The organism is Pandoraea commovens (genome assembly GCF_024704525.1).
In the GTDB taxonomy this organism is placed as follows: Bacteria; Pseudomonadota; Gammaproteobacteria; order Burkholderiales; family Burkholderiaceae; genus Pandoraea; species Pandoraea commovens.
This window is the reverse complement of record NZ_CP102780.1, coordinates 2,471,750-2,933,122: the sequence shown is the minus strand read 5'-3', so window position 1 is coordinate 2,933,122 and position 461,373 is coordinate 2,471,750. Positions and strand designations below refer to the sequence as shown.

Annotated in this window: 374 protein-coding genes and 2 pseudogenes (2 of these 376 only partly in view); 163 read left to right on the top strand and 213 right to left on the bottom strand. The window is 62.3% G+C overall.

Annotation, left to right across the window (positions count from 1 at the left end):
• The 4 genes from NTU39_RS13435 to NTU39_RS13420 all read right to left on the bottom strand — a co-directional run.
• On the bottom strand, positions 1–192 hold the 5' portion of the coding sequence (locus tag NTU39_RS13435) for a hypothetical protein (protein ID WP_107338539.1). 48 nt of this gene lie to the left of the window's left edge; 192 of the gene's 240 nt are visible here — the first part of the coding sequence; the start codon lies at positions 190–192; its stop codon lies off the left edge, out of view.
• A 51-nt stretch (positions 193–243) separates the two neighbouring features.
• Positions 244–336: a cold-shock protein gene (locus NTU39_RS13430; protein ID WP_107338540.1), complete on the bottom strand. Its 93-nt coding sequence runs from the start codon at positions 334–336 to the stop codon at positions 244–246.
• A gap of 291 nt (positions 337–627) precedes the next feature.
• On the bottom strand, positions 628–9,243 hold the full coding sequence (locus tag NTU39_RS13425) for a glycoside hydrolase family 94 protein (protein WP_257960004.1): 8,616 nt from the start codon (positions 9,241–9,243) through the stop codon (positions 628–630).
• A gap of 45 nt (positions 9,244–9,288) precedes the next feature.
• Positions 9,289–9,750, bottom strand: coding sequence for a hypothetical protein (locus tag NTU39_RS13420; protein WP_150669389.1), 462 nt, complete (start codon positions 9,748–9,750; stop codon positions 9,289–9,291).
• A gap of 75 nt (positions 9,751–9,825) precedes the next feature.
• Between NTU39_RS13420 and NTU39_RS13415 the strand changes: the two genes are divergently transcribed.
• Together NTU39_RS13415 and NTU39_RS13410 are read left to right on the top strand one after the other, a co-directional pair.
• Entirely contained in the window at positions 9,826–10,644 is an 819-nt protein-coding gene (locus tag NTU39_RS13415; protein WP_107338479.1) for a PRC-barrel domain-containing protein, read from the top strand.
• Positions 10,645–10,835: 191 nt separating this feature from the next.
• Positions 10,836–11,705 (top strand): slipin family protein, encoded by an 870-nt coding sequence (locus NTU39_RS13410; protein WP_107338478.1) that lies wholly within the window; start codon positions 10,836–10,838, stop codon positions 11,703–11,705.
• 38 nt (positions 11,706–11,743) lie between these two features.
• Here the strand turns inward: NTU39_RS13410 and NTU39_RS13405 are convergent, their stop codons facing one another.
• Together NTU39_RS13405 and NTU39_RS13400 are read right to left on the bottom strand one after the other, a co-directional pair.
• A complete protein-coding gene (locus tag NTU39_RS13405; protein ID WP_257960003.1) occupies positions 11,744–13,000 on the bottom strand; it encodes an AI-2E family transporter in 1,257 nt (418 codons plus the stop codon).
• Positions 13,001–13,221: 221 nt separating this feature from the next.
• Positions 13,222–13,683 carry a BON domain-containing protein gene (locus NTU39_RS13400; protein WP_107338477.1) on the bottom strand — a complete coding sequence of 154 codons (462 nt, stop codon included), beginning with the start codon at positions 13,681–13,683 and terminating at the stop codon, positions 13,222–13,224.
• 292 nt (positions 13,684–13,975) lie between these two features.
• On the opposite strand from NTU39_RS13400, the gene NTU39_RS13395 reads away from it, so the two are divergent.
• Positions 13,976–14,563 (top strand): BPSL1445 family SYLF domain-containing lipoprotein, encoded by a 588-nt coding sequence (locus NTU39_RS13395; RefSeq protein WP_107338476.1) that lies wholly within the window; start codon positions 13,976–13,978, stop codon positions 14,561–14,563.
• Between the two features lie 330 nt (positions 14,564–14,893).
• Here NTU39_RS13395 and NTU39_RS13385 read toward each other — a convergent pair whose 3' ends face one another.
• Positions 14,894–15,322: a PRC-barrel domain-containing protein gene (locus NTU39_RS13385; RefSeq protein WP_107338474.1), complete on the bottom strand. Its 429-nt coding sequence runs from the start codon at positions 15,320–15,322 to the stop codon at positions 14,894–14,896.
• Positions 15,323–15,366: 44 nt separating this feature from the next.
• Complete coding sequence (locus tag NTU39_RS13380) at positions 15,367–15,537, bottom strand: hypothetical protein (protein WP_174994978.1); 171 nt, start codon at positions 15,535–15,537, stop codon at positions 15,367–15,369.
• Between the two features lie 311 nt (positions 15,538–15,848).
• On the opposite strand from NTU39_RS13380, the gene NTU39_RS13375 reads away from it, so the two are divergent.
• Both NTU39_RS13375 and NTU39_RS13370 read left to right on the top strand, forming a co-directional pair.
• Positions 15,849–16,349: a Spy/CpxP family protein refolding chaperone gene (locus NTU39_RS13375; RefSeq protein ID WP_244916917.1), complete on the top strand. Its 501-nt coding sequence runs from the start codon at positions 15,849–15,851 to the stop codon at positions 16,347–16,349.
• Positions 16,350–16,366: 17 nt separating this feature from the next.
• A complete protein-coding gene (locus tag NTU39_RS13370) occupies positions 16,367–16,687 on the top strand; it encodes a hypothetical protein (protein WP_107338473.1) in 321 nt (106 codons plus the stop codon).
• Between the two features lie 59 nt (positions 16,688–16,746).
• Here NTU39_RS13370 and pgm read toward each other — a convergent pair whose 3' ends face one another.
• From pgm to gnd, 3 genes are all read right to left on the bottom strand, one after another.
• The gene (gene pgm / locus NTU39_RS13365; protein ID WP_107338472.1) at positions 16,747–18,441 is read right to left on the bottom strand and encodes a phosphoglucomutase (alpha-D-glucose-1,6-bisphosphate-dependent); all 1,695 of its coding nucleotides are present in this window, start codon (positions 18,439–18,441) and stop codon (positions 16,747–16,749) included.
• Positions 18,438–20,546, bottom strand: coding sequence for a transketolase (gene tkt, locus NTU39_RS13360; RefSeq protein ID WP_150669386.1), 2,109 nt, complete (start codon positions 20,544–20,546; stop codon positions 18,438–18,440). The genes pgm and tkt overlap by 4 nt, the downstream gene beginning before the upstream one ends.
• A gap of 158 nt (positions 20,547–20,704) precedes the next feature.
• Positions 20,705–21,760, bottom strand: a complete 1,056-nt coding sequence (gnd, locus tag NTU39_RS13355) for a phosphogluconate dehydrogenase (NAD(+)-dependent, decarboxylating) (protein WP_107338470.1) — start codon at positions 21,758–21,760, stop codon at positions 20,705–20,707.
• Positions 21,761–22,031: 271 nt separating this feature from the next.
• Between gnd and NTU39_RS13350 the strand changes: the two genes are divergently transcribed.
• Both NTU39_RS13350 and NTU39_RS13345 read left to right on the top strand, forming a co-directional pair.
• Positions 22,032–22,190, top strand: coding sequence for a DUF3309 family protein (locus NTU39_RS13350; RefSeq protein WP_107338469.1), 159 nt, complete (start codon positions 22,032–22,034; stop codon positions 22,188–22,190).
• 126 nt (positions 22,191–22,316) lie between these two features.
• The gene (locus tag NTU39_RS13345; RefSeq protein WP_107338482.1) at positions 22,317–22,493 is read left to right on the top strand and encodes a CsbD family protein; all 177 of its coding nucleotides are present in this window, start codon (positions 22,317–22,319) and stop codon (positions 22,491–22,493) included.
• An 85-nt stretch (positions 22,494–22,578) separates the two neighbouring features.
• Here the strand turns inward: NTU39_RS13345 and tal (NTU39_RS13340) are convergent, their stop codons facing one another.
• Both tal (NTU39_RS13340) and NTU39_RS13335 read right to left on the bottom strand, forming a co-directional pair.
• Positions 22,579–23,658 carry a transaldolase gene (gene tal, locus NTU39_RS13340; protein ID WP_107338468.1) on the bottom strand — a complete coding sequence of 360 codons (1,080 nt, stop codon included), beginning with the start codon at positions 23,656–23,658 and terminating at the stop codon, positions 22,579–22,581.
• A 70-nt stretch (positions 23,659–23,728) separates the two neighbouring features.
• Positions 23,729–24,184, bottom strand: a complete 456-nt coding sequence (locus NTU39_RS13335) for a carboxypeptidase-like regulatory domain-containing protein (protein WP_244916916.1) — start codon at positions 24,182–24,184, stop codon at positions 23,729–23,731.
• An 866-nt stretch (positions 24,185–25,050) separates the two neighbouring features.
• Here NTU39_RS13335 and NTU39_RS13330 point away from each other — a divergent pair.
• On the top strand, positions 25,051–25,899 hold the full coding sequence (locus NTU39_RS13330) for a hypothetical protein (protein ID WP_257960002.1): 849 nt from the start codon (positions 25,051–25,053) through the stop codon (positions 25,897–25,899).
• Positions 25,900–26,026: 127 nt separating this feature from the next.
• Here NTU39_RS13330 and NTU39_RS13325 read toward each other — a convergent pair whose 3' ends face one another.
• The 4 genes from NTU39_RS13325 to NTU39_RS26995 all read right to left on the bottom strand — a co-directional run bounded on the left by NTU39_RS13325 (position 26,027) and on the right by NTU39_RS26995 (position 28,952).
• A complete protein-coding gene (locus NTU39_RS13325) occupies positions 26,027–26,746 on the bottom strand; it encodes a Crp/Fnr family transcriptional regulator (protein ID WP_107338464.1) in 720 nt (239 codons plus the stop codon).
• A gap of 40 nt (positions 26,747–26,786) precedes the next feature.
• Entirely contained in the window at positions 26,787–27,011 is a 225-nt protein-coding gene (locus tag NTU39_RS13320) for a hypothetical protein (protein ID WP_124988586.1), read from the bottom strand.
• A 384-nt stretch (positions 27,012–27,395) separates the two neighbouring features.
• Entirely contained in the window at positions 27,396–28,676 is a 1,281-nt protein-coding gene (locus NTU39_RS13315; protein ID WP_217426305.1) for an Nramp family divalent metal transporter, read from the bottom strand.
• Between the two features lie 135 nt (positions 28,677–28,811).
• Positions 28,812–28,952 (bottom strand): glycine zipper 2TM domain-containing protein, encoded by a 141-nt coding sequence (locus NTU39_RS26995; protein ID WP_224785787.1) that lies wholly within the window; start codon positions 28,950–28,952, stop codon positions 28,812–28,814.
• Between the two features lie 462 nt (positions 28,953–29,414).
• Here NTU39_RS26995 and NTU39_RS13310 point away from each other — a divergent pair.
• The 8 genes from NTU39_RS13310 to NTU39_RS13275 all read left to right on the top strand — a co-directional run bounded on the left by NTU39_RS13310 (position 29,415) and on the right by NTU39_RS13275 (position 41,647).
• A protein-coding gene (locus tag NTU39_RS13310; protein ID WP_181762485.1) for an IS3 family transposase occupies positions 29,415–30,613 on the top strand; the annotation gives its coding sequence in 2 pieces (ribosomal slippage) (positions 29,415–29,730 and positions 29,730–30,613; 1,200 coding nt in all).
• Between the two features lie 618 nt (positions 30,614–31,231).
• Positions 31,232–31,732, top strand: a complete 501-nt coding sequence (locus NTU39_RS13305; protein ID WP_257960001.1) for a 3'-5' exonuclease family protein — start codon at positions 31,232–31,234, stop codon at positions 31,730–31,732.
• Positions 31,733–32,696: 964 nt separating this feature from the next.
• Positions 32,697–33,407, top strand: coding sequence for a hypothetical protein (locus NTU39_RS13300; protein ID WP_124988738.1), 711 nt, complete (start codon positions 32,697–32,699; stop codon positions 33,405–33,407).
• Positions 33,404–35,341 carry a hypothetical protein gene (locus NTU39_RS13295; RefSeq protein WP_257960000.1) on the top strand — a complete coding sequence of 646 codons (1,938 nt, stop codon included), beginning with the start codon at positions 33,404–33,406 and terminating at the stop codon, positions 35,339–35,341. Before NTU39_RS13300 ends, NTU39_RS13295 begins: the two co-directional genes overlap by 4 nt.
• A 13-nt stretch (positions 35,342–35,354) precedes the next feature.
• The gene (locus NTU39_RS13290) at positions 35,355–36,371 is read left to right on the top strand and encodes an ATP-binding protein (RefSeq protein ID WP_124988736.1); all 1,017 of its coding nucleotides are present in this window, start codon (positions 35,355–35,357) and stop codon (positions 36,369–36,371) included.
• Between the two features lie 950 nt (positions 36,372–37,321).
• The gene (locus NTU39_RS13285) at positions 37,322–39,133 is read left to right on the top strand and encodes a site-specific integrase (protein WP_150669384.1); all 1,812 of its coding nucleotides are present in this window, start codon (positions 37,322–37,324) and stop codon (positions 39,131–39,133) included.
• 237 nt (positions 39,134–39,370) lie between these two features.
• Complete coding sequence (locus NTU39_RS13280) at positions 39,371–40,816, top strand: AbiJ-related protein (protein ID WP_150669383.1); 1,446 nt, start codon at positions 39,371–39,373, stop codon at positions 40,814–40,816.
• Between the two features lie 12 nt (positions 40,817–40,828).
• Positions 40,829–41,647 (top strand): DUF5677 domain-containing protein, encoded by an 819-nt coding sequence (locus tag NTU39_RS13275; protein ID WP_124988665.1) that lies wholly within the window; start codon positions 40,829–40,831, stop codon positions 41,645–41,647.
• A gap of 28 nt (positions 41,648–41,675) precedes the next feature.
• Here NTU39_RS13275 and NTU39_RS13270 read toward each other — a convergent pair whose 3' ends face one another.
• Positions 41,676–42,482 (bottom strand): hypothetical protein, encoded by an 807-nt coding sequence (locus NTU39_RS13270; RefSeq protein ID WP_257959998.1) that lies wholly within the window; start codon positions 42,480–42,482, stop codon positions 41,676–41,678.
• 360 nt (positions 42,483–42,842) lie between these two features.
• On the opposite strand from NTU39_RS13270, the gene NTU39_RS13265 reads away from it, so the two are divergent.
• On the top strand, positions 42,843–44,525 hold the full coding sequence (locus NTU39_RS13265) for a site-specific integrase (RefSeq protein ID WP_246183953.1): 1,683 nt from the start codon (positions 42,843–42,845) through the stop codon (positions 44,523–44,525).
• Between the two features lie 960 nt (positions 44,526–45,485).
• Here the strand turns inward: NTU39_RS13265 and NTU39_RS13260 are convergent.
• From NTU39_RS13260 to NTU39_RS13225, 8 genes are all read right to left on the bottom strand, one after another.
• On the bottom strand, positions 45,486–46,001 hold the full coding sequence (locus NTU39_RS13260; RefSeq protein WP_257959997.1) for a DUF2127 domain-containing protein: 516 nt from the start codon (positions 45,999–46,001) through the stop codon (positions 45,486–45,488).
• Positions 45,998–47,392, bottom strand: coding sequence for an ATP-binding protein (locus tag NTU39_RS13255; protein ID WP_174984145.1), 1,395 nt, complete (start codon positions 47,390–47,392; stop codon positions 45,998–46,000). Before NTU39_RS13255 ends, NTU39_RS13260 begins: the two co-directional genes overlap by 4 nt.
• The gene (locus NTU39_RS13250; protein WP_150662574.1) at positions 47,368–48,033 is read right to left on the bottom strand and encodes a response regulator transcription factor; all 666 of its coding nucleotides are present in this window, start codon (positions 48,031–48,033) and stop codon (positions 47,368–47,370) included. The genes NTU39_RS13255 and NTU39_RS13250 overlap by 25 nt, the downstream gene beginning before the upstream one ends.
• Positions 48,034–48,056: 23 nt before the next feature.
• Complete coding sequence (locus NTU39_RS13245; RefSeq protein WP_257959996.1) at positions 48,057–48,815, bottom strand: COG4705 family protein; 759 nt, start codon at positions 48,813–48,815, stop codon at positions 48,057–48,059.
• A gap of 21 nt (positions 48,816–48,836) precedes the next feature.
• Positions 48,837–49,037 (bottom strand): hypothetical protein, encoded by a 201-nt coding sequence (locus NTU39_RS13240; RefSeq protein WP_246184375.1) that lies wholly within the window; start codon positions 49,035–49,037, stop codon positions 48,837–48,839.
• Positions 49,038–49,060: 23 nt separating this feature from the next.
• Positions 49,061–49,657 carry a phosphatase PAP2 family protein gene (locus tag NTU39_RS13235; RefSeq protein WP_257959995.1) on the bottom strand — a complete coding sequence of 199 codons (597 nt, stop codon included), beginning with the start codon at positions 49,655–49,657 and terminating at the stop codon, positions 49,061–49,063.
• A 273-nt stretch (positions 49,658–49,930) separates the two neighbouring features.
• On the bottom strand, positions 49,931–50,341 hold the full coding sequence (locus NTU39_RS13230; protein ID WP_150662571.1) for a DUF4148 domain-containing protein: 411 nt from the start codon (positions 50,339–50,341) through the stop codon (positions 49,931–49,933).
• Between the two features lie 604 nt (positions 50,342–50,945).
• Positions 50,946–51,848 (bottom strand): LysR substrate-binding domain-containing protein, encoded by a 903-nt coding sequence (locus NTU39_RS13225; RefSeq protein ID WP_150662570.1) that lies wholly within the window; start codon positions 51,846–51,848, stop codon positions 50,946–50,948.
• Positions 51,849–52,079: 231 nt separating this feature from the next.
• Here NTU39_RS13225 and NTU39_RS13220 point away from each other — a divergent pair, with 231 nt between their 5' ends.
• From NTU39_RS13220 to NTU39_RS13200, 5 genes are read left to right on the top strand one after another with little or no spacing between them, the layout of a single operon-like run.
• The gene (locus NTU39_RS13220; RefSeq protein ID WP_150662569.1) at positions 52,080–52,943 is read left to right on the top strand and encodes a transporter substrate-binding domain-containing protein; all 864 of its coding nucleotides are present in this window, start codon (positions 52,080–52,082) and stop codon (positions 52,941–52,943) included.
• A 13-nt stretch (positions 52,944–52,956) separates the two neighbouring features.
• Positions 52,957–53,622, top strand: coding sequence for an amino acid ABC transporter permease (locus NTU39_RS13215; protein WP_150662568.1), 666 nt, complete (start codon positions 52,957–52,959; stop codon positions 53,620–53,622).
• A gap of 14 nt (positions 53,623–53,636) precedes the next feature.
• A complete protein-coding gene (locus NTU39_RS13210) occupies positions 53,637–54,323 on the top strand; it encodes an amino acid ABC transporter permease (RefSeq protein ID WP_150662567.1) in 687 nt (228 codons plus the stop codon).
• Between the two features lie 2 nt (positions 54,324–54,325).
• Positions 54,326–55,831 (top strand): argininosuccinate lyase, encoded by a 1,506-nt coding sequence (gene argH / locus NTU39_RS13205; RefSeq protein WP_257959994.1) that lies wholly within the window; start codon positions 54,326–54,328, stop codon positions 55,829–55,831.
• Positions 55,828–56,565 (top strand): amino acid ABC transporter ATP-binding protein, encoded by a 738-nt coding sequence (locus tag NTU39_RS13200; RefSeq protein WP_150662565.1) that lies wholly within the window; start codon positions 55,828–55,830, stop codon positions 56,563–56,565. Before argH ends, NTU39_RS13200 begins: the two co-directional genes overlap by 4 nt.
• A 69-nt stretch (positions 56,566–56,634) precedes the next feature.
• Here the strand turns inward: NTU39_RS13200 and NTU39_RS13195 are convergent, their stop codons facing one another.
• Positions 56,635–57,285, bottom strand: a complete 651-nt coding sequence (locus NTU39_RS13195; RefSeq protein ID WP_150662564.1) for a carbonic anhydrase — start codon at positions 57,283–57,285, stop codon at positions 56,635–56,637.
• A gap of 349 nt (positions 57,286–57,634) precedes the next feature.
• Between NTU39_RS13195 and NTU39_RS13190 the strand changes: the two genes are divergently transcribed.
• The 9 genes and pseudogenes from NTU39_RS13190 (at position 57,635) to NTU39_RS13150 (ending at position 66,192) form a co-directional block, all read left to right on the top strand.
• Positions 57,635–58,603: a MerR family transcriptional regulator gene (locus NTU39_RS13190; RefSeq protein ID WP_257959993.1), complete on the top strand. Its 969-nt coding sequence runs from the start codon at positions 57,635–57,637 to the stop codon at positions 58,601–58,603.
• A 34-nt stretch (positions 58,604–58,637) separates the two neighbouring features.
• Positions 58,638–59,213, top strand: a complete 576-nt coding sequence (locus tag NTU39_RS13185) for a lipocalin family protein (protein ID WP_150662563.1) — start codon at positions 58,638–58,640, stop codon at positions 59,211–59,213.
• A 190-nt stretch (positions 59,214–59,403) separates the two neighbouring features.
• Positions 59,404–60,195, top strand: a complete 792-nt coding sequence (locus NTU39_RS13180; protein WP_373275404.1) for a DUF1295 domain-containing protein — start codon at positions 59,404–59,406, stop codon at positions 60,193–60,195.
• A 39-nt stretch (positions 60,196–60,234) separates the two neighbouring features.
• Positions 60,235–61,350 carry an SAM-dependent methyltransferase gene (locus tag NTU39_RS13175; RefSeq protein ID WP_257959991.1) on the top strand — a complete coding sequence of 372 codons (1,116 nt, stop codon included), beginning with the start codon at positions 60,235–60,237 and terminating at the stop codon, positions 61,348–61,350.
• A gap of 38 nt (positions 61,351–61,388) precedes the next feature.
• The gene (locus NTU39_RS13170; RefSeq protein WP_257960085.1) at positions 61,389–61,940 is read left to right on the top strand and encodes a lipocalin family protein; all 552 of its coding nucleotides are present in this window, start codon (positions 61,389–61,391) and stop codon (positions 61,938–61,940) included.
• A gap of 15 nt (positions 61,941–61,955) precedes the next feature.
• On the top strand, positions 61,956–63,257 hold the full coding sequence (locus NTU39_RS13165; RefSeq protein WP_150662560.1) for an NAD(P)/FAD-dependent oxidoreductase: 1,302 nt from the start codon (positions 61,956–61,958) through the stop codon (positions 63,255–63,257).
• Positions 63,254–64,018 (top strand): annotated as a pseudogene (locus tag NTU39_RS13160) (DUF1365 domain-containing protein); the annotation flags it as partial. The gene NTU39_RS13165 and the pseudogene NTU39_RS13160, both read left to right, overlap by 4 nt.
• A gap of 20 nt (positions 64,019–64,038) precedes the next feature.
• Positions 64,039–65,250, top strand: a complete 1,212-nt coding sequence (locus NTU39_RS13155; RefSeq protein WP_257959989.1) for an SAM-dependent methyltransferase — start codon at positions 64,039–64,041, stop codon at positions 65,248–65,250.
• Positions 65,251–65,337: 87 nt separating this feature from the next.
• Positions 65,338–66,192, top strand: a complete 855-nt coding sequence (locus tag NTU39_RS13150; RefSeq protein ID WP_150662557.1) for a class I SAM-dependent methyltransferase — start codon at positions 65,338–65,340, stop codon at positions 66,190–66,192.
• Here the strand turns inward: NTU39_RS13150 and maiA are convergent.
• Positions 66,189–66,842, bottom strand: coding sequence for a maleylacetoacetate isomerase (gene maiA / locus NTU39_RS13145; RefSeq protein WP_174984142.1), 654 nt, complete (start codon positions 66,840–66,842; stop codon positions 66,189–66,191). The genes NTU39_RS13150 and maiA overlap by 4 nt on opposite strands.
• Positions 66,843–67,144: 302 nt before the next feature.
• Between maiA and NTU39_RS13140 the strand changes: the two genes are divergently transcribed.
• Positions 67,145–68,023, top strand: coding sequence for a hypothetical protein (locus NTU39_RS13140; protein ID WP_257959988.1), 879 nt, complete (start codon positions 67,145–67,147; stop codon positions 68,021–68,023).
• A 44-nt stretch (positions 68,024–68,067) separates the two neighbouring features.
• On the opposite strand, the gene NTU39_RS13135 is transcribed toward NTU39_RS13140, so the two are convergent.
• Positions 68,068–68,808: a lysozyme inhibitor LprI family protein gene (locus tag NTU39_RS13135; RefSeq protein ID WP_257959987.1), complete on the bottom strand. Its 741-nt coding sequence runs from the start codon at positions 68,806–68,808 to the stop codon at positions 68,068–68,070.
• A gap of 151 nt (positions 68,809–68,959) precedes the next feature.
• Here NTU39_RS13135 and NTU39_RS13130 point away from each other — a divergent pair, with 151 nt between their 5' ends.
• Positions 68,960–70,309, top strand: coding sequence for an MORN repeat-containing protein (locus tag NTU39_RS13130; protein WP_257959986.1), 1,350 nt, complete (start codon positions 68,960–68,962; stop codon positions 70,307–70,309).
• Here the strand turns inward: NTU39_RS13130 and NTU39_RS13125 are convergent.
• The 7 genes from NTU39_RS13125 to NTU39_RS13095 all read right to left on the bottom strand — a co-directional run bounded on the left by NTU39_RS13125 (position 70,300) and on the right by NTU39_RS13095 (position 77,751).
• Complete coding sequence (locus NTU39_RS13125) at positions 70,300–70,953, bottom strand: hypothetical protein (protein WP_150662552.1); 654 nt, start codon at positions 70,951–70,953, stop codon at positions 70,300–70,302. The two genes, NTU39_RS13130 and NTU39_RS13125, sit on opposite strands and share 10 nt — an antisense overlap.
• A gap of 12 nt (positions 70,954–70,965) precedes the next feature.
• On the bottom strand, positions 70,966–72,393 hold the full coding sequence (locus NTU39_RS13120) for a hypothetical protein (RefSeq protein WP_257959985.1): 1,428 nt from the start codon (positions 72,391–72,393) through the stop codon (positions 70,966–70,968).
• Positions 72,390–74,069 (bottom strand): vWA domain-containing protein, encoded by a 1,680-nt coding sequence (locus NTU39_RS13115; protein ID WP_257959984.1) that lies wholly within the window; start codon positions 74,067–74,069, stop codon positions 72,390–72,392. The genes NTU39_RS13120 and NTU39_RS13115 overlap by 4 nt, the downstream gene beginning before the upstream one ends.
• Positions 74,059–75,162, bottom strand: a complete 1,104-nt coding sequence (locus NTU39_RS13110; RefSeq protein WP_174984140.1) for a vWA domain-containing protein — start codon at positions 75,160–75,162, stop codon at positions 74,059–74,061. The genes NTU39_RS13115 and NTU39_RS13110 overlap by 11 nt, the downstream gene beginning before the upstream one ends.
• The gene (locus NTU39_RS13105) at positions 75,149–75,724 is read right to left on the bottom strand and encodes a DUF4381 domain-containing protein (protein WP_257959983.1); all 576 of its coding nucleotides are present in this window, start codon (positions 75,722–75,724) and stop codon (positions 75,149–75,151) included. The genes NTU39_RS13110 and NTU39_RS13105 overlap by 14 nt, the downstream gene beginning before the upstream one ends.
• A complete protein-coding gene (locus tag NTU39_RS13100; RefSeq protein WP_373275403.1) occupies positions 75,721–76,626 on the bottom strand; it encodes a DUF58 domain-containing protein in 906 nt (301 codons plus the stop codon). The genes NTU39_RS13105 and NTU39_RS13100 overlap by 4 nt, the downstream gene beginning before the upstream one ends.
• 165 nt (positions 76,627–76,791) lie before the next feature.
• Positions 76,792–77,751, bottom strand: a complete 960-nt coding sequence (locus NTU39_RS13095; RefSeq protein WP_150662548.1) for an AAA family ATPase — start codon at positions 77,749–77,751, stop codon at positions 76,792–76,794.
• Between the two features lie 268 nt (positions 77,752–78,019).
• On the opposite strand from NTU39_RS13095, the gene NTU39_RS13090 reads away from it, so the two are divergent.
• The 5 genes from NTU39_RS13090 to NTU39_RS13070 all read left to right on the top strand — a co-directional run bounded on the left by NTU39_RS13090 (position 78,020) and on the right by NTU39_RS13070 (position 85,797).
• The gene (locus NTU39_RS13090) at positions 78,020–79,264 is read left to right on the top strand and encodes a formylglycine-generating enzyme family protein (RefSeq protein WP_150662547.1); all 1,245 of its coding nucleotides are present in this window, start codon (positions 78,020–78,022) and stop codon (positions 79,262–79,264) included.
• 57 nt (positions 79,265–79,321) lie between these two features.
• A complete protein-coding gene (locus NTU39_RS13085; protein WP_150662546.1) occupies positions 79,322–80,380 on the top strand; it encodes an HAD family hydrolase in 1,059 nt (352 codons plus the stop codon).
• 17 nt (positions 80,381–80,397) lie between these two features.
• Positions 80,398–82,014, top strand: coding sequence for an arylsulfatase (locus NTU39_RS13080; protein WP_257959982.1), 1,617 nt, complete (start codon positions 80,398–80,400; stop codon positions 82,012–82,014).
• 94 nt (positions 82,015–82,108) lie between these two features.
• The gene (locus NTU39_RS13075) at positions 82,109–84,730 is read left to right on the top strand and encodes a fused MFS/spermidine synthase (protein WP_373275402.1); all 2,622 of its coding nucleotides are present in this window, start codon (positions 82,109–82,111) and stop codon (positions 84,728–84,730) included.
• Between the two features lie 23 nt (positions 84,731–84,753).
• Positions 84,754–85,797 carry a SphA family protein gene (locus tag NTU39_RS13070; protein WP_257959980.1) on the top strand — a complete coding sequence of 348 codons (1,044 nt, stop codon included), beginning with the start codon at positions 84,754–84,756 and terminating at the stop codon, positions 85,795–85,797.
• A 67-nt stretch (positions 85,798–85,864) separates the two neighbouring features.
• Here the strand turns inward: NTU39_RS13070 and NTU39_RS13065 are convergent, their stop codons facing one another.
• Both NTU39_RS13065 and NTU39_RS13060 read right to left on the bottom strand, forming a co-directional pair.
• Entirely contained in the window at positions 85,865–86,902 is a 1,038-nt protein-coding gene (locus NTU39_RS13065) for an alpha/beta fold hydrolase (RefSeq protein ID WP_257959979.1), read from the bottom strand.
• 234 nt (positions 86,903–87,136) lie between these two features.
• Positions 87,137–87,919, bottom strand: a complete 783-nt coding sequence (locus NTU39_RS13060; protein WP_150662543.1) for an alpha/beta fold hydrolase — start codon at positions 87,917–87,919, stop codon at positions 87,137–87,139.
• A 157-nt stretch (positions 87,920–88,076) separates the two neighbouring features.
• Between NTU39_RS13060 and NTU39_RS13055 the strand changes: the two genes are divergently transcribed.
• The 3 genes from NTU39_RS13055 (at position 88,077) to NTU39_RS13045 (ending at position 91,746) form a co-directional block, all read left to right on the top strand.
• Positions 88,077–89,531: an HD domain-containing phosphohydrolase gene (locus NTU39_RS13055; RefSeq protein ID WP_257959978.1), complete on the top strand. Its 1,455-nt coding sequence runs from the start codon at positions 88,077–88,079 to the stop codon at positions 89,529–89,531.
• A gap of 79 nt (positions 89,532–89,610) precedes the next feature.
• Positions 89,611–90,045, top strand: a complete 435-nt coding sequence (locus NTU39_RS13050; protein ID WP_150662541.1) for a DUF2946 domain-containing protein — start codon at positions 89,611–89,613, stop codon at positions 90,043–90,045.
• A 141-nt stretch (positions 90,046–90,186) separates the two neighbouring features.
• Positions 90,187–91,746: a PepSY-associated TM helix domain-containing protein gene (locus NTU39_RS13045; RefSeq protein WP_257959977.1), complete on the top strand. Its 1,560-nt coding sequence runs from the start codon at positions 90,187–90,189 to the stop codon at positions 91,744–91,746.
• Between the two features lie 39 nt (positions 91,747–91,785).
• On the opposite strand, the gene NTU39_RS13040 is transcribed toward NTU39_RS13045, so the two are convergent.
• Positions 91,786–92,997 (bottom strand): citrate synthase family protein, encoded by a 1,212-nt coding sequence (locus NTU39_RS13040; RefSeq protein WP_257959976.1) that lies wholly within the window; start codon positions 92,995–92,997, stop codon positions 91,786–91,788.
• Positions 92,998–93,254: 257 nt separating this feature from the next.
• On the opposite strand from NTU39_RS13040, the gene NTU39_RS13035 reads away from it, so the two are divergent.
• The gene (locus tag NTU39_RS13035; protein WP_257960084.1) at positions 93,255–94,637 is read left to right on the top strand and encodes a CoA transferase; all 1,383 of its coding nucleotides are present in this window, start codon (positions 93,255–93,257) and stop codon (positions 94,635–94,637) included.
• A 55-nt stretch (positions 94,638–94,692) separates the two neighbouring features.
• Here NTU39_RS13035 and NTU39_RS13030 read toward each other — a convergent pair whose 3' ends face one another.
• Complete coding sequence (locus NTU39_RS13030; RefSeq protein ID WP_150662538.1) at positions 94,693–96,468, bottom strand: GGDEF domain-containing protein; 1,776 nt, start codon at positions 96,466–96,468, stop codon at positions 94,693–94,695.
• Between the two features lie 212 nt (positions 96,469–96,680).
• On the bottom strand, positions 96,681–98,711 hold the full coding sequence (locus NTU39_RS13025) for an NADPH-dependent 2,4-dienoyl-CoA reductase (protein ID WP_257959975.1): 2,031 nt from the start codon (positions 98,709–98,711) through the stop codon (positions 96,681–96,683).
• Between the two features lie 180 nt (positions 98,712–98,891).
• Here NTU39_RS13025 and NTU39_RS13020 point away from each other — a divergent pair, with 180 nt between their 5' ends.
• From NTU39_RS13020 to NTU39_RS12990, 7 genes are all read left to right on the top strand, one after another.
• Positions 98,892–99,461: a PadR family transcriptional regulator gene (locus tag NTU39_RS13020; RefSeq protein ID WP_150662536.1), complete on the top strand. Its 570-nt coding sequence runs from the start codon at positions 98,892–98,894 to the stop codon at positions 99,459–99,461.
• 151 nt (positions 99,462–99,612) lie between these two features.
• Positions 99,613–100,647 (top strand): YVTN family beta-propeller repeat protein, encoded by a 1,035-nt coding sequence (locus NTU39_RS13015; protein WP_257959974.1) that lies wholly within the window; start codon positions 99,613–99,615, stop codon positions 100,645–100,647.
• 12 nt (positions 100,648–100,659) lie between these two features.
• The gene (locus tag NTU39_RS13010; protein ID WP_150662535.1) at positions 100,660–101,664 is read left to right on the top strand and encodes a sterol desaturase family protein; all 1,005 of its coding nucleotides are present in this window, start codon (positions 100,660–100,662) and stop codon (positions 101,662–101,664) included.
• 331 nt (positions 101,665–101,995) lie between these two features.
• A complete protein-coding gene (locus tag NTU39_RS13005; RefSeq protein ID WP_257959973.1) occupies positions 101,996–103,183 on the top strand; it encodes an efflux RND transporter periplasmic adaptor subunit in 1,188 nt (395 codons plus the stop codon).
• On the top strand, positions 103,180–106,335 hold the full coding sequence (locus NTU39_RS13000; RefSeq protein WP_257959972.1) for an efflux RND transporter permease subunit: 3,156 nt from the start codon (positions 103,180–103,182) through the stop codon (positions 106,333–106,335). The genes NTU39_RS13005 and NTU39_RS13000 overlap by 4 nt, the downstream gene beginning before the upstream one ends.
• Entirely contained in the window at positions 106,332–109,625 is a 3,294-nt protein-coding gene (locus tag NTU39_RS12995) for an efflux RND transporter permease subunit (RefSeq protein WP_257959971.1), read from the top strand. The genes NTU39_RS13000 and NTU39_RS12995 overlap by 4 nt, the downstream gene beginning before the upstream one ends.
• Positions 109,622–111,172: an efflux transporter outer membrane subunit gene (locus NTU39_RS12990; protein ID WP_257959970.1), complete on the top strand. Its 1,551-nt coding sequence runs from the start codon at positions 109,622–109,624 to the stop codon at positions 111,170–111,172. Before NTU39_RS12995 ends, NTU39_RS12990 begins: the two co-directional genes overlap by 4 nt.
• 1 nt (position 111,173) lies before the next feature.
• Here NTU39_RS12990 and NTU39_RS12985 read toward each other — a convergent pair whose 3' ends face one another.
• Positions 111,174–111,572 carry a hypothetical protein gene (locus NTU39_RS12985; protein WP_174984137.1) on the bottom strand — a complete coding sequence of 133 codons (399 nt, stop codon included), beginning with the start codon at positions 111,570–111,572 and terminating at the stop codon, positions 111,174–111,176.
• 185 nt (positions 111,573–111,757) lie between these two features.
• Between NTU39_RS12985 and NTU39_RS12980 the strand changes: the two genes are divergently transcribed.
• A complete protein-coding gene (locus tag NTU39_RS12980) occupies positions 111,758–112,831 on the top strand; it encodes an Lnb N-terminal periplasmic domain-containing protein (RefSeq protein WP_150662530.1) in 1,074 nt (357 codons plus the stop codon).
• The gene (locus NTU39_RS12975; protein WP_257959969.1) at positions 112,828–114,951 is read left to right on the top strand and encodes an esterase/lipase family protein; all 2,124 of its coding nucleotides are present in this window, start codon (positions 112,828–112,830) and stop codon (positions 114,949–114,951) included. The genes NTU39_RS12980 and NTU39_RS12975 overlap by 4 nt, the downstream gene beginning before the upstream one ends.
• Before the next feature lie 16 nt (positions 114,952–114,967).
• Here NTU39_RS12975 and NTU39_RS12970 read toward each other — a convergent pair whose 3' ends face one another.
• Both NTU39_RS12970 and NTU39_RS12965 read right to left on the bottom strand, forming a co-directional pair.
• Positions 114,968–115,582 (bottom strand): putative pterin-binding protein, encoded by a 615-nt coding sequence (locus NTU39_RS12970; RefSeq protein WP_257959968.1) that lies wholly within the window; start codon positions 115,580–115,582, stop codon positions 114,968–114,970.
• Positions 115,583–115,736: 154 nt separating this feature from the next.
• A complete protein-coding gene (locus tag NTU39_RS12965) occupies positions 115,737–117,629 on the bottom strand; it encodes a sulfatase family protein (RefSeq protein ID WP_257959967.1) in 1,893 nt (630 codons plus the stop codon).
• A gap of 210 nt (positions 117,630–117,839) precedes the next feature.
• On the opposite strand from NTU39_RS12965, the gene NTU39_RS12960 reads away from it, so the two are divergent.
• The 5 genes from NTU39_RS12960 (at position 117,840) to NTU39_RS12940 (ending at position 125,353) form a co-directional block, all read left to right on the top strand.
• Positions 117,840–118,802, top strand: coding sequence for a LysR family transcriptional regulator (locus NTU39_RS12960; RefSeq protein ID WP_257959966.1), 963 nt, complete (start codon positions 117,840–117,842; stop codon positions 118,800–118,802).
• Positions 118,803–118,906: 104 nt separating this feature from the next.
• Positions 118,907–121,195 carry a 5-methyltetrahydropteroyltriglutamate--homocysteine S-methyltransferase gene (gene metE, locus NTU39_RS12955; RefSeq protein ID WP_257959965.1) on the top strand — a complete coding sequence of 763 codons (2,289 nt, stop codon included), beginning with the start codon at positions 118,907–118,909 and terminating at the stop codon, positions 121,193–121,195.
• A gap of 308 nt (positions 121,196–121,503) precedes the next feature.
• Positions 121,504–122,163 (top strand): response regulator transcription factor, encoded by a 660-nt coding sequence (locus NTU39_RS12950; RefSeq protein WP_039398505.1) that lies wholly within the window; start codon positions 121,504–121,506, stop codon positions 122,161–122,163.
• The gene (locus NTU39_RS12945; RefSeq protein ID WP_150662525.1) at positions 122,142–123,572 is read left to right on the top strand and encodes a sensor histidine kinase; all 1,431 of its coding nucleotides are present in this window, start codon (positions 122,142–122,144) and stop codon (positions 123,570–123,572) included. The genes NTU39_RS12950 and NTU39_RS12945 overlap by 22 nt, the downstream gene beginning before the upstream one ends.
• 53 nt (positions 123,573–123,625) lie before the next feature.
• Positions 123,626–125,353 (top strand): glycosyltransferase family 39 protein, encoded by a 1,728-nt coding sequence (locus tag NTU39_RS12940; protein WP_257959964.1) that lies wholly within the window; start codon positions 123,626–123,628, stop codon positions 125,351–125,353.
• A gap of 28 nt (positions 125,354–125,381) precedes the next feature.
• On the opposite strand, the gene NTU39_RS12935 is transcribed toward NTU39_RS12940, so the two are convergent.
• From NTU39_RS12935 to NTU39_RS12920, 4 genes are all read right to left on the bottom strand, one after another.
• Positions 125,382–126,719, bottom strand: a complete 1,338-nt coding sequence (locus tag NTU39_RS12935; protein WP_257959963.1) for a type II toxin-antitoxin system HipA family toxin — start codon at positions 126,717–126,719, stop codon at positions 125,382–125,384.
• Positions 126,720–126,722: 3 nt separating this feature from the next.
• A complete protein-coding gene (locus NTU39_RS12930) occupies positions 126,723–126,971 on the bottom strand; it encodes a helix-turn-helix domain-containing protein (protein WP_150662522.1) in 249 nt (82 codons plus the stop codon).
• 254 nt (positions 126,972–127,225) lie between these two features.
• The gene (locus NTU39_RS12925; protein ID WP_150662521.1) at positions 127,226–128,053 is read right to left on the bottom strand and encodes a family 1 encapsulin nanocompartment shell protein; all 828 of its coding nucleotides are present in this window, start codon (positions 128,051–128,053) and stop codon (positions 127,226–127,228) included.
• The gene (locus NTU39_RS12920) at positions 128,050–129,171 is read right to left on the bottom strand and encodes a Dyp-type peroxidase (protein WP_150662520.1); all 1,122 of its coding nucleotides are present in this window, start codon (positions 129,169–129,171) and stop codon (positions 128,050–128,052) included. Before NTU39_RS12920 ends, NTU39_RS12925 begins: the two co-directional genes overlap by 4 nt.
• 348 nt (positions 129,172–129,519) lie before the next feature.
• Between NTU39_RS12920 and NTU39_RS12915 the strand changes: the two genes are divergently transcribed.
• Genes NTU39_RS12915 through NTU39_RS12895 form a run of 5 tightly spaced genes read left to right on the top strand, consistent with a single transcriptional unit; the run spans position 129,520 to position 137,726 of the window.
• The gene (locus tag NTU39_RS12915) at positions 129,520–132,744 is read left to right on the top strand and encodes an efflux RND transporter permease subunit (RefSeq protein WP_150662519.1); all 3,225 of its coding nucleotides are present in this window, start codon (positions 129,520–129,522) and stop codon (positions 132,742–132,744) included.
• A 56-nt stretch (positions 132,745–132,800) separates the two neighbouring features.
• Positions 132,801–134,048, top strand: coding sequence for an efflux RND transporter periplasmic adaptor subunit (locus NTU39_RS12910; RefSeq protein ID WP_257959962.1), 1,248 nt, complete (start codon positions 132,801–132,803; stop codon positions 134,046–134,048).
• Positions 134,045–135,535, top strand: a complete 1,491-nt coding sequence (locus NTU39_RS12905; protein ID WP_373275382.1) for an efflux transporter outer membrane subunit — start codon at positions 134,045–134,047, stop codon at positions 135,533–135,535. The genes NTU39_RS12910 and NTU39_RS12905 overlap by 4 nt, the downstream gene beginning before the upstream one ends.
• Positions 135,536–135,544: 9 nt before the next feature.
• Positions 135,545–136,219 carry a heavy metal response regulator transcription factor gene (locus NTU39_RS12900; RefSeq protein WP_039398512.1) on the top strand — a complete coding sequence of 225 codons (675 nt, stop codon included), beginning with the start codon at positions 135,545–135,547 and terminating at the stop codon, positions 136,217–136,219.
• Between the two features lie 31 nt (positions 136,220–136,250).
• Entirely contained in the window at positions 136,251–137,726 is a 1,476-nt protein-coding gene (locus NTU39_RS12895) for a heavy metal sensor histidine kinase (protein WP_150662516.1), read from the top strand.
• Here NTU39_RS12895 and NTU39_RS12890 read toward each other — a convergent pair.
• Both NTU39_RS12890 and NTU39_RS12885 read right to left on the bottom strand, forming a co-directional pair.
• A complete protein-coding gene (locus NTU39_RS12890) occupies positions 137,714–138,295 on the bottom strand; it encodes a hypothetical protein (protein WP_257959961.1) in 582 nt (193 codons plus the stop codon). The genes NTU39_RS12895 and NTU39_RS12890 overlap by 13 nt on opposite strands.
• A gap of 124 nt (positions 138,296–138,419) precedes the next feature.
• Positions 138,420–139,040 carry a hypothetical protein gene (locus NTU39_RS12885; protein ID WP_150662514.1) on the bottom strand — a complete coding sequence of 207 codons (621 nt, stop codon included), beginning with the start codon at positions 139,038–139,040 and terminating at the stop codon, positions 138,420–138,422.
• A gap of 570 nt (positions 139,041–139,610) precedes the next feature.
• On the opposite strand from NTU39_RS12885, the gene NTU39_RS12880 reads away from it, so the two are divergent.
• The 7 genes from NTU39_RS12880 (at position 139,611) to NTU39_RS12850 (ending at position 145,900) form a co-directional block, all read left to right on the top strand.
• On the top strand, positions 139,611–140,444 hold the full coding sequence (locus NTU39_RS12880) for a DUF2092 domain-containing protein (protein ID WP_150662513.1): 834 nt from the start codon (positions 139,611–139,613) through the stop codon (positions 140,442–140,444).
• Positions 140,445–141,031: 587 nt separating this feature from the next.
• Positions 141,032–141,217 carry a hypothetical protein gene (locus NTU39_RS12875; protein ID WP_174984110.1) on the top strand — a complete coding sequence of 62 codons (186 nt, stop codon included), beginning with the start codon at positions 141,032–141,034 and terminating at the stop codon, positions 141,215–141,217.
• Positions 141,218–141,330: 113 nt separating this feature from the next.
• Positions 141,331–141,747 (top strand): alternative ribosome rescue aminoacyl-tRNA hydrolase ArfB, encoded by a 417-nt coding sequence (gene arfB, locus NTU39_RS12870; protein ID WP_150663423.1) that lies wholly within the window; start codon positions 141,331–141,333, stop codon positions 141,745–141,747.
• Between the two features lie 123 nt (positions 141,748–141,870).
• Positions 141,871–142,158: a helix-turn-helix transcriptional regulator gene (locus tag NTU39_RS12865; RefSeq protein ID WP_246184368.1), complete on the top strand. Its 288-nt coding sequence runs from the start codon at positions 141,871–141,873 to the stop codon at positions 142,156–142,158.
• 69 nt (positions 142,159–142,227) lie between these two features.
• Positions 142,228–143,523: a type II toxin-antitoxin system HipA family toxin gene (locus NTU39_RS12860; protein ID WP_257959960.1), complete on the top strand. Its 1,296-nt coding sequence runs from the start codon at positions 142,228–142,230 to the stop codon at positions 143,521–143,523.
• A gap of 112 nt (positions 143,524–143,635) precedes the next feature.
• Positions 143,636–144,256 (top strand): DUF2239 family protein, encoded by a 621-nt coding sequence (locus tag NTU39_RS12855; protein WP_257959959.1) that lies wholly within the window; start codon positions 143,636–143,638, stop codon positions 144,254–144,256.
• Positions 144,257–144,469: 213 nt separating this feature from the next.
• Positions 144,470–145,900, top strand: a complete 1,431-nt coding sequence (locus tag NTU39_RS12850; protein WP_257959958.1) for an MATE family efflux transporter — start codon at positions 144,470–144,472, stop codon at positions 145,898–145,900.
• On the opposite strand, the gene NTU39_RS12845 is transcribed toward NTU39_RS12850, so the two are convergent.
• The 9 genes from NTU39_RS12845 to NTU39_RS12805 form a co-directional block, all read right to left on the bottom strand.
• Positions 145,798–147,012, bottom strand: coding sequence for an MFS transporter (locus tag NTU39_RS12845; RefSeq protein WP_150662509.1), 1,215 nt, complete (start codon positions 147,010–147,012; stop codon positions 145,798–145,800). The two genes, NTU39_RS12850 and NTU39_RS12845, sit on opposite strands and share 103 nt — an antisense overlap.
• Before the next feature lie 372 nt (positions 147,013–147,384).
• Positions 147,385–147,621, bottom strand: coding sequence for a ChaB family protein (locus tag NTU39_RS12840; protein WP_150662508.1), 237 nt, complete (start codon positions 147,619–147,621; stop codon positions 147,385–147,387).
• A gap of 29 nt (positions 147,622–147,650) precedes the next feature.
• Entirely contained in the window at positions 147,651–147,806 is a 156-nt protein-coding gene (locus NTU39_RS12835) for a DUF3309 family protein (protein ID WP_257959957.1), read from the bottom strand.
• A gap of 345 nt (positions 147,807–148,151) precedes the next feature.
• Positions 148,152–148,592, bottom strand: coding sequence for a PRC-barrel domain-containing protein (locus NTU39_RS12830; protein ID WP_150573993.1), 441 nt, complete (start codon positions 148,590–148,592; stop codon positions 148,152–148,154).
• A gap of 165 nt (positions 148,593–148,757) precedes the next feature.
• Positions 148,758–149,120, bottom strand: a complete 363-nt coding sequence (locus NTU39_RS12825) for a BON domain-containing protein (RefSeq protein ID WP_257959956.1) — start codon at positions 149,118–149,120, stop codon at positions 148,758–148,760.
• 229 nt (positions 149,121–149,349) lie between these two features.
• Entirely contained in the window at positions 149,350–150,300 is a 951-nt protein-coding gene (locus tag NTU39_RS12820) for a BON domain-containing protein (RefSeq protein ID WP_257959955.1), read from the bottom strand.
• Positions 150,301–150,632: 332 nt separating this feature from the next.
• Positions 150,633–152,183: a GGDEF domain-containing protein gene (locus NTU39_RS12815; RefSeq protein WP_257959954.1), complete on the bottom strand. Its 1,551-nt coding sequence runs from the start codon at positions 152,181–152,183 to the stop codon at positions 150,633–150,635.
• Positions 152,184–152,202: 19 nt separating this feature from the next.
• Complete coding sequence (locus NTU39_RS12810) at positions 152,203–153,612, bottom strand: DUF2252 domain-containing protein (RefSeq protein WP_373275401.1); 1,410 nt, start codon at positions 153,610–153,612, stop codon at positions 152,203–152,205.
• A gap of 112 nt (positions 153,613–153,724) precedes the next feature.
• Complete coding sequence (locus NTU39_RS12805; protein ID WP_257959953.1) at positions 153,725–155,449, bottom strand: mechanosensitive ion channel family protein; 1,725 nt, start codon at positions 155,447–155,449, stop codon at positions 153,725–153,727.
• A gap of 295 nt (positions 155,450–155,744) precedes the next feature.
• Here NTU39_RS12805 and NTU39_RS12800 point away from each other — a divergent pair, with 295 nt between their 5' ends.
• On the top strand, positions 155,745–157,865 hold the full coding sequence (locus tag NTU39_RS12800; RefSeq protein ID WP_150662502.1) for a putative bifunctional diguanylate cyclase/phosphodiesterase: 2,121 nt from the start codon (positions 155,745–155,747) through the stop codon (positions 157,863–157,865).
• A gap of 25 nt (positions 157,866–157,890) precedes the next feature.
• Here the strand turns inward: NTU39_RS12800 and NTU39_RS12795 are convergent, their stop codons facing one another.
• The 3 genes from NTU39_RS12795 to NTU39_RS12785 all read right to left on the bottom strand — a co-directional run bounded on the left by NTU39_RS12795 (position 157,891) and on the right by NTU39_RS12785 (position 161,509).
• The gene (locus NTU39_RS12795) at positions 157,891–158,451 is read right to left on the bottom strand and encodes a winged helix-turn-helix transcriptional regulator (protein ID WP_257959952.1); all 561 of its coding nucleotides are present in this window, start codon (positions 158,449–158,451) and stop codon (positions 157,891–157,893) included.
• Positions 158,452–158,672: 221 nt separating this feature from the next.
• Entirely contained in the window at positions 158,673–160,217 is a 1,545-nt protein-coding gene (locus NTU39_RS12790; protein WP_150663421.1) for a DHA2 family efflux MFS transporter permease subunit, read from the bottom strand.
• A 146-nt stretch (positions 160,218–160,363) separates the two neighbouring features.
• Positions 160,364–161,509, bottom strand: a complete 1,146-nt coding sequence (locus tag NTU39_RS12785) for an HlyD family secretion protein (protein ID WP_257959951.1) — start codon at positions 161,507–161,509, stop codon at positions 160,364–160,366.
• A gap of 131 nt (positions 161,510–161,640) precedes the next feature.
• Between NTU39_RS12785 and NTU39_RS12780 the strand changes: the two genes are divergently transcribed.
• Positions 161,641–163,182, top strand: a complete 1,542-nt coding sequence (locus tag NTU39_RS12780; RefSeq protein WP_257959950.1) for an efflux transporter outer membrane subunit — start codon at positions 161,641–161,643, stop codon at positions 163,180–163,182.
• A gap of 18 nt (positions 163,183–163,200) precedes the next feature.
• Here NTU39_RS12780 and NTU39_RS12775 read toward each other — a convergent pair whose 3' ends face one another.
• Positions 163,201–164,241, bottom strand: coding sequence for a DNA-binding protein (locus NTU39_RS12775; RefSeq protein ID WP_257959949.1), 1,041 nt, complete (start codon positions 164,239–164,241; stop codon positions 163,201–163,203).
• 149 nt (positions 164,242–164,390) lie between these two features.
• Here NTU39_RS12775 and NTU39_RS12770 point away from each other — a divergent pair, with 149 nt between their 5' ends.
• The 4 genes from NTU39_RS12770 to acuI all read left to right on the top strand — a co-directional run bounded on the left by NTU39_RS12770 (position 164,391) and on the right by acuI (position 169,041).
• Complete coding sequence (locus NTU39_RS12770) at positions 164,391–165,503, top strand: site-specific integrase (protein WP_150662497.1); 1,113 nt, start codon at positions 164,391–164,393, stop codon at positions 165,501–165,503.
• 200 nt (positions 165,504–165,703) lie between these two features.
• Positions 165,704–166,837 carry an NAD(P)H-dependent flavin oxidoreductase gene (locus tag NTU39_RS12765; protein WP_150662496.1) on the top strand — a complete coding sequence of 378 codons (1,134 nt, stop codon included), beginning with the start codon at positions 165,704–165,706 and terminating at the stop codon, positions 166,835–166,837.
• Positions 166,838–166,851: 14 nt separating this feature from the next.
• The gene (locus NTU39_RS12760; protein WP_257959948.1) at positions 166,852–167,964 is read left to right on the top strand and encodes an NAD(P)H-dependent flavin oxidoreductase; all 1,113 of its coding nucleotides are present in this window, start codon (positions 166,852–166,854) and stop codon (positions 167,962–167,964) included.
• A gap of 90 nt (positions 167,965–168,054) precedes the next feature.
• The gene (gene acuI / locus NTU39_RS12755) at positions 168,055–169,041 is read left to right on the top strand and encodes an acrylyl-CoA reductase (NADPH) (protein WP_257959947.1); all 987 of its coding nucleotides are present in this window, start codon (positions 168,055–168,057) and stop codon (positions 169,039–169,041) included.
• Between the two features lie 72 nt (positions 169,042–169,113).
• Here the strand turns inward: acuI and NTU39_RS12750 are convergent, their stop codons facing one another.
• From NTU39_RS12750 to NTU39_RS12715, 8 genes are all read right to left on the bottom strand, one after another.
• Positions 169,114–169,836, bottom strand: a complete 723-nt coding sequence (locus NTU39_RS12750) for an ABC transporter ATP-binding protein (RefSeq protein ID WP_257959945.1) — start codon at positions 169,834–169,836, stop codon at positions 169,114–169,116.
• 28 nt (positions 169,837–169,864) lie between these two features.
• Positions 169,865–171,853: a branched-chain amino acid ABC transporter ATP-binding protein/permease gene (locus tag NTU39_RS12745; protein WP_257959944.1), complete on the bottom strand. Its 1,989-nt coding sequence runs from the start codon at positions 171,851–171,853 to the stop codon at positions 169,865–169,867.
• A 2-nt stretch (positions 171,854–171,855) separates the two neighbouring features.
• Entirely contained in the window at positions 171,856–172,734 is an 879-nt protein-coding gene (locus NTU39_RS12740) for a branched-chain amino acid ABC transporter permease (protein WP_242561325.1), read from the bottom strand.
• Positions 172,735–172,963: 229 nt separating this feature from the next.
• The gene (locus tag NTU39_RS12735) at positions 172,964–174,190 is read right to left on the bottom strand and encodes an ABC transporter substrate-binding protein (protein WP_150662492.1); all 1,227 of its coding nucleotides are present in this window, start codon (positions 174,188–174,190) and stop codon (positions 172,964–172,966) included.
• Positions 174,191–174,626: 436 nt separating this feature from the next.
• Positions 174,627–178,451: an FtsK/SpoIIIE family DNA translocase gene (locus tag NTU39_RS12730; protein WP_257959943.1), complete on the bottom strand. Its 3,825-nt coding sequence runs from the start codon at positions 178,449–178,451 to the stop codon at positions 174,627–174,629.
• 279 nt (positions 178,452–178,730) lie between these two features.
• Positions 178,731–179,753: a WaaZ-like lipopolysaccharide core biosynthesis protein gene (locus NTU39_RS12725; protein WP_150662490.1), complete on the bottom strand. Its 1,023-nt coding sequence runs from the start codon at positions 179,751–179,753 to the stop codon at positions 178,731–178,733.
• Between the two features lie 508 nt (positions 179,754–180,261).
• Entirely contained in the window at positions 180,262–183,276 is a 3,015-nt protein-coding gene (locus NTU39_RS12720; protein ID WP_257959942.1) for a putative bifunctional diguanylate cyclase/phosphodiesterase, read from the bottom strand.
• A 217-nt stretch (positions 183,277–183,493) separates the two neighbouring features.
• On the bottom strand, positions 183,494–184,393 hold the full coding sequence (locus NTU39_RS12715; RefSeq protein WP_257959941.1) for a hypothetical protein: 900 nt from the start codon (positions 184,391–184,393) through the stop codon (positions 183,494–183,496).
• Between the two features lie 390 nt (positions 184,394–184,783).
• Between NTU39_RS12715 and NTU39_RS12710 the strand changes: the two genes are divergently transcribed.
• Together NTU39_RS12710 and NTU39_RS12705 are read left to right on the top strand one after the other, a co-directional pair.
• Positions 184,784–185,281 (top strand): MarR family winged helix-turn-helix transcriptional regulator, encoded by a 498-nt coding sequence (locus NTU39_RS12710; RefSeq protein ID WP_257959940.1) that lies wholly within the window; start codon positions 184,784–184,786, stop codon positions 185,279–185,281.
• Between the two features lie 181 nt (positions 185,282–185,462).
• Positions 185,463–186,938: an MDR family MFS transporter gene (locus NTU39_RS12705; RefSeq protein WP_233326692.1), complete on the top strand. Its 1,476-nt coding sequence runs from the start codon at positions 185,463–185,465 to the stop codon at positions 186,936–186,938.
• A gap of 45 nt (positions 186,939–186,983) precedes the next feature.
• Here NTU39_RS12705 and NTU39_RS12700 read toward each other — a convergent pair whose 3' ends face one another.
• Positions 186,984–187,373, bottom strand: coding sequence for a hypothetical protein (locus tag NTU39_RS12700; protein ID WP_150662486.1), 390 nt, complete (start codon positions 187,371–187,373; stop codon positions 186,984–186,986).
• A 168-nt stretch (positions 187,374–187,541) separates the two neighbouring features.
• On the opposite strand from NTU39_RS12700, the gene NTU39_RS12695 reads away from it, so the two are divergent.
• Positions 187,542–190,247, top strand: a complete 2,706-nt coding sequence (locus tag NTU39_RS12695) for an autotransporter family protein (RefSeq protein WP_150662485.1) — start codon at positions 187,542–187,544, stop codon at positions 190,245–190,247.
• A gap of 82 nt (positions 190,248–190,329) precedes the next feature.
• Here the strand turns inward: NTU39_RS12695 and NTU39_RS12690 are convergent, their stop codons facing one another.
• The 11 genes from NTU39_RS12690 to NTU39_RS12640 all read right to left on the bottom strand — a co-directional run bounded on the left by NTU39_RS12690 (position 190,330) and on the right by NTU39_RS12640 (position 204,111).
• The gene (locus tag NTU39_RS12690; RefSeq protein WP_257959939.1) at positions 190,330–191,595 is read right to left on the bottom strand and encodes a GGDEF domain-containing protein; all 1,266 of its coding nucleotides are present in this window, start codon (positions 191,593–191,595) and stop codon (positions 190,330–190,332) included.
• Positions 191,596–192,004: 409 nt separating this feature from the next.
• Positions 192,005–192,736 carry an IclR family transcriptional regulator gene (locus NTU39_RS12685; protein WP_150662483.1) on the bottom strand — a complete coding sequence of 244 codons (732 nt, stop codon included), beginning with the start codon at positions 192,734–192,736 and terminating at the stop codon, positions 192,005–192,007.
• Positions 192,737–192,973: 237 nt separating this feature from the next.
• On the bottom strand, positions 192,974–194,581 hold the full coding sequence (locus NTU39_RS12680) for an AMP-binding protein (RefSeq protein WP_257959938.1): 1,608 nt from the start codon (positions 194,579–194,581) through the stop codon (positions 192,974–192,976).
• Positions 194,582–194,679: 98 nt separating this feature from the next.
• Positions 194,680–196,431, bottom strand: coding sequence for an ABC transporter permease subunit (locus tag NTU39_RS12675; protein ID WP_150662482.1), 1,752 nt, complete (start codon positions 196,429–196,431; stop codon positions 194,680–194,682).
• Positions 196,432–196,472: 41 nt separating this feature from the next.
• A complete protein-coding gene (locus NTU39_RS12670; RefSeq protein WP_150662481.1) occupies positions 196,473–197,561 on the bottom strand; it encodes an ABC transporter ATP-binding protein in 1,089 nt (362 codons plus the stop codon).
• 46 nt (positions 197,562–197,607) lie between these two features.
• Positions 197,608–198,690: an ABC transporter substrate-binding protein gene (locus NTU39_RS12665; RefSeq protein ID WP_150662480.1), complete on the bottom strand. Its 1,083-nt coding sequence runs from the start codon at positions 198,688–198,690 to the stop codon at positions 197,608–197,610.
• A 155-nt stretch (positions 198,691–198,845) separates the two neighbouring features.
• Positions 198,846–199,646 (bottom strand): enoyl-CoA hydratase/isomerase family protein, encoded by an 801-nt coding sequence (locus NTU39_RS12660; RefSeq protein ID WP_039398566.1) that lies wholly within the window; start codon positions 199,644–199,646, stop codon positions 198,846–198,848.
• A 397-nt stretch (positions 199,647–200,043) separates the two neighbouring features.
• Positions 200,044–200,478, bottom strand: coding sequence for a F0F1 ATP synthase subunit epsilon (locus NTU39_RS12655; RefSeq protein WP_150662479.1), 435 nt, complete (start codon positions 200,476–200,478; stop codon positions 200,044–200,046).
• A 128-nt stretch (positions 200,479–200,606) separates the two neighbouring features.
• Positions 200,607–201,659: an Ldh family oxidoreductase gene (locus NTU39_RS12650; protein ID WP_150662478.1), complete on the bottom strand. Its 1,053-nt coding sequence runs from the start codon at positions 201,657–201,659 to the stop codon at positions 200,607–200,609.
• A gap of 36 nt (positions 201,660–201,695) precedes the next feature.
• On the bottom strand, positions 201,696–203,186 hold the full coding sequence (locus NTU39_RS12645; protein ID WP_150662477.1) for a DASS family sodium-coupled anion symporter: 1,491 nt from the start codon (positions 203,184–203,186) through the stop codon (positions 201,696–201,698).
• A 400-nt stretch (positions 203,187–203,586) separates the two neighbouring features.
• Positions 203,587–204,111, bottom strand: coding sequence for a hypothetical protein (locus NTU39_RS12640; RefSeq protein ID WP_150662476.1), 525 nt, complete (start codon positions 204,109–204,111; stop codon positions 203,587–203,589).
• A gap of 533 nt (positions 204,112–204,644) precedes the next feature.
• Here NTU39_RS12640 and gor point away from each other — a divergent pair.
• Positions 204,645–206,006, top strand: a complete 1,362-nt coding sequence (gor, locus tag NTU39_RS12635) for a glutathione-disulfide reductase (protein WP_150662475.1) — start codon at positions 204,645–204,647, stop codon at positions 206,004–206,006.
• A gap of 83 nt (positions 206,007–206,089) precedes the next feature.
• On the opposite strand, the gene NTU39_RS12630 is transcribed toward gor, so the two are convergent.
• The 10 genes from NTU39_RS12630 to NTU39_RS12585 form a co-directional block, all read right to left on the bottom strand.
• The gene (locus NTU39_RS12630) at positions 206,090–207,478 is read right to left on the bottom strand and encodes a sodium-dependent transporter (protein WP_150662474.1); all 1,389 of its coding nucleotides are present in this window, start codon (positions 207,476–207,478) and stop codon (positions 206,090–206,092) included.
• 231 nt (positions 207,479–207,709) lie between these two features.
• A complete protein-coding gene (locus NTU39_RS12625; protein ID WP_150662473.1) occupies positions 207,710–208,471 on the bottom strand; it encodes a phytanoyl-CoA dioxygenase family protein in 762 nt (253 codons plus the stop codon).
• 151 nt (positions 208,472–208,622) lie between these two features.
• On the bottom strand, positions 208,623–208,991 hold the full coding sequence (locus NTU39_RS12620) for a hypothetical protein (protein WP_039398577.1): 369 nt from the start codon (positions 208,989–208,991) through the stop codon (positions 208,623–208,625).
• Positions 208,992–209,174: 183 nt separating this feature from the next.
• Entirely contained in the window at positions 209,175–209,426 is a 252-nt protein-coding gene (locus NTU39_RS12615) for a hypothetical protein (protein ID WP_039398579.1), read from the bottom strand.
• 84 nt (positions 209,427–209,510) lie between these two features.
• The gene (locus NTU39_RS12610; RefSeq protein WP_150662472.1) at positions 209,511–209,744 is read right to left on the bottom strand and encodes a formate dehydrogenase subunit delta; all 234 of its coding nucleotides are present in this window, start codon (positions 209,742–209,744) and stop codon (positions 209,511–209,513) included.
• A 33-nt stretch (positions 209,745–209,777) separates the two neighbouring features.
• Entirely contained in the window at positions 209,778–210,710 is a 933-nt protein-coding gene (gene fdhD, locus NTU39_RS12605; RefSeq protein WP_246184462.1) for a formate dehydrogenase accessory sulfurtransferase FdhD, read from the bottom strand.
• A 41-nt stretch (positions 210,711–210,751) separates the two neighbouring features.
• The gene (gene fdhF, locus NTU39_RS12600; RefSeq protein ID WP_150662471.1) at positions 210,752–213,637 is read right to left on the bottom strand and encodes a formate dehydrogenase subunit alpha; all 2,886 of its coding nucleotides are present in this window, start codon (positions 213,635–213,637) and stop codon (positions 210,752–210,754) included.
• Between the two features lie 60 nt (positions 213,638–213,697).
• The gene (locus NTU39_RS12595) at positions 213,698–215,332 is read right to left on the bottom strand and encodes a formate dehydrogenase beta subunit (protein ID WP_257959937.1); all 1,635 of its coding nucleotides are present in this window, start codon (positions 215,330–215,332) and stop codon (positions 213,698–213,700) included.
• Positions 215,325–215,807: an NAD(P)H-dependent oxidoreductase subunit E gene (locus NTU39_RS12590; RefSeq protein ID WP_150662469.1), complete on the bottom strand. Its 483-nt coding sequence runs from the start codon at positions 215,805–215,807 to the stop codon at positions 215,325–215,327. Before NTU39_RS12590 ends, NTU39_RS12595 begins: the two co-directional genes overlap by 8 nt.
• Before the next feature lie 258 nt (positions 215,808–216,065).
• Positions 216,066–217,139: a substrate-binding domain-containing protein gene (locus NTU39_RS12585; RefSeq protein WP_150662468.1), complete on the bottom strand. Its 1,074-nt coding sequence runs from the start codon at positions 217,137–217,139 to the stop codon at positions 216,066–216,068.
• 235 nt (positions 217,140–217,374) lie between these two features.
• Here NTU39_RS12585 and NTU39_RS12580 point away from each other — a divergent pair, with 235 nt between their 5' ends.
• From NTU39_RS12580 to NTU39_RS12550, 7 genes are all read left to right on the top strand, one after another.
• The gene (locus NTU39_RS12580; protein WP_257959936.1) at positions 217,375–219,687 is read left to right on the top strand and encodes an FdhF/YdeP family oxidoreductase; all 2,313 of its coding nucleotides are present in this window, start codon (positions 217,375–217,377) and stop codon (positions 219,685–219,687) included.
• Complete coding sequence (locus tag NTU39_RS12575; RefSeq protein WP_246184364.1) at positions 219,680–219,967, top strand: helix-turn-helix domain-containing protein; 288 nt, start codon at positions 219,680–219,682, stop codon at positions 219,965–219,967. The genes NTU39_RS12580 and NTU39_RS12575 overlap by 8 nt, the downstream gene beginning before the upstream one ends.
• Before the next feature lie 252 nt (positions 219,968–220,219).
• Positions 220,220–221,272 (top strand): fatty acid desaturase, encoded by a 1,053-nt coding sequence (locus NTU39_RS12570; RefSeq protein WP_257959935.1) that lies wholly within the window; start codon positions 220,220–220,222, stop codon positions 221,270–221,272.
• A 335-nt stretch (positions 221,273–221,607) separates the two neighbouring features.
• A complete protein-coding gene (locus NTU39_RS12565) occupies positions 221,608–221,886 on the top strand; it encodes a hypothetical protein (protein ID WP_150662466.1) in 279 nt (92 codons plus the stop codon).
• Complete coding sequence (locus NTU39_RS12560; RefSeq protein WP_150573939.1) at positions 221,876–222,130, top strand: hypothetical protein; 255 nt, start codon at positions 221,876–221,878, stop codon at positions 222,128–222,130. Before NTU39_RS12565 ends, NTU39_RS12560 begins: the two co-directional genes overlap by 11 nt.
• 10 nt (positions 222,131–222,140) lie before the next feature.
• Entirely contained in the window at positions 222,141–223,721 is a 1,581-nt protein-coding gene (locus tag NTU39_RS12555; protein WP_257959934.1) for a PepSY-associated TM helix domain-containing protein, read from the top strand.
• 60 nt (positions 223,722–223,781) lie between these two features.
• The gene (locus NTU39_RS12550) at positions 223,782–226,025 is read left to right on the top strand and encodes a TonB-dependent siderophore receptor (RefSeq protein ID WP_257959933.1); all 2,244 of its coding nucleotides are present in this window, start codon (positions 223,782–223,784) and stop codon (positions 226,023–226,025) included.
• Positions 226,026–226,153: 128 nt separating this feature from the next.
• Here NTU39_RS12550 and NTU39_RS12545 read toward each other — a convergent pair whose 3' ends face one another.
• From NTU39_RS12545 to NTU39_RS12520, 6 genes and pseudogenes are all read right to left on the bottom strand, one after another.
• A complete protein-coding gene (locus NTU39_RS12545) occupies positions 226,154–226,924 on the bottom strand; it encodes a ferredoxin--NADP reductase (protein WP_150662463.1) in 771 nt (256 codons plus the stop codon).
• 276 nt (positions 226,925–227,200) lie between these two features.
• Entirely contained in the window at positions 227,201–228,223 is a 1,023-nt protein-coding gene (galE, locus tag NTU39_RS12540; protein WP_257959932.1) for a UDP-glucose 4-epimerase GalE, read from the bottom strand.
• Positions 228,224–228,377: 154 nt separating this feature from the next.
• Positions 228,378–229,739: pseudogene (gene pelG / locus NTU39_RS12535) on the bottom strand (exopolysaccharide Pel transporter PelG); the annotation flags it as partial.
• Positions 229,739–231,421: a GT4 family glycosyltransferase PelF gene (pelF, locus tag NTU39_RS12530; RefSeq protein ID WP_257960082.1), complete on the bottom strand. Its 1,683-nt coding sequence runs from the start codon at positions 231,419–231,421 to the stop codon at positions 229,739–229,741. The pseudogene pelG and the gene pelF, both read right to left, overlap by 1 nt.
• An 80-nt stretch (positions 231,422–231,501) precedes the next feature.
• Positions 231,502–232,653: a tetratricopeptide repeat protein gene (locus tag NTU39_RS12525; RefSeq protein WP_257959931.1), complete on the bottom strand. Its 1,152-nt coding sequence runs from the start codon at positions 232,651–232,653 to the stop codon at positions 231,502–231,504.
• Complete coding sequence (locus tag NTU39_RS12520) at positions 232,646–233,944, bottom strand: PelD GGDEF domain-containing protein (RefSeq protein WP_246184363.1); 1,299 nt, start codon at positions 233,942–233,944, stop codon at positions 232,646–232,648. Before NTU39_RS12520 ends, NTU39_RS12525 begins: the two co-directional genes overlap by 8 nt.
• Between NTU39_RS12520 and NTU39_RS12515 the strand changes: the two genes are divergently transcribed.
• On the top strand, positions 233,943–234,206 hold the full coding sequence (locus NTU39_RS12515; RefSeq protein ID WP_246184362.1) for a hypothetical protein: 264 nt from the start codon (positions 233,943–233,945) through the stop codon (positions 234,204–234,206). The two genes, NTU39_RS12520 and NTU39_RS12515, sit on opposite strands and share 2 nt — an antisense overlap.
• A gap of 180 nt (positions 234,207–234,386) precedes the next feature.
• Here NTU39_RS12515 and NTU39_RS12510 read toward each other — a convergent pair whose 3' ends face one another.
• A complete protein-coding gene (locus NTU39_RS12510) occupies positions 234,387–235,211 on the bottom strand; it encodes a phosphodiesterase (protein WP_150662458.1) in 825 nt (274 codons plus the stop codon).
• A gap of 473 nt (positions 235,212–235,684) precedes the next feature.
• Between NTU39_RS12510 and NTU39_RS12505 the strand changes: the two genes are divergently transcribed.
• A complete protein-coding gene (locus NTU39_RS12505) occupies positions 235,685–235,963 on the top strand; it encodes an HU family DNA-binding protein (protein ID WP_039398613.1) in 279 nt (92 codons plus the stop codon).
• Between the two features lie 412 nt (positions 235,964–236,375).
• Positions 236,376–237,311, top strand: a complete 936-nt coding sequence (locus NTU39_RS12500; RefSeq protein ID WP_257959930.1) for a CHAD domain-containing protein — start codon at positions 236,376–236,378, stop codon at positions 237,309–237,311.
• Between the two features lie 36 nt (positions 237,312–237,347).
• Here NTU39_RS12500 and NTU39_RS12495 read toward each other — a convergent pair whose 3' ends face one another.
• Positions 237,348–239,498, bottom strand: coding sequence for a heavy metal translocating P-type ATPase (locus NTU39_RS12495; protein WP_257960081.1), 2,151 nt, complete (start codon positions 239,496–239,498; stop codon positions 237,348–237,350).
• Positions 239,499–239,881: 383 nt separating this feature from the next.
• Between NTU39_RS12495 and NTU39_RS12485 the strand changes: the two genes are divergently transcribed.
• From NTU39_RS12485 to NTU39_RS12460, 6 genes are all read left to right on the top strand, one after another.
• On the top strand, positions 239,882–240,370 hold the full coding sequence (locus tag NTU39_RS12485; protein ID WP_150662456.1) for a Cd(II)/Pb(II)-responsive transcriptional regulator: 489 nt from the start codon (positions 239,882–239,884) through the stop codon (positions 240,368–240,370).
• Between the two features lie 421 nt (positions 240,371–240,791).
• Positions 240,792–242,042: an NAD(P)/FAD-dependent oxidoreductase gene (locus NTU39_RS12480; RefSeq protein ID WP_257959929.1), complete on the top strand. Its 1,251-nt coding sequence runs from the start codon at positions 240,792–240,794 to the stop codon at positions 242,040–242,042.
• 199 nt (positions 242,043–242,241) lie between these two features.
• Positions 242,242–242,385 carry a hypothetical protein gene (locus NTU39_RS12475; RefSeq protein ID WP_174984116.1) on the top strand — a complete coding sequence of 48 codons (144 nt, stop codon included), beginning with the start codon at positions 242,242–242,244 and terminating at the stop codon, positions 242,383–242,385.
• Complete coding sequence (locus tag NTU39_RS12470; protein WP_052252903.1) at positions 242,382–243,716, top strand: putative bifunctional diguanylate cyclase/phosphodiesterase; 1,335 nt, start codon at positions 242,382–242,384, stop codon at positions 243,714–243,716. Before NTU39_RS12475 ends, NTU39_RS12470 begins: the two co-directional genes overlap by 4 nt.
• A 141-nt stretch (positions 243,717–243,857) precedes the next feature.
• Positions 243,858–245,417, top strand: coding sequence for a sensor domain-containing diguanylate cyclase (locus tag NTU39_RS12465; protein ID WP_150662454.1), 1,560 nt, complete (start codon positions 243,858–243,860; stop codon positions 245,415–245,417).
• A gap of 47 nt (positions 245,418–245,464) precedes the next feature.
• Positions 245,465–246,763, top strand: a complete 1,299-nt coding sequence (locus NTU39_RS12460) for a phospholipase A (protein WP_257959928.1) — start codon at positions 245,465–245,467, stop codon at positions 246,761–246,763.
• A 4-nt stretch (positions 246,764–246,767) separates the two neighbouring features.
• Here the strand turns inward: NTU39_RS12460 and NTU39_RS12455 are convergent, their stop codons facing one another.
• Positions 246,768–247,190, bottom strand: coding sequence for an EamA family transporter (locus NTU39_RS12455; protein WP_174984390.1), 423 nt, complete (start codon positions 247,188–247,190; stop codon positions 246,768–246,770).
• Positions 247,191–247,351: 161 nt separating this feature from the next.
• Here NTU39_RS12455 and NTU39_RS12450 point away from each other — a divergent pair, with 161 nt between their 5' ends.
• On the top strand, positions 247,352–247,567 hold the full coding sequence (locus NTU39_RS12450) for a DUF1289 domain-containing protein (protein ID WP_150662452.1): 216 nt from the start codon (positions 247,352–247,354) through the stop codon (positions 247,565–247,567).
• Here NTU39_RS12450 and NTU39_RS12445 read toward each other — a convergent pair.
• Both NTU39_RS12445 and NTU39_RS12440 read right to left on the bottom strand, forming a co-directional pair.
• The gene (locus NTU39_RS12445; RefSeq protein ID WP_257959926.1) at positions 247,548–248,981 is read right to left on the bottom strand and encodes an aldehyde dehydrogenase family protein; all 1,434 of its coding nucleotides are present in this window, start codon (positions 248,979–248,981) and stop codon (positions 247,548–247,550) included. The two genes, NTU39_RS12450 and NTU39_RS12445, sit on opposite strands and share 20 nt — an antisense overlap.
• Positions 248,982–249,132: 151 nt before the next feature.
• Positions 249,133–250,728, bottom strand: a complete 1,596-nt coding sequence (locus NTU39_RS12440) for an ABC-F family ATPase (protein ID WP_150662450.1) — start codon at positions 250,726–250,728, stop codon at positions 249,133–249,135.
• 201 nt (positions 250,729–250,929) lie between these two features.
• On the opposite strand from NTU39_RS12440, the gene NTU39_RS12435 reads away from it, so the two are divergent.
• Positions 250,930–251,454, top strand: coding sequence for a cupin domain-containing protein (locus tag NTU39_RS12435; RefSeq protein ID WP_257959925.1), 525 nt, complete (start codon positions 250,930–250,932; stop codon positions 251,452–251,454).
• A 79-nt stretch (positions 251,455–251,533) separates the two neighbouring features.
• On the opposite strand, the gene NTU39_RS12430 is transcribed toward NTU39_RS12435, so the two are convergent.
• The 4 genes from NTU39_RS12430 to NTU39_RS12415 all read right to left on the bottom strand — a co-directional run bounded on the left by NTU39_RS12430 (position 251,534) and on the right by NTU39_RS12415 (position 256,501).
• Positions 251,534–252,682 (bottom strand): BMP family ABC transporter substrate-binding protein, encoded by a 1,149-nt coding sequence (locus NTU39_RS12430; RefSeq protein WP_373275380.1) that lies wholly within the window; start codon positions 252,680–252,682, stop codon positions 251,534–251,536.
• Positions 252,683–252,793: 111 nt separating this feature from the next.
• Positions 252,794–253,723, bottom strand: coding sequence for an ABC transporter permease (locus NTU39_RS12425; RefSeq protein WP_150662447.1), 930 nt, complete (start codon positions 253,721–253,723; stop codon positions 252,794–252,796).
• Positions 253,724–253,733: 10 nt separating this feature from the next.
• Positions 253,734–254,840 carry an ABC transporter permease gene (locus NTU39_RS12420; RefSeq protein WP_257959924.1) on the bottom strand — a complete coding sequence of 369 codons (1,107 nt, stop codon included), beginning with the start codon at positions 254,838–254,840 and terminating at the stop codon, positions 253,734–253,736.
• Positions 254,841–254,953: 113 nt separating this feature from the next.
• Positions 254,954–256,501, bottom strand: a complete 1,548-nt coding sequence (locus tag NTU39_RS12415) for an ABC transporter ATP-binding protein (protein WP_257959923.1) — start codon at positions 256,499–256,501, stop codon at positions 254,954–254,956.
• A gap of 239 nt (positions 256,502–256,740) precedes the next feature.
• On the opposite strand from NTU39_RS12415, the gene NTU39_RS12410 reads away from it, so the two are divergent.
• Positions 256,741–257,679, top strand: a complete 939-nt coding sequence (locus NTU39_RS12410; RefSeq protein ID WP_039398644.1) for a LysR substrate-binding domain-containing protein — start codon at positions 256,741–256,743, stop codon at positions 257,677–257,679.
• Positions 257,680–257,894: 215 nt separating this feature from the next.
• On the opposite strand, the gene NTU39_RS12405 is transcribed toward NTU39_RS12410, so the two are convergent.
• Together NTU39_RS12405 and NTU39_RS12400 are read right to left on the bottom strand one after the other, a co-directional pair.
• Complete coding sequence (locus NTU39_RS12405) at positions 257,895–259,253, bottom strand: 8-oxoguanine deaminase (protein WP_257959922.1); 1,359 nt, start codon at positions 259,251–259,253, stop codon at positions 257,895–257,897.
• Positions 259,253–260,626 carry a nucleobase:cation symporter-2 family protein gene (locus NTU39_RS12400; RefSeq protein WP_039398648.1) on the bottom strand — a complete coding sequence of 458 codons (1,374 nt, stop codon included), beginning with the start codon at positions 260,624–260,626 and terminating at the stop codon, positions 259,253–259,255. Before NTU39_RS12400 ends, NTU39_RS12405 begins: the two co-directional genes overlap by 1 nt.
• A 438-nt stretch (positions 260,627–261,064) precedes the next feature.
• Here NTU39_RS12400 and uraH point away from each other — a divergent pair, with 438 nt between their 5' ends.
• The 3 genes from uraH (at position 261,065) to NTU39_RS12385 (ending at position 264,479) form a co-directional block, all read left to right on the top strand.
• Entirely contained in the window at positions 261,065–261,415 is a 351-nt protein-coding gene (gene uraH / locus NTU39_RS12395) for a hydroxyisourate hydrolase (protein ID WP_039398651.1), read from the top strand.
• A gap of 40 nt (positions 261,416–261,455) precedes the next feature.
• A complete protein-coding gene (locus NTU39_RS12390; protein WP_150662443.1) occupies positions 261,456–262,661 on the top strand; it encodes a urate hydroxylase PuuD in 1,206 nt (401 codons plus the stop codon).
• A gap of 447 nt (positions 262,662–263,108) precedes the next feature.
• Positions 263,109–264,479, top strand: coding sequence for an MATE family efflux transporter (locus NTU39_RS12385; protein ID WP_150662442.1), 1,371 nt, complete (start codon positions 263,109–263,111; stop codon positions 264,477–264,479).
• A gap of 54 nt (positions 264,480–264,533) precedes the next feature.
• Here NTU39_RS12385 and NTU39_RS12380 read toward each other — a convergent pair whose 3' ends face one another.
• The 14 genes from NTU39_RS12380 to NTU39_RS12315 form a co-directional block, all read right to left on the bottom strand.
• Complete coding sequence (locus NTU39_RS12380) at positions 264,534–265,382, bottom strand: proteasome-type protease (protein WP_150662441.1); 849 nt, start codon at positions 265,380–265,382, stop codon at positions 264,534–264,536.
• Between the two features lie 56 nt (positions 265,383–265,438).
• Positions 265,439–266,239 (bottom strand): transglutaminase family protein, encoded by an 801-nt coding sequence (locus NTU39_RS12375; protein WP_150662440.1) that lies wholly within the window; start codon positions 266,237–266,239, stop codon positions 265,439–265,441.
• Positions 266,240–266,243: 4 nt separating this feature from the next.
• The gene (locus NTU39_RS12370; RefSeq protein ID WP_150662439.1) at positions 266,244–267,242 is read right to left on the bottom strand and encodes an alpha-E domain-containing protein; all 999 of its coding nucleotides are present in this window, start codon (positions 267,240–267,242) and stop codon (positions 266,244–266,246) included.
• Between the two features lie 22 nt (positions 267,243–267,264).
• Positions 267,265–268,689: a circularly permuted type 2 ATP-grasp protein gene (locus tag NTU39_RS12365; protein ID WP_174984114.1), complete on the bottom strand. Its 1,425-nt coding sequence runs from the start codon at positions 268,687–268,689 to the stop codon at positions 267,265–267,267.
• Positions 268,690–269,268: 579 nt separating this feature from the next.
• On the bottom strand, positions 269,269–269,802 hold the full coding sequence (locus tag NTU39_RS12360) for an ureidoglycolate lyase (RefSeq protein WP_257959921.1): 534 nt from the start codon (positions 269,800–269,802) through the stop codon (positions 269,269–269,271).
• A 1-nt stretch (position 269,803) separates the two neighbouring features.
• The gene (alc, locus tag NTU39_RS12355) at positions 269,804–270,829 is read right to left on the bottom strand and encodes an allantoicase (RefSeq protein WP_150663413.1); all 1,026 of its coding nucleotides are present in this window, start codon (positions 270,827–270,829) and stop codon (positions 269,804–269,806) included.
• A gap of 57 nt (positions 270,830–270,886) precedes the next feature.
• Positions 270,887–271,420 carry a 2-oxo-4-hydroxy-4-carboxy-5-ureidoimidazoline decarboxylase gene (gene uraD / locus NTU39_RS12350; RefSeq protein ID WP_246184749.1) on the bottom strand — a complete coding sequence of 178 codons (534 nt, stop codon included), beginning with the start codon at positions 271,418–271,420 and terminating at the stop codon, positions 270,887–270,889.
• Positions 271,421–271,570: 150 nt separating this feature from the next.
• On the bottom strand, positions 271,571–272,515 hold the full coding sequence (gene puuE, locus NTU39_RS12345; RefSeq protein WP_150666428.1) for an allantoinase PuuE: 945 nt from the start codon (positions 272,513–272,515) through the stop codon (positions 271,571–271,573).
• A gap of 354 nt (positions 272,516–272,869) precedes the next feature.
• Positions 272,870–273,805 carry a muramoyltetrapeptide carboxypeptidase gene (gene ldcA, locus NTU39_RS12340; protein ID WP_150666427.1) on the bottom strand — a complete coding sequence of 312 codons (936 nt, stop codon included), beginning with the start codon at positions 273,803–273,805 and terminating at the stop codon, positions 272,870–272,872.
• Complete coding sequence (gene tadA / locus NTU39_RS12335) at positions 273,802–274,356, bottom strand: tRNA adenosine(34) deaminase TadA (protein ID WP_150666426.1); 555 nt, start codon at positions 274,354–274,356, stop codon at positions 273,802–273,804. Before tadA ends, ldcA begins: the two co-directional genes overlap by 4 nt.
• Before the next feature lie 149 nt (positions 274,357–274,505).
• Positions 274,506–275,177 (bottom strand): GntR family transcriptional regulator, encoded by a 672-nt coding sequence (locus NTU39_RS12330; protein WP_150666425.1) that lies wholly within the window; start codon positions 275,175–275,177, stop codon positions 274,506–274,508.
• Between the two features lie 2 nt (positions 275,178–275,179).
• Positions 275,180–276,055, bottom strand: a complete 876-nt coding sequence (locus NTU39_RS12325; RefSeq protein WP_257959920.1) for a ParB N-terminal domain-containing protein — start codon at positions 276,053–276,055, stop codon at positions 275,180–275,182.
• Between the two features lie 103 nt (positions 276,056–276,158).
• Complete coding sequence (locus tag NTU39_RS12320; protein WP_150739695.1) at positions 276,159–276,773, bottom strand: LON peptidase substrate-binding domain-containing protein; 615 nt, start codon at positions 276,771–276,773, stop codon at positions 276,159–276,161.
• Positions 276,774–276,864: 91 nt separating this feature from the next.
• Positions 276,865–277,839, bottom strand: a complete 975-nt coding sequence (locus NTU39_RS12315) for a LysR family transcriptional regulator (protein WP_257959919.1) — start codon at positions 277,837–277,839, stop codon at positions 276,865–276,867.
• A gap of 112 nt (positions 277,840–277,951) precedes the next feature.
• On the opposite strand from NTU39_RS12315, the gene NTU39_RS12310 reads away from it, so the two are divergent.
• Entirely contained in the window at positions 277,952–279,184 is a 1,233-nt protein-coding gene (locus tag NTU39_RS12310) for an MFS transporter (RefSeq protein ID WP_257959918.1), read from the top strand.
• A gap of 128 nt (positions 279,185–279,312) precedes the next feature.
• Here NTU39_RS12310 and gcvA read toward each other — a convergent pair whose 3' ends face one another.
• Positions 279,313–280,227, bottom strand: coding sequence for a transcriptional regulator GcvA (gene gcvA, locus NTU39_RS12305; protein WP_257959915.1), 915 nt, complete (start codon positions 280,225–280,227; stop codon positions 279,313–279,315).
• Between the two features lie 144 nt (positions 280,228–280,371).
• Here gcvA and NTU39_RS12300 point away from each other — a divergent pair, with 144 nt between their 5' ends.
• The gene (locus NTU39_RS12300; RefSeq protein ID WP_257959914.1) at positions 280,372–281,076 is read left to right on the top strand and encodes an SDR family oxidoreductase; all 705 of its coding nucleotides are present in this window, start codon (positions 280,372–280,374) and stop codon (positions 281,074–281,076) included.
• Here NTU39_RS12300 and NTU39_RS12295 read toward each other — a convergent pair.
• Positions 281,060–281,971, bottom strand: a complete 912-nt coding sequence (locus NTU39_RS12295) for an alpha/beta fold hydrolase (RefSeq protein ID WP_150666420.1) — start codon at positions 281,969–281,971, stop codon at positions 281,060–281,062. The genes NTU39_RS12300 and NTU39_RS12295 overlap by 17 nt on opposite strands.
• A gap of 167 nt (positions 281,972–282,138) precedes the next feature.
• On the opposite strand from NTU39_RS12295, the gene NTU39_RS12290 reads away from it, so the two are divergent.
• The 6 genes from NTU39_RS12290 (at position 282,139) to NTU39_RS12265 (ending at position 292,042) form a co-directional block, all read left to right on the top strand.
• Positions 282,139–283,044 (top strand): LysR family transcriptional regulator, encoded by a 906-nt coding sequence (locus NTU39_RS12290; RefSeq protein WP_257960079.1) that lies wholly within the window; start codon positions 282,139–282,141, stop codon positions 283,042–283,044.
• 446 nt (positions 283,045–283,490) lie between these two features.
• A complete protein-coding gene (locus tag NTU39_RS12285) occupies positions 283,491–285,881 on the top strand; it encodes a type I restriction-modification system subunit M (RefSeq protein WP_257959913.1) in 2,391 nt (796 codons plus the stop codon).
• Positions 285,872–287,140 carry a restriction endonuclease subunit S gene (locus tag NTU39_RS12280; protein WP_257959912.1) on the top strand — a complete coding sequence of 423 codons (1,269 nt, stop codon included), beginning with the start codon at positions 285,872–285,874 and terminating at the stop codon, positions 287,138–287,140. The genes NTU39_RS12285 and NTU39_RS12280 overlap by 10 nt, the downstream gene beginning before the upstream one ends.
• Positions 287,137–290,193 carry a type I restriction endonuclease subunit R gene (locus tag NTU39_RS12275; RefSeq protein WP_257959911.1) on the top strand — a complete coding sequence of 1,019 codons (3,057 nt, stop codon included), beginning with the start codon at positions 287,137–287,139 and terminating at the stop codon, positions 290,191–290,193. Before NTU39_RS12280 ends, NTU39_RS12275 begins: the two co-directional genes overlap by 4 nt.
• Positions 290,183–290,911 carry a M48 family metallopeptidase gene (locus NTU39_RS12270; protein ID WP_257959910.1) on the top strand — a complete coding sequence of 243 codons (729 nt, stop codon included), beginning with the start codon at positions 290,183–290,185 and terminating at the stop codon, positions 290,909–290,911. Before NTU39_RS12275 ends, NTU39_RS12270 begins: the two co-directional genes overlap by 11 nt.
• A gap of 216 nt (positions 290,912–291,127) precedes the next feature.
• Positions 291,128–292,042, top strand: a complete 915-nt coding sequence (locus NTU39_RS12265; RefSeq protein ID WP_257959909.1) for a GIY-YIG nuclease family protein — start codon at positions 291,128–291,130, stop codon at positions 292,040–292,042.
• 140 nt (positions 292,043–292,182) lie between these two features.
• Here the strand turns inward: NTU39_RS12265 and guaA are convergent, their stop codons facing one another.
• From guaA to guaB, 3 genes are read right to left on the bottom strand one after another with little or no spacing between them, the layout of a single operon-like run.
• The gene (gene guaA, locus NTU39_RS12260) at positions 292,183–293,766 is read right to left on the bottom strand and encodes a glutamine-hydrolyzing GMP synthase (RefSeq protein WP_039398693.1); all 1,584 of its coding nucleotides are present in this window, start codon (positions 293,764–293,766) and stop codon (positions 292,183–292,185) included.
• On the bottom strand, positions 293,741–294,433 hold the full coding sequence (locus NTU39_RS12255; RefSeq protein ID WP_257959908.1) for a hypothetical protein: 693 nt from the start codon (positions 294,431–294,433) through the stop codon (positions 293,741–293,743). The genes guaA and NTU39_RS12255 overlap by 26 nt, the downstream gene beginning before the upstream one ends.
• 6 nt (positions 294,434–294,439) lie before the next feature.
• On the bottom strand, positions 294,440–295,900 hold the full coding sequence (guaB, locus tag NTU39_RS12250) for an IMP dehydrogenase (protein ID WP_150666418.1): 1,461 nt from the start codon (positions 295,898–295,900) through the stop codon (positions 294,440–294,442).
• A 281-nt stretch (positions 295,901–296,181) separates the two neighbouring features.
• Between guaB and NTU39_RS12245 the strand changes: the two genes are divergently transcribed.
• Positions 296,182–297,111: a DMT family transporter gene (locus NTU39_RS12245; RefSeq protein WP_257959907.1), complete on the top strand. Its 930-nt coding sequence runs from the start codon at positions 296,182–296,184 to the stop codon at positions 297,109–297,111.
• A 56-nt stretch (positions 297,112–297,167) separates the two neighbouring features.
• On the opposite strand, the gene NTU39_RS12240 is transcribed toward NTU39_RS12245, so the two are convergent.
• Together NTU39_RS12240 and NTU39_RS12235 are read right to left on the bottom strand one after the other, a co-directional pair.
• Entirely contained in the window at positions 297,168–297,506 is a 339-nt protein-coding gene (locus tag NTU39_RS12240; protein ID WP_257959905.1) for an RnfH family protein, read from the bottom strand.
• Positions 297,496–297,930, bottom strand: a complete 435-nt coding sequence (locus NTU39_RS12235) for a type II toxin-antitoxin system RatA family toxin (RefSeq protein ID WP_150666415.1) — start codon at positions 297,928–297,930, stop codon at positions 297,496–297,498. Before NTU39_RS12235 ends, NTU39_RS12240 begins: the two co-directional genes overlap by 11 nt.
• A 147-nt stretch (positions 297,931–298,077) precedes the next feature.
• Between NTU39_RS12235 and smpB the strand changes: the two genes are divergently transcribed.
• A complete protein-coding gene (gene smpB / locus NTU39_RS12230; protein WP_039398704.1) occupies positions 298,078–298,524 on the top strand; it encodes an SsrA-binding protein SmpB in 447 nt (148 codons plus the stop codon).
• A gap of 131 nt (positions 298,525–298,655) precedes the next feature.
• On the opposite strand, the gene NTU39_RS12225 is transcribed toward smpB, so the two are convergent.
• The 3 genes from NTU39_RS12225 to ppsA all read right to left on the bottom strand — a co-directional run bounded on the left by NTU39_RS12225 (position 298,656) and on the right by ppsA (position 302,776).
• Positions 298,656–299,630 (bottom strand): SPFH domain-containing protein, encoded by a 975-nt coding sequence (locus NTU39_RS12225; RefSeq protein ID WP_150666414.1) that lies wholly within the window; start codon positions 299,628–299,630, stop codon positions 298,656–298,658.
• A 163-nt stretch (positions 299,631–299,793) separates the two neighbouring features.
• Positions 299,794–300,228, bottom strand: coding sequence for an NfeD family protein (locus NTU39_RS12220; RefSeq protein ID WP_150666413.1), 435 nt, complete (start codon positions 300,226–300,228; stop codon positions 299,794–299,796).
• A gap of 157 nt (positions 300,229–300,385) precedes the next feature.
• Entirely contained in the window at positions 300,386–302,776 is a 2,391-nt protein-coding gene (ppsA, locus tag NTU39_RS12215) for a phosphoenolpyruvate synthase (RefSeq protein WP_150666412.1), read from the bottom strand.
• Positions 302,777–303,041: 265 nt separating this feature from the next.
• Between ppsA and ppsR the strand changes: the two genes are divergently transcribed.
• Complete coding sequence (gene ppsR / locus NTU39_RS12210) at positions 303,042–303,932, top strand: posphoenolpyruvate synthetase regulatory kinase/phosphorylase PpsR (protein ID WP_150666411.1); 891 nt, start codon at positions 303,042–303,044, stop codon at positions 303,930–303,932.
• Positions 303,933–304,021: 89 nt separating this feature from the next.
• Here the strand turns inward: ppsR and NTU39_RS12205 are convergent, their stop codons facing one another.
• The 16 genes from NTU39_RS12205 to rpsB all read right to left on the bottom strand — a co-directional run bounded on the left by NTU39_RS12205 (position 304,022) and on the right by rpsB (position 319,584).
• Positions 304,022–304,801 carry a TrmH family RNA methyltransferase gene (locus NTU39_RS12205; RefSeq protein ID WP_150666410.1) on the bottom strand — a complete coding sequence of 260 codons (780 nt, stop codon included), beginning with the start codon at positions 304,799–304,801 and terminating at the stop codon, positions 304,022–304,024.
• Positions 304,798–305,433 carry a ribonuclease HII gene (gene rnhB / locus NTU39_RS12200; RefSeq protein WP_257960078.1) on the bottom strand — a complete coding sequence of 212 codons (636 nt, stop codon included), beginning with the start codon at positions 305,431–305,433 and terminating at the stop codon, positions 304,798–304,800. Before rnhB ends, NTU39_RS12205 begins: the two co-directional genes overlap by 4 nt.
• A 110-nt stretch (positions 305,434–305,543) precedes the next feature.
• Entirely contained in the window at positions 305,544–306,719 is a 1,176-nt protein-coding gene (lpxB, locus tag NTU39_RS12195) for a lipid-A-disaccharide synthase (protein ID WP_174985100.1), read from the bottom strand.
• A gap of 3 nt (positions 306,720–306,722) precedes the next feature.
• Positions 306,723–307,514: an acyl-ACP--UDP-N-acetylglucosamine O-acyltransferase gene (lpxA, locus tag NTU39_RS12190; protein ID WP_150666408.1), complete on the bottom strand. Its 792-nt coding sequence runs from the start codon at positions 307,512–307,514 to the stop codon at positions 306,723–306,725.
• A 17-nt stretch (positions 307,515–307,531) separates the two neighbouring features.
• The gene (fabZ, locus tag NTU39_RS12185) at positions 307,532–307,990 is read right to left on the bottom strand and encodes a 3-hydroxyacyl-ACP dehydratase FabZ (protein ID WP_039398720.1); all 459 of its coding nucleotides are present in this window, start codon (positions 307,988–307,990) and stop codon (positions 307,532–307,534) included.
• A complete protein-coding gene (gene lpxD / locus NTU39_RS12180; protein ID WP_150666407.1) occupies positions 307,987–309,066 on the bottom strand; it encodes a UDP-3-O-(3-hydroxymyristoyl)glucosamine N-acyltransferase in 1,080 nt (359 codons plus the stop codon). The genes fabZ and lpxD overlap by 4 nt, the downstream gene beginning before the upstream one ends.
• Before the next feature lie 14 nt (positions 309,067–309,080).
• Positions 309,081–309,617 carry an OmpH/Skp family outer membrane protein gene (locus NTU39_RS12175; protein ID WP_373275379.1) on the bottom strand — a complete coding sequence of 179 codons (537 nt, stop codon included), beginning with the start codon at positions 309,615–309,617 and terminating at the stop codon, positions 309,081–309,083.
• A gap of 52 nt (positions 309,618–309,669) precedes the next feature.
• The gene (bamA, locus tag NTU39_RS12170; RefSeq protein WP_174985097.1) at positions 309,670–311,973 is read right to left on the bottom strand and encodes an outer membrane protein assembly factor BamA; all 2,304 of its coding nucleotides are present in this window, start codon (positions 311,971–311,973) and stop codon (positions 309,670–309,672) included.
• A gap of 73 nt (positions 311,974–312,046) precedes the next feature.
• Positions 312,047–313,438 (bottom strand): RIP metalloprotease RseP, encoded by a 1,392-nt coding sequence (rseP, locus tag NTU39_RS12165; RefSeq protein ID WP_150666405.1) that lies wholly within the window; start codon positions 313,436–313,438, stop codon positions 312,047–312,049.
• 42 nt (positions 313,439–313,480) lie between these two features.
• On the bottom strand, positions 313,481–314,680 hold the full coding sequence (gene ispC, locus NTU39_RS12160) for a 1-deoxy-D-xylulose-5-phosphate reductoisomerase (RefSeq protein ID WP_257959904.1): 1,200 nt from the start codon (positions 314,678–314,680) through the stop codon (positions 313,481–313,483).
• Positions 314,681–314,682: 2 nt separating this feature from the next.
• On the bottom strand, positions 314,683–315,492 hold the full coding sequence (locus tag NTU39_RS12155; RefSeq protein ID WP_257959903.1) for a phosphatidate cytidylyltransferase: 810 nt from the start codon (positions 315,490–315,492) through the stop codon (positions 314,683–314,685).
• Positions 315,492–316,274 carry a polyprenyl diphosphate synthase gene (gene uppS / locus NTU39_RS12150; protein WP_257959902.1) on the bottom strand — a complete coding sequence of 261 codons (783 nt, stop codon included), beginning with the start codon at positions 316,272–316,274 and terminating at the stop codon, positions 315,492–315,494. The genes NTU39_RS12155 and uppS overlap by 1 nt, the downstream gene beginning before the upstream one ends.
• 64 nt (positions 316,275–316,338) lie before the next feature.
• Positions 316,339–316,899 carry a ribosome recycling factor gene (gene frr / locus NTU39_RS12145; protein WP_150666401.1) on the bottom strand — a complete coding sequence of 187 codons (561 nt, stop codon included), beginning with the start codon at positions 316,897–316,899 and terminating at the stop codon, positions 316,339–316,341.
• Positions 316,900–316,983: 84 nt separating this feature from the next.
• Positions 316,984–317,697: a UMP kinase gene (gene pyrH, locus NTU39_RS12140; protein ID WP_039398734.1), complete on the bottom strand. Its 714-nt coding sequence runs from the start codon at positions 317,695–317,697 to the stop codon at positions 316,984–316,986.
• 98 nt (positions 317,698–317,795) lie between these two features.
• Positions 317,796–318,680, bottom strand: coding sequence for a translation elongation factor Ts (gene tsf / locus NTU39_RS12135; RefSeq protein ID WP_257959901.1), 885 nt, complete (start codon positions 318,678–318,680; stop codon positions 317,796–317,798).
• A gap of 154 nt (positions 318,681–318,834) precedes the next feature.
• Positions 318,835–319,584 (bottom strand): 30S ribosomal protein S2, encoded by a 750-nt coding sequence (rpsB, locus tag NTU39_RS12130; protein WP_039398738.1) that lies wholly within the window; start codon positions 319,582–319,584, stop codon positions 318,835–318,837.
• 529 nt (positions 319,585–320,113) lie between these two features.
• Between rpsB and map the strand changes: the two genes are divergently transcribed.
• The 3 genes from map to NTU39_RS12115 all read left to right on the top strand — a co-directional run bounded on the left by map (position 320,114) and on the right by NTU39_RS12115 (position 325,716).
• The gene (gene map, locus NTU39_RS12125) at positions 320,114–320,941 is read left to right on the top strand and encodes a type I methionyl aminopeptidase (RefSeq protein ID WP_257959900.1); all 828 of its coding nucleotides are present in this window, start codon (positions 320,114–320,116) and stop codon (positions 320,939–320,941) included.
• Between the two features lie 138 nt (positions 320,942–321,079).
• A complete protein-coding gene (locus NTU39_RS12120; RefSeq protein ID WP_257959899.1) occupies positions 321,080–323,644 on the top strand; it encodes a [protein-PII] uridylyltransferase in 2,565 nt (854 codons plus the stop codon).
• Positions 323,641–325,716: a pseudouridine synthase gene (locus tag NTU39_RS12115; protein ID WP_257959898.1), complete on the top strand. Its 2,076-nt coding sequence runs from the start codon at positions 323,641–323,643 to the stop codon at positions 325,714–325,716. Before NTU39_RS12120 ends, NTU39_RS12115 begins: the two co-directional genes overlap by 4 nt.
• Before the next feature lie 132 nt (positions 325,717–325,848).
• Here the strand turns inward: NTU39_RS12115 and def are convergent, their stop codons facing one another.
• The 5 genes from def to NTU39_RS12090 form a co-directional block, all read right to left on the bottom strand.
• Positions 325,849–326,382: a peptide deformylase gene (gene def / locus NTU39_RS12110; RefSeq protein ID WP_039398748.1), complete on the bottom strand. Its 534-nt coding sequence runs from the start codon at positions 326,380–326,382 to the stop codon at positions 325,849–325,851.
• A 16-nt stretch (positions 326,383–326,398) separates the two neighbouring features.
• The gene (ligA, locus tag NTU39_RS12105; RefSeq protein ID WP_257959897.1) at positions 326,399–328,531 is read right to left on the bottom strand and encodes an NAD-dependent DNA ligase LigA; all 2,133 of its coding nucleotides are present in this window, start codon (positions 328,529–328,531) and stop codon (positions 326,399–326,401) included.
• Positions 328,532–328,717: 186 nt separating this feature from the next.
• A complete protein-coding gene (locus NTU39_RS12100) occupies positions 328,718–330,214 on the bottom strand; it encodes a cell division protein ZipA C-terminal FtsZ-binding domain-containing protein (RefSeq protein WP_257959896.1) in 1,497 nt (498 codons plus the stop codon).
• Between the two features lie 39 nt (positions 330,215–330,253).
• Positions 330,254–333,769 carry a chromosome segregation protein SMC gene (gene smc / locus NTU39_RS12095; RefSeq protein WP_257959895.1) on the bottom strand — a complete coding sequence of 1,172 codons (3,516 nt, stop codon included), beginning with the start codon at positions 333,767–333,769 and terminating at the stop codon, positions 330,254–330,256.
• 166 nt (positions 333,770–333,935) lie between these two features.
• Positions 333,936–334,931 carry a DMT family transporter gene (locus NTU39_RS12090; protein WP_150666393.1) on the bottom strand — a complete coding sequence of 332 codons (996 nt, stop codon included), beginning with the start codon at positions 334,929–334,931 and terminating at the stop codon, positions 333,936–333,938.
• Between the two features lie 374 nt (positions 334,932–335,305).
• Between NTU39_RS12090 and dapC the strand changes: the two genes are divergently transcribed.
• The 8 genes from dapC (at position 335,306) to NTU39_RS12050 (ending at position 345,045) form a co-directional block, all read left to right on the top strand.
• Positions 335,306–336,508: a succinyldiaminopimelate transaminase gene (dapC, locus tag NTU39_RS12085; RefSeq protein WP_150666392.1), complete on the top strand. Its 1,203-nt coding sequence runs from the start codon at positions 335,306–335,308 to the stop codon at positions 336,506–336,508.
• A gap of 24 nt (positions 336,509–336,532) precedes the next feature.
• The gene (gene dapD, locus NTU39_RS12080) at positions 336,533–337,360 is read left to right on the top strand and encodes a 2,3,4,5-tetrahydropyridine-2,6-dicarboxylate N-succinyltransferase (RefSeq protein ID WP_150577870.1); all 828 of its coding nucleotides are present in this window, start codon (positions 336,533–336,535) and stop codon (positions 337,358–337,360) included.
• 139 nt (positions 337,361–337,499) lie between these two features.
• On the top strand, positions 337,500–337,847 hold the full coding sequence (locus NTU39_RS12075; RefSeq protein WP_150666391.1) for an ArsC family reductase: 348 nt from the start codon (positions 337,500–337,502) through the stop codon (positions 337,845–337,847).
• 4 nt (positions 337,848–337,851) lie between these two features.
• Positions 337,852–339,003 (top strand): succinyl-diaminopimelate desuccinylase, encoded by a 1,152-nt coding sequence (gene dapE, locus NTU39_RS12070; protein WP_150577868.1) that lies wholly within the window; start codon positions 337,852–337,854, stop codon positions 339,001–339,003.
• Between the two features lie 26 nt (positions 339,004–339,029).
• The gene (gene prmB, locus NTU39_RS12065; protein WP_257959894.1) at positions 339,030–339,926 is read left to right on the top strand and encodes a 50S ribosomal protein L3 N(5)-glutamine methyltransferase; all 897 of its coding nucleotides are present in this window, start codon (positions 339,030–339,032) and stop codon (positions 339,924–339,926) included.
• A 174-nt stretch (positions 339,927–340,100) separates the two neighbouring features.
• The gene (cls, locus tag NTU39_RS12060) at positions 340,101–341,528 is read left to right on the top strand and encodes a cardiolipin synthase (RefSeq protein WP_150666389.1); all 1,428 of its coding nucleotides are present in this window, start codon (positions 340,101–340,103) and stop codon (positions 341,526–341,528) included.
• Between the two features lie 198 nt (positions 341,529–341,726).
• Positions 341,727–343,667, top strand: a complete 1,941-nt coding sequence (locus NTU39_RS12055) for an ATP-binding cassette domain-containing protein (protein ID WP_257959893.1) — start codon at positions 341,727–341,729, stop codon at positions 343,665–343,667.
• 19 nt (positions 343,668–343,686) lie between these two features.
• A complete protein-coding gene (locus NTU39_RS12050) occupies positions 343,687–345,045 on the top strand; it encodes a hypothetical protein (RefSeq protein ID WP_257959892.1) in 1,359 nt (452 codons plus the stop codon).
• A gap of 68 nt (positions 345,046–345,113) precedes the next feature.
• Here the strand turns inward: NTU39_RS12050 and radA are convergent, their stop codons facing one another.
• Both radA and alr read right to left on the bottom strand, forming a co-directional pair.
• Positions 345,114–346,487 carry a DNA repair protein RadA gene (gene radA / locus NTU39_RS12045; RefSeq protein WP_039398772.1) on the bottom strand — a complete coding sequence of 458 codons (1,374 nt, stop codon included), beginning with the start codon at positions 346,485–346,487 and terminating at the stop codon, positions 345,114–345,116.
• 22 nt (positions 346,488–346,509) lie between these two features.
• Positions 346,510–347,580: an alanine racemase gene (gene alr, locus NTU39_RS12040; protein ID WP_150666386.1), complete on the bottom strand. Its 1,071-nt coding sequence runs from the start codon at positions 347,578–347,580 to the stop codon at positions 346,510–346,512.
• Between the two features lie 338 nt (positions 347,581–347,918).
• Here alr and lplT point away from each other — a divergent pair, with 338 nt between their 5' ends.
• Positions 347,919–349,211: a lysophospholipid transporter LplT gene (gene lplT / locus NTU39_RS12035; protein ID WP_150666385.1), complete on the top strand. Its 1,293-nt coding sequence runs from the start codon at positions 347,919–347,921 to the stop codon at positions 349,209–349,211.
• A 1-nt stretch (position 349,212) separates the two neighbouring features.
• Positions 349,213–350,055 (top strand): bifunctional hydroxymethylpyrimidine kinase/phosphomethylpyrimidine kinase, encoded by an 843-nt coding sequence (gene thiD / locus NTU39_RS12030; protein WP_150666384.1) that lies wholly within the window; start codon positions 349,213–349,215, stop codon positions 350,053–350,055.
• A gap of 27 nt (positions 350,056–350,082) precedes the next feature.
• Here the strand turns inward: thiD and NTU39_RS12025 are convergent, their stop codons facing one another.
• From NTU39_RS12025 to tsaB, 4 genes are read right to left on the bottom strand one after another with little or no spacing between them, the layout of a single operon-like run.
• Positions 350,083–351,183: a DUF1853 family protein gene (locus NTU39_RS12025; protein WP_257959891.1), complete on the bottom strand. Its 1,101-nt coding sequence runs from the start codon at positions 351,181–351,183 to the stop codon at positions 350,083–350,085.
• A complete protein-coding gene (locus NTU39_RS12020) occupies positions 351,141–352,193 on the bottom strand; it encodes a uracil-DNA glycosylase (protein WP_373275400.1) in 1,053 nt (350 codons plus the stop codon). Before NTU39_RS12020 ends, NTU39_RS12025 begins: the two co-directional genes overlap by 43 nt.
• A 37-nt stretch (positions 352,194–352,230) precedes the next feature.
• A complete protein-coding gene (gene rimI, locus NTU39_RS12015; protein WP_150577857.1) occupies positions 352,231–352,710 on the bottom strand; it encodes a ribosomal protein S18-alanine N-acetyltransferase in 480 nt (159 codons plus the stop codon).
• Positions 352,710–353,471: a tRNA (adenosine(37)-N6)-threonylcarbamoyltransferase complex dimerization subunit type 1 TsaB gene (tsaB, locus tag NTU39_RS12010; protein WP_150666381.1), complete on the bottom strand. Its 762-nt coding sequence runs from the start codon at positions 353,469–353,471 to the stop codon at positions 352,710–352,712. Before tsaB ends, rimI begins: the two co-directional genes overlap by 1 nt.
• A 467-nt stretch (positions 353,472–353,938) precedes the next feature.
• On the opposite strand from tsaB, the gene NTU39_RS12005 reads away from it, so the two are divergent.
• Complete coding sequence (locus NTU39_RS12005) at positions 353,939–355,825, top strand: DEAD/DEAH box helicase (RefSeq protein WP_257959889.1); 1,887 nt, start codon at positions 353,939–353,941, stop codon at positions 355,823–355,825.
• Between the two features lie 73 nt (positions 355,826–355,898).
• On the opposite strand, the gene NTU39_RS12000 is transcribed toward NTU39_RS12005, so the two are convergent.
• The 3 genes from NTU39_RS12000 to aceB all read right to left on the bottom strand — a co-directional run bounded on the left by NTU39_RS12000 (position 355,899) and on the right by aceB (position 361,851).
• Positions 355,899–358,517: a hypothetical protein gene (locus NTU39_RS12000; protein ID WP_257959888.1), complete on the bottom strand. Its 2,619-nt coding sequence runs from the start codon at positions 358,515–358,517 to the stop codon at positions 355,899–355,901.
• A 458-nt stretch (positions 358,518–358,975) separates the two neighbouring features.
• Positions 358,976–359,911, bottom strand: a complete 936-nt coding sequence (pip, locus tag NTU39_RS11995) for a prolyl aminopeptidase (RefSeq protein ID WP_150666437.1) — start codon at positions 359,909–359,911, stop codon at positions 358,976–358,978.
• A 344-nt stretch (positions 359,912–360,255) separates the two neighbouring features.
• A complete protein-coding gene (aceB, locus tag NTU39_RS11990) occupies positions 360,256–361,851 on the bottom strand; it encodes a malate synthase A (RefSeq protein WP_150666378.1) in 1,596 nt (531 codons plus the stop codon).
• A gap of 233 nt (positions 361,852–362,084) precedes the next feature.
• Between aceB and NTU39_RS11985 the strand changes: the two genes are divergently transcribed.
• Together NTU39_RS11985 and NTU39_RS11980 are read left to right on the top strand one after the other, a co-directional pair.
• Positions 362,085–363,032 carry a LysR family transcriptional regulator gene (locus NTU39_RS11985; protein ID WP_257959887.1) on the top strand — a complete coding sequence of 316 codons (948 nt, stop codon included), beginning with the start codon at positions 362,085–362,087 and terminating at the stop codon, positions 363,030–363,032.
• A 305-nt stretch (positions 363,033–363,337) separates the two neighbouring features.
• Positions 363,338–363,772: a universal stress protein gene (locus NTU39_RS11980; protein ID WP_174985109.1), complete on the top strand. Its 435-nt coding sequence runs from the start codon at positions 363,338–363,340 to the stop codon at positions 363,770–363,772.
• A gap of 259 nt (positions 363,773–364,031) precedes the next feature.
• Here the strand turns inward: NTU39_RS11980 and aceA are convergent, their stop codons facing one another.
• Complete coding sequence (aceA, locus tag NTU39_RS11975) at positions 364,032–365,354, bottom strand: isocitrate lyase (RefSeq protein ID WP_257959886.1); 1,323 nt, start codon at positions 365,352–365,354, stop codon at positions 364,032–364,034.
• 361 nt (positions 365,355–365,715) lie between these two features.
• Positions 365,716–366,627, bottom strand: a complete 912-nt coding sequence (locus tag NTU39_RS11970) for a DMT family transporter (protein WP_150666376.1) — start codon at positions 366,625–366,627, stop codon at positions 365,716–365,718.
• A gap of 240 nt (positions 366,628–366,867) precedes the next feature.
• On the opposite strand from NTU39_RS11970, the gene NTU39_RS11965 reads away from it, so the two are divergent.
• Together NTU39_RS11965 and NTU39_RS11960 are read left to right on the top strand one after the other, a co-directional pair.
• Complete coding sequence (locus NTU39_RS11965) at positions 366,868–367,680, top strand: NADPH-dependent 7-cyano-7-deazaguanine reductase QueF (protein WP_257959885.1); 813 nt, start codon at positions 366,868–366,870, stop codon at positions 367,678–367,680.
• A 4-nt stretch (positions 367,681–367,684) separates the two neighbouring features.
• Positions 367,685–368,488, top strand: a complete 804-nt coding sequence (locus tag NTU39_RS11960; RefSeq protein WP_257959884.1) for a VUT family protein — start codon at positions 367,685–367,687, stop codon at positions 368,486–368,488.
• Positions 368,489–368,507: 19 nt separating this feature from the next.
• Here the strand turns inward: NTU39_RS11960 and NTU39_RS11955 are convergent, their stop codons facing one another.
• Positions 368,508–368,876, bottom strand: coding sequence for a gamma-glutamylcyclotransferase family protein (locus NTU39_RS11955; protein WP_257960077.1), 369 nt, complete (start codon positions 368,874–368,876; stop codon positions 368,508–368,510).
• A 215-nt stretch (positions 368,877–369,091) separates the two neighbouring features.
• On the opposite strand from NTU39_RS11955, the gene NTU39_RS11950 reads away from it, so the two are divergent.
• Entirely contained in the window at positions 369,092–369,979 is an 888-nt protein-coding gene (locus NTU39_RS11950; RefSeq protein WP_150666436.1) for an AraC family transcriptional regulator, read from the top strand.
• Here NTU39_RS11950 and NTU39_RS11945 read toward each other — a convergent pair.
• The 4 genes from NTU39_RS11945 to clpB all read right to left on the bottom strand — a co-directional run bounded on the left by NTU39_RS11945 (position 369,942) and on the right by clpB (position 375,531).
• Entirely contained in the window at positions 369,942–370,793 is an 852-nt protein-coding gene (locus NTU39_RS11945) for a LytR/AlgR family response regulator transcription factor (protein ID WP_257959883.1), read from the bottom strand. The two genes, NTU39_RS11950 and NTU39_RS11945, sit on opposite strands and share 38 nt — an antisense overlap.
• Before the next feature lie 18 nt (positions 370,794–370,811).
• Positions 370,812–372,011, bottom strand: coding sequence for a sensor histidine kinase (locus NTU39_RS11940; protein WP_257959882.1), 1,200 nt, complete (start codon positions 372,009–372,011; stop codon positions 370,812–370,814).
• A gap of 8 nt (positions 372,012–372,019) precedes the next feature.
• Positions 372,020–372,610 carry a DUF2306 domain-containing protein gene (locus NTU39_RS11935; RefSeq protein ID WP_257959881.1) on the bottom strand — a complete coding sequence of 197 codons (591 nt, stop codon included), beginning with the start codon at positions 372,608–372,610 and terminating at the stop codon, positions 372,020–372,022.
• Between the two features lie 293 nt (positions 372,611–372,903).
• Positions 372,904–375,531 (bottom strand): ATP-dependent chaperone ClpB, encoded by a 2,628-nt coding sequence (clpB, locus tag NTU39_RS11930; RefSeq protein WP_257959880.1) that lies wholly within the window; start codon positions 375,529–375,531, stop codon positions 372,904–372,906.
• Positions 375,532–375,836: 305 nt separating this feature from the next.
• On the opposite strand from clpB, the gene NTU39_RS11925 reads away from it, so the two are divergent.
• A complete protein-coding gene (locus NTU39_RS11925) occupies positions 375,837–376,364 on the top strand; it encodes a group III truncated hemoglobin (RefSeq protein ID WP_257959879.1) in 528 nt (175 codons plus the stop codon).
• An 86-nt stretch (positions 376,365–376,450) separates the two neighbouring features.
• On the opposite strand, the gene moaE is transcribed toward NTU39_RS11925, so the two are convergent.
• The 6 genes from moaE to NTU39_RS11895 are packed head-to-tail and all read right to left on the bottom strand — an operon-like array spanning position 376,451 to position 382,609.
• On the bottom strand, positions 376,451–376,915 hold the full coding sequence (moaE, locus tag NTU39_RS11920) for a molybdopterin synthase catalytic subunit MoaE (RefSeq protein ID WP_150666368.1): 465 nt from the start codon (positions 376,913–376,915) through the stop codon (positions 376,451–376,453).
• Between the two features lie 36 nt (positions 376,916–376,951).
• Positions 376,952–377,212, bottom strand: a complete 261-nt coding sequence (moaD, locus tag NTU39_RS11915) for a molybdopterin converting factor subunit 1 (RefSeq protein WP_039398793.1) — start codon at positions 377,210–377,212, stop codon at positions 376,952–376,954.
• A gap of 47 nt (positions 377,213–377,259) precedes the next feature.
• The gene (locus tag NTU39_RS11910; protein WP_257959878.1) at positions 377,260–378,471 is read right to left on the bottom strand and encodes a molybdopterin molybdotransferase MoeA; all 1,212 of its coding nucleotides are present in this window, start codon (positions 378,469–378,471) and stop codon (positions 377,260–377,262) included.
• A 59-nt stretch (positions 378,472–378,530) separates the two neighbouring features.
• A complete protein-coding gene (gene thrC, locus NTU39_RS11905) occupies positions 378,531–379,997 on the bottom strand; it encodes a threonine synthase (RefSeq protein ID WP_257959877.1) in 1,467 nt (488 codons plus the stop codon).
• A gap of 37 nt (positions 379,998–380,034) precedes the next feature.
• Positions 380,035–381,345, bottom strand: coding sequence for a homoserine dehydrogenase (locus tag NTU39_RS11900; RefSeq protein ID WP_150666365.1), 1,311 nt, complete (start codon positions 381,343–381,345; stop codon positions 380,035–380,037).
• 37 nt (positions 381,346–381,382) lie between these two features.
• On the bottom strand, positions 381,383–382,609 hold the full coding sequence (locus tag NTU39_RS11895) for a pyridoxal phosphate-dependent aminotransferase (protein WP_174985086.1): 1,227 nt from the start codon (positions 382,607–382,609) through the stop codon (positions 381,383–381,385).
• A 359-nt stretch (positions 382,610–382,968) separates the two neighbouring features.
• Here NTU39_RS11895 and NTU39_RS11890 point away from each other — a divergent pair, with 359 nt between their 5' ends.
• From NTU39_RS11890 to NTU39_RS11840, 11 genes are all read left to right on the top strand, one after another.
• Entirely contained in the window at positions 382,969–383,358 is a 390-nt protein-coding gene (locus NTU39_RS11890; RefSeq protein WP_257960076.1) for an Mth938-like domain-containing protein, read from the top strand.
• On the top strand, positions 383,355–385,133 hold the full coding sequence (locus tag NTU39_RS11885; protein ID WP_373275378.1) for a glycosyltransferase family 39 protein: 1,779 nt from the start codon (positions 383,355–383,357) through the stop codon (positions 385,131–385,133). The genes NTU39_RS11890 and NTU39_RS11885 overlap by 4 nt, the downstream gene beginning before the upstream one ends.
• A gap of 67 nt (positions 385,134–385,200) precedes the next feature.
• Positions 385,201–385,572 (top strand): SMR family transporter, encoded by a 372-nt coding sequence (locus tag NTU39_RS11880; protein ID WP_039398805.1) that lies wholly within the window; start codon positions 385,201–385,203, stop codon positions 385,570–385,572.
• A gap of 94 nt (positions 385,573–385,666) precedes the next feature.
• Entirely contained in the window at positions 385,667–386,833 is a 1,167-nt protein-coding gene (locus NTU39_RS11875; RefSeq protein WP_150666364.1) for a DegT/DnrJ/EryC1/StrS family aminotransferase, read from the top strand.
• The gene (locus tag NTU39_RS11870; RefSeq protein WP_150659211.1) at positions 386,830–387,864 is read left to right on the top strand and encodes a glycosyltransferase; all 1,035 of its coding nucleotides are present in this window, start codon (positions 386,830–386,832) and stop codon (positions 387,862–387,864) included. The genes NTU39_RS11875 and NTU39_RS11870 overlap by 4 nt, the downstream gene beginning before the upstream one ends.
• On the top strand, positions 387,861–388,787 hold the full coding sequence (locus NTU39_RS11865) for a formyltransferase (RefSeq protein WP_257959876.1): 927 nt from the start codon (positions 387,861–387,863) through the stop codon (positions 388,785–388,787). The genes NTU39_RS11870 and NTU39_RS11865 overlap by 4 nt, the downstream gene beginning before the upstream one ends.
• A 7-nt stretch (positions 388,788–388,794) precedes the next feature.
• A complete protein-coding gene (locus tag NTU39_RS11860) occupies positions 388,795–389,844 on the top strand; it encodes a bifunctional UDP-4-keto-pentose/UDP-xylose synthase (protein ID WP_150666362.1) in 1,050 nt (349 codons plus the stop codon).
• A gap of 200 nt (positions 389,845–390,044) precedes the next feature.
• A complete protein-coding gene (locus NTU39_RS11855; RefSeq protein WP_257959875.1) occupies positions 390,045–390,947 on the top strand; it encodes a polysaccharide deacetylase family protein in 903 nt (300 codons plus the stop codon).
• A gap of 63 nt (positions 390,948–391,010) precedes the next feature.
• Positions 391,011–391,472 carry a peroxiredoxin gene (locus NTU39_RS11850; protein WP_150666361.1) on the top strand — a complete coding sequence of 154 codons (462 nt, stop codon included), beginning with the start codon at positions 391,011–391,013 and terminating at the stop codon, positions 391,470–391,472.
• A gap of 320 nt (positions 391,473–391,792) precedes the next feature.
• Positions 391,793–393,538, top strand: a complete 1,746-nt coding sequence (locus NTU39_RS11845) for a PhoH family protein (protein WP_150666360.1) — start codon at positions 391,793–391,795, stop codon at positions 393,536–393,538.
• A gap of 268 nt (positions 393,539–393,806) precedes the next feature.
• Positions 393,807–394,613: a C40 family peptidase gene (locus NTU39_RS11840; RefSeq protein WP_257959874.1), complete on the top strand. Its 807-nt coding sequence runs from the start codon at positions 393,807–393,809 to the stop codon at positions 394,611–394,613.
• Here the strand turns inward: NTU39_RS11840 and NTU39_RS11835 are convergent, their stop codons facing one another.
• From NTU39_RS11835 to NTU39_RS11795, 9 genes are all read right to left on the bottom strand, one after another.
• Positions 394,614–394,877, bottom strand: coding sequence for a cupin domain-containing protein (locus NTU39_RS11835; RefSeq protein ID WP_257959873.1), 264 nt, complete (start codon positions 394,875–394,877; stop codon positions 394,614–394,616).
• 320 nt (positions 394,878–395,197) lie between these two features.
• The gene (locus NTU39_RS11830) at positions 395,198–396,208 is read right to left on the bottom strand and encodes an inorganic phosphate transporter (protein ID WP_039398821.1); all 1,011 of its coding nucleotides are present in this window, start codon (positions 396,206–396,208) and stop codon (positions 395,198–395,200) included.
• Between the two features lie 13 nt (positions 396,209–396,221).
• On the bottom strand, positions 396,222–396,848 hold the full coding sequence (locus tag NTU39_RS11825) for a DUF47 domain-containing protein (protein ID WP_150666357.1): 627 nt from the start codon (positions 396,846–396,848) through the stop codon (positions 396,222–396,224).
• 114 nt (positions 396,849–396,962) lie between these two features.
• A complete protein-coding gene (locus NTU39_RS11820; protein ID WP_046293642.1) occupies positions 396,963–398,330 on the bottom strand; it encodes a replicative DNA helicase in 1,368 nt (455 codons plus the stop codon).
• Between the two features lie 302 nt (positions 398,331–398,632).
• Positions 398,633–399,085 (bottom strand): 50S ribosomal protein L9, encoded by a 453-nt coding sequence (rplI, locus tag NTU39_RS11815; RefSeq protein WP_150666356.1) that lies wholly within the window; start codon positions 399,083–399,085, stop codon positions 398,633–398,635.
• 27 nt (positions 399,086–399,112) lie between these two features.
• The gene (rpsR, locus tag NTU39_RS11810; RefSeq protein WP_010803800.1) at positions 399,113–399,394 is read right to left on the bottom strand and encodes a 30S ribosomal protein S18; all 282 of its coding nucleotides are present in this window, start codon (positions 399,392–399,394) and stop codon (positions 399,113–399,115) included.
• 2 nt (positions 399,395–399,396) lie between these two features.
• A complete protein-coding gene (gene priB / locus NTU39_RS11805) occupies positions 399,397–399,699 on the bottom strand; it encodes a primosomal replication protein N (protein WP_044455532.1) in 303 nt (100 codons plus the stop codon).
• A 46-nt stretch (positions 399,700–399,745) separates the two neighbouring features.
• On the bottom strand, positions 399,746–400,123 hold the full coding sequence (gene rpsF / locus NTU39_RS11800) for a 30S ribosomal protein S6 (protein ID WP_150666355.1): 378 nt from the start codon (positions 400,121–400,123) through the stop codon (positions 399,746–399,748).
• A 107-nt stretch (positions 400,124–400,230) separates the two neighbouring features.
• Positions 400,231–401,142, bottom strand: coding sequence for a LysR family transcriptional regulator (locus NTU39_RS11795; RefSeq protein ID WP_039398832.1), 912 nt, complete (start codon positions 401,140–401,142; stop codon positions 400,231–400,233).
• 142 nt (positions 401,143–401,284) lie between these two features.
• Here NTU39_RS11795 and gcl point away from each other — a divergent pair, with 142 nt between their 5' ends.
• The 3 genes from gcl (at position 401,285) to glxR (ending at position 405,128) form a co-directional block, all read left to right on the top strand.
• Positions 401,285–403,051, top strand: a complete 1,767-nt coding sequence (gene gcl, locus NTU39_RS11790; RefSeq protein WP_150666354.1) for a glyoxylate carboligase — start codon at positions 401,285–401,287, stop codon at positions 403,049–403,051.
• 191 nt (positions 403,052–403,242) lie between these two features.
• Positions 403,243–404,034, top strand: a complete 792-nt coding sequence (gene hyi / locus NTU39_RS11785) for a hydroxypyruvate isomerase (protein WP_150666353.1) — start codon at positions 403,243–403,245, stop codon at positions 404,032–404,034.
• A gap of 212 nt (positions 404,035–404,246) precedes the next feature.
• On the top strand, positions 404,247–405,128 hold the full coding sequence (gene glxR, locus NTU39_RS11780; RefSeq protein WP_150577825.1) for a 2-hydroxy-3-oxopropionate reductase: 882 nt from the start codon (positions 404,247–404,249) through the stop codon (positions 405,126–405,128).
• Positions 405,129–405,351: 223 nt separating this feature from the next.
• On the opposite strand, the gene NTU39_RS11775 is transcribed toward glxR, so the two are convergent.
• The 7 genes from NTU39_RS11775 to NTU39_RS11745 form a co-directional block, all read right to left on the bottom strand.
• Positions 405,352–406,392, bottom strand: a complete 1,041-nt coding sequence (locus tag NTU39_RS11775; protein WP_257959872.1) for an asparaginase — start codon at positions 406,390–406,392, stop codon at positions 405,352–405,354.
• Between the two features lie 117 nt (positions 406,393–406,509).
• The gene (locus NTU39_RS11770; protein ID WP_039398842.1) at positions 406,510–407,448 is read right to left on the bottom strand and encodes a CysB family HTH-type transcriptional regulator; all 939 of its coding nucleotides are present in this window, start codon (positions 407,446–407,448) and stop codon (positions 406,510–406,512) included.
• Between the two features lie 108 nt (positions 407,449–407,556).
• Positions 407,557–408,633, bottom strand: a complete 1,077-nt coding sequence (locus NTU39_RS11765) for a sulfate/molybdate ABC transporter ATP-binding protein (RefSeq protein ID WP_257959871.1) — start codon at positions 408,631–408,633, stop codon at positions 407,557–407,559.
• Positions 408,634–408,690: 57 nt separating this feature from the next.
• On the bottom strand, positions 408,691–409,596 hold the full coding sequence (gene cysW, locus NTU39_RS11760) for a sulfate ABC transporter permease subunit CysW (protein ID WP_257959870.1): 906 nt from the start codon (positions 409,594–409,596) through the stop codon (positions 408,691–408,693).
• Positions 409,597–409,626: 30 nt separating this feature from the next.
• Positions 409,627–410,490 carry a sulfate ABC transporter permease subunit CysT gene (gene cysT, locus NTU39_RS11755; protein ID WP_150666349.1) on the bottom strand — a complete coding sequence of 288 codons (864 nt, stop codon included), beginning with the start codon at positions 410,488–410,490 and terminating at the stop codon, positions 409,627–409,629.
• A gap of 16 nt (positions 410,491–410,506) precedes the next feature.
• Positions 410,507–411,538, bottom strand: a complete 1,032-nt coding sequence (locus NTU39_RS11750; protein WP_039398846.1) for a sulfate ABC transporter substrate-binding protein — start codon at positions 411,536–411,538, stop codon at positions 410,507–410,509.
• A gap of 133 nt (positions 411,539–411,671) precedes the next feature.
• Positions 411,672–412,310 (bottom strand): TetR/AcrR family transcriptional regulator, encoded by a 639-nt coding sequence (locus tag NTU39_RS11745; RefSeq protein ID WP_257959869.1) that lies wholly within the window; start codon positions 412,308–412,310, stop codon positions 411,672–411,674.
• A 54-nt stretch (positions 412,311–412,364) separates the two neighbouring features.
• Here NTU39_RS11745 and NTU39_RS11740 point away from each other — a divergent pair, with 54 nt between their 5' ends.
• The 3 genes from NTU39_RS11740 (at position 412,365) to NTU39_RS11730 (ending at position 415,327) form a co-directional block, all read left to right on the top strand.
• Positions 412,365–413,867 carry an FAD-dependent oxidoreductase gene (locus NTU39_RS11740; RefSeq protein ID WP_257959868.1) on the top strand — a complete coding sequence of 501 codons (1,503 nt, stop codon included), beginning with the start codon at positions 412,365–412,367 and terminating at the stop codon, positions 413,865–413,867.
• Between the two features lie 178 nt (positions 413,868–414,045).
• Complete coding sequence (gene lexA / locus NTU39_RS11735; protein WP_039398858.1) at positions 414,046–414,699, top strand: transcriptional repressor LexA; 654 nt, start codon at positions 414,046–414,048, stop codon at positions 414,697–414,699.
• Positions 414,700–414,904: 205 nt separating this feature from the next.
• Entirely contained in the window at positions 414,905–415,327 is a 423-nt protein-coding gene (locus tag NTU39_RS11730) for a hypothetical protein (protein WP_150666346.1), read from the top strand.
• Positions 415,328–415,448: 121 nt separating this feature from the next.
• Here NTU39_RS11730 and NTU39_RS11725 read toward each other — a convergent pair whose 3' ends face one another.
• Positions 415,449–416,561 (bottom strand): enoyl-CoA hydratase/isomerase family protein, encoded by a 1,113-nt coding sequence (locus tag NTU39_RS11725; RefSeq protein WP_150666345.1) that lies wholly within the window; start codon positions 416,559–416,561, stop codon positions 415,449–415,451.
• 158 nt (positions 416,562–416,719) lie between these two features.
• Positions 416,720–418,543 (bottom strand): translational GTPase TypA, encoded by a 1,824-nt coding sequence (gene typA / locus NTU39_RS11720; RefSeq protein ID WP_150666344.1) that lies wholly within the window; start codon positions 418,541–418,543, stop codon positions 416,720–416,722.
• Between the two features lie 308 nt (positions 418,544–418,851).
• Here typA and NTU39_RS11715 point away from each other — a divergent pair, with 308 nt between their 5' ends.
• From NTU39_RS11715 to NTU39_RS11700, 4 genes are all read left to right on the top strand, one after another.
• Positions 418,852–419,361 carry a MarR family winged helix-turn-helix transcriptional regulator gene (locus NTU39_RS11715; protein WP_150666343.1) on the top strand — a complete coding sequence of 170 codons (510 nt, stop codon included), beginning with the start codon at positions 418,852–418,854 and terminating at the stop codon, positions 419,359–419,361.
• Between the two features lie 141 nt (positions 419,362–419,502).
• On the top strand, positions 419,503–421,026 hold the full coding sequence (locus tag NTU39_RS11710; protein ID WP_257959867.1) for an efflux transporter outer membrane subunit: 1,524 nt from the start codon (positions 419,503–419,505) through the stop codon (positions 421,024–421,026).
• Positions 421,027–421,122: 96 nt separating this feature from the next.
• Positions 421,123–422,367, top strand: coding sequence for an HlyD family secretion protein (locus NTU39_RS11705; RefSeq protein WP_150666431.1), 1,245 nt, complete (start codon positions 421,123–421,125; stop codon positions 422,365–422,367).
• A 37-nt stretch (positions 422,368–422,404) separates the two neighbouring features.
• Positions 422,405–423,961: a DHA2 family efflux MFS transporter permease subunit gene (locus NTU39_RS11700; RefSeq protein ID WP_150666341.1), complete on the top strand. Its 1,557-nt coding sequence runs from the start codon at positions 422,405–422,407 to the stop codon at positions 423,959–423,961.
• 142 nt (positions 423,962–424,103) lie between these two features.
• Here NTU39_RS11700 and NTU39_RS11695 read toward each other — a convergent pair whose 3' ends face one another.
• The 3 genes from NTU39_RS11695 to NTU39_RS11685 form a co-directional block, all read right to left on the bottom strand.
• Positions 424,104–424,412, bottom strand: coding sequence for an AzlD family protein (locus tag NTU39_RS11695; protein ID WP_257959866.1), 309 nt, complete (start codon positions 424,410–424,412; stop codon positions 424,104–424,106).
• Positions 424,405–425,127: an AzlC family ABC transporter permease gene (locus NTU39_RS11690; protein ID WP_150666339.1), complete on the bottom strand. Its 723-nt coding sequence runs from the start codon at positions 425,125–425,127 to the stop codon at positions 424,405–424,407. Before NTU39_RS11690 ends, NTU39_RS11695 begins: the two co-directional genes overlap by 8 nt.
• A 125-nt stretch (positions 425,128–425,252) precedes the next feature.
• A complete protein-coding gene (locus tag NTU39_RS11685) occupies positions 425,253–426,431 on the bottom strand; it encodes a hypothetical protein (protein WP_257959865.1) in 1,179 nt (392 codons plus the stop codon).
• A 325-nt stretch (positions 426,432–426,756) separates the two neighbouring features.
• On the opposite strand from NTU39_RS11685, the gene NTU39_RS11680 reads away from it, so the two are divergent.
• The 4 genes from NTU39_RS11680 (at position 426,757) to NTU39_RS11665 (ending at position 431,258) form a co-directional block, all read left to right on the top strand.
• Positions 426,757–427,251, top strand: coding sequence for an acyl-CoA thioesterase (locus NTU39_RS11680; protein ID WP_039398880.1), 495 nt, complete (start codon positions 426,757–426,759; stop codon positions 427,249–427,251).
• 119 nt (positions 427,252–427,370) lie between these two features.
• Positions 427,371–427,580 (top strand): cold-shock protein, encoded by a 210-nt coding sequence (locus NTU39_RS11675; protein WP_150666337.1) that lies wholly within the window; start codon positions 427,371–427,373, stop codon positions 427,578–427,580.
• 155 nt (positions 427,581–427,735) lie between these two features.
• A complete protein-coding gene (locus tag NTU39_RS11670) occupies positions 427,736–430,984 on the top strand; it encodes an RHS repeat-associated core domain-containing protein (RefSeq protein ID WP_257959864.1) in 3,249 nt (1,082 codons plus the stop codon).
• A gap of 61 nt (positions 430,985–431,045) precedes the next feature.
• Positions 431,046–431,258: a cold-shock protein gene (locus NTU39_RS11665; protein ID WP_150666334.1), complete on the top strand. Its 213-nt coding sequence runs from the start codon at positions 431,046–431,048 to the stop codon at positions 431,256–431,258.
• A gap of 56 nt (positions 431,259–431,314) precedes the next feature.
• Here NTU39_RS11665 and truB read toward each other — a convergent pair whose 3' ends face one another.
• From truB to scpB, 7 genes are all read right to left on the bottom strand, one after another.
• Positions 431,315–432,301 carry a tRNA pseudouridine(55) synthase TruB gene (gene truB / locus NTU39_RS11660; RefSeq protein ID WP_150666333.1) on the bottom strand — a complete coding sequence of 329 codons (987 nt, stop codon included), beginning with the start codon at positions 432,299–432,301 and terminating at the stop codon, positions 431,315–431,317.
• 133 nt (positions 432,302–432,434) lie between these two features.
• Positions 432,435–432,878 (bottom strand): 30S ribosome-binding factor RbfA, encoded by a 444-nt coding sequence (gene rbfA, locus NTU39_RS11655; protein WP_150666332.1) that lies wholly within the window; start codon positions 432,876–432,878, stop codon positions 432,435–432,437.
• Between the two features lie 83 nt (positions 432,879–432,961).
• On the bottom strand, positions 432,962–435,928 hold the full coding sequence (gene infB / locus NTU39_RS11650; RefSeq protein WP_150666331.1) for a translation initiation factor IF-2: 2,967 nt from the start codon (positions 435,926–435,928) through the stop codon (positions 432,962–432,964).
• Positions 435,929–436,008: 80 nt separating this feature from the next.
• On the bottom strand, positions 436,009–437,484 hold the full coding sequence (nusA, locus tag NTU39_RS11645; RefSeq protein WP_150577792.1) for a transcription termination factor NusA: 1,476 nt from the start codon (positions 437,482–437,484) through the stop codon (positions 436,009–436,011).
• Positions 437,481–437,939, bottom strand: coding sequence for a ribosome maturation factor RimP (rimP, locus tag NTU39_RS11640; protein WP_039398892.1), 459 nt, complete (start codon positions 437,937–437,939; stop codon positions 437,481–437,483). The genes nusA and rimP overlap by 4 nt, the downstream gene beginning before the upstream one ends.
• A 364-nt stretch (positions 437,940–438,303) precedes the next feature.
• Positions 438,304–440,136, bottom strand: a complete 1,833-nt coding sequence (locus NTU39_RS11635; RefSeq protein ID WP_373275377.1) for a pseudouridine synthase — start codon at positions 440,134–440,136, stop codon at positions 438,304–438,306.
• A 153-nt stretch (positions 440,137–440,289) separates the two neighbouring features.
• On the bottom strand, positions 440,290–441,441 hold the full coding sequence (gene scpB / locus NTU39_RS11630; protein WP_257959863.1) for an SMC-Scp complex subunit ScpB: 1,152 nt from the start codon (positions 441,439–441,441) through the stop codon (positions 440,290–440,292).
• A gap of 338 nt (positions 441,442–441,779) precedes the next feature.
• On the opposite strand from scpB, the gene fnr reads away from it, so the two are divergent.
• On the top strand, positions 441,780–442,526 hold the full coding sequence (fnr, locus tag NTU39_RS11625) for a fumarate/nitrate reduction transcriptional regulator Fnr (RefSeq protein ID WP_150666329.1): 747 nt from the start codon (positions 441,780–441,782) through the stop codon (positions 442,524–442,526).
• Positions 442,527–442,814: 288 nt separating this feature from the next.
• Positions 442,815–443,237 (top strand): YybH family protein, encoded by a 423-nt coding sequence (locus NTU39_RS11620; RefSeq protein WP_174985106.1) that lies wholly within the window; start codon positions 442,815–442,817, stop codon positions 443,235–443,237.
• 28 nt (positions 443,238–443,265) lie between these two features.
• On the opposite strand, the gene NTU39_RS11615 is transcribed toward NTU39_RS11620, so the two are convergent.
• Complete coding sequence (locus NTU39_RS11615; RefSeq protein ID WP_150666327.1) at positions 443,266–444,186, bottom strand: LysR family transcriptional regulator; 921 nt, start codon at positions 444,184–444,186, stop codon at positions 443,266–443,268.
• Between the two features lie 140 nt (positions 444,187–444,326).
• Between NTU39_RS11615 and NTU39_RS11610 the strand changes: the two genes are divergently transcribed.
• Positions 444,327–445,343 (top strand): zinc-binding alcohol dehydrogenase family protein, encoded by a 1,017-nt coding sequence (locus tag NTU39_RS11610; RefSeq protein ID WP_150666326.1) that lies wholly within the window; start codon positions 444,327–444,329, stop codon positions 445,341–445,343.
• A gap of 105 nt (positions 445,344–445,448) precedes the next feature.
• Here the strand turns inward: NTU39_RS11610 and NTU39_RS11605 are convergent, their stop codons facing one another.
• The 4 genes from NTU39_RS11605 to hrpA form a co-directional block, all read right to left on the bottom strand.
• Positions 445,449–446,288 carry a competence/damage-inducible protein A gene (locus NTU39_RS11605; protein WP_150666325.1) on the bottom strand — a complete coding sequence of 280 codons (840 nt, stop codon included), beginning with the start codon at positions 446,286–446,288 and terminating at the stop codon, positions 445,449–445,451.
• A 103-nt stretch (positions 446,289–446,391) separates the two neighbouring features.
• Complete coding sequence (locus NTU39_RS11600; protein ID WP_150666324.1) at positions 446,392–447,318, bottom strand: EI24 domain-containing protein; 927 nt, start codon at positions 447,316–447,318, stop codon at positions 446,392–446,394.
• 76 nt (positions 447,319–447,394) lie between these two features.
• Positions 447,395–448,390 carry a YVTN family beta-propeller repeat protein gene (locus NTU39_RS11595; RefSeq protein WP_257959862.1) on the bottom strand — a complete coding sequence of 332 codons (996 nt, stop codon included), beginning with the start codon at positions 448,388–448,390 and terminating at the stop codon, positions 447,395–447,397.
• Between the two features lie 217 nt (positions 448,391–448,607).
• The gene (gene hrpA, locus NTU39_RS11590) at positions 448,608–452,822 is read right to left on the bottom strand and encodes an ATP-dependent RNA helicase HrpA (protein ID WP_308340656.1); all 4,215 of its coding nucleotides are present in this window, start codon (positions 452,820–452,822) and stop codon (positions 448,608–448,610) included.
• A gap of 44 nt (positions 452,823–452,866) precedes the next feature.
• Here hrpA and argA point away from each other — a divergent pair, with 44 nt between their 5' ends.
• The gene (gene argA, locus NTU39_RS11585; protein ID WP_039398905.1) at positions 452,867–454,216 is read left to right on the top strand and encodes an amino-acid N-acetyltransferase; all 1,350 of its coding nucleotides are present in this window, start codon (positions 452,867–452,869) and stop codon (positions 454,214–454,216) included.
• 192 nt (positions 454,217–454,408) lie between these two features.
• On the top strand, positions 454,409–454,684 hold the full coding sequence (locus NTU39_RS11580) for an oxidative damage protection protein (RefSeq protein WP_039398907.1): 276 nt from the start codon (positions 454,409–454,411) through the stop codon (positions 454,682–454,684).
• Positions 454,685–454,901: 217 nt separating this feature from the next.
• Here NTU39_RS11580 and NTU39_RS11575 read toward each other — a convergent pair whose 3' ends face one another.
• Together NTU39_RS11575 and rpiA are read right to left on the bottom strand one after the other, a co-directional pair.
• Positions 454,902–455,975, bottom strand: a complete 1,074-nt coding sequence (locus NTU39_RS11575; RefSeq protein WP_257959861.1) for a serine endopeptidase — start codon at positions 455,973–455,975, stop codon at positions 454,902–454,904.
• Positions 455,976–455,990: 15 nt separating this feature from the next.
• Entirely contained in the window at positions 455,991–456,683 is a 693-nt protein-coding gene (rpiA, locus tag NTU39_RS11570; RefSeq protein ID WP_257959860.1) for a ribose-5-phosphate isomerase RpiA, read from the bottom strand.
• A gap of 147 nt (positions 456,684–456,830) precedes the next feature.
• Here rpiA and tal (NTU39_RS11565) point away from each other — a divergent pair, with 147 nt between their 5' ends.
• Positions 456,831–457,781, top strand: coding sequence for a transaldolase (tal, locus tag NTU39_RS11565; RefSeq protein WP_257959859.1), 951 nt, complete (start codon positions 456,831–456,833; stop codon positions 457,779–457,781).
• 65 nt (positions 457,782–457,846) lie between these two features.
• On the opposite strand, the gene NTU39_RS11560 is transcribed toward tal (NTU39_RS11565), so the two are convergent.
• Positions 457,847–461,107, bottom strand: coding sequence for a hypothetical protein (locus NTU39_RS11560; RefSeq protein ID WP_257959858.1), 3,261 nt, complete (start codon positions 461,105–461,107; stop codon positions 457,847–457,849).
• Between the two features lie 159 nt (positions 461,108–461,266).
• Here NTU39_RS11560 and NTU39_RS11555 point away from each other — a divergent pair, with 159 nt between their 5' ends.
• A protein-coding gene (locus NTU39_RS11555; RefSeq protein ID WP_257959857.1) for a cell envelope integrity TolA family protein crosses the window boundary here: on the top strand, positions 461,267–461,373 show its 5' portion. 3,409 nt of this gene lie beyond the right edge of the window; the window shows 107 of its 3,516 coding nt (coding positions 1–107); it begins with the start codon at positions 461,267–461,269; its stop codon lies beyond the right edge, outside the window.

Genomic DNA, 461,373 nt, shown 5'->3' with positions numbered 1-461,373 from the left:
TTCGGCTACCAAATAGGCCCATCGCTCAGTAAAAGGGCCGTTGCGCAACGGGATGCGGCCTCCCCGAGCGCCTAGCACTTCGAGATTTGTAGTGCCCGTTATCTGAAAGGTCACATCAAAAGTGTCCTCATCAGCAGCCGGAATCAGTTCGACCTGAATCTCGAAGCCGCGGTACGCGATCGTTCGGTGCATGAAAACCTCCCTTTCATCGTTGGACCCTAACACGAGTCAGCATTGGACGGCTTAGGCTACTTGTTGATCTGCGCCTCCATCATCCGGTGTTATTAAGCCAAAACCCCTGCTTTCATTGAACCACTTGACGATACCGGCACTCATAAATCACCTCTCGAATATACAACGCTTTACCATCGATAATTACAAGGTAGGGAGGCGTTGATAAATACACAACCAAAAAGGTCAGAGATCGGAAGTGTCTCGCATGGATCGGGGGACCGACGCACTATCGAAAAAGCCAAACTTGATATTAAATAAATATTTAATACGCTTTTATTGAGAATCAAACAAGCGGTTTATTTTTTGTTTATATTTATAATTCATTTTGTTTTTCCTTAAATTTTTAAAAAATACAACCAAAATCATCATCCAATTCGGTGATGAAGAAGAGCGTCACACTGGCGATAGCAGACTGACCTGCACACGGTGGGTACGTCCATCGTCGACCAGCGGTATGTCTGGATCGTTGCCTTCCAAAAGTTGCCCGTCGATCGTGACGGATGCTGGGCCTTGACTCTGGCCATGCGGATTGGCCACCGAGATGAGATAACGGGATTCGCCGAATTGATAGCTAAAGCGATACCCGCGCCACTCCCGGGGAATGCACGGTGCAATGCGCAGTGCGTTGCCGCGCTTATCCAGCCCCAGTATGGACTCCACGGTACCGCGATACATCCACCCCGCAGCGCCGGTGTACCAGGTCCAACCGCCACGGCGCACGTGCGTTGAGGAGGCGTAAATGTCTCCGGCCATAACGTAAGGCTCCACCTTGTAGGCATGCACACCGGCGCGCGTGTCGGCATGATTGATGGGGTTGAGCATCGTAAGCATGTCGCCAGCACGGTTGCCGTCGCCCATTTTCGCGTATGCGATCATGCACCAGGTGGCGGCGTGCGTGTATTGCCCGCCGTTTTCCCGAATGCCGGGCAGGTATCCCTTGATATACCCGGGATCTCGCGCCATCTTGTCGAACGGTGGCGTCAACAACAGGATGAGGTCGTCGCCCGGGCGCACCAGATAGTGCTCGACAGATTCCATCGCCCGACGCTGCCGGTCTACATCTCCCGCCCCCGAAATCACACTCCAGCTCTGAGCAATCGAATCGATACGACACTCTGCATCGCCCGCAGCGCCGAGCGGTGTCCCGTCATCGAAGTAGGCTCGCAGGTACCATGCGCCATCCCAAGCGCCATTGTTCAGCGCGGCATGCAAACGCTCAGCATGTGCCCGCCATCGCGCTGCGGCGTTGACCTCTGCGCGCGCTTGCGCCAAATCGGCAAAGGGCAACGCAGTGGCATGCAGGAACCAGCCAAGCCAGATGCTTTCGCCTTTGCCTTCCATCCCGACGCGATTCAGACCGTCGTTCCAGTCGCCCCCGCCGATGAGCGGCAGGCCGTGAGTGCCCGTTGCGAGACTGCAATCGATGGCCCGCTGGCAATGCTCGAACAGGGTTCCGCTCTGCGCTGTGACTGTCGGCACGTAATACGCATTCTCTTCGGTGTCGGGGGCAGCGCGTCCCTCCAGATAGGGCACCGGCTCATCGAGGATCTTCGTGTCACCCGTCACTCTGACGTAATGATTGACCGAGTACGGTAGCCAAAGCCTGTCGTCGGAGATATGGGTGCGCACGCCACGACCTGAGGGCGGATGCCACCAATGCTGCACATCCCCCTCGACAAATTGCCTTGCGGCCGCCTTGAGCAAATGCGCCCGGGCAAGATCGGGGCGCGCATGGCACAGCGCCATGCAATCCTGCAGTTGATCGCGAAATCCGAACCCGCCGCTCGCCTGATAGAACGCGGCACGCGCCCACATGCGGCAAGACAGCACCTGATAGAGCAGCCAACCGTTAAGCATCAGATCGGTCGCCCGGTCCGGTGTCTCGACCTGAAGCTGCGTGAGAATCGCGCGCCATTCCGATTTGACCGTTGCTAAGACCGTGGCCGACGATGTCCCACGGTAGCGTTGAATGTATCTCCTTGCCGCGTCACGGTCGTTCGCCTGCCCAAGAAGAAGCGTCAGTTCGACGCGTTCGCCGGGGGCCAATGTGATGTGCGTGAGTAGCACGCCGCAAGGATCCATGCCCGCGCCCGTCGCATTGCTGAGCGCCGCAGCGGATATCAGCCCGGCAGGACGGGCGAGATCGCCGTTGCGTCCGATGAATTCTGTGCGGTCGCCGGTCCAACTGGACTGCTTGCCCTGCCAGTCCAGAAAGGCGATGCGCTCACTGAATTCACCGTTCCATGCGTTGGTGGCGAACATTCCGCCCGTGACGGAATCGATCTCCGAGACGACAAACGGCGCATTGCGGGCACGTCCGGCACCTAGCACCCATTCGACGTATGCCGCAGCAGAGAGTCTGCGCGGGCGCTTTGAACGGTTTTCGATGGTGAGTACGGAGAGCTTGACAGGGTCGTGCCAACTCACGAATTGCACGAGTTCGGTCTTGATGCCATACACTGCATGTTCGAAACGACTGTACCCAAAACCGTGAGAGGCAATATAGCGAGTGTTCTCCAGACGGATTGGAGATGCGGTCGGGCTCCAGAGATGCCCGGTTTCGTCGTCGCGCAAAAAGAACGCCTCACTGCACGGATCGACGACCGGATCGTTCGACCATGGCGTCAGTTGATTGGCTTGGCTATTGGTCGACCAGGTGTAGCCACCTCCTGACTCGGAGACCTGGAAACCAAATTCCGGATTGGCGATGACGTTCAGCCATGGCGCGGGTGTGCGCTGGCCCGGACCGAGTACCGTCACGTACTCGCGCCCCTGCTCGGCAAACCCACCCAGCCCGTTGAAATTCTCAAGCGCAGGGGCGGGCAACGGCATGTCAGCGAGGTCATCGTCACGCGTTGTGCGCGTTCGGCCGATATTCAACGGCTCGTGGATAATCCTACGGCCCATGCGCACGACTTGTTCTTCGAGGCTGCCTTGTCTCGCCCCCGCGAGTACGACACGGGCGGCAGTTAGCAACAATGTCATTTCCGCTGCCTCCAGGCCGTCGGCGCGAATGACGGAAATGCTGCCACGGCCGTTGTTAGGCCCGGATGTGACCTGTGTGCCGCTGACCATCGTCTGAAGCGAGACTTGCAGATCCTCGATATAAGACACCTTGCGTTCATTAAGAATCACGAGGTCGACCGGAACGCCTTTGCCTTGCCAGTATTCGTGGGCACGCAGCAACTGTCTGACAATGTCGCGGTCGTCCTGATCGTCCACCCGGACCAGTACGATGGGCAGGTCTCCGGAAATGCCAAATCGCCATAGCGATGGCGCACTGAGCGTGTTGCGTTTGAGCACCTCGACGGCAGCACGCATAGCGGCGTCCACATAGAGCACCCGGTTGGCGATGAACTGAAAGAGCTGTGCGTCATCGGCGGTGATCCCCAGATAGTGCAGATTGACCTGTCCCTGAGTCCACGCCAATGTCGAGATGCGTTGGAAGCTTGCCGGGTCGTGATATTTGTCGGTGAGATCGAGCAATGCCTCACGGCTCGGCGCCACCATCGTAGAAAACACCAGATGCTCGGTCCCACCGGGAGCAACGATAATGCGCGTGCGCAGGCTGAAGATCGGATCCAGTACCGGGCCTACCGTATTCGACAGCGGACGGCCGTCCATCACCGCCAACGGGTCGCGAATCGTTCGCCCCCGCGTGATGAAACGTGCCCGATCCGTCTCATAGCCCACGTTGCCGCCATGCGGCGAGCGCGCCAGCACATGCGCCGCCCACAAGGGCGTATCCGTGCCACCGCGAGGGCGGCGCATGGCGAGCAGACCCTGCACTTCCGGCAGGTATTCGGTCTGGACGAACAGATTGGAAAACGCAGGGTGCGCCGTGTCGCTCGCCATCGGCGCCAGCACGACTTCGGCGTAGGAAGTGACCTCAATTTCGCGCGTCAGCGCGCCCTCATTGGTGATGGACAGGCGACGGACTTCGGCGTTGTCTTCGGGCGACACTATGATTTCCAGCGTCGAGACAAGCGAGCCTTCCTGCCGGACGATGCTTGCACGATCCTCCGAGAACGCCACGTCGTAGGCGTCTGGCTCGGTGTCCACAGGCTGGAAGGTCGCGGACCAGACAGCGTCATTTGCCGTATCCCGCAGAAACAGATAGCTGCCCCAGAGGTCGCACGTGAGGTCCTCGCGCCAGCGGGTCACGGCAGCGTTGCCGCATAGGCTGTATCCAGACCCGGCGGCAGTGATCATGACGGAATATTCGCCGTTCGATAGCAAGTGCGTGGCGGGAGGGGTCTGACCTGCGGAATAGAATCGCCGCATGACCGGCACAATCGCCTCGACACCCGTTGGCGTGTCCGCGATGTCGGGCGCGAGATCCACCGCGCTGATTTCGCGCGGGTTCGCCTCATGCAAGAGCAAATCGGCGGCCCTCACGACGGGCTGACGATGGAAGCGTTGCCGCATGACGTCGCCGAACAGCACGTTCGTCAACGCGACCAGCGACATGCCCTGATGATGGGCCATGTAGGTGCGAACCGGAACGGCGTTACAGTTTTTCGGTAGCCGCGAAGCGGTGTAGTCAATGGCGTCGTAATAACCGAAGACACCGCGAGCGCCAACACCATCGAGCCGCTTCAGGTTGGCCACGGCGTGCGGCAAGTCGTACATTGCGGCGAGCACCGTAGCGTAGGGCGCGATCACGAGAGACCGCGCCAGCCCACGCTTCAATGCCAACTCGGGTACCCCGAAATCCGAGTATTGATAAGTCAGCGCGCGGTCGCGTATGTTGCAGGCTGACTCGGAGATGCCCCATGGCACATTCCGCGCCTTCCCATACGCAATCTGACTTGCCACGGCAAGCTCGCACGTTGAATCCAGCAGGCTTCTATGCGGATAGTCCATCACGAGCGACGGCATCAGGTACTCGAACATCGAACCGGACCATGACATCAGCACCGCGCCCTTGCCGTAAGGCGTCATGATGCGCCCGAGCCGGAACCAGTGCGTTGCCGGCACATCGCCCTTGGCAATGGCGATGAAGCTTGTCAAGCGAGCTTCGGATGCGAGTAGATCGTAGTATGAGTTGTCCAGTTCGGCGTCTGCCACTCGATAGCCGATCGAGAACAAGCGTCTGTCGGCCGCGTACAGGAAGCGGAAATCCATCTCGTCGAACAAACGGCGCGCCAATGTCGCAACGGCTTCGAACCGTTTCACGATGTCCGCGCCAGGCAAAGGTGACAGTGTGAAGTAATGAAGCGATTCGCCCTCAGGCGACACGTCCGGCGCAAGATCACGCACGTGACTCTTCACGTCGCTACGGATTGCGCCGACCCAGTAGAGCACTTCGCTATGCGCCGCGTCACCGCGTTCGTTCACGAATGTCTGAGCGAGATCGAGTAGGGTGGTCACAAGCCGGTCGATCGCATTCCAGCGCCGGCGCCAGCCTTCGGATGCGTCAGCGATGACATCGACCGGTTTGGACGGTGCCGGCTGGAGGAGCATGAGTTCCAGCGCATCGAGTTCTTCGTACAGGTGAGTGCGATTCACCGTAAGCGTTCTCCGGTCATCGCTCTCGTGGGCGATGGCGTCGCGCAGCAGGGCGACCGTGTCGAGAATTCCATCGAGTTGCGCGCGGGAAAATACCGGCTCAAGGGGAATGTCTTCGCATGCGCTCGCGACGACGAGCAGATGGCCGGCCAAATTGCCGCTGTCGACGCTCGACACATATTGCGGGGCCAGCGCGCTGAGGTCGCGGGTGTCGTACCAGTTGAAAAAATGCCCCTGGTAGCGCGCAAGCGTCGACATCGTGCCAAGGGTTCGCTCCAGGCGCTCTAGCGTCTCCGTCACGCCAATCCAGCCGAAGTCGCGCGCAGACAGCACCGACAGCAGATAGAGGCCGAAGTTGGTGGGTGAACTTCGATGCGCCACCACGGGGCGCGGGTCTTCCTGGAAGTTGTCAGGCGGGAGCTGATGATTGTCGTCGTCGACAAAGGTGGAAAAAAAGCGCCAGATACGCCGGCCAGCCATTCGCAGGGCGGGGTTATCCTCTGTGAGGACGAGGGACGGGCGCGTGGGGGCCGGCCGGCGGCTGATCCATTGGGCGACAAACGGAGAGAGACTCCAGAGGATCAGAAAAGGGGCCGCCCACGGGAGGCTTGCAGGTCTGAGCCATGCAACGATAGCCGTGCACAGCGCCGTGAGCGTGATGGCGCCGCGAAACGACCAGAGAAAGTTGCCCACCGAGCGTCCGGTGTGCAGCTTGACCTGTGCCGCCGTCACCCACTCGAGCAATCGACGTCGCGAGACGGTCAGCCTGAACAGCGTGCGTGCGATGGCGTCGATGGCGAGCCACGCGTGGTTGGCCAACATCGAGGCCACGATCAAGGTTCGCTCGACGCCGCTGCACATGTCGCGGCCAACCGCGCGCCAGTGGCTCGGCATCCAAATGCCGGTCTGTGACGGGATCAGGCCTGTCGCTATCAGAAATAGCGCTGGGGCGGAAATCGCAAGCACCACCAGTGCCGACCAGATCCCGACAGGCGCCTGCGCGACTGTCCACGCGCACACCAGCGTGGCCAGCGCCGCGGGCGCGGTAATGGAGCGGCGCAAATTGTCGAGCATCTTCCACCGCGCTGCGGCCGGAGTCGCACCGCCGCGCTTGCCGACGATCCATGGCAAAAGCTGCCAGTCGCCCCGGATCCACCGGTGCAGCCGCGCAGCAGCCACCTGAGCATGGGACGGGAAGTCCTCGAACAGCTCGATATCGGTGACCAATCCACATCGGGCGAAATTGCCTTCGAAAAGGTCATGACTGAGAATCGTGTTCTCCGGAATTCGCCCCGCAAGCGAGGACTCGAAAGCGTCGACGTCGTACAGGCCTTTGCCAACGTAGCTGCCCTCGCCAAGTAAATCCTGATATACGTCGGACACGGCGCCGGCATAGGGGTCGATGCCATAGCGCCCTGAGAACAGACGTGAATAAATGGTTCCTTCGCTCATCGTGGGCAATGTTGGCGTGATGCGCGGTTGGAGGATGCCGTAGCCGGCAACCACACGCCGAGAGCCCGGATCGATGTAAGGACGGTTCAGTGGGTGCGCCGCAGTGCCGACGAGCTGCCGCACGGCGTCAATCGGCAGACGCGTGTCGCTGTCGAGCGTGATGACGTACCGCACGCCGGGAGGTGCCCATGGCGCGTGTGCGTCAATGGTCATGAACGAGGTGTCGGTGGCACCTCGAAGCAACCGGTTGAACTCGTGGAGTTTGCCTCGTTTGCGCTCCCATGCCAGCCATTTGCGTTGCGTTTCATTCCAAAGCCGCCTGCGATGGAACAGGAAGAAGCGGGGCGTGTTGGAGGTCCCCTCTGCATAGCGGGAATTCAGCGCCGCGATGCGCGCACTGGCGGCTGCCAGCAGCGGCATGTCGCTCTCGATGTGTTCCTCATCAGCATCGCGCCAATCGGAGAGCAGGGCAAACCGGACATCGCCCTTGGGATTCGCGAGATAGTGCACTTCCAACTGTGCGACCTGTGCAGCAATGTCCGCTTCGTTCGTCAGCATCATCGGCACGACAACGAAGGTGCTGAGTTCAGGCGTAATACCGTCGGCCAGCTCAAGGCGTGGCAAATGACGCGGAGGAATGAATCGGGTCAATGTGCGTTCGATGAGCAGAACGGCAAGTTCCGATGCCGGGAACTGACCGCACACGGCTAATAGCACCAGACCGGTGATGCTCACCCCCGCGATGGCGCTGAGCCAGACTGGAACCGCCAGGATCAGGCCACTCAGCAGACAAACGCCGAGAATGTAGGCCGCAGCGCGATGGTGGGCATCATGCAGGCCCCAGCGATGGGTGATCGGCACACGATAGGCAATCTCGCGCTCGAAGGCACCGCGGCCGGAAGATAGAAGATAGTAGCCCGGGTCTGTGCGACGCGGCATGTCTTCGGCGTCAGTCGCATCGCCCGTGCCCGCCGCCGCAGCCGCCGCTCGGAGATTCAGCGCCTGCGTGACCTCAAGCTCCGACAACCGGGATCTCGCCGCCAATTTCTCGATCTCGTGCCGGTAGCCGTCTCGAGTCGCAAAGTCCATTTCCGCGTACCCGGCGTTTTGGCGCAGATACGCGTCGACCAGGCTGACTTCCTCGAATAGCGGATGCCAATCGAATGCCCGCATGTCGCGCAGGCTAGTGATGACATTGCGCACGCTCATGTTGGCCGCCGCCTGACTGGCGTGTTCGGCCTGTACGACTTCGTCGGCCGATTGCCCTTGCTGCGCCAGTTGGTCGCTCAGCCATTGCAGAGACCTGTCCTGATAGCGCAGGCGCTGGATCAACTGGACCGTAAACGCCGGCTCGAACGGCTCGACGACAGCTGCAGCGGCCTTCGGTGCATCATCGGCAGCGGGGGACGCAGACGCCTTATGCGCGAGCAGATCGTCCGCATATCGGTCAGCGGCCTGACGATTCACCTGAGCTCGCGTGACTTGCCCGCACAGGCGCCGGAGATTCTCGATCATCACGGCGCGCAGGGTGAGCGGCATGGCCCAGAGTTCCGCCATGCTTAGCGGCTCGACCTTCTGATAGGCGAGCAAAAAGCACGTGAGTAGTGCAGGATCGAAACGACTGTCTGTGTGCGCCACGAAGGCCCAGAGCACGCCATAGATACGCGGCAGGCCACGCAGTGGGCCATCGAGCAGCCGTGGCAACGATCGGAAAGACTTCGTGTTCAGGTCGTGCCGGACTTCTCTGAACTGGTCGGAGACGGTGCGGAAGTTATCCAGCAACCACTCCGCTGCCGGGGTGATCGAGCGACGCTGCAAGGTCGCATGCGCCGTTGCGTCATAGCACTTGCGCAATACGCGCTCGTTGTCGGCGGCGCGCGAGGTCAGGGCTCGTGTGCGGGGCGGATGAACGGCGATTTGCTGCGCACGCGCCAGACTGAGCGCATGCTGTTCCAGCCGGTCGCGGCTGAACAACTCAGCCCGAATCGGGGTTTCCGGAGGCCCGAAGTCGCTCGTCCCCCGGGAAGTTCCGACAAAGTAATCCATTCCTGGCGGTTTCCACATGCCGATGTCTCCGGCGTTGCACGGCGATCAGGAGAACACGGGGTGTTTGTCATCCAGACCGACGACCTCGTCGTAAATGTGGTCTCGCGTGCGCGGGTCGAAGTGCTGCCAGATTCGAGCCAGCCAGTATTTCATCTTGCGCTGGGAAACGTCGTGCCCGCTCACCGGCACTGCCGGGAACTGGACGTTCTCACCGACCATTTTTCCCTGCAGGTACTCGTGGGCATTGGCTCTGACATATTCTTTGGCTCTCATCAGATCCGTGGCGCTGGAGGAAAACGACAGATCCAGACACGTCAATGTCCAGACTGCGTCCTGACGTTCTCCGTAGACATGAAGCAGTATCCGTTCCTTTCTCATGATCGACTCCTCTTCGCACATGCGCGGCATATGCCTCGAATGATGGTCGCGGCTTTTCCCGAGCGCGTCGGTTCGATACCGAACGGACTCGCCAGAAACTTTGACGTAGGGTGAAGGCGACTTCGGCATCCGATCGTCTCCATCGCGTAGCGTTTGCGTACGTGCGGACGCCGTCATTGACAGGCGATTCACGGGAGGTTTGCCATGTTACGAACCCTGGACGAACTGGAGGCCTGCACCATCCGCGCGACTGACGGTGATGTCGGTCTGGTGAAAGATCTGTACTTCGACGACAAGGCGTGGGTCGTTCGGTACCTCGTAGTGGAAACCGGGACGTGGCTTGCGAATCGGCAGGTATTGATTTCGCCGATTTCCATTGGTCAGAGCGACTGGCTCGACGAAATCATTCCGGTCACGATCACAAAGGATCAGGTAAAGCACAGCCCGGACATCGACACGCACAAGCCGGTCTCGCGTCAGCATGAAGCCGACTATCTGGCGTATTACGGATACCCCGACTACTGGGGCGGCGAGGACGCTTGGGGAGAAGGCGCATTCCCGAGCGGGCTCGCCAGCGGCAGCCGGTCCGAGCAGGATGCCTTTCGCACCGCACGAGAAGCGACGCATTCCCATGACGAAATGGTGAATCTGCCGCGACACGATCCGCATTTGCGAAGCGCGGATGCGGTGACCAACTATCACATCCATGCCAGCAACGGGGACATTGGACACGTCGAAGGGTTGCTCGTGGACGTCCACACATGGGCGCTGCGCTACCTCGTCGTCAACACCAGCAATTGGTGGATGGGCCATCTGGTGGCCGTCCCCGTGAAGGTGATTGAGCATATGAACTGGCTGGACGCGACGGTGTCGCTGGCACTGACGCGCGAAGCGGTGAAAGCCGCACCGCCCTACGATGGCAAAGCCCGGCTCAATCGGCAGCAGGAGATCAGCATCCATAACCACTACGGTCGCGCGGGCTACCGGGACGATCCGACGGCTCACAAGCAAGACGATATTTAGGGCCGTGGCATCAAGCGCCCACATGCGGGGCATCTCGGTACGCCAGCGGACCGAAATTCGCTCTCCAGGACGTTAGACTGGGCGCCCAAAGCGACTATGAGTCATGCATTACGTGGGCTGCCTGGTCAGGTAGGCCCGGTTTGTCTTACGTGCAGACAGTGCACGTGTCTGAAGGTACAGGAGCCCTCACCATGAATTCCATCACTTCCTTTCTGGTACTGGTGCTTCTTCTCGCGGGCGCGGTAGCCGGCGTCTACATCAGTCCGTACCTTGCACCATGCTTTCTCGTCGCCGCCGTATTGCTCGGCTCGACGTTGAAGATGGCTAACGCGTGGCAGAAGTTCGTGATTCTGCGCGCCGGTAAGCTGCAAAGCGTGAAGGGCCCGGGACTGTTCATGATTCTACCGGTCATCGATAGCGTCACGGCCGTGATCGACGAACGCATTCAAACCACTGCATTCAACGCCGAGCAGGCGTTGACCAAAGACACGGTGCCGGTCAACGTCGATGCGATCATCTTCTGGCACGTCAACGATGCAGAGAAGGCCGCGTTGGCAATCACGGATTACCGGCAGGCGATCGACCGGGTGTCTCAGACATCCTTGCGCGAGATGATCGGCGCGTCGATGCTTTCGACCCTGCTTTCCGATCGGAAGGCATCGGACGAACAACTGCGCGAAGAGATCGGCGCCAAGACCGCCGCGTGGGGGATTGCGGTGATGTCCGTGGAGGTTCGCGATGTCGCCATTCCAGTCGCCCTCCAGGACGCCATGTCGAGGCAGGCTCAGGCTGAGCGCGAAAAGCAGGCTCGCATGATTCTCGGCTCTGCAGAGGCTATCGTTGCGGCGAAATTTGTAGAGGCTGCGGCAATTTACGAAGGCCATCCGCAGGCATTGCAACTACGCGCCATGAATATCATCTACGAGACGACCAAGGAGCGAGGCGCCACCATTCTGATGCCGTCCTCGATGGTCGACAGCATGAATCCGGTAGCAATATCGTTTGCAGTGGCCGGCGCCGACCCGGTCAATTCGACTCCGGGCCTGAAGACAGCCGCGTAGTCATCGAATCACCGCATATGGCGGGACCCGCCGGCGATCTATTCGCCCAGAAGTTCCGCCAGGGGCTGAAAATTCTCCACGTGCTGCGACACGACCTTCGCGATGACGATGATCGGGATGCTTAGCAACATGCCGGCGATTCCCCACAGCCACCCCCAGAACAGCAGCGAGACGAAGATGGCGGCCGGATTCATTTTGGCGATCTTCCCGGTAATCCACGTGGACACAAAAGTTCCGACGAGCGCTGCAATCGCGAGAGACGTCCCTGAAACCAGCAGAGCCATCGAGAACGATTGGAATTGCATATAGGCGGCCATACCGGTCGCCGCAGCGCTCACCCCCGGCCCGAGATAGGGCACCACATGCAACAATCCCGCTGCCAGTGCCCAGGCTCCCGCGTTATCCAGTCCAATCGCGCGAAACGCCACCCAGGTGAGGCCGCCGACCAGCATATTGGTCACGAGCAACATCAGCATATATTTCTGTATGGAGTCGTTGATGTCGTCGAGAATGCGCACGGTGATTTTCTTCGACGATAGCGACGGCCCCGCCAACCGCACGAGCTTTCGCTTGAACGTGCCTCCGCTGACCAATAGAAAGAACGCTAGCAGGATCACGGTCATGGCTTGGGCAATGAGTCCCAAAGCCCCCATCGAGCCGACCCACAGAAAGGCGCTCAGCTTGAAGGCGGGTTGATCCAGCACTACATGCGTGACCGGTTGCCTCTGCGGCGAGGACAGGTCAGTGGCCTGATTGGCCGCTTTCTCTATCGCGCCTGCGGCCGCCTTCATCTTCTGAAGATTGCCAAACGTGCCGCTGCGAAGGTTATCCAATACGCTCGAGAATGTCCGTGTGGCCTCAGGCAATTGTCCAACCACTCTATCGATCTGATCGCGCAAGGGATAGCTGCCGGACACAAACACGCCGACGACGGCCAGCATGACGATGATGGCGCCAGCGGAACGTCCGACCCTTAGTTTCTCCAACCCGACGACCAGAGGGTTGAGGGTGTAAGCGAGAAGGACACCGAGCAGTACCGGGACGACAAATCGTTGCGCCCACTCCAGCGCGAACAGGATGGCGAGCGTCGCCAGAATGCCCAATGCCAGGCCGCGTGCATCCACCGGCGTGCGCGGTGCAGGCTCGCTCGGGGACGCGGCCGTGTCAGAGGCTTCCAAGCCGTTCGGGGGTAAGGTCGGGATGACGTCCGATCGTTGCGCGAAAGCGTCGCGATGTCTGTCTTTCGGTCCGAAAAGACGGGCTGCGCCCCGGTTGATCCATGTGAATGACCACACGGAGGGCCTCCTGATTCGTAGGGAAATGTTAGCGAGTTAGTTGGCTCGATCCATGAAGGGCATGCGACCTGATGCTCATTTACAGGCGGCATTTACCGTTAAGAGCAGAGCAAAATGAAGCCCATCGTGACAAGCAGAAGCACCGTATAGCTCATGACAATCACCTCGCTTCTCTGGCGATGCACACCGATCTCTTCATGCGGTTGTCGAAGTCGTGCGAACTATCGCGAGCCGATCGTCAGCCCCGAGCTATCGACGCGTTTGACTCCCTTGACATGTTCCGCAATGCGTTTCGCATCGTTGACGGCGTCTTGACTGGCAAGTTTCCCAGTCAAAACAACGATGCCGTGAGTGGTCTTCACACTGACGTTCGTGCCGTCGCCGATGTTTTTCGCGAGGAGTTCGGATTTCACTTTCGTCGTCACCCAACTGTCGGACATGACACGCTCCGAATGATGCAGGTCGCTCTTGGCATCCGACGCCATGCTGCTCTCGGCCGCCTTTACGGGCACGAGCGCCAGGCCAAGTACGATCGCCAGACCACCAGTGAGCGCACCGTGCCAGGCGGGGCGATAGACGCGAACCATGGGCAATAGAGGGTTCCTTGGCTTGGAGGCGGCCGGTTGCGCATTGGTGTCGAAGCCATCGGCAGCAGCAGGAACCACGGGAATTTTGGCAGTCATGGCGATCTCCGTATGACCACGGTGGCCTAAACAGGACGTCGGAATGACGTACGCGAGGCGAACCGCACACGGCCATTCACATCGAGGCCGCGCTCAACCGGACGGCTGAGAAAGTCAGCATGCGCGTCCGCCTGCGACATGTCAGTCCGCTACCGAACCGATGGGGGTATCGGGTGCGCGGTCTGTCGACGATTGGACATCGAAGAACTTTTCGGGCGCGTACGTTGACGTACCGTATCCGACGGCTGGTGGGCATAGCGTAAGCCTGTCACTCACGACTTTGGAGACGGTCATGCAAAGACGAAAATTCATGTGGGGAACCTCAGGCGCGATGGTCGTGCTCGGGCTGGCGCTCTCGGGATGCACGACCACCAGTCCAACGGACGCCAGCGGGCAACAGATGGACAAGCGCCATACGATCGACGCAGGCGTGGACTCGACCTTGACCCGTCTCTACGCCGCGGCCCACGGATCTCGCGAGTTGGTGCGCAAGGCGCACGGCGTATTGATCTTCCCTTCGGTCATGGATGCAGGGTTCGTGGTGGGCGGGCAGTACGGCGAAGGATCGCTGCGCGTTGCAGACCACACGGTGGGCTATTACAGCACCGTTACGGGATCGATTGGCTGGCAGATTGGCGCACAATCCCGAGCCATCGTGCTGCTCTTCATGACGCAGGAATCGCTGAACCGCTTCCGCAATGCCGACGGCTGGTCTGCTGGTGGAGACGCGTCAGTGGCAGTGCTGAAGATCGGTGCCAACGGCAACGTCGATACCACCACGGCCAGCAGCCAGGTGAACGCGTTCGTCCTGACCAACAGCGGCCTGATGGCAGGGGTGTCGCTCGAGGGAACGAAGGTCACGCGAATCAAATCGTTGTAATGCCGCAGAATGAATCGGGCCCCCGAATGGGGGCCCGGTCCGTTAAGTGTCTGTGAACTCATTGCGAAGGAACGACCAGGACTGTTCCCGGCGAAGTCGTGCCTCTGGGACCAGTGTTTCCCTGCATACCAGTGGCGCCGGTGTCACCCGTATAACCCGTATTGCCTGTGTTGCCCGTTGGCCCCTGCGGTCCGGCAGGTCCGGTACATGCGCCGAAGGCGAGTGTCGCCAGGACGGCGGCAATCAGCTTTGCATATCTCATTATTAAGCCCTCAATTTGACGTTGGATGCCTGTCCATGCGGATAGGCATCGACGATGACACTGTGCGGTTACCTTGAGGCATCTGGACGGTAGTAGTCGTCAATCTCATCGACCCACGCCTGATCTGCCATATCTGGCCAATGGTCCGGGTCGAATCCCGGTGCTGCTTCCAGGCGGTGTTTGTCGACATCCAGAACAAAACACTTGTTCTCCGTATCGAGTTTCAATGCTTGCCAGGGCACCGCGAACAGCTTTTTCCCCATGCCCAGAAAGCCACCAAACGACAGCACGGCGTAACTGATTCTCCCGGCCCGAACGTCCAGCATGATTTCCTTGATATCGCCCAGGGCTTCACCGTGCTCATTGCACACACTGTTACCGACGAGCGTGTCTGCTCCCATCAGACTGGGGCCGGGCCCCAGCGCGGTACCCGGGCCGGGACGCACCGTCTCTCTCGCCTTGTACATTCCGTACGTATCACGATCTTCGTAGTTCATAGTCCACTCTCCATTCAGAACACCAAACCTCTCGGCATGGCGATTTACTCGTCGGAAAGCTGCACCAGCGCGGCCGCTTCGCCCGGTGTCGCCACATTGACAAGCTTGTTTCTCGCACCGCAGCCGGGGCAATCGAAGTAGAAGCCGAGGTCGTTGACTTCCGGCGTCATTTCCGGAAATTCGCTCAACTCGCCGCAGGTTCTGCATGTGAACATCCGCATCTCCCTGTCGTCTTGACGACGGTGCTTTACCCGCTGCGCGGGGGACGAACGCGCCCACCACGCAAGGGCCAAGACTGCCGCTCGAACTGGTATCGACGGCGTGATGCAAAGACTAATGGGAGGACGTCCGTAGGGTCTGTCCGTTAGCGAACAGTCGTTGATTCGAGGAAAACGAGGAGGAGAGTCCGCCAGCGAACAGACACGACATCGGGATGAAGAGATAAAGGATGTGGTCATCGTCCGCGATTGCTGCCTATCACGGGCTGACCGCGCAAATTGTCGCTGACCCACTTTTGAGAAACGCCATGAAAATCTCCCGCATTCCGGCGCGACTTTACGTCGTGCGCGTACTTGAAGTCCTGTTCGTTGCCGGCTTCGCCGTCGTCTGCACACCGGCAGGCGCAGCTCCCGCCACGGACAGCCCCACGGCTGCCCATGCCATGAAGACGGCCGCGCGTACGCCCGTCGAAACCCGCATCAGCAATCTGCACACGCGGTTGCAAATCACCTCGGCGCAAGAGTCCCTTTGGCAACCCGTTGCGCAGGTCATGCGCGAGAACGCCGACACGATGCAGTCGCTGCTCAAAGCCCGCTCCGAAGGCGCGAGCCATATGAGCGCCACTGACGACATGAGGTCATACGGTCAGATCGCTGAGGCGCATGCCGAAGGCATCAGGAAACTGACACCCGCCTTCGCGGCGCTGTACGGCAGCATGTCCGACGTGCAGAAACACAACGCCGACCTGATCTTCCGTGACCAAGGTCATCACATGGACCGAATGGGCCGAATGGGTCATAAGGGCTGAGAACGCAGGAGCCAAAGATGAAATCCTCACTCACACGAAAGCAAGGTGTGTCCCCCATCGGGGCGATCGGTCTTGCGTTGATGATGCTGGGCGTGTGTGCGCCCTCCGTGTCTCATGCCCAGCCGGGAAATCGCGATCACGATCGCGATACGCAACAGGAGGTCCGGCATGCGCCTCAACGGGCACCTCACGACTATCGCCACGACTATCATCATGACGACCGTCACTACAGCAGTGGGTATCGCGACGGCGGATACGCGTACGGCCCACCACCCGTGGTGTACGCGCCTGAGGCGTCGCCCGGTATCAGCCTTTTTCTGCCGCTGGAGTTTCGATAATGCGCGAGTGAAGTGACTAGCCGAAGCTGACTGTCGTGCGGGCTTGCCGGTGAGGCCCGCTAGGACGGTGGCGGTGTTGCGTCGTCCAGCGCCTCATCGACGATGGCTTGTGCCTCGCTCAGCAGTTGCTGCAGGTGATGCTCGCCCTGGAAACTCTCGCCGTAGATCTTATAGATCGCTTCCGTGCCGGACGGTCGTGCAGCAAACCAGCCATGATCGGCAACCACTTTCAGGCCGCCGATTGGCGCATCGTTGCCAGGCGCCCGCGTCAGAATTGCGTTGATCGGCTCTCCGGCGAGCCGCTTAGATCGTACTTTGTCAGCAGAGAGGGCCGCGAGTGCAGCCTTCTGGGCAGGTGTTGCACTTGCCTCGTGCCGCGCTTGCACTGGGAAGCCCAATGCGTACGTCAGTGTCTGGTATCGCGCGCCGGGGTCCTGCCCGGTGCGCGCCAACATCTCCCCCGCCAGCAATGCAGGTATCAGACCGTCCTTGTCGGTTGTCCAGGTGGTGCCGTCGCGCCGCAAGAAGCCCGTGCCTGCGCTTTCCTCTCCGGCGACTGCCAATGAACCGTCGAGCAGCCCGGCAGCAAACCATTTGAACCCGACGGGAACCTCGTACAGGCGGCGCCCGAGCTTCGATGCCAGACGATCGATCAACTGGCTACCGACAACGGTCTTGCCAATCGCGGCGTCGAGTGGCCAATCGGGACGGTGCTCGAACAAGTACTCGACCGTCGCGGCGAAGTAATGATTGGGGGCAAGCAAGCCCGCGCGAGGCGTCACGATGCCGTGCCGGTCATGATCGGTGTCGCAGGCGAAGGCGACGTCGAAAGCATCCTTTTGCGCGATCAGGCCCTGCATGGCATAGGCCGATGACGGGTCCATGCGGATTCGGCCGTCCCAATCGGCGGTCATGAAACCGAACGTCGGGTCCACGGTTGTGCGCGTGACCGTCAGGTTGAGTCCGTACCGATCGGCAATCGCAGGCCAATAGTGAACACCGGCTCCCCCTAGCGGGTCGACGCCCATATGAATGCAGGAAGCGCGCAACACGTCCATGTCGATGACGTTCTGCAGGTCGTCGACATAGGTCTTCAGGAAGTCATAGGGATGCGTTGTGGAGGCTCGCATGGCCTGCTCGACGCTGATCCCCGGCATCGTCCGCAGTCCACTGCGCAATAGCTCGTTCGCTTGCATCTCGATCCAGCGGGTCACCACAGACTCCGCCGGCCCGCCGTGTGGCGGGTTGTACTTGATGCCGCCATTATCGGGAGGATTGTGCGACGGCGTGATGACCACACCGTCGGCGAATCTTTCCGTGCGCCTGCGGTTGTAACTGACGATGGCATGTGACACCGCAGGCGTTGGCGTGTACTCGCCGCCCGCTGAAATCATCACATCGAGGCCGTTGCCTGCGAACACCCTCATGACGGTCGCGAAGGCCGGCTCGGACAAGGCATGCGTGTCGATACCGACGAATATCGGCCCATCGATGCCATGCCTTTGGCGGTAGCGGCAGATGGCCTGACTGATCGCCAGGATGTGCGCTTCGTTAAACGTTGTCAGGAACGACGAACCGCGGTGGCCGGAGGTGCCGAACGCTACGCGTTGCGCCAGGATCTCAGGATCAGGGGTGTTGCAGTAGTAGGCCGTCACTAGCCGGGAGACATTCACCAGCTTGTCAGGCGAGAGCGGTTGTCCGGCGTATGGGCTAACCGACCCGAGCCCCGAGGCGAGCGTCCTGGACTCGTTCATGACGATTTCCCATGCGACTTGATACCGTAACGCATGAGTTGCGCCTTGGCGGCAGTGACGATATGCGCCACGTCGAAGCCGAAATGACGCGCCAGCGCCTCACGCGGGGCTGACTTGCCAAACGTGTGCAACCCGAGAATAGCGCCTTCATGCCCGGCATAGCGCTCCCATCCAAAGGTCGATGCCTCCTCTACGGCGACTCGCGCGATGACCGAGGGCGGCAGAATGTGGTCGCGATAGGCCAAGGACTGGCTCTCGAATATTTCCCACGAGGGCATGCTGATCACCCGGGCGAAAATATCTTCGCGCTTCAGTTCGTCGTACGCCGCAGTGCATAACGCCACTTCGCTTCCCGTGGCCAGCAGCAGCACGTCTGGGGAGCCGTCTTCAACGCCCATTTCCTCGCAGGCATCGATCAGGATGTAGGCCCCTCGGGCAACCCCGGCGGCACTCGCGTAACGGTCTCGATCAAGTATTGGCACGGCCTGGCGGGTGAGTACGAGGCAGACCGGCCCGCGCTTGCGTTCCATGATGACGCGCCAGGCCTCGACCACTTCTCCGGCGTCGGCCGGCCGCAGCACGGTCATGCCCGGCATGGCGCGCAACGACGCGAGTTGTTCGATGGGCTGATGCGTCGGTCCGTCTTCCCCCAGGCTGATGGAGTCATGCGTCCAGATCGTGATGAGCGGCAATTCCATCATGGCTCCCAGCCGTAGAGCCGCCCGACAATAATCGCTGAAGATGAGGAAGCTGGCGACGAACGGTCTTAGCGACGACAGGCTCATGCCGTTGGCGATGGCACACATGGCATGCTCGCGAACACCAAAATGAAAGTTCCGACCCCGATAACTGCCGTCGGCCTGCGCTGCGGTGTTCTGAAAATCGCCTACGAGATCGAACGTCAGGCGAGTCAGCGTCGAGGGCGACAGATCGGCAGCGCCCCCGATTAACCAGGGAACGCGCTCGGCAATGGCGTTGAGCACTTGCCCCGATGCTGCGCGGGTCGAAAGACCAGCCGTCGTCGGGGCAAAAGCGGGCAGGGAGACGTCCCACTCGGGGGGTAGCTCCCGCGCCTGCATTCTCTCCAACGCATCGGTCAAGTCGGGATATTGGGCCCGATAGTCCGCAAAAAGCTCGAGCCAACGGGTGTGGGCGTCGCGGCCCCGACGGCCGAGGCCTTCGTGAAGATGTGACGTTACGCCACCGGGCACGTCGAACTGCTTGTCGGGATCACTGCCGAAAAATTCCTTCGCCAGACGGACCTCGGCCGCGCCGAGCGGCTCGCCATGTGCCTCGCGCGTGTCCTGCCGGTGGGGCGCGCCATAGCCGATATGGCTTTGCACAATGATGAGGGTTGGGGCGTCGCCGGTATCGAGAAAGCCCTGATATGCACGTGACAATTGCGTCAGGTCGTTGGCATCGCTCACGCGCTCGACATGCCAGCCATACGCGGCAAAGCGCGCACCGACGTCTTCGGTGAACGCCAGACGGGTAGACCCTTCGATGGTGATGTGGTTGTCATCGTATATCCAGCACAGATTGGCCAGCTTCAGATGGCCGGCCAGCGACGCGGCTTCCGCACCGAGCCCCTCCATCATGTCGCCGTCGCTGCAAAGCGCGTAGATGTTGTAGCGAAATAGCGGAAATCCGGGGCGGTCGTAGGTCGCGCTCAGCCATTGCCGCGCGATCGCCATGCCCACACTCGTGGCAATGCCTTGCCCAAGCGGACCGGTCGTGGTCTCAACACCCGTCGTCCAACCATACTCGGGGTGCCCGGTGCATCGGCTTCCCGGCTGGCGGAACGACTTCAGGTCGTCCATCGTCACGGCCGGTTCGGCGGCTCCATCGTCGCTCTTGACATCGCAAACGTGCAGCAAGCTGTACAGCAACGCGCACGCATGCCCGTTCGACAAGACAAAGCGATCCCGGCCCGCCCAGTGCGGATTTTCAGGGTCGTATCGCAGGAACCGCTGCCACAGACAATAGACCGTCGGGGCGGCGTCCATCGGCGTGCCCGGATGCCCGGACTGCGCTTTTTGCACGGCGTCGATCGACAAGGTGCGCAGGGCGTTGATGCACAACTGATCACGATCACTGGGCTGCATCGCTGATAACTCCATCGAAATGTGAAACGGTTGGCGCCTACGCCCTCTGACTCGTGAACCCGGGTTCGGGGCACCTGTCAGGCGGCGAGAACGACGTGATGTTGCGCCTTCATCATTTGCCTCTTGGGGTAACGGGTCGCACCGTCGTGCTTTGCCGATCAGGCGTCGCGGGGTGTTGCAATGTCCAGGTGACCGCCGAACGCGTAGCGCATGGCCGACAAGAGTTTATCTGCGAAGACCGATTGTCCTCGCGAGGCAAAACGCGCATACAATGCCGCACTCAGAACGGGAGCAGGCACTCCCTCATCGATGGCCGCTTCTACGGACCATCGTCCTTCGCCCGAATCCGAGACACGACCGGCGAACTGCGCCAGCGTCGGGTCGGTGCGCAGCATCTCGGCAACTTTTCCAAGTAGCCAGGAGTCGATCACGCTCCCGTGCCGCCACACTTCGGCGATATCGGCCAGATCGAATGTGTACTGGTAATACTCGGGATGTCGCAATGGAGTGACTTCGGCGCCGACCTCTTGTTTCTGTGTGCCGACGTTCGCGCATCTCAGAATATTCAGTCCTTCCGCATAGGCGGCCATCATGCCGTACTCGATACCGTTGTGGATCATCTTCACGAAATGGCCAGCCCCGTGAAGACCGCAATAGAGATACCCGGACTGGGCAGTAGCCGCGCTGCTATCCGTGGCGAGTCCGATATCGTGCGTCGCATGCTTCCCCGCATCCTCCCTCGCGTCGTGCGCATCGCAGGCGAGGGCGGTGAAGAGCGGCGTGAGATACACCACGACGTCCTCTTCGCCGCCGATCATCAGGCAGTAACCGCGCGCCAGACCAGAGGTCCCCCCGCTGATGCCAACGTCGACGAAATGAATCCCCTTGCTACCCAGTTCGACACTGCGTTTCATGTCGTCCCGGCAATAGGAGTTACCACCGTCAATGACGATATCCCCTGGCGCGAGCCGAGACCAGAGGTCTGCGAGCGCCGCTTCGACTGCACCGGCGGGCACCATCAGCCAGAGAATTCTGGGGCCCTCCAGCAGCGACATCATCTCGTCGATCGAAGCGGCGCCGACCGCGCCCGCATTCTGAAGCACGTCGATTGCCGCTGGCTGAACGTCATGGACAACACACCGGTGACCGTGGCGCATCAGGCGACGCACCAGATCGGCGCCCATGCGCCCTAATCCAATCATGCCGAGTTGCATGGTCTGCTCCGTTTGGTCTGTGAGTGAGAGGGATACGATCGCGCAACATCGTTCACTCGACACTAGGAGCGTTTGCCCGTCAGTTCTGTCCACTACCGAACAAAAGTCTATTGCCGCAAGACCCCGCCACGGCGCTAAGCAGGTACTTTCGATACCGAACGACTTTCATTCGCGGCCTTCGTACGGCACCGAACCGACATGCCGCTACGGTGCAACTACCCTTCGGGTGAGGGTCGAGAAATCCCCCTCTAACCAACGCGGGGAGTGAATCATGTCTTTAAGTATTGTGGTGCTGATTGTTCTGGCGCTTCTGTTGGTGGGAGCATTTCCAGCCTGGTCGTACAACTCGGGTTGGGGATATGCGCCGAGCGGCGCAGTGGGATTGCTGCTGGCAGTCGTGGTTGTTCTGCTCTTGATGGGGCGACTATGAGGCGCGCGACCCAGGATTTGCTCGAGGCCGTCAATCGGCGCCTGAGGCATGTCGCCACGAAGGTGCGCGACACCCGAGCCCCGGTTAAGGGGCTCAATTTTTCATCTACTGAGAATGCAAATCATCATGAACAAAGATCAAGTGAAAGGCAGGGTCAAGGAAGCCGCCGGCAAAATCAAAGAGGTCACCGGTAAGGTGGTCGGCAACACGAAAATGGAGATCGACGGCAAGATCGAGAAGAATGTCGGCAAGGTCCAGTCAGTCGTCGGCGACACACGCCACGATCTGAAGAAACACAGGTAACGGGATAGCCCGACCCCGTCACAGGTGGCCCGTCAACCGTCAAGGGGTTCAGGACGTATCGTGTGTCACTGGGGGCGGGTGCCAGTCAATGCCATTCAGGCATGCGCTTGCCGGCAATGATCTGCATGAGTTCAGCCCATGCCTGCCGAAACGACTCGACGCCTTCGCGCTGAAGGCGTGCGGCGAGCGCTGCGACGTCGACGCCGGCGTGAGCGAAGTCTGCGAGCACCGGATCGGCGTTGCCACCATCCTCTCGCATTACGCTGATCAACTCGCCTCGCGTTGCAAAGGCCAGCAGGGTCGCCTCCGGCACCGTGTCTATCGTATCCGGTGCGGCAAGTGCCTCAACGTAATAGCCGGGTGAGAGTTCCCGGCTCTTCGCGCCCGTACTGGCCCACAAGAGGCGCTGAGTGCTTGCCCCCGCGTCGGACAATTCGCGCCACATTGGGTGCGACATGCGCTCACGGTAGGCGCCGTAAGTTTGTTTGGCCACCGCCACGCCAAGACGGTTACGCAAACCGAACGGCACCTCGCCTGTGATAGCGGTGTCCCAACGGCTGACGAATAGCGATGCTACGGATGCCACGTGCAGATCCAGCCCGGCATCACGCCTACGCGCCAGGCCTCTCCAGTAAGCATTTGCCGCCTCTACGTATTGCTCGCGGGAGAAGAGGAGCGTGACATTGATTGGTATGCCGGCAAAGATCGCCTCTTCGATGGCGACAAGACCGATTGTCGTGCCGGGGATCTTGATGAATAGATTGGGGCAATCGGCACTTGCATGCAGGCTTTTGGCGGCCGCTACCGTCCCGACAGCGTCCTCAGCGAGCCACGGCGATACTTCCAGCGAGACCCATCCATCGATACCCCCGGTTTTTTGGTGCACCGGCAGGAACAGCGCTGCCGCCTGTTTCAGGTCTCTGATCGCCAGCGAAAAGAACAGCGCTTCGTCGGTGAGCGTCGCATCGGCAGGTTTTGCGATATCCATGTCGTACGTCGCCGTATCGCGGATCGCCTTGAGGAAGATGCCAGGGTTCGACGTCAAACCTGTGACGTTGTATTCATCGCGATAACGGGCCAGTGTCCCGTCACCGAGCAAGCCTCGCGTGATGTTGTCGAGCCAGAGACTCTGCCCGAGCGCCTGCAATTTCTGAGTCGCTTTCATGGAACCTCGCCGAAGGCGTTTCGCAAGACCTCATTGGGCGCCGCTATCCGGGCGAATGCCGTGATTGAAGTTATCGGGACCAGAGAAACGTCCGATGCGCGTGGCCCCGACTTGAGACGTTGACCGCATGCTTTTCCATGATTCCCTCGTAGCTCGCGGTCACCGTGTAGCGCCCGTCAGGCAGCGACGCCAGCATGAAAGGCCCGTCGGACTGTGTCGACAGAATCATGTTCCCACGGCGATCGGAAATCGTGACGGGGATATCCGAGAGGTATTCGTTGCCATTGGTTGCCGTCCTGCTGACAAATGTCAGAACGAGAGGGTAGTTGTGCATCGCAGCCTTGATGGCCAGAGACTGTTCCAGGCCGATGCCGCCTGACAAGTAGGTCACGGGTCCGGACTGCTGTGTCGGCGGCAGCGTGACTTCCGCCGCCATTGCCGCGCCGGTGCAAAGGCAAGCCCGATGGCCGCGCACGATCGCAAGATGTGTTGACGCCTCATATCCATCTCCCATTGGGTCGATCATGCATTCGGTAACGCCGGCAGTACATGATTCGCATTTGCATGTCGCTTTGACGGCTTTCCGTTATCAATCTCACGTTACACGGTGAACCGACGCCGATGCGGTACGTCAGCGTACCAATCCCGCCGACACGACCGGGGCGGGGATGGCGTCTCGCGCGGCTAGATCGACCGGCTCGGTGTTTTTCATATTCCGCAGAAATTTCCTCGTCGTCATGTGCGATACCGGACGGACACCTCATATCCCCACGAGCAAAGTGATGCCGAGACATGGGCGAGGGCACGCACTTGAGTCTACGGAGAGGGTTATGACACCGAGTCAGGTCAGAGAGCGAATCAGAGAGTTGGAAGCGAAATTCTCGCGCATCAAAGAAGAGTTCTACCAGGTCGTACATAGCCAGGAGGATGCGCCCCGCGACAATGACGAGGCGACGGCGTCAGGCGAGGCAGGTGAAATCGGGGAGGATCTCACCGGGGACCGTTAGGACAATCAGACGGTTGACCATTTTTGTTGAGAGAAGTACGGAAGACGTATGTGCCGGGCATCTCGGCGCAAGACGCCGTTCCCGGAGGAGGGCGCCATGAAAGCGGTTCGAAGTTTGTTGTTGATGTTTGTCGTCGTCACATTGGGCGGATGTTGGTGGGGGCCCGGCCCCGGATACGATCACGGGGGAGGTGGATATGGCCACGGCGGCTACGATCGCGAGGGCGGCCCGGGGCGAGACAGATAAGGGGATATGGCATCCACGCGAGTGAGCATGGATGCCCGACGTCGGGCGAGAGCGGGGCGCTCCCCTGTGTGCGCCGTTGGGAGAATACAGTCAAGTCGGATCACTCGCCCAACCGGGTGTCCGATGCAGGGGAGACAACATGCGAAACCTACTCGTTGCAGCCACCGTGCTGCTTTGCCCGGTGATATCCGTTCACGCACAGGTCGGTGTCAGCATCGTGTCCCCAGGCGTCAGCATCGGCATTGATCTGCCCGCGTATCCCACGATGATTCAAGTCCCCGACTATCCAGTCTATTACGCGCCTCAAGTCGATTCGAACTACTTCTTCTACGATGGGCAGTACTGGGTGTACCAAGGTGACAACTGGTACACAAGCGGGTGGTACAACGGGCCGTGGCAGGTGGTGTTACCCGCAGCCGTCCCCTTGTTCATTCTGCGCATTCCGGTGCGCTACTACCGGCGCCCCCCTCGCGACTTCCGCGGTTGGGCGACGGATGCGCCGCCGCGATGGGGGCAGCATTGGGGGCCGCAGTGGGAGACGCAGCGCCGCGGATGGGATCAATGGAATCATCGCGATGTGCCGCGTCCGGCGCCTTTGCCGACGTACCAGCAACAGTATTCCGGCGCCCACTATCCGCACTCCGTCGCGCAACAGGACACGCTGCGCACGCAAAACGGCGACGATCGTTCGCGAACAGGACAGCATTCCGGACTGGCTAACACCCGTGGTGAACGTCAGTCGGGAGCCAACGGACACCCGTCAATGCAAACGGATCAGGCGCCGCAAGGGCGTCAGCGCGCACAGCAACCTCAGCCGCAGACACAACCTTGGGGCACCATGCAAGCGCCCCGTTCCGAGCCCGCGCAATCGTCGCACGGACAGCGAACGCAATCCGCTCCGGAGCAAAGAGGACAAGGGCCTCGTGATGGGCAGCAAGGCGGAGCAGACGAGGGACGCGACGCCGGACATGGCGAATCGCGCCGTTGACTCGGCCCACGGCAGACAAATACACCGGGATATTCTCCGCCTACAGCGGGTCAGCGCGAACGAACTACCTTTGCGGTACTCCTCGGGTGAGAAGCTCGTTGACGCTCTCGCTGGCGGAGAGACGCTGTCAAATGGCCTGAATATCGGGCAGTAATCGATCAAACTCCCGTTTGACCACGCCATAGCATTCACAAACGCGCTTTTCGAGCCCGGTCCGATCCAGCACTTCGATATGCCCATGGCTGTAGCGGATGAGTCCGGCGGTTTGGAGCTTTAGCGCGGCTTCCGTGACGCCGGATCTACGGACACCCAGCATGTTAGCGATCAACTCCTGTGTCATCCGCAGCTCGTTCGACGGCAGGCGATCGAGACTCAGTAACAACCACCGGCATAGTTGCTGGTCGATCGAGTGGTGACGGTTACAGACTGCCGTTTGCGCCATTTGCGTAATCAATGCCTGGGTGTAGCGCAATAGCAACCGCTGCATAGGGCCGGCGCGCTTGAACTCTTCTTTGAGCAACCGGGCGTTCAACCGATAAGCGTACCCGGCGCTTTGCACGATCGCTCGGCTCGGCGTGGTCTCACCGCCCATGAACAGGGCAATGCCAATAACGCCTTCCTTACCCACAATAGCAATCTCGGCAGACGAGCCGTCTTCCATCACATAAAGCAATGAGACGATTGCCGTGGTAGGGAAATACACGTGATCCAGCCGGTCTCCCGACTCGTAGATGACCTTGCCAAGCGGCATTTCGATCAACGTCAACTCTGGGGCGATTCGCGCCCACTCGCCGTCCGGCAACACGGACAGCAGATCGTTGGCGCTTTTGTTCGGTTGCGCAAGCATGCCTTTTCCCCTTCATGCCCTGCGATCGGACACGTGCGCGTCAGAATCGCTGCGCAATAAGTGCATTGAGTGAATCGATGGCGCCACCATGATTGAACGAGACGCCGCGTGGCAGGGCTCCCCGGCGGTTGCTCTGAGCCATTGCCGTGCAACAGCTCACGTTCGAATTTTTTTCCGCCGCAATGAAAATGTCAATCATCCACTGTCTTGGAGCCGTCGCCAATTCGTTCACATGCGATTGGAAAAATCCAAGGTGCGTAGCCATCGGGACGATCGTCCGCCTTCCTCTTCCCAAACAAGAACTGCAGCCTGATACAGATCACGCTCCTGCTTGATGAGAGAAATCCGCGTCTCGCGGATTGCTAGATGCAGCGCGATCATACGCTTGCTTAATCGCTTGTGGCCTCTCACGATCACTTGTCCTCGCCCTCAACTTCGGCGCATTAGTTCGAGTGAACTCATATTCTGAGTTTTCGTCGCAATCTTAACGATAGTGTCAATGCCCACTATGGTCAGTACGTAAGCGTACGAACACTGACCTGATCGGGCGTTTCCTGCGTCTGCCATCGAGCAGATACAGACGTCGGTGCTCGGCAACCCTTTCGTTGAACGGCATTGCCATCACGTCGCGCGTCCGCATGCAAGCATCTCACCGCCCCCACGTGGCGAACATGGTGAGGACTGCGCAAGCCATGGTGCCGGTAGCTAGCCAGCCCAGCGCCTTCAGCCGCAGACTGATCGCAAATTTACCCATCACGTCGCGCCTTCCCGCCATCAACATCAGGATGATCATGATCGGGACAGCAATGACGCCATTGACCACGGCACTCCAGAAGAGCGCCTTGATCGGGTCGATGGCGGTGAAATTCAACGCTACACCTAGCAGAGTGGCGAGCGTCAATATCATGTAGAACCCGCGCGCCTGCAGGACTTCACGTCCCAGACCGATGCGCCATTGGAAAGCCTCGGCGACTGCATAGGCCGATGAGCCCGCCAACACCGGCACCGCTAACAGCCCGCACCCGATAATGCCCGCCGAGAACAGCAGGAATGCGAACTCTCCGGCGAGCGGCCGTAGCGCAGCGGCTGCCTGAGCCGAAGTCTGGATGTCTCTCACTCCGTGCTGATATAGCGTGACAGCCGCCGTCAATATGATGAAGAAGGCGATCACATTCGAGAAAGCCATGCCGATGTAGGTGTCGAGTCTGATGCGCCGCAAGTTTCGCCAGGCCTGCGAAGGGGCGCTAGTCAGCGGCTCCTGCCCCTGAGTGGCGCGTTGCACTTCCACTTCCTGAGACGCTTGCCAGAAGAACATATAGGGACTGATAGTCGTTCCGAACACCGCGACAACCGCGACGATGTAGCTGACGTTGAACGACAGATCGGGGATGACGGTCCGATACAGCACGGATCCCCACGAAATCTTGACACTGAAGACCGTGGCCACATAGGCGAGCAGGGCAAGCGTAAGTGCCTTGAGAATCGGGGCGTAACGTGGGAACGGGATGAAGACCTGCAACGTGAGCGACACCACGCCGAAAGCAACCGCGTACCAGACAGCCGGACCGCCGATCAGGAGTTTCAATGCCGCGCCCATTGCACCGACATCCGCCGCGATGTTGATCGTGTTGGCGACAAGCAAGAGCCCCACTAGGACATACAGTATCCAGGAAGGGTAGTGCTTGCGAATGTTCGCCGCGATGCCGTCCCCGGTGACGCGCCCGATTTGCGCGCTCACGACCTGAATCCCGATCATGAGCGGATATGTCGCCAACGCCGTCCACAGCAAACCGTAGCCGAATGCGGCGCCCACCTGAGAGTAGGTGGCAATGCCGCTCGGGTCATCGTCCGCGGCGCCGGCGATGAGACCCGGCCCCAGCGTCTCCCAGAGCGATTGATTCTTGTGGAGGGCAGTGCGATTGAGCGACACGATATCCGCCGTGAGAAAGACTGACCGGTTGTCTCGGTCACCATAGACGGATCTGGCGGTCTCGTCGGTACGCTATCGGACGTGGCGCAAGCTGACACTGCACCGCTGCGGCGGTTTTCTTGTGAGCGGCAAGCGTTATTTTCCGATCACATTGCCAACGACGCCACCGACGACGGCGCCCCCGACTGTGCCCACCGCACTCCCGCCAGTCAGCACTGCGCCAGCCACGCCCCCCACACCTGCGCCTACGGCGGTATCTGTGCCGCGCCGCGACATTCCCGCGCAGCCGCTCAAACTGGACGCAATCACAAGCACGGAGAATCCGAAAGACAGCATACATTTGACGTTTTTCATTTAACTAGCCTCCCGGCGCCATCGTCTGGATGACGAATACGGCCGATCTCTTTCGTCGCCCCCTCAAGGAGTCCGGACTGAGAAATGGTGAACTGTCATAGTGTCGACGGCGGCCTGGGGCGAGTCATCAGCACAGTGCTTTCGTGCATGGGTGGAACAGATAGGTCATCCCGCTGCCCGCAGGCACGTCTGCGAAGTTCTGTGCGCCATGGCGATCGTCGTGCCGTAGCACCGCCGGTTTGGTGTGCACACCAAACCGGCATGGTTAAGAGCTTCACAATGCGTCATTTTGGAGCGGCCCCACGTATCTGAGGACACGAGGACTCTCTTAAAATAAGGGATAGTCTTGTGCCTATCAGTAAGCCTAGTCATTACGTGGAAAGCATCGAAATTCTGACCGAGCCGGAGCGCCGTCGCCGGCGCACGGCGCAAGAAAAAATCGCCATCGTGCAGGAAACATTGGAGCCGGGAGCGTCGGTGTCGGCCGTTGCACGTCGGCACGGCGTCAATGCCAACCAGGTGTTCGGCTGGCGCAAGCAATACCAGGAAGGCAGTCTGGCGGCGGTGAAGGCAGGCGAAACCGTTGTGCCGGCATCTGAGCTGGCCGCCGCCATCAAGGAAATCAAGGAACTGCAACGGCTACTCGGGAAGAAGACGCTGGAGGTCGAAATCCTGAAAGAAGCCGTGGAATGGGGCCGTTCAAAAAACCTGATTGCGCGCTCGCCCTTGCTGCCGGGGGACGACCGATGAAGACGGTCTGCGAAGTTCTCGGCGTGGCGCGCTCTGCCGTGGCGGTGAAGCGAACTCGCTCGTCTGACTGGCGCGATGGTCGCCGTGCCCGCATGACCAATGATGCCGGGCTGGTCGAGGAGATTCAGGCCCATGTGGCGCATCTGCCGACCTACGGCTACCGGCGTGTCTGGGCGCTGCTGCGCCGCAGTCGGGAGCAGACCGGTGCGCCGTGCATCAACGCCAAGCGCGTGTATCGGGTCATGCGGGAGCATCAGTTGCTGCTGCGCCGCCCTGGCGTGCGGCGAGACAAGCGGCGACATGACGGTCGCGTTGCCGTGGACCGCAGCAACACCCGCTGGTGCTCCGATGGCTTCGAGTTCCGGTGCGACGATGGTACGCCGCTGCGCGTGACGTTTGCGCTGGACTGCTGCGACCGCGAGGCGATTAGCTGGGCAGCGACGACCAGCGGGCATAGCGGTGATGTGGTGCGCGACGTGATGCTGGCCGCCGTCGAACAGCGCTTCGGCACCACGCAGGCCGCGCAGCCCATTGAATGGCTGACGGACAACGGCTCGGCCTACATCGACCACCGCACGCGCAGCTTCGCTCGCGAACTGGGTCTTGAGCCGCTGACCACGCCGGTTCGTTCGCCGCAGAGCAATGGCATGGCCGAATCGTTCGTGAAGACCATGAAGCACAATTACGTCGCCTATATGGACAAGTCTGACGCACCAACAGCGCTCTCGCGTCTGGCTATCGCGTTTGAACACTACAATGAGCGCCATCCGCACAAAGCCCTGAAATACCGCTCGCCTCGCGAGTTCAGGCGTAATGCGGTGTCATCAACCTAACGGTGTCCGCGTGTCCTGAGTTACAGGGGCAACTCCACATTTAACGAGGGCAATCGGTCCGGTAGCCGACGCGTGAGGACGAAATACCGTGCTTCGATGGTCACTGACTCCCGACAGTCGTTGCGATGTTCATGAGAAGCCGTTCGGTACCGGCGTGAGACCAAAGCAAAACCCGTCGTGTCACATAAGACACAACCCCATGAATTGAATGAGATTTTCATTTTTAGATCGATTCATGGGGTGTTCCTATGCACGTCACATCACCTCATTTCCATGGCTGGCGACCCGTCTTCTAGAACTGCGCGCGACGGGCACTGTCGGAGACGTTATCGACCACCTCCATAACGAACGCAAACCCCGACTTCCCGACGTGATCGAAAAGCGTGAGCGTGACTTGCGTGATTTTTATCGAACAGCGGGGGAGGACATGCCGGAAATCGCTGCGCCGTTTATCGCCTTTGGTCGGTAATATAGTTGGCACGTGAGCGCACCGCACCCGCCTGATGATCGAACTGATTTCAACCGCATCTATCACAAATGATTCGGAACAAGTCTGGATCGTTTGGCGGCACGCCAACCATGATGCATCGGCCAATTTACCGTCGAACGGAGAACAAGATGCTCCTCCCCGATACCTCCTATCGAGGCCCTCGCAGCACCTGGAAGACGCGTTATTTCATCGATACAGAATTCACTGATTTCAGGCTTGAGGCCCGAGAACTGATCAGCATAGCGATCGTCAGTGAAGACGGGCGGGAGTTCTATGGGGAACGTTCGGATTTTGACCGATCGCTATGCACTGCTTTTGTGAGCGACGTGGTGCTCCCGCAGCTTGGCAGAGTCCCGTGCCGCTCCATGCCATTGACAAAATTGCGCGAGGAACTTCTCGCTTGGTTGCGTGCGATTCCGATCAAACCGAAACCAGTGCTCAGCTACGATTCCGATTGTGACTACCAGTTGATCTTCCAACTGTTGGGAGAACCGCTGCCAAGCGGGTGGAAGCATGAAAACGTGTTTCTAAAAATCAATCCGATACGGTTTGCCGAGTACATCGCTGCGAACGGCGGTGAGCATCATGCACTACAGGACGCTCGCGCGAACGCCTTCGCGTTCATCTGAAACGAAAAAGGAGCGGAGCCACTGAGTGCACGGCAGGCGGGGCGTATGTTTGCGCTTTCGTGAAAGCGCAATCCGACCCTGCGTGGCATCACGTGTCCTCGGCACCCGGTCGACTGCTGACCGGCAACGCCTACGTGTCATTCGCAGTTCAACTTGAGACTGCAAATTTCTGTTTTTTCAATGGGTTACGAAAAATCTCGCAACCCTCCGTGGGCCGACTTTCGCCGGTCAAATCGAGAGGTTTCCGCGTTTTCGCGATCCAGAATGAGATTCATCCGGTGTCCGATACCAGGCGTTCGCCTCGGCTCGCAGCCACGCCAGGCGGGCTTCCAGCCGTATTGCAAGCCGCCCGCAGCTCGCGACGACACGATAAGAACGGGGCGATCCTCTCAGGTTGAAGTGCGAGACTCTCAAGTTGTGTTGCGAACGACACTACGCTTGCCTCGGATAGGCGATCAATACCGTGGAACTTGCTGGGCTCATGTAAGTGCATTGATGATTAGTGCCGCAAGCATAGACCTCGATTCTCCAAAACAAAAACACATACATGCACGGTGCCTCCCTCAAACCCTGATGACGCTGATTCGAGGGTTCTAAAATCCACATCTAGTGAAAACGTCGGTAGTGCTTTGAACACTTCGGCTCTCTCATAAAAACCGCTTGCCTTTTGACACTTACCGACCTATCGATTAAGAGTAGGGCGCACCGTAAGCTGCCAGGAGATTCGACGACGAGATATTGAAATGGAAAACGGGCCATGTCGCGCGAACGACATAGTCCGTCAAAACTTCAACCAGACCTTAAGCCCATGGGTCCTTCGCTTTGACAATAGGTCGTTGCTTCGACCTTGTCAAGGCGGAGGTGGCTTGCGCGCTGTCGCGGAGAGAGGTTCCCATTTTGTGGAGCTCGCATTCGACTCTACTGGCTTGCGTCTGCTCCTCAACATCGACGAGGGAACGTCGCCATGCCAACAGAAAAATCAAAAGTCACCTCAAGTCGCATCGGCACTCAGATGAGAGGGGCTCTTGCCGCCGCATACAAATCGCGCGGACGAGCAATCGCGAATCTCTACTACGTCTACAGCCCCAAGACCGACCAAGACTGGGTACTAAGCGGTCTGCACCAGTTCACATACTTCGTCTTGATTGAGTCAAATCCGCAAATTGTCCACGCAAATTACGCGCCAGCAACCCACGAACTCTATTGCGGCGGACGAGTGGAGCAACTCACGTGGACGGCTGAAGTTGAATATCGAGACGGCCATCGCGAGTGGCAATTGATCGTCGCAGAGCGTGATGCGGAAGAACATCCAATCGATAGCCAGCAAGCGCGCGTCGTAGCTGCAACTGCTGGCGGTGCGATGCACCGCTCTGTCACCGGAGCAGACCTTTATCGAAATCGAATTCAGATCCACAACTGGATCCAGATCATCCATCGCCTCTCCCTTTATCGCGGGTACGCACTTCGGGATGAACATATTGAAGTCTGCACGCTACTCGACAGCAAACGTCAAATTCTGCTTCGCGACGTTATACGGCTTGCAAGAGGAGGGGAGAGCGATGCGTACATTGGTGCTGCGCTACGCGTAGCTGCTCGTGGAGGATGCTCAAACGATTTCGATTCCAACCCACTAAGTCAAGATAGCGTGCTCGCCGCAATCGGGAAATCCGTATGAGCCGCTTCTACACTTTTCGCACCGTCCCGCCTGAGCTGCGCGATGCGAGCCAGTGGCGGAACGTTGACGTCAATCAGCTCGACGACCAGACGCGCCGACGATTTGAACGACTTCGCGTCGGCCTAACCCATTACCTCGAAACGGGCCACGTCTCGGAAGCTGCACGCCTAGCCAGCGTATCTCGCAACACGATCTGCCGGCAGTTTAACCGTTGCGTGGCGACCGCCGCAGATGGACAACCTTTCGGCTGGGCCGGCATATTGCCACACATGCGGACCCAAGCATACCGTCGGCGTGCACCTGTGAATGGGGATGTACGCGGGTTCAGCGGTGCTTTCCAAAATTTGTTGGACGCCTTTCCGGGGATTCGAACAGCGCTAGATGATTTGATCCTTGGAAGCAGGGCAAAGGGAAGTGCCGTGGAGGCCAATGCAGCAAGCAAGACAGTTTGGCGGCGATTCCAGGCGCTATGCAAAGAAGCCGGCATGTGTGCAAGTGATTACCCGTTCAACACGGCCGACCAGGGGCGCCGGTCCATTGCTCGATACGTAGCATTCGTGCTAAACGATAACGCCTCCGAGGCCGCCGCAAACCGGTTCGGCCGAAATGCAGCTTATAGACTCAGGTTCGGGACAGAAAGATCGTCCGTGTCGTTTGCCACGACTCCTTATGTGGTCGGCCAATGCGACGCGCACCTCACTAACTGCATTGGCAGTATGGTCTTAGATGGTCCGATCGGCCCACAAGCGGTAGCCATCCAACGACTCTGGTTCATTGCCTACCTTGACGCCGCTTCGCGGTGCATTCTTGGCTATTCGATTGGCTTCGGCACCCAGGTTTCCGCCCTGAAAATCCAGGAGGCTTTCATTGAGGCAAATCGCCCGTGGACGCCTATGACGTCGTTGGTACCAGGCGTAACCTATGACGAGGGAGCTGGCTTCCCGTCGGGCTTGATACCGGAACTGCGTGGGTGCTCTCACTGCATCATCAATCTCGATAATGCTGTCCAACATTACGCGCGCGCAATCAAAACGCATCTTCGACGTCGACACGGATGTCATTTGTCATACAGCGCATTGGCGGATTGGGGACATAACGACTTGGTTGAGCGGTGGTTTAAGACACTTGAGGGTTATGGATTCCATCGAATTCCATCAACCACCGGGGGATCGAGCATCGATGCGCGTCGTAAATCGCCTGTCGAGCAGGCTATACGGCAGCACATCACGTATAAGCAGTTAATCTATCTGGCCGACGTGATTTGCGCAAACTATAACGCGCACCCTCACCGCGCGCTGGGTGGCAGGTCCCCACTAGATCTGCTTCGCGAGTTCGCGGTGGGCGCATCGATTCCACCGCCTAAACTTCCGCCGCCGAACATAGCGAACCCTGAACTGGGGGTAGAGGTCGTCACATGCACGGTAAGGGGTTGTTTGAAGGACGGTCGCCGTCCGTACGTTCAATATCTGGATGCGAGATACACGAGCGCAGCACTATGTGGGGAATGGAGCCTGATCGGCAATAAAATCCAGCTACATATTCAGACCGACGCACGATACGCAGAGGCTTATTTGCCAAACGGCTGTTCGATCGGCCAAGTAAAAATCACAGAGGATTCCAAATGGGGAAAGCACTCCCACCCGCTCGAAACACGCCGCAAAATTCGACAAAACTACGACCTGAATGAAGCTGTTCGACACGCCCCTGACGCCATCGGAACTGCCGCGCAAACGCTGGCTAACCAAGCCTATGAGCAAGCTCGTAAGAAGAGGAACCGCGTTTCTCGCCACGCCACTCAGTTGGCGAAACTCATGCACGAAACCCAAGTAGCGCAGCCGACTGCCGAAGCCCCACAAAAAATGGCGAAAAAGCTCGAGGAGCCAGACCTTCACCCCCTGACTCACACGCTTCGCCCGGTCACGTGGAAGGCGTAAGTTGGAGCCCCTCATGAGGATCACCACATCCAACATTGCTGAAAGCGCGACTCCTTCCGAGATTCGGCAATTGCGTGATGACACGTTGTATGACCATCCGCTGACCAAAGACGTCGTTGTTGTTCCGACCAACGCCATTCAAGAGGCATTTTCGGTAGTACAAGATGCGCTGCTGCGTTACGAGTCAGGCGTGTGCTTTCTTGGAGAGTCCCGCTTCGGAAAAACATCCGCAATTCGCGCTATCAATGCCGCGATTAATCAGAATTTTGAGTCAGTTCCACGCATCTTGTTCAATGCAAAAGAGCACGATCATGCGACCGAACGGGCGCTTTACACGGACATGTTGGTGGATCTGAATTACAGGGAGGCCGATCGAGGCACAGCGGTTGCGCGCCGCATCCGTTTATTCACATTGCTCTTGGACGCGGCTCAGTGCAAACGGAGCGATCGCATCTTGATGCTGATCGACGAAGCCCAGAATTTGCGGCGCGACGACTTTACGCATCTCCGTGACCTCTCCAACGATTTGGCGAGACATGGCGTCAAGTTAGTCACGGTACTCTTCGCCCATCCGATGCTAAACCAGTTGAGAAACGAACTGGTGGGCGAAGGGCGTACGGACCTGATTGGTCGCTTCTTGCTCAAACCGTACGCATTTCATGGGATCCGTTCGTCAGCCGACTTGGCCGACACACTGAATTGTTACGACGACCCTAATACGTTCAGTTACCCACCGAGTTCCAGAATCTGCATATCTTCATTCTTTCTACCTGAAGCATTTGCAGGGGGCTGGCGATTGAAAGGAGAGGCCAAAGTCTGCTGGGACGAGTTCGTCAAGGTTCGGGGGCATAGAGTTGACGACGATGGTGATATTGGCATGAATTGGATTGGCCGAGCAATCTCCGACTTTCTGTCATCGAACATCGAGGGAGACTCCCCCCATTTCTCGTCGGACCGGAGTTCGTGGGCGATGTCAATCGCGCGGAGTAAGTACGCCGCCACCATGTCGAACTATGGAGTCGCGCGATGACGACTGAGTCAGTTTTCGGCGCGCCCTCACAATTGCCGCTCGTTGGGGGGCTAATTTGGACAAACGACTGGAGCGTGCGAGGAGAGAGTGCGTATTCATTCCTCGCAAAACTCGGCGTCAAGAACTACCTTACAGCGAGAGATCTGTGCAGGGCCGTTTTTGGCCTCCCACTTGCTTCCGGCAACTACAGCCACCGCCACCCTCGCGAACTCCTGCACGGACGCTGGATGCAGAACTGCCCAGGATCGGGCCCACTGTCCACACACGCTCTCACTGGCGTCATCTCCCAAAGAAACTCCGTTTTAAGCGGCGCCATCGCTAATTCCGACCATCTTCGCTATTGCGCCGCTTGCCTTGCCAGCGGTTTCCATCATCCGACTCATCAGATAGAGGCGTTGCAACGGTGCCCCTTTCACCACTTTGTCCTGCAAGAGGCCTGCGCAAAATGCGGCGCTAAGACGCCGCGTTACGCACTCACTCCCGCACTACTGGATACACCGTTCCAATGCCCGACCTGTGGTGCGTGGTATGCCGGCCATTTCCGCTTTTTGACAGAAACCGCGGACGAGATTAGACGGGAAGGGCCTGATCGGGGAGATCAAATCCTCCAATGGATCTCTAACGTCGAACGCATTGCTCCGAATTGGCCCAACCTTAACGGGTGGGTTTGTTCTAGTGAAGATGTCGAGAGGTATCGGCGCATTGCTGTAATCCAAACGCTCAGAAGCGTCGAACCGCTATTATTGCCAGACGATGCGACGGTCAATCTCAGACGCCACTGGGTCGTTGAGGGTAAGCTGGCTCAAACTACAGGCGCACAATGCAGCCCGCCCGAGCTGGCGCGGAGAGACCGACGACGCGCTGTCCTCTATAAGGCGTTCAGGCGATGGCTATGGGGGGCTCTCGGACTTAATCGCTTTCGATTCAATCGCGGTCACCTAGATCGCCTGATGACCACAGAACCTCCCCTGGGCGTCGGCGAGGAATTTGCAACGACTAGTGAAGTCAAGGCCTTCGCCGTGTGGCGAACTCGCTTCGAGAATCTTAGAGACATAATTCCTGGCGAGCGTGCACCCAAAACCGAACTTCGTCTTGAAGTGTCCCGTTGGCCTGTCGAAGCCGAGGTCACGGATGCCACGTGGCTCATGTTTTGCGCACTTTGCTTTCTGGCAGATCTAGATTCGGTGAATACATGGACCATGGGTATTCTCCGCATGGAGCCCAAGGGCCCAGAGAACCCCCACTGGATAGCGTTGCTGAACGAAATTCGTCCCCAAATTGTCCCGAAACTATTCCCGCTGCCCCCTCATCTTACTTACGCATTTACCCGTCCCGAGCACGCACATCGAGGAAGACTTTGGATTTCAATATGTTCTGACTCGTTTGCATGTCCAGACCCTGACTTCTGCACGAAGTTCATCTCATCGACATCGATGGCAGTCACGCGACTCGCTGCCTCTCAGCTAGCCGCGCTCGACGAAGCAGATCAAACTCAAGGGGCTATTTGCATGACTCCGACGGGGTCAGCCATATCAATTGCCGAGCCTGCGCGATTATACGAGTTGAATCCAAGCGCGACGCTTGATGGCAGTTCCGGAACCTACAGAATGCCGATGGCACCGCTAATAGCTGTGAATAATGATTTGCAGGCAATTCGAGTATGGTTGAGGTCATACGACGCCAATCCACAAACACAGAGGGCATTTACGAATGCCATCGAGAAACTCGTCAATTGGGCATACGTCGCTCGAGGTAAACCTGTTAGCTCGCTGGACAAGACAGATTTCTTTGCCTTTGAAGCATTTCTGTCGAATCCACAACCTACCGCCCTGTGGATAAGGCATCCAAACCAGCACGCATGGAGGCCGTTTCGGCAGCCGCAATCTCCGCAGAGCATCCGTTTCGTAATGGACGTCGTTCGCACGCTATTCGTTTGGCTTCATCGAGTGCAATATGCATCGGTGAGCCGCGAGTTGCAGACGTTTATGACAGAGCGCCCTAGAGCTTCGAGCGCTCAGACAGCAAGCGAATTCGAGCGGGGCCATGATTCGGAGACAATGAAACCTGATGAAATCGAGTATCTTTGGCGTGCAGTAGAGCGAAACCCAGAACAATGTCCAATGGAGCACGCGCTCATTGCGAAATTATCCTTTTACGGAATGCTTTCGATACCAGAGATCCAACAACTTCGCTGCTCTGACGTAGGTATTCATAAAGGGGCCATACTGCTGTTTGTCCGCAGGCGCCGCCCAGGTAGGCAGAGCGTTTACGCAGTACCGCCACTCGCCGCTGCGCTTTTGGAGTGGCTTAGGTACAGCAACATGCGCCCCGCGAAAATCGAGAAATTTGACCTTTTCTCTCAGAAGCCCGGCGCCGCGCTTTTGGGGCTTAGCCAAGCCACGGTACGTGTAAAGTTGCGACACGCCCTAAACGTCGCAGCGCGGGTCGCAGAATCGGAGGGCGACGCGCAGTCGGCAAAGCGTCTGCCAAAAATCGGTACACGGTCACTGAAGAGGACATTCGCCGCCCAACTGACAGCGGTGGGCGCGGACAAATGGGGACTGTTTGGAGACGTTACCGACATCTCAAATTCGCTGTTGAAACGTGTCCCTGAACGAGGATTTCTTTCCGAAGCAATGGTGGCAGACCGGCTTGCAAGTCTGTCGCATTTATGGCCAGAAGAGCAAACATACTCTTTGGATGACTTACTCACTGAATTCACAGAGAGACGTACTTCGGCAAACGCGCCGTCAGCCGTTTAGTAGAACCGTATCGGAATCTAAGGCTGTCCATCACGGGGCGCGGAGGCGCACCCAGTCAATCAGACGGCAAATCTATACATTAATCGCAACACTCGTTGCCGCTCCTCGAAACTCCGATCTTTGCGGCCGCTATCGGCCAGAAGCCGTCAGTGAACAACCCGCACAGCCAACAGTGGAGCCGCTGCTTCGCACCGAAAGCTGTCAAAATGCCAGCTCATGCAACGCCGTGGAAAAGCAATGCAAGGGTCACTAGTCAAGCCGGCGGCCATTCCTCTCGACACGCTCAGAGAGCAGATCGCACAGGCCATCGCCGCAGCCAAGGCCTATGAAGTTCCAGACGCCTGTGTCCGCATGGGGATTCAGCAGGCCGTCGAGGAAGGCGATGCGCAGGAGGCTTTCAACAGCAAACGGTTGTACGTCCGGCGACGCATCCTCTCGTGGAGTGAGGCGGACCTTCTCGACTTGGCAGCCCAGGTGCTGCGCGAGTACCCATCGGAGGATCTCGCGGACACCGTGAGCGAGACGACAATCCACGCCGAGCATCGAGTGAGTGCGTTGGTTCGGCGTGACGTGCTCAAGGCCCTCAATCCTTTGGCATCCCTGTTCGGCGAGCTGTCGCTGGTTGACGGCCTCAGAGAGGTGTTCGGGGTCTCGGGCATCCAAGACGATGCGACTGGGTTGCTCGGCAGCACCAGTCTGCACGGGCAGATAGTCCAGCACTGTTTGCGCAACGACGACTGGTCGCACGAAGAGTTGCTGACTCAATGCGGCGCGCTAACGTGCAGCCAGACACGCTTCTTCGCGTTGCTGACCAAGCTTCTGCATCCTATGACACGCCGCGACGCAGAGCAGGCGGAGCTGGCCACCGCGATTGGCGCGATACTGAGGCGGGATGGCTTCACGGTTCGGCAGACCAGTGTAGAGTCCGGGTACGCCATCTACGGGGTGGTACGGGCTCAGGCTGGCGTCGCCGGAACGATGAAGAACCTGATTTTCGCCTCGATCGGCGAGAAGCCTGAGCTGGTCTTTCGCGATGCTGTGAACAACGACGTCGAGATCGTCAAGCATGCCGACAAGGTGCTGGTCTTCGATCGTCTCTTACCCAGTTCAGGACTGCTGCTCTGGAAGGACCTGCGGGACTGGTATGCCGAACTTCAGGGCATCAGCGACCCGAGCATCGCGAAGGAGCAGTTGTTTCGACGGCTGCGCCAAACGGTGCTTGGTACCCGCTCGGCGGGTGAGTTTGCAGTGTTCCAAGGTTACTACGAGCGCTTCGGGGGCTCGCTTGGCGACCGGTTGCCGGCGCTGATTCCGCAGGTCTATCTGCACTACGACCCCTACACCAGGCGCCAACGCGGCGACGAGCAGTTCCTGGCACGCCAGCGCATGGATTTTCTGCTGATGCTGGAACAGGGCGTGCGCATCGTGATCGAGGTCGATGGTCGCCACCACTATGCAGTACCAGATCCCCTCGAGCCGGATCGGTTCGTCGCGAACGCACAGCGCTACGCCGAGATGGTTGTGGAGGACCGTCGGCTGCGGCTGATGGGGTACGAGGTCTACCGCTTCGGCGGGCACGAGTTTTTGGATGTCGATATGGAACAGCGCAAGGTCGGCCCACACGCTCAACAATACGTTGCCGAGTTCTTCGACAGGCTGCTGGCGCGGCATTGTGTACGGTGACCGGAGAAAGCTATGGCGAGTTTTGATGAAGTCGGTTTCCTGTCCGACGATTTTACGGGCTGGCAGACAGCAGCTCGTGAACGGTATGCCGGGCCCTTCCAGTTCGCCGAACGCGCGAACGAAATGGGAATGCGAATGCGGAAAGCCTTTGCTCTGGATGGGCTCACCGAGGAGGCGAAGTGGGCCATTGCCGGGTTCGTGCGGGCGTTGGGGGCTTTCCAGGGGTGCATTCTGATGGCCGAGCGCGGAGCGCTACCAGAAGCCCGCGCATTGGCACGCTTGTGCACAGAGTCCGTCATCGTCACGGCCGGATTGGTGAAGGTCGTGGGAACGCTCGAGCGCCTGCGCGAGGACGATGCAGCGCACGATCTCGGCGTATGTAACCGGGTTCTCGAACTCAATGAAAATGACGCGAACGACGAGCGGCTGAAAGTTTTCAGGAGAAGGAAGGCTGAGATCGAAGCGCAGTACGAACGGCCGCGATCACTGAAACTTGCGACGCTTGCACACGCTTCGGATCTGACGCTGCTCTACGAGCTTTCGTACAGGTTCACGTCCGGGAACGGGGCACACGCGACGCTGGGTGCATTCGTTCGCCACATGAGAAAGGGTATCGATGGGGAGCCAGACGTCTACTTCTTCGGTCCCGACACGTCCGACATGGCTTCGACGCTTTTATGTGCAAATGCCGCTGCCATCCACTTGATCACCCTCGCAGTCGAAAACATGGGGCTGGTTGAATTCAACGCCGAACGGCTCGATCTCGCTTTGCACTGGAACATCCTCAAGCCGGAACTCGAAGCGGCGAGCGCCGTGGAGGGGCAGGACTGAACCCCGGCGATCATTTACCCGTGCCGCGCTACCTGCACGCGCACACGCCGGCCCTATTCCGGAACAGCGTTCCTTGTTCTGTTACGGGCGGACGTCGCCAAGCCGCGCATCCGGTGAGCTCCATGAATTCGTGTTCGGGATACCGGATCACCCGCCTGACGCAGTCTGCCGCGATGGGCTTCACGCCGCTGTTTTCTTCGTGCTCCACTGGTTCGTCCGTCTCGTAGCCGCGGCTAATAAGGTAGATGCAAACGAGCTTCATTGCAAGGCCGGCACCGGGGGTGAGTGAGGCAACGGGCACGTCTGCCTCGATCACACACGGTGTCCCGATCGCACGCAGAATCGGTGAGGTCACCGGGTCGTCCTCATGCGAGTTATAGAGCGCCTCGCCGCCCCAATGGTGGAAAAAGCGCCCAATGCCATGTTCGCCTGCCCGATGCGGCGGGAAAAAGCAGAACCACAGCCGGCCAGCGCGGTTGCTCTCGTCAGCCTGATTGGCCGCTGCGAGGCGGTCACCAATGTCGCTCGGCAACTGGCCTGACGCGACCAGCGCATCGATGCGACGGCGCAGCATCGCACCGTCGGGCAGCTGCATGCCAGATCGGACGATCTGCGTGATCTCGACATCTGTGATGCGGGTGCAGTGCCAGCCTGTGATCGAATACGGCCTGAGAACATCGCCCACGGCAATGATCGCTCGGTCATAGTCCTGCGGGCTCACCTTCCACGGGGCGATCTGCCAGTTTAGAAACAATTCGTGGTGACCGTCCAGGAGAGACAGCAATGGAGCGGGCCACGCCTCCGGTTGATCAAGCGGGAGTAACACGCGGGTCATCAGGCCTTCTCTGTGTTCGTCGCTGCCGATATGGCAGGTTGCCCGATGAGCTTACCATGCGCAAAGCCGCTAACGATTTGCCAGCCGACTCGGAAGTGTGGATGGCAGTTAAACAAATCGAAACAGCCGTAGAGCTGAGGCCAGGTTCAAGGTCCGGAGAGGGCCGAAAACGGTCACGCGGTTAAGGCGGCCGCCAAGATATCTGTGAGCGGGACGTCACAGGCGCATGTAGCCCGGCTTTAGAGGGCGGTCCTCACGCGAAAGCCGTTACTAAAATTTGGACACAAAAACAGATCTATTGTGATAACTTTTCTTATCACAATAGTTTGACCGAATGTCAAAACTCGCTCCGCAATGAATATGCATCAGCCCTCATCGGTCGAAAACGACTTGCACTCAGACTTTCCGACAGGAGACGAATTAGCGGCCGTTCGCGCTTGGTTTGCCGGCATGTCCGTACGTTCAGCGACGGCACGGTATCTGCCAGATCAATTAGGGGAGGGCAGGTCCGCTCGTGGCGCCGTTGGCCGTATTCGGCGTAAGCTCATGAAAATCGCGCGACGTGTCCATCGTAACGATCTAGCGGCCATCTTCGGCAGCACTGTGCGCGGAAATGAAGCGGGGAGGGCCGCTAGCAACGCCATTGAAACGTTGCGTCGTGCGCATGCCCCGGCTCCACAGATTGCGGATTCGATCGAGATGTGGCTCCCCCGACGAGCGGTCGCGGCTCTCCACCAAAACGGTGTAACAACGCTCGCCGACCTCACGGTGCGAATTCCGAGGCGACGCCAATGGTGGAAAGCGATCCCCGGGCTCGGCCCGGCAAGTGCCCGGGCCATCGAGACATTCTTCGCAGACAATAGATCATTGACCGATCGGGCGCACCAGTTGATTACCGCTGAGCCTAGAGATTCGGTCGTCCCCTGGGAGCGGCTTCGTTTGCCACACGAGGTCGACGGCTCCCGAGGAACGTTTCGCGCCCCGAGTGCAAGCTGCACGCTTGATGCCACCAACGATTACGAGGCAGTGCAAGCTTGGCTTTCCCTGCAAGAGTCCACAGCAACGCAGCGAGCATATAGAAAAGAGGCCGAGCGCTTAATTCTGTGGGCCATCGTCGAGCGCGGACGGGCGATTTCGTCGCTCACGGCAGAGGACGCGACCGCATACCGCGCCTTCCTGCGTCAGCCGACACCTCGGGACCGATGGGTGGGCGCGCCCAGCTTTCGAGATTCAAATTCATGGCGCCCGTTCACAGGCCCTCTGTCCTCTCGCTCGGCTGCGTACGCACTCTCGGTTATCGGCGCATTGTTTCGGTGGTTGATTGAGCAACGCTACGTATTAGCCAACCCATTCGCAGGGGTAAAAATCAGGGAAGCTCAGCGCTCCGCCGCTCTAGACACGTCTCGAGCGTTCACGGAGGGGGAGTGGATGCTAGTCCGTACCATCGCGAATGGCTTGGAATGGTCGTATGGATGGACGCACGAAGCTGCACAGCGCCTACGATTTATTCTCGACATCGCCTACGCTACCGGCCTGCGGGCAAGCGAATTGGTCGCCGCTACGCTCGGTGCTATCGAGTTTGACTCGCAAGGTGATCACTGGTTAAAGGTAAGCGGGAAGGGCGCGAAAGTGGCCAAGGTTTTCCTACCGCCTCTTGCGCGCTCAGCGTTAGAACGCTACTTAATAGAGCGAAAACTCCCCATCAGCCCCAATCACTGGAAATCCAAGGTATCGCTAATCGCCCATCTCGCGGATGACACCCCAGGTTCGATCACGACTGCCCGTCTTTGGAGCATCGTGCGACGCTTCTTCATAGATGCTGCTGAGACCTTGAAAACAGATCGCCCACAACTGGCCGAAAAGCTACTCAACGCAAGCCCACATTGGATGCGGCACACGCATGCAACTCATGCACTCATTCGTGGGGCGGAGCTAACCACTGTGCGGGACAATTTAAGGCACGCATCAATTTCGACGACGTCAATCTATCTGCATACTGACGACTCCCGCAGAGCTCGCCAAATCGGAGCAGCGTTTGATTGAGAGCGATCAACGGACCCCGGTGTGCCTCGCATGCTGTACGTTGACAAATTTGGTCTTGTCGTGGACCGTGAAAAGCAGAAAAAGCCGAGCCTCCGTGCGCCGAGGGCATCGGCGCTGTTAATATCAAATGGCAGTTCGCTCATAGAAGCCCAATCTGTTCGCCCCTCTCTGCGCGCTCTTCCAGCACGTTTAGTCGATCTTTGGCCACGTGGCCGATCCAGTGCACAAAATCCGCCCACGCAGTTGCAGTCATAGCCATGCCTGCTGCTTGGTTGCCTGGCTCGATCTCAATGAGATCGCAATCCGGGGAGTCGTGTTCGACGCGGGCAGGTTGAACCATTAACCACCTAGGGATTATTTCGGACCACTCGTAAGGAACCTTGTCTAGCGCTATATACGAGCGACCGTTGCGCTCGAATGTGCGGAAGCCCGCAGGCATGAACTGACTTAGGAGGCGGACTTTTTCGCTTATTGCCATGTGTGTACCCTGGCTGGCCAGGTCCATCGAAGTGACTGAGACTTCATGTTTGGTTACTGCACATCTCCACCAAATCTTATAGCAATCACTAAGAAGAAACGCGGGTATCGACGCGGGCTCGCGAAAATTCGCCCCTCTGGACAGTTATCTGTGGATACGGACGGAATTTAGGTCCAAAAGTGCGATGCCGTTGAGGCTCGACAGAATGTTGAGCCTATCCGAGCAAACACCGAAAGCGCCAACATTCTGTCGAGAGCAAACCGAAGGAACACCTATATCGTGTCCGGTTACTATAAGCCTCGAAATCGTCGGAGATGGTAGGGAACGGGTATTCGCTCAACCACTCCCATCCATCATTTAACATAATGTACATTATGCGAATCATAAAACACCTACACTGGGATGCAAGTGCAAAGGCACGCCGATCAAACGGTCTTTGGCGTGCCGGCAACATCCGAAAATTATGACGATGACATCCACTATTAGTGCTGAATCTGTGGAACAGACCTCGCCAGTACTTGTTGCTTCACATGGCGATACTCATGCCATGTCAGCACAATGACTCCAAGATCGAGCGCCGAAAGCAACAATAGCCAAATCGAATGTGTGTATGTGTACCGATACAACTGGTACGCAATAAATAGCGCAAACGCGACCATCGATACCGGGAAATACCAGAGGCGTTCGCGCAGTAGCCCAACGATCAGCCAAAACTTGACGATACCGTGAGCAAGCAGGTAGATCGCGGCAAACTTCTGCGAGCCCACCGAAAGATGTTGCACGGCATGCAACAAGAAGCCCGCCACGATGTCATGTGGATCTTCAGTCAGTTCGTTACCTGAGAACCGCAGCACGATCGACAGGAACACGTGCGTGGGAACGAAATATGCTAAAACGCCCGCGAGGATCTCGGACAGTGCAAAAAGTGCCTTGATCCACAAGCTTGTCTCAAATACCCAGTGCAGGCGTTTCTCCGTGGTGTCCGAAAACGGCGTCACGAGCCTCTCCCCTCCTGGTTCATTACCAACGCGTTCGGGACGATAACGCTCACACTCAAGCCGCGGCGCGTACTTTCGTCGGTATATGCAAAGTGCACGCGAGCACCAAACTTGTCAGCGATTGCCTTAACGATTGACAGCCCGAGGCCCGACCCCGTTTGCACCGTTCCGAGAATTCGGTAAAACGGGTCGAAGACGCGCTCCCGTTCCTGCGGCTCAATGCCTGGCCCCGTGTCCCTGACGCTCAATACGGTCTGCCACCCATTGGATTCCAGCACCAGATCGATGCGCCCGCCTGCCGGTGTGTAACGAATTGCGTTGTCGACGAGGTTTTTCATCAGAACGCCCAAGTCCGCCTCGCTCACCGGCAGCGCTACGTCCCCATGCTCGTCAATACCGATGTCGATCTGCTTGGCTTCGGCGAGCGGATAGAGCGTCTCAAGCGTATGTCGGAACACCGTAAGCACGGAATTGGTGTAAGCCTGCGCGTCTCGCTGCGTGGCTTGTACACTGGATAAGGTGAGCAAATGATCAAGCAGGTGCCGACTTCGCTCGATTCCGTGCCTCAATTCGATCAGACGCTCGCTCGCCGTCTCAGACATCGGCGCGTCGGCGAGTCGCTCGGCCTGCAACGAGAGTGCCGTGAGCGGCGTGCGTAGCTCATGTGCAGCGTCGGCAACGAAGCGGTGCTGCGCATCGACGGAGGTCGCTACACGCGAGAGCAGATTGTTGATCGCTTGAAGGAAGGGGCGAATTTCGTTGGGCAGATGTTCGGTCGGCACCGCATGCAGCTCGCTGTACTGGCGCTGATCGATCTCGCGAGAAAGGCTCGCCACGGGACGGAAAATTCGCCGTACAAGCCAGCCGACCACAAGGAGCAGCACCGGAACGAAGGCAACCAACGGCATGACAGTGCGGATCGCGCTGGTGCGGGCGATTTCGTCTCGAACGTCGGTTTCTTGCGCGACAGCGATTCGCTCACCGGATTTCAGAGTCTTCGCAAACACGCGGTAGGGTTCTCCGCCGACCATTACGGTCGCGAGCCCATCGGGCATTGTCAAAGTCAAGGGCAGAGGCAGTTTGTCGTCACCATCGCTCACGCCGCTGCCAGGCGGGGGCGCCATCGCAAGGCGCTGGACGACAACCCGCGCATCTTCACCGCTTGTCTGTGGTGCTTGAATATTGCGAAATTCGCTGGCGGGCAAATTATTGTTGTCGACGAGCGCAGCAACTTGTCGCAAAACGTCGTCCTGAAGTTCATGAGCCTCATCGAACGCGGCGCCAAACGAGATCACGCCTGCAATGACGGCAAATACAAGAATGGCGATCGAGAGCCATAAACTCAAGCGCAGGCGAATGGAATCGTTCAGTCGCCCTTTAAGACCATCCATCCTGCTCCCCTCACGTTCTTGATGGTGCTCGCACCAAGCTTCTTGCGAAGTGAATGGATGAGAAACTCGATTGCATTACTCTCGACCTCCTCGCCCCACCCATAAATCCGATCTTCAAGATCGCTGCGCGACAAAATCGCGCCTGGGCGTGTCAGGAGCGCTTGAAGCAGCGCGAACTCCCGATTGGACAGTTGCACCGCCTCCGAGTCTGTCGTTTGCGCCTCGCGCGTACCCGGATCGAGCGTGACGACACCATTCGTCATGATGGGCAAAGCCTGCCCCGACTGGCGGCGCATCACCGCACGAATGCGGGCCAGCAATTCGGCCATGTCGAACGGCTTCAGAATGTAATCGTCTGCCCCAGCATCCAGACCCTTGAGCCGTTCCGACAATGCGTCCCGTGCGGTGACGATAATGACTGGAACGCGCTGCCCTTTGGCCCGAAGACTTTGTAGGACTGCGTGACCATCTTTATGCGGCAGGCCAAGATCGAGCAGCATCAGGTCGTAATGCTGGCAGTCCGCGGCGGCCAGCGCCGCTTGCCCATCGTTGACCCAATCGACTGCGAATGTCGCGTCCTTAAGCGAGTCATGAACGACGCTGCCAATCATCGGGTCGTCTTCGACGAGCAAAATTCGCATCTCATGTCCTTTCACGCCGCTGGTCAGTGCGCTTTCGCCGCCGCACGTTGCCTAAACAGTATCAAACTTGTCAGGATGAATGCCAATAGCGCGAACGATGCCGAATAGCGGCTGAGCGCAAGGCCTCCGGCGCTGACCGGCTTGTCCAGAAAGTCCCCGACGACCGCTCCCAGTGGACGCGTCAGAATAAACGCGGCCCAGAACAGGAACGTGCGTGATGTGCGAGTCCACAGGTACGCTGCGACCAGGACCAGCAGGAGAGCGCCGAAGACTACCGCGGCACCTGTGTACCCCAAACCGGCGGTGTCCGCGGTCCAGTCTCCAAGCGCAGTCCCCAGCGTCTGCGAGAACATGATCGTCACCCAATAGAATACTTCCGCTTTCGGTGAATTGACCGTGTGCACGGATACCGACCCCATAGTCCGGTACCAGATCCAAAGCGAGCCGAGCAGCAACGCGAGAAGGATCGACGTCCCTCCGGCATAACCGATGCCCAATGAACGGTCGGCAAAATCCGCGAGCGTCGTGCCGACCGTCGTCGTCGCGATGATCGTCGCCCAATACAGCATGGGCGAGAATGCCTTGGTGCGAATTTGCGCCGTGACGGCGACGGCAAAGATCACCGCAAAAATCGCCGTGCCAATCAGGTAACCGAGATTCATCGACATGGAAACGGCGTCGCCGCCCGTCTCGCCCAGCGTCGTTGCGGCAATCTTGAGCACCCAGAACAAGAGCGTGACCTCGGGGACCTTGCTTAGCGTCTTCTGTACGGTTGTGTTCATGGTTGGAGATAGTGTGAGAACTCAGGTTTGCTGACGCGCGGCTGCGCAGTCGGCTATTGACAGATAGAGAACGAGCGCCACAGCCGCCACGGCAAGCAAGGCGCCGAACATCAACGCTGAATTGGCATAGCCCAGATTCAGAACTTCGGCTACCCAGTCGCCTGCCGTTGTTCCCAGCTCGTGATTACGGCGGAATTTTCCAACAGGACGCTTAGGGCACACTTAGTTCGATCGGCATCAGATGCCTACGCCCTCACCCATCCGCGGTCGATAAATCGTGCGAAGATCTTGTGATATATCGTCATCGTCAGGCGGAATGCGGGGGCCAGCAGCCAGTCCATCTGTTGAGTGACCAGCCATGAGGCCGTGCCCGCAACGATTACAGAGCCGACCATATCCAGCGGAAAGTGAACACCCAGAAAAATGCGTGCCCAAGCCACGGATACGCCAAGCATCATGGTGACTATTCCTGCGATGCGTGTGCGCTTGTTGGCAACTAACGCAAAGGCGACCGACCAAATCAATGTCAGGTGGTCGCTGGGAAATGAACTGTCGGCGGCATGTGCAAGATAGGTATGACCTATCCCCATCACAAAGGGGCGGGGATGCTGCCATACCCAGCCGATCGCTTGATTGAGCGCCAATCCGACGACGCCGGCGACGGCGGCCGCGATCAACTCGCGTCGTTGCGTCTCGGTGACACGCATCCACGCTACGACCAGTCCGACCGGAACAGCCAGTATTAAATACTGTGCCAGAAACGTCGCGAGCGCGAACATCGGCGGCGTAGGTAAAGCCCGCGCGTTAAGCAGCAGGAAAAGCGTGTCGTTTAAGTGTTCCATAGGACTTGTGAGACGAGAAGTGCGTTTCGGCTACCCTCATCCGAGAGAAAGCCAATTGCAATCGCCCGCGAGCACCCAAGCGATGCGCGGGCGAATTGACAAGCTGCTGGGTGACTTTGCTATCTTGTGCGACGTGCCATCCCGAAGCACCCCGTGTTGGTAAAGCGTGGCCCGCTACGTAAAATTCTGAGGCACGACACTTAGCAAAGACTTAGCAAGCCCTCATTTGTGCGATAGACGACCGGTTGAGGAGATTTTGACTGGCGCGCAGTCTCACGGGTTTTCATACAGATGCTGGATCGACGACTCGCCTGCGACCAGTATCTTCGGTGCCCAGGCTGTGCCTTTTCGCATCGCGGTGTGGATTGCCGGATATTCGTTCCCTGGCTGCGTCAGCAAGCCGTGCCGCTCCGCACGGGCCAGACTGTTATCGACGGAGAGCCGCGAGACATGCGCATGCGGGCCGTAACTCGCCGCAGTTTCGGGATAGACGGTGTCGCCTTGTTGCAGAAGCCCGCGCTTTTCTGCGCTCACCAGTTGCCGATACACCTGTGCTCGCGTGAGTGAATCGGTCGCTGCGCTGCTGGACACCATCGAATGGGGAGTTGCTGCTTGGGCATTGGTTTGGACAGCGCCGACCAGACCCAGCACGGCAACCAATACGGCAATATATGAAGTCTTCATGATTGTGCTCCTAAGGTTGACGATCAATGTGAAGGTGCGATCACAAACTCATCGCGAAACCTTCAACTTGATCGTAGGCGTGAAGCCTTAGCAGATCCTTAGCGCAACGTATGAGGTCATAGCCTCTATCTGTCGTCGGGATTGCAATCGACCGCTCTAGTGATTCGGAGACAACCTTCCTGCGCGTAGCCGAATGCCTAGAGCAATATGACCACGACTCGGACGATCGCCGCGAGTGTGGCAAGTGCGAGCACAGGGCCGAGCGCTGCGCAGAGTAGAACGGCGATCATTTGCGTTGGACTGATTCGCCACGGACGACCGGTTTCTGTACGCCAACGCATCGCTTCCGGGTCATACCCAGCCGCCCGCAATAGCTCGTCCGAGCGCAACGGCCAAGCATGTTCTGCGCTCGGTGCTGGCGGTAACGCCCCCCCGATGGCAGCGTCTCTCTTGATGAGGAGTTGAGTCCTCCCGAGTCCTGCCCAAACCATAATTTCCCCACGTCGGTGAGAACCATCAAATGACATAGGCGCAAATTGAATGATAGGCCCCATAGACGGATAACGGGATTCAACGACCTCAGCACTGAACGCGCCAAACTAAGTCATCCCCCCAACGCCGTCCCCTCGACCACTTCGAGCAGCGTAGCGGCAAAGCGTTGGGCAAGCAGACTGTGCGGGACGTGTTCCGCTCGCAAAAGATGCGTGGCGAACAGCACTTCGGGCGCGAACGGTCGATACTCCAGTCCACGGCCGACATATGCCTGGGCGACCGAACGGCTCACGATGCTCACGCCCAGTCCGCTGGCCACCATGGCACACACCGTCGCTTCGTATGGCGTTTCAAGTTCCTTGTGCCGTAGCTCCACACCAGCCTCACGAAAGCGCTGGTCAATTTTCATGCGCGTGCCGTCCACCAATGACAGCGCGATGAACGGCTCGTACTCGAGATCGGCAGGCGTCACCACCTCCAGATCCCGCAACCGATGTCCCACGGGGAACGCGCAGACGCCCGCAACTTCACTGATCTTCGTCGCTTCGATGCCGGAGACATCCCGGCTAACGTACGACGTCACCCCCAAATCGCAGAACTGCGACGCGACCCAATAAGCCACGCGCGGCGAATCGTTTGTCAATAACGAGACCGCTACCCCCGGATGCGCTTGCCTGAACCGGCGAATCGCTTCAGGCATTTGCGTCAGCGCAATCGAAGGCACAGCCCCCACGCGCAAACGCCCGGTGCCGGAACGGCGAATCTGTTGCGCCGAGTCCTCCAGACTTTTCAAGCTCACGAACGCGCGCTCGACGTCGCGAAACAGTTCTGCGCCCTCGTCGGTCAGTTGCAAACGTCCATTGATCCGCTCAAACAGACGAAATCCGGCGCTCTCCTCCAACTGCCCTATCAGCCGGCTGATGTTCGGCTGTGACGTATGTAACGCCTCCGCAGCGGCCGTCATGGATCCGGTCTGGATCACCGCCCGAAATGCCTCCACCTGCTTGAATTTCATCGTCACCTTCCCCCGGCGTGCTCGCGCGTCGTTCCCCCATCGACACCTTCATCGTCAATACAGGGCATATCAAAAATGTATAGCCTCGTATTGTATTGTGATTTTTAAGAATGCCTACATCCGACTACAGTCGTTCGTATCCCGTCTGCGCGGCGTGGGGCAACGTTCCCGACCTACCGATGCGCGGCCGCTCAGATGTTCCAACCGCCCTTTTCGCTTCAGGAGCCATCGATGTCACGCCTGCCACGCTTGTTCGTTACTTCCCTAGCGGCTGCTTCCGCCGTGCTCGCCCTGACGACCCTAACCATCCGTCAGGCCAGTGCCGCGCCGGGCGACCTGCCTCCGGTCCCGGCTGAAATCAAAGCGCAGAACCAATTGCGCGTCGGCGTGCGTTGCGATCAACCGCCTTATGGCTATCAGGACAGCAGCGGTGCATTCGCCGGTGTGGAAGTCGAAATGGGACGTCAGATCGCCGAATGGGCGCTCGGCGGCAAGGACAAAGCGGTCTTCACCTGCGTGACCGCAGAGAATCGCGTGCCACAACTCCTCGGACGCAAAGTCGATCTGTTGATCGCAACACTGGGCGTTTCGCCCGAGCGCGCCCGTGTGATCGACTTCACGCAGCCGTACCGCTGGGGGGCGAGCGACGTTGTGGTTCGTCGCGACAGCGGTATCAACTCCATCGCCGACCTCAAAGGAAAGACCCTCGTCGCGCTCAAAGGCTCGGTGCAGGCCAAGTGGTTCGAGGACCACATGCCCGAGGTGAAAATGCTGCGGCTGAATACCGCCGCCGACGCCATGCAAACCTTCCGTCAGGGGCGCGCGGATGCCTACACGCACGACGCCGCCACGCTCGTCGTCGCCGCCGCGCAGGATCCGCAGGCCAAGCTGCTGGGTCAGTACTTCCAGATTTCGGACGCCGCCATCGGCGTGCGCAAGAACGAGGCCGCCTGGCGCGACTACCTGTCGGCAACCATTGCCCGCATGCGCTACGAAGGCCGATTCGTGCAATGGGTCAAGCTCAATGTGCCGGAATCGATTCGTAGCTATTACCTGTCGGTGTTCCAGCAGGGACGTCCGAAGGAAACGCTGTAAGCGGGTGCCGATCATGGATTTCGACGTCGCCTACCTGCTTGCGCAATGGCCCGCGCTCTGGCGCGGAGCGCTGATGACGCTGGAAGTGTCGGTCATCGCCATTGTCTGCTCCGCGTTGATCGGCATCGCCGGTTGCGCCGTTCGCCTGTTTCGTGTGCCAGTGCTCTCGCAGATCGTCACCGGGTACGTGGAATTGATGCGCAACACACCGATTCTCGTGCAGTTGTTTTTCATCTTTTACGGACTCCCGGCGATCGGCCTCGGCCTGTCGCTGTTCACCTCCGGCGTGCTTTGCCTCTCCCTGTGGGCTGGCGCGTATCAGATCGAGAATCTGCGCGGTGGCATGGCCAGCGTTGGACGTCGCATGTACGAGTCGTGTCATGCCCTGTCGCTGCGTCCGTGGCACTACTTCACGCTCATCGCTTTGCCGATCGCCTTGCGTCATGCGCTGCCCGGCATGCTCAACACTGCGATCTCGCTGCTTAAGAACTCCTCGTACTTGCAAGCCATCGGGCTCATGGAACTGACGTTCGTCGCCGTCGACCGCATCGCGACAGACTTCCGTCCACTCGAGATGTTCGGCGCAATCCTCGTGCTGTACCTGTGCATGGTCGCCGCGCTTTCTCTGCTCGCGCACCGGCTCTCCGCCTGGATGCAACGACCGTTCCGCACTCATTGAGGCGCTTGCTCACCATGCACGTCATTCTCGAAAACTGGTTGCTCATCGCCAAAGGGCTGGGCATGACACTGGCCCTCGCCGGAACAGTCCTGCTGTGCACGACGGCGATCTCTCTGGTGCTAGGGGTGCTGGCCACCCTGCCCTCCCGCTGGCTTAAGGCGACGATTCACGGCTACGTCGAGCTGTTTCGCTCGATTCCGCTGATCGTCAATGTGTTTTGCGTCTTCTTCGTCGCACCGATGTTCGGTCTGGATCTCAGCCCTTTCGTTGCGGCCACAGTCGGGTTGTCGCTATGGGGCGGCGCCAACGGGACGGTCGTCGTCTCCGGCGGCATCCTGTCCGTTCCCCCGCATCAGTGGAAGAGCGCGGCTGCCCTCGGTCTGCGCCGCTGGCAGATCTACCGCTACGTGATCGGACCGCAATCGGTCGGCGCAATTCTGCCTGCCTATACAGGACTACTCACGCTACTGGTCCAGTCGACTTCGCTCGGCGCCCTGATCGGCGTAAGCGAGTTCCTCAAGATCAATCAGAACATCATCGAGCGCGTCACCGTCATGCAGGGCCGCAATCCGGCTTTCGAAGTCTACGGTTTCGTTCTCATCGTCTATTTCATCGTTTGCTCGGCACTGAGCGCGCTGTCCCGTTACCTCGAACGACGCCTGCAACGCGAGCCCGTTCGTTCCTTTCCCCAACAAGGCTGAACATGTCCACCTCCAAAGTCAGTCGCCGGCTCACCGAAGCCGCCGCGCCCGAAGTCAACGACATCATCTTCAAACCTCGCCTCGACGGCTTCGACGAAACCTTCGTCCCGCTCGGCGACATCAACAAGGCACATGTCGTGATGCTGGCCGAACAAGGCCTGATTCGCCCCGAACATGCGTCGGCGCTTGCGCGCGGCATTCTCGCGATGGAGGACGCAGGCCCGGCCGCCGTACCGCTCGATCCCAGTCGGGAAGACAGCTATTTCAATTACGAAGCGCACCTGATGGACAACGTCGGTGCAGACGTCGGCGGACGGATGCACACAGGGCGCAGCCGCAATGACATTCTTGCAACGCTCGACCGCCTGCGTGGACGCGCCGTGCTGCTCGACCTTGTCGACGCCCTGTTGCGCGTGCGCGAGACGGCATTGGTGCAAGCCGCCCACCACGCGGACATCGTCATGCCCGGCTACACGCATTTGCAACCGGCGCAACCGATCACCTACGGCTTCTATCTCGCAGGGGTCGCACAGGCGCTTGAGCGCGACACCCGTCGCCTCATGGATACGCTCACGAACATGAACGTCTCCCCGCTCGGCGCCGCAGCATTCGCTGGCACGCCATTCGCGATCGATCGTCAGCGCACCGCCGACTTGCTCGGCTTCGATACGTATGTGGACAATGCGCTCGATGCTGTAGGCTCGCGCGACTTCATTCTGGAGAGCATTGCCGACCTGAGCCTGCTCGCGGTGCTGTGGAGCCGCGTCGCACAAGACTATTTCGTGTGGACCACGCACGAATTTGGGCTAATTGAATTCCCGGACAGTGTCGCCACGACGTCGAGCATCATGCCGCAGAAGAAGAATCCGGTCGTACTCGAATATCTGAAAGGACGCACCGGACAGATCGTCGCCGCGCTGATGGCCAGCGCGATGGCGATCAAGGGCACGAACTTTACCCACTCCGGCGATGCCAGTCGCGAAGGTACCCAAGGCTTCTGGGACACAGCGCGCGAGGCCATCCGGTGCCTGCAACTGCTCGAACTCGTGCTGCGCACGGCGCGACCGGTTGCCTCGCGTGCGGGCCGACTGGCCGCCGAAGACTTCTCGACGGCGACCGCCCTGGCCGACCATATGGTGCGCGAACACGACCTCTCGTTCCGGGCCGCGCATCATGTCGTCGGGTCGGTGGTGCGCAGTGCAATGGACCACGGCGTGCCGGCCGACAAGATCGATGTCGCCATGGTCGAAGCCGCTGCGCGCGAGCAGCTTGGCGCGCCGCTAGGCATCGACGCCGCCTCGGTGCGCGCCTGTCTGGACCCGGCGAGCAATGTCGCCGGGCGAGCGTCGGCGGGCAGCCCGAATCCGCAAACCCTGCGCGCGCACCTGGAGGACGCTCAGGTCAGGCTCGACGACGCCCGTACAACCCTCGTCGGCTGGCACACCCGTCTGGCGGATGCCCGGCAGGCACTGCAAAGCGCTACCCGCGCGCTGGCGGGACTGCAATGAACGCACTCCTCTCGATTCGCGGACTCCGTAAGCACTTCGGCCCGCATCAGGTGGTCAACGGCGTGGACCTCGACGTCTATCCGGGACAGGTTGTGGTCGTCATCGGACCGAGCGGATCGGGAAAATCGACGCTGATCCGCTGCCTGAACAGTCTCGAGACACCGACCGACGGCACGGTGACGCTCGGCGACGCCGCCACCAACGTGCGCGACCATCGGGCGATGGCCCGGCTGCGCGAGGATGTCGGCATGGTGTTTCAGGATTACACGCTGTTCCCGCATCTGACCATTTTGCGCAACATCACACTGGCACCGGTCAAGCTCGGACGAATGACGCAGGCCGACGCCGAGCAGACCGCGCATGCACTGCTGGCACGCGTCGGGCTGGGCCATAAGGCGAACGCGTACCCGGTGTCGCTCTCGGGTGGGCAGCAGCAGCGTGTCGCGATTGTGCGAGCGCTGGCGATGAAGCCGAAGCTCATGCTGTTCGATGAACCGACGTCCGCGCTGGATCCGGAAACCGTCGGCGAAGTGCTCGGCGTGATGCGCGATCTCGCGCGTGATGGCATGACGATGATCGTCGTCACGCATGAGATGGCCTTTGCCCGGGAGGTCGCCGATCGGGTCATCTTCTTCGACCACGGGCGAATCGTCGAGAGTGGCTCTCCCGCCGAGATTTTCGGTGCGCCGAAAGAAGCGCGAACGCAGCAGTTTCTTAGCAGCGTGCTGCGCTGAACGGCATCGCGCCGATTCGTACCGACCAGGGGTTGCGCAGCGTCGCGCAACGCTGCGCAGCCCCTCTCGTTATCGACTGCGAGAGGCGACGGCCACCGTGTTCGGCGAGTCGGCCAGCGGGACGAACTTGCGGGTCTCACCGTCAAGCGCGTCGATGCCGCCGGTTTCGATGTCGTACACCCATCCATGCAGGTTCATACGACCCTGCTCAAGTGCCAGGGCGACCGACGGATGCGTGCGAATGTTCGCCAACTGCGCAATCACATTCTCCCTGACCAGCCCGTCGAGCTTCGCACCAGGTGTGTCATACGAATGCGCTGCGTTGATGGCCTTCGCGGCGTCGGCGTGACGTAGCCAGTTGGCCACCGCAGGCATGTGGTCGAGGCAGGTGCAGCGTGAAATCGCGCCCATCGCACCGCAGTCCGAGTGACCGCAGATCACGATGTCCTGTACCCCCAGTACCGAAACCGCGTACTCGACCGTAGCGGAAACGCCACCCGGCTCCGGTCCGTATGACGGAACGATGTTTCCCGCATTGCGAATGACGAACAGCTCGCCGGGCTCGCGCTGCGTGAGCAGCTCCGGAACGACACGGCTATCCGAACAGGTAACAAAGAGGGCTTTGGGGTTCTGACTCGTGGCGAGCCGCTTGAAAAGCTCGACGCGCTGAGGAAAGGCCTCCCGCTGGAAACGCAGAAAACCGTCAATGATGTCACGCATAGCAAATCTCTGAGTTAAGACGTCGGTGCGAGGGCGATCGTTCTGCACAGCAATGATCCGCCATCGACCGGCGCTCATTATCCCCTATCCGCCTCCACAAGCCCAATGACCTGTCGGGCGAATTCGGCGTTGGTGCAGGCTGAGCGTCGCATCGATGCGAGGCAAATTACAGACCGTCCGGGGTGGCGCCCCTAAGACTCCAATGAGTTATGAGCGAATCATAATGCAAACTCACAATCTTCGATAAGTACAATTTTGAGTCCGATTATTGACTCAATTGAATTCATGGACTACGGTTTGAGTCAGAGATTTGATTCGAATCACAACATCATTTGGAGCGAACGCCCCCGTGAGTTCAGCGAGACGTTATCGAAGCGGCGAGGCCGCAAAACTCGTCAACATGCCAGCGGCGACGTTGCGAATATGGGAGCAGAGGTATGGCGTGATCTCCCCGCCTACCAGCGCCTCCGGACAGCGTCTTTATTCAGACGAGGATGTGAGTCGGCTCAGAGCGATCAAATCGCTGGTCGACAGCGGGCGCCCCATCGGGGTTATCGCGCGCCTGGACAACGCGCAACTGATGAGACTGGCGAGTGGCGCCGGCAGCGCTTCGGTCCCCGATGACACGCACGGCGCAAAGCTGTTCGTCGTCGGCTTCAGGGACGGCATCAAGCCCGACTTGCCCGCAGGCGTCATCCACGAGTCATTCGATAGCGTCGAAGATATTCCGCAGCTCGCCGACAGGGCCGGTGCCGCGAGCGGGCTGGCCGTACGGGTCGAGGCGCTGCGTGAAGACACGGTACTTTCCATCGTCTCTGCGGCGCAGCGAGCCCACTGCGAGCGTGTACTCGTTGTCTATGCATTCGGCACGCGTCAGGCCGTCGAACTGGCTCGGCTTGCGCGAGTACGACTGGCGCGCACGTCCGATGCCCTGATCCACACACACGCGTTGTTTTCCGATTTTGTGCAGTCATCGGCACATGAGGATGACGCAACGTCGGCGCACCACCAGCTTTGGTCGCGGGCGCCACGCCGGTTTGATGAAGAGACATTGAGCCAATTGGCGCGTCAGTCGTCGATCATCGCCTGTGAATGCCCCAAGCATCTCGTTGAACTGGTGCTGCAACTCGCCGCCTTTGAGCGTTATAGCGACGAATGCTTGTCCCGATCCCCGGCCGACGCCCTGCTTCATCGACAACTGGGCGATGCCGCCAACCAGGCGGTCGCATTGTTTGAAGACGCATTGGCTGCGGTCGTCGAGCATGAGGGCTGGTCGCTTCCATTGTCCGCGCCTGTCCCACGGCCCGACGACCGCTGACCCTCCGTCCCCCATCACGCTGCATAGGTCAACCATGAGAAACCTCGCTGGCACTAGACCATCACTGCGCATACCACTGCTGGGATTACTTTCGTTCGCGCTGATATTGCTTTCCGCCTGCGCCAGCACGAAGCCCCCACCGGGCGTGGTTCCCGTATCGCCATTCGATATCGGTCGCTATGAGGGGCGTTGGTATGAACTCGCACGTCTGGACCACTCATTCGAACGAGGCATGACCGACGTATCAGCAACGTACACGCCAGCACAGGACGGCAGCGTCAAAGTACAGAACCGCGGATTCGACCCAGTGAGCGGTCGGTGGAAGGAGGCCATCGGCAAAGCGCGCTTCACCGGGGCGCCGACAATCGCGTCACTGAAAGTTTCGTTCTTCGGGCCCTTTTACGGTGGCTACCATGTAGCGGCGCTGGATCCCGACTATCGATGGGCGTTGGTGCTCGGACCCGATACCGGGTATTGCTGGATTCTGGCTCGGGAGAAGCATATTGATGACGCCCAGATGAAGCAGATCGTGGCTCGCGCAAAGACGCTCGGCGTCGATACTGAGTCGCTGATCTGGGTGAGTCACAGTCGGGTGGACCCAACCCAATGACATGCATAGCAAGCCCGTCCTCCGCAGCAAGGTATGCCAGAAGGACGGTCGACCGGTCGTCTGCCGATCGTCACAGGAATCCCGCCTCCCGCAAATACATCACCGGCCGCATTTAAAAAAAATCTCGTCAGGAGTGCATCCGGCGACGCCCCATCTTCGTATACATCGCAACGACACTCACATGCCGGATATGTCACCGATGCTAACGACTGCTGTGATGACCCTGTGCGGACTGATCATCGCCTTCGCTTTGGCCTGGGTATTGCAGAAACGGACGAAAAACGCTGGCCTGGTCGATCCCATATGGGCTGCCGCACTGGCCGCAGTGGCCATTTTCGTGGCATTACAGGGCACCGGGGATGCCCTCACCCGGATTTTTGTCGGAGTGGCCGGTGGCGTCTGGGGCGCGCGCCTTGCTATGCATCTGTGGCGTCGAAATTGGGGCAAGCCGGAAGACGCGCGCTACCGGGCCTTCCGCGAGCGATGGGCGGCGGCGGCCGACCGCAACATGTTCTGGTTCTTCCAATTTCAGGGCGTGATAGCAATGTTGCTCGCGGTCGCGTTCTTTGTGCCTGCCTTCAGCACACAGGCCGCGTCGCCGCTGAGTGTGGGCGTCGCGGCGCTAGTCTGGGCAAGTGCGATCGCAGGAGAGACGGCTGCTGACCACCAGTTGCGCAACTTCGTATCCGATCCCGCACATAGGGGACAGGTCTGTCGCGCGGGCTGGTGGCGGTACTCGCGTCACCCCAATTATTTCTTCGAATGCCTGCACTGGTTCAGCTACGCCGCACTCTCCATCTCGATGCCGTGGGGCTGGACGACGCTTCTCCCCCCGCTGCTCATGGCATGGCTGCTGCTCAAGGTGTCGGGCATTCCGCTGCTGGAAGCACACCTGATGACGACCCGCCCGGCCTACCGGGAATACATGAAGACCACCAGTTCGCTGTTCCCCTGGCCGCCGAAACCCTCTCGCGAGACGTGATCGGCTTGACCAACATCCGCATGCCCGGAGTACGACACTATGACTGTCTCTCTTACGCGGCCACCTTCGGTCAGCGCTGGCGCTACCGAAGCATCGGGATTGATCCGGCTTTGTGAGCAGGGTGTGGTGCCCGACGCGCTGTTGCGCGCCGGTATGCGCCGGTTGATACGCCAACGACTCAGGCAGGAGCACGCCGACCATGTCGAACACGGCGTGTCGGCGCTGGCGGCGCTCGTGAAAGAACTGCGCGCGAGTCCCATTGCCGTTGCGTCTCAGGAAGCCAATGCACAGCACTACGAGGTGCCGAGCGAGTTTTTCCAGGCGCACCTTGGTCCTGCGATGAAGTACTCCTGCTGCTATTACGAGCACGAGGAGACAACACTTGAGCAAGCCGAACAGGCAATGTTGACGCGTTATGCCGAGCGCGCACAGCTCGCCGACGGACAGCGCATCCTCGATCTCGGCTGCGGATGGGGATCGCTCGCGCTGTGGCTGGCCGAGCGGTACCCCGGCGCCCAGATCGTCGGGCTTTCCAATTCCCATGGTCAACGACGGTTCATCGAAGCGACGGCCGAAAAACGAGGGTTGCGCAACCTTCGGATCGTGACGGGCAACGTCGCGGACTTCGATTTTTCCGACGACGTCCCTGCGCGATTCGACCGCGTCCTCTCCATCGAGATGTTCGAGCACATGAAGAATTACGGTGCGCTGATGCAGAAAATCGCGCACTGGCTCGACGAGCGCGGAATGTTGTTCGTGCACATTTTCGCGCATCGCTATCTGGCGTATCACTTCCAGGATCGGGACGGCTCCGACTGGATGTCGCGACATTTCTTTACTGGCGGCACCATGCCGAGCGCCGATCTGCTGCTTCACTTCCAGGACGACCTGCGTCTGGCCGACCGGTGGTGGGTCGACGGGCGGCACTACGCACGCACGGCCAACGACTGGGGCAACGCGCTCGACGCCTCCAGAGCGAACACACTGCCGCTGCTGGAGGCGGCCTACGGAGCGCAGGCGCGTCTGCAATTTCAGCGCTGGCGCATGTTCTACATGGCCGTGGCGGAGCTTTTCGGCTACGCCCGGGGCCAACAGTGGGGTGTGGGCCATTACCTGTTCGAAAAACGCGGAACCACGGTCGGAGGCACGCCGTGATTCGACATTCGGCCGCATGCGCGGCACTCGTCTTCGCGATGCTTGCCGGTTGCTCCGGCTCGCAGCCCAATCCGAACCCGCTCGCGGACGTGCCGCTCAAGGTCGCACCGGTCGATTTGCCACGCTATATGGGCCGTTGGTATGTGATTGCCAATATTCCTTATTTCGCCGAGCGCGATTTCGTCGCAAGCCGGGCTGAATGGGCGCTACGCGAAGACGGACGCATCGACGATCACTTCTACGGTCGCAAAGGCGGGTTCGACCAACCCGAGCGCCACTACCAATTTGTCGACAGCGTTGTGCCCGGCAGCGGCGGCGGCCATTGGCGGGTGCGGCTCTTCTGGCCGATCTACGTTTCGCAACTCACTTTGTATGTGGACCCGGAATACCGCTACACGCTACTCGGCTATCCGGACAAATCGCTGGGCTGGATATTTTCGCGTACCCCAACGATGGACGACGCGACGTATCGCTCGCTACTAACACGTTTATCGGCCATGGGTTACGACACCTCGCGCTTTCGGCGCGTGCCGCAATTTCCTGAGCAACTCGGGAAGCCCGGCTTCGCCCCATCGGAAGGATCTGACTGACGGAGAGATCGTGCAATGAGTCCAACGACGGTTCTGCCTCCTGGGCAACGAATTGCGGTGATCGGCGCAGGGATCTCCGGGCTGGCGAGCGCCTATCTGCTTGCACGCAAGCATCGGGTGACGGTATTCGAGGCGGGCGACTATGCGGGCGGACACACCAACACCGTCGATGTGGAGCTCGACGGCATGCGCGCGCCCGTCGATACGGGCTTTCTCGTGTTCAACGAGCGCACCTATCCGAACCTCATCGCACTCTTAGACGAGCTTGGCGTGCGGTCCATCGCCAGCGACATGTCGTTCTCCGTCTCCATCGGCAGCGGCGCACTTGAGTGGGCGGGGACCAATTTGAATACCGTCTTCGCGCAACGCAGGAATCTCTGTTCACCGAGTTTTCTCGGCATGCTGCGTGACATCGTGCGATTCAATGCTGCGGCACAACAGCATCTCGAAAGCGCGTCGCGCGATCGGCAGTCCGTCGGCGAGCTGCTGCTCGCGCATGGTTATGGCCAGCCGTTTCAGCAGCACTACCTGCTGCCCATGGCGGCGGCTATCTGGTCAAGCCGTGCGACCGATATTCTGCGGTTTCCAGCGGTCACGTTCCTGCGGTTCTGTCTGAATCACGCCCTGCTGCAAATCCGGGATCGACCACAGTGGCGCACGGTCGCCGGTGGTGGCCGCGAGTACGTCAGGCGGATTGCCGTCACGCTGGAGGACGTTCGACTCCGAGCGCCAGTGAAGCAAGTCACGCGCGACAGCAATGGCGTGACGATCTGCTTTGGCGACGCACAGACCGAACGCTTCGACGCCGTGGTGATGGCCAGCCATACGCCGACGAGTCTTCATTTGCTTGCAGACGCCGACCCCACGGAACGCCGCGTGCTCAGCGGCGTGCGCTATCAGCCCAACATCGCCGTGCTCCATACCGACCCGACGCTGCTTCCCCGGCGTCGACGCGTATGGTCGGCATGGAATTACGTGAGCCATGCGAGCCGCACGACCGCTGACGAAGCCCCGGTTTGCGTGAGCTACCTGATCAACCAGCTTCAGGCCCTGCCATTCCGCACGCCGGTCATCGTGACGCTCAACCCGGTACGTGAGCCCGCACCGTCTACGGTGCTCGGTCGTTATGCCTACGAGCATCCGCTACTCGATCTCGCCGCAGTGGACGCACAGTCGCACCTTCCGGGGTTGCAGGGCCGTCGGCGAACCTGGTTCGCCGGGGCTTGGACCGGCTACGGGTTTCACGAGGACGGCCTCAAATCCGCGCTGCGTGTCGCCCGGGATTTCGACGTTCTGCCGTCATGGGCCTCCCTATGAACCCGACCAGCCCAACCGATCCGACGGATGCCCCGGCCGCCTGGCTGCTCAAAGGGCAAGTCGTGCACCAACGTTTCTACCCCGTCTCTCACCGGTTCACGTACCCCTTGTTTCAGATCGCTTGCGACGTTGCGCAGATGCACACGCTGGTGCGTTGGTGGTTCGCCGTGGACCGACGTCGCCCTCTCAGCCTGAAGTCGACCGACTACGGGCCGCGAGACGGCCGTTCGCTGGACGTCTGGATGCGTGAACGACTCGCCGAAGCCGCGATTCCAGCCGACGGTGTCATCTGGCTGCAAACCATTCCACGCATCGCCGGTTACGCGTTCAACCCCGTGAGCTTCTGGTATTGCCATGATCGCGCGGGGGACCTGCGCGCGATCTACGCGGACGTGAACAATACGTTCGGCCAGCATCATGGCTATTTGCTGTGCGCACCGGATGCAGGACCCATTCGCGGCGATGTCGCGCTCCAGTGCCGCAAGGAATTTCACGTCTCCCCGTTCTGCAGGGTCGAAGGGCGGTATGCGTTTCGCGTCAACCGACACGGGCGGGTGTGGTCGATCGGTATCGATTACTACGTGGACGACAAGCACCTTCTGCACACCGCCATCGGCATGCATGCCGAGCCGCTCACCGGCGCGGCAGTGCTGAGGACCGTGCTCGGCGCGCCGTTCAATGCCCTGAGCGTCGTTTTTCGAATTCATTGGCAGGCACTGCGGCTATGGCGCAAAGGGGTGCCGTTCCACGGAAAGTCGCCATCCGATCAGGAGATCAGATCATGACCCTGCTTCGCCTTCTTTCCCCTCAGGCGTCAGCCCCGCTGGGCGCCCGCATATTCTGTGCCCTATTGCAGCGGCTTCGCATCGGCCATCTGACGCTCGTGACACCCGACGGCTCGATACAGGTTTTCGGCAAATCCAGCGACTCGCCCGGCGCAACGCTTCAGATCCACGACTGGCGAGCCTGTCGTCAGATCTTGCGCGCAGGCGATATCGGCTTTGCCGAAGCCTATATTGCGGGGTGGGTCGATACGCCGGACATCGCCGCACTGCTGCGCCTGGCGCTACGCAACCAGTCATCGATTGCGAGACCGATCGTCGGGTCGCGTTTGAGCCGGATCTGGTTTCATCTGCGGCACGCGATGCGCCGCAATTCACGGGCGGGCAGCCGACGCAACGTCCATGCACATTACGATCTGGGCAACCGGTTCTACGGCCTGTGGCTGGACCCGACGTGGACCTATTCGAGTGCGCTGTTCGAGGGCGACGCACAACGCTCGCTGTCCGACGCGCAGTGTGCCAAGTACCAACGCATTATCGACACGCTCGGATTGCGTCCTGGCGATGAGGTGTTGGAGATCGGGTGCGGATGGGGCGGATTTGCTCTGCACGCAGCGCGGCAAGGCATTTCGGTCCAGGGCATCACGCTGTCGCAGGAGCAACTGGCGCTCGCACGTCGCCGGATCGCCGACGCCGGTCTGGCGCACGCGGCAACTGTCTCGCTCACAGACTACCGCGACGTTCGGGGACAGTTCGATGCCGTGGTGTCCATCGAAATGTTCGAGGCGGTCGGACAGGCCTACTGGGCGCCGTTCTTCACCTTACTGGCGCAGCGCCTTCGCCCAGGCGGCCGCGCACTGATCCAGACCATCACGATTGCGGACGAGGCGTTCGACGCCTATCGCGACTCCAGCGATTTCATTCGGGAGTTCATTTTCCCAGGCGGTATGTTGCCGAGTGTGCCGCGCTTCGTCGCCGCTGCGCGAAGCGGCGGCTTGCATGCCCGCGAGACGCTGACGTTTGGCCCGGACTATGCTCGCACGCTGAGTCTCTGGCACGCGGCGTTTTCCTCACGCATCGACGACGTCCGCGCGCAGGGATTCGACGAATCGTTCATCCGCACGTGGCGCCTCTATCTGAAATATTGCGAAGCGGCGTTCGATGAGCGGCGCATCGACGTGAATCAGTTTTTGCTCACGCGAGACGACTGACTCGGCCACATCGGGAGCATTCCCCCCATTTTCGGTAAACTATCGGTTTCCGGGAGGCGTTGCCTCCCGCAGCTTATTCAGTTTCCCATGTCGAATACCCACGAAATCCGTCCCGGTCAGTCCATCGAGCTGCTCAAGGAACTCCATATCCTGACGCGCGACGGCAAGATGAATCAGGACAGCCGACGCAAGCTCAAGCAGGTCTATCACCTGTTTCAGTTCATCGAGCCGCTCCTCCAGGAAGTCAAGAACGACAATGGTCGCGTCACGCTCGTCGATCACGGTGCCGGGAAGTCCTATCTGGGCTTCATCCTCTACGATCTGTTCTTCAAGGCACTGGCGGACGATTCGCATATCTTCGGGATCGAAACCCGTGAGGAACTCGTCAAGACCTCCACGGCGCTGGCGCAACGCCTCGGCTTCCCGGGCATGTCGTTCCTGAACCTGTCCGTCGCCGATTCGATCACCTCCCCGGCATTGCCCGAAACGGTCGACGTCGTCACCGCACTCCATGCCTGCAACACCGCAACGGACGACGCCATCCGTTTTGCGCTCGCCAAGCAAGCCCGTCACATCGTGCTCGTGCCTTGCTGTCAGGCCGAAGTCGCCGCCGTCCTGCGCAAACACAAGGGGCAGCAACTGGCGGGCAATCCGTTGACGGAAATCTGGCGTCACCCGTTGCACACGCGCGAATTCGGCAGCCAGGTCACCAACGTGCTGCGCTGCCTCCAGCTCGAAGCCCATGGCTATCAGGTCAACGTGACCGAACTGGTCGGCTGGGAGCATTCGATGAAGAACGAACTGATCATCGCGCAGTACAAGGATCTGCCGCGTCGTCGGCCTGCCGAGCGTCTGGAAAGCGTGCTGGCGTCGCTGGGACTCGAAGAGATGCGTGAACGTTTCTTCACCACCGACGCGCCAGCCTCCACCGCAGAAGCCTAAATCTCCACCGCGCGATACCCCGGTTGCCGGAACGGATGCGCTTCGGCAAATTCCGGCATCTCGAAGCAGCGCTGCGTCAATTCGGCCACCCGGGGAAATTCGTCCATGTCGACCTGATACAGATCGGCAATGATTTTCTGACCGGCGATGCAGATGTCCGCCAGTGTGGGCGTCGCGCCGATGACGAACGGCGCGGCCGGGCGCGTCATCAGCATTCGCTCGTACGTCGCCAGCCCTTCCCTCCCCCAATGCGCGCACCAGGCCTCGATGGCGTCGGTGCCCACGCCGTACGTCTGCGCCAGATGCTTGCGAACACGCGGCACGACAAACGGATGTGAATCCGCTACGTGGACCTGCGCGACCGCACGGACATATGCGCGCTCACGCGCTGCCTCCGGCATCAATCGCGGTTCGGGATACACCTCGTCCAGATACTCCATGATCGCCATCGACTGAAAGACGCGATGGCCGTCGTGAACCAAGGTCGGCACCACGCGCTCGGCGTTGACGTGCGCGTAATCGGTGTCGAATTGGCGTCCCGCAAGAATGTCGACCTCGATCTCCTCAAACGGGAGCTTCTTCAAGGCAAGCGCAACCTTCACGCGAAACGCAGCGTTCGAACGCCAGAATCCATAGAGCTGAATTGTCATTGCGATGATCCAATCGTGATGTCGTTCAGGAGGCGCAAACGCTCGTGAGGTGATTGCCCCAAATCGATTGCATTTGCAATTCATTCGAACGCGATGATGCCAGCCAACGATTGCATTTGCAACCGATGTTCAGCATCCTGCGATGAACCCCGCGTAATCAGCGAAGGAAATTCATCAGTTCTTGAAATGGATGACAAACACGGGCATTTCAGACAGAATTTCCCCGGCTCGCGGGATTCGGACAGACGCGCCCGACGTGCCACCTCCCGATGCACCGACCAACTCAGCAGAAGGCTCAAGAAATGTCACATCCTGTCTTTCTCGAGAGTCCGCCGTGGCCACGCATGCCGGAGGGCCGTAAGGGCGAATTGAAGACGTATTTCTCCGCCGACGGCCCGTCGTTGGAAGCCAATGCCTATCTCCCGCTGTTCTGGCGGGTGCTCTTTTCCGTCGAAGACATTCACTTTGCCTACGTTATCGACGAGTTCGACCCGAACGACGAAGCCATAGAAATCGAAGAGTTTCTGGAAGGCGCGACACAAGCGGAAAAGGATGCGAAGTACCCCTATCTGGTGACGACGAAAGCGCTGGCGCTTGAACGCGCCGCCCGCCGTCGCGACCACGTGATCGAGCTGCTGGGCGAACGTTACCGGTCGATCTTCGATGCCTTCGTAGACTACCTCGGCACCGCGTACGGCGGCTTCGTCCTTATCCGCACCGGCGGCCTGCCTGACGTGACCGACGCCACCGAGTGGATGACCACCGAGCTGGAACAGGTGGCGGCACTGGATCACGGCACCCACGTCCAGGCCGCACTTGCCGATGAAATCGAAGACCTTCGGCGTATCCCAGATACCGACGCCGTCTGGCGCTCGACCGGCACCGGCAATCCGCGCGCCGAGGTGAACCCATGGCCAAGTCGGTCGCTGGTGGACGCATTCCCGGCATGCGCGCCCCGTGCACGTGCGGCGGCAGCAGAGCGTCCGCCTGCCGTCGAGAGGCATCAGTACCGGGATCCCAACGCGTTCGACAAGGCGCTCGAATGGGTGGCGATTCTGGTGTTTGCGGCGGTCGCTGTCGGCACCTGGGTCGTCACGCGATCGGTCTGGAAAGCGGTTGTCGCGACGGTCGTTGTCACCGGCGTCATGGCGTGGCTGCTGGTGCGCGTCCGACGCAAGTAGCGCACAACACCGGCACAACACCGCGTTCGAATTGTCCGGACAGATCAGTCAGCACCGATCATCCCATCGAGCCCTTTGAGCCATTGCACGCGGGCGGTCGTCTCTCTCGCCGCCTGCGCGTTGCGGCAGACCTGCGCATTCGGATTGCCGTCCGACGGGCACACGGCGGCAATCAACCCCTTCTCGGCAGACGTAAAGTCGCGCCACTTCTCGTTAGACGTCCGCACGATACCGCGTGACGCCGACGGTAGTCTCCGCGCCATTCGACGGCCCCAGCGATCGACCTCGGCAGATTGGGCATGACCCGCCACCTTCACGGACGCTGGGCGTGAGCCCTCAGACGCGGCCGACGAGACGTCGCCGCGATAACGGGCGAGCGTCTGCGCCCGACGTTGTGTCAGCAGCATCACGTCGTTGGCGTTCGCCGGAGCGTACATCGTGCCGTGCACAGTGGCATAGACGGCGGCGATGAGCTTCAGATCCGCGTCCCGACTCGCAAGCCAGGCACGCTGCGCCGCGAGCAACGCCGGGCGAGCCGATTCCGGCAACGCATCACGCAGCGATTGATAGGTCGCATTCAGACGGACGTCCCAGGCGTGGGTGGCATCCACGATGCACTCGTCCTGCCCGCCGGTCGACTGTTTCTCCGGGTCGGCAAGGCATCTCGTGAGCGTTTGATCGATGTCCACCACAGCGCCGGAAGCTGGCGCATCGGCAGCCCCGGCGGCACACGTCAGGCAGATGGCCAGCGCAGGCAGGCCGCACAGCAGCACTCGATTCACCATATCGGTCGTCGGTCCGTTAGGAATATCGGATGAGCGGATTCAAGCGCGTACACCATAAAAAATCAAGCATCCCCCAAATGGTGGATGCGTCGAGCCCTCGCCCACGACTATTCTCCTGTCAAAACAGCACCACAGAACGCAGGGGGAAAATATGGCACACGTACACAAGCGGGCCTATCGCGCAAAACTCGCCTTGACTGCCGCAAGCGCAGTCGGGCTATTTGCCATCGTCGGCAATGCACACGCCGAGGAAGGCGCATTCATTCAGGCGGAAGGCCCAAACCATTGCAAGGTCTGGTCGGACGCCAAGCCGGAAGAGCGTCCGGAGTGGACATCCACCTGGACCGGGCCTTGCAACAAGAGTGGTATCGCCGATGGCCCCGGGGTCCAGGAATGGAGCCGTAACGGTGTCTTTTCGGCCCGCTTCGAAGGCACGATGGTCAATGGCAAACGCGGGGGTATCGGCGTCTACACATGGGCATCCGGCGACCGCTACGAAGGACCGTTCGCCGCCGACGGACGCACCGGCAAAGCGAAGTACTACTGGCCCAACGGCGACTCCTACGATGGCGACTTCATCGCAGGCAAGCGCACCGGCAAGGGCGTCTACATCTGGGCCAGCGGCAAACGCTACGAAGGCGACTTCATCGACAGCGATATGACCGGCGAAGGCTACCAGTTGGAACCCAACGGCAACACCTATCGCGGCGGATGGCTGAACAACCAGTTCAGCGGCAACGGCGTGATCGTCTTCGCGCAAGACGGTTCGATTCGCGCGGGCCAGTTCGTCAACAGCAAGATCGTCGAAGGTACCGATAGCAAGGCGGACGGTACGATCATCGCGACGTACTCCAACGGTGTGCGAACCAAGGTGGCGTCGGCAGATAGCGGCTCAGGCGTGTTTTCGTTCGTCGTTGGCCTGCTGGGCGCGGCTGCACAAGGCGTCGCCAGCGGCGGCGGACGCAATGCCGCGCAATATCAGGCTGCCGCCACCGCCCTGCAAGCGGCCTCGGGAACAGGGTCGTCCGGCGGCGGCACGATGCCGATGGCACAGCCCGTCTCGACGATGGCGTCGGCTGGCAATGGCAGCGTCGGAAGCGTGGGATCAGGAAGCGGACGTAACTCGTCCAACGATCCGTTCGCCGGACGCAAGGCCACCGAGCCCGTCCAAGGCTGCATGGAGCAGGTGCGCATCAAGCGTGGCGCATCCGGCTGGGGCGGTTGGTACGACTACGAGACCGGTATCGTCAACAAGTGCGGCTATATCGTGAACACCGCCTGGTGCGTGACCAGCCTGAAGGGGGAAAGCGATACTGCGCAGTGCGAGAAGCAATACTCCGGCATGTACGGCCTGAATCCGGGGCAGCAATCGTCGCTGCATGCCGACCGGTTCGGCGAGTTGCAAATGCTTTCGTGCAAGGAGCCCGCCATGCCGCTCAAGATTCAATGGAACGGCACACGCTTCACCGGCACGTGCTACCTGCCGCCGGGTCAGTCGTAACGCGACCTACCCGGCTTGTCCGGCTTATCCCTTGCGCCCGGCGTTTCGGCACCGGGCGCCTCGGACATGCGCCCGCGAATCCCGTCCCCCCCTCGTTCGCGATGCCCGTGATGGCTGAGCGCTTCGGCTAACGCCACACGCGCCGCCATCAGCATGGCGGTGAGTTCTTCTGCGCGCACGCGCAATGCACGATTTTCCCCTTCCAGACGCTGCAACCGCCGGTAAGCATCCATCGCGTCGAACGGCGCATCCGCAGGCGGATCGATCGCCGGGCGTCCGCTGTCGTCCGGGCTGAGCAGCGCCATGACACGCGCGACGTGCTGCGCCAGCGTCTGCTGTTCTGCGGCACGCATGCCGGGATGCATCGCATCGCCCGCCGGTGGAATGCCGCTCACCCCGAGCCGTGCCCGCGTAATCGCCCGCTGCACGGTGCCCGCGCTGGGCAAGCGTTCGATGCCCGCGCCCGCCAATACGCGCAAGTAAGTTTGTGCGCTGTGCAGGCGATGCGTCGCGCCGGTGGCGTCGCGAATGAACTGGTCGAGAAATGCCGTGTTCGACTCGCGATGCGCTGCGTTGGCCCGTCGGGCGGCCGCGTGAAGTACGCCCAGCGTGACGTCGTCGAAATGGGGGGAAGAACGTGGCATCGGAGCTCCTCGTCAATTGGGAGAGCGACGGCTGGGGCGGTGCTGCGGCACCGGGGCGTACAACGGCGGCAGATCGTCTGACTGGGACGACTGCCGCGACGCGCGAATCATTTGGGCACGGACGACTTTCAAGCGCTGCGCGAGCTGCGGATCGACGGAGGCCTCGTGCGACGCGCCGGGTGCATACCGCGCATACACCGCGCTACGAAGCGCCTCCATGTCCTGAGATCCCTCCAGCGTCAGCCCGCCCGGCGCATCCGCCTGCCGATCCAGCCAGGCGTACAGCGCCCCCACGAACGCGGGCCATGACGCGCCTCGCATAGCGCGCATCAACTGCCGCCACGCGTGTGGTTCGCCCGTCGTCATCGTCCGACGCCAGAGGGCAACGCGTTGCCGCGCACGGCGTGCGGTGCCCAGCAGCCGGGGGCCGATCCACACAAGCGCAAGCACGAGTGCGAGGCCCGCCCCTGCGAACCACAAGTCGGAGCGATCCAGCACGATCACGCGATGCGCCGCACGGCCGACGGCATCGACCGGAATCTCGAACAGCGGCGTTTCATGGGCACCCCGGGCGCTCAGGGAAATCGCGGGCAACGAGACGTGCTCGCGCCGCTGCGCCGAGGTGTTCCACCATTCGATCTCGATGGCCGGTAGCTCAATGTGGCCCGACCGGTTGACGACGTACATCGCCGAGTCCGTACGCACCCCGGCGACGAGACCGCGGCCGCCTTGCAGGTCGTCAGCCGTCTGCGCAGGACGCATGTAGCGCTGGAGACCGTCTACGTCCGCCAACGGCGCGGGCGGAATCAGGATCGCTTCGGTCGCCGTTGCCCGCTGGGTAATGGTGCGGGTGATGGTGTCACCCACCTGAAGATGCGACGGCGACGGCTCGATCTTCTGGCTGACGCTCAGGCCGCTCGTCGGGAAGAACACGGCCATGCCCTGCGCGCCCGGCGGCACCGTAGCGACGAAGGAAAGCGATGGCGTGTGGAGCGCGACCGGCCCCGTTGCCCCACCCGGAAGCACATGGATCACGAACGACGGCACGGTGTATCGCTGCCCCGCCTGCGGTGCGATGCGATACGCACGGCTCACGCCGAACCAACGCTCATCGCCGATCGTCTCGCTGAGGTTGCGCGCCTGTTCGTCCGGCAATGTGACGATGGCACCCGGCATGTCGAACAACGGCCAGTCGGGGGCGTCGGTCAGCCACGTGGTCGTCAGAATGTCGACGACGAGTTTCACTTGCGTGCCCGCGACCACGTTGCCCACCGGTTCGAGATGCGCGCGAATCATCGTCTTCGGCGGTTCGTCGGCGTGCGCGCCCGGCGCGAACGCCGCGCTGACGCCGAGGCACGCCGTGCAAAGCCAACGTCCGATGGCTGGCCTCACGATCCGCGCCATCAGGCGCTGCATGACCTGCTGCATGATCTTCGTCATGGTGCGCCCGCCTTTGCACCATCGACCGGTGCAGACGCCCCGGGCACCACGGGCTTAGCTGTTGGAAGCGACGGCGTCGCGGCCTCCTGCTCGAAGCGCTGACGCAGAAACATCGCGGGCGACGTGTTGAGTCCTCGCATCCAGACGTCCTCCGTCGGTGCCATCGACACCACCGCCTGCTGCGCACCCCGCCCCTTCTTCGTATCTTCCTTGTCCTGCCCCTGAGATGGCTGCTGGTGCGCATCCTCCGTCTGCTCGTCGGCCTTGAGCAGGTCTTTCATCAGTGCGATGTTCGCCGTCGCTTCCGCCCAGCCGGGATGCAGCTTCAACGCGATGTGGTAGGCCTTGATCGCGCCTTCGTAGTCGCCCAGATGCGCCAGCGAGTTGCCCATGTAGAACGCGGCTGTCTCGCTTTTTTGCTGTGTGAATATCTGCGAGAACGTGGCGAGCGCATCGCCATAGTCCTTAGCGGCGTATTGGGCGCGGCCTTTCCACATCGGGTCCTCGAAGCGCGCGGCGGCCGTCGCGAAGTCACCTCGCTCGTAAAACCAGCGGCCCTGCTGATCGCGCGTTGCGAAGGCGTCGATCCATCGCCAGCCGTCGTGTTGCGGCGCTGCATCGGCGGCGCGAACGACATCCGGCGTTGCAGCAAACGCCAGCGAAAGCACCACGACAGGCAACCATTTCACCGTCCAGCCGCGACGAAACGACAGCAAAACGAGCAACAGCACAGGGACGATCAGCCAGAACCCGCTCTCCTGCCAGCGCGCTTCGCGATGTGCTTCGTCCATCTCCGCGAGATAGGTCTGCGCGCGGCGCTGCACCCAGACGACGTCGTCTCCATCCGCTCGCAAGCTCGCCAGCGGTATGCCCGCGTCGCTCGCCAGTTTGCGGATCCCATCGGCATCGAATCCGGCGGTCACCGGTACTCCGCTCGCATCGGTGGCCACCGTGCCGTCGGCGTTACGCACGGTTCCGCCCTTCGACGTGCCCGCCGCGAGCCATAGCAGTTGCTGCTTCGAGGCTTTCGCCCGTGCGACGAACGCCTCGCGCGACGCCGCATCGAAGCCGTCCCCGATGAACACGACGGTGCCAGCCGCCGCGTCGTGTGAGAGCAGTCGCTCAGCCACGTCGAGGGCCAGACCCATGCGCTTGCCGTCCTTGGGCATCAGGCCTGTGGCCAGAGCAGGCACGTAGAGTTCGAGCATCGCAGGGTCTTCCGTCGGCGGCACGACCAGGTGCGACGTTCCGGCGTAGACGACGAGCCCCGTGCGTGCGCCTTTGCGTGAGCGCGCGATATCCAGCACCTTCGCCTTTGCGCGTTCCAGCCGCGTGGGCGGCACGTCGGTGGCGTCCATCGAACGGTTCAGGGCGAGCGCGATGACCATCGGGGCCTTGTCCTGACTGAACGGTGGCCGTACCTGCTCCCACGTCGGGCCCGCCGCAGCCACCGCGCCGACAGCCAGCAGCACGGCCAGCGTATGCACGGGCTGAAGGCGGTACGTCCGCGTGTCGCCGACAAGCAGATGCTCCAGCAGTTCCGGCGCGATGAATTTGCGCCAACGCGCGCGAACGTCGCTGCGCCGTCGCCAGACCAGCGGCAACAGGACAGCGGGCACGAGCAGCCACAACCAGAGCGGCCGCAGAAAGTGGAACGCGCTCAGGTCAATTTCCATGCGCGGCTCCTGCCATGACTTCAGGCTTCGCTTCGGATGTTGGCGGGTTCCCCGGTAGGGACGGCTTATCGCCGTCGACCTCCCCGTCCGTCGGCACTCGCTGCCGTGCCGCGCCGCGAATGATTGCGATGAGCAGCGCGCACAGGTGGTACGCCGTCACGATCAGCAAGGACAGTCCCAGCGGTATCCAGAAATATTCTGTCTGCGGCCGGTAGACCTCTTGCTTGATGCGCTCGGGGGTCAGACGGTCAAGCTGTGTGTAGACGTCGGCCAGATCCTGTTCGCGGCCAAACGCCTGATATGACCGGCCACCGGTTGCCTGCGAGATGCGCTGTAAAGCCGCCAGATCGACGCGATCTTCGCCGGTCGCATCCACGTCGCCGATGCCGATGGTGTGAATCACCAGTCCGTGCTCTTTGGCAATACGCGCGGCCTGATCCGGGGGAATCTTGCTGGCGGTATCGTTCCCGTCCGTCAGCAAAATCAGCACTTTTTCCGGCGCTTTCGAATCGGCCAGCAGCTTGACGGTCAGCCCGATGGCGTCGCCAATCGCCGTACGTGGACCGGCCATGCCGATCTGCATCTGATCGAGCAGGATCATCACGCTGTCGTGATCCAGCGTGAGCGGCGCTTGCGGATACGCGGCGTCGCCGAACACCACCAGTCCGATACGGTCACCGCGTCGTTTCGCAATGAAGTCGGCCACCACGTGTTTCACCGCCGTCAGCCGGTCGGTCCGCTCACCCGTGGCCGCGCTGACGAAATCGGTCGTGCCCATCGACTGAGACAGATCGATGGCCAGCATCAGGTCGCGCGCTGGTGTCTCGTGCGTAATCGGGGCTTCGACGTGCACCGGTCGGGCTGCCGCCATCACCACCAGTAACCACACAAGCGGCAACAGTAGCCATTGCAGCCAGTTGCGCCGCATACGTACGCCGCCCGGCGACGGACGCTCGCCAGCGGCATCCGCCATCTCGTGGAAGAACGGCGTGCGCAGCGCAAGCGCCATCGCCCGATACGGCGGCACAAGCCACGCGACCAGTATCGGCAGCGGCAATAACGCCAGCATCCACGGCAGCTCAAACTTCCACATGGTGATCACGGATCCATTGACGGGCACGCTGCATAAGCGCGTCGATATCGCCCTGCGGGGTGTCGTCCACGCCTCGCGGTGCGTAGCTGGCCATCGCCAGGTAATGACCATCGGCCACCACGAAGTGGCCCCGATGCCCATTCAGGAACTCGATCCACGCAGCGCCGCGCAGGCGTCCGACACCCGCACCCGGGTATGCCGCCAAGGCCGTGCGCTTGAGCAACGCGGCCAGCGATGCAACGGCAATCGTGCGTCGGGCCGGATCACGGGTCATCGACGCCAGTGTTTCGAGTTCGGCCAGCGCCAGACGACGGTATCGGTCGCGACGGTATCGCCGCCAGGCGCGCCAACCGCACCATGCCATGCCGAGCAGCAAGAGCAGTGCCACCACGCCCCATCCCCACGTCTGCGGCGCATACGACACGGGCGGCGGGAGCGAGAGTTCGTCCAGCCCGGTCAACGCGAGCGAAGCGTCCATCGTGTCCGGCGCATCGTTGGGCATGTCGTCGGCGACGTTGGGGACCTGGGTGGCTGTCTGGGCAAGAACCCACGTAGTGCTCACAATCCACCTCCGTGCGTGCCCGAATGGCGTGCGCCCAGCAACCGACGCACCTGATCGACCGCCGCTTCCGCGCTGGAGAGCGGCATCCACGGCACGCCGCTCGTGCGCAGTAGTTCCGCGACCTCGGCGGTGCGTCCCCTGAAAAAGGCGGCGACGGGAGTACGCACCCGTTCGTTCGCGACGCGCAGCTCGACCTGCAAATGTCCTTCGCTCACGACGAGCGCACTGCGCTCGTCGACGTGCTGCCACAGTGGATCGAAGACCAGTCCGGCGACGACGTCGTTATGCACGCTCAGTTGCCGTAGTAACGCCTGTGTGCGCGTGTCGGCACCAGCGAAGTCGCTCACGATGCAGATCAGATGATCGTGCGGGGCCATATGCAGCAGCTGACCCAGTGCCTGATTCAACTGCGCGTAGTCGGTCCGCACCGGACTGTCCGCGTGCAATTCGGCATTCATCTCAGCGATGGCGCCGAACAACCGGGCGATGCGGCTCAGACTGCGCAAGGGACGCACCCGCTCGATGCGCGCGTCGTTGAAGACAACGCCACCGACACGGTCCCCTGCCGCGTAGCCCATCCATGTCGCCAAAGCCGCTGTCTCTGCCGCGACAACCGACTTGAACGCGCGTTGCGATCCGAAATGCATACTCATGCGCTGATCGACGACCACCTGCACGGGCCGGTCGCGCTCTTCCGTATAGGCACGCACAAGCGGTCGCGCCACGCGCATCGATGCGCGCCAGTCGATGTGTCGGATGTCGTCACCCGGCACGTAGCCGCGAATCTCGTCGAAATTCAGCCCCCGCCCCCGCAGCCGCGATGTGTGGTTGCCGGACAACACGCTCCTGACCGGTGCAGGCGCGACGAAGCTCAGTCCGTGCACTCGAAACCGCAGCCGCATCAGATGCGGTACATCGACATGCACCGTTCCGAGCGTGTCGGCGGGAACTTCGCGACGGCGGGCAGGCAATGGCGGCGATGCAGGCATGAGCACGCTCCCCGAAGGTGTTCTGCTACTGGCGCAACGACTTGATCGATGCGCCCGATCCACTCGTTACCCACGCTTTCAGGCAGGTACGGGTGTTGTCTCCACCAGACGGTCGACAATGCGATCAGCGTCGATGCCGTCCGCGTTCGCGTCGTAAGACAACACCAGACGATGGCGCAATACTGGATGCGCGACTGCCCTCACGTCGTCCGGCGTCACGAAATCGCGATCCTCCAACCACGCGTGCACGCGCGCCGCGCGGTCGAGTCCGATGGCCCCACGCGGACTAGCACCGACTTCGATCCAGCGCGAAAGATCGGCATCGCTGGCGATCCCGTGACGCGTGCCGTTCACCAGCGCGACGATGTACGCGTCCACCGCAGGCGACACGCTGACATCCTCGATTTCGCGTCGCGCGGCGAAGACCTCTTCCTGTGACAACGTCCCGCCCACCGGCGACGTCTGCTTGGTCTCGTTTCTGAGCAGTTGCAACATCGCCTGCTCACTTTCCGGCGTCGGATACGTAATGAGTATTTTTAAAAGAAAGCGATCCATTTGTGCTTCTGGCAATGGATACGTACCTTCCTGCTCAATCGGATTTTGTGTCGCCATCACCATAAACAGATCGGCCATCGCATGCGTCTTGCCCGACACCGAAACTTGCCTTTCCTCCATCGCCTCAAGCAGTGCCGACTGTACTTTGGCAGGCGCGCGATTAATCTCGTCCGCAAGAATCAGATTGCCGAATATCGGCCCGGGCTGAAACTGAAGAACACGTTCCGTTCCCGATTGAAGCAGCGTTTCGCCCCCGGTGATATCGGAAGGCAGCAGGTCCGGCGTGAATTGAATGCGACGCATCGTGACGGCCAGACGGGCCGCAATCGCCTTCACCGTGCGGGTTTTGGCTAGTCCGGGCAGGCTTTCCAGAAGGACGTGCCCGTCAGCAAGCAATGCGATCAGGATCTGACGCACCACCGCTTCCTGCCCGACGACCGCATCGCCGATATTTTTTTCGAATTCAATAATAGTATTCTTCATAATGCCGATAATTTAAATTACTTTAAAAATAACTCGGCAATTCTCAATTCAACAAAGCACCCCACAAACCTTAAGCAAACAAATGGTTGGCGTCAAAGATTAATTTTCATCCGCGTTGAAAATTTCAATTGAGTTTACTCAAATTAAATAATAATCTTTAACCCACATCAGGCGGGGCGATTCACTCTTTCCATTGCGAAGGCATTTGCCTCGCGCACCTACGGCAAAAGAGCAGGTACGCCAGCGCGTATTGCGGGAGCTTCAGCACATGTCACGACGCAAGCGAATCGCGCAACACGACACTTCATCCGGCCGCGCACCCGCCGCATCGCCTCCGGTGCGCGGCCGTCGGACGTTCCTCCTGTGGGCTGGCGCGGCGCTTGGCGTCTCAGTCGCGGCTGGCGGTGCGATGTCCTGGGCAATGAGCCGCAATGACGCCGCAAGCCCACGCGATATCAAGATCGTCATGGGCGACGGCGTTCGTGGCCCCGAAGGCATGGCGTGGATTCCCGGCGGCGCGTTCCTGATGGGCAGCGACAGCCGCATGGCGCAGCCCAACGAGAAGCCCGCCCATCCCGCGCGCGTGCATGGCTTCTGGATGGACGCGCATCACGTCACGAACGCGCAGTTCCGACGCTTCGTGGCGGCGACGGGCTACGTCACGACCGCCGAGCGCAAGCCGGATTGGGAAACGCTCAGGGTGCAGTTGCCACCGGGCACGCCGCGTCCGCCCGAGAGCGCACTGGTCGCCGGAGCGATGGTGTTCGTCGGCACCGACAAGCCCGTCCCCCTACAGGACTATTCGCGCTGGTGGCGCTTCGTGCCGGGCGCGGACTGGCGGCATCCGGGAGGACCGGACACCAGCATCGCGGGCAAGGACGACCACCCCGTCGTGCAGGTCTCGTTCGAAGACGCGCAGGCCTATGCGAAGTGGGCAGGCAAGCGTCTGCCAACCGAGGCCGAATGGGAATTCGCCGCGCGTGGCGGACTGGAGCAAGCCACCTATGCGTGGGGCGAATCGTTCGCACCGAACGGCAAGCAGATGGCCAACGTCTGGGAAGGCGAACAGGCGCAGCCGTTTCCGGTCGTCAACCCGAAGGCCGGTGGCGCCGTCGGCACGAGTCCGGTCGGCACGTTCCCCCCGAACGGGTATGGCTTGTCCGATATGACGGGCAACGCCTGGCAGTGGGTCGCCGACTGGTATCGCGCCGATCAATTCCGGCGCGAAGCAGCGGCCAGCAAGCTCGCGGACAACCCGACCGGCCCGTCCGACTCATGGGATCCGGCCGATCCCGGCGTGCCCGTGCAGGCCCCCAAGCGCGTGACGCGCGGCGGCTCGTTCCTATGTAACGAAGCGTATTGCCTGAGCTATCGCCCGAGCGCACGACGCGGCACCGACCCCTACAACAGCATGTCGCATCTCGGCTTCCGGTTGGTGATGGACGAGAGCGCGTGGCAAGCGTCGCGTCAAACGACGCAGAACAAGCTCGCTTCGGTCACCCCGTCGCGCTGACGTCTCATCGCTTCACGTCGACGAACCCGCACCATTACAACGATCAAGGATTGGGGGATGGAGAGACTTCGCTCGCGTTTTGGCCGGGCAGCGGCCGCCGTCGTGGTGGCGCTGTCCCTTGCTGCCTGCGCAACACCGACGCCGACGCCGCCTGAGCAGCAAGCTGCATCACCGGCATCGTCGTCTGCGCACACCGCCGACGCTCTGCCCTCGTGGCGTGACGGCGGGGCCAAGCAGGCCATCGTGCGCTTCGTGGCCGACGTAACCCGCAACGGTTCGGCCAGCTATGTCCCGCCAGCCGAGCGCATTGCCGTATTCGATAACGACGGCACGCTGTGGAGCGAACAGCCGCTGTACTTCCAGTTTGTCTTCATGATCGATCAGGTGAAGGCGCAGGCCGCAGCGCATCCGGAATGGAAACGCAATCCGGCATTCCAGGCCCTGATGGCCGGTGATCTGCGGGAACTGAGCGCACAGAAGAAGTCTCTGTTGCAACTGCTCGCGCAGGCGAACAGCGGCATGAACGTCGCCGACTACGACGCGCGCATCGAGGCATGGCTCGCCTCGGCAAAGCACCCGACGCTACATCGCCCCTATACGTCGCTGGTGTTCCAGCCGCAGCTCGAACTGCTGACTTATCTGCGCGCGAACGGCTTCAAGACTTACATCGTTTCCGGCGGCACGACGCAGTTCATGCGCGCGTGGGTCGAGCGTGTTTACGGCGTGCCGCCCGAACAGGTGATCGGCACCGACGAAGGCCTCAAGTACGAAAGCCGTGACGGTCAGGGTCAGTTGGTTCGTCAGCCCAAGATCGACTTCGTCGACGACGGACCGGGCAAGCCGGTCGGCATCTACCGCCGCATCGGACGCAAGCCGATCCTCGCGTTCGGCAACTCCGACGGCGATCTGCAAATGCTTGAGTACACGACCACGGGCCAGGGCCCGCATCTGGCGCTGCTCGTACATCACGACGACGCTACCCGCGAGTTTGCTTACGACCGCCAGTCGAAAATCGGCCGACTCGACCGCGCATGGGATGTCGCCGTCACTCGAGGCTGGACCGTCGTGAGCATGAAAGACGACTGGGCCACCGTGTTCCCGCTTTCCTCCCAATGACCTCACCGGAGACGACGATGTCATTCTCACTCAGACGAGTCTTCAGCTTCACCAGTACAGCGGTCCTTGCCGTTACGGCCGCGTACGTGCTGGTTGCGCCTGGCGACGCGCCAGCGCAAAGCGGTACCAAGCCGCCGAACATCCTTGTCATCTTTGGCGACGATATCGGCCAGACGAACATCAGCGCCTATTCCAACGGGCTGGTCGGCTACCGCACGCCGAACATTGACCGCGTGGCTAAGGAAGGCATGATCTTCACCGACTACTACGCCGAGAACAGTTGCACGGCTGGGCGCTCGTCGTTTATCACGGGGCAGTCGCCGCTGCGCACCGGTCTGTCGAAGGTCGGCGCACCGGGTGCCACGGTCGGTCTGCAAAAAACGGACATCACCATTGCGGAAGCACTCAAGCCGCTCGGCTACGCCACCGGCCAGTTCGGCAAGAACCACCTCGGCGACCGAAACGAGTACCTGCCGACGGCGCACGGCTTCGACGAATTCTTCGGCAACCTGTATCACCTGAACGCCGAGGAAGAACCAGAGCGACCGTATTGGCCGAAGGATCCCAACGATCCATATGTGAAGAACTTCACGCCGCGCGGCGTGATTCATAGTACGTCTGATGGCAAGGTGCAGGATAGCGGGCCGTTGACCAAGAAGCGCATGGAGACCATCGACGACGAGACGGGTGCCAAGGCGGCAGAATTCATTCAGAAGCAAGTCAAAGCCAACAAGCCCTTCTTCGTCTGGATGAACTTCACTCGCATGCACATCTACACGCACGTGCGGCCGGAGTTTAAGGGCAAGAGCGGTATGCCCGGTAATGAGTATGCCGACGGCATGTGGGAACACGATCAGGACGTGGGCAAACTGCTCAAGCTGCTGGACGATCTGAAAATCACGGACAACACGATCGTGATCTACACGACGGACAACGGCCCGAACATGTTCACCTGGCCTGATGCCGCCATGACGCCATTCCGCAGTGAGAAGGACTCGAACTGGGAAGGCGCTTTCCGGGTGCCCGCGATGATTCGCTGGCCGGGCAAGATCAAGCCGGGCAGCGTGTCCAACGAGATCGTTTCGGGGCTGGACTGGTTCCCGACGCTGCTGGCCGCAGCAGGCGACGATGGCGTCAAGGATCGGCTGCTCAAGGGCTGGTCGCCCAAGGGCAGCAAGACCAAGTTCCGCAATCACCTGGACGGATACAACCAGTTGCCGTATCTGACGGGCAAAGCCCCCAAGGGAGCGCGCGACGAGTTCTATTACTTCAATGACGACGGTGAACTGGTAGCCATGCGCTTCGGCAACTGGAAAGCGGTCTTCTGCGAACAGCGTGCGCCGGGCAACTTCAACATCTGGCAAGAGCCGTTCGTTTGCCTGCGGGTGCCGAAAATGTTCAACCTGCGAATGGATCCCTACGAGCGGGCGGATATCACTTCGGATCAGTACAACGATTGGCTGGCGAAGAACGCTTATCTGACCGCCATTGCCACAATGAAGGCCTCGGTATTCCTCCAGACCTTCGTCGACTATCCGCCGAGCCAGCGGCCTGCGAGCTTCAGCATCGATCAGGTGCGCAAGCAGGTGGACAAGAAGATCGATCAGTCCTTCAAGAACCGCGGACTGGAGTAAGTCCGACCGCAGACCTCGCCGTGCCGGAACTTGACGTCTCTCCGGCCCGGCGGGGTTGTTTCATCTGACTCACCTCCGAAAACCAATGCGCGATATGACCGATACGCTGGCTTCCCCGTCGATTCCCGCGCCTCGCGGCCGCCGCAAGGTCGCATCGCCGTCTGCGTCGCCCGCCCTCGCCTTACCTGATTCCCCTGCTGTCCCCACAAGCATGCCTGCGCCGTCGTTAGCATGGCCCGCATTGTTGCTTGTGCTCTCGGGCGCATCGGCACTCGTCTTTCAGATGATATGGATCCGGCAGCTCTCGCTCGTCGTGGGCGTCGAAGTGCATGCCGTGTCCATCGCGATCAGCGCCTTCTTCGGCGGCCTCGCGGTCGGTGGCTGGTATTTCGGACGGCGCGCCGACGGCGTCGCCAATCCCATGCGGCTCTACGCCGTGCTTGAAGCTGCCGTGGCGCTCACGGCTATCGTCAGCACGCTTGTCCTCGCACGCGCCGCAGCACCCTTCGCCTGGCTCGAAGCCCATGTGGGCCTCGCCGCGTGGGTGTTGCCGTTCGTGCTTGTCGGTGTGCCCGCCGTCTTCATGGGCGGCACGCTTCCTGTCCTCATGCGCTCGCGTGGCGCCATCGACGGCTACGTCGGGCATGCGGGTGCGCGTCTGTACGCGGCCAATACCGTCGGCGCTGTTGTCGGCGTGCTGGCAGTACCGTTCTGGCTGATACCGTCGTTCGGTATGCAGGGTGCCGCGTGCGCTGCGGCCGGGCTGAACGTCCTGCTGGCGCTGGCGGCGGTCGTGGCGTCGCGACGCGCGTCGGCAACAATGCCGCTGGCGGTGGCACAGGTTGAAACGCATGCCGACACGTCCGACGCAGCCACAGCGCTTGCACGTCGTCGGGGCACGCTTGCCATCGGGCTGTATGCCGTCGCCGGTGGTGTTGCACTGGGCTACGAAGTTATGTGGTCGCAAGCCATCGTGCAATTCGTCAGCACCCGCGCATTTGCGTTTGCCATCGTGCTCGCCACCTATCTCTGCGGGTTGACGCTCGGTAGCACCCTCGTGGCCCGACGTGTGGAGCGTTCCCGTGATCCGTGGGGCGTATTCGCGCTGCTGGTCGCCGGTGCGGGCGTGGTCGCTGCCGTCACGCTGTACGGGCTGGGCGACTGGATCTTCGTCGCTCAGGGCAAGCTCGCGAGCATGGTGTATGCGACGACGCAAAGCGCCACGCTTGCAATGTGCGCCCGCTTTCTCGTGGCGGGTCTGGGTATCGTCTTCTTGCCGACGCTGTTGCTCGGCGCGGCCTTCCCGTACGTGTTGCGCCTGGCGGTGGACGCCGGTTACGTCGGCCAAGGGGTCGGCCGGGTCGTCGCGCTCAACACGGCGGGCGGCATCGTCGGATCGCTCGCGACGGGCTTCTGGCTGGTCCCGTCGTTCGGTCTGGTGCGAACGCTTGGCGTACTCGCAGGCATTGCGTGCATCGTCGCACTGGTTGCCGTCTGGCGCGGCGCAGGTGTTGGAAAGGTGGCGCGCATAGCCGTCGTCGGACTCGCTGTGGTATTGGGTGTCGCCACCGTCGCCACGCCGCCGCAGCGGCTCGCGACTTTGCTGACCGACGCGCGCGGTGGCGAACTGACGTTCTATGAGGAAGGTCGGGGGGCGACGGTCGCCGTGCTGCGTCAGTCAACCGGTTCGAACCGGTTCGAGCGTCTCTATATACAAGGCGTGTCGAATTCGGGGGACGCCATGACGTCGCTGCGCTACATGCGGCTTCAGGCGCTGCTGCCGCTCATCGTCGCAAAAGCACAGCCGCAAAGCGCACTGGTCATCGGACTCGGAACCGGCATTACGGCGGGCGCGCTGTTGCAGTATCCGGGCCTCACGCACCGTGTGACGGCAGAACTCCTGCCTGCGGTCGTCAAGGCGTCGTCTCACTTCAAAGGCAACTACGGCGTAGCCGACGACAAGCGCATGGACATTCGCGTGCGCGACGGCCGTCGCGAATTGCTGCGCAGTGCGGATCGCTACGATCTCATCACGCTGGAACCGCCGCCGCCGAGCGCTGCGGGTGTCGCCAACCTTTACTCTACCGACTTCTACAAGCTGGCGTCGTCAAGACTTAGCGACGGGGGCGTCGTCGCGCAATGGTTGCCGTTGCCCACGCAGAACGAAGCCGAAACGAAGGCGCTCATCGCCAGCTTCATTGCCGTCTTCCCGCACGCAAGCCTCTGGACGACCGAACTGCACGAAATGTTGCTCGTCGGCGGCCAGTCGCCGCTGGTACTCGACGCCGCATCGATTCGTCAGCGCTTTGCACAGCCGGGCGTGGCGCAATCGCTTCGGGAAGTCGGCATCGATTCGCCGGGTGCGCTACTCGCGACATGGATGACGGATCGCTCGGGGCTCGCCTACTACGTGGAGGATGCTGCGCCGGTGACCGACGACCATCCCCGCATCGAATACGCGCCGTGGGTCGGGCGTCAGGCCTTCGCCCCGACGCTGCGCAACCTGCTGGCACTGCAAAGCGAACCACCGGTGACCGGCGCCGACGAGGCACTCACCGCCGAGATCGCCCGGTCGCGACAGGCGTTGCTGGCGTTTTACGGCGCGTCGCTGGCCGCCCTCGACGGCGACCGCAACACCTGGGCGCGTCAGTTGGGTACTGCACTGCAACTGGAGGCCGATAACCCGTACTTCCGCTGGTTCGCCGGACAACGCTAAGTCACGGACAGCCGTTCCCACTCATGACACCCGACGCCAACAACATGCTGCCATCGCGCCTCTCGCCTACTTCGTCGCCTCGCAGCGCTTCCGCCACGCGTGCCCGGCGCCACCGCACGCCTCTGGCGTTCGCTGCGACACTCGTCGCACTGGCCGCCGTCACGCCGAACGCCAACGCCACGGAAGGTGCGCTCGGGCGTCCGGTCAGCGGCACGGGCGTGCAGCCGAATGCGGGCGTCGTCTCGCCGGAGCCGATCTGGGCGGTCAATTTCGCGGAAATCTATTTCGACGGGAACATCGGCGGCAGCCGTCAGGCACCGATTGCTGGCACGACGTCGCTAGGGCTTAACGGTGAACTGTCGTTCACGCTCGCCACACTGATGAAGACGTGGAAGACCGACACCGGTGCGTGGAACTTCGCGTCGAGCTTCACGCTGCCGTATCTGTGGACAAAAGCGACAGCGACGCTGAGCGGCGGCCGGGGCAACTCGGTCGGTACGTCGCAGACGGCATCGAACCTATTCGACATCACCTTCACCCCGATCATCGCTGGCTACCACTTCTCGCAGACCGATCACATGTCGTTCTCGGTCGCCATCTGGGCACCGACCGGCCGTTACGATCCCAATGCACTGGCGAACCCTAGCCTGAACAACTGGACGTTCATTCCTCAGGTCGCCTATACGAAGTTCGTGCCGTCCTACGGGCTGGAGTTCGACGTCATCGCCGGTGTGCAGTTTTACACGCGCAACACAGCGACCGATTACCAGAACGCGCCGCTCTTCACGCTCGATGTCATGGGCCTGAAGAAGTTCTCGAACGGACTGGGGATCGGGCTGGTCTTGGGGACGACGCAGCAGTTAGGCGGTGACAGCGGCCCGACCGCCGATCAGTTGAACGGCTTCCGGGGTCATGACTTCGCATTGGGGCCGATCGTCACCTACGACACCAAGATCGACGGCAAGCACCCGTTGTCGTTTTCCGCGCGCTGGGTGCCGACGATCACCGCCACCAACCGCCTCAAAAGCACGAAGACGTTCATGGCGACGGCGACGCTGATCTTCTGATCCCTACGCTTCGCACGCGGGCTTCACCGTCGGCAACCCATCGGCCAGACGGTGAAGCCGTGCCGCCTTACAGCGTAACGACTTCCAGAATCGCGTCGGCGAACGCTTTCGGGGCTTCCTGCGGCAGGTTGTGACCGATGCCGCCGCCGATATCGCGGTGCTGATACTTGCCGGTGAACTTCTTCGCATAGGCTGCCGGTGCCGGGTGCGGCGCGCCGTTGGCATCGCCTTCCATCGTGATCGTGGGCACGGTGATCGCCGGGGCCGTCGCGAGACGTTTTTCCAGTGCATCGAACCGCGCCTCGCCTTGCGCGAGGCCCAGACGCCAGCGGTAGTTGTGAATCACGATGTCCACGTGATCGGGGTTATGGAACGCAGCGGCCGAGCGCGCGTACGTCGCGTCGTCGAACTGCCACTTCGGCGAAGCCAGTTGCCAGATCAGCTTGTTGAACGCGTCGGTGTTCGCGGCGTAGCCCTTCGCACCGCGCTCGGTCGCGAAGTAGAACTGATACCACCATTGCAATTCGGCTTGCGGCGGCAGCGGCACCGCATTGCCCGCCTGGCTGCCGATCAGATAGCCGCTCACGGAAACCATCGCCTTCACGCGCTCCGGCCAGAGGGCCGCGACGATGTTCGCCGTGCGTGCGCCCCAGTCGTAACCGCCGAGAATGGCCTGATCGATCTTCAGCGCGTCCATCAGGGCGATGATGTCGGCCGCCACCACGGCTTGCTGACCATTGCGCGGGGCGCTGGCCGAGAGCAGACGCGTCGTGCCATAACCGCGCAGGTACGGCACGATCACGCGGTAACCGGCGGCGGCCAGCAACGGCGCAACGTCCACATAGCTGTAGATGTCGTACGGCCAGCCGTGCAGCAGGATGACGACCTTGCCATTCTTCGGTCCGGCTTCGGCGTAACCGACGTTCAGGTCGCCCGCGTCGATCTGACGGATCGCTTCGAACGACGTGTGACCACCGACCGAACCTGACGCACCGGCGGACGAAGCCGCATTGGCCAGTTGCGACAGCCCCAGTTCGGCGAGCGTGACGCCTGCGAGCGTGGTGCCAAGAAGACGACGACGGCGAAGATTGACCGGATCCGACATGACTGATGACCTCTCTGAGTGATATTCCGGCGGCTGCCGGGGGTAGCTCCAACCTCACACCTGCGGTGCGTGCCGAGCGCTTACCCGTAGTTATATCGGTGAGTTCATCGTCGTTTATGTCCGAATGTATCTGGCCGGACAAGTGACACATACGGATTCAAAAAACCCCGGTTTCCCAGGGTAATTCGAGGAACGAAGCGGCGCTGGCCGCCCCGTCACACCGGACGACAAGTCTTACTTGACGCTGGCGACCGCGTCGAGAATCACCTTCGCCACGTCGGCCGGACGCGACTGCTGCGGCACGTGGCTCGTCGGCAGCTCCGTCACCTTCGCACCGATCGTGCGGGCCATGATGCGCTGGGCTTCCGGGTTGATCATGCGGTCGTTCTGGCTGATCACGAACCAAGACGGCTTCTGGTGCCACGACGCCACGCTGATCTTGTCGCCGAACGCCGATCCCTTGATCGGGCCTTGCGTTGCGGCCATCACACGCGCTTGCTTGGCGGGCACGTCCTGCGCGAAGAACTTGGCGACATCGGCCGGGGGCAGGCTCAGCCAGCCGCTGGCGTCGGCCACGATGTGATCGATGCCCGGTGCCTTGGGCAGGTCTTTCGAAAGCGTTTCGACCGACTGACCGGCGTCCGGCGCGAAGGCGGACACGTAGACGAGGCTGGCGACCTTGTCGTCGTTGCCAGCTTCAGTGATAACTGCACCGCCCCACGAGTGGCCGACGAGCACGACTTTACCCGGTTGATTGTCGATGGCGCGCGTGGCGGCTGCGACGTCGCCGGAGAGCGAATCGAGCGGGTTCTGCACAGCCGTCACGTGGACACCCTTTTCCTGAAGGATGGCGACGACCTTGGCCCAGTCGGAGCCATCGGCGAACGCACCGTGCACGATCACCACGGACGGCACGCCTTCGCGGGCGGTGGCCGCAGGGGCGGCGTGTGCGGAAGCGGCAGCGCCCAGCAAACCGGCGCTAAGCAACATGGCGGCGAGAGTAGAATGGCGGTTCATCGAAATCTCCTTGATTCGGGAAAACGAGCCACGAGGTTGGCTCGACTGGTTGCCAGTGTCGTCGTCTCGCGCTCGCGCCGGTATCGGACGATCGACCGATGCAGGCACTTGATGACCGATAGCGACTCCTTCCTTGCGCCCCTCATCCACGTCCAACATGTCATCGAGCACCGCCGGCCTCACCGACGCGATTCTTGCGCTCGCCTTCATCGGCGACCTCAGCATGGGCCGCTCGACGGATCACTCGCGCCGCGCCGCCTGCCTCGCTGGCTGGCTCGCGCAGGAATGCGGTGCAGACCTCGACGCGCAGAATCATGCCCGCGCGACGGCACTGCTGCGCTGGTCCGGCTGTACGGCGAACGCCGGTGGCTTTGCCGAATTGCTGGGCGACGACGTCGCCGCGCGCGAGGCCATGATGGCGCAGACGCTGCCGCCGCTCTCCGCGCAAACGCAATCGCTCATCGTGCCGTTGGCCCTGATTCACTGTGAAGTGTCGGGCGACGTCGCCGCGACGATGGGCATGCCGTCGCGCGTGGTCGACGCGCTGCGAAACGTCTTCGAGCGCTTCGACGGCAAGGGCATGCCTGCCGGGCACGATGGCGATGCGATTCCCGAGACCGTGTTCTTCGTCAACGTCGCGAGCGATCTCGAAATTCTGGCGCGTGCTCATGGACGCGAAAGCGCCCTCGCCTTCCTGCGCAGTCAGTCTGACGCCAAGTATCCCGCGCGGCTGGTGGATGCTGCCTTGCGTCAGGCAAACCGTTGGCTGGATGCGCTGGACGCGGCCGATCCCGATACCGGCACGTGGCAACTCGCCGAGCCTGAACGTCACGCCGACGTGCCACTCTCGCTGCTGGCGGATGTCACAGAACTGAAGCTTCCGTGGCTCGCCGGTTTCTCGCGTCGCACGGCAGATCTGGCGTCGCGCACGGCGCAAAGCGTGGCCCTCGACATCGACGTCCAGACGCAATTGCGCTCGGCCGCCCTGTTGCACGGGATCGGCCGCGCAGCCCTGCCAAACCGGCTCTGGGAGACGGACGGCAAGCTGTCCGCCGATCAGTGGGAGAAAGTTCGTCTCGTCCCGTACTGGAGCGCGCGTGCGGCCAAACAGATCGACGGGCTGCGGCAAGTGGCCGACCTTGCGTCCTACGCTTATGAGCGGCTGGACGGTAGCGGCTATTTCCGTGGCGTCGACGGCTCGACACTGACGACGCCGCAACGTGTCCTCGCCACATCGGTCGCGTTCGAAGCGTTGCTGGCAACGCGTCCGTGGCGCCCCGCCCACACGTTCGACGAGGCGGTGGAACTGATCGAACGCGACGCCGCCGCTGGAAAGTTCGATGCGGACATTGTGGCGGCGGTCGTTGCGACGTCGCAGGGGCAAACAGTGCGCCCGCGCGCAACGCCACCGGGCACCGCCTCGCTGCTCTCACCGCGTGAGATCGACGTGCTGCGTCAAATCAGCGCAGGGCTGAGCAACAAGGAAGCCGCCCGCGCGCTGGCCGTGAGCCCCAGCACCGTGCGCACACACGTCGAAAGTATCTTCCGCAAGCTGGATTGTTCTACACGCGCAGCTGCGACCCTCAAGGCACTCACAGCAGGCATGATCTGACGCCCCGCGTGATAGCATTCCGGCTTTAGCGCCCCAGCCCACCGCAATCTACGGTCCACTGAATACGGTCCACTGACGCATGACATCGTCTTCCCGCAAACGTCTCACTGCATGGCTCGGCCTCGCCGCCATGTGGCTGGCGATTTGCATGCCGATCGTCAGTCAGGGACTTGCGGCGCATCGCGCCGGACAGGCGCGTGTGCTGGACGCCGCGTTCTGTACCGTCGACGGTGCCACGCACGCATCATCCGCCATGCTGGTGGCAGCGACGACCCACGGGCATGACGATGCGACACACGGCGCGGGCATGTCACATGCCGCGCATGAGACTCAGGGCGACCTTTGCGGCTACTGTTCGCTGCTCGCCAATCATCCGCCGCTCGTCATGCCCGCGCTCGCCGGTGCGATCTCGTTCGCATGGATCGCACGCGCCGGACCGGTCGCGGATGCCGTTTCGTCGAACACCCAACTCGCTTACACGCCGCCTGCGCGTGCCCCACCTGCCGTTTCCTGATCTCGCGTTCAGTCCGATGCCTCGCCACGCCCGGTGACGGCGTCGCTCCCATTTCGCGCCCAATGCCTGTCTGACGCTTGCGCCAGCGGCACGCGCGCGCCGCTGCCATGCAGTGGCGACACGAGACGGAATCGTCACAACATGCAGACCTCTCACCCGCCGTACTCACAGACGCCTCACACCCGTGAAGCGCAACCGACGGCCGCCGCAGGCCAATACCGCACCCTCTGGCGCTGGCACTTCTATGCCGGTCTCTTCGTCATGCCCTGGCTCATGGTGCTCGCCATCACCGGCACGATTTACGTCTTTCAGCCGCAGATCGAACCTTGGCTCTATCACGACCGGCTGATCGTCGCGGCGTCCACCGAGCCGCGTCTGGCCGAGCAGACGCTGATGGAACGCGCCGCGGCGGCGCTGCCCGCAGGCGCGAAAGTCAGCTCCGTCGAGGTCAATCGCGATCCGACGCGCAGTGCGGAATTCATCTTTCGTCTGCCCGGTGGCGAGCGTCAGAGCGTCTATCTGAATCCTTACACGGGTGCAGTGCTCGGTACGCTCAGCGTCGAGCACCGGCTGATGGCGCAGGCGCGTGCATTGCATCGCTCGCTCATGCTAGGCAAGCCCGGCGAATTGCTCATGGAGCTGGCCGGGTGCTGGACACTCGTCATGCTCGTGACCGGACTCGCGCTCTGGTGGCCGCGTGCGGGCGCAACGTGGGCGAATGCGCTGCGGCCGCGTTTGCAGTTGCGCGGGCGTGCGCTGCTGCGCAATCTGCACGGCGTCGCGGGCTTGTGGCTCGCCGCCGGTGGACTGGCGTTCGTGCTGTCGGGGCTGCCGTGGTCCGGCTCGTGGGGCGCACAGTTCAAGGTGCTGACGTCGAAGATCGGCATGGGCTCGCCGTCCGGTGTCTGGGGCGAGGCACCGGTGCGCTCGCAGGCACCCGCAAAGCCCATGAAGATGGACGATCTGCCTATCGCCCAGATTCCGTGGGCCGTGGGGAACACGAAGGTCCCGCAGTCGACGCCGCCTGCAAGTGCCGATGGAATGGCCGGAATGGCGAACATGCCAGGCATGAACCATGCCGTGCATGACACGAAGGGAGCGGCCGACGAACATGCAGCCCATAACGGAGGTAGCGAACACAGTGCCCCGGGTGACGCAGGCCTGTCACCCGCTGCGTTGCGCGCAGAAGGCGCGCTGTCCGTCGACGACGTGATGGCCATTGCTTCGCGTATGGGTGTGCAAAGTGGCTATAGCCTCGTCGTACCGAAGCGTCCGGATGGCGTCTACACCGTGTCGTACTTCCCCGCCGACCCGAAGGCCGAGCGCACGATTCACATCGATCAGTACAGCGGCCGCGTACTTCGCGACATCGATTACAACGCGTACGGTGCCGTTGCACAGGCGGTTTCGTACGGCACCGCGCTGCACATGGGTCGGTATTTCGGCGTGGCCAATCAATGGTTGTGTGCCGCCATTTCGATGGGACTGTTCGGCATGGCAGCGACGGGCGCGATCATGTGGTGGATGCGCCGTCCGGCACGAGCGCTCGGTGCGCCGTCGCGCCCGCAGGCGCGTCCGCCGATGCGCGGATGGACCGCCGGTATGGTGGCGCTCGGCTGCGTTTTCCCGCTCATGGGGGCGACTATGGCGCTCGTCTGGGTTGGCGACCGGGCGATCTTCGGACGACGTTCGGGCGCTTAGTCCCCGTCGGCGACACCCGAGCGACTTCGCGGGTGTCGCTCACTCGACGAGCGCGTCGTCAGGTCGCGGGCCGACATAGGCGGCACGCGGACGAATCAGTTGCGTACTCTCGCGTTGCTCTCTGGCGTGCGCGATCCAGCCGATAGTGCGTCCGAGTGCGAAGAGACCGAACGCAGCCCCGACCGGCAATCCAAGGTGACGGCGCACCGCCACGAGGGCGAAATCGAGCGACGGGCGTTGACCGATCAATGCGTCGGCCGAGTCGATCATCGTTTGCCACGCGGGATGCGCAGGCAAGACCCGCGCGAGCATCGCACTCGCCCGTACATCCCCGGCCGGATAGAGATGATGGCCGAAGCCGGGCAGCTTCTCACCCCGCGCCAATCGCTCACGCATGCGCGCGGCGGTATCGATCTCGCCGACTTCGTCCCACATCGCTTCATTGCGTGCCGTGGTGCCACCATGACGGCCGCCGGTCAGCGCGGACAGCCCCGCCACGATCGCCGCGCGCAAGCTCGCGCCGGTCGATGCCACGCAGCGGGCCGTGAAGCTCGATGCGTTCAACTCGTGGTCCGCGCACAGCACCAGCGCCATGCGGATGAGGTCGGCACCCTCGGCGTCGCTCACGCTCCACGCGGCTGCACATTGTTCGTGAATTGGCGCGTGACTTGGCAGTGTGCCCAGCAAGCAAGCCGTCATCGTACGTAGCAACGCGGCGCTGCCCTGCGCCACGCGCACCGGATCGCGTTGCCAGATCGCGGTCGACGCGTCATCGCTCGCGACGGTGAATGCGGGCAGCAATGCGTCTTCGGCCCGGCGGTCGCGATACCGTTCGAGCAACATCACGGGCCAGTCGACGGCGAGGTGCTTGATTGAGGCGGTTGCGTCGTCACCAAATGCCGACGCCTCATCGCATTGCCACAGCCACGCCGCCGTGGCTTCGACGGAGGCTGTCTGCGCCATCTGCAACGCGTCACGTCCCCGGTAGTAGCACCGTCCATCTTCGATCAGCGTGATGGACGACTCCAGCACCGGCATGCCCCAGTCCAGCGCGGCCTTGACCACCTCCTTCGGCTTGCGTCCGCGCGTGCGTTGCGTCGCCAGGCGCTCTACATCCGATGCGCGATAGCGACGCTCACGATGCGTCTTGCCTGGCTCGGCATGCAGCAGGCCACGACTGACGTACGCGTAGAGGGTCTGGAGCGACACGCCGAGATGCTCGGCCGCTTGTTTCGCAGTGAAGTATTGCATCGCCGAAGCCGGTAGATGACCAACAGATTGATTAAGTTAATCAATATTGACAATAAAATCCATCGGCTTAAGCTTCAATGCGCCGGCAGTCTTGCATCGCGACTCATTGCGATGCCACGTATCGAATCGTTCGAGGACTTCCCATGCGTTCCCCTGTTTCAGAGACTTCCCCCGCAACATCCCCAACGCCCCCAACGCCCCATCCTGCGCTTCCCTTGGCGGAAGACACCGGTGTTGTCGCGTCGTACCTGAGCGAGATGCGCCATGCCGTCGACGGCGGCAAGCACGCGGCAGCCGATCTCACGCTGAGTGGCACCGGTGCATTGCCCTGCACCTTTCCGTACACCGATTTCGCGACCGCCTCGATCGCTACGGCGACATTGGCTGTGGCCAGTCTGTCTACGGGGGCTGCGGGCGACTACGGCCTGAGCGCACACGCCGTTGCACCGCACGTCAATGTCGACCGGCGACTGGCGTCGTTCTGGTTCCAGACGTCGTTGCGTGCACAGGGCTGGTCATCGGCGCCCATGTGGGACCCGATCGCAGGCGACTACCGGACGGCCGACGGCTGGATTCGTCTGCACACCAATGCCCCGCATCATCGTGCGGCCGCACTAGCGGTACTGGGTGTGGAGGCCGACAGAGACGCCGTCGCGGAGATCGTCTCGACGTGGCCGGCCGACGCGCTCGAAGCGGCCGTCGTGGCGCACGGCGGTTGTGCCGCCGCCATGCGTTCGCTCGCGCAATGGCGTGAGCATCCGCAAGGGATGGCCGTCGCCAGCGAACCCTTGCTGCATTGGGAGACGTTCGACACTGGAAGCGCCAGCAACACGCGACGCAGCACATGGCAGCTCATGCGCGAACGGCCGCTGAGCGGCATTCGCGTGCTGGATCTGACACGCATCCTCGCGGGGCCGACAGCCACTCGCTTTCTCGCGGGCTTCGGCGCACAGGTACTGCGCATCGACCCGCCCGGCTGGGACGAACCCGGCACGGTGCCGGAAGTCGTGCTCGGCAAACGCTGCGCACGGCTCGACCTCAAGCACCCCAACGGACGCGAAGCCCTTGAACGATTGCTGCGCGACGCGGACATCGTCGTCCACGGCTATCGTCCCGACGCATTGGAAGGTCTGGGACTCGGTGCCGCACGGCGTCGTGAACTCAATCCGACGTTGATCGACGTCTCGCTCGATGCCTACGGGGGGCAAGGTCCGTGGTCCGCGCGACGCGGCTTCGACAGTCTGCTGCAGATGAGCGCAGGCATTGCCGACGCGGGGATGCGTGCTGCCGGTGCCGAACGTCCGGTGCCGCTCCCCGGGCAAGGCATCGATTACGCGACCGGATACCTGATGGCGGCGGCGGCCGTGCACGCGTTAGCGCTTCGTCAGACGCTGGGAGTCGGAAGTTCAGTGAAGGCTTCGCTGGCCAGAACGGCCAACTTGCTTGTGACGCACCGTACACCGGAGAATGCGCTGCCACCGTTGGCTACCGAGACGGCGGACGATCTGTCACCGCGCATCGAGGACACGTCGTGGGGGCCTGTCCGACGTGTCGCCACGCCGATGTCGGTGGCGGGTACGCCCGTCGACTGGGCATTGCCCGCGCTGGCTTTGGGAACGGCAACGCCGCAGTGGCCGTAATCGTCTGAGACAGGGTGTGCGCTCGTCGCCGCGCACCCCGTCGCTGGCCGTGCCGTCAGTCGATGACGTGTCGCTTCGCCTGACGCGCCGCGTGCAACTGGCGTTCCGCCTGACTCAGCAAAATCGACACGCTCGCGGGTGCGCCGCTGCCCGTGCCGGTGACGTCGAAGGTGGCGGGATCTGCCATCGCGATGCCGAAACTGGCGGTCAGCGTCAGCGTTTCTCCGTTCGGCAAGGCGAGCGTCGTGGCTTCGATGCGCCCACGCAGCAATTCCGCGAACTGTCGGGCGCGCGATTCGTCGAGCACGCGCGCCAGAATCACGAACGCATCCGCGCCCAGCCGCGCCACAACGTCCCCCGGTTGGCATGTATTCAGACAGACGGCGCCCACTCGGCGCAGCACATCGTCGCCCACGCTGTGGCCCCACGCGGCATTGAGTTGCGTGAAGTTGTCGATATCGAACTTGATCAGTGCAATGGGGCCAGGCGTACGCATCGCACACAGCACCCGCGCCTGACGCTCGAAGGCGCGCCAGTTCATCAGGCGTGTGAGCGGATCGGTATCCGAACTCATCTCCAGCTCGCCGACCAGTCGCGCGCGCTCGCGGCGCAGTTGGACCAGTTCGACGGCATTCAACCGCAACACGCGCAACGCGTCGAACACGGCACGCACCTGTGCGCGCTTCATCGGGACACCGTCGACCGGCACCGTTGCGTCGAGATTACCTTGGGCGAGATCGTCGACGAATCGGGTGGCGGACTCAAACGGCAGCACTACGGTGCGCCGGAAGTTGCGCATCGCCACGATGATGACAAACACCAGTACCGCCTCCACCAATGACGTCAGGATCAGCCATCGCAACGCCCGGGAACGTTGCAGTTCGACCTGGTGTTGCGCAAGCCGCAGCATGCTGTCGCGCAAGTCCGTGATGGCCCGCATTGTCGGCACATACTGGCGGGCGAACTCGGCCGTCGTGAGCACGGGCGGCGTCGGCTGCGCGGCCAGCGTGCGAACCGTCGCCACGTAATGCAGCCCCGTCCCGAAGTATTGCGCGTTCAGGGTGCTCAGTGAGTCGGGGCCCAGTTCCGGCGGTTCGTTGACGCGCGCACCGATCATATCGCGCAGCTGATCGATACGGCCGAGCGTGCGCTCGATGGCACGCTGATCGGCTTCGGTCAGGGTCTGTCGGGTGGTGAGTGCGGCGGTGAAGTGCGATCCGAGTTGGCCGGCGTACTCCCGGAGATCGGCCGCAAGACGCGCGAGGATGACGTAATGCAGTGCGCCCGGTGCGCCGCGTGACACGATATCGATGCGCGACGACGCCACGGGTGTGAAGTCGGCGATGACACGAACCATGCGATCGACGGCATCGCGCACGGAGGCGTCGCTGCGCATTTCGCGCGGGCGCTGCACCAGCAGATCGACGTTCGCACTGGCCGCAGCGAGATCGAGCCGCGCCCGCTCGACGGCATGCAGACCGCTTGCACATTGGTTGCAGTCGTCCGAAGACAGCGCCGAGAGCAGTTCCTCCAGTCGTTCGTTGGTCGCTTCGCGCGCATTGCGCAAGGCGGTGACAGACGACGCAGGCAGCGGGAGGTCCGCGCCCAGAACGGCATTGGCCGGGCCGCGCTCGGCGGACGCCTTTTCCATCGCCAGCAACGTCGCGCGCAACGCGTCGAGCGCGAGCGCTGCGTCGCTGGCCCGCCGGTACGTTCCCCACGCCAGGCAAAGCAGGCCGCTGCAAAGCACGACGACGGCGCAGACGATGGCGAGGTTCTGTAACCGGAGACGACCCGTGAGCGAAATGGCCGAAAGTAACTTGCGCTTCATTGACGATGACACCGTCGGCCACACGGTACGGAGTCCCACGGAGGCCGCGACGGATGCCCCGCGATGGTGGCAATCCGGGGCATGCCTCGGAAACGTCGTGCCCGGCACTTGGCACACACGCTTGGCATCGCAAAAACCGCCTTCGGAAGGCAGGAATCACGAGCCGCCATTGTCGCACACCGGTATGCCGCGCCCCGTGTAGCTCCCTAAACTTATAGGTCGATCGCCAGCTCTGTGCCTTGCTTGATGGCGCGCTTTGCGTCGAGTTCCGCCGCCACATCGGCCCCGCCGATGACATGCACACGCACACCCGCCGCCTGCAACCCTTCAGCCAATTCCCGCAGCGGCTCCTGTCCCGTGCACAAAACTACGTTATCAACGGGCAGCACATGCGGCACATCGTCAATGGTGACGTGAAGCCCCTCGTCGTCGATACGCCGATAGGTCACGCCCGGGATCATTTCCACGCCGCGATGTTTGAGCGACGTACGGTGAATCCAGCCGGTGGTTTTTCCCAGACCGTCGCCAACCTTCGAGGTCTTGCGCTGCATCAGGAAGACTTTGCGCGGCGAGGTTTCGGGAACGGGAGGACGCAGGCCACCCGCATGGGCGTACGACGGATCGATGCCCCACTCCGCGTAGAACTTCTCGGGCACCAGCGTGGCGCTCTCGCCCGCTTGCGTGAGGAATTCGGCCACGTCGAAACCGATACCGCCCGCACCGAGCACCGCGACGGTTCGGCCGACCTCGGCACCCCCGCGAAGCACATCGATATAGCGCAGCACCTTCGGATGATCGACGCCTTCGATGTCCGGCGTACGGGGCACAACGCCGGTCGCGAGGACCACGTCGTCATAACCGCCCCCGGTAAGCGACTCCACCGTCGCGCGGGTGTTCAACTGAACGTTGACGCCGCTGGCGTCCAGCGCGTGCCGGAAGTAACGCAGCGTCTCGAAGAACTCTTCCTTGCCAGGAATGCGCTTGGCCATATTGAACTGCCCGCCGATCTCGGTATCGGCTTCGATGAGCGTGACGTCGTGTCCGCGTCGCGCAGCCACCGTGGCCGCCGCCAATCCCGCAGGCCCCGCGCCGACGACCGCCACGCGGCGTCGACGCCCGGTCGGCTCGATGCGCAACTCGGTCTCATGGCACGCACGCGGGTTGACCAGACACGAGGTGATCTTGCCGCTGAACGTGTGGTCGAGACACGCCTGATTGCAGCCGATGCACGTGTTGATCGTCTCTGCGCGGTCTGCGGCCGCCTTGTTGACGAATTCGGGATCGGCCAGCAGCGGGCGCGCCATCGAGACCATGTCGGCCTCGCCGTCCGCCAGAATCCGCTCGGCCACATCCGGCATGTTGATGCGGTTGGTCGTGATGAGCGGAATGCCCACGTGGCCCTTGAGCTTTCCCGTCACCCACGCGAAGGCAGCGCGCGGCACGCTCGTGGCAATCGTCGGAATGCGGGCTTCGTGCCAGCCGATGCCCGTGTTGATCAGCGTCGCACCGGCGGCCTCGATCGCGCGGGCGAGCCGGACGACTTCGTCAAACGTAGAGCCGCCCTCGACCAGATCGAGCATCGACAGACGGTAGATGATGATGAATTCGCGCCCGACGCGCTCTCGCACCCGGCGAACGATTTCCACCGGGAAACGCATGCGGTTCTCGTAGCTGCCGCCCCATTCGTCGGTGCGATGGTTGGTCCGGGCGGCAATGAACTCATTGATCAGATACCCCTCGGAACCCATGATTTCGACGCCGTCGTAACCCGCGCGCTGCGCGAGTGCCGCGCAATGCACGAAGTCGTCGATGGTCGACTCGACTTCTTCGCTCGTCAGTTCGCGAGGTTTGACCGGTGTGATGGGGGCCTGCAAGGCGCTCGGAGCGACGAGATCGGGATGGTAGGCGTAGCGGCCGAAATGCAGGATCTGCATGGCGATCTTGCCGCCAGCAGCGTGAACGGCGTCGGTCACGACACGATGCTTGTCCGCTTCCTCTTCCGTGCTGAGCTTGGCGCCGCCCGCATACGGACGGCCCGCCTCATTCGGCGCGATACCGCCCGTCACCATCAGCGCCACGCCGCCGCGGGCGCGCTCGGCGTAGAACTCGGCCATCCGGGCAAAGCCGTTGCGCGCTTCTTCCAGTCCAACGTGCATCGAACCCATCAGCACGCGGTTACGCAACGTCGTAAAGCCCAGATCCAGGGGCTGCATCAGGTGGGGATAGCCGCTTGTCGCGCTCATGGCTTGTCTCTCTCGTCGTCCGGCCCGGAGATAGCGGGCCGTGGGTCTTGTGGGATTGGGGGATGACCACGTATATGGCCGGTTATGCAACCGGTTGCATAGTTTGATGGCGATTCTAGCGCGTCCCGACGACTATGCAACCCGTTGCATAGTGTGATTAGAGTCCTTAGACTACCGGGCATGCCGCTCGCCCACGCCCTGATGACCTCGCTGCTGGAGAAATCCTCCTCGGGGTACGACCTCGCCCGCCGCTTCGACAAGTCCATCGGCTTCTTCTGGCACGCCACGCATCAGCAGATCTATCGCGAATTGGCGCGCATGGAGACCGCCGGTTGGATCGCGTCGACGGCCGCCCCGGACGGCGGACGCACGCGCAAACGCGTCTACCGGGTGCTCGACGGCGGACGCGACGAACTCCTCAACTGGGCCGCCACACCGACCGAGCCGTCCGACCTGCGCGACGACCTCATGGTCCGATTGCGCGCCGACGCCGCCATCGGCTCCCTGCGTCTACAGCCCGAACTAGCGCGGCGGGCGACGCTTCACGCGCAAAAACTGGCCGCCTATCAGGCCATCGAAGCGCGCGACTTCCCGGCGGACGCACCGCTGACACGCGAAACCGCCTTGCAACGTCACATCCTGCGACTCGGCGTGCGCTACGAACAAGGCTGGCTCGACTGGACCCGCGAGGCGCTGGCCCTGCTAGCGCAATGGGACGGCCCCGCGACCGGTGCGCCTGACGAAGCCTGATCAGGCAGCCTGATGCCATCGAACGAGATCGCGAATTCGTCCCATTTTCTTGTCAACGGACGAGGTGTCTGGCGCGTTTAACGTGAGAATCGACGTTAAGCCTACCGGCGAACGTCACCGTTTTTCGCCCTACCCTACACCCTACGCATTCATGGTGTTTTCTTCCAAGCGCTCCAAGCTTTCCCGGCTGGCCGGCCGCGCCCGCGTCGCGACGTTCTCCCTGCTAGCCGCCGCCGTACTCCCGCTGACGTTCTCGTCCGCCCACGCCGGCACGGTCATCGTGCTCGACTCGGGTGCCGCGCAGCTTTCCCTCATCGATCAGGCGTCACATAAGGTCATTGGCACGATGCCCACGGGCAAAGAGCCGCATCACCTGATGATTACGCCCGACAAGCGTTCGCTGATCGTGGCCAATTCGGTCTCGAACAGCCTGATGTTCCTCGACCCGAATACCGGCAAGTTCCAGCGTCAGGTCGCGGACATCGACGATCCTTACCAGCTTGGCTTCTCGCCCGACCACAAGTGGTTCGTGACGGCGGCATTGCGTCTGGATCGTGTCGATCTGTATCACTACGACGGTGAAAACGTCACGGTCGCCAAACGTATTCCGCTGGCCAAGACCCCGAGCCACATGACGTTCTCGTCCGACAGCAAGACGGTGTTCGTCACGCTTCAGGACTCGGGCGAGCTGGCCGCCATTGATCTGGCGACGCAAACGGTGAAATGGCGCATGCCGGTCGGCAAGACCCCGGCGGGCCTGTGGATGACGCCCGGCGACAAGTATCTGCTCGTCGGCATGACGGGCGAGGACGACGTGGCCGTGGTCGACTGGCGGGCGCAGAAGGTCGTCAAGCGCATCCAGACCGGCCGTGGCGCACACAACTTCCGCTCGTTGTCCGACGGACGTCATATTGCGGTGAGCAACCGCGTGGAAAGCACCATCAGCATTCTCGATTACGAGTCGCTGACCAAGGTGGCCGACCTCACCGGTCTGATGCCGGGACCGGACGATATGGAATTGTCCGCAGATAAACGCTATCTTTGGGTAACGTTCCGATTTGCCCGCCACGTTGGCGTGATCGACCTGACGACCCGTAAGCTGGTCGACACCATTGCTGTGAACCGTTCGCCGCACGGCATCTATTTTGCCGATCGCGCCCCGGTTCTCTCGCCGAATCCGGACTGACAAGGCCGATAGATGATTCAGGAAGCCCTCAATTTCGTCGATAGCGGCATTTCCGCCGTCCAGACGCTCGTCTATGTCGATGTGGTGCAGCCGCTGCTGTTCCACTTCAATCTGATGGGTTACGACGACGATATCTACGACGCCCTTTATCTCGTGATCATCGGCGTATTGCAGGTCGGCCTGACGTACGTGCTGTTGCGCCCGCTAGAAGCGCTGCGTCCGATCGAGCAGTGGCAAGATCGCAAGCAGGTACGGGCGGACGTCATCTACACGTGGATCGCCAAGCTGGGCATTCTGAATCTGCTGTTCTTCGTGGTGTTGCAGCCGTTCTTTAACGACTTGCAGAGCCAGATGGTGATTCGCGGGCTGCCCAGCGTCGATCTGGACGGCCTGGTGCCCGGCGTGACCGACCAGCCCATCGTCTCATTCCTGCTATATCTGACGGTGCTCGACTTCGCTGGCTATTGGTATCACCGCTGGCAGCATCGCTTCGGCGTGTGGTGGGAGCTGCATGCCGTGCATCACAGCCAGCAACAGATGTCGCTGTGGTCGGACGACCGCAATCACTTCCTCGACGACATCGTGCAGGCCGCGTTCTTCGCCGGAATCGCTCTGTTCATCGGCGTGCAGCCTGCGCAGTACGTCGTGCTCGTGGCCGTGGGCAACTTCCTGCAAAGCGTGCAGCACGTCAACGCCCGCTTGCCGTATGGCCCGGTGCTCGAACGCCTGATCGTGAGCCCGACGTTCCATCGTCGCCATCACGCCATCGGCTACGGTCACGAAGGCACGCGCTATGGCTGCAACTTCGGCGTGCTCTTCCCGTGGTGGGACATGCTGTTCCGCACGGCATCGTGGGAAAAGACCCTAGAGCCGACCGGCATTCGCGACCAGTTGCCAGCCCCGGCAGGACGTTCGCGCCGCTACGGTCTGGGCGTCGTTGCCCAGCAAGTTCGTGCCTTCGGCCGCATCGTCAAGCGTCTCGCACCGCGCCGTACATCGCCCCGCCAGCCGGTCTGAAGCGCCTTCCCGGCGTGAAAAGGCTTCCGGCCCCTTACCGGCAAGCCCCGCAGTAACACGATGTAACAGGGGGACGACGACCGTCCCCCTACCTCCCGAGCCCCTTCTCGCTCGCACCTTTCCGCTACGACTTCCCTGTCCCGACAGGCTTTCACGGGCGTTTTCGACCCGACGCCGCCCTCCCATTTCAAACAGCCGCAGGTAACACGCCGTAACGTCGGGCGGCCGTTCGCATCGCCAAAACCGGCATGCCCCTAGCTAGACTGCTAAGCGTGGTCTTCCCGGTGGTCCGGGGAGCTTCCCGGCAGGCTCGCCGGGCGGAGAGGCGAAGATGGAAAATACGTCGAACACAGCGGCGTCACCCCAGGAAACGAAACCCCCGAAGCGACGTCGCACGGCGCTCTGGATCGGCATTGTCATCCTTGTGCTGGTGGCATGGGTCGCATGGCATCTGATGCACCGCCCGGCGACCAAGCGCGGCGCGCAGCCGCAAATCGTTTCCGTCGCCAAGGTCGCTTACGGCGAGATGCCCGTCACGATCACCTCGCTCGGCACAGTCACTCCCGAAGCGACGGTGACGGTATTGCCGCAGTTGAGCGGCTACCTCACGCAGGTCGGCTATCAGGAGGGGCAGGACGTCAAACAGGGCCAGTTCCTCGCCCAGATCGACCCCCGCCAGTACGAAATCAGCAAGGAACAGGCGCAGGCGCAACTGGCCAAGGACCGAGCAGCCCTCGCGCAGGCGAAGGCCGATCTGGCCCGTTACACCCAGCTCCACGAGCAGAAGTCGATTGCCGAGCAGACGTTCGTCGACCAGCAATTCACGGTCGCGCAGGACGAAGCCGCTGTGAAAGCCGATCTTGCCAACATCAAGCAATTCGAACTCGATCTGACGTACTGCCGCATCACTGCACCGGTATCGGGGCGTGTCGGTCTGCGCCTCGTAGACCCGGGCAACTACGTCACCGCAACGAGCACGACGGGCATCGCCGTCATTACCAGCATCAAGCCAACGACGGTCGAGTTCACGGTCGCTCAGAACGCCTTGCCTGCCGTCATGAAACGCTACCGCACCGGCGAACCGCTGGCGGTCACCGCGTATTCCAGCGACAACCGCGAGCAACTCGCGACCGGCACGCTTTACGCCGTGAGCAACCAGATGGCGACGGCGACCGGCACGGTCACGCTGCGCGCACGCTTTGCGAACGACGACGAAGTGCTGTTCCCACAGGAGTTCGTCAACGTGAAGCTGCTCGTCGACACGATGCAGCACGCCGTGCTGGTGCCGACACCCGCTGTCCAGAGCGGCGCACCGGGCGACTTCGTCTACGTGGTCACGCCGCAAAAGACCGCGTCGCTGCGCAAGGTCACGATCGGGCCGAGTGACGGTAAGCACACCGTCGTCACCGCAGGCGTGAACGCGGGCGAGACGGTGGTCACGGACGGTATGGACCGACTCAGCGATGGGGCCCACATCGCCCTCCCCTCGACGGCGAGCGGCGCGAGCGCCCGCCCATGAACTTTTCGCGAATCTTCATCCTGCGCCCGGTCGCGACCTGGCTGCTGATGATCGCGCTCGTGCTGATCGGCCTTGTGGCAGTGCGGGTGTTGCCGGTGTCCTCGCTGCCGAGCGTCGACTATCCGACCATCCAGGTGCAGACGTTCTACCCGGGCGCGAGTCCGTCGGTGATGGCGACGACGGTCACCGCGCCGCTCGAAGTGCAGCTCGGGCAGATCCCCGGCCTGCAACAGATGATCTCGTACAGCGCGGAAGGCTCGTCCGTCATCACGCTGCAATTCGATCTGGCGCTCAATCTGGACGTCGCCCAGCAGAACGTGCAACAGGCAATCAACGCTGCGAACAGCCTGCTGCCGAGCGGGCTGCCCGCACCGCCGACCTACGCCAAAGTCAATCCGGCAGACCAGCCGATCATGACGCTGGCCGTCACGTCGCCCACGCTGTCGCTCACGCAATTGCAGGACGCCGCCAACAACCGGCTCGCCGCGAAAATCTCGCAGGTGGCAGGCGTCGGCTTCGTGACGCTCGCGGGCGGCAACGTGCCTGCGGTGCGCGTCGAAGCCGATCCGCAAAAGCTCGCGGCGTACGGCCTGAATCTGGACGACCTGCGCACGCTGCTCGCGAACGTCAACGTCAGCCAGCCGAAGGGCAACTTCGACGGCCCCGAGCTCGATTACACACTAGACGCCAACGACCAGATTACCGATCCGCAGGACTATCTGGACACGGTCATCGCCTATCAGAACGGCAACCCCGTCTATCTGCGCGACGTCGCGCACGTCGCTAAGGCCGCGCAGGATGTCGAGCGCGGCGCGTGGCTGAACAAGACCCCGGCCATTGTGCTGAACGTGCAACGCCAGCCCGGCGCGAACGTCATCGCTACCGTGGATCAGATCAAGCGGGCGCTGCCGCAACTGGAGGCCACTCTGCCCGCCGGCATGAAGGTCAGCGTGGTGTCCGACAGCACGGGCGTGGTCCGCGCGTCGGTCAGCGACGCCGCGTTCGAACTCGTGCTCGCCGTGGTGCTCGTGGTAGCCGTGATCTTCGTCTTCCTGCGCAACGTTCCGGCCACCGTCATCCCGAGCATTTCGGTGCCGGTCTCGCTGATCGCCACGCTCGCGGTCATGTACGAGCTGGGTTACTCGATCGACAATCTCTCGCTCATGGCGCTCATCATCGCCACGGGCTTCGTGGTCGACGACTCCATCGTCATGATCGAGAACGTCGTGCGCTATCTCGAAGCGGGCATGGCACCGCTGGAAGCCGCGCTGGCGGGGGCGGGACAGATCGGCTTCACGATCATGTCGTTGACGATCTCGCTGATCGCTGTGCTGATTCCGCTGTTGTTCATGGGCGGCGTGATCGGACGCCTGTTCGGCGAATTCGCCGTGACGCTCGCCGTGACCATCGTGATATCGGCCATCGTATCGCTCACCGTGGTGCCGATGTTGTGCGCGCGCATTCTCCGGGCACAGGAGGCGCGCCACCCGAGTCGCTTCGAGCGCGCGAGCGAGCGAGTGTTCGACAAGACGTTGGCCGCTTATGAGCGTGGACTGAAATGGGTGCTCGATCATCAGTTCCTGACGCTGATGGTCGCGCTCGTCACGGTGGCGCTGACCGTCGTGCTGTACGTTGTGATCCCGAAGGGCCTGTTCCCCGTGCAGGACGTCGGGGTGCTGCAAGGCATCACGGTGGCGGACAACTCGGTCTCCTACGCCGCGATGGTCAGGCGGCAGGCCGCGCTGGCCGACGTCGTCCTGCAAGACCCGGACGTGACGTCCATCACCTCCTACGTCGGCATCGACGGGATCAACACCACGCTCAACAACGGCCGGTTCCTCATCAACCTGAAGGCACGGGACGACCGTTCCGATAGCGCCGTCGAGATTGGTCGTCGGCTTCAGCAAGCCACGGCGAAGGTGCCCGGCATCCGGCTTTATGTGCAGCCAGCGCAGGATCTGACGCTCGACACCACCGTCTCGCCTAACCAATACAAGTTCGTGATGCGCGGCCCCGATCAGGCGACGCTCGCGAAATATGTCCCGCCGCTGATCGCCCGGATGAAACAGATCTCGTCGATCACGGACGTGGCCAGCGACCTCGATACGAGCGGCCTGTCGATTCAGGTGGAAGTCAACCGTCAGTTGGCGGCGCGCTACGGCATTACGCCTGCGACCATCGACAATGCGCTGTACGACGCCCTCGGCCAGCGCATTGTGTCGACGATCTTCGAGCAGTCGGCGCAGTACCGCGTGATCCTCGTGGCAAAGCCCGAATCGCTCAACTCGATCCAGTCGCTCGGCACGATCTATCTGCCGAGCCAGACGAGTTCGAGCGGACAGGTGCCGCTCTCGGCCATCGCGTCGCTCAAGGTCGTTCGAACGCCGCTCGCGATCAGCCACCTCCAGCAATTCCCGGCGGTCACGGTGTCGTTCAATCTCGCACCAGACGCCTCGCTGTCGAGCGCCGTCAAGGAAATTCGCAACGCCGAGCAGGCCGTTCATCTGCCACCCTCGATTGCCTCGTCGTTCCAGGGCGCGGCGCAGGCGTTCGAAGATTCGCTCTCCAGCGAGGTCTACCTGCTCGTGGCCGCACTGGTCGCCGTCTACATCGTGCTCGGCGTGCTCTACGAGAGCTTCATCCATCCGGTCACCATTCTGTCGACGCTGCCGTCGGCAGGGATCGGCGCGCTGCTTGCGCTGATGCTCACGGGCAGCGATCTCGATGTGATCGGCATCATCGGCATCGTGCTGCTGATCGGAATCGTCAAGAAGAACGCCATCATGATGGTGGACTTCGCGCTGGACGCCGAACGCACGCATAACAAGCCGCCGCGCGAGGCCATCTTCGAGGCGTCGCTGCTGCGTTTCCGGCCGATTCTGATGACGACGCTGGCCGCCATGCTCGGTGCATTGCCGATGCTGCTCGGCTCCGGGACAGGGTCGGAGTTGCGGCGACCGCTGGGGCTGGCGATCATCGGCGGTCTGGCGATGAGCCAGTTGCTCACGCTGTTCACCACGCCTGTCATTTATCTGTACTTCGATCGCCTTGCTGCCCGGGTCCGTGAGCGCCGTGCCGCGCGACGCGAACGCCGTGCGCACGCCGGCCATATGAGAACACCGCCGGACGATGAACCAGGAGGTGCGCCGTGAACCTCTCGGCGCTCTTCATCAAACGGCCCGTTGCGACCACCCTCTTAGCGGTCGCCGTGCTGATTTCGGGACTGCTCGCCTATCTGCGCCTGCCGGTCGCGCCCTTGCCCAACATCGCCTTCCCGGTGATTGCGGTGCAAGCGAGCATGGCGGGGGCGAGTCCCGAGGTGATGGCGGCGACGGTCGCCGCGCCGCTGGAACGGCGGCTGGGGGTGATCGCCGACGTCACCGAACTCACGTCGACGAGCACCGTCGGCTCCGTCTCGATTCCTGTCGTCTTCGGCCTGAAGCGGGATATCGAAGGCGCGGCGCGCGACGTCGAAGCCGCCATTCAGGCCGCGCGGGCCGACCTGCCGAGCACGCTGCGCAGCAACCCGAGCTATCGCAAGTTCAACCCGGCCGATACGCCGGTGATGGTGATCGCACTGACGTCCGCCACGCTCACCACGGCGCAACTCTACGATTCGGCCGACTCGATCATCCTGCAGCAGTTGTCGCAGGTCGATGGCGTGGGCCAGATCACGGTCGGCGGCGGCGCGCTGCCCTCGGTGCGTGTCGAGCTGGAGCCCGGCAAGCTCAATAGCTACGGGATCGGACTGGAAGACGTTCGGGCCGCCCTCTCTGCGGCCAACGCCAACAGCGCCAAGGGCCATCTGGATCAGGGCGACCAGCGTTTCGAAGTCACCTCGAACGATCAGATCAGCAAGGCCGACGGCTACAAGGACCTGGTCGTCGCGTATCGCAACGGCGCGCCCGTGTTGCTGCACGACGTCGCGCTCGTGCGCGACAGCAACGAGAACATCCGCAACGCCGGGCTGTTCAACAACAAGCCCGCTGTGCTGGTCATCGTCTACCCGTCGCCCGGCAGCAATGTGGTCAAGACCGTCACCCAAATCCGCCAGATCCTGCCGCTCGTCGAAGCCACGCTGCCGCATGACATCAAGGTGGGCGTGGCGCTGGACCGTTCCGTGTCAGTCGAAGCGTCGCTCAAGGACACCGAACGCACCCTGATTCTCGCGGTGCTGCTGGTCATCGGCGTGGTGTTCGTCTTCCTGCGCTCGGCCAACTCGACGCTGATCCCCGCAGTGGTGCTGCCGCTCTCCATCATCGGCACGTTCGGCCCGATGTACCTGCTGGGTTACAGCCTCGACAACCTGTCGCTCATGGCGCTCACCATTGGCACAGGCTTCGTCGTGGACGACGCCGTGGTTGTGATGGAGAACATCGTGCGCCATCTGGAACTGGGCGTGCCGCCGAAGGAAGCCGCCCTGCTTGGCGCAGGCGAAGTCGGCTTCACCGTACTGTCGATGAGTCTGTCGCTGATCGCCGTCTTCCTGCCGATCCTGCTCATGCCTGGCATTGTCGGCCTGCTGTTCCATGAGTTCGCGGTCACGCTATCCATCGCCATTCTGATCTCGATGGTGATCTCGCTCACCGTCACGCCGACGTTGTGCGCCTATGTGCTCACGCGAGAATCGGCAACGTCCGAAGCCCGCTGGTCGCAGTGGATCGGTCGTCAGTTCGATCGGTTCCGCGATGTCTACGCGCGCTCTCTCGCCGCTGTACTCGATCACGCAGGGCTTGTCGGTCTGGTGATGCTGGGATTGCTCGTCGGCAATCTGTTCCTGTTCAGGCTGCTGCCCGCGACGTTCTTTCCAGAGCAGGACACTGGCATTCTGATCGGCCAGATCATGGCGGACCAGAGCATCTCGTTCCCGGCTATGCGCAAGAAGCTGGAACAACTGCAAACCATTGTGCAGACGGACCCTGCGGTCGCTTCGGTCGCAGGTTTCACCGGTGGACGCTCGCTCAACTCGGCGACCGTCTTCGTCCAGTTGAAGCCGCTGGCGGAACGTCACCTGACGGCGGACGCCGTAGTGAACCGCCTGCGTCCCAAACTCAATGCCGTATCGGGCGCACGGCTATTCCTTCAGGCCCAGCAGGACTTGCGCGTCGGTGGACGCCAGTCGGCCGCCGAGTATCAGTACACATTGACGAGCGACGACGCGCAGGCGCTCTACAAATGGGTGCCCAAGCTGGTCACCGAACTTGGCAAACACCGCCAGGCGGTGCTCGACGTGAATACCGATCTCCAGCAGAACGGTTTGCAGATGTATGTCGACATCCATCGCCAGATGGCTTCACGGTTCAACCTGCAACCGAACCAGATCGATAACGTCCTGTACGACGCCTTCGGGCAACGCACCGTCTCTACGATCTACAACCCGATCAATCAGTACTTCGTGGTGATGGAAGTCGCCCCGCAGTATTGGCAGTACCCCACGTCGCTCGATCAGATCTATCTGAGTACGGCCGCCGGTAACGCGAGCGGCACCGGGCAGACGCAGATGTCGGGCAAGACGGTGAGTGGCACGACCGTGAAGGCGGTCGCATCGGGGACCAATGCCCTGAACGCGAACGCCGTGGCCAACCAGCAGAACAACGCCATCTCGAACAGCCGGGGCGGGAATTCGAGTGGCAGCGCGGACAGCACCGCCTCGGAAACCATGGTGCCGCTGAGCGCGCTCGCCAGCTTCTCGGCACGTCACACTGCCACGCAGGTCAACCATCAGGGTGGGATGGTGGCGGCCACGATCTCGTTCAACCTTCCGGCGGGTGGGTCTTTGAGTGAAGCGCAGATCGCTATCGACGACGCCGCGCGGGCGATCGGCATGCCCGCGTCCGTGCACGGCGCGTTTGCGGGCGCAGCGCAGGCGTTCTCGCAATCGGTCGGCACGGTTCCGCTGCTGATCCTCGCGGCGCTCGGCGTCGTCTACATCGTGCTCGGCGTGCTCTACGAGAACACGATCCATCCGCTCACCATCCTCTCGACGCTACCTTCGGCAGGCATTGGTGCGACGCTCGCTCTGCTCATCTTCGGCACGCCGTTTTCCGTCATCGCGCTGATCGGGATGATTCTGCTGATCGGCATCGTGAAGAAGAACGGCATCATGATGGTCGACGTGGCGATCCAGTTGCAGCGCAACCAGAACATGCCCGCCAAGCAGGCGATTCACGAGGCGGCCGTCGTGCGTCTGCGCCCGATCATGATGACGACGTTCGCCGCCGTGCTCGGCGCGGTGCCGCTCGCCATCGCCCTCGGTCAGGGGGCGTCGTTGCGCCAGCCCCTCGGCGTGACGGTGATGGGCGGCCTGCTGCTCAGTCAGGTCTTCACGCTATACACCACCCCGGTCATCTATCTGTATCTCGACCGCCTGCGCGCCCGGCTGGCGCGCTGGTCCACGCGCCTTCCCTGGCATCGCGATTCCGGCCCGGAGGTTCGATCATGACGCTCATCAGAAACACTCGCCGAATGTCCCCACGTCCGATGCATCGGCTCACGCTCGCCTGCCTCGCTAGTCTTGTCTTGCTGGGTGGCTGCGCCGTCGGCCCCGACTATCAGCGCCCCCTCGTCGACATGCCCACCCATTTCACGGAGCTGGACGGCTGGACACAGGCACGCCCGGACGCCGAAGGCCCCAAAGGGGAATGGTGGAAGGCATTCCACGACCCGCTGCTCGACGAGCTGGAGCCTCAGGTAATGGTGTCGAACCAGACGGTGCGCCAGAGCTACGCCAATTATCAGCAGGCGCTCGCGGAGGTGCGTCAGGCACGCGCAGGCCTGTTCCCGACGCTCGGCATCGACGGCTCGGCCAGCCGCTCGCGCGGCAGCAGCGGCGGCGCGAGCACCACTGCGGCGCTCGCGTCGCGCAGTGGTGCGAACATCGTGAACTCGGCGTCGGCTGAAGGCAGCGTCAGTTGGGCACCGGACATCTGGGGGCAGGTGCGGCGAACCGTCGAACAAAGCAGCGCGACGGCGCAGGCCAGTCAGGCAACGTTGGCGAACGCGACGCTGTCCGAACAGATCGCATTGGCCAACGCCATCATCGACTTACGCATTACCGACGCCAATATCGACCTGCTGACGCAAACCGTCGCCGCCTATACCGAATACCTGCGCGTGGTGGCCGATCAGGATCGTGCCGGGACGGTGCCGCCCTCGGACGTCATCACGGCGCGCACCCAGTTGGAAAACGCCCGGGCCAGCCTGATCGCGCTGGGCGTGTCGCGCGCCCAGTACGCGCACGCCATTGCCGTGCTGGTCGGGCGCAACCCGGAATCGCTGACGATCCCGCACAGCACGGCGCTCCCGACATTGCCGGACGTGCCGATCGGATTGCCGTCGACGCTGCTGCAACGGCGTCCGGACATTGCCGTGGCGGAGCGGCAGATGGCCGCCGAGAATGCCGCCATTGGCGTGGCCATCGCAGCTTACTACCCGAACATCACGCTCTCGCTCACGGACGGCTTTTCCGCCGCACCGGTTGCGGGACTCTTCAAGATCGCCAACTACGTGTGGTCCCTCGGCGCGAGTGCATCGGAGACGATCTTCGACGGCGGCGCACGCAGCGCCAAAGTGGATGCCGCCCGTGCCGCCTACGACGCCGCCGTCGCCAACTATCGCGGCACAGTGCTCACGGCGTTGCAGGGCGTGGAGAACGATCTGTCGTCGCTGCGAATTCTGGAGCAGCAGGCGCAGGCGCTGGACGCCGCCGTGCGCGATTCGACCGATGGTGCACGCATTGCCATGAACGAATATCAGGCCGGAACGGTGGATTACACGACGGTCGTCACTGCGCAAACGACGCAGCTCAATACGCGACAGAACGCCCTGACGGTGCAGGAGTCGCGCTTGCTGGCGGCCACGTCGCTCATCGGCGATCTCGGCGGAGGCTGGTCGGACGAAGCCCTCGCGCAGGACACCGGCCCCCGCCCCGCGCAGACGAACGGGGCAACCGAGGCAACAGAAGCGAAGGTCCCAGCCTCGGCTCGCTGACCTAGCGGGGCTTATTCGCGGCCGGACCAAAGTCCGGGTCCGAGCCGAACGTCTTGCCTCGCGGCACGTTGGCGCACGCGGGCAGGTCCGGGAAGTCGGTGCAAATGATTCGCCGATCCTGATACTGGAATCCGTGGTCGATCATGCACAACTCGCCCTTGGCGAAGTCGTTGAGTGTCATGTCCTTGCGGTCGACGTATGCCGAATTGGGGAAGCCGCATGCCAGCATTGCGTTGCGCACGCCCTGCTCGTCGACGCCTCGCTTTGCCCAGAGTTTGTAGAGCGGTGGCGAGGGCTGAAACGGGCGCGTCGTGCATGCGGCGAGACCGACGGCCCCGAGCGTCACCAACAGCCAGGCGCTCCAACGAACGAGAAAGTCCCCTTTAGGATGCCTCAGCATGCCAACCTCATAACGTCTCCAATTCGTGAAGTGAATACGCAAAATCCGCGTCGAAGACGCACGGATTGCGGGGCATTGTAGCGCGCCGCCGCAACGGCAAATGACGATCCGGTGCAGGGTTGTAGGCGCCAGACGCCGGTCTGCTGGTATTCTTCGGCGCTGAACCGGATTGAACTCTGCGAAACATGGTGCAACTGCAATCCCATGCTGGCGATGCGCTCGCCAGCCATCACATCGCGTGGTACGTCTACGTGCTGCGCTCGTTCCTCGCCCTGCTCGTGCTGGGCGCGTGCGCCTGGGGGGCGATGGCCCTCGCCTACCGCTGCCCGGGCCCGGCGCCCGTGCGCTACCTCGCGATCGCCGTGTGGGTGCTGCTCGGGGTCGTCGCGATCGTTGCGCTCTTGCGCGTGCGCGCCGGTATGCCACTGCGGGGCTGGCCGCTCGCCTTTCTGATTGCATTAGTGCTGCTCGTCGGCTGGTGGCAGACGATCCGCGCATCCAACGACCGCCTCTGGGCGGCCGACGTCGCGCAATTGCTCGATTCCCGAATCGACGGCGAACACGTCACGCTGCACAACGTGCGCAACTTCGAATGGCGCACGGAAACCGACTTCACGCCGCGCTGGGAAACCCGCGAGTACGATCTCGACAAGCTCGAGAGTGCCGATCTCGTCCTGTCGTACTGGATGGGTCCGGCGATTGCTCACACCCTGGTGTCGTTCGGCTTCTCGGATGGTCGCCGCGTGGTCTTTTCCATCGAGATTCGCAAGAAGCAGGGCCAGAAGTTCTCGGCCATCGGCGGGTTCTTCAAAGACTTCGAAGCCACGCTGGTGGCCGCCGACGAGCGCGACATTCTGCGGGTTCGCAGCAACGTGCGCGGTGAGACGACCTACCTGTATCGACTCAACATCCCGCCCAAACAACTGCGAGAAGTGTTCATCGGCTACCTCGCCCGCGCGCGCGAACTGCACGATACGCCCGCCTGGTACAACACGCTCACGAGCAACTGCACGACCATCGTCTTCGAGATCGCCCGCCTCATCGCGCCGGGATTGCCGCTCGACTACCGGTTGCTGCTGTCGGGGTACTTCGCCGAGTACGCCTACGATCAGGGCGGTCTGACACCGGGCTTCACCTACGCGCAACTGTACGACCGGGGCAATTTCGTTGCCCGGGCACTGGCCGCAGGCGACTCGCCCGAGTTCTCGACCCTCATCCGTCAGGGCGTGCCGGGCGACGATCCGAAGGTGACGCCATGATCTCGTTGCACGCATCTGGCAAGGCGCTCACGCTGCGGCGTGCAGGTCTGCTGATGGCTGCCGTATGGCTGACGGCCCTGTCCGGGTGCGCAATGGTGGAAGTCCGCTCGCTCGGCCCCGAGCAGTACATCGCCATGAAGCGCGGCGACATTCTGTCGACCGGCAAGCTCAGCGCCTCGACCGATGAAACCGTTCGCGTCGCAGGGCTCGACGACACCCTTTGCGCCAAATCGTCGCTCGACTGTATCGACGCGTTGGGCCGCGCCAAGGAAATCGACGTCGACCGACGACTCGCCGCCATGGCCGAAATGTCGATGCAGCTCGCCATCGCGCAAACCCCCACGGGCGAGCGGCAATGGAACGACGCACAGTTCGATCTGTGGCTGCGCTCCGCACGCTACGCGTACGCGTACCTTTTCTACGGCGACCGTCCGTCGAGCGAACGGGCCTTCGAAGACCGTCAGACGCAGGTCCGCGACTATTACAACTACGCGGTGCAGAACTTCTCGGTCGCGTTGTTCCGTCGCGTGCAGCAAACGGGCAGCGACAAAATAGCGGGATGGCTCCTGCCGGTTGACGCCAGCAGCGTGCGATTCGCCGATAACCACATCCAGCCGCGCGAAGTCTTGCCCGCGTCCACGCTGTCGTTCGCCGGGCTGCGCAGCCCGTATCGACGCGACGGTTTCGGCGCTGAGCTGGTGGCCGTGCTCGATGAGAAGTCCGCCGCCGAGGCGCTCGCCGCCGCCGGACAGAATCCGATGCCCCGGGGCGACGCCGCAACCGGTCCGGACTACCGCGACACGACGCCCAACCCACGGGAAAGCCGCGCCTCACGCGACTTCCGGCGCGCCACCGACCCCAACGCCGGGCCAGTGTTCAGCGAGATGCCCTCGCCGTCGCTCACGCTTCTGTTGCGCTTTGACGGCACCACACTCGAACAGGTCCTCACGACGAAGGTCGCCACGCTGGTGGTCTACGACCCGTACCGGCAGACGTCCGTCGAACTGAATCACCAGACGGTGCCGCTGGCGGGCAACTTCACGGCCGGTTACGGACTGTGGCTCGCGCGCTCGGGCTTTGCCGAGCAGTCGCTGCGCACGCTGTTCGGACGCGACCGAGGCATCGTGCGTCCCCACATCTACCTGATGCAGCCTTTCGATCCGGGACGCCGCGTCATTCTGATGCTGCACGGGCTGGCCAGCAGCCCGGAGGCGTGGGTGAATCTCGCCAACGAAATTCAGGGCGATGCGACGCTGCGCGAGCACTTCCAGGTCTGGCAGGTGTATTACCCGACCAACGCGCCGATTCTCGTGAACGCGATGGCCATTCGCAACGCGTTCGAGACGACGCTCAAGCACTTCGACCCGGACGGTCAGTCGGCCGCGTCGCACGAAGCGGTCGTCATCGGACACAGCATGGGCGGCGTGATTGCACGCCTGATGGTGTCCAGCTCGGACGATCAGCTCTGGGACACTTTCCAGCATGAGTACCATCTGGACGAAGACCAGATCGACCGTGCCCGCGACCGGCTCAATCCGCTTTTCAGCTTCAAGCCGGTGCCACAGTTCGAGCGCGCCATCTTCATCGCCGCGCCACACCGGGGCACGCCGTTTGCGCGTAACCGCATCGGACGCTGGGTCTCGAACCTGATCAAGCTGCCGGTCACGCTGCTCTCGGGGATCGACGACGTGCTGCACTACGCGACCGGGTCCGAAGACAGTCCGTCGGAGGGCAAAACACGCTACGTGCCGAACAGCGTCGATCAGTTGCGTGACGACGATCCCTACGTGATGGCTGCGGCCGGACTGAAGATCTCGCCGTCCGTGCAATACCACTCGATCATCGCGCGGCGCGATGCCAAGGGGCCGCTGGAGGCCTCGAACGATGGTGTGGTGCCGTACACGAGCGCGCATCTCGCGGGCGCGCAGTCCGAGCGCGTCATCGTCTCAGGACATAGCGTGCAGGAAACGCCACAGGCGATTCTGGAGATCCGTCGCATCCTGCACGAGGACGTCGACGAACTCGATCCGGTCAAGCTGCCCGGGCGCCTGAACCCGTATCAGGCGATCGTTCCTCCGCCGCGCGCGACGTCGACGCCAGGGCGCCCAACGTCGTACTGAGACAGGATCGGGCGCGTCAGGAAACGGCGTTGATCTGAATGTGATACACGCCCCACGGACACAGGGTGAACTGCTCTTTGAGCGGTTTGCCCGCCAGCGCCGGAATCGCGGCCGGGTCGTACACGGCCCACAGCGGCCCGAGACCGCCCAGCGCGAGCGGCTTGTCGTCGATATGCGTGGCGAGCAGGAAGCCGTACTCCCGCACCTGCCCGATCGTGGTCGCCACCACGTAGCCGTCGATGGCGCGCAGCAACACCTGCGTGAGCGGATTCGACGGTGCCCCCGCCTGCACCAGCACATCCGCCAGACGCGGACCGCGCAACGTGTGCGGCTTGGCGTCGTACTCCAGCGTGGGGCGAATCGTCTGCGCTGGCATGCGCGTGAGCATGGCGAAGTCGAGCGCATACGCCGCGTCGAATTGCACGAGTTGCTTGTGAAACAGCTGGTCGAGCGCCGGGTCGACCGGCCCCCGGTTGTGACGCGCAATCGCGCCGCTGAGCGTGACGAGCGGTGTCGACGTCGGTGCAGTGGTGACGGAAGTGGCGGAGGTGCCCGCAGCGCCGGGCTTGGCAAAAGCAGGCACCGATGCGCCCAGTGCCACGGCACCGGCAAGGAATTCACGTTTCTTCATGGCGTTGGCAATAGCGAATGACGGAGGCGGCAGATCCATACAGGAAGAGCCTCGGCTCGCGCGCGCGAGGTCGCAAGAGCGTACCACCGATGTCATCCGGCACGCCAACGGCAACGGCGTCGCCGCCGTGCCGTCGGATCAACGTGCAATTGAATCAGCCGACCTGCGTTTCGAACGTGAAATGCACGCGCCCGTCGCGGATCGGCAGGATGTCGGCGCGATCTTCGCCCACTTCCGCGTCCAGACGATCGTTGAGCAGCGTGTTCATCGCCATCAGCAAAGCCCCGTTGCTATGGGCGTCGAGCGCCAGATTGTGCGACTCCGTCGGATCGGCGTGCAGATCGTAGAGTTCGACGTCATTACTGGCGAACAGCGTCTCCAGCGATGTCGGCCGGTTGAACCCTTTCGGCGAAAAGTAGCGCGAGAAGCGATAGCGACCGTCGAACACACTGCGAATCATGCCGCGATGCCGGAAGTCCGGCTGACGGGCGATCACCCGTCGATGGATCTCGTCGACCGGCACGCCCTTCTGACGCAACGTCGCATATTCCTGCGCCAGCCACTCGCTGTCGTAGAACAGCAGCATGGCGTAGTTGAACAGCGTGGCCGGACGCAGCACATCGACCGCCTGCCGCTCAGGGCGGCGCAGCAGCGGTGTGAGGTCATGCCCATGAGCAGCCTTGCCAGCAATGCGGGCCACGTTGTCGGCGTCCAGCCCCGTCAACCCGAGCAACGTCGGCGTGATATCCACATGCGAGCTGAGTGCGGCGCATTGCTTACCGCCCGGATATGCCGGATGACGGATCACGAGCGGTACGTGATTCTGCTCGCGATAGGTCGTCGGCCCCTTCCCTACCAGCTTGTGCGCACCGACGTGATCTCCATGATCGGCACTCATCACGACGATGGTGTTCTTGTCGATGCCCAATTCGCGCAGCGTATCGAGCAGCGTCACGACATGGGTGTCGCAGTCGCGGATGCAGTTGAAGTAATAGTCCTGATAGACCTGAAGACGCGCGTCGTCGAGCGGATAGTCCCCGACCAGCACGCCCTCGGCCGCGTTGTAGACGCCGTGCGCAGCGGGTCGACCGGGGGCGTCGTAGGCCTGCTTTCGCGTGGCTGCGAGCGGGACGTCCCAGTGCTTGTCGTACAGACTGTCCTTCGGCGGACGGGCGTTGCCCAGCGTCGGCTTGCTGGCGTTTTGCGTGTCGACGCCCGCCGGATCGGTGTTCAGGAACATCGCGTCGTGCGGGTTGACGAGATTCACTGCCATGAACCACGGCTTCTGTTCGCTCGCCAGTTGTGCGCCGCGTCCGCGCAACCACGACACGGCGGACGACGTCGTCAATCCGTCGTAGGTATAGCCCCCGCGCACGCGCCCGATCAGATCGCCCACGCCGAAGTAGTCGTCGAAGCCGTACGACCGGATCAACGCGTTGTACTCCGCCGTCGGCGTGTCGTAGGGCGTGTGGTTGTGATGCAGTTTGCCGCTCAGATGCCACTTGCCGAGATACGCCGCGTAATACCCTGCGTCGCGCATCATGTGTCCGATCGTGCGGATATCGGTCGACATATCCGGCTGCCACGGAATGCCGCAGTTGTCGAATACGCGCGTGTGCTGAATGTGCTGGCCGGTGTAGACGACCGAGCGCGACGGCGAACACACGCACGCGGCAATCTGGTGGTTCATAAACGTCACACCTTCGCGACGCAACCGTTCGCGGCCCGGCACCGGAAACGGCCACTTGTCGAAATGCCGCTCCTGATCCGTGAGGATGAACAGGATGTTGTAGCCCTTGGGCGCGACGGCCGGGGCCTCCGTCGGCATGATGTAGCCATCGTCGGCCGCGTGCCGGGTCGGCGATGCCGCTCCGGTGGCCGACATGGCCGACGGCACCAGCCCGGCCGATGCCATCGCAACACCGGCCTGCTTCAGAAAGTCGCGTCGCGCCTTGCGGCTGGTCGTGTCCGGCTGTGTTGCGGACGCGGTGTCGGTCGGTGTCGCGTCGTCGGTGGTCGTGGAGGATGAAGGTTTTCGTGTCGTCATGCGTCTCGCTCCTGATGGGGTGCCAGCGTCGTGTCGTGCGCCAGCTACCGGATGGGAGTCTCATTATTCGGTTGAATTCTGAACAGATCGATGAAAAGTCACGCCACATTCATTACCCGGAGGACATCAATAGTGCGGTAACGTATCGGCAACGCATCGATGCATTACCCCGCCGACATGACCGAAGACCCCCGAACGGACCGAGATCCTTTGCCTGCGTCGCAGCTCGCCCGCCAGATTCCGGCCGTCCTGCGCAAACTCCGGATCCGCGATCTCGAGACGCTGCGCTGGCTGGGCCGCACGCGCAGTTTCGCCCGCACGGCGGAAGCTGCCGCGATTACCCAACCCGCATTGTCGAAGTGGTTGCGCGAGATCGAGGACGCGCTGGGCGTGTCGTTGTTCGAGCGCACGACCCGGCGCGTGACCCCGACCCCGTACGGCGACGCCCTGCTCGAACGCGCCGAGCGCATGCTGACGGATCTGGCCGGCGTTGCGCCCGCGATGCAGGCGTTGCGCGACGGACTTGCGCAGCCGGTCAACGTCGGCATCCTGCCGGGCATGGCGAGCGTGCTCATGCCACAAACGCTCGCGCGGTTGGAACACACTGGGCCTGCGCTTCGCATCAATCTGTTCGAAGACACGCTCGACCGGCTGCTACCCCGCGCGCGCTGGCACGAAATCGATCTGCTCGTCTGCCGACTGGACGAAACCGCCATGAACGCGGGCTTCGGCACCGTGCCGCTATATGAAGACGACGTGCGGGTGTTCGGCGCACGAAACCACCCGCTGGCATCGCACCCGTCGCCCGGCTGGCCCGACGTCGCACGCTATCCGTGGATCGTTCCGCCGCCCGGCACTCCCATGCGTCGGGCCATCGATACCGAGTTCGCCCATCAAGGCCTGCCGCTGCCGCGAGTAATCATGGAATCGGTCACGCTCATGACCAATGCGAGCGCAGCGCAGGCCATGCCGTGCCTCTTCCTCGCATCGACGCTGGGCGTGGCGCGCTCGCCACTCGCCCCGGCACTTCACGACTTCGGGTTGCCGTTCTCTCACGTCGCGCCGACCGTCGGTGTCCTCCACGGGCACGCGCCGAGTGCCGCAACCCTCGCGCTCATCGAGGTGCTGCAGGATGTTTCGCGCACGCTCGCCACCCCCTGTCATCATGAATAAAATTAACGCTTCTTAGAAATAAGACCATTTTCATTCATGGATTGAAGTCTCTATGATCGATGTCACCGTTTCAATTCCTCCAGTGACAAGGGTCGATAGAGAACATGGCAAAGACACACAATCTGGGATTCCCGCGCGTTGGCGCGAAGCGTGAGCTGAAGTTCGGTCAGGAAGCGTACTGGAAGGGTCAATCGTCGCGCGACGAACTGAAGGCGCTCGGTGCTTCACTGCGTCTGCGTCATTGGCAGGATCAGGTGGCGCTGGATCTGGCTCCGGTCGGCGACTTTGCGTTCTACGATCAGGTGCTGGACATGAGCTTCACGCTGGGCAATCTGCCCAAGCGCGTGCAAGGCTTTCACGGCGACGTCCTGGACAATTATTTCCGCGTGGCCCGTGGCCGCTCGGCCCAGAGCGCCGCAGAACACGCGGACTGCTGCGGCGGTGTCGCCGCAGGCGAGATGACGAAGTGGTTCGATACGAACTACCACTACATCGTCCCCGAGTTCGCCGCGGACACGACCTTCACGCTGGACGCGTCGCGTCTCGTCGAGCAACTCGCCGAAGCACGCGCCGCCGGAGTCAAGGCCAAGCCGGTCATCGTCGGCCCCGTCACGTACCTGTGGCTAGGCAAGTCGAAAGACGACAGCGACAAGCTGGCGCTGCTGCCGCGCCTGTTGCCGGTCTACGTAAAGCTGCTGGAGACGCTCGCCGCACGAGGCGTGGAATGGGTGCAGATCGACGAGCCGATTCTCGTCACCGAACTGAATGCGCAATGGCGGACAGCCTTCGAAACCGCCTACGCCGCGTTGGCCGCCGTGCCGGTCAAACGTCTGCTCGCCACGTACTTCGGTGAACTGCAAGAGAACCTGCCGCTGGCGTGCCGCCTGCCGGTCGACGGTCTGCACATCGACGCGGTGAATGCGCAACGTGAAGTCGCCGAGGTCATCGCTGCGCTGCCGACGGACAAGGTCGTCTCGGTGGGCGTGGTCAACGGTCGCAACATCTGGAAATCGGATCTGGCGGCCGTGCTGGACTGGCTGGAGCCGGTGGCGAAACGACTGGGGGAGCGTCTATGGATCGCGCCGTCGTGCTCGCTGCTGCACGTGCCGGTCGATCTGGACAGCGAACAGAAGCTCGATGCCGAGATCCGGTCGTGGCTCGCCTTCGCCAAACAGAAGCTCGCTGAAGTGACGGTGCTGGCCCGTGCCATCAATGAAGGGCGCGACACTGTGGCCGCCGAGTTGCGCGCCAATGCCGCCGCCATCGCCAGCCGCCGTGCGTCGCCGCGCGTACACAACCCGGCCGTCAAGGCGGCGGTCGAACGGATCGAAGCCGCCTTGGGGCGTCGCAAGCGTCCGTACGCCGAGCGGGCACCGAAGCAGGCCGCGCGACTGAACCTGCCGCGCTACCCGACCACGACCATCGGCTCGTTCCCGCAAACCACTGAGATCCGCAACGCCCGCAGCCAGTACAAAGCAGGCGAGCTGGATCAGGCGGGTTACGTGGCTGCGATGAAAAAGGAAATCGAGCGCAGCGTACGTGAGCAGGAAGCGCTCGGGCTGGATGTGCTGGTGCACGGCGAAGCCGAACGTAACGACATGGTCGAGTACTTCGGTGAGCAACTCGAAGGCTACGCGTTCAGCCAGTTCGGCTGGGTGCAGTCGTACGGCTCGCGCTGCGTGAAGCCGCCGATCATGTTCGGCGACATCAGCCGTCCGAAGGCCATGACGGTCCAGTGGATCAAGTACGCGCAATCCCTGACAAGCAAGCCGATGAAGGGCATGCTGACGGGCCCGGTCACGATCCTGAACTGGTCGTTCGTGCGCGACGATCAGCCGCGCTCGGTCTCATGCTTCCAGCTCGCACTCGCGATCCGCGAGGAAGTGCTGGATCTGGAGCGCGCCGGTGTGCGCGTGATCCAGATCGACGAAGCGGCGCTGCGCGAAGGCCTGCCGCTGCGCCGTTCGCAATGGGCGACCTATCTGCACTGGGCGGTCGAGTCGTTCCGCATCGCGGCGAACGGCGTGCAGGACGACACGCAGATCCATACGCACATGTGCTATTCGGAGTTCAACGACATCATCGCGGCCATCGCCGAGATGGATGCCGACGTGATCACCATCGAGACCTCTCGCTCGGATATGGAACTGCTCGACGCGTTCGACTCGTTCCAGTACCCGAACGAGATCGGACCGGGTGTGTACGACATTCACTCGCCCAACATCCCGACGCAGGACCACATGGTCTCGCTCATGAGGAAGGCCGCCGAGCGCATTCCGGCGCAACGTCTGTGGGTCAACCCCGACTGCGGACTGAAGACGCGTCAGTGGGCGGAAGTCATTCCGGCGCTGCAAAACATGGTCGCCGCCGCGAAGACGCTCCGCGCGCAGTAGGTCCCGCTCGCTGGGCGCATCCCGACGAATTCGTGCACCGGGAAATGCGTCAAATGAACGGGCCGACGAAATGTCGGCCTGTTTGCATTAGGGCGCCGAAACGGGCCCAGCGATCACATCACTTGAGGAATCTTCGCTAAGTCATTGATTGCTGAAGTGTTTGCATGGCATAGTCGCGCAAACGCACACGCGCACGAGCTAAGTTTCTCCTAAGTTTCGCGCGCTATCGTGCGCCCGTGCCGTCCTCCGTGGACGGTAAGGATTAGGCGTAGGCTGATCTCAGCACGCCAGAATGCGTACGGAAACCCATGCGGATATTGCTTGTAGAAGACGACGCCATGATCGGTGAGGCCATGATGCAGGCGCTCAAGGACGCCTCGTACGCCGCCGATTGGTGTCGCGACGGCGACGCCGCGCTCGCCGCTCTCGCCGCTCATGCGTACGACCTCATGCTGCTCGACCTTGGCCTGCCCGGTCGGGACGGCTGGGACGTGCTACGCGCCCATCGCGGCGCTGGCGGGCGCACGCCGATCATCGTCGTCACCGCCCGTGACGGCGCAGAAGACATTATTCAGGGCCTCGATCTCGGAGCGGACGACTTCGTCGTCAAGCCCTTCGAAGTGGGTGAGCTGCTCGCCAGAATGCGCGCGGTCATCCGACGTCATGCGGGTGTGGCCGTGCCGGTGCTGACCAACGGCGCACTGGCGCTCGATCCGGCGACGCATCAGGCGACATACGGCGAGAACAGTTGCGTTCTTTCCGCGCGCGAATACGCGCTGCTCCACGCACTGATGCTGCGCCCGGGCACGATCCTTTCTCGCGACGCGCTCGAACATCGCCTGTACGGCTGGGGCGAAGAGATCGAGAGCAACATGATCGACTTCCTGATCCATTCGATTCGCAAGAAGCTCGGCGCCGACGTCATCCGTAACATCCGCGGCGCGGGATGGCTGGTGCCCAAGGCATGATGCGTTCGTTGCAGTCACGGCTCGTGGTTACGCTCTCGGCCTGCGCGCTGGCACTGGCCATCGTGGCGGGCTTCGTCTCCTACGGGGCGGCCTTTCGCGAAGCCTATCGCTTTCAGGACGACCAACTGCTGCAACTCGCCGCACTCGTCGACACGCGCAATCTGGCCGGTGCCGATTCGGCCATGCACGGCCTGCCGATTCAGGATCACGACTACCGTCTCACCGTTCAGCGCCTTGGCGGCACCTTTCCCGTGACGCTGTCCGACGGCTTCCACACCGTCAACACCGGCGACCACACATGGCGTGCCTTCGTGCGCACCATCGAGCCGGACCTGCGCATTGTCGTAGCGCAGCCGACGGAAGGCCGTAACGAGATCGCGCGCAATAGCGGACTTCGCACCGCAATGCCCTTCGTCGTGTTCCTGCCGCTGCTCATCGCCGCCATTGTGTTGACGGTGCGCCGCGCCTGGCGGCCTGTGCAACAACTGGCCGCCGAAGTCGACAAGCGCCGCGATACCGATCTGCGCGGTCTCGACACGCAAGGCGCACCCACGGAAATCGAACCGTTCATCGTGTCGATCAACCGTCTGCTGGCGCGGCTGGCCAAGGCGCTCGACGAGCAACGCCGATTCGTGGCGGACGCCGCGCACGAACTACGCTCACCGGTCACCGCACTGGTGATTCAGTCCGAAAACCTTGACCGAGCACTCGCACCGGCAGCGCTCGATGAGGAAACGCGTCACCGCCTGACCAAGCTCAAGAGCGGGCTGCATCGTACACGCACGCTGATCGAACAATTGCTGACGCTGGCCCGCGCCCAGAGCGCGCCGACCGTTCCGGCCAATCCCCTGATGTTGCTCCCCGCCGTACACGAAGCGCTCGAAGATGTGTTCGTTCTGGCGGATCGCAAGCAGATCATGCTCGATCTGTCGGACGCGTCGACCGGAGCGTCGGGCCGCGCCGGACTGCCCGGCCTACGTGTTGCAGGGTCGAAGCGCGACATCGTCACATTGCTGAGCAATATTGTGGGCAATGCCGTGCGCTATACGCCCGCTGGTGGCACAGTCTCCGTGCAGCTGTCGGCCAAGGGAGCCGATGTCCTGATCGACGTGATCGACTCAGGCCCCGGGATCGACGTCGACAAGCGCGAGCGCGTGTTCGACGCGTTTTACCGCGCCACCGATCACCGCGAACCGCGCGAACACGGTGGCGACGGGACCGGGCTGGGGCTGGCGATCGTGCGGGCCATCGTCGACCGCCTCGGCGGGCAGGTGTCTCTGAGCGACGCGAGTCTGTCGCCGCCGCGCGGGCTGCACGTCCGGGTCACGCTGCCGAATCCCGATGTCTCCGACTCACTCGATGCGCCCGATGCGCAGGCCGGTGGGTCCGGTCAGCCGCGTCAGTCCTGAACCGAACACTCAACGACCCCAACTTCATCCTCAAGACCGGAAGCCTCGTATTCATGTCTACACGTCCTCAACGTGACGCCGGGTTAGAGCCCTGGCCGATTTCCCCCGCCGCCCTGCTCTGGCTGATCGCCATGTTCGCGCTGGTCTGGTTCGGCGTTCTGAACCTGCGACACCTCATTCCCAGCGACGAAGGCCGCTATGCCGAGATGGCGCGCGAAATGCTGGCCACCGGCGACTGGGTCACGCCGCGTTACAACGGCTATCTGTACTTCGAGAAGCCGCCGCTCCAGACCTGGATGAACGCCCTCACGTTCATGATCTTCGGGCTGGGCGACTGGCAGGCGCGCCTGTGGACGGCGCTGACCGGGTTCGGCGGCGTGCTGCTCGTGGGTTACACGGGCCGTCGTGTGTTCAGCGCCCGCGCAGGCCTGTTCGCCGCGCTGGCACTGGCAAGCGCCCCGCTTTGGAGCTTGCTCGGCCACTTCAACGTGCTGGACATGGGCCTGTCGTTCATGATGACGCTGGTCCTGTGTGCGCTGCTGCTGGCACAACGTCCGGGTCTCACCCACACGCAGACCCGCAACTGGATGTGGCTGTGCTGGGCGGCGATGGGCCTGTCGATTCTGAGCAAGGGGCTGATCGGTGTGGTCCTGCCGGGTGCCGTGCTCGTCATCTACACGCTGATCGCGCGTGACTGGGCCTTGTGGAAACGTCTGCACATCGTGAGTGGCCTGATCGTCATGCTGGCCATCACGGTGCCGTGGTTTGCTGCGGTCATGTCGCGCAACCCGTCGTTCTTCGACTTCTTCTTCATCAACGAGCACTTCAACCGCTTCCTGAAGCCGGACCACCATCGTCCGGGCGCGCTCTGGTACTTCGTGCCCGTTCTGCTGATCGGCTTCCTGCCGTGGCTCTCGACGATCCCGCGCGCCATTGCCGGTTCGCGCGCCGTGCCGCGTCAGGCAAACGGTTTCCGACCGGTGCTGATGATCACCGTGTGGGCCGTCTTCATCTTCTGCTTCTTCTCGATGTCGCACTCGAAGCTCATTTCGTATGTGCTGCCGATCGTGCCGGCCATCGCGATGCTGTTCGGCCTCGGTCTGGCCACCATGACGCGCGAGTCCCTGCGCAAGCACCTCGTCGTGTCCGTCGTGCTGTTCATCGCGACGATCGTCACGTGCCTGGTGTTCCTGTCGCATCACTCGGACAGCCGTAACCCGGTGGAGGCGTACCGCACGTTCTCGTACTACCTGTATGCGGCGAGTATCGTCGGCCTGATCGGCATCGGCATCACCCGCTGGCTGAGCACCCGCAGTACCAAGCAGGCACTGGTGGCGTTCGCGGCCACGTGGCTGGCCTTCGTGATGATTGGTGGCTCGGGTCACGAAGCGTTCGGTCGCGCAAGTTCGGGGATCGATCTGGTGCCGGCGGTGCGTGCGGAGATGGATCGTCTGGGACCGGACACGCCGTTCTACTCGGTCGGCACGCTCGACCACACCATGCCGTACTACCTGCGTCAGCCGATGATCATGGTCGCAGTGCAGGACGAGCTGGAGTTCGGTATCTCGCAGGCCCCGGACAGCTGGGTGCCGACGCTTGATAAGTTCGTGGATGTCTGGATGGAAGACCCCAAGGCGCTCGCGCTGGTCGATCCAGACAAGTTCGCCGTGCTGGAAACACTGAATCTGCCGATGAAGGTGATTGCGCGCGACAACCGTCGCGTGATCATCGAAAAGCCGATGGCGGACGGTGCGGGTGCCAAGGCTGCTGGCGGAAACTGACCAGGACACGGGTCAACAACAAGCCAAATCAGGGGGATGCAGGCGCTGCCAAGTGATCGGCGGCGTGCTGCAACCCCGAAAAAATGCTCTCTGCCACGCGTTCCGGGAAATCAGGGGGTAGCCTGCCCGCAACTTCGGCGATGGCCTGCGGGACTCTCGCGAGTAACGCGTCGAGGATAGATGCCGCGCCAGCCCCGAGATAACACTTCACCGCCATTGCATCGAAGTGCCGACGCTCAATCTCGCGAAGTCGATAATGTCGGCGCTTGCCAGCCACCGCCATCGCGAGCTTGGCGCGTTGCCACGGCACCTGATTCGGCCCGTCGCCGATAATCGGCCACATCGACAGCACATCATAGAGCGGGGTAAGACGGTAACGGCCGCCCGGCAAAAGGTGGATGCTGAAGTTCTTCGCGTGACCGTCCGTCGCCGCCAGCATCCAGAACACGATCTGCGTGCGAAACACCGCTTCAAGGTCTTCGTCCGATGTCTGCGATTGGCGCAAGGTCGCGGCCAGATCGGCAATGCCGGGGCCACCGTCTGCCTCATATTTGAGATGGGGCGGCAGCCCGAATACCTGACAGAAATCTTCCTGCGGCAAGCGCATGATCCACGTACCGCTGGAGTGCATCTGGCGGTCGAAGCGCGTCACCGACAGCACTTTCTGATCACCGAACGTCAGCATCTCGCTAGCCGCCGTCGGCAACCCGAGCGCCGCGCACAGTTGCATGCAAAGCCACTCGTTCTCGACGGACGTCGACAAGTCTGCCCGCCGGTTGCCTACGAGCCCTATCGGCAACTTGAGGATGTGGGTCGTTGGCGTGGCCCCATGCGGCAAACACCACCGCCCTTCGTGGTACAGCAAGGCCGTCTTTTCTTGCGCCCCGGCGATCGAAAGCCGCAAGTCGTCGTGAGCATATCGCCCAGGCATCACACCGCCAGCGGCTTTGCGCAGATGCTCCGCGACGGCTTCCTCAGACAGCGGACTCGCTTCAATGGTTTGCACATTGCCAGGTACGTCGTCTTCGCCAAGAAGTTGAATGGCTCCGACACAGTCCCGTCCGATGGCCTCAAGCAAATCGAAGCCATCTGTCGATGGCGTGCCGTACCGTCCTGCGAGCCGACGCCGGATGACATCGCTGTCCGGTAGAAGATTCTCGAAATAGAAACCGACCCGGTCCCCGGTCAACGGTGTCGAATCGATGCCGAACGGTAACGAGAGCGAGAGTGGACGCCCCGCCGCGGAATCGCGCCAAGCGTCGTCGTACTGCAATGCCATGCGGTTTTGTGACTGCACCCGCCATGTGCCGACACGCTGACTATTCGCCCAGATGGACAATGCCCGGGCATGTGACCTGCGCCCCATCGATTACCACTCCGTGTTGGAAGAAACAGGAGCAACATCGCGTGACTGGACGACAAGGTCAAGGCGGTAAAGGCCCATTAACGCCAGTAACTGCTCGACCGAGATGATTTTCGGATCGAGCTCAAGCGCGGACAGACGACTCTGACTCAGTCCCAGACGCGTAGCCGCCTCAAGCTGAGTCAACCCCGCCGAGCGACGGGCCGACCGCAAGATCTCGCCGAGTTGTGTTGACGAAGCAATGAGCTGGTTCATCACGATTTACCTCATATGCAGGTAATGTATATTTTAGCTGATATTCGCGTAAATACGGAATAGCTGAATATAGCGTAAATGTTTTTTACCTGCTATTCAGGTAAAAATCTCGAAAGCACTGTCAGAAGCGCTTTGAGCGTATCCGCCCTGCGCCCCGTCGATCGGGGACCCTATTGAAAATAGAAAAGGGCTGAGGAAATCGCGCATGCGAATCCTCAGCCCTTCCCTTTCACCACTTCAGCGACTTAACGGCTTTACTTACCCTTCGACGTCTTGGCCGCCACACCCGGCGCCACCGACACACTCGCCTCAGCCGTCAGCATCAGGAACGTGAACGTCTCTTCCAGATACAGCCGTACCGTTTCGGCGTTGTGGTCCAGATAGCCAATCGACAGGTCCTGACCGATGTGCATCTCGTAGTCGCCGCCGCGCGTCGAGACGATCGCGCCACCGTCGATGGCCGGTGCCCAGATGATCTCGCCGCTCACGATGTGACCGATATGTTCGAGAATCGGGTAACCCTGGTCGTTCGCTTCAGCCACAGCCGTATAAGCGTCCGCGCCCAGCAACACGCTGTACGGGCCGTCGACCCCTTCAAGCCGCAATTGCTCCAGCGCCTTGGCGATCACCGTCGGGTAGTCCGCGATGTCCTTAGGCAGCGGCAGAACCGGATTCGACGTGCCTTCACGCACCCCGGTGATCTGCGCCGCCTTGTAGCCGTCGAAAATCGCACGGTCTTCGGCATAGGCCAGCTTGATTGCCGCATCCTTCGCCGGTTGCCAGTCGGAATCGTTCGCGCCGCGCTCGACATCGTCAATCGCTTCGCGCGACAACTCGAACGGCACGCGCAGCACCACCAGCGGCAGCACCTGACGCTGACGAGCATCCACGCCCTTGAACGGCGATGCAATCGATTGCTGATGACCGGTGCCTACGCCAGACAGCGCCAGACCTCCCGGCCCTTTCACGTCGACCACGCGGCGCGCGGCGACGGTGCGCTTGAACGTGCGGGCCACTTCTTCTTCGATCTGCGCCCATGCGGCGCTCGAAATAGGGGCCAGTTCGCGATGCAGGTTATTCATGCCTGAGAAACTCCTTTGAGCGATCCGATTTGCAGCGAGCCGTCCGCGACTGCGGGACTCGCCTGATGAGAAGCGGTAGTGGCGTCGAACACTTGCACGCCCGAAGGCTGTGCGTCGATCAACGTCTTGATGACATGGCTGGATTCGGTGGCGGCCGCTTGCGGCGCACGGTCGGCAAGTTCTTCCAGCAGCGGGGCCGAAGGCACGAAGAACAACCCGCCGGTCACGGCCGTGCTGAAGTCCAGCAAGCGGTCGTAGTTACCGGGCGGCTTACCGACGAACATGTTCTCGAGCATCTGCTCGATGGGCCACGGCGAGCGCGCGTAGCCGATGAAGAACGTGCCGAACTCCCCCGATCCCGGGCGGCCGAACGGCATGTTGTCACGCAGGATCTTGACTTCGCGGCCATCGACTTCGAGCGTCGTCAGGGCGCTGTGCGAATTGCTCGGCTTCACGTCCTCGTCCAGTTCCACGTCCGAGAACTTGGTGCGACCGATGATGCGTTCCTGCACTTCCACGGGCAGCGCGTTCCAGCCCGTCATGTCGTGCAGATACTTCTGCACCAGCACGTAGCTGCCCCCCGCGAATTCGGGGTCTTCGTCGCCCATGACCGTGAAGTCGACCGCCTCCTGGCCCTCCGGGTTCTCGGTGCCGTCGACGAAGCCGATGATCGCGCGCATATCGAAATAGCGGAAGCCGTGCACTTCGTCGACGACGCTCACCGCGTCGCCCAGCTTGTTCAGCAAGAGCGTGGCGAGGTCGAAGCACAGGTCCATCTGTTCGGCACGAATGTGCAGCAGCAGATCGCCAGGCGTGGCCGGGGCGTGCCGCTTGCCCGCGCCGAATTCACGGAACGGATGCAGCTCGGCCGGGCGCGGATCGCCGAACAGGCGGTCCCAGGCGCTGTCGCTGAAACCCGCCACACAGGTCAGGTTACCGGTCGGCACACGCTTGCCCACGGATCGGACATACGCGGCCACATCGGCACACCAGCCGCGCACGGCGGCGTGCGCGGCCTCGTCATCGCGAATCGTGGCGACGAGGAAGATGGCGCTGCGGGTCACTTTGCCGGAAACCGGCTGCGGTTCGGGAGGAGGAGACGTCGGACGTTCGGTCATTGCTTTCCTGCGTGGGACTGGAGTTCGTGACGCTGTCGACCGCCAACGCCCGGTCCCGGGTGGACCACAGGCTATCGGACGGCGACTTTTAGTGTGACAACTTTATAACGCAACACGCCGTAATATGCCACTCTCATCGATATGGCGGTGTGTCGGGCCTTGTGCGACGGGGGTTTCCGGGCGGCGTCGCGAATTCTGTCAATTTCGCCATATTCGCGCCATTTTGGCGTTGGGGGTGCGCCCATAACATGGCGGCGTTCCTTCCGGTACCGGTGGCGCGCCCGCGTGCGCGCCGTTGGCACCGCCCTTGTCCGTACGCCTGTGACTGCGCCCGAGCGCGTCTGAATCATGTGGATTGTCAACGTTGCGCTCAAACGGCCATACACGTTCATCGTGATGGCCATTCTGATCCTGCTCGCCACGCCGCTCGCGCTGTTGCGCACGCCCGTCGACGTGCTGCCGGAAATCAACATCCCCGTCATCAGCATCATCTGGACCTATAACGGGTTGTCCGCACAGGACATCGCCGACCGGATGATCTCCGGCAACGAACGCGGCCTGACGACCACCGTCAACAACATCGAGCATATCGAGTCGCAATCGCTGCCGGGCATCGGCATCATCAAGATCTTCCTGCAACCGACAGCCAATATTCAGACGGCCATCGCGCAAGTCGTTGCCGTCGAGCAGGCGCAGGTCAAACAGATGCCGCCCGGCGCGACGCCGCCTCTCGTCATCAGTTATTCGGCCTCGTCGATTCCGGTGATGCAGTTGGGCCTGTCGAGCCCCAGCTTGTCGGAACCGGCGCTCAACGATACGGCACTGAACTTCCTGCGCCCGCAACTGGTGACGATTCCGGGGGCCGCCGTGCCATATCCGTATGGCGGCAAGACACGATTGATCTCGGTGGACATCGACTCGCGTGCCCTGCTCGCCAAGGGCCTGACAGCGCAGGACGTGGTCGCGGCCGTCAACGCACAGAACCTGATCCTGCCGACCGGTACGGCGAAGATCGGACCCCGCGAGTACACCGTCGACATGAACGGTTCGCCGCCAACGGTCGAGGGACTGAACAACATTCCGGTGCGCACCGTGAATGGAGCGACGACCTATCTGCGTGAAGTGGCCCACGTTCGCACGGGCTTCTCCCCACAGACGAACATCGTGCGCCAGAACGGCCAGCGCGGCGTGCTGATGTCGATCATGAAGACGGGCGATGCGTCTACGCTGTCCGTCGTCGACGCCATGAAGGCGCTGCTGCCCGAGGCGCGCGCCGCCCTGCCCGCCGACCTGCACATCGCGGCGCTGTTCGATCAGTCGGTCTTCGTGAAGGCCGCCGTGCAGGGTGTGATTCATGAGGCGCTGATCGCCGCCGCCCTCACGGCGGCCATGATTCTGCTGTTCCTCGGCAACTGGCGCAGCACCTGCATCATCGCCATCTCGATTCCGCTCTCGATCCTGTCCTCGCTGCTCGCCCTCCATGCCCTCGGGCAGACCATCAACATCATGACGCTGGGCGGACTGGCGCTCGCGGTGGGGATTCTGGTCGACGATGCGACCGTCACCATCGAGAACATCGAGCGACACCTCCACATGGGGACACCGCTGCATCAGGCGATTCTCGACGGTGCCGGGGAAATCGCGGTCCCCGCGCTCGTCTCGACACTGTGTATCTGTATCGTCTTCGTGCCGATGTTCTTCCTGACGGGCGTGGCGCGTTACCTGTTCGTGCCGCTGGCCGAGGCAGTGGTGTTCGCGATGCTCGCGTCGTATGTGCTCTCGCGCACGCTGGTGCCCACGCTCGCCATGCTGCTCATGGGCCACGCCCATCCCACGGATCCGAACGCGAAGCCCGGTGCGTTCCGCCGCATCTACCTGCGCTTCGACGCCAGCTTCGAGCGCATGCGCGCGGCGTACATCGTCGTGCTGTCCACCCTGCTGGTGCGCCGCCGCGTCTTCGCGATGGGCTTCCTGACGTTCTGCGTGCTGTCGATGGGATTGGTGTTCGCGCTGGGTGCCGACTTCTTCCCATCGGTCGACGCGGGCAACATCCGCATGCACATGCGCGCACCGACGGGCACACGCATCGAAGAAACGGCGCGTCTGGCCGATCAGGTCGAGAAGGTCGTGCGCGAGGTCGTGCCAGCCAACGAACTCGAAACGATCCTCGACAACCTTGGCCTGCCGTACAGCGGTATCAACCTCTCGTATAGCAACTCGGGCACGATCGGCACGCTCGACGGCGAGATCCAGATTGCACTCACGCCCGACCATCGTCCGAGCGCGGAGTACATCGACAAGCTGCGCGCCTTGCTGCCGCAGCGCTTCCCCGGCGTGGAGTTCTTCTTTCAACCGGCGGACATCGTCACGCAGATTCTCAACTTCGGTTTGCCCGCCGCCATCGACATCCAGATCAGCGGCAATCAGCAACTGGCGAACTTCGATGTCGCGACCAAGCTGCTCAAGCAGGTGCGTCAGGTGCCGGGCACGGTCGACACCCATATTCAGCAACGGGTCAATGCGCCGACGATCCATCTGAACATGGACCGCACGCGCTTGCAGCAGTTGAATCTGAACGCCAATGCCGTCGCCCAGAACGTGCTGATTTCGCTCTCGGGCAGCTCGCAGACGTCGCCCGGCTTCTGGTTCAACGAGCAGAACGGCGTGGAGTACAGCCTCTCGGTGCAATCGCCGCAGTACCGCATCAGCTCCATCGACGATCTGTTGCGCCTGCCGGTGGCGGGCACGGGCAACAACGGCCAGCCGCAATTGCTCGCCAACTTCGTGCAGGTGGAGCCGACGCAGAAATTCGCCGTGGTCAGCCACTACAACATTCGCCCGGTCATCGACCTCTACGTGAGCGTGGAAGGCCGGGATCTGGGCAGCGTGGCGAGCGACATCAACAAGCTCGTCGCACAAGCCCGCAAGGATCTGCCGCGCGGCAGCCAGATCGTGGTGCGCGGCCAGGTCAGCACGATGCAAAGTTCGTACATGGGACTGGGTATCGGTGTGGCCATGGCGATCGTGCTCGTCTACCTGCTTATCGTGGTGAATTTCCAGTCGTGGGTCGATCCGCTCATCATCGTGAGCGCCCTGCCCGCCGCACTGGCCGGCATCGTCTGGATGCTGTTCCTCACCGGCACGCGCCTGTCGGTGCCCGCGCTCACGGGGGCCATCATGACCATGGGGGTCGCGACCGCAAACAGTATTCTCGTGGTGGCGTTCGCGCGGCAACGCATGGAAACGGGCATGGCGCCGCTCAAGGCGGCGCTCGAAGCCGGGGCGAGCCGGATTCGTCCGGTGCTGATGACGGCGCTCGCGATGATTATCGGCATGGTGCCGATGGCGCTCGGTCTGGGCGAAGGCGCGGAACAGAACGCGCCGCTGGGCCGTGCCGTGATCGGCGGGCTGATGTTCGCGACGGTCTCGACGCTATTTTTCGTGCCGCTGGTTTTCGCAGGCGTGCACACGCGACTCGTACGCCGCAAGGCGCGTCGCGCAGGGAACACCGCCACGCCGGCGCATGGCGACCGTAGTGATGACAACGCAAATGACGATAACGCCAGCCAGTAAGGCACGGCGACCGACACTTCACACACCAGATATCAAGATTTGACGGGTTGAACGACATGACCGAGAAACATCACGCCGAACTGGCCATTCCAGAGCACGATCCCGCCGACGGCCGGCAGTTGCCCCCGCGTCACGGCGAGTTCCGTCGCGCGAAGATCGTGCTGATCATCGTGGCCCTGCTGCTGGTCGCAGGGGCAGCACGCACCACCATCTCCAACTTCCTGCAACGCCGTGCGGTCGCCAGCGTGACGGCACAGAACGCCAAGCAATTCGTGAGCGTAGTGACGCCACAGGCCACCGCCGCCAGCGAAACGCTGTTGCCTGCAACCCTGCGCGGCGCCGTGGAGTCGCCCATCTACGCCCGTGCGACGGGTTACTTGCTGCATCGTTACGTGGACATCGGCGCGAAGGTCAAACAAGGCCAGTTGCTCGCCGACCTCGATACGCCGGAAATCGATCAGGAACTGGCGCAGGCCATCGCCCAGCGCAATCAGATCAACGCCAGCCTCGGCCTGGCCAAGTCGTCGCTCGACCGGTGGCAGCAACTGCGTCAGCGCGACGCCGTCTCGCAGCAGGAACTGGACGAACGTCAGAGCACCTACACCCAGGGCGTGGCGAATCTCGCGGCGGCCGACGCCAACGTCAAACGACTTCAGCAACTCGAATCGTTCAAGCGCATCGTCGCCCCGTTCGACGGCGTGATCACGCAGCGCAATGTGGACGTCGGCGATCTCATCGCGGCGGGCAGCGGCAGCGCACAGGCGATGTTCTCGCTGGCGCAGACCGACCCGCTGCGCGTCTACGTGCAAGTGCCGCAGGCCTATGCGCAGAGCGTGTCCGTCGGTCAGCCGGTGGTCGTGACACAAGCCGAACTGCCCGGACAACACTTCCAGGGCAAGATCACGCACGTGTCCGGCGCCATCGACGTGGCGACGCGTTCGCTCCAGATCGAAGCCGCATTGCCGAATCCGGACGGGAAGTTGCGCCCCGGCGCGTATGTGCAACTCGCGCTGCCCGGCGCCGTGCAACCGCATCTGAGCGTGCCAGCCAACGCGCTGCTGTTTCGCGCCGAAGGCCCGCGTGTGGCGGTGGTGGACGATCAGGGCGTCGTGCATCTGCACAAGATCGTGATCGCACAGGACCTCGGACAAACGCTGGAGCTGGCCGATGGCGTGTCGCCCAACGACCGCGTGATCGTCAATCCGAGCGATTCGGTGGACGACGGCGACCACGTGCAGGCCAAGGCGCTTCCCGCGAAAGGCGGCAGCAAACCCGCAGCCAAGGCGCAGGGAGACGAATCGTGAGCCGCACGGATCACGACGGCCGGGGTCACCTCCGAAGCGGCATCCGGCTCAGCGCAACGCTGCTCGCCGTCGCCACGCTGCTCAGCGCGTGCGCCGTAGGCCCGGACTATCATCGCCCGGAAGTCTCGACCCCGCCCGTATGGAAAACGGACGGCTACTGGAAGGTCGCGCAACCGTCGCGCGCTGCGATGCAGCCGGACTGGTGGAAAGCCTTCAACGAACCGGCGCTCGACGCCCTCGAAGACAAGGCCCTCGCACAGAGCCAGACGCTCGCCGCCGCCGTCGCGCATTACGATCAGGCGCAGGCGACGCTGTCCGGCATTTCGGCGCAGCGGCTGCCGGAAGTCGATGCCTCGTTTGGGTTGGCACGGCAGCGCATCTCGGCGAATCGCCCGGTCACGAGCTACTCGTCTAGCAGCATGTCGACCGTGCAGAACAACGTTCAGGTGGGACTGGGCGTGAGCTACGACACCGATCTTTTCGGCCGTATTCGCCGTCAGGTCGAAGGTGCGCAGGCGTCCGCCGAGCAAGCGGGCGACGATCTGGCAAATGCGCGACTCGTCCTCACGACGCAACTCGCCACGGCCTATTTCCAGTTGCGCGCCATCGACGCCGAGATCAAAGTGCTGGACCAGTCGGTCGTCTTGCAGCAGAAGGCGCTCGATTACGTGAGCGCCCAGCACGATCTCGGTGCGGTCTCGGGACTGGACGTCCTTCAGCAGCAATCGCAACTCGACACCACGCGCGTGCAGGCTCGCCTGCTGCATCAGCAACGCGACCAGTACGAGCACGCCATCGCGGCGCTCGTGGGCGTACCCGCGCCGACGTTCTCCATTCCGGAAGGTGTGCTGCCTGCAACGCTCCCCGAAATCCCGCTCGGCGTGCCGAGCGATGTGCTGCAACGGCGTCCGGACGTGGCGTCGGCGGAGCGCAGCATGGCTGCGGCAAACGCGCAGATCGGGGTGGCGAAAGCGGCCTTCTTTCCCAGCCTGACCCTGAATCCCGGCATCGGCTGGCAAAGCACCGAGTTCGCCAACCTGCTGTCTGCCCCCAGCCTGCTGTGGACGCTGGGCACGTTGGCGTCGCAGGTCGTCTTCGACGGCGGACGCCGTCAGGCGGGTGTCGACTACGCCAGCGCGGGCTATCGCGCCGTGGAAGCGAACTACCGTCAGACGGTGCTCACCGCCTTCCAGCAGGTGCAGGACGGCGTGACCGGTCTGTCGGTCCTCAATGCCGCCGCGCAGGAATCGCACGCGGCCGTGGTCGATGCCGAGCGCCTGCTGAGTCTGGCGAACGACCGGTATTCGGGCGGGCTGACGGCCTATCTCAGCGTGATTACGGCGCAGCAGGCCGCGCTGGCGAGCGAGCGTCAGGACGTCCAGATCCGGGGGCAGCAACTCGTGCTGTCGGTGGCACTGGTCAAGGCACTGGGCGGCGGATGGCAGCCCTCGGAGACATCCTCTGACTCGTATAATGCGCAAAGATGAGGTGACGACATGAAAGTGCTGATCGTTGAAGACGAACAAAAGGTAGTGGACTATCTGCGCTCGGGGCTGACCGAGCAAGGCTGGGTGGTCGATGTTGCGCTCGACGGCGAGGAAGGCACGCACCTGGCGCTGGAGTTCGATTACGACGTCATCGTGCTCGACGTCATGTTGCCCAAGCGCGACGGCTTTGCCGTGCTCGGGTCGTTGCGCGAGCGCAAGTCCACGCCCGTCATCATGCTCACCGCCCGCGACCACGTGAACGACCGGGTGCGTGGCCTGCGCGAAGGGGCGGACGACTACCTCACCAAGCCGTTCTCGTTCATCGAACTGGTCGAACGTCTGCACGCACTCGCCCGTCGCACCCGCGTGCAGGAATCGACGCTGATCTCGGTGGGCGACCTGTTCGTCGATCTGATCGGCCGCCGGGCGACGCGCGACGGGCACCGGCTCGATCTCACCGCGAAAGAGTTCCAGCTGTTGTCGGTGCTTGCGCGCCGCCAGGGCGACATTCTCTCGAAGACCGCCATCACCGAACTGGTCTGGGACGTCAACTTCGACAGCCATACGAACGTGGTGGAGACTGCCATCAAACGGCTGCGCGCCAAGCTCGACGGCCCCTTCACCACCAAACTGCTGCACACTGTGCGCGGCATGGGCTACGTGCTGGAAGTGCGCGAGGCCTGAGCGCCCCGCCCTCCACGCCAGCGACGTCACCGTGAAACACTCGATCTCCCGCCGCCTTGCCGCCATGTTCGCCGTCGTGGCGCTGTCGGTGTTCGCGCTCGTCGGTGCGGCGTTATATCTGGTGTTGCGCGTTCAACTGGAACGGCACCTGCGCGAGTCGCTGGACGACCGCGCGCAGATCGCGCACATCATCGTGTATCACGGCGCCACACCCGAGAAGTGGCAGATCGTGCGGGAAAAGCTGAGCGACATGACCCCGCGCGACGGCACCACGACGTACGCCGTCTCCAGCGACGACCCAAGGTACACGTTCGGCACGCCTGTGAGCGGCATGTTCGTCAAACGACTGTCCAACGGTTATGTGCGCCTGAGCCCGGACGGCGGTGGCGACGACATGCTGACGACTCGGGAAATCCTGCCGCCCTACGGCGCGCGACCGGCCGTCACACTGCAAGTCGCGGCCAGTTATTCCCCCAACGAGCAGACGCTACGCGCATTCGGACTGAGTCTCGCTGCGCTCTCCGGATTGGGCGCGCTGGGCGTGCTGCTGCTCAGCTACTCGGTGACGCGTCTGGGCCTCTCACCGCTGACTCGGCTCACGCGCGAAGCGTCCGAGATCCGGCCAGACAACCGCTCGCAACGACTCGTGACCCGCTCACTGCCCGTCGAACTGGACGATCTTGCTCATTCGTTCAACGGCGCGCTTGCCCGGCTCGACGGTGCCTACGAACGGCTGGAATCGTTCAATGCCGACGTCGCCCACGAGTTGCGCACGCCGGTCACCATCCTGATCGGGCAGACGGAAGTCGCCCTTACGCGCGACCGACCGGCCGAGGAACTGCGCTTACTGCTGCAATCGAACCTCGAAGAACTCGGTCGCATGCGCACCATCATCAACGACATGCTGTTCCTCTCGCGCGCCGATCAGGGCGAACGCGCGACGGGACTCACAGTCGTGTCGCTGGCGAGCGAAGCGGCGCACACGCTGGAGTTTCTGGAGTTTCCGCTGGAAGAGGCGCAAGTCACGGCCCGTTTGCATGGCAGCGCGTTCGCGCAAGTCAACAAGGCGCTGTTCGGGCGCGCGCTGGCCAATCTGGTGATGAACGCCATAGAACATTGCGCGCCGGGTGCGAATATCGACGTGCGCATTACCACCGAGATCCCCGACGCCGCCACTGTCGAACCGAACCGTACCCGTCACGTGCGCATCGAGGTCGTCAATCCGGGGGCGGAAATTCCGGCGGACGTGCTCAAGCATTTGTTCGACCGGTTCTACCGCGCGGAGGCGTCGCGCACCAACAGCCGTGAGAATCACGGCCTTGGGCTGGCCATCGTCAAGGCCATTGCGGAAATGCACGGCGGTACGGTGTGGGCACACAGCGCGAACGGTTTCAACGCGTTCGGCTTTTCGGTCAGCTATCGCGAAGACGCGGGTGCCGCCGGTACGCCACCCACCACGTCTTCCACTGCCACCACATCGACTCAACTCGCGCGTCAGACTCCGTGACGACCCAGGCTGTTCGCCTGCTGCACGGCATGCGGCGCGAACACCGTGAGCGTCTCGCCCAGTGCCTCACGGGCATAGGCGGCGGCCACCGTCATTTGCGCCAGACGCGCCCGTAGCTCCAGATTTTCCCGTTCCAGATGCTGTACGCGACGCATGGCGTCGGCCACGTCGGTGACACCATCGCTGGCTGTGCTATGGCTTTCGGGCATCGCGTCGAGCAGCGTCATGGCGCGCGCCAGATTCTGTTCGAGCTGCTGCGCCCAGACGGACTGCCCTGCGACGGGAATTCCCCCGAACGCCGGGATGACCGGGACTTCGTACATGCTGCGGGCACGCACGATGGCTTTTTGCACGGTGCCGGCGCTGGGGCGGCGCGTGATACCGGCCTGCGCCATGAAGCGCAGATAGGTTTGCGCACCGTAGATCCGGCGCGCGGCTTTCCATGCATCCGCCAGAAAGGCATCGAGGAAGGCGGGGTTGTTGTGGGGGTGTGCGGCGTCTGCATCGCGTGCAGCGCCGAGCAAGGCAGCGTAGGTTGCATCGTCGAACTGCAAGGCGGACCGTGCCATGGCGATCTCCGGGTGCTTACCGTATCGGGGGTATCGCGCCCCGGCAAGCCAACATGGGCCCTACCGGGGACACGACGGTCAATGCGACTGCGCGCTGCGCGGCGCAGCCGCCGGGTGACACAACTTAGGGCTTCGGGGCAGAAGCCGGTGCGGGCGGCACCCACTTCTTAGCGCGGCTCTTGGCTGACGGATCCGGCGTCACGGCCACGGCAACCGCTTCGGTGTAGTTCACCGTCACGGAGTCGCCCACCTTCACGCCTTCGAGCAGCTTCGGATCTTCCACGTTCACGTCGACCGTGCGGTTCGGGCCGCGCAGCGTCACGACATTCGACTTGCGGTCGATACGTTGCACCGTCGCTACGACCTTCAGATTGCGCGCGGCATCGGCGGCGGGCTTTTCACCCGGTGCCGCACGGTCGGCCCCTTCGGTCAGCACACGGCTGCGAATGCCGTCGCCCGGCGCAACGGAAATGGCCACCGAGCGCTTGAACGCCACGATGACTTTGTCGCCCTTGCGAATCTGTTCGAAATTCCGGACATCCGGGCCAACGATGAAAGTGACTGGCTTACCGTTATCGTCGGCTACCTGAATGGTGCGTTTCTTGACGTCCACACCCAGCAACGTGGTCCGGAATTCGACGACGTCGCCCGCAACGATCGGCGCCGGACGCGCCGCATCCTGTGCGTGTGCCAACGTCCCCAACGACAACAGACCGGCCAGAATCATGGCATTCGTGAGCTTCATGCTGAGTCCTTTTGTTATCGATGTATGCAAATGCCGAATGCAGATGCTGCAACCGGTTTTGCAAATTAGTTAATTATCCAAGCTAAAACACCGGGTATTCGCCGACTGCGTAAAAACCCGAATGTTTCCATCGGATAGTAACAAAATAATTCAAAGCTGCAAGTTTCTTTCGGATTGCATGCCAAATTTCATCATCGACTTACGTAATTAAAATTACGGACAAATTCTCACGCAATCCCTTAACAATCCCTAAACATGGGGACTGCAAATATCGTACTTTGATGTAGATCAGCACTTCTAGACGATTCATGGGGTAATAGATTTTCCTTTTGCATCGATTCGGATACAGCTTGTTACAAAATTATTCATAAGATTCAAGTAATTCTTAATCCGTTTGGACGATGGTTTCGCGGCTTGACAGTTTGCAATCCGAATCACTATTCTGATTTCACATACCTAGCACCATGCCGCATCGGTATTGCCTGAAGTTCATGTTTGCGCGCCATCCGGCGTCGCGTCCGCACGTGTTGGTCGTCCCGTTCAATTCCATCATTCGAATGAGGTCACACAGTGCTTTTTCCATTCTCCCGACGAAAAATCCGGCGACATTCGCCCCGCAGCGTCAAGCTGGTTCTGCTGACGGGCGCGCTGCTCGTCGCCGCGCCGGTATTGGCGCAGGCCCCCGAATCGGACAGCACTTTGCCAGTACAGGGCATGCCGGAGATGCAGCAAGGTGCCGTCGATGCGTTGACGACAATGAGTCGGTATTTGCGCTCGCTCAAACGATTTCAGGTACACGCGGATACCGTGACCGATGCCGTGTTGAGTACCGGACAGAATGTCGGCTTTCTTCACCAAACAGAGCTTTCTGTTCAACGCCCCGATAAGGTCCGTGCCGTTGTGACGGGTCAGGCGCGCAATCGCGGGTTCGTCTACGACGGCAAAACCTTCACCCTTTACCAGGAGTCGCAAGGCAAGCGGTATTTCAGTCAGGCAAGCGCCCCGCCGACGATCGACGAGCTGATTCGCGACATCGACGAGAAATATCAGGTCGGTATGCCGTTGGCCGATCTCTTCTATTGGGGCATGGACCCGGACGACGCCACGCAATTGCGTTCTGCCCTGTTCATCGGCCTTGACCGCGTGGGCGGCGAGTGGTGCAACCATTACGCGTTCCAGCAGCCCGATGTCGATTGGGAGCTTTGGATTCGGGTCGGTTCGCGCCCGCTGCCATGCCGCTTCGTGATTACGGATACGTCTCAACCGTCGCGTCCGCGACATTCCGTGAATTACCGCTGGGATGTGAATCCGACGTTCCCGTCAGGGACCTTCACGTACAAGGCCCCGGCTGGCGCGCAACGCATCGAGATGCGGCCGCCGTCTGCCGCTGGAGGTCAGCAATGAAGCGAACGACCTCTTCGGCAATCACATCGGCGACGGTGGGCAAACCCGGCATCCTCACTTTGGCTCGCGTCACGTGTCTTGCTACAGCGGCGGTGCTTGTCCTGACGTCCACGGCCAGTCATGGCTTCGGTTTTCGGGGCGGCGCGCGCACCAGCCTTCACGGTGGCGGCGGTGGTGGTAGTGGCTTCCACGGCGGTGGCGGGTTCCATGGCGGCGGAGCACCGCAAGGCAACTTGAGCGGCGCCACGCGCGGTGGCGGTCCTGCGGGTGGTGGCGCGATGCACGCCAACGGCGGCGGACAACCGCCCGGACCGGGACCTCAGCCGCATCCGAACCCCAGCCCAAATCCGTCACCCAATCCTGGCCCGCACCCGCCTGGACCTGGACCTGGACCTGGACCTGAGCCGCACCCGCCCGGACCACCTCCCGGACCTGGACCTGGACCTGGACCTGGTCCGCACCCGCCCGGACCACCTCCCGGACCGGGGCCGGGGCCCGGGCCACATCCTCCGCCTCCTCCGCCTCCTCCACCGCCCCCACCGCCCCCACCGCCGTATTGGGGGTGGGGTGGTGGTTGGTATGACCCGGTGGCGGCCGCTGTCACGATCGGGGTGTCGGCAGCGATCATCGGCTCGACCGTTGCCTCGTTGCCGCCGAGTTGCGTGAGCACTGTCGTCAACAACGTTGCTTATCAGCGTTGCGGCTCGACCTGGTATAAGCCGGTCTATTCCGGCACCACCGTCCAGTTCGTCGTCGTGACCGCCCCGCACTGAAGCAGTCGTCTCAACGCGTATGTCGGCAGCGCCGGATGTCGTCTCCGGCGCTGCCGCATCGCTTTTTGGGTGTCGCTTGTGGGCGTCGCATCGGGAACGTTATGCTTGAGCCCATGAACCGTCGCATTCTTATCGCCCCCGAAGATGTCGAACTCACGGCCATGCGCGCGCAAGGCGCAGGCGGCCAGAACGTCAACAAAGTCTCCAGTGCCATCCATTTGCGCTTTGACGTCATGCGCTCGTCGCTGCCCGACGAGGTGAAAGCGCGCCTGCTCGCCCGGCTCGATCACCGCATTACGCAAGACGGCGTCATCATCATCAAGGCGCAACAACATCGCTCGCAGGAACTCAACCGCGCCGATGCGCTAGCGCGTCTTCAGGCACTGGTCGACGCCGCCGCCATCCCACCCCGCCGCCGCGTGCCCACGCGACCCACGCTCGCGAGTCAGGTACGCCGCCGCGATGCGAAACAGGAGCGCTCTCGCGTCAAGGCATCGAGAGGCAAGATACATTCCGGACATGAGGGTTAATGCTAATTTTTATTAGCATATGCGAGTAAAAGCTAATTTAAATTAGCTTATTTACATAAATCATCCGAAAGAATGCTAAGATAAATCATCATTTATCCTGAAAAGCACACGATGATGAGCTTCATGGAACCGCTAATCTCAGCACGTAAGGACGCTGGACTGACCCAGGCCGAGCTGGCCGATCAGGCCGGGCTGTCACGCATGACCGTGCAAAAAATGGAGTCGGGCGCGCTCGATCCACGTATGTCGACCCTACTGGAGACGGCGCGCGCGCTCGGTCTGGAACCGATGTTCGTGCCCGCGGCACTGCGCAAGGAAGTCGAAGCGTTTCTGCGCTCCGGCGGCAAATATCTCGCGCAGCCGAGCGGCGTGTCGGCCCCGCCCTCCATCGTGGAAACGCTTCGGGGGTAACCGACCCGACGGGCATTATCGGCACCACCGGCACCACCGGCGCACGACCGCCCGAACGAGACTCTCGCCATGAATATCAAGTACTTGCGCGCCTATCTGCACCAGCCGGACGGCAGCCGTCGCGCCATTGGCTATCTTTCGCAGTATGGGGATATCCTGCGCATGTCGTTCGATGAGGACTACATTGCGGACGCGCGGCGTCCCGTTCTCTCGCTCGCCTATCGCGGTGCCAACGAGACGGCGACCCGCGAAATTCTCGCTTCGCCGCAGGACGTTCGTCTCGTGCGCACCGATGGCCGCTGGCCTGTGTACTTCGAAAATCTGCTACCCGAAGGCCACAACCGCGAACGCCTCGCCGCCGAGCGTCATTGCAGTCCCGACGACGAGTTCGAACTGCTCGCCGCCGCCGGTCATGACCTGATGGGTGCACTGGAAGTCGAACCGGTACCGCCGCGCGAAGGCGTGCCGGACGTCGTGCATCGCTGGCACACCGCATTGGGACTCGAAATGGTCGAACCCGGCTTCGTCGACACGCCGGTGGAAGATGCGGCATCGCTGCCCGGCGTCGTGACGAAGTTCTCCGCCATTCGCGACGGCCGCCGCTACATCGTGAAGCGTCAGGGGCGCGCGGGATCGGTCATTCTCAAGTTGCCGACCACGCGCCACCCCGATCTCGTCGAGAACGAATTCACCGGCTATCGGCTGTGCGAAGCCCTCAGTCTCGACTGCGCAAAAGCCGAAATCATCTCGCGACACGACGCCGATCTGCCTGAGCACGTGCCCTTCGAGCACATCCTCGCGGTGCCACGCTTCGACCGGCTGCCCGATGGTCGGCGAGTACATATGGAAGAGTTCGCGCAGGTGCTGCAATACCCGCCGCGCAGCAAATACGGACGCGGCCTCGACGTCGACTACACCACGATGCTGCGCGTGCTCGATCAGCTCTCCGGCCAGCCCGTGCGAGACGTACGCGAGTTCATGCGACGCCTGATCGCGTTCATCCTGCTCGGCAACACGGATGCCCATCTCAAGAACTGGGCGTTGATCTATCCCGACGCGCGGACACCACAACTCGCCCCCGTCTACGATCCGGTGTGCGTCGCCGCCTTCTTTCACGATGTGCCGCCCTCGCACTACGGCGTGAACCGGGCCATCGACAAGACGCTGCGCGCCTTCGACTGGTCCGCCCTCGAAGCGCTGCTCAAAGGCGCCGGACTGCTGCGCGTGGGGCGGCTGATGACGATTGCTCGCGAGACCGTTCGCGAAGCGCAAGCCGTCTGGCCCACCTTGCTCGACGATGCACCGGGCGCCGTCAAGGCCACCGTGCTGGAGCGACTGAACGGTGGCGTGGCGCTGACCGCCTGAAACACTGCCCCGCCACTCCGGTAAGAATATTACCCGGGTGATATTGCAATTAAAATAACACCCGGGTAATATTCGCCACATCGATCATCCGTCATCGTTATCGGAGTCCGTTGTGGCTACTCAATCTCTTGGCTATACCGTCTTTCGCGACAAGCGTCGCATCGCCTCCGGCTCACTTGCCGACGCCGCCATCGCCTATCAGCAGGCCGTGCTTGCCGACCCGCACGCGTCGGTCCTCATCTTCGACAACCTGACAGGCGACACGCGCGACGTCGACACACGCGGTAGCGCCGCCGACATCCGTGCGCGCTACCCCGCCGCCGTGACCGAGAACCCCGTCAGCGCCGACAGCGCGTCCGAACCGGACGACGCCCCCAAAGGCCGGGGCCGCCCGAAGCTCGGCGTCGTGGCGCGCGAAGTCACGCTGCTGCCGCGTCATTGGGACTGGCTCTCCGAGCAGCGCGGTGGCGCGTCCGTCGCACTGCGCAAGCTGATCGACGAAGCCCGCCGCGCGAACGCCGAGCGTGATATGCAACGTCGTGCGCAAGAGCGTTCTTACAGCTTCATGTCGACGATGGCGGGCGACCTGGCGCACTTCGAAGAGGCGTCCCGCGCGCTCTTCGCCAACGATCACGACGCACTGGCCCAGCGCATCGTCGAATGGCCCGAAGACGTGCGCACGCATCTGATACGTCTCACATCCACCGACGATCTGGTCGACGCGCTGACCTGATCACGCCGTAGTCCATCGGCGCGAGGGGGCCGTCGCCCCCTCGCCGCCCCTCACGGTTCTCACTGATTTCACTGCTCACCGGGCGGACCGCCGTCCCGGATAGGCCTCGCTTTGCTTGTCGCTTTTGCGACACCCCTTTCGACGTCCCCCTTCCGACGTCCTTGTCCGACGTGTCCCGTCCGACGTTTGCGTTCTCACCAAGGAAAACGAACCATGACGCAACAACCCTCCACACCACCGCAGCCACCCAGGCCGCTCTGGAAAACCTGGCTTCTCATCGCCGTGCCGATGATGCTGACCAACGCGCTCCAGTCCATTGCAGGCACCGCCGACGGCATCTACCTCGGGCACCTGATCGGTACCGACGCGATTGCGTCCGTCTCCGCCTTCTTTCCCGTCTTCTTCTTTTTGCTGGCCATCGTGATCGGTCTGTCCGCGGGCGCAACCGTCATGATCGGTCGGGCGTGGGGCGCGCAGAATCGTGCGCTCGTGCGCAACATTGCAGGCACGGCGCTCGTGATGATGTTCGGCGCGGGCGTCGTGATCAGCGTGCTGGGCGGCTTGTTCGCGACACCGCTGATGCGCGTATTCGGCACCCCCGAGCCCGTGTTCGACGCGGCGACGCTATACGCCCGGTGGATGCTCATCGGCATGCCCGTCATCTTTACGTTGTGGCTGACGACGTCGATGAGCCGGGGCACAGGCGACGCGGTGTCTCCCCTCATCGCGCTACTGATCGCAACGCTGCTGTCGCTCGGACTGACACCGGCGTTCATCTATGGCTGGGGACCATTCCCGGCACTGGGTGTGGCGAGTGCCGTGGCGTCGACGATGATCGCGTTCACCGTCGCCCTGCTCTGGATGGCTTTCCACTGGCGACGCAAGGGTCATCCGCTGGCACCGGACGCCGATCTGTGGCGCGCGATTCGATGGAACCCGACGTTGGCGCGCGGCATCCTCCACATCGGCGTACCCGCAGCGATTCAGATGCTAACGATGGCGATTGCCGAAATGGTGCTGCTGAGCATGGTCAATCGGCACGGCGCGAATGCTACCGCCGCTTACGGCGCGGTCACGCAGGTGATGAGCTGGTTGCAGATGCCGGTGATGACGCTGGGCATTACGGCGTCGATCCTGTGCGCCCATGCCATCGGCGCAGGACGCGGTGAGCGCATCGGCGCTATCGTGCGCACCGGTCTGTTGTGCAATCTCGGACTGACTGGCAGCCTGATCGTGGTGATCTATCTGATCGCGCCGACGATCCTTCGCGGCTTCCTGACCGATCCCGACGTGCTATCGCTCGCGACGCACCTGCTCTACATCGTCGCCTGGAGTGTGCTGGTGATGGGAACCACAGCGGTGATGACAGGCGCGATGCGCGCGAGTGGCCGCGTATGGGTGCCGACGCTACTCGGCATGATCGGGCTGTTGGGCATCGAAGTGCCCGCCGCGTGGATGTTCGAGCGGATCGCCGGACTCACCGGCATCTGGTGGGCGTATCCGCTCGCGTTCATCGCCATGCTGACGATGCAGGGCTTGTGTTACCGGGCCTTCCGGCGAGCATCGTGCCGCGCCCAGAAGAACATGACCATTCCGGCGCAGGAAAGCAAAGCACCGACCCAACCGGTCGACGTCCAGCCGTAACCCGCAGTGATCGCCACGCCGCCGAGCCATGCGCCGGCGGCGTTGGCCATATTGAAGGCCGAATGATTCAGCGCCGCCGCCAGTGTTTGCGCCTCGCCTGCCACGTCCATCAGACGAATCTGCAATGCCGGGCCAATGATGATGATCGTGCCGATCGCCAGCACGTTCACCCCCGCCAGCCAGGGGCTCGACGACGTGAACGTGAAGGCCACGAGCAACAACGCCGACCAGATCAGCGTGCCGCCAATGGCGCGCATCAACGTGGCCGCCGCCACCAGACGCGGGCCGATGATCGTGCCACCGACCATCCCCACGCCGAACAGCGCGAGATAGAACGGCACCCACGACTCAGGCACACCGGCGACTTGCATGAGCGTCGGCTTGATATAGCTGAAGACGGCAAACATACCGCCGAAGCCGATGGCCCCGATGCCCAGCGTGAGCCAGACCTGTGAGTTGCGCAGCGCATTGAGCTCACGCAGCGGACTTGCACCATGCGGCGCGGGCGCGTCCGGCACCCAGCGCCACACGAGCAAGGCCGTCAGCGTGCCGATCACACCCACCATCACGAACGCCGCACGCCAGCCCAGCCATTGGCCGAGGCCTGCGGCAATCGGCACACCGAAGAGTGTCGCGAGCGTGAGTCCCAGCATGACTTGTCCGACGGCATGCACGCGGCGATGCGGCGGCACAAGCGACGCCCCGACGAGCGCCGCCACACCGAAATAGGTGCCATGCGGCAGACCGCTGAGGAAGCGCAACACGATCAGCGAGAGATAGCCCGGGGCCAGCGCACTTGCGAAATTGCCAATAGCGAACATCGCCATCAGGGCGATGAGAAACGCGCGACGCGGCAGACGCACGCCAAGCACCGCGAGCAATGGCGCACCGATCACGACACCCAGCGCATAGGTGCTGATCGCGTGACCCGCCTGAGGAATGGTGATGTCCAGACCTTTGGCAACGTCGGGCAACAGGCCCATGATGACGAACTCGCCGGTCCCGATACCGAAGCCGCCCATGGCGAGCGCCACGAACGAAAGCCAGACAGGAATGGACGACGGGGGCAACGTTTCAGTCGCCTCGACGGGGAGGATTTGGGGGGAACTCATTGGGATTCGGAGATGACAGCAAGCGTGGATTTTACGCGAAGCCGTCAAAGTGTGCAGACTCACTGCGGCGTTGCAACATCATCAAAACGTCACAAATACGGGCAAATAGCCCATTGTTTGCACGCACCTGCCGCACTGCAATATGACCGGCAACGAACATTTCTCAAGAAACATCCCGCCACGTATGCACACGCGTGCACGGCGCAAAAAAAAGCCGGCCCAGTGGGTGGGCCGGCAAGCTACGAATGCGCTCCGGTTGCGGGAACCGGATGCAGTCGTATTGGGGGTCAACGGGGAGTGACACATCGCGCGCGCTGCATGGATGCCACTGCGCAGCGCTTCATATCACTCCCCGGAACAACCGGTCAGTGCTCAGTGATGCTTCGAATGCCACTTCCCGGACTTGTCATCCTTTTCATAAGTCTGTTTCACGGCGCTCCATGCCACTTTGTGCGCCGTCTCTTCACGCGATTCATGTCCGCGCCGCTCGCCAGGATCCTTGTACTCATCCCAGGCCGAATTGAACGCCTTGAGATAGATCTCCTGAGCGTGCGCCGGCAAGTTGTCTTTCACGCTTGCCGGTAAATCGTGAGTCTGTCGATACGGCATGACGAGTCCTCCTTGAATGGGGCTAATCGTCAGATATGCCCCATCACCACGAGCAACACCACAATCAGAACGATCAGTCCAAGACCGCCGGACGGGTAGTAACCCCATCCCCGGCTATGCGGCCACGCGGGTAATGCACCGACCAACAACAAAACCAGAACAATCAACAAGATGGTGCCAAGCATGACTTTCCTCCCTTGCCGATCTGACGACGACCGTTACCTGCCGGTCATCCGGGCGATCAGCACCCCGCCCCGTCCCAACCGGGCGATCGCTCGACATACTTGCCGGGCGGGCGCAGCGGGGGTTCTTCTACCGGCGGATCGAGCGGCCGGTCGGGCGGGGGCATCGGCGTCGGTTCGTCCTCATCAGGGGGCGACTTCGGCGGCGGTGTCCCCGGCGGCGTCCTCGGTGGTTTACCCGGCGGGTTGCCCGGGTCGTACGGCTCAGGCAAATGCCCGTCCAGTCGGGGGGCCTGCGTCAGCCAGCGAACATGATTAAGGCTCGGCATGAGCAAGGACTCGTACGGCTTAATGCCAATACGGGTCGACGGTGTAATACGTATGCACCTGCTCGGCCCAATGCATGTCGGCCATACTCGGCCAGTGATCCTTGTCGAACCCCGGCGCCTTCTTGAGGGCCTCTTTGTCGATGTTCAGGATGAAACGCTTGTTCTCCACGTCGAGCTGCAAGGCGTGCCACGGAATGGCGAACAGCTTGTCGCCCATGCCGAGGAACCCGCCAAAGGACAACACGGCGTAAGCCACGGTGCCGCGCTGGACGTCGAGCATGATGTGCTTGACCTTCCCCAGGCTCTCGCCTGCGGTGTTCACAACGTCTTCCGCGTCGAGCGTATCGGCCGCCATTACGGACGGGCCCGGCCCGTCGGGCAGCTTGTGCGATGCGCCCACGATGCGAGCGCCTGATTGACTGGTTTGGGGCGTCTGACCCCGGCCGGATTGCATAGTCATGATTCCTCCTTCGCTAATGAAGTCGAGGCGCGCATTTCAGAACAACGGCGGACAACTCACAGCGTCATCCCAATAAGGCGACTTCGACAGGGCGAGAGTGCGGTCTCTTTTACGTTGCGGCGACGCTTGTCGTGTGTCGCCGCAACGTCCTGCAATGACTGGCGCTTACTTGGCGGATACCTTGATGTCGTTCTTGACATCGACCACGCCGTCTACGCCCTTGACCGTATCCTCGACGAGGGTCTTCTGTGCCGACTCGGGCACCGAACCCGTCAGATGCACCACACCGTGGCGCGTTGTGACGTGGACCTTGGTCGACGGCACATCCTTCTTGGCGAGCAGCTCGGCCTTGACCTTGGCGGTCAGCGCCGAATCGTCGATCTTGCGGCCGGTATCGCTCATCACGCCGCTGGCGGTCGCGTTGTCGGCAATCTTGATGATCCCGCCCTGATCGAGCGCGTGGGCTGCGATGCCCGTGGTAGCAAGTGCACCCACCATGATGAGTTTGAGCAGATTGGCTTGTTTCATTGTGTTGACCTCCCGAAATTGGCCGTCGCATCGTTGGCATTGCGTCGCATTGCCTTTGGGCGTCACCTCCTGCACGTCGAGCGTGCGGCGCCCATCCGACGACCGAGTCTTAGGTGATACATCCCCTCGCCCGGAGATGCCCGGTCTTGCCTCTTGGCCGACGTCTTCAGTGCTTTGCCTGTATCGCTGCACCTCGGATGCCGGTGTGTCCTTTATTCGTTTGTCCGCGCTAAATCTTGTGGCCTTCCTGGCTCTCGCCCGGGCGGCTCATCGCTTTCATACGCCGCTCGTGCAACCGGTTGTCGACGCCCTTTACGCCGTCGACCTTCTCCACTTCCGTCTGCACGACGTGTTGCATCCACCGTTCGGGCACATACCCCGTCAGCAGTACGAGGCCTGACGTCACGGTCACTTCGACGTGGGAGACGTCGAGGTCGACGGCACCGGACAACGACTTTCGAATCGCATCGTGTACCGCGCCATCGGCCCTAACGTCTCCACTCTCGTCTACACGCCCACCGCTACGGCCCCGACTCCCTGCTGCCTGTCCGGCTTCGCCCTCGATATCCTTGACGTTGCTGGCCTTCGCATTGCGCTTCACCGCATCCGCGACATCCATCGGGTCGACGCCAACCGTGCCTTCCGGCCAGTCGACCCGTTGCGACTGCGACGGACTTCTTACCGGCGGCACCGATCCGGAGGCATCCCGTCCCGTACCGGCATAGTCGTCGTGCGGGCCATAGGCGCTTTGCCGTCCGAATCGCGGATGCGCGCCCGGCGCTGCATCCGCCGGGCCGTAACCGCTCTCCTCGCCGTGAGCGATCTCCGGGGCATACCCGTGACCGCCCGCCGCACTTGTCGATGTCTGCGCGTCACCTTTGGACTTCGCGCGCTTCGGCGACGACGCACCCAACCATTCCGGCTGGCTTTGCTTACCCGCTTGCGCCGTTTGTTCGTCACGCGCTACGGACTGCCGGGCCTCGTGAGGCTGCGGCGAGTCCGCGTCGTCTGACGTCGACATCGGCGCACCATGCGTCTCGGCATCACCGTCTTCATGCGTCAGTGCGTGTTGCTCATGCTCCGACGGGTACTGCGTGCCGTCCTGCGTTCCTTCGCCCGCCAACCCACGCTTGTCAGTCTTGCTGGGCGGTGTTGGCGATGGGGGGTTACGCTTCGCCATGACTGACTCCTTGACTGCTATCCGTGCTGTTGCAACTCGCACCGGACCTGTTGAAATCGATTGTAGAGAGGGAGTTTCATTCAGCGAATCGGCGGAATCTGAAAGACGTGTAGGCGGGCGCTGGCAAAACGTATAGGGCGCGCACATCAATACGTCGAGGCGAAAATAATCGCCACAGGATCAAAGACTTACAGCCGTCTTTTGATCCTCTTGAAGAACGAGAGATTCGGGAGAAAATGCGGGCCGTGCAGCGCCGATCCGCACCCGTGGCAGGTGCGGAATCAGACAATTCCTACGAAGAGATGGAGACGACCAGCCCGAGGTGGACGGACTTACGATTCCAACGCCGCCACCGCATCGTCTTCGGAAGCGACGATCACGCGATTGCGGCCGGTGGCCTTGGCACGATAGAGCGCGCGGTCGGCCGCTTTGACGAGCATGTCGACGGATTCCCCGGCCTGTGGCTGTCGGCAAGCCACACCGATGCTCACCGTCACATGACCGAAGTCGCTCGACGCGTGGTCGAGATTGAGCCGGTCGACCGCGAGCCGGATTCCCTCCGCCACGCGCTGAGCGCCCGGTGCATCGGTGTCCGGTAGCACGGCAATGAATTCCTCTCCGCCGTAACGCCCGGCAGCATCCGACGGGCGTTGCAACGCCGCCCCGATGGCGCTGGCGACCGCAGCAAGTGCAGCGTCACCCGCTTGGTGCCCGTGCGTATCGTTGTAGCGTTTGAACCAGTCGATGTCGATGAAGGCGACGGCCAGCGAATGACCGGCACGGCGCATGCGCCGCCATTCCATGGCAAGGATCTTGTCGAGCGAGCGGCGGTTCGAGAGGCCGGTCAGACCGTCGGTACGCGCCAGAAGCCGCAATTCCCGCTCGGCCCGCAGGCGTCGCCGCAACTGGGCGGCGAGGAGTAGCGACGTCAGCACGAACCCCGCGTTGAGCAGCAGGAACAGTCCGCCGAACTCGAACACCCGCTTTCGCCACGGGGCGAGCGTCTCGTCGCTGGACGTCACGATGATCAGCGTGAGCGGCGCATTACTGAGGAAACGCCGGGACATCAGGCTGTCGCGTCCCAGAAAGCGAATGGGATAGATACGCTGATCGTCACGCCCCGGCGGCAGCGACTCGTAGCGGCCGGTCTGCGCCATCGTCAGCCCGATCACGCTTTCGTCGTACGGTTTGCGCATGAGAATTGCGCCGTCCTTCCCAAGCAGGAGAATCACCCCCTCGCGCCCGACCTCGATGTGGTCGAACAAATGACGGAAGTATTCGATATCCACGGCCAGCGACACGACCCCGGCGAACGAGCCGTCCGCGCGCGAGAGGCGTCGGCTGAGCACCATGGTCGGCGCGTTGTTGCGAAGGCGCGAGTGGATGAAGCCGCTCACGTATAGTCCGGCGTTCGAACCAGCGCGATGAACGCTGAAGTAATCCCGATCGGCAAAGTTAAACGGCCGCGGCACAGTGCTCTCCGCGTCGATAGCGATGTTTCCCTTGGCGTCGAGCACGACGAGCGACCCAATGTAACGCGACGCGCCCGCCCGCTCGAAGATCAGCTCACGGCGAAGTGCGGGTGCCATGGCCTCGACGTCGGGACGCGCCAGCAACTTAACGACCGCATCGAGGGAAGCCTCGTATAGCTGGAAGTTGAGCTCCAGATCCCGCTCCATCACTTCAGCGATGTTGCGCTGATTGTCGGCCGCACGGGCGAGTACCAGCAGTCGACCCTCGTAGAGCAACGCCACGGCCACCACCATGACGAGAATGGAGATCCCGACGCCGCTCCAGACGATGAGCGTCGGCGTGCGCGCCACCCAGCGCACCGCCGTTTCCAACGCGACGACAATCCGGGCCTGCAACCGATGCAGCGGCATACTTCAATGCGCTCCTTGTTCAGGCCATAAAGTCGGCGGCCATATCCGCGTCGGTGCGGGCTTCGAGCCGCCCGTCTCGACACGCCTTGCGGAACACCTCATAGTCCCGCTCGACCTGATCGGCGTAGTCCGTCGCGTAATGAATCATCGCCTCGCCCAGACGAATCCCCTTGCCGACATAGCCCACGAGTTCGGGCGCGCATCCCCCCGCTTTGGCATGCGCGCGGGCCAGCACCCAGCCACACAGACCGGCGTATTCGCGGAAGCCGTCGGCCCGGAACAACTCGAACTGCGCGGATATCTTCATGTCGCGCAGCTGGCGGCCATAGATACTGCGACCGAACGGTCCCGAACCCCAGCCGAGGAAGGCATCGGAGGCCGCCTGCATGAGGCGCTGCCCCTCCACGACACGACGCCCGTCATGCTTGGGCGTGGCACTGCGGAAGAAGCGAGAGACGACCGAGCGAGAAGCCTCCTTGAACTGGAGGAACAGCGGCTGCTCGTGGGTATCCATCATCAGCAACACCAGACAACGCGTACCGACGCTGCCGACGCCCACAACTTTGAAGGCCAGGTCCTGCTGCGTATAGCTATCAAGCATTCGGGCACGATCGGGCGGGAGCGAATTGGCGTAACTCTTATAGACGGGGGCGAACAAGGTACGCCAGTCGCCCAGACCCAGCCAGTCGTCTTCCGGACCGAAAAGCGTAGTCGTGCCGTGGACGTGGAACACCGTGGGCGGCGCGTCGCGAATCTGCCAGTGATCGCCGACCTGCTGCGCGAACTTCGGCAGGACGTTCTCGTGGGTGCGGCCGGACGCCCGGGCGATGCCGCGCTTGACGCCCTCACGCACACGATCGGTCCTGGCCAGATCGATCATGCGCTCAAAGGTGATCTGCTCGTGCCAGAGTTCAATGGTCGGCATGTGAGCGTACTCGTCCAACCGTCGGGCGTAGCTGTCCACGGCGGCGCGCACCATCTCGACACCCAGCGTGTCGCCGAAGCCGAACTGCCGTGCGGCTAGCACCAGACTCGCGCACAGCCGCTTCAGATCCCACTCCCACGGACCGGGCGCAGTTTCGTCGAAATCGTTCAGATCGAATATCAACGTCCGCTCCGGGGTGGCGAAGCCGCCGAAGTTCGCCAAATGGCAGTCCCCGCAGATCTGCAGGGTGAGCCCGGTGTTCGGCGTACCTGCCAGATCGTGCGCCTGGATAATCGCACTGCCGCGATAGAACGCAAACGGCGACGCGAGCATCCGGCCGTAACGCAGCGGTACGAGCGCCGCCACCCGCCCGTCGCTGCTCGTTCGCAACAGTTCCACGATATCGCGGTCGGTGTTACCGAGATGCGAATGGCTGCTGCGGGGCGTCTTTTCGCGAAGCTGCCGCCCCGCTGCGACGCGAGCCTCGAATGGCACGCTAGGCACCGTCGGCTGTGAGGTTGCGGTAGGTGCGACAGGCACTGCGGTCGGAGCGGCTGGGGTCGCTTTCGCGGCACTTGCCTTTTTCGTCAACGATTTAGCGGTCATGACCAGCTCCTTATTCTTGTGATGTCGGTGATGTCGGCGATGGCGCGGATGTCGACGGCACACCGCCCGCATCCACGGGCGCACGCGCCGGGATCGGATACCAGTGTTCCGGCCGGATCGTCAGCGGCGAATGCGGTTGCTCTTCGAAGTGCGGCGACATGATTTGCACGCCGTAACGGTTGAAGACGTCCTGAATGTTTTCGTGAAGCGCAGAGATCGCGGCAAAGCGCGTGGATGGATCGCGCAAGGTGCCGAAGACTTCGTACTCGACGTAGAAGTCCGACAGCGCCCGCTGCAACACATACGGCGCGGGCTCAGCGGCGATTTGCGACGTCTGCGTCGCCGCTTCGATCAGCATGGCGTGCACCTGGCGCCACGGCGTGTCGTAGCCAATGGTCAGCGTCGTGCTGATCGCGATGCCGTGTCCACGCCCCTGCGTCGTGAAGTTGCGCACCGTGGACGCCACGACGACGGCGTTCGGGATGGTCAGCTCTTCCTGTGCGAGATTGCGCAGCTTGACCGAAAGCGCATCGACGCCGATGACCACACCGGTAGCGTCGCCGATCGACACGAGATCGCCCTTCTTCAGCGAGCGGCTGTAGATCACGACCATCCCGCTCATCAACTGATTCACAATGCCGCTCGATCCCAGCGTCACCATCAGACCGAGCAGGACCGACAGACCTTTGAAGACGTCGCTCTGCGCGCCCGGCATGTAGGGGTAGGCAAATGTCAGCGCCAGCCCCCAGACCACAACCGAGACCAACCGCCGTGTTGCACCGGCGGTCTCGGGGTGCATGCCGGGAATGGACAGACGTCCGCTTTGCACCGCGTCGAAGACATTGTTGACGAGGCTCTGCAACGCGCGCGTGAGAAGAAAGATCACGATGACGGTGAGGACGCCCGGGATGGCAGCGGCCACCCCGATGCCGAAACGGTCGACAAGCGTCCACAGGAAGTCCGACAGGCGACCGGCCAGCGGCTGACTGGCCGGGAACTGCATCAGCACGAAGATGAGGTAGAGGTAAGCGACGGCCAGCGCGAGACATACGGCCCCGATCTGCACGATCTGGTGCACAAGGTGGACGGCCGACCCTGTCCAGTCGAAGGTGCGGGCCGTGCGTTGCAGGACACGCTTTTCGAAGGCGGTCTGAAGGCGGGTCTCAAGTCGAGTCCGCATGCGCCCGATGCCGATCACGAACATCGCCAGCACCACGGCACCGAGCGCACTGAGCGCGATGCCGCGCAAAATTGTCGGCCAGTGAAGCTGCTCGCGTCGCGCGGCGAAGGCCGCCTGAAGATTCGTCTGCACCTCGGCTACGACGGCGTCGAACGGACGCGGGTCGCCCGGCGCGAGGTCGTCGGTCGTGAGTGCAAAGAGGATTCGGTCGCGCACGCGAAACGCCACGCCGGACACGCCGCCGAGCGATGCGTGCAGCACGTCGACAGGCAAATCGAAGGCGCGCCCGGGCAGACTGTCGAGTACCGCCTGCGCCCGAGCCACCCGCACTTCGGGGGTTGCGCCACCCAGCGTGCCACGGAACGTGGCGACCGGCCGGTCCATGAAGCGAAGCTCGGCCCCGTCGCTCGGGGCGTTGGCGGATGCGGCCGCAGCCCCCGAAGAGGCCTCCGGCGAAGCGGCAACCGCAGATGTCGCTGATACCGCAGCCGTGAACGGCGCGACGGCTATTCCAACTACCACCAGCACTTGCAACAGCCCCATGCGAATGCGCATATCACGGCTCCTGCGGGCACGTTGGCCACCAAGATTGCACTCAGTGAGAGGAAATCCCAAGGAAATCAGGCAAAATCTAGGGCTGCTGTATTTCGCCCCGCGCGGGCGGGTATGGACGGATTATTCACTATGGCATCGGCACTGTCGAGCATCGACGCCGCAGGCGCGAAGACGCGCGCGCGGGATGTGGGCAGTCGCAGGTTCCCAGATTCTCGGAAATATTCCACCGCAATCCTCAACTATTGGCGATGCGTGCCGATAACCAGTTAAGCGGGACTTTTCGGTCGGTTTTCATATGTCCAGTTCGTACAGTGGTTGGCTTGTTGCGCTATCGCTCGCAGTGGCAGTACTGGCGTCGTTCACGGCGCTCGACCTCTCAGGTCGCATCTATCTTATGACCCACCGTGGCATGCGCCACGCGTGGCTTGCCGTGGGCGCGACCGCCATGGGCATCGGCATCTGGTCGATGCACTTCATCGGCATGCTCGCCCTGTCGCTGTCACCTTCGTGGTCGCCGCTCGACTCGAAAGCCACGCTTGCGCTCGGTTACGACCCGGCCATCACGGCGGCGTCGCTCGGTATTGCAATCGCGATTTCATGGGCGGCGCTCTGGCTCGTCGCCAGCGAACGCTTCACTCGGTGGCGCCTCGGATGCGCGGGCGTCACGCTGGGCATCGGCATCGCCGCCATGCATTACTCAGGCATGGCCGCCATGAAGATGGACCCGGACATCAGCTACGATCCGTTGCTCTTCGCCGCGTCGATCGCCATTGCCATTGCGGCCGCCACGGCGGCGTTGTGGATCGCCCGGACGTTGCGCGACGGCAGCCTGCGCTTTGTCATGGCCAAGCGCGTGGGCGCCGCCATCGTCATGGGGCTCGCCATCACGGCGATGCACTACACGGGCATGTCGGCCGCCACGTTCGCCGCAGGCGCCGTCTGTGGCGCCGCCAACGGCGTGAGTTCGCCGTGGCTGGTCACGACCGTGAGCCTGTTCACCTTCCTGATTCTGGTCACCACCCTGCTCGTCTCCCGTCTGGATGCACGCACGAGCTTCCTGGCCAACTCCGTCCTGCAACTGAACACCCAGATCGCCCGCATGGCGACGTACGACGCGCTGACGGATCTGCCTAACCGCCGCGCCCTGCATGACGCCGCCGCGCGCATGCTGATCAACTCGCGTCGCGACCAGCGCCGGTTTGCGGTGCTGTTCATGGATCTGGACGGCTTCAAGACGATTAACGATTCGCTGGGCCATAACGTGGGCGACGACGTGCTGCGCGCCTTCGCCAAGCGACTGCGCAAGAACGTGAACGGCGACGACGTAGTGGCCCGACTGGGCGGCGACGAGTTCGTGGTGCTGCTCGGTTCGCTGTCGTCACCCGAAGTTGCGGGACGCGTGGCGCAGCGACTGCTCGACGACATGCGAGACGGCCTGAAGGTCGGCTCCCAGTCGCTGCACGTCATGCCCAGCATTGGCGTGGCACTCTTCCCGGACGACGGCGACAGCATCGACCTGCTGCTCAAGCACGCCGACACCGCCATGTACGAAGCCAAGCGCGCGGGCCGGGGCATCTTCCGGTACTTCGAGCCGCGCATGAACGCGGCAGCCCAGCGCACCTGGGAGATCCAGCAAGCGCTGCACGACGCCGAGAGCGAACAGTACTTTTCGCTGCATTTTCAGCCGAAGTATCGCGGCGACACGGAGGCGCTGGCAGGTGCCGAGGCCCTGCTACGCCTCACACACCCGACCTTCGGCGAGTTGCAGCCGGCCGACTTCATCCCGGTCGCCGAGCGCACGGGTCAGATCGTGCAGATCGGTTACTGGGTGGTGCGTGCCACCTGCAAGCACATCAAGGAGTGGGATGCCGCCGGGTTGCCGCCGGTGAAGGTTGCGATCAATCTGTCGCCGCGCCAGATGGCGCAGTCGCAACTCGTAGAGAACATCGTGGAAATCGTGCAGGACGCTGGCATCGCTTGCACGCGCCTGATGTTCGAGATTACGGAGACGGTGGCGATGTTCGATGCACAGCACACGATCGATGTGATCCGCGCCTTCCAGGATCACGGTTTCGAGGTGGCAATCGACGATTTTGGGACGGGCTATTCGAGTCTGGCGTACTTGCAACGCTTCCGCGTCAAGCAACTGAAGATGGACCGCTTCTTCACCAACGGACTGGATACTTGTGGACGCGAAGGCAGTGCCGTGGTGTCTGCGATCATTGCGCTGGCGCACTCGCTCGACATGGACGTGGTTGCCGAAGGCGTCGAGACGGCTTCCCAACGCGAGGCACTGAAGACACTCGATTGCGACGAGTTGCAAGGCTTCCTGCTGGGCAAACCGCTCACCGGTGACGCCTTTGCGCGCCTGCTTGCGTCGCTTCCGGGCATCCCCGGCGCCCCCATGATGGCGTGAGCCGCCATCACAATACCAAGCAAAATCAACGATCAGCCGCCGCTTCCTCAGAACCGACTTCCGCTTTTCCTTCTGCGTCCGCCACAGGCTGTCCCGTCGCAAACGCCGCGGCGCGCGCCAGGCGCGCACGCATGCTCTCGGTCGCCACCGGCCCTGCGGTCGGCACGTGTCGCTTCGGGTCCAGACGCACCCCCGTCACCGCATCGACCACGACTGGCTCGACCACTTGCCCTGTCTCCCGGTCCACCAACTGAGCCGCAATGCCTTCCGGCGCAAAGTGACGGTTGCCCCACGCGAGCAAGGCCCACAGCACCGGACGGAAATCCCGACCGGCGTCGGTGAGCACATATTCGAAGCGCGGCGGGCGGTCGCAGTACTGACGACGCGCAAGCAAGCCTTCTTCCACCAACGCATGCAGACGTCGGGTCAGCATGTTCGGCGCGATATCCAGACGACGCTGAAAATCGTCGAAGCGCGTGGTGCCGTAGCCTGCCTCGCGCAAGATCAGAATGCTCCACCATTCGCCCACGCGCTCAAGGCTGCGGGCGATGGGGCACTGCATGTCGCGGAATGTCTTTCGTTGCATAAGGATTCCTCCTGTTCAGCGCCGTCGATGACGACAGTGCTGCCTATTACCATGCAAGTGAGCATAAGCGCGTCGACACCGGCGGGCAAGCCGCTCGTGCCTCGAGCACTTCACATTTCACTTTAACAACGAGGCGCTATCGCCACACATCATTTAAAATCAATAACTTACGAACGATTTACAACGCAAATAGTTTGAAGTGAATTCTCTGACCGATATCCTCAATGCGCATCTGCGCTCGGCGCTTTGGGCGGTGCAACCCGTCGCATGAGCGGCACCATTAGCGTCACGCCCAGGAAGATCAACCCCAACCCGCCGAAGATGTCGCCGAACGTAATCGTCTGCGCTTCACGCAACGTCAGCAGCCAAAGTTGACGAAGCGCCGCCGTCTGCGCATCGACCACATCCAGTCCAGTCGCGCCCAGCCGGGCGCCCACGCTCGCCAGCCACTGACCGACCGCCGGATTGCCCTCACCCATGTGCTCGGCCAGCCGGAAGAAATGCAGATTCGTCCGGTCGTTAAGGACGGTCGTGCAGACGGCAATCCCGATAGCGCCGCCGAGGTTGCGCATCAGATTGAAAAGCCCCGACGCCAGACGCAATCGTGCAGGCGGAAGGCTGCCCAGCGTCAGCGTGACAATCGGCGCCACCGCGAATTGTTGCGACGCACCGCGCAGCGCCTGCGGAAGCATCAGTTGCAACGATCCCCAATCATGCGTGATGGGCGCGAACTGCCACATCGACAAGGCAAAACCGCCAATTCCGAGCATCATCAAGATGCGCAAATCGATCCGGTTGGCCAACATTGCGTAGATAGGAATCGACAACAACTGGAAGACACCCGTGGAGAACACAGCCATCCCGATCTCGAACGCCGAAAATCCACGCACGCGCCCAAGAAACAGCGGCGTGAGGTAAATCGTCGCGAAGATGCCGATGCCCGTTGCAAACGAGAAGAAGCACCCGAGCGCGAAGTTCCTCTGCTTGAGCGCTCGCAGATCCACAATCGGCTGCGAATACACCAGACTGCGCCAGATGAACGCCACGCCGCACAGCCCCGCGAGCCATGCCGTCGCACGGATGGTGTCGTCACCGAACCAGTCCCAGCGCGGCCCCTCTTCCAGCGTGTATTCGAGACACCCAAGGCTGACCGCCATCAGGACCATGCCGAGGTAGTCCGCACCACGCAGCAGCGAGAAGTCGGGCCGGTCGATGCGCACCATCAGCGGCACCATTACCGTCACGAAGATGCCCGGCACGATGTTGATGAAAAACAGCCAGTGCCACGAGTAGTTATCCGTGATCCACCCGCCGATGGTCGGCCCGAGTGTCGGCGCGAGTGACGAGAGACCGCCGATTACCGCCGCTGCTACCACGCGCTGCGGCCCACTGAAGAAGGCGAACGCCGTGGTGAAGACCAGTGGAATCATCGAACCGCCGAGAAACCCTTGCAGCGCACGGAACGCGATCATGCTCTGGATGTTCCACGCGGCGCCGCACAGCAAGCTCGCCACGGTAAAGCCCGCCGCCGAAGCAGCAAAGATCCAGCGCGTCGACATCACGCGAGACAGCCAGCCCGAGAGCGGGATCACGATGATCTCGGCAATCAGGTAGCTGGTCTGCACCCAGGCCGTTTCGTCCGCACCCGCCGAGAGCCCACCGCCGATATCGCGCAACGATGCCGACACGATCTGAATGTCGAGCAACGCGATAAACATGCCGACGACCATCGTGCCGAAGGCAATGATCTTGGCGGGCGTCGACATGGCGTCGACCGAGAAGCCGCCACCCGCCGCTGCCGGTGCCGGTGCCGCCGTCAATCGCGGTCGTTCGTCGTTCGCGGAGTGACCCGGCGATCCGCCGCTGTCACCACTGGCAGGTAGCGGTTGCGCTGCCCCCGAGTTCGCGGCGCTCATCGTGCGGCTACCTTGGCGGGTGCCGGGGCCGACGACTTGTCGCCACTGCCATCGCCACGCGCATCCACCTCGGCCGTCACCGAGAGGCCGGGGCGCAGCGTCCCCAGACGTGCGTCCGCATCGTCAAGCTGCACCCGCACCGGCACGCGCTGCACGATCTTGGTGAAGTTGCCCGTCGCGTTTTCCGGCGGCAACACGCTGAATTGCGCGCCCGTCGCAGGGGCAAGACTCGCCACGCGACCGTGGAAGACGCGACCGGGCAACACGTCTGCCTCGATCTTCACCGGCATGCCGGGACGCAGATGCGCCACCTGCCCCTCCTTGAAGTTCGCGTCAACCCAAAGACCGTGCGCGGGCACGACGGCCAGCAGTTGCGTGCCCGCCTGTGCATACGCGCCCGGACGCGCCCGGCGGTTACCGATCGTGCCGTCGACCGGCGCGCGCAGCACCGTGTATTCGACGTTGAGTTTGGCGATGTCGCGCTCGGCAACGGCCTGTGCCAGTGCCGCCTGCGCCTGCTGCTTCTGCGTGGCGATCACGTCCAGTTGACGCTCGGCTGCCACAGCCCCCGCCTCCGCCCGCTCGCGATTCGCGGCAATCTGCTTGTAATCGGCGTCCGCCTTCTGCGCACTCTGCACCGACACCGCCGCCTTGGCGACGAGATCCTGATAGCGCACTTGATCATCGTGTGCGCGCCGCGCGTCGGCGGTCACCGCCACCACACTGGCGCGCGCCTGTGCAATGACCGCCGCCTGCAACTTCGTCGTCGCATCGAGATTCGCTATCAGCGCCTGTTGCGCGGCAACAGCCCCTTCGGCCTTTGCCAACGCGGCCCGGTAATCGCGGTCGTCCAGCCGCACCAGCACGTCGCCCGCATGCACCGTCTGGTTATCCGTCACCAGGACTTCTGCGATGTACCCCGGCACTTTGGGGCCGAGCACGGTGACGTCGCCACCCACATAGGCATCGTCCGTCGATTCGAGATAGCGCGCCGTCGTCCACCAGTAAGTCCCGTAGCCGAGCACCGCAATCGCCGCGACGACAGTCGCGCCACGCATGGCGAAGCGGCGCGGGAACTTGCGCTTCTCAGAGGGACCGTCCGGTTGGCTGGCGTGTTGGGCGGGAGTGCTTGGGGATGTCATGGGTCGATCCTTCTTCGCGCTTAAGGCGGTGATGAGACAGAGAACGGGAAATCGCAACCCGGGGGTTGCTTTCATAATGGAAGTGAGTATAGAGTTGCAACTATCATCTTGCAAGTAACTCGTTAAATTCCATGAATGCAACCCTGCTCTCGGTGTCCGGCGTTACCCCGTCGATTCTGCGCAATGCCTTACTGGCGCTATCTGTCAGCGCGATGGCCGGGTGCGCCGTCGGCCCCGATTACGTCGCACCGAAGGCCGATTTGCCGACGCATTTCCAGGGCAGCGCAGCCCTTGCGCAACGCGATGCGAGACACGGGCTGGCGGGCACGCCGCCAGAAAACAGCGTGGCATTGGATCGCTGGTGGACGAGCTTTCGTGACCCGGTACTGACGGAGATCGTCGAACAGGCGCTCGCCCAGAACCTCGATTTGCAGGCCGCCATGGCACGCGTCGAACAGGCCCGGGCGCAAGCGCGTGCGGCCGGGGCGCAACGACTGCCCTCGCTCACACTGGACGGCAGCGTGACGCGCGAGCACCAGTCGCTGGAAAGCCCGCTTGGTGTCGTGGCGCGCAACCTCCCCGGCTACAACCGCAACATGACGATCTACGACATCGGCGCGGGCGCAAGCTGGGAACTGGATCTGTTTGGTGGACTGCAACGCTCGGCGCAGGCCGCAGGTGCGTTGGCACAGGCGGCGCAAGCACAGCGTGACGGCGTGCGTGTGAGCATCGTGGCCGAAGCCGCCGATGCCTATTTCCGCGTCAGGGCCGCCCAGCGGCGACTGGCCATTGCGCAGGACCAGATCGACACAGACGCCCGGTTGATGGAAATCGTCCGATTACGGCTGAAGGATGGCCTGGCGACGGCGCGCGAACTGGCGCAATCGGAAGCGTTGCTGGCACAAGCACACACGACGCTGCCGCCGCTGCGTATCGAGCGCGAGACGCAACTCAATCGGCTCGATGTGCTGATGGGCGCCGCACCGGGAACGTATGCACGACGCATGAGCGTGGCAACGCAGGATGACGACCTGAAGGCGCGTGCGCTGACGATTCCCGCTATCGGTGACGCCAGCGCCCCCACCGATTTGCTGCGACGCCGACCGGATGTCATCGCCGCCGAACGCAAACTGGCGGCGTCGAACGAACGGATTGGCGTATCGCTCGCGGAGTATTACCCCAAGCTGTCGCTCTCGGGGGTGCTGGGATTCGACACGCTCGCTGGCGCACGCGTACCGAGCGTCGCAACGTTCCAGCCGCTCGCCGCGCTGGGCCTGCGCTGGCGCCTGTTCGATTTCGGACGCATCGACGCCGAAGTCGCGCAGGCGCGCGGTGCAAATGCACAAGCTTTAGCGGAGTACCGGCTGTCGATGCTGCACGCCACGGAAGATGTCGAAAACGCCATCGTCACACTGGTGGAATTGGAGCAGCAACGCAAGGATCTGGCGAGCGCCGTCGACGCACAGACACGCGCGCGCGACAGCGCGCAGGAGGCGTACACGGGCGGGACCGTCAGTCTTTACGAAGTGCTCGACGCCGACCGCCAGTTATTGACAGTGCGTGACGCCGATGCCCGTGCACAGGCAGACAACGCGCGGGCGGCCGTTGCGACGTTCCGCGCGCTCGGCGGTGGATGGGAGGCAGATGCGCCGACACTGGCGCAGGTGAAGTGAACGTCGGCGTCACACCGATCAAGGACGTCGCGCCCGACGCAACACTGAAGCCGTCGGCGCGACGGCGCTGCTCAGACGCCGCTTGACGCCCTGCGTCATGCCGCGTCCAGCAACCGAACCCGACACCGCCGGTGCCGCCAACATCGACTGATAAGTCGAGGCCAATGCTTCCTGCGTACTGACCTGCTCGCGCAGTCGGGCGATCACTGCATCCTGCAACGCTTTGGCCGAGCGCATTTCGTGCTGCGCTTCGGTCATCGTCGCGAGACTCGCCTCAGCCTCCTGCATTTGACGTTGCGCCTGCTTGCGCTCATGCTGCAACGACTTGATGGATTCGCGCGCCGCATCCAGCTCCAGCATCAATCGGCGCTCGTTGGCATCGGCACGCTCCGCAAGCTTCGACCGCTCGGCATCCCAGTCCGCACGATGCGAGGCATGCGCCTCCTGCATCGCTTGCGCCGCGTCGCGTGCCGAGGCAAGCGACTGACGTGAGGCAACGGCATCCGCCTGCGCATCGATGAGCAACGCTTCGGCACGACGTGCCTGTGCCTGCGCTTCATCGCGCGCCTGACGCGCATCCGCCGCCGCCGTCTCCGCCGAAGCAATCCGCTCGTGCAACACGGCGCGGGCTTGCTCCAGCGCTTCGCGATCTGCCGCCAATTCGGCCGCCCGCGCATCGAGCGCCGCTCGCTGTACAGCAGCCTCCTCGGCCAGCGCCGTGCGGGCTTCGTGGATCGCCAACGCCCACAAATCCAATGCAGCGCGGGCCACCGGCTCCGGCATTGGCACACCGTCCGGCAAACTCGCTAAACCGCCATTGGCACCGCCCCCACCGTTCAGACGCGCCCCCAATCCCGCAAACCACGCATCCAGATACGGACTTACGGTGTTCGGCGATCCGCGCCCCAATTGCTGGCGAATCCGCTCAATCGTCGGACGCTGCCCCGACATCAATAACGTGTCGGCGGCCGTCCACACGTCGTGCTCGGAAATGCCGCGACCGCCCTGTCGAGGCGACGGTGCGAGCGTGACGGATTTGGGGGTTTGGGACGCAGTCATCGCGAACACTCCTTGAAATCGACGGCATTGCCAAATAAGTCACGATAATGGAAGATTATCGATATTTATTTATGACATACGTTATATTTACTACATATTACATATGAATTCATATGTTCGGTAGGATAATTACGTTTCAAGGCGATTCAATGCGCAAAAGCAACGCTGGCGATATCGTGAAAATCGTGGACGCCTCCCACCTCCCCGCGCCGCTGAACCCGGCAACACTGGATGCCGATGCCCGGGAAGCCGCACAGGCGCTCGTTCATGAAGGCGACTCGGCAAATACGCGTCAGAGTTATCAGTCGGCCATGCGTTACTGGATGGGTTGGTATCGGTTGCGCTACGGTGCGCCGCTGATCCCGCCGCTATCGGCCGCCGTGATCGTGCAGTTCGTCGTCGATCACGCACAGCGTCAGGGCAAGCATGGGCTGACGACGGAGATGCCCGAGGTACTCGATGCGGCGCTGGTCGCACAAGGGCTCAAAGCGCGCGCCGGTCCGCCCGCGCTCGCGACGCTGCTTCACCGGATGAGCGTCATCGCCAAGCTGCATACGTCGCGCGATCTGCCTAATCCCTGTGCGGAACCGGCGGTAAGGGAGTTGCTCGCGAAGACACGTCGCGCCTATGCGAAACGCGGCGTGCGGACCGCCAAGAAAGATGCCCTCACCCGCGAACCGTTGCGCGCGCTGCTGGCCACCTGCGACGACACGCTGCGCGGCAAGCGTGACCGGGCATTACTGCTCTTTGCATGGGCGAGCGGCGGACGCCGACGCTCCGAAGTCGTTCGCGCAACGTGCGAGAACGTGCGACGCAGCGGACCGGAACATTACGTCTATACGCTGGGCTGGTCGAAGACGAACCAGCAAGGGGCCGACCGTCCGGAGAATGAAAAGCCGGTGACGGGTGCAGCCGCCGCCGCGCTCACCGACTGGCTGGCGGCGTCCGGCATCGAAGACGGTCCGATCTTCCGGCGTGTGCGGCGCGGGGGCCATATCGGAGAAGCGCTTTCGGAGGCCGCAGTGCGCGATATCGTGCGCGACCGCTGCGCACTGGCAGGCCTCGACGGCGATTTCTCTGCGCACTCGTTGCGCGCAGGCTTCGTGACGGAAGCGGCACTTCAGCAAGTGCCACTGGCGGAAACGATGTCGATGACCGGACACACCAGCGTGGCCACCGTTGTCGGATACTTCCGTCGGGCAGACATGCAACGCTCGCGTGCCGCCGATCTGATGGGCGCCGACGACGGCGCGCAAGAATAGGCATTACGTGAGCGATGCTCAGTTATCGCCTTGACTCCCGAGCACCACCGCAAGATGCCCCGACAGCACCAAAGGTGGCTGGCATAAAGATGCATTTCAGTGGTATCTTTTGTCGCCATAGGCGTATGCCATAGTGAACATACCGCCTGCTGTGACTGCCGCTGTTCCCCCCCATTGAACACTCTTAGGTGCAGATCGTCATGCCTAGCTCCCTCGCTTCCCAATCCCGTAATCGCGCGCTCATCGAGCGACTCGGCCTGCTCACGCCAATCATTCAGGCACCGATGGCGGGCACGTCCACACCGGCGCTTGCGGCTGCCGTCTCCAACGCAGGCGGGCTCGGCTCCATTGGCGTAGCGGCGGTAAATGCGGAAGCGGCTCGTAAAGCCATTCACGAGACGCGCGCCCTCACGCGCAAACCGTTCAACGTCAACGTGTTCTGCCACGCACCGGCCAAACTCGACGCCGCGCGCGATGCCGCCTGGCTTGCCTATCTGGCGCCGGAATTCGCACGCTTCGACGCCACGCCGCCCGCCACGCTCAGCGAGATTTACAAGAGCTTTGTCGCCGACGACGCGATGTACGCGATGCTGCTCGAAGAGCGTCCGGCCGTCGTCAGCTTCCATTTCGGTTTGCCGTCGCAAGAGAAGATCGACGCGCTGCACGCCGCTGGCATCATGCTGTTCGCCACGGCGACGAACCTCAACGAAGCGCGCGCCATCGAAGCGGCCGGTGTGGACGCCATCGTCGCGCAGGGATATGAGGCCGGTGGCCATCGCGGACGCTTCGAAGATCTCGGCGACCGCGTGCCGACCGACGACGAGCAGCTCGGCACCCTCGCCCTCGTGCGGTTGATCGTGACGCACACGTCCGTTCCCGTGATCGCCGCTGGCGGCATCATGGACGGCGCGGGTATCGCTGCGGTGCTCGCGCTCGGCGCGCAGGCCGCACAACTCGGCACGGCCTTCGTCGCATGCCCGGAATCGTCGGCCGACGCTGCTTACCGGGAACGACTCACCGGCCCGAATCCGCCGCGCACCGCCCTCATTCGCGCCATCTCCGGACGCCCCGCTCGCGGCTTCGTCAACCGGCTCTATGCGCTTGAACAAACCGCCGAGCGTCCTGACTTGCCTGCCTATCCTGTGACGTACGACGCAGGAAAGGCCATCAACGCCGCAGCCAAGGCCAAGGGCAACAGCGACTACGCCGCACAATGGGCCGGTCAGGCCGCACCGCTCGCGCGTGCGATGCCAGCCAGTGAGCTCGTGGGCGTGCTGCGCGCAGAAGTGCACGAGACGTTCGACGCGCTGCGCGATCTCGCCGCCAGCTTCTGAGACGGGGCCAGACCATGACTACGAAAGTGTCCGCCTCGACCCGCATCACTCAACGTCTCGGTATGACGACGCCGATCATTCAGGCACCGATGGCTGTTGCATCGACACCGGCGATTGTCGCGGCCGTCTCCAACGCGGGCGGGCTCGGCTCGCTCGCCGTCGGCAATATGGATGCCAGCGCCGCGCGCGATGTGATCCGCCAAACCCGCGCGCTGACCTCCCGTCCGTTCAACGTCAATGTCTTCACGCACGTGCCCGCGCAAGCCGACGCCGCGCGCGAAGCCGCATGGCTTGCCTATCTCGCACCGGAATTCGCGCGCTATGACGCAACGCCGCCGGAAGCGCTGCGCGAGATATACCTGAGCTTTGTCGAAGACGTCGCGATGTATCAGATGTTCCTCGAGGAGCGCCCGGCTGTCGTGAGCTTTCATTTCGGCCTTCCGTCGCAGGACTGGATCGACGCATTGAAGACCGCAGGCATCGTGCTCTTCGCTTCAGCCACGAATGAAGCGGAGGCCGATGCCATCGAAGCTGCGGGTATCGACGCTATCGTGGCGCAGGGCTGGGAAGCCGGTGGGCATCGCGGACGCTTCAACGACGAAGGCGACCGCCGGGCGAGCGAAGACGAGCAACTCGGCACCTTCGCGCTGGTGCGGCGGCTGGTGGCACGCACGTCGCTGCCAGTGATTGCAGCGGGCGGCATTATGGATGGAGCAGGCATCGCCGCCGTCCTCGCCCTCGGTGCGCAAGCGGCCCAAATGGGAACGGCGTTCGTCACCTGCCCGGAGTCGGGTGCCGACGCGGCTTATCGAGACGCGCTGCTCAGCGGACATCCACCGCGCACGGCGCTCATTCGCGCCATCTCGGGACGCCCGGCACGCGGACTCGCCAATCGCTTCTGGGCATTGGAGCAAGTGCCCGGACGGCCCGCCATTCCGGACTATCCCATCACCTACGACGCGGGCAAAACGCTCAACGCGGCCGCAAAGGCACACAAGGAAAGCGGCTATGCGGCACAATGGGCCGGTCAGGCGGCACCGCTTGCGCGTGCACTTCCCGCAGCGGAACTAATCGACTTTCTCACGCGAGAAACACGCGACGCCATCGCAGAGGCCATCTCTGGCTGACGCAACTTCGTAGCGACGGTTGTCTCGCATCCGGTGAGGACCGTCGCTTGCGCCTGCCCCACAGCCCACCCGCTTCGGAGACTTCAAGGCATGTTCAATGCAATCCTGTTGACGCAGTCGGACGGTGTCACCCACGCTCAGGTGACCGAACTGCAAGACGATGCACTGCCTGCCGATGGCGACGTACTCGTCGCCGTCGATTACTCGACCATCAATTACAAGGACGGCCTCGCCATCACCGGCAAAGCGCCCGTCGTACGCTCGTGGCCGATGGTCGCTGGCATCGATGGGGCAGGCACTGTGCTCGAATCGTCGCACCCCTCGTGGCGCAAGGGGGATCGTGTGGTGCTCAATGGCTACGGTGTGGGTGAAACACACTGGGGATGTCTCGCACAGAAGGCCCGACTGCGCGGCGACTGGCTCGTGCGGTTGCCCGAACGCTTCACTCCGCGCGACGCCATGATCATCGGCACGGCGGGCTACACGGCTATGCTCTCGGTCATGGCACTTGAGCGCGGCGGTGTGCTGCCGCATCACGGCGATGTGCTCGTGACAGGCGCTTCGGGCGGGGTCGGGTCGGTGGCCATCGCGCTCCTCAGCTCGCTCGGCTATCGCGTCGTGGCGTCCACCGGCAAATTGCATGAGACGGAGTATTTGCAGGCACTCGGCGCCTCAGAGGTCATCGACCGTCGTCTGTTGTCGGACCCGGGTAAGCCGATGCAGAAGGAACGTTGGGCGGCGGTGGTCGATTCCGTCGGCTCGCACACGCTGGTCAATGCCATCGCACAATTGCGTTATGGCGGTGTCGCGACGGCATGTGGTCTCGCGCAAGGCATGGACTTTCCGGCCAACATGGCGCCGTTCATTCTTCGCGGTGTGACGTTACACGGTATCGACAGCGTGATGGCGCCGCGCGAGTTGCGCGAGGAAGCGTGGCAACGGCTTGCGCGCGATCTCGAACCGCAAAAGCTCGGCGGCATTTCCCATGACGTCAGCCTTGCGGACGCCATCGCCATCGGTCAACGCATCGTCAAAGGCGAGATCCACGGCCGCGTGGTCGTGAATGTGAATCGCTGATCTCTCCGCCGCAACGACAAAGGGCAGCCAACTGGCTGCCCTTCAAACTGACGTCCACCTGCAACGTTCGCGTCAGTGACTTCCTCCCAGATACGCCGCGCGCACCTTGTCGTCGTTGCGCAGACTCTCTGCCGGGCCGTGCACGGAAATGCTGCCGTTCTCCAACACGTAGCCATAGTCGGCCACAGCCAGTGCGGCGGCCGCGAACTGCTCCACGAGCAGCATCGTCACACCTTCCGCTTTCAGGTTGCTGATGATGCGGAAGACCTCGTCGACCAGAATCGGCGCCAGACCCATTGACGGCTCGTCGAGCAGCACGATGTCCGGGCGCAGCATGATCGCGCGCGCCATCGCCAGCATTTGCTGCTCACCGCCCGAAAGCGTCCCCGCCAATTGATTGCGACGCTCCTTCAGGCGCGGGAACAAGTCCATCGCGCGGTCCAGATCCGCCGCCACATCGCCGCGCGGGCGGCTACCCGTCAGACGCGGAAACGCGCCCAGACGCAGATTGTCCGTCACCGACATCGTGGCGAACACACGGCGGCCCTCCGGCGAATGCGCCAGACCGAGCTTCGCAATGCGATGTGAGTCGAGTCCGTCGATACGCTTCTCGCCGAGCGTAATTTCTCCCGACGACGGTTTGATCATGCCGGACACGGCACGCATGGTGGTTGTCTTGCCCGCGCCGTTCGAGCCGATGAGCGTGACGACCTGACCGCCCGGCACATCGATGTCGATGCCGTGCAGCACCTGCACCTTGCCGTATCCCGCTTGCAGATTACGAATGGAAAGCATAGTGGTTCCGTTTGTCCGTCTATCCCGGTCAGTGCGCGGTCGATGCGCCGCCCAGATACGCCTCGATCACCTTCTCGTCGGCCTGAATCTGCGCGGGCAGCCCTTCGGCAATCTTCTGCCCGAAGTCCAGCACCGACACCGTCTGGCAGGTGCTCATCACCACGTCCATATGGTGCTCGATCAGAATCACCGTAATGCCGTGATCGCGAATCTTGCGGATGATGGCGAGCAACTCGCGAATGTCGGGGGCCGTCAGACCGGCCGCCGGTTCGTCGAGCAACAGCAGACGCGGATCGAGCGCGAGCGCACGGGCGATTTCGAGCAGACGCTGTTTGCCGTATGGCAGGTTGCGCGCCTCCTCGTCGGCCAGCGAAGCCAGCCCCACGAACTCCAGCAGACGCATGGCACGCGCACGCGCGCCGTCTTCTTCGCGCTTGTATCGCGGCAGACGCAACGAGACGTCCACCAGCGTCGAATGGAACGTGTGGTGCAGACCGACCAGCACGTTTTCGAGCGCCGTCATTTCACCGAAAAGCTGCACGTTCTGGAACGTACGCGCCACGCCCGAGAGCGCAATGTCGGCGGACGTGCGTCCGGCCAGCGACTCACCGGCAAACTCGATGCTGCCGGCCGTGGGCACGTAGATGCCCGTCAGCACGTTCATCATCGTGCTCTTGCCCGAGCCGTTCGGGCCGATCAGGCCGTGAATCGTGCCACGCTTGACCGTCAGGTCCACCTGGTTGAGTGCCTTCAGACCGTCGAACTGCATCAGCAACTGGCGCACTTTCAGCAACTCTTCCGGACCGCTAGCCGCAGCCATGAGCACCGGGTCGTTGCTGCTGGCGGCCGCTTCGTCCACCTGCGTGGCCGACGCCGTGAGCGTGCGACGGCGATGCAGAACGCGCGAGCGCAGAAAACCGATAATGCCGTCCGGCAGGTAGTACACGACGAACAGAATCATCAGACCGAAGATCGTCAGACGCCAGTCGGTGATGCTGTCGCGCCACCAGGTCACACCGGCCAATGCGATGGTGCCGATCACCGGCACGGCGGCCTTCGCGAGTGTGGTCCGTCCGCGTGCGACCGCAGCGACCGCCGCGACCGTCGTGACGGCAGCGATGGCCGACGCGACAATGCGGAAGATGTTGATGTCGTCGAGCAACTGCGGCAGCAACACGATAATCGCCGCGCCCAGCAACGCGCCGCTGCGCGTCTTGCGTCCGCCCATGATGACGGCCAGCAGGAACAGAATCGTCAGCTCGAAGTTGTACGTGTTCGGCGAGATGTACTGCTCGGAATAGGCATACAGGCTACCGGCCAGACCGGCAAACCCGGCGCTGATCACGAACGCATACACCTTATAGCGGTACACCGACACGCCCATACAATCCGACGCCACCGGTGAATCGCGCAACGCTTCGAAGGCGCGACCGAGGTGCGACTTCAGAATGCGATGGGCGACGAGCATGCTCACCAGCAGCAGCACGGCGACGATCCAGTAGTACTCAACTTCATCGATCGGATGACCGCCGATGACCGGCTTCGTGAGCTTGATGCCCATTGGACCGGACGTCAGGAAGTCCATCTCGTTGATCAGGATCTGGATGATCGTGCCGAAGGCCAGCGTCACCATCGCCAGATACGGGCCGATCACGCGCAAGGCGGGCAACGCGAGCACGGCACCGAAGGCGGCGGTGACGAGCACTGCGGCAGGCAGTGCGAGCCAGAGCGAGAGTCCCAGCTTGGTGAAGAACACACCCGCAACGTAAGCGCCGATGCCGAACAGGCCCGCGTGGCCGAGCGACACCTGCCCCGTATAACCCACCACGATATCCAGCCCGAAGAGCAGGATCGCGTAGATCATGATCGTCTCGATCATGTGGATGTAATACGGGTTGCCGATGGCCAGAGGAAAGCCGAATAGCGCGACGATGCCGAGCACGGCAGCGATCTTGGTCAACGCGCGCGTGCCGCCGAGATCGCCGGCTCCGCGTGCAGTGGAGGTCTGTGCGGTCATGGTTACACCTTCTTGATGGCGGTCTTGCCGAACAGGCCTGCCGGCTTCACAGCCAGCACGAGCAGCAGCAGTACGAGACCCGGCACATCTTTGTAGCCGGTCGAGATGTAGAACGCAGTCGTGGTTTCGGCCACACCGAGGATCACGCCGCCAACGAGTACCCCCATGCCGCTCGACAGACCGCCGATGATCGCCACGGCGAATGCCTTGAGGCCGAGCACGGCACCCATCGTGGCGCCAGTCAGCGTGAGCGGTGCGACCAGCACACCGGCAAACGCTGCGGCCATCGACGACAGCGCGTACGAGAACGTAATCACCAGACTGGTGTTGATACCCATGAGCCCTGCGGCGTCGCGATCGTTCGCGGTGGCCACCACGGCCTTGCCGTAGATCGAGCGACGGTTGAAGAACTCGACAGCGGCCATCATGAGCAGCGCGCCCACGACCACGAGCAGCTCCATCGGCAGCACGTTCGCGCCTAATAGACTGATCGGGGCTTCGGGCAGCGGCGACGGAAATTTGAGGTCGTCACGGCCCCAGAGGTTTTCCGCAACGTTCTTGAAGATGATCCCCAGCGCAATGGTGGACATGATCCAGCCGAATTCCGACTTGATCCGCAAGGCGGGTTTCACACCGATGCGTTCGACGAACGCGCCTTGCACGAGACCGAACAGGCAGACGATGGGAATCATGAGCCAGTAGTTCAGCCCGAGGGTGTCGACGAGCGTCAGGCCGACCAGTGCGCCGAGCATCAGCGCTTCGCCCTGGCCGAAGTTCAGGGTGCCGGACGTCGCAAACGTCAGTTGGTAACCGAAGGCGATCACGGCGTAGATCATCCCCAGCGCGATACCGCTGTAGATGAGTTGAATCAGGATGGTCATGCGGTCCTCTCTCGCGAGTGCGAGCCTACGAGCGATGCTCGGGAGGCATTCGGTACTTGTGCCGCGCACCGGTCCCGAGTGCCGGCGGCAGGCGACAGTTGCGTGAAGACGGCACGCGCGCCTCGCCCGGAGGCCCCGAAGCCGATGGCTCGGGGCGCAGGCGTGAGAGGCAACGCGCGCCGTCGTTCACCCGTCATGGCTGCAACGGCAGCCCAGGCAGAGGTGCGGCTTACTTGGAGGCCGTCGTGCCCGCCTTCTCGCGGACCTTGCTGCCCGCCTTCAGGTCGCTGTCGTAGGCATACACGACACGACCGCCCTTCACTTCGCCGAACACCGGAATGTTGGCCGTGATGGCGTCGTGATCGTCATGCGTGAACGGGCGATCGTACGTCGTGACCACGCCTTCGACCGGCGTCTTCAGGTCTTCCAGTGCTGCGCGCACCTTCGGGCCGTCCGTGCTATTGGCCTGCTTCATGGCCGCCGCCAGCAGGTAGATCGAGTCGTAGCCTTGCGCAGCCGACACCGCCGAGTCGATGCGGTTGTTCTTCGGCTTGAACATGGCCAGATAGCCGTCGATGAAGGCTTTGCGCTTGGGCGTGTTGGGTTCCTGAATGAACGTCTGCGGCATGCGTGCCCCTTCGCCGTTCGCGCCCGAGTTGTCGATGTAGTTCGCCATCGCGAGCGTCCAGCTACCGACGATCGGCAGCTTCCAGCCGAGCTTGCCCATGCCGTTGGCGATCTGTGCCAGTTCCGGGCCGATACCGTACGTGAGGATCACGTCGGCGCCAGCCTGCTTGGCCTTGAGCAACTGGGCCGTCATGTCGACGTCCTTGATGTTGAACTTCTCGACGGCCACCGGCGTGATGCCCTTGGCCTTGAGCGCTTTTTCGAGGTCTTCACGACCGAGCTGACCGTAGTTGGTCGAGTCGGCGAGAATCGCGGGTTTCTTGAAGCCGCGACGCGTAATGGCTTCTTCCACGATCATCGGCGCCTGAATGCTGTCCTTGGCCGAGTTGCGGAAGACGTAGTTGTCCGGGTACTGAGGCGGTTTGAACTGGTCGGTAATGACCGTGCCCGTGGCCACGTTGTTGAACACCGGAATTTTGGCGTCCTGATAGAAGCGCTGCGACGCGAGCGCCACGCCGGTATTGATGAACCCGACGGTGGCCACCACCTTTTCCTTGTTGATCAGTTCCTGAGCGACTTGCACGCCGCGCTCGTTCTTGGCTTCCTCGTCGCGCTCGACGAGCTGGATCTGACGGCCGAGCACACCGCCCGACTTGTTGATCTCCGCAGCGGCGAGACGCACGCCGTCGCGCATGGAAACGCCCATCGACGACGAGCCGCCGGTGAACGGGCCGGACACGCCGATCTTGATCGGATCGGCCGCGATGGCCATCGAGGCGGACAGGGCGAACGCGACAGCGCCAGCCATGAGCTTGAATCGGAATTGCATAAGGGTCTCCTTCGGTGCGATGCGTTTCGATATGACGCTTTTTTGCTGCGATTTCCTTGGTGTCGCAGGCCCTGCCGTGGATGCGCGAATCCCGGGATGTCTCCCCCCCGTCGCACCGCCCCGGTCCTTGTAATTCGTATCAGGGCGATACCGTCAAGCACGCGTCGAACGACCAACCTAGCGCGCCGATTATGTGATCGCTGAGTTTCGCCCGCAAAGGCGGGAATACCCCTACGGGGACGCGGGTTTGCGCCCCGTTATCGCCATTTGGCGCGGGTTTCCAAGGGGTTTTGTGTCACGCGCCCATGTACGGCGCGTGTCAGGAGAACGGCACGGAGTGCCAAAGAGTTCGACTCGTATGACGGGTCGTAAGGGAGTTGTAAGCGAAAGCGATTATTCAGCGCGCAAGCGACGAGCGATCTGCGCGCCAGACGCGCTATTCGCCCGGCGCGACCACTTCGCGCGTGCCGTTGCGCCCCATCGGCGTGACGAGTCCGGCCGCTTCCATCTGCTCGATCAGACGCGCCGCCCGGTTGTACCCGATGCGCAATTGCCGCTGCACGGCGGAAATCGACGCGCGCCGCGAATTCAGCACGAAGGCCGCAGCCTCGTCGTACAGCGGGTCGGCTTCGACGTCCCCCGTCGTGTCGCCGAACAGATCGGCGGACGCCGCATCGGCCGGATCGCCCGCGAGGATGGCCTCGTCGTAGTCCGGCTCGCCGTACTGCTGCCAGTGCTGCACCACGCGGTGCACCTCGTCGTCGGCGACGAACGCGCCGTGCACGCGCTGCGGATACCCTGTACCCGGCGGCAGGAACAGCATGTCGCCCTGCCCCAGCAACGACTCTGCCCCCATTTGATCGAGGATCGTACGCGAGTCGATTTTCGACGATACCTGGAAGGCAACCCGCGTAGGAATGTTCGCCTTGATGAGACCCGTGATGACGTCGACTGACGGGCGCTGCGTCGCCAGAATCAGGTGGATACCGGCAGCACGCGCCTTCTGGGCCAGACGCGCGATCAGTTCTTCGATCTTCTTGCCCGCCACCATCATCAGATCCGCCAGTTCGTCGATGACTACGACGATGAACGGCAAACGGTCCAGCGGCTCGGGAGCGTCCGGCGTCAGCGAAAACGGGTTGCTGACCTTCTCGCCAGCGGCACGCGCAGCATCGATCTTGTCGTTGTAGCCCGCCAGATTACGCACGCCGAGCGCCGACATCAGGCGGTAGCGCTTCTCCATTTCCCCAACGCACCAATTCAGCGCATGGGCAGCTTGCTTCATGTCGGTGACGACCGGGGCAAGCAGATGCGGAATGCCGCCGTAGACGGACAGTTCCAGCATCTTCGGATCGATCATGATGAGGCGAACGTCGTCCGGCGTCGCTTTGTAGAGCAGCGACAGGATCATGGCATTCACCGCCACCGATTTGCCCGAGCCCGTCGTACCGGCCACGAGCAAGTGCGGCGCACGTGCCAGATCGGCCACGATCGGCTCGCCCGTGATGTCCTTGCCCATCGCCAGCGCGAGGCGCGAGCGATGCGCATCGAAGACCGGCGCGTTCAGAATTTCCGAAAGGCGGATCATCTGACGCTGTGCATTCGGCAACTCAAGCCCCATGCACGTCTTGCCGGGAATCGTTTCGACCACGCGGATGGACGTGACGCCCAGCGCGCGCGCCAGATCCTTCATGAGACCGACGACCTGCGCGCCGCGCACACCGACGGCTGGCTCCACTTCGAAGCGCGTGATGACCGGACCGGCAGATGCGCCGACGACCGTCACCGGCACCTTGAATTCGGCAAGGCGCTGCTCGATCAGTTGGCTTACTGCGGCAAGCGCCTCGTCCGAAACGACGTTGGCATGGTCGCTGGCCGTGGCCGGTGCCAGCAGGTCCAGCGCAGGCAGATCGTAGTCGATGGCAACACGCGGCGGCGGTAGCTCGTAAGGCGTGTCTGCGGTGAAGCTTGCCGTTTGCGACGCAGCGGAAGGCGCTGCACCGAAGGGTGCTGACGGTGCCACGGATGTGGCACCGAACGACGGGATCGCGGGGATTACCGGCGTGACGGGCGGCAGGTGTTCGGGCGTGGGCTGTGCGAGCGATGTCGTATCGTCGTCCGACGTCAGCGGCAACCCGTCCGCCCTCGCCCACGTGCCATCGGCGCGCAGAACGTAATGCGGCTTAGCGGAAGGCTCAAGACCTTCGTCGATGTCCATTGGGACGACGCGCTCGGAGACTTCGAAAGTCTCCGCCCCGTCGGCCAATGTCGACGCTGCTTCATGGACGAACGGCGCAAACGCAGGAGCAGGAACGTCAGCAACGTCGACAACATCGGTGGCACCCGAAACGTCGAAAGGCGGAAGTGCATCGTCTTCATCCGATGCTTTGGCGGCAATCTCCGCCGACGCGACAGCGGTTTCTGCGGTGACGGTTTGCGTTGCGGGTGCCGTGACGGTAGCGTCATACGCTTCAACGCTCGCCAGCACGTCGGCGAAGACAAACGGACGCGGCGGTACAGCGAAGGGCATCGCTGCGCCGGATGCCGCAGCGACCGGCTGCCGAATTTGCATCAGCGGCGGTAAATTAAGGACTTCCGCAGGCGTGAGCGGCGCAACGGGCGGCGGCATTAGCGGCTCAGCCACGACGATCTCGGGTGACGTCGTCGGTGCAGGAATCTCGGGGACCACGATGTCGACATTGCTATCGAGCGGCGTCGGGATGAGGTCGTGCGTATCTACAGCGACCGCTTCGGACGGTTGCGCCAATGTCGGCGCACCACTGACGTCTGACGACACGGGCGACGCCCAGTCTCGCAGGTCGCGCAACAATGCCTCCGCTTCCTGACGCAGCGCAATCATCGCGTCGATCCTTGCCTGCTCGGCCGCGCTCGCAGCTGCTCGCGCAGCTTCCTGTCCGGCCAGCGCCTCAGGGCTCGGGCCTTCGGGCGCCGGCTCGGCGAACGGTTCCACGACGTCGTTGACCGACCAGTCGATGGGCGAAAACTCGGCAATGTCGGACGCCAGCGGGACAGCGGCATCCGCAGCCGACCACGAGGCCGCACCACGCATGACCGGCGTTGCTTGCGATGCAGGAGCGGCAGGTGCGGCAGGTGCGGAAAGTGCCGACGCAGCGGCATTCGTTGCACTCTGCGTCGAGGCTTCATCGCCAGCCACAGAAGCCGTCTGCGATGTCGGCGCTTGCGCACGCGGTGGTGCGCCACGCGGCGGAATATCTTCGAGACCCAGCTGCGGCTTGCGGAACGGACTGTGCACGACCGTGCCGCGCAAGTGCGCCGGGGCCATGCCCACAGGGCGACGATAGCCGGTCGCGCCCGGCATCGATGTGGGATCCGGCGGTTCGGCGTGCGAAGCGGTATTCGGCGCGGGGTTTGCGTTCGTCGATACCGAGGCCGCGCGCTGCACGACCGGCGACTGCGACGACGCGGCCGGTCGCGGCTCGCGAGGTGTCAGGCCCGGCTCGGCACGCATGAATTCCGTCGTCCGCAGCGCTTCGCCACGGCTCAGTTTTGCGGCATATGCACCACGCGGCAGGACGGTTCGCGTGGTCGCAGCAGCAGCGCTACCCGATGACGCGACCGCACCGGCAGCACCCACTGCCGCCGCAACCACCGGCGTTGTGCGTCCGACCGAAGTCCCCTTCCCTGCCGGACGCGTCGCCGCACTCGCGCCAAACGACGGCTCGGCGCGCGGCGCACCGCGCGTGGTCAGCGGCGGAGGTTGCATGGCATCCAGACGCGCACGCTCTTCGTCAGACAGCTTCCAGCGCGGTTGCGCCGCCAGGCCGCGACGACGCGGCACCGGCTCTTCGATCAGACTGCCGACGTTGTGGTGACCTTGTCCGACCGTCGGCGTGTAACTGCCGCGCTCGCCACGATCCCCCGTGTCGAACGACATCTGGGACAGACCACGGACCGGCTCACGCACGCCGGCGTCGAAACGGGATTCGCGGGATTCGCGGGATTCCCGTGCATCGCGCGGCTCGAACGCAGGTGCATCGTCCTCGTCGTCGGCCGATGGGCGACGCGAGAACATGCCCCACCAGGTGGTGCCGAACACAAGCGGGAGAGAAAAGAGGAGGACGAAACCGGAGAGGCCCATGGCCAGCGTGCCGCCGAGCGCGACACTCAAACCGTGGGAGAGCGACTGGCCGATGCTGCCACCGGCGGTGTTGCTGTCACCGCCCGTCAGCGCAGCCAGCGTGGCGCTGGACACCATCGCCAGCGGAACGCCAAGCAGCATACGGAGCGTGCCGGGGCCGAAGATTCGTATCTCACCGCCAAGCAGACCCCGTACGCCAGGCCAGCACAGTGCCAGCAACCAAAACGTCGACAGTCCGAACCAGCCAAACCCCATAATCGCTCATTGCTTCAGGAAAACCCGGAGAGCGATTGTAGCAGGTAGGCCACCGCGCGGCGGCCCTGCGCACGGACTTTTGCGCATCATGCGTGCCATGGCGTGGCGTGTGCCGCGTCGCGCGCATGATGTGTCCGGCACACGCAGACGTGAATCAGGCGTGAATCAGGCGTGACCGTGCGTTCCCGTCGGACGCAGGGACGGCGCGCCATCGGCCGCCACGCTGTCGAGCGTTGCGACCGGCAGCGCCTCGTCGGGTACGACCAGACTCAGATTCCGGCGACGCAGCGAACGCCAGTCGACCTTGGCGAAAATGTCCTCGCCCAGTGCGCTCGTACTAGAGAGGTTCTCGACGCGCACGCCACGTGCACGCAATACGTTGGCAGCCAGGCGGAACGACGGCTCGATCAACGTTGAGAACTCGGCGTCCAGACGCGTCGGCGCACGGGTTTGCATCGTCTCGTAAAAGCGCGGGGTCGCTGCGGCGTCGCGCAGGTCCAACCCGTGCATGTACATCTCGGTGAAACCCAGCCATGTTGCGACTTGCAGCGCAAAGTACGCGACCGTGCCGCCGTGGAAAAAGCCGTTGTCGATATCGAAGCTGAAACCCAGCCGGCTCTCGTCCCCGAAGAACGCCGCACTGGCCGAGACCTGCGCGTCTGCGCGCAGCGTCTGCGTCGTGCGGGCCGCTTCAAGCCCGCGCTTGAAAATATCGTCGACGAGATAGAAGCGGCAGCCGAAGGCGGACATCGGGAACATGTCCAGCAAGCGGGCAAGCACGACCGGCGTGACGAACAGCACCAGATCGCGCGCCACGATACGGCGCGCCAGATCGGGACGCTGGCGCACGAAGCCGGCGTCGAGAATGCAGTAGTAGTTGAATTTGACCGGTGCGCGCTCGGTCAGCGCAATGGCCCCGTTCACGCCCATCACGTGATGCATCGGCAGCGCGTCGTAGTCGATGTCGGCGACGGAAGGACCGCTGGCGATGATGTGGCAAGGCAGTCGGCGCAGGCGTTGCAGCTCGGCACGACGCGCGAGCGGCACGTTGCGTCCGCGCCAGGTGAATCGTTCGATCGCCCCCATCGCATCTCGCGCAATCTGCGCGTGCGGCCACAGGCGTTCGTTGTGCCGCCACTTCGCCGAATGGCTGAAGCGGTAGGCAAGTTTGAGGAATGTCGAAAGCATTGTCGTTGTTCTGGTTAGGTGTTCTGGTTGCGCCGCGCTCACCTCACAGTGGTACGGTCCTAACCCCGTTCATATCGCGTGTCGATCGATTGCCGAGCACCTGTGAGCCGACTGCAACCCCGCGACTCCCCTGTCTCGCGGTATAGCTCACGATGGCATGGAGACCTGACTCCATCACGTCGATGCGCAAATTCTGCCATTCGAACTTAATGGCGGACAAGATTTATTCCAGTTGGAAATCTTACGTCGGGTTACCTTTGCGCGTCGTTTTCGAACGACGTACTTGACAGCGAAATCCCCTATTTATGAGGGTTTTCGTTGGATTGGATGTGACAAAACAGGGAAGGAAAGGAAATTTGCAGAGAAATAGAGCATTGCGAAAAATGCAGACAATACGCAATGCCATTCGACGATTAATGCGTCGTCCGTAAGCGTCTATGCGGGGAATGTGGAAGGCATTGGCGGGCCACTCGCGCGCTCGCGAATGGCCCGGCTTTCATCGAACCGATCAGTGCAGCGCCGAGCGGTTACCCTGGGAGCGATAGAAAGACTGCTCCAGTTCGCCGAGCAAAGTCGCCAGTTGCGGATCGCGAATAAAGCTTGCGGCCGAGTCGGCGGCGAGGATCGCTTCAGGCGTTTGCGGCCGGGCAATGAGAAAGCCCTGCACGTAGTCGACGCCAAGCTCGGAGAGCGCTTCCAGCGTTGCGGCGTCTTCGACCCACTCCGCCACGCTGCGAATACCGAGGTTCTTGGCGAGCGCCACGATGGCCTCGACAATAGCCAGATTGGCCGGGTGCGCCGCCATGCTCTTGACGAACGCGCCGTCGATCTTGATCGCGTCGACCGCGAGGTCCTTAAGATAGGAAAACGAACTGAAGCCCGCGCCGAAGTCGTCCAGCGCGATGCGCCCGCCCAACTGGTGGATGCGGTCGACGAAGCGTCGCGTGTTGTCGAGATCGTGCAACGCGACCGTCTCGGTGATTTCGATGCACAGCAGTCCCACCGAACGCTCATGCGCGGCCAGCGTCGCAAAGATATCCCGCACGAAATGCTCGTCGTTGAGCGACGCCCCTGAGAGGTTGACGCAAACGAAGCGTGTCTTGGACAACTGATCCCGATGCGCATCGATCCACGCCAACGTATTCGTGAGCACCCATTTGTCGATCATGCCGATCGTGCCGTTCTCTTCGGCAGCACTGATGATGCGCGACGCCGGAACGATATTGCCGTCCGAATCGCGCATGCGTAGCAGCACCTCGAAGTTCAGCGAGTCGCCCGGCGACGCCATCTCCATGATCGGCTGCATTTCCAGGAACAACGTGTTGGGCGTGAGACCAGCGTCGAGCGCGTCGATCAGACGCAACTCCGCCAGACGCTCCCGGAACGCCGCTGCCCCGCGTTCGTAGACGACCAGTTCGCGACGGCTCTTCTTTGCCTCACGGCAGGCCCGGTCGGCGGACGAAATCGCGTCGGGCACACGCATGTCGGTCGTCAGCTCGATGACACCGGCCGACGCGCGTACCTGAAACGCCCGCTCGCCGATCTGATACGGCTCTCCGGCGATAGCGTCCACCAGGCGTCGCGCCACCGCCGCTGCTTCCTTGATGGTGGCGTCGCGGAAGACCACGATGAACTCGTCGCCACCGGTGCGCCCCACGCTCTGTTCCGTCGACAACCGCGCGCGCATCCGGTCGCAGGCCTGACGCAGCACCTCGTCACCCGCGGCATGCCCGAACAGGTCGTTGACGAGTTTGAAGCGATCCAGATCGAGATACGCCAGCGCCGCCGGACGCGAATCCGAGAGCGTGCGGATGGCTTCGCCCAGCGATTTTTCGATGCCACGCCGGTTCGAGACGCCCGTGAGCGGGTCGTTCTCCGCCAGATAACGCAGTTGCTCCATCGTGCGGGCGCGTTCCGTAATGTCCTGCAAAGACCCTTCGATACGTCCGTCGGAGAAAATCGCTTTGACGAGGTAACGGCTGATGCGCCCGTCGTCGCGAGGCAGCGAGAGGATTTCGAGCTCGGACTCGTCGCTGTGCTGAGCAACGTCGAGCAGCATGCGCCATGTGCTCTGACCGAAATACTGGTCCCAGCGGAACGTGCGTCCCTCAGTGTTGGGAATGCCGAGCATGGTGTGCAGCGCCGCGTTGCCCCGGACGAACACCCCCTGATCGTTCAGCGTGAAGAGGCCGACCGGCGTCACGTCGTAGGCGTTGCGCAATTCGGTCTGGGCTTCGAGTTTGCCCTTGTGCTCCAGACGCATCTGCTCCGCAATCGCCAACGCGGCCATCAGGCTCGAGAACAACGCCGCCGTCACGCTGTTGAGCGCCGACGACAACGCGCGCGCATTGAAGGCGGCGGCGATGACCTCGGAGAATGTCGCGAACAGAACGATGGCCAGCGATGCGCTGTACCAGACCGCCACGCGAGAGCGCGTGAGCACCAGAATGCGCACGAGCAGCACCAGCACGATCACGATGCCCAAGGCCGCCACGGCCCACAGCACCGGAATGAAGTGCGCATACGGCAACGCGATGGCGGCGCAGCACAGCACCACGCCGGCCCATTGCAACACCATCACCATCCAGCGCAAGCCGATCAGGCGCAGTTCCTTCTTGAATAGCTGCGTGAACAGCGAATAGGTCAGCACGTAATAGATGGCGAACGTCGCCTTGCGGACCAGTGCGTCCCATTCCATCGGAATGGCGCGCTCCAGCCACTGCGTGTCTGCACCGAGCGAGTTGGCGGCGAGTCGCAGGTTGCCGATCAGCCAGGCGGCGAACAGCACATACAACCATTCCTTGTTGATGATGGCGGTGACGAGCACGAACGCCGAGAGCGTCAGCAGACCGCCTTCGAGCAAACCGTTGCTGCGATGAAATTCCCTCTCGGAGATGCGTAACTCAGGCCCGGGCCAGGCGACGAGCGACAGATGCGCCGGGCCGGAGAACGTGCCCTGGCACAGCAACGTGACCGGCTCGACCAGATGTCCGAGGTCGATCGAGAAGCCCGCCTTCGACACGCGAATCGCGCCGCTGACATCACCCCGGTCGGCGCGGCCGATGGCCGGCGTGTCGGGGCTTCGCCAGCAGGCAAGCGTCTGCGCGTGTCGCGAGGGAAACTCGATGACGGTTCGCTCCTGCCCGCCCACCGGCGGCACCGAGAAGCGGAACCACACGGGCGCTTCGGACAGATGCGTGCTGAATTGCTGGACCAGCGGCGCGCGCTCCAGCGCTCCCTGTGCCATCGGCGGATTGAACGTCGCAGGAAGATCACCCTGCGCCTGAAAGCTCACCGGGGTGGCGCCGCGCACGGCGTACTGACTTTCCTGGAACATGAGCACGATGCCGGAGAGCAGCATGATCGCTGCGGGCACCGCGTAAAGGGAAATGCTGCGAAAGAGTTCGTCGAGCCGGGCCGTGATGCGCCAACGGCGCCGCGTGCCGGTGAGTTCGCTCAACTCATCGGAAAAATCGTTCGTATTACGGCCGTCGTCGCGCTCGTTGCCGAGTTCCCCCGCCATATGACTTTTGTGCCCTTATCTCGTTGGTCGCCCCCGTGTTGATCCCCGGATAAGGCGAGCATCGAAGCCCGCCTCCCCGGCCGGGCCGGCCCTGTCCCGTGCGGCCGCCTTCCGGCCGACACGGGCAGGTGTCTCTCGCCCGTCCTACGCGTTACCGCCGTCGTGCAAAATACTGCCTGTTGCAAACGACGGGATAACGTTATTTCGAATAACGGCATTACACCGCCAGGCTGTAGCCTGCTGCTACGCATCGTACCTCGTCGGCAGCAAAAGATAAATCCCGCAAATGCGCGCCAACACTGGCTTCAACCGGCACTGACCCGTCGTCGCTCCGTACCTCCGCAAGCGCCCCTTCGCCCGGCATGCCGAGACGCAAGTCGGGGTGATGCGTGAGGCACATATAGGCAAACAAAGGGTGACCGGCCGATTGCCAGCGCGTGCGTGCCTGCGCCACATCCAGCGCCAGCACCCGATGCCCGATTCCGCCGACGTGCGCCATCGGGATCAGACCCTGTGACGGGAAGACGTCCGTAAACATCAGCGCTTCGTACTGCCGATGCAGCGGCGGGCGGGCTGTAATCACCATCCAGTCGATGCCCGAGACCAGGCAGTACTGATAGAACGCCTTGAAAAGCGCCGTCTTGACGACGCGTCCCACCGGCCCCGCCACCACGCCAAGACGCGTGGCTTCCGCAAGCGCTGCGCTGTCGAGCCATTCGGGCAACGGTGCGGAATCCTCAAGATGCAAGGCCTGATAACGATTGGTCTGGATCCGCATCGTGCCGAGCACCGCACCGTCGAGCCGGGCGCGCGCCACCAGCACAACGGCGCCCGCCTCCCGGTCGCTGATCTCCGGCTCGCTCAGCGTTGCCGCAAGCTCGGGCAAATGACGGCCATAGGCCGCCTGACGCATTGCAACGGCGTCGCGCAAAGACGATTCGTCGCTCGCGATGGTGACGACAAACGGCAGACGTTCTTCGCGCAGCGCACCAACGCCGGACGTGGCTGACGCCGAGGCCCGGGCAACTGCGGGTGATGACGCAGGACGGAGGTTTCCAGCCGGCCGGTCTGCATGGGAAATCGAGAGGACATCCGAAACTTGTGCAAAGTCAAACATGATTGACACTCCTTAAGGTCAATGAAAGGGCGGGTGCCGTGCACGGGCGTTAGCGCCGGTGCATCGCACAATTCCTTTCTTGACCCGCCGAGGCGAAGTGTCAAGTGCTTATTTTCGTTAGGTTTTTCACAGTTTGACGGCACGGCTACGCCCGCCCGTCGGTTCGTCGTGCCAACCGCCCGGGAACCCCCGTCGCGCCGTATGAAACGCCCAAAACCGCGACGTCCCCGCCCCTTCCTTCCCATCCCTTTGTCACCTATTTGCGACAGTTGCCGTCCGAAGAAAGACTCTGGCAAAATGCTAAACCTGTTTACTAATTTGCCGAACCGACGCGACGTGCAACTGTTCCGTTCAACGCCGGTCCGGTGATCGACCACGACATTCCAAGACATGCCAAAAATCGACTGGTCTTCCCGGTTCGGCACGCTGGTGCACGACACGGCACGGGTCTACTCGCGCCTGTTCGACCGCCGCGCGCGGGGTAATTTCGATCTGACACGCGCCCAATGCCGCGTCCTGGTGATGTTGCACCGCTACGGCGTGCAGACGCAGGCCGAACTCGCCGAGCGCATGGAACTCACGCCGATGGCGCTCGTCCGCCTGCTGGATCGTCTACGGGAAAAGGGGCTGGTGCGCCGCGAACGTGATCCGAAGGACAAACGCGCCCATCTGCTCTATCTGACGGACGCCTCCGAAGCCAAGATCGACACGATCGTCGCCTTCGCGAACGTCACGGAACGTGAGGCGCTGGCCGATCTCACGCCAGCGGAGCGCGCCGAACTGTCCCGACTGCTCGGCAAAGTGCTGGCCAATCTGACGCGCGCCGAGGCGGAATGCCCGGTGCCGGTGCGTCGACGTGAGGAGGCAGATCCGGAGTCAACGGAGTAAAGAACGGAGTAAAGATCGGAGAACACAGCAACAGGAGGAGACGAGCGCCATTCCAGCGCTTAGCGACACATAACAACGTCGGGCGCGACCAGAACGACGATCTACCAGAGGAATTACCGTGGCATCCCCAAAATTGGCTGACGATCCGGGCAAACACCGGGCGCTCGTCAGCGTGTCCGTCATGCTGGCAACGGTGTTGCAGACGCTCGACAGCACCATCGCCAACGTTGCATTGCCCCACATGCAAGGCAGTCTGGCGGCATCGCAGGACTCGATCACGTGGGTTCTGACGTCCTATATCGTGGCCGCCGCCATCGCCACGCCGCTCACCGGCACGCTGTGCGCGCGCTTTGGACGCCGACGCGTCTTCCTGTGGTCGGTCGCAGGCTTCACCATCGCCTCCGCGCTGTGCGGCATGGCGCACTCGCTCACGGAGATTGTGGCAGCGCGTCTGTTCCAGGGTATCTGCGGCGCAGCATTGGTGCCGCTCTCGCAGGCGACCATGCTCGATATCAACCCGCCGAGCAAGCACGGCTCGGCGATGGCCGTCTTCGGGATGGGTGTGATGGTGGGCCCGATTCTCGGACCATCGCTCGGCGGCTGGCTCACCGACAGCTATAACTGGCGCTGGGTGTTCTACATCAACCTGCCCATCGGGCTGATTGCCTTCCTCGGCATCGCCGCTTATCTGAAGGAACCGCCGGAACAGAAAGCGGGCAAGTTCGATGCGCTGGGCTTCGTCACACTGGGTCTTGCCATCGGTCTGCTGCAGCTCCTGCTCGACCGCGGCGAACAGCAGGACTGGCTGAATTCGACGGAAATCTGGCTGGAGATGCTGGGCGCAATCATCTGCTTCGCGTACTTCATCGTCCATACATGGACGGCGGGCGAACATTCGTTCTTCAACCGTGCACTGCTGCGCGACCGGAATTTCAATACGGGCGTCGTCTATATTTTCGTGGTCGGCATCATTCTCTATGCCACGCGGGCCCTACTCCCGCCGATGCTGCAAAGCCTGTTCGGCTACCCCGCGATCCTGACCGGGCTCGTCACGGCACCTTCCGGCGCGGGCACGATGGCCGCCATGCTGATCGTCGGGCGACTGGTCGGCAAGGTCGACGTCCGCTACCTGCTGGGTTTCGGCTTCGCGCTGACCGCCTATTCGCTCCACATGATGGCCGGCTACTCGCTGACGCTGAGTCCGTCGGACATCGTCTGGCCGGGCGTGATTCAGGGCTTTGGGCTGGGTTTCGTGTTCGTGCCGCTGACTACCGTCACGTTCGCCACGCTTCCGGGCCAATTCCGTGCGGACGGTGCCGCAATCTACAGTCTGTCTCGCAACATCGGCAGCAGTATCGGCATTTCGGTCGTGCAGACACTCCTCACGCAGAATACGCAGGTCAACCACGCGGTACTTTCCGAGCGCATTACGCCATTCACACAAGGCGTCGAGACTTACGTGCAGACGTACGGGGCCGCCGCGATGGCCGCGCTCAACGCGGAGGTGACACGTCAGGCGGCGATGATTGCTTACCTCGACGATTTCCGTCTCATGCTGTTCCTGACGATTATCGTCATGCCGCTATTGCTGTTCATCCGCATGAAGAAAAAGGCACCCGGCGAAACCGAAGAGATGGTTCACGTCGCTGCCGACTAAAGCGATATCGGCAATACCGAAGCGCGCGAGTTATCAATAAATCGTTTATAGAGACGACGCGCGCTTCTTTACGGATTTACGTGGTTTCCTGGGTTTTGGCTCAATGCCAATACGTGAATCTCCGGCAAGCACCAATTTCGTCACGCGCTCGACAACCGCCTCGAATTCAATTTCCGATTGCGGGATATAAAGCCATTTCCCCAGAACCGGATGCGGGCGCAACGCCGGCATCTCCTCAATGAGCGACGCATGGTGTTCACGCGACGTGCACACCAGAAGCCCATCCCACGGTGGATCCCGGTCGATCACGGCAACGCATTGCCGCCCGTTCAGATACGCCGCTTCCGCACCGAACATCCGCTTGTGCATGAAGGTGTCGTCACGTTCGAACACGTCGAAAATCCAGAGAAGCGAATTACGAATAGAGGATGGCATACGCTGATCGACTCAATAACCTTTAGAAAATCGAGATAACGGTAACAACTTATTACAACTCACCAAAATACAACGCCGACATTTGTAATTGTCGAGCGGAACACCTAATTTGAACTCACTCGAATTGCGCACGATGAAATAAAAACTCGTCACCCTCAGGAGTGCGATATGACAATCTCGCCACGTGCAGTTGAGTTCGTCCGGCATGCGCCGTGCCAGTCGCCACCCCTGCCTCTGAAGCCCCTCATTATCGCGCTGGCGCTATGCATCACCGCTCAGGCGCGTGCCGCATGCGATAACGTCGCCCCCGCCAGTGGCACAACCGTGACCTGCACGGGCACCGACGGCGTGGTTGCCGCGCAAGCTGGCAGCACAGGCGTCAACGTGAACGTACAGCAAGGGGCCAGCATCAGTTCGGTTCGGACTACCGCCGACGTCGCCACCATCACAGTCGATACATCGAGCACGATCACCAACAGCGGCACCGTCAGCATCACCGGGGCCAACGCTCCTCAGCCCGGGCGCGGCGCTGCCATTCTCGGTGCACACGACAACAATGTGCTGGTCAACACATCGACCGGCATCATTTCGACATCGGGCTACGAAAACGACGGCATGGCCGTCAACGGCAACAATGGTTCGCTGACCAACAACGGGACGATTACCGTCAATGGCCCGAACGCCTACGGCATGACAGCGGCCTGGGGACAATCGTCCGGCCTCGGCCTGAACAGCACCTTCGTCAACACTGGCACGATCACCGCCAATGGCGGCGGCAGCCGCGCGATCAGCGTCGTAGGCGGACAAAGTACCGTGACGAACAGTGGCACGCTTATCACCACGGGCGGCACGGCGTCGAACCGGTCATTCACCGTCTTCATGCAAGGCAACAACAATAACCTCACGAACAGCGGCTACATCGAAGCGCGCGGCGTCAACAGCGACGCCATCGTGTCGAACACCGCATCGGGATTCACGTCGTCCATCGTGAACCAGTCGGGCGGCCAGATCATCAGTCGGCAAGGCTTCGGCGTTCGCACGGTCAATGGCACGATCACGATCACCAACGCAGGCCTCATCGAGAGCGATGTCGGTACCGCCATCGCCATGAACGCGGCGGCGAAATCCAATACCCTCACGCTGCAAACCGGTTCGCAGATTATCGGCACGGCGGATGGTGGCAACAGTGCGGTCAGTCGCGTCAACTTGCAGGGCACGGGTACGGCGAGCAACGCCTTCGTGAACTTCGGCACGCTCAACATGCAGGGCGACAATTGGACGTGGACCGGAAGCGGCAACTTCACGACCGCGCAGTTTCAAAGCGGCGTGTTCAATCTGAACAGCACGCTCGGCGGAGCGACGTCTCAAGTCGCCGCAGGGGCCACACTCGCAGGTACGGGGACGCTCACGGGCAACCTGACCAACGCCGGGACCGTGCACCCGGGCGACGGCAGCGGAAATGGCACGCTGACCGTTACCGGCAACTACACCGGTAGCGGCGGCAAGCTCGCCATCGATACGGTGCTGGGCGACGACGCGTCCAAAGTCGCTCCGCTGACGGTTAGCGGCGGCACCATCGGCGGCAGCACGACGATTGCCGTCAACAATATGGGCGGTGCGGGCGGACTCACAACCGGTAACGGCATTCCGATGGTCAACGCCGTGGGCGGCGCGACGTCGAGCGCCAGTGCGTTCGCCCTCGGCGGCACGGTCAGCCAGGGGGCATACACCTACTACCTGTATCGCGGGGGTACGACCCCCGGCTCGGAAAACAGCTGGTTCCTGCGCTCGACAGTGCCGGTGGCCACCGCCGTGACCTACGTCGACCCGGTCACCGGCCAGACCGTCACCACAGTGCTCTCGCCTGTCGGCGCAGCGGGCAGCCCACCGACGGCCGCCGTAGGTTCGACGCCCATGCCCATCTATCGCGTGGAAGTCCCCGTCTATTCGGCGATGCCGGAAATCGCACGCGTCGCGGGCTTTGCGCAGATGGGCACGTTTCACGAGCGACAGGGGCAACAGGGTTTGCTGACGGAGAACGGTGTACTACCGGCGGGTTGGGCACGCGTCTGGGGACAAACCGAACAGTTCCGCGCCAAGGGCGACGTGTCGCCACAGTTCGACGGCAACATCGGCGGCGTGCAGGTCGGCCACGATCTCTTCTCGCGCAGCACGGACAGCGGGCATCACGACCACATCGGGATCATTGCAGGATGGACGCGTGCCTACGGCGACACGCAGGGCAGCGCACTGGGGTCGATGGACACGCACACCGGATCGCTGGGGCTGGATATGTACAGCGCGGGGCTGTACTGGACCCATGTGATGCCCAACCTCGCCTACGTCGACGCGGTCGTACTCGGCTCTGCGCTCCAATATGAATCGAAGCCCGTGAGCGGAATGAACACAAGCACGCATGGCAAGGCGGTGGCTGCGTCGCTCGAAGCTGGCTGGCCGATTCGGCTGACGCCCGGCCTCATGTTGGAGCCGCAGGCGCAGATCGTCTACCAGCATCAGTCGCTCAACGATCTGACGGACGCCGTCTCGTCGGTGGCGTTCGCCAACACTAATAGCTGGCTTGCGCGCATCGGCGCACGTCTGGAAGGCAATTACGACGGCGCACGCGGATTGCTGCGACCTTACCTTCTGTTCAACCTGCTGCATACGTTCGGCAACGACGGCCGCGCCATCTTCGGCGGCACCACACCGATCGTCAGCAGCGCGAACACCACGGCGGCACAGTTCGGCATCGGCGTCGCCGGACGCTTCAACAAGCACGCGAGCGTGTACGCCACGCTCGCTTACCTCACACAAATCGACGATACCCGCCAGCAGAGCGTGTCGGCAACACTGGGCTTGCGCTGGAGCTGGTAAGCACCGCCGCAGGGGCGAGCGAGCACGTTCGGCAGCACGGGTAACACGCAGTGCTTATCGCTCCGGCACGGCGAACCGGTTCTCAGCCGCCAGCCGCGACGTGCAAAGGTGACGTCGCTACGTCGGGTACCTCTGTACGGTCGACACGCGGATCGACGGCGGGCATGGCCGTCTCCGGTGTGTAGCGCACACAGCGATTGCGTCCGGCAGCCTTGGCCTGATACAACGCACGATCCGCCCGTTGCACGAGCGAGGACAGCTCACCACGTGAGCGTTCGTCGCACGCGATGCCGATACTCACGGTTGCGGCGACCGTCTCGCCCTGCACCATCCGTGCCGAACGCTCGAACGCTTCACGCACGCGCTCTGCGATGGTCTGCGCTTCGTTGCCCCCCACGCCCGGCAGGAACAACGCAAACTCCTCGCCACCGTAGCGTCCGAAGATATCGTCTGCCCGAAGCTGTTGCGACGCCGTGCGGGCGAACAGCAGCAGTACCGTGTCACCGAACGGATGGCCGTACGTGTCATTGATGCGTTTGAAGTGATCCAGATCAAGGAGAAGCAATGCGACGGGGGCACGAGCAGCGCCATGACGTCGCAACTGCTCACGTGCGAGTCGAGTGAACTCAGGGCGGTTGAATGCCTGCGTCAACCCATCGCGCGTCGCCGCGCGGTGCAGCGCAATTTCCGAGCGCTCCTTTCCCAGCGACACCATCAGAAAACTGGCGACGACGATCAGCACGAGCATCTCGGTCGTGGAGACCTGCGGTCCGAACCACGCCAGGAATTGCGAATCGGTCGGACCGAGCCATACGAGCGCGACGGCCCGCGCCGTGTAAAACGATCCATGCAGCACGGCGACGACCGCCAGCACGATGCTGCTCGGCAGCCGCAGCCCCGAAGCCTGCCAGAACTCCCTGGCCGCCATCAGGCTGTAGAGCGCCAGCAATGAGAAGAACAGCACGCCGCCGCTCCAGGCGTCGAGCGGGCGCGCGAACAACCACGTCCCCCAAAGCAGCACTGCCGGGCCGCCAAAGACCGCAACCCACTGGACGCTTCGACCGTAAAAGCGCCGCGCACCGCTCCACACCATGGCGAACGCCAGCGTGGCGACGGCGTTGCCCAGCGGATAGAGCACCGCGAGCTGAGCACTTCGGGAGGCCAACAGATAAAGCACGGGAGAGAACGTCGCGAGCAGGAAAGCCAGACTCCACCATCGTGGCGATTCGGCTTCGTCGCGGCGTAAGGCGTCGAGCATGAACAGGATGCCTGTCGCAATGCTCAACAAGAAGGTCACAAACTGTAGCGTCGGCAGGTCTAACGCCGGCAGCGACAAACCAAGAGCCATGGCTCCGTCCCCCGTACGCACGGCCGACGGGCGGTCATCACCGTCCCGGGCGCATGCGCAGTTTGAAATACGGGGGATAAAACCTGACTGAATGATCAGCGGTTCGTTATTTTGGAGATGGCAAAACGCGGCAGCCGCTTGCGCGCCGTATGCGGCGCACCGTCTGGCCGCCCCGGTCCGGCCATCGGTTTCTCTAAGGAGTGTCCGTCGTCGCTGGCGTGTCTCGCGCTTCCCTGAAGCCCACTCGGTCGTGGGCCCGCTATGTCTTTTGACGCGCGACGCCGGAATTCCCTGAATTCAGCACTGCTCCATGTCCATGCGGCGGGATTCTAGCACGTCAAAATGAGACGGCAAGGGACGCTCAGCCCCACCAGACAACGACGTCTCAACCTTCCTTACACTACCTTTCTCACATTTCCTGACGCCGCCTCGCCGACAATGCGCCTGCCGTCTGAATCACCAGATCGGCAAATCGGCGTTCATCGCGCTCCGCATTCCAACGCACACGCGGCACAGCAATGTTGATCGCGCCGATGGCCCGGCCATCCTGATTGACGACGGCCGCCGCCGTCGAGATGTCGCCCATGAAAAACTCGTCTTCGGTGTGGGCGTACCCCTGCTTGCGGATGCGGGCGAGCCGCTCCTTGATCTTGCGCGGCTGCGACACTGTTGACGGCGTGAACTGGACGAGGTTGGTGCGCGCCAGAATATCGTCGATCTCGGCGTCGTCGAGCGTGGCGAGCATCGCCAGCCCCGGTGCCGTGCAGTACGCGGGCAGACGCGAGCCGACGATGACATTGGCGTTGAACACACTCCGGCTGACGATACGCAACACGAAAACGATGTCCGTATCGAGGCGCACGGTCAGATTGGTCGCCTCCTCCGTCTCCGCCGCCAACTGCTGCAAATAGGGTGCCGCGCGACTGACCAGTTCGTTCGAGACGAGATAGTGATACGTGAAGTCCAGCAGCTTGGGCGAGAGTTCGTACTTCTTGCTCTGCGGATCCTTGAGCAGATAACCCAGTGCCGAGAGCGTGAACGTGAAACGCTGTGCGGCGCTGATGTCGAGGCCGGTCGCCGCCGCAATTTCGGACAGAGACAGATGACGCTTCGAGCCATCGAACGCGGTGAGCACTTTCATCGCTTTTTCGACGGAATTGACATACAGCGTAGACTCCGTCGACGAGGCTGCCGAAGATGTCTCTGCCGCGACGGATGTGACGGCGGTCTTGTCTTTCGCGCGGCTGCGCGGGGTTTTGGTGGTGGCCACAGTCAGATGGGTGTTTTGACGGATTTGGCTGGATTATCGCATAAAAATAGCATTCTATCTTTATGCGATAACTCTAGATCCACGTTCGACCCTCACGCACGTGCTGCCTCATTTCGTTGCGACCCACTCCCACGCGCCTTGTGTGTCTCGCGACAACAAGTGCTTACGGATTCGCTCCGATGGCGTCGTCTCGAACTGCGCGGTCTCGCGATAGTAGCGCGGCCGCTGATAGCTGGCGAGACGCTCCGCCGCCCAGGTCGACAACGCCACCCAGTCGACGGCCGATTCGCGGAACTGCACGTACAGCATGACGTCCTGCTCGCCGATCTCGCTCGCCACGCCAATCGCCGCACACGCCGCCACCGCCGGATGCCGCGCAAATACCCGCTCGATTTCCCATGCCGAAACGTTCTCGCCCCGCACGCGCATGCTGTCGGTGCGACGCCCGATGAAAACCAGACTGCCGTCGGCACTGCGGCGCGCGCTGTCGCCCGTGTAGAGCTTGCCATCGCGCAACGCTTTCGCCGTGGCGTCGGGATTATCGAGATACCCCGGCAAGAACACACCGTCGACATCGCTCGACAGGACAATCTCCCCAGGCTCCCCATCGGCCACCGGCTGGCCCGCGTCATCGAGCAATTCCAGCGTCAACCACGGCAACGCATGGCCGATGGAGCCGGGTTGATCTGCGTCGTTGAGCGTAGCGAAGCTTGAGCACTCGGTCATGCCGTAACACTCGCGCAGCACACAACCCAGACGCTCGCGCGTTGCCTGCCAGGCACTGGCCGAGACACCCGCGCCCCATGCCACACGCAGGGAATTCGTCGCCGGTTGCGCGTCGCGCGGCAACTGCATGAGGATGTCCAGAATGCCACCAAGGTAGTGAAGATGCGTAGCCTGCGACTGCTCGCATTGCTGCCAGAAGCGGCTCGCCGAGAAGCGCTCGACCACGTGCATCTCGACATCCACGAGAAACGGGATCAACAACATTTGCGCGCCGCCAATGTGGCACAACGGCTCCCACAGGAACAAGCGGTCGCCCTCGCCTGCATCGGCCACGCGCAACGCTGCCTCGCTGGCAATACGCATCATGCGATGCGTGAACAAGACCCCCTTGGGCGCCCCAGTCGTCCCCGACGTGTAGATGATGCAAAGCACCGATGCCGGGGTGACGGCTGCCGCAACCGGTGCCTTCCCCGCATGCGCGGCGGCCTGCGCCATGACGTCCGACAGCCAGTAGCGCACCACCTGTGTGCCGTGATGTCCCGGCTGCCCGGCGGCCAGCGCGACGCCAGCGTCGAGTACGTCGGCGAACGACGGTTCTGCGATGAGTAACTTCGGTTTGGCGTGCCCCAGCAGATACTCGATGCCGTCGCCTTTCAGGCGCGTATTGACCGGCACCCACACGAGGCCCGAGAGCATGAGCGCATAGATCAGGGCGACTTGCGCGGCACTGTTGCCCAGCATGACCGCCACGCGATCGCCCGGCACGAGTCCCTGCGCGGCAAACCACGCCTGCATCGCACCGACCCGCGCGGCCATCTGCGCACGGTCGATGGCCTCACCCTCGAACACGACGACCGGCTTCGCTGAAGCCCTCTCAGCCCCCTCAGCCCCCTCGCGCCGATGAAGCCCCGCCATGAGCAGCGGCACGACATCGAGCGAATCGCCCTCGGCCCGCTGCGGGAAGTACTGAAGATAAGGATGCGACGACATGGGTGATGCGTGTGACGATTCCGACGCCGAAGACGTCTGCGCACTCACCGGCGCAACTCGGGCAACGTTAGACATGGACATACGAGAATCCGCGGGTATCAGTAGCTCTTGCGTTTGAAGATGGAAGACAACCAGACGACGAACACCATCAGGAAGACCAGCGACGTGGCGACAGCGGCCAATGTCGGCGTGACAGCCAGTTGGATGTCGTCCCACATCTGCTTGGGCAGCGTGGTGTTGATCCCGCCGGAGACGAAGATGGCAATCGTCAGGTCGTCGAACGACACGATGAAAGCGAACAGGAACGCCGAGCCGAGGCTTGCAGCGAGCAACGGCAGCAGCACGGTGCGCACGCGGGTGAAGGCCGACGCGCCGAGCATCTTGGCCGCGTCGTCGAGTCGCCAGTCGAAGCGCTTGAAGCTCGCCGACAAGGTGACGACCACGTACGGAATTGCCAGCACGGTGTGGCCGATGACAAGCCCCGCATTGGTGCCCGCCAGTTCCCACCGCGCAAACAGATACAGCAGGCCGACGGCGACGACGATGCGCGGCACGATCAGCGGCGCGATGAACACGGCGAACAGCGGCTTGCGCCAGCGCGACGGCAACCGGACGAGCGCCAGACTCGCGCCGAAGCCCAGCACGAGCGCGAGCGCGGCCGTCGCGAAGCCCACGCCCAGCGAGCGCCACAACGCCGCCTGCCAGACGCTCGACTCAAGAAATGCCACGAACCACTTGATGGTGAACAGCTCCGGCGGGAACGACACGAACGATTGCTTCGTGAACGCCAGCGGCACGACGAACGCAATGGGCAGCACCAGCGCGAGCACGACCGCCCACGTATAGGCCTTCAGGCCCAGACCGCCACCCGCCCGCTCGCCGCCTTGCGAGAACGACAGCTTGCCCGCGAGACGTCCGACGGTCATCAGCACAGGCAGCATGCGCCCGCCTGCCCCTGCGCGTCGTTCCGGCGCTTCTCCGGCCAGCGACGACAGGCCGACCACCCGGTCGTACACGAAGAACACGACGATGGAGCACAGCAGCAGGACCGTCGACAGTGCGCCCGCAAACCGCAGGTCGAACAACTCCAGCACCGACGAAATGACCAGTTGTGCCACCATCGACTCACGCGGCGAGCCAAGCAGTGCGGGCACGATAAAGAAGCCAAGACTGGTGATGAAGACAAGCAACCCGGCGGCCGCCGCACCCGGTCCGGACAACGGCAGAAACACGGTGAAGAAGCCCGTCGAGCGATCCGCGCCGAGCGTTTGCGCCGCCTGCACGAGCTGCATATTGATGCCGCGCATGATCGGCAGCATCGTCATGACGGCGAGCGGCAGCATCGCGTGCACCATGCCGATCAGCACGCCCGTCATCGACGGCGCGAGCGTGCCCGCGCTGTCGAGCAGACCGAGGTGCGTGGCGAGCGTCGTGAGCAGGCCCGTCTTCGAGAGCAGCAACATCCAGGCGTACGTCTTGACGAGATAGCTCGTCCAGAACGGCAGCACGATCCACAACAGCCAGCGCTCACGCGAGCGCGCCGACAGGCGGGCCAGCAAATACGCGACCGGATAGCCCAGCAGCACCGACAACGCGGCCGTCAGGAAAGCAATCCAGAAGGTCGAGCCGAGCACCTTGATATAGACGGCCGAGTGCGTCATGCGCGCGAATTGCGCGACGGACAGCACGCCGTCGGCATCGTAAAGGCCGCCTTGCAATATCTCGACGACCGGCACGATGAAGAACACAGCGAGGAACAGCAACGCGGGCAGCGCGGGCAACCACCGGGCCACGTGTTTCGGCCAGGCAATACGGGACCCCGCCTGGGGCAGGCGTTGAACAAGCCACATGGCAAATACTCCTGAAGCGGATGACTCGGGCGAAAGAAGACTCAGCGCGTGAGCAACGTGGCGCGGCCGTGATCCCACGCGAGCCCGACGCGATCGCCCACGCGTGGCGTCAGCTCACGCGGACAGCGCACGGTGAAATGCGCGCGCTCGGCATCGGCGGCAGAGCCGGGTTCACCGCCCTGCCCCAGCGATACGATGGCGCGCGTGTCGGCGCCGAGAAACACGACTTCGCGAATCGTCCCGGCAAGCGCACCGTCTTCCGGCGTCGTCAGCCGTGCCGCCTCGGGGCGCACGAGCAGGCTCGCCGCACCGGCCGCAGGCAGATCGGGGCTCGGACCGATGGGCACCAGACGCTCACCCACGCGCAGTGCGACGCGCCCGTCCGCCAGTCGCTCCACCACGCCATCGAGCAGATTCGAATGCCCGAGGAAGTCGGCGGCAAAGCGCGTAGCCGGACGGTCGTACAACTGCGCCGGCGTACCGATCTGTTCGATGCGCGCCTGATTCATCAGACAGATACGGTCGGACAGCGTCAGTGCCTCATCCTGATCGTGCGTCACATAGATGAACGTTGCGCCCAGCTCCTGATGCAGACGCCGGATTTCCAGTTGCATGTGCTCGCGCAACTTCTTGTCGAGCGCGCCAAGCGGTTCGTCGAGCAGAATGATCGACGGACGAAACGCGAAGCAGCGCGCCAGCGCGATACGTTGCTGCTGACCGCCCGACAACTCCGAAGGCAGACGTTGCGCAAACGCCTGCATCTTCACCATGGCGAGCGCCGAGTCGACGGCCGGTCCCAGCTCGGCGCGCGGCAGCTTGCGCATGCGCAAGCCATACGCCACGTTCTCCCAGACAGTCATGTGCGGAAAGAGCGCATAGCTCTGGAACACCATCCCGATGCCACGTTTGCCCGGTGCGTCGTGCGTGGCGTCGCGCCCGTCGATGAGCAACTGGCCCGCACTGGGCTCGACCAGCCCCGAGATCATTTGCAGCAGCGTGGTCTTGCCCGAGCCAGACGGCCCGAGCAACGTGAGAAATTCCCCTGCCGCGACGCGCAGATCCGTCGGCAGAAGCGCGGGCGTCTCGCGGTACGTCTTGGCAAGACCGATGGTTTCCAGTTTGGTACTCATATTCGTGCTCATCCTGCTCCGGTATTCACAACACTTGCATCGACGCTTACGACAACAGCCACGCGTTGAAACGCTCAGTGGCCTTCGTACGGTTCTCGGCCCACCACTGTGGGCTCGGCAAACGCATGCCCTTGAGGTTGGCGGGTGCGGTCGGCAGCAGCGGCGCGCGCTCCTTGGGAATGCCGTCGAATGCCTTGAGGTTGGTCGGACCATAGGCGAGGTCTTGCGTGATGAGCGCCTGTCGGGCCGGATCGCCGCAGAAGCGCACGAACTGCTTCGCGAACTCGGCGCGCGGCGTGCCCTTCGGAATCCCCCACCCTTCGATGGAATACAACCCCTGATTCCAGACGATCTTCACCGGCGCCTTGTTGTCGATGGCCGCCTGCGCGCGCCCGTTCCACGTCGACATCATGTCGACGTCGCCGCTCTGGATCGCCTGCATCGCCTGCGCCCCCGACGTCCACCAGAGGTTGATGTGCGGCTTGATCTTGTCGAGCGACTTGAAGGCGCGGTCGAGATCGAGCGGATACAGCTTGTCGATGGGCACGCCGTCGGCCATGAGCGCCTGTTCCAGCGTGTCGAGCGGGCTGCGGCGCAGCGAACGGCGGCCCGGGAAACGCTTCACGTCCCAGAAGTCGGCCCACGTCTGCGGCGCTTCCTTCTGGAACTTGTCGGTGCGATACGCCAGCACGGTCGAGTAGACGTCGACACCCAACCAGTCGGCCGTCACGGCCTCGGGCATGATGCCGGGGAAGTCGGCAGCCTTCATGCCGACCGGCTCGAGAAAGCCCTTCGATTCGAGATACGGAATGTCCGCCGACAGCGTGAGCGTAGTGACGTCCCACACGAAGTTCTTCGTCTGCACCATCGCCGCGAACTGCGCCACCGGCTGTGAATCGCGCGCCACGCTCACGACCTTGATGCCTGTCGCCTTCTCGAACGGGTCGTAGAACGCCCGGCGATAAGCGACGGTGTACGGGCCGCCCGGATCGGAGACGATCAATTGCTTGGCCTGAGCGAACGCCGAGTGCGACGCGAGCATCGGCACCGAGCCAGCCAAAGCGGTGACACCGGCCATTTGAAGCAAACGGCGGCGGGACGGATTTTGCGGGTCGTGCGAGTGAGACATAAGGAACTCCGCTTGTGCGATGGACAGACGCAACACGCCTGCCCTGTGTGGGTTGCCGCCCGTCGCGCCGTTGTGACTGGGTGAGCGCAGGCAGCGACGGGGGGTAACGCTTCGGTCGATGGCGATCTCTTACGGATCGGCCGGGTGTGGCAGCGTCAGGCTTTTGCCGTTTCCGCCTTCGCGGCGCGCTTGGCAAAGAACGCGGCCATCATGCGCGCCGGTTCACCCGACTCGTACGACTCGCGCTGAATGCGCATGCCTGCTTCGATAGCGTCCTGGAAGGTGCCTTCGGTCATCTCGCGAAAGCGCTGCTTATCCAGACGCATCGCCACCGGCGGCTTCTCGGCGAGTTCCGTCGCGATTTCCAGCGCTTTGTCGAACACCTTGTCTTCCGGCACGAGGTGATGGATCAGGCCAAGACGATGGCTCTCGTCCGCGTCCATCAGACGGCCGGTGAGCGTCAACTCGATCGTGCGCGACAGCCCCAGCATGTGATTCATGATCCACGGACCGGTCGTGCTCGCGATACCGGCGTTGATCTCCGGTTGTCCCATGCGCACGCCCGGATGGCCGACGCGAATGTCGCCCAGCAGCGACACCTGGAAGGCCGAACCTGCGGCCGTGCCGTTCAACGCCATGACCAGCGGCTTCTTCAGACTACGGATCACGTCGTAGTAATGCTCCCAGCCCTTGATCCACTCGATAGCCGTGTCGCCGTCGAAATGCTTGGCTTCGGCCAGATCCTGTCCGGCGGAGAACGCGCGACCGGCACCCGTCATGATTACGGCCGCCACGTTGTCGTCGGCATTGAAACGCTGGAGCGCGTCGATGATCAGTTCGCGCATGGCGATGGTCCAGGCGTTGAGCGCCTGCGGACGATTCAAGGTGATTACCGCCACCTTGCCAACCTGCGTGAAGAGAACTTCCTGCTCCGTTTGCTTTGCTGTCTCGCTCATTTGAACTCCAAGGGCACCGACGCGTGGACATCACGCGTGCATTGAGATGGCGACAATGCGATCAACGCATTTCTCGCTAAACAGTTATCTCAGTGCAATAACTGTTATCTGAAAGCAATATAGTTATTCCAAAAAAATGGCGCAAGCGGAATCGTTACAGGGTTTACCTCAGGCGGTTGCACCTTGGGGATCGACGGCGGAACTCGATACGGAATCGTCGAGCGTCGACGGGAAGTGGCGCACGCCTGCGCAGCGCCATCTGACGAGGGCGCTCAGGCGATGTCCATTGAGGGATCGGGGAGAAAAACGCAGTGATCGGCCCGGCAAGGGCCGACCGGCTTTGAGCGGCTGGAGGTCAGCCGGGGTGAAGGTCGCCCACGGGCGACCCTAACTACGGTTAATCGCCTTGCACCCGCGACTTTTGTTTGCGGAGACGGCGAATGGCTTGCAGTTGCGCCACGGCTTCGGCCAGTTCGGCCTGCGCCTTGGCGTAATCGATGTCGCCGGTCTGTTGCTCCAGCAATGCGGCCGCCGCTTCGCGGGCACGCTCGGCGCGCGCCTGATCGAGACTGTCGGCACGCATGGCCGTGTCGGCGAGCACCGTCACCCGGTCGGGCTGGATCTCGACGAAGCCGCCAGCGATGTACAGGAATGTCTCGGTACCGTCGACGCCTTCGACGCGCACCGTTCCCGGACGCACGCCCGAGAGCAGCGGCGTGTGCCCCGGCAACACCCCCAACTCACCTGCCGAGCCGGGAATTTCCACGAAGCGCGCCTCGCCCGAGAAAATCGCGCGCTCGGTACTGACCACGTCTACCTTGAGTAATGCCATGTATTTCACTTCTCCCTGCGGCACGACGGCGCTCGTTTGCGGCGATACGGTCGTCGGGCCGTGTCCTTCTTAAGGTCTGGTGAACTCGGACGCATATACCTTTGCGCGCGCCGAGTCCGCCATGAACATCACAACGTTCGTGGCGTCGCGACACCGAGATCCGTCGACATCTTCAGTAGCGACTCCCAAATCGGTGTCGTGAGGTCGATGTGATCATGGTGCTTCTTGCGGTTGTCGGCCTCATATTCGCCGGGATACTGCACGCGGTCGAAGCCAGGCTGCGGCGGGCATGACGTCAGATAGTCGATGAACGCCTCCACCTCGTGCGAGCGCCACGTCGCGGCGAAGTCGACCTGCGGATTGAGGACGATGGCGAACATGTTGTTCGTCGCCACACCCGCACGCGGGTGTTCCGGCTGTATCGTGCCGCCTCCCGAGAGCACGCCCGCCAGCAACTCCGTCACGATGCCCAGCGCGTAGCCTTTGTGACCACCGAACGGCAGCAACGCACCGAACGGCTCGGTGAAGAGCGCGTTCGGATCGGTCGACGGATTACCGTAACCGTCGATCAACGAGCCCGGCGGCGCCTGTTTGCCTTCGGCCGCGAGCACACGTGCCTTGTTGATGGCGATGGCGCTCGTCGCCATGTCCACCACCAGCGGCGGGCGGTTGTTCGGCAACGGCCCCGCAAAGCACAACGGATTGGTCGTCAGGCGCGGCTCGCTGCCGCCAAACGGTGCAACCATCGGCTGACGGTTCGTCACATTCGTGAACGCCATGAACACCAGCCCTTGATGCGCCGCCATCTCGCCATACTGGCCCATGCGGCCCAGATGGTGGCTGTTGCGCAGCGTCAGAATCGCCACGCCCTTGTCGAAGGCGCGTGCAATCGCATGCTCCACCACGAACTTGCCGACGTGCTGACCAAAGCCGCGATTGCCCTCGAACAACAACAGATTGCCGTGATCGGTGAGCACGCTCGGACGTCCGCTCGGATTGACCTGTCCGTCCTCAAGCACTTTGCGATAGGTCGGCAGAATCGACAGGCCGTGACTCGCATAACCCACGCGGTCCGATTCCACGAGATGCTCGGCGACGTCGAGCGCGATGTCGTCGGGCACGCCCTGCGCGAGCAGCAGTTGTTTGCCGAAGTCGACGGCGTCTTTCAGAGGGATTCGCATAGTCACTCCTTGTTCATCGAACGCAGCAGGCGCGCATTACAACCAGCCCAGCCAGCGCCAGTACGTCGCGGCGAACACCAGCAGCAAGGCGTAACCCACGACCGTGACGATGATCCCCACCTTGGCGAATTGTTTGGCGGTGAACGTGTCGGTGCCCAGACACACCATGTTCTGCGGTGCGTTAATCGGCAGGATGAAACCGAAGCTGACCGTGAAGCCGAGCAACATGGTCATGCCCAGCCGGTTGAAGTCACCCGGCAAGGTTTGCAGCACGGCAATCAGAATCGGCAGCATGGCCGAGGTCAGCGCCGTGGCGCTCGCGAAACCCAGGTGAATGAGAATGAGGAATGCGGCCAGTATCGCGAAAATCGACAACGTCGGCAGCGAATCGAGGCCCGTTGCGGCGACCACGTGATTGCCCAGCCACTGCCCTGCCTGCGTCGTGAGCAATGCGGTACCAAGACTGATACCGACCCCGAACACGATCACGGTGCCCCAGGGAATACGCGACTGCACGTCCTTCCAGGTCATCACGCCAAAGCGCGGCAGCATCAGCACGACCAGACCGACGTAGGTGACCGAGGTCGTATCGAAGCGGTGCAGCTTGCCCTCCGTCGCCCAGAACAGCAGCAGTCCGATCGACACGGCGAGCAAACGCTTTTGCGAACTCGTCATCGGCCCCATTTCGCGCAGTTGCGCTTCCACGGCTTCTTTGCCACCGGCAATGGCGTCGGCCTCGGGCGGCATCAGCTTGAGTACGAGCACCACGAGCACCACCGACATGATGATCGCCCACGGTGCGCCAGCGACAAGCCACTCAGCCCACGTAATGCGGTCGCCGAGCATCTTGTCCATGAAGCCCACGGTCAGGAGGTTCTGTGCAGCCGCCGTCTGAATACCGACGTTCCAGATACTGGTCGCTTGCGCCACGATGATCATGATGCCTGCGGCAATGTTCGAGCGCTTATCGACACCGAACGCGGCAATCACCCCCATCATGATTGGCACCACACAGGCACTGCGGGCGGTGGCGCTGGGCACGACAAGCGAGAGCAGGATGGTCACAGCAACGGCGCCGATCATCACGCGGCGCGTGCTGGTCCCGATCTTGGAGAGGGTCACGAGGGCGATGCGGCGGTCGAGCCCGGTGAGGGTCATCGCCGCAGCGATGAAGAGCGCACCGGCCACCAGCGCGAGGGCCGAGTTGGAGAACCCGGCAAGCGCCATACTGATAGCGCGCGACGTGCCGTACTCGACACTCGGGTCCTGCACCGTGGGCGCGGTGCCCACGAGAAACGCCATCAGCGAAGTGATGATGATGGCGCTGGCCTCGTACGAGACGGCCTCGGTAATCCACACCACCACGGCAAAGGCGAGAATGGCCAGCATGCGATGGCCTGCGACCGGCAGATCGTCGGGCATCGGGATAAAGAGCACGGCAATCATCACGATCACACCGGCAATCAGCCCGATGGGTATTGCTTTCTTCTGGGGAGGGCTTTGCACAGAAATGTCAGGCGTGCTCATAAGGGGGCTCCAGAGCGGAATGGCATGCCGGCAGTCGGCATGTCTTGAGGAAATGCCACGCTTGAACTGCGGGTCAATCCTACCTGCATTGAACTTGGCGAGGCAAGCGCGGGGCGTAGGCGTGCACCGTTGTCCGCAGGCCCCAACGTAACGTGGGGCAAGACGGGCGCGGCATAGGCAAGCGTGGCGGGGAATGGGCTAAGTCCGGCAGTCCCGCGTGCTTTCAGACGCACAGGACAGCGATCAACGCGGCGGTGAATGCGGCAGGCGAGGCATTCGGGGTGTACCAGACCCTCAGAGGTCCGGAAGCCCCGGTCGACGGAAATGCATCGCAAATGAAACGACGACGCAATCGACGCAGGCGGTACGGACGATACGGTTCGCCGTGAGGTGCGCGCGGCTAAAAATGCAGTCCGAAGTATTCCGGTGCACCAGCGAACAGTTGGGTATTGAGGACGGGATTGGTCAACGCGCGATGCCAGAGCGTCTGATACAGCCCTGTGAGTCCGGCGCGCGGTCCGGTCACCATACCGTCCGCGCCCGACGTCAGCCCGGCATTGCCGAGCGTTCCGCTTAACGTGCGACCGCTGACGATGACCGGGTCTGCCGCCCATGCTCCCGCGTCCGCGAACACGTCGTGCCACGGCGCGGGCGCCGCCCCCACGAGTGCAGCTGGCGGCGAACCCGGCGGCGTATGGGACGGCCCCCGGGCCGACGCCCGGGCCGCACGCTTCGAACGTGCGGCCCGTGTCGGCCGGGCGCCAGACTTGGCTTGCGCCGTTGCGGTCTTCGTCGCCGCCTGCGCACCGGTGGAGTTCACGGTATGCGGCGGATTGGCGGCATGTGCCGATGCCACCATCCAGAAGCAACACAACAACGCCAGCGCCGAGATGGCGCCCATCAGGCGGGTAAGCGACTTCGTCATGACGTCCTCTTGTATCGGCGGTGATCCCCGCCTGTCTTGAGAGAGTCAGAGCAAATTTCGGACCATGAGAGACAACTATATGATTCTTATGCACTTCTTATTTCACCATTCGCAGACGTCCGAAGAATTCCCGAGATTTGTTTCACTTCAGAAACATCCGGCAGCCGCGATTGATCATCGACGATACGTTTTCACCCCCGTGTCGGCGGGTGTCTGCGCTCGCCGGTGAAGCATTAATCGACTTTCGACGCTTCGATTGTCGTCCCGCGTTTCGTCTGACGCATTGACGTGGATCAACGAAAGCGCACGACCGTGCGAAAACCCGAATTGACGGACGATGTGCGTTATGGCGAGGCATTGCGACGTTTTAACGGTGATCAATGAGGCGTTGACTGACCCTGGACTCGGACGCCTCCGAAAATGTCGGCGCCTCCCGATGTAGGGAGCATGTCTCTGGCACAATCGCTCAACGCAAGCAGCACGGGGCCATCGACCGACTGTCCGGTGTGCCCAATGACATAAAGGAGTCAGCAATGTCGCAGTTCGATGTGGATCTGTTCGTGATCGGTGCCGGTTCGGGCGGCGTGCGGGCCGCACGTGTCGCCGCGCAATACGGCGCGCGCGTGAAAGTCGCGGAAGAGTTTCGCGTGGGTGGCACGTGCGTCATTCGCGGTTGTGTGCCGAAGAAGCTGTTGGTCTACGCCAGCCGGTTTGCCGACGAATTCGAAGATGCCGCGGGTTTCGGCTGGGAAGTCCCCTCCCCCAAGTTCGACTGGAAAACGCTGATCGCCCGCAAGGACACCGAGATTGCGCGGCTCGAAGGCATCTACACGACCAACCTCGAACGTGCGGGGGCTGAACTCATCGCCGCGCGCGCCGTGGTCGAAGGCCCGCATACGGTCGTGCTGCCCGCCACTGGTGAGCGCATCACCGCGCGCAACATCCTGATCGCGACAGGCGGCCGTCCGGCAGATCAGCCACACTTCGTCGGACGCGAGCACGCCATTTCGTCAAACGAAGTGTTTCATCTCGAATCGCTCCCCGAGCGGATTACGATCATCGGTGGCGGTTACATTGCACTGGAATTCGCAGGCGTTTTCGCCGGGCTGGGCTCGAAGGTGACCGTCGTGCATCGCGGGCCGCATTTGCTGCGTGGCTTCGACGAGGAAGTCCGGACGTCGCTCGAAGCCGCATATCGCGAGCGAGGCATCGAGATCCTGCTTGAGCGCACAATCGAGCGTGCAGAGAAGACTCAGGACGGCTTGCGCATTACGCTGTCGGACGGCAGCGCGCACGAAGCGGATGTGCTGCTGAGCGCTGCGGGGCGCGTGCCGTACACGCAAGGACTCGGGCTGGCGGCCAGTGGCGTGGCCCTCAACGACAAGGGGGCGGTGATCGTCGACGAGTTTTCGCGCACGAATGTGCCGTCGATCTTCGCCGTTGGCGACGTCACCGATCGCGTCAACCTCACGCCGATGGCAATTCGCGAAGGTCAGGCGTTCGCGGATACGGTGTTCGGGGAGCGCACCACGCGCGTCGACCACAAACTGATTCCGACCGCCGTGTTCAGTACGCCGGAGATCGGTGTGGTGGGACTGACCGAGAGTGAAGCCCGCGCGCAGTACGCACAGCTCAAGGTGTACAAGGCCACCTTCCGTCCGCTCAAGGCGACGCTGTCGGGCCGTCAGGAAAAGATGCTGATGAAGTTGCTCGTCGATGGTGCGACCGACAAGATTGTCGGCGCGCATATGGTCGGGGATCACGCAGGAGAACAGGTGCAGTTGCTGGGCGTCGCGCTGTCGATGGGCGCAACGAAGGCCGACTTCGATCGCACGCTGGCGGTGCACCCGACGGCCGCAGAAGAGTGGGTGACGATGCGTACGCCGGTGGCGTAAAGCGGCGCCATCCGACGCGGGTGCTGACGCCACTGTCGTGGTCAGTGCCCGCGTTCACTTATCCCAATCGAAGCCTTAGCACCTTAGAACGTCTGATACCAGACACCGAAGATGGCGATCGGCGTGAGCACCAACAGCAGTGCGCGCCAGACCGGTACAAACCACTGCGCGCGCGAACCTTCCAGCACAGTACGCGCCTTGGGCCAGATGCACGCACCGACGAAGATCGCGATGCAAAGCCCGCCCACCGGCATCAGCAGATTGACCGTGACATAGTCCATCAGATCGAAGATCGTCCGGTCAAACAAACGCACATCCGACCAGACGCCGAACGACAGTGCCGCCGGTGCACCGAACAGGAATGTCGCGACGAACACGGCGAGGACCGCCTGACCTCGCCGCCATTGATATTCGTCGATCAGAAAGGCCGTGACCGGCTCGAACAGCGAGACGGCCGAAGTCAGCGCGGCGAACAGCAACAGCAGGAAGAATGCGATAGCAATCGCGTGACCAAACGGCATCTGCGCGAAGATGGCCGGCATGGTGATGAATGTGAGGCCGGGACCGGCGTCGGGCGGCACACCGAACGCAAAAACGGCGGGGAGGATCATCAGACCGGCAAGGCAGCACGCCAGCGTCGCAAGCGTCGCCACCCAGACGGCCGAACCGGCGAGCCGTGCGTCGCGCGGCAGATACGAGCCGTAGACCACAATCATCCCCGCCCCCAGCGACAGCGAGAAGAACGCCAGCCCCAGTGCTTCGAGCAACGTGTCGCCGGAGATCATCGAAAAGTCGGGCGTAAGGAACCAGGCCACACCCGCCATCGCGCCGGGCAGCGTGAGCGCCCGGGCAATGACCATCAACATCAGCAGGAACAGCGCGGGCATGAGCCACTTGCCTGCCCGCTCGATGCCTTTCTGTACACCGGCCGCGACGATCAACGCCGTCAGCCCGAGAAACACCCCCATGCTCGCGAGTGACGCTACCGGATTTGCGGTGAACGCCGAGAACTCGGCGACCAGCCGATGCGTATCGTTCGCGAGGACCGAGCCGGTGAACGCGCGCATCAGGTACGTCACGGTCCAGCCTCCGACCACGACGTAGAACGAGAGAATCGCGAACGCATTGAACGTGGCGATGCGGCCGACCCAGGCCCAGGCACGTCCGCCGAGCGTGCGCAATGCGGTCGTGATGGACTGCCCCGTCAAGCGGCCAACCGTCATCTCTGCCAGCAACAGGGCGACACCGAGCGTCAGCACACAGACCAGATAGACGGCGAGGAACGCACCGCCGCCGTGCTGCCCGACGACGTACGGAAATTTCCAGACCGCGCCGAGGCCGACGGCAGAGCCAGCGGCGGCGAGCACAAAACCCAGCCGCGATCCCCAGGTGGCACGGCTCGCTTCACCCGAAGCATCGGTTGCAGCGGGCGATGCCGCCGGGGCAGCAGGTGAGATAGGTAAATGGGACACGTGTCTCCTCCGGAAACGGACGTGCAGCCACTCGTTCCACGCGGCTTTGCACCGCGCGGGAGCGACACGTCACTGGTTCATGGAATGGCGTCAGGCAGATTACTGGCGCGGCACGGCATCGATATCGGAACGATGCGGCTCACTTGCGCCAGCGCGCGACACCATAAGGGTGGCCGGAGAGTCTACGCGGGAAAAGGTGCCTACCGGTTTAGGAAAGCACCCAAATTGGCATCAATGGCCGAGTTCGACCTCGCCTGCCGAGGCAGAACGCGTCCCCGGTTTCGGTGGATTGCTCTCGCCCCGGTATGCGAACACGACCGAGAATTTGGTAGCGTCGCCTTCATTGCGGCCAGCCGCGTGGAACAGGCCGCTGTGGAACAGCACGACGTCGCCTTGGGCAAGTTCCACCTGCTTGCCGCGCGCCACGAGCGGCTGATTGTCCGGCTCGTCGGGACGCAGGAAGTCCAGTGAATCAAGCTGATGCGGCTGAAGCTGCTCACGGTGCGAACCCGGAATGAAGCGAAGCGCACCGTTGTCGCGCGTCTCCGGCCCCAGCGCCAGCCAGACCGACACAAGTGAGTTCTCGGGGAACGACCAGTAACGGATATCGCGATGCCAGCCGGTTGCCGTACCGAAGTGCGGATGTTTCGTCATCACGCAATTGTGGTGCGCGAGCGTCAGCACCACGTCTTCGCCAAAGATCTGGGCAAGCGATTCGATCAGGTCCGGGCGCGTGGCCCAGTTGCGCAGTGCATCGCCGCGATCGTAAGCCTTGAGCAGACGGCGAACCGTCTGGCCACCCTCGGCGTCGCGCGATTGCGGCGCGCCCTCATACCCCACGTCGGCTTCGAACTCGAGCGGTAGCGTGGCCGCCGCCAACTGCGCTCGCACATCGGCCAGAATCGCCTCGCAGTCGGCCTGCGCGACGTAGCGCGGAAGGATCAGATAACCGTCGTTACGGAAGGTTTCGAGTTGCGATGCGGTAAGCGCCATGATGGTCGGCGAAGCGGGCAATAAGCTGGCTGTTAATGGGAAATGACGAGAACTTGGAGTTTTGCTGTAACCGGATGAATCTGGAGGACTTGCAGGGTCATGGCCGTTGACGTCGTTGCTGCATCACATGACGTCGTGACGGCAATGGCGCTCAGGCGGCGCGTTTACGTCGTCGGGGCGGTAGATCGCCGGCCGTCTTGCGTTCGAGCTTGGGTTCGGGCTGTGGCACGTCGGTGCCAGGCAGCGACGCCTGCGGATTACCGGCGGGACGCGGCGTATCGACTACGCTGCGCAGACGGTCGAGCTCACGCGTGAGCTTCGCCAATTGGTATTCGAGCTGGCAGTTACGGCGATACAGCGTGCGCATCTTCTGGCTGAGCGCCTGCGTCTGTGTCCAGTATTCCGGATACATGACGAAACGCCCATCCGGGCGCTCGACGACGCCAAGCCCGCTCTGCCCCATCACGTCGATGGTTTCCAGCGCGTAGCGTCGAACTTTTTTTACCGTACCTGCCGCCATTTATTTCCTACAGTCCCAGCCTGAGAGAGTCAGGCGCGGCATTTTGCCACGAATTCGGCCCGCCCGGGCGGCAAACCCGCGTCGGACCGGAGATTTATTTTTCTGCTGCGGCCCCGCCGGACGGGGCTGCGAGCAAGTTGTGGACGCATCGGGACACAATCTCCCGGCATTGCACAGCAATTGTTACGGCTTCGGCGTCTTACCCGTGTCGATGGAAACCGGATCGCTTGCCGGGAAGGTTTCCTCCAGCCCCTTGTCAAGACGCTTCGTCTCGCTAGGTCGCGATGCGGGAACCCGCTTCGGTTTGTCGACTTCGATGGACACGGGATCGCTCGCCGGAAACGTCTCCTCAAGCGCTTCGTCGAGGTCGCGTTCCACCGCGTCCTCCTTGTGAGGATGCTGTGGGCCGGGCTTGCGCGTGGGGGTATCGCTCATCAAGTCCTCCGCTGATAGGGCCGCGCCGGTGCGCGACCGTCACCCTTACTATACCGCGAGCTGCGTAGGCTCGCGTCCATTCAGTCAGGCGGCGGGCGTCAGGCGCGCACGGTGGCGCGTCAGCGCTTCGCGCACGAGCGAGTGCATTTCCTCACCGTCCGGCGTGTCGACGAGTGCCAGAATCTGCGAACGCATGCGGGGATCCCAGAACTTATGCAGATGCGTCGCGACCTGATCCAGCGCTTCGTCGCGATCGGGCAATGAGTCGAAGAAGTCTGCAATGCGATTGGCCATACGCACGAGGTTGTTGCCGTCCATCGAAAGTCTCCCGCTCCGTCAGGGTCAAGGCCGTCAGACGCGCTCGTCGAGCGCGGCCCCGCCGGTATAGATCACACACTGTTCGCCGCGCACGAAGCCCACGAGCGCCACGCCTGCCGCTTGTGCCGTACGCACCGCCAGCGCCGTTGCCGCCGAGACGGCCGCCACCATCGGAATGCCGACTTGCGCCGCTTTCTGCACGATCTCGACGCTGGCGCGACTGGTCATCAGCACAAAGCCGCTATCGAACGCACGCCCCTCGCGCGCCAGCGCGCCGATGAGTTTGTCGAGCGCGTTATGACGGCCGACGTCTTCCCTCAGACAAACGATCTCGCCCTGCGCCGAGCACCAGGCCGCGCCGTGCACCGCACCGGTCACACCGTTGAGCGCCTGATGCGCCGCAAGCCCCGCATGCGCCGCCGCAAGCGCCGCATGGGTCACACGCAACGGCTCGCCAGCGGACGGTAACGGCCGCAACACCTGATCGAGACTCTCCGTGCCGCAAAGCCCGCAACCGGTGCGACCCGTCAGGTTGCGACGCCGCTCCTTGAGTCCGGCGAACGCGCGCGACGACACTTCGAGGTGCGCCGTAATCCCCAGTGAGGTCGCCGAAACGTCCACGCCATAACACTCGCGCCGGTCGTTCAGAATGCCTTCCGACAACGCGAACCCCAGCGCAAAATCTTCGATATCGGCGGGTGTCGCGAGCATCACCACGTGCGAAATGCCGTTGAACTCCAACGCGACGGGCACTTCTTCGGCGAGTTCGTCGCTCGCCGCCTGCCACGCGCCATGACGGAATCGCCGCACACCGAATGTCGCGTGCGGCGAGAGGCTTTCGGGGTCGATGGCTGTCGGCGCGACGTCACACACGGGGGCCGCGATGCCATCGATCTCATTGCTGGCATCGCCGACCAATTCACCGGCTTCGCGCCCTTCAGCCACTTCACGTAACGGGTTGGACATCGTCAAACACTGACTCCAGGTCATTCCAGGGGTTCGCGCCCCTACTTCGCCGACACCGGTTCGGCAGGGTTGCGGGCCGCATCGAGCAATTCGAGCTGCGTGCGGTTGAAGGACGAATACTTGGCCTGCCATGCCGACGGCTGCACCACCGGCAGCACCTGCACGGCCGTCACCTTGTATTCCGGGCAATTCGTTGCCCAGTCCGAGTTATCCGTCGTGATGACGTTCGCGCCCGATTCCGGGAAATGGAACGTCGTATAAACCACGCCGGGTTGCATACGTTCGCTGAGCACCGCGCGCAGCACCGTCTCGCCTGCCCGACTCCGGATGCCGACCCAGTCGTCATCCTTGATCCCCCGCTCCTGCGCGTCGTGCGGGTGAATTTCGAGCCGGTCTTCGTCGTGCCAGTGAACGTTGTGCGTGCGGCGCGTCTGCGCTCCGACATTGTATTGCGAGAGGATACGCCCCGTGGTGAGCAGCAACGGATAGCGCGGCGTGACCTTCTCGTCCGTCGGCACATAACGCGTGATGATGAAGCGTCCCTTACCGCGCACAAAGGCGTCGACGTGCATGATCGGCGTGCCGTCGGGGGCCTCGTCGTTGCACGGCCATTGCAGGCTGCCCGCTTCGTCCAGACGCGCATAACTCACACCATGGAACGTCGGCGTGAGCCGCGCGATCTCGTCCATGATCTCGGACGGATGCGCGTACGGCATCTCGTAGCCCAGCCGCTTGGCCAGCTCGATGGTGACTTCCCAGTCGGCCATGCCCGGCAACGGCGCCATCACCCGGCGCACGCGAGAAATACGTCGCTCGGCGTTGGTGAACGTGCCGTCCTTTTCGAGGAACGTCGTGCCCGGCAGCAGCACGTGGGCATACTTGGCTGTCTCGTTCAGGAAGATGTCCTGCACGACGATGCACTCCATTGCCTCCATCGCCGCTGCCACGTGCTGCGTGTTGGGGTCGGACTGCACGATGTCCTCGCCCTGGCAGTAAAGTCCCTTGAAGCTGCCGTGGATGGCCGCGTCGAACATGTTCGGGATACGCAACCCCGGCTCGGCCTGCAACGTCACACCCCACGCGGCTTCAAACTCCTCGCGCACCAGCGTATCGGACACATGCCGGTAGCCCGGCAACTCGTGCGGGAACGAGCCCATGTCGCACGAGCCCTGCACGTTGTTCTGTCCGCGCAAGGGGTTCACGCCGACACCTTCGCGCCCGACGTTGCCCGTCGCCATCGCCAGGTTCGCGATGCCCATGACCGTGGTCGAGCCCTGCGCGTGCTCCGTGACGCCCAGCCCGTAGTAAATCGCTGCGTTGCCGCCCGTCGCATACAGACGCGCAGCGCCGCGAATATCCTCGGCAGGTACGCCCGTCACGACGGACACCGCCTCGGGCGAATTCTCCGGCAGCGCCACGAAATCGCGCCACTGTGCAAATGCCCGGTCCTCGCACCGCTCGGCAATGAACGCTTGCGCCAACAGCCCCTCGGTGACGATCACGTGCGCCAGCGCGTTGACCATCGCCACGTTGGTGCCGGGGCGCAGCGGCAGATGGAACGTCGCCTTCACGTGCGGTCCGTCGACGATATCGATGCGACGCGGATCGATCACGATAAGCTTCGCCCCCTCGCGCACACGACGCTTGAGTCGCGAGGCGAAGACAGGATGCCCGTCCGTCGGGTTCGCGCCCATCACGAGAATGACGTCGGCGTGTTCGATCGACTTGAAGGTCTGCGTACCGGCGGACTCGCCGAGCGTCTGCTTCAACCCGTAACCGGTCGGCGAATGACAGACGCGCGCGCAGGTATCCACGTTGTTATTGCCGAACGCGGCACGCACGAGCTTCTGCACGAGATACGTCTCTTCATTCGTGCAGCGCGACGACGTAATGCCGCCAATAGCGTCGACACCGTACTTCGCCTGCAACCGACGGAACTCCGATGCCGCGTAATCGAGCGCCTCGTCCCACGACACTTCGCGCCACGGATCGGTGATCTTGCTGCGGATCATCGGCTTGGTGATGCGCTCCTTGTGCGTGGCGTAGCCCCAGGCGAAGCGTCCCTTGACGCAGGCATGGCCTTCGTTCGCGAGACCGTCCTTGTACGGGGTCATGCGCACGACTTCGCCGCCCTTCATTTCCGCCTTGAACGCACAGCCGACGCCGCAATACGCGCACGTCGTCACGACCGCGTGCTCGGGCTGCCCCATCTCGACGATGCTCTTTTCCTGCAATGTGGCCGTCGGGCATGCCGCCACGCAGGCGCCGCACGACACGCACTCCGAGTCCATGAACGGCTGGTCCTGCCCGGCTGAGACGCGCGCCTCGAAACCTCGCCCGGAGATCGTCAGAGCGAAGGTGCCCTGCGTCTCCTCGCAAGCCCGTACGCACCGGTTACACACAATGCATTTCGACGGGTCATACGTGAAGTACGGATTGGACTCGTCCTTGGCGCTGTGAATGTGGTTATCGCCGTCGAAGCCGTAGCGGACTTCGCGCAGTCCGGTCACACCGGCCATGTCCTGCAACTCGCAATCGCCGTTGGCCGCGCACGTCAGGCAGTCCAGCGGGTGATCGGAGATGTAAAGCTCCATTACGTTGCGCCGCAAGTCTTGCAACTTCGGTGATTGCGTGCGCACCTTCATGCCCGGCTCGACGGGCGTCGTGCACGAGGCCGGGAATCCGCGCCGCCCCTCGATCTCGACCAGACACAGGCGGCACGACCCGAACGGTTCGAGGGAATCCGTCGCACAGAGCTTGGGGATGTTGACGTCGTTGCCCGCTGCGGCGCGCATGATCGACGTGCCCGCCGGGACCGTCACGCTCAGACCGTCGATCTCCAGCGTGACCTCGACTTCGCTTTCACGCCGCGGCGTGCCCATGTCGGGGCCGTGGCCCGGCGAAACTTGTGCATTCGGATGGATCATGTGTCGTTCTCCCATTCAGACGTGCAGGCTTTGGACGTTGAAGTCTTAGATGTGAATACATCAAGCAGCTTCGGCGCATCCGGCGCCGTCGGGCAGACCGAAGTCCGCTGGGAAATGTTCAAGCGCAGAGCGCACGGGGAACGGCGTCATGCCGCCCATCGCGCAGAGCGAGCCGGACACCATCGTGTCGCAGAGGTCGTGCAGCAACTGCACCTGACGCGTGGACGTGTCCCCACGCCGGATCCGCTCGATCACCTCGACACCACGCGTCGACCCGATCCGGCACGGCGTGCATTTGCCGCACGATTCGAGCGCGCAGAATTCCATTGCGTAGCTCGCCAGTCCGGCCATGTCGGCGGTGTCGTCGTGAACCACGACACCGCCGTGCCCCACCACAGCGCCTAACGCCGCGTAGGCCTCGTAGTCCATCGGCACATCCCATTGCGCCTCCGGCAAATAGGCGCCGAGCGGCCCACCGACCTGGATGGCCTTCGCAGGACGCCCGCTCGCCGTACCACCACCGAAGTCGTCGAGCAGCGTGCGCAACGTCACACCGAATGCCAGCTCCACCAGCCCGCCGCGACGGATGTTGCCCGCCAGTTGCACCGGCAGCGTGCCCTGCGACCGGCCCATGCCGTACTCACGATAGGCCTGCGCCCCATGTGCAAAGATGTACGGCACGCTCGCCAGCGTGATTACGTTGTTGATGAGTGTGGGCTTCCCGAAAAGACCGGACAGCGCGGGAATCGGCGGCTTGGCACGCACCACGCCGCGCTTGCCTTCAAGGCTTTCGAGCAGCGCCGTTTCCTCGCCGCAGATATAAGCGCCAGCGGCCTTCGCCACGCGCAATTCGCAGGCGCGCCCGGAACCGAGGACATCCGGCCCGAGCCAGCCCTCACGACGTGCCACAGCCATCGCCGCCTCCAGCGCCGCGATTGCGTGGGGATATTCGCTGCGCACGTAGACGATGCCTTCGCTCGCGCCCACGCTCAGCGCTGCAATCACCATCCCTTCGATGAGCACGAACGGATCGCTTTCCATGATGAGGCGGTCGGCGAACGTACCGGAGTCGCCTTCGTCTGCATTGCAGACGACGTACTTCTGCGCGGATTCCGCACGACTTACCGTGCGCCACTTGATGCCTGCCGGGAATGCCGCACCACCGCGTCCGCGTAGTCCTGAGTCGAGCACCGTCTCACAGGCGGCCTCCGCGTCGAGCGCGAGACAGGCGCGAAGCCCAGCGAGGCCACCGTGCGTCAGATAGTCAGCCGGGTCCAGCGGATCGGTCACACCCACGCGAGCGAACGTCAATCGTTGCTGACGCGCCAGATACGGAATCGTCTCTACCTGCCCCACACAGGCGGGCATGGCGGCATCCCAGCTTCCGTCGGGATCCGCTGACGAGACGTCGCGCTCAGCGTCCTTCGCTGCGCACGCGGGCCAACCGCTGTCGAACAGGGCTGCGACCTGCGACGGCTGCACGTTGCTGTATCCCACACGCCCCGCAGGCGTCGCCACCTCGACGAGCGGCTCCAGCCAGAACAGGCCCCGTGAACCGTTACGAACGATATCGATAGCAACGCCACGCCGGGTCGCCTCGGCGGCCACCGCCGCCGCAACCCTGTCAGCACCGAGCGCAAGCGCGGCAGAGTCACGCGGAATGTAGATGCGGAAAGACTTCGACGCCTCAGTCATGACGACCCTCCTTGCTGACGACGGCATCGGCGAGCAGCGCGTCGAAGCGCGCCGGACTGACACGCGCATGCAATTCGCCGTTGATCGTCACGGCAGGCGACAACGCACATTGACCAAGGCAGTAGACCGATTCGACGCCCACGCCATTGCATGCGTCGCCATCGATGTGCGCACCGGTACAGGCTTCGACATGGGCGACGAGCGCTTCCCCGTCGCGACTGCGACAAGCCTCTGCACGGCAGACCTGTACGACAGTCGACGGGGGCGGCGCGCTGCGAAAGTGGTGATAGAAGGTGATGACGCCGTGGACTTCTGCGCGCGAGAGATTCAGCGCGGCAGCGATGGCAGGCACGTGGGCGGGATCGACGTAGCCGTCGGCGTCTTGCAAGGCATGCAGCAGCGGCAACAACTCGTGTGCGCGGCCGGCGTGGCGAGCCAGCAGCGGCGCGAGCGTCGCATGAGGTGTGGGCACCATCTCGAATTGTCTCCTGGGGCAAGACCGCGTTTCATATGTTCTTAATTGCATATGATGACGACAGATCTTTTGGGGGCTCAGTCCTTATGACAGTAGACCAAACGCCCCGTCCCAACAAGCCTCGTGCAAATACCGATACCCTCGCACGACCGTTCGCGCTGCATAGCAACATGATGCAGACATCCAGCCCATGCGGGCCGGGCGTCGGTCATTGAAAAACGTCCCGCATTACATATGCATGCGATTACATATGAAACATCACCCTAGCGACGGGAATGCCTCGGACAACGACGTCACTCGCCCCGTCGCCCCTTCGCTGTAGCCGGGGATGGCGTGAACGGTCTGCCGGTATTCGCCACTCTGGAGAATCTCAAGCAAAGCCTGAAGATGCGGGGACTCGCTGCCACTCTCCGGGAACATCAGGCAGTAACGCTCCGTGAGGATCGGGATGAAATCGAGGCCGAACTGACTCGCGGCGGCTTCGATGGCGAGGCCCGCGTCGGCGCGTCCGCTGGCGATATACGCAGCAACGGCGGCGTGCGTGAATTCGATGTTCTCTGCACCGGCCACCGTGGTGGGATCGATGCCGTCCTGCGCCAGCAGCAGGTCGTAAATGATGCGCGTGCCGGACCCGCGCTCGCGGTTCGCGAAGCGCGCGCCCGTGCGCGGCAGATCGGCCAGCGTCCGGATGCCGAGCGGGTTGCCGCGCGCCACGAGCAGACCGAGACGCCGCGACGCCACGTCCGCCACACGATACGACTTCCCCTTCAGTAGCGGCATGTACTGATCGAGCACCGGCTCGGCGAGCGCGCCAATCGGCACGTGAAAGCTCGCAACTTCGCATTCATGCTTGGCCAGCGCGGCAATCGCTTCAATGCTGCCGCGATAGCTGACGTCGATGGGCAAACCGGCGCGTCCCGCGAAATCGACCAGCGCCGCCACCGCCAGGCCGTGACTCGCGAAGAGCCGCAACTGGTCGGTTTCCTGAAGCAGCAAATCGTCGAGTTCGGTCTGCAATTCCGACGCCATCGTCTCCAGCAACGGCCCGAGCCGCGCCTGCAAGCGCTTCTGCCCCCAGAGCAATCGCTGCGCGAGCGGCGTAAGGACAGCGCCGCGCCCGCGCGCCATTGTGAGCAACGGCGCCCCCATCAGCGACTCCACTTCCTTCACGTGCCCCCATGCGCCACGGTACGACTGCCCCAGCACCTGGCTGGCGGCCTGCAGGTTGCCGTGCGCCTGCACTTCCGTGAGCAGCGACAACACCTTGTCGAGCGGCAGGTCGTTGCCGTCGTGGCGAAAACGAAGTTGCGGGGCAATGGAGATACGCTTCATGGGGTTCACCTTATATGCTATTCATTGCATAAATCAATTTATGCAAAATCCTGATAACATGCCTACAAACGTCGATTTAACGGGCATTTCCCGCTCGACATTCGCACGAAGTTACGGGCGCAATGTTTCTCAATTATGCATCAATTTGCCTATTTGACGTCAACCATTTCCTCCGGATATTGCGCTCCCCCGAAGTTGGCGCAATGCGCCGGTCACTCTTGCCCGAACACGCGTCATGTCTGCCCCGAAAATTGCCCCGTACGACCGCCCCGCTGGCGGTTGGGGCGCGCTCAAGAACGTCGCCATCCAACTCGTCACGCAAGGCATCCCGCTCAAAGGCGCGCGAACGCTGCTCAGCGCGAACCAGCCCAGCGGTTTCGATTGCCCCGGCTGCGCCTGGCCGGACCGCGAACACGCGTCGACCTTCGAATTCTGTGAGAACGGTGCGAAGGCCGTCGCCGCCGAGGCGACCAAACGCCGGGTGACGCCCGAGTTCTTCGCCGGACGCACCGTCACCGAGTTGCTCGAACTCGACGACTACACGCTCGAAGGTTACGGCCGTCTCACGCACCCGATGCGCTACGACGCTGCCACCGACCGCTATCTGCCCATCGCCTGGGATGCCGCGTTCGCCATGATCGGCGAGCATCTGCGTGCGTTGCCCGACCCCGATCGGGCGGCGTTCTACACCTCGGGACGCACGAGCAACGAAGCGGCATTCCTCTATCAGCTGTTTGTCCGTCAGTACGGCACGAACAACTTCCCCGATTGCTCGAATATGTGCCACGAGCCGACCAGCGTGGGGTTGCCGCCGGTCGTCGGCCTGGGCAAAGGCACGGTCACACTCGAAGACTTCGAACAGGCCGATACGCTCCTGTTGTTCGGGCAGAACCCGGGCACCAACCATCCTCGCATGCTCGGAGAGTTGCGCGAAGCGGCCAAACGCGGCGCGACCATCGTCTCGATCAACCTGTTGCACGAGCGAGGTCTCGAGCGCTTCGCCGACCCGCAGAGTCCGGGCGAAATGCTGAGCATGGGCGGCACGGCCATCAGCGCTCACTATGTGACGCCAGCGAGCGGCGGCGACTTCGCTTTCGTGAAGGGCGTCATCAAACATGTGCTGGAGCGTGACGCCGAGGCGCGCACCAACGGCGAACCCGCCCTGCTCGACGACGCCTTCATCGCCGAACATACGCACGGCTTCGACGACTTCGCCGCCGACGTGCGCGCCGAGCGCTGGGACGATCTGGAGCGCGCGTGCGGCGTGTCGCAGGCGCAGATGTGCCAGATTGCCGACGTCTATCTGCGCGGCGAGCGGGTCATCGCGACCTGGGGCATGGGCATCACGCAGCATAAGCAGGCGGTGGCAACGATCCAGATGATCGTCAACCTCATGCTCCTGCGAGGCAACATCGGCCGTCCGGGCGCCGGGCTTTGCCCCGTGCGTGGCCATAGCAACGTGCAGGGCGACCGCACCGTTGGCATCAACGAGAAGCCGACGGCTGCGTTCCTCGACCGGATCGGGCAGGTCTTCGACTTCACGCCGCCGCGCCGCGAAGGCCTCGGTGTCGTCGACACGATCTCGGCGATGCTCGCCGGGCAGATCCGGGTCTTCATCGGGCTGGGCGGCAATTTCGCGATGGCTACGCCCGATACGCCACGCACGTGGGAGGGGCTGCGCCAGTGCGACCTGACCGTGCATGTGGCGACGAAACTCAACCGCAGCCATCTGGTGCACGGTCGCGACGCACTGATTCTGCCGTGCCTCGGCCGCACGGAAATCGACATGCAGAACGGTGCGGTGCAAGGCGTGACCGTCGAAGATTCGATGAGCATGGTGCACCTCTCGTACGGCATCAACACCCCGGCGTCGGAGCATCTGCGCTCGGAGCCCGCGATTGTCGCGGGCATGGCGCAGGCGACAATGGGCCGCGCCGTCGGCGGCCATGACGACTGGCACTGGTACACCGAAGACTACGACCGCATTCGCGACGCCATTGCCGCCACGTTCGACGACTTTGCCGAATTCAACCGTCGCGTGCGTCATCCGGGCGGCTTCCGCCTGCCGGTGCCGCCGTCGGAACGCCAATGGCTTACCGCCAACGGACGTGCCAACTTCACCACGCACCCGCTACCCGTCGAGTTGCCCATCGACGTCGCCCGCAAACAGGCGGGAAATCGCGGCGCAGAGGTGCTGCAACTCGCCACCATCCGATCGCACGATCAGTACAACACCACGATCTACGGGCTGAACGACCGGTATCGCGGCGTGTTCGGGCAGCGTCGCGTCGTCTTCGCGAACATCGAGGATCTGGATGCGCTCGGTCTGCGCGCAGGCGAGCGCATCGACCTCGTCGGCGTGTGGAACGACGGCATCGCCCGTCGCGCCGACGACTTCCTGCTGGTCGCTTACGACATTCCGCGCGGCAGCATCGCCGCGTACTACCCGGAGACGAACGGTCTCGTACCGCTCGACGCCGTTGCCGACGGCGCAGGCACCCCGACCTCCAAGTCTGTTCCGGTATTGCTGGAGCGCCGCCTTGGCTGACCTCCCCACCGCCGCCGACGGTGAACTGGCACAGGCGGAGCAAGAACTCGTCCGTCTGCTGCAAACGCTCGCCGACGGGCGTCGCGAAGGCCGCGAGTCGATGTCGCTCGCGCGTCTTGCCAAGCGCAGCGCATTGCCCATGAGCACGTTGCTGCGCTACCTCAGCGTGCTCACGGAGGCCGGATGGGTCTCGCTCGAAGACGGGGAGCGCGGCCTGCAACTTGCCCGACTGACGGCGGCCGGGGCCGAGCAGCTGGATAGCCTTGGCAGTCCTCAGTAACGTCTCAGTAACGTGCCCGTCCGTTGAAAAAACGACCGCGTATGACGGAAATGCGACGAAAGTAAGGCGCTGCAATACGACTGACATATTTCCATCCCGGCGCCCGACATACACTCTCGTCGCTACGGGGCGGGTCACCGCCCCGGGCGCTTACGTTGCCCGATGCGACCCGCGTGATCCATGCGATCCATGCGATCGATTCGACATCGGCGACGTCAGGCCACGTCATGTCCGCCATGCCCCGGAGACTTCATGGAGAACGTCGTTGCGCGCCCGGTCGAGATCGACGCCGCTACGCCCTGTGTCAGCGCCACCGTCGAGAGCGTCGCGACGCCCTCGCCCGCGCTATGGCGTCACGCCAGACCGTCGCGCTGGAACCCTGCACTGATCGGCCTGACGACGCTCGCCGGACTTTGGCAGTGGCTGGGGCTGGGATGGGCGCTGCGCCATTGGGGTGAGATGGCGTTGCTGACGCTGCTGCCCGTGCTACTGCTCACGCCGATGCACTGGGGGCTGATCCACGAGTCCATCCACGGCCAGTTGCGCCTCAAGCCGCGCGCCAACGAACGCACCGGCCGCTCGCTCTCCCTTTTGCTCGGACTGCCCTTCGAGATCATGCGATTCGGGCATCTGATGCATCACCGATTCACGCGCCAGCCCTACGACCGCCCCGACATCTCCAACCTGCCCGCCGATGCCTCGTTCGCTGCGCGTGCCAAACGCTGGCTCGGCTATCAGTCGCGCCTGCTCGGCGGCATGTGGTTCACGGAACTGCTCGCACCGCTCATCGCCTGGCTGCCGGTCAAGCGCCTGCCCGCGCTGGCCGTAAGTGCACTGGGTGCCGATCCGCAGGACGACGATGTGCGTCGTCGTGTGGTGATGTTCGCGTCCGATCCGGTGCGACGCCGCCGTATTCAGCGCGATTTCCTCCTGATGCTCCTCGCACTCGGTGCTGCGGTGTGGACGTACGGTCGCTGGTGGCCCGTGTTCGCGGTGACGTTCGTCGCGCGCGGCATCTGGCTATCCATCGCCGATAACCTGCCGCATTACGGCGTGGCGATGGACGAACCCGCACGCTCGCGCAACTTCCGGTCGCCCGCTTGGGGGCGTCTTCTCGTGCTCAATCACCATCTGCACCGCGTTCACCATCAGTACCCCACTGCGCCCTGGCACCTGCTGCCGGAAATCAACGCCGCGCAACCTTCATCCGGCCCCGTCATTCCTTACTGGCGGGCCATCCTTCGCCAGTTCCGCGGACCGTTGCCAGCCAGCAGCCTGACGGCCAACGTCCCGGCCGCGCACTAGCGCCTTCGCACCTCAACGACAACGACGCCCCGTGCGTCGTTGTCTGCGCGCCACGCAAGACACACCGTCTACTGTGGATTTCGGACCGATTCTTTCAGGATTTGTCCGAATCATGATATAAATGCGAATCGTTTTCGTTAACGTTTACATCATCATTCCACTGAATGCTTGATCGTAACGAGCGACCGACACCGTCTGTGGATTTGCGCTGCCAGCCACGTCGCCTCAGGGCGGCGTTTTCGTTTCCGTTGGCGCAGCGTGATAGCAGACGCAAGACGCTCGGCTTGACGTTTGCATTCCCGCTTTTTGCGCTCACTTATCAGTCACTCGCGAGCATGTTGATTGCATTGGCCATTGCACTGGCATGGTTGACAGGCGCTGCCTGCTACCTCACTTCGGAACACCAGCGATTGCGCGCGCAACGTCTGGCGGCACAGCCCGCGCGCGCGATAGCCCTGGTCGCAGCGATCGCGAGCCTCGTGTGTTGGTGGATGGCCGCTGGCCCGTCGGCCGGTATCGCGTCCGCGTTCATGTCGCTGTGCTTTGGCCTGCTGTTCTGGCCGTATGCGGCGGGCGGCTGGCACTGGCTGCGCGGAGACGCTCATGTGGAGTAGAACCTTCGCGGGCCTTGTGCTCGGCTTCTTCGCGGCCATCGCCTTGTGCGGTGCCATCGCCTATATGACACCGGCTGGCTGGCAAACCGCCGCGATCCCCGTCATCGCCCTCTTCCCGCTTGTATGGCTGGGCCTGTTCGCCGTCGTCTATGCGAGCCGCACGGCGGCGCGCGCATGGATCGGCATTGGCGCGACCACTGTCGTCGCGTGGGCTGCGCTGCTGTTGGCGCGCACTGTCTGGTAAGGATCGCTCGATGCGCGCCCAAACCCTTCGTCAATATCTGAGTGTCCATACGTGGGCCGGCATCGTGGCCGGTTTCGCGTTGTTCGTCGCCATGCTCGGCGGCGCGCTGACCGTCTTTCATCACGAAATCGAACGCTGGGAGCAACCGGCGACGCGTCACGCACCGCTCTCGCTCGCGCAGACGGAGCAACTCGCCGAGATGGTTCGCGCGCAGTACCCTGCCGCCCGCGAGCAAATGGGTGTGGTGCTGCCCAGCCATTCGCCCATGCCTTTCGCTTACTGGCAACAGCCCGACGGCGAATGGATGCAGGCGCGACTGCGTCTGAATGCGGACGGCACCGCATCGTCGCTCATCACGGGCGATGCGCGCCCCGGTCTGTCGAACACGGTCAATTCGCTGCATTACTCGCTCTCGATCCCGACCTACGGCTTGTATCTGATGGGCGTGGTGTCGCTGTTCTACGGCATGGCGCTGATTTCCGGCGTGATCGTGCACCTGCCGCGCGTGACGCGCGACATCTTCGCGCTGCGCCCGGGACGCAATCTGAAGCGCTTCTGGCAAGACGCGCACAACGCCATCGGCGTACTGAGCTTGCCGTTTCATATCGTCTTTGCGTTGACGGGTGCGCTGCTGTGCCTGAGCCTGCCGCTGATGATGGCGTTCAACGTGCTGACGTTCGAGAACAAGCTCGCCCCGCAGTTCTTGCAGATGACGGGCGCCGTGCCTGCCAAAATCGCACCGGTCGACGGCAAGCCGCTCGACCTTCAGGCAGTGCTGGCGCGCGCCGAACACGCAGCCCCCGATCTGGAGACAACGGCCGTTGCATGGTCGCGCTACGGCAAGCCGGACGCCGTGGCCGAAGTCTATGGCGAGGCGAACGACTCGCTGGGCGTCTTCGGTGCAGTGGCGGTCCGTCTGAACGACGGCGAGATCGTCGGCCAGCACAGCCCCGGCGTGCGCGACACGAATCATGCCGTACTCAGCATGATCTATGGCGCGCACTTCGGAAATTTCGCGGGCGACGTCATGCGCTGGGTGTATTTCATCCTCGGCCTGATGGGTGCCTTGCTGGTGTATAGCGGCAATCTGCTCTGGCTCGAATCGCGCCGCAAGCGCAATGCGGCCATTCAGCCCGCCAACCTGCGATGGATGGCGAAGGCAACGGCTGGTGTATTCCTTGGCACGTGCCTCGGCATCGCTGTGGCGTTTGTCGCTGCCGTGGTCGCGCCGAATGCCACGTCGCTGTCGATCTTTGTCGTCACGATCGTGCTATCGATGCTCTTCGCCGCGCTGAGCCCGCCTGCGGTGGCCGCGACCGGATTGCTCGTGGCGACTGCGCTCGCCTGCCTCGCAATTCCCGCCGTCGATGCGATGTTCACGCCCGACAATCTCGTGCGGACGCTCGCCAATGGCGACTGGGTGCTCGCGGGCGTCGATCTTATCGCCCTCGCCGGTGCCGCAATCTTCGCGTTGTTCGCGCGTGCGACTTGGCGTCGTGCACGACTCGGCGATCCGAACAGCGTCTGGGCACGCCCGACTGCGACAGCCCAAACCACGGCACAAGTCATGCCGCAAACGCCCCACAAATAAAAGATCGATTCACGACGGACGCGCTGGCACACCGCGCGTCAACTACAGGGAGATGTACCGATGTTGCAACACCGCCCGCTCGCAGGGCGCGGATTCGCTCGTCCTCGCGCCGCGCACGACCTGACGCCTCACCACGTTCCCACCCCCTCGCGCATCACACGCGCCATCGCGGGCGTGTTCGCGATCTGCGCCGCATCGTTGACCTTCGTATCCGGCACGGCTTACGCGCAACAAGCGCCGCAGGCTTCGCAAGCGTCGGACGGGCAACCCGCCGCGAAAGACACGGCGGCGTTGCCCACGACGACCGTGTCGAGCAATCGCGATGAAGACGTCAAGGTCGAGCGGGTAACGAGCGGCGCACTCGGCACGCGACGTGCCGTGAACACGCCGTTCTCGGTCGTCGGCGTGAACAGCGAGCAGATCAAGAATCAAATGGCGCAGACGGCGACGGATGCCTTCAAGTGGGACCCGGCCGTCACCACGCTCTCGGAAAACAAGCGCAACGAAAACTCGTACTTTGCGGTGCGCGGTATGCGCGTCGACATGCTCGACGGCACCAAGATCGACGGTCAGAACTTCGTCTCGTGGCAGGCCGACATTCCGCTCGAACCGTTCGAACAGGTCGAGCTGCTTAAGGGGCTGTCCGGCTTCATGTACGGGTTCGGTGCGCCGGGCGGCATCGTCAACTACGTGTTGAAGCGCCCCACGGACGAGCCGCTGCGTCAGTTCTCGGTCGGCTACGAAGCCAACAACGTGTGGAGCCAGAAGCTCGATCTGGGCGGACGCTTCGGCCCCGACAACCGCTTCGGCTATCGCCTGAACCTCGTCAACGAGGAAGGCAACACCGCCGAGCCGAACAATCACGTGCGTCGCAAGACGATCTCGTTCGCGACCGACTTCCGCATCACCCCCGATCTGACGTGGTCGGCCGACATCGCCTACTGGAAGCGTCAGACGACAGGCACGCTGTTCGGCATGAGCTTCGGCGGCGCGACCGCAGTCCCCGACGCCAACAAGGTCGCACGCAATCTCGCCCAACCGTTCACGTACTACGAAACCGATGCGCTGACGGCAGGCACTGCCCTCGACTACCGCATCAACGATCAGTGGAAGGCGAACTTCAAGTATCGCTTCGCCCGTCAGAATCGTCTGAACGGCGACAGTTTCCTCTACGTGATGAACTCGGCCGGTGACTACAGCGACACGCAGTACAAGTGGAAGACGGCGTACTACTACCAGGCGTGGGACGCCATGGTCGAAGGCAAGTTTGCGACCGGTCCGTTCAAGCACAACGTGGTGTTCGGTGTGTCTTACCAAACGCAGGTGAAGCTCAACGACAACGGTCTGGGCGGTAACGGCATTTCGCTCGGCACGAGCAACATCTACAACCCGTCGCTGCTGCCGAATCAGGACATCGGCATGGATTACCAGCCGTATCGCAGCGAAAAGATCTCGCAACGCGCGATTTTCGCGAGCGACACCGTCGACATCACGTCGCGCATTTCGGCACTGGTCGGCCTGCGCTACACGCAGTTCAACGACGACCTGTACGACATCTATGGGCAAACCGGCACGTCGTACAAAGCCAAGCCCGTCACGCCGACGCTGGCGTTGATGTACAAGACGGACAACGATTCGACCGCTTACGCGAGCTACGTCGAATCGCTGGAACCGGGCGGCTCGGCCTCCATCACCGACAACAACTATCCGACGACCTACGGGCCGCTCAAGAGCAAGCAATACGAAGTGGGCTGGAAGGCGGACAAGCAGTCATGGGGCGCGAATCTGGCGCTGTTCCGTGTCGAGCGCGGCTACGCGTACACGAACGCGTCGAACTTTTTCGTGCAGGACGGCACGCAGCGCTTCCAGGGGCTCGACGCCAGCGGCTGGGTGCGTCTGGCGCGTGACTGGCGTGTGATGGGCGGCGTGCTGCTGCTCAACACGAAGGCCGTGAACGTCGACGATCCGAACGTCGCAGGTAAGCGCATCTTTGCGGCACCCCGCTATGTCGTGACCGGTCGTGTCGAGTACGACACGCCGATCGTGCGCGGCCTGACCGTGGCGGCGGGCGTGAAGGTGACCGGACAGCAGGAAGTCGACGCCGCCAACACGTTGTCGATTCCGGCATTCACGACAATCGACGTGTCAACCAAGTACGCCACGCGTGTGGCCGGTAAGTCCGTGGTGTTGCGTGCCGCCATCAACAACCTGACGGACAAGCATTACTGGACGACCACGTACAACGGGTTCGTGCTGCCCGGCTCGACCCGCACGTTCCTCGCCAGCGCCACGATGGACTTCTGATCCATGGCGAAGAGGTTCGTGGAATGAAAAAAGGCCGCTCAATGAGCGGCCCTTCTTTGGGCGACGGGATGACTGGCGATGGCTAACGCTACGCCCAGCCCATCCCGATTGCCTGCTGCAATCGTCGATTAACCGACGAAGGCGCGCTCGACCAGATAATGCCCCGGCGCGTGGTTGTGACCTTCCACGAAACCGCGCTTTTCGAGCAGCTCGCGGGTGTCCTTGAGCATGGCCGGGCTGCCGCACAGCATGACGCGGTCGTTTTCGGGCGAAAACTCCGGCAGACCGATGTCCGAGAAGATCTTGCCCGACTCGACCAGCTCCGTAATACGGCCCTGGTTTTCGAACTCTTCACGCGTCACCGTCGGGTAGTAGATCAGCTTGTCGCGGATATACTCGCCCAGATACTCGTGCTCCGGCAGATGCTGGGTAATCAGATCGCGGTAGGCCAGCTCGCTGGTGAAGCGGCAGCCGTGCACCAGAATGATGTGCTCGTAGCGATCGTAGACTTCCGGGTCACGGATGATGCTCATGAACGGCGCGAGGCCCGTGCCCGTCGAGAGCAGATACAGGTTCTTGCCCGGCAGGAGGTTGTCGTCGATGAGCGTGCCCGTCGGCTTGCGGCCAACGATCACCTTGTCGCCCGGCTTGATGTTTTGCAGGCGCGAGGTGAGCGGACCGTCCTGCACCTTGATGCTCAGGAACTCCAGCTCTTCCTCGTAATTGGCGCTCGCCATGCTATAGGCGCGCAGCAGCGGCTTGCCATCCACTTCCAGGCCGATCATCGTGAACTGGCCATTGACGTAACGGAACGAAGCGTCGCGAGTGGTCTTGAAGCTGAACAACGTGTCGGTCCAGTGGTGGACTTCCAGCACGGTCTGTTGATTCTGAATGCTCATATTGACTTGACGTTTAACGGAGGCGGCGGCACAGCGCTTCGGCACGGCTGCACGGGTGATTGCCCCACACAGCCAGACTTGCCGGAATCACGCTTTCGCAGGCCATCCTTGACGGCCCTGATGCCCGAACTCCAGGCGCATCAGGTGTACGCACTATCGGTTATGGACGGGAAAACCCGACTATTTTACCCCAATTGGGAATTGCTTTCATTTGTCCCCAACGTCATTTAAGACATATCCATATGCCTGAGAGGCATATCGCACGGGGCTGCCCGATCAGCGATAGCCGTTCGGGTTTAGATGTTGCCAGCGCCAGTGGTCGGCGCACATGCGCGCAAGATCGTACTCGGTGCGCCAGCCCAGCAGTGCCTGCGCCCGCGCCGGATTGGCGTAGGACACGCCGATATCGCCCGAGCGGCGCTCGACGATCTGGAACGGCACCTCACGGCCGCTGGCGGCCTCGAAGGCGTGCACGACTTCCAGCACGCTGCGCCCTTCCCCCGTGCCAAGATTGACGGTGAACCCGGCGTCGAGCTTGCTCAGCCCGGCCAGCGCCGCCAGATGGCCGCGCGCCAGATCCACGACGTGGATGTAATCGCGGATACCGGTGCCGTCCGGCGTGGGCCAATCGCCCCCGTAGACCTTGAGGACCGGCTGCTTGCCAACGGCGACCTGCGCCACGAACGGCATCAGATTATTGGGCGTGCCGCCCGGATCTTCGCCGATCAGCCCGCTTTCGTGCGCGCCCACCGGGTTGAAGTACCGCAACACGCCGATACGCCAGCGCGGATCCGAATTGGCCGTGTCGGTCAGCATCTGTTCGGCCATCAGCTTGGTATGGCCGTACGGATTGGCCGTGGACAGTGCCGCCGTCTCCTCGACCGGGACGGACACCTGATTGCCGTACACCGCCGCCGACGAGCTGAACACCAGATGTCGCACGTCGTGACGGTCCATCGTCTCGATGAGCGTCAGCAGGCTGCCGAGGTTGTTCTTGTAGTACAGGAAAGGCTTCTGAAGCGACTCGCCGATGGACTTGAGTGCTGCGAAGTGAATCACGCCGTCGATGCGGTGACGGGTGAATACGTCTTCCATGACCCCCGCCGAGCAGGCATCGCCCTCGACGAGCACGGGCGCACGCCCGGCAATGCGTTCGATGCGCGCCACGGCGTCGCGGTGGCTGTTGCACAGGTTATCGAGAATGACGACGTCGTAGCCCGCCGTCAGAAGCTCGACACACGTATGCGAGCCGATGTAACCGGCGCCGCCGGTAACGAGAATGGTGCCCAGATGGTTCATGAAGATGCCTTGGCAACGCCCGTGTGGCGTGGCCGATTCGCACAAATGTGCACGACGATTGCAATCGCGAGACCCGGCATCTTACTCCAGCCGTCCGCGCCATGCCACTGATGGGCGATGCGCCGGGCCCCATAGACGCCCAGACGTTCGGCCCCATGTAAGTATCGTATTCGAGCGCCGCGAGTCGGCGCGTCAGCCGATGCGCGCCGAGCGCCAGCACGCACACCAGTGCAAGCGCAAAACCGTAGCCGTACAGCGCGGGCCCGCAGACCAGACTGACCCCGGTGAACAAGGCGTTCAAACACACCAGCAGGGCCGTCAGGATGAGCACGTCGCGACGCCGGTCGAGGTAGAAGAGCACGTTGAGCACGCCGAGCAGGAGAACCTGCATACCGGCTGAGACGACGTCGATACGCAGCAGCGTCTGCCACCCGCCAGGCACACCGACGAGCCGCAGCATATCTTCACCGAACGCGAAGACGAGCAATGTCACGACGGCCTGCACCTTCAGAATTTCGTACAAGCCGGTACGCACAGCACGTACCATCAGCGCCCGCGACGCCGAAATCTGGCGCAGTGTGCCGCCGTGCCGCACCGCGTCGAAAAAGGCCGTGTACGCCTCAGCGAAGTCGGTTTCGATGCGCAGCAGGAACACCGCCATTCCCGGGATCACGCAAAGATAGGACAGGAAGACCGGCAGATCGTAGAGGGGCGCGGCCCGTAGCGGGCCGATCACCGTCATGCCGGTCGCAGGCCACGCCCAGAACATCAGCTTGTCGATCCACACGCCCAGCCCGAAGCAAACGCCGACCCCCACGAGCGAGAGCCGCAGATTGCGCGGCACGAACACCGCCCAGGAAAGCCACGTGGACGTACGATAGTTGCGCGCGACGATGACCGTGAACCCGAGCAGCAGCGCCGTATGACCGATGACGAAGCCGCCCAGCAGGCCCGTCAGACCGAACCGTCCCAGCAGCACGGCGCAGACGACGGTCAGACTGTAGCCCGCGCAGAACACGCCGAGAATCGCCCGGTACTGCTTCACGCTCGTCAGAAACAGGACCACGATCCAGAGGTTGCCCAGCAACACGAAGCCGATCCACATCAGCCAGCGATAGGTCAGCGGCTGGTCGACGAAGAGCGTTTGCGACAGCAAAAGGCCAACGCTACCGAGCACAACTGTCGTGACCAGCGACACGGCGTTGAAGGACGGCATCACTGCCTGCGGCTCTCCGGCGAAAAGCCGGTCGCTCAGGTAACGCGTGAACGCGAGCTGGATCAGCCCGGTCACGATCACGCTCGACGCTATCAGGTACGTCACCGATACCTGAAACTGCGTGAGAACGACCTGCGGATGCACTTGCGCAAGACTCATCAGCCCGACAAGCACCACACCGACCATCGACAACACCAGCGGCCCCGCACTGATGATCCCGGCGTAGCTATAGGCCGCAAACGTGCCCGACAGCGTATCGCTGCGCAGCAGACGCCGAAGTTCGAACCCGATCCCGGCCATCAGCGCTCGCCTCCCGGGGTGCCCGGCGTACCATCTTCGTCCATCCATCTCCGGTACAGCGTGCGATAGGCATCGCGAACGGTGTCGAGGCGATAGTGCCGCTCGACGCGCGCGATACCGGCAACGCTTGCGGCCTGCCATGCCGACGGCTCCATCACGTCGACGATTGCGGCGGCCAGCGCTTCGGGGTCGGCCATCGGCACAATACGCCCCGACCGCCCGAGCGCGCGGTCTTCCGGATCGCCGCCTTCGATCAGTTGACGACATGCACCGACGTCCGTTGCCACTACCGGCACCCCGGCGGCCGCCGCTTCGAGCATCACCAGCGGTAACGCCTCGGACACCGAGGACAGCGCCAGCACGCCGATCTGCGGCAACACCGACTCGACGGCGCGATAGCCCATGAACCTCACCTGATACTCCATCCCCAGACTCGCCGCGAGGTCGCGGCATTCTTGCGCGTAGGCCCGGTCTTCGGTGTCCGGTCCGACGATCCACCCCTGCACGTCGGGCCGCGCCCGGTATGCGATGAAGAGCGCGCGCAGGAAGGTCTTGATGTCCTTGACCGGTACGACGCGCCCGATCAGCGCAACGACGGGCGGGATGTCGTCGTCCGCCACGCCCCCTCCACCTTTGCGGCGTTTCTCCCGAAGCGCCGCAAAGCGCGCGATGTCGACCCCGTTGGCGATGCAGCGCGTCTTGTGCGCAGGCGCGCCATCGCCGATCTGCCGCAGCCGGTTGCCCTCGTAGAGCGACACGATCTCGTTCGCCGTGTCGTAGCAGATCCGCCCGATGGCTTCGAAGAACCGCATCCAGAGATTCTGGAAGTAGCCCACACGCGAGATGTCGCGCTCGAAGGGCCCCCGGTTGTCCCGCAACCACTCGCTTTGCAGCAGATCGAGCTTGCGCTCCTTCGTGTAGCTGCCGTGTTCGGTCACCAGCAGTGCCCGCCCGTTCGCCATGCGCAGCATTGCGCCGAGCAACCCCGCGTAGCCCGTCGACACCGTGTGATACATGCGAGCAGGCGGCAAAGCGTTGGCGATGCGCGCAAGTTGCCAGATCGGACGATGCATCGCGCGAATCGTCCAGAAGTAGTCCGTGAACGACGGGTCATGGCAAAACCTTTCGTAGCGTTCGGTGATGAATTCCCAGGACCGTTCGCTGTGCAGGAACGCCGAGGGCGACAGCGGCTGCCCGTCGCGCAGCAGCGGCAGCAGGTGCTCGAGCATGCTACGCAGGCCATCGACTTTCATGTACCCCGCAACGTCCGCCCCCTCTGCGTTACCCGCGTTACCCGCGTTACCCGCATTACCCGCATTACCCGCGTCAGCCGCCCCACCCGACCGGCTCTCGTACCGCTGACGAAACAGATCGTGCATCCGGGCGATGCGGGCAAAAACGTCGGCGTCGCCCGCACTTCTCCGGGATGCGGCGCGCGCGTCCTCGACGTCTGTCGGCGTTGCGGACGAGACGTCGGTCTCGTAAAGGTAATGCGCCTCGAAATGCGTGACGTTCGCGGGCAACGGGTAGACCGGCGCACCGTAATCCTCACGGCGGCTGCCGATGAACACGACGGAGAACGTCAGGTCGGGAAACGCCCGGATCAGTTGGTCGACCCAGGACGATACGCCACCACGCACGTAGGGAAAGGTGCCTTCGAGCAAGAGCGCCACATCTGCCATCGCGGGCGTCGTTGCGATGTCAGCCCCTGTGCGGGACGACGGTTTGGGCGTCGCGTGGAACGTGGACGAAGCCATGGGCGTCAGCGCGTCCAGAAGCGCACGGCAGGTTGAACGACCGGCGAGGCGGTGACATTGGACACGCCCGTAGCACCGGTCACACCCGCGCCCAGCCCGCCGAGCAACAGCGAAACGCGGTCATAGCGACGCCGCTGGAACGCAGCTTCCGCCAGCCACGGCAACAGGCGTTCGGTCGGAAAGTTGTGGAACTGCGCCTGACGCAAGTGCATTTCGGCCACGTCGGGGTTCTCGCGCATCAGGGCACAGCGGCCCAGCAGATACCACATGGACGCATCGTCTTCGTGCTGCTCAAGTGCGTCGCGCGCGAACTTCTCTACGCGCTCCAGCGTGAAGCGCAAGACTTCGCCACGCACGAGGTTCTGGTAAATCAGTTCCCAGTAGAGTTGCGCGAGACAAACACAGGCATGTGCGCGCTCATCGTCGTCCTCGGCCGCCTCGTGCCGGTCGCGCATCACGAAGATCTGCTGCATGATCCGCTTCTCCATTCCGTCGAGAATGCCGTACGCGAGCAGGCGCACCTCCTCCACCGGGTCCGCCAGCAGGTCGCGCGCAATCTCGCTCGTGACCCGCGAGGGCAGCGCCTGCACGGAGATGAGAGCGGCAACGCGGTCGTCGCGCTCGCCCTGCACGTTGCGCAGCCGTGCCCGCAGACGCATGCCCGCACCGTGACGCACACGCGCCACCAGGTGCGAGACGAAACCCGGTGTTTCCACGCGGCCCGCCGGCATCGACTCACGCGGCGGTGGGAACAGATACCCCATCAGCAGCACGCCCATTACGACGACCATGCCCGCCACCGGCAGGAAAAAGGTCGCCAGCGCGATATGCCCGAACACGCCACGACGATCGCGATAGCTCGCAGGCAGCGCGCACGTCACGAACCCGCCCGCCAGCAGTGCAGCGATCGCTTGCCATGCCAGCACGACGGGCATGGCATCGGGAACCAGGCCGGTGACGGCCGGCGCGATGAACGGTGTGTCCCACGTTGCCGTTCGCAAAACGAGTCGCAGCACGTGCCACTGCGCCGCGACGGCGAGCACCGCCAAGGCCAGCGTCAGCGCCCAGCGGATGACCCGCACACCACGCGCAGCGCCCCGTTGCCGGAGTCGCCAGACAGCGCTTGCGGATCCGCGTGACGAATGGCGCTCAGGCATGATCGACGCAGCGCTCCATCAGCTTGAGCAGACCATCGCCCGGGGCGTCGGCATCGACGTGTGCAGTGTGCACGGCAATATGGCCGCTCTGAAAGTCGACGTCGTACTGCTGACGCAGCAATGTCTCCACTCGCATCAGATAACCGTCGATGCCGTGCTCGTCCGTGATGGGCATGAGTGCGATGGCGATTTGCCGTCGCGGCGTGCCGATCGTCCACATGGCGTCGAGTGCCCGGCGCTGGCGCACCGTCTGCTCGAACAACGAGTCGCCTCGTGCACCGCGCGGAAACGCCAGCGCGACCAGCGACGATTCGATGCCGCTCGCACGCTTGAGGCGCGCGAGCCGTCCGAGTTCTAACGCGAAGTCATACGGGGCTTGCGGCACCAATGCTCTGACGCTCGACACGAGCGGCTGATGCACGACGCCGTCGGCGTAGTACGCGAGCAACACGAGCAACAGTTGCAGATTGTCGTGATTAAGCGCGAGGAATGGCATGCGTCGCACGATCAATACGCTGGTCAGCGACCCTTCAGCGTCAAGCAGCGGCACGCAGGCCAGATAGGGGCTGCCGTCGCTGGCGGCATCGTCGGCCTTCACATGCGCCAGCGTGCCCTCGCCCAGACAGTGCCGCACCAACGGGTCATCGACGTCCGGCTCGAACCCTTCCCCGACCCGTGCGATGGGCGTCGTCGTAAGCCGGTCGCCACGCACCGCGAACAAGGCGGCGACTTCGATCTGGCAGGTCAGCGCAGCGAATTCGAGCATCGGTTGTGCGTTGGGCAGGCCGCCGGGCGCACCATGAACATCACCCGAACGCCGTACGGTGAGGTCGCGCAGACGCGTCAATGCATCGCGCAACGTGACAGGACGCGCAAGCAGATCACGCTCCAGCCGCTCATGCGACACGCGCAGCAAATAGTGATTGTGAGTAATCGCGACGAGGCGGTCGCTGTAGTAAGCGTTGATGCCCTGCGATCTGAGTGCGCGATGGGACCAGATGTCACAGAAGTGACCGGCGACGAGCGCCATCGTCATACCACCCGCAAAGTGCGCCATCGGAAACGGCGCGCCGGAAGGGCCGCACAGGACATGCCACGCCGCCATGAGCAACGCCCCGCTCGCCGCCCCGGCCAGCGAGCCGTAGCGCAAGGCGCCAATGAGCGAAACGAGCCAGAGCCACGGGAATTGCGTGGTGAGCAGCAGAGGATCGTCGGGACGCAGCCGCCAGGCCACCACCACCGCGATCAGCGTGGCGATCAAAACCTCCAGCAGCGCAAAGGAACGCGACATGGCCGGTGCAACCCGCCGCCCCCAGCGTCCCAGATTTCCGAGCGGCTGCGATCGGCGTACGCGCGTCGTCGATGACGATGGCGACGATGATGACGTCGATGCGCCGGAAGCCGAAGAAGCGGAAGGAGATGACGAAGCACCGGCGCGATGGGCGCTCGCCGGTTCGGCGTCGGTATGCATGATTCCCCGTTATCAGAAAGCGCCCTGCCCGGCCTTTTCATTCATGCCTGGGTCATGGGCCACGGATCGACAGTTCCTGTGAAAGACCCGTCGCTCCCGTCCCGCGAATCTTGCGCACCGGGACGGCCTTTGACTGCTGATCCGAACTGATCTCGTATGTTTGATGGAGAAGCACTTTACACACGCGCAGTCCTACTTTCGTCCCCATTCTTTCTCGCTGCCAACCCGCATGAATGCTCAGGATACCGACGCAAGCCGCCCCTTACCGGGGTTCGCCGTCGAACGAAAACGGCCCCTCGTGCGGACCGACGTAAGCAAGATGCGTACGCACGCCCGCGCCCGGTTGCCACAGGTGCATGGCGAAGCCGGGTGGCTCAAGCGTGACCGACCCCGGCGCCCCCGCAGCCAGCCCGAGCGTGATCTGGTGCGCGGTCGACACACACGTACTCGCCATGATCCCCGGCGCACCGTCCACACTCGCATGAATGCTGCGATGCAGATGCCCGCAGATCACCCGTTCGATGTGACGATGCTGCGCTATCACCTGCGCGAACCCTGCTCGACCCTGCACGGAAAGGCCGTAGCCGTCCATGAACTCGATGCCCGTATCGAACGGCGGATGGTGCATTGCAATGATCGTCGGGCGTCCCTCGCAGGCGTGGAGCTGCTCATCGAGCCATGCGAGTCGCGCGTCGCACAAATGGCCGCCCGCGCTCGGCGGGTCTTGCGTATCGAGGGTCAAAACAGTGAGCGGACCGAGATCGACGCGGTATTGCACGAACGTTTCGTTCGTATGCAGATAGGCATGCTCCGGAAAAGCGTCACGCAGCCCTTCACGATGATCGTGATTGCCGACCACCAGATAGAGCGGTATTTCGAGGTCTGCCAGGCACTCACGAAGTACTTCGTATTCCGATAGATGCGGTGTGTCGATCAGGTCGCCGGTTGCGATGACGGCGTCAGGTCGTGGCGTCCAGCGATTGATGGTGGCGATCGCATTGCGCAAGGCGCGCGCGGTGTCGACGCGTCCGCAAGCGAGCATGCCAGGACGCGTGATGTGGAGGTCGGTGATCTGACAGAGCAGCATGAAGCGGTTCCTCAATGTCGATTGGCGGCGTCACGCTAGCCATCGCAAATGACACCCGAATGACCAACCAAAAGACGCCCGTCCGCGCAAGCCCTAAAACGCTAGGGAAACCCCCAAAGCCCGCCCAGCAAGGGATTGCGCGGGGGCATGACCGGAGATGCCCGCAGATACCGGGGTTTTGCCATCAAGAACGAGAAAGTACGCGGCATTGCACAACAAAATCGCCGCAAACCGTTGTCAGGACTGGCCCACAGCCCGCCGAAGGCTCTATAATGCGGCTGCCCGGCCAGTGCCGGCGCCCTCACGATGCGTGACGCAACCGGTCTTCGGATCAGGTTCGCGTGACGTGCCGCGAAGGCGACATTCTGGCGTATGCCGCGTGCCTTATGGCGCGGATACAACACCGACACTCGTCAAATGGCGAAAGTGTTAGAGTTGTCGCCGGTATTCACCACCTCTCAAGGGAAACACACATGAACAAACAGGAACTGATCGACGCCGTCGCTGGTGTTACGGGTGCAAGCAAGGCTCAAACTGGCGAAACCATCGACGCTCTGCTCGAGACCGTCAAGAAGGCAGTCGCCAAGGGTGACTCGGTTCAGTTGATCGGCTTCGGCTCGTTCGGTTCGGGCAAGCGCGCTGCGCGTACCGGCCGCAACCCGAAGACTGGCGAAGCGATCAAGATCCCGGCAGCCAAGACCGTGAAGTTCACGGCTGGCAAGGCGTTCAAGGACGCTGTGAACAAGAAGTAAAACCAGTTGCGCGCAGGCCGGCCTCCGTGCCGGCCTATCTTTTTTGCTCGCATTCGGCCGTCGATTTCGACAGCGGGTTCGACAGGTTTCCTGCTGGATTCCGCAGTAGAATCCCGATGTGCCATGCGCAGCAATGAGAAGGCGTCACGTCATCCTCTCGCGAGGTCCACGACTGATGTGACGCTGCGTGCCGCGCGGGTGGCCTGTGCCCCGCTCTGCGCAAAGCAGAGGCGCCCGCGACAAAGTGCTGCACCCGCTTTGCCGCGTCATGCGCTCAGGCAACTATGCTATGTTGCGTAACATGACACGCGCGCCGTTAGCGGCTTCCGCCGCCTCTTCCGAAAGTTTCTCCGCTACCGGCTCTCGTCAGGCCGAGGAAGGCGCACTACCGTCGTCTGCCCAAATGCGGCGTATGTCGGCATCCCGTCTGCTGGTCATGCACGTGGCGTCTGCATTGACGCAATGGCCAACGCTGCCCGATGCGGCAGAAGACGCGGCAGAAGACGCGGCAGAAGACGCGGCCAACGTCGACACCATTCCCCCTGAAGCCGTTCATCAGTTGCGCATCGCGACGCGTCGCCTTCGTGCGCTGATCGACATCTACTCGCCATGGCTAAAACCGCGCTGGCATCGTCAACTCGTCGCCGAGCTGAGTTGGCTTGGGCATTCGATGGGGCCCGTGCGCGACGCAGATGTTTTGACCACCGAGACACTTCCGGTCTTACGCCTCGAATATCCGGATGTCGACTGGATTGCGGTCGATGCGCATCTGTCGAAGGTTCGCAGCGACGCTCGGGCGCAAGCCGCCACCGCGCTGACGAGCGATCGCCAACGCGCGTTGCATGGGCTGTTGCGCGATGCCTTTGGCGTTCACAACGGCAGGGCCGATGCGCGCGCAGCCAAAGCCTTACGACGCCCGTCGCGTACGCCCGGCAAGCGGCCACGCGCACTGGCGAAACACGCGCATAACGTGCTTCGCGAACGATACATTGGGCTATTTCCTGATTGTCGCCAGTTGGCGATGCTCGATACCGAGCAGTTGCACGCGTTGCGCGTCAAGCTCAAGAAGGCGCGTTATAGCGCCGAGGCGCTCACGCCGTGGCTGCGCAAGTCGCTTCGCTTGCCGTATCACGAAACATTGCGCACCGCGCAAACGTTGCTCGGGCATATCAACGATGCTGCGGTCGCGCAACGTGCGCTGGAAGACATGCCCATCTCGACGGAACACCGCGAGACGCTGACGGCACGCCTTGACGCGATCATCGTCAACGCCACCAGCCGCGCCGCGCACGCGCTATGCCAATTGCCCGACGCCCATCGCCTTGAGCGCGGCATGCGCAAGGCGTAGGCATCAGGCAACCCAACGTCACACGACTCAGACGACTCAGACGACCTTGGTACGAAGCAGACGCATGCCGTTTGCGATCACCAGCAGGCTCGCTCCCACGTCCGCAAATACCGCCATCCACAGCGACGCGAGGCCCATCACTGCGAGTGCGAAAAACACGGCCTTGATCCCAAGGGCGACAGCGATGTTTTGCTGGAGCACGGTCGCCGAACGCTGCGAAAGCGCCAGAAACGCTGGCAATTTGCGCAAATCGTCGTCCATCAGCGTGACATCGGCGGTCTCGAGCGCGCTGTCCGTGCCCGTCACCCCCATTGCGAAACCGACGTCGGCTGCCGCCAGCGCAGGCGCATCGTTAATGCCATCGCCCACCATCCCTACGTGACCGTACTTTTCGCGCAGTGACGACACGGCTTGCCACTTATCTTCCGGCAGCATCTCGGCACGCACATCGCTCACGCCCGATTGCTCACCGATGACCTGAGCGGTAGCCCTGTTGTCGCCCGTGAGCATGACGGTGCGCACACCCATCTTCGTCAATTGGGCAATGGCCTCACGGCTTTCCTCACGCAGCGTATCGGCCACGGCCAGCACCGCCAGCGCCTGCGTTTCGCTTGCCAGCACGATAGCGGTACGTGCCTGCGCCTCGAGACGCGTCAGTTCGGCCTCCACCTCGGCATTGCACACCCCCAACGATTCAATCAGACGATGGTTGCCGAGGTAGTAAAGCGTTTCACCGACACGCCCCTTCACCCCCATCCCCACCAGCGCCTCGAAGTCGGTCACGGACGGCAACGCCCCAAGCCCCGCCTGCGCATGACCTTCGACGACGGCGCGCGCGATCGGGTGAGTCGTCTGAGCGTCCAGTGCGGCGGCGAGCGTCAGGGCTTCGTCGCGAGATGTGCCGCGCAACGGCACGACATCGGTCAGGCGCGGTTCGCCACGCGTGAGCGTGCCCGTCTTGTCGAGTGCGACCGCACGGATCAGGCGGCCACTCTCCAGAAACGCCCCGCCCTTGATCAGAATCCCGGCGCGCGCGGCGGCCGTCAGCCCGCTCACGACCGTGACCGGCGTGGAAATCACCAACGCGCAGGGGCATGCGATGACCAGCATCACCAGCGCCTTGTAGATCCACGGCGACCAGGCCAGGCCGAACGCCAGCGGCGGCACAATTGCGACCAGCAGCGCGCAAAGCACCACGACCGGCGTGTAAATGCGTGAGAACTTGTCGACGAAGCGTTGCGTCGGCGAGCGTTGCTGCTGGGCCGTTTCGACAATGCGCACGATGCGCGCGAGCGTCGTATCGCCGGGGGCGACCGTCGTGCGATACACGATCAGACCGCTTTCGTTGATGCTGCCTGCGTAGACGTCATCCCCAACCGTCTTGTCGACAGGCACGCTCTCACCGGTAATCGACGCTTGATTCAGCGCTGACGCACCCTCCTCGATCACGCCATCGATGGCAATGCGCTCACCCGGACGCGCCCGCACCCGCGCCCCCACAGCAAGTGTTGCTGCGGGGACATCCGCCCAGGTGCCGTCGGCCTGCTGCACCGACGCCTGATCCGGCGCGAGACGCATCAACGCCTCGACGGCGCGACGCGCTCGGGTCAACGATGCCGCCTCAAGCTTTTCGGACAACGCAAACAGTACGATCACCATGGCCGCTTCGGGCCACTGACCGATGAGCATCGCGCCGATCACGGCAAGCGACATCAGGAAGTGGATGTTCAGTGTGAAGTGCCGCAGCGCGATCCAGCCCTTCTTGAGCGTCGGCAAGCCACACGCAAGAATGGCGGCGACAACCATCGCACCCACCCACGGGCTGTGCTCAGGCACGCCGGACCAGACCGCGACCTCGCTCGCGGCAGCCAGCACACCACCGGCGACGAGCCGGACAACGTCGCTTGTCCGCTTGGCGGGCGGCGGTGCGGCTGCGCCAGCGTTCTCGCCGGAAAGCGGCACGGGCGTCATCCCCAGTTTGCGCAGGGTGTCCGCCACGGCATCGCGCTCACGATCGACATCGGACGCCGACGCGCGCTTGTCGAAAACGACCGTCAGTTCACGCTTGAGCAGGTTGAAGTACAACGTGTCGACGCTGGGACGACGCTCAAGCTGATCTCGAATCAGACGCTCCTCTGTCGGACAGTCCATCTGATCGATACGGAAGCGCGCCTGCGGCGCATCCATTGCGGGTGCCGGTGCCGACGGCGCAAAACTCGCGCCGCCCGAACAGCACGAGGCGTCGTCATGCGTGTGGGCGGCGGTTACGCCGTGGCTGCCATGGTCATGGTCATGGTCGTGAGCATGACCGTCGTGACGATGGCCGTGATCGTGGGCATGCCGATGCCCCTGTGACGGTGGCGTGTGCTCATGCGAATGCCCGTGACAGGTCTCGTGATCATGCCCTTGCGCTGGACCATTTCCATGGCCGGGCATCTCCCGATTCGCCGTCGCCGCAGTGGTCAGACCCGCCAAACGGCCCGATTCCGAAGGGTTGGACATGTGAACTCCTGGTTACATGATTCGTGTTACCCTTTATTCAAAACCCTGTAGTGACTACGGAGTCAAGTATGAAAATCGGAGAACTGGCCCGAGCGGCGGGCACCGATGTCGAAACCATCCGCTATTACGAGCGCGCGGGCCTGCTGCCGCCGCCGCCGCGAACCGACGCTGGTTATCGCACCTACGGCGACGAACACCTGGACGCCCTGCGCTTCATCCGTCACTGCCGTTCGCTCGACATGCCGCTCGCCGATGCCAAACGACTCGGCGAACTGGCGCACGACACCCATGTGACGTGCGAAGATGCCAACCAACTGATCGAGGCACATCTGGCACGCGTGCATACGCGCATCCACGAATTGCAGGCGTTGGAGCAGCAGCTTCTGCATCTGCAAGCGCAATGCCGTAGCCGTCATGAGACGAGCGACTGCGGCATCCTGCGCGCACTCATGCAAGGCGCACAGGGCGAGGCCTGCGCTTGTCACAACGAGACGGACCCCATCGAAGTCGCTTGCGAGCACGACCACAAGCACGGTCACGCGCACGCGCACGCGTAAATTGCAAACGTTCCCGTTTTTTTCGCGTCGCATGACCGGCGGCGCAAACCGATTCTGCACATTACACAAACATTCCCGGGCATCACATCCGTGATGCCCGCGTCAACATCCGCTGTCCGCTCCGGCACTCGCCGCATCCACCCTCACGCAAGACAAAACACGTCGCACGAGGTGCGTCACGATCTGCGCATTGGCCAACGCAGCGTCGTCACGCAGATGGCACACGCCCTAAACGTTCTCCAGTTGATCAAAACGTAAAAATTGTGAGAAATCGCCCTGTTTCCCGCGAAATTGGGGGCAAGTGAACGTAGAATGTCCCGCACGCTTCGTAACCGCCTCACAGGGCGTGTTGCGTGACGCTCGGATTACGCACCGATATGTCGTAATCCGTTTCATTTTTTGATCACTTGTCGGAGACCTTATGTCCAGCGATGTATCCGCGACGCCAGCACCCGCGACGGAGAGCAACGCCGACATCGTCATCATGGGTGCGGGGGCGGCCGGTATTTCGGTTGCCGCAAGTCTGCGCCGCCGCCGTCCGACGCTCTCGATCACGATCGTAGATCCGGCCGACACGCATTACTATCAGCCCGCCTGGACCCTCGTCGGCGCCGGCGAATTCGACGCCTCCCGCACGGCCCGCCCGATGTCGAGCGTGATTCCCGAAGGCGTGAACTGGATCCAGGCTGCGGTCACGGCTTTCGCGCCGGAGCGCCAGCAAGTGCTGCTCTCGGACGGGCGTCGCCTCGGCTACCGCTTCCTCATTGTGGCGCCCGGGCTGCAACTGAATTGGGAAGCCATCGACGGCTTGAGCGAAACGCTCGGCCGCAATGGCGTGACCTCCAATTACCGCTTCGATCTCGCCCCGTACACGTGGTCGCTGGTTCGCGAATTCAAGGGCGGCAATGCCCTGTTCACGCAGCCGCCGATGCCGATCAAGTGCGCGGGCGCCCCGCAAAAAGCCATGTATCTCTCGGCCGATACTTGGCGTCAACGCGGTCTGCTGGACAAGACGAAGATCGAGTTTCATCTCGTGGCACCCGCCCTGTTCGGCGTCAAAGACTACATCCCGGCGCTGATGGAGTACGTCCAGCGATATCGCATCTCGCTCAATCATCTCTCGCATCTGCGTGCGGTGGATGGCGAGCGCCGTGTGGCGCGTTTCGAGATTTTCGATGCTGACGGGCAATCGCAGTTCGTCGACAAGCCGTTCGATCTGCTGCACGTGGTGCCGCCGCAAAGTGCGCCGGACGTCTTGCGAGCGAGCCCGCTGGCCGACGCTGCGGGTTGGTGTGAAGTCGACCCGGCGACGCTGCGCCACGCGCGCTATGCCAACGTGTTCGGTCTCGGCGACGCGATTTCCGCACCCAACGCCAAAACCGCCGCCGCAGCGCGCAAACAGGCCATTGTCGTCGCCGAAAACTTGCTCGCCTCGATGGATGGCCGCCCCCTTTCACTGCAATACGACGGGTACGGTGCTTGTCCACTTACCGTGGAGCACGGCAAGATCGTGCTTGCGGAATTCGGCTATGGCGGGAAACTTCTCCCTACATTCCCTATCGACGGTACGCACGCGAACCGTTTTGCGTGGGTCCTGAAAAAATACGTGCTGCCAAAGGTTTATTGGGACTTTATGCTTCGGGGCCGCGAATGGCTGGCGCGCCCACGCTGAGTTGACCGTAGGTGAAACCCGCACTCAATTTTCAAATTTGGGTGCCGTTAAATGTCAAAGGACCCGGTCTCGCGATCGGGAACGAGCTTCTAGTCGGGCCACGCCTTGCGCGCGGTCTGCCGGAACGCGAAGGAAACGGCGCACCGGACGGTGCGCCCGATTCACTCCTCGCACGACGGCCGACACATTTACGCGTCTTATGCAGAACATGATTCAAGGGTTTTCTGGCGGCACGACCTGTTCGACGCGTGGGCTTTTCCTGCTGGATGGCCTCGCCAGCATTGAACGCGCCGATGACAATCGCTCAACCGTTCAGGCGATGTTTGCCTGCCTGCCGAGATGAACGATACGAACGCGCTGCGACGGCAAGTCGTCCTCGCCGATTTGCTGCTGGATCGCCAGCGGCTTTTGCGCGCCCTCAGTCTCGAGCTGAGGACCCCGAGCCCGCCCAACAGCCACAGCGCGCTAGTCGTGCTGCACGTGGGTCGGGGCCAGCGCAAGGCGTCCAGTCAACAGGCAATCTCCGACGCGGATCTGCTCGCGACGGTGGCTTTTCGCATCGGCTCGCGCATTCGACGTCGCGACCTCATCGGCCGCGTTTCGGATCAGCAGGTGGCGATTCTGCTACGCGACCTGAGCAGCCGCGAGGCCGCCGTACAGATTACGCGCCGCTTCATTCGGGCGGGCGAATCGCCGGTGCCGTGCGGCAACGGGCTGCTCTACCCGATCGTCTCGGCGGGCATCACGCATCTGCCGCAGGTTCCCGTGTGGCCGGCCACCCTGCTTGAACATACGTCCGACGTCGCCGATCAGGCCATTCGCGAGAGCGCGTCGCGCTTTCTCGTCACCGAAGCCCCTGCCGCGCCGACCGAGGGTATTGCCCCGCCGGACGATGCAGGCAACGAGCATTATTGGCGCAGCGCCATCGGACGCGCGCTCTCGGACTCGGAATTCCGCCTGCACTATCAGCCGCAGATCGACATGCGTACGCATCGGTTGACGGGCCTCGAAGCCCTGATCCGCTGGCAACGGGACGACGAACTCATCATGCCGGGTGAGTTCATTCCGGCGGCCGAGCGGTGCGACGTAATCGGTCCCATTGGCGACTGGACACTGCACGAAGCGTGTCGTCAGCTCGACAAGTGGCATACGGACGGTGAAGAGTACCCTCGCGTGGCCGTGAATCTCTCCGCGCAGCAAATGCGCGTGCAGACGCTGGAGACGGTTCGCTACGCCCTCAAACACCACCGCGTGCCGCCGGACAAGCTGGAGATCGAGATCACCGAGTCGTCGCTGATCTCGCATCTCGACGAAGCCGCCACGCTGATGAACGAACTCGTCGCGATGGGCGTGCGCTTGTCGCTCGACGACTTCGGCACCGGCTATTCGAGCTTCGTGCGGCTCAAACGGTGGCCGTTCGGCACCGTCAAGATCGACTATCAGTTCGTGGCCGGGGTGCTGCTCGGCGGCTATGACACCGAACTGATCCGCGCGATCATCGCCATCGCCCGCAAGCTCGAAATCGAAACGGTGGCCGAAGGCGTGGAGACCAGTGCGCAACGCGATGCGCTTGCATCGCTGGGCTGTCACGCGTGGCAGGGGTATCATTGCACGCGTCCCTTACCGCCCGGGCACATCGAAACGTTCATTCGAGACTGGCACGGGCGCCTGTAAACGCGTCAGCAACCGCCTTTGCCGTTGGTCAACGCCCCTCTTTCCCGTCGACATGCCGCTTTCGCCTTTTTGTGCGGCGTCGTCGTTCTGCTGTGTGTCCTTGTCGCCTGGGGTCTGGCGCGTTTCGCTGCCGACCAACTCGTGGCGAACCGTGCCGCGCGCCTGCTTTACGAGGAGCGCAGCATCGCCACGAGGCTGGCGCATGGCACCGTTCATACGGTCAATCAGGATCTGATGCTCATTCGCGGCATCCCGCAGGTCCTCGCGCAAATCGAGCAGATTCAGTCCGCCGCGAATTCGATTGCCACCCATCCTCTGACACATGTTCCGCAGGACAAAGCGCGACAGATACTGCTGGCGAATCCCGTCCTGAAGCCCGTCAATGAGCTGCTGCGCGTCGCGCAGCTGTATTTCGGCGCGGATCTCGTCTGGTTAGGAACGCCCGACGGCATCACCATCGCGTCCAGCGACTTCAGTTCGACGAACCCGCTGATCGGCGACCGCTACGGCGACCGCGACTACTTCAACACGGCAGTCCTTGGCGGCGCGGGGCAGCAATACGTCACCGGACGCAAGACGGGAATGCCTGGCATGTACTTCACCGCGCCGGTCTATCACGACGGCATTCTGGTCGGCGTCGTTGTCGTCAAGCTCGGCATTCGTCGGTTGTCGCACTGGGTCGACAGCGGCGCTTCGTTCATCACGGACAAAAATGGCGTGATCGTGCTCGCCAACGACCCGACCTTCACCGGACTGGCGGTGCCGGGTGCAGCGGTGTTCAATCTCTCACGCCCGGAGCGCCGCCATCTGTATATGCAGGAAGACTTCACTGTCGTCCCCATCGAAAACTACGATCTGACACCCAGCACGCCCAACTTTCTCAAAATGGGACCGGACGACGAGGACAACAAACACAGTGCGCGGCTGGTACGCGTGCGCCCTGACAATCAGCCGTATTTGTTGGATGTCGAACCGTCGTCGGACGGCGACATGGTGATTTACACCATGAGCGAAGCGCCAACGCTCGGCAGCCTCTCGGTCGAACGACGACGTTATGCCTTACTGGTGTTCGCGTTGCTGCTCAGCTCGGCTGGCGCGCTCTATCTGCTCGTGCGCTACCTGCGCCGCGAAAAGCTCCAGTTGACGGACACGCTGGCAAAAAATGCAGCCCTCGAACACGAGGTGAAGTACGACGCACTGACCGGCGCGCTTTCACGCGGCCACTTCCTCAAGCGCCTGCGTGCCGAAGTCATGCAGGCGGATTCCGCAGACGTGCCGACAAGTGTCATCCTTGTCGACCTGGACCATTTCAAGCAGATCAACGACACCTGGGGACATGCGCTGGGCGACACGGTATTGGCCACCTTTGTCCGGCTTTGTCACGAATCGTTACGCGAAGATGACATCTGCGGTCGTTTGGGGGGCGAAGAATTCGCTATTATCCTGAGTGGCGCCACAGAAGCACGGGCGTTCGACGCCGCTGAACGGCTGCGCGAAGCCGTTCGCGAATCACGCATCAACGTCGACGGTCGATCGCTTCAGTTCACGATAAGTGCCGGCGTAGCCCAATGGCACACGGGTGACGACGACAACGCCTGGCTGCAACGCGCCGACGCAGCGCTGTACCTTGCCAAATCTCGTGGACGCGATCGCTGCGCCCGCGAATCCGACCTCCGGGTACTCACCCGAGGCGGTTCTTAACCGGCTTCAGGCATCCCGGCCTGAAGTCGCCAACTCAGACCGGATCGATGCTCAAGACGAATCTCGCCACATTCGCCCCATCGCCGCTTCGCGCCGTTCAGGTCGGCGCAGCCGCCCTCTGCCTGGCCCTGAGTAGCGCCGCATATGCGGATCTCTCGCTACTGCAACCGCCGCGCGCCCTTACAGGCGGTGCGCCGTTGCAGCTCATGCTGTTGGCCACACAGGACTCGCCAGGCCGCAAGACCATCCATTTGCCGGAAGAAATCGTCGTTCGCATCTCTAACGACGACTTCAAACCGACACTGCTGCATCTGAAGCGGGCCGCGATCGTCCCCGCTCAGCTCACCCTGTCCAACGGACAGTTCCGTCGCGTCTCTTATTCAGCAGTCCTGCCCAAAGAGTTACGCGGGTCCGTACGCATCGAGCCGGTCGACTGGGACGCCTCGATCACCACCGTGGTGCTGGATCGCGCCGCACCTGCCGAACCGATGGTCGCCGCAGCGCCGATCCCTGCGGAAAGCGGCGCGACCTCGGGCACTGGCAACGGCACAGCAGCGCCAGCGTCTGCCGCAGTCGCGGCGGCACCGGCCGCCACATCGCCCGAGGCGATCGCCCCGACAGCCGACGCCGAGTTCGCCCGTATTTCGTCGAATGAGCCGATGTACATTGGGTTCGGCAAGAACGGCGACGCTAACGCGCGCTTTCAGCTCAGCTTCAAGTTCCACATTCTGAAGCCCGACAACCCCACGTCGAAATCCTTCCTCGACAATCTGTACTTCGGCTACACCCAGTTGTCGACGTGGGATCTGGAAGCCGAATCCGCACCGTTCCGCGACTCGAATTACCGTCCGAGTTTCTTCTACTACGTCCCCGACACGGGGGTGCGTGCTGGCTGGTTCTCGTCGCTGGGTGTCGCCGCCGGTATCGAACACGAGTCCAACGGCAAAGCAGGCGACGACTCGCGCAGCATCAACACCGTCTTCGTGAAACCGATCCTCACGCTCGGCAACCCGTCCGAGTATCACTGGACGATCGCGCCGAAGCTCTATGCCTATCTGGAGAAGAAGGACAACCCCGATATTCAGGACTATCGGGGCTACATGGACTTGCTCGTGTTGTGGGGCAAACCCAATGGCTGGCAGATCGGTGCAACGCTTCGCAAGGGCATGAAGCGCAACTACGGCAGTGTGGATGTGCAGGTGACCTATCCGCTCGGCAAGCTGATTCCGGGCACCGGCGGCTATATCTGGCTCGGCTATTTCACGGGTTACGGCGAAGATATGCTCGACTACAACCGTCACTCGCGGTCGCAGGTGCGCATCGGCTACAGCGTGTTCCGTTGGTGAGGCGTCACAACACCAGCACGAGGGCGCCGGCGACGATCAACGCGCCGCCGAGTGCCTCCTTCAGCGAAAACGGCTCACCAAGCACCACCCACCCGATCAGCATCGCCATCGCCACGCTGAGCTTGTCGAGTGGCGCGACACCCGACACCGGCCCCAGTTGCAACGCCCGGAAGTAGCAGAGCCACGACAGCCCCGTGGCGACCCCGGAGAGGACAAGGAAGACCCACGTGTTGGCGCTCAGGCTTGTCGGCCTTTGCCACTCCCCACGCATGCCGACGATGGCCAGCGTCACCCCGAAAATGATGACGGTACGAATCAACGTAGCCATGTTCGAGTTGACCTGCGCCACCCCGAGTTTGCCGAATATCGCTGTCAGTGCAGCGAAAAACGCCGAGCCCAGCGCAAAAAGTTGCCAGCTACGCAGCATAACGATCGTCACCTATCAATCAATACCCTCGCCAACCTGAAACGGACGCAAATGTCCACCGTCCGCCTCCACCCGTAGGGGAATCGAAACCGCCCCGGCCATCGATGCGATAATGGCAACATCTTGTGTCACCCCCGCCAGACCTGGCCGAATTCTCCCCTATGTCCGAATTGCACGACCGCCCCGACAGCCCTTGCATTGGCGTTTGCTCGACACTTTTCGACGACGTCTGCAAAGGTTGCGGCCGCACCGCCTACGAAGTCTCCAACTGGGTGTTTTTCACCGAGGAAGAGAAGGCAGCGGTGTGGGAGCGCATCACCCGCGAAGGCACGGGGATGCGCTTTTGCGACAGCAGTTCTACGACTTCGCAGACTTGAACTGAAGCGACTTGTACTCGAGGAACTCCTCGAAGCCGTACACGCCGTTCTCCCGCCCGTGGCCCGATTGCTTGAACCCACCGAACGGGGCCTGCACATTGAACTCCCCGCCGTTGATGTCAACCTGTCCGGTGCGAATCTGACGGGCCACACGCACCGCGCGCGCCTCATCGCCTGACCAGACGCCGCCGCCCAACCCGTAGATCGAATCGTTAGCGATACGCACTGCGTCGGCTTCGTCCTGATACGTGATGATCGACAGCACAGGGCCGAAGATCTCTTCCTGCGCCACCGTGGCGTCCGGTGTCACACGTCCGAGCACCGTCGGCTGTACGAAGAAGCCCTCCTCGAAGCCCTCGGGCACCGTGTCCCCACCCGCAATCAACTCCGCACCTTCCGACAAACCCTTGCGGATGTACGTCTGCACGCGCTCGCGTTGCGCAGATGACGCAAGCGGCCCGAGGCGCGTCGTTTCCTCGCGCGGATCGCCCAACGTAAAACGTGCCACAGCCTCTTTCGCCAATGCCTTGACCTCGTCATAGCGCGACGCTGGCACCAGCATGCGCGTGTGCGCAGAACATGTCTGCCCCGAATTCAGATAGCAGGCATTGAGCGTTCCTTTGACGGCTGCGGCAAGGTCCGCATCGTCTAGCACCACCGAGGCCGACTTTCCACCCAACTCCAGCGCGACACGCTTGACGGTTTGCGACGCTACCTCCGACACGCGTTTTCCCGCGCGCGTCGATCCGGTGAAAGACACCATGTCGACATCCGGATGCCTTGCCAGCACCTCGCCGACGACTGGACCGAGGCCCGTCACCAGATTGAACACGCCCGGCGGCAGTCCAGCCTCTTCGATCACTTCGGCCAGAATGAAAGCGTTGAACGGCGCCACTTCCGATGGCTTCAACACCACCGTGCAACCAGCAGCCAGCGCCGGTGCGACCTTGAGCGTGATCTGGTTCAGCGGGTAATTCCACGGCGTGATCGCGCCCACAACGCCGACCGGTTCGCGCACCACCAACGAATTGCCGACGCGTGCCTCGAACTCGAACGACTCGGCCAGCTCGGCGTACTTGTTCCAGTGATACACGGGACCGCCAACCTGAATGGCACGCACGAGTTTGATCGGCATGCCCGTCTCGCCCGTCATGACTTGCGCCAGCTCGTCGGTGCGCGCTTTCAGGCCCGCCGCAATCTTACGCAGATAACCGGCACGCTCGGCAGCCGGTGTAGCCGCCCATGCGTCACGCGCTTTGCGCGCAGCGGCAATCGCAGCTTCCGTGTCTTCCGACGCCCCCTCGGGAATGCGGCCCATGAGCTTCGCGTCGGCGGAATGGAACACGTCCAGCGTGCCGCGCCCGACCGGCGTCACCCACTGTCCGTCGATGAAAAACTTGTCGTACGTCTTCATGCATTGCCTCCTGCTGGCGTTGAGCAACGAATGGCCATTGTAGTCCGCCCGTCGCAATGCATTTCGCTGTAAACGCAAACAGGGCGCCTGCGATGCAAGCGCCCTGCCCTTGATACGACGTAACGGCGTATCTATCGAACGTTCGTGAACGTCAGACTTCCACGCCCTGGCTAGCCAGATACTCTTCGTAAGTCCCGGCGTAATCGACCAGCGTGCCGTCGTTCTTCACTTCGATGATGCGCGTGGCCAGGCCCGACACGAATTCTCGGTCATGCGACACGAAGATCAGGGTGCCCGGATACTTGTCGAGCGCGATCTGAAGCGATTCGATCGATTCCATGTCCATGTGGTTGGTCGGCTCGTCCATCATCATGACGTTGTGACGGCCCAGCATCAGCTTGCCCCAGATCATGCGGCCCTTTTCGCCACCGGACAGCACGCGCACCGACTTGCCCACATCGTCGCCACCGAACAGCAGACGGCCGAGCGAGCCACGGATCACCTGATCGTCATCGCCTTCCTTGCCCCACTGCGTCATCCAGTCGGTGAGCGTCTGGTCTTCCGGGAATGCTTCGGACGTATCCTGCGGGAAATAGCCGATATTCGCGTTTTCTGCCCACTTCACATTGCCGCCGTCGACCGGCAGATCGGCCATCAGGCTGCGCAGCAGCGTGGTCTTACCGGCACCGTTCTCGCCAATGATCGCAACACGTTCGCCCGCGCGCACTGCACCGGTGAAGTTCTTGAAAATCTGACGGTCGTAGGCTTTCGAAATGCCCTCGAATTCGAACGCGAGGTTGTGCAGCTTCTTCTCGAACTCGAAACGAATGAACGGGTTCTGACGCGACGACGGCTTGATGTCTTCCACCTTGATCTTGTCGATCTGCTTGAGACGGCTCGTCGCCTGACGGGCCTTCGACTTGTTCGCCGAGAAGCGGCGCACGAAGTCTTGCAGGTCGGTGATGCGTTCCTTCGCCTTGGTGTTCGCCGCCATCTGACGCTCACGAGCCTGTGCCGACGCCAGCATGTAGTCGTCGTAGTTGCCCGGGTAAATCTTGAGCGTGCCGTAGTCCATGTCGGCCATGTGCGTGCACACGGCGTTCAGGAAGTGGCGATCGTGCGAAATGATGATCATGGTGGAGTTGCGCTCGTTGAGCACGTCTTCCAGCCAGCGGATCGTGTTGATGTCCAGGTTGTTGGTCGGTTCGTCGAGCAACAGCACGTCCGGATTCGAGAACAGCGCCTGCGCCAGCAGCACACGCAGCTTCCAGCCCGGCGCGACGTTGCTCATCGGGCCTTGATGCTGATCCGTCGGAATGCCCACGCCCAGCAGCAGCTCGCCCGCACGCGCTTCGGCGGTGTAACCGTCGTACTCGGCGAACTTCGCTTCGAGTTCGGCGGCGTGCATGTAGTCGTCGTCGGTGGCTTCCGGATTCGCGTAGATCGCGTCGCGCTCGCTCATGGCCGCCCACATTTCGGTGTGGCCCATCATCACGACGTCGAGCACGCGCATGTCTTCATACGCGAACTGATCCTGCTTGAGCTTGCCCAGACGCACGTTCGGCTCGAGCATGACGTTGCCGGCGCTCGGCTCCAGGTCGCTGCCGAGGATCTTCATGAACGTCGATTTGCCGCAACCGTTGGCACCGATCAGGCCATAGCGGTTGCCCCCGCCAAACTTGACGGAGATGTTCTCGAAGAGCGGCTTGGCGCCGAATTGCATCGTGATATTGGCAGTAGACAGCACAGGCGGTATCCGGGGTGATGAGTTGCGGCGGCACGAAATTGCGCCACGAAACCTGACATTTTAACACCGATACGTGTCACGCGCCCCGGGGGTGGCATGACCACTTGTGAATGCTCCTATTTGTGACGCACCGAGCGGTGATGGGATTTTGGCCACCTTAGGCTGCAAGTCCCCATACCTTCTCTCGAACGAGACCTTCCCATGACGGTCAACATTGCCCAGCCTTATAACGTATACGTCCGACAACGCACCCTCCGAAAGCGCACCGCTGCCGCCACCGCATTAACTGCGGCATTTTTCCTATGCGGGCCAACGCCAGGTCTCGCCGATGGCCACCCCAAAGCCACACAGGTCAGCAATACCCAGACGGGCGTCGCGACCGAAACGCTCCTGATGACCAACACCGCCTGGGACGGCACGCCATACCGGCCCTACGCGGTGGGCGCGCCGGCCCCGACGCTGATGCGCATCACCCTCGCCCCGCATACTGTGATGGATTGGCACACGCATCCCGCGCCTATCGTTGGGCATCTCGTGGCGGGTACGCTGATCATCGAGCGCGCAGAGGGCGGCGCGACCCGGACGTTCACTGCCGGAGATACGATCGCCGAGCTGGTCGATGTCCCCCATCGTGGCCGCACGGGGGATACCGGCGCAGAACTGCTCGTTTTCTACGCGCGTGACGCCCAGCAACCGCTCTCGACGCCCGCAGCCGTCCAGCCATAAAAAACCGCCGGTGTGATCCGGCGGTTTTTCGTTCTCAGCATGATCCCGCCGCACGGCGGGATCGAACAAGATCAACCATTTACTGCTTGGGCAGCGAGCCCTCGACGCCTTCCACGAACCAGTTGATCTGGTGCTTTTCGTCGTCGTTGAGCGTCTTGCCCGCAGGCACGATTTCCTTGCCGTCCTGCCCCTTGAGCGGGCCGGTGAACGGGTCGTACTTGCCATCGCGGATCGCGTCGTGGCGTGCGGTCACCGCCTTGCGGGCGGCTTCCGACACGGCCTTGTCGTTGATGGAGACGAGGTTGATTTCGTCTTCCTTGATGCCACCCCATACCGGCGTGTTCTTCCACGTGCCCTGCATGACTTCGTCGACCGTGCGGATGTAGTACTTGCTCCAGTCGATGGCGGCCGATGCCAGATGCGCGTTAGGGCCGAACTTGCTCATGTCCGAATCCCAGCCAAAGGCGTGGATCTTCTTCTCTTCAGCCACTTGCATGACCACGGCCGAGTCGACGTTCTGCATCAGCACATCGGCGCCCTGACCCACCAGCGATTCTGCGGCCTGACGCTCCTTGCCCGGATCGAACCAGCTATTGATCCAGACGACCTTCACCTTGACCTTCGGATTGACTTCGCGCGCGGCGATGGTGAACGCATCGATATTGCGGATCACCTCAGGAATCGGCACCGACGCCACATAGCCGATCACATTCGACTTCGTGGTGTAACCGCCGACGATGCCTGCCAGATGCGCGCCTTCGTACGTGCGCACGTCGTACGTGCCCAGGTTCGGTGCCGACTTGAAGCCCGTGGCGTGCTCGAACGTCACGTCGGGGAAGTCGGCGGCCGTCTTGACCATCGAATCCATGTAACCGAACGACGTGCCGAAGATCAGCTTGTTGCCCTTGCTCGCCAGATCGCGGAACACGCGTTCCGAGTCCGCGCCTTCCGGCACGTTCTCCACGCGGGTCACGGTGACCTTGTCGCCGTACTTGGCTTCGACTGCCTTCGCGCCCTGCTCATGCGCAAAGGTCCAGCCTGCGTCGCCCGGGTTGCCGATGTAGACGAACGCCACACCCATCGGGCCCTTGCCCGCCGGTGCTGCGGATGCCTGCGCATCGGACGCGGCCGCCGACGCGTTGGCGGTCGTGTTCTCCTGCTTGCCGCAGGCGGAAACCAGCATGGCGGCCGCCAGGCTTGCCATTGTGATCAGGACTTTACGTCGCATCGATTTTCTCCTCGTCATCGATTGTTTCAGTGAAATGCGTGTATCGCTTACTGCGTGCACGCCGTCGTCAACCCGTCGTCAACCCGGCGTCACCCCGGCGTCACCCCGGCCTCAGGACCCGGCAAAGAACGGCTTGCCCAGCGACGCCGGCGCGTTCAGCCGAATCGTCTGACGATTGCGGGAAATGATCACCAGCACCACGATGGTCGCCAGATACGGCAGGCTTGCGAGCGCTTGCGAAGGAATGCGAATGCCCATCGCCTGTGCCTGAAATTGCAGCGCCATGACAACGCCGAACAGCAGCGCGCCGAGCGCCGTGCGCCCGGGCCGCCATGTGGCGAAGACCACCAGCGCGAGCGCAATCCAGCCGCGTCCTGCCGTCAGGTTCTCCTGCCACAGACGCAGATAGCCGACGGAGTAATAGGCACCGGCGAGCCCCGACATGGCACCACCGAACAGCGTCGCCAAATAGCGAATCCGCACCACCGGATAGCCGATGGCATGGGCGACCGAAGGCGCTTCGCCAATCGAGCGCAGCACCAGACCGGCGCGGGTACGGTAAAGGAACCATGCAATCGCCGCGAGCAGTGCGACCGATAGATACCCCAGCGGATTGAGCGAGAAGATCGAAGCGCCCAGCACGGGAATCGACGACAGCCCGGGAATCGGCATATCGCGCAGCATCGGAATCGTTGCGTCGGTGTACGGACGGCCGACATACGCCGACAGGCCGATGCCGAAGATCGTCAGCGCCAGACCTGTCGCGACCTGATTGGCCATGAGCGAGAGCGTGAGCCATGCGAATACGGCCGACATGACGACGCCCGATGCAATACCGGCGATGACGCCCAGCCAAAGACTGCCTGTCTGCACGGTAACGGCGAACGCGCCGATGGCACCCATGAGCATCGTGCCTTCCACGCCGAGATTGAGCACGCCCGATTTTTCGGTCACTAGTTCGCCCAGCGCAGCGAGCATCAGGGGGATGGCGGCGATCACCGCGCTTGCGGCCAGCGGCGTCAGCAGATTGATCCAGTCCATGCTGCGCTCCTCAGGCGTCACGCGTCAGCGCACGAGCGCGCCGACGCAGTCGGTAGTTCACAAACACGTCGCAGCCCAGCAAGCTGAACAGCAGCAGCCCCTGAAACACGCCGCTGATGGCTTTGGGCAACTGGAGCGACGTCTGCACGGCTTCACCGCCGAGATACAGCAGCGCCATAAGAAGGCTCGCCAGCACAACGCCCACCGGATGCAACCGGCCGACGAACGCGACGATGATGGCCGTGAAGCCATACCCCGGTGCCCACGTCGCCTGCAATTGCCCCACCGGCCCGGCCACTTCGCCCGTCCCGGCAAGCCCGGCTGCCGCGCCGCCGATCAGCAACGCGAGCCAGACGGCGCGCGGTTCCGAATAACCGGCATAGCGTGCAGCGAGCGGTGCGAGTCCGCCGACTTCCATGCGGTATCCCGCGAAGCTCTTGCGCATGAAGAACCACGCGAGCGGCACCGCCGCCACGGCCATGAAGATCGAGGCATTCAGACGCGTGCCACGCCACGTCGCCCAGTGCCAGTCACCGAAGAAACGCGGGAAGAGTGCCTCGCGGCTGAAGTTGATGGACTGCGGGAAGTTCATCCCATGCGGGTCTTGCCAGGGTCCGCTGACCAGATAGATCAGCAGTTGCGTAGCGACGTAGGTGAGCATCAGGCTCACGAGAATCTCGTTGGCGTTGAAGCGCACGCGCAGCAGCGCCGGAATCGCGGCCCACAGCATGCCGCCGAGCGCACCGGCCGCCATCATCAGCGGCAGCAGCCACGCGCCGCCATGACCGTCGAAATGAATCGCCACGCCGGACGCGAAGATCCCTCCGAGCAACAACTGCCCTTCCGCGCCGATATTCCAGACGTTCGCGCGATAGCCGATGGCAAGCCCCAACGCGATCAGGCACAGCGGCGACGCCTTGAGCAGCAACTCCGACCAGCCGTTCAGGCTGCTGATCGGCGCAAGGAAGAATGCGGCCATCGCCTGCGCCGGATTCTTGCCGAGAAAGCTGAAGATAAGCACGCCGCCAGCCAACGTGATGAGCGTGGCCACTAACGGCATCGCGAGCCGCATGGTGCGGGAAGGACTTGGCCGTGGCTCAAGCGTGAGATCGAACATGATGTCTGATGAATCGATGAAAACATTACAGTGTTTCGGCTGGCGAGCAGTCGTTCGTCACGCACCGAAACACGTCGAAAAAGGAAAATGCTGCGTTTGCCCGTGTTTGCCCGTCAGGCCGCCACTGTGGTGCGTTCTCCCGGACCACCGGGGAACATCCCCGCCATCCACAGACCGATCTCACGCGCGTCGGTCTGCTCGGGCTTACGCACGGGCGACAAACGTCCCTGCGCCAGCACGGTAATCCGGTCGCAAATCTCGAACAGCTCGTCGAGCTCTTCGGACAGCACCAGCACGGCCACGCCGCGCGCCGATAAGTCCAGCAATTGCTGACGGATGAAGGCCGCAGCCCCGACATCCACGCCCCACGTCGGTTGCGCCACCACGAGCACCCGTGGCTCCTGCAAAATCTCGCGTCCGACGATGAACTTCTGCAAATTGCCGCCCGAGAGGCTTTGCGCGGCAGCGTCCGGGCCGCCGGCCTTCACGTTGAAGCGCTCGATGCACAGCGTGGCGAACTTACGCAACGTGCCTCGACGAATCCATCCCCCGCGAAGCAAGCCCAGATGCGCCGTGCCCGACGCGCCCAGCAAGGCGTTATCCGTGAGCGACATGCTCGGCACTGCGCCGCGCCCCAGACGCTCCTCCGGGACGAAGGCGAGTCCGAGCCGTCGCCGCGTGGCCGCGCCCATGCGACCGACCGCACGGTCGTGCAGTGCAATGGCCTCCGCTTGCGGCGCGCGAGCCTCGCCCGAGAGCGCTGCGAGCAGTTCGGCCTGCCCGTTGCCAGACACACCCGCGATCCCCACGATTTCGCCCGCATGCACGTCGAGATTGACGTCATGCAGCGAGGTCCCGAACGGATCTTCGCTCGCCATCGAAAGGTTCTTGAGAGACAGCAGCACGTCGCCCGGCTGATGCGCACGACGCTCGATCTGCGGCAACGCACGTCCGATCATCATCTGCGCCAGCGTCTCGGCGGTTTCCTCACGCGGCACGGCGTGCCCGGAGACGCGCCCACCACGCAACACGGTCGCGCGGTCGCAAAGATCGCGAATTTCGTCGAGCTTGTGACTGATATAGACGATGCTGCATCCCTCGGCGGCGAGGCGGCGCAACGTCGTGAAGAGTTTCTGGACGGCCTGGGGCGTGAGCACCGAGGTCGGTTCGTCCATGATGAGCAGACGTGGGTTCTGCAACAGGCAGCGCACGATCTCCACGCGCTGACGCTCGCCGACGGACAAGCTGTGCACGTGGCGCACCGGATCGACCTCAAGCCCGTACTGGGTCGAGACCTCGCGGATGCGTTTGGCCAGCGCTTTGAGGTCGCGGCCTGCGTCGTCGAGCGCAAGAGAAATATTCTCCGCGACGGTGAGCGTCTCGAACAATGAGAAGTGCTGGAAGACCATGCCAATGCCGAGCTTGCGTGCCGCGGCCGGGCTGTCAATGCGAACCGGTTGGCCTTCCCACAGGATTTCCCCGGCGTCGGGACGTACGGCGCCGTAGATGATCTTCATCAACGTGCTTTTACCTGCACCGTTCTCACCCAGTACAGCGTGGATCTCGCCGGGTAATACGCTCAACGCGATGTCGTCGTTGGCCACCACGCTCGGGTAGCGTTTGGTGATGCCGGTCAGCGCCAGACGTGGCGTCGATTGCATGGAAAGGGTCACTGGCGGAGTCTGACTGAGTCTGAGTTCGGGGCTTGGGCGGTCCGAAAATACCCAATTCGCGGTGAAATGTCGAGTCTGTGTCATTAACAGGGACATCTAAGGCCACCTTACGAACGACGGGCGTCTTGTGATAGGGACTTTCCGCTATAGAGGCCCCTCACCTTGTCCTTCATAATGATTTACTTATGCACTACAGGGTCCGACATATCCGGATCGTTATATTTCTCATGAGCCAAAACCGCGAACCGATTGACACCTATTTGCTGCGCGTTCTCCATACCCTGTTGATCGAGCGCAGCGTGACGCGTGCGGCCGTCAAACTGAATCAGTCGCAACCGGCGATCAGCGCTGCGCTGCGCCGGTTGCGCGACATTACTGGCGATCCGCTGCTGGTTCGCGGCAAATCGGGCATGGTGCCGACCGAATACGGTCAGTCGTTGCTGGAGCCGACGCAAAATGCATTGCGCGAAATCGAGCGCATTACGGTGCAGCAATCGAATTTCGACCCGGCCACGACGGTGCGCACGTTCCGCATCGGCTCGCCCGACTATCTGAATACGCTGTTCGTGCCGACGGTTGTCGAGCGCTTCCGCCAGCAAGCTCCCAACGCGCAACTGGAGCTGCACTCGCTCGGCCCCGCCTTCGACTACGAACATGCGCTCGAAGACGGCAAGGTGGATATCGTCATCGGCAACTGGCCGGAACCGCCCGAGCAGCTTCACCTCTCCAATCTGTTCGTCGACCAGATCGTGTGTCTGGTCCGTAATACGCATCCGTACGCCAAGCGCGGGCTCACGCTGGAGCAATACCTCGGCAGCCCGCACCTCGCGCCGACGCCCTACTCCGTCGCTCAGCGCGGTGCGATCGACATGCACCTCGCGCGCGAGCGTCTGAAGCGAAATGTGGTCGTCACGATTCCGTACTTCAATCTGGCGCCGTACGTTCTGCTGAAATCCGATCTGATTTTCACGACGACGCGCCTGTTTGCCGACCACTACGCGGAGTTCCTGCCGCTCACGGTGCTGGAGACGCCCATCGATTTCCCGCCGATGCAGTACTACCAGTTGTGGCACGAGCGCACGCACTACTCGGACGAGGTGCGCTGGCTGCGCAGTGTGATTTCCGACGCAACGCGCACCCTGCTGGAATCGCGTACGCCGTCCTGATATCGAGTCAATCAAAGGGGCTGTGCCGTTTTTACCGACGGAGCGGCCCCCACCGCCCCGCCGAACCGCATGGCAGCGTTCCCCATGCACAGGAACGCCACCCCGACTTCCCGCTTGCCCATCGCCACGCCGGAACCGGCTCACCCGAATCTGCCGATTGGGGTGAGCAGTCCCGCGACCTCACACCATGAATGTGCGGCCGGTGTGGCAACGCCTTATCGGGAAGCCTCGGCCAGTTGCCGCGCCAGCGCGTTGTGACGCGTGACGAGCGACGGCAGGTCGAGCGTCGTCAGACGCCCTTCGCGCACCACCACCCGTCCGTTCACCACGCTGTACGCGGCTTGTCCAGGATTACAGAAGACGAGCGCCGCCACGGGGTCGTGCAGACCGCCCGCCATGCCGACGCCACGTGTATCGAACGCGACGAAATCCGCCGCCATGCCCGCCGCGAGCACGCCGATGTCGTCGCGACCCAGCACGCGTGCGCCGCCGACCGTCGCGATCTCCAGCGCGTCGCGCGCCGTCATCGCGCTCGGGCCGAATCCGACCCGTTGCAGCAGCAGCGCCTGACGCGCTTCGTTGATCATGCTCGCCGCATCGTTGGACGCTGAGCCGTCCACACCCAGCCCGACGGGCACACCGGCGTCGCGCATCCGGCGAATCGGGGCGATACCTGACGCGAGCCGCATGTTCGAGCACGGGCAGTGCGCCACGCCGGTGCCGGTTTTCGCGAAGAGCGCGATACCCGCGTCGTCGAGCTGAACACAGTGGGCGTGCCAGACATCGTGACCGACCCAGCCAAGATCCTGCGCGTACTCCGCTGGCGTCATGCCAAACTTCTCGCGGCTGTAGGCAATGTCGTTGACGTTCTCGGCCAGATGGGTGTGCAACGACACGCCGTAGTGGCGCGCCATCGTGGCCGACTCGCGCATCAGGTCACGACTTACCGAGAACGGTGAGCAAGGGGCGACGACCACGCGCAGCATCGCGTAACGGCCTTCGTCGTGGTACGTCTCGATGAGACGCTGCGTGTCTTTGAGAATGTCGCCTTCACGCTCGACCACACGGTCGGGCGGCAGTCCGCCCTGACTCTGGCCAACGCTCATGCTGCCCCGGCTCGCGTGGAAGCGCATGCCAATCTCGGCGGCGGCTTCGATGCTGTCGTCGAGCTTGCAGCCGTTCGGGTAGATATAGAGATGGTCGCTCGACGTGGTGCAGCCCGAGAGCAGCAGTTCGGCCATCGCCGTCTTCGTGGAGACGCGAATCATCTCCGGCGTGAGGTTGGCCCACACCGGATAGAGGTTCGTCAGCCAGTTGAACAGCTCGCCGTCTTGCGCGGCCGGGATGGCCCGCGTGAGGCTCTGGTACATGTGGTGGTGCGTGTTGACCAGCCCCGGAATGACGACGTGCCCCGTCAGATCGAGCACCTCGTCGGCACTCGCCGGCAGCGTATCGCCGGTGCCGACGGCCACGATCCGGTTGTCTTCGATGTACAGCCCGCCGCGCGCGATTTCGCGGCGACCGGCGTCCATCGTGACCAGCACTTCGGCATTCTTGACGAGCAACGTTTTCATCAATGCGCCTCCAGGCCCATACCCGATCCGTTCTTCTCGCCGTGGCCGTTGCCGTGCGTCACCGGCGCTTTGAAGCCGTTGAAGTAGGCGTTCAGGATCACGGCGGACAGCGTAGCGAGCAGAATCCCGCTATGCAGCAACGGCGCGAGCTGTTCCGGCATCTTCGCAAAGAACTTGTTCGACGCGACCGGAATCATCGCCATACCGATGCTGATAGCTACGATATACAGGTTGTAGCGGTTATGCGAGTAGTCGACCTTGGACAGGATCTTGATGCCCGTGGCGAGCACCATGCCGAACATCACGACGCCCGCGCCGCCCAGCACGAACTGGGGAATGGACGCCACGACGACCGACATCTTCGGAATCAGGCCGAACACGAGCAGGATGACGCCAGCCGAGGCACACACCCAGCGGCTCTTAACGCCCGTTACGCCAACGAGACCGATGTTCTGCGAGAACGAGGTATGCGGGAAGGTGTTGAACAGTCCGCCGATGACAGTGGCCACGCCATCGACACGCAAACCAGCGACCAGCGCCTTCTCATCCACCGGCTTGCCGACGATCTCGCCCAGCGCGAGGAACATGCCCGTCGACTCGATGAACGTAATCAGAATCACGATGGTGAGCGTCACAATGGCCCACGGATCGAACACCGGCATGCCGAAGTGGAACGGCAGCACGACGTCGAACCATTTCACCTGATCGAGACCGTCGAAATTCACTTTGTGCAGCAACAGTGCAATGCCGAATCCGAAAAGGATGCCGAGCAGCACGGCGATGTTCGAGAAGAAGCCCTTCACGAAGCGCGTGATCAGCAAGATGAAGATGAGCACCGCAAACGACACACCGAGGTAGACGGGGTCGCCGTAGTCGGGGTTGCCTACACCGCCAGCCGCCCAGTTGATGCCCACGCCGATGATGGTCAGACCGATGGACGTAATGACGATGCCGGTCACGATCGGCGGGAAGAAGCGCAGCAGCTTGCCGACGAGCGGCGCGATCAGCGTGCCGATGATGCCGGAGGCAATGGTCGCCCCGAAGATACCGGGCAAGCCTAGCGAGGGGTTCGTGCCGATGGCGAGCATCGGCCCGACGGCAGCAAATGTGACCGCCATGATGACGGGCATACGGATACCGAAGCGGCCCACACCGACGCTTTGAATCAGCGTGGCGATGCCGCAGCACATCAGATCGGCGGAGATCAGAAACGCAATCTGATCTTTGGGCAGGCCCAGCGCGCCGCCGATGATAAGCGGCACGGCGACCGCGCCCGCATACATCACCAGAACGTGTTGCAGGCCCAGCATGAACAATTTTCCGATCGGCAGTCGTTCATCGACCGGATCCACGGTATTGGTTGTCACACTCATTGCGTCTCCGTCCCTCGGGGGGGCTGTTTAATGTCTATTTTTAGGGTGACTCAATGGTGCAGGTCGACGCACTTTGCGGCAAGACCGTCGGAGGCTATAGTGTTTTTTTCATGGAACGTATGCATGAATGCTTATCTTGCGTCTCGGGTTTTCCCCAAGCATGCACGTAACCATTGGGCTTCCCGGGCGATCCGTCTCCTGTCGCGATAACGGCTCATACGTAACGCGTTATACGCTGGATAACAAAATCCAATAGTCCTCCAAAAAATCCCAATTCCGGTGCACGCGGCGTACGCTTCAGACGTCGGGATGCCCTATTGAAGCGCGTCATCTTTTTATCCTGCATAACGGGGTATGTGCGCGTTTTTATCTTTGGTATTGCGCGCGTTGCCGGGCCGCCATCTCCCTACAATGCACCCATCCATCACAGGAGACATCATGGGACGACTGACTACCCACGTACTAGATACATCGCACGGCAAGCCAGGCGCGGGCATCCGTGTCGAACTGTGGCGCGTGGACGGCGAGCGCCGTTCGCTGCGCGACGTGCAGACGAATGCCGACGGCCGCTGCGACAAGCCGCTGCTCGAAGGTGAGGAATTCGCCGCAGGCGAATACGAGCTGGTGTTCCACGCGGGCGATTATTTCGCCGCACAGGGCGTGGAAGTACCGTCGCCGCGCTTCGTGGATCGCGTGGTGCTGCGTTTTGGCATCGCGGAGCCTTCCCAGCATTACCACGTGCCCCTTCTGGTGTCGCCGTGGAGCTTTTCAACGTATCGCGGTAGCTAAATCGCGAACGTGAACGTCAGGCAGTTGAGGAGAACATAAGATGGAAGCGTTTATTACCGATTGGGTCAATCTGTTGCTGCGCTGGCTGCATGTGGTGGCGGCCATTGCCTGGATTGGCGAGTCGTTCTATTTCGTGATGCTGGACAATGGCCTGAAGCCGCCCAAAGCGGCCGAGGACAAGCAGAAAGGCGTGTTCGGCGAAATGTGGTCGGTGCACGGCGGCGGTTTTTACCACGCCCAGAAGTATCTGAATTCGCCGCCGCAGATGCCGGAAGATCTGCACTGGTCGAAGTGGAAGTCGTACACGACGTGGCTCTCGGGCTTCGCCCTGTTCTGCGTGCTGTACCTGCTGCAACCGCAGACGTATCTGATCGACAAGAACGTGATGGATCTGCAACCGGGACAGGCCGTGGGCCTCGCGGTCGCGTTCCTGATCGGCGGCTGGTTCGTCTATGACTTCCTGTGCCGCATTCTGGGCAAGAACGATCGTCTGCTGGGCATCGGTGTGGCCCTGTTCGTGGTGGCCGCAACGTATGCCACGACGCACATCTTCGCCGGTCGCGCCGCCTTCCTGATCGTTGGCGCAATGATGGCCACGTCGATGTCGGCGAACGTGTTCTTCTGGATCATTCCGGGCCAGCGCAAGAGCGTGGACGCGCTCTCGAAGGGCGAAGTCCCGAACCCGATCTGGGGCAAGCTCGGCAAGCAACGTTCGGTGCACAACACGTACTTCACGCTGCCGGTCGTGTTCATCATGATCAGCAACCACTACGCGTTCACGTACAGCAATCCGTACAACTGGGTGATCCTCACGATCATCATGGCCGCAGGCGCAATGATTCGTCAGTTCTTCGTGCTGCGTCACGCAGGCAAGAATCTGTACGCGTTGCCGGTTGCCGGTGCTGCACTCCTCGCCGGTGTTGCCGTGTTTGCCGCCCCGCGCCCCGCCCCGGCACCTGCCGCCGGCGCGCACGGTGAGGCCGCTGCCCCGGCCGTGAAGCTCTCGGAGATTCAGCCGATCCTGACGCAGCGTTGCGCCACCTGTCACTCGGCCAAGCCGACGATGATGGGCAGCGCTCCGGCCGGCGTGATGTTCGATACGCCCGCCGAGATCTCGCAGAACGCACAACGCATTTATCAGCAATCGGTCGCGCTCAAGTCGATGCCCCTGGGCAACGTGACGCAAATGACCGATGAAGAGCGCCAGAAGATTGCCGCGTGGTTTAACGGCGGCGCACAACAATAACGGCAATACCGTCTTTCTTGCTGGACCCATGTTGGGGCGCTTCGGCGCCCCTTTTTTTCATCGTGACATTCCCATGATGTTAGCCGTCGCTTGACGTCGCTTGTCCTCAAGCGCGGGAACTTCGGTGTGACACCGCTTGTCTGTCATACGCGCCCGGCTTTCCGGGCCGAACGATAAACATCATGAATTTCCTCCTCTTCTGTTCCTCCCGGCAAGGCGTCGTCTGGGTACATCTGCACCAAGCGATGTTCCCTCCGTCCGTCTGACTGCCTCGCTGACGTCCACCCGCCCGGGTGTCACGCAGCGGGGCGGAGCGCTTACGCCATCGCTTGCGCGTGAGCGACAACCCTCTCCATCCCGAAGTCTCTGAAGTTCTGAAGCCTTTGATGTGCAAGCCACGGTGAGCCGCGTCCCGACACGACGCGGTGCGAAGTCATCGGGGGGACCATGTCTCTTTCCACGTCTACCAATCATTGCAATCATTCGCAGGGCGCCAGGACGTCCCTGCTCAAGGAATTTACGTCTCTCGCGATTCCAACGATCCTCTCCGGCTGGGTCTACACGATCTACACGCTGATCGACGGAATCTTCATCGGCCGCTACGTCGGCCAACAAGCGCTGGCCGCGCTGAACCTCGTGGTGCCGTTGCTCTATGTACCGTACGCGGTCAGCGTGATGGTGGGCGTCGGGGGTGCAACGCTCATCGCCCGTCTGTTGGGTGAGCAGCGCCATACCGAGGCGCGTCGCGCGTTCTCGCAGGTGCTATGGGTGATGCTCGTCTCGGGTGTTGTAATGAGTGCTGCGGTACTCATCTTCAAGCATGAGATCGCTGCCGCCCTGGGTGCGCAAGGCGCAATCACGGCGGATGTCGTCGCCTATCTGTCCGGCTGGGGCTGGTTCGTACTGTTTGCCAATGGTCTCTACGCGATGGAGTTGTTCCTGCGCGTGGAAGGGGCACCCGCCGCCCGTTTCGGTTTGTATGCGATGTTCATGGGCGCACTCGCGAATGTGGCGCTCGACTATTGGTTCATCGCCGTTCGTGAGATGGGGATGCACGGTGCCGCACTGGCCACCGGGCTGTCGATGATGGTGTCGAGCAGCGTGATGTTCGCGTATCACCTCTTCCTGGCGAAGCGAGTGGTGCCCGCCCGTCGCGCCTTCGGTGGCGGCGAAACACACGTGTGGCGTGCGATGTACAACGGCGCGTCGGAGTTCCTCGGCGCGATCGCACCAGCGGTGACGGTGTTCGTCTTCAACCGCGTGATTCTGGTGAGCTTTGGTGAACCGGGGCTGGCCGCTTACGCCATCCTCGAATACATGACGCTCGGCGCCACGGTGACGATGGTCGCCCTCGTGCAGAGCATGCAGCCGATGATCAGCTTTTATCGCGGCGCACAGAATGCGAAGGCGCTTCAGGGGTCGTTCCGTCTGGGCGTGATTGCGGTGATGGGATTCTCGCTGCTGGTCGCGGTGGCGATGGCGACGCTGGCTCGTCCGCTGACGTTCCTCTTCCTGCCCGCCGGTGGCGACGCCTGGTCGATTCTGGAACACGCCGTCATCTGGTACGCGCTGGCGTTTCTGCCTGCGGCAGGCAATCTGATCGTGGCGGGCTATCTGACGGCGGTCGAAGCACCCGGCCCGTCGGCAGCCATTGCGATGCTGCGCAGCTGGATTCTGCTGCTGGGTATTCTCTGGCTGCTCGACGCACTCTTCGGCGGCGGCGCGATCTGGTACACGCTACTCGCCACGGAAGCGGCAACGCTCGCCGTCAGTGCATGGCTGTATCGGAAGCAGCACCGCAGTCTCGGGTTGGCGTGATCGCTGCGCAGATGCGCGTCGTGCAAAGGCCGACGCGCGTCTGCGCATTGAGCGTCAGGACGGTATCTTGAGCGATACGGTCTGCGCGAGCGACTGAACGCTCCCCGGCTCATCCGCACCGGGCATGCCTTCGGGTGGCTCGGCCCGCGGCGGCAGCGACGCGGGCACGCTGGCCACGCTGGACGTCGCCCATTGCGGCTCAGGCAGTTCGTCGAACACCTGACGCAGACGCGAGCCCCACGTGTCGTGGATCATCTTGTAGTAGACGTTCTCGTCGTCGAGCGACGCGAAACGCGTCACGCGCAAACTATCTTCTTCGTAGACGAGCAGATCCAGCGGCAATCCGACGGAGACGTTCGAGCGCAGCGTGGAGTCCATTGAGATGAGGGCACATTTCGCGCCGTCGTCGAGCGACGTCGCGGGCGTGACCAGCCGGTCGATGATGGGCTTGCCGTATTTCGACTCGCCGATCTGGAAGTACGGATTGACGGAGGACGCCTCGATGAAGTTGCCCGCCGAGTACAACTGGAACAGACGGCTGCGCGCACCGGCGATTTGCCCGCCCAGCAGGAAGCTGCAATTGAAGTCGACGCCGAACGCTTCGAGCGACTTGGCGTCACGGGTATAGACGTCGCGAATGGCCTGCCCGACGACACGCGCGACGTCGCTCATGGTCTTCGCGGTCCACAGCGTTTCGGTGTCTCGCGCTTCGACCAGTTGCTGACGCACCGCCTGCGTCAACGCGAGATTCCCCGCCGAGAGCAGCACGATGACGCGTTCGCCCGGACGCTCGAAGACGAGCATCTTGCGGAATGTGCTCACATGATCGACGCCCGCGTTTGTGCGGGTGTCGGAAAGAAAGACCAGCCCGGCATCGAGCTTCATGGCCACGCAATACGTCATGTCGTTCCTGTCTTGCCGTGCAAGGCGCGCTGCCTCGCTACGTTGAAAAGCTATTGTTATTGATCGATTGGTGCCGTATCGACACTGACCGATACGTGCAACTTCTCGGTCGCACCGCCGCTGCGCATTCCTCTGACGGGTGCCGCAGATTCGTAATCGCGTCCCACCGCCAGACGGCAGTAGTTGCCGCTGGCGAAGCAGGCATGGGTGACGTCGATGCTGACCCACCCTGCCCCCTCGACCCACACGTCGACCCAGGCATGGCTGGCCGCGTGCGGCACGTCGCCCGGATCGATGTACCCGCTGACGTAGCGCGCAGGCACGCCTCGCGCACGGCAGACGGCCAGCATGAGGTGGGCGTGGTCCTGACAGACGCCGCGTCCCAGTGCGAGCGCCTGTGCGGCGGTGCTGGTCACGGCGGTGATCCCCGACTCGTAATCGACCTGCTCGCAAATGGATGCCGCCAACGCCAGCAACTCACCCGGCGTGGCAACCCCGGCATCGCCCGCCAGTGCGTCGATGCCGTCGCTGCGCCCCGTCAACGGCGTAGGGCTGGCGAAGCATAACACTGGTACGGCGTGGCTCGTTTCCCCGAGCCTGCCGTCATTGAGCGGCGTCGTTTCGACCTCGCCTTCGGCCAGCAGATGGATCTCATCGTGCGGTTGATGCAGCACGAGCGTATGCATGTCGTTGCCAAAGGCGTCACGCGCGGGCGTGAGCTTGCCCGGCGCGCTCAGTCGCCATTGCACGATGCGCTGCACTTCCGACGCACTCGGCGTGAGCCGAAGCTGCTGGATGGTGTAGCGCACCGGCGTATCGTAGCGGTAGGTGGTTTCGTGTCGGATGGTCAGGCGCATGGCATCAGGCGGCGAGCGGGATCAGGAAGGTCTGACTGATCTTGTTGCCGAGCACGGAAACTCGCTCGAGGAATTCGGTCAGCACAGGGTGTAAGCCTTGCTGTCGAATTTGCTGGATGTCGGTGTATTTGAGTTCGGACTGAAGTTTGCCTGCATAGCGTTCGACGTCGCCGGACTGGGCATTGGAGAGCGTGGCGAGGTTCTCGCACACGCCGGTGAGCGATGCGAGCAATGAGCGCGGCATGTGTGCGTTGAGCATGAGCAGCTCGACCACACGCTCGGGTGTAATAACGTCGCGGTACACCTTCCGGTAAATCTCGAAACCGGAAACACTGCGCAGCACGGCCGACCAGTAGTAGAAGTCGGTCGGATGCGACGCATCCGGCCCTGCCTTGTCGGCACGCACCGCCTCGTGGAAACGGACGTCGAGAATGCGGGCGGTGTTGTCGGCACGCTCAAGGAACAGGCCGAGCCGGGTGAAGTAGAACGCGTCGTCCTGAAACAAGGTGCCGAAGCTCACGCCACGCGAGAGGTGCGAGCGCACTTTGACCCATTCGAACAGGTGCGCAGGGTCGCGCTCAAGCAGATCGAGGATGCGCGGGAAATCCAGCCAGGTACTGTTGACGGTCTCCCACAGTTCGGTCGTGAGTGTGCCGCGCACAGCACGGGCGTTCTCCCGCGCGGCGGCCAGACAGCAGGCGATGCTCGACGGGTTCTCGGGGTCGCGCACCACGAAGTCGAGCACGTTGGCTCGCGTCGCCCGCCCGTGTTTGCGGTTGAACGCAGGCTCCAGCTCGGAGATGCGCAAGGTAGCGCGCCAGCCCGCTTCATTGTCGATGCCACCGGCGAGGACTTGCGTCATGTCGGTGTCGTCTTCGTCGTCGACGGCATCTTGCGGAAGCAGGAGGTTTTGCAGGTTGACGTCGAGCAGGCGAGCAGTGTTTTCAGCCCGCTCCATATAGCGGGCCATCCAGAACAAGTGGTCGGCGGTACGGCTGAGCATGATCTCTTCCCGATAATTTCGCTTACTTTTCCAATACCCAGGTGTCCTTCGTTCCCCCGCCCTGCGAGGAGTTGACGACCAGCGAACCCTCCGTGAGCGCTACGCGCGTCAGACCACCCGGCACCATGGTCACGCCCTTGCCCGAGGACAACACGAACGGCCGCAAGTCGATGTGTCGCGGCGCGATACCGGCTTCTACAAACGTCGGGCATGCGGAGAGTGCCAGCGTGGGTTGCGCGATATAGCCGTCGGGTTTCGCGATAAGCCGCTGGCGGAAGGCTTCGATTTCAGCCTTGGTGGACGCCGGACCGACGAGCATGCCGTAGCCGCCCGCACCATGAACCTCCTTGACGACTAGCTCACCGAGGTTGTCGAGGGTGTACGCAAGGTCGTCGGGCCGACGGCACTGGTAGGTCGGCACGTTGTTCAGTATCGGCTTCTCTCCGAGGTAGAACTCGATCATGTCCGGGACGAACGGGTAGATGGATTTGTCGTCGGCGACACCCGTACCGATGGCATTGGCCAGCGTCACGCGTCCCGCACGATAGACGCTCAGCAACCCCGGCACGCCGAGCGTCGAGTCGGCACGGAAGGCCAATGGATCAAGGAAGTCGTCGTCAATGCGACGATAGATGACGTCGACACGCTTCGGACCATTGGTCGTGCGCATGTAGACGAGGTTGTCCTCGACGAACAGATCCTGCCCTTCGACCAGCTCGATACCCATCTGCTGCGCCAGGAACGCATGCTCGAAGTAAGCGGAGTTGTAGATGCCAGGCGTCATGACGACGACGGTCGGATCGTCCACGCCGATCGGCGCTACGGCGCGCAGGCTGTCGAGCAACAAGTCCGGGTAATGCTCCACCGGTGCGATGCGATTGCGTGCGAACAACTCCGGGAACAACCGCATCATCATCTTGCGATTCTCCAGCATGTACGACACGCCGGATGGCACCCGTAGGTTGTCCTCCAAGACGTAGAAGACGCCGTCGTCTCCCGTTCCCGCTCTGACGACATCGACGCCCGCAATGTGCGAGTAGATGTCGCCAGGAACGTCCACGCCCTGCATCTCCGGACGGTACTGCGCATTCTTCAACACCTGATCGGCCGGGATCACCCCCGCGCGCAGGATGTTCTGGTCATGGTAGACATCGTGAATGAACTTGTTGAGCGCCTCGACTCGCTGACGCAATCCCGTCTGCAAGGTCTGCCACTCATGCGCAGGAATGATCCGAGGGATCAGATCGAACGGAATCAAACGCTCCGTGCCCGCCTCGTTCCCATACACAGCAAAGGTAATCCCGACGCGCCTGAACGCCAGATCGGCCTCGGCTCGCTTATGGTGCAAGACATCGTCTGGCTGACACTTTAGCCAGTCGTCAAACCGACGGTAGTGCGAACGCGTCGCACCCGTGATGCTCGCCATCTCGTTATAGCTCTCGACCATACGCTTCTCCGCAGATTGCTGTGTCGAGATCGAGCAATATCCATGCCCGAGCTGTTTTTCCGCCCTTTTTCTATCCTTTTCCAACCTTTTAACGCTCTGCGCACGCTTTCGGTGCGCCCGCCCTCCTGCTCCACCTCCCTCGCACCAGATCGGTGTTTCGAAGTATAGGAGTTGGGTTTCGACTCAGACTGTTGTGTTTACCCCCGGCCCCTAAAACCTTCCCCCTAACGGACCGGGGCCCCTTTCCGCCGCTCAGACGTAAACCCAACTCGCTGCAGAAAGGCGCCCCGGTCCGTCTCCCTCATTGCACCCAGTGCCTCAACCGACACCGCCCGCTTCCCGCTTCCTTTCTCGACGCCACCAGTCCCGTCGACACCGCTCTTCTCCAGCGTAGTCGCGACGCCACACCCGCCCCGCACGTGCTCCGCAACTGCTGCGCGACGGCCGTGTCGTCGCCCACACGTTTCCTGTCCCTCTACTCGCCTCACCACTTTCCTCGGCGCCTCACTCCGCTTTCTTTGGCCCAATAAAAAACGCCGAGCATCGCCCGGCGTCTTTTTGTCCCACTGACTTCATTCTTCACGCAGCCTTCTGCGCTCCCTGCACCGCATCCAACTCAGCCCGCGTCAGCAAATACACTCCCGGCAAATCCTGCTCGTCACAGTTGTGTCCCTCTCCACCCCGGTCCACCACCACGAAGTCGCTCACCTCATCCAACGCCAACAACGGGTGATGCCACACGCCCTTCGCATAGTTCACACCCTGCCAGCCATCCGAGACGAACGCACGCATCTTGCTCACGTCCAATTCGCCCGCCGGAGCTACAACCACCAGATACGGCGTCGTCTTCAACGGAATGAACGCCTGACTGCCCAACGGGTGACGCTCCAACATCTTCACCTCGTACGGCAACTGTCTCGGCTGTCCACGGAAGACGTTCACCAACGTGCGCCCACCCTCCGGGCCCAGATCCACCGTCGCCAAATCATGGAATCGCTCAGTCGTCCCGCCATTGATCGCGAAATGCTTCGCACCCTCCAACTCGATCACATCGCCGAACGGCTCAAACGCCTCTCGCGTCAATCGCTCGATCTTCAATGCCGGTCCCACCATGTCACGCTCCCTTTTTTTCACTCAACCGCCCCCACAGACGCAGACGCGACACACCACCATCCGGAATGATGTTGAAACGGATGTGCGTGATCGCCCCCAACTTCTGCACCTGCTCTTCAAAGTAAAACTGCTTGTCCATCGCCAACTTCTGCTCCGGCAACAACACCGGCCAGAACATCGATTGCGTAATCAGCGACTGCTCAGTGCCACCCGTCACGTACGCCGCCTGGATGGAGCAGCGGTCCGGGAAGTTGCCCTTGAAGTGCGCCGTATCCACTTCGATCTTGCCAATCTCACCCGGCTGCGCCAACGCAATAATCGCCCAATCATTGCCCGGCTCACGACGACGACGCGTCTCCCACCCATCCCCCATGTTCACGCCACGGCCCGGCATCAACAGATTCGACGCCAAACCGAAGTGCTGGTTGTTCGCTGCCACCACGTAGCCGCCGTTTTCCATCGCAATCAGATCAATCAACTCATCACGCGAACGGCCCGCCCAGTCGCTCTGCGGCAACCCATACAAGCGCAAACGCGCCAGCCCACCGTCCGGGTACAGGTTCACGCGTACGTGCGTCGCGGCGCGCTGCTGCGTGATGGCATGGTAGTGGTGCGAGTTGCCCTGCAACGTGGTCGACGGCAACAGTTCGAACCATTCGGCCGACTCGTTCGGTGCGCCGTCCGGGCTGTAGCAGCCCTCCAGCGACGCCGCCGGTGGGAAGTTGCCCGTGAAGTGGCTCGTGTCCAGATCTACGCCGAACAACACGCCCGGACGCGCCAGCTTGACGATGCACCAGTCGTAGCCGTTCACACGCTTGCGACGCGTCTCCCAACCATCCATCCACTTGCCGTTCTCGTCGTACTTGCCCGGGATGAAGACAGCCGGTTCCGGGTTGAGCATGCGCTCTTTGGCCGCGAAGAATTCGTCGGTGGCGACGAGCGCCTCAGCACCCAGACGCGGGTCGGCCAGATTCACATAACGGCGCACGAAGTCCGGTGCGTTCGGGTCTTGCGGGACGAGAGCCATGCCAACTCCTTGATGCTCGGTAATGTCTGAAACTTGAGATATAACGGTGTCGTACACTCAGTCGCGCACGAGGTCTTGCAGCCGGAAACCAGCAATACGGAAAATCTGGCGCAGGCATTCTTCAATTTCGTCCGCACGACTGTTCTCCAGACGCGTAGCGAAGTTCTCGATGATGCTGCTGCGGGTATGACCGCGCACGGCCAGAATGTACGGGAAGCCGAATTTGACCTTGTAAGCGTCGTTCAGCTCAGTCAGGCGCGCAAACTCTTCTGCACTGCATTGGTCCAGTCCAGCACCCGCCTGCTCACGCGTCGACTCGGCAGTCAGTTCGCCACGCACGGCCGCCTTGCCAGCCAGCTCCGGGTGGGCACGGATGAGGTCGAGTTGCGGCGTCTCACCCGCATCGATCACGGCCTGACACATGGCGTCGTGCAGCGCATTGACGGTTGCGAACGGGCGATCTTCCCATGCCGCTTCGGCCACCCACGGGGAATGCTCGAAAATGCCGTCGAGCGCGGCAATGAACTCGGCGCGCGGTAGCGCCGACAGCTCGGCAACGGTACGTTGGGTCATAGGCAACGGGGCGTTCATTAACTGCTCTCCTGGAGAACAAAGGTGGCGCCCCGCCGCACGCTTCGCGCAGCCCGATGACGCCTGTCGGATTCGAATTCGATGTCGGCGTCACGTCCCTCTGGACATGAACGCCCTATCAACTACCTGATCTGCGATTCAATCGCCCGCTCACGCCGCCACGAACGGATGGCGCTCTTGCCAGTGGCGCGCCACATCGATGCGACGGCAGACCCACACGCGATCGTGCTTTTCGATGTGATCGAGGAATCGCTGCAACGCCGCGAAACGGCCCGGACGGCCCAGCAACCGACAGTGCATGCCAATCGACAGCATCTTCGGCGCTTCATCGCCCTCGGCGTACAAGACGTCGAACGCGTCGCGCAGGTAATGGAAGAAGTGGTCCGCCGTATTGAAGCCCTGCGGCGCAGCAAAGCGCATGTCGTTGGTGTCAAGCGTGTACGGCACCACAAGGTGCGGCTTGACATCGCCACTGCTGGTCTGCACCTGCGCCCAGAACGGCAGGTCGTCGCCATAGTTGTCGGAGTCATACACAAATCCGCCCTGCTCGACGACAAGACGACGAGTATTCGGACTGTCGCGGCCGGTGTACCAACCCAACGGCGCGCTGCCGGTCATTTCCTTGAAGATGTCGATAGCGATGCGCATGTGCTCGCGCTCGGTCGCCTCGTCCATGTTCTGATAGTGAATCCAGCGCCAGCCGTGACATGCAATCTCGTGCCCAAGCTCTTGGAACGCGGCCGTCACCTCCGGGTGACGCTGCATGGCCATCGCGACGCCGAACACAGTCAGTGGCAAGCCCCGACGCTCGAACTCGCGCAAGATGCGCCACACGCCCGCGCGCGAACCGTACTCATAGATGGATTCCATGCTCATGTGACGGGCCTCGTAGGCGGCCGCGCCAATGATCTCGGACAGGAACTGCTCGGACGCCTTGTCACCGTGCAATACACAGTTCTCGCCGCCCTCTTCGTAATTCAGCACGAACTGAACGGCAATGCGCGCACGTCCCGGCCAGTCGGCAAACGGGACATGACGGCCGTAGCCGATAAGGTCGCGGGGATAATCCTTGGAATTCGCGTTGCTGCTGGCCATGATGTCTTGGCATCCTTCTGATGGCGGAACGATCGAAGAAGTTTAGCCAAATACATCCGCACGAAACATAGCCATATTCAGATATTCAGGCTGCGCTTAAACATATAGTCGCCCCCGCAACAGCACCGTCAACGCGACGGATCGCCCCACCGAAAGCACACGCGGCACACATTTTCCCGCCAACATCCCGTGCGGCAATTCCATTCAAACCCCCGCCAAACCACCCTCAACGTCAGCAAAGTCACGGCATTCTTCCAGACAACAAAAAAGCACGCCGGGCGACGAAATCCTCCCGGCGTGCTTCAGTTTCTCGTGATTCCGACATTTCCGGATGCCCGCGCACCCGGCGTTCGTTCATGCCCCGGCGATATAGGGATATCCCGTAAGCGTGAGCGTGACCTGCGCACCCGACGTCGACAATTTGGCCTGCCCACCCACCGGCAACGTCAATTTGTCGGGGCAATGACCGAACGGCATGCCCGTGACGATCGGGATGCCGATGACCCGGCGCATGCTCTCCACCATGGTCGCCATGTCGTAGCCATTGTCGTAGTCGCTCAGACGATACTGAGAAAAATCGCCCATCACCAACGCACGCTGACGCGCCAGAACGCCCGACTGATGCAACTGGTACAACATGCGCTCGACACGGTACGGAGGTTCGTTCACATCCTCCACGAACAACACACCACCATCGATCTGCGGCAGGTATCTCGTGCCGATCAGGCTGCACACCATTGCCAGATTGCCACCCCACAACGTACCCGATACATCGATGTCGCCACCCGCACCGTCCCCCGTCCACTGGACTACGTGCGACTCGGACTGCAACACCGACTGGAACTGGGATACGGTGAACTCGCTCAACGTCTCTGCCCCGAAGTCGGCCAATAGCATCGGGCCCGCAAACGTCGTCACATGCGATTGCGATAACAACGCCAGCTGCAATGCAGTGAAATCGCTGTGCCCGACGATCGCGACGCGCTCGCCGCACAACCGGTCATGCAACGCCTTGTAGTCCAACTGGTCGAGCAGATGCACCGCGCCGTACCCCCCTCGCATCGCGAGCACGATGTCCGGCAGCGGATGATCACGCCGCGCAAGATCGTTGATCTCCGCGACGCGCTCGGCATCGGTGCCCGCAAAACGCAGGAAGCGACGCGACGTCACATCGCGATTCCCGACGGTGTAGCCGAGTTGCTCCAGCGCCGCAATACCGCGCGTGGCAACGTCGGAATCCGGAGCGTACCCGGACGGCGCAATCAGTTCGATAAGACGAGTCTGCGTCAATTGGAAGTTTCCGATGGGGGGACGGAAGTATCGCCAGCCACCTCGGCCGCCGGCGACGACTGAGCCAGACGACGCGCTCTCGCTGCCGCGCGACGCTCGCTGAAAAACGTTTGCAGAATGCCGACGCACTCGTCGCGCATGACGCCACCGACGACGTCGGCGTGATGGTTAAGTCGCGGCTCCGCAAACAGGTCGACGACACTACCGCACGCCCCCGTCTTGGGGTCGGAGGCTCCGAACACGACCCGTTTTATGCGCGCGTGCATGATCGCACCCGCACACATGACGCACGGCTCAAGCGTCACGTACAACTCGCATTCGGGAAGACGGTAGTTGCCCAGCGCCTGCGCCGCAGCACGCAAAGCCTGCATCTCAGCATGCGCCGACGGATCGTGACCGCCCACCGGACAGTTGTGCCCGACGGCGACCACCTGCCCGTCACAGACGACTACGGCACCAACCGGCACTTCTCCCTGCACCATCGCGGCGCGGGCCTGAGCAAGCGCCAGTCCCATGTAGGTCTCGTCGGTCGCGGGTAAATCTCGGTTCATGAAACGTCTTGAAAGTTGCGAAAGTGCATATGGCCGCAGCGGTTCGCTAATGCCAACGCAGTTGGCCGCAAGCGGCAATGCGCTATTCTCGCACAGCCCCTTGCAGCCGATTCACGCACTGACTGTAACGGCCAGGTCGCCTCGCGACGTCAGAACGATGCGCGCGACAGGAAGCTGAGATCGTCGCGGGCCAGCGCCTTGATCTCGTTGCGCGTGGTAAGGATGTGCGCCTCGAGCATCGAGACAACCGCCGCCACATCGCGCCGACGGCAGGCCGCGAGAATCTCGTAATGATCGTGCTGAGGTTTGACCTTGCCCGTCGCCTGCGACATTGCCAAATGCGAATAACGGTCGGTATTCAGGCAATACTCTTCGATCAGGATCCGCAGACGGCGATTGTTCGCCGGTGCCGAAAGCGCCAGATGGAAACGACGGTTGTATTCCGCCCATTCGGAGACGACCTCGGATGCCGAATACTCGGCCAGGATCTGCTCCATCAACTGGAAATCACGCTCCGCCATATTCGGCACCGCCAGCTTGGCGGCATGGCATTCGAGCGCCACGCGAATGTCGAGCATCTCGCATAACTGCTCAAGATTGATGCTCGCCACTGTCGCGCCACGGTTCAGATGGTGCGTGACCAACCCCTCCGCTTCCAGTTGACGCAACGCCTCGCGTACCGGCACCCGGCTCGAATTGAAACGCTCCGCCAAGGCTTCCTGACGCAGTTGAAACCCGCCCGGTAGCACGCCATGCAAGATCTCGTCTCGCAGCGTGTCGCGGATGGCCTGATGGAGCGCCTGAGGTCCGGGGGTTCGCATATTTACTTGCCCGCGCGCGCTTCGGCCAGCGCGATGGTGAGATGGGCGACCTTTTTCTTGAGCGCATCGCGCTCGGCCGTCATCGCCTTGAGTTCCTTCGATAGCCGCGTCAACTCATCGGACGGATCGACGCTCGTGTCCCACGGCGGTGTGCCGTCATCCTCTTCGACGATCTCTTCCTCTTTCTTCTTGCGCGGCTTGACCGGACGCGCCTCACGCACGGAGCGCGCCAGCTCGCGCAACTCCTGCTTGCCCGCCACCACCGCTGCAACCTGCGCCGCCTGCGGCAAAGTCGACACAGCCGCCGCCGCATTGATCGACACTTCACCGCGCTTGACCGCGTCCACCAACTCCGGCGCCGCCGCATTGTGGATCTGCTCGATCTGCCCCAGCGTATTGCTCGACAATCGTGCCGCGCGCGCCAGCGCTGCACGCGTGAGCGCCATGGTGTGCGCCGGGATCGACGACTTCGATCCGTCCGCCTCCGGTGCCGATGCGTCGCCCCCCGCAGGTGCCGTCGGCTCTGAGGCCGCCGCCGGTGCGTCCGGGGTATCTCGTCCCTCAAGAATCGTCTTCTTGCGCAGGGCAAGCACGCCGCGCTGGTAATCGGAAACGCTGCGACGCCCCAGATGGTTGTCGATCATCCACAGATGCACGTCGTCCATCGACTGAAACGTCGAATTCTGGACGGTGCGGAATTCGATGTCGTGCTTGCGGCAGATCTCGTAGCGATTGTGGCCGTCGACCAGCACGTCGCCCCACAGGACAAGCGCGTCGCGGCAACCTTCGGCAAGCAGACTCTGTTCGAGGGCGGCGTATTCGTCAGGCGTGAGCGGATCGATGTACGCCTTGAGTTCTTGGTTAATCTGGACTGTCATGAGTGTGTGTGACGATGCCGTCGCCCGAGGCAACGACATGGAAAATCTGGGCAGGCGACATTATCGCCTGTCCGGCCGGGATTGACGAAATCGCCCGGCGCGCTTAGGACAGCACGCCGTGGTCCGTCAGAAATGCCTGAATCCGGGCCAGACGCGCCACCGGATCGGCAATACCCAGCAACGTCTCCTTCTCATGCGCAGGCAACGGCAGTAGTTCGGCCCAACGGTCGGCCACCCAGCCGCACTCGTCCAGACGGTACGGCGGCGCCAGCGGCAACTTGGCCGCGCGAGCCGGATCGCGCTGCAACCCGGCGATCAGCTTGCCCAGGGTGTCCGCGCTGACTTGCAGCGTGTCGGGAATAGCGACGCTGTCGTCGGCAGGCAACATCTCCGCCTCGCCCATCCACAACCCATACTTGCCCAGCTCGACAGACGACAGCCGGAACTTGGTCGTGCCCCGGCACACCAGTTCGAGCAAAGCCGGCATGGGGGCACGCCAGTCGTCGATACGCGCCATGGTGCCGATCATCGCGGGCTCCTCGACGCTGTCCGGCAGCCTGACCTCGCTGCCCTGTCGCAGCACCACGACACCGAACTCGGTGCCGTCCGCCAGACATCGCTTGATCATGTCGAGATAGCGCACCTCGAAGATGCGCAAATGCAACACCCCGGAAGGGAACAAGGCGTTGCCGAGCGGGAAGAGCGGGATCTGTGCCATGCCATATGATGACATGAAGTTGTCCTCTGTAAGTGTCATGTGCCGCGTCACCCCAACGCCCCGGAACGCCCGGGTCTGGCGCCGCGAAGACCTAGCGCGCCTCGGACGCCACGATGCCCGCTTCGCTCCCATGCCGCACCAGACAAACGTCCGGCAACGTGGCCGACTCCTGCGCGAAACGCTCGATCAGGAAGTCGAGCAAGGCACGCACGCGCGGCACCATATAACGCGTGCGATGCCGCACCGCATACACACCGGCCTCCTGTGCAACGAATGTCGGCAGCAATATCTTCAGCCGCCCGGCGCGCACGTCGTCGGCAGCATCCCACAACGTCTTGCGAACGATACCCCGGCCGTCGAGCGCCCACCGACGCGCAATCGTGCCGTCGTTCGTCTCCCACGCCTGCGCCATCGGCACGGAGAACTGCCACGTCGCCTCGTCCTTTTTAAAATGGAATTCGTTGAGTGGCCCCGAGGACGTGACGAGCACGATGAACTGATGCGCCCCCAGCGCGTCCGGAGTTTCCGGCTCGCCGTAGCGCGCCAGATAGTCCGGCGAAGCACACAGCACACGGCACATCGGCGCAAGACGACGCGCCACAAGCGTGCCGTCCTCCGGCTCACTGAAGCGAATGGCGATGTCCACATCGTCCTGCACGAGATTGGAGATCGAGTCGGTCAGCGTCAGCGATAGCCGAATGTCCGGGTAACACTCGACGAACGCATCCAACCACGGCGAGAGCTTATGGGTGCCGAAATCGGTCGATGCCGACAGCCGGATCTTCCCCCGAATCGCCTCGCACCCCGCCTGAAGCGCCGCCTCGCCATCGTCGATGGCCTGCAACGCGACGAGGCAATGCGACAAGTAGACGCGCCCCTCCTCCGTGAGCCGTAGCTGACGCGTCGTGCGGACGAAAAGACGGGTCTGCAACGACGCCTCCAGCTTCGCGAGCCGCGCACTCGCCGCCGCAGGCGACAGCCCCAGCTTGCGTCCAGCCGCCGAGAGGCTGCCCAGCGTCGCGGCCGTGGTGAACAGGCGCATGTCGCCCAGTCTGTCCGTCGCCATTTTCTATCCGGTTTTGAAAGTCATTCAAATTGGCGACAGATTATCAAATACAACGCGCATCGGCAGACTACGTCGCATCGTCCCCCGGGACACTCACGCTCGACCCCCGACCATGTCCGCTTCCTCGCCAGCCATCCCACCCTCATCCCCTCGAACATCCGACAAACAACAGAGCGACGCCACCGCTTGGGCATCGCTCACCGCGCTGATGCTCGCGACCTTTGTCGCCGCAGCGAACGAGACCGTCCCCGCCGGATTGCTACCGCAACTGGCGGACAGCTTTCACATTTCCGAATCCTGGGCCGGTCAGATGGTCACGCTGTGTGCGTTGGGCGCAGGCCTCGGGGCCGTGCCGCTCACCGTGCTGATGCACCGCTGGTCGCGTCGCACAGTCCTCGTTGTCGCCCTGCTCGGCTTCGCCGTGTGCAACGCCGTCACGGCACTCTCGTCGGACTTTGTGCTGACGCTCGCCGCACGCTTCGTCGTGGGACTCGCAACGGGGCTCGCGTGGAGTGAAATCGCCACGTACGCACGACGGCTCGTGAGTCCGTCACGACAAGGTCGCGCGCTCGCGTTCGCGATGCTCGGCGTGCCGCTAGCGCTTGCGGTCGGGGTTCCCGCCGCCACGACCCTCGGCCACCTGATCGGCTGGCGCTGGGTCTTCGGCGGCTTGTCGGCGTGTGCCCTGATCCTCATCGGATGGATGCTGCTGATCGTGCCGGACGTGACTGATGGCAACGCGACCAGCGCCCCCGCAGCCCGCGCCTCCGTGATGGACGTATTGCGTTTGCCGGGCGTGCGTCCGGTGCTTGCGGTGGTCATGCTGTGGGTCGTCGCGCATTACACGCTCTACACGTACATCGCACCGTTTCTTGCGTCGGCCGGCATGAGCGGACGGCTCGCGACGATGCTCTCAATCTTCGGCATCTTCACGCTCGTCGGGCTCTGGGGCGTCGGCCTGTGGGTGGACCGCTGGCTGCGCCGACTCGTGTTGACGGCCTTGGCAACGTTCGTCGTCGTGATCGTCGCCTTTGGCGGCTGGTCAACCTCGTGGCCCGTGCTGATGGCGGGTGCTGTGCTCTGGGGACTGAGCTTCAGCGGCGCACCGACGATCTTGCAGACCGCGTTAGGCAACGCCGCAGGCAAGCACGAGAACGTGGCGCAGTCGATGCTCGTGACCGTCTTCAATCTCTCGTTCGCCGCCAGCGGCGTGCTGGGCGGTGCCGTGCTGTCGACGTGGGGGGCCGCAGCACTGCCGCATGTCCTCGTGACGCTTGCACTCGCTGCGTGGTTCGTCGCGTTCGCCGCACGACGCCACGGATTTGCGCCGCGCACGCCGCACTAGGCTGCAACCACGCACGCCTCAGCCTGCGGAAGCTGCCGTCCTCCAGCAGGCGATTGAGCGCGTGAGGCAGATTGACATCGGAAGGCGACATTGACGACGTACGTGGTCCTTGCAAAAAAAACGCCGCGTCAGCGCGCGTTGCGTGTCTCCCGCAAAAGCCATTCGTGTACGTCGGCGATTTGCGCGGCGTGCCGGGTTCGGCGGGGATACACGATGTAAAAGCCCGCCCCCGTACGCAGTTCGGTATCAAAGAGCCGCACGAGACGGCCCGCCGCAATATCCGCTGCAACGAAGTCGCGATGTGCGAGCGCCAGTCCTTGTCCGGCGACGGCGGCATCGATGGCCAGCGCCGTCTGGTTGAACCGTACGTTCTTCGCTTCCGAGGTTTGAGCGTTCGGTAACGTGAGATCGAGAAACTGCGGCCAGGCGTTGTGGGCGTCGTGAAGCAAGGCATGACCTCGCAGGCTCCCCGGGCTACCGGAGCCATCCGCTTTACCAGGATGACCGGCGGCGGCGATCACGGTAGGACTCGCGACCGCGACTTGCGCCTCCTCGAACAACGGCTCCACGACAAGCCCACCACCAAACGGCGGACGGCCGTAGCGAACGGCCAGATCGACAGCGTCTGCCTGAAAGTGCGACAACCGGTCCGTCGCGAGGATACGCAGATCGATGTCGGGATGCGTTTCAAGGAATGCGGGCAGTCGGGGGATCAGCCATTTCGATGCGAACGTCGGCGTCACGCTGATCGTCAGCCGCAGCGGTTCCGGACGCAGCGCTTGCGTCGCTTCTGTCAGCATCTCGAAAGCGCGTCGCACCCCGCTTGCGTAGCGTCGTCCGTTCTCGGTCAGCGACAGCGCACGCGGATGCCGCTCGAACAGCTTCATCCCCAACTCTGCTTCGAGGCCGCGCACTTGCTGTGCCACTGCGCCTTGCGTCACGCCCAGTTCTTCCGCCGCGAGCCGGAAGTTGAGATGCCGACTCGCCGCTTCGAAAGCACGCAACGCGTTGAGCGACGGCAATCGGCCGATGGCTTCCGTCATGGTGTAATTTTTCTACTGAGTAAAGTGTCGAAATCTGATTCGTCGGCCAGATCGCACAGTGTTACGCTTTGAGCACTTACGAACAGTGTTAACCCGTCTGACGTGCCGATAGAGCGGCACCCGACGTCATCGGAGGATAGCAGCATGACAGTAGAAAAAGTGGCATTGATTACAGCCGGTGGCAGCGGCATGGGTGCGGCGGCAGCGCGACGCCTCGCAGCGGACGGCTTCAAGGTCGGCATTCTGTCGTCGTCCGGAAAGGGTGAGGCGCTGGCGGCTGAACTGGGGGGCGTTGGCGTGACGGGCTCGAATCAGTCCAACGAATCGCTCAAGGAACTGGTCGATCTCGCGATGCAACGCTGGGGACGTATCGACGTGCTTGTGAACAGTGCTGGCCACGGCCCGCGCGCTGCCATCCTCGAGATCAGCGACGAGGACTGGCATCGCGGCATGGATACGTATTTGATGAACGTGATCCGCCCGACGCGTCTCGTCACGCCGATCATGCAAACGCAAGGGGCGGGCGCGATCATCAATATTTCGACGGCATGGGCGTTCGAGCCGAGCGAGATGTTCCCGACGTCGGCCGTGTTCCGTGCGGGGTTGGCATCGTTCACGAAGCTGTTTGCCGACAAGTACGCGAAGGACAACGTCCGCATGAACAACATTCTGCCGGGCTGGATCGACAGCCTGCCGCAGCAGGACGTGCGCCGCGAAAGCGTGCCGATGCAGCGTTATGGCAAAGCCGAAGAAATTGCGGCGACGGTGGCCTTCCTGGCGTCTGAGGGTGGCGGTTACATCACGGGCCAGAACATTCGCGTGGACGGCGGCCTTACGCGCTCGGTGTGACGTCGAGCAGGAAAGGGAGGACGTCGGCCAGCAGCACTTCCGGCGCTTCTTCCGCAATGTAATGGCCGCAAGGCAGCGGGTGCCCGCGCACATCGGATGCCACCCGTTGCCACTCATCGAGCGGCTTGAAGCAGCGGTGCACGACGCCCTGCTCACCCCACAACGCCAACACCGGCATGGACAATCGACGTCCGGCCTCGCGATCCGCGCGGTCGTGATCGAGATCGATCGTCGCTGCGGCCCGGTAGTCCTCGCACACACCATGCGCTGCGCCCGGCAGCGACAAGCATCGCTGGTACTCCGCCAGTGCGCGCGGATCGAACGGCGCGAGTCCAGCACTCCGACGTCCCATGACATCGCGTAGGTACGCCGCCGGATCGGCTTCGATCAGGCGCTCAGGCAATGGCGCGGGCTGAATCAGGAAGAACCAATGCCAGTAGGCGCGCGCAAAGGCGTCGCTGGCTTGTTCGTACATCGCAAGGGTTGGCGCGATATCGAGCAGCACCATGCGCCGGACGATATCCGGATGATCCGCCGCCAGTCGATGCGCGACGCGCGCCCCGCGATCGTGCGCCAACACCGAAAACGTCGAATGCCCCAACGCCTGCATGGTGGACACCATATCCAGCGCCATGACGCGCTTGCTGTAAGCCACATGATCGGCGTCACCCGCAGGTTTGGCCGAGTCCCCGTAGCCGCGCAGGTCGGCCAGTACCAGCGTGAAATGCTGGGCCAGGGTCGGCGCAACCTTGTGCCAGATCGCGGACGTTTGCGGGTGGCCGTGGAGCATCAGCAGCGCCGGGCCACTGCCGCCCGTCAACGCATGAATGTGCTGGCCGTCAGGCGTCGGCAAACGATAGGCGGTGAAGCCGGGGAACAGCGCTTGGGAAGTCATAGACCCTTTTACCTTTTTCTGCGTGCGGGTTCGGTGCGATACGCGCGATACCTTCGCGGCATTCGCGTTCGGCCACATGTCATGCACATCCTATATTTGATGCAAAACGACATAAAGTGACTCAGAATCACTTCATTGTTAATTGCAGGACACGAATTGCCATGTCAATCGACGGATTTTCCGATCTGCGCTTTTTCGCGACGCTCATGAAAGAAGGCAGCATGGCAGCCGCTGCGCAGCAGATGGGCATTACGCCACCGGCGGTAAGCCGTCGGCTCGCGCAACTTGAACACCGACTTGGCGTGCGATTGCTGCATCGTACGACACGACGCATCAGCCTCACGCCCGAGGGCGACATGTACTTGCAGGACGGCGCACGTATTCTCGGTGAGCTGGAGGCGCTGGAACATGCGGTGACCGGTGCACAGTCGTCGCCTCGCGGTCTGCTCCGGCTGGCGGCAACGCTCGGTTTCGGGCGGACGCACATCGCCCCGGCGCTGTCCGCGTTTGCGCGCGAGTATCCGGAGGTGGAAGTGCAATTGCATCTGACGGACCGTCCGGTGAATCTCGTTGAACAAGGGTTCGATGCGGCGATCCGTTTTGGCGACTTACCGGACTCGCGACTGACGGCGCGGCAGTTGATGCCGAATGCACGGGTGTTGTGCGCGTCGCCGATGTATCTCGCCACAGCGGGCGAACCAGTGCAGCCATCGGACCTAACGGCACATCAATGCATCGTGATTCGCGAGAGCGACGAGACCTACGGCACGTGGCACTTCCGTCAGGCAGATCGTCAGGAGACGGTCAAAGTACGCGGCATGCTCAGCACCAACGACGGGGCGGCCGCGACGACGTGGGCGCTGAACGGTCACGGCATGCTGATCCGGTCGATGTGGGACATCCGTCCGTATCTGGCGTCCGGGCAACTTCGCACTGTGATGACTGATTGGACGTTGCCTGCCGCCGATATCAAGCTCGTCTATCCGACGAAGAGTCACCTCTCTGCCAAGACGCGTGCGCTGGCGGATTTTTTGGTGGGGTGGTTTCGGGATGCCGCTTCGCCGTTGGCATGACCGACGTCGGCTCGGCCAACGCAACGGGGCGGACGCCAGTGCGCCCGCCCGTCCTTCTTACGGTACTTCAACAAACGGCCCGTGCTGTTCGGCCCGGAGTCTTTTGGAGGGGGGCGACTAACCGCCCCGTAAGCACGCTTCGGAGCAAGAGCGTTGCGATAACGCTACGGCGATACGCGTGAGCACCCGCTTTTTCAGCATGCCGTCGCATCGGGTTGAACATTCCTTCCACCGCACACAATTGCTAGAGCATGCCGTCCATTGCCAAACACCAGATATCTAAGCCCTAAGGCGCGGCCAAGGACCAGCGATCGAGATCCCTGGACATTTAGGTCTCTTTGATCTGCCGCATGTAAAATTCAATGTTCAATCCGACGCGGCGAACCGCCCGATCGTCTGGAGCAAGTATTCGCCCCAAAGCGGGCAGCAATGCATACGAAAAACCTATGGCAATCAAGAAATCCGAGCTTTACAACTCTTTATGGAAAGGCTGTGACGAACTCCGCGGCGGTATGGATGCCTCCCAATACAAGGACTATGTGCTGGTCCTGTTGTTCGTCAAGTACGTTTCCGACAAATATGCGGGTCAGAAGGATGCCCTGATCGAAGTGCCGGCTGGAGGGAGTTTCAGCGACATGATCGCCCTGAAGGGCGACAAAGAGGTTGGAGACAAGATCAATAAAATCATCGGACGACTTGCTGAGGCAAACGACCTCAAAGGCGTGATCGACGTTGCCGACTTCAACGACGCCGAAAAGCTGGGCAAGGGCAAGGAGATGGTGGACCGGCTCTCCAATCTCATCGCCATCTTTGATACGCCTGGGCTTGACTTTAAGAGCAACCGTGCCGAAGGCGACGATATTCTGGGCGACGCCTATGAATATCTGATGCGCAATTTTGCTACCGAGTCGGGCAAGAGCAAGGGGCAGTTCTACACTCCGGCTGAAGTCTCCCGCGTGATGGCGAAGGTGATTGGCATCGGCAGCGCAAAGAGTGCTGAACAGACCATCTATGACCCGACCTGCGGCTCGGGATCACTGCTCATCAAGGCACACGACGAAGCGAAAAGCGCTACTCGGCTCGATCTGACCATCTACGGGCAGGAAATGGACAACGCCACGTCAGCATTGGCGAAGATGAACATGATCCTGCACGACTGCCCCACTGCCGAAATTTGGAAGGACAATTCGCTGTCTAGCCCGCACTTCAAGCAGGCAAATGGTGCTCTAAAGGCATTCGATTTTGTGGTTGCCAACCCCCCCTTCTCGACCAAGGCGTGGAGCAATGGGTTTGACCCGTCAAACGACGAATATGGTCGCTTCGAATATGGCACACCGCCCGACAAGAATGGCGATTACGCCTTCCTGCTGCACATCCTGACATCGCTAAAAAGCACCGGCAAAGGGGCGGTAATTCTCCCGCACGGAGTACTGTTCCGTGGTGGTGCCGAAGGTGTAATTCGAAAGCGGGTCATCCAGCAAGGCTACATCAAGGGCATTATCGGTCTGCCAGCCAACTTGTTCTATGGAACGGGCATCCCGGCGTGCATCATCGTTCTTGACAAAGAACACGCGGCTGGCCGCAAAGGCATCTTCATGATCGATGCCAGTAAGGGGTTTATCAAGGATGGCAACAAGAATCGCCTGCGTTCGCAGGACATTCACAAAATCGTGGATGCCTTCAACAAGCAGACCGTGATCCCGAAGTTCTCCCGGCTAGTCCCAGTTTCGGAAATTTCCGAGAACGATTTCAACCTCAATATTCCGAGATATATCGATAGCTCTGAGCCCGAGGATTTGCAGGACATCGGCGCTCATCTGCTGGGTGGAATCCCAGACCACGACATCGAAGATCTGGGTAAGTACTGGAGTGTTCTGCCGAACGTGCGTGCTTCGTTGTTTGGTCCGACCGATCGATCCAGCTATAGCCAACTTAAGGTTGCTCCGGGTGAAATCAAAACAACGATCTTTGGTCATCCAGAATTCGCTGCACTCAACGAAACGGTTTCTGCCAGCTTCGCCAAATGGAAGACAGGCAACGTTATGCTCCTCACGGGGATCAAGATTGGGGATCATCCCAAGACGTTGATCGAGACCATCTCTGAAAACCTCCTTGCGACTTTCAATGCCCTACCACTTCTCGATGCTTACGACGTATATCAGCATCTGATGAGCTACTGGGCCGACACAATGCAGGACGACGTTTACATGCTCGTTCAAGACGGATGGACTGCGCTGGCGGACGGTAAGCCCAATACCGACCTTATTCCGACATCGCTTATCCTGGCGCGATACTTTGCAGATGATGCGAGGGCTATAGAACAGCTCGAAGCCGAACGTGACGCCATCTCACGCCAGATGGAAGAACTCGACGAAGAGCATGGTGGTGAGGAAGGGCTGCTGTCTGAAGCGAAGACCGACAAGGGCAAGCTCACGAAGGTAAGCGTCAAAGCTCGGCTGTCGGAGATCAAAATGGAATTCGACGCGACCGATGAGCGAAAGATTCTGAACGAATACCTCGAGCTGATTGAGCGGGAAGCTGCGGCGAGCAAGAAAGTGAAGGATGCTCAGAAGGTACTCGATACCAAGGTGGCAAGGCAGTACGGCAAGCTGACCGAGGTCGAGATCAAAACGTTGGTCGTGGAGGACAAATGGTTGGCCACGCTCGCCGCTGACGTCCAGACCGAGCTTGATCGAGTGTCGCAGGCGCTTGCCGGCCGTATCAAAGAACTGGCTGACCGTTACTCAACGCCGCTGCCCGAGCTTACGACCGAGATTGAGGCACTCGCTGTCCGTGTCGATGAGCATCTGAAGAAAATGGGATTCAAATGGAATTGAAGCCGGGGTATAAGAAGACTGAGGCCGGGGTGATTCCAGAGGATTGGGAGTTGCGATCTCTTGGTGACATTGCAGTCATCAGAGACGGAACTCACCAAACCCCAAAATATGAACCCAGTGGCGTGCCTTTCTACAGCGTTGAGCACGTGACCAGTGGCGACTTTGAGAATACAAAGTTCATATCGGAGCAGGAGCATCAATTCCTTACTCGGTCATTAAAAATAGAAAAAGGAGATATTTTGATGACCCGCATTGGCTCGATTGGCGAATGCAAGCTTATCGATTGGGATGTGAGAGCAAGCTTCTATGTCAGCCTGGCATTACTGAAAATTAGAGGTGCCTCGGCAGAATACATTGCACAGTACTCAAATTCCGTAGCCTTCAAAAAGGAAATCGAGCTGCACTCCCTTCAACATGCAACACCGAAGAAGATTAACCTTGGCCAAATCTCAGACGTCAAAATATCACTGCCACCGACCGATACTGAGCAACAAATAATTGCAGGCGCATTGACTGATGCGGATGCACTTCTTGCTACTCTAGAAAAAGCAATCGCCAAGAATCGTGACATCAGGCAGGGTACCATGCAGCAACTGCTCACAGGAAAACACCGTTTGACGGGATTTAGCGGAGAGTGGTCAACGAAAGTACTCGGTGAGTTGTTTAGCTTCAGCGGTGGCGTTGCTGCGTCTCGAGATCAGCTTGGCTGGGAAGGATATTGCTACCTTCATTACGGTGACATACATATGTCACGGAAGTCACACATTGATCTGCGACTTGAGCAGTCGACCCTTCCGAAGCTCGACATCCCGCTTAAGAAAGTACCATCTGGCGCTTTACTTTCGGATGGAGATGTCGTTTTCGTTGACGCTTCTGAAGATGATGAAGGTACCAGCAAGCATATCGTTGTCGAAAACCCCGACCGAGTACCCTTCGTATCCGGACTGCACACAATCGTGGCGAAGAGCAAGACGACCGAACTCGCACACGCGTATCGGAGATACTGCTTTCTGGCAGCAGAGATTAGGGCTCAGTTTCGATTCTATGCGGCCGGAACGAAGGTGATGGGCGTTAGCAAATCGAACGTTGCAAAAATACTTCTGCGCTTCCCCTCCGCCTCTGAGCAGATCGCCATCGCCTCCGTGCTATCAGATATGGATGCCGAAATTGCTGCGCTCGAGAAAAAACGCGATAAAACCCGTGCCCTCAAACAAGGCATGATGCAAGAACTATTGACTGGGAGAATTAGACTCGTATGAGCACCGTGGGCCAGATCGAGAAAAAAACGCAAGAGCGTGTCGTCAAGCTGTTCGTGGAATCACTGGGGTACGAGTATCTGGGCAATTGGATCGACCGAGTCGGCAATCGAAACGTCGAACATGCCCTGTTGGTTCGATTTCTTAGGCGTCAAGGCCACGACGACGCTCTTATCGTGCGAACTCTTCATGTGCTCGATAAGGTCTCCGACGACCAGAGCAAAAGCATCTACAACCGTAACAAGGCTGTTTACGAGATGCTCCGCTATGGCGTGAAAGTAAAGCCCGAGGTGGGTGAGAACACGCAGACGGTCTGGCTCATCAACTGGAGGCAGCCACTAGACAACCACTTCGCGGTTGCCGAGGAAGTCACTGTCAACGGAGCTGACGCGAAGGCAAATACGAAGCGGCCCGATGTGGTGCTGTACGTCAACGGCATTGCGTTGGGTGTCCTCGAGCTGAAACGCTCCACGGTGTCCGTGTCAGAGGGTATTCGCCAGAACCTCGACAATCAGAAGAAGGTATTCATCCAACACTTCTTCTCGACAATGCAGTTCGTCATGGCGGGCAACGATACGGAAGGTTTGCGTTACGGCTCTATTGAGACTCCGGAGAAGTATTACCTTACGTGGAAGGAAGACAGCCCCATCGAGAACCTGCTCGATCGTCAGCTGACTCAGGTCTGCAACAAGACTCGTTTCCTGGAGTTGATCCACGACTTCATCGTGTACGACGCCGGCATCAAAAAGCTGTGCCGACAAAATCAATACTTCGGTGTTCGGGCCGCGCAGGATCATGTGAAACGCCGTGAGGGGGGCATCGTCTGGCATACCCAAGGCTCCGGCAAAAGCCTCACGATGGTCTGGCTCACGAAGTGGATTCGGGAAAATGTCAAAGATGCCCGTGTCCTTATCATCACCGACCGGACCGAACTAGACGAGCAGATTGAAAAGGTCTTCAAAGGTGTCAATGAAGAGATATATCGCACGAAGAGCGGTGCTGATCTCATTGCGACCCTCAACAGCACAACGCCCTGGCTTCTGTGTTCGTTGATCCACAAATTCGGCGGCAAAGCGAGTGACGACGATGCGGCCGATATTTCAGGCTTCGTCCAGGAACTGAAGAACTCATTGCCCGCCGATTTTCGGGCCAAGGGCGACCTTTACGTCTTCGTGGACGAATGCCACCGTACTCAGTCCGGCGAGTTGCACGATGCCATGACGGCCATTCTTCCTAATGCAATGTTCATCGGCTTCACAGGAACCCCCTTGCTCAAAGCTGACAAGCGTAAGAGCATCGAGGTGTTCGGGCGTTACATTCACACGTACAAGTTTGATGAGGCGGTGAAAGACGGTGTGGTGCTGGACTTACGTTACGAAGCCCGGGACATCGACCAGGACATCACGTCGCAGAAGAAAATCGATCAATGGTTTGAAGCCAAGACCAAAGGGCTGACGAATCTGGCCAAAGCGCAACTCAAGCAGAAATGGGGCACGATGCAACGCGTGCTTTCCAGCCAGTCGAGACTTGAAAAAATCGCTGCGGACATTCTGCTTGACATGGAAACGCGTGACCGGCTGATGAGTGGCCACGGCAATGCAATACTCGTATCAGGCAGTATCTATCAGGCGTGTAAGTTCTACGAGCTGTTCGCAAAAACTGATTTGGCCGACAAGTGCGCCATCGTCACCAGTTACCGACCGTCTCCCGCAGACATCAAAGGCGAGAGCGCCGAAGGGCTGACGGAGAAGCTGCGTCAGTACGAGATATACAACAAGATGCTGAACGGCCAGGAGCCGGACGCGTTTGAGAAGGATGTGAAGAAGAAATTCATCGACGAGCCAGGGCAAATGAAGCTCCTGATCGTAGTGGATAAGCTTTTGACTGGGTTCGATGCTCCCTCGGCAACATATCTCTACATCGACAAGCAGATGCGTGACCACGGTCTGTTCCAGGCCATTTGTCGCGTGAATCGTCTTGACGGCGACGACAAAGAATACGGCTATATCGTCGACTACAAGGACTTGTTCAAGAGCCTCGAGAACTCGATTCATGACTATACGTCCGGCGCCTTGGATGGCTACGACAAAGACGACGTGGCCGGGCTGCTTGAGGACCGATTGGCCAAGGCCCACGAACAGCTAGAAGAAGCTCGAGAGGCCATCAAAGCGCTTTGTGAGGCTGTGGACGCCCCTAAGGACACACCAGCTTACCTGCGCTATTTCTGCGCGAAGGACTCTGGCAACGCGGAGCAGCTAAAGGACAATGAGCCGAAGCGGCTTGCACTGTACAAGTTCACCTCTGCCTTCATCCGCGCATTTGCAGGTCTAGCGAATGAGCTCGAAGCGGCGGGCTATACGCCAGCAGACATTGCGGCTCTAGAGGCAGAGACCCGCCATTTTGATAAGGTCCGTAACGAAGTTAAACTGGCCAGCGGCGACTACATCGACCTGAAGATGTACGAACCGGCGATGCGCCATTTGATCGACACTTACATCCGTGCCGAGGAAAGCGAGCCGATTTCTGCGTTCGACGACCTGTCACTGATTCAGTTGATCGTTGAACGTGGCGCCGGGGCGGTCGACGCCTTGCCGAAGGGAATTCGTGAAAGCAAGGAAGCAGTTGCGGAAACGATCGAGAACAACGTTCGAAAATTGATCATTGACGAGCAACCGATCAATCCCAAGTATTACGAGCGGATGTCGGAACTACTCGACGCACTGATCGAGAAGCGAAGAGCGGACGCTCTGGCATACGAGGAGTATCTGGCCAAGATCGTCGAGCTGGCGAAGCAAGCAAAGAATCCGGCAACCGGCGCTGCCTACCCCACCGCACTCAATACTGCTGCGAAGCGAGCACTTTATGACAATCTTGGTCAGGACGAGACGCTAGCACTTAATGTTGACAGCGCTATTCGCCGGAGTCGACAAGACAACTGGCGAGGCAATCGCATGAAGATTTTGATGGTGAAGAACGCTATCAAGGCTATTTTTGACGGCGACGAAGAGCGCACCGAAGTGATTTTGGAATTGGCAAAGAATCAGCATGAGTATTGAGCCTCGCCAAATTCGGGTGGGTGGCCTGACAGTCGACATTGTGCGCAAGAACATCAAGAATCTGCACCTTGGTGTTTATCCTCCCAATGGAAGGGTACGGGTCGCGGCACCTTTAGCCGTGAGCAATGACGCCGTTCGGCTTGCCGTCATTGGCAAGCTCAGCTGGATCAAGCGCCAGCAAGCGAAATTTGCAGCACAGCCACGTCAGTCACCTCGCGAAATGGTCAATGGCGAGAGTCACTATTTCCGGGGGCACCGTTACCGCATTCGTATCGTCAAGCACAATGGGGCGGGTACTATCGTGCTGCGCAATAAAAGCACGATGGAGATTCATACGCGACCTGAGGCGAACGTCGAGCAGCGCCTGCGTGTGCTAGAACGTTGGTACCGGGAGCAATTGAAAGCCGTAATGCCAGAATTGCTCGGAAAATGGCAGTCCCTATTGGGCGTCGAAGTCGCTCATTGGGGAATCAAGAAAATGAAGACCAAATGGGGAAGTTGCAACGTAGACGCGCGCCGGATCTGGTTGAACCTTGAATTGGCGAAGAAGCCGGCACAGTGCCTCGAATACGTAGTCGTTCACGAAATGACCCATCTGGTCGAGCGGCGCCACGACCAACGGTTTGTTGCCCTGATGGATAAGAACATTCCCCATTGGCGCGCTTATCGTGATGAGCTGAATCAGGCACCACTTGGTCACGAGACTTGGCCAGACTGACTGCTCGGATGTCTCACACTCCCGCACCGAGGCCCCGCGCACAGGAGCCTCCGCCACGCAATCCAATGATGGCTTTTGGCTACATTCACATCTGAAATTCACTCAACTTTTGGAGCGTTATCCGATGCCACAGCGCCCGCGATCGAAGGACGCGCTTTTAGCCATACTCCCCGAATGCTTGTGCGCAAAAGTCATCTCCTACGAGGAGAAAGCCGCATGAGGCCGTTTTCCCTTCGTGTTTTTGTTCCATCCGGCGATCCGACCGGAGTTCTGATCGCAACTCGAGACGATGGCATCGGCAAGGCCACCCTCTTCTCTCGTCCACTTATTGGAGAGGTGAAGGGTCGGAAGGAGTGGAGCCTACCTGGGGTTTATCTGCTTGTCGGACAAGCCACGCTCTACATAGGAGAAGGCGACCCCGTTGGAAAGCGGCTCGAAGAGCATGCTGGCAAGAAATCCTTCTGGGATCGAGCGCTTTTTTTCACCGCAGACACTCGCCTGAACAAAGCCCATATCCAGCACCTAGAATCGAAGCTCGTCAAGCTCGCAATGGAGGCGAAGGTTGCTAGCTTGGATAATGGCAACAACCCGCAGCCGCCCGCGTTGGGTGAAGAAGAGTACGCATTTGCTGAGAACGTCTTAGCAGATCTACTTCTGATGCTGCCATTGCTGGGGTTTTCCCAGTTCGAAGCAACACAACCGATAAGTGAGAATTTTGACGAGGAGACCGACGCACCGAGCGTGGTCACGACAGGGAAGCGGCGGGCCGCCTATTCTGCCTTGCCTCGCGGCATGCTATTTCACTGGTCGTCTAAAGAATCGAGCGCCACGATTGAAACGGTTGAAGGCGGAGTCCTTCTTAAAGCGGGTAGTACGGTTGTGAAAGAGCCGGTGCCAAGCTTTGACGTATGGATGGCGAAGTATGCGCAAATGCGTCGGCATCTCATCGAGTCGGGCGTGATTGCTGAAGAAGAGGGCCAAATGGTAGTCAAACAAGACCAGTTCTTCTCCTCCGCATCAGGCGCGGCCACAGTAGTACGTGGAGTCAGCAGCAATGCGGATGGTTGGGTCTCCGACGACAAGCAAAGTTTGGGCGATCTTCTTCGGGCTTTGAAGCTGAAAAACAAGTAGCGAATCGCACACTGGATTTGCGTTTGCACCAGGGTTGAATTGAGCGCAGAACCTGGTCGCCCACAGTGTGAGCTGGTGAAACCCGACATGAGAAAAGGCGCCGAAGCGCCTTTTCCTTTACCTACCTAAATCTAGCAGGATCACTCCCACTCAATCGTCGCAGGCGGCTTGCCCGAGATGTCATAGACAACGCGGTTCAAACCACGGACTTCATTGATGATGCGGTTCGAGACCTTGCCGAGCAGTTCGTGCGGCAGGTGGGCCCAGTGTGCCGTCATGAAGTCTTGCGTCTGCACGGCGCGCAGCGCCACGACCCACTCGTACGTGCGGCCATCGCCCATCACGCCAACGCTCTTGACCGGCAGGAACACCGCGAACGCCTGGCTCGTCAGTTCGTACCACGTCTTGCCGCTGTTCGGCTCGACCGTGTTGCGCAGTTCTTCGATGAAGATCGCATCGGCGCGACGCAGCAGGTCCGCGTACTCCTGCTTCACTTCACCCAGAATACGCACGCCCAGACCCGGGCCCGGGAACGGGTGACGGTAGACCATGTCGTGCGGCAAGCCGAGCGCCACGCCCAGTTCGCGGACTTCGTCCTTGAACAGATCACGCAGCGGCTCCAGCAGCTTCAGACCCAGCGTCTCCGGCAGGCCACCCACGTTGTGGTGGCTCTTGATCGTCGTCGCCTTCTTCGTCTTCGCGCCGCCCGATTCGATCACGTCCGGATAAATCGTGCCTTGCGCCAGCCACTTCGCGTTCTTCAGCTTCTTCGCTTCCGCCTGGAACACTTCCACGAACTCGCGACCGATGATCTTGCGCTTCTGCTCCGGATCCGTCACGCCCGTCAGGTGACCCATGAACTGTGCCGTGGCGTCGACGTGCACAACCTTCGCGTGCAGACGGCCCTCGAACATTTCCATCACCATCTTGCCTTCGTTCAGACGCAGCAGACCGTGATCGACGAACACGCACGTCAGCTGATCGCCAATCGCACGATGAATCAGCGCCGCCGCAACGCTCGAATCCACGCCGCCCGACAGACCGAGGATCACTTCCTCGTCGCCCACCTGCTCGCGGATCGCTTTGACGGCTTCCTCGATGTGGTCGCGCATGATCCAGTCCGGCTTCGCGCCCGCAATCTCCAGCACGAAGCGCTCAAGCAGTTCGCGACCCTTCACGGTGTGCGTGACTTCCGGGTGGAACTGCACAGCGTAGTAATGACGCTTGACGTCGGCCATACCCGCGATCGGGCAGCTCGGCGTCGACGCCATCAGCGCAAAACCTTCCGGCAGTTGCGTGACCTTGTCGCCGTGGCTCATCCACACCTTGAGCATGCCGTGACCGTCGTCGGTACGGAAATCCTCAAGGCCGTCGAGCAGCGGCGTATGGCCATGGGCGCGCACTTCGGCGTAACCGAATTCACGATGGTTGCTGGCTTCGACCTGACCGCCCAACTGGACCGTCATCGCGAACATGCCATAGCAGATGCCCAGCACCGGCACACCCAGATCCCAGACAGCCTGCGGTGCACGCAGATCCTGATCCTCATACGTGCTCGCGTGGCTACCCGACAGAATGACGGCCTTCGGATTGAATTCGCGGATGAATTCGTCCGTGACGTCGTTCGGGTGGATCTCGCAGTAGACGTGCGCTTCGCGAACGCGGCGTCCAATCAGCTGGGTGACTTGCGAGCCGAAGTCAAGAATGAGGATTTTGTCGTGCATCGTGAGGTACGGATGAAGTGGATTCGTTGGACGTCGGCGCCGTGTCGGACGGCACGGGCGTGACAATGCCGGTGGCGCCCACGGGCGCGACCGGCGTGCTACTGACTGGTGCGGAGCCGCCGCGAGGCGTCTCCATGCGCGGCTCAGCGCGCGTGCCACGGGCCTCGTCGACGACCCGGGCATCGGCATAATCTCTCGGTGCGTCGCGTCGCGTGTCGCTCACGACACCGCCACGCACCCGCTCGCCTGCCTGCTGCGCCGCCTGTACGCGCTCTTTCGTGCGCACACTCGACGCCAGCTTGACGAGAATCCCGCCCACTACCAGCAGGACAGCCCCGAGCATGGCAAGCATCCACTTGCCGCCACTCGACACCACCAACTGGCCGGAGATCAGCCACCCCAGCACGAACGCACCGCTGATCCAGCTGATATGTCCCGTCACCTTCGCGACGGTCGACGTCAACTGGCCATTCACAGTGGCGTGCCATTGCAGCCAGGCCACGCCGATGAAGGCCACACCAAGCACCTGCGCATACAGCACAGGCGATGGCGCGGGCACATCAATGGCCGCATACAGCGATGACCAGAACGACGCAATCAGCAGCACACCAAGTGCCAGATTCAACGCCGCATCGAGGAACAGTACCGTACGCAACATGGCCTTCATGGGTAATTACTCCACGTGGTAGTTGGGGGCTTCCTTCATGATCTGGACGTCGTGCACGTGCGATTCGCGCATGCCGGCGGCCGTGATTTCGACAAATTCTGCCTTCTCGTGCAAGTCCTTGATCGACGGGCAACCCAGATAACCCATCGACGAGCGGATACCGCCGGTCAACTGGTGCAGGATCGCGTTCACGCTACCCTTATAGGCCACGCGACCTTCGATGCCTTCCGGCACGAGCTTGTCGGCGTTGTTGGCCGGGTCCTGGAAGTAACGGTCTGCTGCACCGTCCTTCATTGCGCCCACCGAACCCATGCCACGGTAGCTCTTGTACGAACGGCCCTGATACAGGAACACTTCGCCCGGCGCTTCTTCCGTGCCGGAGAACATGCTGCCCATCATCACGGTGTGCGCACCGGCGGCGAGCGCCTTGGCCACGTCGCCCGAGTAACGGATACCACCGTCGGCGATCAGCGGAACGCCGGTTTCCTTCAGTGCCTCGGCCACATTCGCGATAGCCGTGATCTGCGGAACACCGACGCCTGCAACGATACGCGTCGTGCAGATCGAGCCCGGGCCGATACCGACCTTGACGGCGTCTGCACCGTGTTCGACCAGCGCCAGCGCGGCGCTTGCCGTCGCAATGTTGCCGCCGACGACTTCAATCTGCGGGAAGTGCTTCTTGACCCACTGCACGCGGTCCAGCACGCCCTGGCTGTGACCGTGCGCCGTATCGACCACGATCACGTCGACACCAGCCGCGACGAGCAGCTCGACGCGCTCTTCATTGTCCGCGCCCACGCCAACGGCAGCGCCGACACGCAGCTTGCCGTGTTCGTCCTTGCTTGCCAGCGGGTATTCCGTCGCCTTCGTAATGTCCTTGACCGTCATCAGGCCGCGCAGTTCGAACGCGTCGTTGACGACCAGCACGCGCTCGAGGCGGTGATCGTGCATCAAGCGCTCGGCGTCGGCCGGGGAAGCGCCTTCACGCACGGTGATGAGCTTTTCCTTCGGCGTCATGATCACGCGCACCGGCTCGTCCAGGCGGCTTTCAAAACGCAGGTCGCGGTTGGTCACGATACCGATGAGCTGCGCGCCCTCGACGACCGGGAAACCGGAAATGCCATGCTGGCGCGACAGCGCGATCACATCGCGCACCTTCATGTGCGGCGGAATCGTGATCGGGTCACGCAGAACGCCCGACTCAAAACGCTTGACCTTCGAGACTTCCCGCGCCTGCTCAGCCGGCTTCAGATTCTTGTGAATGATGCCGATACCGCCCTGTTGCGCCATGGCAATGGCCAGGCGCGCTTCGGTCACCGTATCCATGGCGGCCGACAGCAAAGGCATGTTCAGGGTAATGTTGCGCGTGAGCTTGGTTTTCAGGCTGGTGTCGCGCGGGAGAACGGCAGAGTAGGCCGGGACGAGGAGCACGTCATCGAATGTGAGTGCTTTTTGGATCAGACGCATGGCAAATCCTATAGGCGCAAAACCGAATTATACAGAAATCGCGCGGTGCATGGCAGGTCTGCCCCACATGTCAAGGGGCTTTTTCCCCGAGGGATGGATCCGGCACCCGCTGAGGGCAAAACCGACCGCCGCCCGGTCGCAAGTCGTGAAACGGATCTTCCCCCGCCAAGTGCCGGATTTCACAATCAGCCTGCGCTGAGCGAGTGCTATTCTTGCGCCCTTTCCGGCAGACATTCGACCGGACGCTTCCTGTATTCACCACCAACCACGGGCTAGATTTCATGGGGAAAGGCATTTCGTACGGACTGGCGGCGGGCGCGCTATGGGGACTGGTGTTCCTTGCCCCGCGCCTGTTGCCCGGCTTCTCGCCGCTGGAGTTGTCGGCTGCGCGCTACGTCCTGTACGGATTGGTTTCCGCAGTGTTCCTCGCCCCGCTCTGGCCCCGCTTGCGACATACCGTCACGAGTAACGACTGGCGGGCGTTATTCCGCCTGAGTCTCGTCGGCAATCTGGTCTATTACCTGTTTGTCGCCGCGTCGGTGCAGATGGCGGGCATCGCGCCCGCATCTCTGATCGTGGGCGTGCTACCCGTGACGGTCACGCTGGTCGGTAGCCGCGATCACGGCGCCCTCCCGCTGTCAAAGCTGGCAGGCCCTCTGGCCTTGGTCGTCGCTGGCATTGTCTGTATTAACGTCGACGTCTTCACGCACGCTGCCGCGAGTGGTGGCGACTGGCGACTGACGCTTGCTGGCGTCGTTTGCGCCGTGGGGGCATTGGCGAGTTGGACATGGTATGCCGTCGCCAACGCCCGATATCTCGCGAAATTCGGACATTTCACGAGTCAAGAATGGTCGTTGCTGACGGGGGTGGCGACGGGGGTGCTGGCGTGCGCACTGGCGATTGCCGCCTTGCTGCTTCCGCATTCGGTGACAGCGGACGTGCCGCGAGACTGGCAGATGTTTCTGATCGTGAATATCGCCGTGGCTATCGGCGCGTCGACCATCGGCAATGCCTTTTGGAATGCAGCGAGTCGGACGCTGCCGCTCACGCTGTCAGGGCAACTGATCGTGTTTGAAACGCTGTTCGCGCTCGTCTACGGATTTATCTATGAGCACCGGCTGCCGCGGCTACTGGAGATCGCCGCTGTGGCGTTATTGCTGGCGGGTGTGAGTGCGTCGGTGCGATTGCATTCGCGGGGATCGACGCACTGATCGACGGCAGGTCCGGGACGAAACGTCCGGCCCTCCTCAGCCTTGCCCCACTGGCCTTAGCTACCCTTGCGCGCGCTGCCCAGCCACTTCTGCCCTTCGCGGCTGCCCTCGTTGCGGACTTTTTCGACGCGTCGCTGACGCGCCAGCTTCGGATCGGCCTTGAGCGTGCGGTAAATCTCGACACGATCACCCGCCTCCACCGCCGCATCCAGCGCGCGCACCTTACCGAACACGCCAACCTTCATCCGGTCGAGATCCAGCTCTGGAAACCGTTGGAGCAGTCCGCTTTGCTCGATTGCGTCGCGCACCGTCGCGCCTTGAGCCAACGTCAGCGGGACAATCGCTTGCTCGCTGGGCAACGCGTAGCAGACTTCGACGCTCAGCTCACTTGGCATAAACCGTCTCCGCACGTTTGACGAAGGCGTCTACGAACGTGTTCGCAATGTGGCTGAACACCGGACCGATGACCTTTTCGAGCAGGAAATTCGCAAACTCGTAGTGCAGACCGAATTCGATCTTGCAGGCGTTCTCGCGCAGGGCCGTAAACTTCCACGTGCCGTGAAAACGCTTGAAAGGCCCTTCGACAAAGGTCATCTGGATGGAGTGCGGACGCTCCTGGATATTGCGCGTCGCGAACGAATGCTTCAGGCCTTTGAAGTCGATGATCAGCGACGCTTCCATGCTGTGCTCGTCCTGATGCCGAATATCGACACCGCCGCACCAAGGCAGGAATTTGGGGTAATCGGCGACATTGGTCACCAGATCGAACATTTGCTCATCGGAGAAATGCACGAGAACAGTTTTACTGACTTCGGCCATCGTCTGTCGGGCTGTGAGTGCGAGCGAAACGTGCGCAGTCGATCCGCGTGTGTCGCAAGCCGCCTCTTGCCGAGACTCTTTGTTAAAATCGCTATTTTACCCGAGCCCGACTCACCGGGTCCGACCAAGTTACCCCGCCAAGGATCCATGAGCATCATCGACAACAGAAAGGCCTTCTTCGACTACTTCATCGAGGAGCGATTCGAAGCCGGGATCGCGCTCGAAGGGTGGGAAGTCAAGGCAATTCGCGCCGGGCGGGCGCAGATCAAGGAAGGTTATGTCGTCATCAAGAATGGCGAGATCTTTCTGATCGGCGCGCACATCAGCCCGCTGCAATCGGCATCGACGCACATCAACCCCGATCCGGTCCGCACCCGAAAACTGCTGCTCAAAGCCGACGAAATCAAGAAACTCATCGGCAAGGTAGAGCAACGCGGCTACACGATCGTCCCCCTTAACTTTCACTACAGCAAGGGCCTCGTGAAATGCGAGATCGGGCTGGGCAAGGGCAAGAAGCTGCACGACAAGCGTGAGACGGAGAAGGAACGCGACTGGAATCGCGAAAAGGCGCGACTCATGCGCAACCCGACCTGAGATCGACGCTGAACGACATGTGAGGCGCGACAGTTCTCTCGCTCAAAAGAAAACGGCCCGCTCGGGCCGTTTTCTTTTCGTCAGTCAGCTGTGCGACAGAGAGCACCTCCCGGCACCCTCACCCGCATACGTCAACGACGCGGCGCAGAATTGCCGAAGCCACCAGTGCTACCGTCCACGGGTGCGTTCGAACCACCCTCGGTGCCGCGGACGATCTTGAGCGCCGATGCGATCATGCCGCTCAGGTCCGAAAAATTGCCCGGCACGATCAGTGTGTTGCTTGTCTTGGCGACCTTGCTGAAAGCGTCGACATACTGCTCTGCGACCTTCAGGTTGACGGCTTCCATGCCGCCTTGCGTCTGAATCGCCGTGGCAATCTTGTGGATGGCTTCGGCGTTAGCTTCCGCCACTGCGAGGATGGCCGCCGCCTCACCTTGCGCCTGATTGATCGCCGCCTGACGCTCACCTTCCGACTTCTGAATCGCCGCCTCACGCGCGCCGGACGCCAGGTTGATCTGCTCCTGCTTCTTCCCTTCCGATGCCGCGATTAGCGCACGCTTCTCACGCTCCGCCGTGATCTGCGCCTGCATGGCGTGCAGAATTTCCTTCGGCGGCGTCAGATCCTTGATCTCGTAGCGCAGAACCTTCACGCCCCAGTTCGCCGCCGCTTCATCGAGCGCATTCACCACGCTGTGGTTGATGAATTCCCGCTCCTCGAACGTCTTGTCCAGTTCCAGCTTGCCGACCACGCTACGCAAGGTCGTCTGTGCGAGCTGCGTAATAGCCACGATGAAGTTGCTCGAGCCGTACGACGCCTTCATCGGGTCCGTCACCTGGAAGTACAGAATGCCGTCCACCTGCAACTGCGTGTTGTCCTTGGTGATACAGATCTGGCTCGGCACGTCGAGCGGGATTTCCTTGAGCACGTGCTTGTACGCGACACGGTCGACAAACGGCACGACGATCGACAAGCCCGGCGTGAGCGTCCCGTGATATTTACCGAGACGCTCCACCACCCACGCGTGCTGCTGCGGCACGATCTTGATCGACCGGGCCGCGATGATCACCGCGATGATGAAGAGAATGAATGCGACGTTGGATAACATGTTTTCCCCTGAAGCGCCGACCTTGATGGCCAGCTAGTTCCCCGACGCCCCGCAATGGCGGGACATGTCGTCAGACCGCAACGACGCTGAAGTGTTCTGCTCACGGATCGACATCGGGCGAAAAGCTTCGACGTCGACCATTGAACTGTGCGGTCCGTGCGACCTATACCGTCACATGCGCAACGTACAACCGGCTACCGCGCACCTCGCGGATGACGAACCACCCCGCATCGGGTGTCTCCCCCGGCATCAACTCCACATCCCACTCTGCGCCCCGATACGTGGCGCGCGTCTGACCATCAGGACGCCACTCGTCGACATGCAAACGCTGGCCGATATCGAGATTGGTGTTGGGGTCGGCCGAGGCATCGACCTTGATGCGACGCTGCCCAAACCGGCTGCGTCGCAACAACCAGACCGCTACCCCGGCGACGACCGCCGCCACGACCCACTGCAACGGCCCGTCCGCACGCAGCAACGCCGCAATGCCGCCGGCTGCCACGCCAAGCGCCACCATGAGGAGATAGAACGTCCCGCTCGCCAGCTCCAGCACCACGATCAATCCGGCAACGCCGAACCAAAGCCAAGCCTGCTCCATCGCAACTCCCAGAAACGAAAAAACCCCGGTGTTATACCGGGGTTTATAGCACGAAACACACTGATCAGCGCACGCGTCCCAAGGGATTGCGCAGCGTTTCAGTGACGTCCGAGATGCCGCTCGGACGCTTCCTATTTCAGGCCGTTTCTCGTGATGCTTACTTCGCCACCTTGGCGAGTTGCTGCCACGTTTCCACGACCGTGTCCGGGTTGAGGGACATCGAGACGATACCTTCCTTGACCAGCCACTCGGCCAGATCCGGATGGTCCGACGGGCCCTGACCGCAGATGCCGACGTACTTGCCCTGCGCCAGACAGGCCTTGATGGCACGGCTGAGCATGAACTGCACTGCCGGGTCACGCTCGTCGAAGTCCTTCGCCAGCAATTCCATCCCCGAATCGCGGTCCAGACCCAGCGTGAGCTGCGTCAGGTCGTTCGAGCCGATCGAGAAGCCATCGAAGTACTCGAGGAACTGGTCGGCCAGAATCGCGTTCGACGGCACTTCGCACATCATGATCAGCTTGAGGCCGTTTTCACCACGCTTCAGACCATAGCCCGCGAGCATGTTGACCACGCGCTCCGCCTGACCCAGCGTACGCACGAACGGCACCATGATCTCGACGTTCGTCAGCCCCATTTCGTCGCGAACGCGCTTGAGTGCACGGCACTCCATCTCGAACGCTTCGGCGAAGTCTTCCGAGATGTAACGCGACGCGCCACGGAAGCCCAGCATCGGGTTTTCCTCATCCGGCTCGTAACGCGAGCCGCCGATGAGCTTCTTGTACTCGTTGGACTTGAAGTCCGACAGACGCACGATCACTTGCTTCGGGTAGAAAGCTGCCGCAATCGTGGCGATGCCTTCAGCCAGCTTGTCGACGTAGAACGCGCGCGGCGACGCATGACCGCGAGCCACCGATTCCACCGCCTTCTTCAGGTCGGCGTCGATATTCGGGTACTCGAGAATCGCACGCGGGTGCACGCCGATGTTGTTGTTGATGATGAATTCCAGACGCGCCAGACCCACACCGCTGTTCGGAAGTTGTGCGAAGTCGAAGGCCAACTGAGGATTGCCCACGTTCATGGTGATCTTCACCGGGATCTTCGGCATTTCGCCACGCTGGATCTCGGTCACTTCGGTCTCGAGCAGACCGTCGTAGATCTTGCCTTCGTCGCCTTCTGCACACGACACGGTCACGAGCGCGCCGTCCTTCAGCAGGTCGGTAGCGTCACCGCAGCCGACCACGGCAGGCACACCCAGCTCACGCGCGATGATGGCCGCGTGGCACGTACGGCCGCCGCGGTTCGTCACGATGGCCGAAGCGCGCTTCATCACCGGCTCCCAGTTCGGGTCGGTCATGTCGGCAACCAGCACGTCGCCCGGCTGCACGCGTTCCATCTCGCTCGGATCCATGATCACGCGCACCGGACCCGCGCCGATCTTCTGACCGATTGCGCGGCCCGTGGTCAGCACCGGGGCGTCGCCCTTGAGCTTGAAGCGTTGCTCAGCCTTGCCGACGGACTGGCTCTTCACCGTCTCCGGACGCGCCTGAAGAATGTAGATCTTGCCGTCCTTGCCGTCTTTGCCCCACTCGATGTCCATCGGACGACCGTAGTGCTTTTCGATGATCAGCGCGAACTTGGCCAGCTCGACGCAATCGTCGTCGGTGATCGAGTAGCGGTTACGCAATTCCATCGGCACGTCGATGGTCTTCACACGGCCCGGTTCGCCCGGTTGCGTGAATTCCATCTTGAGCAGCTTCGAGCCGAGCGTGCGACGGATGATCGGGTACTTGCCAGCGTTGAGCGTCGGCTTGAAGACGTAGAACTCGTCCGGATTCACCGCGCCCTGCACGACCGTCTCACCCAGGCCATAGCTGGACGTGATGAACACCACGTCCTGGAAGCCCGACTCGGTGTCGATCGTGAACATCACGCCCGACGCGCCGCAGTCCGAGCGCACCATGCGCTGCACACCCGCCGACAATGCCACTTCGGCGTGCGTGAAACCCTTGTGCACGCGGTACGAGATGGCACGGTCGTTATACAGCGACGCGAACACGTGCTTCATGCGATCCAGCACGTCTTCGATACCGACGACGTTCAGATAGCTTTCCTGCTGACCGGCGAACGAGGCGTCCGGCAGATCTTCGGCGGTTGCCGACGAACGCACGGCAAACGACGCGTCCGGCTGGTCGGCCGTGATACGTGCGAATTGTTCGCGGATGTCCTTCTCGAGCTGCGGTTGCAGAGGCGCGTCGACGATCCATTGACGGATTTCGGCACCGGCTTCTGCGAGCGCCTTGACGTTATCCACGTCGAGACCCTCGAGACGCTTGGCAACGCGCTCGGTCAGGTTGTTGTGCTGGAGGAACTCGCGGAATGCGAAAGACGTCGTGGCGAAGCCACCCGGCACGCGAACCCCTGCGTTGGCCAGCTGGCTGATCATTTCGCCAAGCGATGCATTCTTGCCGCCGACCGACTCAACGTCGGTCATGCGCAGATGCTCAAACGGCACCACGTAGGCGCCGTCGTGTGCTGCGTTAGTCATAAAAGCCCCTAAGGTAAGAAAAAAAATTCTCGGCGGACCGGCTGGGACTGACGTGGGCCGGTCGACCTGTTGGATAAGAAATCGCGCCTTGGCAGCGTCGGAGACCAGGGGCTAGCGCCCGACGTCCTGCATCGAACCACCGTCATTTCCCGGAGCGCCCCGTCAGACGGGGCTGACATGGAACCGAGCGCGATGGCCGCGCAATTGCTTATCCAACAAGTTGCCGCTATTCTACCGTGCAATGCACCATTTTGCGATTCTGCGCATGAGCGACGCCATCACTCCCGGAAATTCCCCTGCACCCGCCCCTGAGGCCCCCGCCGCGCCGGTCAAACCGGTTGCCGCACGGCCCGTCTTCATCGTCTCCGATGGCACAGGGATTACGGCCGAAACGTTTGCGCATTCGATCCTCGCGCAATTCGAGATGCGTTTCCGTCAGATTCGCGTTCCGTTCGTGGATTCCGTCGATAAAGCCTATGAAACCGCCCAACGCATCAATGAAATGTATCGGACCGAAAACGTTCGTCCGATCATTTTCAGCACGTTGGTGGACGCCAGGGCCAACGAGATCCTGCGCAATTGCCAGGGCGTGATTCTCGACATGTTCCAGACGTTTATCGAGCCGCTGGAGCAGGAACTCAATCTCAAGTCGATGCATGCCATCGGCCGCGTGCACCAGAACGCCGACAGCGAAGCGTACAAGAACCGGATCGAGGCGGTGAACTTCTCGCTCGCCCACGACGACGGTCAGTCCAACAAGAATCTGCAAAGCGCCGACGTGATTCTCGTGGGCGTGTCGCGCAGCGGCAAGACGCCGACGACGCTCTATCTCGCCATGCAGTACGGCGTGAAGGCGGCCAACTATCCGCTGATCCCGGACGATTTCGAGCGAGAGAAACTGCCCTCCACGCTCGACCAGTACAAAGAAAAGATTTTCGGACTTTCCATCGATCCGCAACGGCTTTCGGAAATCCGCAACGAGCGTCGTCCGGGCAGCAAGTATGCGTCGCTCGAAAACTGCCGCTACGAGGTCAACGAAGCCGAGGCGATGATGCGTCGCGAAGGGATCAAGTGGCTCTCGTCGACGCACAAGTCGATTGAAGAAATCGCGACGACGATCCTTCAGGAAATCAAGCTGGAGCGCGACGTTTATTAAACTCGACCGACGCCCGCCTGAGATCCATTCACGACGATGGCAACGCAAAAGGGACGCATAAGCGTCCCTTTTTCATTTGCACCGGGTGACTACGACAACCGCTGTCGCACCGCTTCAAATAAGCAAATGGCGGCGCACGCTGCGACGTTCAACGACTCCATCCCGCCCGGCTGAGGAATGCGGATCGGCGTCTGCACACGTTCGAGCCAATGGGGCGACACGCCCGCCCCTTCGTTGCCGAATACCCACGCCACCGGACTACGCAAATCCTGCTCGTAAAGCGACGTACTTGCTTGCAGGCTTGTCGCCAGCAACGGCACCGACAGGCGCGGTGCCAGCGAATCCGGCGTGCAATGCTCGACGATGTTCAAAGAAAAATGCGCCCCCATGCCCGAGCGCAACACCTTGCTGGACCACGTAAGCGCCGTGCCCGACATGCAGTAGACGTCGCGCACGCCTGCGGCCGCCGCGCTGCGCAGGATCGAACCTACGTTACCGGCGTCCTGCACGGCATCGAGAATCACGCAATCCGTCGTCTGCGACGCCGGCAGACGCCCCGAAGGCATCTCCACCACGAAGAGCAGCGACACCCCGTTGACCAGCGTCGACAACGGCTCGAACAACGCCTCGGGCAAACACACGCGCCGATCCGCCTCGACCCGCGCCCAAATCTGCGCGACTTCGTCGTTATCCAACGCCGATTCTGCCGCCACGCAAACGAGCGGTTGTCCCAGCGCACCGAGATAAGCATCGGCAAGATGCACGCCTTCGAGCAGCGTCTGCCCCAGCTTGCGGCGCTGCTGGTTCGACTGCGCGAGTAGCTTCAGGCGCTTATAGAAGGGATTATCTTTGGAACTGATGAGCTTCATGACGTACGGACCACGCGTGACACTGTCAACGTGCCGAAAATTTCAAACGCTTCGCGCACAGGCGCAAACGACTGGCGATGATGCGGACTCGGCCCGTGCGTGCGTAGCGCTTCGAGGTGCCTGGGCGTACCGTATCCGACGTGCTCGTCGAAACCGTACTGCGGAAACTCTTCGTGAAGTGCCGCCAACTGACGGTCACGTGTGACTTTCGCCAGAATCGACGCCGCCGAAATCGCGGGCACCTTGTCGTCCCCCTTGATCACGGCTTCGGCACGCATCGGCAACACGGGGCACCGATTGCCATCGATAAGCGCCAATGCCGGCACACGCGAAAGACCATTCACCGCGCGCTGCATGGCAAGCATCGTCGCATGAAGGATATTCAGGGAATCGATTTCCGCGACGCTCGCCTCGGCAATGCAAAATGCCAGCGAGCGCTCGACGATTTCCTCGTAAAGCGCCTCGCGACGAAGTGCCGTGAGCTTCTTAGAATCGGCCAGCCCTTTGATCGGACGCGACGGGTCGAGAATCACCGCCGCTGTCACGACCGGACCGGCCAGCGGTCCGCGACCGACCTCGTCCACACCGCAGGTCAGATCGGCGGCGATATCCGCGAACAGATCGAACGCCATCTGCGGAGGCGGAGCGTTCGCCGTACGCGTTCGCGGCTTCACGGCGGGAGACGTTACGCTATCGCTCACGGCAGTTTTGCGCGTCGTCCGACGCACTTTCACGTCGCCCGTCATAACCGCCCCTTTTCGCGTAGTACCCGCTCGATGACTTCCGCCGAACGCGCCGCCGTGTTCTGACGCAATTCCTCGTGAATCTTCGTAAAACGCGCTTGTAGCGATGCGCGCAGCGCCGGATCGGTCAATTGCTGCCAGACGGCATCCGCCAGCGCTTCGGGCGTTGCGAAATGCTGCAACAGCTCCGGCACGACGAACTCGCCGCAAAGAATGTTCGGCAAGCCGACGTAAGGCAAATAGCCCTGACGCTTCATGATCTGCGCCGTCAGCCAGGGCACCTTGTATGAGATCACCATCGGCTTTTTGTACAGCGCAGCCTCCAGCGTTGCTGTCCCGCTTGCAAGAAGCACGCTGTCTGCGGCTTCCAATGCCAGCGGCGCACGTCCGTCGATCACCGTCAGATTGAGGTCGCTGTGGGCATCGAAAATCGGCTGCATCAGCACGCGCAGACGGGGCGTTGCAACCGGCAGGACGAATCGAATCGACGGCTCTCGTTTGGCCAGCAGACGCATCGCCGCGAAAAACACCGGCGTGAGACGCTGCACTTCAGACGTACGGCTGCCCGGCAGAATCGCAACGACAGGCCCGTCGCCCTGAAGCCCCAATGTGGCGCGCGCCCCTGCGACGTCGGGCACCATCGGAATCTTGTCCGCCATCGGATGACCGACGAACGTGGCGTCGATTCCGGCGCGGTGATAGATCTCGGGCTCGAACGGAAACAGACACAGCATGTGGTCGACGGCGCGCTTGATCTTCTTGATGCGTCCACCACGCCACGCCCAGATCGACGGGCTCACGAAGTGAATCGTCGGAATGCCCGCTTCACGCAGCTTGATTTCGAGATCGAAGTTGAAGTCCGGTGCATCGAAGCCGACGAACGCGACCGGCTTTTCCGCCAGCCAGCGCTGGCGCAGTTGCTTTCGAATCGAGAGGATTTCGCGCAGATGCTTGATGACTTCGACATAGCCCATGACGGAGAGCTTGTCGATCGGCCAATAGGCGTCGAAGCCCTCTTCCGCCATATGCGGACCGCCGACACCCGCGTATGCGATGTCGGCCGGAAGACTCTGCTTGAGACCGGCAAGCACGTTGCCGGCAATGAGATCGCCTGACAGCTCCCCGGCCACCATCGCCAGGGTTCGCTGGCCGGCGCCGGGAAGGGTCGGCGACATAGGTCAGCGCACGATACCGCGCGTGCTTGCGTTGAGGAAATCGAGCAGTGCGCGCACCGCCTCGAAGACGTCCGGAGCGCCGGCATTGCCGAAGGCTTCGATCTGCACCTTGGCTTCGTCCAACGTCAACCCACTCTTGTAGAGCAGCTTGTACGCGTGGCGCAGTGCCGTGATTGCATCGGCGGAAAAACCGCGACGACGCAACCCTTCGACGTTGATGCCGTACGGCACCGCTCGGTCACCCGAAGCGATCACGAACGACGGCACGTCCTGCACCAGCACCGACGCACCGCCCACCATCGAGTGAGCACCGATACGCACGAACTGATGCACACCGGTCATACCGCCGATGATGGCCCAGTCGTCGACATGGACATGGCCCGCCAACTGCGCATTGCTCGAAAACACCGTGTGATTACCGACATGGCAATCGTGCGCGATATGCACGTAAGCCATGATCCAGTTGTCGTTGCCGACACTCGTCAGGCCACCATCTTGCACCGTACCGGTGTGGATGGTCGTGAATTCGCGAATCGTATTGCGGTCGCCGATGATGAGCTTGGTCGGCTCGCCCGCGTACTTCATATCCTGCGGACTGCCGCCGACCGATGCGAACGGGCCAATCTTGTTGCCCTCGCCCAGCGTCGTATGACCGTCGATCACCGTATGCGCAAGAATCTGCGTACCCGCGCCGACCGTCACGTTCGGGCCGACAATCGCGTACGGACCGACAACAACGTCGGCCGCCAGTTGCGCCTTCGGATCGACGACGGCAGTGGAATGAATGTTCGTCATGAGCGTCTCAGTTCCGGTTATTCGCCGTTCTTCTTGACCATGCACATGAACTCGGCTTCGGCAGCCAGCTTGCCGTCCACCGTTGCCTCACCCTTGAACTTATAAAAGCCGCGCTTGTGGCTGATGAAATCGACCGAGAGAATGAGCTGATCACCCGGTTCGACCGGACGCTTGAAGCGTACGTTCTCGATACCCACGAAATAATAGAGCGTGTTTTCGTCGTGCACCGCCTCTTCCGAGAAGGTGAGCAACGCTGCGGCCTGCGCCAACGCTTCAACGATCAGCACACCCGGCATCACCGGACGCTGCGGGTAATGACCGGTGAAGTACGGCTCATTGATCGTGACGTTCTTGATGACCTTGATGTTCTTGTGCGGCTCCAGTCCGATCACGCGATCCACCATCAGCATCGGATACCGATGCGGCAGCAGCTTCATGATCTTGTGGATGTCGATAGTAATAGTGGTCTCGCTCATTTGTCTTGCAGGTCCTTGACCTTCGCTTCAAGTTGACGCACGCGGTCGCGCATCTTGTCCAGATTGCGCATGATCGCCGCGTTTTTATTCCATTCGGCGTTCGGGATGGCCGGAAACGCGCTGGTGTAAGTGCCCGGCCCGGGAATCGATTTCGATACCCCCGACTTTGCGGTCACGATAACCTTGTCGCCAAGCGTCACATGGCCCGCGATGCCGACATTGCCGCCCAACATGCAGAATTTACCGATCGTGCTGCTACCGGCAATACCGGTGCATGCCGCAATGACCGTAAAGGCGCCGACACGCACGTTGTGTGCGATCTGCACCTGATTGTCGATCTTGCAGCCGCGCTCAATGACGGTATCCGCCATGGCACCACGGTCGATGGTGGTCGACGCGCCGATCTCGACGTCATCTTCGATCACCGCACGCCCCACCTGCGGAATCTTCACCCATTCGCCGCCCGTCGCGGAGAAATCGGGCGCAAAACCGAAACCGTCCGACCCGATGACGGTGCCCGCGTGAATCACGCAACGCGCACCGATCACACTCGTGTGATACAGCGTGGCGTTCGGATAGACGAGCACATCGTCACCCAGCGTCGTGCCTCGGCCGACGAACACATTCGCCATCAGACGGACACGCTCGCCTAAACGCACGCCCGCTTCGATCACGACGTTCGGTCCGATCACGCATGAGGCCGGTACGACGGCAGTCGCATCGACGACGGCACTCGGATGGACGCCAGCAGGCGGCACCGGTGTCGCCGCGTCGGCGAACATCTGCGCCACGCGGGCGAAGTACGCATACGGATTCGGCGCGACGATCCACGCACGGCCTTCATGCGAAGGCAGCTTGTCGAAGTCGGCTTTGGAGAGAATGACAGCAGCCGCACCCGAGTTGGGCACTTCTGCGAGATAAAGCGGATTGGACAGGAAGGCCAGTTGCTTTACACCCGCGCGATCAAGCGGCGCCAGGCCTTCCACGGCAACGTTGCCATCGCCCACCAGCTCGCCGCCAAAGCGTGCGACCAGTTGGGCTAGCGTGACGGATGGGGTGGACGACGATCCCGACATGGAATGCCCGCCCGTCACTTGCCGCTAGTGCCGCCACCCGAACTTGCGTTCAGCGTCTTGAGCACCTTGTCCGTAATGTCGATACGCGGGCTGACGTAGACCGCTTCTTGCACGATCAGATCGTACTTTTCCGTCTCGGCAATCTGCTTGATGACGCGGTTCGCGCGATCGAGCACAGCCGCAAGTTCTTCGTTACGACGCTGGTTAAGGTCTTCACGGAACTCGCGTTGCTTGCGCTGAAATTCGGTGTCGGCGGCGGCCAGATCACGCTGACGCTTGGCGCGCTCGGCGTCGCTCAACGTCGGATTGTCCTTGTCGAGCTTGTCCGACATCGCCTTGAGACGTTGGGCCATGTCTTGCAGCGCCTTGTCTCGCGTGGAGAACTCGGCCTCAAGTTTGGCTTGTGCGGCCTTGGCCGGCGTGGAATCGCGCAAAATGCGATCCGAATTCACAGCGGCGATGCGCGCATCCTGAGCCGTGGCAGCGAAAGCCGCACCGGCCAGCAACGCCGCGGCGACGCCGCGAAGGCAATGCTTACGGATACCGTTCAATGTATTACCCCTTACAACGATGAAACGTTCGGAACCGGTCGATCTGCCGTTATTAGAACGACGTACCGACCTGGAACTGGAATTTCTGATACTGGTCGCCCGTCTTCTTGACGAGCGGGAAGCCCATCGAGAGCTTGAGCGGGCCAATCGGCGAAATCCACGACAAACCGAAACCGTAAGAATAGCGCAGGTTATTGAAGGTAATCGCCTGGCCGTTATCGAACACGTTACCGCCGTCGAAGAACGTAAAGATACGCAGCGTACGATCGTAACCCGTGCCCGGCAGCGGGAACGTCAGTTCGACGTTACCGATCAGCTTCGATGCACCCCCCAGCGGTTCGCCGTTGGTATCCTTCGGACCCAGCGAGCTCGGCTCATAACCACGCACCGAACCGATACCGCCCGCGAAGTAGTTCTTGAAAATCGGGAACGGCTGACCGCCCATACCGTGGCCATAACCGACTTCGCCGTTAAGCGCCAGCGTGAAGCCGCGGCTCACCGGGTAGTAGTACTGGTGCTGGTAGTACGCGCGGAAGTACTTGGTCGTTCCGATCGGCGTACCGATTTCGATGTTCGCCTGTTGGTAGTGACCGCGGTTCGGGATCAGCGCGCTGTCACGCGAGTCGCGCGACCAGCCCACCGTCAGCGGATAGTTGTTGCTGACGTAACCGAACTGGTTCGCATAGTCGATGTAGCGTTGCGGCGTCGTGCCGTCGCTCGTCAGGTGCAGACGCGTCTGCTCGAAGCCCAGACCGAAGAAGACCGTGTCGACTTCCGAGAACGGCACGCCGAACTTCAGGTTGCCACCGAGCGTATTGATACGGAAATCCGAATCGCTCGTCAGCAGCAGCGGCTGATACGTACGGTAGTAGATGTCGGTAATCCGGCTCACACCGTCAACCGTGAAATACGGGTCGACTTGCGTGACGGCCAACGTACGGTACGTCTTACCGGTGTTCACGTTCACGGACAGCGACGTACCCGAGCCGAACACGTTGTCCTGACTGACACCCGCCTGCAACACCACCTTGTCGGTCGAGGAGAAACCGGCACCGACGTTGATCGTACCCGTCGGCTTTTCTTCCACCTTCACCTGGAGGTCGACCTGGTCGTTCGAACCGGCCACCGGCTCGGTCGTCACGTTCACGTCGGTGAAGTAACCCAGACGGTTGATACGGTCCTGCGACAGCTTCAGGCGGTCGGCGTCGTACCACGAGCTTTCGAGCTGACGCAGTTCGCGGCGAATCACTTCGTCACGCGTACGCGAGTTGCCCACGATGTTGATCTTGCGCACGTACACACGACGGCCCGGATCAATCGTCAGATTCAGCGCGACGGTGTGGTTGTTACGGTCGATGTTCGGCTGGGCGTTCACGTTCGCAAATGCGAAACCGTAGTTGCCCAACAGATCGGAGATAGCTTTCGTGCTGGCTTGCAGCTTGGCCGCCGAGAAGGTATCGCCAGCCTTGAGTTGAATGAGCTTCTGGATGTCGTCCTGCTTGCCGAGCATTTCGCCCGTCAGCTTGACGTCCGACACCTTGTAGGGCTCGCCCTCGTGGATGTTGATCGTGAGGAACATCTCGTCCTTGTCCGGCGTGATCGAGACGTCGGTGGAGTCGATGTTGAATTCCAGATAACCGCGATTCAGATAGAACGAACGCAGCTTTTCCAGATCGCCCGTGAGCTTGTCCTTCGAGTACAGGTCGTTCTTCGAGTACCACGACAGCCAGTTCGGCGTGCCCAGTTCCATCTCGGCCGTCAGGTCCGACGACGAGAAGGCCTTGTTGCCCACGAAGTTGATCTGCTGAATCGTCGCCTTGGGGCCTTCCGTCACGGCGAACTGGATGCCCACGCGATTGCGCTCGAGCGGCGTGATCGTCGTCTTGACCTCAGCAGCGTAGTAACCGCGCGTAAGGTATTGACGCTTGAGTTCTTGCTCAGACTTGTCGAGCAGGTTGCGGTCGAAGGTGCGACCTTCGGTCAGGCCGACCGAGCGCAATGCCTTCTTCAGACCGTCTTTGTCGAATTCCTTGATGCCGAGGAAGTCGATGGAAGCAATTGCGGGACGCTCGTTGACGTGCACCACCAGCACGCTGCCTTGCGCTTCGACGCTCACGTCCGAGAACAGGCCCGTGGCATAAAGGGCACGAATTGCTTCGGTGCCCTTATCATCGTTGAACTTGTCACCGGGTTTGACCGGGAGGTACGAGAAGACGGTACCGGGTTCAATACGCTGCAAGCCCTCCACTCGGATATCCTTGACCACAAACGGCTCGACGGCCCGTGCCAGGAAACTGTGTGCCGCCAGAACCGCAATCACCAGGGTCTTCGGAACAAGGTGGTATTTATTCGACAACTTGCTTCCCCAAGAAACAATTGAATCGTAAAAACTCGGATTTGCCTGCGACCGGCAGGCACGTGACGCTGTCCTAGTGCAACAACTTCGACAGGTCGTTGAAAAGTGCTACGGCAGAGAGCGCAAGGATGCAAACGATGCCCACTCGTTGCAGCGCGCCCTGCCACCGTTCGGAAACTGCCCGACCGGTAATCGCTTCGACCGCATAATATAACAGATAGCCACCGTCCAAAACCGGAATCGGCAATAGATTCAATACGCCGAGGCTAATGCTGACAAGCGCCAGAAAGGCGATGAAATAATCCAGACCGAGCCGAGCCGAACGCCCTGCGTAATCCGCAATCGTCACCGGACCGCTCAGATTCTTGAGCGACGCCTGCCCGGTGATCATCTTCCCAAACATGCGCACGCTGAATGCCGTCACGTCCCATGTGCGCTGCGCCCCGCGGCCAATCGCCTCGAACAGCCCGTAGCGGACAGTCACCGAATCGACCTGACTGGCCAGCGCGGCGCCGATCTTGCCCACGCGCTCACCTCCCGCCGTTGCCGAATCGACTTCCACATTAGGCGTCAGCGTGACGTTTCGAGGGCTGCCGTCCCGACGCACCGTCAGGGTCATCGGCTTGCCAGGGTGGGCGCGAACGGCATCGACAAGTGCCTTGGCCGAGGTCACGGGAGTGCCGTCCACCGCCGTAATCTCGTCGCCCACGCGTAACCCGGCAAGTCCCGCAGCACCGCCCGCGATGATCTGCCCTACCTTGACACGCGCCGAAGGCACCAGGCCCAGACGCTGCATGAAGTCCTGTTCGCCGTCCGCATCGAAATGCTGCCCGGCCGCGTCCAGCGTGTATTCCGCACGGCCGTCACGCGTGCGCGCCACCAGCGTGACTCGCTGTCCGTCTATCATCGGGTCGACCAGACGCCAGCGAAGATCTTCCCAGGAGCGCACAGCCGCTTCCTCGCCAACGGCCTCATCGGGACTTCTGCCGTTTTCCCGCACCCCGGTGATCAGTTCGCCGCCGGACAGCCCTGCACGGGCCGCGAGCGTGCCGGCCGCCGGCGGCGCGATTCGCGCGACAGGCTCCGTCACGCCAGCAAGATTCAGGCTCGCATAGAGGGCAATGGCTAGGAGGAAGTTGGCGACCGGACCGGCCGCCACAATGGCGAAACGCTTGTAGACAGACTTTTGATTGAACGCCCGCGCCCGATCTTCCGGGGCGACGATCTGCGTTTCGTCGCGCTCGTCGAGCATGCGCACGTAACCGCCGAGCGGCAATGCGCAGACCGTCCATTCGGTGCGGTCACGCCCCATCGTCCATTTGAGGAGCGGCATCCCGAAGCCCACGGAGAAGCGCAGAACCTTCACGCCGCAAAGCCTTGCGACCGTGTAGTGGCCCAACTCATGGAACACCACCAGAACACCAATGGCGACGGCGAACGCTAGCAACGTGGTCAGCAGATTCATGAGCGAACGAGCCCCGGGGAAATTACGACATGGGCAGCGGCGTCAGGAACGCGCTGGTGCAGGCAAACCGGCAACAATCTCCGTCGCCAGTTCGCGGGCACGACGATCGGCTTCAAGCACGACCTCGAGCGAGGTAGCCTCACCGACGGCGACCGTGTCGAGTACGCGCTCGACCACCTGCGCAATCGCGGTGAAACGGATGCGTCCTTCCAGGAACGCCGCCACGGCCACTTCGTTGGATGCATTGAGCAAGGCACCCGCCGTACCGCCGCGATGCAGCGTGTCGAACGCCAGACGCAAACACGGGAAACGGCGCAGATCCGGCGCTTCGAACGTCAGCTTGCCGATGTCAGCCAGATTCAGCCCGGCAACACCAGACGTCACCCGGTCCGGAAATGCCAGCGCGTGAGCGATCGGCGTGCGCATATCGGGGTTGCCGAGCTGCGCCAGTGTCGAACCGTCGGTGTACGTGACCATCGAGTGAATCACGCTTTGCGGATGGATCAGTACCTCGATCTTCTCCGGCGGCATATCGAACAGCCAGTGCGCCTCGATGACTTCAAGACCCTTGTTCATCATGCTCGCCGAATCCACCGAGATCTTGCGCCCCATCACCCAGTTCGGATGTGCGCATGCCTCGTCCGGCGTCACGTTCTCGAGCGACGCCAGTTCGCGCTCGCGGAACGGGCCGCCCGAAGCGGTCAGCACCAGTTTCTCGACACCACGCGTCGAAATACGGCTCTCGCCTGCCACTTGCGGCAAGCATTGGAAAATGGCGTTGTGCTCGCTATCGAGCGGCAGCAACGTGGCGCCGGCGCGTTCGGCTGTCGCCATGAACAGCGCACCGGAAAGCACCAGCGACTCTTTGTTCGCCAACAGAATGCGCTTGCCTGCGCGTGCCGCAGCAAGCGTCGATTGCAGACCTGCAGCACCCACGATGGCCGCCACGACCATTGTGACTTCGCCGGCCTCGGCGATTTCGATCAGCGCTTGCGGACCGTACGTCACGTCGATCTTCAGGCCTGCCTCGGCCAGACGCGCCGACAGCGCGCGTGCGCCATCCGCGTCGGCCACGACCGCCACTTGCGGACGATGGGCAACACACTGCTCAAAAAGACGATCGAGATTACGGTGCGCCGACAGCGCGTAGACCGAGAAGCGATCCGGATGACGCCCCACGACATCGAGCGTGCTAACGCCGATGGAGCCAGTGGAGCCGAGAATGGAAAGACGTTGCGACATGATCAGACGAAGAGCATAGCCAGCGGGAGCACCGGGAGCAGCGCATCGATTCGATCGAGCACACCGCCATGACCGGGCAGCAGCGCGCTGGAATCCTTCACGCCGGCTTGCCGCTTGAGTTGAGATTCGAACAGATCGCCCACGACCGAGAAAGCCACCAGCACGGTCAACGCCAATGCGCCGAGTGCGAGGCCCAACGTGCTGGCGAGATGAGAAACGATGGTCGGCGCCTGCAATCCGCTGGCGAGCACTGCCGCAGCAACCACAAGGACCAGCAGCCATCCGCCGATGGCACCTTCCCACGACTTTCCGGGGCTGATGGACGGCGCGAGCTTGCGTTTGCCGAAAGCACGCCCGGCGAAATAAGCGCCGGTGTCGGCGAGCCAGACAATCACGAGCACCGACAGCAGGAAGGCGACGCCGCGCTCACGCGCGAGGCAAAGCGCCTGCCAGGCGGCAATCAGCAATACCGGCCCCGCTACCAGCAATAGACCACGCCACGCGCCTTGCGTCGCGGGCTTACGTGCAAGGGTATAGGGGCCAGCGAGAATCCAGAAGACGGCGGCCGGCTTGAGCCAGATCGACGACAGCGTCCAGCCACCCGCCCAGGTCAACCCGACACCCAGCAGAGCCAACGCGCCATAAAAAACGGCGCCCGTGCCGTTCAGGCCGACCAGGCGCCCCCACTCCCACCCGGCAGCCGCAACGATCGCGGCCGCGAGCAACGCGAACTGCGCCGGCGTACCGACGAAGATCACGGGCAAAAGGATGGCGAGAAGTACGACAGCGGTAATAACGCGTGTCTTGAGCATCAGGCGGATTGTCCCGAGGGGTTCTGGACTTGCGCGCTGGTACGGCCGAAACGGCGTTCGCGCTGCTGAAACTCGGCGACTGCCCGCTTAAGCGTATTGGCGTTGAAGTCCGGCCAGAATTCTTCGGTGAAATACAGTTCAGTGTACGCCAGTTGCCAAAGCAGAAAATTACTGACGCGCTGATCGCCACCGGTGCGGATAAAGAGATCCGGCTCCGGCGCATAGGCCATGCTCAGATAGGGCGCGAGATCGTCTTCCGAAAACGATGCATCGAGCGCGGCAGCCCCACCCTGCGCAACACGCACAGCGGCGAGCTTCTGAGCTGCCTGGAGAATATCCCACCGCCCACCGTAATTCGCGGCGATGGTCAACGTGAGACCTTTATTGTCCTGCGTACGCTCTTCCGCACGCCTGACGAGTTCCTGAATGCGCGGCTCGAACGCTTCGAGCGCACCAATGACGCGAAGACGGATGCCGTTGCTATGCAGCTTCCCCACCTCGCGCTCGAGCGCAAGAATGAAAAGCTGCATGAGCGTCGAGACTTCATCCTGCGGACGACGCCAGTTCTCGGAACTGAACGCGAACAGGGTCAGGTACTCGACGCCAAGCTCGGCACATGCCGTCACCGCTTCACGCACGGCGTCAACACCACGCTTGTGCCCCGCAACGCGAGGCAATTTACGACTGGTAGCCCAACGCCCGTTGCCGTCCATGACGATGGCAACGTGGCGCGGGATGCTCGCTGTCTCAGGAGCAGAAAGCGTAGAGCTGAGAAAACCCATTGAGTTACGGCGCGGAGTCGGGCGCGGAAGTCTGCGGAGATTGAGCGGTAAGTGCCGTGAGCACTTAAACCGTCATGATCTCGGCGTCCTTCACCTTCACCAACTCGTCGATTTCGGCGACGAACTTGTCGGTGAACTTCTGGACATCGTCGCCACCACGGCGCTCGTCGTCTTCAGAAATTTCCTTGTCCTTCACCATCTTCTTGAGCTGCTCGTTCGCGTCGCGGCGCAGGTTACGCACGGCAACCTTGGCGTTTTCGCCTTCCGACTTGACCAGCTTCGTCATTTCACGACGACGCTCTTCGGTCAGTTGGGGCATCGGCACACGAATGATATCGCCCTGCGTGGCCGGGTTCAGACCCAGATCCGACTCGCGAATGGCCTTTTCGACCTTCTGGACCATGCTCTTTTCCCACGCTTGCACGCCGATCGTACGAGCATCGACGAGCGTCACGTTGGCCACTTGAGAGATGGGTACCATCGAACCGTAATAATCGACCTGGACGTGATCGAGCAGGCCAACGTGCGCGCGGCCGGTACGAATCTTCGCCAGGTTGTTCTTGAACGACTCGATCGAGCTCTTCATCTTCTGCTCGACATTCTTCTTGACGTCAGCAACGCTCATGGCAACCTCCAAACCTAAATTGTTACGCAAACATAAATGATACGGCGTCGACGCGCCAACGCGCGCGGACGCCGCAATTTGAACTCAAACGTGGACGAGCGTTCCCTCGTCTTCGCCGAGGATGACGTGCTTGAGCGCGCCCGGCTTCACGATCGAGAAAACGCGCACCGGCATCTTCTGATCGCGGCACAGCGCGAAAGCCGTCGCGTCCATGACCTGCAGGTTCTTCGAGATCGCCTCGTCGAAGCTGATGGTCGAGTACTTCACTGCGTCCGGAACCTTCTTCGGGTCGGCCGAGTACACGCCGTCGACCTTGGTCGCCTTGAGCACGACTTCGGCACCGACTTCCGAGCCACGCAGCGCAGCGGCCGTGTCGGTCGTGAAGAACGGGTTGCCCGTGCCAGCGGCGAAGATCACGACTTTACCCTCTTCGAGCTGACGAATCGCGCGGGGGCGGATATACGGCTCAACGACCTGGTCCATACGCAGCGCGGATTGCACACGCGCTTCGATGCCAGCGTGACGCATTGCGTCCTGCAGCGCCAGGGCGTTCATCATCGTGGCGAGCATGCCCATGTAGTCGGCCGTCGCGCGGTCCATACCTGCGGCACCGCCTGCCACACCCCGGAAAATATTGCCACCGCCGATCACGACGGCCAATTGCGTGCCCAGGCGAACGACTTCGGCAATGTCGCCAACCATCCGTTCGATGGTTGCGCGGTTGATGCCGAACGAATCGTCACCCATGAGGGCTTCACCAGAGAGCTTGAGAAGTACGCGTTTGTAAGGAGTAGACATGGCGGTCCTTAAGAAGTCTGGTCGGGCACTGTTGGGGTATTCTGGATGAAACAACGGGGACGACACCGCCGCCCCCGGATACTACGGTACTGCGCGAATTACGACTGTTGCTTTGCAGCGGCCACTTGAGCAGCCACTTCTGCAGCGAAATCGTCTTGCTTCTTCTCGATGCCTTCGCCGACCACGAACATGGTGAAGCCCTTGACCGTGGTGTTGTTGGCCTTGAGCATCTGCTCGACGGTTGCCTTGTCGTCCTTCACGTACGTCTGGTTGAACAGCGAGACTTCCTTCAGGAACTTCTGCACGCTGCCTTCCACCATCTTGGCGACGATCTCGGCCGGCTTGCCCGATTCGGCGGCCTTTTCGGCAGCAACCTTGCGTTCCTTCTCGATCAGATCTGCCGCGACCTGATCGCCCGACACGGCGACCGGCTTCATGGCAGCGATGTGCATCGCGACGTTCTTGCCCACTTCTGCGTCAGCACCTTCGTACTCGACGATCACGCCGATACGCGTGCCGTGCAGGTACGATGCCAGCTTGCCCGACGTTTCGTAACGCTGGAAGCGACGAATCGTCATGTTTTCGCCGATCTTGCCGATCAGGTCGGTACGGATGCCATCAACGGTCTTGCCGTCGAGGGGCAGCGCCGACAGAGCAGCGACGTCGGCCGGGTTATTCTCGGCGACCAGCTTGGCGACGTCTTCTGCAAACTTCAGGAAGTCGTCGTTCTTCGAGACGAAGTCGGTTTCGCAGTTGATTTCAACTACGGCACCCTTGCTGCCGTCGATGTAGGCCGAGATCACGCCTTCAGCAGTGATACGGCTCGAAGCCTTGCTGGCCTTGCTACCCAGCTTGACACGCAGGATTTCTTCAGCACGCACCATGTCGCCGTCGGCTTCGGTCAGCGCCTTCTTGCATTCCATCATCGGCGCATCGGTCTTGGCGCGCAGTTCGCCCACCATTGCTGCAGTAATTGCCGGCATATCGTTACTCCTGTATATCGAATCAGTCGGGAGAGGGTTTCACAAGAGCGGCCTCACTGCCCGCCCTTGGCGCCCCACTCACCCAACGCGGGGAAATCGGACTAAAAAAAAGGGGCGCCACAAGCAGCCCCTTTTGTTACGCAGCGGTGGCCGCTTACGCCTCTTCGTTCACTTCGACGAACTCGTCGCCTTCGCCGCGAACGGCTTCGACGACTTCCTTGACGGCGTTTGCACGGCCTTCGAGGATTGCGTCAGCAACGCCTTGCACGTACAGCTCGACAGCCTTGCTCGAGTCGTCGTTACCCGGGATCACGTAATCCACACCTTCCGGCGAGTGGTTCGTATCGACCACGGCGATCACCGGAATGCCCAGCTTGTTGGCTTCCGTGATGGCGATCTTGTGGTAGCCGACGTCGACGACGAAGATGGCGTCGGGCATGCCGCCCATTTCCTTCACGCCACCGATCGACTTTTGCAGCTTGGCCATTTCGCGATCGAACAGCAGCGCTTCCTTCTTGCTCATGCGCTCTTGCTCGCCGGCTTCCAGAGCCTGCTCCATGTCCTTGAGCTTCTTGATCGACGACTTCAGCGTCTTGAAGTTCGTCAGCATGCCGCCCAGCCAACGATTGTTGACGTAAGGCATGCCGGCACGTGCTGCGGCTTCCGCCACGATGTCACGCGCCTGACGCTTCGTGCCCACGAACAGGATCGTGCCGCGGTTTGCTGCGAGTTGACGCACGTACTTCAGCGCGTCCTGGTACATCGGCAACGTCTTTTCGAGGTTGATGATGTGAATCTTATTGCGATGGCCGAAGATATAGGGGGCCATCTTGGGGTTCCAGAAACGGGTTTGGTGACCAAAGTGGACGCCCGCTTCCAGCATCTGACGCATCGTGACAGACATGTGATTCTCCGTGAGGGTTAGGTCTTAGACCGGCTGCCGTACCCGTTTCGTCAGACTGCCATACAGCTTTGCATGACCCGCCTGCGAAGATCGGGCACCCTGGGTGCGCCGGCCCGCGATTTCAAAATTTCTAAGCCGAGAAGACAGATCGTTACCCGACGAATCACCGAATTCGGCGCCTTTAGGCACCAACTTGGGGCCAAACACCCCAAAACTCCGGCGAATCGCACAAAAAACCAAGGGGAAACCCTTGAGCATATTGACAACTCGTCCTCGACTTAGCCCGAGATTATAGCATCGCACCGGGCCATCACTCAAGAGGCTCGTGAACTTGCGATGACGGACCCCAAATGCCCGGTTTGCGCGGCATACCGGGCGGTTCGACATCGCCTCCGACGACGCCATCGGAACCGCGGAAATCCCTCGTCGGAATGCTCCGAAATCCACGCCGGACAAGGGCAAAACCCGGCCAAAACCCTCCATTGGTGCGATAATGCGTCACTGTTTCCGCAATTTGCCCGATTCCGCAATGGCCATCACTCTCAAAAATGCCCACGACATTGAAATGATGCGCGTCGCTTGCCGCCTGGCCAGCGAAGTGCTCGATTTCATTACGCCGCACGTGCGCGCCGGCGTCACCACCGGGGAGCTCGACCGCCTCTGCCACGAATTCATGATTAAGGAACAGGGCACCGTCCCTGCCCCGCTGAACTACCAGCCGCCCGGCTACCCGCCCTACCCCAAAGCCACCTGTATCTCGGTCAATGACGTGATCTGCCATGGCATTCCGGGCGACAAAGTGCTCAAAAACGGTGATGCGCTGAACATCGACATCACTGTCATCAAGGACGGCTACTTCGGCGACACGAGCCGCATGTTCATCGTCGGCGATGGCACGATCCTGGCCAAACGTCTGGCACAAGTCACCTATGAGTGCATGTGGCTTGGCATCAACCAGGTGCGTCCGGGCGCGCATCTTGGCGACATCGGTCAGGCGATCCAGACACACGCCGAGGCGCAGGGCTACAGCGTCGTGCGCGAATATTGCGGGCACGGGATCGGTCAGGTGTTCCACGAAGATCCGCAAATCCTGCACTACGGACGCCAGGGCACTGGCCTGGAATTGCAGGTCGGCATGATCTTCACCATTGAACCGATGATCAACGCTGGCAAGCGCGAAATTCGGACGATGCCGGATCAATGGACCGTCAAGACGCGAGATCGTAGCCTGTCGGCCCAGTGGGAACACACCGTGCTGGTGACGGAGACGGGCCACGAGGTGCTGACGCATTCGGCTCAGACGCCCGCACCGCCGCCGGGCTCGTCGTACGTCACGTCGTTCGCAGCAGCAGCCTAACAATATAAGAACCGTCAGACCCCAACGAAGCAGTAACGTCCGGCCGTCGGCAACTCTGGCGGCCGCCCGGCCCGGCCTCGCAGCACTTCGCAACGCGTTGCCGGGCCTGACTCGTTTATCCACACCCTGGAAGCCGCCATGCACGCACGTGCACACGCCCCTTCTCCGCTACGTCAGGCCCTCAAGGACCGCAAGGCCGAACTCGTCGAACGATTTGTCGCAAACGGCAAGATCGACGGGCTTCTGCATGGTTTATGCCACGCCGTCGATCAGGCCATGCGCGATGCGTGGGCCGAGTACCGGATGCCGGACGACTTCGCGCTCGTGGCGGTCGGCGGTTACGGACGCGGCGAGCTGTATCCGTATTCGGACGTGGATATTCTGTTGCTGCATTCGGGCACCGATGGCGAGGCGCTGACGTCGCACGTCGAGCCGTTCATCGGATTTCTCTGGGATATCGGGGTCGAGATCGGTTCATCGGTGCGCACCGTCGACGAGTGCATCTCGGAAGCACAGGCCGACATCACGGTGCAAACGAGCCTGCTGGAGGCGCGTCTGCTCACCGGCAATCAAGCGCTGTTTGACGAATTCCAAGCACGTTTCGCCGACGACCTCGATCCGCTCGCGTTCTTTCGCAGCAAGCAACTCGAGATCCGTCAGCGCCACGCGAAGTATCAGGACACGCCGTACAGCCTGGAGCCGAACTGCAAGGAAAGCCCGGGCGGCTTGCGCGACCTGCAAGTGATTCTGTGGATGACGAAGGCAGCTGGGCTCGGCAATAGCTGGGCTGAGCTGTCCACGCGCGATCTGCTGACGGATCGCGAACTCAAGGAGCTGCGCCGAAACGAGCAATTCCTGAAGGGTTTGCGAGCGCGACTCCATTTGCTGGCACGCCGTCGGCAGGACGTGCTGGTATTCGACCTTCAGACGGCCCTTGCGCAAAGTCTCGGCTTCGACGCCACAACGACGAAGCGCGCCAGTGAGCAACTCATGCGGCGCTATTACTGGGCTGCAAAGGCGGTCTCGCAGCTCAATACAGTGCTGCTGCTGAACGTTGAAGCCCGGCTGTTCCCGCAGACTAGCGGCGTCACTCGCGTGATCAACGAGCGCTTCGTCGAGAAGCAAGGGATGATCGAGATCGTCGACGACGAACTGTACACACGCCATCCGAATGCGATTCTCGAAACGTTCCTGCTTTACGAGCAGGTCGTCGGGGTAAAAGGATTGTCCGCCCGAACCCTGCGGGCGCTCTACAACGCGCGCGAACTCATGAACGGACAGTGGCGTGCGGACCCTGAGAACCGTCGTACTTTCCTCGATATTTTGCAGCAACCGCAGGGCATCACGCATGCATTGCGGCTGATGAACCAGACCAGTGTGCTGGGCCGGTACCTGATCAACTTCCGTCGCGTGGTCGGGCAGATGCAGCACGACCTGTATCACGTGTACACCGTCGATCAGCACATTCTGATGGTCGTGCGTAATATTCGCCGTTTCGCGGTCGCGGAGCACACGCACGAGTATCCGTTCTGCAGTCAGTTGATCGCGAACTTCGACCGTCCGTGGGTGCTGACGATCGCCGCCCTCTTCCACGATATTGCGAAAGGCCGCGGCGGTGACCACTCGACGCTCGGCATGGTCGACGCGCGCACCTTCTGCACACGTCACGGCATCTCGAAGGAAGACACCGATCTGATCGTCTGGCTGGTCGGCGAACATCTGACGATGAGCACCGTGGCGCAGAAGCAGGACACCACCGATCCCGAAGTCATCCGACGTTTTGCGGAAAAAGTGGAAAACGAGCGTCGCCTGACCGCGCTTTACCTACTCACCGTGGCAGACATTCGCGGCACCAGCCCGAAAGTCTGGAACGCATGGAAAGGCAAGCTGCTCGAAGACCTTTATCGTCTGACGTTGCAGGTGCTGGGCGGCGCCAATCCGGACCCGCACGCACAGCTGAAGACGCGCAAGGAAGAAGCGCTCGGATTGCTGCGCCTGTACACGGTGCCGGAGCGCGCACAGGAAGCGCTCTGGAACACGTTGGACGTCGCGTATTTTCTGCGCAACGACCCGGCGGACGTGGCGTGGCAAACGCGCCATCTGTGGCGACATGTCGACAGTGCATCGCCCATCGTCAAGGCGCGTCCGTCGCCCATCGGCGAAGGGTTGCAGGTGTTGGTCTATGTGCGCGATCAGGTCGATCTGTTCGCGCGTATTTGTGGCTACTTCGAGCGCAAGGGACTGTCGATTCTTGACGCAAAAGTGCACACCACCAGCCAGGGCTTCGCGCTCGACAGCTTCCTGCTGACCGACCCGGGCCTCGACACCAGTTATCGCGACATCATCAATCTGGTGGAAAGCGAGCTGGTGTCGTTGCTCACACGGGAAGAGCCTCTGGCAGAACCGAGCAAGGGGCGTCTGCCGCGCCGCTCGCGCAGCTTTCCGGTCACGCCTCGTGTCGATCTTCGGCCCGACGAACGTGGCCAGTACTACTTGCTATCGGTGTCGGCCAACGACCGCACCGGTTTGCTTTATGCGGTCGCTCGCGTGCTTGCGCGTCACGGCGTCAGCGTGCGAACCGCCCGCATCAATACCCTCGGCGAACGTGTCGAAGACACGTTCCTCCTCGACGGCAGCCGTTTGCAGGATAGTCGCCTGCAAATTGCCGTCGAGACCGAATTACTCGAAGCATTGGAACCATGAGCGATACCCCGCGCGCCAAACTGAGCGCCAAACACCCCCGCACCCTCGACAAGACGCGCTCCCCGGTGCGCTCGGCTGGCGCATTGCGCCGTCCGACCAAGTCAGTGCCCGCGTCGATGCTCGACGCCAGCGGCGCGAAGAAGCCTGCCGGGAAACCGGCTCGTCCGCGTCCGGTGGACGATAACGCGACGCCCGGTGGCGCTCGTCGCCCGGCCGGCAGCGGCACGGCGCCGCGCAAGCCCGCAGGTGGCGGCGCGCCCTACGAAAAGCGTCCGATGGGTGAACGCCCGCCGGCACGCGGTCAGCGCGAGCGCGTCGCCGGTGCACGCCCTGCCCGTTTCGACGACGAATCCCGCGCACGTCGTGACTTCGATGATCGCGCACCCCGTCGCTTCGATGAGGACCGTCCGCGTCGCAACTCCGAAGGTGGCGCACGTGGCGACTTCGCCCGTCCGGTGAAGCGCGACTTCGACAATCGTGCACCGCGTCGCTTTGACGAAGACCGCCCGCGTCGCAACACCGAAGGTGGTGCACGTGGTGACTTCGCACGCCCAAAGCGCGACTTCGATGACCGCGCCCCGCGTCGCTTTGACGAAGACCGCCCGCGTCGCAACACCGAAGGTGGTGCACGTGGCGGCTTCAATGATCGCGCGCCTCGCCGCTTTGACGAAGACCGTCCGCGTCGCAATACCGAAGGTGGCGCACGTGGTGACTTCGCACGTCCGAAGCGTGACTTCGATGATCGCGCCCCGCGTCGCTTTGATGAAGACCGCCCGCGTCGCAACACCGAAGGTGGCGCACGTGGTGACTTCGCACGCCCAAAGCGCGACTTCGATGACCGCGCCCCGCGTCGCTTTGACGAAGACCGCCCGCGTCGCAACACCGAAGGTGGTGCACGTGGCGATTTCGCTCGTCCGGTGAAGCGTGACTTCGATAATCGTGCGCCGCGTCGCGTTGACGAAGACCGCCCGCGTCGCAATACCGAAGGTGGCGCACGTGGCGATTTCGCCCGTCCGGTGAAGCGCGACTTCGACAATCGTGCACCGCGTCGCGTTGACGAAGACCGCCCGCGTCGCAACACCGAAGGTGGCGCACGTGGCGACTTCGCCCGTCCTGCCAAGCGTGACTTCGATGATCGTGCACCGCGTCGCTTCGATGAGGACCGTCCGCGTCGCACTAACGAAGGGGCACCGCGTGGCCGCTTCTCACGCGACGATCGCGACAATCAGGCGAACCGCGCCGCACGCCCCTCGCGTGCACCGCGAGTTGAGCGCGACGACGATGACGACGATATCAAGATCCACCACGATGCCGCTGGCTCGCTGCGTTTGTCCAAGCGGATGTCGGAACTCGGTCTGTGCTCGCGTCGCGAAGCGGACGAATGGATCGCCAAGGGCTGGGTCCGTGTCGACGGCAAGGTAGTGAAGGAGCTGGGCACGAAGATTCTGCCCACGCAGGAAATCACCGTCGTGCAGGCCGCACAGAAGGAGCAGGCCAATCGTGTCACGATCCTGCTGCACAAGCCGGTGGGTTACGTGTCGGGTCAGGCGGAAGACGGCTACGATCCCGCTGTCGTGCTGGTGACCAGCGAGCATCACTGGGCAGAAGACGACGCCGGTGTGCGCTTCTCGCCGTCGCATTTGCGCAGCCTGGCACCTGCCGGACGCCTCGACATCGACTCGACGGGTCTGCTCGTCCTCACACAGGATGGCCGCATTGCCAAGCAGTTGATCGGCGAGGATTCGGACATCGAGAAAGAGTACCTCGTGCGCGTGTCGTACAACGAGCACTCGCAAAATGTGCAAGCGCACTTCCCGGCCGATCGCCTGGCGCTGCTGCGTCATGGACTTGAGCTTGACGACCAACCGCTCAAGCCCGCACAGGTCGACTGGCAGAACCCGGAGCAACTTCGCTTCGTGCTCAAGGAAGGCAAGAAGCGTCAGATTCGCCGCATGTGCGAACTGGTCGGTTTGCACGTGACGGGCCTCAAGCGAGTCCGCATGGGACAAATCACCCTGGGTAACCTGCCCGTGGGCGAATGGCGTTACCTGCGCGCTGGCGAAGGGTTCTGATTCGGCGACGCTTCACCCATCGCGGCCATGAAAAAGCCCGCCATCTCGGCGGGCTTTTTTTGTGTCGTCACCGGCAATCGCCGGGTGAAACGTCAATCGTAGATCAGCGACACATCAACCCCGGCGTCACACTCAGTCGTCGCTATTCGGATCGAGCCCCGGGAAGAGGATTTCGGTAAAACCGAACTTGCTGAAGTCGGTAATCCGCATCGGATAGAGCTTGCCGATCAGATGGTCGCACTCGTGCTGAACGACACGCGCATGAAATCCTTCCGCCACGCGATCGATGGCGTGACCATGCTGGTCGAATCCTTCATAGCGCAACATCGAATAGCGGTTGACCATACCGCGCAGCCCCGGCACCGACAGGCAGCCTTCCCAGCCCTCTTCCATGTCCTGCGTCAACGGCGTAATGACCGGGTTGATCAGCACGGTTTCAGGCACTTCCGGGGCATCCGGATAGCGCTCGTTATGCTCGAAGCCGAAGATCACCACCTGCAGATCTACGCCGATCTGCGGTGCGGCGAGCCCTGCGCCGTTCGCATGCTTCATGGTCTCGAACATGTCGGCAATAAGCTCGTCCAACTCGGGCGTGCCGAACTGTTCGACGGGTTTGGCGATACGCAGCAAGCGCGGATCGCCCATCTTCAGAATGTCGCGGATCATCGGTTCGGTCCTCACATCAAAGCGCAGCCAACATCGCGCGCATAGCGTCCTCGTCGAGCACGGGCACACCCAGTGCCTCGGCCTTTGCCAACTTGCTGCCCGCCTCTGCGCCCGCGACCACGTAGTCCGTTTTCGCAGACACCGAGCCAGCAACCTTTGCTCCTTGCGCTTCGAGCATCGCCTTCGCTTCGTCACGCGAGAGCGTCGGCAATGTTCCGGTCAACACAAAAGTCTTGCCTGCCAGCGGTAACGGTGCAACGGCCGCCGGTTCCGACTCCGGCCAGGTGACCCCGGCCGCCCGCAGTTGCTCGATCACTTCGACATTATGATCTTCGCAGAAGAAATTGTTGATCGACTCGGCCACAATCGGTCCGACGTCCGGAACGGCCAGCAGTTCCGTCAGATCGGAATCGCGTTTGCAGACGGCGATCAGGTTGTCGAGCTTGCCGAAGTGCCGCGCGAGATCCTTCGCCGTCGCTTCGCCGACGTGGCGAATGCCCAGTGCAAAGATAAAGCGCGCCAGCGTGGTATGACGCGCCGTCTCCAGCGCCGCGACGAGATTGGAGGCCGATTTGTCGGCCATCCGGTCGAGCGCGGCGAGCTTTGCCACACCCAGTTTGAACAGGTCGGCCGGGGTCCGAATGATCTGCTGATCGACCAGTTGTTCCACCAGCTTGTCGCCGAGCCCCTCGATATCGAGGGCGCGACGCTGCGCGAAGTGCAGCAGCGCCTGCTTGCGCTGTGCCGCGCAAATCAGCCCACCGGTGCATCGTGCGATCGCTTCGTCCGGGAGCTTCTCGATGGCGGAACCGCACACCGGGCACTCAGTGGGCATCACGAACGCGCGCGCGTCTTCCGGACGACGATCCAGCACCGATCCGACGACTTCGGGAATCACATCGCCCGCGCGACGCACAATCACCGTGTCGCCGATCATCACATCCTTGCGACGAATTTCGTCCTCGTTGTGCAGCGTGGCATTCGTCACCGTCGCGCCGCCGACGAACACCGGCGCGAGTCGCGCCACCGGCGTGATCGCCCCCGTACGCCCCACTTGCACTTCGATGTCGAGCAATGTCGTCAGCGCTTCCTGCGCCGGAAATTTGTGCGCCAATGCAAAGCGCGGGGCGCGCGAGACGAAGCCGAGACGATCCTGCTCGTCGCGACGGTTGACCTTGTAGACCACGCCGTCGATGTCGTAAGGCAACGAGGCACGCGCCTCACCGACTTCGCGGTAGAACTTCAGCAGCCCTTGAGCGCCCTGCACGACTTCCCGCTTGTCGTTGACCGGGATGCCCAGCGTCACATACCAGTCGAGCAAGGCCGAGTGCGTCTCGGGCATCGGCACGCCAACCAGTTCCCCCACGCCATAGGCGAAGAACGACAACGGCCGCTTGGCCGTAATCTTCGAATCGAGCTGACGCAGACTTCCGGCAGCCGCATTGCGCGGGTTGACGAAAACCTTCTCGCCAGCCGCCTCCTGCGCCTCATTAAGTTTGTCGAAGTCTGCACGGAACATCAGCACTTCGCCCCGCACCTCGAGCACTTCGGGCGGATTCTCGCTCTCGAGTTTGAGGGGGATTTTCTTGATGGTGCGGATGTTGGCGGTGACATCCTCGCCCGTCGTGCCGTCGCCGCGTGTCGCGGCTTGCACGAGCACGCCCTGCTCGTAGCGCAACGCGATGGCCAGACCGTCGAACTTGAGCTCGGCGGCATACTCGACCGGCGCGCCGAACAGGTCGCCAGATGACGCATGCCCCGCCCCGGCGGCACCCGCTGCATCGGGACGCAGACCGTCACTCACGCGTCGGTCGAACGCCTCCACGTCCTCATCGGCGAACCCGTTATTGAGCGAAAGCATCGGCACACGGTGCACCACCGGTGCGAATCCGTCGACCGGCTTACCTCCGACGCGCTGGGTGGGGGAATCGGCCCGTTGCAACTCGGGATGCGCGCTTTCCAGCGAGACGAGTTCGCCGAAGAGGCGGTCGTACTCGGCATCGGGAATAAGCGGCGCGTCGTCTTCGTAATACGCGCGGTTGTGGCGGGCTAGCTCGTTGCGCAACTCGGCGGCACGTTGTGCGGCGGCCGTAGCATCGACTGGCGTAGGGGCGTTCGCGCCCTGACCCGGAACGGAAGTTTGGGACATGCGTGCAAGACTCGGTATACGAGAAGTCAGAACATTATGCCTTCGACGTACGCCAATGCGCGTCGTCGATAGGTGCAATCAATCGGAACAAAAACGCCGCTCACCCGACGGTGAACGGCGTGCATCGAATGCGACGGCAGGCTGCGTAAAGCTGACCCTGCCCGAACGCAGCAAATCGCCCCGAACTTACTGGCTGAACAGACGGCGCGTAACAGGCGAACCCGCCGGCAGACCGCGCGCTTCAAGGCGTTCGTACAACTTGAGCAACTGCTTGTCGACGTTTTGCAGCGCAGCATCCGAGAGCGGACGGCGCTGATCGTCCACCACGCGGCCACCGATGCGCTGTCCGATCGAGCGGGCGTAATCGCACATCAGACGGAACGGCAGGAGGTCTTCGTCGGCCACCGGTACGTCGAGCAACATGGTGATCAGGTCGCCGCCCTTGTACGTCAGGTCGTCGCGCAGGAAGTTGGTGTCGCCGAATTGCAGCATGAACACCGGGTTCTGACGCGAATCGAGTTTGACGAAACGCATGCCATCACGCGAGAGCAGCAATCCGTCCTGCGTAGCGACAGCCTGCACATAGTTGGCCGACCACGGCGCACCGTCCGACAGCACGTTGACCGACAACTGAGCGTCGCATTGCGCGGCAAAGCTGTCGAGTTCACGGCCACGGGCGACCGTTTCCATCATATCGGGCAATTCAGGCAAGGCATCGACGGCATCCGCCAGCGTCTGCACGAGATTCGAGAACTCGGAGAACTCGACTTCGTTGAGAGCGCCCGCGCGATTGGCCAGTTGCACGGCCATGCGCAGTTGGTGATATCGGCCGCCCGTGCGAATCGGCTCCCATGCGGAAGCCTCATCGACACGGCCTTCCACGTTCACGGGCTTGCTGCCCGCGCGACGCATGCGCACCGTCAGCGGCATCAGTCGTTCGGCAGCCACCATGTTCGCCAGCGGCAACTCGACGATGCAGTCGATGCGTTCGTCGATGATCGGCGGCGGACCGCTCGGTACCGCCGGACGCGCGGCTGCAACCGGTGCTTCAGGCGCGGCCGGTGCAGGCACCGCCACGTCGGTGGATGTCGGGGCCGCATCGGCTTGCAATGCTTGCGCTTCGGCATCGGGCGCCGCTGCGGCGTTAGCGGCAGCGCCCGCCGTGGCAGCGTCTACCGTGTCGTCGGCAGCCAGTTCGGCGTCGACGCGTGCGACTGCACTAGCCGCCGCCGCGTCCTGCGCATCGCGGCGTTGCGCCTCATCGGTGTCATGCGACTGGACCGGCGCCGGGTCGGCAACCACGTCCGACTCGCCACCTTCCGCAGCCCGCGCCGCTGCTTCCTGTGCGGCACGCTTGCGCGCTGCCGGCGGGGCGTCCCAGGCATCTTCGTTAATGGCAAAGGCATCTTGCACCGACGTGCCGGCCGTGGCCGGTCCTAGCGTCGGCTCGCGACGCTCACCCGACTGTGCGGGCACGCGCGGCGGCGACAGCGTCGGTTCGATGAACGGGCGGTCGTCGTCGGCATCGGGCGTGCCGGCGGTCACGTCGATACCCGCACCGTCGACCGGCATGCGACGCGGTATGCGCGCGCGTGCCTTGCTGCCTTGCCAGGCGTTATAGGCCACCACTCCCAGCAGTACCACTACCCCTGCGGCAATCAAGCTCAGCTGCAGTTCATTCATGCGCGGCGTTCCTCTCTCTTCTCCATCGTAGGCGCGGGGTCAGGCGATCTCGGCCAGATTGATCGCAGACTCCATGTCCACCGCCACGATCCGCGACACCCCTTGTTCCTGCATGGTGACGCCGATGAGCTGATTGGCCATTTCCATCGCGATTTTGTTATGCGAAATAAATACGAATTGGGTACGGTCCGACATGCGCGCCACCATCTTGGCGTAGCGCTCGGTGTTGGCGTCGTCGAGCGGCGCGTCCACCTCGTCAAGCAAACAGAACGGCGCAGGATTGAGCTGGAACATCCCGAACACCAGCGCAATGGCCGTGAGCGCCTTCTCTCCCCCTGACAGCAGATGGATCGTGGAGTTCTTCTTGCCCGGCGGTTGCGCCATGACCTGCACACCGGCATCGAGAATTTCGTCACCGGTCATGATGAGTTTCGCCTGGCCGCCGCCGAACAGCATCGGGAACAGTTCGCCGAAATGCTTGTTCACTTCGTCGAACGTGCCTTGCAGCAGCACGCGCGTCTCTTCGTCGATCTTGCGGATGGCACCTTCGAGGGTCTCGATGGCGTCGTTCAGGTCCGCCGATTGCGCATCGAGGAAGACCTTGCGCTCGCGCGCCGTCTCCAATTCTTCGAGCGCGGCCATGTTGACCGGTCCGAGCGCGTTGATCGCGTTGTTGATACGCGTGACTTCGCCTTGTAGATACGACGGCTTCATGTCCGCCGTGAGCTTCGCGGAGAGCACCTCTTCGTCCACTTCGGCCGTCGTCAGTTGCTCGACGAACTGCTCGCGATTCAGGCGCGCCGCCTGCTCCTTCAACTGCAATTCCGTAATGCGATCGCGCAGGGGCTGCAAACCGCGCTCTGCGGCCAGCCGCTCTTCGTCGCTTTGACGCAGCTTTTGCGTCAGTGCGTCGAGTTCGATGCGGGCGGCGCCCAGAATCTCTTCCTTCTCGGCACGCAGTTCGAGTGCGTCCTGCAAACCGTTTTCGGCCGTCTGCTCGGTGATCAGCGCGAGTTCTGCCTGCGCCTGCTCAATCGAGACAACGAGGCGCTCAGCCTGTTCGAGCGCCGTCTGAATGCTGCGGCGATGCTCGTCGATCTTGCTGGAGATGCCCTTCTGACCATACGACGCTTCCTGCGCCAGACGTTCCAGTTCACGGGCGCGATTACGCGCATCGGACAACTGACTGTCGAGCGATTCGAATTCGAGCTGACCGTCTTCGAACGTGGCCTGCAACTCGGCCAGACGCGCGTCGCTTTGCTCGAAGTTCGCCTCCGATTCAGCGCGCATCGCCAGTTGCTCTTCGATCTGTGCGGCGATTTCACGCAGTTCTTCATCGATCTGCGTACTGCGGGCGTTGTAGCGCTCGTAAGCCTGCGTGAGCTTGAGCACGTCCATCTGCAAGGCGTGCACGCGTTGCGTGGCGCGCTCGGCGCGTCCGCGCACTTCGCTCAGCGACTGCGCTGCCTGGCTGTAAGCCGCCTCGGCACGCACGGCAGCCGACTTGGCTTCGTCGGAAAGCAATGCCTGCGCACGCAGTTGCTTGCCCAGGTTCTCGATTTCTTGCTGACGGGCGAGCAAACCGGCCTGCTCGGAGTCAGCCGCATAAAGCTGGACGCCGACGCGCGTGACCTGATGGCCTGCCTTGACGACAATCGACGCCCCCTCCGGCAACTGCGCGCGGGCCACCATCGCCTGCGCGAGATCGTCGGCAACGAAGACGTGGCCGAGCCATTCTTGGAGCACGGCGCGCAGGCCCGGATCGTCAATGCGCAGCAACGACAACAGCGGACGCAGCGACGCCGGGGCTTCCACCGGACGCGCGGCCGGCGGCGGCGAATAGAACGCCAGCTTGGCCGGCGGCGCATCGCTCGCAAAGGCCTTCACCCAATCGAGATTGCTGATTTCGAGCGCAGCGAGACGTTCGCGCAGCACCGATTCGAGCGCCGGCTCCCAGCCCGGCTCGATATGCAGCTTCTTCCACAGACGCGGCAATTGCGCCAGCTCGTGCTTGTCGAGCCACGGCTGCACCTTGCCTTCCGTCTGAACACTTTCCTGGAGTTGCTTGAGGGCCGTCAGACGTGCCTCAAGCTGGGCGATCGTCGCCGCTTCCGACTGCACGCGCGCCTGCGCTTCGGCACGCTCGGCTTCGAGTCGCGGCAGACGTTCTTCGGCGTCCGCCAGTTCGGCCTGCGCATCTTCGAGCATCGCCTGATGTTCGGCGAGGTCGCCGCGCTGCAGCTCAAGCTCGGCTTCGTCGGGCTTATCGAGCCCGCGCGCCTCACCCTGCAAACGCTCCTGACGCTGCTGCAACTGCTGCAGCGCCTGATCGGCATTGCGCTGATGCGCCGCTTCCAGTTTCAGATTCTGCTCGACCTGCGCGATCTCGCTGCGTTGCTCGTTGAGCAGGTTCTGCGCATCGCGCCAGCCGGATTCGAGCGCGGGCAGCGCCTCGTTCTGATCGGCGGCCTGGTCCTGTGCAGTCGCCGCGCGTTCCTCGGCGATGATGAGTTCTTCTTCGGCGAGCGCGAGTTCTTCTTCCGACTGCGCCGAACGGGCCTGCCACTGCTCGCGCTGCGAGGTCAGCGCCGCCAACTGCGCCTGCACGCGGTTGCGCGACTCGACCACGTAACGAATTTCGGCTTCCAGACGGCTGACTTCCGAGTTCGCCTCGTACATGGCGCTTTGCGCGGCCTGTACGGCGTCGGTGGCCGTGTAGTGCGCGGCGCGCAGCGTTTCGAGATCGGACTCGGAGCCGCGCAAACGCGACATCTGCGCTTCCAGATCGACCTGCGCCGACTCGATGGCACGCTGCTGGCGTTCTTGCTCGTTCTGCGCTTCGTTCTTGCGAAGCAGCCAGAGCAACTGCTGCTTTTCTTCGCCGTCGCGTTGCAAGTCCTTGAATCGATTGGCGACGACCGCCTGCGATTCAAGCTTTTCGAGGTTGGTGCCGAGTTCGCGAAGAATGTCTTCCACGCGCGTCAGGTTTTCGCGCGTGTCCTGCAAACGGTTCTCGGTCTCGCGACGGCGTTCCTTGTACTTGGAGACGCCCGCGGCCTCTTCGAGAAACACGCGCAGCTCTTCCGGCTTCGCCTCGATGATTCGCGAAATCATCCCCTGGCCAATGATGGCGTAGGCGCGCGGCCCAAGGCCCGTGCCGAGGAAAATGTCCTGAATATCGCGGCGGCGTGCCGGCAGGTTATTGATGTAGTAACTGGAGGTGCCGTCGCGCGTGAGCACGCGCTTGACGGCGATTTCGGCGTACTGGCTCCACTGCCCGGCAGCGCGCCCGGCGCTGTTGTCGAACACCAGTTCGACGCTTGCGCGGCTCGCTTGCTTGCGGGCGGTCGATCCGTTGAAAATCACGTCCTGCATCGATTCGCCGCGCAGCTCGGAAGCGCGCGACTCGCCGAGCACCCAGCGCACGGCATCGATGATGTTGGATTTGCCGCACCCGTTCGGGCCGACGATCCCGACCAGCTGGCCGGGCACCGCGAAGTTCGTCGGGTCGACGAAAGATTTGAAGCCAGCGAGTTTGATGGAAGTCAGACGCACGGCAGGTTCGCTTTATCGGTCATTGAATGATAGGAAAGACGCAGACGCGCTAGCTGGTCCTGTCGGGCCTGCGCACGCTGGCGTGCACGGGCCACTTTTCTTGCTGCTGTCTTGCCGCATTTTTGCCGCTTTAGGCGTGCTTACGACGTTACAACGACGGTACGCATCATACCATCGCATCCCCCGCCGTCGCGGATTTACAACGTCGTGAATCGGGCAATATTCCGGACAGCACGCCCGCCGCCACAATGCACAGTCCACCGGCGATTTCCCGCACCCCCAGGCCTTCGCTGGCCAGCCACCAGGACGATATCGCCGCCACCACGATTTCGAAGAGCATGATGAGCGCCGCCTGATTGGCCGGCACCCGCGCCAGACCGAATTGCACGATGACGTTGGTCACGGCGATGGTGCAACCAAGCGCCAGCGCGACCGCAGCCGTCGCCGCACCGGACGTGAGCGCCGAGACCGCCGCCTGCCCTGCCTGTACCCCGCCGTCGAACGGCAAGACCAGCAAACCGCCCACGACGCAGCCCAAATAGAGCGTCCAGCTGCGCATTTCGGCAGGAACGTCGGGCAACGCCTGACTGACACGCCGCAACAGCACGTTATTGAGTGCAAATGCCGCCCCGGCGATAGCACCGGCCCATTCGCCCGGATTGTTCGGAACAGGCCAACCCAGCTCGGGCGACCAGAGCATCAGGCCCGCTCCGCCCAGTGCCAGCGCAATCAGTCCCACACCGCGCAGGCCGACCCGCTCGCCGAGCAACCAGTGGGCAAACAACGCCGTCCAGACCGGGGTGAGATAAAAGAGCAACAACACGCGCATGACGTGGCCGTGCGTGGTGCCCCACACGAAGGCGACGTTGGTCGTGCCTCCGGCGAATGCCACCCCGACAAGCAGCCACGACCAGCGCAGCGTGCCGAGCGAGCGTCGGTAGACGAGCGAGAGCAGCAGGATGGCCACGGTGGCCGTGCAGATCTGGGCGGGCACCGCTGCAACGCCCCACTGAGCCAGAACGCGGTACGGGAACCAGGCCAGCCCCCAGACGGACGATCCGATAAGAATGGCCAGGGCGGGCGCTGCCCGGGTGCCGAAGGAAGTGCTGGAGGCGCCGGATGCGGATTCCGGGCCGCCCGCGCCGTTACCGGCTACGGTCATACTCTTAACTCCTGAAAAACCTGAGATACTCCGCAGACTTGCCCCATTGGCGCCTCGGAATATGCTGAATTACGCGCTGGCCGCGCTTTGTGGGCGCCGTGACGGTATAATTTTCGCTTTGCCGATCTTGCCATTCTTGAACGCGTCCGGGAACCCCTTGGCGTGATGAAGCGGATAAGCGCCAGCCTATGCCCGGCCTGCGATCCGTCGAATCTGAGGTAGGAAAGGCAGGGTGGCGCGCAGCGCCCCGGTGCGTCCGCCGGTGCGCCACCTGTCTCGCCCAGCCGCCCTGTGCGTTCCCGGGTGGCCCGAATCCGCTCGACAACGCCTCGACTGGCGTTGCGAACCCTAGCCCTGAGTCTGTTTGAATCCAAGTGAACCCATTACTCGACAAGCTCCAGCCCTATCCCTTTGAACGCCTGAAGACACTGGTGGCGGATGTCACGCCCGCCAATACTTACAAGGCCATCAGCTTCGGCATCGGTGAGCCCAAGCATCCGACGCCGCAGTTCATCAAGGAAGCCCTGATCGAAGGGCTGGGCGGTCTCTCGAACTATCCGGCCACGGCCGGTGGCGAGCCGCTGCGGGCGGCCATCGCCCAGTGGCTGGAACGCCGTTACGCGCTGCCTAACGTGAACCCGGCCACCGAAGTGCTGCCGGTCACGGGCTCGCGCGAAGCGCTCTTCTCGTTCGCCCAGGCTGTTGTCGATGGCAGCAAGCCCGGCGCGCGCGTGCTGTGCCCGAATCCGTTCTATCAGATCTACGAAGGCGCGACGTTGCTCGCGGGCGCCACGCCCTATTACGCTGACAGCGATCCGGAACGCAACTTCGCCCCCAACTACGATGCCGTGCCGGCCGACGTCTGGCGCGACGTTCAGCTCGTCTACCTTTGCTCGCCGGGCAACCCGACCGGGGCCGTGTTGAGTCTGGCCGACTGGAAGCGTTTGTTCGAGTTGTCGGACGAATACGGCTTCGTGATCGCGTCCGACGAGTGCTACTCCGAGATTTACTTCGACGAAGAACGCGCGCCGCTGGGCGGTCTGGCTGCCGCCCATCAGTTGGGCCGTGGCTTCGAGCGTCTGGTGGTCTTCTCTAGCCTCTCGAAGCGCTCGAACGTACCGGGCATGCGCTCGGGCTTCGTGGCGGGCGACGCCGCCATCCTTAAGAAATTCCTGCTGTACCGCACCTACCACGGCTGCGCCATGAGCCCGGCCGTGCAGGCCGCGAGCATCGCCGCATGGAACGACGAGGCCCACGTGCGCCTGAACCGCAGCAAGTACCTGAAGAAATTCCAGACGGTCACGCCGATGCTCGCCGAAGTGCTCGACGTACGCCTGCCCGACGCCGGTTTCTATCTGTGGGCCAAGGTCGACACGAAAACCGGCCTGTCGGACACGGAATTCACGCGCCAGTTGCTGGCGCAATACAATGTGGCCGTCCTGCCCGGATCCTATCTGGGACGCGCGGCGCACGGCGCCAATCCGGCGGAGAACTATGTCCGTATCGCCCTCGTGGCCGATGTGGACGAATGCACCGAAGGCGCCCAGCGCATCGTGCAGTTCTGCCAATCCCTTTAATTCCAACTGCAACTGATTCTCGCCATGTCGCAACAACTGCAAACCATCATCGACCAAGCCTGGGAAAACCGTGCCGAGATTTCGGCCAAGGCCGCGCCCGCCGACGTGCGTGAAGCCGTCTCCCACGTCATCGCCGAACTGGACAAGGGCGCGCTGCGCGTCGCCCAGAAGCAAGACGGTCAATGGATCGTCAACCAGTGGATCAAGAAGGCCGTGCTGCTGTCGTTCCGCCTGGAGGACAACGCCGTAATGCCCGCCGGCGGCTTCAGCCAGTTCTACGACAAGGTGCCGAGCAAGTTCGCCGACTACACCGCAGAAGATTTCGCACGTGGCGGCTTCCGCGTCGTGCCGCCGGCCGTCGCTCGCCGTGGTTCGTTCATCGGCAAGAACGTCGTGCTGATGCCGTCGTACACCAACATCGGCGCATACGTCGACGAAGGCACGATGGTCGACACGTGGGCCACCGTCGGCTCGTGCGCCCAGATCGGCAAGAACGTCCACCTGTCGGGCGGTGTCGGCATCGGCGGCGTGCTCGAGCCGCTGCAAGCCAACCCGGTCATCATCGAAGACAACTGCTTCATCGGTGCCCGCTCGGAAGTCGTGGAAGGCGTGATCGTCGAAGAGAACTCGGTGATCTCGATGGGCGTGTATCTGGGTCAGTCGACCAAGATCTACGACCGCGAAACGGGTGAAGTCCATTACGGCCGCGTGCCGGCCGGTTCGGTCGTCGTGCCGGGCAACCTGCCCTCGAAGGACGGCAAGTACAGCCTGTATTGCGCCGTGATCGTGAAGAAGGTCGACGCACAAACGCGCGCCAAGACGGCCATCAACGACCTGCTGCGCGGCGAGTAATTCCGCGCAAGCGCCAAGGAGCCAAAGAGCCAGCGTCGCAGCAGGTGCTGCGACGCTGGCTTTGACCTTCGCGCGATGAAGTCCGCATCGACGTTGTTGTGCCTATTGTTTTGCAATCGCCATCTCAGGAGTACCGGCAATGACCGCTGTGCTGTACGGCATTCCCAACTGCGATACCGTGAAGAAGGCGCGCACGTGGCTCGACGAGCACGACGTGGCGTATGACTTCCACGACTTCAAGAAGGCGGGCGTGAACGACGCACTGCTGGGCACGTGGCTCGCACAAGTGCCGCTGTCCACGCTACTCAACCGCAAGGGCACGACGTGGCGCAAGCTCACGCCGGAGCAACAGGCGGCCGCCACCGACGAGTCCGTCGCCCGCACCCTGATGATCGAAAATCCCTCGCTCATCAAGCGCCCCGTGCTGGTGGCCGACGGCAAGGTTTCCGTGGGCTTCACGCCCGACAGTTACGCCTCACGATTCTGATTTCATGACTTCCTCCCAAGGCGCCACGCTGGCGCTTACCGAGCAACTGATCGCCCGTCATTCGGTGACGCCCGAAGACCGCGACTGCCAGGCTATTCTGGCGCGCCGCCTCTCGGCTATCGGCTTTGCCTGCGAAACCATCGCCTCGAACGGCGTGACCAACCTGTGGGCGGTCAAACGCGGCACGCGCGGCACCGACGGCAAGTTGCTCGTCTTTGCGGGCCACACCGACGTTGTGCCGACCGGCCCGGTCGAGCAGTGGCATTCCGATCCGTTTGCGCCCACGCATCGTGACGGCATGCTTTACGGTCGCGGCGCGGCCGATATGAAGACGTCGCTGGCCGCGTTCGTCGTCGCCTCGGAGGAATTCGTCGCGCAGCACCCCGATCACGCCGGCGCTATCGGCTTTCTGCTCACGAGCGACGAGGAAGGCCCCGCCACCGACGGCACGGTGAAAGTTGTCGAAGCCCTGACGGCACGTGGCGAGCGTCTGGATTACTGCGTGGTCGGTGAACCGACGTCCAGCCAGCGCCTCGGCGACATGGTGAAGAACGGCCGTCGCGGCTCGATGTCCGGCAAGCTCGTCGTCAAAGGCGTGCAAGGCCACATCGCTTACCCGCATCTCGCCAAGAACCCCACGCATTTGTTTGCCCCGGCGCTCGCCGAGTTGACGCAGACCGTGTGGGACAACGGCAACGAATACTTCCCGCCCACGACGTGGCAGATCTCGAACATTCACGCAGGCACCGGCGCGACCAACGTCATTCCGGGCGAACTGACGGTGATGTTCAACTTCCGCTTCTCGACCGCCAGCACGTCCGATGGCCTTCAGCAGCGCGTGCATGAGTTGCTTGACCGCCACGGCCTGACCTACACGCTCGACTGGTCGATCAGCGGTCAGCCGTTCCTCACGCCGCGTGGCGATCTGTCGGACGCGCTGTCGAGTGCCATCCGTGAAGAGACCGGCCTCGAGACGGAACTGTCGACCACGGGCGGCACGTCCGACGGTCGCTTCATTGCACGCATCTGCCCGCAAGTCATCGAATTCGGCCCGTGCAATGCCAGCATCCACAAGATCGACGAGCACATCGCGGTTGCCGACATCGAACCGCTGAAGAACGTCTATCGCGGCGTGTTGAAGCGTCTGGTGGCATAAGACAAGACACACGAGGCGAATCCATCATGACGACTCAGAAGACCCACCCATTCCAGACGTTGCGCGATCTGCTGCGCTACGCGGTCTCGCGCTTCACCGAGGCCGAGCTGGCCTTCGGACACGGCACCGCCACAGCGTACGACGAAGCGGCGTACCTGCTCCTGCACACGCTGCACCTACCCATCGACACGCTCGATCCGTTCCTCGACGCCCGCTTGCTGCCGGAAGAAATCGAGCGCGCGCTGTCGGTCATCAACCGTCGCGCGGGCGAGCGCGTTCCCGCGTCGTACATCACGAACGAAGCGTGGATGCACGGCCATCGGTTCTATGTGGACGAACGGGTCATCGTGCCGCGCTCGTTCATCGGTGAATTGCTGGAAGACGCATTGCAGCCGTGGGTCAATCACCCCGACGACGTCGCCGACATGCTCGAACTGTGCACCGGCTCCGGATGCCTGGCGATCCTCGCGGCCGAGACGTTCCCGGCCGCGCAGATCGACGCCGTCGATATTTCGCACGATGCGCTGGATGTAGCGAAGATCAACGTGGCCGACTATGGTCTCGACGACCGCGTCGCGCTGCATCTGGGCGACCTGTACGCCCCGCTGCCGGACGGCAAGCGCTACGAAGTCATCATCACCAACCCGCCTTACGTCAACGAAGGCTCGATGCAGGCGCTGCCAGCGGAGTATCGCCACGAGCCGCGCCTGGCGCTCGCCGGTGGCGACGATGGCATGGACATCGTGCGACGGATCATCGCAGGGGCACGTGAACGCCTGACGGACGATGGTGTGCTGGTCGTGGAAATCGGTAACGAGCGTCACTTTGTCGAAGCGGCGTTCCCTGATTTGCCGATCACTTGGCTGGCCACGAGCGCTGGCGATGACATGGTCTTCCTGGTGCAAGCGGCGGATCTGCCGTAACGTCCATAACACCCTTAACGCTACGGCTACGTTTTGCCTCACGGGCTCGCGTGCCCTGACGTCAATGCCGATATTGTCGTCAGCGCCGCGAGCCCTCGCCTAAGTTCACGCACCCCGGTTACACTCAGGGTCCCGAGTCTGCGCGACTCACGGCATGGAGGTATTTGAACCGTCATGGTGCTCAACTGGCTCGACGTCGGCTTTGCCGTCGCCTGTCTCCATGCACTGGGGATCGCCGCCGCGATCCATGCCGTTCTGACGGTGCGCACTTCGCAAGGTGCCGTCGCCTGGGCCGTCTCGCTCGTGACGATGCCCTATCTCACGCTCATCCCCTATCTCTTTCTCGGACGCTCGAAGTTCATCGGCTACGTAGAAGCACGCCGCGCGCGCAATGAAGTGCTGCAATCCCGAATGGGTGAGACGCAGTGGAGCGGCGAGCCGCCTGTCGCGATGGAAGCGCACCCGGAGTTTGCTGCGCTCACGGCCATGACGGGGATGTCGTTCGTGGCAGGCAATCGCGTCCGGTTGCTCGTCAACGGACGGGCCACGTTCGACGCCATCTTCGCCGCAATCGACCGCGCACGCGATTACGTCATTGTTCAGTTCTTCATCATCAAGGACGACGCGCTCGGGCGCGCCCTGTCCGCTCACCTGCTGGCGCGTGCCGCCACGGGCGTGAAGGTCTACCTCCTCTACGACAGCATCGGCAGCCACGACCTGCCGCGCAGCTATTGCCAAAAGCTGCGCGAGGGGGGCGTGCAGGTGCATGAGTTCGCAGCAAAGAAACGCGGCATCTTCGTCAATCGTTTTCAACTGAATTTCCGCAATCACCGCAAGATCGTGGTGATCGACGGCAACGAAGCTTTCATCGGGGGGCACAATGTCGGGGTGGAATACCTCGGCGAGAAGCCGCCGCTCGCGCCGTGGCGTGACACGCATATTTCCGTGCGCGGACCGGCGGTGGTGGGTATTCAGCGCGCCTTTGCCGAGGACTGGCACTGGTCTACGGGCATGGTGCCGGAGCTCAATCGTCAACCCGTTGCGTCCGGCGAAGACATGCACTGTCAGGTGGTGCCGAGCGGCCCGGCGGATCGTCTGGAAACGTCCTCGCTCTTCTTCGTGACGGCGATCAATGCCGCGCAAAAGCGTATTTGGCTCACCACGCCCTACTTCGTCCCTGACGAGGCCGTATTCGCCGCGCTGCGCCTTGCGGTACTGCGCGGTGTCGATGTGCGCTTACTGATTCCGGACCGGGCGGACCATTATGTGGTGTTCGAGGCGACGACTTCGTATGCCTACGAGGCAGCGCGCAGTGGCATCAACGTCTATCGCTATCACCACGGCTTTATCCATCAGAAGGTCGTGCTGATCGACGACAACGCGGCGGCGGTCGGCAGCGCCAACCTTGACAACCGATCGTTCCGCCTGAACTTCGAGCTCATGCTACTCACAGTGGACCGCGGTTTCGCCGACGACGTCGCCTTCATGCTCACGCATGACTTCGAGCACGCCGAGCTCCTGAACAAAGACGACTTCCGGAAGATTCCGAGATGGCGTCAGATCGTGATGCGCGTTGCAAGGTTGTTTGCGCCGATTCTCTAGGCGGCCGGAGGGCCCGCCCCCTTACCCCGCCGTCGAGGTCGAAGCCCGTTATAGCCGCCCCAGAGCGCAAAACTGCGGAAGGATCCACGCTAGCCATAGCACCCGACGCACGGCACTGTAAAATGTGCGCTTTCGCCGTGCGCGTGCGCTGGCCTCGTTCCATTACGTTTTTCGTCTGCCCCCAATTCCCCTTTCGCTGTGATCCGATTCGAACACCTCAGCCTCGCCCGCGGCACCAAGTCGCTCTTCGAAGACACCTCCGTCACGCTGAACCCCGGCGAGCGTGTCGGCCTCGTCGGCGCGAATGGCGCAGGCAAATCCACGCTCTTCGCGCTGTTGCGCGGCCAGTTGCACGCTGATAGCGGCGACGCCTTCGTGCCCAGCAGCTGGCGCGTCGCGCACGTCATGCAGGAGACGCCTGCCGTCGATCGCACAGCGCTCGATTACGTGCTCGATGGCGACACCCGGTTGAGAGAGATCGAAGCGAAGCTCGCCGCCGCCGAAGCCGCCCACGATGGGCACGCTCAAGGCGAAGCGCACGCAGCTTTTGCCGACGCCGACGGCTACACCGCCCCCGCACGCGGCGAGGCCTTGCTCCTCGGCCTCGGCTTCACGCTCGCGCAAACGCAGTTGCCGGTGGCCAGCTTCTCCGGCGGTTGGCGCATGCGCCTGAATCTGGCGCAGGCGCTGATGTGCCCGTCCGATCTGCTGCTGCTCGACGAACCGACCAACCACCTGGATCTGGACGCTATCGTCTGGCTCGAAGACTGGCTCAAGCGCTACGCAGGCACGCTGATCGTGATTTCCCACGATCGCGAATTTCTGGACGAGGTCTGTAACGTCACCCTGCATCTCGAGAACCAGCAGATCAAGCGCTACGGCGGCAACTACAGCCAATTCGAGATCACGCGCGGCCAGCAACTGGCGCTGCAACAGAACGCCTTCGATAAGCAGCAAAAGACGATTGCTCACCTCGAATCGTTCATCACGCGCTTCAAAGCTAAGGCGACCAAGGCACGTCAGGCGCAGAGTCGCATGAAGGCGCTCGAAAAGATGGAGCGCATCGCGCCCGCACACGTCGCGTCGCCGTTCACGTTCGAATTCCGGCCGGCCGACAGCGCCCCGAACCCGATGCTCGTGCTCGAAGGCGTTCGCTGCGGCTATCACCTCGATGATGGCGGCGAAAAGGTGATCCTGCCGTATGTGACGATGTCTGTGCAGAACGAGCAACGCATCGGCCTGCTCGGCGCGAACGGGCAAGGGAAATCGACACTCATCAAGACGCTTGCCGGTACGCTTGCAGCACTTGCCGGAGACGTGAAGACCGGCAAGGGATTACAGATCGGCTACTTCGCGCAACATCAGGTCGAAACCTTGCGTCACGACGATTCGCCGTTGCAGCACCTGCAGCGTCTCGCGCCTGACACGCGCGAGCAGGAATTGCGCGACTTCCTCGGCGGATTCAACTTCCGGGGCGATATGGCGACGTCATCCATCGCGCCCTTCTCCGGCGGCGAAAAGGCGCGTCTGGCGCTCGCGCTGATCATCTGGCAAAAGCCTAACCTTCTGCTGCTCGACGAACCGACCAACCACCTGGATCTGGAAACGCGCCACGCGCTGACGATGGCGCTCGCACAGTTCGACGGCACGTTGATTCTCGTCTCGCACGACCGGCACTTGCTGCGTGCGACGACCGATCAGTTCCTGCTCGTCGCCGGTGGAGAAGTGAAGCCGTTCGACGGCGATCTCGACGATTACCGCGACTGGCTGCTGCAACACGCGGCCGATCAGCGCGCCGCCGCACGCGAAGCCACCGGTGGCTCCGGCGATAACGCGAGTGGCGACGATAGCGTCAATCGCCGCGATCAGAAGCGCGCCGAGGCGCAGGAACGCCAGCGTCTGTCGCAACTGCGCAAGCCGCTCCAGCGCAAGATCGAAAAACTGGAAGCGTCGATGAGCCAACTTTCGGACGAGAAGGCCCGGCTCGATGCCATCCTCGCGGACAGTGCCACGTACGAAGAAGCGAAGAAATCGCTCCTGACGGACAGCCTCAAGCAGCAGGCCGACGTAACCGCCAGGCTCGCAGACGTGGAAGCCGAATGGCTCGAAGCGCAGGAAGCCATGGAGCAGATCGTCTAGTGGACACAATCAACGACCGATGACCAGAACCCTGTTCGACTTCGACTACCACGTGATGCCCGGCGACGTGTTGCTGCTTCGTAGTTCGGGTTTCAAAGCCACGGCAAATCGCGTCGCGCAACGAACGTTAAGACCTCGAAAAGCGGCGAATTTCACGCATGTGGCGTTGGTCATCAGTCAGACCCACATTGCCGATGCCATGCCCGGCGCCGGCGTGCGCGTTCGCCCGTGGACCGACATTGCCGCAGGTTATGCGCACGAGGAATGTGTCGTCGCACGACACAAGGGCCTCGCGACACTGCTGTACGATCCGGCTCCGCTGCTCAAGAGCGTTCAATACTATTACGCCCAACGATACGCGCTGCAATCGCTCTCGAAGACCGAAGCAGCGCATGACGCAGGCATCGTCTGCTCGCAATTTGTCGCGCTCGTTCTCCAAAGGATGGGGGTACCCGCACCAGCAATCTTGGCGATGCGCTCACTCCCTTCCGACATTGACGCGATGACAGCGAATCAAGGCGGCTGGCGACAATTTCCGTACACCTCCTACGGACTGCACACCGGTTCGATCCGCCCTGCCGCTGGCGACGACTACTGGGACATACTGGAAGCACACTTGCACAAGTGCATCGACGTGAATGGCTTCGATCTGAACGAAATGTCGAAATCGCACATGGAAAAGTGCATGGACACTCTTGTCGAATCAATGGTTGCAACAGAGGAAGTCCTTAGAAAACTCGCCCAGACGGACCGCACGATACTCAAGCTCGCCAAAGCGGTGCTGAATGTAACCCGTCCTCTGAGCGATGCAGAACAGGCGGACCTGTCGGAACTCGCGGACGAGATGCGTTTTCTGACCACAGTCTCGATGGAAGACCTGCTCGATGAATGGCGCCGTCTGTACGTGGAGCGCCCGACGGCGACACCCAAAGTACTCGCCGACGCCGACGCGCCACTACGGCTTGCCGATCATCAGGCGATTTTCCGAACGACGATCTCGCACCTGAAGGAACTGGCGAGTGTGAGGAATCGGGAAGCCGAAGCGTTCGAGACCCGCTTCGCGTCACTCGCCGACCTGATCGGGCAAAATGCCCCCGTCGGAAAAACGCTGATTTCCCAGATGCATGCCCTCGGTACGCAGTTGCTGAACGATGCGATCTGGTTGACCGCTAGCACCGATGCCCGCATACCGGAACGAAGCGTGACCTATCAATCGCTTCAGCGCGGCGGCATGAACTCCAACGAGCAGGCAGCACAGCTCGTGGAGCTGATCGAGCTCGATTTGATGCGCTTGAAGTGGGTGAGCGAGTTCGAACCCGCCCTGAAGGCACAGACGGAGGCGCTTGCCTCCGCCAGCGCGGCACTCGGCGGCAGTTGATACCACGAGGCCGCTCGCTTCGGCACGCGATGTGCCGAGGCGTCGTTCGACACTAAGGCTAACTTGAACTACAGCCCGGCCACGACCGAGATAGCCTGTTCCAGACGGTCAACGGCGTGGACTTCCAGTCCGTCGATCGGCTGCTTCGGCGCATTCGCCTTCGGAATGATCGCAATCGAGAAGCCCAGCTTGGCCGCCTCCTTAAGACGATCCTGACCGCGCGGACTCGGCCGAATTTCCCCGGCAAGCCCCACTTCCCCGAACGCCACGATGCCGCGCGGTAGCGGTTTGTTGCGCAACGACGAATGGATCGCGAGCAACACCGCGAGGTCGGCAGCCGGTTCGGTAATCTTTACGCCGCCGACGGCGTTCAGAAACACATCCTGATCGAAACAGGCGATACCCGCATGACGGTGCATCACCGCCAGCAACATCGCCAGACGGTTCTGCTCCAGCCCTACAGCCAGACGTCGCGGATTCGGCACCTGCGCCGTATCGACCAGCGCCTGCACTTCAACGAGCAGCGGCCGTGTGCCCTCCTGCGTCACCAGTACGCACGAACCGGGCACGCTTTGCTCATGCTGCGAGAGAAATAGCGCCGACGGATTGGCCACGCCACGCAGGCCTTTTTCCGTCATTGCAAACACGCCCAGCTCGTTCACAGCGCCGAAGCGGTTCTTGAACGCACGCACCAGACGATACGAAGAATGCGTATCGCCTTCGAAGTACAGCACCGTGTCCACGATGTGTTCCAGCACGCGTGGCCCGGCAAGACTGCCTTCCTTCGTCACGTGGCCGACCATGATGACCGTCACGCCACTCTGCTTGGCGGTGCGCGTCAGTTGCGCCGCGCACTCCCGCACTTGCGCGACCGATCCCGGGGCCGACGTCAGCGCTTCGGAATAGATCGTCTGAATCGAGTCGATGACGACGACGTCGGGCTTCTCCGATTCGATCGCACCGAGAATCTTCTCAAGCTGGATTTCGGCGAGCAGATCGAGTTCGCCACCGCCCTCGCCCGCCGCGCCAAGACCGAGCCTCTGCGCACGCAACGCAATCTGCGCGCCGGACTCTTCGCCGCTCACATACAGCGCACGACGCTCACGCGCGAGATGCGCGAGCGATTGCAGCAGCAGCGTCGACTTGCCGATCCCCGGGTCGCCGCCGATCAGCACCACACCGCCCGCGACCAGGCCACCGCCCAGCACGCGATCGAATTCGCTCACACCACTGGAAAAACGCGGGACGTCCGAGGCTTCGATTTCCGCCAGCTTGCGAATCGGCGTGCTCTTGGCGAGCGATTGGTAGCGATGACCGGTAGACGCCTCCGCCACCGATTCGACGAGCGTATTCCAGCCGTTGCAATTGGGACACTGGCCAGCCCACTTGGGGGTCTGGCCACCGCATTCGGTACAGATGTAGACGGTCTTGGCTTTAGCCATGCAGGCAATCCTGTCGCGGGGTTCAGACGGCGTGGATCGGCACGCGACGCGCAACCGCACACATCAGTTCATAACCCAGCGTGCCGGCCGAAGCGGCGACCTCGTCGATGCACAGGCCGCGCCCCCACAAGGTGACGGACGCCCCTACGCGCGCCTGCGGCACCGGCGTGAGATCGACAGACAACATGTCCATCGATACGCGGCCGATGGTACGCGTGCGCACACCGTCCACCAGAATCGGCGTGCCCGTAGGCGCGACACGCGGATAGCCGTCGGCATAACCGCATGCCACGGTGCCTACGCGCATCGGCGTCTCTGCGACGAACGAACTGCCGTAGCCGACGGAACCACCGGCAGGCACATCCTGAATGCCGATGAGTTCGGCTTCGAGCGTCTGCGTCGGCTGGAGGTCGAGTTGCGCGGCCGTCACTTCCAGCCCCTTCGGAGACGAACCGTAGAGCATGATGCCGGGACGCACCCACGCACCATGCGCAGCCGGATGGAACAACGTGGCGGCCGAATTGGACAGGCTGCGCTCACCCGGCACATCGCAAGCACCGCGCTCGAAGGTCTCCATCTGATGCGCGATGCCCCGCTCGCCGTCGGCGTCGGAGAAGTGCGTCATCAGCACGATCTGGCTCACACCGGCGATAGCACGCGCGCGTTCCCACGCGGCGCGAAAGCGCTCCGGCGCGAAGCCGAGACGGTTCATGCCGGAGTTCATCTTGAGCTGAATATTGAGCGGCTTCGTCAGACGCGTGGTCTCGAGCATGCGCAACTGTTCGTCGCTATGCACCGTGGTCGTCAGGCCGTACTTGTCGACGATGGCGAGATCTTCGGGCTTGAAGAATCCTTCGAGTAGCAGGATGGGACCGGCCCAGCCCAGCTCGCGCAGGCGCACGGCCTCTTCGAGGTCGAGCAGGCCGAAACCATCGGCGTCACGCAATCCGGGGTATGCGTTTTCGATACCATGCCCGTAGGCATTGGCCTTGACCACCGCCCAGACTTTGCTGTTGGGGGCGTGACGGCGGGCGACATCGAGATTATGGGCGAGTGCTGCGGTATGAATCGAGGCTTTGATTGGACGAGGCATGGCAGGATCGAATCTTAGGAGAAGCTGCGCCAGCATGGGCCGGCGGCATAACGCATCGGCATATTTTCGTGTTATAAAGCCGTGCGCACAACTTGTTTTGCCGAAATCTTTTTCCCGATAACAATATCGGTCTCAGACCGAGGGCGACCGGGCGCCCGGCACGGGGGCTTCAAGACCGAACATACGGTCCATTAGCGACTTTTGCATGGCCGATGAGCGCAGATACCCCTGTGTTTAAGCCCGGTTTCTTCCCGTATAGGTATCCCTGACGGGATACCGCGGATTCCGACAACCGAGACACGCAAGTTTTACGCCGCACGGGATCGACTCAAGTACCGATGAAGAAAGGCTTTTATACCATCATGGCCGCGCAGTTTTTTTCGTCGCTGGCCGACAATGCATTGCTGATTGCCGCAATCGCACTCCTGAAGGATCTGCATTCCCCGCAGTGGATGACACCGCTGCTCAAACTCTTCTTCGTTCTCTCGTACGTCATTCTCGCCGCCTATGTCGGTGCGTTCGCCGACTCGATGCCCAAGGGCAAGGTCATGTTCATCAGCAACACGATCAAGGTCGCGGGCTGTCTGATGATGCTGTTCGGCTCGCATCCGTTGATTGCGTACGGCGTGGTGGGCTTCGGCGCAGCGGCGTACTCGCCCGCGAAGTACGGCATTCTCACGGAGCTATTGCCCGCCGAGAAACTTGTCGCAGCGAATGGCTGGATCGAAGGATTGACCGTCAGTTCAATCATTCTCGGCACCGTACTCGGCGGTGCGCTCATCAGTCCGCACATATCCGCATGGGTGCTGCACCATACCCCTGAGGTGATCAGCTCGCCGGCGATGGCCGCGATGATCATCATCATGGGCATTTACGTGATTGCCGCACTGTTCAATCTGCGCATTCCCGATACCGGCGCACGCTATGCGCGCCAGGAACGCAATCCGATCAAGCTGATCTCCGACTTCGCCGATTGCTTCGTCACGCTGTGGCGCGACAAACTGGGCCAGATCTCCCTCGCCGTCACCACGCTGTTCTGGGGCGCCGGTGCGACGCTCCAGTTCATCGTGCTGCGCTGGGCCGAAAAGGCCCTCGGCATGACGCTGTCCGAAGGTGCAATCCTGCAAGCCGTGTCGGCGGTGGGCGTGGCCATCGGCGCGATCGTCGCCGCCTCGCGCATTCCGCTCAAGCGCTCGCTGTCGGTGCTGCCGGTCGGCATTGCGATGGGGATTGCCGTCATGGCGATGGCCTTCTTCTCGAAGGACTTGCTGCCCTGGGGCACCGAATGGAAGGTGCCGCTGTATCTGATCGTCTCGTATATCTTCCTGATCATCGTCGGCGCGCTCGCGGGTTTCTTCGTGGTGCCGATGAATGCCCTGCTCCAGCACCGTGGCCACGTGCTGCTCTCGGCCGGGCATTCCATTGCCGTGCAAAACTTCAACGAGAACCTGTCGGTGCTGATCATGCTGTGCCTCTACGCACTGCTGATCTGGTTCAATGTGCCGGTCGGGGTCGTGATCATTCTTTTCGGAGTGTTCGTGTCGGGCACGATGTGGCTCGTCATGAAGCGTCACCAGGCCAATCAGCGCGAATTCGATTCGGTCGCGCTCATTGGCGAAGTCAAGCATTGATATGAATTTGCGTCAGCCTTCCCAAGCACGTCAGTCGTCCATTCCCATCGCCCTCACCATCGCCGGTTCCGACTCCGGCGGTGGCGCAGGCATTCAGGCCGACCTCAAGACCTTCTCTGCCCTCGGCGCCTACGGTGCCAGCGTGATTACGGCGCTCACCGCGCAGAACACGCAGGGCGTGACGGGTATTCACACGCCGCCTGCGAGTTTTGTGACGGCACAGATGGACGCCGTCTTTCAGGATCTGGATGTCGACGCCGTCAAGCTCGGCATGCTCGCCAACGTGGATGTCGTGCGCGCCGTGGCCGCCGGGCTGCGTCAGTACAAGCCGCGCTTCGTCGTGCTCGACACGGTCATGATCTCGAAGAGCGGTCACGCGCTGCTGCAACCGGATGCGGTCGCAGCCTTGCGCGACGAACTGCTGCCGCTGGCCGATCTCATCACGCCGAATCTGCCGGAAGCGGCAGCATTGCTGGGGGTGGAAGCCGCGACGGACGAAGCCGAGATGGAGCGTCAGGCACAGGCACTGCGCGCGCTCGGCGCACGCAACGTGCTGGTCAAGGGCGGGCACCTGGCGGGAGATCTCAGCCCGGACTGGCTCGTGAGTGCGGCTGGCGTCGAGCGATTCAACGCACCGCGCATCGCTGCCCATAATACGCACGGCACAGGCTGCACCCTCTCCGCTGCACTCGCCGCACTCCGCCCGCGTCGCAACGACTGGTCGGACACCGTGCGCGATGCGAAGGCGTATCTCAACGGCGCGCTTGCCGCCAGCGACGAACTTCAGATCGGCAAAGGCATTGGGCCGGTTCACCACTTCCACGCCGTCTGGCCGAAAGACTGAGCGATAAATCAGGAAACGGATGGCGCGTCAGATCGAAGGCGCGTCGTCGGCACTGCGCGCCAGTGCGCGTCGCGCAGCAGCGTCTGCCCGCTCACTCAGCTCTTCGATGCGATGCCGCGCACGCGGCGCCCAGAAGTCGGGGACGATGAAACCCCGCTCGCATTCGAACCAGGCGCCGTCAGCTTCCTCGCCAGCGCCTCTTCTCAACGCAACGATCAGTAGCGGCTCCGCCACCCCACGCTCATGCCAGTGCGTCTCAATGCGGGCGCGCATGGCATCCAGCGAGAGCACCGCCGAAGCCTCGACGCGCGCGGGCGCAAGCCATCGCGCTCGCGGCAGCATGGCCCACGCCTGATGCGGCGACGCCGACTGTTCGTACGACCACCATGCATCGGGCGTCGCCCACCAGCCTCTGCCATGCCCCTCGGACACCAGTTGCGGCAGTTGCCCCTGCTGCCCGAGCGGATGAAATAGCCATCCCTTGAGATACACCTGAGGCAGCCACGGCCCCTCGGCAGGCAGCGCACTGCGCGCCGCCTCGAGCGTGGTCAGGCGTAATTGATGGCCGAGCAACCGCGCCACCTTGTCTGCGAGACTGTCGGCGAGATTAGGGCCGAGCCAACGGAACTGGAGGGCGCGCTCGTCGAGCGCACCCGCTGCCGCCGATGACTCTGGTGGTACGAACAGATACAGCTTTACCGCCAGTTCCCAGTGCAACAACTGGCGATCGGCGAGACGCGTCAGAAGGAAGTCGCACTCGCCGAGCGTCATGTTGCCGCGACGGGCGTCGCGAACCTGCAAACCGGCAGCGTGCAGATTGAAGTGCGGACTATGCAGCAACGCGAAATGCAGCAGTTGCTCTGCATAGCGCCCCAGACGGTGGCTTTCGCCGCGCGCAAGCATCTCATGCAACGGCGCGGGATCGGCGTCGCAGGCGAGCAGCCAGTCGTGAAGGATTTGAGAGGGGAAGACGGGTTCGGCGTTGAAGTGCGCCAGTGCCGCCGGGAATCGGGCGGCACTGAGCAGATCGGCGGACAGCAATAACCACGCGAGGTCGCGCACCGGCGCCTCGCGCAGCGTTTCGATCAGTTCGCCGTAGGCGTGTTGTGGTCCGGAGTCGTTTCGCACACGGCCTCATAGGTAGCCCGCGCCAGGCACCAATCCGTCCAGGCCTTGGCCTTGTCGGGCAGACTGCGCAACAGATAGGCCGGATGGTAAGTCACGATCACCGGCACCCCTTCGTACTCATGCACGCGTCCGCGCAAGCTGGCGATGCTCGCCTGCGTGCGCAAAATGCTCTGGGCAGCAAAGCGGCCCATCACCACGATCACGCGTGGTTTGAGCAACGCGACCTGACGCTTCAGATAAGGCTCGCAACTCGCCACTTCAGCCGGCTCCGGATCGCGGTTGTTCGGCGGACGGCACTTGAGCACGTTGGCGATGTACACGTTCTCGCCTCGCCGCAACGCCGACGCCCGCAGCATGTTATCAAGCAGCTTACCCGCCTGACCGACGAACGGCTCGCCCTGCAAGTCCTCCTGCTGCCCGGGCGCTTCGCCCACCAGCAGCCAGTCGGCCTCGCGGTCGCCAACGCCGAAAACCGTCTGCGTGCGCTTCTCGCACAAACCGCACAAACGGCAACCGGCAACGCGTTCCGTGAGCGCTTCCCAGTCCAGCGTCTCCACGCCCGGCAATGCGGGACGCGAAGGAGCATCCTCGCCCGCATCGCGCACGATCGACCACAGCGCGGCATCGGCGGCGGCATCGCCATCGCCATTGCCTTCGCTGTCCAGCCACATCGGGATGTCGTCGGGCGGCATGTCAGAGGAGGCGCGACGCGAAGTCTCCCGTGCCACCGGCGTCGGCGCGAAGTCGCGCGGCGCGGGAGGTGCGGGAGACGAAGGAAGCGCAGGCGCATCGTCTAAAGCGGACGGACGGGCAACGGCAGGACGCGCAACACTCACCGGCGCGCCTGATGGCACCGCCGACGGCGCGACATCCCACGGCGGCAAGTCGTCGCTTTGTGCGGCACCCGGCGCATCGAGCGTCGCCACGTCGCCATGCTCGGCAGACGCCGCAGCCGCAACACCGGCGACCTGCGCCGCATGGGCAGCATTCGCCACAGCGTCGTTGGACATCCATACCGGCCACAGCCCGAACTCTTCCAGAATCGCTTTAGGCCACGGCACGATCGGTCTCCCACGACAGGCGCATCACAATGGCGTCTTCACGACGCCCACTCGCTGGATAGTATCCCTTGCGTCGGCCGATTTGCTCGAAACCGAAACGCTCGTATATGCGCAGCGCGCGCACATTGGACGGACGCACCTCCAGCAGCACCCCGCCCATGCCCTGCTCACGCGAGACGCGCACGATCTCCTGCAACAACTGCACGCCGAGCCCGTTGCCCTGCATTTCGGGCACGACACAGACGTTGAGCAGATGCGATTCGTCGACGACCGGCATCAGCAGGAAATAGCCGAGCAACGTACCGTCGACCGCCCGCAGGCAAACGCCCTGATGCCCGGCATCGAGCGAATCCGCGAAGTTCTGACGCGTCCACGGAAACGGGTACGCGCGCACTTCGACCGCGACGACTTCGTCGAGGTCTGCCGGTGTCATCGGCGAATAGTGGTTCGGTCCGGCCTGCCGCATCAGGACGCCCCCTTGCCGCTCGCCTGCGCCCCTGCCTGCTTGATGGCTTCGCGCTCGGCGGTCGTCTGCGCCACTTTGTTGCGGATGTAGACGGGCATGGCCTGATCGGCCGGAATGGCCTCGCCGCGAGCGAATGCACGGGCGGCGAGTTCGGCGACGTGGCGCGCGCGCGGCATGGCGTCGGCCAGCACGGCCTGCGCCTGCACGCTCGCCTGCAGACGTTCGCCGAAGGCTGTCACGGCATTGCCTGCGATGACAAATTCGGCGTCCGGTGCGCGCACCTGTTCGGCAGCATCCAGCGACGGGGCCTGCACTTCGCGCCAGTCGCCCGTTGCGTCGTCCCAGACGTAATCGGCCCAGTAGGCCTCATTCATGCGCGCGTCGAGCGCGACGAGCACGCGCTGCGTGCCCACACGCGATGCGCGCGCCGCTTCGGCGCAGGCGACGAGCGTGCCGACGGGTACGACCGGCAACCCGGCACCGAACGCCAGCCCCTGCGCTACGCCGCAGGCCGTACGCAGCCCGGTAAACGAGCCCGGCCCTGCGCCAAAGGCAATTGCGTCGCAATCGGCCAGCGTCAGGCCAGCCTCGCGCAAGACGTCGCGGGCAGCGGGAAGAATGTGCGTACTGGAAACCGGACCAGTGTCGAGATGGCGTTCAGCCACAAAGGCCGGTGCGCCGCTGGCGGGATCGTGACGATACACGGCGACCGAACAGAACTCGGTCGAGGTATCGAGGGCAAGAAGCGTAATCGATGACATGGCGCTATTGTAATCGGCGGCGCGGCGCGCGATCCAGCGCGATGAAGGGATTGCGCGCAAGGAATACCGGGGCATGCCCGCCAGGGCGCCGGGCGACGTCCCGGGCCGGTTTGCCGCACATTTGCCCTGCCGTTGAGCCCCTTCCACAGAGGCCTCACCACTCGGTGCAAATCCGAACGTGCATTTTTTCTGAAATGGGTATATAATCCGCGCTTCGCTTCGCGGGGCACCAAGTGTTACCCCGTCTGGCGACGAAAAACTGCGTTTTGCCCCAATCCTGTGATAAGCCGCTGTAGTTCTTGCCGGTACTGGCGTTCTTAGGAACGACCCGCCACCGTCCCCCGGCTTACGATACGGATTTCGATCCGCTTTCTGCCCCATCCGCGATTTGCTTCCTGCTTGCGACGAATTGGGTTTGCCGATTGGCGCCAACGCCCCGACATAACCCTTAATCCGCAAGAGGATTCATGGAACAGCCTTCCAAGCTGTCTGCCATCGCGCAGACGTATTTCCCGTCGTCCGAAGAAAATGAAAACGGCGCTGCCGCATCCGTTGAAGTCGCAACTGCCGACAACAACGACGGTAAGCCCACGTTCGCCGAGCTCGGCCTGAACGAAGCCATTCTCTCGGCCCTGACCACCGCCGGTTACACCCACCCGACGCCTGTCCAGCAGCGTGCGATTCCCGCCGCGCTCGCCGGTCGCGATCTGCTGGTGTCGAGCCCCACGGGTTCGGGCAAGACGGCCGCCTTCATGTTGCCGGCCATCCACCGCTTCGCAGAAATGCAAGCGAGCGGCGAGCTGAGCGCTCGCACCGCACCGGCCGCACATCCGCGCAACCAGCCGGCCGCCCCGGGCGAGAAGCCCCGCAAGGGCCAGCGCGTGCGTCGCGTCGCCGCGCAACCGCTGCTGCTCGTGCTCACGCCGACGCGTGAACTGGCACAACAGGTGTCGACCGCTGCCGATACGTACGGCAAGCAACTGCGCCGTCTGCGCACGGTGAGCATTCTGGGCGGCATGCCCTACCCGCGTCAGCTCGAAATGCTGGCGAAGCAGCCGGAGATCATCGTGGCGACGCCGGGCCGTCTGCTCGACCACATCTCCAGCGGCAAGATCGATCTGTCGCAACTGATGATGCTGGTGCTCGACGAAGCCGACCGCATGCTCGACATGGGCTTCATCGACGACATCCAGACCATCGTCGATGCCACGCCGGAAGCACGTCAAACGTTGCTGTTCTCGGCAACGATCGACGGCCGCATGGGTGAAATCACGCGTCGTCTGCTGCGCGATCCGGAAACCATCGAGATCACGCGCGGTAGCGACCAGCGCACCAACGAAAACATCGAGCAAACGCTGCACTATGTGGACGACCGCGCCCACAAGGATCGTCTGCTCACGCACCTGCTCGGCAACGACTCGCTCGACCAGGCCATCGTGTTTACGTCGACCAAGCGCGACGCCGACCTGCTGGCCGACCAGCTCGAACAAGCCGGTTTCGACAGCGCCGCACTGCACGGCGACATGCCGCAAGGCGTGCGTAACCGTACGCTGCGCGCCCTGCGCGAGCGTCGTGTTCGCGTGCTGGTAGCCACGGACGTCGCCGCTCGCGGCATCGACGTGCCGGGCATCACGCACGTATTCAATTACGATCTGCCGAAGTTCGCAGAAGACTACGTCCACCGTATCGGCCGTACGGGCCGTGCCGGCCGTCGTGGCGTGGCCGTGAGCCTCGCCGCACACGCCGAAATCGGTGCTGTGAAGCGCATTGAACGCTACACGCGTCAGCCGCTGCCGGTGAACGTTGTGGCCGGCTTCGAGCCGCGCCGCTCGCCACCGAAGGCTGGCGCTGGCGGCAAGCGTCCGGGTGGTCCGGGCCGTGGCGGTCCGCGTCATGGTCAGGGCAACGGTGGCGGCCGCTGGAGCAACAACGGCCCGCGTCAGGGTAATGGCGGCGGCTACGGTGGCGGCAACGGCGGCGGCTATCAGGGCGGTCAACGTTTCGGCGGCAACAAGCCGACCGGCACGTTCGAGCGTCGTGAGAACAGCGGCTACCAAGGTGGCTACCAGCAAGCCGAAGGTGGCAACACGGGCGGCAACGGTTTCTCGAACGGCAGCGCAACGGATCGCTTCGAGCGTCGCTCGCCGCGCCCGTTCGACGGCAACCGTCAGGAACGCGCCCCGCGCTCGTTCGAAGGGGGTCGTTCGTCTGAAGGCGGCTATCGCCAGGACCGTGGCACCCGCAGCTTCGACGGCCAACGTCAGGATCGCGGCTTCGGCGGCAATCGTGGCAACGGCGGTAACGGCGGCTACGGTGGCAACGGCGGCGGCTACAACAAGCGTCGCGGCGACTAAGCCCATCGACGTCTGGCAGGACCGATAACTTTTCGGTCTCGCAAGCTTCGACACAAAACCCCGGCATTGACGGCTAACGTCTTTGCCGGGGTTTTGCTTTATCTGCCGGTGTGTCTGCCGAAGGCACCGTGACTTGCGCCACCGACATTTCTCCGGCCGCCTGCAGAATGTCCAGCACCAGTACGCCTTCAATGAAGTCATCGGCGCGCAGACCCCGGTACATCGTCGGGTGAAGCTGCCTTCCATGTGATTGAAGCAATTCGACGGCCTCACAACTGACGACGTCGAATATCGCGTCACGCCCTGACTCGCGTTCAGTCCTCACGAAGAGTCCCCATGCCCGGTTCTCGCGCGGATCGAAATCGTTGCACAAGTAACGATCCTGCATATTGTCGAACCGAATCGAGGACCGATGCAGTTTCAGGTCACCGGATTGCAATAGGGTGCACCACGCCCCGATCTCCGCGCGAATCTCATAATTGAGCCTGTCGCCTGCTACTAGCACGTCCGTGGTGACGCCACGCGCCTGACAGATCTCCCTCGCCACAGATCGCATGGCCTCCGCCGTTTCCTGACGATTCCACACATCGAATATCTGGTCGGCGAGTCGGCATCGTATCGCCGCAGCAAACAGCCGCAGCCGCCGGTCTTCGAACATCTTGGTGAGCTGCGTCCCCACCGCTTGCGCCGCGTCGATACTGCCGAAGGCCCGCAAGCTGTCCAACGCAGCGTGACAATTGATCGCGGCCGCTCCCCAGGCATCTGCACGCAGCGCGGCCTCGCAACCGTTCCTGAACTCGTCGACGGCATATTCGTGACGACCGGCCGCAGCGTAACGCCCGCCCAACACCCAGGCCCAGTCCGCCATACTGCGAAGGTCCTCCGGTCCCGCACGCCCGGACGCATTCGCGATGCTCTGACGAATCGTCTCGCCGGGCGCCACAAAGGTCTGCTGCAATCGCTCCAGTTCCTCGGCGGTAACGCCCGCCTCGACGCCCCCGATACACGACGGCATCAGTGCGAACCGCCACCGGGTGCCGGGAATGGTGAGCGAGATCAAACCGTAGGCGAAGGCGAAGGTCGACTTTGGTGCCGTACGCGCCGCGTCCTGCGTTTGGATGAGCATCGCCGCTCTCGCCTCCGGCGTCAGACTCTGCAGGAGCTTCAGGCTGCGCTCCCCCGTCACGACAGGGAAATCCGGACCGCCGACCAAGCGATGCATCAAGCCCGGCGAGGACGTCCGCGCACGAAAATGACTGGCGATCGGGAAATTCCGCCCACCGTTGACCAGGTAGGCCTGCCCCACCGGAAACGAGGCAAGAAAACACTCGGCCAGCGCCACCCGGAAGTCGCCCACCTGAAAATTGCCAGCGAGCAGCGGCTTCAGGCCGCCCCAGCCACCGACACGGGTCACATCCGCGACGAATGCCTCGCAGGCATCCTCTGGCAGTGCGCCGCTGAGTAGTTTCTCGTCAAGACGATCGACACACGCGTGGAGCGACGACAGGTTGTCGTCCATGAACTGTTGTAACGCCGCGTTTCTCCATATCGCCGGTTGCGCCACCACCTTTGTGTCCCGCTTGGCGACGCTCAGAATGTCGAGCATGAGCCGCCCGACATAAAAGTCCCGTTTGCTCAACGTCTCATGGGTAAGCGGATGCAAACGATCCGCCTTCTGCCCGACGGACGCGTAAAACCGATTCACCGTTCGCGCCGTGACAAAATCCAATACGCCTTGCTGATCCGTGCCGCTCGGCAGACTCCGCATCAAACACCACTCGACATTGTGATCTGGATCGAAACGGTCTCGCGTCCAGCGATCTTCCATGTCGTCGAAGCGGATGTCGTATGACGCCAACGTCAGCCCGGATGCCGAGAACGCCGCCTTGTGTGCGGACAACACCTCTCGAATCACGCCTGCCGTTTGCTGCCTGTCGTTTCCTGTCGGGTCAGTCAACCCCGCAGCCTCGAAGCATTGCGTCGCCTGTTGACGATGACATGCGGCGCTTTGCGTGAGTCCCAGGGGATCCAGCACACGCTCCGCCAACGCCCACGCCACCTCGGCCCCCGATAGCGTAAAGCCGCGCGCGTCGAACGCCCGCTTCAGCCGGCTCCCCAACGGCATCGCCAGGCTTGCGTCTGCGCACGCTTTGAGGCCACGCAACGCCTCCTCGCAATACAGCACGGCCCCACCCCACTCATCGCCGCACATCGCTGCCTCGCACGCCGACACAAACTCGCTGGCCGACAGATCGTGTCGGTCAGCGCTCGCGTACTTTTGTCCTTTGAACGCGTGCCAGTGCGCGAGCATTCGCCAGTCGTCCAATGTCAGTTCAGCTCGCGAACTTTCGATCGTTTGCGCGACGGTCAATCCGTTGTCCAGCCGACATTGGAGCAGCCCCTGCATTTCGTGACGGGTCAGTGCACCGGCGGTGTCCGAGACGCATTCCGGCATCAGTGGTAAAAGCCAGCGAGACCCCGGCAACCTCACGATGACCGTGCCGTCGTAGTTCAGGCGGACGATAGCCCCCTTTGTTGCGTCGGAGGCGGGCGTCAGGAGCGCAAGTCGCGACGTCGGGTTTAAGTGCTGCAACACGTGAAGACATTGCTGGCCGATGTCGACGGGGAAGGTGTTTGGCACGGCAGCAAAATAATGCCGACCTTCAACGAACGACGCGACGTGGCAGTTCACCAACGCCCTGCGCAACTCGGCGGCATCTGCACCCTCGGAGAACAGACGGCCCGCTTGTCCCGAGTCGCCCCAATCGTCGTTTTCCAGGAGGTCGTTGATGAAGTGCTCGATGGGTTGCGAGAACGAACTCTCGCAAGCGGCGAGTCCCGTTTCAAGCGCGTCGAAGCAGGACTCGAAGCGGGCAACGGCGCAGGCATCGTTTCGCGCATGCGTTTGCCTTTCGGCATCCAGGACGCTACCCGGAGCCGCCTGGGTGGGCACTTCGGTGATTGAATTCATGGCGCAGGCCGCTGCGCACCGATGCTCGTTTGCATGGCAGGCGTGTCGTCGATCAGTGATGACGGCTCCACCATCTCACCGCGTGCACGCCTGCGATTGCAAAAATTGACGATCGGGGCAAATTCGCATCTCGCCGCGCGGGCCATCGTGCGGCCCCATATCGTCACCCTCTCAGTTCGCTACCCTGCGGCGAACTGATCCGTCGCCTCGATCAGCCAATGCTGGATCGTCGGCTCGCTGAAGGCGTGTCCGGCATCCGGCGCCCAGTAGAAGTCAGCTTCAGGCCACGCCTTGTGAAGCTCCCAAGCGGTGCGGGCGGGCGTCGCCATATCGTAGCGTCCCTGCACGATCACACCGGGGACGTCGCGCAACGCATGCGCGCCCCCGATCAGTTGGTTCGGCTTCAGGAAACCGTCATGCACGAAGTAGTGATTTTCGATGCGCGCAAATGCAATCGCGTAGTGCGGATCGCCGAACGCTTCGGCCAACTGATCATCCGGCAGCAGCGTGATCGTGCTGCCCTCCCACATGCTCCATGCGCGCGCCGCTTCGATGCGCACCGACTCGTCGCGATGCGTGAGTCGCTTCTGATACGCGCGCATCAGATCCCCGCGCTCTTCGAGCGGAATCGGTGCGAGAAACTTTTCCCAACGGTCCGGGAACAGCCACGACGCGCCCTTCTGGTAGTACCAGTGCAACTCTTCGCGACGCACCGTGAAAATCCCGCGAATGACCAGTTCGCTCACACGGCTCACATGGGCCTGCGCGTAAGCCAACGCCAGCGTGCTGCCCCACGAACCACCGAAAACGAGCCATTGCGCGTAACCGAACTTCGTTCGCAACGCCTCGATGTCGTCGACCAGATCCCATGTCGTGTTGTGCTCGAGACTCGCGTGCGGCAACGAGCGTCCGCAGCCGCGCTGATCGAACAATGTGATGCAGTACTTCGAAGGATCGAACAAGCGTCGGTGCTCGGGCGAACAGCCGCCACCGGGGCCGCCGTGCAGGAACACCGCCGGCTTGCCCTTGGGATTGCCGCAGCGCTCCCAATAAATGTTGTGCCCGTTGCCGACGTCGAGCATGCCGGACTCGAAAGGCTCGATGTGGGGATACAAACGGCGTGGCGACGCGGGGATTTCCTCGACGATCCTGCCGGTTCCGCGAGGCGCGTGCATCGGCGCTGCAGCATCGGAAGTATCGGAAGCATTGACGGAAGTCTCCGGAACCTCTGGAATATCGGGCGACATCGGCATCCTCTCAAAACGTGGACGAGTAGGACGAGGACCAGCACCTCAAAGTTCAGTGTAGCGCGGCGACTCAAACAAGACAAAGCACGCGCAAAACAAAATGGGACGATGTCACCATCGTCCCATTGCGTTGCCCTGCTTCCGTTCCTGCGTCTGAGCGTCGTACCGCCATGCTGTGCGCGATCGGCTTAGCATGACGGCAGACGCGGCCGTCAGACCTCTTCGTAAAGCGGCAGCGTGAGGAAGTCGACGAAGTCCTCGCTCGTGCTCATTGTCTCGAAGATCACGGCCGCGCGGTCGTACGTCGGTGCGACCTGCCCCACGAGTTCCTTGACGTTGGCGAGTTCCTGCGGAATCAGTTCGCGCACCAGTTCGGCGGTGACCTTGCGGCCGTCGTCGAGCTTGCCCTTCGGCGAGCGAATCCACTGCCACACCTGCGAGCGCGAAATCTCGGCGGTAGCAGCGTCTTCCATCAGGTTGTGGATCGGCACGCAGCCGTTGCCCGCCAGCCAGGCGCCCAGATAGTGGATGCCGACGTTGATGTTGTTACGCAGCCCGGCTTCGGTGATCGGCGCTTCCGGCTTGAACTCCAGCAGGTCGCGGCCCTTCACGCTCACGTCATGACGTTGCTTGTCGATCTGGTTCGGACGATCGCCCAGCACCTTCACGAACTCTTCCATCGCGACCGGCACCAGCCCCGGGTGCGCGACCCAGCCGCCGTCGTAACCGTCGGTCGCATCGCGCGCCTTGTCGCTGCGAATACCCGCCATCGCCTTTTCGTTCGCTTCCGGGTCGCCCTTGATCGGGATCAGCGCGCTCATGCCGCCAATCGCAGGCGCATTGCGACGGTGACACGTCTTGAGCAGCAGCAACGCGTAAGCGCGCATGAACGGCACCGTCATGTTGATGCGGCTGCGGTCGGCGAGGCAGAAGTCGGCGTCGACCTTGAACTTCTTGATGCACGAAAAGATGTAGTCCCAACGGCCCGCGTTCAGGCCCGAGCTATGCTCGCGCAGCTCGTACAGGATTTCGTCCATCTCGAATGCGGCGAGCACGGTCTCGACCAGCACCGTCGCCTTGATGGTCCCTTGCGGCACGCCCAGCTCGTTCTGCGCAAGCACGAACACGTCGTTCCACAGACGTGCTTCGAGATGGCTCTCCAGCTTCGGCAGGTAGTAGTAAGGACCGAAACCACGCTCAAGCGACGTCTTCGCGTTGTGGAAGAAATGCAGGCCGAAGTCGAACAGGCTGCCCGACATACGCACGCCGTCTACGCTCACGTGCTTTTCGTCGAGATGCCAGCCGCGCGGGCGCACGATCAGCGTCGCGACCTTATCGTTGAGCTGGTAGTGCTTGCCGTTCTGCTCGAGGCTGATGGTGCCGCGCACGGCGTCGCGCACGTTGATCTGCCCTTGCAGCTGGTTATGCCAGTTCGGAGTGTTCGAGTCCTCGAAGTCGGTCATGTAGCTGTCCGCGCCCGAGTTCAGCGCGTTGATGATCATCTTGCGCTCGACCGGCCCGGTGATCTCCACGCGGCGGCATTGCAGCGCATCCGGCAGCGGCGCAATACGCCAGTCTGCGTCGCGGATGGCCTGCGTCTCAGGCAGAAAATCGGGCACTTCACCGGCATCCAGACGCGCCACGCGCGCTTCACGGGCGGCGAGCAACGTCTGACGTTGCGACTCGAATGCGCGGTGCAGCTTCGCGACGAACGCCAGCGCTTCGGGGGTCAGAATGGCTTCGTATTCGGGATGGATATCGGCGGCGTCGACATGCAGTTGCATGCCCGGGGGCAGACTCAAAGGCATCAGGGATCTCCAACAGCTTGTTTATGTTCGGAAGCACGCCGCAAGGAAGGGACTTCAGGGGCTTTGCACGAGGCCCTCACACCTCATTGGGCATGTAGGACGCGTACTTCCGTCAATGCCGGGGGATCGCGCGATCCGACAGCATTGCCCGCCGATTCTATTATTGATGCCGATCATCATAAAGATGCATAGAAATCACTTTATCTATGACTTTTTAGTACATAATCGGCGTCATGGATCGCTTCAAACAAATCGAAACGTTCGTTGCCGTGGCCGCCAGGGGCAGTCTGTCCGGGGCTGCGGCGCTCGAAGGCGTGGCCCCGGCCGTGATCGGGCGGCGCATCGACGCGCTCGAATTCCGGCTGGGCGTGAAGCTACTTGTACGCACTACCCGGCGCGTGACGCTGACCTTCGAAGGCTCCGCCTTTCTGGAAGACTGCCAGCGCATTCTCAACGAGATGCACAACGCCGAAGCGGCCATGTCGGCGGGCGGCGTGAAGGCCAGCGGGCATTTGCGACTGTCGGCCCCCGCCGGGTTCGGGCGACGCCACGTCGCCCCGCTGCTGCCTGTGTTCATCACGTCGCATCCGGACGTCACCGTCACCCTCGATCTGTCGGACCGGCTTGTCGATCTGGTCAACGAGGGCTTCGACTGCGCTATCCGGCTTGGTGAGTTGCCCGACTCCAGCCTCGTCTCGCTGCGTCTCGGTGACAACCGACGCGTGTGCGTGGCGTCCCCCGACTATCTCGCTGCGCACGGCCATCCCGAATCGCTCGACGACCTCGCCCGTCACAATTGCCTGGCGTTCGGCTCGACGGCCAACCAGCAGCGCGGCTGGACCTTTGCGCAGGACGGCAAGGTCGTCACCATCCGCGTGAACGGGACGATGGAATGCACCGACGGCGCGGTGCTGCACGATTGGTGTCTGGAGGGCTACGGACTGGCGTGGCGCTCGTGGTGGGAGGTGGGCGACGACATTCGCGCCGGTCGGCTGACAACCGTGCTCGATGCATTCGCCGCGCCGCCCATCGGTATCCACGCCGTGTTTCCTCAGCGCCGTCACCTGCCGCTGCGCGTGCGCTTGTTCATCGACCATCTCAGGCATCACTACGGCAGTTCGGCGTACTGGCAAGACGACGCGTCTCAAAATTTGCACGAAAGCGTGCATCAAAGTGCGTAGCCGTTCGCATTCACACGCGTCGATTTGACGCATGACGCGAGACGCCCGGCCAGCAGGGACGAGGGCCGCAGGCTGGTGCTCGACGAGATACGCGTGAGGAACGTTTGTTGCGGCTAGCCCCTCTCAATATCGGGTTTGCCCCCGTTGTTGCGTCGCGCCGAAGCCATAAAATCGAAGCGAAGGGTCCGCAGGCGATGCCGGACAGGCATCGAAAGCTGCAAGACAGCGGACTGGGTGCAAGACCGTGATACCTGCGCGAGCCTGTGAACGCGTGTTCAGCAACGCCAACTGCGGGAGGTCATATGTTGTTTACCCACATCCTCATTCCGACCGACGGCTCGGAGCTATCCCAAAAGGCTGTGACAGGCGGGCTCGAACTGGCCCGCGCCCTGAACGCCAGAGTCACCGGCTACTGCTGCCTCGCCGAGTATCCCTACTCTCCATTTAGCGAATACGTGCTCGAAGCACCGGCCACGTTCAGTGAACGCATTGCCGAAGAGGCCTGCGCGCATCTCGACGATCTCGCACAGGCGGCCGCCGCAGCGGGCGTGCCCTTCGACCGCGACAGCTCGACCTTCCCCGCCCCGTATCTGGGCATCATCGACGCAGCGGAGCGTCACGGGTGCGATGTCATTCTGATGGCCTCGCACGGGCGGCGTGGCCTCACCAGTCTGCTGCTCGGCAGCGAGACACAACGCGTGCTCGTGCACTCGAAGATTCCGGTCCTCGTCTATCGTTGATTGCGCTGATGAAGTGGATGGCCTCGATGCCATCGACATCGTCGGCACCATGAAAAAAGGCCCGTGAGCGGGATAAGCTCACGAGCCTCTTCTCGTTCAGGCGTGCAGCGCAGTCATGACGGCGACGGGAACGCCGCCACAACTGCCCCGGCCGGATAAGCCGGACGCGCGGTCCTGACGCGATACTGTTCCGCCAGCGTACGACGTGCCCCCACGCGCATCGCCGCTGACGGGCGCATCGCGCCCTCCCTCAGCCCTGTCAGGCTACCTTGACCTGCGCCTTCTTTTCGTCGAAGAACTGTTCGTCCTCCGTCGAACCCTTCAGGGCCGTGGTCGATGCGTCGCGCTCGATCGTTTGCGTGACGGCATCGAAGTAGCCCGTACCTACCTCGCGCTGGTGCTTGACCGCCGTGAAGCCCTTGTCGGCGGCGGCGAATTCGGCTTCCTGCAACTCCACGAAGGCGCTCATCTGACGACGGGCGTAGCCGTGCGCCAGGTTGAACATCGAGTAGTTCAGGCTGTGGAAGCCGGCCAGCGTGATGAACTGGAACTTGTAGCCCATCGCACCGAGTTCCTTCTGGAACTTGGCGATGGTCGCGTCGTCGAGATTCTTCTTCCAGTTGAACGACGGCGAGCAGTTATACGAGAGCATCTTGCCCGGGAAGTGCTTGTGGATGCCTTCCGCGAATTGCTTGGCGAATTCGAGATCCGGCTTGCCGGTTTCGCACCACACCAGATCGACGTACGGTGCGTAGGCCAGACCGCGAGCGATGGCCTGATCCAGACCGTTACGCGTGCGGTAGAAGCCTTCGACCGTGCGCTCGCCGGTGCAGAACGGCTGGTCGAGCGGGTCAACGTCGGCCGTGATCAGGTCGGCCGCTTCGGCATCGGTACGGGCGATGAGCACCGTCGGCACGCCGAGCACGTCAGCAGCCAGACGCGCCGCAACGAGCTTCGCGACAGCTTCACGCGTCGGCACGAGCACCTTGCCGCCCATGTGGCCGCACTTCTTGACCGAGGCAAGCTGGTCTTCGAAGTGAACGCCGCCGGCACCGGCTTCGATCATGGCCTTCATCAGTTCGAAGGCGTTGAGCACGCCGCCGAAGCCGGCTTCCGCGTCGGCCACGATCGGTGCGAAGTAATCGATGTAGCCTTCATCGCCCGGATTCTTGCCTTCCGACCATTGAATCTGATCGGCGCGCGTGAAGGTGTTGTTGATACGGCGCACGACTTGCGGCACCGAGTTGGCAGGGTACAGCGACTGGTCCGGGTACATTTCACCGGCGACGTTGGCGTCGCCAGCGACTTGCCAGCCCGACAGGTAGATGGCTTCGAGACCTGCCTTGACCTGCTGCATGGCCTGATTGCCCGTGAGCGCGCCGAGCGCGTTCACGAACGGCTTCTCGTTGATCATGCTCCACAGACGCTCGGCGCCACGGCGGGCCAGCGTTTGTTCCGGCTGGATCGAACCACGCAGGCGCACCACGTCTTCGGCCGAGTAGCCACGCTTGATGCCCTTCCAGCGCGGATTGTTCGCCCAGTCCTGTTCGAGTTGCTTCACTTGCTCTTGGCGCGTCGTCATGATGATCTCTCCTGGTTTCTCGATACAAATAAAAGAAGGTGACTCTTTGCTGCCCTGTGATCGCCGACCCTGCGGTTGACCGCACTCGGCGTCTCCAAATCGGCAGGTCTTGTATAAGAGTTTAGGGATTTCTCATGCAACGCAACAGAACGAATCAGCGTTCAATCACATATTTTTTATCAATAAGAATCAAATACATAACAAAATAATTTCTTGATGTGAAACGTTATTTTCCTTCCTGAAATCACCATGTTGTGCCAAGCAGCGCAAATTTTTACGCACCGCAAAGGCTTTTCACATCATGAAAAAAGGCCGATGACGCAGGTCATCGGCCTTCGGGGAGCCTCGCGAGGGGCCCGCGCTATGAAGCCGCGCGGCTCGTCGACGGCACGGTCTTCGGCGGCTTGCACACGAGCCAGACGGCCAATGCAATGAAACATCCACCAAAGAAGTGAGCCATCGTGACGGCCTCGTTCAGGAACAATGCGCCCCAGAGCACGCCGAACGGCGGAATCAGGAAAGTGACGGTCAGCGAGCGCAACGGGCCGAGATCGGCGATCAGACGGAAGAACAACATATAGGCGACGGCGCTGCACAGGAAGCCGAGCGCCGCCATAGCAGCCCACACGCCGCTGGTGGCTGGCCCGGGAATGCCTTCCGTTGCGGAGATGTAGCCGAAGAACGGCAGCAGAACGATCGCCGCACCCAACTGGCTGCCGAACGCCACGAGCTTGGCGTCGAGACCGCCGCGTTCGGTGATCCAGCGCTTGGTCAGATAACCGGCAAGGCCGTAGCACGACGTGGCGACGAGACACGCCAGCGCGCCCATCACGACCGGGCCGGACATCGTAACCGGACCGGTGCGCGTGAGCACGGCCACGCCGATCAAGCCCAGCAGTACGCCCAGACTCTTAGCCCCCGTCAGACGCTCACGGAAAAACAGCGTGCCGATCACAACGCCCATCAGCGGCGTGGTGGCATTGAGAATCGCGGAGTATCCGGCGGGCAGCACGCGCGCGGCGAGGCAATACATGACGAACGGAATGCCCGAATTGATGACGCCGAGCACCATCGCGGCTCCGAGCAACCCTTTGAACTCCCAACGAACGCGCATCGCCAGCAGAATAACCGCGAGCCCGATAGCGCCGAGCGTCACGCGAAAGAACGCGGTCGGCAGCGGCCCGAGCGCAGGCACGATGATGCGCATGAAAAGAAAGCTAGCTCCCCAGATGGCGGAGAGCGTCAACAAACGGGCAATGTCGGATGAACGCATGGTAGGACAGACGGCGCGAGCGGCCGCCGCGAGAGGATCGGAATGCTTGAATCCTCCCACATCGGAACGGGGAGCGCTGGTCATAATCGGACATGGCGACGTCTGCCCGACGAAGGTGCTGCGATGCGCCGACACCATCAAATGGTGAATCGCCCCATCCGCTTTTCGGAATTCGCGTATTGAAAGGCCAAAACGTCGTGCGATATGGTCGTGAGTCGAACCTCCGGAGCTTCACACGATATGACTTATCGAAATTTGCAGGCGCATTCTCATCAAACGCCCCTCCGCCCGATTCCCCGATCCCGTTTGCAATATCGCGGCCCCGCAAGCACGAACGTCCCGCGAGGATACGACCTGTGGAATCACTATGAAATCAGTTGGATGGATATGCACGAGCGACCCCAGATCGCCGTCGTGGAACTGGTGATCCCGTGCGACTCGCCTTACACATTGGAGATGGCAGACGCGCAGCGCTATTTCCTCGCACTTCGAGAGTGCCGTTTCGAATCGACGGAAGCACTGGAATCGCATATCGCGTCGGAATTGTCGCGATCGCTTCAGGCCTATGTCCTCGTGCGCAGCACGCCGGTGCGCCAGGCGGTGCGCATGACCGCCGCATATGGGCCGGTACCGCGATCGCTGGATACTGAGCCCGTTGGCGTGGTTCGAGGTGGCGTTGATGCCCATCTGTTGCGCTTCCATCGCGACGCCACTACCTTGCCAGCGCCACCGGCCCGCGAATGTCTAACCTCGGATCTGTTGAGCGTAAGGTGTCCTCTCAGCGGGGGCGTCGACTATGGCACGGTATGGTTTGACTATACAGGCCTGCCAATTTGCTCACGTTCGCTTATGGCGTACGTTCTCTCCTTTCGGGATAGCGAGATGTACATCGAGCAATGCGTGGAGACGCTCTTTGCCGATATCCTCACGCAATGCACGCCGTCACGCCTGTCCGTCGGCGCACGCTTTACCCGCCGTTATGGGCTCGACATCAATCCCGTACGCTCGACGCACGGCGTCGCCATCACCAATCAACGCACCGTTCGTCAATGACCGTATGACTGATCTTGCTCCGACGTTGTCTCCCGAGCGCCTCGTCCCCTTGCGGCAGGCGACACACATCACACCCGCCGTGATTGTGCTGGCCATCGGCTTCGTCAGTTTTCTCCTGATATCGAATGCGCTGGGCGCGCGCGTGTGTGAAGTCACGCTGCCATGGACCGTTGCAGGCGAGCCGTTCCGGCTCACGTTTTCCGCCGCGCTGATCAGCTTCCCGTTCGCCTATCTCTTCTCGTCGGTACTGACCGAGGTCTACGGTTATCGCATCAGCCGGGTTGTGATCTGGAGCGGCCTTGCCGCAAATCTCGTGATGCTTGTCTTTCTCTGGTTGACGGCTATGCTGCCAACCGACCCCACATGGGCCGCCCAAACCGGCTTCACTGACGAGGTGCAACGTCACTGGTTCGAGTCCATCGCACATATGTTCCTGGCGTCGGTGTCGGCGTGTCTCGTCGGAGAGTTCGCCAACGCAGCAACGCTGGCGCGCATGAAGATCGCGATGCACGGCAGGCTGGCGAGCCTTCGATTCATCGTCGGCAGCGCGTTGGCGGCATTGCTCGATTCCGCCGTCTTCGTGGTTGTGGCGTTCGCTTACGTACTCGACATCGACGCCATGACGCGCATGGCCGGGCTCGAATTCGTCTTCAAATGTGCCCTGCAATGGCTCGTTCTGCCGATGACGGTCGGCCTCGCCCGATGGCTCAAACGCACGGATGGTATCGATCATTACGACATCGGCACGTCGCTGAACCCGTTCGGCTTTCGCTTGTCATGCGCGAAAGCCTCGGGCAGTCGTCAATAGCGGCGGCGGGCCTCGCCAACTACGCTGCGTCGGCGTCCCGTGCCTGGCGATAGGCGATCCAGTCGCCGTTCGGGATGCGGGGCAACTGGCTGACGGCTGCTGCGTCCACCGGATAGACGATGCACGCGTACGTGGCACCGGCGCACGCTACGTCAAGCATCTCTCGCACGAACAGGCCTGCCTCGCCCGGATAGACGGCTTCGATTTCGTCGAGCACGGGGATCAGCGCCGTGTCTATCCGGTAGACGTCACCGGTCACGCGCTCGTCCACGCCTACGCCCAGCACCATACCCGGATAGCTGCCGAAGTCATAGAGCTGCCCGCCCAGCGTCGAAGTGCCGACGTACGTCGGTGCCGCAATGCCGTGACGCTCCGCCGCGCGCATCATGTCGTTGATCTCTCCCGCGCGCAACGTGCCATAGACGAAGACGTGCACGGCATCGGTCCGCGCATCGACCGGGATGGATTCGACGGACACCGCTTGGTCAGCGGGTGCAACGGGCGCGAGGCTAGGCATGACATGCATCCGGTTCGAAAGTGACAGGCAACGAGTTTACACTTACAAAATTCCAATTGTCCCCATCACACGTCATGCCGACGCTTATGTCTGCGCCAGCCGGTCCGACGGATGCCGAGCCGCCGGGCCTCGAACCCCTGCCCGCCACTCAGGCCGAGTTCGACAACTACGTCGTACCGGACACCTTCACGCCGACGCCGTCGCGCCCGGTGCGCCTGCGCGCCCGGCCGTTGCGCGATGGCATCCGTGTTCCGAATCATCGCCACGCGTGGGCACAAGTCGCTTACACCCCACGAGGCGTCATCCAGATCGCCGTGGCCGACGCCGCGTGGATTGTGCCGCCTTCACGTGCAATCTGGATTCCACCTGACATCGAACACAGCCTGCTCGTCAACGAGCCGTCGTATTTGCGCACGCTGTATGTGCATCCCGACGTGATCCCCTCGGGTCTCGATCAATGTCGCGTGGTGGAAGTCTCCGCGCTGCTGCGGGAATTGATCGCCGCCATCGACGTGCCGGGCCCCGATCTCGACCCGCCGCGCGAGCAACTGCTCGGCGCATTGATTCTCGACGAACTGCGACGCGCCTCCCCGCTGCCACTGGAAGTCCCGCTTCCCCGCGACAAGCGCCTGCTCACGTTATGTACGGCGATGCTCGCCGATCCGGCCCGCGCCTGGACGCTCGATCAATGGGCGCGCTTCGCCGGTGCCAGCCCGCGCACGATCGGACGTCTGTTCCGTCAGGAATTGAATATGAGTTTCGTGCAATGGCGTCAGCAGGCGCTGCTCGCACAGGCGATTCCGCTCGCGTCCAAGGGCTATCCGCTTTCGCGCATCGCGCGCGAACTCGGCTATCGGAGTCAGAGCGCGTTCTCCGCGATGTTCAAGCGCACCTTCGGACGTACGCCGACCGACTTCTTCGCCACCGCCCCCGACACTACATTTGTCGGAACAGATGAGCGTACTGACGACTGACCGCCACGCGGTCTTTGCGGCGTTTGAGTTTGAGTGTCAGACGTCCGAGCGGCGTATGCTGCGCGCTCACGACTTCCCCCACATTGACGACGGTGCTGCGATGCACCTGCCAGAATCGCGACGGATCGAGCTGCGGCAATAGCTCGCGCAGACTCGTGCGGATGAGCAGGTCGCCTTCGACCGTCGCCACCAGGACATACTTGTCCGCCGCTTCGAAAAAGCAAATCTCCTCGACGGGCACGATCCGAATCTCGTCGCGCACCGACGCACGCACGAACTGGAGATACTCGCGGGGATTCTGTCCGCTTTGACTCGCCTGACCCGCCTGTCCCGCCTGTCCCGCAGGCGCGCTCCGGGCTGAATCAGACAGCCGCCCCTCTCCCGCGTCCAGATGAGTACGTAAGGTCGTCAACAACTTCGAGAGCGTATCGCCCGTCGGCGCAGCCAGCCGTTCGCGCACACGCGCGACCGTCCGGGCCAGACGCTCCGGCGCCACCGGCTTGAGCAGGTAATCGACGGCCGCCGCGTCGAAGGCGTCCAGCGCGAACCGGTCGAACGCCGTCACAAACACGATCTGAGGCGGACGGCTCAATCGCGCACACGCTTGCGCAACCTCGATGCCGGTCGCACCCGGCATTGAGATGTCGAGAAACACCACGTCCGGTTGCGACCGGGCGATGGCCGCAATCGCCGACGTGCCGTCAGGTGCGACGGGCAACATCTGCAACTCGGGCCATGCCTGCGCGAGCATGGCGCGCAACGCGTCGGCGAGCAACGGTTCGTCTTCGGCAATCAGGGCGACGGGGGATGTCATGCACTCCACTCTCTGCGACTAGAAACTTCTGCCATTTGCGCTGCCCGTTTCGGCTCCCTGCCCGGGCGATGCCACAGGCAAGCGCAATGTGGCAACGACGCCTCGCGGTACGCCCTCGGTGAGCGTGAGTCGTGCGCCGTCGCCGTAGAGCACCCGCAGGCGCTCCCGGATATTCGTCAGGCCGATGCCGAACGTACGTTCCGCCGCATCGCCGCCAGTATTCGTACCTTCAACGGGAAAGCCTGCACCGTCGTCCGTCACGCGCACCACGATCTGGTCCATGCCGGAGGCCGTCCGTTCGCACCACGCGCTCACCGCCACGCGCGCACCACCCGACAGCGGTTCGACGCCGTGCTTCACCGCGTTCTCCACCAGCGGCTGCACGAGCATGGGAGGCACACGCATAGCACGGCATTCGTCAGGCAAATCGAACGTGTAACGCAGACGCTCACCGAAGCGCACCTGCTGGATGGCCAGTAACGCTTCAAGCAACGCAAACTCGTCTGCGAGCGGCGTGGTCTGCGAGCGGGTCGCCGCCAGCGACGCACGCAAGAAGCGATTCAGGTGGCCGAGCAGTACACGCGCCCGGGCCGGGTCGCTCGCGATCAGCGAATCGAGATTTGCCAGCACGTTGAACAGGAAGTGCGGCTCCAATTGCGCCTGAAGTGTCTGCAGTTGCGCGTACACCAGTTGACGGTCGGCTGCGGCTTCGCGCAACGCCTGATGCGCCGTCTCCTCACTCAACTGTGCGATGCGCGCGCGCGACCAGCCGTGATAGCTGCCAATCGCCGTCGCAATCAGCGCGATCAGTAAAACGATGGGCATCGAATGGCCGTTGACTGGACGCCACATCGCGATCGGCAGACCCAGCAATATCGTCCCCATCGCAATGCCGAGCGCCAGACCAGCTGCGCAACCGAACGCGACGAGCAGCAGGAACCCCGCCATCGACGGTCGCGCATCGCGCCAGATCAACCGACGTCCGCCGTCGATAAACACCGTGATGGCAATGCCGATGCACTGCGCAAAGACCAGATTCTGAATGAACGAGCCGCCGAAGCCGATGAACCAGAGCGCCAGCGCGATGGCCGTGTTGAAAAGCAGCACACCCACGAGTTCACGCGCAAATCGAAGCCACAGGCCACGCGTCTCGATGACGCGGCCCGCCTGCCCGGCCTGAGCGGCCTGAGCGGCCTGAGCGGATTGCGATGATTTCATGGTCGACGTCATTGTTGTGCGCCTCCGGCTTCGCTCCAGCCCGATCCTGCGATCATGGCGAGCAGGCCCTGCCCGGACTTCGGCCGCTTGGGTGCTTTATCAGCTGTCTCGTCGTGCGCTCGGGCTGGTGCACCGTTTTGCACCTGGTGAATCCCGTCACTGTGCCCGTCAGCCAGCGTCTCTCTATGCGTCTGTTCTAGTGTCCCTAACGGCCGTGCATCATGTTGCCACATCTGCGCGAACGCGTTGCTGAGCGTGCGCCCGGGCACCGCCACAGCCGCGACGCCCGCGATGACCAGCCCGGTAAACAGCCCCATCATTTGCCGCCGATGCGCCATCACGTCGCCGCGCCGAATCGCCAGTACCGCAAGCGCCAGCCCGACCAGCACGTACGCCGAAAGCGCATGCAGCCACGAAAAGTTGCCGCGACCCAACTCCCGGATGCCGAAGCTCGTCGCGGCCGTCGCCGTCATCGCCGACACCCACAGGCGTCCCGCCCACCGGTGCCGGGGCGTGCCGCGTCGCATGAGCAGAATGCCCGTGGCTAACAAGACGGCGGCCGTCGCTACCGCCACGTGGATCGCTACTATCGTCGTCATGACGTCCTCACAGGGTTCGAATCATGACCTGACGATAAGCAAGCACCGCGCGCCTCGCAGCCCGCTTGCGACGAACGGTTTGCCGTCGACGCCAACCGCAGCCTCGCCGGCGCGAACGGTGGCGCGAATGGTGCGCGCATTGTCACGCCCCCCCACGACCACCTACGAGACGACGCGGCGGTCGCGCATTTTCGCCGACGATTGTGACAGGACGACGCATCGCCTCACACACAAAAAAATCCCCGCGCCTCTTTCGAAACGCGGGGATGATTCGGACCGTCAGCCGGTGAGGCTTACTCGGCGGCGGCCTCGGTCGCCTTGTTCACCTGCGCGGCGGTCTCGCCATCGAAGGTGAAGCGGCCATTGCGCCAGTCGACCGGGATCGTGTCCTTCGGGCCAAACGTGCCTGCGAGTACCAGCTTGGCGACCGGGTTCTCGATCTCTTGCTGGATCGCACGCTTGAGCGGTCGTGCCCCGAACACCGGGTCGAAGCCTTCGCGCGCCACATGCGTGAGCGCCGCCTTGGTGACTTCGAGATTCATATCGAGCTTCGCCAGACGCTGACGCAGGATCTCGATCTGAATCGTCGCAATCGACTCGATATGCTTCTGGTCGAGTCCGTGGAACACGACGACTTCGTCGATCCGGTTCAGGAACTCCGGACGGAAGTGATCCTTGATCTCCGTCCACACAGCGTCCTTGATCCGCTCCTGCGGCTCGCCCACCATCGACTGAATCATCGACGAACCGAGGTTCGACGTCATCACGATCACCGTGTTCTTGAAGTCCACGGTACGTCCCTGACCGTCGGTCATGCGGCCATCGTCCAGCACTTGCAGCAGCACGTTGAAGACGTCCGGGTGCGCCTTCTCGACTTCGTCGAGCAAAATCACGCTGTACGGCTTACGACGCACGGCTTCCGTCAGATAACCGCCTTCCTCGTACCCGACGTAGCCCGGAGGCGCCCCGATCAGACGCGCCACACTGTGCTTCTCCATGAACTCGCTCATGTCGATACGGATGAGGTGATCCTCCGAATCGAACAGGAACATCGCGAGCGCCTTGCACAGCTCGGTCTTGCCCACACCGGTCGGCCCGAGGAACAGGAACGAACCGTACGGACGGTTCGGATCCGCCAACCCCGCACGCGAACGACGGATGGCGTCGGCCACAGCCGTAATGGCCTCGTCCTGTCCGATCACGCGCTCGTGAAGCTTGTCTTCCATCTTGAGCAGCTTCTCGCGCTCGCCCTGCATCATCTTCGACACCGGAATGCCCGTGGCGCGCGAGACGACGTCCGCAATCTCTTCCGTGCCCACTTGCGTGCGCAACAGACGCGGCTGCGACTGCTGACCTGCCGCTTCGGCAGCGTCGGCGTCCTTCAACTGCGCTTCGAGCTGCGGCAGCTTGCCGTATTGCAACTCGGCCACCTTGTCGAGCTTGCCTTCGCGTTGCAGCTTGGCGATCTCGGCGCGCACGCGGTCGATCTCTTCCTTGACCTGCGCGCTGCCCTGCACCGCCGCCTTCTCGGCCGTCCACACTTCTTCGAGGTCGGCGTACTCACGCTCCAGGCGCGAAATCTCTTCCTCGATCAGTGCCAGGCGCTTTTGCGAGGCTTCGTCCGTTTCCTTCTTGATGGCTTCGCGCTCGATCTTCAACTGGATGAGACGACGGTCGAGCTTGTCCATCACTTCCGGCTTCGAGTCGATTTCCATCTTGATCTTCGACGCAGCTTCGTCGATCAGATCGATGGCCTTGTCCGGCAGGAAGCGATCGGTGATGTAGCGCTGGCTGAGTTCAGCCGCCGCAACAATGGCCGGGTCGGTGATCTCCACACCGTGGTGCAGCTCGTACTTCTCCTGCAAACCGCGCAGGATCGCGATCGTCGCTTCGACGCTCGGCTCTTCGACCAGCACCTTCTGGAAGCGACGCTCCAATGCGGCGTCCTTCTCGATGTACTTGCGATACTCGTCGAGCGTGGTGGCCCCGATGCAATGCAACTCGCCGCGCGCAAGCGCAGGCTTGAGCATGTTGCCCGCATCCATCGCACCTTCGGCCTTGCCTGCGCCGACCATCGTGTGAATTTCGTCGATGAACAGGATCGTGCGGCCTTCGTCCTTGGCAATGTCGTTGAGCACGCTCTTCAGGCGCTCTTCGAACTCGCCGCGGAACTTCGCTCCGGCCAGCAGTCCGGCCATGTCGAGCGCAAGCACGCGCTTGTTCTTGAGCGACTCCGGCACTTCGCCGTTGACGATACGTTGTGCGAGCCCTTCCACAATGGCCGTCTTACCCACCCCCGGCTCACCGATGAGCACAGGGTTGTTCTTGGTACGGCGTTGCAGGATCTGGATCGTGCGACGAATTTCGTCGTCGCGGCCGATCACCGGATCGAGCTTGCCGGACGCGGCGCGCTCGGTCAGATCGAGCGTGTATTTCTTGAGGGCTTCACGCTGGTTTTCAGCATCCTGACTGTCGACGGATGCACCACCGCGCACGCCTTCGATGGCAGCTTCCAGCGATTTACGGGTGAGGCCACGGCCGCGCGCGAGCTTGCCCGTGTCGCCCTTGTCGTCGGCGAGCGCGAGCAGGAACATCTCGCTGGCGATGTAGCTGTCGCCATGCTTCTGCGCTTCTTTGTCGGCCTGGTTGAGCAGGCCCGCAAGTTCGCGGCTGACCTGCACGTTGCCGTCGGTGCCCTGCACCTGCGGCAACTTCGCAATGGCCGTTTCGATGTCGTGCGCCAGCGGCTGAACCTGCACGCCTGCGCGCTGCAACAACGAGCGCGCAGCGCCCTCGGGTTGTGCGATCAGCGCGGCGAGAAGGTGCAGCGGTTCGATGTATTGCTGGTCGCGACCGACTGCCATGCTTTGGGCATCAGCCAGCGCTTCCAGGAACTGCGTGGTGAATTTGTCTTGTCGCATCTAGTGCTCCGGTAAGAAATCTCTCTGGATCGGATGTGCGGACAAGCCCCTGTGGTTTCAAGGGGCATTACAGCGCGACGTTTGACATTTCGCGCAACGCCGGACGAGACGCCGGCTTCAGGCTTGCCGGGCGGGGAAGACGACGGAATCGCCGCCCTGCGCCGGACGCGTCGTGCGTTGGGACAACCGCAGGACACGCCCGGGTTTGAAGCTCATAATAGCTACTTTCAGCACGCCGCACCATGCGTCATCCGGGCACCTGAACAGCCCGTATGACACCATTGTCGGCCCCTCCACCCGCCGAAATGTCCGCCGATTCCACGCTTCCGACGACCGTAAGATCTGCCGGCCAGCCCGCCATCGACCCACTGGAATGGCCGACGGCCCCGGCCGCCCGTATTGCCGATATCGACGAGGACGCCGTACGCCTGCTCGTCCACACGTTCTACGGACGCATTCGCGACGACGATCTGCTCGGCCCGGTATTCCGGCAGGCCCTCGAAGGCCGCTGGGACATGCATCTGGAAAAGATGGTCGCGTTCTGGTCGAGCATCGTGCTCGGTGCCAAACGTTACCGCGGCAATGTGACGCAGGCGCATCAGCCTTTCGGGCATCTCAGTGGCGAGCACTTCAGCCGCTGGCTTGCGCTCTTCTTCGATACGCTCGACAAGCTGTTCGAGCCGCAAGCGGCGTTCGCCTTCGCGGAACCGGCCATCCGCATCGCGGAGAGCCTTCAACTGAACCTGTTCGGATGGGAATACACGTTGCCGCCCGCGCAGCGCGCCTTGCTCGACAGCATCAAGCAACGACGGCCGACTCGGCAGCACGATTGATACGATCGACGAAAATCAGAGCATTTCGGCGACGTTATTTGACGTACGCGAGGAAATTGGAGGCTTGACGGCCTCCGAAGGTGAAATCAGGACTTCTCGCCGCTCGTCCAGCGCTCGCGGGCGGCCGTGTCGGTCTCGCGAGCGTCGACCCAGCGCTCGCCTTGCGGCGTGGATTCCTTCTTCCAGAACGGCGCTTCGGTCTTCAGATAGTCCATGATGAACTCGCAGGCGGCAAAGGCGTCGCCCCGGTGCGCCGACGTGACCGCCACCAGCACGATCTGATCGCCGGGCCCAAGGTCGCCGTAGCGGTGAATCACCAGCGCGTCGAACAAGCGCCAGCGCTCGCGCGCCTGCACGACAATCGCCTCCAGCGCCTTCTCCGTCATGCCCGGGTAGTGTTCGAGCGTCATGCGCGAGACGTCCTTCCCATCATTCAGATCGCGCACCGTTCCGACGAAGGTCGCCACCGCACCGACGCGCAGATCGTCGGCACGCAAGCGCCGGACTTCCTCCGACAGGTCGAAATCCTCGGTCTGCACTCGAATCGGCATGGAATGACGTCTCCTTAGCTATGTAGCGCGCGTGGCTCAGCCGCCCGTCACCGGCGGGAAGAACGCGACTTCGCAGCCTTCCGTCAGGCGGGTGGATGCGGGCACCATCGTATGATTCAGCGCCATGCGCAGCGAGCGCTGCGGGCCGAGCGTCTCGGCCCAGACCGGGCCGCGCGCACACAGCCATTCCCGCACGTCTCCCACCGTGGCAATCCCGGCAGGCAGCGCGTCCACGCGCTCCTCGGCGACGTTGAGCGCCTCACGGACACTGGCGAAAAAGCGAAGATCGATCTGCATAGTCTGTCCGATGCATGGCACGGGGCGCCGTGCCATGCATCTGTCTCTCAATATAGAAGGTCCGAGAACGGCAGGAACGCCACCGTCTGCCCAGCTTCGATGCGGTGTTCCGGCGGGTTGTCGATGAGGCCGTCGCCCCATACGGTCGAGGTGAGGACTGCCGAGCTTTGGTTCGGGAAGGCGTCGAGACCGCCCTGATCGTTCAGGCGTGCCCGCACGAATTCGTTGCGGCGATCCGCCTTCTTCTGTGTGAAATCGGCGCGCATCGCGATGCGGCGCGGCGTCACGTCCGTCACTCCTTGCAAACGCAGAATGAACGGCCGCACAAATAGCAGGAACGTCACAAAACTCGACACCGGATTCCCCGGCAGGCCGATGAAGTGCGCCGTGCCGCCGCCCATGCGGTTGACCTCGCCGTACGCCAGCGGTTTACCCGGTTTGAGCGCGATCTGCCACAGGTTCAGGCGCCCCTCGGCTTCCACCGCTGGCTTCACGTGATCCTCCTCGCCCACCGACACACCGCCGGACGTGATGATCAGATCGTTGCCGCGAGCGGCATCGCGCAGAATCGCGCGCGTGGCCGCCAGGTTGTCGGGCACGATGCCGTAATCGGTCATCTCGCAGCCCAGATTCTCCAGCAGGCTGCGCAGCACGAAGCGGTTGGAGTTATAGATGCTGCCCGCACGCAACGGCTCACCGGGCATCGTCAGCTCGTCGCCCGTGAAAAACACAGCGACGCGCAAACGCCTTGCCACCTGAAGCTTCGCGATGCCGACGGACGCCGCCAGTCCCAGCGATTGCGCGCGCAGCCGGGTACCGGCCGCCAGCACCACGCTGTCGCGACGAATGTCCGCACCCTGACGGTTCACGAACTCGCCTGCTTCCGGGGTGTGACGAATCACGACTGCCCCGTCCTCACGCGTTTCGCACTGCTCCTGCATCACAACGGCGTCGGCCCCCGGGGGCACCGGCGCCCCCGTGAAGATGCGCGCCGCGGTGCCGCTGGCGAGCGGCTCGGGCGCGTGCCCGGCGGGAATACGCTGGGAGACGGGCAACACCGTGGCGTCGCCCGTCAGATCGGCAGCGCGAACGGCGTATCCGTCCATCGCGCTCGTGTCCATCGGCGGGACGTCGAGCGTGGCGACGACGTCGGCCGCCAGCACCCGGCCGTTGGCCGCGAGCGTGTCGACCGTCTCATGCTCGTTGAGCGGGCGCGCCGCCGCCAGCACGGCGTCGAGGGCTTCTTGTGTACTCAGCATGCGAATGGCCCGGGAGTCAGTCAATAAACGCAAAAGCGCGCAGAAGGCGAAGCACCGTCCTACAGGCCTGTGTGCTCGGCAATGTAGGCCTTCACGCGTTCCACGTCGTTCGGCACGGTCTCGAAGCGCTGCGGCAGCGATTCCAGCTGCTCGAAGGCCGCCGGACGCGGCGGCTCGCGATGCAACGCCTCGCGAATCGTTTCGGCGAACTTCGCCGGTTGCGCGGTTTCCAGCACGACCATCGGCACGCCGGGTTCGAGCGCTTCGCGCGCGACCTTCACGCCGTCGGCGGTGTGCGTATCGATGACCACGTCGTAACGCTTGGCCACGTCCTGAATCGTCGCCAGACGATCCGCGTGCGTGCTGCGACCCGACACGAAACCGAACTTTGCGACGCGCGCGAACGCCTCGCTGCCCGACAGATCGAAGCCGCCTTCGCGCTCGACCTTCTTGAGCAGATCGGCCGTTGCCGTGGCATCTCGGCCCAGCAGATCGAACAGGAAACGCTCGAAGTTCGAAGCCTTCGAGATGTCCATGCTCGGGCTGCTCGTGTGGAACGTCTCGACCGACTTGCGCACGCGGTAACGGCCGGTGCGGAAGAACTCGTCGAGCACGTCGTTTTCGTTGGTCGCCACGACCAGCTTGCGGATCGGCAGACCCATCATGCGCGCGATGTGACCGGCGCAGACGTTGCCGAAGTTACCCGACGGCACCGTGAACGACACTTCGCCATCCTGGCCGGACTTGCCGCCCGTGGCCGCGAAATAGCCCTTGAAGTAGTACACGACCTGCGCCACGACGCGCGCCCAGTTGATCGAATTGACCGTGCCGATCTTGTAGCGCGCCTTGTAGGCGTGATCGTTCGAGACGGCTTTGACGATGTCCTGCGCGTCGTCGAACACCCCTTCGACTGCGAGATTGAAGATGTTCGGGTCTTGCAGGCTGTACATCTGCGCCGTCTGGAACGCGCTCATCTTGCCCGCCGGCGAGAGCATGAAGACGCGAATGCCTTCCTTGCCGCGCATGGCGTATTCTGCCGCGCTGCCGGTATCGCCGGAGGTCGCGCCGAGAATGTTGAGCGCGTCGCCGTGCTGCGCCAGCGCGTATTCGAACAGGTTGCCAAGCAGTTGCATGGCCATGTCCTTGAACGCCAGCGTCGGGCCGTTCGAGAGCGCGAGCAGCGACAACTGCGTGTCACCCTCAACGCCCAACGGCAGCAACGGCGTGATGTCCGCGGCGTCTTCGCCTGAACGCACGTTGCGATACACCTCGGCGGTGTACGTACGCTTCGTCAGATCGGCCAGGATCTCGGCCGGAATGTCGCCCGCGAACTTGGCCAGCACCTTGGCGGCCAGTTCGGCGTACGACAGCTGACGCCAGGCGCGCAGCTCGTCGGCCGTCACCTGCGGGTACTCCGTCGGCAGATAAAGACCGCCGTCCGGAGCAAGGCCGCCGAGCAGAATGCTGGAGAACGACTGCGGTTCGCCAGAGGTGAGGCCCGCGCCGCGCGTGGAGATGTATTTCATTGGGATCGTGTCCTGTCGTATCGGTTACCTGTGCCGCTCAGCTCAGCGCTTCCATACGGATGCGCGTGACCTTGGAGAGCACCGTGTCCATCGCCTCGATCTTCGCGATGGCCGAGTTGATGTGCTTCTCCAGCGTCTGGTGCGTCAGGATGATGATGTCGGTCTGGTGCTCGCCTTCGCGCGATTCCTTTTGCAGCAGCGCGTCGATGGAGATGTCCAGGTCCGCCAGAATGCGCGTGAGCTCCGCCATCACACCGGCACGGTCCACCACGCGCAGACGCAGGTAGTAGCTCGTCGTGACTTCGTCGATCGGCAGCACCGGCGTGTCGGACAGCGAGTCGTGCTGGAACGCCAGATGCGGTACGCGATGCTCCGGGTCGGCCGTCTGCAGACGGGTCACGTCGACGATGTCGGCCACCACGGCCGACGCCGTCGGCTCAGCGCCTGCGCCCTTGCCGTAGTAGAGCGTGGCGCCTACGGCGTCGCCCTGCACCAGCACGGCGTTCATCGCGCCTTCCACATTGGCGATGAGGCGCTTGGACGGGATCAGCGTCGGGTGCACGCGCAGTTCGATGCCGTTTTCCGCGCGACGCGTAATGCCCAGTAGCTTGATACGGTAGCCGAGTTCCTCGGCGTACTTGATGTCGAGCGCCGACAGCTTGGTGATGCCTTCGACGTAGGCACGGTCGAACTGCACCGGCACGCCGAACGCAATGGCGCTCATCAGCGTGAGCTTGTGGGCGGCGTCGACGCCTTCGATGTCGAACGTCGGATCGGCTTCTGCGTAGCCCAGACGCTGTGCGTCGGCGAGCGCCACGTCGAAGTCGATGCCCTTGTCGCGCATCTCCGAGAGAATGAAGTTCGTGGTGCCGTTGATGATCCCGGCGATCCACTGAATGCGGTTGGCCGTCAGGCCTTCGCGCAGCGCCTTGATGATCGGAATCCCACCGGCGACAGCCGCTTCGAACGCCACCATCACGTTGGCTTTGCGGGCGGCGGCGAAGATCTCGTTACCGTACACGGCCAGCAACGCCTTGTTGGCGGTGACCACGTGCTTGCCGTTCTCGATCGCCTTGAGGACCAGTTCCTTCGTAAGATCGTAGCCGCCGATGGTTTCGACCACGACGTCGATGGCCGGATCGTTCACGACCTCGAACGGATCGCCCGTGACGACCGCCGCGTGGCCCACAAGCCCCTTGGCCCGTTCGACATTTCGCACCGCGACCTTCGTAATCTCGATACCCCGGCCGGCGCGACGTTGGATTTCTTCCTGGTTGCGAGCCAGTACCTGGAAGGCACCATAGCCTACGGTGCCCAGGCCCAGCAGGCCCAATTTGATCGGTTTCATGCAGTTTTACTCAAAAGTCGGAATCGGTTGGCGCGCATCACTTGCCGTGGCGACGGCGATAACCGTCCAGGAAGCGGGCAATGCGACTGATGGCGTCTTCCAGGTCGCCCTCGTGAGGCAGGAACACTACGCGGAAATGGTCGGGGTGCATCCAGTTGAAGCCGCTGCCCTGCACCAGCAGGACCTTTTCTTCGAGCAGCAACTGGAGAATGAAGTCCTGATCGTTGGCGATGGGGTACACCGCCGGATCCAGACGCGGGAACAAATACAGCGCCGCCTTCGGTTTCACGCAGGTCACACCGGGGATGTCGGTGAGCATGCGGTAGGCGATCTCGCGCTGCTCGTACAGGCGTCCGCCCGGCACGATCAGGTCCTTGATGCTTTGATAGCCGCCCAGTGCCGTCTGAATGGCGTACTGACCGGGCACGTTCGGGCACAGACGCATCGAAGCGAGAATGTTCAACCCTTCGATATAGTCGCGCGCCGGACGCTTGTCGCCCGACACGACCATCCAGCCTGCGCGGTAGCCGCACGCGCGATAGCTCTTGGACAAGCCGTTGAAGGTGATCGTGAGCACGTCTTCGGAAAGCGAGGCGATAGACGTGTGCTCTTCGCCGTCATAGATGATCTTGTCGTAGATCTCGTCGGCGTAAATGATCAGCTTGTGTTCGCGGGCGAGCGAGACGATCTCCTTGAGGAGTTCGTCCGAATACAGTGCGCCGGTCGGATTGTTCGGGTTGATGATGACAATCGCGCGCGTGTTGGGCGTGATCTTCTTGCGGATGTCCGCGAGATCCGGCTGCCAGTCGGCCTGCTCGTCGCAGATGTAGTGCACCGGGGTGCCGCCCGAGAGGCTGACGGCGGCCGTCCACAGCGGATAGTCAGGCGCGGGCACGAGCACTTCGTCGCCGTCGTTGAGCAGCGCCTGCATGGCCATCACGATCAGTTCGGACGCCCCGTTGCCGAGGTAGATATCGTCGAGCTGAACGTCTTTGATGCGCTTTTGCTGGCAGTAGTGCATGATCGCCTTGCGCGCCGCGAACACCCCCCGCGAGTCCGAATATCCGGCCGAGTTCGGCAGATTGCGGATCATGTCCTGAACGATCTCGTCGGGCGGTTCGAAGCCGAACGGCGCCAGATTGCCGATGTTCAGCTTGATGATGCGATGACCTTCGTCTTCCATGCGCTTGGCATGTTCGAGCACGGGCCCACGAATGTCGTAGCAGACATTCTGCAATTTCTGCGATTTGAGGATCGGTTTCACGGCGGTTGTGGTCTTGACGGGCGGCGCAGGGATCCGGACGGGCCGGCAGCAGGCGGGAACGCACGGCGAACCCGCGGGAAATATCGAGCGCGTACGATCAATCGGTCGATCGGTGCGTCGGCGTGCGATAAATGCGCGCGCAAAACGCACATGACACCGCATTTTTCCCGGATTCGGCGTAACAAATGCCGCACTGCAACGGTTTTGCCGTGCTGCGTACGGCAAAAAGCTATAATTTAGCCAATTATGACAGACTTCGGCAATGCATCATTGACGGTTTGCGGCACGCAGGGCAAGATGCCCGCCCGTTACACGATCTGCCGATCGCTCAGCCACCACTGGGTAGGGAATCTCCGAAAGTGAAACTGCATCAAGATCCGTCACAAGCGGCATTGAACACGGTCACCGGCTACGGCCCCGGCTATGTCGAAGTCAACAAGGTTCGTTACGACCACAGCGTGATCATCGCCCCCGAGGGCGAAGTGACGCCGTGGGCAGTGTCGCGCTTCGATGCGCTCGACGCGTCCCACTTCGACAAGCTGCGCGCGCGCGAACCGGAAGTCGTTATCTTCGGCAGCGGCGAGCGCCTTCACTTCGCCCACCCGCGTCTGACCACGGCCCTGACGAGCCAGCGGGTCGGCGTCGATTCCATGGACACGCAGGCTGCATGCCGCACGTACAACATTCTGATGACCGAGGGGCGTCGCGTCGTCCTCGCGGTGCTCATCGAAACCGAGGCGACTGAGTGAGCCGCCGCCCGCTCGCTCCCGGCCTGATGGCCGCAGACACGATCACGCCGCCTCCTCCGCCTCCTGTGCCCACGCTTTCCGCCTCCGGCACACCGTCCGCCGCCTACCCGCTGTCCCCGGCCGCCTTCTGGCTGCTGCTCCTGGCGTTTGCGCTTGTCTGGTTCGGCGTGCTCGACTATCGTCACCTGATTGCCAGCGACGAAGGCCGCTACGCCGAGATGGCGCGCGAAATGTGGACGACCGGCGACTGGATTACGCCGCGCTACAACGGCTACAAGTACTTCGAGAAGCCGCCGCTGCAAACCTGGATGAACGCGCTTACCTTCGCCGCCTTCGGGCTGGGCGAGTGGCAGGCCCGTCTCTGGACGGCACTGACCGGTTTTGCGGGCGTGCTGATGGTCGGCTTCACGGGTCGGCGCGTATTCAACGCCCGCGTGGGCCTGTTCGCCGCCGCTGCACTGGCCGCAGCCCCCCTGTGGTCGCTGCTCGGGCACTTCAACGTGCTCGACATGGGCCTGTCGTTCTTCATGGGGTTGTCCTTGTGTGCGCTGCTGCTCGCGCAACGCCCCGGACTCGAACGCTCCGCCGTACGCGGCTGGATGTGGCTGTGCTGGGCCGCCATGGCGCTGGCCGTACTGAGTAAAGGCCTCGTCGGCATTGTGCTGCCGGGGGCCGTTCTCGTCCTGTATACGCTCGTCACGCGCGACTGGGCCTTGTGGCGACGTCTTTATCTGGGCAGCGGCCTGATCGTCTTCTTTGCCGTTGCCGCACCGTGGTTCGTGCTCGTGCAGATGCGCAACCCCGAGTTCTTCGACTTCTTCTTCATCAACGAACACTTCCGCCGCTTCGCAATGGAGGGCCACAACCGCGACGGCGCGCCGTGGTATTTCGTGCCGGTCTTCATCGTCGGCTTCCTGCCGTGGCTGTCGATTCTGCCCGGCACCGTGCGCGCTACGCTACGCATGCCGCGCCAGCCCAACGGATTCGCCCCGACGGCCCTGCTGTGGGTGTGGTCGGTGTTCATCTTCGTGTTCTTCAGTGCGTCGCACTCGAAGCTGATTTCGTATTTGCTGCCGATCGCCCCGGCCATGGCGCTCCTGTTCGGGCTGTATCTGGCGCAATTGCGCCGCGATACGGTGCGCGTTCACATGGCGGGCTATGCCGTCTTTCTGATTGCCGCGCTCGTGATGGTTGCCATCTTTGCCGGACGCGCCGGCAGCGTGCGCAACCCCAACGAGCTGTACAAGGCCTTCCAGGTCTGGTTGTACTTCGCCGTGGGCGCCGGTCTCGTCGGCACGCTGGTTGCGTGGCGTCTCGCGCGCCACAGCGCCCGTCGCGCCTTGCTGGCGTTCTCCGCAGGCATGCTGCTGCTCGTGACCATCGGGGGGATGGGGCATGAAGTCTTCGGACGCCAGAGCACCGGCGTACTGCTCGTGCCCGCCGTCAAAGCCGAGATGCAGCGCCTCGGGCCGAACGTGCCGTTCTATTCGGTGAATGTGCTCGATCACACCATGCCTTACTACCTCGGGCACACGATGATCATGGTGCAACACCCGGACGAACTGGAATTCGGCGTGAAGCAGGAGCCACAGAAATGGGTGCCGACGCTCGACGACTTCTATGCACGCTGGCGCGCCGATCCGAAGGCGCTCGCGCTGGTCGATCCGGACACGTTCGCCAAGCTCGAAGCGGCGCATTTGCCGATGCGTATCGTCGCGCGCGACGCCCGCCGTGTCGTAATCTCGAAACCGCAGCCCGAAGACAACGTAAAATAGCGCGCTTGGGGTTTCCCGAGACTATTTGCGGTATCCATAATTATTCACAAACGTTCACAAACGTTCCATGAATCTCGCGACGTTTTCCCTTATTCTCACCGGCGTGCTGCTCAACGCGTGCGCCCAGCTGTTGCTCAAAGCGGGCGCCAATGCCATCGGCGCCCTGGAATTCACGCGCGCCAACATTGTGCCCATCGGTATCAAACTTGCCACGCAGGTACCGATCATGGGCGGGCTCGTCTGCTATGCCATCAGCGTGGTCGTCTGGATTCTGGCGCTCTCACGCGTCGAAGTCTCGATTGCCTACCCGATGCTCTCGCTGGGCTATGTCGTGAACGCGTTCGCCGCGTGGTATCTGTTCGGCGAAACGCTGTCGATGCAGCGCGTGGTGGCCATCGGCATCATTCTTGTGGGTGTTTATATTCTGGCGCGCAGCTAAGTCTGGCGTCCGAGGAAATCGCCGTACGCGCATCCCACAGGGCCTGCGCGTTTTCCATGCACATTCGAGCTATTTTGAGGCTTAGTCATACATCATGAGCGACTCGGCAACCTCCCAACCGAATCAACCGTTCATCCCGTTCACGCGGCCGAGCATCGACGAAGCAACGATCGCCGGCGTGACCGAAGTGCTGCGCTCGGGGTGGATCACCTCGGGGCCGCAAGTACAGGCCTTTGAAAAGGCGCTTTCCGAATATTTCGGTGGACGTCCGGTGCGCGTCTTCAATTCGGGCACGGCCACACTCGAAATCGGCCTGCGCATCGCCGGCGTGCAAAGCGGCGACGAAGTCATCACCACGCCGCTGTCGTGGGTCGCCACGTCCAACGTCATTCTCGAAGTGGGCGCCACGCCGGTCTTCGTCGACGTCGACCCCGCCACGCGCAATATCGACCTCGACCTGCTTGAGAAGGCGATCACGCCCAAGACCCGCGCGATCATCCCCGTCTACCTCGCTGGCCTGCCGGTCGACATGGACCGCCTGTACGACATCGCACGCCGCCACAAGCTGCGCGTGGTCGAAGACGCCGCTCAGGCCATGGGCGCGAGCTGGAACGGCAAACGCATCGGCTCGATTGGCGATCTCGTCTCGTTCAGCTTCCACCCGAACAAGAACCTCACCTCCATCGAAGGCGGTGCGCTGGTGTTCAACACCGACGACGAAGCGCGTCTTGCCGAGAAGTACCGTCTGCAGGGCGTGACCCGTTTCGGTCTCGACGGCATGGATGTCGACGTGCTGGGTGGCAAGTACAACCTGACGGATGTGGCCGCGCGTGTAGGCCTCGGCCAGATGCCGCATCTGGCAGCATTCAACAATCGCCGCACCGAACTGGCACGCCAGTATTTCGACAAGCTCGCGGGCGGTGCCGCCGTTGCGCTGGGTGTGGGCCTGCCGCGCGCCGATTTCACGAATTCGAACTGGCATATGTTCCAGATCGAACTGCCGCTGGCGCAGCTCACGATTGACCGTGCGGGCTTCATGGAACAGTTGAAGGCGCGCGGCATCGGCAGCGGTGTGCACTACCCCGCCATCCACCTGTTTACAATGTATCGTGCACTGGGTTTCAAGGAAGGCCAGTTCCCGCATACGGAACGTCTGGGCCGCGCCATCCTGACGCTCCCGCTATACCCCGCCATGACGGATGCCGACGTTGCGCGCGTCTGCGAAGCCGTAAACGCTATTTGCGCTGATTACAAAAAATGAATCGACCACAACTCTCCGTCGTCATCCCGGTATACAACGAAGAGGCTGGCCTCGCCGCCCTCTTCGCACGGCTTTACCCGGCGCTCGATAAGCTGGGTGTGACCTACGAAGTGGTGTTCGTCAACGATGGCAGCCGCGACCGTTCGGCGGCCATGCTTGCCGAACAATATCGCGCGCGCCCGGACGTGACGCGCGTGGTGCTGTTCAACGGCAACTACGGTCAGCACATGGCCATTCTGGCGGGCTTCGAGCACACACGCGGCGAATGGGTCGTTACGCTCGACGCCGACCTGCAGAACCCGCCGGAAGAAATCGGCAAGCTCGTGGCGCAACTCGCCGCAGGACACGACTACGTGGGCACGGTGCGTATGAACCGTCAGGACACGTGGTTCCGCCGTAACGCCTCGCGCGCCATGAACCGTCTGCGCGAGCGCATCACGCGCATTCGCATGACCGATCAGGGCTGCATGCTGCGCGGCTACAGCCGCCACATCGTCGATACGGTCAATCAGTGCCGCGAGATCAACACCTTCATTCCGGCGCTGGCTTATACGTTTGCCCAAAACCCGACGGAAGTGGACGTCGCCCACGAAGAGCGCTTTGCCGGAGAGTCGAAGTACTCGCTCTATGCGCTTATTCGCCTGAACTTCGATCTGGTCACCGGCTTCTCGGTCGTACCGCTGCAATGGCTCTCGGGCGTGGGTATCACGCTGTCGGCCGCCTCAGGCGTACTGTTTGTCGTGCTGATGGCACGACGTTTCCTGTTCGGCTCGGAAGTTCAGGGCGTGTTCACCCTGTTCGCCGTGACGTTCTGCCTGTTGGGCGTGATCCTGTTCGGCATGGGCCTGCTCGGCGAGTACATCGGTCGTATTTATCAACAGGTTCGCCAGCGTCCCCGCTATCTGGTGCAAGCAGTGTTGCAGGCCCACGAATCGCATGACGCTCACCCCGTTGCTCATGGCGACAAATCGGGCTCGCAGAGCGCCACCCTGAGCACCGGCGCTACCGAGCTGGGGTCGCACACGTCATGAGCAATACGTCTGTAACGTCGGCAACCAAAGCGGTTGTCTTCGCGTATCACAACGTCGGCGTTCGCTGCCTGCAAGTGCTGCTCGCGCGCGGCGTCGACGTCGCGCTCGTCGTCACGCACCAGGACAACCCGAACGAGAACATCTGGTTCGGCAGTGTCGCGGGCGTCGCCGCCGAGCACGGTATCCCGGTCGTCACCCCTGACGATCCGACCGATCCCGCGCTCGCCGAGCGTATCCGCGCCATCGCGCCGGACTTTATTTTTTCGTTCTACTACCGCCACATGATCCCGGTGGCCGTGCTGGATATCGCCCCGCGCGGCGCGTTCAACATGCATGGCTCACTGCTGCCCAAGTATCGCGGGCGCGTGCCCGTCAATTGGGCGGTTTTGCGAGGCGAAACGGAAACGGGTGCCACGCTGCATGAAATGGCGCTGAAGCCGGACGCCGGGGCGATCATCGACCAGACGTCGGTGCCGATCCTGCCGGACGACACGGCGGGCGAAGTGTTCGAGAAGGTCACGGTTGCGGCCGAGCAGACGCTCTGGCGCTGCCTGCCCGGCCTGATCGCCGGGACCGCCCCTCGCCTGACCAACGATCTCGCCGCTGGCAGCTACTTCGGAGGGCGCAAGCCCGAAGACGGCCGAATCGACTGGACGCAGTCGGCGCAGAGCGTCTACAACCTGATCCGAGCCGTCGCACCGCCCTATCCGGGGGCCTTTACCGACGTTGGCGAGCGCCGTTTCGTGGTCAATCGCGCCCGTCTGTCCCGCTCGCCCGCCCCGGCCGGTTTGCCCTGCGGACTGCAAGTAGTGGATAATGCGCTCCTCGGCATTTGCGGCGACGGAAATGCCATCGTCATTCATGAACTAACGCTGGACGGCAAGCCTCTCGCGCCGACACAGTTTTCCCAGCTCAATCACTGACCGTAATATGAAAAAAGTCCTGATTCTCGGTGTCAACGGGTTCATCGGCCACCATCTGTCGAAGCGCATCCTGGAGACGACCGACTGGGAAGTTTATGGCATGGACATGCTCACCGATCGCCTCGGCGATCTGGTCAACCACGAGCGCATGCACTTCTTCGAAGGCGACATCACGATCAACAAGGAATGGGTCGAGTACCACATTCGCAAGTGTGACGTGATACTCCCGCTGGTCGCCATCGCAACGCCGGCCACCTACGTGAAGGCCCCGCTGCGCGTGTTCGAACTCGACTTCGAAGCGAACCTGCCGATCGTCCGCTCGGCCGTGAAGTACGGCAAGCATCTGGTGTTCCCGTCGACCTCCGAGGTCTACGGCATGTGCACCGACGGCGAATTCGATCCGGAAAACTCGCCGCTGATCTACGGCCCAATCAACAAGCCGCGCTGGATCTACGCTTGCTCGAAGCAGCTCATGGATCGTGTGATCTGGGGCTACGGCATGCAGGAAGGCCTGAACTTCTCGCTGTTCCGTCCGTTCAACTGGATCGGTGCCGGCCTCGACTCGATCTATACGCCGAAGGAAGGTTCGTCGCGCGTGGTCACGCAGTTCCTCGGCCACATCGCCCGTGGTGAGAACATCAGCCTGGTCGACGGCGGCAACCAGAAGCGCGCCTTTACCGACATCGACGACGGTATCGACGCCCTGGTGCGCATCATCGACAACAAGGACAAGGTTGCGAGCGGCAAGATCTACAACATCGGCAATCCGACGAACAACTTCTCGGTGCGCGAACTCGCCAACATGATGCTCAAGCTGGCAAGCGAGTATCCGGAATACGCCGAGACGGCCAAGAAGGTTCAGCTCATCGAAACGACGTCGGGTGCTTACTACGGCAACGGCTATCAGGACGTGCAGAACCGCGTGCCGAAGATCGAGAACACGATGCAGGAACTCGACTGGAAGCCGACGACGTCGATGGAAGATGCCCTGCGCAAGATTTTCGAAGCGTATCGCGGTCACGTCGCCGAAGCTCGTCGTCTGGTCGAGGGCGAATAACGCCAGTGCCTTGCGCCAGTCTGCCGCCGCGACGCGCTCGCGACCTGGCGGCATGACCGGAACACCGCACGACACGCCCGGTGCGCCCTCGGCGCATCGGGCGTTTTTGACTCAGCAGTTTGACTGTGTAATTTGATTCGACATTCGAGACATCGCGCCCCTCGGCGGCGATGGCTTGGATGTACTACTCAAGGGCGGCTATGGCCAAGATTGTCCTGAAGATCGATGTCGACACGCTGCGCGGCACCCGCGAAGGCGTGCCCAATCTGCTCGCCGCGCTGGCCGAACACGAGGCGATGGCGACGTTCCTGTTCAGCCTCGGCCCCGATCACACGGGCTGGGCGCTCAAGCGTGTCTTCCGCCCCGGCTTTCTGAAGAAAGTCTCGCGCACGTCGGTGGTCGAGCATTACGGCTTCAAGACGCTCATGTACGGCACGCTGCTGCCCGGCCCGGATATCGGCAAGCGTGCGGCGGACGTCATGCGTACCGTGCAAAGCGCTGGCCACGAGACGGGCATCCACACCTGGGATCACACGTACTGGCAGGACAACGTGCGCACGCGCGACGCGGCATGGACGCAGCACCAGATGGCGCAAGCGCACGCACGATTCGCGCAGATCTTCGGTGCACCCCCGCTCACGCACGGCGCAGCCGGCTGGCAAATGAACAACCACGCGTTCCGTCAGATCGATGCCTGGGGCATGAAGTATTCGTCGGACGGGCGCGGTCACGCCCCGCACTACCCGATCGTCGACGGCGTGCGTCTGAACCACGTCCAGATGCCCACCACCCTGCCGACGGTAGACGAGTTGCTGGGCGTCGACGGCCGCGACATCAACGGTGTGGCCGAGCATCTGCTTGCCCTGACCCGCGATCCGGCGCAAGATCACGTGTTCACGCTTCACGCGGAACTCGAAGGTCAGAAGCTGGCACCGCTGTTCCGTCAGTTGCTTGCCGGTTGGCGTCGACAGGGCCACGATCTGGTCACGATGGGCGACTATTACGCAACGCTGGATCTTGCCGCACTGCCCGCACATCCGGTCGTGTGGGGCGAGATTCCGGGCCGCTCCGGCGATCTGATTCTGGAAGGCCAGGCCGCCTGAGCCATCCCCCATATTCGAACGACTTTCCGAACCGGCCCTGCGAGGCCACCCAAGGAGACCATAGTGACGGTAGCCATCGACACTCCCGTGCCCGATTTCACCGCACCGGCCACCGGCGGCGATTTTTCGCTCAAGGCCCATCGAGGCCAGAAGGTGGTGATCTACTTTTACCCGAAGGACAACACGCCCGGCTGCACGACGGAAGGCATGAACTTCCGCGACAACTACGACCAGTTTCAGGCCGCCGGGGCACAGATCGTCGGCGTGTCTCGCGACAGCCTGCGTTCGCACGAGAACTTCAAGAACAAGCTCGAACTGCCCTTCCCGCTGATCTCCGATGGCGATGAAGCGGTCTGCAAATTGTTCGGTGTCATCAAGCTGAAAAAACTGTATGGCAAAGAACATCTTGGGATCGAACGCAGCACGTTTCTGATCGACGAGAAAGGGGTTCTGCGCAAGGAATGGCGTGGTGTGCGTGTGCCCGATCACGTGGCGGACGTGCTGGCCGCCGTGCAGGCGATCTGAACCGGCAAGCGTGCATGACACTCGCATGAAGCGGGTCGTCGGGCACGCTTGCGAGCGCTATTCGGGCCGGTGTTGCGCAGGGGCCGATAGCGACCGCCAGTGAGGGCATTCGACGCTATACAAGCACGGCAAGAGACGTTATAGTCGGCCGTAATGATCAAGCGCATTGAACGAGACTATTGCAGGCGTCGCCACGGCGGCGCCTTCAGCCAAGCCGCCTCTCCGGTGCGTCCGGGCAGGCGGCTTTTTTGTTGCCGGGACGTGATGTATTGCCGTTTGTCCCGGCCGAGTAGTGTTGTGTTTTCTTGAACGGGAAATCTATGCCATTGCCATCGGCGCCGACCAAACCGGGCTCGCTGCTTGCCCCGGAACAATTCCCCACTCGCCTCAAACCTTCGCGCACGGAGGCCAAGAAACCGATCCCCTCGTCTGAACAACAAGCACTGGGCGAAACGTCTGGTGCTGCGGGAGCCGCCAGCGCGACTGAGTTGAAGGTCGTCCCCAAAACCGCTCCGGCGACGCAGACTGCACCACAGCCGTCGCCCGCTGCACGTTCGCCCCAGTCGCCGCCTTCGGCAGACTCCAGCGGCGCCAGCCCGTCCCTCAAGGCCGTGAAGTCGACGGCGACGGGCCAGGGTTCGAAACGTACACGCGGTAAAGATCAGGAACCGGCGAAACTTTTCGTGCTCGACACCAACGTGCTCATGCACGATCCGAGCAGCCTGTTCCGCTTCGAAGAGCACGACGTCTATCTCCCGATGATGACGTTGGAAGAGCTCGACAATCACAAGAAGGGCATGTCGGAAGTGGCGCGCAATGCGCGTCAGGTGAGCCGCACGCTCGACGGGCTGGTCGCGGAAAGCGGCACGAAGTCGATGGCCGAAGGCATTCCACTCTCGCGACTCGGCAACAAGGATGCCACCGGGCGTCTGTACTTCCAGACCGATCTGCCCGACGTTCCGCCGCTCGAAGGTCTGCCGCAAGGCAAGGCCGACAACCAGATTCTCGGTGTCGTGCGCGCGCTGCAGGACAAGTTCCGCGATCGTCAGGTCGTGCTGGTGTCGAAGGACATCAACATGCGTGTCAAAGCGCATGCACTCGGCCTGCCCGCAGAAGATTACTTCAACGACAAGGTGCTCGAGGACAGCGATCTGCTCTACTCGGGGGTGATGGCTTTGCCGCCGGACTTCTGGACGAAGCACGGCAAGGGCATGGAAAGCTGGCAGGACAATCGAACAGGCACCACGTTCTATCGCATCACCGGGCCGCTTTGCGCGAATTTCCTCATCAACCAGTTCGTCTATCTGGAGACGAACAACGGTGAGGCACCCTTCTACGCGCAAGTGCGGGAGATCAACGGCAAGACGGCGTTGCTGCAAACGCTGCGTGACTATGGCCATCACAAGAACAATGTGTGGGGCATCACGGCACGCAACCGCGAGCAGAACTTCGCCCTGAACCTGCTGATGAATCCGGAAGTGGACTTCATCACCTTGCTGGGTCAGGCAGGCACCGGCAAGACGCTGCTGGCACTCGCCGCCGGTCTGGCGCAGACGCTCGACGAGAAGCGTTACAACGAGATCATCATCACGCGCGCGACCGTGCCCGTCGGTGAAGATATCGGCTTCCTGCCGGGCACTGAGGAAGAGAAGATGCAGCCTTGGATGGGTGCATTCGACGACAACCTCGAAGTGCTGCAAAAGACCGACGACTCCGCTGGCGAATGGGGCCGTGCGGCCACGCAGGAACTGATTCGCTCGCGACTCAAGGTCAAGAGCATGAACTTCATGCGCGGTCGTACGTTCGTGAACAAGTTCGTCATCATCGACGAGGCGCAGAACCTGACGCCGAAGCAGATGAAGACGCTCGTCACGCGCGCAGGTCCCGGCACCAAGCTGATCTGTCTGGGCAACATCGCACAGATCGACACGCCGTACCTGACCGAAGGCAGCTCGGGCCTCACGTATGTGGTGGATCGCTTCAAGGGCTGGGGTCACAGCGGACACGTCACGCTCGCGCGCGGCGAACGTTCGCGGCTGGCGGACTACGCGGCGGAAATTCTCTGACGTCGGTCCATGCCATCGAGCGCTTCGACGCTCAACACGACGGCGCCTTAGGGCGCCGTTTTTTATGGTCGGGACACCGCGTGCGACACCTCATAAGGCATCGGCCCAAGATGGCAAAATCGTCCGACAAGCGGCGAATTTGTGACGTCGATGCCACAGAACGCCCGGATTTGGGCACTTTTGCGATGCATTCGTGCGCTAAGCGTCGTAAACTCAGCGCATGCGAATCCAGCGCCCTCTGAGCATGTCTCGATCTCCGACTCGTCCGATGGCCCGATGCACGACGCAGCTCGCAACGTCCCCCCAGATTTCATGGGTACCGTGGCGCTCGGCTGGGGTACTGGCGCTCACGCTGCTCGTCGCCGCGTGCTCCTCGGGTCCGACGGTCCGGCAAGGCGGCAACGCGAACTTCGGGAATCGCACGGTCGGCCCCGAGCGCAGCGCAGGTCAGGAGGAGATCACGCTCGAAGCGATGAGCCTCGTTGGCATTCCTTACCGCTACGGCGGCAACACCCCCGACTCCGGATTCGATTGCAGCGGCCTCGTGCGCTATGTGGTGGCGCGCGCAGCTGGCGTCAATCTGCCGCGCACGACCGCCGACATGAGCGGCATCGGCACCGTGCTCGAACGCGACGACCTCGCCTCGGGTGATCTCATCTTCTTCAACACGACGGGACGCGCCCACTCGCATGTGGGCATCTACGTGGGACAGGGGAAATTCGTACACGCGCCGAATTCGGGCGGCACGGTGCGGCTGGAGAGCATCTTCATCCCGTACTGGGCGAAGCGTATCGACGGTGTACGACGCGTCGCAGCCAACAAGGCACCGGCGGGCAATACGACCTACGTCAATCGCTCGGCACCCGATACGGTTGCGGCAGCGCCAGCAGCGATCCCGGCACCGACGATCACGACGGCACCGGTCAGCCCGCCACCGAACCGCCCGCTGACGGCAGCGACACCCTCACCCCTCGGCATACCTCAGACTGCATCGCCGAGCAGCACGGCCAATCTCACGGCATCGCCTTCGCAGGACGACGACCCGATCGCCCGCTTCGCTAATAGCTCGATGTAATCACTTCCGCCCGACGAGATACTGCACGCCTGCCGGACCATAGCGTTCGGCATGCGGCTCTCCGGCGGCCAGATGGAAGACGTCGCCCTTGCCATATCGACGCTCGACGTCGCCCACCCGAATCACGATCTCGCCGGACAGAATCAGCGCCTTCGCTTCGAACGGATGCGTATGCGTGTCGAGCCCGCCCGCTTCTCTCGTTACCGTGACGAACGCCGTGAAGCCTTCATTGGCGAGTTCTCGCTCGAACGCATCGCGTTGCATACACGCTCCGTTCTGGTGGCTGCGATGCGCCAGGGATCAGCGCAGATGGGCGAGCAGCGTTGCTGCACCACCGATATTGATGGCCGCGCCCATCAGCATGCTCAACGGACGGTGGCGCAGAGATTGAATCAATGTCGTCATAGTAGCCTCCGGTGTGATTGAATAAAACGCTATGACAAAATAGTAATCAATCACAATAATCTATTGAAATTGATTCTCCCGATGGCGTCGATTGGCGCCTTCAATCCCCCGGCCCAGCACTTAGCGCAGACGCAAAAAAAGCGGCCGAAGCCGCTTTTTCTATTCGGCAGCCCAATCCGTCAGAGGATCTGCTTGCCGACCCACCAGGCGATAGCGGCGATAAATGCCGATGCCGGGATCGTCAGCACCCAGGCCCAGACGATGTTGCCTGCCACGCCCCAGCGCACTGCCGACAGCTTGCGGGTCGCGCCCACGCCGACGATAGCACCCGTGATGGTGTGCGTCGTCGAGACCGGCACGCCGAGCCACGATGCGAAGAAGAGCGTGAACGCGCCGCCCGTCTCGGCACAGAAACCACCGACCGGCTTGAGTTTCGTGATCTTCTGACCCATCGTGCGCACGATCCGCCAGCCACCGAACATGGTGCCCAGACCGATCGCCAGATAGCAGCCGATGATCACCCACAGCGGCGGCTCGGCAGCTTCCTGCGGCCACATGCCCGCAGCGATCAGCAGCATCCAGATGATGCCGATGGTCTTCTGTGCATCGTTACCGCCGTGCCCGAGGCTGTACATACCGGCAGACACCAGTTGTAGACGACGGAACCAGCGGTCCACGCGTGCAGGTGGCGTGCGGAAGAACAGCCACGACACGAGCAGCATGAAGAACGAACCGAGCACGAAACCGAGCAGCGGCGAGACGAAAATGAATGCCACGGTTTGCAGCAGGCCGCTCGCTACGAGCGAGCCCGTGCCGGCCTTGGCCACCGCCGCGCCGACCAGACCACCGATCAGGGCGTGCGACGAACTCGACGGAATACCGTAGTACCAGGTGATGATGTTCCAGGCGATAGCGCCCACGAGCGCGCCAAAGATCACATAGTGATCGACGATCTCGGGGTGTACCGTGCCCTTGCCCACCGTCGCTGCGACTTTCAGGTGAAAGACGAACAGCGCGATGACGTTGAACATGGCGGCGAAAGCCACCGCCTGATGCGGTTTGAGCACGCCCGTCGAGACCACCGTAGCGATCGAGTTCGCGGCGTCGTGAAAACCGTTCATGAAGTCGAACAGGAGCGCCAGTGCGATCAATAGTCCGACCAGCCAAAGGCTGATGTGCAGCGTTGCCATCGAAAGTCTCCGCTCAGGCGTTTTCCAGCACAATGCCTTCGATGATGTTGGCAACGTCCTCGCATTTGTCGGTCACCGACTCGAGCAATTCGGACACAGCCTTCTGCTTGATCAGCTCTTTCACGTCAGCCTCTTCACGGAAGAGCTTCGACAGCGATGCGCGCAGCAGGCGGTCGGCTTCCGATTCGAGACCGTCGATCTCCTCGCAGAACTTCAAAATTTCGCGGGCGCGATCCATGTCGTTGAGCAGTGCAACGGTGCTTTGCACACGCTCGCAGCACTTCACGCAGATTTCGCCCAGCATGCGGGCCTCGGACGGCACGCTCTTGATGTCGTACATCCACACGGCCGTCGCCACGTCTTCCATCAGATCCAGGATGTCGTCCATCGTGCTGATCAGCTTATGGATCTCGTCGCGGTCGAAAGGCGTGATGAACGTCTTGTGCATCAAGTCGATGGTTTCGTGCGTGATGCGATCCGCTTTCTTCTCGTTGTTCTGCACGGCAACGGTACGTGCCTCGGCGTTTGGCAGGTCGTTGAGCATGGCGGACAGCTCACGGCTGCCTGCGACCATGCACGCCGCGTGCTGGTTGAACAGGTCAAAGAACTTGCCCTCGGTGGGCATGAAGCGACCGAACATTATGAGGAAACTCCGGGTATTAATAGGGGACGGGTCGACACAAAAACGTCACATTCTACCTCGTCGGAGGCATGCGATGCCGCATGCGCATCCGAACAGATGGAAATCGGTGCGTCAGTATTGCGGACCGGCCAGATTGTCGAACTTCGTGTAGGCACCGATGAACGCCAGACGGACGTGGCCGATAGGACCGTTACGCTGCTTCGCGATGATGATTTCGGCCGTGCCTTTGTCCGGGGTGTCGGGGTTGTAGACTTCGTCGCGGTAGATGAACAGGATGATGTCGGCGTCCTGTTCGATTGCACCCGATTCGCGCAAATCCGACATGACCGGACGCTTGTTCGGGCGTTGTTCGAGACTTCGGTTGAGCTGCGAGAGCGCAATCACCGGCACGTTCAACTCTTTGGCAAGGCCTTTGAGCGAACGCGAAATTTCGGAAATTTCGGTCGCACGGTTTTCGCCGCCGCCCGAGCCGCTCATCAGCTGCAAGTAATCGATGATGATCAGACCGAGCTTGCCGCACTGACGTGCCAGACGTCGCGCACGCGCACGCAGTTCCATCGGGTTGAGCGCAGGCGTTTCGTCGACGAACAGTTGCGTCTCGTTCATCTTCTGCATCGCGTGCGTGAGCTTCGGCCAGTCCTCGTCGACCAGCTTGCCGGTACGCAGACGATGCTGATCGAGGCGCCCCACCGAACCCAGCATACGCATGGCCAGCTGCGTCCCCGGCATTTCCATCGAGAACACGGCAACGGGCAAGCCCTCTTCCACCGCGATGTGTTCGCCGATGTTCATCGAGAACGTCGTCTTACCCATCGACGGACGACCGGCTACGATGATCAGATCGCCGCCGTTGAAACCGGACGTCATGCGATCCAGATCGACGAAGCCCGTCGGAATACCGGTAATGTCGCTGCCGCCTTCACGGTGGTAAAGCTCATCGATACGCTCGACCACTTGCGTGAGCAGCGGTTGCAGTTCGAGGAAGCCGTTGGTGCTGCGCGAGCCCTCTTCCGCAATCGCGAAGACTTTCGCCTCCGCCTCGTCGAGCATCTGACGCACTTCCTTGCCCTGCGGATTGAAAGCATCCGAAGCAATTTCGTCGGCCACCGTCACGAGCTTACGCAGCACCGCACGGTCGCGCACGATTTCCGCGTAACGGCGAATGTTCGCCGCACTCGGGGTGTTCTGCGCGAGGGCGTTCAGGTAGGCCAGTCCACCCACGTCCTCGGCTTTGCCAGCGGAGGTGAGCGATTCAAAGACGGTGATCACGTCGGCAGGTCGGTCGCTGGAGATCAGACGGCCGATGTGCTGATAGATCTGACGATGGTCGTAGCGGTAGAAGTCCGACTCGGACAAGAAGTCGCCGATGCGATCCCAGGCGCTGTTATCGAGCAGCAGACCGCCGAGCACGGATTGTTCCGCCTCGATGGAGTGCGGTGGCACCTTGAGCGAATCGAGCTGGGGATCGGGCGCGTTCATGCCGGGCATTATACCGTCCCCGCGATCCCGGTCGGCCCCGCCAAAATCGCGCTTGCGCGACGACTTTTCAGGACGTTGTTTGTTCAGCAGTTTCCCTGGAGGCAGCATAAGGTGGCGCTATCGAACGATGACTTGGATGGAAGGGAGCGAGCAACCGGGAGGCGGTCGGCGTAAGGCAATGCGAGACCGGCGACCGGATATTCCGGCAGCCAACACAACGGAACGGACGGACATAAAAAAACGGAAGCCGGTACTCCGACTTCCGTCTTTTAATCGCGTCGGGAAGCTGACGCGGGTACGACTTAGGCGTGCTCGCCCAGCACCGACACGGTGACGTCGATCACGACGTCGGTGTGCAGCGCCACTTGAACCGGGAAATCACCCACGGTCTTGAGCGGGCCGTTCGGCAGACGCACTTGCATCTTCTCAACCTTGAAACCTTGGGTGCCCAGGGCTTCGGCGATGTCGAAGTTGGTGACCGAACCGAACAGACGGCCGTCAACACCAGCCTTCTGCGAGATTTGCACGGTCAGACCCGACAGCTTTTCGCCTTCGGTTTGAGCAGCAGCCAGCTTGTCGGCGGCAGCCTTTTCCAGTTCGGCGCGGCGAACTTCGAATTCGGCGATCGCGTCCTTGGTGGCGCGGCGAGCCTTCTTCGTCGGGATCAGGAAGTTACGTGCGAAACCATCCTTGACCTTCACGATGTCGCCCAGGTTACCCAGGTTGACGACCTTTTCCAGCAGAATCACTTGCATTATCTATTCTCCTTCGTCGACTGGCGATTAAGCACCGTGCAGATCGGTGTACGGCAGCAGCGCGAGGAAACGCGCACGCTTGATGGCCGTATCGAGCTGGCGCTGGTAGTGCGCCTTGGTGCCCGTCAGGCGAGCCGGGGTGATCTTGCCGTTGTCGCCGATGAAGTCCTTCAGCGTTTCGACATCCTTGTAATCGATCTGCTCGACACCAGCGACGGTGAAGCGGCAGAACTTCTTGCGCTTGAACAGCGGGTTTTGCTGTTGGCGGCGGCGATCAAACTTCTTGTTTTTACCGTTAGGACGCGGCATGTTCAACAATCCTTTTCAAATGCTTGCAATGCTGTGATGTGAAACACCAGGGTGCGGCTATTGCGATGCTTCTTAGCCAGAAACCCTGCCCACTGGGCCGGTTTCTCGAGTCCCAATGCCATGACTTTGGCACTGATGGGACCGATCGCAACTGCCGGTATCGAGAACTCGACCTGACGGGCCACGCCCGCCTCTTCGGCAGTTCCCTCGTGCGCCAGCGTGACATCGATCACGGGAAGCCCGGCCGGGGTATAGCGCAGCGTGCCGATTTCGACGATGCTGGCCTCGAGCCGTAAGCGATTCACGCGTTCAATGTTTCCGTTGGCACCCTGATGCGTTCCGGTGCGCTAATTACGAAGCAGCAGCTTCGGTCGCGGGCGTCGCGGCAGCCTTCTTGGCTTCTTCGCGGGCCACTTCCTTCATCATCGGCGACGGTGCGGTCTCAGCCTTCTTCATCTTGACGACGAGGTGGCGCAGAACGGCGTCGTTGAACTTGAATGCGTGTTCCAGCTCGTCCAGGGTTTCCTGGTCGCATTCGATGTTCATGCAAACGTAGTGAGCCTTAGCCAGCTTTTCGATCATGTAAGCCAGTTGACGACGGCCCCAGTCTTCGACGCGGTGGATCTTGCCCTGACGGGTTTCGACCGTGCCACGATAGCGCTCGATCATTGCAGGCACTTGCTCGCTCTGATCGGGGTGAACGATAAATACGATTTCATAATGACGCATAGGGTGCTCCTTATGGACAAAGCTGCCTGGGCGTCAGAACCAGTGCAGCAAGGTTGCAGAACCCGCGATTCTAGCGGATTTCATGTCGAGCATCAACTCCCACTCGATCAGCCGTTCTCCAGCCAGTAATTCGGACGCGCATAAATCTGCCGCAACTGTTCGATGAACAGCCGCACCCGCGCGGGCTGGAAGCGCTGCTGTGGGTATACGGCGAGGATGTCGTAATCGGGCAGCGCATATTCGTCCAGCACGGTCTCCAGCTCCCCGGACTGCAACTCGCGCTGGATTTCCCACGTCGAGCGCCAGCCGAGTCCCAGCCCTTCGAGGGCCCAGCGGTGCAGCAACTCGCCGTCGTTGCAGTCGAGACTACCGGCTACGCGAATCGTCACGAGCTTGCCCTGCCGCTTGAAGTACCAGCCGCGCTGTTGCCCGCCCTGAAGGTTGAACGCCAGACAATTGTGCTTCGCCAGATCCTCCAGCGTCTTGGGACGGCCGTGGCGCGCGAAGTACGCGGGTGTGCCGCACACCACGCGCCGGTTCTGCGCGAGTTTGACTGCAACGAAGTTCGGGTCGACGGAGCCGCCGATACGAATCCCCATGTCGTAGCCCTCGCGCACGATATCCACCACGCGATCCGTCAGATTGAAAGAGATCTGCACTTCGGGATGCAGGCGCAGGAACGCCGGCGCGTGCGGGGCGACGTGCTTGCGGCCGAACGCCGCTGGGGCCGAAACGATCAGGTGACCGGAGACGGCGTGCCGACCGGCACTGATTTCGTTCTCCGCCATCTCCCAGTCGCCGAGCAACTGCTTGCAGCGCTCCAGAAAAGCGCCGCCCTCTTCCGAGAGCGCCAGCCGGCGCGTCGAACGGTACATGAGCTTGATGCCGAGACGCTTTTCGAGCGCGTCGATGCGCCGCCCGAGGATCACCGGCGAGACCCCCTCCTTGAGCGCCGCCGCGGCCAGACTGCCGGCTTCGGCCACCTGCACGAAGGTTTCAATCTGTTTGTAGCGGTCCATCGCGTCTCCATTCGATACTTTTTGTTCTTAAAAAAACGATCTTTTGTGATCTTATCAAACAAATCGTACCGGCTTAAAGTGACCTCCAACAAGATTCATCCCTATAAGTCCCGTATTCGTCATTACCCATTGGAGGAGTCACATGGCCAAGATGACCGCCGTAGAGGCCGCCGTCCGCGTGCTGGAGAAGGAAGGCATCACTACCGCATTCGGCGTGCCCGGCGCCGCCATTAACCCGTTCTACTCGGCCTTGCGCAAGGCTGGCAGCGTCGAGCACGTGCTCGCCCGCCACGTCGAAGGCGCATCGCACATGGCCGAAGGCTACACGCGTGCAGAAGCTGGCAACATCGGCGTTTGTATCGGAACGTCGGGCCCCGCAGGCACGGACATGATCACCGGCCTGTACTCGGCACAAGCCGACTCCATCCCGATTCTGTGCATTACGGGTCAGGCGCCGCGCGCCCGCCTGTACAAGGAAGATTTCCAGGCCGTCGACATCGAGTCGATCGCCAAGCCGGTCACGAAGTGGGCCGTGACGGTCCGTGAGCCGGCCCTTGTGCCGCGCGTGTTCCAGCAAGCGTTCCACCTGATGCGCTCGGGCCGTCCGGGTCCGGTGCTCATCGACCTGCCGTTCGACGTGCAGGTCGCCGAGATCGAATTCGATCCCGACACGTACGAACCGCTGCCGGTGTACAAGCCTGCCGCGACGCGTGCACAGGCCGAGAAGGCCATTCAGATGCTGGTCGCGTCGGAGCGTCCGCTCATCGTGTCGGGTGGCGGCGTGATCAACGCCGACGCCGCCGATCTGCTCGTCGAATTTGCCGAGACGGTGAACGTGCCGGTCGTGCCCACGCTCATGGGCTGGGGCACCATCGCCGACGACCATCCGCTCATGGCCGGCATGGTCGGCCTGCAAACGTCGCATCGCTTTGGCAATGCCACGATGCTCGCGTCCGACTTCGTGATGGGCATCGGCAACCGCTGGGCAAACCGTCACACCGGTAGCGTGGATGTCTTCACGCAGGGTCGCAAGTTCGTGCACGTCGATATCGAGCCGACGCAAATCGGCCGCGTGTTCGGCCCGGACTACGGCATCGTCTCCGACGCCAAGGCCGCCCTTACGCTGTTCGTCGAAGTCGCCAAGGAACTGAAGGCCGCCGGTCGTCTGCCGGACCGCTCGCAATGGGTTGCCGACTGCCAGAAGCGCAAGCGCACCATGCTGCGCCGCTCGGACTTCGATCAGGTGCCTATCAAGCCGCAACGCGTGTATCAGGAAATGAACGCCTTCTTCGGCCGCGACGTGCGCTACGTCTCGACGATCGGTCTGTCGCAGATCGCCGCCGCACAGTTCCTGCACGTGAACAAGCCGCGCCACTGGATCAACTGCGGTCAGGCAGGCCCGCTGGGCTGGACCGTGCCGGCCGCCATCGGTGCGAAGGTCGCATCGCCGTCGTCGGACGTCGTGGCCATCTCGGGCGATTACGACTTCCAGTTCATGATCGAAGAACTGGCCGTGGCCGCGCAGTTCAAGGTGCCGTACATCCACGTCGTGGTGAACAACTCGTACCTGGGTCTGATCCGTCAGGCACAGCGCAACTTCGACATGGACTACTGCGTGCAGCTCGCGTTCGAAAACGTGAACTCGCCGGAAGTGAACGGTTACGGCGTCGACCACGTGAAGGTGGCTGAAGGCCTCGGCGTGAAGGCGATCCGTGTGTTCCAGCCGAACGACATTCAGCCCGCGTTCGCTCAGGCACGCAAGCTGATGGCCGAGTTCTCCGTGCCGGTGATCGTGGAAGTGATTCTCGAGCGTGTGACCAACATCGCGATGGGCACCGAAATCAACAACATCAACGAGTTCGAAGAAATCGTCGACGTTGTGGAAGAAGACGACGCAGTGTCGGCATAAGCCCGCCAGCACTGCCAACGGTTTGCGGGGCGCATGCGTCCCCTCCGCTTTCGGCTAGACCCCGTGAAACGGCCAAAGCATACGCTCCGCAACCTTGCAGTACTCCGCATTACCTTAGCTTCACCCAGCATTCACCCTTGCATCGAATCGTCGAAACCACCCCCTAAAAAAGAGAGAGAGGAGTCAGCGCAATGCCGAAATTTGCCGCCAACCTGACCATGCTGTTCAACGAGGTGCCGTTCCTCGACCGCTTCAAGGCGGCCGCCGCAGCGGGCTTTCGCGGCGTGGAGTTCCTGTTCCCGTACGCGTTTCATCGCGACCAGATCGCCGACAAGCTGAACCAGTATCAGCTCGACCTCGTGCTGCACAACCTGCCCGCCGGTAACTGGGATGCAGGCGAGCGCGGCATCGCCATCTTCCCCGATCGCGTGGCCGAATTCCGCGACGGCGTGGGCGAAGCCATCACCTATGCCAAGGCGCTGGGTGTGAAGCAACTGAACTGCCTCGTGGGCAAGCAAGGCGCCGATCTGTCGACGCAGGCCGCCACCGAAACGCTCGTGGGCAACCTGCGCTTCGCCGCCGACGCCCTCAAGGCCGAGGGCATCCGCCTGCTGGTCGAGCCGATCAACACGTACGACATTCCTGGCTTCTTCCTGAACCGTACGAAGCAGACGCTGGAAGTCTTCGACGCCGTCGGCTCGGACAACCTGTTCCTGCAGTACGACATCTATCACATGCAACGCATGGAAGGCGAGCTCGCCAAGACCATCGAGACGAATCTGGCGCGCATCGCTCACGTGCAGCTCGCCGACAACCCGGGCCGCAACGAGCCTGGCACGGGCGAGATCAACTACGCCTACCTGTTCGCGTTCCTCGACCGCATTGGCTACACGGGCTGGATCGGCTGCGAGTACAAGCCCGCAACGACCACCACCGACGGCCTCGGCTGGTTCAAGGCCGCAGGCCTGCGCGAAGCCGCATAAGCCGACGTCAGCGAACTTAAGTCAGCGTAACCCTCGCAATAACCGACCGGGTTTCGACGAGGAAGGGCCCCGCCGGCCGCATGCAGGGGGCATGCGGCCGGAGCACGGGGGATGTGTGAACGCTCATTGCCTGTAGCACTCACGCACCCAAGCCCCACCCGTCCAACGGTCGGCAACAACAACTTCAAACTTTGGCAACAAGGAGTCTCGAAATGGCACAACTCGGTTTTATTGGTCTGGGCATCATGGGCGCGCCGATGGCGAAGCATCTGCAAAACGCCGGTCACAAGCTGTTCCTGTACGAGCGTCGCACGCCCCCGCAAGACCTGATCGACGGTCAGGCCACCGTTTGCACGTCGGCCAAGGAAGTGGCCAAGCGCGCCGATATCGTGTTCGTGATGGTGCCGGACACCCCTGACGTCGGCGCAGTGCTGTTCGGCCAGGACGGTCTGGCTGAAGGTCTGACGGCTGGCAAGATCGTCGTCGACATGAGCTCGATCTCGCCGATCGAAACGAAGGAATACGCCAAGAAGATCAAGGCACTCGGCTGTGAATACCTCGACGCCCCGGTCTCGGGTGGCGAAGTCGGCGCGAAGGCCGCGTCGCTGTCGATCATGGTCGGTGGCTCGCAAGCCGCGTTCGACGACGTGAAGCCGTTCTTCGAACTGATGGGCAAGAACATCACGCTCGTGGGCGACAGCGGTGCCGGTCAGACCTGCAAGGTCGCCAACCAGATCGTGGTCGCACTGACGATCGAAGCCGTGGGCGAAGCCCTGCTGTTCGCGTCGAAGGCCGGTGCAGATCCCGCGAAGGTGCGTGCAGCCCTGATGGGTGGCTTCGCTTCGTCGCGCATTCTGGAAGTGCACGGCGAGCGCATGGTCAAGCGCAACTTCGAACCGGGCTTCCGCATCGCACTGCACCAGAAGGATCTGAACCTGGCGCTGCAAACGGCGAAGACCCTCGGTGTGTCGCTGCCGAACACGGCCACGGCGCAAGAACTGTTCAATGCCTGCGCAGCCAACGGCGGCGCAGCATGGGATCACTCGGGCATGGTGCGCGCGCTGGAAATGCTCGCGAACCACACCGTCGCCTGAGACTGAAAGACAGGCCCCGCCGCGATGTCGTGTCGCGGCGCGAAGCCGCACCGCGTATTTCGCGAGAAGACGAAGAAAGCGGCCTCAAGAAAAGCCGCAAGCAATAGCAGGGAGAGGTGGGAAATGGGGCGAGCGCGTCGACAGACGCCACGCCGAGCGTCACGGCGCCAGTCGAGCGAAAGCGCGACTCGCGCCGTATTTTTTTGCTTCGACTAAATACGCGTCAATACTCGTCGAACAGACTCTGCATACGCTCGCGCGGCACGCCCGCTTGCAGCGCCAGCATCAGCAGCACGCGCGCCTTGTACGGATGCAGGTTGCCGGTACTCACGAAGCCGTACTGATCGTCCGGCGCAGCGCCGTTATGCATGACGTGACCGCTCCCCACGCGCGACGCACGCACCACCGTCACACCGCGTTGCACCGCTTCGGCCAGCGCCTGTTGCAACAGCGAGTGCAGCGAGCCGTTGCCGGTCCCGGCGACCACAATGCCCTGCACGCCCGCTTCCACCAGCGCGTCGACCGCAATGCGCGACACGCCCGCATAACTCGATACCACTTCCACCGCAGGCAACTCGCCGGATAGCCCGACGAATTCGCTCTCGACGGTGTGATATTGGAGCGGTTCGCGCTGAAACGCCACGCGCTCGTCCTGCACCCAGCCGATCACGCCGATTTCCGGCGAATGGAAGGCGTCGACCTTGTAGGTGCTCGTCTTGACGACGTCGCGTGCGCAGTGGATCTGGTTGTTGATGGCGACCATCACACCGCGTCCGGCCGAAATCGGGTCGGTCGCCACGCGCACGGCGTTGAGCAGATTGAGCGGGCCGTCGGCCGAGAGTGCCGTCGCGGGCCGCATGGCTGCGGTCATGACGACCGGCTTGCGGCTGTTGATCGTAAGGTGCAGGTAATACGCCGTCTCTTCGAGCGTATCGGTGCCATGCGTAATCACGGCACCGGCCACATCGGGCTGCGCCAGCAAGGCGTTCACGCGAGCGGCCAGCTTCTGCCAGAGCGACACGCTCATGTCCTTGCTGTCGATCTGCGCGACCTGTTCGGCGTGAATGTGGGCCACGTTACCCAGCGCGGGCACGGCGGCGAGGAGATCCTGAACACCGAGCGCTCCGGCCTGATAACCGGCGGTGCGCGTGGCGTCGGCCGCGCTGCCCGCAATCGTCCCGCCCGTGGCGAGCAGCGCAATGCGCGGCAATTCGCCCGAGGACACGGTGTAATGAGGAATCGGGTTGAATGAGGTCAATGTCATGCCAGCGATTGTATCCAATACTGCCCCGCTTCCCAATCCTTGCAATCGCTGAAAACATCGATCCCGCCACCAGGGCGGGATCGGGCTCAGCAGCGCGCCAACATCCGGCGGGAAACGTCAGGCCGCAAACTCCAGCGCCTCGCGCAACTGCGTCGAGATTTCCTGCTCCTTGAGCGCAGGGGCGAGCATTTCGATGAAACGATACGCGTACGAGCGCAGGAATGCGCCGCGTCGCAGGCCGATGCGCGTCGTGCTCGGCTCGAACGCATTTTCGAGTTCCAGCACGGCCAGATCCTGATCCTTGCGCGGATCAACCGCCATCGCCGCCACAATGCCGATGCCCAGCCCCAGTTCGACGTACGTCTTGATGACGTCCGTATCGAGCGCGGTCAGCACGATATCCGGCACCAGCCCCTGATCGGTGAACGCTTTGTCCACGTGTGAGCGGCCCGTGAAATCGCCGTCATACGTGATGATCGGGTATTCGGCGATGTCGGCGAGCGTCAGGTTCTCGCGGCCGACCAGCGGGTGCTCCTTCGGCACGACAGCCACGTGATGCCATGAATAGCACGGGAACGTGACGATGTCGGGAAAGCGATCAAGCGCCTCGGTCGTAATGCCGATATCCGCTTCGCCGTCGATGACCATCTGCGCGATCTGGCGCGGGCTGCCCTGGCGCAACGCCAGATGTACCTTCGGGAAGACGCTCGTGAACTGCTTGATCACCTGCGGCAGTGCGTAGCGCGCCTGCGTGTGTGTGGTGGCGACCACAAGGTGCCCGCTGTCCTGATCGGCGAACTGACGCGCCACACGGCGCAGGTTCTCGGCGTCGAGCAGCATGCGCTCGATCAGTTGCAGCACCGCCTTGCCCGGCTCAGTCAGGCCCGTGAGGCGTTTGCCGCGACGCACAAAGACGTCCACGCCGAGCTCGTCCTCCAGATCCTTGATCTGCTTGCTCACGCCCGATTGCGACGTGTACAGCGCACTGGCCGCTTCCGTCAGATTGAGGTTCTGCCGAACCGCTTCGCGCACGTAGCGCAATTGCTGGAAATTCATGATCTAACTCCGCCCTGTTGCTTGTCTGTCCGTGACGTCTATGGATGAAGTACCGCTTGTAGTTTTGACGTGTACCGCTTGTACAGCTCCCACCGCTGCTACCGCTCGTTATGCCTGCGCCGAAAACACGCGCAACTGACGCGGCACCGCGCGCAGCGTCGTCCCCGCGCCCGCGCCGAGGGACTTCCAGCCCGAGCGCGTGAGTTCGGCTTCCCACACGGCGTCGCCGGGTGCCGCAAGCTCCACGCGCACCGTACCGCCCAGCGGAATCGCGCGGCGCACCGCCACGTCGATACCGGGGCCGCCGTCGCCCGCAGGCACCAATGCCAGATCATGCGGACGCACATACGCAATCGCGCGCCCGTCCTGCGGCACGGCAGGCAGATCGTCCTTGTGCACGGTGACGCGATACTTGCCCGCGTCCGCAATAAAGTCGTGCGTCTGCAACTCGCCCGACAGACGGTTCGCCGCGCCGAGAAACTCGTACACGAACGCACTCTCCGGGGTGTCGTAGACGTCCTGCGGTGCGCCGATCTGTTCAACCTTGCCCCGATTCATCAGCACGATGCGATCGGCCACTTCGAGCGCTTCTTCCTGATCGTGCGTGACGAAAATCGTCGTGATGTGAAGCTCGTCGTGCAAACGGCGCAGCCAGCTGCGCAATTCCTTGCGCACCTTGGCATCGAGCGCGCCGAACGGCTCATCGAGCAACAGCACCTTCGGCTCGACAGCCAGTGCACGTGCGAGCGCGATTCGTTGGCGCTGCCCGCCCGAAAGCTCTGCCGGATAGTGATCGGCCAGCCAGTCCAGTTGCACGAGGCCCAGCAGCTCATGCACCTTGTTGCGAATCTGCGCGTCCGAGAGGCGATCGCGGCGCGACTTCACGCGCAAACCGAACGCCACGTTCTCGAATACCGTCATGTGACGGAACAAGGCGTAGTGCTGAAACACGAAGCCGACCTGACGCTCGCGCGTGCCCACCGAATCGACGTCCTCGCCGTTGAGGACCACGCGCCCCGCGTCGGCAAACTCCAGCCCGGCGACGATGCGCAGCAGCGTCGTCTTGCCGCAGCCCGATGGCCCGAGCAGCGCGACCAGTTCCCCCGTGGGGAATTCGAGACTGACGTCGTCGAGCGCGGCGAAGTCGCCGAAGTGTTTGGAAACCTGTTGTACCTGGATGCTCATTTGTCTTGCTCCTCGATGCTGTTCGACGCGACTTGTCTGCTATGCGTGAATATCCGCTCAGGCCTGCACGGCGTCTTCGCGACGCGCGGCCTTGTCCTGCGCCAGCTTGCGTTCCGCCCAGAGCTTCAGCCCCAGCGTGGCCAGTGCGAGCAGCGCGAGAATCGACGCCGCCGCAAATGCGCCAACCGTGTGGTAGTCGTTGTATTCAATTTCCACGTGCAGCGGCAGCGTGTTCGTCTCACCGCGAATGTGCCCCGAGACGACCGACACCGCCCCGAACTCGCCCATAGCGCGTGCGTTACAGAGAATCACGCCGTACAGCAGGCCCCACTTGATCTTCGGCAGCGTCACGCGCGTGAATACCTGCCAGCCGCTTGCGCCCAGCACGCGCGCTGCTTCTTCTTCCTCGCTGCCCTGCGCCTGCATCAGCGGAATCAGTTCGCGCGCAACGAACGGGAACGTGACGAACACCGTTGCAAGCACCAGTCCCGGCAATGCGAACACGATCTTCAGGTTGTACGCGTCGAGAAAGTCCCACAGCGGACCCTGACGGCCAAAGATCAGCAGGAATGTGAGACCTGCTACAACCGGCGAGACGGAAAACGGCAAGTCGATGAGCGTTGTCAACACGCTCTTGCCCTTGAAATCGAAGCGCGCAATCGCCCACGACGCCGCCACCCCGAACACCAGGTTAAGCGGCACGGCGATGACCGCGATGAGCAACGTCAGACGTATCGCGGAGAGTGCGTCATCGTTTGTCAGCCCCTCCCAATACGGCGCGAGCCCTTTGCCCAGCGCAGTCACGAAGACCGACGCGAGCGGCAGCACCAGAAACAACGCGAAAAACAGCAGCGCCACCGCAATCAGGACGGCTTTGACGTACGCGGGCTCGTCGGTCGGATCGGCTTTGCGAGCCTTCACCGTTTGCGACACAGCGTGCGAGAGTGCGAGTGAATCGGACATGATCGAAACGTTCTCTTCGAGGTTCTTACATCACACGCCACTGGCGCGACGACCCGAATGGCGGCGTTGCAGCCACCATTGCAGCGTATTGATAAGTAACAGCAGCACGAACGAGATCAGCAGCATGACCACGGCGAGCGCCGCCGCGCCAGCGAAATCGTATTGTTCGAGCTTGGTCACGATCAGCAGCGACGTGATTTCCGAAACCATCGGAATGTTGCCCGCGATGAAAATGACCGAGCCGTACTCACCGACCGCACGGGCGAACGCCAGCGCAAACCCTGTGAGCAAGGCGGGCAGCACCGCCGGGAGAATCACGTGACGCAGCGTCTGCCAGCGAGTCGCGCCGAGGCATGCTGCGGCCTCCTCCTGCTCGCGCTCGAACTCTTCGAGCACCGGTTGCAGGGTGCGCACCACGAACGGCAGGCCGATGAACGTGAGCGCCACGAAAATACCCAGCGGCGTGAAGGCGATCTTGATGCCGAGCGGCTCGAACCAGCGCCCGATCCAGCCGTTCGGCGCGTAGATGGCGGCCAGCACGATGCCCGCGACCGACGTCGGCAAGGCGAACGGCAGGTCGATCAGCGCATCAACGAAGCGCTTGCCCGGGAACGTGTAGCGCACCAGCACCCACGCCAGGATGAAACCGAAAAATGCGTTCAGCGTTGCCGCCGCAAGCGAGATCCCGAACGTGAGGCGGTACGACGCCAGCACGCGCGGCGAACTCACTGCGGCGACGAAGCTCGCCCAGTCGAGCGAACTTGCCTTGATGAAGACCATCAGCAACGGCACCAGCACCACAAGGCTCAGGTACGCGACGGTGTAGCCCATCGTCAGGCCAAAGCCCGGCAAGGCACTTGGCTTGCGCCACATTGGAAAGAGTGCGGTACTCATGCGATGGTCCTTGCCCTTACTTCTTGGTGTAGATCTGGTCGAAGATGCCGCCGTCGGCGAAGTGCTTCGCCTGCGTCTTCGTCCAGCCGCCCAGATCGGCGTCCACCGTATAGAGCTTGAGCTTCGGATACTGCGACTCGTACTTCTTGGCGATTTCCGGCGAGCGCGGACGATAGAAGTGCTTCGCGGCGATCTCCTGTCCCTGCGGCGAATACAGCCATTGCAGGTAGGCTTCGGCAGCCTTGCGCGTGCCGTGCTTGTCGACATTCTTGTCGACGATCGCCACCGGCGGCTCCGTCAGGATCGACGACGACGGCACCACGATGTCGAACTTGTCCGGACCGAGGTCCTTCACCGACAGCAGCGCTTCGTTTTCCCAGGCGATCAGCACGTCGCCGATGCCGCGTTCCACGAACGTCGTGGTCGCGCCGCGCGCGCCCGAATCCAGCACGCCGACGTTCTTGTAAATGGCCTTCACGAAATCCTGCGCCTTCTGCTCGTTACCGCCCGGTTGCTTGAGCGCATAGAGCCATGCGGCGAGGTAGTTCCAGCGAGCGCCAGCCGACGTCTTCGGGTTCGGCGTCACCACGCTGATGCCCGGCTTGGCGAGGTCGTTCCAGTCCTTGATGCCCTTGGGGTTGCCCTTGCGCACGAGCAACACAATGGTCGACGTGTACGGCGTGGCGTTATCCGGCAGACGCTTCTGCCAATCCTTGTTCACGAGACCGGCGGCGGCCAGTTCGTCGATGTCGGCCGAGATGCCGAGCGTGACGACGTCAGCCGGTGCGCCGTCGAGCACCGTACGGGCTTGCTTGCCCGAACCGCCGTGCGAGGCCTTCACCGTCACCGTGTCGCCAGCGACTTGCTTGTAGTGGGCCTCGAAGGCCTTGTTGTAGTCGGCGTAAAGCTCACGCGTCGGGTCGTACGACACGTTGAGCAGCGACAGGCTCGCAGCCTGCGCCTGAATCGTCATGCCGGCGGCCAGCGCCAGACCACCCAGCGCGACTGCCAGCTTCTTAGCTTTCCATCCCCGTGCTGCTTTGTTCATGACTTGCACTCCTTGTTTGCTTCTCGTGTGTAGGAGGCCAGTCTATGAGGGCGTCTAAATAATTAAAAATAATATTTTCGCTTTTGTTTATGCCGGAATAAGGATTAGAGAAATTGTGCTGACGGGGCCGTCATCAGACGTAAGGGGTGCCGTGCAGTGCGGCGGCAACGCCTGCACACCCCCTGTCTACAAGGCTCAGGAAGGATTTCTGAGCCTCAGCGGTGTCCCGCGACAGACCGAATGTGCGACGGGCGTTGAGGAAGGCGACCGTCCAGGCGGCGAGCATTAGCCCTGCGGCCAGTTGGGCTTCGACGTCCGGCGTCGGCCGGTCGACCGCTTCGGCGAGCGCCTGCGCCACAACGTCGGCCAGTTCGTCCCGGATCGCCCGGGCGCGCGCCTTGAGCGTCTCACTGCCTTCGATCGTTCGGATGAAGCCCTGGCTCTGGGCCGAAAAGTTCACGAAGGGGCTGTTTTGCGCCACCAGACGATGCGCCAGACACCGCAGCGCCTCGACGGGCGAGACACCCGCCTCCCGCTCATGGATGGCTTGCCGAAGTGCGTCGCGCCCCTCCTCGTCCCGGTCGAAGAACATGTCTTCCTTACGCGGGAAGTGGTTGAAGACGGTCATGCGCCCGACATCGGCGGCCGCCGCGATCTGGTCGACCGTCACATGATCGAAGCCGTGTTCGTGGAAAAGCCGTGTCGCGGCATTGGAAATGCCCTGCCGGGTGGCAAGGCGTTTTCTCGATCTCAAATCGGTGGGCGTTGACATGGGGTTCCTGATGGCCTAGTTTACATGTACTCAGTACATATTTATACGAAGTATATGACAAACTCCATTGATGTTGTAGTGGTCGGTGCCGGTCCCGTCGGGCTGCTCGCCGCCATCGAACTGACGCTCGGCGGGGCACGCGCGCTCGTGCTCGAACGGCTGGCGTCGCCTAGTCAGGCGATGAAGGCGTTGTCGTTCGGGCCGCTCGCGGGCGAAGCGCTGTTGCGTCGTGGCATGCGCACGGCCATCGACGACGCGCAGCAACGCAGCGCACAGGCCATGCAGGCCTTCACCCAACAGACGGGCGCGGATCTTAGTGCCCGTGCTTCGAAGTTTAATGGCCATTTCGCCGGGCTTTCCCTCATTCGGCGCGACGCGCAGGTCGACCCCGACCGGCGGCCCCGTCACGTCGATCAGCCTGCACTGGAAGCCATGCTGGGTGCACGAGCGCAGGCGCTTGGGATTGAGGTGCGTCGCGAGCATGAAGTGACGGGAATCGAGACCTCAGATGACGGTGTCGAGATCTCCTGGGTCTCGCCCGGCGGGCCGGGTCGCGTGCGTGCGGCTTTCCTCATCGGGTGCGACGGCGGGCGCAGCACCGTGCGCAAGTTGTGCGACTTCGCGTTCCCCGGCACCACGCCGACGCTCACCTTTTATCAGGCGACGGCCGACGTCGATCACCCCGAGCGCTTGTTGCCTATCGGATGGAATCGCACCGAGCGGGGGGTGTTTTGCTATGGCCCTGTGCCCGGACGCCTGTTCATGCTCGACTTTTCCGGGCCGCCTGAGGATCGGCAAGCGCCTGTCACGCGCGAAGAGATCGAAGCGGTCCTGCGTCGCACCAGTGGCCAGGAGGTGCGCGTGAATGTGCTGCATGCCGCCAGTCGCTGGGCAGACAACACGCGTCTCGTCGACAGCTACCAGCAGGGACGCGGTTTCCTCGCAGGCGACGCCGCTCACGTTCACTCGCCCTTTGGCGGTCAGGGCTTGAGCCTTGGCCTGCTTGACGCTGCCAACCTTGGCTGGAAACTCGCTGCCGTCATTCGCGGCGATATGCCTGAAAGCTTGCTCGCGACGTACACCGCAGAGCGGCGTCCGGTGGCCGAAGCGGTGCTGGCGAACACGCGCGCGCAAGTCGCGATCTTGCGTCCGGACCCGCAATCGGGCGCAATGCGCGACCTCATCGCCAAACTGATGGACTTCGACGACGTCAACCGCTTCATCGGAGAGATGATGACCGGTGTGTCGACGCGATACGACCTGGTGGCTTCTGAGGTCTCCCATCCTGATATCGGCCGCCTGGCAGGCGACTGGACGCTCTCGGATGGCTCACATCTCTACGATGCGATGCTCGACGGACGCGGGGTGTTGCTCGATGCGACGCAAGGGCAGCAGGCATCGCAGCGGGTAGCCTCTATGACGCCCGGCGTGCGCTGTGTGAAGGTCGGCGACGGCCCCTCGTTCCTGCTGCGCCCCGATGCGTGCATCGCGTGGCGCGGCGATGGAAACAACATCGACGGGCTGGATAGCGCGTTGCGTCGCTGGTTTGTGTCGTAGCGGGGGCATGGGGTGACATCGGATGATGCCGGGCCGATACGAACGCATGAAACCCGAGGAAGTGGCATCGAGACGGGCACGGTGGACGGAAACTTCACGCAGTACATGAAGTTTTCCCTTGCGTTTTTGCAAACACTGTACAAAAATACAGCCACCTGTGCTTCCATACAGTGATGCCATGATCAAACTTACCGCCCGTCAACAGCAGGTCTACGAACTGGTTCAGCAAGCGATCGAGCGCACCGGCTTTCCGCCGACGCGCGCGGAGATTGCCGCAGAACTGGGCTTCTCCTCCGCCAACGCCGCCGAGGAGCACCTGCGGGCACTGGCGCGCAAAGGTGTCATCGAGCTTGCCGCCGGTCAATCGCGTGGCATTCGTCTCAAGCGTCTGGACGACGCGGGCGGCACGCATCAGTTCACGCTGCCGCACATGGGCCTCATGCAGTTGTCGCTGCCGCTCGTCGGCCGCGTCGCTGCGGGTAGCCCGATCCTGGCGCAGGAACATATCGAACGCAACTTCCAGTGCGATCCGAACATGTTTGCGCGTCAGCCCGATTACCTGCTGAAGGTGCGCGGCATGTCGATGCGCGACGCGGGCATTCTCGACGGCGACCTGCTTGCCGTGCAGAAGGCTGCCGACGCACGCGAAGGTCAGATCGTCGTAGCACGCATCGGCGACGACGTGACCGTCAAACGTTTTCACCGCGTGAAGGGTGGCGTCGAACTGATCGCCGAGAACCCCGACTTCGAGAACATCAATGTCGACGAAGGCAGCGGTGATTTCGCGTTGGAAGGGATTGCGGTCGGTCTGATTCGCAACAACGATCTATGAACGATCAATGAGCGGCCGCTGACGGTCTCTCATCGCGAACCGGGGCAGCGCGACACAGCGACTTGCCCCGCTCCCTGAAGATTTGTATTTGATTGCGCCGGGCTGGGTCCGGCGCCCGTGCCCTGCTGCGCCTGCGATTTGTGAGATGAACGCCATTCGCAGCAAGACACGTCCCTCTGACCCGCTTTGAAAGAAGGATCGCATCATGGCTCGACTCTTTGGTTTGCTGCGTACGTCTCTCGGTCAATCGCCGGTTCGCGTGTCATCGCAGACGCGACTTTCTGCGGTGTACGGTCTCTCGGCACTGTCCGGACCGTTCGCTTCGGCACCCGCCATCGCCCGCTCCTACACCGTGCCCAACCGCACTCGCACGACCACGCTGCCGCGCACGATTGCAGCCGCCGTCGCGTCGGCGACCCGCCGGGGCTGCCCCGCCGGAAAAGCCGTGAAAGCGTCGCGCAACGTTCGGGAACAGCAGGCTCGCCGTGAAGCGCATGACACGCAGGAAGGTCACGATGTGCGCGTCTATCGAGACAGGTCGCACATCGTGATGGTCGGCACGTTTGCCGACATCTGCCGCAAACTCGATCAAGCCGTTGGCGAACAGTTCTGCCAGGCGGCGGTTTGATGTTTTGCGCTGGCCTCTCAGCGCGTTAGCGCGTTGCGCGAAGACGGGCTGAAGCCAGCGTAGCGCGCTGGTTCTTGCGGCTTATTCGCTCCGACCGGAGGACGGACTCACTTGCCGTAAGTCACTGCCCCAGCGCAAGCAACGGATTGTCGGCACCGTGACGCTCGCCGTCGAAGAATCGCGCAACGTCTTCCGGCTTTACGGCTTCGATGTTCGCGTGTTGCCAGCGCGGCTTGTGGTCCTTGTCGATCACCATCGCGCGAATGCCCTCGACGCCTTCGGCACCGGTGCGGCCGTCCAGATTGAAGACGCTGCGCATCATCAACCACTCTTCACGCAGTTCGTCCGCGAGAGACAACTTGCGGGCACGACGCACCTGCTCAAGCGCCACACATGTCATCAACGGCGACCGCTTGGTGCGCAGCAGATCTTCCGTTTCCTCCGCCCAGCCCGAGTATTCGCAACGCGCTTCGAGTTTGAGGCCCTTCAGAATCGCGGGCATGTCTGCGAGACCGAAGTGCTCATCGATCACGCTGCGCAGAGGTGCGAGCTTGCCGGGTGCAAGACCGGCAGGCGGCAGACTTTCGCGCGCGAACGTACGTGCCGCGTCGAGCACGGCATCGCTATCCTGCCAGTCTCCATTAACCAGCCGGTCGCACAACTCAGGCAACGACGCGCGCGGCACCACCACGTCCGCCAAACCGATTTCACACGCATCGACTGCGCCGAACACGATCCCCGTGGTGCCAAGGTACTCACCGAGATGCCCCGCAAGATTCGAAAGGAAGAACCCGCCGCCGACATCCGGGAACAGGCCGATAGCCGTCTCGGGCATCGCCATGCGCGTCGCCTCGGTAACGATACGCAACGTCGCCCCTTGCGAGATGCCCATGCCACCGCCCATGACTACACCGTCCATCAGGGCGATGTACGGCTTCGGGTACGACGCGATCGTGTAGTTGAGCCGATACTCGTCGGCGAAGAAGTCCATGATGTCGGTGCGGCCCGCACTGATGGCCTCATGGAAGTAGCGAATGTCACCACCCGCGCACAACCCCTTCTCACCCTCGCCTTGCAGCACGACACCCAGCACCTTGGGATCGTCGCGCCACTGATCGAGCGCGGCAGCCATCGCGCGAATCATGTCGTGCGACAACGCATTGAGTGCCTTCGGGCGCGTCAGCGTGATGAAGCCGATACGGCCACGGATTTCGGTTCGAACAAAATCGGTCATGTCAGGCAAGGACTCCGGAAACGTCAACGGATTGGGGGATGAAAGTTCGGGATGACAAAAGCAAAAAGCCGGCGCATGGCACCGGCTTTTCTTCCAACAGACAGATCCCGCAGCGCGACGGACTCTTCATCCGTTGCGCCGCGTTTCCGTCGCCGGCTTTACTTCTCTTCGCGCGAAGCGCGCTTGCGCTCGTGCTCGATCAGATGACGCTTGCGCAGGCGAATCGTCTGCGGCGTGACTTCGACCAGTTCGTCGTCGTCGATGAATTCCACGGCGTATTCGAGGCTCATCGCGATCGGCGGCACCAGACGCACGGCTTCGTCGGTACCCGACGCGCGCACGTTCGTGAGCTGCTTGCCCTTGATCGGGTTGACCACGAGGTCGTTATCGCGGCTGTGAATACCGATAATCATGCCTTCGTAGAGGGCGTCACCCGGCTTCACGAACATGCGACCACGATCCTGCAGCTTCCACAGGGCGTAGGCCACGGCATCGCCGTTGTCCTGCGAGATCAACACGCCGTTACGACGCTCACCCAGCGAACCATCCTTGACCGGTGCGTACGCATCGAAGATGTGGCTCATCAGGCCCGTACCACGGGTCATCGACAGGAAATCGCCCTGGAAGCCGATCAGGCCGCGAGCCGGAATGCGGTATTCAAGACGCGTACGGCCACGGCCGTCCGACACCATGTCCAGCATTTCGCCCTTGCGACGACCGATTTCTTCCATGACGCCGCCCTGGTGTTCGTCTTCCAGGTCGATGGTCAGCATTTCGTACGGCTCGTGCTTCACGCCGTCGATTTCCTTGATCACCACGCGCGGACGCGACACGGCCAGTTCATAGCCTTCGCGACGCATGTTCTCGATCAGAATCGTCAGGTGCAGTTCGCCACGGCCCGACACTTCAAAGATCGAGTCGCTGTCGGTGTCCTTCACGCGCAGCGCCACGTTGTGATTCAGTTCCTTGTCCAGACGGTCGCGGATCTGACGGCTCGTCACGAACTTGCCTTCGCGGCCAGCCAGCGGCGACGTGTTCACGCAGAAGTTCATCGTGAGGGTCGGCTCGTCGACGGTCAGCAGCGGCAGCGCTTCCGGCGTATCCGCGTCGCAGATGGTCACGCCGATACCCACGTCTTCGATACCGTTGATCAGCACGATGTCGCCAGCTTCGGCGCCTTCGTCCGACATCACGCGCTCCAGACCCTTGAAGGTCAGAACTTGATTGATCTTGCGCTTGAGAATTTCACCGTCCGGGCCCGAACGCATCACAACTTGCTGGCCCGGCTTGACGCGGCCACGCGTGATACGGCCAATACCGATACGGCCGACGAACGTCGAGTAGTCGAGCGAGCTGATTTGCAGCTGCAGCGGCGCGTCCGGATCGGCAGCGCGAACCGGCACGTGTTCGAGAATCGCATCGAACAGCGGCTTCATGGTGCCTTCGCGGACATCCGAATCGAGGCTTGCGAAACCGTTCAGGGCCGAAGCGTAGACGACCGGGAAGTCGAGCTGTTCGTTGGTCGCGCCGAGCTTGTCCATCAGGTCGAACGTCTGGTCGATGACCCAGTCCGGACGTGCGCCCGGGCGGTCGATCTTGTTGACCACGACGATCGGCTTCAGACCGAGGCCCAGGGCCTTGCGGGTCACGAAGCGCGTTTGCGGCATCGGGCCTTCGACGGCGTCGACCACCAGCAGAACGCTGTCGACCATCGAGAGCACACGCTCCACTTCACCGCCGAAGTCCGCGTGTCCCGGGGTATCGACGATGTTGATGTGCGTGCCTTCGTATTCGACGGCGCAGTTTTTGGCGAGGATCGTGATGCCGCGCTCTTTTTCGATGTCGTTCGAGTCCATCACGCGTTCAGCGACTTGCTGGTTTTCGCGGAAGGTGCCCGACTGGCGCAGCAACTGGTCGACGAGCGTGGTTTTGCCGTGGTCGACGTGCGCGATGATGGCGATATTACGGAGAGCGCGGGTCATGAAAGGGGTGCTCGAAAAAGCCTTTGAGGAATCCGCGATTCTACCACTTGCGCATGTCTCACGTCATGGCCTTTCTGCATTGCAACAACGGCATGCACCATTGATTCGCCGATTGCCCCTCATTCGTCACGAAACAGACCGGTGATTCTCCCCCCTCCCCGTCCCCGCGTTTTCGATGCCACGCACCAAATTAGAGCGTTAACTCTAATTTTTTCCGCAATATTTGCCTAGTCAACTATTGCATCGACTTGAAATTAATTAAGTACCCGCTATAATCGTGACAAGTCAACTATTGCAGCTGCATGAAAATGTCCGATCCTTCCGTCACTTTCTCCGCGACCGCGCCGACGTCTCAGCCGGAAGCACCGCAAGCCGATCCCCCGCGTAACGGTTACGACATCGATGATTCCCTCGGGTATCTCGTGGCGCGTGTGCGTCAGCTGATCCTGGCGGAACTGACGAAGGAAACCTCGCAGTACGGCCTCACCAGCACGCAGGCGACCATGCTTTACAAGGTGGCGACCGGCAAGAGCAAGACGGCAGCGGACCTCGCCCGTGACTACTGTATCGATGCAAGCGCGGTCACCCGCCTGCTCGACCGGCTCGAAGCGCACGGATTGCTCGTTCGCGAGCGCAGCAAAAGCGACCGCCGCACCGTGAACCTGAGTGCAACGGAGGCTGGCAATGCAATGGCCGACCGGATGCCCGACATCTTCACCCGCGCTGCCGACCACCTGATGGGCGGTTTCAGCGTCGAGGAAATCGGGTTTCTGAAGAGTTTGCTGCGACGGGTGATCGCCAACGGCGAAGGCGGATGACGGCGCGAGCCCCCGAGAAATCCATCCGAATTGCCTCGATTCCCGTTCAGAAATGCTTGTCGAGTCCACTATTGCAAGTCCTCGTCAGCCCCTGATTCCCGATTACTGTCAGTACAAGACTTCACTCGTAAAGGTTTTGCGATGAAAGCGGCCTCACCGTTCCTCCCGCATCTGCGGGCCCGCTCAGCGATTTCCGCCCTCTGTCTGGCGGCTGTGACGCTGGGTTTTGCCGGTTGTGCGAACTTCGCCGGCATCCATAGCGACAAGCAGATCACCACGCCTGAGCACTATCAAACCCAGCGCAGCCTGCCCTCAGAGGGTGGTCAGTGGCCGGGCACCGATTGGGCCCAACGCTTCGGCGATCCGCAACTCGTCTCCCTGATCGACGAAGCGCTCGCAGGCAACCCCGATCTCGCCATGGCCGCCGCCCGCCTGAAGGCTGCGCAGGCGCAGACGGAAGGCGCCGCAGCTGCGTTGCTGCCGTCGGTCAATTTCAACGGCGACGTATATCGCCAGAAATTCACCGAAAACACCATCTACCCGCCGGGCTACGGCGGCGCATGGTTCACGCAGGGCGATCTGAATGCGTCGCTGTCGTGGGAACTCGATCTGTGGGGCAAGAACCGTTCGGCACGAGCACAAGCCACGTCGGCCGAGCGCGCCGAAGAAGCCGAAGACCAGGAAGTGCGTCTCGCGCTGTCGACGGCCGTCGCCCGCTCTTATAACCAGCTCGCGCAGCAATACGCGTTGCACGACGTGCTCGACCGTATCAGCAAGCAGCGCCAGAACCTTGGCAAGCTGACGGCCGATCGCGTGCGCGCCGGTCTCGACACGCAAGTCGAACAGAAGCAGGCCGACAGCAACAGCGCCGACATTCAGACGCAAATCGCACAGCTCGACGGTCAGATTCTGCTCACGCGTCACCAGCTCGGCGTGCTGCTGGGCAAGGGCCCGGACCGCGGTCTGGAAATCGCACCGCCGAAGCTCGCGCAACTCGCTACACCGGCCCTGCCGGACAACCTGCCGCTCGCCCTGCTCGGCCGCCGCCCGGACATCGTCTCGGCTCGCTGGAGCGTGGAATCGCAACTGCAGGGTGTGGACGTCGCTAAAGCGCGTTTCTATCCGGACGTGAACCTGAACGCCGCATTCGGCTTCTCTACCTTCGGGCTTGGCAAGCTGATCGATCCGAGCAGCCAGAACATTCAGGCCGGTCCGGTGATTACGTTGCCGATCTTCGACGGCGGCCGCCTGCGCGCCAACCTGAAGGGTCAGTACGCCGCGTATGAAAGCGCCGTCGCAAACTACGACTCGACGCTCAACAAGGCGCTCGGCGATATCGCCGACCGCATGTCGTCGATCCGTTCCGCCGACAAGCAGATGGTGTCGCAACGCGTGGCGCAAGAAGCCGCACAACGCGCCTACGACCTCGCCATCGACCGCTACAAGGCGGGGCTGACACCGCAGTTGACCGTGCTGACGGCCGAGTCGTCGCTGCTGGCGCAGGAACAGGCTCGCGTGAACATCGACAGCGCACGTCGCGACCAGCAAATCGGCCTGATCAAGGCGCTGGGCGGCGGTTTCGACGCGCAGTCGGCGGGACTCGTCGTGGGCCAGGAGCGCACGGCAAAGACAGACGCAGAGGCGGGCAACGCTCAAACGCACTGAGCGCACTGAACGCACTGAACGCACTGAACGCACTGAACGTCACGCAAAACAAGACAAACGTCAAAAGCACATTGAGAGATTAGTACGGAGCAAATGATGAGCGACAACCAACAACAAGCGCCTGCCCAACCGGCACCGAACAACGGCAAGCGCCGCCGCATGATGCTGACGCTGACGGCCGTGATCGCGATTGCGGCCATCGGCTACGGCGCCTATTACGCGCTGTATGCGCGCTACTACGAAGACACCGACGACGCGTATGTCGCAGGCAACGTCGTGCAGATCACGCCGCAAGTGGCCGGCACCGTCACCGGTGTGAAGGTCGACGACACGCAGATGGTCAAGGCTGGCCAGCCGCTGGTCACGCTGGATCAGACCGACGCTCGCGTCGCCCTGCTGCAATCCGAAGCCAACCTCGCGCAGACCGTGCGTCAGGTCCGTACGTACTTCGTGAATAACGATGCGTACGCCGCCACGGTCGCAATGCGTCAGTCGGAACTCGCGAAGGCGCAGGCCGACGTGAAGCGCCGTGAAATGGCCATCGCCACGGGTGCCGTGTCGCGCGAAGAACTGGCCCACGCGCAAGACGCCGTGAAGTCGGCGCAGGCCGCGCTGGAACAGGCGCGTGCACAACTGGTGTCGAACAAGGCGCTCACCGACAAGACGTCGGTGACCACGCATCCGAACGTGCAACAGGCGGCCGCGAAGGTGCGTGCGTCGTACCTCGACTACGCCCGTACGTCCATCCCGGCACCGGTTGACGGCTACGTCGCCAAGCGCTCGGTGCAGGTCGGCCAGCGTGTCGCCACGGGCGCACCGCTCATGGCGCTGGTGCCGCTCAACGAAGTGTGGGTCGACGCCAACTTCAAGGAAGTGCAGATCTCGCACATGCGCGTTGGCCAGCCGGTCACGCTCACGGCAGACGTGTACGGTTCGTCGGTGGAATACAAGGGCACGGTGGCTGGCTTCTCGGCCGGTACGGGCAGCGCCTTCTCGCTGCTGCCGGCACAGAACGCCACGGGCAACTGGATCAAGGTGGTGCAACGTCTGCCGGTGCGTATCGCGCTCGACCCGAAGCAGTTGCAGCAGCATCCGCTGCGCGTGGGTCTGTCGATGCAGGTCAAGGTGAACGTGCGGAATACCGACGGCAAGGAACTGGGCGAAGCGCCGACCCTGCCGGTGTATTCGACCGACGTGTACGACAAGGTCGGCCACGACGCTGACGACATCGTCGCCAAGATCATCACCGAGAACGCCGGTGCTGCGGCTGCCAATGCAGGCGCGAGTGCAGGCGATGCCAACGACACGCGTAACCAGCCGGCCCGCGCTCGTCCCCTGTAAATCGGAGGGGGGTGCCCCCCACCCCCTTTGACAACTCATGGCAACTCAAAACGCTCCTGCCCCGCTCTCGGGAGGGCAGCTGGTACTCGGCACCATCGCGTTGTCGCTCGCCACGTTCATGAACGTGCTCGACACTTCGATTGCCAACGTATCGATTCCCGCCATCTCCGGCGACCTCGGTGTCTCATCGAGCCAGGGAACGTGGGTGATTACGTCGTTCGCCGTCGCCAACGCCATTTCGGTGCCACTCACGGGCTGGCTGACCGAGCGCTTCGGTGCAGTGCGACTGTTCATCACGTCGATCCTGCTCTTCGTGCTGGCTTCGTGGCTGTGCGGCATGGCGCCCACGCTCGAAATTCTGCTGGCCGCCCGCGTGTTGCAGGGCGCCGTGGCCGGTCCGATGATTCCGCTGTCGCAATCGCTGCTGCTCTCGAGCTATCCGCCCGCGAAGAGTTCGATGGCCCTCGCCTTATGGGGGATGACGACACTCGTCGCCCCGGTGATGGGCCCGATTCTCGGCGGCTGGATCTCGGACAACTACCACTGGCCGTGGATCTTCTACATCAACATTCCGGTGGGTATCGCCGCCGCTTACGTCACGTGGATGATCTACAAGAAGCGTGAGACGCCGACACAGCGCAAGCCCATCGACACCGTCGGACTGGCCTTGCTCGTGTTGTGGGTCGGCTCGTTGCAGGTGATGCTCGACAAGGGTAAGGAACTCGACTGGTTCAATTCGTCGACGATCGTCATCCTCGCGCTCGTTGCGCTGGTGTCGTTCTGCTTCTTCGTCGTCTGGGAAATCACCGAGAAGCACCCGGTGGTCGATCTCACGCTGTTCAAGCGGGTCAACTTCACCGGTGGCGTGGTCGCCATCTCGGTCGGTTACGGGTTGTTCTTCGGCAACCTCGTGATCCTGCCGCAGTGGTTGCAGATCTATCTCGGCTACACGGCAACGGAAGCCGGTCTGGTGATGGCCCCGGTCGGGTTGTTCGCGATCATCCTGTCGCCGATCATCGGAAAGTTCCTGCCCAAGCTCGACGCCCGCTGGGTCGTGACCGTCTCGTTCCTGTTGTTTGCGCTCGTGTTCCTGATGCGCTCGCACTTCAACACGCTTGTCGACACGCGCACGCTGATGATCCCGACGTTCCTGCAAGGCGTACCGATGTCGATGTTCTTCATCCCGCTGACAGCCATCATTCTGTCGGGTCTGCCGGGGCATCGCATTCCGGCGGCGGCGGGGTTGTCGAACTTCGTGCGGATTACGTGCGGTGCGGTCGGCACCTCGATTGCAACGACCGTGTGGGATAACCGCATCTCGCTGCACCACGCACAGCTGACGGAGAATCTGACGCCCTACGACGCCACGTTCAACGGCTCGGTCCAGTCGCTCAATCAGCTCGGCATGTCGACCCCGCAGGCTCACGGTTACATCGACCGACTGGTCACGCAACAGTCAGCGATGCTCGGTGCGAACGATATTTTCTGGATCTCGGCGGTGTTGTTTGTGCTGATGATCGCGATGGTGTGGATTACGCGACCGATTCGAGGTGGCGGTGGTGGCGGCGCAGATGCCGCAGCCGGCGCCCACTGAAGTCAAGGCTTCCCCCCGAGTGCCCGGCCCTGCTCTGTACTACCGGGCACTTCTTGAACCCCGCTGAAGTTAGCGGGGTTTTTTTATGGGTGCGGAGAAATGAGCCGCTGTGCGGTTCACCCGGGGGACGGCAGATTGACGCTCAGCCGACGAGATAGCGCAATGCCCCCGTCGCCACAATGCTGATGACCACGGTCGGCAACAGAGAAAAGCGCAGCGAGACGAGTAGCGTCACAGCCAGCGCCAGCAGATCGGCTGGCCGGTCCGACACGAAGGACGGCGCGATGACTGAGATCAGCACACAGCCCGGCAGGCACTCCATCACCGAACGCGTGCGCGGGCTCAGCACGCGATCGCGCAACAACAGGAAGCCGACGATTCGTGTGGCGTACGTCGTGGCCGCCATCAGCGCCACCGTCGCAACGGGCAGAAACACTGCGGCATCAATCATGACGCGGCTCCATCAGCACGGCAGCCAGCAAGCCTGCGACCGCACCGGCGGCCACGTACCACGACCCCGGCACATATAGATAGGTCAGCGCAGCCGCGACAAGACTCACCAGCCACGGCAAACTCTTGCGCATGCCGCGCCACATCCCGCGAAGCAGCACGAGGAAGACAGCGGTGAACGCCATATCGAAGCCGTACTGTTCGATGTCGCCAAGCACTGGCCCCAGCACTGCACCAAGCGCGGTAAAGGCAATCCACGCGAGCCAGAGATTGACAGCGACACCGAGGTAATACGGCAAGCTAATACGGTCGGCCTTACGCGCCTGCGTGTCGGCCAGTGCCATTGCCCAGGCCTCGTCACACATCAGAAACAACGATGGCAACGCACGACGCAGCGGCACGTGACGCAACAACGGTGCGAACGCAGCCCCCATCAGAATGTGACGCGAATTGACGAGGCACGACATGGCGACGATCAGTGCGAGATGCGGCGGCGAGGTCCACAAATGGACCGCCGTGAACTCGGAACCACCGGCGAAGTTCATGCCGGTCATGAGCGGCACGAGCCACGCGGGCATGCCTTTCTGAGTGGCTTGCGCACCGAGCACCATCGCGAACGGCACGAACCCCAACATGACCGGCAATGAAGCACGCATACCGCGCGCGACTTCGATTTTGACATCGGACTGCTGTGAAGACGCAGCCGAAGAAGACATTCCAGACACAAACACTCCTGCAATAACGACGGATAACCACCGGCATCGCAGCATAGCGAACCCGGCTTGCCATCGTCTTGTATGTTCTTGCGGTTTTGGGACGGCGGGCGCGGCGTTTGAGATCGTCAATGATCCACGAGCTCAGGTGAATCGACATAAACACTCTGAAGTGCCTCGGGATCTACAGGGTCGCCAACGTCTGCGTCGCCACCACCGCTGACCTCTGACTGCACAGGCTTCACGAGCGACTCGGCGCTGGCCGCTGCCAGCTTTGTCGCGGCCCCCGCCTTCTCCAGCCACGTGTAAAAATCCAGCAACCCTGCGGGCAGCGACACCGTGTCGTCGCTGAACGGCAAGCGCGCAATCAGAATCACGAACGCCGCAGCAGACGCCTGTCGAATTTGCCTCGCGATGGACTTCTGCCATTGCGGATCGTCGTGATGTGCCAGCGCATTGCGAACTTTGTCGAAAATCCCCGATACCGCGCGTTTGGGCAACGATACCTTGACGGGCAAATCGTCTCCCGTGACTTTTTGCGTCCCCGGCCCTAACACGTCCAGCACCTTCGCAAACCCGCCACGCGAATTGATCCATGAGATCAGATTCGCCAGGCTGTCGCCCTGAAACGGCTGACTGCCGGGGTTCTGGAATTCCTTCCCCCAACAGATCAGGTCGCCTAGTGCGAGCACAGCGAAGTACGGCGCCACCATCATCCCCGGGGTAAATACCGCGTTACCGACGACCAACACCTTGCAACTCGCCTCCCGGGTCACGCGCGGTTTCCCAGGCCGCACCCATTCGCAGACCATGACGTTCGCCCACCGGGAGAAGAGATCGGGCGCGATGTACGGGGACAAGCAACTCACCAGCTGACTCGCCAGATTAGCGACATGGGTCGCCACCACAACGATCCCAAGCAGCCCGGGATAGCTGACCGGCATTGCGACGGCGGCGGGTTCCGATGGCCCGGCGGGCGCGAGAGCGTCTGTGGGCGATGACAACGACAGCAGGGACGCACCCGGTGCCGTCAATGTATGAGGTGCGTCCGAAACAGCACCCTCGACCTTCGAATTGTTGTCGCCATCATCGGGAGGCAGAGCTTTCGCGGCAAACTGTTGCGCCATCACTTCACGCAGAATCTCGTTCATCCCGGCTTCGACGTCTGCCATCGAACTATCTTCGCCAAACGGCGCATCGAGCGTCGCAGACGCGTTGGCGTTGCGTACATTTTCGAAGTCGTTGAGCAAGGGGACTGTCGCAGCGTCGTGCTCGTGCGACAGGGTCTCGGACAGAGGCGCCCGCATACGCTCGATCGGAATGCAAACGTGTGGAGAACCACCTGGAGTCTGGATCATGACGCACCGCCCTACTCGTTGGTTTCGGCCCTGACAAACCTCGCCACGACCGAGGCCTGCGCTGGCACAACCGCGACACTCTGCGCCGCGCGCCGCACCGGGCGCTTGCGGAATTCGCTCCCGGGTGCCGGGTCGGGAAACGGTGGATCGGGCCGGGCATCGGCAGGTGTCACGCAATCGCAGTATCATTGCGCATCCCCCGGCCTGACGCCCCCACGGTCACACGCCGTTCGACGGCCGGGAAAGTACTATCCGTCAGCAAAAACAAAACACCATGAATACCCCGCAGAACCCGATCGAACGCTCTGAAGTCACTTTCCGCTTTCTGGCCGAACCGGCTGCCGTCAACTTCGGCGGCAAGGTACACGGGGGCTCGCTGATGAAGTGGATCGACGAAGTGGCCTACGCTTGCGCCGCGACGTGGTCGGGCCGCTATTGCGTGACGGTCAGCGTCGGCAATATCCGCTTCCGTCGTCCGATTCTGGTGGGCAATCTGGTGGAACTGCGCGCGCGCATCGTGGCCACCGGCCGCACCAGCATGCACATCCACGTGTCGGTTCACGCGGGCGATCCGAAGTGGGGCGAACTGCGTCAGACGACCGACTGCCTGATGGTGTTCGTCGCCGTCGACGAGAGCAACCACCCGGTGGGCGTGCCGTCCTTCGAGCCGAAAACCGACGAGCAGAAGGCATTGGCCAAGTACGCCATGGACGTGAAAGCCGCGCTCGACGCCATCGTCGAACTCAAGCCGGAAAACGTCGCCAGCTGACGCGTCCGATCAGGTCATGCGGACGTCCCCCGTCCGCAGAGTCGGTATGCCGCCCGTGGTGCGGCAATAGCAGATTCAGGCACCGGGTTTCGATTTGTCGCTTCGAAGGAGAGCAAATCATGCCGCGCGGCACCGTCAAGGATTACTACCCGGAAAAGGGGTATGGATTCATCACGCCGCATGGGGGCGGAGAAATCGTTTTCGTCCATGAAAGCGAGATCTGCACGCCCGGTGCCTCCCAGCTTCAGACAGGTCAGATCGTCGAGTACGAGACCACCCGCGGAGACGCCTATCTGCTTGCGATGAACGTTCGCAACGCGTCCGACTAAGGCCGTTCAGGCCGATGACCTGTCAACGTTGACAGGTCCCTCCTCCAGAAGTCTTCAGCGCTTCAATGCCGGGCGCGGTGCCTGTCAACGTTGACAGTTACCGGCGATTCGATCCGGTGCTGGAATGTCCTCTCCGTCCTGGAGAGAGCCCGATCATGAGCGCGATCAAACACTTCAGCGGCAGTGCTCAGTTAGCGTTTGAAACTTACGCAGACCTGAACCGCAAGATCCTCATCAGTCCGCAGACCGGCGAAGGCATCCTGCGAATTCCGATTGCGGGGTTGTTTGCCGACGTCATTGCTTCACCGTCACTCATGCTCGCTCTCTCGTGCAAGGCGCATGAGGGCGATCTGAACATCGTTCCCTTCGGGGTCATGACGGTGGGGATAGCTCCCTCAAAGGACCGCTTTACGAGCTTACCCCTTTGCGACGGCAGATCGCTAAATTTCGAGTTGGAATCGGGCGACACCTTCAATGGTGGCGACTTTTTGAGCGAGCGCAATGGCGATGATGTCGTCGTGTATCACAAGAACGGGGCGTGCGAGACCTTTGTTGTGATTTCGGCTTTCGGGATGCCATCCACTGCGGACGCGGAATGCGACGGCTGGGTTTGTCCTACTCGCTATGTTTCGCCTTCCGGCAGGTCGTTGAAATATGAGTGGAAACAGTTCTGGGAGGGTCCGCGCGTCACTGCCATCGACGACGACGACGGGCGGATTCTTGAAGTCGAATGGGTCAAGACGAAGCGCACAATCGGATCTACTGGCAAGACCGCATCGGCCTTTCAGAAAGCCATCCTATTCCCCAATAGCGACCAGGAAGTCATCCTTACGTCGACGGAGGTCACCACGTCCTTTGGGTTCAAGCAAACGATTGAAGTAGCCGGTGCTACCGGATCTGCTAAGACGATTTACTACCTTGAGAATCACGACGGGCAAGTCGCAAAATTCGAAGTTCGCCGACAGACATCGGTTCCCTCGGACAAGGCCGGCGATCCGGCGGTCGTGGAAACGTCGACGCACACCGAATCCATGGAATTCAATGGCAACCGGATCGTCAAGCACACCCTATCTCCGGGCGGCGGCATTGCCCCCCTGGTCGAAAGCTACAAGTACGAAACCGGCAAAACCACCGTTACCTGCACGCAAGAAGACAAGACCGTCCTCACGCGCGTGTACACCTCCGAAGACAGGCGCCAAACCGAGGCCGTCACCGCTGCCGGCGTCACCGTCCTCAAGGAGCAAAGCGTCAGCATCGACGAAGCGCGTGGCATCGCGACACATAAATCGATCAAGAAGATTGGTGGTGTGATCGTCGATGAGCTGACGCTCGAATACGACGCCATCGGCAACCTCGTCAAGTCGACGAAAGACGACACAGTGACGGAATGGACCTATTTCAATAACTACAACGCCTACACCGTCGTCGAGAAGGCAACCAACTATCAGGACACAAGTTTCTTCGGACTTCTCCTGAAAGCGCTCGATTACGTTAATCCTATTGGCCTGGGGTTCGTCGCGTTCGGCTCAGGCGGATTGACGTGGGGCACCAAAATCGACACGACGGTCGACATGGCTGTCACCGATAACAACTACGCGAAGACTGCATTTCAACTCCCCTATGACATGAACTATCCCGGTGACCCTAGCGGGTTGACGTCGCACGTTGAGTCGGAAATCGTCTACCGGAAAAATGGCGACAAGCTCCACCCGCAAAGACTCACTTATTTTAGTTACCTCAAGTTCATCCCGAAAACGGTGCCGAATGTCTCACGGCCACATGTCCCGCTTCCTCATAGAAAGCTAACGGTGCTCCAGCCGTCCTACGAAGAAGTCGACGTCAGCGCGGAACAACTGAAAGTCGCCAAAGACGCCGCAAAAGCACTGCTCGACAGTCTGGCGAAGCAGTGCAACAGCACCAGCAATAAGGACGATAAGGCAATCATTCAGACCCAGATCGACGATCTGAACAGGAGCCTCACGGCGCAGAGCAAGACTAACGCGCGTGGATTCCAGCGTCGGATCCTGGTATTGAAAAACGACAGCCCATCCTGTCTTCTGCAACAGGCGTCGACGACCATCGGCGATAAAACAACGGACTCATATTCGTTCGAGCTGCGCGATCAGGCGGGCACGGTGTTCGCAAGTGTCGATCTCGCAAGCAAGGCCGTCACCTACTATCGCTATTCGCCGTACGGCTATCGAAATGTCGACCCCGGTTCTGTCACGTGGCTTGGATTCAAAGGCGAGCCTTTGAATTACGTAGGGTTCTATCATCTTGGCAATGGGTATCGCCACTACGACCCGGAAGCTTGCCGCTTCCAGACGCCGGACAGCATGAGCCCGTTTGGCGCGGGCGGTTGTGCGGCCTACGTGTATTGCGGCGGCGACCCGGTGAATTATCACGATCCGAGTGGACATGCCCCCGTGGCGCAATACAGCCGCCTCAGTACGATGCCAGCCATGTATACCAAGGAGTTCCGCATCGTTGCAGGTGTTTTCGAAATATTGGCTGCGCCCTTTACTGCGGGCACCTCGCTCGCTATGGCCGTCGCCCTCATCGGAATTGCCGCCGTGTCCGGCGCGTTCAGCATTGCGTCGACCGTGTTGGAAGACAGCGATCCGGAGCTGTCCGACATTCTTGGCTATCTCGGCATGGGACTCGGTGTCGTGGTTCCCAATGCGCTGCAGTCGCGATTAATGGGCCGCGCGGCAAGGCTTGCAATGAACGGGAGCACACGTTTCGGCAGCAACGCATTGCGTGCCCGCATCACCGCCTGGGCCAACAAGTGCACGAATCGGGTGAATATACTGCACCTGGAGTCGATCTCTAACCCAATCGAATTGCAGGCATTTGGACCGCACCTGGAAAGGATCGGCGTTTTCTCATCCGGGTCGGCCGAGGATGCCTTCCACATGGGGGGCGCTCCGGTCCCGGATTACTTTTCCGCCAGTGCCGCGCAACAGGCCGGCGTCTACACAGGGCAAGAGTTCAACGTCAACCCGAGCGGGCGCGGCGATGGTGAGCTGATCGGCGCCGCGGACTTGTCGAAAAACTACTACGAGGCCTCGACAAACGTGCCGAACTCCTTGCTATCCCGTAGCGACGCGCCCCCCTACATCAAGGATGTCCCGGCGCTGGCCAAGCTCCCGGTGTTCGATGCGTCCGAAGTGCGCAACCGATTGTCTTACCAATATGGCGTGGACGTTTCGAGTGCTTTGAGACCCGTGTCACTGGAGCAGGCGATGAACACGCTGCGCAATGCCAACTACGTCTTCACGGACGCGGATGGTCTGTTCTGTCGCAACACGTTAAGTACCACCGCGCCGGGCTTTGCGAAAGCTGGCATCAGCAGCATGTTCGACGGTGTCGAGTGGTGGAAAGGCGCGCGCATGCTGTCGTGACGCGTGGTCCGCGTGGCTTCGCGTTGCAACGGTCGTCAGGCAATCACCGAAGGAGCCCAACATGGCACAAGGTAAAGTCAAATGGTTCGATAGCAGCAAGGGCTACGGCTATATCACCCCCGACGATGGCGGCACGGACGTCTTCGTTCACTATTCCGAGATTGTGAGCGATGGGGGCAAACCCATCGAAGCAGACACGCGCGTCGAATTTGAGGTGTCGAAGACCGTGAAGGGATTGCAGGCGATGAACGTCAAAGCGCTTAGCCCTTCGTGAGTTCGGCAGCGGCCGACCGCTGAGTTGCGCTTCCGGCCGCTTCCGATTGGCGTCGTTTACTGTGTCTTCAGCAACCGTTGCGGTGTGAGCAGCGCTTCGCTGTCCAGACGCGCGACACCCAACAGTCGCGCGGCCGTCTCTGCGGTGGCCTCTGCGTAGACTTTCACTTCGATGCCGTCATGCGACGCCGCGCACTCGCGCAGGGCTTGCGGGCAGCGTATCTCGTCAAGACGCAAACGCTGGCCGTGACTGAACCGCTTCGCCAACGTCTCGTCGAGCGACACCACCGGCAGCGTCTTGAGCAACGCATCGACCGGCGCGAGCTTCTCCACGCGTTGCGCATGATCGAGCGCGCTCAGGTCTTCGAGCGTCACCGCACCGTCGAGCGTCAGTGGGCCAACCGCCGTGCGGCGCAACGCGCGTAGATGCGCGCCACATCCCAACGCTTCGCCAATGTCTTCCGCCAGCGTGCGCACATACGTGCCCTTGCTGCACGTCACCCGGAAGGTGAATTCGTTCTCGTCCGGCAACGCGCACGCCGTCATCTCCAGCAAATGGATCGTGACGTTGCGGGCTTCACGTTCGAGGGTCTGCCCCGCACGCGCATATTCGTACAGCGGCTTGCCGTCGCGCTTGAGCGCGGAATACATCGGGGGCACCTGCGAAATGGGACCGGTAAAGCGCGGCAGTACCGCACGGATCGCCGCTTCGTCCACCGTCACCGGACGCGTTTGCAGCACCTCCCCTTCCGCGTCGCCCGTCGTCGTCGTCTCGCCGAGACGCACGCGTGCCTCGTAAGTCTTGTCGGCTTCGAGCAAGTCCTGCGAAAACTTCGTCGCTTCGCCGAAACACAACGGCAGCAATCCTGTTGCGAGCGGGTCGAGCGTACCGGTATGCCCCGCCTTCAACGCCTGAAGCAGACGTTTGGCCTTGATCAGGGCGTCGTTGGACGACAGGCCCAGTGGCTTGTCGAGCAGCAACACGCCGTCGAGCGGGAAACGAGGGAGTTTTTGGCGGGGTGCCTGCGAACGCGGGTCCGTCATGTGCGGGAGTACTTGAGAAATTCTTGTGGGATGTTGCCAGACCTCCGTCGCGGAGGCACAGGCATCGCAGGACTACCGGGCGCGCTTCGCGTTGGCCCGGTCGGTCCGGCAGGCGACATCGTCGACGGAGGACTTACTTGCCTTCGTCCTTGTTGACGCTGCCATCGTCGCTGTCGACGTCGTCACCGTCGTCGCCCTCGGCCGCTTCCGCATCTTCCTTAGCGCGGGTCGCGTTGGCCGTGTCGATCAGACGCGACATCTCGATGGCACGTTCGATCGACTGATCGAAGTGGAAATGCAACGTCGGCACCGTATGGATGTGCAACCGCTTGAACAGCAGATTGCGCAGGTAGCCAGCCGCTTCATTGAGCGCTTCGCCGGTCGCTTTCGGATCGCCAGTGAGCGTCGTGTAAAACACTTTCGCATGCGCGTAGTCGGGCGTCACTTCCACGCTTTGCAGCGTGACCAGACCAATGCGCGGGTCCTTCACTTCGCGCTGGATCAACTCCGAAAGATCACGCTGGATCTGATCGTTGATGCGAAGATTTCGACCGGGAACGCCACGTTTCTTTGCCATAACAAACTCGCTAGTAATGCAATGGCCCACGCCACCGGTTTCCCGGCTTGGTGGGCCATTCCACATCTGTTGTGCAAATCGCGTTACAGCGAGCGCGCAACTTCCGTGATTTCAAACGCTTCCAGTTGGTCGCCTTCCGTAATGTCGTTGAAGTTCTTCACCGACAGACCGCACTCGAAGCCTGACTTGACTTCCTTGACATCATCCTTGAAGCGCTTGAGCGAATCGAGCTCGCCCGTGAAGATGACCACGTTCTCGCGCAACACACGCACATGCGACGAACGCTTGACGAAGCCATCGAGCACCATACAACCCGCGACCTTCCCGATCTTCGGCACGCTGAACGTCTGGCGCACTTCGACGAGGCCCGTGATCACTTCCTTCTTCTCCGGCGCCAGCATGCCCGACATTGCCGCCTTCACCTCATCCACTGCGTCATAGATGATGTTGTAGTAGCGAATGTCGATACCGTTCGACTCGGCCAGCTTGCGGGCCAGCGCATCGGCACGCGTGTTGAAGCCGATGATGACCGCCTTCGAAGCCGTTGCCAGGTTGACGTCGCTTTCGCTGATGCCACCGACCGCAGCGTGCACGATCTGCACACGCACTTCCGGCGTCGAGAGCTTGTTGAGCGACTGAGCCAGTGCTTCCTGCGAACCCTGAACGTCTGCCTTGATGATGAGGGGCAGCGTCTTGACTTCGCCTTCGGCCATCTGCTCGAACATGTTCTCGAGCTTCGCGGCCTGTTGCTTGGCCAGCTTCACGTCGCGGAACTTGCCTTGACGGAACAGCGCGATTTCACGTGCCTTGCGTTCGTCCTGAACCACCAGCACTTCTTCACCGGCGCCCGGCACTTCCGACAGACCCTGGATTTCCACCGGGATCGACGGACCTGCGTCCTTCGTGCTCTTGCCAGTTTCGTCCAGCATGGCGCGAACGCGACCATAAGCCTGACCTGCCAGCACCATGTCGCCACGCTTGAGCGTGCCCGACTGCACCAGAATCGTCGCGACCGGACCCTTACCCTTGTCCAGCTTCGCTTCGATCACGATGCCCTTGGCCGGGGCTTCCACCGGTGCCTTCAACTCCAGCACTTCGGCTTGCAGCAGCACGTTCTCGAGCAGATCGTCGATACCCGTACCCGTCTTGGCCGAAACCTCGACGAACGGCGAATCGCCACCGTACTCTTCCGGCACCACGCTCTCGGCCACGAGTTCCTGCTTCACGCGGTCCGGGTTCGCATCCGGCTTATCGATCTTGTTGATCGCCACCACGATCGGCACACCGGCCGACTTCGCGTGGGCAATCGCTTCCTTCGTCTGCGGCATCACACCGTCGTCCGCCGCGACCACGAGAATCACGATGTCCGTTGCCTGTGCACCGCGAGCACGCATGGCCGTAAAGGCCTCGTGACCCGGCGTGTCGAGGAACGTCACCGTACCGCGCGGCGTGTCGACGTGATACGCACCGATGTGCTGCGTAATGCCACCGGCTTCGCCCGACGCCACCTTGGCGCGACGGATGTAGTCCAGCAGCGAGGTCTTGCCGTGGTCGACGTGACCCATCACGGTCACCACCGGCGGACGCGGCAGCGCTTCAGCTTCCGTCACGTCGTTGCCGAGGTCGAGCAGCGTTTCCGGATCGTCCAGCTTGGCGGCGATTGCACGGTGGCCGAGTTCCTCCACCACGATCATCGCCGTTTCCTGATCCAGCACCTGGTTGATGGTCACCATCTGGCCCATCTTCATCATCAGCTTGATGACTTCAGCAGCCTTGACCGACATCTTGTGCGCCAGATCCGCAACGCTGATCGTTTCCGGCACGTGCACGTCGCGCACCACCGGTTCGGTCGGTGCCTGGAATGCATTGCGATCGTCCTGCGAATGACGGTCGCCACGACGGCCGCCACGACCACCGCCACGCCAGCCATCCGAACCGCCGCTCGCGTCGCCGCGGGTCTTCATACCACCACGCTTGTTGCGGTTGTCCGCATCCTTCTGCCAAGCGCCCGGCTTCTTGTCCTTCTTGTCCGCTGCGCCAGCCGTCGTCGACGCCGGTGCGGCGGCCGGCTTCTTGTCTGCCGGTTTTGCTGCGGCACCTTCCGGTTTGGCCGGCTTGTGCAGCGTGCCCTTGGCAGCGTCCGCCTTGGCCGGTGCGGCCGCAGCAGGTGCCGGCTCCGGTGCCTTCAGCACGCGGCGCGGGGCGTTCATCATTTCGCGAATGGCGCGCGCTTCGGCTTCCGCCGCAGCACGACGCTTGCGAATCGCTTCCTCTTCGGCACGGGCCTTGTCGGCAGCTGCGCTCGCCTTTTCGGCGGCAGCGCGGGCTTCCTCGCTGGCCTTGCGGGCCTGCTCGCGCTCGGCGTCGGCCTTGGCGGCGGCAGCCTTGTCGGCTTCCGCTGCCTTCTCGGCGTCGGCCTTAGCAACCTTGTCGGCTTCTTCGCGGGTCTGCTGCGCCTGCTTCTCAGCTTCGGCGTCGGCCTTGGCTTCCGCCTTGGCCTTCTGCTCTTCTGCAGCCTTCGCAGCGGCAGCCGCGCGCTCGGCTTCCTCACGCACACGGCGCTCGGCAGCTTCCTTCTCTTCGCGCTCGCGACGCTCGGCTTCTTCGCGCTCCAGTTGTTCCTGGCGACGCTTCAGCTCGGCCGCTTCCGCAGCCAGACGCTCTGCTTCGCGGCGTGCGTCTTCCTCACGCAGACGAAGCGCTTCGTCTTCTGCTGCGGCAGCCGCGTTGTCCGCGCCTTCGGCGACGTCGTCACGCTTGACGAAGGTGCGCTTCTTGCGCACTTCGACCTGAATCGTACGCGCCTTACCGGTCGCGTCGGCCTGCTTGATTTCCGAGGTCTGGCGACGCGTCAGAGTAATCTTCTTTTTGTCGCCGTCGCCAGCGCCGTGCGAACGGCGCAGGTGCTCCAGCAGACGGGCCTTGTCGGCTTCCGTCACGGAATCGTCGGCGCTGAGTTTGTCCACGCCGGCGGCTTTGAGTTGCTCCAGCAACACGCCGGCCGGCATTTTCAGTTCTTCAGCAAATTGGGCTACGTTGATGCTCGCCATTCAAACCTCTTCAAGCAAGGCCAGGCGCCTTGCGGTTAACTTCAAAGTTCACTGTTCCATATGCATGCCGGGGCAGGTCATCATTGGAACCAGTGCTCTCGCGCTTTCATGATCAGGGCCTTTGCGGCTTCCTCGTCGACGCCGGTCATCTCGGTCAGTTCGTCGACGGCCAGCTCGGCCAGATCATCGCGCGTCTGAATTTCATGCTCGGCCAGCTTGGCCAGCAACTCGGGCGTCATGCCGTCGAGGCTCTTCAGATCGAGCGCAACGCCCTCAACCTTCTCCTCGGTGGCAATCGCCTGCGTCAGCAGTGCGTCGCGTGCACGATTGCGCAGCTCATGGACCGTGTCCTCGTCGAACGCTTCGATTTCGAGCATTTCGTTCAGGGGCACGTAGGCGATCTCTTCCAGGCTCGAGAAACCTTCCTCGATCAGGATGTCCGCCACTTCCTCGTCCACATCGAGACGCTGCATGAACAACGTGCGCAGCGTGCCACGCTCTTCGTTCTGCTTCTCGGCCGATTCGTCCGGCGTCATGATGTTGATCTGCCAGCCGGTCAGTTCCGACGCGAGACGCACGTTCTGACCGCTGCGACCGATCGCCACCGCCAGTTCGTTCTCGTCGACGACGACGTCCATGCTGTGCTTCTCTTCGTCCACGACGATCGACTGCACCGCCGCCGGCGCCAGCGCGCCGATCACGAATTGCGCGGGGTCTTCCGACCACAGCACGATGTCGACGTTCTCGCCACCGAGTTCGTTACGCACAGCCTGCACACGCGTGCCGCGAATACCCACGCAGGTGCCGATCGGATCGATACGCTTGTCGTAAGCCACCACTGCGATCTTGGCGCGCATGCCCGGGTCACGAGCTGCCGACTTGATCTCCAGCAGACCCTGCTCGATTTCCGGCACTTCCATGCCGAACAGCTCGATCAGGAATTCCGGTGCCGTGCGCGAGAGTTCGATCTGCGGACCGCGTGCCGTGCGGTCCACCTTCACGATGTACGCACGAACGCGGTCACCGATACGCAGGTTTTCCTTCGGAATGAGTTGATCGCGACGCAGCAGTGCTTCCACACGACCCGACTCGACGATCAGGTTGCCCTTGTCGAGACGCTTGACCGTGCCGGTCATGATCTTCTCGCCACGCTCCAGGAAGTCGGAGAGGATCTGCTCGCGCTCGGCATCGCGAATGCGCTGCAGAATCACTTGCTTGGCCGCCTGCGCGCCGATACGGCCGAACTCGACCGATTCCACCGCTTCTTCGACGAAGTCGCCGACTTCGAGGGACGGATCGTCTTCCTTAGCTTCGAACGACAGAATCTGCTTGTCCGGCTCCTGCAGACCCGCTTCGTCCGGCACTACCAACCAGCGACGAAAGCTCTCGTGCTCGCCCGACTCACGGTCGATGTGCACGCGAATGTCGACGTCTTCGCTGTAGCGCTTCTTCGTGGCCGAAGCCAATGCTGCTTCAAGCGCGCCGAACACGACATCCTTGTCGACGTTCTTTTCGCGCGCGAGCGCATCGACCAACAGCAATACTTCGCGACTCATCGTTTGCGACTCCTAAAATCAATCTGCGGCACAAGGCGCGCACGGTCAATATCCGCGAGGGTGAATTCGAGCAGCGCCGGGCCGCCCTTGCCTTCGAACTCAAGGCTCAAGTTTTCGCCTTGCGGTGCCTGCAAAATGCCGCGGAACTGCTTGCGGCCTTCAAGCGGCACACGCAACGTGAGACTTATTTCGACGCCGGCAAAACGCTCGAAGTCACGCAGCTTGCGCAGCGGACGGTCAAGCCCCGGCGACGACACTTCAAGTCGGTCGTAATTGACGTTCTCGACCATCAGGACGTGCGAGAGCTGACGGCTTACCGTCTCGCAGTCATCGATAGAGATGCCTTCCGGCTTATCGATATACACGCGCAGCAGTCCGCCGCCCGCGCGCTCAAGATCGACCAGCTCGTAACCCAGGCCTTCGACCGTGGTCTCGATCAGTTCTGGCAATTGCAACTTTGCTCACCCTAGAAAAACTCGCGCGCATCAGCAGCGCCCGACATGTCTGCGCGCCCCGCATGGGACGCCGCACGATACCTGCCTCGACCGTCCGGGCCGGTGTGCCTGAGTCGACACACCCACTCCCCGACGTGGCGGCATCGGCCGCGCTAAACGCTCGCGGCAAAAAAAAATGGGCGAAACGCCCATTTCTTACAGCCTCATTGCGCATGAGGTGCGCATCGCAGCAGAACGCCCGACACGCAAACCAGCTTATTCATTGATTTTATATGGTTTTGGGCCGATTTGCAACGCTTGACGCCCGAAATGCCTGAGGAACAGGCCACAGTGTCACATTGTCGCAATGCAAGATCGGCACCCTTCAGCGAGACCGGTTGCCGCCGCGATTGCCACGGTTGCCCTGGCCTCCGCCGCCGCCCGTCCGGTTGCCGCCACGGCTGCGATTGCCGTTAGCGTTGCCGCCGCCGTAGCCCCCATTTCCACCGCCTCCGCCATTTCCGCCGTTGCCGCTGCTGTTACCACCGCGCGACTGACCGCCGAAACCGCCCGTGCTATTGCCACCGCCGAAGCGGCGACCTTCACCGCGCGGCGACGGCGCCTGAAAGCCGCCGCTCGGACCGACAAACGCGGTCAGCGGATTGGCGCGCGGACGACGCGACTGCCCCGGCTCGCGAGCAAAGACACCCAGCGCCGTTTGCATCGGATCCGGCTGACGGCGCGGCTCCTTCGCGGCACCGGCCTTACCGCCACGGCCACCATTTGCGCCATTACGCGCACCCTTTTCGTCCGACGCTGCGCCGGGCATCTTCATGCCGACAGCGGCGAACAGCGAACGCACCTGCGCTTCGTCCATCTCCTCATAGCGACCACGCTTGAGGCCGCGCGGCAGCGTCAGCGGGCCGTAACGCGTACGGATCAGACGGCTCACCATCAAACCGGCCGCATCGAACATACGACGCACTTCGCGATTGCGGCCTTCGGCCAGCGCCACGTGATACCAGTGATTCGAACCTTCGCCGCCGCCATCTTTCAGGCGCAGGAAGTTGGCCTCACCGTCGTCCAGCTTGATGCCGTGCAACAGTTGCTGACGCGACGCTTCGGTCAGTTGCCCCACGGTGCGCACGGCGTATTCACGCTCGATTTCGTAACGCGGGTGCATGAAACGGTTGGCCAGATCGCCCGACGTCGTCAGGATCAGCAGACCTTCCGTGTTGAAGTCCAGACGTCCGACGGCGAGCCACTTGGCCGTCTTCATCGGCGGCAGGCGGTCGAACACCGAGGTGCGGCCTTCCGGATCGGCATGGCTGACGATTTCGCCGGCAGGCTTGTGATACAGCAGCACGCGCGGCGGCTTGCTGGTGATACGACGCTTGACGAGCTTGCCGTTGATGCGAACCTGATCGGTCGGCAAAATGCGCTGCCCGATGTGCGCCGGCTCGGAATTCACCGACACGCGACCCGCAAGAATCAGCTCTTCCATTTCGCGACGCGAGCCCATACCGGCCTCGGCCAGCACCTTATGCAGCTTCGGCGCTTCGTCGTCAGGCGAGAGCACCCGACGATCGGCCGGACGGCGACCGCGCTTGGCAGCTGCGTTGTCGCCCTCGGCGTCGTCACCATCGAAACCGCCCGACGTCACGAAGGCGAACAGATCGCTGTCGCCTGCATTCCCTGCGCCACCCTTGCCACCGGCACCGCTGCGAGCCCCGCCCGCCGGGCCCTTGCGGCCACGACCCTGCGTCTTGCTCGCGGCGCCCTGGCCGCCTCGATCACCCTGCGCATTTTGGGCACCCGGAGCGCCGCGCTGCTGACGGCCACCCGGCGCAGCACCGCCGGCCTGTGCCGGTTGCGCAGCCTGCTGGGCGTCGTCACGCTTGCCGCCACGCGGCTTTCGCGTGTTGGCACGGCCTCGCGTCTGCGCGGCGGACGGCGCACCTTCGGCACCGGACGCCGGGCCTTGCTGAGCCTCGGGAGAAGGTTGGCCTGACGCGGCGTCCGAGCCGGCGAACTCGCCGGTGTCGTCGCCTTCACGCTTGGCTTGCTGAGCCGCACGGCGGCGCGCGATCAGACTGCGCGGGCCACGGCGCAAACCGCGGCGCGACGCCTTTTCATCGCCACCCTCGCCTTCCGGCGAACGTGCTTCGGCACCGGCATCGCGGGCGTGCAGGTCCTGGGATTCTTCGTTTTGTTTCAACACAACCTCATTGGAAAACGGGATCGTCGTGGGCAGGCTTAGGTCGCTGCCCTGATCCGTGTTCGCACCATGAATGCGCGGCAAAAGCCTGCCGCGACTTCGTTCTTATCGCTAACGGCCCCGAAGGCGTGCGCGGCGCAGAGCGCCGCCGCCTCAGGTACCGGTGACGAGATTCTTGTCGTCCCCGTCGTTCTCGTCGCCATCCATCGCACCGGGCGTAGGCTGCCCGGCGGCGGCTTCGTTCGCTGCCGGGTCGACAGCGTGCGGGGAAACCTCTTGCGCCAACGACGCTGCGGGATCTGCCGCCTGCGTCGCACTTTCTTGCGCGCCTTCTTCTATATCGACGTTCTGCACATCTTGCGGCGAATCGTCGCCGACAGGAACCGCAGATTCCGATACTTCGGAAAATTCCTCGTGTTGCGCATCGGCATCGTCCTGCTCACTGACGTGCGCCGTGTCCGCGAGTTCCGCCACGTCGGGCGGATTCTCTGCCGATGCATCGGCGTCGAGCGCCACAACATCGGTCGATGCCTGCACTTCGCCTTCGGCCAGCACGGCGTCGAGCAGCGCGTCTTCCGACAGCGCGTCGTCACCGACCGGTGGCGGGCGCTGGCCTTCCGGCAGCCCCTGGGCGAGCGGCAAATCGTCGGCACGCGTTTGCGCCAGACGGGCCAGTGCCTCGGCATCGGCCACCGGCGCGTCGTCCGTAGCTTCTGCTTCGCCCTCTTCGCCCTCGGCACGCTCGCCGAATTCGATGTTCTGCTGCGCCAGCAGATCGATCTGCGCCTGCGCGGCCGGGTCTTCCAACGGCGGCAACGCATCGAGCGCGCGCAGGCCGAGGTCGTCCAGGAAGTCCTTGGTCGTCGCATACAGACCGGGGCGTCCCGGCACGTCGCGATGACCGATCACTTCGATCCAGCCACGATCCTCGAGCTGCTTGATGATCTGCGTGTTGACCGTCACACCGCGAATCTCTTCGATATCGCCACGCGTGACCGGTTGACGGTAAGCAATGATCGCCAGCGTCTCCATCACAGCGCGCGAGTACTTCGGCGGCTTCTCTGGATTGAGGCGGTCAAGGTATTCACGCATGCGTGGACGGCTCTGGAAACGCCAGCCGGTGGCCAACGCCACCAATTCCACACCTCGGCCATCCCATTGCACGCGGATTTCCTCGAGTAGCGCGCGCACCGTGTCACCAGACACGGCGTCATTGAAGAGCTTACGCAGATCGCCGACCTTGAGCGGCTCCTGCGCGCAAATCAACGCGGTCTCGAGGACGAGTTTCGCCTCTTGGGTATTCATGTGCGACTAAGCAGACCGGGGGCTTGGCAACCCGGTATCAGGAATAAATGGATGCTTGGAACCAGAAAACGGTCGTCGATGGAAGACTACCGTTTCGCATAAGCGCGCGCCCTATTGTGTTCGGTCGTAGTGACGGCGGCGCGACCAGAATGCTTCGAAACGACCTGCCGGGAAAACGCCCAGGCCGATAGTGCGGCAAGACGGACGTCCGGTATGTGCGCAATTATTACTGAAACATCCACGCCCGTAAAGCGCCGTCACAAACCTTAGCGTCCCGACTGTCGAAACGACGGGTCGACGCCTCATGGTAAACTCTCGGAATAACTTCAGGGGCCTCCATGACCACCGACATCGGTCGCATTCCCGGCAACCCCATTCCGGTTGCCCAGCCTCGTTGTTCCACATGCTCGCTAGGGCAGTTCTGCCTGCCCGTCGGCATCCCTGAGCCGGAGCTGGAACGACTGGACGCACTCGTGAGCGAGCGCCGCCGCCTCAAAAAGGGCGAAGTGCTCTATCACGCCAACGATGATCTCACCGCCGTCTACGGCATTCGCTTCGGGTCGCTCAAAAGCTGCGTCACGGCCCCCGACGGCCGCGAACAGGTCGTCGGCTTCCACCTTCAGGGCGAACTGATCGGCCTCGACGCCGTGGCCGACAACCATCACCCAACCACTGCCGTGGCGCTCGAAGACAGCGAACTGTGCATCGCCCGCTTCGGCGAGCTTGAGACGCTTTCGCGCCAGGTGCCGTCGCTGCAACGCCAGTTGCATCGTCTGATGAGCCAGGAAATCCGCAACGAGCACCAGCAACTGCTCGCCCTGGGGACGATGCGCGCCGAGGAGCGCCTGGCGGTCTTCCTACTGAATCTCTCCGAGCGCCTGTCCGCCCGGGGTTACGCTGCCAACGAGTTCGTGCTGCGCATGAGCCGTGAGGAAATCGGCAGCTTCCTGGGTCTCAAACTGGAGACGGTCAGCCGCCTGTTCTCGCGTTTCGCGCAGAACGGGATGATCGAAATCCGTCAACGCCACGTCAAGATCATCGACGGCGTCGCCCTGCGCGAACTCGCCGGCGTGCATCACTGCTGATCCGGCTGTCGGGGGTGCGGAGCGCCCCCGCTCATACATCCCCACAGAACTGAGCGCCGCGACTTTCTCGCGTTGCCGATTTGTCGCCAATTCGCGACTACTCCATTACCGATAAGCTACCGGCGCGGCCCTCCCGGCGCCTTGCGCCAGATCAAAAGGAACGACGTTCGACAAGCCCCGGCAAACGCTCCATAATCGGCGCGTTCGCTGCCCCGCCTGTCGGTCGAGGGCGACCACGCATACGACACGCGCTTGTCTCCGATGGAGGACGCCGTTATGCCCGCTGCCATATTTCTCAGTCCGGAAGACGCCGAACACGCGTTCTACGAAGCGCTGCGCGCCGGCGATACGGACTTGCTGATGGATGTCTGGTCGGAAGACGAGGAAGTCGTGTGCATTCACCCTGCGGGACCACGGCACGTCGGCCCGGCGGCGGTCAGAGCAAGCTGGCAGGAGGTCCTCGCCAAAGGCGGCTTACAGGTGATAGCGAATCAACTTCAAGTGGCGCACAACCCGTTGTGCGCCGTTCGCAACGTTCTTGAGCAGATTCAGGTCGAGAGTCAGCCGGAAGCGCGCTTCGCGTTCGTGCTCGCCACGAACGTCTATTTGAAAGAAGCTGACGGTTGGCGTCTGGTACTGCATCATGCCAGCCCTGCCATCGGCCACGAGGACACCGGGTCGCAGATGCCGAGGACGCATCGGCTCCATTGAGTGGGCCTGAATCAGCCTTCGTCGGACCTTAATCCACCGCCGTCGGCCACTGCGCCTCCCAGTACGGCACCGGGCTGAAGCGCGCCTGCAGGAACTCGATCATCGCCTGTGTCTTGGGCGGCACGAACACCCGGCTCGGATAGACGGCCCAGATCGCGACCTCCTCCGCAAGCGGATACGCAGGCAACACCGGCACCAGCTCTCCGCGCTGCAAGTGGGCCGCAACGTCCCACGTCGACTTCAGCGCAATACCCAACCCCGCCAGCACAGCGTCGCGCAGCACCTCGCCGTTATCCGACACCAGTCGCCCGGACACGCGCACGCTCATCGGGCCGCCCGGCGTCACAAACCGCCAGTCGCGCTGGTCGCCGAGCGTCAGACACTCGTGCTGCGCGAGATCGCCGGGATGCTTCGGTGCGCCATGCGCCGCGAGATATGCGGGCGACGCGCACAGCGTGCGCCGGTTGGCCGCGAGCTTGCGCGCGATCAGCGTCGAATCGCGCAATGCCCCAACGCGAATCGCCATATCGACGCCCTCCTCCAACAGATCGACGACACGGTCCGTCAATCGGAAATCCAGCGAAATACCGGGATATCGAGCCAGAAACTCGGGCAATGCGGGCGAAATATGCTGACGCGCGAACGACGACGAACACGACACCCGCAACAGGCCCTGCGGCGCGGCGAATCCCTGCCCGACGCTCGCCAACGCTTGCGCCTCTGCCGCGAGCAACGTCTGCGCCTGCACGAGGAACACCTCCCCCTCCTGCGTCAACGCCACACGCCGTGTCGTACGGTGCAACAGCCGGGCGCCCAGCACGCCTTCGAGTTGCACGAGCCGTGTGCTCGCCGTCGCCGGGGACAGCCCACGCTCGCGCCCCGCCGCCGACACATTCCCCAGGGCGGCAACCCGAACGAACAACGCTACGGTATCGAGGTCCAATGCCATTTGATGGATTTCCCAAAAAATCTTTTCCGCATTATCCGAATTATCAAAGCAATCGACTAGCCGTAGTCTCTCGCTATCGCATCCGGTGCGTCGCCAAGTCACCCCATGCAGGCGCTGCACCCCACTTTCAGGAGAAAACGATGAAAGCCATTGCATTGACCCGATATCTGCCGATCGACGACCCGAAGTCGCTTGAAGACGTTGAACTGCCGACGCCGACGCCAGCCGGGCGCGATCTGCTAATCAAGGTCGAAGCCATTTCCGTGAATCCGGTCGACACCAAGGTGCGCGCACCAAAGGACAAGGTCGAAGCGAGTCCGCGCGTGCTGGGCTGGGACGCCGCAGGCACCGTGGCAGCTGTCGGCCCCGACGTCACGCTCTTCAAGGTTGGCGACCCCGTGTACTACGCAGGCAGCATCACGCGCCCCGGCGCGAACAGTGAGTTCCATCTGGTGGACGAACGGATCGCTGGCCATATGCCCGCGTCGCTCGACTTCGCGAACGCCGCTGCCCTGCCGCTCACAACGATCACCGCGTGGGAAGCCCTGTTCGACCGCCTCGGCGTGGCCCCCGATGGCAGCGACGAAGGCAAGTCGGTTCTGATCGTCGGTGGTGCAGGCGGCGTGGGTTCCATCGCCATTCAGCTCGCACGACGTCTGGCCAAGCTCACCGTCGTCGCCACGGCCTCGCGCCCGGAATCGGCCGACTGGTGCCGTCAGCTCGGCGCGCAACACGTCATCGACCACTATCAAGACATGCCGACGCAGCTCAAAGCAATCGGCCTGCCGCAAGTGGACTTCGTGCTGTGTCTGAACGACACCGATACGCACTTCCCGGCGATGGCCGAAGCGGTCGCGCCGCAAGGCAAGATCTGCTCGATTGTGGAGAACGCCGGGCCGCTGGAAATCGGTCTGCTCAAGAGCAAAAGCGCCACGTTCGTTTGGGAATTCATGTTCACGCGCGCCATGTACGAGACGCCGGACATGATTGCGCAGCACAAGCTGCTGACCGAAGTCGCCCGTCTGGTGGACGCGGGCACGCTGCGCACCACGGTCGGCCAGGTGATCGGACCGATCAACGCCACGAATCTGCGTCGCGCCCACGCGCAACTCGAAGGCGGACGCACCATCGGCAAGCTGGTGCTCGCCGGATTCTGACGCGAGCGCCGGGCGGCGCACAAACGAAAACGGCGCTTGCCCGCATAGGCAAGCGCCGTTTTGGCGTTTATGAGGGGTCCGTCGGACGCCCTCAGCGCACCGCCATCACTTGCCGGACGGCACCGTGCCCTCCGGCAGCGCCACCGCCTCGGCGGGATGGATGATCTCGCCACCAAGCGCCTCCACCCCGGCGATCAGGCGCTCGAAAGCCGCGCCGACCAGAGACGGGTCGCCCTTCACGCCGAGATCGATGTGGCGGCGCGCATACACCGCGCCGCGCTCGGCATCGCCCACGCTCGGCAGGCTGAACACCTTGATGCCATCGTACTCGGCCTCGATGGCTTCCATGAGCGGCGTGAGCGTCGATTCGGCCAGACCGAACACCAGCACCGAGCGTTCGGTGTGTTTCGTCAGGTGATGCAGATCCGCGTAATACGTGTCGAGCGCCCACGCCATCATCGGCCACGCCATTACCGGAAACCCGGGCATGAAGTGGTGTTGCTCGACGGAGAACCCCGGAATCTTGTTGTACGGATTGGGCAGCACACGCGCACCGACCGGAAATTCGCCCATCTTCAGACGATGGCGATTGTCGGCCTGCGTCATATCGGCGCGACCGTCCGGGCTCGTGTCGGCGATGCGCTCCATGATCAGCGCCTCGGCTTCCGGCGTGAGCACCAGCGGCACATTGAGCGCCGCCGCCGCGCATTGACGCGTGTGATCGTCCGGCGTGGCGCCGATGCCGCCCGTCACGAAGACGACGTCGTCGCTCGCGAACGTACGGCGCAGCGTGGCGGTAATACGCGCCGGATCGTCGCCCACATACTCCGCCCAGCCGAGCTGCATGCCGCGCTCGGCGAGCAATTCGATGAACTTGGGCAGGTGCTTGTCGTGACGGCGTCCCGAGAGAATCTCGTCGCCGATGATGATGATGCCGACCGCCATGATGCTTCCTTTTCTCTTGTCGTCAGACCGTGGGGGCCCCGGGTGCCCCGGGTGATAGTGCAGCGCTGCCCGGCGGCAGCGCAGTGTGACGATTGTGCCACTTTCAGAGCGAACCGTTCGGCGAGCCCGGCGACTCGGATGGCCCCTGTAGTCGCGGAGGCAAATCCTCGCTCTCCGGCTGTGGCGCCCCCGCCTCGGGCAGCACTGTTGCGGCGAAGGTCGGTTCCCGGTGCGCGTCTTCAGCGCGCATGCGCGACAGCGCCCGCAGGCAATAGTGGGCGAACCACAGCGCCGAGAACACGAAGATCACCACGTAGAGCCAGATCGCGAGCAGCGCAATGACCGGGAACAGCACGATCATGACGACGGACGAGACCCACAACAGCGTCGGCAGCGAGCCGAGCAACCCGGTCGCCACACCGATCACCAGCAACGGCAGACGCTTCTCGCGCACCAATCGCCGCCGCTCCTCAGCACTCGCGTGAAACGCCAGCGCGTCGTACGTCATGACGCGGTACGTGAGCCAACCCCACAGCAGCGGCGGGACGATGGCGAAGAACGGTGGCACGAGCCACAGCGGCAACGTGATGAGGGCCGCAATCAGGAAGACGAGCGTCGCGCCGAGCGATTGCCCGAGGCTGCCCCAGAACGAGCCACCCTGACGTGCCTCAAGATGAATGAAATGCCGCCGCGAGAGATGGCGCAACACGGCTGGCATCGACCATCCGGCAATGAGCAGCAGTGCGGTGACGACTATCAGCGGGACGAGCAGCGCAACGAGAATGAAAGGCGCGAGCGCCATGCGCACGCTGTCGACGCCGAAATAGCCGAAGAAGCGGTAAATCCACTGCGTGAATTCCCACTGTTCGAGCCAGACGCGAAGGAAATCGGTGAACGGTTCCCATCCGAACCAGATCACGGCGCCCCAGAGAAGACCGGAGACGATGAAGGGCATTGCGGTGAGCCACAGCATGCGGGGATGCAGCAGACTCACGAGCGCGCGGCCAAGCGCGCGAAGTATATCGTTCATGCAGGTGCGGTACGAACCGGTCCGGGGGTCTTTGCGACGCCCGGACGGTCAGGCCTTGGAAAGTAAGGCCTTGATGTTACAGCACCGGCGCGCGGTCGTAGAAATAGATCCCGTGGGGGGAGCGTCCGACCGGAATGGTGTTGATCAGCTTGCGCGACGCCAGATCGATGATGCCGACCTTGCGCGCCCAGCGGAACGTCACCCACAGTTGCTTCTTGTCGGCGGTCAGTTCCATATCGTCCGGTCCCGGCAGCAGCCCGGTGATGTTACCGACGTTGGTCAGCGAGTCCTGATCGATGATGCTGATCGTGCTGGAGACGCGGTTCGAGATCAGCACGTGCTTGCCATCGGCCAGCGAACGGAAGTTGTGCGCACCCTTACCCGTCGGAATCGTCTTGACGACCTTCTGGTTGCGCCAGTCGACTACGGCCGCGTAGTCCGCACCGGTCATGCCCACGAGCAGATACTTGTCGTTCGGCGTGAGCCACACACCGGCCGGGCTATCACCCACCTTCATCTTCCAGATCACCTTCTGGGTCGCCAGATCGATGGCGGCGACTTCGTTCGATTCCTGCAACGAAATGAAGACGAGCTTGCTGTCCTGCGTGAACACCAGGTGGCTCGGCATCTTCTTGATGGGAATGCGCTGCGCCACGCTCAGGTTCTTGCCGTCGAAGCGATAGACGTCCACCCGGTCCAGACGCAGTGCGTTCGCCACGAACCACTTCTTGTCCGGCGAAAAACCGATCTGATACGGATCTTCGATGTTCTCGATCTTGCGCTGAATCTGCCCCGTCTTCGGATCGAGGAAGACGAGATTGTTGCCGACCGAGTTGGCGACGATGAGCGACTGGTTGTCCGGCGTAGCCATCAGGTGATGCGGCTCTTTGCCGACGGGGAACGTCTGAATGACCTTCTGCGTGGCCTTGTCGATCAGGCTGACGCTCGCGTCGGCCGAATTGAGCACGACCACAACGCTGTCGGGTGTCGGCGTCGCAGCCCGCGCGGGGCTGGTCAGCGCCGCCAGACCGAAGGAAGCCGCCAGACTGGCAGCGATCAGAAGTTTGCGCATTACGGAGTCTCTCGAAAATCGCTCGGAAAAGTCCCGCTATTGTAGGCCGGGAACGCCCTCCCAGCCCGCGTCCTGCGGACTTTTTTGATCAGGCGAAACACAATTCCAACACTTCATGACACAACGCAAACTTACGCGAACAGCCGCGAAGATTGGATACAAAAATGGCGTCCGGCAAGACTGCCGGACGCCATCGAATGCCCAGGTCACACGGCCTTCAGCGCTGTAACGCTTCCCAGACCTTGTGCAGACGTTTGACCGACACCGGCATGGGCGTGCGCAACTCCTGCGCGAAGAGCGACACCCGCAGCTCTTCGAGCAGCCAGCGGAACTCGTCGAGCCGCGCGTCGTGCGAGTCACGGCGTTGCGACGTCGCCCGTTGCCAGTTCTGAAGCAGTGGCCCGAGTTCGCTCATGGCGCGGGCGTCGCGCGTCTGATCGGCCTTGAGCTTGTCGATGCGCCCCGCCATCGCCTTCAGATAACGCGGGAAGTGCGCCAACTGTGCATACGGCGTGTCGATGAGAAAACGCTTGCCGATCAGACGTTGCAATTGCGCCGTCATGTCGGCGTGCGCCTGCGCGAACGGCTTGGCCTGCGTCAGCTTCTTCTGAAGCGCGGCGTACTCGGTGAGGATCTGTCCGGCGAGCCGGGCAATTTCCTGCGCGAGCAACGTCAGACGGCCCCGCCCTTCATCCTTGCGCGCAACGAACGACGCGTTATCGCCCGGCCACGGCAGTTGCAGGCAGGCCCGCTCCAGCGACAGATCGACGATCTGGTCGCGCAGTTCTTCCTGCGTCCCCAGTCCCATGTACTGCATCGCCATCTGCTGCAAGCCGGGGATGTTCTTCTCGAGATACTTCACCTGCTCGCGCAACTGAATGGCGAAGAGACGTCGCAGCCCGGCGCGATGCTGGCGCTGCGCCTCGTCCGGATCGTCGAACACTTCGAGATCGCAATGATCCCCTCGGTCGACCAGCGCCGGGTAGCCGAACAGCGTCTGCCCGCCCCGACGAATTTCCAGCATCTCCGGCAACTCGCCAAAGCTCCAGGTCGTGAGGTTGTCGTAGCGGCCGGGTTCGACGGCGGCGGCCGGTGCAGCACCGGGCACCGGCGACTTGCCACCGCCCTTGCCTGCCTTGCCCCCTTCGGAAGCCTGCCCACCCTTCGACACGCCGCCCGCTTGCGGCTCGGCGGCCACGTTGCCCGTGGGCGTCGCGCCGCTCTTGGCTGCGATTTGCTGGAACGTGCGTTGCGCCTGCTGGCCGAGTTCGGCCCGCAGTTGCGCCAGATTGCGCCCCATGCCGAGTTGACGGCCGTGTTCGTCGATGACCTTGAAGTTCATCGACAAGTGCGCCGGGAGCACTTCGAGCTTGAAGTCGCTCGACTTGAGCATGACGCCGGTCAGCTCGCGCGCGTCGGCCATCAGCGCATCGAGCAGCGCGCCCTGACCGAACGTCGCACGGTCGAGGAAGCCCGCCGCGTATTCCGGCAGCGGTACGAAGTGGCGACGCAACTTCTGCGGCAGCGACTTCATCAGCAGATGCGCCTTCTCCTTGAGCATGCCGGGCACGAGCCACTCGCAGCGGCGTGCGTCGACCTGATTGAGCGCATAGAGCGGCACAGCGAGCGTCACGCCGTCGCGCGGTGAGCCGGGCTCGAAGTGGTACGTGAGCGCCATTTCGACGCCCGCGATGACCGTCTTCTTCGGGAACAGGTCGGTGGTGACGCCCGCCGCCTCGTGACGCATGAGATCGTCGCGCACGAGGTAAAGCAGCTTGGGCGAGCCTTTAGCCGTCTCCCGATACCAATGTTCGAAACTCGCGCCGTCGTACAAATCGGCGGGCACGTGAGCGTCGTAGAACGCGTAGATCAGTTCGTCGTCGACGAGCACGTCCTGACGGCGCGACTTATGTTCGAGCTGCTCGATATCCGCAATGAGCTTGCGGTTGTGGGCGAAGAACGGGAGTTTCGTCTCCCATTCGCCTTCCACCAGCGCGCTTCGCAGGAAGATTTCCCGCGCGCGACGCGGATCGCGCGGACCGAAGTTCATGCGTCGCCGCGCGTAAATCGTCAGGCCGTACAACGTGCCGCGCTCGTAAGCGGTGACCTGCGCGGGCTTCTTCTCCCAATGCGCGTCGGACAGCGATGTCTTCACCAGATGCTTGCCCACACGCTCGATCCACTCGGGCTCGATGCGGGCAATGCAACGCGCGTAGAGACGACTCGTCTCCACCAGTTCGCCTGCCATCACCCAGCGTCCAGCCTTCTTTACCAGCGACGAGCCCGGCCAGATGTGGAACTTGATGCCGTGCGCGCCGAGGAAATGCGGATCGTCGTCGGCCTTGCAGCCAATGTTGCCGAGCAGACCCGCGAGCAGCGCCAGATGCACCTGCTCATAAGTCGCTTCCGATTCGTTCAGACGCCAGCCCTGCTCGCGCACCACAGTGAGCAACTGGCTATGGACGTCGCGCCATTCGCGCAGACGCAACTGCGACAGGAAGTTTTCCCGACAGGCTTGCGCCAGCAGCCGGTTGGACTTCTTGTGCGCAATCGCCTCTTCGAACCACTTCCATATCTTGATCCACGACAGGAACTCGGACTTTTCGTCGGCGAACTTCTTGTGCGCGTTGTCGGCGGCGTCCTGTGCTTCGATGGGCCGGTCTCGCGGGTCCTGCACCGCCAGACCGCTGGCGATGATCAGCACCTCGCGCAGCGACTGCTGGTCGCGCGCGGCAAGGATCATGCGCCCCACGCGCGGGTCGAGCGGCAGGCGCGCCAGTTCGCGCCCAAGCGGCGTCAACTGGTTGGTGTCGTCGACCGCGCCCAGTTCGTTCAGCAGTTGGTAGCCGTCGGCGATGGCGCGTCCCGGCGGCGGTTCGATGAACGGGAATTCCTCGACCTTGGCCAGTCGCAGCGACTGCATGCGCAGAATGACCGCCGCCAGCGACGAGCGCAGAATTTCCGGGTCGGTGAAGCGTGCGCGGGACTGGAAGTCGGTTTCGTCATAGAGACGGATGCAAATGCCGTCGGCGACACGACCGCATCGCCCTGCTCGCTGGTTGGCCGCCGCCTGCGAGATCGACTCGATCTGCAGTTGCTCGACCTTGTTTCGGTACGAGTAGCGCTTCACACGCGCCGTACCGGCATCGACCACATAGCGGATGCCGGGCACGGTCAGCGACGTTTCCGCAACGTTGGTCGCGAGCACGATGCGTCGCGCGTTGGACGGCTTGAACACACGCTCCTGATCGGTCGCAGACAGGCGCGCGAACAGCGGCAGAATCTCGGTGTGCGGCGGATGGTGCTTGCGCAGCGACTCGGCCGCTTCGCGAATCTCGCGCTCGCCGGGCAGGAAGACGAGCACGTCGCCGGAGCCTTCGCGGCAAAGCTCGTCGACCGCGTCGACGATGCCGTCCATCAGATCGCGCTCACGGTCGCGTGCGCTGGCGCGGCTGCCGTCACGGCCTTCGGCATTCGCAATGCGCACATCGTCCTGAATCGGGCGGTAACGCACCTCCACCGGGTACAGACGGCCACTCACTTCGATGACCGGTGCGGGACGCAGCGTCTCGCCCTCGCCTGTGCCGAAGTGGCGGGCGAAGCGGTCGGCGTCGATGGTCGCCGAGGTGATGATGACCTTCAGATCCGGGCGACGCGGCAGCAGTTGCTTGAGGTAGCCAAGCAGAAAGTCGATGTTCAGACTGCGTTCGTGCGCCTCGTCGATGATGAGGGTGTCGTACGCACGCAACAGCGGGTCGGTCTGCGTCTCGGCGAGCAGAATCCCGTCCGTCATCAATTTGACGGACGCGCCGTTGGAGAGCGTGTCGTTGAACCGGACCTTGAAGCCGACGATTTCGCCCAGCGGTGAGTTCAGTTCGTCAGCAATGCGACGCGCGGTGGCCGATGCGGCAATCCGTCGCGGCTGGGTGTGGCCGATGAGACCGGTGCCGCCTGCGCCCAGACCACGCCCGAGTTCGAGGCAGATCTTGGGCAACTGGGTCGTTTTCCCCGAGCCGGTTTCCCCGCTGACGATCACGACCTGATGGCCGGCAATGGCGCGCGCGATCTCCTCGCGTCGGCCGGAGACCGGCAGCGCTTCGGGGAACTGGATCTCGGGCACGCGGTTGGCGGCGGCCTGTCGGGCGGCAAGCCGCTCTGCGTCACGCGCCGCGCGCTCTGCGGGCGACAGGCGGCGCGAGGCGTCGCCCCGGCCACCCTGTTCGCCTTGTCCGCTCGGCTGGCGCGCACTGCGTCCGCCGCCCTGCGTGACGTTCGTCGCAGACGTCTGCGGCTCGCGCGGCTCGTTCGTTTTGCCCGGCTTTTTAGGGTTATGGGTTTGCGCGGTGCTCGTTGTTTGGGCACGCGTCCGCCCCGGCGCCGTCACTTTCGGCTTCGGGGGCTTAGATTGTCGATTTCGTTCATCACTTGCCATGGGCGCGCATTATATAATCTGCGCATGTTTGCGCACGTACACCCATGCTGACCGAACCCGACCCCGCCCTACAAGACGAAGAGACCGCCCATCAAGCCCAGTTCGTGGACTGGCTGCGCTCGGTCGCTCCTTACATCCATGCCTTCCGTGACAAGACCTTTGTGGTCGCCTTTGGCGGCGAACTGGTCGCAGCCGGTGGACTCGACTCCCTGATTCAGGACGTCGCGCTGCTGTGCGCCATGGGCATGCATATCGTGCTGGTGCACGGCTCGCGACCCCAGGTCGAGGAGCAGATGCGCCTGCGACATATCGAATCGCACTTCGCTCAGCAGTTGCGCATCACGGATGCCGCCGCGCTCGAAGCGGTGAAGGAAGCCGCGGGTGAACTGCGTCTGGATATCGAGGCATCGATCAGCCAGGGGCTGCCGAACACGCCGATGGGCAACGCGCGCATCAGCGTCGTGTCAGGTAACTTCGTGACTGGACGCCCGGTCGGCATCGTCGATGGCGTGGACTTCCAGCACACAGGCGTGGTCCGCAAGGTCGACGCCGAGTCGATCCGCCTGTCGCTCGCCAACGGCAAGATCGTGCTGCTCTCGCCGCTCGGCTTCTCGCCGACCGGCCAGTCGTTCAATCTGACGATGGAGGACGTGGCATCGTCCGCCGCCATCGCATTGCGCGCGGACAAGCTGATCTTCATCACCGAGACGCCTGGCGTTCTCAATGAATACAACGAGTTGCAGCGCGAACTGACGCTGGAAGACGCCCAGCGCATGCAGTCTCAGGGCACCATTGATCGCGACTCGGCCTTCTATCTGAAGTACGCGACGCGCGCGTGCCGCGCTGGCGTGGGCCGCGCCCACATCGTGCCGTTCTCGCTCGACGGCAGCATGCTGCTCGAACTCTTCTCGCACGATGGCGTGGGCACAATGATCTCGTATGAGAATCTGGAAAGCCTGCGCGAAGCGACCATCGACGACGTCGGCGGTATTCTGCAACTCATCGAGCCGCTGGAATCGGACGGCACGCTGGTCCGCCGCGGTCGCCACCAACTCGAACGCGACATCGACCACTTCTCGGTCATCGAGCACGATGGACGCCTCTTCGGTTGCGCTGCGCTCTACCCGTACCCCTCCGAGCGCATCGGCGAGATGGCCTGCCTGACGGTCGATCCGGAAGCGCAAGGCTCAGGCGACGGCGAACGCCTGCTCAAACACATCGAGCAACGCGCCCGTGCCCGCGGTCTGGAACGCCTGTTCGTGCTCACGACCCGCACGGAACACTGGTTCCTCAAGCGCGGCTTCGTCAAAGCAGGTGTCGACGATCTGCCCGCCGACCGCCGCCGCCTATACAACTGGCAGCGCCGCTCGCTGGTGCTCATCAAGAAGCTGTAATCAGGGCGGGCAGGTCCCGCGTGTTGCTCGGCTCTATCCCTTGCATCCCGCGTCCCTGCCCCCATATCCGGTTTTCGGCCGCCATCGTTGGCCCTCGGGACGTGACTTTCGCGAGCTTTCCCTCGCCCCCTCCCGCCACCAACGCGCTGCCCCCATTCACACTACACTCGACGATCACGAAGGAGTTCCCTCATGGCCCGCATGGTTCAATGCATCAAACTCGGCACCGAAGCCGAAGGTCTCGATTTCCCCCCGATGCCCGGTGAACTCGGCAAACGCCTCTGGGAAAGCGTCTCGAAAGAAGCCTGGGCCGGATGGCTCAAGCAACAAACGATGCTCATTAACGAGAACCGCCTGAACATGGCCGATCCCCGTGCGCGTCAGTACCTCGTGAAGCAAACCGAGAAGTACTTCTTCGGCGACGGTGCCGATGTCGCTCAAGGTTACGTGCCGCCGCCTTCGGAGTGAGCTAAAACCTCCCTCCGGGCGGATCGGCACCCTATTCCGGCGCTCAGACATAAACCCAACTCGCTCCAGAACAGGGCACCGATCCGCCCCGCATACGCCCTCAGTACTTCTCCTCGGGACGTATGCCACAACGACAAAGGGCACATGCCACCGGCATGTGCCCTTTGTCTGTTCTGCTGACCGCCCGATGTACGGGGGTCGACCGTCCATCTTTCTACTACGCGGGATTCGCTTGCGACTGCGGATCGGCATTCACACCCGTCGACCGCGCACCACATTGATGGCAGAAATGCGCAAACGCATTTTTCCGCGTCTTGCACGTGCCACAGTGGTCGAACAGACAGATGCCACAGTGCACGCAGTAATCCCGCGTCGGATCGTCCAGCTTCACCGCCCGCTCACACCCCGGACATACCGACTTCGCCAGCCTTGCCTGCGCCAGATCGTATGACAACGTCTTGCGACGCTGCTCGTCCGGCAGTTGCTCTTCCGCTTTTTGTCGCGCCAGATAACGCTGCAACGACACGATGGCGTACCGGCCAATCAGTACCGTCAACACAATCCCGACGAGATATCGCACATAGCCGCCGTAATCCGGCAGGTACGGCACCAACTCGACGAAGAACGCGAACAGCGCGAAGAAGATAAAGCCCCAGACGAACGGCCACCACGTACTCTTGCGCTGACGCACGAACAACCAGCCACCGATCGCCAGCAACGGCAGTGTCAGCGCCAAGCGGATGCCGAAGACCTTGAGTTCCTGCGAGCGCTGAATCGCCGCCAGTTGCTCACCTGCCGTCACGTCGAGGGCGACGCGCTTTGTACGGGCCGCCTGCACGGCACGCTGCGCATCCAACTGTTTCGATTCAAGCGTGTCGACCTGCGTTTGCGCGTCGCGCTCCGCAGTCTTGAGCGTGTCGAGGGCGCGGGTGCGGGAGACGAGTTCGGCGTCCTGACTGGCTTGCGCCGTCGCAGTTCGCGTCGCCACCCAGTCGTTGAACGACTCGCGCGCATTGCGGTAAGCAGTACTGCGCGCCTTGAGCTGCAAACGCGCAGTCTCCAATTGGGCGCCGACGTCTTCTTGCTGTGTCTGCGCCTGTTTGATAGCGGCGTCGGCACGTTCAGCCTGCGCCCGGTCAACGAAGGAATCGAGCGTCGGCGCAGGCGCTACGCCCGGCAATTTGTCGACGACAAGACCGCCAAGCCCAATGAGGAACGCCGCGAACAACACGGCGATCAGCCACAGGCCACGGCGGAACCAGGTTTCAGGGAGACGACGCGATCCAGCCATCCTGCCCTCCCGGGATCAGTTTTTATAGTCGATGGTGCGCACGCCTTCGGACGTACCCATGAGCGTAATGTCCGCACCGCGCTGCGCAAACAGGCCCACCGTCACCACGCCGGGGATCTGGTTGACCTTCGTCTCGAACGCCACCGGGTCGAGAATCTGCAACCCATGCACATCCAGAATAGCGCAACCGTTGTCGGTCATGTACGGGCTGCCGTCGGCACGCACGCGCGCCTGCGGGCTGCCGCCCAGCGCTTCGAGCGCGCGAGCGACACTTGCCTGTGCCATCGGGATCACTTCGACCGGCAACGGGAAGACGCCCAGCACGGCCACTTCCTTGGAGGCATCGACCACGCAGACGAATTCCTTCGCCACCGACGCGACGATCTTCTCGCGCGTCAGTGCGCCGCCACCGCCCTTAACCATGTGGCCAAGCGCATTGATTTCGTCCGCACCGTCGACGTAGACGGGCAGGCTGTCGATCTGGTTGAGATCGAACACTTCGATGCCGTGCTTGCGCAGACGCTCGGTGCTTGCTTCGGAACTGGAGACCGCGCCGCGATACCGGTCCTTATGGGCCGCGAGCGCATCGATGAAGCAGTTGGCGGTGGACCCGGTGCCCACGCCGATCACGCTGCCCTCGGGCACGTGTTGGTTCACATAGTCGGCAGCAGCCTGGCCGACCAGGCGTTTGAGTTCGTCCTGGGTCATGGGGAATTCCGGCAAAGTTTGGTAAAGTCGGAAGTTTACCGGAGTCGGGCGTGACGCGCCGTTTTTCGTCATCCCGCCCCCGTCTTGCTGTTCCGGCCCCGCGCCGGATGTCATGTCACGCAGTGCTTCTCTCGCAAGGCCGCTCTCATGAATCTGCTCGATCAACTCAAGCGTCACACCATCGTCGTTGCCGACACGGGCGACTTTCAGGCGATGGATGCCTACAAGCCGCAAGACGCCACCACCAATCCCTCGCTGATCCTCGGTGCCGTCCAGAAAGACGCCTATCGCCCGATCCTCACGCGCGTGGTCGGCGAGCACCGCGCCGAGTCGACGGACGAGGTCATCGACCGTCTGCTGATCGCCTTCGGCAAAGAGATTCTGGATATCGTGCCGGGCCGCGTCTCCACGGAAGTGGACGCCCGTCTGTCGTTCGATACCGCAGGCACCGTCGCGCGCGCCCGCAAGCTCATCGCCATGTACGAAGCCGAAGGCATCGAACGCGATCGCGTGCTGATCAAAATCGCGTCGACGTGGGAAGGCATTCGCGCCGCCGAGATTCTGGAGCGCGACAAGATCCGCTGCAATATGACGCTGCTGTTCTCGCTGGTGCAGGCCGCCGCGTGCGCCGAAGCCGGGGCCCGGCTCATTTCGCCGTTCGTCGGACGCATTTACGACTGGTACAAGAAGTCGGCCGGTGCGAACTGGGACGAAGCGGCGAACGCTGGTGTCAATGATCCGGGCGTGCGTTCGGTATCGGCCATCTATCGCTACTACAAGCACTTCGGCCACGACACGGAAGTGATGGGCGCAAGCTTCCGGTCCACCGGCCAGATTCTGGCGCTCTCCGGCTGCGATCTGCTGACGATCAGCCCTGCCCTGCTGGAACAACTGCGCACGACCGAAGGCGAGGTCAAACGTCAGCTCGATGTGAAGGACGCGCGCTCGGCCGACATCGCACGCGTTAAGACGGACGAGCCGTCGTTCCGCTTCGCCCTCAACGACGATGCGATGGCCACCGAAAAACTCGCGGAAGGCATTCGCGCATTTGCGGCCGATGCCATCAAGCTCGAAGCGCTGATCGACGCAGCACGCTAAGGTCCGGCGGGCCCCGGTCGACAAACGACCGCGGCCCGCCATCGCGACAGCCGGCGCAGTCCGCCTTATCGGGCAGGCTCGAAGGCGTGTCCCGATGAGAGCTTGGAGCTGCACGGTTCTGGGGCGCGCAACATCGCAAATCTAATCTCAAGTTCGTTGGGCGTCGGCAACCCTCTTAGCGCATTCAGTCTTCCCTGAAACTCCACGTCTCTCGGATCTGCCCTCAAGGCTTCCAGCCGTGCGTTCAGACGATGGATCTCTATTTCGCTCCTGGCGGCAGCCTCTTTTTTAAGATACTCCCTCGTAAACTCCCGGGCAGCTTTCTTCGTTTCGTGCTTCACCGAATATCGGGCGTAGGCCGCTATGTCGATTCGAACATGCGCTTCCGCTTTCTGCTTCGCCGCTTTATTTGCTTCGGTATAAGCCTGAAGCGATGCCACTCTTGCAGCGTCCAGCGCCATGGACTTTGCCTCACGTTCGGCGGCGTATTTCGCCGCGCTGCTCGATGCTTGTTCGGCCTGAGATTTGGCGCTTGCGGCCGCTTCGCTTCGCGCCGCTTGCGCCGCATCCTCGACTTGTTGTCGAACCTGCTGTTTGGCCAGGGTGGTTTTCACGCTTTGCACCGCCCGACTTGCCGATGTCGTCAAGTTTTCCGACGCGGCATCACTGGCTCCGGAAAGCACCGTCCTATACTCCTTGCGTGCCTCCCGGACCTGCGCATCGAACACATCCTGAAGCGCTTTCTGACTCGCAGTTGGATTACGCTGCTGGAACTCGGCGTAGGCTGCGGTTCGCCGCGCAATGATCGCATCAACGGCGGCTTTACGACCGCCGATGAGGGCACGGCCATACGACGGTCCCAGGTCATCGATCAGGGTTGTGGCAATGTGTGACGGAGGCTCAGTGTCGGGAATGACCTTTTGCCACTCCTCCTTCAAGGTGTCGTGAATCATCTCGCGAAACTCCCGCTGCTCTGCGATCGTGATCGTGGGCATGGCCTCTCGGAGTCGATTGGCCAGTCGCTGGTTGTCTGCGGCGTCGAGTGCGGACAAGGAAAGCACTTCGCGCGCCTGGACGAGGACCTCTTTGAGCGTGACATCGTTGAACTCAAGGCATTCCGCGGGCTGAACCTGAATGAGCAGACGCGTTGCCAACGTCAACGTCCGGCGCAAGCTGACATAGTGCGGCAACTCCCTGATGCCCGGCACCAATTCGGCCTCCTCGAGCCACGCGACCAGCGAGTCGCGCCCATCGCGTGGTAGATGCGGGGCGCGCAGCAGTTCAACATAGAAGCAGCGTGCGCTACCGCTCGGCTTGCTTAACAAGACTTCGAGCAGCGTGTTGCGCGGCACCCCGGCTTCCTTGAGTTCATGCAAGAGACTCGCCCATGCTCGGGCAAGCATAGGATTTGCGGCCACACGTCTTCCGAGCATCGACACATAAGCGCGGCCTTCCGGGGATAGCAGCGCATCGGAGACCTTGTCAGATCGCACCACCTCCGTGCGCGTCAAAACCCCTAACAAGCGCAAATAGTAGCTGTTGCCGTAGATCGCCAATTGCGCAGTGTTCGTGTAGCTGCCATTGGCCTCAACAAGACTATCCGTCAAGGCCCCCAGCATCTGCGGTGTCGGCAGGCGACGGCCGACCTTGTACATCTGCGCAAAATTCCCAGTAATGAGATGTCCGTGGAGTTCGTTGATCGAGGCGCTGAATTCCTGCAGGGCTCGGACTGCCGGATTACGACTGTTCGCGGTCGTGACGCCATAATCGCGGTGATAAACGACGCTGACCGGCTGGTTCGTCCGCGTTTGCAGCATCCCCAGCGCACCGGCGCATGAATCACAGGCGTCGAGCAGCGTGTTGACGTGAATGCTGCCGGTGACGGGATGCTCACGCGCTTCGCGAGCGATGACCGCGGCGAGAATCTGCTCGGCATCGTATCGTCGGTCGATGTTCGTATTGCATTCGGGGTCCAGCACCGGCAAGTTCATCTGCACACTGGACTGGCCCGTCGCGTCCGGTGTTCCACGGGTGTACTTTGCCAGACGGCGCTTGGCATCGATAAAGGTGAGATCGTCGATACTGATCTCGTCGGCGTCGCCCATCGATTCGTGTATTGCGAGCTTCAGGCCGTCTACGCGAGCGCCTCCTGACAACGAGAAATAGACTTTGCGGCCTGCGGTAGTATCGGCGGCGGCAAATGCAAAGTTGCTTTCGCGCAAACTCGATTTCAGGTCCGCAACCCCTGCGGGGTTCTCAATGTTCCACTCGCCATCGGTTTCAAACACCAGATCCGATCCGAGCACCGTTCGATAAACGGCCAGATCGAATTCGTCGCGCTCGGCGTTGAATACGTCACGGCGCGACATGCTGGCCTTGCTGCCATCGACGAATTTTCGCTGCGCTTGCTCCGAGGTAAATATCCGGTAGGCGTCGTCGGCAACAGCGGATGACGGCCGCGTTTTGCCTGAACGAACTTGTTCAGCCTCAAGCTGATGAACCACGTTGCGAAAGCTCTCCGTGCAATGGAGTTCGGCGGTATCGGTTTTGATTTGATGCTTGATCTCCCGAAACTGCTCGATCAAACGTTCGTCTTCCGGGACTCGGGGATCCAGCCAATCGAAGGTCACCTGCCCGGTATGGTCCTGCCGCATGCGTGAGGAATGAAAGCGATCCGGCTCCACCTGGACAACCACGGTCGATGTCGTGCCCGGAATCCGCGCCCCAAAGATTTCTTTTTCGAATGGCACGCCTTGCACGATGTCGGAAAGCACGAGCGGCACCAACGAGGGTTCAGGACGCGACGCGCCCTCATCTCCCGTCGAGCCGGTATTGGCGGAACTCGGCGTGGGAAGTTCGCTTGAAATCCTTCCTTTGATCGAATCATTGAAGGCCGGTGTTGGTGGAAGGCCCATTGCGTTGGCGTCCTCCGAAGAGAATGCGCTAAGTCGAGAGCCTGAGGGATTGACTCTGACGTATTGCTGATTGTGGACAAACAGCCCTATCGGACTCGCATGCTTGTCGCCGCCGTCTACAACATCACGCGATGGGCCCGGCACTGTCTCCAGCGCACGCGACAGGGGCGACGCAGGGCTGACGCGAAAACGCGATAACGCCGAGGTGATGTGGGTCGCGAGAGGCGACTGAAGGAGCTGACGCACCGCTTTGGGCGGCGTGCCAAAATCGCTGATCTTTCGCGGAGATTTACTCGTGACCAGTTTCGGCCACACGGGAGTTCGGTTGGGCGAGGCGGCATCGGTGTGTGGTCGGACGAACTCCCTCGATTCCCGACGCGGCGTGGCGCCATGCGGGGGATTGTCGAGCATGTCGGCCGCCACTCGTCGCGACGAGGGACCGGCCACTGCGAAAGTTTGATCGATGGTAGGCAAAGTGTCAGCGCCGCTTTTCGGCTCTTGGGTGGAGGTACTTGTGACACTAGGGTCGCGCAGGGCTAAGGCCTTCCATAAATCGCTGTGCGCCCTGGCGTGAGCAGTTCACGCCAGGCATCCAAGCCAATTTTGAAAGTCATCGGTGGGGGCGAGGCGGACATTTGCGTTGTTCTCAACTCGTCAGGCGCCATAGCAACGCCCGG

What these genes read in the sequence shown, in the direction of transcription:
- NTU39_RS13430 (WP_107338540.1), bottom strand. Translation starts at nt 336, where the DNA reads ATGAGTGCCGGTATCGTCAAGTGGTTCAATGAAAGCAGGGGTTTTGGC.
- NTU39_RS13425 (WP_257960004.1), bottom strand. Translation starts at nt 9,243, where the DNA reads ATGGATTACTTTGTCGGAACTTCCCGGGGGACGAGCGACTTCGGGCCT.
- NTU39_RS13420 (WP_150669389.1), bottom strand. Translation starts at nt 9,750, where the DNA reads ATGCCGAAGTCGCCTTCACCCTACGTCAAAGTTTCTGGCGAGTCCGTT.
- NTU39_RS13415 (WP_107338479.1), top strand. Translation starts at nt 9,826, where the DNA reads ATGTTACGAACCCTGGACGAACTGGAGGCCTGCACCATCCGCGCGACT.
- NTU39_RS13410 (WP_107338478.1), top strand. Translation starts at nt 10,836, where the DNA reads ATGAATTCCATCACTTCCTTTCTGGTACTGGTGCTTCTTCTCGCGGGC.
- NTU39_RS13400 (WP_107338477.1), bottom strand. Translation starts at nt 13,683, where the DNA reads ATGACTGCCAAAATTCCCGTGGTTCCTGCTGCTGCCGATGGCTTCGAC.
- NTU39_RS13395 (WP_107338476.1), top strand. Translation starts at nt 13,976, where the DNA reads ATGCAAAGACGAAAATTCATGTGGGGAACCTCAGGCGCGATGGTCGTG.
- NTU39_RS13385 (WP_107338474.1), bottom strand. Translation starts at nt 15,322, where the DNA reads ATGAACTACGAAGATCGTGATACGTACGGAATGTACAAGGCGAGAGAG.
- NTU39_RS13380 (WP_174994978.1), bottom strand. Translation starts at nt 15,537, where the DNA reads ATGTTCACATGCAGAACCTGCGGCGAGTTGAGCGAATTTCCGGAAATG.
- NTU39_RS13375 (WP_244916917.1), top strand. Translation starts at nt 15,849, where the DNA reads ATGAAAATCTCCCGCATTCCGGCGCGACTTTACGTCGTGCGCGTACTT.
- NTU39_RS13370 (WP_107338473.1), top strand. Translation starts at nt 16,367, where the DNA reads ATGAAATCCTCACTCACACGAAAGCAAGGTGTGTCCCCCATCGGGGCG.
- pgm (WP_107338472.1), bottom strand. Translation starts at nt 18,441, where the DNA reads ATGAACGAGTCCAGGACGCTCGCCTCGGGGCTCGGGTCGGTTAGCCCA.
- tkt (WP_150669386.1), bottom strand. Translation starts at nt 20,546, where the DNA reads ATGCAGCCCAGTGATCGTGATCAGTTGTGCATCAACGCCCTGCGCACC.
- gnd (WP_107338470.1), bottom strand. Translation starts at nt 21,760, where the DNA reads ATGCAACTCGGCATGATTGGATTAGGGCGCATGGGCGCCGATCTGGTG.
- NTU39_RS13350 (WP_107338469.1), top strand. Translation starts at nt 22,032, where the DNA reads ATGTCTTTAAGTATTGTGGTGCTGATTGTTCTGGCGCTTCTGTTGGTG.
- NTU39_RS13345 (WP_107338482.1), top strand. Translation starts at nt 22,317, where the DNA reads ATGAACAAAGATCAAGTGAAAGGCAGGGTCAAGGAAGCCGCCGGCAAA.
- tal (WP_107338468.1), bottom strand. Translation starts at nt 23,658, where the DNA reads ATGAAAGCGACTCAGAAATTGCAGGCGCTCGGGCAGAGTCTCTGGCTC.
- NTU39_RS13335 (WP_244916916.1), bottom strand. Translation starts at nt 24,184, where the DNA reads ATGATCGACCCAATGGGAGATGGATATGAGGCGTCAACACATCTTGCG.
- NTU39_RS13330 (WP_257960002.1), top strand. Translation starts at nt 25,051, where the DNA reads ATGCGAAACCTACTCGTTGCAGCCACCGTGCTGCTTTGCCCGGTGATA.
- NTU39_RS13325 (WP_107338464.1), bottom strand. Translation starts at nt 26,746, where the DNA reads ATGCTTGCGCAACCGAACAAAAGCGCCAACGATCTGCTGTCCGTGTTG.
- NTU39_RS13320 (WP_124988586.1), bottom strand. Translation starts at nt 27,011, where the DNA reads ATGGCTACGCACCTTGGATTTTTCCAATCGCATGTGAACGAATTGGCG.
- NTU39_RS26995 (WP_224785787.1), bottom strand. Translation starts at nt 28,952, where the DNA reads ATGTCGCGGCGCGGCACAGATACCGCCGTAGGCGCAGGTGTGGGGGGC.
- NTU39_RS13305 (WP_257960001.1), top strand. Translation starts at nt 31,232, where the DNA reads ATGCTCCTCCCCGATACCTCCTATCGAGGCCCTCGCAGCACCTGGAAG.
- NTU39_RS13300 (WP_124988738.1), top strand. Translation starts at nt 32,697, where the DNA reads ATGCCAACAGAAAAATCAAAAGTCACCTCAAGTCGCATCGGCACTCAG.
- NTU39_RS13295 (WP_257960000.1), top strand. Translation starts at nt 33,404, where the DNA reads ATGAGCCGCTTCTACACTTTTCGCACCGTCCCGCCTGAGCTGCGCGAT.
- NTU39_RS13290 (WP_124988736.1), top strand. Translation starts at nt 35,355, where the DNA reads ATGAGGATCACCACATCCAACATTGCTGAAAGCGCGACTCCTTCCGAG.
- NTU39_RS13285 (WP_150669384.1), top strand. Translation starts at nt 37,322, where the DNA reads ATGACCACAGAACCTCCCCTGGGCGTCGGCGAGGAATTTGCAACGACT.
- NTU39_RS13280 (WP_150669383.1), top strand. Translation starts at nt 39,371, where the DNA reads ATGCAAGGGTCACTAGTCAAGCCGGCGGCCATTCCTCTCGACACGCTC.
- NTU39_RS13275 (WP_124988665.1), top strand. Translation starts at nt 40,829, where the DNA reads ATGGCGAGTTTTGATGAAGTCGGTTTCCTGTCCGACGATTTTACGGGC.
- NTU39_RS13270 (WP_257959998.1), bottom strand. Translation starts at nt 42,482, where the DNA reads ATGACCCGCGTGTTACTCCCGCTTGATCAACCGGAGGCGTGGCCCGCT.
- NTU39_RS13265 (WP_246183953.1), top strand. Translation starts at nt 42,843, where the DNA reads ATGCATCAGCCCTCATCGGTCGAAAACGACTTGCACTCAGACTTTCCG.
- NTU39_RS13255 (WP_174984145.1), bottom strand. Translation starts at nt 47,392, where the DNA reads ATGGATGGTCTTAAAGGGCGACTGAACGATTCCATTCGCCTGCGCTTG.
- NTU39_RS13250 (WP_150662574.1), bottom strand. Translation starts at nt 48,033, where the DNA reads ATGCGAATTTTGCTCGTCGAAGACGACCCGATGATTGGCAGCGTCGTT.
- NTU39_RS13245 (WP_257959996.1), bottom strand. Translation starts at nt 48,815, where the DNA reads ATGAACACAACCGTACAGAAGACGCTAAGCAAGGTCCCCGAGGTCACG.
- NTU39_RS13235 (WP_257959995.1), bottom strand. Translation starts at nt 49,657, where the DNA reads ATGGAACACTTAAACGACACGCTTTTCCTGCTGCTTAACGCGCGGGCT.
- NTU39_RS13230 (WP_150662571.1), bottom strand. Translation starts at nt 50,341, where the DNA reads ATGAAGACTTCATATATTGCCGTATTGGTTGCCGTGCTGGGTCTGGTC.
- NTU39_RS13225 (WP_150662570.1), bottom strand. Translation starts at nt 51,848, where the DNA reads ATGAAATTCAAGCAGGTGGAGGCATTTCGGGCGGTGATCCAGACCGGA.
- NTU39_RS13220 (WP_150662569.1), top strand. Translation starts at nt 52,080, where the DNA reads ATGTCACGCCTGCCACGCTTGTTCGTTACTTCCCTAGCGGCTGCTTCC.
- NTU39_RS13215 (WP_150662568.1), top strand. Translation starts at nt 52,957, where the DNA reads ATGGATTTCGACGTCGCCTACCTGCTTGCGCAATGGCCCGCGCTCTGG.
- NTU39_RS13210 (WP_150662567.1), top strand. Translation starts at nt 53,637, where the DNA reads ATGCACGTCATTCTCGAAAACTGGTTGCTCATCGCCAAAGGGCTGGGC.
- argH (WP_257959994.1), top strand. Translation starts at nt 54,326, where the DNA reads ATGTCCACCTCCAAAGTCAGTCGCCGGCTCACCGAAGCCGCCGCGCCC.
- NTU39_RS13200 (WP_150662565.1), top strand. Translation starts at nt 55,828, where the DNA reads ATGAACGCACTCCTCTCGATTCGCGGACTCCGTAAGCACTTCGGCCCG.
- NTU39_RS13195 (WP_150662564.1), bottom strand. Translation starts at nt 57,285, where the DNA reads ATGCGTGACATCATTGACGGTTTTCTGCGTTTCCAGCGGGAGGCCTTT.
- NTU39_RS13185 (WP_150662563.1), top strand. Translation starts at nt 58,638, where the DNA reads ATGAGAAACCTCGCTGGCACTAGACCATCACTGCGCATACCACTGCTG.
- NTU39_RS13180 (WP_373275404.1), top strand. Translation starts at nt 59,404, where the DNA reads ATGTCACCGATGCTAACGACTGCTGTGATGACCCTGTGCGGACTGATC.
- NTU39_RS13175 (WP_257959991.1), top strand. Translation starts at nt 60,235, where the DNA reads ATGACTGTCTCTCTTACGCGGCCACCTTCGGTCAGCGCTGGCGCTACC.
- NTU39_RS13170 (WP_257960085.1), top strand. Translation starts at nt 61,389, where the DNA reads ATGCTTGCCGGTTGCTCCGGCTCGCAGCCCAATCCGAACCCGCTCGCG.
- NTU39_RS13165 (WP_150662560.1), top strand. Translation starts at nt 61,956, where the DNA reads ATGAGTCCAACGACGGTTCTGCCTCCTGGGCAACGAATTGCGGTGATC.
- NTU39_RS13155 (WP_257959989.1), top strand. Translation starts at nt 64,039, where the DNA reads ATGACCCTGCTTCGCCTTCTTTCCCCTCAGGCGTCAGCCCCGCTGGGC.
- NTU39_RS13150 (WP_150662557.1), top strand. Translation starts at nt 65,338, where the DNA reads ATGTCGAATACCCACGAAATCCGTCCCGGTCAGTCCATCGAGCTGCTC.
- maiA (WP_174984142.1), bottom strand. Translation starts at nt 66,842, where the DNA reads ATGACAATTCAGCTCTATGGATTCTGGCGTTCGAACGCTGCGTTTCGC.
- NTU39_RS13140 (WP_257959988.1), top strand. Translation starts at nt 67,145, where the DNA reads ATGTCACATCCTGTCTTTCTCGAGAGTCCGCCGTGGCCACGCATGCCG.
- NTU39_RS13135 (WP_257959987.1), bottom strand. Translation starts at nt 68,808, where the DNA reads ATGGTGAATCGAGTGCTGCTGTGCGGCCTGCCTGCGCTGGCCATCTGC.
- NTU39_RS13130 (WP_257959986.1), top strand. Translation starts at nt 68,960, where the DNA reads ATGGCACACGTACACAAGCGGGCCTATCGCGCAAAACTCGCCTTGACT.
- NTU39_RS13125 (WP_150662552.1), bottom strand. Translation starts at nt 70,953, where the DNA reads ATGCCACGTTCTTCCCCCCATTTCGACGACGTCACGCTGGGCGTACTT.
- NTU39_RS13120 (WP_257959985.1), bottom strand. Translation starts at nt 72,393, where the DNA reads ATGACGAAGATCATGCAGCAGGTCATGCAGCGCCTGATGGCGCGGATC.
- NTU39_RS13115 (WP_257959984.1), bottom strand. Translation starts at nt 74,069, where the DNA reads ATGGAAATTGACCTGAGCGCGTTCCACTTTCTGCGGCCGCTCTGGTTG.
- NTU39_RS13110 (WP_174984140.1), bottom strand. Translation starts at nt 75,162, where the DNA reads ATGTGGAAGTTTGAGCTGCCGTGGATGCTGGCGTTATTGCCGCTGCCG.
- NTU39_RS13100 (WP_373275403.1), bottom strand. Translation starts at nt 76,626, where the DNA reads ATGCGGCTGCGGTTTCGAGTGCACGGACTGAGCTTCGTCGCGCCTGCA.
- NTU39_RS13095 (WP_150662548.1), bottom strand. Translation starts at nt 77,751, where the DNA reads ATGAAGAATACTATTATTGAATTCGAAAAAAATATCGGCGATGCGGTC.
- NTU39_RS13090 (WP_150662547.1), top strand. Translation starts at nt 78,020, where the DNA reads ATGTCACGACGCAAGCGAATCGCGCAACACGACACTTCATCCGGCCGC.
- NTU39_RS13085 (WP_150662546.1), top strand. Translation starts at nt 79,322, where the DNA reads ATGGAGAGACTTCGCTCGCGTTTTGGCCGGGCAGCGGCCGCCGTCGTG.
- NTU39_RS13080 (WP_257959982.1), top strand. Translation starts at nt 80,398, where the DNA reads ATGTCATTCTCACTCAGACGAGTCTTCAGCTTCACCAGTACAGCGGTC.
- NTU39_RS13075 (WP_373275402.1), top strand. Translation starts at nt 82,109, where the DNA reads ATGACCGATACGCTGGCTTCCCCGTCGATTCCCGCGCCTCGCGGCCGC.
- NTU39_RS13070 (WP_257959980.1), top strand. Translation starts at nt 84,754, where the DNA reads ATGACACCCGACGCCAACAACATGCTGCCATCGCGCCTCTCGCCTACT.
- NTU39_RS13065 (WP_257959979.1), bottom strand. Translation starts at nt 86,902, where the DNA reads ATGTCGGATCCGGTCAATCTTCGCCGTCGTCGTCTTCTTGGCACCACG.
- NTU39_RS13060 (WP_150662543.1), bottom strand. Translation starts at nt 87,919, where the DNA reads ATGAACCGCCATTCTACTCTCGCCGCCATGTTGCTTAGCGCCGGTTTG.
- NTU39_RS13055 (WP_257959978.1), top strand. Translation starts at nt 88,077, where the DNA reads ATGTCATCGAGCACCGCCGGCCTCACCGACGCGATTCTTGCGCTCGCC.
- NTU39_RS13050 (WP_150662541.1), top strand. Translation starts at nt 89,611, where the DNA reads ATGACATCGTCTTCCCGCAAACGTCTCACTGCATGGCTCGGCCTCGCC.
- NTU39_RS13045 (WP_257959977.1), top strand. Translation starts at nt 90,187, where the DNA reads ATGCAGACCTCTCACCCGCCGTACTCACAGACGCCTCACACCCGTGAA.
- NTU39_RS13040 (WP_257959976.1), bottom strand. Translation starts at nt 92,997, where the DNA reads ATGCAATACTTCACTGCGAAACAAGCGGCCGAGCATCTCGGCGTGTCG.
- NTU39_RS13035 (WP_257960084.1), top strand. Translation starts at nt 93,255, where the DNA reads ATGCGCCATGCCGTCGACGGCGGCAAGCACGCGGCAGCCGATCTCACG.
- NTU39_RS13030 (WP_150662538.1), bottom strand. Translation starts at nt 96,468, where the DNA reads ATGAAGCGCAAGTTACTTTCGGCCATTTCGCTCACGGGTCGTCTCCGG.
- NTU39_RS13025 (WP_257959975.1), bottom strand. Translation starts at nt 98,711, where the DNA reads ATGAGCGCGACAAGCGGCTATCCCCACCTGATGCAGCCCCTGGATCTG.
- NTU39_RS13020 (WP_150662536.1), top strand. Translation starts at nt 98,892, where the DNA reads ATGCCGCTCGCCCACGCCCTGATGACCTCGCTGCTGGAGAAATCCTCC.
- NTU39_RS13015 (WP_257959974.1), top strand. Translation starts at nt 99,613, where the DNA reads ATGGTGTTTTCTTCCAAGCGCTCCAAGCTTTCCCGGCTGGCCGGCCGC.
- NTU39_RS13010 (WP_150662535.1), top strand. Translation starts at nt 100,660, where the DNA reads ATGATTCAGGAAGCCCTCAATTTCGTCGATAGCGGCATTTCCGCCGTC.
- NTU39_RS13005 (WP_257959973.1), top strand. Translation starts at nt 101,996, where the DNA reads ATGGAAAATACGTCGAACACAGCGGCGTCACCCCAGGAAACGAAACCC.
- NTU39_RS13000 (WP_257959972.1), top strand. Translation starts at nt 103,180, where the DNA reads ATGAACTTTTCGCGAATCTTCATCCTGCGCCCGGTCGCGACCTGGCTG.
- NTU39_RS12990 (WP_257959970.1), top strand. Translation starts at nt 109,622, where the DNA reads ATGACGCTCATCAGAAACACTCGCCGAATGTCCCCACGTCCGATGCAT.
- NTU39_RS12985 (WP_174984137.1), bottom strand. Translation starts at nt 111,572, where the DNA reads ATGCTGAGGCATCCTAAAGGGGACTTTCTCGTTCGTTGGAGCGCCTGG.
- NTU39_RS12980 (WP_150662530.1), top strand. Translation starts at nt 111,758, where the DNA reads ATGGTGCAACTGCAATCCCATGCTGGCGATGCGCTCGCCAGCCATCAC.
- NTU39_RS12975 (WP_257959969.1), top strand. Translation starts at nt 112,828, where the DNA reads ATGATCTCGTTGCACGCATCTGGCAAGGCGCTCACGCTGCGGCGTGCA.
- NTU39_RS12970 (WP_257959968.1), bottom strand. Translation starts at nt 115,582, where the DNA reads ATGAAGAAACGTGAATTCCTTGCCGGTGCCGTGGCACTGGGCGCATCG.
- NTU39_RS12965 (WP_257959967.1), bottom strand. Translation starts at nt 117,629, where the DNA reads ATGACGACACGAAAACCTTCATCCTCCACGACCACCGACGACGCGACA.
- metE (WP_257959965.1), top strand. Translation starts at nt 118,907, where the DNA reads ATGGCAAAGACACACAATCTGGGATTCCCGCGCGTTGGCGCGAAGCGT.
- NTU39_RS12950 (WP_039398505.1), top strand. Translation starts at nt 121,504, where the DNA reads ATGCGGATATTGCTTGTAGAAGACGACGCCATGATCGGTGAGGCCATG.
- NTU39_RS12945 (WP_150662525.1), top strand. Translation starts at nt 122,142, where the DNA reads ATGGCTGGTGCCCAAGGCATGATGCGTTCGTTGCAGTCACGGCTCGTG.
- NTU39_RS12940 (WP_257959964.1), top strand. Translation starts at nt 123,626, where the DNA reads ATGTCTACACGTCCTCAACGTGACGCCGGGTTAGAGCCCTGGCCGATT.
- NTU39_RS12935 (WP_257959963.1), bottom strand. Translation starts at nt 126,719, where the DNA reads ATGGGGCGCAGGTCACATGCCCGGGCATTGTCCATCTGGGCGAATAGT.
- NTU39_RS12930 (WP_150662522.1), bottom strand. Translation starts at nt 126,971, where the DNA reads ATGAACCAGCTCATTGCTTCGTCAACACAACTCGGCGAGATCTTGCGG.
- NTU39_RS12925 (WP_150662521.1), bottom strand. Translation starts at nt 128,053, where the DNA reads ATGAATAACCTGCATCGCGAACTGGCCCCTATTTCGAGCGCCGCATGG.
- NTU39_RS12920 (WP_150662520.1), bottom strand. Translation starts at nt 129,171, where the DNA reads ATGACCGAACGTCCGACGTCTCCTCCTCCCGAACCGCAGCCGGTTTCC.
- NTU39_RS12915 (WP_150662519.1), top strand. Translation starts at nt 129,520, where the DNA reads ATGTGGATTGTCAACGTTGCGCTCAAACGGCCATACACGTTCATCGTG.
- NTU39_RS12910 (WP_257959962.1), top strand. Translation starts at nt 132,801, where the DNA reads ATGACCGAGAAACATCACGCCGAACTGGCCATTCCAGAGCACGATCCC.
- NTU39_RS12900 (WP_039398512.1), top strand. Translation starts at nt 135,545, where the DNA reads ATGAAAGTGCTGATCGTTGAAGACGAACAAAAGGTAGTGGACTATCTG.
- NTU39_RS12890 (WP_257959961.1), bottom strand. Translation starts at nt 138,295, where the DNA reads ATGGCACGGTCCGCCTTGCAGTTCGACGATGCAACCTACGCTGCCTTG.
- NTU39_RS12885 (WP_150662514.1), bottom strand. Translation starts at nt 139,040, where the DNA reads ATGAAGCTCACGAATGCCATGATTCTGGCCGGTCTGTTGTCGTTGGGG.
- arfB (WP_150663423.1), top strand. Translation starts at nt 141,331, where the DNA reads ATGAACCGTCGCATTCTTATCGCCCCCGAAGATGTCGAACTCACGGCC.
- NTU39_RS12865 (WP_246184368.1), top strand. Translation starts at nt 141,871, where the DNA reads ATGGAACCGCTAATCTCAGCACGTAAGGACGCTGGACTGACCCAGGCC.
- NTU39_RS12860 (WP_257959960.1), top strand. Translation starts at nt 142,228, where the DNA reads ATGAATATCAAGTACTTGCGCGCCTATCTGCACCAGCCGGACGGCAGC.
- NTU39_RS12850 (WP_257959958.1), top strand. Translation starts at nt 144,470, where the DNA reads ATGACGCAACAACCCTCCACACCACCGCAGCCACCCAGGCCGCTCTGG.
- NTU39_RS12845 (WP_150662509.1), bottom strand. Translation starts at nt 147,012, where the DNA reads ATGAGTTCCCCCCAAATCCTCCCCGTCGAGGCGACTGAAACGTTGCCC.
- NTU39_RS12840 (WP_150662508.1), bottom strand. Translation starts at nt 147,621, where the DNA reads ATGCCGTATCGACAGACTCACGATTTACCGGCAAGCGTGAAAGACAAC.
- NTU39_RS12835 (WP_257959957.1), bottom strand. Translation starts at nt 147,806, where the DNA reads ATGCTTGGCACCATCTTGTTGATTGTTCTGGTTTTGTTGTTGGTCGGT.
- NTU39_RS12830 (WP_150573993.1), bottom strand. Translation starts at nt 148,592, where the DNA reads ATGACTATGCAATCCGGCCGGGGTCAGACGCCCCAAACCAGTCAATCA.
- NTU39_RS12825 (WP_257959956.1), bottom strand. Translation starts at nt 149,120, where the DNA reads ATGAAACAAGCCAATCTGCTCAAACTCATCATGGTGGGTGCACTTGCT.
- NTU39_RS12820 (WP_257959955.1), bottom strand. Translation starts at nt 150,300, where the DNA reads ATGGCGAAGCGTAACCCCCCATCGCCAACACCGCCCAGCAAGACTGAC.
- NTU39_RS12815 (WP_257959954.1), bottom strand. Translation starts at nt 152,183, where the DNA reads ATGCCGCTGCATCGGTTGCAGGCCCGGATTGTCGTCGCGTTGGAAACG.
- NTU39_RS12805 (WP_257959953.1), bottom strand. Translation starts at nt 155,449, where the DNA reads ATGCGCATTCGCATGGGGCTGTTGCAAGTGCTGGTGGTAGTTGGAATA.
- NTU39_RS12800 (WP_150662502.1), top strand. Translation starts at nt 155,745, where the DNA reads ATGTCCAGTTCGTACAGTGGTTGGCTTGTTGCGCTATCGCTCGCAGTG.
- NTU39_RS12795 (WP_257959952.1), bottom strand. Translation starts at nt 158,451, where the DNA reads ATGCAACGAAAGACATTCCGCGACATGCAGTGCCCCATCGCCCGCAGC.
- NTU39_RS12790 (WP_150663421.1), bottom strand. Translation starts at nt 160,217, where the DNA reads ATGTCGACGCCCGCCAAGATCATTGCCTTCGGCACGATGGTCGTCGGC.
- NTU39_RS12785 (WP_257959951.1), bottom strand. Translation starts at nt 161,509, where the DNA reads ATGACATCCCCAAGCACTCCCGCCCAACACGCCAGCCAACCGGACGGT.
- NTU39_RS12780 (WP_257959950.1), top strand. Translation starts at nt 161,641, where the DNA reads ATGAATGCAACCCTGCTCTCGGTGTCCGGCGTTACCCCGTCGATTCTG.
- NTU39_RS12775 (WP_257959949.1), bottom strand. Translation starts at nt 164,241, where the DNA reads ATGACTGCGTCCCAAACCCCCAAATCCGTCACGCTCGCACCGTCGCCT.
- NTU39_RS12770 (WP_150662497.1), top strand. Translation starts at nt 164,391, where the DNA reads ATGCGCAAAAGCAACGCTGGCGATATCGTGAAAATCGTGGACGCCTCC.
- NTU39_RS12765 (WP_150662496.1), top strand. Translation starts at nt 165,704, where the DNA reads ATGCCTAGCTCCCTCGCTTCCCAATCCCGTAATCGCGCGCTCATCGAG.
- NTU39_RS12760 (WP_257959948.1), top strand. Translation starts at nt 166,852, where the DNA reads ATGACTACGAAAGTGTCCGCCTCGACCCGCATCACTCAACGTCTCGGT.
- acuI (WP_257959947.1), top strand. Translation starts at nt 168,055, where the DNA reads ATGTTCAATGCAATCCTGTTGACGCAGTCGGACGGTGTCACCCACGCT.
- NTU39_RS12750 (WP_257959945.1), bottom strand. Translation starts at nt 169,836, where the DNA reads ATGCTTTCCATTCGTAATCTGCAAGCGGGATACGGCAAGGTGCAGGTG.
- NTU39_RS12745 (WP_257959944.1), bottom strand. Translation starts at nt 171,853, where the DNA reads ATGACCGCACAGACCTCCACTGCACGCGGAGCCGGCGATCTCGGCGGC.
- NTU39_RS12740 (WP_242561325.1), bottom strand. Translation starts at nt 172,734, where the DNA reads ATGACCATCCTGATTCAACTCATCTACAGCGGTATCGCGCTGGGGATG.
- NTU39_RS12735 (WP_150662492.1), bottom strand. Translation starts at nt 174,190, where the DNA reads ATGCAATTCCGATTCAAGCTCATGGCTGGCGCTGTCGCGTTCGCCCTG.
- NTU39_RS12730 (WP_257959943.1), bottom strand. Translation starts at nt 178,451, where the DNA reads ATGCTGCTTGGCGTTCCGCTGGCGATGGTGTCCAGCGCCACGCTGGCT.
- NTU39_RS12725 (WP_150662490.1), bottom strand. Translation starts at nt 179,753, where the DNA reads ATGCTTTCGACATTCCTCAAACTTGCCTACCGCTTCAGCCATTCGGCG.
- NTU39_RS12720 (WP_257959942.1), bottom strand. Translation starts at nt 183,276, where the DNA reads ATGGCGGGGGAACTCGGCAACGAGCGCGACGACGGCCGTAATACGAAC.
- NTU39_RS12715 (WP_257959941.1), bottom strand. Translation starts at nt 184,393, where the DNA reads ATGTTTGACTTTGCACAAGTTTCGGATGTCCTCTCGATTTCCCATGCA.
- NTU39_RS12710 (WP_257959940.1), top strand. Translation starts at nt 184,784, where the DNA reads ATGCCAAAAATCGACTGGTCTTCCCGGTTCGGCACGCTGGTGCACGAC.
- NTU39_RS12705 (WP_233326692.1), top strand. Translation starts at nt 185,463, where the DNA reads ATGCTGGCAACGGTGTTGCAGACGCTCGACAGCACCATCGCCAACGTT.
- NTU39_RS12700 (WP_150662486.1), bottom strand. Translation starts at nt 187,373, where the DNA reads ATGCCATCCTCTATTCGTAATTCGCTTCTCTGGATTTTCGACGTGTTC.
- NTU39_RS12695 (WP_150662485.1), top strand. Translation starts at nt 187,542, where the DNA reads ATGACAATCTCGCCACGTGCAGTTGAGTTCGTCCGGCATGCGCCGTGC.
- NTU39_RS12690 (WP_257959939.1), bottom strand. Translation starts at nt 191,595, where the DNA reads ATGGCTCTTGGTTTGTCGCTGCCGGCGTTAGACCTGCCGACGCTACAG.
- NTU39_RS12685 (WP_150662483.1), bottom strand. Translation starts at nt 192,736, where the DNA reads ATGAAAGTGCTCACCGCGTTCGATGGCTCGAAGCGTCATCTGTCTCTG.
- NTU39_RS12680 (WP_257959938.1), bottom strand. Translation starts at nt 194,581, where the DNA reads ATGTCGTCGCATCCTTATCTTCAGTACTTCCCGCAGCGGGCCGAGGGC.
- NTU39_RS12675 (WP_150662482.1), bottom strand. Translation starts at nt 196,431, where the DNA reads ATGTGGCTTGTTCAACGCCTGCCCCAGGCGGGGTCCCGTATTGCCTGG.
- NTU39_RS12670 (WP_150662481.1), bottom strand. Translation starts at nt 197,561, where the DNA reads ATGAGTACCAAACTGGAAACCATCGGTCTTGCCAAGACGTACCGCGAG.
- NTU39_RS12665 (WP_150662480.1), bottom strand. Translation starts at nt 198,690, where the DNA reads ATGTCTCACTCGCACGACCCGCAAAATCCGTCCCGCCGCCGTTTGCTT.
- NTU39_RS12660 (WP_039398566.1), bottom strand. Translation starts at nt 199,646, where the DNA reads ATGAGCGAGACAGCAAAGCAAACGGAGCAGGAAGTTCTCTTCACGCAG.
- NTU39_RS12655 (WP_150662479.1), bottom strand. Translation starts at nt 200,478, where the DNA reads ATGGCATTACTCAAGGTAGACGTGGTCAGTACCGAGCGCGCGATTTTC.
- NTU39_RS12650 (WP_150662478.1), bottom strand. Translation starts at nt 201,659, where the DNA reads ATGCGAATCCCTCTGAAAGACGCCGTCGACTTCGGCAAACAACTGCTG.
- NTU39_RS12645 (WP_150662477.1), bottom strand. Translation starts at nt 203,186, where the DNA reads ATGAGCACGCCTGACATTTCTGTGCAAAGCCCTCCCCAGAAGAAAGCA.
- NTU39_RS12640 (WP_150662476.1), bottom strand. Translation starts at nt 204,111, where the DNA reads ATGACGAAGTCGCTTACCCGCCTGATGGGCGCCATCTCGGCGCTGGCG.
- gor (WP_150662475.1), top strand. Translation starts at nt 204,645, where the DNA reads ATGTCGCAGTTCGATGTGGATCTGTTCGTGATCGGTGCCGGTTCGGGC.
- NTU39_RS12625 (WP_150662473.1), bottom strand. Translation starts at nt 208,471, where the DNA reads ATGGCGCTTACCGCATCGCAACTCGAAACCTTCCGTAACGACGGTTAT.
- NTU39_RS12620 (WP_039398577.1), bottom strand. Translation starts at nt 208,991, where the DNA reads ATGGCGGCAGGTACGGTAAAAAAAGTTCGACGCTACGCGCTGGAAACC.
- NTU39_RS12615 (WP_039398579.1), bottom strand. Translation starts at nt 209,426, where the DNA reads ATGAGCGATACCCCCACGCGCAAGCCCGGCCCACAGCATCCTCACAAG.
- NTU39_RS12610 (WP_150662472.1), bottom strand. Translation starts at nt 209,744, where the DNA reads ATGGACGGCAACAACCTCGTGCGTATGGCCAATCGCATTGCAGACTTC.
- fdhD (WP_246184462.1), bottom strand. Translation starts at nt 210,710, where the DNA reads ATGTCCAACCCGTTACGTGAAGTGGCTGAAGGGCGCGAAGCCGGTGAA.
- fdhF (WP_150662471.1), bottom strand. Translation starts at nt 213,637, where the DNA reads ATGATCCATCCGAATGCACAAGTTTCGCCGGGCCACGGCCCCGACATG.
- NTU39_RS12595 (WP_257959937.1), bottom strand. Translation starts at nt 215,332, where the DNA reads ATGACTGAGGCGTCGAAGTCTTTCCGCATCTACATTCCGCGTGACTCT.
- NTU39_RS12590 (WP_150662469.1), bottom strand. Translation starts at nt 215,807, where the DNA reads ATGGTGCCCACACCTCATGCGACGCTCGCGCCGCTGCTGGCTCGCCAC.
- NTU39_RS12585 (WP_150662468.1), bottom strand. Translation starts at nt 217,139, where the DNA reads ATGAAGCGTATCTCCATTGCCCCGCAACTTCGTTTTCGCCACGACGGC.
- NTU39_RS12580 (WP_257959936.1), top strand. Translation starts at nt 217,375, where the DNA reads ATGTCTGCCCCGAAAATTGCCCCGTACGACCGCCCCGCTGGCGGTTGG.
- NTU39_RS12570 (WP_257959935.1), top strand. Translation starts at nt 220,220, where the DNA reads ATGGAGAACGTCGTTGCGCGCCCGGTCGAGATCGACGCCGCTACGCCC.
- NTU39_RS12565 (WP_150662466.1), top strand. Translation starts at nt 221,608, where the DNA reads ATGTTGATTGCATTGGCCATTGCACTGGCATGGTTGACAGGCGCTGCC.
- NTU39_RS12560 (WP_150573939.1), top strand. Translation starts at nt 221,876, where the DNA reads ATGTGGAGTAGAACCTTCGCGGGCCTTGTGCTCGGCTTCTTCGCGGCC.
- NTU39_RS12555 (WP_257959934.1), top strand. Translation starts at nt 222,141, where the DNA reads ATGCGCGCCCAAACCCTTCGTCAATATCTGAGTGTCCATACGTGGGCC.
- NTU39_RS12550 (WP_257959933.1), top strand. Translation starts at nt 223,782, where the DNA reads ATGTTGCAACACCGCCCGCTCGCAGGGCGCGGATTCGCTCGTCCTCGC.
- NTU39_RS12545 (WP_150662463.1), bottom strand. Translation starts at nt 226,924, where the DNA reads ATGAGCATTCAGAATCAACAGACCGTGCTGGAAGTCCACCACTGGACC.
- galE (WP_257959932.1), bottom strand. Translation starts at nt 228,223, where the DNA reads ATGAACCATCTGGGCACCATTCTCGTTACCGGCGGCGCCGGTTACATC.
- pelF (WP_257960082.1), bottom strand. Translation starts at nt 231,421, where the DNA reads ATGGCAGATGTGGCGCTCTTGCTCGAAGGCACCTTTCCCTACGTGCGT.
- NTU39_RS12525 (WP_257959931.1), bottom strand. Translation starts at nt 232,653, where the DNA reads ATGCCTGAGCGCCATTCGTCACGCGGATCCGCAAGCGCTGTCTGGCGA.
- NTU39_RS12515 (WP_246184362.1), top strand. Translation starts at nt 233,943, where the DNA reads ATGGCCGGTGCAACCCGCCGCCCCCAGCGTCCCAGATTTCCGAGCGGC.
- NTU39_RS12520 (WP_246184363.1), bottom strand. Translation starts at nt 233,944, where the DNA reads ATGTCGCGTTCCTTTGCGCTGCTGGAGGTTTTGATCGCCACGCTGATC.
- NTU39_RS12510 (WP_150662458.1), bottom strand. Translation starts at nt 235,211, where the DNA reads ATGCTGCTCTGTCAGATCACCGACCTCCACATCACGCGTCCTGGCATG.
- NTU39_RS12505 (WP_039398613.1), top strand. Translation starts at nt 235,685, where the DNA reads ATGAACAAACAGGAACTGATCGACGCCGTCGCTGGTGTTACGGGTGCA.
- NTU39_RS12500 (WP_257959930.1), top strand. Translation starts at nt 236,376, where the DNA reads ATGTCGGCATCCCGTCTGCTGGTCATGCACGTGGCGTCTGCATTGACG.
- NTU39_RS12495 (WP_257960081.1), bottom strand. Translation starts at nt 239,498, where the DNA reads ATGGATGCGCCGCAGGCGCGCTTCCGTATCGATCAGATGGACTGTCCG.
- NTU39_RS12485 (WP_150662456.1), top strand. Translation starts at nt 239,882, where the DNA reads ATGAAAATCGGAGAACTGGCCCGAGCGGCGGGCACCGATGTCGAAACC.
- NTU39_RS12480 (WP_257959929.1), top strand. Translation starts at nt 240,792, where the DNA reads ATGTCCAGCGATGTATCCGCGACGCCAGCACCCGCGACGGAGAGCAAC.
- NTU39_RS12475 (WP_174984116.1), top strand. Translation starts at nt 242,242, where the DNA reads ATGCAGAACATGATTCAAGGGTTTTCTGGCGGCACGACCTGTTCGACG.
- NTU39_RS12470 (WP_052252903.1), top strand. Translation starts at nt 242,382, where the DNA reads ATGAACGATACGAACGCGCTGCGACGGCAAGTCGTCCTCGCCGATTTG.
- NTU39_RS12460 (WP_257959928.1), top strand. Translation starts at nt 245,465, where the DNA reads ATGCTCAAGACGAATCTCGCCACATTCGCCCCATCGCCGCTTCGCGCC.
- NTU39_RS12455 (WP_174984390.1), bottom strand. Translation starts at nt 247,190, where the DNA reads ATGCTGCGTAGCTGGCAACTTTTTGCGCTGGGCTCGGCGTTTTTCGCT.
- NTU39_RS12450 (WP_150662452.1), top strand. Translation starts at nt 247,352, where the DNA reads ATGTCCGAATTGCACGACCGCCCCGACAGCCCTTGCATTGGCGTTTGC.
- NTU39_RS12445 (WP_257959926.1), bottom strand. Translation starts at nt 248,981, where the DNA reads ATGAAGACGTACGACAAGTTTTTCATCGACGGACAGTGGGTGACGCCG.
- NTU39_RS12435 (WP_257959925.1), top strand. Translation starts at nt 250,930, where the DNA reads ATGACGGTCAACATTGCCCAGCCTTATAACGTATACGTCCGACAACGC.
- NTU39_RS12430 (WP_373275380.1), bottom strand. Translation starts at nt 252,682, where the DNA reads ATGCGACGTAAAGTCCTGATCACAATGGCAAGCCTGGCGGCCGCCATG.
- NTU39_RS12425 (WP_150662447.1), bottom strand. Translation starts at nt 253,723, where the DNA reads ATGGACTGGATCAATCTGCTGACGCCGCTGGCCGCAAGCGCGGTGATC.
- NTU39_RS12420 (WP_257959924.1), bottom strand. Translation starts at nt 254,840, where the DNA reads ATGTTCGATCTCACGCTTGAGCCACGGCCAAGTCCTTCCCGCACCATG.
- NTU39_RS12415 (WP_257959923.1), bottom strand. Translation starts at nt 256,501, where the DNA reads ATGCAATCGACGCCACGTCTGGCGCTGACCGGCATCACCAAACGCTAC.
- NTU39_RS12410 (WP_039398644.1), top strand. Translation starts at nt 256,741, where the DNA reads ATGAGCCAAAACCGCGAACCGATTGACACCTATTTGCTGCGCGTTCTC.
- NTU39_RS12405 (WP_257959922.1), bottom strand. Translation starts at nt 259,253, where the DNA reads ATGAAAACGTTGCTCGTCAAGAATGCCGAAGTGCTGGTCACGATGGAC.
- NTU39_RS12400 (WP_039398648.1), bottom strand. Translation starts at nt 260,626, where the DNA reads ATGAGTGTGACAACCAATACCGTGGATCCGGTCGATGAACGACTGCCG.
- uraH (WP_039398651.1), top strand. Translation starts at nt 261,065, where the DNA reads ATGGGACGACTGACTACCCACGTACTAGATACATCGCACGGCAAGCCA.
- NTU39_RS12390 (WP_150662443.1), top strand. Translation starts at nt 261,456, where the DNA reads ATGGAAGCGTTTATTACCGATTGGGTCAATCTGTTGCTGCGCTGGCTG.
- NTU39_RS12385 (WP_150662442.1), top strand. Translation starts at nt 263,109, where the DNA reads ATGTCTCTTTCCACGTCTACCAATCATTGCAATCATTCGCAGGGCGCC.
- NTU39_RS12380 (WP_150662441.1), bottom strand. Translation starts at nt 265,382, where the DNA reads ATGACGTATTGCGTGGCCATGAAGCTCGATGCCGGGCTGGTCTTTCTT.
- NTU39_RS12375 (WP_150662440.1), bottom strand. Translation starts at nt 266,239, where the DNA reads ATGCGCCTGACCATCCGACACGAAACCACCTACCGCTACGATACGCCG.
- NTU39_RS12370 (WP_150662439.1), bottom strand. Translation starts at nt 267,242, where the DNA reads ATGCTCAGCCGTACCGCCGACCACTTGTTCTGGATGGCCCGCTATATG.
- NTU39_RS12365 (WP_174984114.1), bottom strand. Translation starts at nt 268,689, where the DNA reads ATGGTCGAGAGCTATAACGAGATGGCGAGCATCACGGGTGCGACGCGT.
- NTU39_RS12360 (WP_257959921.1), bottom strand. Translation starts at nt 269,802, where the DNA reads ATGGTGGGACCGGCATTGAAGATCGAGCGATTGACGCGAGAGGCGTTT.
- alc (WP_150663413.1), bottom strand. Translation starts at nt 270,829, where the DNA reads ATGGCTCTCGTCCCGCAAGACCCGAACGCACCGGACTTCGTGCGCCGT.
- uraD (WP_246184749.1), bottom strand. Translation starts at nt 271,420, where the DNA reads ATGAACGCCCCGTTGCCTATGACCCAACGTACCGTTGCCGAGCTGTCG.
- puuE (WP_150666428.1), bottom strand. Translation starts at nt 272,515, where the DNA reads ATGGCCAGCAGCAACGCGAATTCCAAGGATTATCCCCGCGACCTTATC.
- tadA (WP_150666426.1), bottom strand. Translation starts at nt 274,356, where the DNA reads ATGAACCGAGATTTACCCGCGACCGACGAGACCTACATGGGACTGGCG.
- NTU39_RS12330 (WP_150666425.1), bottom strand. Translation starts at nt 275,177, where the DNA reads ATGCGAACCCCCGGACCTCAGGCGCTCCATCAGGCCATCCGCGACACG.
- NTU39_RS12325 (WP_257959920.1), bottom strand. Translation starts at nt 276,055, where the DNA reads ATGACAGTCCAGATTAACCAAGAACTCAAGGCGTACATCGATCCGCTC.
- NTU39_RS12320 (WP_150739695.1), bottom strand. Translation starts at nt 276,773, where the DNA reads ATGGCACAGATCCCGCTCTTCCCGCTCGGCAACGCCTTGTTCCCTTCC.
- NTU39_RS12315 (WP_257959919.1), bottom strand. Translation starts at nt 277,839, where the DNA reads ATGGCGACGGACAGACTGGGCGACATGCGCCTGTTCACCACGGCCGCG.
- NTU39_RS12310 (WP_257959918.1), top strand. Translation starts at nt 277,952, where the DNA reads ATGTCCGCTTCCTCGCCAGCCATCCCACCCTCATCCCCTCGAACATCC.
- gcvA (WP_257959915.1), bottom strand. Translation starts at nt 280,227, where the DNA reads ATGACGGAAGCCATCGGCCGATTGCCGTCGCTCAACGCGTTGCGTGCT.
- NTU39_RS12300 (WP_257959914.1), top strand. Translation starts at nt 280,372, where the DNA reads ATGACAGTAGAAAAAGTGGCATTGATTACAGCCGGTGGCAGCGGCATG.
- NTU39_RS12295 (WP_150666420.1), bottom strand. Translation starts at nt 281,971, where the DNA reads ATGACTTCCCAAGCGCTGTTCCCCGGCTTCACCGCCTATCGTTTGCCG.
- NTU39_RS12285 (WP_257959913.1), top strand. Translation starts at nt 283,491, where the DNA reads ATGGCAATCAAGAAATCCGAGCTTTACAACTCTTTATGGAAAGGCTGT.
- NTU39_RS12280 (WP_257959912.1), top strand. Translation starts at nt 285,872, where the DNA reads ATGGAATTGAAGCCGGGGTATAAGAAGACTGAGGCCGGGGTGATTCCA.
- NTU39_RS12275 (WP_257959911.1), top strand. Translation starts at nt 287,137, where the DNA reads ATGAGCACCGTGGGCCAGATCGAGAAAAAAACGCAAGAGCGTGTCGTC.
- NTU39_RS12270 (WP_257959910.1), top strand. Translation starts at nt 290,183, where the DNA reads ATGAGTATTGAGCCTCGCCAAATTCGGGTGGGTGGCCTGACAGTCGAC.
- NTU39_RS12265 (WP_257959909.1), top strand. Translation starts at nt 291,128, where the DNA reads ATGAGGCCGTTTTCCCTTCGTGTTTTTGTTCCATCCGGCGATCCGACC.
- guaA (WP_039398693.1), bottom strand. Translation starts at nt 293,766, where the DNA reads ATGCACGACAAAATCCTCATTCTTGACTTCGGCTCGCAAGTCACCCAG.
- NTU39_RS12255 (WP_257959908.1), bottom strand. Translation starts at nt 294,433, where the DNA reads ATGAAGGCCATGTTGCGTACGGTACTGTTCCTCGATGCGGCGTTGAAT.
- guaB (WP_150666418.1), bottom strand. Translation starts at nt 295,900, where the DNA reads ATGCGTCTGATCCAAAAAGCACTCACATTCGATGACGTGCTCCTCGTC.
- NTU39_RS12245 (WP_257959907.1), top strand. Translation starts at nt 296,182, where the DNA reads ATGGGGAAAGGCATTTCGTACGGACTGGCGGCGGGCGCGCTATGGGGA.
- NTU39_RS12240 (WP_257959905.1), bottom strand. Translation starts at nt 297,506, where the DNA reads ATGCCAAGTGAGCTGAGCGTCGAAGTCTGCTACGCGTTGCCCAGCGAG.
- NTU39_RS12235 (WP_150666415.1), bottom strand. Translation starts at nt 297,930, where the DNA reads ATGGCCGAAGTCAGTAAAACTGTTCTCGTGCATTTCTCCGATGAGCAA.
- smpB (WP_039398704.1), top strand. Translation starts at nt 298,078, where the DNA reads ATGAGCATCATCGACAACAGAAAGGCCTTCTTCGACTACTTCATCGAG.
- NTU39_RS12225 (WP_150666414.1), bottom strand. Translation starts at nt 299,630, where the DNA reads ATGTTATCCAACGTCGCATTCATTCTCTTCATCATCGCGGTGATCATC.
- NTU39_RS12220 (WP_150666413.1), bottom strand. Translation starts at nt 300,228, where the DNA reads ATGGAGCAGGCTTGGCTTTGGTTCGGCGTTGCCGGATTGATCGTGGTG.
- ppsA (WP_150666412.1), bottom strand. Translation starts at nt 302,776, where the DNA reads ATGACTAACGCAGCACACGACGGCGCCTACGTGGTGCCGTTTGAGCAT.
- ppsR (WP_150666411.1), top strand. Translation starts at nt 303,042, where the DNA reads ATGAGCGACGCCATCACTCCCGGAAATTCCCCTGCACCCGCCCCTGAG.
- NTU39_RS12205 (WP_150666410.1), bottom strand. Translation starts at nt 304,801, where the DNA reads ATGAAGCTCATCAGTTCCAAAGATAATCCCTTCTATAAGCGCCTGAAG.
- rnhB (WP_257960078.1), bottom strand. Translation starts at nt 305,433, where the DNA reads ATGGCGTTCGATCTGTTCGCGGATATCGCCGCCGATCTGACCTGCGGT.
- lpxB (WP_174985100.1), bottom strand. Translation starts at nt 306,719, where the DNA reads ATGTCGCCGACCCTTCCCGGCGCCGGCCAGCGAACCCTGGCGATGGTG.
- lpxA (WP_150666408.1), bottom strand. Translation starts at nt 307,514, where the DNA reads ATGACGAACATTCATTCCACTGCCGTCGTCGATCCGAAGGCGCAACTG.
- fabZ (WP_039398720.1), bottom strand. Translation starts at nt 307,990, where the DNA reads ATGAGCGAGACCACTATTACTATCGACATCCACAAGATCATGAAGCTG.
- lpxD (WP_150666407.1), bottom strand. Translation starts at nt 309,066, where the DNA reads ATGTCGGGATCGTCGTCCACCCCATCCGTCACGCTAGCCCAACTGGTC.
- rseP (WP_150666405.1), bottom strand. Translation starts at nt 313,438, where the DNA reads ATGAATCTGCTGACCACGTTGCTAGCGTTCGCCGTCGCCATTGGTGTT.
- ispC (WP_257959904.1), bottom strand. Translation starts at nt 314,680, where the DNA reads ATGTCGCAACGTCTTTCCATTCTCGGCTCCACTGGCTCCATCGGCGTT.
- NTU39_RS12155 (WP_257959903.1), bottom strand. Translation starts at nt 315,492, where the DNA reads ATGCTCAAGACACGCGTTATTACCGCTGTCGTACTTCTCGCCATCCTT.
- uppS (WP_257959902.1), bottom strand. Translation starts at nt 316,274, where the DNA reads ATGGGTTTTCTCAGCTCTACGCTTTCTGCTCCTGAGACAGCGAGCATC.
- frr (WP_150666401.1), bottom strand. Translation starts at nt 316,899, where the DNA reads ATGAGCGTTGCTGACGTCAAGAAGAATGTCGAGCAGAAGATGAAGAGC.
- pyrH (WP_039398734.1), bottom strand. Translation starts at nt 317,697, where the DNA reads ATGTCTACTCCTTACAAACGCGTACTTCTCAAGCTCTCTGGTGAAGCC.
- tsf (WP_257959901.1), bottom strand. Translation starts at nt 318,680, where the DNA reads ATGCCGGCAATTACTGCAGCAATGGTGGGCGAACTGCGCGCCAAGACC.
- rpsB (WP_039398738.1), bottom strand. Translation starts at nt 319,584, where the DNA reads ATGTCTGTCACGATGCGTCAGATGCTGGAAGCGGGCGTCCACTTTGGT.
- map (WP_257959900.1), top strand. Translation starts at nt 320,114, where the DNA reads ATGGCCATCACTCTCAAAAATGCCCACGACATTGAAATGATGCGCGTC.
- NTU39_RS12120 (WP_257959899.1), top strand. Translation starts at nt 321,080, where the DNA reads ATGCACGCACGTGCACACGCCCCTTCTCCGCTACGTCAGGCCCTCAAG.
- NTU39_RS12115 (WP_257959898.1), top strand. Translation starts at nt 323,641, where the DNA reads ATGAGCGATACCCCGCGCGCCAAACTGAGCGCCAAACACCCCCGCACC.
- def (WP_039398748.1), bottom strand. Translation starts at nt 326,382, where the DNA reads ATGATCCGCGACATTCTGAAGATGGGCGATCCGCGCTTGCTGCGTATC.
- ligA (WP_257959897.1), bottom strand. Translation starts at nt 328,531, where the DNA reads ATGTCCCAAACTTCCGTTCCGGGTCAGGGCGCGAACGCCCCTACGCCA.
- NTU39_RS12100 (WP_257959896.1), bottom strand. Translation starts at nt 330,214, where the DNA reads ATGAATGAACTGCAGCTGAGCTTGATTGCCGCAGGGGTAGTGGTACTG.
- NTU39_RS12090 (WP_150666393.1), bottom strand. Translation starts at nt 334,931, where the DNA reads ATGACCGTAGCCGGTAACGGCGCGGGCGGCCCGGAATCCGCATCCGGC.
- dapD (WP_150577870.1), top strand. Translation starts at nt 336,533, where the DNA reads ATGTCGCAACAACTGCAAACCATCATCGACCAAGCCTGGGAAAACCGT.
- NTU39_RS12075 (WP_150666391.1), top strand. Translation starts at nt 337,500, where the DNA reads ATGACCGCTGTGCTGTACGGCATTCCCAACTGCGATACCGTGAAGAAG.
- dapE (WP_150577868.1), top strand. Translation starts at nt 337,852, where the DNA reads ATGACTTCCTCCCAAGGCGCCACGCTGGCGCTTACCGAGCAACTGATC.
- prmB (WP_257959894.1), top strand. Translation starts at nt 339,030, where the DNA reads ATGACGACTCAGAAGACCCACCCATTCCAGACGTTGCGCGATCTGCTG.
- cls (WP_150666389.1), top strand. Translation starts at nt 340,101, where the DNA reads ATGGTGCTCAACTGGCTCGACGTCGGCTTTGCCGTCGCCTGTCTCCAT.
- NTU39_RS12050 (WP_257959892.1), top strand. Translation starts at nt 343,687, where the DNA reads ATGACCAGAACCCTGTTCGACTTCGACTACCACGTGATGCCCGGCGAC.
- radA (WP_039398772.1), bottom strand. Translation starts at nt 346,487, where the DNA reads ATGGCTAAAGCCAAGACCGTCTACATCTGTACCGAATGCGGTGGCCAG.
- alr (WP_150666386.1), bottom strand. Translation starts at nt 347,580, where the DNA reads ATGCCTCGTCCAATCAAAGCCTCGATTCATACCGCAGCACTCGCCCAT.
- lplT (WP_150666385.1), top strand. Translation starts at nt 347,919, where the DNA reads ATGAAGAAAGGCTTTTATACCATCATGGCCGCGCAGTTTTTTTCGTCG.
- thiD (WP_150666384.1), top strand. Translation starts at nt 349,213, where the DNA reads ATGAATTTGCGTCAGCCTTCCCAAGCACGTCAGTCGTCCATTCCCATC.
- NTU39_RS12020 (WP_373275400.1), bottom strand. Translation starts at nt 352,193, where the DNA reads ATGTCCAACGACGCTGTGGCGAATGCTGCCCATGCGGCGCAGGTCGCC.
- rimI (WP_150577857.1), bottom strand. Translation starts at nt 352,710, where the DNA reads ATGCGGCAGGCCGGACCGAACCACTATTCGCCGATGACACCGGCAGAC.
- tsaB (WP_150666381.1), bottom strand. Translation starts at nt 353,471, where the DNA reads ATGTCATCGATTACGCTTCTTGCCCTCGATACCTCGACCGAGTTCTGT.
- NTU39_RS12005 (WP_257959889.1), top strand. Translation starts at nt 353,939, where the DNA reads ATGGAACAGCCTTCCAAGCTGTCTGCCATCGCGCAGACGTATTTCCCG.
- aceB (WP_150666378.1), bottom strand. Translation starts at nt 361,851, where the DNA reads ATGCCTTTGAGTCTGCCCCCGGGCATGCAACTGCATGTCGACGCCGCC.
- NTU39_RS11985 (WP_257959887.1), top strand. Translation starts at nt 362,085, where the DNA reads ATGGATCGCTTCAAACAAATCGAAACGTTCGTTGCCGTGGCCGCCAGG.
- aceA (WP_257959886.1), bottom strand. Translation starts at nt 365,354, where the DNA reads ATGACGACGCGCCAAGAGCAAGTGAAGCAACTCGAACAGGACTGGGCG.
- NTU39_RS11970 (WP_150666376.1), bottom strand. Translation starts at nt 366,627, where the DNA reads ATGCGTTCATCCGACATTGCCCGTTTGTTGACGCTCTCCGCCATCTGG.
- NTU39_RS11965 (WP_257959885.1), top strand. Translation starts at nt 366,868, where the DNA reads ATGACTTATCGAAATTTGCAGGCGCATTCTCATCAAACGCCCCTCCGC.
- NTU39_RS11960 (WP_257959884.1), top strand. Translation starts at nt 367,685, where the DNA reads ATGACTGATCTTGCTCCGACGTTGTCTCCCGAGCGCCTCGTCCCCTTG.
- NTU39_RS11955 (WP_257960077.1), bottom strand. Translation starts at nt 368,876, where the DNA reads ATGATGCGCGCGGCGGAGCGTCACGGCATTGCGGCACCGACGTACGTC.
- NTU39_RS11950 (WP_150666436.1), top strand. Translation starts at nt 369,092, where the DNA reads ATGTCTGCGCCAGCCGGTCCGACGGATGCCGAGCCGCCGGGCCTCGAA.
- NTU39_RS11945 (WP_257959883.1), bottom strand. Translation starts at nt 370,793, where the DNA reads ATGACATCCCCCGTCGCCCTGATTGCCGAAGACGAACCGTTGCTCGCC.
- NTU39_RS11940 (WP_257959882.1), bottom strand. Translation starts at nt 372,011, where the DNA reads ATGAAATCATCGCAATCCGCTCAGGCCGCTCAGGCCGCTCAGGCCGGG.
- NTU39_RS11935 (WP_257959881.1), bottom strand. Translation starts at nt 372,610, where the DNA reads ATGACGACGATAGTAGCGATCCACGTGGCGGTAGCGACGGCCGCCGTC.
- clpB (WP_257959880.1), bottom strand. Translation starts at nt 375,531, where the DNA reads ATGCGACAAGACAAATTCACCACGCAGTTCCTGGAAGCGCTGGCTGAT.
- NTU39_RS11925 (WP_257959879.1), top strand. Translation starts at nt 375,837, where the DNA reads ATGTCCGCCGATTCCACGCTTCCGACGACCGTAAGATCTGCCGGCCAG.
- moaE (WP_150666368.1), bottom strand. Translation starts at nt 376,915, where the DNA reads ATGCCGATTCGAGTGCAGACCGAGGATTTCGACCTGTCGGAGGAAGTC.
- moaD (WP_039398793.1), bottom strand. Translation starts at nt 377,212, where the DNA reads ATGCAGATCGATCTTCGCTTTTTCGCCAGTGTCCGTGAGGCGCTCAAC.
- NTU39_RS11910 (WP_257959878.1), bottom strand. Translation starts at nt 378,471, where the DNA reads ATGCTGAGTACACAAGAAGCCCTCGACGCCGTGCTGGCGGCGGCGCGC.
- thrC (WP_257959877.1), bottom strand. Translation starts at nt 379,997, where the DNA reads ATGAAATACATCTCCACGCGCGGCGCGGGCCTCACCTCTGGCGAACCG.
- NTU39_RS11900 (WP_150666365.1), bottom strand. Translation starts at nt 381,345, where the DNA reads ATGAAACCGATCAAATTGGGCCTGCTGGGCCTGGGCACCGTAGGCTAT.
- NTU39_RS11880 (WP_039398805.1), top strand. Translation starts at nt 385,201, where the DNA reads ATGAATCTCGCGACGTTTTCCCTTATTCTCACCGGCGTGCTGCTCAAC.
- NTU39_RS11875 (WP_150666364.1), top strand. Translation starts at nt 385,667, where the DNA reads ATGAGCGACTCGGCAACCTCCCAACCGAATCAACCGTTCATCCCGTTC.
- NTU39_RS11870 (WP_150659211.1), top strand. Translation starts at nt 386,830, where the DNA reads ATGAATCGACCACAACTCTCCGTCGTCATCCCGGTATACAACGAAGAG.
- NTU39_RS11865 (WP_257959876.1), top strand. Translation starts at nt 387,861, where the DNA reads ATGAGCAATACGTCTGTAACGTCGGCAACCAAAGCGGTTGTCTTCGCG.
- NTU39_RS11860 (WP_150666362.1), top strand. Translation starts at nt 388,795, where the DNA reads ATGAAAAAAGTCCTGATTCTCGGTGTCAACGGGTTCATCGGCCACCAT.
- NTU39_RS11855 (WP_257959875.1), top strand. Translation starts at nt 390,045, where the DNA reads ATGGCCAAGATTGTCCTGAAGATCGATGTCGACACGCTGCGCGGCACC.
- NTU39_RS11845 (WP_150666360.1), top strand. Translation starts at nt 391,793, where the DNA reads ATGCCATTGCCATCGGCGCCGACCAAACCGGGCTCGCTGCTTGCCCCG.
- NTU39_RS11840 (WP_257959874.1), top strand. Translation starts at nt 393,807, where the DNA reads ATGGCCCGATGCACGACGCAGCTCGCAACGTCCCCCCAGATTTCATGG.
- NTU39_RS11835 (WP_257959873.1), bottom strand. Translation starts at nt 394,877, where the DNA reads ATGCAACGCGATGCGTTCGAGCGAGAACTCGCCAATGAAGGCTTCACG.
- NTU39_RS11830 (WP_039398821.1), bottom strand. Translation starts at nt 396,208, where the DNA reads ATGGCAACGCTGCACATCAGCCTTTGGCTGGTCGGACTATTGATCGCA.
- NTU39_RS11825 (WP_150666357.1), bottom strand. Translation starts at nt 396,848, where the DNA reads ATGTTCGGTCGCTTCATGCCCACCGAGGGCAAGTTCTTTGACCTGTTC.
- NTU39_RS11820 (WP_046293642.1), bottom strand. Translation starts at nt 398,330, where the DNA reads ATGAACGCGCCCGATCCCCAGCTCGATTCGCTCAAGGTGCCACCGCAC.
- rplI (WP_150666356.1), bottom strand. Translation starts at nt 399,085, where the DNA reads ATGCAAGTGATTCTGCTGGAAAAGGTCGTCAACCTGGGTAACCTGGGC.
- rpsR (WP_010803800.1), bottom strand. Translation starts at nt 399,394, where the DNA reads ATGCCGCGTCCTAACGGTAAAAACAAGAAGTTTGATCGCCGCCGCCAA.
- rpsF (WP_150666355.1), bottom strand. Translation starts at nt 400,123, where the DNA reads ATGCGTCATTATGAAATCGTATTTATCGTTCACCCCGATCAGAGCGAG.
- NTU39_RS11795 (WP_039398832.1), bottom strand. Translation starts at nt 401,142, where the DNA reads ATGGACCGCTACAAACAGATTGAAACCTTCGTGCAGGTGGCCGAAGCC.
- gcl (WP_150666354.1), top strand. Translation starts at nt 401,285, where the DNA reads ATGGCCAAGATGACCGCCGTAGAGGCCGCCGTCCGCGTGCTGGAGAAG.
- hyi (WP_150666353.1), top strand. Translation starts at nt 403,243, where the DNA reads ATGCCGAAATTTGCCGCCAACCTGACCATGCTGTTCAACGAGGTGCCG.
- glxR (WP_150577825.1), top strand. Translation starts at nt 404,247, where the DNA reads ATGGCACAACTCGGTTTTATTGGTCTGGGCATCATGGGCGCGCCGATG.
- NTU39_RS11775 (WP_257959872.1), bottom strand. Translation starts at nt 406,392, where the DNA reads ATGACATTGACCTCATTCAACCCGATTCCTCATTACACCGTGTCCTCG.
- NTU39_RS11770 (WP_039398842.1), bottom strand. Translation starts at nt 407,448, where the DNA reads ATGAATTTCCAGCAATTGCGCTACGTGCGCGAAGCGGTTCGGCAGAAC.
- NTU39_RS11765 (WP_257959871.1), bottom strand. Translation starts at nt 408,633, where the DNA reads ATGAGCATCCAGGTACAACAGGTTTCCAAACACTTCGGCGACTTCGCC.
- cysW (WP_257959870.1), bottom strand. Translation starts at nt 409,596, where the DNA reads ATGTCCGATTCACTCGCACTCTCGCACGCTGTGTCGCAAACGGTGAAG.
- cysT (WP_150666349.1), bottom strand. Translation starts at nt 410,490, where the DNA reads ATGAGTACCGCACTCTTTCCAATGTGGCGCAAGCCAAGTGCCTTGCCG.
- NTU39_RS11750 (WP_039398846.1), bottom strand. Translation starts at nt 411,538, where the DNA reads ATGAACAAAGCAGCACGGGGATGGAAAGCTAAGAAGCTGGCAGTCGCG.
- NTU39_RS11745 (WP_257959869.1), bottom strand. Translation starts at nt 412,310, where the DNA reads ATGTCAACGCCCACCGATTTGAGATCGAGAAAACGCCTTGCCACCCGG.
- NTU39_RS11740 (WP_257959868.1), top strand. Translation starts at nt 412,365, where the DNA reads ATGACAAACTCCATTGATGTTGTAGTGGTCGGTGCCGGTCCCGTCGGG.
- lexA (WP_039398858.1), top strand. Translation starts at nt 414,046, where the DNA reads ATGATCAAACTTACCGCCCGTCAACAGCAGGTCTACGAACTGGTTCAG.
- NTU39_RS11730 (WP_150666346.1), top strand. Translation starts at nt 414,905, where the DNA reads ATGGCTCGACTCTTTGGTTTGCTGCGTACGTCTCTCGGTCAATCGCCG.
- NTU39_RS11725 (WP_150666345.1), bottom strand. Translation starts at nt 416,561, where the DNA reads ATGACCGATTTTGTTCGAACCGAAATCCGTGGCCGTATCGGCTTCATC.
- typA (WP_150666344.1), bottom strand. Translation starts at nt 418,543, where the DNA reads ATGACCCGCGCTCTCCGTAATATCGCCATCATCGCGCACGTCGACCAC.
- NTU39_RS11715 (WP_150666343.1), top strand. Translation starts at nt 418,852, where the DNA reads ATGTCCGATCCTTCCGTCACTTTCTCCGCGACCGCGCCGACGTCTCAG.
- NTU39_RS11710 (WP_257959867.1), top strand. Translation starts at nt 419,503, where the DNA reads ATGAAAGCGGCCTCACCGTTCCTCCCGCATCTGCGGGCCCGCTCAGCG.
- NTU39_RS11705 (WP_150666431.1), top strand. Translation starts at nt 421,123, where the DNA reads ATGAGCGACAACCAACAACAAGCGCCTGCCCAACCGGCACCGAACAAC.
- NTU39_RS11700 (WP_150666341.1), top strand. Translation starts at nt 422,405, where the DNA reads ATGGCAACTCAAAACGCTCCTGCCCCGCTCTCGGGAGGGCAGCTGGTA.
- NTU39_RS11695 (WP_257959866.1), bottom strand. Translation starts at nt 424,412, where the DNA reads ATGATTGATGCCGCAGTGTTTCTGCCCGTTGCGACGGTGGCGCTGATG.
- NTU39_RS11690 (WP_150666339.1), bottom strand. Translation starts at nt 425,127, where the DNA reads ATGTCTTCTTCGGCTGCGTCTTCACAGCAGTCCGATGTCAAAATCGAA.
- NTU39_RS11685 (WP_257959865.1), bottom strand. Translation starts at nt 426,431, where the DNA reads ATGCGGGCGCCTCTGTCCGAGACCCTGTCGCACGAGCACGACGCTGCG.
- NTU39_RS11680 (WP_039398880.1), top strand. Translation starts at nt 426,757, where the DNA reads ATGAATACCCCGCAGAACCCGATCGAACGCTCTGAAGTCACTTTCCGC.
- NTU39_RS11675 (WP_150666337.1), top strand. Translation starts at nt 427,371, where the DNA reads ATGCCGCGCGGCACCGTCAAGGATTACTACCCGGAAAAGGGGTATGGA.
- NTU39_RS11670 (WP_257959864.1), top strand. Translation starts at nt 427,736, where the DNA reads ATGAGCGCGATCAAACACTTCAGCGGCAGTGCTCAGTTAGCGTTTGAA.
- NTU39_RS11665 (WP_150666334.1), top strand. Translation starts at nt 431,046, where the DNA reads ATGGCACAAGGTAAAGTCAAATGGTTCGATAGCAGCAAGGGCTACGGC.
- truB (WP_150666333.1), bottom strand. Translation starts at nt 432,301, where the DNA reads ATGACGGACCCGCGTTCGCAGGCACCCCGCCAAAAACTCCCTCGTTTC.
- rbfA (WP_150666332.1), bottom strand. Translation starts at nt 432,878, where the DNA reads ATGGCAAAGAAACGTGGCGTTCCCGGTCGAAATCTTCGCATCAACGAT.
- infB (WP_150666331.1), bottom strand. Translation starts at nt 435,928, where the DNA reads ATGGCGAGCATCAACGTAGCCCAATTTGCTGAAGAACTGAAAATGCCG.
- nusA (WP_150577792.1), bottom strand. Translation starts at nt 437,484, where the DNA reads ATGAGTCGCGAAGTATTGCTGTTGGTCGATGCGCTCGCGCGCGAAAAG.
- scpB (WP_257959863.1), bottom strand. Translation starts at nt 441,441, where the DNA reads ATGAATACCCAAGAGGCGAAACTCGTCCTCGAGACCGCGTTGATTTGC.
- fnr (WP_150666329.1), top strand. Translation starts at nt 441,780, where the DNA reads ATGACCACCGACATCGGTCGCATTCCCGGCAACCCCATTCCGGTTGCC.
- NTU39_RS11615 (WP_150666327.1), bottom strand. Translation starts at nt 444,186, where the DNA reads ATGGCATTGGACCTCGATACCGTAGCGTTGTTCGTTCGGGTTGCCGCC.
- NTU39_RS11610 (WP_150666326.1), top strand. Translation starts at nt 444,327, where the DNA reads ATGAAAGCCATTGCATTGACCCGATATCTGCCGATCGACGACCCGAAG.
- NTU39_RS11605 (WP_150666325.1), bottom strand. Translation starts at nt 446,288, where the DNA reads ATGGCGGTCGGCATCATCATCATCGGCGACGAGATTCTCTCGGGACGC.
- NTU39_RS11600 (WP_150666324.1), bottom strand. Translation starts at nt 447,318, where the DNA reads ATGAACGATATACTTCGCGCGCTTGGCCGCGCGCTCGTGAGTCTGCTG.
- NTU39_RS11595 (WP_257959862.1), bottom strand. Translation starts at nt 448,390, where the DNA reads ATGCGCAAACTTCTGATCGCTGCCAGTCTGGCGGCTTCCTTCGGTCTG.
- hrpA (WP_308340656.1), bottom strand. Translation starts at nt 452,822, where the DNA reads ATGGCAAGTGATGAACGAAATCGACAATCTAAGCCCCCGAAGCCGAAA.
- argA (WP_039398905.1), top strand. Translation starts at nt 452,867, where the DNA reads ATGCTGACCGAACCCGACCCCGCCCTACAAGACGAAGAGACCGCCCAT.
- NTU39_RS11580 (WP_039398907.1), top strand. Translation starts at nt 454,409, where the DNA reads ATGGCCCGCATGGTTCAATGCATCAAACTCGGCACCGAAGCCGAAGGT.
- NTU39_RS11575 (WP_257959861.1), bottom strand. Translation starts at nt 455,975, where the DNA reads ATGGCTGGATCGCGTCGTCTCCCTGAAACCTGGTTCCGCCGTGGCCTG.
- rpiA (WP_257959860.1), bottom strand. Translation starts at nt 456,683, where the DNA reads ATGACCCAGGACGAACTCAAACGCCTGGTCGGCCAGGCTGCTGCCGAC.
- tal (WP_257959859.1), top strand. Translation starts at nt 456,831, where the DNA reads ATGAATCTGCTCGATCAACTCAAGCGTCACACCATCGTCGTTGCCGAC.
- NTU39_RS11560 (WP_257959858.1), bottom strand. Translation starts at nt 461,107, where the DNA reads ATGCTCGACAATCCCCCGCATGGCGCCACGCCGCGTCGGGAATCGAGG.